The sequence below is a fragment of the Jiangella alkaliphila genome, assembly GCF_900105925.1.
In the GTDB taxonomy this organism is placed as follows: domain Bacteria; phylum Actinomycetota; class Actinomycetes; order Jiangellales; family Jiangellaceae; genus Jiangella; species Jiangella alkaliphila.
This window is the reverse complement of the sequence record NZ_LT629791.1, coordinates 3630523-3995000: the sequence shown is the minus strand read 5'-3', so window position 1 is coordinate 3995000 and position 364478 is coordinate 3630523. Positions and strand designations below refer to the sequence as shown.

334 protein-coding genes, 1 tRNA gene, 1 other RNA gene and 7 pseudogenes (2 of these 343 only partly in view) are annotated in these 364478 nt (G+C 71.7%); 151 read left to right on the top strand and 192 right to left on the bottom strand.

The window, feature by feature from the left end; translation table 11 throughout:
- The 6 genes in view from BLV05_RS18215 to BLV05_RS18190 are tightly spaced (at most 26 nt apart) and all read right to left on the bottom strand, a layout consistent with a single transcriptional unit that may run on beyond the window.
- A protein-coding gene (locus BLV05_RS18215) for a DNA-3-methyladenine glycosylase (protein WP_046770679.1) crosses the window boundary here: on the bottom strand, positions 1-605 show its 5' portion. The gene continues 16 nt to the left of window position 1, outside the view; the window shows 605 of its 621 coding nt (coding positions 1-605); it begins with the start codon at positions 603-605; its stop codon lies off the left edge, out of view.
- Between the two features lie 26 nt (positions 606-631).
- Positions 632-1774 (bottom strand): galactonate dehydratase, encoded by a 1143-nt coding sequence (gene dgoD / locus BLV05_RS18210; RefSeq protein ID WP_046770546.1) that lies wholly within the window; start codon positions 1772-1774, stop codon positions 632-634.
- 21 nt (positions 1775-1795) lie between these two features.
- Positions 1796-2662: a carbohydrate ABC transporter permease gene (locus BLV05_RS18205; protein ID WP_046770547.1), complete on the bottom strand. Its 867-nt coding sequence runs from the start codon at positions 2660-2662 to the stop codon at positions 1796-1798.
- The gene (locus tag BLV05_RS18200; RefSeq protein ID WP_046770548.1) at positions 2659-3672 is read right to left on the bottom strand and encodes a carbohydrate ABC transporter permease; all 1014 of its coding nucleotides are present in this window, start codon (positions 3670-3672) and stop codon (positions 2659-2661) included. Before BLV05_RS18200 ends, BLV05_RS18205 begins: the two co-directional genes overlap by 4 nt.
- A gap of 16 nt (positions 3673-3688) precedes the next feature.
- The gene (locus BLV05_RS18195; RefSeq protein ID WP_046770549.1) at positions 3689-5110 is read right to left on the bottom strand and encodes an ABC transporter substrate-binding protein; all 1422 of its coding nucleotides are present in this window, start codon (positions 5108-5110) and stop codon (positions 3689-3691) included.
- An 11-nt stretch (positions 5111-5121) separates the two neighbouring features.
- Positions 5122-7089, bottom strand: a complete 1968-nt coding sequence (locus BLV05_RS18190; RefSeq protein WP_046770550.1) for a glycoside hydrolase family 127 protein — start codon at positions 7087-7089, stop codon at positions 5122-5124.
- Between the two features lie 153 nt (positions 7090-7242).
- Between BLV05_RS18190 and BLV05_RS18185 the strand changes: the two genes are divergently transcribed.
- Positions 7243-8268 (top strand): LacI family DNA-binding transcriptional regulator, encoded by a 1026-nt coding sequence (locus BLV05_RS18185; protein ID WP_197683192.1) that lies wholly within the window; start codon positions 7243-7245, stop codon positions 8266-8268.
- Positions 8269-8298: 30 nt separating this feature from the next.
- Here the strand turns inward: BLV05_RS18185 and BLV05_RS18180 are convergent, their stop codons facing one another.
- From BLV05_RS18180 to BLV05_RS18160, 5 genes are all read right to left on the bottom strand, one after another.
- A complete protein-coding gene (locus BLV05_RS18180; protein WP_046770552.1) occupies positions 8299-8571 on the bottom strand; it encodes a DUF6510 family protein in 273 nt (90 codons plus the stop codon).
- A gap of 1 nt (position 8572) precedes the next feature.
- Positions 8573-9337 (bottom strand): ferredoxin reductase, encoded by a 765-nt coding sequence (locus BLV05_RS18175; RefSeq protein WP_046770553.1) that lies wholly within the window; start codon positions 9335-9337, stop codon positions 8573-8575.
- Positions 9307-9906 carry a sulfite oxidase-like oxidoreductase gene (locus tag BLV05_RS18170; RefSeq protein WP_046770554.1) on the bottom strand — a complete coding sequence of 200 codons (600 nt, stop codon included), beginning with the start codon at positions 9904-9906 and terminating at the stop codon, positions 9307-9309. The genes BLV05_RS18175 and BLV05_RS18170 overlap by 31 nt, the downstream gene beginning before the upstream one ends.
- Before the next feature lie 105 nt (positions 9907-10011).
- Positions 10012-11040: a DNA polymerase IV gene (locus tag BLV05_RS18165; RefSeq protein WP_046770555.1), complete on the bottom strand. Its 1029-nt coding sequence runs from the start codon at positions 11038-11040 to the stop codon at positions 10012-10014.
- 269 nt (positions 11041-11309) lie between these two features.
- Positions 11310-12191: a hypothetical protein gene (locus tag BLV05_RS18160; protein WP_152690899.1), complete on the bottom strand. Its 882-nt coding sequence runs from the start codon at positions 12189-12191 to the stop codon at positions 11310-11312.
- A 121-nt stretch (positions 12192-12312) separates the two neighbouring features.
- Between BLV05_RS18160 and BLV05_RS18155 the strand changes: the two genes are divergently transcribed.
- The 7 genes from BLV05_RS18155 to BLV05_RS18125 all read left to right on the top strand — a co-directional run bounded on the left by BLV05_RS18155 (position 12313) and on the right by BLV05_RS18125 (position 20093).
- Positions 12313-12696 carry a VOC family protein gene (locus BLV05_RS18155; RefSeq protein ID WP_046770556.1) on the top strand — a complete coding sequence of 128 codons (384 nt, stop codon included), beginning with the start codon at positions 12313-12315 and terminating at the stop codon, positions 12694-12696.
- A 116-nt stretch (positions 12697-12812) separates the two neighbouring features.
- A complete protein-coding gene (locus BLV05_RS18150) occupies positions 12813-13865 on the top strand; it encodes a LacI family DNA-binding transcriptional regulator (protein WP_046770557.1) in 1053 nt (350 codons plus the stop codon).
- Between the two features lie 29 nt (positions 13866-13894).
- Positions 13895-15196, top strand: a complete 1302-nt coding sequence (locus BLV05_RS18145) for an extracellular solute-binding protein (protein ID WP_046770558.1) — start codon at positions 13895-13897, stop codon at positions 15194-15196.
- Between the two features lie 14 nt (positions 15197-15210).
- Positions 15211-16164 (top strand): carbohydrate ABC transporter permease, encoded by a 954-nt coding sequence (locus BLV05_RS18140; protein ID WP_046770559.1) that lies wholly within the window; start codon positions 15211-15213, stop codon positions 16162-16164.
- Positions 16161-16991 carry a carbohydrate ABC transporter permease gene (locus BLV05_RS18135; protein ID WP_046770560.1) on the top strand — a complete coding sequence of 277 codons (831 nt, stop codon included), beginning with the start codon at positions 16161-16163 and terminating at the stop codon, positions 16989-16991. Before BLV05_RS18140 ends, BLV05_RS18135 begins: the two co-directional genes overlap by 4 nt.
- 2 nt (positions 16992-16993) lie before the next feature.
- Entirely contained in the window at positions 16994-18073 is a 1080-nt protein-coding gene (locus BLV05_RS18130; protein ID WP_046770561.1) for a glycoside hydrolase family 130 protein, read from the top strand.
- Positions 18074-18086: 13 nt separating this feature from the next.
- Positions 18087-20093, top strand: coding sequence for a hypothetical protein (locus BLV05_RS18125; protein WP_046770562.1), 2007 nt, complete (start codon positions 18087-18089; stop codon positions 20091-20093).
- A 7-nt stretch (positions 20094-20100) separates the two neighbouring features.
- On the opposite strand, the gene BLV05_RS18120 is transcribed toward BLV05_RS18125, so the two are convergent.
- Both BLV05_RS18120 and BLV05_RS18115 read right to left on the bottom strand, forming a co-directional pair.
- Positions 20101-20331: a hypothetical protein gene (locus BLV05_RS18120; RefSeq protein WP_046770563.1), complete on the bottom strand. Its 231-nt coding sequence runs from the start codon at positions 20329-20331 to the stop codon at positions 20101-20103.
- Between the two features lie 135 nt (positions 20332-20466).
- Positions 20467-20751, bottom strand: a complete 285-nt coding sequence (locus BLV05_RS18115; protein ID WP_152690900.1) for a hypothetical protein — start codon at positions 20749-20751, stop codon at positions 20467-20469.
- A 28-nt stretch (positions 20752-20779) separates the two neighbouring features.
- Here BLV05_RS18115 and BLV05_RS18110 point away from each other — a divergent pair, with 28 nt between their 5' ends.
- Both BLV05_RS18110 and BLV05_RS18105 read left to right on the top strand, forming a co-directional pair.
- Positions 20780-21202 (top strand): MmcQ/YjbR family DNA-binding protein, encoded by a 423-nt coding sequence (locus BLV05_RS18110; RefSeq protein WP_046770565.1) that lies wholly within the window; start codon positions 20780-20782, stop codon positions 21200-21202.
- Positions 21186-21926, top strand: coding sequence for a class I SAM-dependent methyltransferase (locus BLV05_RS18105; RefSeq protein WP_052762756.1), 741 nt, complete (start codon positions 21186-21188; stop codon positions 21924-21926). Before BLV05_RS18110 ends, BLV05_RS18105 begins: the two co-directional genes overlap by 17 nt.
- Before the next feature lie 59 nt (positions 21927-21985).
- On the opposite strand, the gene BLV05_RS35870 is transcribed toward BLV05_RS18105, so the two are convergent.
- The 9 genes and pseudogenes from BLV05_RS35870 to argC all read right to left on the bottom strand — a co-directional run bounded on the left by BLV05_RS35870 (position 21986) and on the right by argC (position 30277).
- The gene (locus BLV05_RS35870; protein ID WP_157524269.1) at positions 21986-22153 is read right to left on the bottom strand and encodes a hypothetical protein; all 168 of its coding nucleotides are present in this window, start codon (positions 22151-22153) and stop codon (positions 21986-21988) included.
- Positions 22154-22412: 259 nt separating this feature from the next.
- Positions 22413-22915, bottom strand: a pseudogene (locus BLV05_RS18100) (O-acetyl-ADP-ribose deacetylase).
- A gap of 18 nt (positions 22916-22933) precedes the next feature.
- Positions 22934-24367: an argininosuccinate lyase gene (gene argH, locus BLV05_RS18095; protein WP_046770567.1), complete on the bottom strand. Its 1434-nt coding sequence runs from the start codon at positions 24365-24367 to the stop codon at positions 22934-22936.
- A complete protein-coding gene (locus BLV05_RS18090) occupies positions 24364-24876 on the bottom strand; it encodes an arginine repressor (RefSeq protein ID WP_082155497.1) in 513 nt (170 codons plus the stop codon). Before BLV05_RS18090 ends, argH begins: the two co-directional genes overlap by 4 nt.
- The gene (gene argF, locus BLV05_RS18085; protein ID WP_046770568.1) at positions 24873-25805 is read right to left on the bottom strand and encodes an ornithine carbamoyltransferase; all 933 of its coding nucleotides are present in this window, start codon (positions 25803-25805) and stop codon (positions 24873-24875) included. Before argF ends, BLV05_RS18090 begins: the two co-directional genes overlap by 4 nt.
- Positions 25802-26962 carry an acetylornithine transaminase gene (locus tag BLV05_RS18080; protein WP_407717035.1) on the bottom strand — a complete coding sequence of 387 codons (1161 nt, stop codon included), beginning with the start codon at positions 26960-26962 and terminating at the stop codon, positions 25802-25804. Before BLV05_RS18080 ends, argF begins: the two co-directional genes overlap by 4 nt.
- A 110-nt stretch (positions 26963-27072) precedes the next feature.
- Entirely contained in the window at positions 27073-28047 is a 975-nt protein-coding gene (argB, locus tag BLV05_RS18075; protein ID WP_082155499.1) for an acetylglutamate kinase, read from the bottom strand.
- Positions 28048-28073: 26 nt separating this feature from the next.
- The gene (gene argJ / locus BLV05_RS18070) at positions 28074-29234 is read right to left on the bottom strand and encodes a bifunctional glutamate N-acetyltransferase/amino-acid acetyltransferase ArgJ (RefSeq protein ID WP_046770570.1); all 1161 of its coding nucleotides are present in this window, start codon (positions 29232-29234) and stop codon (positions 28074-28076) included.
- On the bottom strand, positions 29231-30277 hold the full coding sequence (argC, locus tag BLV05_RS18065; protein ID WP_046770571.1) for an N-acetyl-gamma-glutamyl-phosphate reductase: 1047 nt from the start codon (positions 30275-30277) through the stop codon (positions 29231-29233). The genes argJ and argC overlap by 4 nt, the downstream gene beginning before the upstream one ends.
- Before the next feature lie 99 nt (positions 30278-30376).
- Here argC and BLV05_RS18060 point away from each other — a divergent pair, with 99 nt between their 5' ends.
- Entirely contained in the window at positions 30377-31318 is a 942-nt protein-coding gene (locus tag BLV05_RS18060) for a phosphotransferase (RefSeq protein WP_046770684.1), read from the top strand.
- Positions 31319-31540: 222 nt separating this feature from the next.
- Here BLV05_RS18060 and BLV05_RS18055 read toward each other — a convergent pair whose 3' ends face one another.
- The 5 genes from BLV05_RS18055 to BLV05_RS18035 are packed head-to-tail and all read right to left on the bottom strand — an operon-like array spanning position 31541 to position 37097.
- A complete protein-coding gene (locus BLV05_RS18055) occupies positions 31541-32362 on the bottom strand; it encodes an SDR family NAD(P)-dependent oxidoreductase (protein ID WP_046770572.1) in 822 nt (273 codons plus the stop codon).
- Positions 32359-34860, bottom strand: a complete 2502-nt coding sequence (gene pheT, locus BLV05_RS18050) for a phenylalanine--tRNA ligase subunit beta (RefSeq protein ID WP_046770573.1) — start codon at positions 34858-34860, stop codon at positions 32359-32361. The genes BLV05_RS18055 and pheT overlap by 4 nt, the downstream gene beginning before the upstream one ends.
- A complete protein-coding gene (gene pheS, locus BLV05_RS18045; RefSeq protein WP_046770574.1) occupies positions 34860-35969 on the bottom strand; it encodes a phenylalanine--tRNA ligase subunit alpha in 1110 nt (369 codons plus the stop codon). The genes pheT and pheS overlap by 1 nt, the downstream gene beginning before the upstream one ends.
- A gap of 55 nt (positions 35970-36024) precedes the next feature.
- Positions 36025-36564 (bottom strand): MOSC domain-containing protein, encoded by a 540-nt coding sequence (locus tag BLV05_RS18040; RefSeq protein ID WP_046770575.1) that lies wholly within the window; start codon positions 36562-36564, stop codon positions 36025-36027.
- Entirely contained in the window at positions 36564-37097 is a 534-nt protein-coding gene (locus BLV05_RS18035) for a PPOX class F420-dependent oxidoreductase (protein ID WP_046770576.1), read from the bottom strand. The genes BLV05_RS18040 and BLV05_RS18035 overlap by 1 nt, the downstream gene beginning before the upstream one ends.
- Before the next feature lie 35 nt (positions 37098-37132).
- Here BLV05_RS18035 and BLV05_RS18030 point away from each other — a divergent pair, with 35 nt between their 5' ends.
- Positions 37133-37981, top strand: coding sequence for a TIGR03619 family F420-dependent LLM class oxidoreductase (locus tag BLV05_RS18030; protein ID WP_046770577.1), 849 nt, complete (start codon positions 37133-37135; stop codon positions 37979-37981).
- Between the two features lie 4 nt (positions 37982-37985).
- Here the strand turns inward: BLV05_RS18030 and vapC are convergent, their stop codons facing one another.
- The 6 genes from vapC to infC form a co-directional block, all read right to left on the bottom strand.
- The gene (gene vapC / locus BLV05_RS18025) at positions 37986-38384 is read right to left on the bottom strand and encodes a type II toxin-antitoxin system VapC family toxin (protein ID WP_046770578.1); all 399 of its coding nucleotides are present in this window, start codon (positions 38382-38384) and stop codon (positions 37986-37988) included.
- Complete coding sequence (locus BLV05_RS18020) at positions 38381-38593, bottom strand: type II toxin-antitoxin system VapB family antitoxin (protein ID WP_197683190.1); 213 nt, start codon at positions 38591-38593, stop codon at positions 38381-38383. Before BLV05_RS18020 ends, vapC begins: the two co-directional genes overlap by 4 nt.
- 15 nt (positions 38594-38608) lie before the next feature.
- Entirely contained in the window at positions 38609-39418 is an 810-nt protein-coding gene (locus BLV05_RS18015) for a TrmH family RNA methyltransferase (RefSeq protein ID WP_231948549.1), read from the bottom strand.
- Positions 39419-39552: 134 nt separating this feature from the next.
- On the bottom strand, positions 39553-39939 hold the full coding sequence (rplT, locus tag BLV05_RS18010; protein ID WP_046770581.1) for a 50S ribosomal protein L20: 387 nt from the start codon (positions 39937-39939) through the stop codon (positions 39553-39555).
- Positions 39940-39996: 57 nt separating this feature from the next.
- Positions 39997-40191, bottom strand: coding sequence for a 50S ribosomal protein L35 (gene rpmI, locus BLV05_RS18005; protein WP_046770582.1), 195 nt, complete (start codon positions 40189-40191; stop codon positions 39997-39999).
- 17 nt (positions 40192-40208) lie between these two features.
- The gene (gene infC, locus BLV05_RS38405; RefSeq protein ID WP_052762771.1) at positions 40209-40889 is read right to left on the bottom strand and encodes a translation initiation factor IF-3; all 681 of its coding nucleotides are present in this window, start codon (positions 40887-40889) and stop codon (positions 40209-40211) included.
- A gap of 264 nt (positions 40890-41153) precedes the next feature.
- Here infC and BLV05_RS17995 point away from each other — a divergent pair, with 264 nt between their 5' ends.
- Entirely contained in the window at positions 41154-41501 is a 348-nt protein-coding gene (locus tag BLV05_RS17995; protein ID WP_046770584.1) for a DUF1844 domain-containing protein, read from the top strand.
- Positions 41502-41513: 12 nt separating this feature from the next.
- Here the strand turns inward: BLV05_RS17995 and BLV05_RS36605 are convergent, their stop codons facing one another.
- Positions 41514-42125 (bottom strand): SseB family protein, encoded by a 612-nt coding sequence (locus BLV05_RS36605; RefSeq protein WP_160312777.1) that lies wholly within the window; start codon positions 42123-42125, stop codon positions 41514-41516.
- Between the two features lie 180 nt (positions 42126-42305).
- Between BLV05_RS36605 and pknB the strand changes: the two genes are divergently transcribed.
- The 3 genes from pknB (at position 42306) to aroF (ending at position 46513) form a co-directional block, all read left to right on the top strand.
- A complete protein-coding gene (gene pknB / locus BLV05_RS17985; protein ID WP_046770585.1) occupies positions 42306-44438 on the top strand; it encodes a Stk1 family PASTA domain-containing Ser/Thr kinase in 2133 nt (710 codons plus the stop codon).
- Between the two features lie 27 nt (positions 44439-44465).
- Entirely contained in the window at positions 44466-45338 is an 873-nt protein-coding gene (locus tag BLV05_RS17980) for a deoxyribonuclease IV (RefSeq protein ID WP_046770586.1), read from the top strand.
- A gap of 119 nt (positions 45339-45457) precedes the next feature.
- Positions 45458-46513, top strand: coding sequence for a 3-deoxy-7-phosphoheptulonate synthase (gene aroF / locus BLV05_RS17975; protein ID WP_046770587.1), 1056 nt, complete (start codon positions 45458-45460; stop codon positions 46511-46513).
- 25 nt (positions 46514-46538) lie between these two features.
- Here the strand turns inward: aroF and BLV05_RS17970 are convergent, their stop codons facing one another.
- Positions 46539-47447, bottom strand: coding sequence for a sulfite exporter TauE/SafE family protein (locus BLV05_RS17970; protein ID WP_046770588.1), 909 nt, complete (start codon positions 47445-47447; stop codon positions 46539-46541).
- Between the two features lie 231 nt (positions 47448-47678).
- A complete protein-coding gene (locus BLV05_RS17965; RefSeq protein ID WP_046770686.1) occupies positions 47679-48701 on the bottom strand; it encodes a threonine aldolase family protein in 1023 nt (340 codons plus the stop codon).
- A gap of 78 nt (positions 48702-48779) precedes the next feature.
- Here BLV05_RS17965 and BLV05_RS38650 point away from each other — a divergent pair, with 78 nt between their 5' ends.
- The 7 genes from BLV05_RS38650 to BLV05_RS17935 all read left to right on the top strand — a co-directional run bounded on the left by BLV05_RS38650 (position 48780) and on the right by BLV05_RS17935 (position 53526).
- Positions 48780-48851: a putative leader peptide gene (locus tag BLV05_RS38650; protein WP_407717036.1), complete on the top strand. Its 72-nt coding sequence runs from the start codon at positions 48780-48782 to the stop codon at positions 48849-48851.
- A gap of 47 nt (positions 48852-48898) precedes the next feature.
- A complete protein-coding gene (locus tag BLV05_RS36600) occupies positions 48899-49225 on the top strand; it encodes a winged helix-turn-helix domain-containing protein (protein ID WP_082155501.1) in 327 nt (108 codons plus the stop codon).
- A 109-nt stretch (positions 49226-49334) separates the two neighbouring features.
- On the top strand, positions 49335-50375 hold the full coding sequence (locus tag BLV05_RS17955; RefSeq protein ID WP_046770589.1) for a sulfate ABC transporter substrate-binding protein: 1041 nt from the start codon (positions 49335-49337) through the stop codon (positions 50373-50375).
- A complete protein-coding gene (gene cysT, locus BLV05_RS17950) occupies positions 50372-51184 on the top strand; it encodes a sulfate ABC transporter permease subunit CysT (RefSeq protein ID WP_082155502.1) in 813 nt (270 codons plus the stop codon). The genes BLV05_RS17955 and cysT overlap by 4 nt, the downstream gene beginning before the upstream one ends.
- Positions 51177-52010, top strand: coding sequence for a sulfate ABC transporter permease (locus tag BLV05_RS17945; protein WP_046770591.1), 834 nt, complete (start codon positions 51177-51179; stop codon positions 52008-52010). The genes cysT and BLV05_RS17945 overlap by 8 nt, the downstream gene beginning before the upstream one ends.
- Entirely contained in the window at positions 52007-53014 is a 1008-nt protein-coding gene (locus tag BLV05_RS17940; RefSeq protein WP_046770592.1) for a sulfate/molybdate ABC transporter ATP-binding protein, read from the top strand. The genes BLV05_RS17945 and BLV05_RS17940 overlap by 4 nt, the downstream gene beginning before the upstream one ends.
- On the top strand, positions 53011-53526 hold the full coding sequence (locus BLV05_RS17935) for an NAD(P)H-dependent oxidoreductase (protein WP_046770593.1): 516 nt from the start codon (positions 53011-53013) through the stop codon (positions 53524-53526). The genes BLV05_RS17940 and BLV05_RS17935 overlap by 4 nt, the downstream gene beginning before the upstream one ends.
- A gap of 22 nt (positions 53527-53548) precedes the next feature.
- Here BLV05_RS17935 and BLV05_RS17930 read toward each other — a convergent pair whose 3' ends face one another.
- Complete coding sequence (locus BLV05_RS17930; protein WP_046770594.1) at positions 53549-56353, bottom strand: ATP-binding protein; 2805 nt, start codon at positions 56351-56353, stop codon at positions 53549-53551.
- Positions 56354-56502: 149 nt separating this feature from the next.
- Here BLV05_RS17930 and BLV05_RS17925 point away from each other — a divergent pair, with 149 nt between their 5' ends.
- Positions 56503-56844, top strand: a complete 342-nt coding sequence (locus BLV05_RS17925) for a VOC family protein (protein WP_046770595.1) — start codon at positions 56503-56505, stop codon at positions 56842-56844.
- Positions 56845-56893: 49 nt separating this feature from the next.
- The gene (locus tag BLV05_RS17920; RefSeq protein ID WP_046770596.1) at positions 56894-57493 is read left to right on the top strand and encodes a VOC family protein; all 600 of its coding nucleotides are present in this window, start codon (positions 56894-56896) and stop codon (positions 57491-57493) included.
- On the opposite strand, the gene BLV05_RS17915 is transcribed toward BLV05_RS17920, so the two are convergent.
- Positions 57490-58851, bottom strand: a complete 1362-nt coding sequence (locus BLV05_RS17915; protein WP_231948548.1) for a class II 3-deoxy-7-phosphoheptulonate synthase — start codon at positions 58849-58851, stop codon at positions 57490-57492. The two genes, BLV05_RS17920 and BLV05_RS17915, sit on opposite strands and share 4 nt — an antisense overlap.
- A gap of 133 nt (positions 58852-58984) precedes the next feature.
- Here BLV05_RS17915 and BLV05_RS17910 point away from each other — a divergent pair, with 133 nt between their 5' ends.
- The 3 genes from BLV05_RS17910 to BLV05_RS17900 all read left to right on the top strand — a co-directional run bounded on the left by BLV05_RS17910 (position 58985) and on the right by BLV05_RS17900 (position 64031).
- Positions 58985-60199 carry a pyrophosphate--fructose-6-phosphate 1-phosphotransferase gene (locus tag BLV05_RS17910; RefSeq protein ID WP_046770597.1) on the top strand — a complete coding sequence of 405 codons (1215 nt, stop codon included), beginning with the start codon at positions 58985-58987 and terminating at the stop codon, positions 60197-60199.
- Positions 60157-62289, top strand: coding sequence for an acyltransferase family protein (locus BLV05_RS17905; protein WP_082155504.1), 2133 nt, complete (start codon positions 60157-60159; stop codon positions 62287-62289). Before BLV05_RS17910 ends, BLV05_RS17905 begins: the two co-directional genes overlap by 43 nt.
- Before the next feature lie 275 nt (positions 62290-62564).
- Positions 62565-64031, top strand: coding sequence for an HNH endonuclease signature motif containing protein (locus BLV05_RS17900; RefSeq protein WP_157524267.1), 1467 nt, complete (start codon positions 62565-62567; stop codon positions 64029-64031).
- A 105-nt stretch (positions 64032-64136) separates the two neighbouring features.
- Here BLV05_RS17900 and BLV05_RS17895 read toward each other — a convergent pair whose 3' ends face one another.
- Positions 64137-66194, bottom strand: a complete 2058-nt coding sequence (locus tag BLV05_RS17895) for a penicillin-binding transpeptidase domain-containing protein (RefSeq protein ID WP_052762760.1) — start codon at positions 66192-66194, stop codon at positions 64137-64139.
- A gap of 88 nt (positions 66195-66282) precedes the next feature.
- Complete coding sequence (gene bla / locus BLV05_RS17890) at positions 66283-67167, bottom strand: class A beta-lactamase (protein WP_046770599.1); 885 nt, start codon at positions 67165-67167, stop codon at positions 66283-66285.
- Between the two features lie 113 nt (positions 67168-67280).
- Here bla and BLV05_RS17885 point away from each other — a divergent pair, with 113 nt between their 5' ends.
- A complete protein-coding gene (locus BLV05_RS17885; protein ID WP_046770600.1) occupies positions 67281-68171 on the top strand; it encodes a LysR family transcriptional regulator in 891 nt (296 codons plus the stop codon).
- Positions 68168-69088, top strand: a complete 921-nt coding sequence (locus tag BLV05_RS17880) for a serine hydrolase (protein ID WP_046770601.1) — start codon at positions 68168-68170, stop codon at positions 69086-69088. Before BLV05_RS17885 ends, BLV05_RS17880 begins: the two co-directional genes overlap by 4 nt.
- Before the next feature lie 228 nt (positions 69089-69316).
- On the opposite strand, the pseudogene BLV05_RS38645 reads toward BLV05_RS17880, so the two are convergent.
- Together BLV05_RS38645 and BLV05_RS35860 are read right to left on the bottom strand one after the other, a co-directional pair.
- Positions 69317-69478, bottom strand: a pseudogene (locus BLV05_RS38645) (VOC family protein); the annotation flags it as partial.
- Between the two features lie 38 nt (positions 69479-69516).
- On the bottom strand, positions 69517-69711 hold the full coding sequence (locus BLV05_RS35860) for a hypothetical protein (RefSeq protein WP_152690903.1): 195 nt from the start codon (positions 69709-69711) through the stop codon (positions 69517-69519).
- Positions 69712-69736: 25 nt separating this feature from the next.
- Between BLV05_RS35860 and BLV05_RS17870 the strand changes: the two genes are divergently transcribed.
- Complete coding sequence (locus BLV05_RS17870; protein WP_052762761.1) at positions 69737-70261, top strand: CGNR zinc finger domain-containing protein; 525 nt, start codon at positions 69737-69739, stop codon at positions 70259-70261.
- 55 nt (positions 70262-70316) lie between these two features.
- Here the strand turns inward: BLV05_RS17870 and BLV05_RS17865 are convergent, their stop codons facing one another.
- A complete protein-coding gene (locus BLV05_RS17865; protein WP_046770602.1) occupies positions 70317-72383 on the bottom strand; it encodes a heavy metal translocating P-type ATPase in 2067 nt (688 codons plus the stop codon).
- 60 nt (positions 72384-72443) lie between these two features.
- Positions 72444-75005 carry a valine--tRNA ligase gene (gene valS, locus BLV05_RS17860; RefSeq protein ID WP_046770603.1) on the bottom strand — a complete coding sequence of 854 codons (2562 nt, stop codon included), beginning with the start codon at positions 75003-75005 and terminating at the stop codon, positions 72444-72446.
- Between the two features lie 387 nt (positions 75006-75392).
- On the opposite strand from valS, the gene BLV05_RS17855 reads away from it, so the two are divergent.
- From BLV05_RS17855 to ngg, 3 genes are all read left to right on the top strand, one after another.
- On the top strand, positions 75393-76775 hold the full coding sequence (locus BLV05_RS17855) for a trypsin-like serine protease (protein ID WP_152690904.1): 1383 nt from the start codon (positions 75393-75395) through the stop codon (positions 76773-76775).
- Positions 76776-76954: 179 nt separating this feature from the next.
- Complete coding sequence (locus BLV05_RS17850) at positions 76955-78739, top strand: N-acetylglutaminylglutamine amidotransferase (protein WP_046770604.1); 1785 nt, start codon at positions 76955-76957, stop codon at positions 78737-78739.
- A gap of 41 nt (positions 78740-78780) precedes the next feature.
- Positions 78781-80508 (top strand): N-acetylglutaminylglutamine synthetase, encoded by a 1728-nt coding sequence (gene ngg, locus BLV05_RS17845; RefSeq protein WP_063932604.1) that lies wholly within the window; start codon positions 78781-78783, stop codon positions 80506-80508.
- Positions 80509-80522: 14 nt separating this feature from the next.
- On the opposite strand, the gene BLV05_RS17840 is transcribed toward ngg, so the two are convergent.
- A complete protein-coding gene (locus BLV05_RS17840; protein WP_046770605.1) occupies positions 80523-81110 on the bottom strand; it encodes a dihydrofolate reductase family protein in 588 nt (195 codons plus the stop codon).
- 83 nt (positions 81111-81193) lie between these two features.
- Between BLV05_RS17840 and BLV05_RS17835 the strand changes: the two genes are divergently transcribed.
- Positions 81194-81772, top strand: coding sequence for a TetR/AcrR family transcriptional regulator (locus tag BLV05_RS17835; RefSeq protein ID WP_046770606.1), 579 nt, complete (start codon positions 81194-81196; stop codon positions 81770-81772).
- On the opposite strand, the gene BLV05_RS17830 is transcribed toward BLV05_RS17835, so the two are convergent.
- Positions 81747-83363, bottom strand: coding sequence for a DUF885 domain-containing protein (locus tag BLV05_RS17830; RefSeq protein ID WP_197683188.1), 1617 nt, complete (start codon positions 83361-83363; stop codon positions 81747-81749). The two genes, BLV05_RS17835 and BLV05_RS17830, sit on opposite strands and share 26 nt — an antisense overlap.
- 38 nt (positions 83364-83401) lie before the next feature.
- Here BLV05_RS17830 and BLV05_RS17825 point away from each other — a divergent pair, with 38 nt between their 5' ends.
- A complete protein-coding gene (locus BLV05_RS17825; protein ID WP_046770608.1) occupies positions 83402-84568 on the top strand; it encodes an osmoprotectant NAGGN system M42 family peptidase in 1167 nt (388 codons plus the stop codon).
- A 6-nt stretch (positions 84569-84574) separates the two neighbouring features.
- Here BLV05_RS17825 and BLV05_RS17820 read toward each other — a convergent pair whose 3' ends face one another.
- Entirely contained in the window at positions 84575-85258 is a 684-nt protein-coding gene (locus BLV05_RS17820) for a lysophospholipid acyltransferase family protein (RefSeq protein ID WP_197683187.1), read from the bottom strand.
- A 141-nt stretch (positions 85259-85399) separates the two neighbouring features.
- On the opposite strand from BLV05_RS17820, the gene BLV05_RS17815 reads away from it, so the two are divergent.
- On the top strand, positions 85400-86182 hold the full coding sequence (locus tag BLV05_RS17815; RefSeq protein WP_046770610.1) for an alpha/beta hydrolase: 783 nt from the start codon (positions 85400-85402) through the stop codon (positions 86180-86182).
- A complete protein-coding gene (locus BLV05_RS17810; protein ID WP_083421336.1) occupies positions 86179-86682 on the top strand; it encodes a hypothetical protein in 504 nt (167 codons plus the stop codon). Before BLV05_RS17815 ends, BLV05_RS17810 begins: the two co-directional genes overlap by 4 nt.
- A gap of 11 nt (positions 86683-86693) precedes the next feature.
- Here the strand turns inward: BLV05_RS17810 and BLV05_RS17805 are convergent, their stop codons facing one another.
- The 4 genes and pseudogenes from BLV05_RS17805 to BLV05_RS17795 form a co-directional block, all read right to left on the bottom strand.
- A complete protein-coding gene (locus BLV05_RS17805) occupies positions 86694-87494 on the bottom strand; it encodes an IS5 family transposase (RefSeq protein WP_407717032.1) in 801 nt (266 codons plus the stop codon).
- 46 nt (positions 87495-87540) lie between these two features.
- Positions 87541-87597: pseudogene (locus tag BLV05_RS38640) on the bottom strand (hypothetical protein); the annotation flags it as partial.
- Between the two features lie 288 nt (positions 87598-87885).
- Positions 87886-88569: a response regulator transcription factor gene (locus BLV05_RS17800; RefSeq protein WP_172860665.1), complete on the bottom strand. Its 684-nt coding sequence runs from the start codon at positions 88567-88569 to the stop codon at positions 87886-87888.
- The gene (locus BLV05_RS17795) at positions 88566-89726 is read right to left on the bottom strand and encodes a sensor histidine kinase (RefSeq protein ID WP_046770611.1); all 1161 of its coding nucleotides are present in this window, start codon (positions 89724-89726) and stop codon (positions 88566-88568) included. Before BLV05_RS17795 ends, BLV05_RS17800 begins: the two co-directional genes overlap by 4 nt.
- A 150-nt stretch (positions 89727-89876) precedes the next feature.
- On the opposite strand from BLV05_RS17795, the gene BLV05_RS17790 reads away from it, so the two are divergent.
- From BLV05_RS17790 to BLV05_RS17780, 3 genes are read left to right on the top strand one after another with little or no spacing between them, the layout of a single operon-like run.
- Positions 89877-90827, top strand: coding sequence for an ABC transporter ATP-binding protein (locus tag BLV05_RS17790; protein WP_046770696.1), 951 nt, complete (start codon positions 89877-89879; stop codon positions 90825-90827).
- Positions 90824-92317 carry a DUF1349 domain-containing protein gene (locus BLV05_RS17785; RefSeq protein ID WP_046770612.1) on the top strand — a complete coding sequence of 498 codons (1494 nt, stop codon included), beginning with the start codon at positions 90824-90826 and terminating at the stop codon, positions 92315-92317. The genes BLV05_RS17790 and BLV05_RS17785 overlap by 4 nt, the downstream gene beginning before the upstream one ends.
- Positions 92314-93081, top strand: coding sequence for a hypothetical protein (locus tag BLV05_RS17780; RefSeq protein WP_197683186.1), 768 nt, complete (start codon positions 92314-92316; stop codon positions 93079-93081). Before BLV05_RS17785 ends, BLV05_RS17780 begins: the two co-directional genes overlap by 4 nt.
- Before the next feature lie 414 nt (positions 93082-93495).
- Here BLV05_RS17780 and BLV05_RS17775 read toward each other — a convergent pair whose 3' ends face one another.
- From BLV05_RS17775 to BLV05_RS17760, 4 genes are read right to left on the bottom strand one after another with little or no spacing between them, the layout of a single operon-like run.
- Positions 93496-94188, bottom strand: a complete 693-nt coding sequence (locus BLV05_RS17775; RefSeq protein WP_046770613.1) for an endonuclease/exonuclease/phosphatase family protein — start codon at positions 94186-94188, stop codon at positions 93496-93498.
- Positions 94185-95120: an ROK family glucokinase gene (locus BLV05_RS17770; RefSeq protein WP_046770614.1), complete on the bottom strand. Its 936-nt coding sequence runs from the start codon at positions 95118-95120 to the stop codon at positions 94185-94187. The genes BLV05_RS17775 and BLV05_RS17770 overlap by 4 nt, the downstream gene beginning before the upstream one ends.
- The gene (locus BLV05_RS17765) at positions 95117-95566 is read right to left on the bottom strand and encodes an SRPBCC family protein (RefSeq protein WP_046770615.1); all 450 of its coding nucleotides are present in this window, start codon (positions 95564-95566) and stop codon (positions 95117-95119) included. Before BLV05_RS17765 ends, BLV05_RS17770 begins: the two co-directional genes overlap by 4 nt.
- Before the next feature lie 43 nt (positions 95567-95609).
- Positions 95610-95993 carry a hypothetical protein gene (locus BLV05_RS17760; protein ID WP_046770616.1) on the bottom strand — a complete coding sequence of 128 codons (384 nt, stop codon included), beginning with the start codon at positions 95991-95993 and terminating at the stop codon, positions 95610-95612.
- Between the two features lie 89 nt (positions 95994-96082).
- Here BLV05_RS17760 and qcrB (BLV05_RS17755) point away from each other — a divergent pair, with 89 nt between their 5' ends.
- The 7 genes from qcrB (BLV05_RS17755) (at position 96083) to BLV05_RS38225 (ending at position 104396) form a co-directional block, all read left to right on the top strand.
- Positions 96083-97729, top strand: coding sequence for a cytochrome bc1 complex cytochrome b subunit (qcrB, locus tag BLV05_RS17755; RefSeq protein WP_052762764.1), 1647 nt, complete (start codon positions 96083-96085; stop codon positions 97727-97729).
- Between the two features lie 21 nt (positions 97730-97750).
- Positions 97751-99040: a serpin family protein gene (locus BLV05_RS17750; protein WP_046770617.1), complete on the top strand. Its 1290-nt coding sequence runs from the start codon at positions 97751-97753 to the stop codon at positions 99038-99040.
- A gap of 20 nt (positions 99041-99060) precedes the next feature.
- Complete coding sequence (locus BLV05_RS17745; protein WP_046770618.1) at positions 99061-100305, top strand: serpin family protein; 1245 nt, start codon at positions 99061-99063, stop codon at positions 100303-100305.
- Between the two features lie 24 nt (positions 100306-100329).
- Positions 100330-101574, top strand: a complete 1245-nt coding sequence (locus BLV05_RS17740) for a serpin family protein (protein ID WP_046770619.1) — start codon at positions 100330-100332, stop codon at positions 101572-101574.
- A gap of 295 nt (positions 101575-101869) precedes the next feature.
- Positions 101870-103399 (top strand): GAF domain-containing sensor histidine kinase, encoded by a 1530-nt coding sequence (locus BLV05_RS17735; protein WP_052762765.1) that lies wholly within the window; start codon positions 101870-101872, stop codon positions 103397-103399.
- A gap of 10 nt (positions 103400-103409) precedes the next feature.
- Positions 103410-104051 (top strand): response regulator transcription factor, encoded by a 642-nt coding sequence (locus tag BLV05_RS17730; protein WP_197683185.1) that lies wholly within the window; start codon positions 103410-103412, stop codon positions 104049-104051.
- Between the two features lie 210 nt (positions 104052-104261).
- Positions 104262-104396, top strand: coding sequence for a hypothetical protein (locus BLV05_RS38225; RefSeq protein ID WP_267884895.1), 135 nt, complete (start codon positions 104262-104264; stop codon positions 104394-104396).
- Positions 104397-104555: 159 nt separating this feature from the next.
- Here the strand turns inward: BLV05_RS38225 and BLV05_RS17725 are convergent, their stop codons facing one another.
- The 4 genes from BLV05_RS17725 to BLV05_RS17710 form a co-directional block, all read right to left on the bottom strand.
- The gene (locus BLV05_RS17725; protein ID WP_052762766.1) at positions 104556-105533 is read right to left on the bottom strand and encodes a C40 family peptidase; all 978 of its coding nucleotides are present in this window, start codon (positions 105531-105533) and stop codon (positions 104556-104558) included.
- Between the two features lie 130 nt (positions 105534-105663).
- Entirely contained in the window at positions 105664-105906 is a 243-nt protein-coding gene (locus BLV05_RS17720; protein ID WP_046770700.1) for a hypothetical protein, read from the bottom strand.
- A gap of 916 nt (positions 105907-106822) precedes the next feature.
- Positions 106823-108115, bottom strand: a complete 1293-nt coding sequence (locus tag BLV05_RS17715) for an NYN domain-containing protein (RefSeq protein ID WP_046770622.1) — start codon at positions 108113-108115, stop codon at positions 106823-106825.
- Entirely contained in the window at positions 108112-108348 is a 237-nt protein-coding gene (locus tag BLV05_RS17710) for a hypothetical protein (protein WP_046770623.1), read from the bottom strand. Before BLV05_RS17710 ends, BLV05_RS17715 begins: the two co-directional genes overlap by 4 nt.
- Positions 108349-108484: 136 nt before the next feature.
- On the opposite strand from BLV05_RS17710, the gene BLV05_RS17705 reads away from it, so the two are divergent.
- Positions 108485-110227, top strand: a complete 1743-nt coding sequence (locus BLV05_RS17705; RefSeq protein ID WP_046770624.1) for a DEDD exonuclease domain-containing protein — start codon at positions 108485-108487, stop codon at positions 110225-110227.
- Between the two features lie 105 nt (positions 110228-110332).
- The gene (locus BLV05_RS17700; protein WP_046770625.1) at positions 110333-110614 is read left to right on the top strand and encodes an Lrp/AsnC family transcriptional regulator; all 282 of its coding nucleotides are present in this window, start codon (positions 110333-110335) and stop codon (positions 110612-110614) included.
- Positions 110615-110619: 5 nt separating this feature from the next.
- On the opposite strand, the gene trpD is transcribed toward BLV05_RS17700, so the two are convergent.
- Positions 110620-111657 carry an anthranilate phosphoribosyltransferase gene (gene trpD, locus BLV05_RS17695; RefSeq protein ID WP_046770626.1) on the bottom strand — a complete coding sequence of 346 codons (1038 nt, stop codon included), beginning with the start codon at positions 111655-111657 and terminating at the stop codon, positions 110620-110622.
- Positions 111654-112073 carry a response regulator gene (locus tag BLV05_RS17690; protein WP_046770627.1) on the bottom strand — a complete coding sequence of 140 codons (420 nt, stop codon included), beginning with the start codon at positions 112071-112073 and terminating at the stop codon, positions 111654-111656. Before BLV05_RS17690 ends, trpD begins: the two co-directional genes overlap by 4 nt.
- A gap of 209 nt (positions 112074-112282) precedes the next feature.
- Here BLV05_RS17690 and ctaE point away from each other — a divergent pair, with 209 nt between their 5' ends.
- Genes ctaE through qcrB (BLV05_RS17670) form a run of 4 tightly spaced genes read left to right on the top strand, consistent with a single transcriptional unit; the run spans position 112283 to position 116536 of the window.
- The gene (gene ctaE / locus BLV05_RS17685; RefSeq protein WP_082155511.1) at positions 112283-112930 is read left to right on the top strand and encodes an aa3-type cytochrome oxidase subunit III; all 648 of its coding nucleotides are present in this window, start codon (positions 112283-112285) and stop codon (positions 112928-112930) included.
- Positions 112931-112941: 11 nt separating this feature from the next.
- A complete protein-coding gene (gene qcrC, locus BLV05_RS17680; RefSeq protein ID WP_231948546.1) occupies positions 112942-113793 on the top strand; it encodes a cytochrome bc1 complex diheme cytochrome c subunit in 852 nt (283 codons plus the stop codon).
- A complete protein-coding gene (gene qcrA / locus BLV05_RS17675; RefSeq protein WP_046770629.1) occupies positions 113790-114881 on the top strand; it encodes a cytochrome bc1 complex Rieske iron-sulfur subunit in 1092 nt (363 codons plus the stop codon). The genes qcrC and qcrA overlap by 4 nt, the downstream gene beginning before the upstream one ends.
- Positions 114878-116536 (top strand): cytochrome bc1 complex cytochrome b subunit, encoded by a 1659-nt coding sequence (qcrB, locus tag BLV05_RS17670; protein ID WP_046770630.1) that lies wholly within the window; start codon positions 114878-114880, stop codon positions 116534-116536. Before qcrA ends, qcrB (BLV05_RS17670) begins: the two co-directional genes overlap by 4 nt.
- A gap of 374 nt (positions 116537-116910) precedes the next feature.
- Here qcrB (BLV05_RS17670) and BLV05_RS17665 read toward each other — a convergent pair whose 3' ends face one another.
- Positions 116911-118038: a DUF4192 domain-containing protein gene (locus tag BLV05_RS17665; protein WP_046770631.1), complete on the bottom strand. Its 1128-nt coding sequence runs from the start codon at positions 118036-118038 to the stop codon at positions 116911-116913.
- 144 nt (positions 118039-118182) lie between these two features.
- On the opposite strand from BLV05_RS17665, the gene BLV05_RS17660 reads away from it, so the two are divergent.
- Positions 118183-119139: a DMT family transporter gene (locus tag BLV05_RS17660; RefSeq protein ID WP_169790505.1), complete on the top strand. Its 957-nt coding sequence runs from the start codon at positions 118183-118185 to the stop codon at positions 119137-119139.
- A 28-nt stretch (positions 119140-119167) separates the two neighbouring features.
- Here the strand turns inward: BLV05_RS17660 and BLV05_RS17655 are convergent, their stop codons facing one another.
- The 4 genes from BLV05_RS17655 to ctaC all read right to left on the bottom strand — a co-directional run bounded on the left by BLV05_RS17655 (position 119168) and on the right by ctaC (position 122487).
- Positions 119168-119371, bottom strand: coding sequence for a hypothetical protein (locus BLV05_RS17655; protein WP_046770632.1), 204 nt, complete (start codon positions 119369-119371; stop codon positions 119168-119170).
- 154 nt (positions 119372-119525) lie between these two features.
- Positions 119526-119918 (bottom strand): cytochrome c oxidase subunit 4, encoded by a 393-nt coding sequence (locus tag BLV05_RS17650; RefSeq protein ID WP_046770633.1) that lies wholly within the window; start codon positions 119916-119918, stop codon positions 119526-119528.
- Positions 119915-121636 carry an aa3-type cytochrome oxidase subunit I gene (gene ctaD / locus BLV05_RS17645; protein WP_046770634.1) on the bottom strand — a complete coding sequence of 574 codons (1722 nt, stop codon included), beginning with the start codon at positions 121634-121636 and terminating at the stop codon, positions 119915-119917. Before ctaD ends, BLV05_RS17650 begins: the two co-directional genes overlap by 4 nt.
- On the bottom strand, positions 121633-122487 hold the full coding sequence (gene ctaC / locus BLV05_RS17640; protein WP_197683184.1) for an aa3-type cytochrome oxidase subunit II: 855 nt from the start codon (positions 122485-122487) through the stop codon (positions 121633-121635). Before ctaC ends, ctaD begins: the two co-directional genes overlap by 4 nt.
- A gap of 130 nt (positions 122488-122617) precedes the next feature.
- On the opposite strand from ctaC, the gene BLV05_RS17635 reads away from it, so the two are divergent.
- Both BLV05_RS17635 and BLV05_RS36595 read left to right on the top strand, forming a co-directional pair.
- Positions 122618-123814 (top strand): cysteine desulfurase family protein, encoded by a 1197-nt coding sequence (locus BLV05_RS17635; protein ID WP_169790506.1) that lies wholly within the window; start codon positions 122618-122620, stop codon positions 123812-123814.
- Positions 123811-124035 (top strand): sulfurtransferase TusA family protein, encoded by a 225-nt coding sequence (locus BLV05_RS36595; RefSeq protein ID WP_046770635.1) that lies wholly within the window; start codon positions 123811-123813, stop codon positions 124033-124035. The genes BLV05_RS17635 and BLV05_RS36595 overlap by 4 nt, the downstream gene beginning before the upstream one ends.
- A gap of 52 nt (positions 124036-124087) precedes the next feature.
- Here BLV05_RS36595 and BLV05_RS17630 read toward each other — a convergent pair whose 3' ends face one another.
- Both BLV05_RS17630 and BLV05_RS17625 read right to left on the bottom strand, forming a co-directional pair.
- Complete coding sequence (locus tag BLV05_RS17630; RefSeq protein ID WP_046770636.1) at positions 124088-124435, bottom strand: HesB/IscA family protein; 348 nt, start codon at positions 124433-124435, stop codon at positions 124088-124090.
- 85 nt (positions 124436-124520) lie between these two features.
- Positions 124521-125642 (bottom strand): glycerate kinase family protein, encoded by a 1122-nt coding sequence (locus BLV05_RS17625; protein ID WP_046770637.1) that lies wholly within the window; start codon positions 125640-125642, stop codon positions 124521-124523.
- A gap of 197 nt (positions 125643-125839) precedes the next feature.
- Between BLV05_RS17625 and nagA the strand changes: the two genes are divergently transcribed.
- The 4 genes from nagA (at position 125840) to BLV05_RS17605 (ending at position 130248) form a co-directional block, all read left to right on the top strand.
- Positions 125840-127126 carry an N-acetylglucosamine-6-phosphate deacetylase gene (nagA, locus tag BLV05_RS17620; RefSeq protein WP_082155513.1) on the top strand — a complete coding sequence of 429 codons (1287 nt, stop codon included), beginning with the start codon at positions 125840-125842 and terminating at the stop codon, positions 127124-127126.
- A 41-nt stretch (positions 127127-127167) separates the two neighbouring features.
- Complete coding sequence (locus BLV05_RS17615; protein WP_046770638.1) at positions 127168-128049, top strand: GNAT family N-acetyltransferase; 882 nt, start codon at positions 127168-127170, stop codon at positions 128047-128049.
- A 144-nt stretch (positions 128050-128193) separates the two neighbouring features.
- Complete coding sequence (gene nadA, locus BLV05_RS17610; protein ID WP_046770639.1) at positions 128194-129378, top strand: quinolinate synthase NadA; 1185 nt, start codon at positions 128194-128196, stop codon at positions 129376-129378.
- Positions 129379-129468: 90 nt separating this feature from the next.
- Entirely contained in the window at positions 129469-130248 is a 780-nt protein-coding gene (locus tag BLV05_RS17605) for a DUF899 family protein (protein ID WP_046770640.1), read from the top strand.
- Between the two features lie 31 nt (positions 130249-130279).
- On the opposite strand, the gene pspAB is transcribed toward BLV05_RS17605, so the two are convergent.
- The 4 genes from pspAB to BLV05_RS17585 form a co-directional block, all read right to left on the bottom strand.
- Positions 130280-130846, bottom strand: coding sequence for a PspA-associated protein PspAB (pspAB, locus tag BLV05_RS17600; protein WP_046770641.1), 567 nt, complete (start codon positions 130844-130846; stop codon positions 130280-130282).
- Between the two features lie 4 nt (positions 130847-130850).
- Positions 130851-131753, bottom strand: coding sequence for a zinc metalloprotease HtpX (gene htpX / locus BLV05_RS17595; RefSeq protein WP_046770642.1), 903 nt, complete (start codon positions 131751-131753; stop codon positions 130851-130853).
- Between the two features lie 219 nt (positions 131754-131972).
- Positions 131973-132266 (bottom strand): PspA-associated protein PspAA, encoded by a 294-nt coding sequence (gene pspAA, locus BLV05_RS17590; protein ID WP_046770643.1) that lies wholly within the window; start codon positions 132264-132266, stop codon positions 131973-131975.
- Positions 132263-133057 (bottom strand): PspA/IM30 family protein, encoded by a 795-nt coding sequence (locus BLV05_RS17585; RefSeq protein WP_046770644.1) that lies wholly within the window; start codon positions 133055-133057, stop codon positions 132263-132265. Before BLV05_RS17585 ends, pspAA begins: the two co-directional genes overlap by 4 nt.
- Before the next feature lie 122 nt (positions 133058-133179).
- Between BLV05_RS17585 and BLV05_RS17580 the strand changes: the two genes are divergently transcribed.
- Genes BLV05_RS17580 through BLV05_RS17570 form a run of 3 tightly spaced genes read left to right on the top strand, consistent with a single transcriptional unit; the run spans position 133180 to position 135290 of the window.
- Positions 133180-133767, top strand: coding sequence for a DUF3043 domain-containing protein (locus BLV05_RS17580; RefSeq protein ID WP_063932601.1), 588 nt, complete (start codon positions 133180-133182; stop codon positions 133765-133767).
- Positions 133764-134270, top strand: a complete 507-nt coding sequence (locus tag BLV05_RS17575; RefSeq protein ID WP_231948544.1) for a GNAT family N-acetyltransferase — start codon at positions 133764-133766, stop codon at positions 134268-134270. The genes BLV05_RS17580 and BLV05_RS17575 overlap by 4 nt, the downstream gene beginning before the upstream one ends.
- Before the next feature lie 18 nt (positions 134271-134288).
- On the top strand, positions 134289-135290 hold the full coding sequence (locus BLV05_RS17570) for an aldo/keto reductase family protein (RefSeq protein WP_046770645.1): 1002 nt from the start codon (positions 134289-134291) through the stop codon (positions 135288-135290).
- A gap of 73 nt (positions 135291-135363) precedes the next feature.
- Here the strand turns inward: BLV05_RS17570 and BLV05_RS17565 are convergent, their stop codons facing one another.
- Positions 135364-135585: a hypothetical protein gene (locus BLV05_RS17565; protein ID WP_046770646.1), complete on the bottom strand. Its 222-nt coding sequence runs from the start codon at positions 135583-135585 to the stop codon at positions 135364-135366.
- Positions 135586-135893: 308 nt separating this feature from the next.
- Here BLV05_RS17565 and BLV05_RS17560 point away from each other — a divergent pair, with 308 nt between their 5' ends.
- A complete protein-coding gene (locus BLV05_RS17560; protein ID WP_160312778.1) occupies positions 135894-137147 on the top strand; it encodes an MFS transporter in 1254 nt (417 codons plus the stop codon).
- Between the two features lie 11 nt (positions 137148-137158).
- Here BLV05_RS17560 and cpt read toward each other — a convergent pair whose 3' ends face one another.
- Positions 137159-137692, bottom strand: a complete 534-nt coding sequence (gene cpt, locus BLV05_RS17555; protein WP_063932602.1) for a chloramphenicol phosphotransferase CPT — start codon at positions 137690-137692, stop codon at positions 137159-137161.
- Positions 137693-137699: 7 nt separating this feature from the next.
- On the bottom strand, positions 137700-138806 hold the full coding sequence (gene gcvT, locus BLV05_RS17550; protein WP_046770647.1) for a glycine cleavage system aminomethyltransferase GcvT: 1107 nt from the start codon (positions 138804-138806) through the stop codon (positions 137700-137702).
- 144 nt (positions 138807-138950) lie between these two features.
- On the opposite strand from gcvT, the gene BLV05_RS17545 reads away from it, so the two are divergent.
- Both BLV05_RS17545 and BLV05_RS17540 read left to right on the top strand, forming a co-directional pair.
- Positions 138951-139712 (top strand): metallophosphoesterase family protein, encoded by a 762-nt coding sequence (locus BLV05_RS17545; RefSeq protein ID WP_046770648.1) that lies wholly within the window; start codon positions 138951-138953, stop codon positions 139710-139712.
- A gap of 42 nt (positions 139713-139754) precedes the next feature.
- Positions 139755-141254 (top strand): leucyl aminopeptidase, encoded by a 1500-nt coding sequence (locus BLV05_RS17540; protein ID WP_046770649.1) that lies wholly within the window; start codon positions 139755-139757, stop codon positions 141252-141254.
- Between the two features lie 31 nt (positions 141255-141285).
- Here the strand turns inward: BLV05_RS17540 and BLV05_RS17535 are convergent, their stop codons facing one another.
- The gene (locus BLV05_RS17535) at positions 141286-141609 is read right to left on the bottom strand and encodes a hypothetical protein (RefSeq protein ID WP_046770650.1); all 324 of its coding nucleotides are present in this window, start codon (positions 141607-141609) and stop codon (positions 141286-141288) included.
- Positions 141610-141772: 163 nt separating this feature from the next.
- On the opposite strand from BLV05_RS17535, the gene lpdA reads away from it, so the two are divergent.
- From lpdA to BLV05_RS17520, 3 genes are all read left to right on the top strand, one after another.
- Positions 141773-143155, top strand: a complete 1383-nt coding sequence (gene lpdA / locus BLV05_RS17530) for a dihydrolipoyl dehydrogenase (protein ID WP_046770651.1) — start codon at positions 141773-141775, stop codon at positions 143153-143155.
- 68 nt (positions 143156-143223) lie between these two features.
- Positions 143224-145068: a 2-oxoglutarate dehydrogenase, E2 component, dihydrolipoamide succinyltransferase gene (gene sucB, locus BLV05_RS17525; protein WP_046770652.1), complete on the top strand. Its 1845-nt coding sequence runs from the start codon at positions 143224-143226 to the stop codon at positions 145066-145068.
- A gap of 5 nt (positions 145069-145073) precedes the next feature.
- Positions 145074-145964 carry a TIGR01777 family oxidoreductase gene (locus tag BLV05_RS17520; protein ID WP_046770653.1) on the top strand — a complete coding sequence of 297 codons (891 nt, stop codon included), beginning with the start codon at positions 145074-145076 and terminating at the stop codon, positions 145962-145964.
- Between the two features lie 491 nt (positions 145965-146455).
- On the opposite strand, the gene BLV05_RS17515 is transcribed toward BLV05_RS17520, so the two are convergent.
- On the bottom strand, positions 146456-148327 hold the full coding sequence (locus BLV05_RS17515) for a serine/threonine protein kinase (RefSeq protein ID WP_046770654.1): 1872 nt from the start codon (positions 148325-148327) through the stop codon (positions 146456-146458).
- A 128-nt stretch (positions 148328-148455) separates the two neighbouring features.
- Here BLV05_RS17515 and BLV05_RS17510 point away from each other — a divergent pair, with 128 nt between their 5' ends.
- Together BLV05_RS17510 and BLV05_RS17505 are read left to right on the top strand one after the other, a co-directional pair.
- Positions 148456-148974 carry a DedA family protein gene (locus tag BLV05_RS17510; RefSeq protein ID WP_046770655.1) on the top strand — a complete coding sequence of 173 codons (519 nt, stop codon included), beginning with the start codon at positions 148456-148458 and terminating at the stop codon, positions 148972-148974.
- The gene (locus BLV05_RS17505; protein ID WP_046770656.1) at positions 148971-149687 is read left to right on the top strand and encodes a Type 1 glutamine amidotransferase-like domain-containing protein; all 717 of its coding nucleotides are present in this window, start codon (positions 148971-148973) and stop codon (positions 149685-149687) included. The genes BLV05_RS17510 and BLV05_RS17505 overlap by 4 nt, the downstream gene beginning before the upstream one ends.
- Positions 149688-149700: 13 nt before the next feature.
- On the opposite strand, the gene BLV05_RS17500 is transcribed toward BLV05_RS17505, so the two are convergent.
- Positions 149701-151452, bottom strand: coding sequence for a BCCT family transporter (locus tag BLV05_RS17500; RefSeq protein ID WP_082155515.1), 1752 nt, complete (start codon positions 151450-151452; stop codon positions 149701-149703).
- Positions 151453-151535: 83 nt separating this feature from the next.
- Complete coding sequence (locus BLV05_RS17495; RefSeq protein ID WP_046770657.1) at positions 151536-152549, bottom strand: LLM class flavin-dependent oxidoreductase; 1014 nt, start codon at positions 152547-152549, stop codon at positions 151536-151538.
- Positions 152550-152608: 59 nt separating this feature from the next.
- Here BLV05_RS17495 and lipB point away from each other — a divergent pair, with 59 nt between their 5' ends.
- From lipB to BLV05_RS17475, 4 genes are read left to right on the top strand one after another with little or no spacing between them, the layout of a single operon-like run.
- Positions 152609-153259 (top strand): lipoyl(octanoyl) transferase LipB, encoded by a 651-nt coding sequence (gene lipB, locus BLV05_RS17490; protein WP_046770658.1) that lies wholly within the window; start codon positions 152609-152611, stop codon positions 153257-153259.
- A 9-nt stretch (positions 153260-153268) separates the two neighbouring features.
- On the top strand, positions 153269-154198 hold the full coding sequence (gene lipA, locus BLV05_RS17485) for a lipoyl synthase (protein WP_046770659.1): 930 nt from the start codon (positions 153269-153271) through the stop codon (positions 154196-154198).
- 57 nt (positions 154199-154255) lie between these two features.
- Entirely contained in the window at positions 154256-154954 is a 699-nt protein-coding gene (locus BLV05_RS17480; RefSeq protein ID WP_046770660.1) for a DUF4191 domain-containing protein, read from the top strand.
- Positions 154955-155001: 47 nt separating this feature from the next.
- Positions 155002-156294 (top strand): serpin family protein, encoded by a 1293-nt coding sequence (locus BLV05_RS17475; protein WP_052762769.1) that lies wholly within the window; start codon positions 155002-155004, stop codon positions 156292-156294.
- Positions 156295-156298: 4 nt separating this feature from the next.
- On the opposite strand, the gene BLV05_RS17470 is transcribed toward BLV05_RS17475, so the two are convergent.
- Complete coding sequence (locus tag BLV05_RS17470; protein WP_046770661.1) at positions 156299-156721, bottom strand: RDD family protein; 423 nt, start codon at positions 156719-156721, stop codon at positions 156299-156301.
- A 201-nt stretch (positions 156722-156922) separates the two neighbouring features.
- On the opposite strand from BLV05_RS17470, the gene glnA reads away from it, so the two are divergent.
- From glnA to BLV05_RS17455, 3 genes are all read left to right on the top strand, one after another.
- Positions 156923-158347, top strand: a complete 1425-nt coding sequence (gene glnA / locus BLV05_RS17465) for a type I glutamate--ammonia ligase (RefSeq protein WP_046770662.1) — start codon at positions 156923-156925, stop codon at positions 158345-158347.
- Positions 158348-158528: 181 nt separating this feature from the next.
- Complete coding sequence (locus BLV05_RS17460) at positions 158529-159047, top strand: hypothetical protein (RefSeq protein ID WP_046770663.1); 519 nt, start codon at positions 158529-158531, stop codon at positions 159045-159047.
- Positions 159041-160000: a hypothetical protein gene (locus tag BLV05_RS17455; RefSeq protein WP_046770664.1), complete on the top strand. Its 960-nt coding sequence runs from the start codon at positions 159041-159043 to the stop codon at positions 159998-160000. Before BLV05_RS17460 ends, BLV05_RS17455 begins: the two co-directional genes overlap by 7 nt.
- Before the next feature lie 21 nt (positions 160001-160021).
- Here the strand turns inward: BLV05_RS17455 and BLV05_RS17450 are convergent, their stop codons facing one another.
- The gene (locus tag BLV05_RS17450) at positions 160022-160519 is read right to left on the bottom strand and encodes a nucleoside deaminase (protein WP_046770712.1); all 498 of its coding nucleotides are present in this window, start codon (positions 160517-160519) and stop codon (positions 160022-160024) included.
- An 88-nt stretch (positions 160520-160607) separates the two neighbouring features.
- Here BLV05_RS17450 and BLV05_RS17445 point away from each other — a divergent pair, with 88 nt between their 5' ends.
- From BLV05_RS17445 to BLV05_RS17430, 4 genes are all read left to right on the top strand, one after another.
- Positions 160608-161264, top strand: coding sequence for a type IV toxin-antitoxin system AbiEi family antitoxin domain-containing protein (locus tag BLV05_RS17445; RefSeq protein ID WP_046770665.1), 657 nt, complete (start codon positions 160608-160610; stop codon positions 161262-161264).
- A complete protein-coding gene (locus BLV05_RS17440) occupies positions 161257-161508 on the top strand; it encodes a hypothetical protein (RefSeq protein WP_046770666.1) in 252 nt (83 codons plus the stop codon). The genes BLV05_RS17445 and BLV05_RS17440 overlap by 8 nt, the downstream gene beginning before the upstream one ends.
- 154 nt (positions 161509-161662) lie before the next feature.
- Positions 161663-162808 (top strand): ImmA/IrrE family metallo-endopeptidase, encoded by a 1146-nt coding sequence (locus BLV05_RS17435; RefSeq protein ID WP_046770667.1) that lies wholly within the window; start codon positions 161663-161665, stop codon positions 162806-162808.
- The gene (locus BLV05_RS17430; protein WP_046770668.1) at positions 162808-163296 is read left to right on the top strand and encodes a DUF4411 family protein; all 489 of its coding nucleotides are present in this window, start codon (positions 162808-162810) and stop codon (positions 163294-163296) included. The genes BLV05_RS17435 and BLV05_RS17430 overlap by 1 nt, the downstream gene beginning before the upstream one ends.
- Positions 163297-163453: 157 nt before the next feature.
- On the opposite strand, the gene BLV05_RS17425 is transcribed toward BLV05_RS17430, so the two are convergent.
- The 6 genes from BLV05_RS17425 to BLV05_RS17400 form a co-directional block, all read right to left on the bottom strand.
- Positions 163454-166462, bottom strand: coding sequence for a bifunctional [glutamine synthetase] adenylyltransferase/[glutamine synthetase]-adenylyl-L-tyrosine phosphorylase (locus BLV05_RS17425; RefSeq protein WP_046770669.1), 3009 nt, complete (start codon positions 166460-166462; stop codon positions 163454-163456).
- A gap of 138 nt (positions 166463-166600) precedes the next feature.
- Entirely contained in the window at positions 166601-166954 is a 354-nt protein-coding gene (gene crcB, locus BLV05_RS17420) for a fluoride efflux transporter CrcB (RefSeq protein WP_046770670.1), read from the bottom strand.
- Positions 166951-167310, bottom strand: coding sequence for a DUF190 domain-containing protein (locus tag BLV05_RS17415; RefSeq protein ID WP_046770671.1), 360 nt, complete (start codon positions 167308-167310; stop codon positions 166951-166953). The genes crcB (BLV05_RS17420) and BLV05_RS17415 overlap by 4 nt, the downstream gene beginning before the upstream one ends.
- Positions 167307-167717 (bottom strand): fluoride efflux transporter CrcB, encoded by a 411-nt coding sequence (gene crcB / locus BLV05_RS17410; protein ID WP_082155516.1) that lies wholly within the window; start codon positions 167715-167717, stop codon positions 167307-167309. The genes BLV05_RS17415 and crcB (BLV05_RS17410) overlap by 4 nt, the downstream gene beginning before the upstream one ends.
- A gap of 4 nt (positions 167718-167721) precedes the next feature.
- On the bottom strand, positions 167722-168432 hold the full coding sequence (locus tag BLV05_RS17405) for a type 1 glutamine amidotransferase (protein WP_046770673.1): 711 nt from the start codon (positions 168430-168432) through the stop codon (positions 167722-167724).
- Positions 168433-168436: 4 nt separating this feature from the next.
- Positions 168437-169774 carry a glutamine synthetase family protein gene (locus BLV05_RS17400; RefSeq protein WP_046770674.1) on the bottom strand — a complete coding sequence of 446 codons (1338 nt, stop codon included), beginning with the start codon at positions 169772-169774 and terminating at the stop codon, positions 168437-168439.
- 71 nt (positions 169775-169845) lie between these two features.
- On the opposite strand from BLV05_RS17400, the gene BLV05_RS17395 reads away from it, so the two are divergent.
- Both BLV05_RS17395 and panB read left to right on the top strand, forming a co-directional pair.
- A complete protein-coding gene (locus tag BLV05_RS17395; protein WP_063932603.1) occupies positions 169846-171822 on the top strand; it encodes an NAD+ synthase in 1977 nt (658 codons plus the stop codon).
- 76 nt (positions 171823-171898) lie between these two features.
- Positions 171899-172735, top strand: coding sequence for a 3-methyl-2-oxobutanoate hydroxymethyltransferase (panB, locus tag BLV05_RS17390; protein WP_046770675.1), 837 nt, complete (start codon positions 171899-171901; stop codon positions 172733-172735).
- Here panB and BLV05_RS17385 read toward each other — a convergent pair.
- Both BLV05_RS17385 and BLV05_RS17380 read right to left on the bottom strand, forming a co-directional pair.
- Complete coding sequence (locus BLV05_RS17385) at positions 172695-173546, bottom strand: SDR family NAD(P)-dependent oxidoreductase (RefSeq protein WP_046770676.1); 852 nt, start codon at positions 173544-173546, stop codon at positions 172695-172697. The genes panB and BLV05_RS17385 overlap by 41 nt on opposite strands.
- Positions 173543-174409: an SDR family NAD(P)-dependent oxidoreductase gene (locus tag BLV05_RS17380; protein ID WP_046770677.1), complete on the bottom strand. Its 867-nt coding sequence runs from the start codon at positions 174407-174409 to the stop codon at positions 173543-173545. The genes BLV05_RS17385 and BLV05_RS17380 overlap by 4 nt, the downstream gene beginning before the upstream one ends.
- Before the next feature lie 113 nt (positions 174410-174522).
- Here BLV05_RS17380 and BLV05_RS17375 point away from each other — a divergent pair, with 113 nt between their 5' ends.
- On the top strand, positions 174523-175065 hold the full coding sequence (locus BLV05_RS17375; protein WP_046770678.1) for a PadR family transcriptional regulator: 543 nt from the start codon (positions 174523-174525) through the stop codon (positions 175063-175065).
- Between the two features lie 490 nt (positions 175066-175555).
- On the opposite strand, the gene BLV05_RS17370 is transcribed toward BLV05_RS17375, so the two are convergent.
- Complete coding sequence (locus BLV05_RS17370; RefSeq protein WP_172860593.1) at positions 175556-176962, bottom strand: IS1380 family transposase; 1407 nt, start codon at positions 176960-176962, stop codon at positions 175556-175558.
- A gap of 267 nt (positions 176963-177229) precedes the next feature.
- A complete protein-coding gene (locus BLV05_RS17365; protein ID WP_046769763.1) occupies positions 177230-177415 on the bottom strand; it encodes a hypothetical protein in 186 nt (61 codons plus the stop codon).
- Between the two features lie 87 nt (positions 177416-177502).
- On the opposite strand from BLV05_RS17365, the gene map reads away from it, so the two are divergent.
- A complete protein-coding gene (gene map / locus BLV05_RS17360) occupies positions 177503-178351 on the top strand; it encodes a type I methionyl aminopeptidase (protein WP_046769764.1) in 849 nt (282 codons plus the stop codon).
- 25 nt (positions 178352-178376) lie between these two features.
- Here the strand turns inward: map and BLV05_RS17355 are convergent, their stop codons facing one another.
- Positions 178377-182120, bottom strand: coding sequence for a S8 family serine peptidase (locus BLV05_RS17355; protein ID WP_152690834.1), 3744 nt, complete (start codon positions 182118-182120; stop codon positions 178377-178379).
- Between the two features lie 94 nt (positions 182121-182214).
- On the opposite strand from BLV05_RS17355, the gene ppgK reads away from it, so the two are divergent.
- The 3 genes from ppgK to BLV05_RS17340 all read left to right on the top strand — a co-directional run bounded on the left by ppgK (position 182215) and on the right by BLV05_RS17340 (position 183724).
- Entirely contained in the window at positions 182215-182970 is a 756-nt protein-coding gene (gene ppgK, locus BLV05_RS17350) for a polyphosphate--glucose phosphotransferase (RefSeq protein ID WP_046769765.1), read from the top strand.
- Positions 182971-182991: 21 nt separating this feature from the next.
- Positions 182992-183365, top strand: an RNA gene (gene rnpB / locus BLV05_RS17345) — RNase P RNA component class A.
- Positions 183366-183433: 68 nt separating this feature from the next.
- The gene (locus BLV05_RS17340; protein ID WP_046769766.1) at positions 183434-183724 is read left to right on the top strand and encodes a hypothetical protein; all 291 of its coding nucleotides are present in this window, start codon (positions 183434-183436) and stop codon (positions 183722-183724) included.
- 58 nt (positions 183725-183782) lie between these two features.
- Here the strand turns inward: BLV05_RS17340 and BLV05_RS17335 are convergent, their stop codons facing one another.
- Positions 183783-184526 carry an LPXTG cell wall anchor domain-containing protein gene (locus tag BLV05_RS17335; RefSeq protein WP_046769767.1) on the bottom strand — a complete coding sequence of 248 codons (744 nt, stop codon included), beginning with the start codon at positions 184524-184526 and terminating at the stop codon, positions 183783-183785.
- Positions 184527-184676: 150 nt separating this feature from the next.
- On the opposite strand from BLV05_RS17335, the gene BLV05_RS17330 reads away from it, so the two are divergent.
- Positions 184677-185309 (top strand): class I SAM-dependent methyltransferase, encoded by a 633-nt coding sequence (locus BLV05_RS17330; protein WP_046769768.1) that lies wholly within the window; start codon positions 184677-184679, stop codon positions 185307-185309.
- A gap of 9 nt (positions 185310-185318) precedes the next feature.
- On the opposite strand, the gene BLV05_RS17325 is transcribed toward BLV05_RS17330, so the two are convergent.
- Positions 185319-186419 carry a cation diffusion facilitator family transporter gene (locus BLV05_RS17325; RefSeq protein WP_083421333.1) on the bottom strand — a complete coding sequence of 367 codons (1101 nt, stop codon included), beginning with the start codon at positions 186417-186419 and terminating at the stop codon, positions 185319-185321.
- Between the two features lie 59 nt (positions 186420-186478).
- Between BLV05_RS17325 and BLV05_RS17320 the strand changes: the two genes are divergently transcribed.
- Positions 186479-186865 carry an ArsR/SmtB family transcription factor gene (locus BLV05_RS17320; protein WP_046769770.1) on the top strand — a complete coding sequence of 129 codons (387 nt, stop codon included), beginning with the start codon at positions 186479-186481 and terminating at the stop codon, positions 186863-186865.
- 119 nt (positions 186866-186984) lie between these two features.
- On the top strand, positions 186985-188391 hold the full coding sequence (locus BLV05_RS17315) for an IS1380 family transposase (protein ID WP_172860593.1): 1407 nt from the start codon (positions 186985-186987) through the stop codon (positions 188389-188391).
- A 148-nt stretch (positions 188392-188539) separates the two neighbouring features.
- On the opposite strand, the gene BLV05_RS17310 is transcribed toward BLV05_RS17315, so the two are convergent.
- Entirely contained in the window at positions 188540-189589 is a 1050-nt protein-coding gene (locus tag BLV05_RS17310; RefSeq protein ID WP_052763058.1) for an iron-siderophore ABC transporter substrate-binding protein, read from the bottom strand.
- A 55-nt stretch (positions 189590-189644) separates the two neighbouring features.
- Between BLV05_RS17310 and BLV05_RS17305 the strand changes: the two genes are divergently transcribed.
- A complete protein-coding gene (locus tag BLV05_RS17305; protein ID WP_052763059.1) occupies positions 189645-190430 on the top strand; it encodes an MBL fold metallo-hydrolase in 786 nt (261 codons plus the stop codon).
- A 352-nt stretch (positions 190431-190782) separates the two neighbouring features.
- On the opposite strand, the gene BLV05_RS17300 is transcribed toward BLV05_RS17305, so the two are convergent.
- Both BLV05_RS17300 and BLV05_RS17295 read right to left on the bottom strand, forming a co-directional pair.
- Entirely contained in the window at positions 190783-193782 is a 3000-nt protein-coding gene (locus BLV05_RS17300; protein ID WP_046772138.1) for a glycine--tRNA ligase, read from the bottom strand.
- Positions 193783-193800: 18 nt separating this feature from the next.
- Entirely contained in the window at positions 193801-194625 is an 825-nt protein-coding gene (locus tag BLV05_RS17295; RefSeq protein ID WP_231948834.1) for a methyltransferase domain-containing protein, read from the bottom strand.
- A 39-nt stretch (positions 194626-194664) separates the two neighbouring features.
- Between BLV05_RS17295 and yaaA the strand changes: the two genes are divergently transcribed.
- The gene (yaaA, locus tag BLV05_RS17290; RefSeq protein WP_046772101.1) at positions 194665-195462 is read left to right on the top strand and encodes a peroxide stress protein YaaA; all 798 of its coding nucleotides are present in this window, start codon (positions 194665-194667) and stop codon (positions 195460-195462) included.
- Positions 195463-195466: 4 nt separating this feature from the next.
- On the opposite strand, the gene BLV05_RS17285 is transcribed toward yaaA, so the two are convergent.
- Both BLV05_RS17285 and BLV05_RS17280 read right to left on the bottom strand, forming a co-directional pair.
- Complete coding sequence (locus BLV05_RS17285) at positions 195467-197635, bottom strand: polysaccharide deacetylase family protein (RefSeq protein ID WP_082155738.1); 2169 nt, start codon at positions 197633-197635, stop codon at positions 195467-195469.
- Positions 197636-197798: 163 nt separating this feature from the next.
- Complete coding sequence (locus tag BLV05_RS17280) at positions 197799-198815, bottom strand: ROK family protein (protein ID WP_231948853.1); 1017 nt, start codon at positions 198813-198815, stop codon at positions 197799-197801.
- Positions 198816-198899: 84 nt separating this feature from the next.
- Between BLV05_RS17280 and BLV05_RS17275 the strand changes: the two genes are divergently transcribed.
- From BLV05_RS17275 to BLV05_RS17250, 6 genes are all read left to right on the top strand, one after another.
- Positions 198900-200105: an ROK family transcriptional regulator gene (locus BLV05_RS17275; RefSeq protein ID WP_046772103.1), complete on the top strand. Its 1206-nt coding sequence runs from the start codon at positions 198900-198902 to the stop codon at positions 200103-200105.
- A 264-nt stretch (positions 200106-200369) separates the two neighbouring features.
- Complete coding sequence (locus BLV05_RS17270) at positions 200370-201410, top strand: substrate-binding domain-containing protein (RefSeq protein ID WP_197683700.1); 1041 nt, start codon at positions 200370-200372, stop codon at positions 201408-201410.
- The gene (locus BLV05_RS17265; protein WP_197683699.1) at positions 201407-202963 is read left to right on the top strand and encodes a sugar ABC transporter ATP-binding protein; all 1557 of its coding nucleotides are present in this window, start codon (positions 201407-201409) and stop codon (positions 202961-202963) included. The genes BLV05_RS17270 and BLV05_RS17265 overlap by 4 nt, the downstream gene beginning before the upstream one ends.
- A complete protein-coding gene (locus BLV05_RS17260) occupies positions 202960-203922 on the top strand; it encodes an ABC transporter permease (RefSeq protein WP_197683698.1) in 963 nt (320 codons plus the stop codon). The genes BLV05_RS17265 and BLV05_RS17260 overlap by 4 nt, the downstream gene beginning before the upstream one ends.
- Positions 203919-204902 (top strand): ABC transporter permease, encoded by a 984-nt coding sequence (locus tag BLV05_RS17255; RefSeq protein WP_046772104.1) that lies wholly within the window; start codon positions 203919-203921, stop codon positions 204900-204902. Before BLV05_RS17260 ends, BLV05_RS17255 begins: the two co-directional genes overlap by 4 nt.
- Before the next feature lie 13 nt (positions 204903-204915).
- On the top strand, positions 204916-206163 hold the full coding sequence (locus BLV05_RS17250; protein WP_046772105.1) for a Gfo/Idh/MocA family protein: 1248 nt from the start codon (positions 204916-204918) through the stop codon (positions 206161-206163).
- 138 nt (positions 206164-206301) lie between these two features.
- Here the strand turns inward: BLV05_RS17250 and BLV05_RS17245 are convergent, their stop codons facing one another.
- Genes BLV05_RS17245 through BLV05_RS17235 form a run of 3 tightly spaced genes read right to left on the bottom strand, consistent with a single transcriptional unit; the run spans position 206302 to position 208974 of the window.
- A complete protein-coding gene (locus BLV05_RS17245) occupies positions 206302-207384 on the bottom strand; it encodes a bifunctional RNase H/acid phosphatase (protein WP_046772106.1) in 1083 nt (360 codons plus the stop codon).
- Positions 207381-208100, bottom strand: coding sequence for a zinc ribbon domain-containing protein (locus tag BLV05_RS17240; RefSeq protein ID WP_231948833.1), 720 nt, complete (start codon positions 208098-208100; stop codon positions 207381-207383). Before BLV05_RS17240 ends, BLV05_RS17245 begins: the two co-directional genes overlap by 4 nt.
- A gap of 13 nt (positions 208101-208113) precedes the next feature.
- Complete coding sequence (locus tag BLV05_RS17235; RefSeq protein ID WP_046772108.1) at positions 208114-208974, bottom strand: Nif3-like dinuclear metal center hexameric protein; 861 nt, start codon at positions 208972-208974, stop codon at positions 208114-208116.
- 310 nt (positions 208975-209284) lie between these two features.
- Here BLV05_RS17235 and BLV05_RS17230 point away from each other — a divergent pair, with 310 nt between their 5' ends.
- The 4 genes from BLV05_RS17230 (at position 209285) to BLV05_RS17215 (ending at position 212512) form a co-directional block, all read left to right on the top strand.
- Entirely contained in the window at positions 209285-209512 is a 228-nt protein-coding gene (locus BLV05_RS17230) for a hypothetical protein (protein WP_046772109.1), read from the top strand.
- A gap of 289 nt (positions 209513-209801) precedes the next feature.
- The gene (locus tag BLV05_RS17225) at positions 209802-210356 is read left to right on the top strand and encodes a hypothetical protein (RefSeq protein WP_083421332.1); all 555 of its coding nucleotides are present in this window, start codon (positions 209802-209804) and stop codon (positions 210354-210356) included.
- A complete protein-coding gene (locus BLV05_RS17220; RefSeq protein WP_046772111.1) occupies positions 210353-210628 on the top strand; it encodes a hypothetical protein in 276 nt (91 codons plus the stop codon). The genes BLV05_RS17225 and BLV05_RS17220 overlap by 4 nt, the downstream gene beginning before the upstream one ends.
- Positions 210629-210775: 147 nt before the next feature.
- Complete coding sequence (locus BLV05_RS17215; protein WP_046772112.1) at positions 210776-212512, top strand: CehA/McbA family metallohydrolase domain-containing protein; 1737 nt, start codon at positions 210776-210778, stop codon at positions 212510-212512.
- Between the two features lie 56 nt (positions 212513-212568).
- On the opposite strand, the gene BLV05_RS17210 is transcribed toward BLV05_RS17215, so the two are convergent.
- Both BLV05_RS17210 and BLV05_RS17205 read right to left on the bottom strand, forming a co-directional pair.
- On the bottom strand, positions 212569-213804 hold the full coding sequence (locus tag BLV05_RS17210; RefSeq protein WP_046772113.1) for an asparaginase: 1236 nt from the start codon (positions 213802-213804) through the stop codon (positions 212569-212571).
- Positions 213805-213893: 89 nt separating this feature from the next.
- Positions 213894-214196, bottom strand: a complete 303-nt coding sequence (locus BLV05_RS17205) for a hypothetical protein (RefSeq protein ID WP_046772114.1) — start codon at positions 214194-214196, stop codon at positions 213894-213896.
- Positions 214197-214348: 152 nt separating this feature from the next.
- Here BLV05_RS17205 and BLV05_RS17200 point away from each other — a divergent pair, with 152 nt between their 5' ends.
- Positions 214349-214774 (top strand): MmcQ/YjbR family DNA-binding protein, encoded by a 426-nt coding sequence (locus tag BLV05_RS17200; protein ID WP_082155739.1) that lies wholly within the window; start codon positions 214349-214351, stop codon positions 214772-214774.
- Here the strand turns inward: BLV05_RS17200 and BLV05_RS17195 are convergent.
- The 9 genes from BLV05_RS17195 to BLV05_RS17155 all read right to left on the bottom strand — a co-directional run bounded on the left by BLV05_RS17195 (position 214723) and on the right by BLV05_RS17155 (position 225943).
- Positions 214723-216060, bottom strand: coding sequence for an FAD-binding oxidoreductase (locus tag BLV05_RS17195; protein WP_046772115.1), 1338 nt, complete (start codon positions 216058-216060; stop codon positions 214723-214725). The genes BLV05_RS17200 and BLV05_RS17195 overlap by 52 nt on opposite strands.
- 1 nt (position 216061) lies before the next feature.
- The gene (locus tag BLV05_RS17190; protein WP_046772116.1) at positions 216062-216730 is read right to left on the bottom strand and encodes a GntR family transcriptional regulator; all 669 of its coding nucleotides are present in this window, start codon (positions 216728-216730) and stop codon (positions 216062-216064) included.
- Between the two features lie 97 nt (positions 216731-216827).
- The gene (locus tag BLV05_RS17185; protein WP_046772117.1) at positions 216828-218114 is read right to left on the bottom strand and encodes an ABC transporter substrate-binding protein; all 1287 of its coding nucleotides are present in this window, start codon (positions 218112-218114) and stop codon (positions 216828-216830) included.
- Positions 218115-218139: 25 nt separating this feature from the next.
- Positions 218140-219306 (bottom strand): branched-chain amino acid ABC transporter permease, encoded by a 1167-nt coding sequence (locus tag BLV05_RS17180; protein ID WP_082155740.1) that lies wholly within the window; start codon positions 219304-219306, stop codon positions 218140-218142.
- Entirely contained in the window at positions 219303-220199 is an 897-nt protein-coding gene (locus BLV05_RS17175) for a branched-chain amino acid ABC transporter permease (RefSeq protein ID WP_046772118.1), read from the bottom strand. Before BLV05_RS17175 ends, BLV05_RS17180 begins: the two co-directional genes overlap by 4 nt.
- The gene (locus BLV05_RS17170; RefSeq protein ID WP_046772119.1) at positions 220187-222091 is read right to left on the bottom strand and encodes an AMP-dependent synthetase/ligase; all 1905 of its coding nucleotides are present in this window, start codon (positions 222089-222091) and stop codon (positions 220187-220189) included. Before BLV05_RS17170 ends, BLV05_RS17175 begins: the two co-directional genes overlap by 13 nt.
- On the bottom strand, positions 222088-222873 hold the full coding sequence (locus tag BLV05_RS17165) for an ABC transporter ATP-binding protein (RefSeq protein ID WP_046772120.1): 786 nt from the start codon (positions 222871-222873) through the stop codon (positions 222088-222090). The genes BLV05_RS17170 and BLV05_RS17165 overlap by 4 nt, the downstream gene beginning before the upstream one ends.
- The gene (locus tag BLV05_RS17160) at positions 222870-223655 is read right to left on the bottom strand and encodes an ABC transporter ATP-binding protein (protein ID WP_046772121.1); all 786 of its coding nucleotides are present in this window, start codon (positions 223653-223655) and stop codon (positions 222870-222872) included. The genes BLV05_RS17165 and BLV05_RS17160 overlap by 4 nt, the downstream gene beginning before the upstream one ends.
- A gap of 176 nt (positions 223656-223831) precedes the next feature.
- Positions 223832-225943, bottom strand: coding sequence for an MMPL family transporter (locus BLV05_RS17155; RefSeq protein WP_046772122.1), 2112 nt, complete (start codon positions 225941-225943; stop codon positions 223832-223834).
- A 238-nt stretch (positions 225944-226181) separates the two neighbouring features.
- On the opposite strand from BLV05_RS17155, the gene BLV05_RS17150 reads away from it, so the two are divergent.
- The 5 genes from BLV05_RS17150 to BLV05_RS17130 all read left to right on the top strand — a co-directional run bounded on the left by BLV05_RS17150 (position 226182) and on the right by BLV05_RS17130 (position 234461).
- A complete protein-coding gene (locus tag BLV05_RS17150; RefSeq protein WP_082155741.1) occupies positions 226182-227078 on the top strand; it encodes an alpha/beta fold hydrolase in 897 nt (298 codons plus the stop codon).
- Entirely contained in the window at positions 227075-227725 is a 651-nt protein-coding gene (locus tag BLV05_RS17145) for a class I SAM-dependent methyltransferase (protein ID WP_046772123.1), read from the top strand. Before BLV05_RS17150 ends, BLV05_RS17145 begins: the two co-directional genes overlap by 4 nt.
- An 18-nt stretch (positions 227726-227743) precedes the next feature.
- Positions 227744-229297: an alpha/beta fold hydrolase gene (locus BLV05_RS17140; protein WP_046772124.1), complete on the top strand. Its 1554-nt coding sequence runs from the start codon at positions 227744-227746 to the stop codon at positions 229295-229297.
- Between the two features lie 382 nt (positions 229298-229679).
- Entirely contained in the window at positions 229680-231599 is a 1920-nt protein-coding gene (locus BLV05_RS17135; protein ID WP_046772125.1) for an ABC1 kinase family protein, read from the top strand.
- A gap of 21 nt (positions 231600-231620) precedes the next feature.
- Positions 231621-234461, top strand: a complete 2841-nt coding sequence (locus BLV05_RS17130) for a DEAD/DEAH box helicase family protein (RefSeq protein WP_046772126.1) — start codon at positions 231621-231623, stop codon at positions 234459-234461.
- A 33-nt stretch (positions 234462-234494) separates the two neighbouring features.
- Here BLV05_RS17130 and BLV05_RS17125 read toward each other — a convergent pair whose 3' ends face one another.
- From BLV05_RS17125 to BLV05_RS17095, 7 genes are read right to left on the bottom strand one after another with little or no spacing between them, the layout of a single operon-like run.
- The gene (locus tag BLV05_RS17125; RefSeq protein WP_052763063.1) at positions 234495-235967 is read right to left on the bottom strand and encodes an FAD-dependent oxidoreductase; all 1473 of its coding nucleotides are present in this window, start codon (positions 235965-235967) and stop codon (positions 234495-234497) included.
- A 14-nt stretch (positions 235968-235981) separates the two neighbouring features.
- Positions 235982-237619, bottom strand: coding sequence for an FAD-dependent oxidoreductase (locus BLV05_RS17120; RefSeq protein ID WP_046772127.1), 1638 nt, complete (start codon positions 237617-237619; stop codon positions 235982-235984).
- Positions 237616-238518, bottom strand: coding sequence for a dihydrodipicolinate synthase family protein (locus tag BLV05_RS17115; RefSeq protein WP_082155742.1), 903 nt, complete (start codon positions 238516-238518; stop codon positions 237616-237618). The genes BLV05_RS17120 and BLV05_RS17115 overlap by 4 nt, the downstream gene beginning before the upstream one ends.
- A gap of 22 nt (positions 238519-238540) precedes the next feature.
- Complete coding sequence (locus BLV05_RS17110; protein ID WP_152691059.1) at positions 238541-239377, bottom strand: carbohydrate ABC transporter permease; 837 nt, start codon at positions 239375-239377, stop codon at positions 238541-238543.
- A complete protein-coding gene (locus tag BLV05_RS17105; RefSeq protein WP_046772129.1) occupies positions 239370-240263 on the bottom strand; it encodes a carbohydrate ABC transporter permease in 894 nt (297 codons plus the stop codon). Before BLV05_RS17105 ends, BLV05_RS17110 begins: the two co-directional genes overlap by 8 nt.
- Positions 240260-241525: an ABC transporter substrate-binding protein gene (locus BLV05_RS17100; RefSeq protein WP_046772130.1), complete on the bottom strand. Its 1266-nt coding sequence runs from the start codon at positions 241523-241525 to the stop codon at positions 240260-240262. Before BLV05_RS17100 ends, BLV05_RS17105 begins: the two co-directional genes overlap by 4 nt.
- Before the next feature lie 45 nt (positions 241526-241570).
- The gene (locus BLV05_RS17095) at positions 241571-242230 is read right to left on the bottom strand and encodes a FadR/GntR family transcriptional regulator (protein WP_046772131.1); all 660 of its coding nucleotides are present in this window, start codon (positions 242228-242230) and stop codon (positions 241571-241573) included.
- A gap of 140 nt (positions 242231-242370) precedes the next feature.
- Between BLV05_RS17095 and BLV05_RS17090 the strand changes: the two genes are divergently transcribed.
- Positions 242371-243435, top strand: a complete 1065-nt coding sequence (locus tag BLV05_RS17090) for a sialidase family protein (RefSeq protein WP_160312829.1) — start codon at positions 242371-242373, stop codon at positions 243433-243435.
- 15 nt (positions 243436-243450) lie between these two features.
- Here BLV05_RS17090 and BLV05_RS17085 read toward each other — a convergent pair whose 3' ends face one another.
- Genes BLV05_RS17085 through BLV05_RS17055 form a run of 7 tightly spaced genes read right to left on the bottom strand, consistent with a single transcriptional unit; the run spans position 243451 to position 253211 of the window.
- Positions 243451-244749 carry a sulfatase-like hydrolase/transferase gene (locus BLV05_RS17085; protein WP_046772133.1) on the bottom strand — a complete coding sequence of 433 codons (1299 nt, stop codon included), beginning with the start codon at positions 244747-244749 and terminating at the stop codon, positions 243451-243453.
- 25 nt (positions 244750-244774) lie between these two features.
- Positions 244775-247678, bottom strand: coding sequence for a glycoside hydrolase family 2 TIM barrel-domain containing protein (locus tag BLV05_RS17080; RefSeq protein ID WP_046772134.1), 2904 nt, complete (start codon positions 247676-247678; stop codon positions 244775-244777).
- Entirely contained in the window at positions 247675-248724 is a 1050-nt protein-coding gene (locus BLV05_RS17075; protein WP_152691060.1) for a GDSL-type esterase/lipase family protein, read from the bottom strand. The genes BLV05_RS17080 and BLV05_RS17075 overlap by 4 nt, the downstream gene beginning before the upstream one ends.
- Positions 248721-250643, bottom strand: coding sequence for a sialidase family protein (locus tag BLV05_RS35855; protein ID WP_052763067.1), 1923 nt, complete (start codon positions 250641-250643; stop codon positions 248721-248723). Before BLV05_RS35855 ends, BLV05_RS17075 begins: the two co-directional genes overlap by 4 nt.
- A 38-nt stretch (positions 250644-250681) precedes the next feature.
- Positions 250682-251536 (bottom strand): carbohydrate ABC transporter permease, encoded by an 855-nt coding sequence (locus BLV05_RS17065; RefSeq protein ID WP_197683697.1) that lies wholly within the window; start codon positions 251534-251536, stop codon positions 250682-250684.
- Entirely contained in the window at positions 251533-252474 is a 942-nt protein-coding gene (locus BLV05_RS17060) for a carbohydrate ABC transporter permease (RefSeq protein ID WP_046772135.1), read from the bottom strand. Before BLV05_RS17060 ends, BLV05_RS17065 begins: the two co-directional genes overlap by 4 nt.
- Positions 252471-253211, bottom strand: a complete 741-nt coding sequence (locus tag BLV05_RS17055; protein ID WP_046772136.1) for a type 2 periplasmic-binding domain-containing protein — start codon at positions 253209-253211, stop codon at positions 252471-252473. Before BLV05_RS17055 ends, BLV05_RS17060 begins: the two co-directional genes overlap by 4 nt.
- A 141-nt stretch (positions 253212-253352) precedes the next feature.
- Here BLV05_RS17055 and BLV05_RS17050 point away from each other — a divergent pair, with 141 nt between their 5' ends.
- Entirely contained in the window at positions 253353-254759 is a 1407-nt protein-coding gene (locus BLV05_RS17050; RefSeq protein ID WP_083421331.1) for an IS1380 family transposase, read from the top strand.
- A gap of 59 nt (positions 254760-254818) precedes the next feature.
- Here the strand turns inward: BLV05_RS17050 and BLV05_RS35850 are convergent, their stop codons facing one another.
- Both BLV05_RS35850 and BLV05_RS17040 read right to left on the bottom strand, forming a co-directional pair.
- Positions 254819-255592 carry an ABC transporter substrate-binding protein gene (locus tag BLV05_RS35850; RefSeq protein ID WP_157524265.1) on the bottom strand — a complete coding sequence of 258 codons (774 nt, stop codon included), beginning with the start codon at positions 255590-255592 and terminating at the stop codon, positions 254819-254821.
- Positions 255541-256281 (bottom strand): IclR family transcriptional regulator, encoded by a 741-nt coding sequence (locus tag BLV05_RS17040; protein ID WP_046768164.1) that lies wholly within the window; start codon positions 256279-256281, stop codon positions 255541-255543. Before BLV05_RS17040 ends, BLV05_RS35850 begins: the two co-directional genes overlap by 52 nt.
- A 261-nt stretch (positions 256282-256542) precedes the next feature.
- Between BLV05_RS17040 and BLV05_RS17035 the strand changes: the two genes are divergently transcribed.
- The 3 genes from BLV05_RS17035 to BLV05_RS17025 all read left to right on the top strand — a co-directional run bounded on the left by BLV05_RS17035 (position 256543) and on the right by BLV05_RS17025 (position 261878).
- Positions 256543-258702 carry an alpha-galactosidase gene (locus BLV05_RS17035; protein ID WP_152690697.1) on the top strand — a complete coding sequence of 720 codons (2160 nt, stop codon included), beginning with the start codon at positions 256543-256545 and terminating at the stop codon, positions 258700-258702.
- Between the two features lie 93 nt (positions 258703-258795).
- Positions 258796-260706 carry a sialidase family protein gene (locus BLV05_RS17030; protein WP_052762350.1) on the top strand — a complete coding sequence of 637 codons (1911 nt, stop codon included), beginning with the start codon at positions 258796-258798 and terminating at the stop codon, positions 260704-260706.
- The gene (locus BLV05_RS17025; RefSeq protein WP_082155134.1) at positions 260691-261878 is read left to right on the top strand and encodes a sialidase family protein; all 1188 of its coding nucleotides are present in this window, start codon (positions 260691-260693) and stop codon (positions 261876-261878) included. The genes BLV05_RS17030 and BLV05_RS17025 overlap by 16 nt, the downstream gene beginning before the upstream one ends.
- A gap of 170 nt (positions 261879-262048) precedes the next feature.
- Here the strand turns inward: BLV05_RS17025 and BLV05_RS17020 are convergent, their stop codons facing one another.
- The 26 genes and pseudogenes from BLV05_RS17020 to BLV05_RS16895 form a co-directional block, all read right to left on the bottom strand.
- Entirely contained in the window at positions 262049-263530 is a 1482-nt protein-coding gene (locus BLV05_RS17020; protein ID WP_197683696.1) for a sulfatase family protein, read from the bottom strand.
- A complete protein-coding gene (locus tag BLV05_RS17015) occupies positions 263527-264570 on the bottom strand; it encodes an ABC transporter ATP-binding protein (protein ID WP_046768161.1) in 1044 nt (347 codons plus the stop codon). Before BLV05_RS17015 ends, BLV05_RS17020 begins: the two co-directional genes overlap by 4 nt.
- Positions 264567-265571, bottom strand: coding sequence for an ABC transporter ATP-binding protein (locus BLV05_RS17010; protein ID WP_046768160.1), 1005 nt, complete (start codon positions 265569-265571; stop codon positions 264567-264569). The genes BLV05_RS17015 and BLV05_RS17010 overlap by 4 nt, the downstream gene beginning before the upstream one ends.
- Positions 265568-266476 (bottom strand): ABC transporter permease, encoded by a 909-nt coding sequence (locus BLV05_RS17005; protein ID WP_152690696.1) that lies wholly within the window; start codon positions 266474-266476, stop codon positions 265568-265570. The genes BLV05_RS17010 and BLV05_RS17005 overlap by 4 nt, the downstream gene beginning before the upstream one ends.
- Positions 266473-267432 (bottom strand): ABC transporter permease, encoded by a 960-nt coding sequence (locus BLV05_RS17000; protein WP_046768209.1) that lies wholly within the window; start codon positions 267430-267432, stop codon positions 266473-266475. Before BLV05_RS17000 ends, BLV05_RS17005 begins: the two co-directional genes overlap by 4 nt.
- Positions 267433-267441: 9 nt before the next feature.
- Positions 267442-268983, bottom strand: a complete 1542-nt coding sequence (locus tag BLV05_RS16995) for an ABC transporter substrate-binding protein (RefSeq protein WP_046768159.1) — start codon at positions 268981-268983, stop codon at positions 267442-267444.
- Between the two features lie 62 nt (positions 268984-269045).
- Entirely contained in the window at positions 269046-269753 is a 708-nt protein-coding gene (locus BLV05_RS16990) for a FadR/GntR family transcriptional regulator (protein WP_046768158.1), read from the bottom strand.
- 37 nt (positions 269754-269790) lie between these two features.
- Positions 269791-271683 (bottom strand): sialidase family protein, encoded by a 1893-nt coding sequence (locus tag BLV05_RS16985; protein ID WP_082155132.1) that lies wholly within the window; start codon positions 271681-271683, stop codon positions 269791-269793.
- 72 nt (positions 271684-271755) lie between these two features.
- Positions 271756-273967 (bottom strand): annotated as a pseudogene (locus tag BLV05_RS16980) (FAD-dependent oxidoreductase).
- Positions 273968-273992: 25 nt separating this feature from the next.
- Positions 273993-274961, bottom strand: coding sequence for a dihydrodipicolinate synthase family protein (locus BLV05_RS16975; RefSeq protein ID WP_046768157.1), 969 nt, complete (start codon positions 274959-274961; stop codon positions 273993-273995).
- A gap of 83 nt (positions 274962-275044) precedes the next feature.
- Positions 275045-276370, bottom strand: a complete 1326-nt coding sequence (locus tag BLV05_RS16970) for a hypothetical protein (RefSeq protein ID WP_046768156.1) — start codon at positions 276368-276370, stop codon at positions 275045-275047.
- A 92-nt stretch (positions 276371-276462) separates the two neighbouring features.
- Positions 276463-277041, bottom strand: coding sequence for a hypothetical protein (locus BLV05_RS16965; protein ID WP_046768155.1), 579 nt, complete (start codon positions 277039-277041; stop codon positions 276463-276465).
- Positions 277042-277126: 85 nt separating this feature from the next.
- Positions 277127-277312, bottom strand: a complete 186-nt coding sequence (locus tag BLV05_RS16960; RefSeq protein ID WP_052762345.1) for a hypothetical protein — start codon at positions 277310-277312, stop codon at positions 277127-277129.
- A gap of 30 nt (positions 277313-277342) precedes the next feature.
- Positions 277343-277483, bottom strand: coding sequence for a PAS domain-containing protein (locus BLV05_RS16955; RefSeq protein WP_082155131.1), 141 nt, complete (start codon positions 277481-277483; stop codon positions 277343-277345).
- Positions 277484-277664: 181 nt separating this feature from the next.
- On the bottom strand, positions 277665-278468 hold the full coding sequence (locus BLV05_RS16950; RefSeq protein WP_046768154.1) for a helix-turn-helix transcriptional regulator: 804 nt from the start codon (positions 278466-278468) through the stop codon (positions 277665-277667).
- A gap of 69 nt (positions 278469-278537) precedes the next feature.
- The gene (locus BLV05_RS16945) at positions 278538-280205 is read right to left on the bottom strand and encodes a glycoside hydrolase family 13 protein (protein WP_046768207.1); all 1668 of its coding nucleotides are present in this window, start codon (positions 280203-280205) and stop codon (positions 278538-278540) included.
- Between the two features lie 6 nt (positions 280206-280211).
- On the bottom strand, positions 280212-282062 hold the full coding sequence (locus BLV05_RS35845; RefSeq protein WP_046768153.1) for a right-handed parallel beta-helix repeat-containing protein: 1851 nt from the start codon (positions 282060-282062) through the stop codon (positions 280212-280214).
- Positions 282063-282115: 53 nt separating this feature from the next.
- Positions 282116-282940 (bottom strand): ATP-binding cassette domain-containing protein, encoded by an 825-nt coding sequence (locus BLV05_RS16935; RefSeq protein ID WP_052762344.1) that lies wholly within the window; start codon positions 282938-282940, stop codon positions 282116-282118.
- A complete protein-coding gene (locus tag BLV05_RS16930; protein ID WP_046768152.1) occupies positions 282937-283902 on the bottom strand; it encodes an ABC transporter ATP-binding protein in 966 nt (321 codons plus the stop codon). Before BLV05_RS16930 ends, BLV05_RS16935 begins: the two co-directional genes overlap by 4 nt.
- Positions 283895-285406 (bottom strand): ABC transporter substrate-binding protein, encoded by a 1512-nt coding sequence (locus BLV05_RS16925; protein WP_160312733.1) that lies wholly within the window; start codon positions 285404-285406, stop codon positions 283895-283897. Before BLV05_RS16925 ends, BLV05_RS16930 begins: the two co-directional genes overlap by 8 nt.
- Positions 285407-285468: 62 nt before the next feature.
- On the bottom strand, positions 285469-286362 hold the full coding sequence (locus BLV05_RS16920) for an ABC transporter permease (protein ID WP_052762343.1): 894 nt from the start codon (positions 286360-286362) through the stop codon (positions 285469-285471).
- Positions 286359-287288, bottom strand: coding sequence for an ABC transporter permease (locus BLV05_RS16915; RefSeq protein ID WP_046768150.1), 930 nt, complete (start codon positions 287286-287288; stop codon positions 286359-286361). Before BLV05_RS16915 ends, BLV05_RS16920 begins: the two co-directional genes overlap by 4 nt.
- Positions 287289-287329: 41 nt before the next feature.
- On the bottom strand, positions 287330-287656 hold the full coding sequence (locus tag BLV05_RS16910) for a DUF6385 domain-containing protein (protein ID WP_046768149.1): 327 nt from the start codon (positions 287654-287656) through the stop codon (positions 287330-287332).
- A gap of 39 nt (positions 287657-287695) precedes the next feature.
- Entirely contained in the window at positions 287696-288628 is a 933-nt protein-coding gene (locus BLV05_RS16905) for a DUF6772 family protein (RefSeq protein ID WP_046768148.1), read from the bottom strand.
- 55 nt (positions 288629-288683) lie between these two features.
- Positions 288684-290321, bottom strand: a complete 1638-nt coding sequence (locus BLV05_RS16900; RefSeq protein WP_046768147.1) for a sialidase family protein — start codon at positions 290319-290321, stop codon at positions 288684-288686.
- Positions 290318-291391 (bottom strand): LacI family DNA-binding transcriptional regulator, encoded by a 1074-nt coding sequence (locus BLV05_RS16895; RefSeq protein ID WP_046768146.1) that lies wholly within the window; start codon positions 291389-291391, stop codon positions 290318-290320. Before BLV05_RS16895 ends, BLV05_RS16900 begins: the two co-directional genes overlap by 4 nt.
- A gap of 166 nt (positions 291392-291557) precedes the next feature.
- On the opposite strand from BLV05_RS16895, the gene BLV05_RS16890 reads away from it, so the two are divergent.
- Both BLV05_RS16890 and BLV05_RS16885 read left to right on the top strand, forming a co-directional pair.
- Positions 291558-292025 carry a MarR family winged helix-turn-helix transcriptional regulator gene (locus tag BLV05_RS16890; protein ID WP_046768145.1) on the top strand — a complete coding sequence of 156 codons (468 nt, stop codon included), beginning with the start codon at positions 291558-291560 and terminating at the stop codon, positions 292023-292025.
- 2 nt (positions 292026-292027) lie between these two features.
- Positions 292028-292471 carry a hypothetical protein gene (locus BLV05_RS16885; RefSeq protein ID WP_046768144.1) on the top strand — a complete coding sequence of 148 codons (444 nt, stop codon included), beginning with the start codon at positions 292028-292030 and terminating at the stop codon, positions 292469-292471.
- Positions 292472-292493: 22 nt separating this feature from the next.
- Here BLV05_RS16885 and BLV05_RS16880 read toward each other — a convergent pair whose 3' ends face one another.
- The 5 genes from BLV05_RS16880 to BLV05_RS16860 all read right to left on the bottom strand — a co-directional run bounded on the left by BLV05_RS16880 (position 292494) and on the right by BLV05_RS16860 (position 297570).
- On the bottom strand, positions 292494-295856 hold the full coding sequence (locus tag BLV05_RS16880) for a S8 family peptidase (RefSeq protein WP_082155129.1): 3363 nt from the start codon (positions 295854-295856) through the stop codon (positions 292494-292496).
- Between the two features lie 156 nt (positions 295857-296012).
- Positions 296013-296087 (bottom strand) — tRNA-Val (locus BLV05_RS16875).
- Positions 296088-296143: 56 nt separating this feature from the next.
- On the bottom strand, positions 296144-296605 hold the full coding sequence (locus tag BLV05_RS16870; protein ID WP_152690695.1) for a hypothetical protein: 462 nt from the start codon (positions 296603-296605) through the stop codon (positions 296144-296146).
- Between the two features lie 72 nt (positions 296606-296677).
- Entirely contained in the window at positions 296678-297139 is a 462-nt protein-coding gene (locus BLV05_RS16865) for a peroxiredoxin (protein WP_046768142.1), read from the bottom strand.
- Positions 297136-297570 (bottom strand): DUF3052 domain-containing protein, encoded by a 435-nt coding sequence (locus BLV05_RS16860; RefSeq protein WP_046768141.1) that lies wholly within the window; start codon positions 297568-297570, stop codon positions 297136-297138. Before BLV05_RS16860 ends, BLV05_RS16865 begins: the two co-directional genes overlap by 4 nt.
- 274 nt (positions 297571-297844) lie before the next feature.
- Between BLV05_RS16860 and aceE the strand changes: the two genes are divergently transcribed.
- The 3 genes from aceE to BLV05_RS36590 all read left to right on the top strand — a co-directional run bounded on the left by aceE (position 297845) and on the right by BLV05_RS36590 (position 301685).
- Positions 297845-300592, top strand: a complete 2748-nt coding sequence (gene aceE, locus BLV05_RS16855; protein WP_046768140.1) for a pyruvate dehydrogenase (acetyl-transferring), homodimeric type — start codon at positions 297845-297847, stop codon at positions 300590-300592.
- Positions 300593-300708: 116 nt separating this feature from the next.
- Complete coding sequence (locus tag BLV05_RS16850; protein WP_046768139.1) at positions 300709-301242, top strand: phage tail protein; 534 nt, start codon at positions 300709-300711, stop codon at positions 301240-301242.
- A complete protein-coding gene (locus tag BLV05_RS36590) occupies positions 301239-301685 on the top strand; it encodes a hypothetical protein (protein WP_046768138.1) in 447 nt (148 codons plus the stop codon). The genes BLV05_RS16850 and BLV05_RS36590 overlap by 4 nt, the downstream gene beginning before the upstream one ends.
- A gap of 76 nt (positions 301686-301761) precedes the next feature.
- Here the strand turns inward: BLV05_RS36590 and BLV05_RS16840 are convergent, their stop codons facing one another.
- Positions 301762-302508: a pirin family protein gene (locus tag BLV05_RS16840; protein WP_046768137.1), complete on the bottom strand. Its 747-nt coding sequence runs from the start codon at positions 302506-302508 to the stop codon at positions 301762-301764.
- Positions 302509-302991, bottom strand: a complete 483-nt coding sequence (locus BLV05_RS16835; RefSeq protein ID WP_046768136.1) for a hypothetical protein — start codon at positions 302989-302991, stop codon at positions 302509-302511.
- A gap of 134 nt (positions 302992-303125) precedes the next feature.
- On the opposite strand from BLV05_RS16835, the gene BLV05_RS16830 reads away from it, so the two are divergent.
- The 6 genes from BLV05_RS16830 (at position 303126) to BLV05_RS16805 (ending at position 309681) form a co-directional block, all read left to right on the top strand.
- Positions 303126-304325, top strand: coding sequence for a PucR family transcriptional regulator (locus BLV05_RS16830; protein ID WP_046768135.1), 1200 nt, complete (start codon positions 303126-303128; stop codon positions 304323-304325).
- A gap of 99 nt (positions 304326-304424) precedes the next feature.
- Positions 304425-305609 (top strand): acyltransferase domain-containing protein, encoded by a 1185-nt coding sequence (locus BLV05_RS16825; protein WP_046768134.1) that lies wholly within the window; start codon positions 304425-304427, stop codon positions 305607-305609.
- A gap of 2 nt (positions 305610-305611) precedes the next feature.
- Complete coding sequence (locus BLV05_RS16820) at positions 305612-306631, top strand: beta-ketoacyl-ACP synthase III (RefSeq protein ID WP_046768133.1); 1020 nt, start codon at positions 305612-305614, stop codon at positions 306629-306631.
- A 104-nt stretch (positions 306632-306735) separates the two neighbouring features.
- Positions 306736-306981: an acyl carrier protein gene (locus tag BLV05_RS16815; RefSeq protein ID WP_046768132.1), complete on the top strand. Its 246-nt coding sequence runs from the start codon at positions 306736-306738 to the stop codon at positions 306979-306981.
- Positions 306982-306985: 4 nt separating this feature from the next.
- On the top strand, positions 306986-308245 hold the full coding sequence (fabF, locus tag BLV05_RS16810; protein ID WP_083421330.1) for a beta-ketoacyl-ACP synthase II: 1260 nt from the start codon (positions 306986-306988) through the stop codon (positions 308243-308245).
- Entirely contained in the window at positions 308245-309681 is a 1437-nt protein-coding gene (locus tag BLV05_RS16805; RefSeq protein WP_046768130.1) for a carboxyl transferase domain-containing protein, read from the top strand. Before fabF ends, BLV05_RS16805 begins: the two co-directional genes overlap by 1 nt.
- Before the next feature lie 281 nt (positions 309682-309962).
- Here the strand turns inward: BLV05_RS16805 and BLV05_RS16800 are convergent, their stop codons facing one another.
- Positions 309963-310457, bottom strand: a complete 495-nt coding sequence (locus BLV05_RS16800) for a DUF3145 domain-containing protein (protein ID WP_046768129.1) — start codon at positions 310455-310457, stop codon at positions 309963-309965.
- Between the two features lie 137 nt (positions 310458-310594).
- Positions 310595-311683 carry a DNA glycosylase AlkZ-like family protein gene (locus tag BLV05_RS16795; RefSeq protein WP_046768128.1) on the bottom strand — a complete coding sequence of 363 codons (1089 nt, stop codon included), beginning with the start codon at positions 311681-311683 and terminating at the stop codon, positions 310595-310597.
- 88 nt (positions 311684-311771) lie between these two features.
- On the opposite strand from BLV05_RS16795, the gene BLV05_RS16790 reads away from it, so the two are divergent.
- The 4 genes from BLV05_RS16790 to BLV05_RS16775 all read left to right on the top strand — a co-directional run bounded on the left by BLV05_RS16790 (position 311772) and on the right by BLV05_RS16775 (position 313704).
- Positions 311772-312041, top strand: coding sequence for a helix-turn-helix domain-containing protein (locus BLV05_RS16790; protein ID WP_046768127.1), 270 nt, complete (start codon positions 311772-311774; stop codon positions 312039-312041).
- Between the two features lie 82 nt (positions 312042-312123).
- Entirely contained in the window at positions 312124-312348 is a 225-nt protein-coding gene (locus tag BLV05_RS16785; protein ID WP_069110879.1) for a helix-turn-helix transcriptional regulator, read from the top strand.
- 60 nt (positions 312349-312408) lie between these two features.
- A complete protein-coding gene (locus BLV05_RS16780) occupies positions 312409-312651 on the top strand; it encodes a helix-turn-helix domain-containing protein (RefSeq protein ID WP_197683694.1) in 243 nt (80 codons plus the stop codon).
- A gap of 78 nt (positions 312652-312729) precedes the next feature.
- The gene (locus BLV05_RS16775; RefSeq protein ID WP_046768125.1) at positions 312730-313704 is read left to right on the top strand and encodes an SDR family NAD(P)-dependent oxidoreductase; all 975 of its coding nucleotides are present in this window, start codon (positions 312730-312732) and stop codon (positions 313702-313704) included.
- A 20-nt stretch (positions 313705-313724) separates the two neighbouring features.
- Here the strand turns inward: BLV05_RS16775 and BLV05_RS16770 are convergent, their stop codons facing one another.
- Positions 313725-314432 (bottom strand): hypothetical protein, encoded by a 708-nt coding sequence (locus tag BLV05_RS16770; RefSeq protein ID WP_152690694.1) that lies wholly within the window; start codon positions 314430-314432, stop codon positions 313725-313727.
- A 286-nt stretch (positions 314433-314718) separates the two neighbouring features.
- On the opposite strand from BLV05_RS16770, the gene BLV05_RS16765 reads away from it, so the two are divergent.
- The 3 genes from BLV05_RS16765 (at position 314719) to BLV05_RS16755 (ending at position 317018) form a co-directional block, all read left to right on the top strand.
- On the top strand, positions 314719-315546 hold the full coding sequence (locus BLV05_RS16765; RefSeq protein WP_046768123.1) for an endonuclease/exonuclease/phosphatase family protein: 828 nt from the start codon (positions 314719-314721) through the stop codon (positions 315544-315546).
- A gap of 266 nt (positions 315547-315812) precedes the next feature.
- Entirely contained in the window at positions 315813-316340 is a 528-nt protein-coding gene (locus BLV05_RS16760; protein ID WP_052762339.1) for a gamma-glutamyl-gamma-aminobutyrate hydrolase family protein, read from the top strand.
- Positions 316341-316508: 168 nt separating this feature from the next.
- Entirely contained in the window at positions 316509-317018 is a 510-nt protein-coding gene (locus BLV05_RS16755) for a glycosyltransferase family protein (protein ID WP_052762338.1), read from the top strand.
- Positions 317019-317063: 45 nt separating this feature from the next.
- On the opposite strand, the gene BLV05_RS16750 is transcribed toward BLV05_RS16755, so the two are convergent.
- From BLV05_RS16750 to BLV05_RS16730, 5 genes are all read right to left on the bottom strand, one after another.
- The gene (locus BLV05_RS16750) at positions 317064-317852 is read right to left on the bottom strand and encodes a hypothetical protein (protein ID WP_152690693.1); all 789 of its coding nucleotides are present in this window, start codon (positions 317850-317852) and stop codon (positions 317064-317066) included.
- 188 nt (positions 317853-318040) lie between these two features.
- Positions 318041-319240 carry a hypothetical protein gene (locus BLV05_RS16745; RefSeq protein ID WP_152690692.1) on the bottom strand — a complete coding sequence of 400 codons (1200 nt, stop codon included), beginning with the start codon at positions 319238-319240 and terminating at the stop codon, positions 318041-318043.
- Positions 319241-319363: 123 nt separating this feature from the next.
- Positions 319364-320845, bottom strand: coding sequence for a M81 family metallopeptidase (locus BLV05_RS16740; RefSeq protein WP_046768120.1), 1482 nt, complete (start codon positions 320843-320845; stop codon positions 319364-319366).
- 4 nt (positions 320846-320849) lie between these two features.
- The gene (locus BLV05_RS16735) at positions 320850-321233 is read right to left on the bottom strand and encodes a RidA family protein (RefSeq protein WP_046768119.1); all 384 of its coding nucleotides are present in this window, start codon (positions 321231-321233) and stop codon (positions 320850-320852) included.
- Positions 321230-322426, bottom strand: coding sequence for an aspartate aminotransferase family protein (locus tag BLV05_RS16730; RefSeq protein WP_197683693.1), 1197 nt, complete (start codon positions 322424-322426; stop codon positions 321230-321232). The genes BLV05_RS16735 and BLV05_RS16730 overlap by 4 nt, the downstream gene beginning before the upstream one ends.
- Positions 322427-322755: 329 nt before the next feature.
- Between BLV05_RS16730 and BLV05_RS16725 the strand changes: the two genes are divergently transcribed.
- Together BLV05_RS16725 and BLV05_RS16720 are read left to right on the top strand one after the other, a co-directional pair.
- Entirely contained in the window at positions 322756-323628 is an 873-nt protein-coding gene (locus BLV05_RS16725; RefSeq protein WP_082155127.1) for an IclR family transcriptional regulator, read from the top strand.
- A 26-nt stretch (positions 323629-323654) separates the two neighbouring features.
- Positions 323655-324569: an SMP-30/gluconolactonase/LRE family protein gene (locus BLV05_RS16720; protein ID WP_052762337.1), complete on the top strand. Its 915-nt coding sequence runs from the start codon at positions 323655-323657 to the stop codon at positions 324567-324569.
- Here BLV05_RS16720 and BLV05_RS16715 read toward each other — a convergent pair.
- Both BLV05_RS16715 and BLV05_RS16710 read right to left on the bottom strand, forming a co-directional pair.
- Entirely contained in the window at positions 324566-325660 is a 1095-nt protein-coding gene (locus BLV05_RS16715) for a pyridoxal-phosphate dependent enzyme (RefSeq protein ID WP_046768117.1), read from the bottom strand. The two genes, BLV05_RS16720 and BLV05_RS16715, sit on opposite strands and share 4 nt — an antisense overlap.
- Positions 325657-326592 carry a succinylglutamate desuccinylase/aspartoacylase family protein gene (locus tag BLV05_RS16710; protein WP_052762336.1) on the bottom strand — a complete coding sequence of 312 codons (936 nt, stop codon included), beginning with the start codon at positions 326590-326592 and terminating at the stop codon, positions 325657-325659. Before BLV05_RS16710 ends, BLV05_RS16715 begins: the two co-directional genes overlap by 4 nt.
- Before the next feature lie 113 nt (positions 326593-326705).
- Between BLV05_RS16710 and BLV05_RS16705 the strand changes: the two genes are divergently transcribed.
- A complete protein-coding gene (locus BLV05_RS16705) occupies positions 326706-327758 on the top strand; it encodes an NAD-dependent epimerase/dehydratase family protein (protein WP_046768116.1) in 1053 nt (350 codons plus the stop codon).
- Between the two features lie 31 nt (positions 327759-327789).
- On the opposite strand, the gene BLV05_RS16700 is transcribed toward BLV05_RS16705, so the two are convergent.
- The 5 genes from BLV05_RS16700 to BLV05_RS16680 form a co-directional block, all read right to left on the bottom strand.
- Complete coding sequence (locus BLV05_RS16700) at positions 327790-328830, bottom strand: NAD-dependent epimerase/dehydratase family protein (protein WP_082155126.1); 1041 nt, start codon at positions 328828-328830, stop codon at positions 327790-327792.
- A 49-nt stretch (positions 328831-328879) separates the two neighbouring features.
- Positions 328880-330016 (bottom strand): DegT/DnrJ/EryC1/StrS family aminotransferase, encoded by a 1137-nt coding sequence (locus tag BLV05_RS16695; RefSeq protein WP_052762335.1) that lies wholly within the window; start codon positions 330014-330016, stop codon positions 328880-328882.
- On the bottom strand, positions 330013-330990 hold the full coding sequence (locus BLV05_RS16690) for an SDR family NAD(P)-dependent oxidoreductase (protein WP_197683692.1): 978 nt from the start codon (positions 330988-330990) through the stop codon (positions 330013-330015). The genes BLV05_RS16695 and BLV05_RS16690 overlap by 4 nt, the downstream gene beginning before the upstream one ends.
- 121 nt (positions 330991-331111) lie before the next feature.
- On the bottom strand, positions 331112-331900 hold the full coding sequence (locus tag BLV05_RS16685) for an SDR family NAD(P)-dependent oxidoreductase (protein ID WP_046768112.1): 789 nt from the start codon (positions 331898-331900) through the stop codon (positions 331112-331114).
- 813 nt (positions 331901-332713) lie between these two features.
- Positions 332714-332908 (bottom strand): hypothetical protein, encoded by a 195-nt coding sequence (locus BLV05_RS16680; RefSeq protein WP_152690691.1) that lies wholly within the window; start codon positions 332906-332908, stop codon positions 332714-332716.
- Between the two features lie 197 nt (positions 332909-333105).
- Between BLV05_RS16680 and BLV05_RS16675 the strand changes: the two genes are divergently transcribed.
- The 7 genes and pseudogenes from BLV05_RS16675 to BLV05_RS16650 all read left to right on the top strand — a co-directional run bounded on the left by BLV05_RS16675 (position 333106) and on the right by BLV05_RS16650 (position 338533).
- Positions 333106-334095, top strand: coding sequence for a zinc-dependent alcohol dehydrogenase (locus tag BLV05_RS16675; RefSeq protein WP_082155125.1), 990 nt, complete (start codon positions 333106-333108; stop codon positions 334093-334095).
- A 142-nt stretch (positions 334096-334237) separates the two neighbouring features.
- Entirely contained in the window at positions 334238-335203 is a 966-nt protein-coding gene (locus BLV05_RS16670) for a Gfo/Idh/MocA family protein (protein ID WP_052762334.1), read from the top strand.
- Positions 335204-335229: 26 nt separating this feature from the next.
- Entirely contained in the window at positions 335230-335670 is a 441-nt protein-coding gene (locus BLV05_RS16665; RefSeq protein ID WP_052762333.1) for a VOC family protein, read from the top strand.
- A gap of 114 nt (positions 335671-335784) precedes the next feature.
- Positions 335785-336033 (top strand): annotated as a pseudogene (locus BLV05_RS38635) (Gfo/Idh/MocA family oxidoreductase); the annotation flags it as partial.
- Positions 336034-336086: 53 nt separating this feature from the next.
- On the top strand, positions 336087-337172 hold the full coding sequence (locus BLV05_RS38630) for a Gfo/Idh/MocA family protein (protein WP_407716992.1): 1086 nt from the start codon (positions 336087-336089) through the stop codon (positions 337170-337172).
- Complete coding sequence (locus BLV05_RS16655) at positions 337058-337378, top strand: sugar phosphate isomerase/epimerase family protein (protein WP_082155122.1); 321 nt, start codon at positions 337058-337060, stop codon at positions 337376-337378. The genes BLV05_RS38630 and BLV05_RS16655 overlap by 115 nt, the downstream gene beginning before the upstream one ends.
- A gap of 207 nt (positions 337379-337585) precedes the next feature.
- Positions 337586-338533: an LLM class F420-dependent oxidoreductase gene (locus BLV05_RS16650; RefSeq protein WP_046768196.1), complete on the top strand. Its 948-nt coding sequence runs from the start codon at positions 337586-337588 to the stop codon at positions 338531-338533.
- Here BLV05_RS16650 and BLV05_RS36585 read toward each other — a convergent pair.
- Positions 338455-338871, bottom strand: a complete 417-nt coding sequence (locus BLV05_RS36585; RefSeq protein ID WP_160312732.1) for a trehalase family glycosidase — start codon at positions 338869-338871, stop codon at positions 338455-338457. The genes BLV05_RS16650 and BLV05_RS36585 overlap by 79 nt on opposite strands.
- A gap of 106 nt (positions 338872-338977) precedes the next feature.
- Between BLV05_RS36585 and BLV05_RS37045 the strand changes: the two genes are divergently transcribed.
- Positions 338978-339604, top strand: coding sequence for a hypothetical protein (locus tag BLV05_RS37045; protein ID WP_052762332.1), 627 nt, complete (start codon positions 338978-338980; stop codon positions 339602-339604).
- Positions 339605-339614: 10 nt separating this feature from the next.
- Here the strand turns inward: BLV05_RS37045 and neuC are convergent, their stop codons facing one another.
- Both neuC and BLV05_RS16630 read right to left on the bottom strand, forming a co-directional pair.
- Entirely contained in the window at positions 339615-340781 is a 1167-nt protein-coding gene (gene neuC, locus BLV05_RS16635; protein WP_052762331.1) for a UDP-N-acetylglucosamine 2-epimerase, read from the bottom strand.
- A 60-nt stretch (positions 340782-340841) separates the two neighbouring features.
- On the bottom strand, positions 340842-341333 hold the full coding sequence (locus BLV05_RS16630) for a transcriptional regulator (protein ID WP_046768105.1): 492 nt from the start codon (positions 341331-341333) through the stop codon (positions 340842-340844).
- A 151-nt stretch (positions 341334-341484) separates the two neighbouring features.
- On the opposite strand from BLV05_RS16630, the gene BLV05_RS16625 reads away from it, so the two are divergent.
- The 4 genes from BLV05_RS16625 to BLV05_RS16610 all read left to right on the top strand — a co-directional run bounded on the left by BLV05_RS16625 (position 341485) and on the right by BLV05_RS16610 (position 346349).
- Entirely contained in the window at positions 341485-342771 is a 1287-nt protein-coding gene (locus tag BLV05_RS16625) for a glycosyltransferase (protein ID WP_052762330.1), read from the top strand.
- A 112-nt stretch (positions 342772-342883) separates the two neighbouring features.
- Complete coding sequence (locus BLV05_RS16620) at positions 342884-344296, top strand: trehalase family glycosidase (RefSeq protein ID WP_082155120.1); 1413 nt, start codon at positions 342884-342886, stop codon at positions 344294-344296.
- Positions 344293-345261 (top strand): Gfo/Idh/MocA family protein, encoded by a 969-nt coding sequence (locus BLV05_RS16615; RefSeq protein WP_046768103.1) that lies wholly within the window; start codon positions 344293-344295, stop codon positions 345259-345261. The genes BLV05_RS16620 and BLV05_RS16615 overlap by 4 nt, the downstream gene beginning before the upstream one ends.
- A 92-nt stretch (positions 345262-345353) precedes the next feature.
- Positions 345354-346349, top strand: coding sequence for a glycosyltransferase (locus tag BLV05_RS16610; protein ID WP_160312731.1), 996 nt, complete (start codon positions 345354-345356; stop codon positions 346347-346349).
- Here the strand turns inward: BLV05_RS16610 and BLV05_RS16605 are convergent.
- Positions 346346-349162 (bottom strand): family 78 glycoside hydrolase catalytic domain, encoded by a 2817-nt coding sequence (locus BLV05_RS16605; protein WP_197683691.1) that lies wholly within the window; start codon positions 349160-349162, stop codon positions 346346-346348. The genes BLV05_RS16610 and BLV05_RS16605 overlap by 4 nt on opposite strands.
- A 198-nt stretch (positions 349163-349360) precedes the next feature.
- On the opposite strand from BLV05_RS16605, the gene BLV05_RS16600 reads away from it, so the two are divergent.
- Positions 349361-350665 carry an FAD-dependent oxidoreductase gene (locus BLV05_RS16600; protein ID WP_046768101.1) on the top strand — a complete coding sequence of 435 codons (1305 nt, stop codon included), beginning with the start codon at positions 349361-349363 and terminating at the stop codon, positions 350663-350665.
- Between the two features lie 12 nt (positions 350666-350677).
- On the opposite strand, the gene BLV05_RS16595 is transcribed toward BLV05_RS16600, so the two are convergent.
- Together BLV05_RS16595 and BLV05_RS16590 are read right to left on the bottom strand one after the other, a co-directional pair.
- Positions 350678-351463 (bottom strand): polysaccharide pyruvyl transferase family protein, encoded by a 786-nt coding sequence (locus BLV05_RS16595; protein WP_160312729.1) that lies wholly within the window; start codon positions 351461-351463, stop codon positions 350678-350680.
- A 224-nt stretch (positions 351464-351687) separates the two neighbouring features.
- Complete coding sequence (locus tag BLV05_RS16590) at positions 351688-351879, bottom strand: hypothetical protein (RefSeq protein ID WP_083421329.1); 192 nt, start codon at positions 351877-351879, stop codon at positions 351688-351690.
- A gap of 245 nt (positions 351880-352124) precedes the next feature.
- Between BLV05_RS16590 and BLV05_RS37710 the strand changes: the two genes are divergently transcribed.
- A complete protein-coding gene (locus tag BLV05_RS37710; RefSeq protein WP_046768098.1) occupies positions 352125-353393 on the top strand; it encodes a glycosyltransferase in 1269 nt (422 codons plus the stop codon).
- A 116-nt stretch (positions 353394-353509) separates the two neighbouring features.
- Here BLV05_RS37710 and BLV05_RS37705 read toward each other — a convergent pair.
- The 9 genes and pseudogenes from BLV05_RS37705 to BLV05_RS16545 all read right to left on the bottom strand — a co-directional run.
- Positions 353510-354898 (bottom strand): annotated as a pseudogene (locus BLV05_RS37705) (amidase family protein); the annotation flags it as partial.
- A gap of 5 nt (positions 354899-354903) precedes the next feature.
- Positions 354904-356064: an FAD-dependent oxidoreductase gene (locus BLV05_RS16575; RefSeq protein ID WP_231948830.1), complete on the bottom strand. Its 1161-nt coding sequence runs from the start codon at positions 356062-356064 to the stop codon at positions 354904-354906.
- Between the two features lie 28 nt (positions 356065-356092).
- Positions 356093-356353: pseudogene (locus BLV05_RS38625) on the bottom strand (FAD-dependent oxidoreductase); the annotation flags it as partial.
- A complete protein-coding gene (locus BLV05_RS16570; RefSeq protein ID WP_046768097.1) occupies positions 356350-357972 on the bottom strand; it encodes an ABC transporter substrate-binding protein in 1623 nt (540 codons plus the stop codon). The pseudogene BLV05_RS38625 and the gene BLV05_RS16570, both read right to left, overlap by 4 nt.
- A gap of 52 nt (positions 357973-358024) precedes the next feature.
- Positions 358025-359080 (bottom strand): ABC transporter ATP-binding protein, encoded by a 1056-nt coding sequence (locus tag BLV05_RS16565; protein WP_082155113.1) that lies wholly within the window; start codon positions 359078-359080, stop codon positions 358025-358027.
- The gene (locus BLV05_RS16560) at positions 359077-360144 is read right to left on the bottom strand and encodes an ABC transporter ATP-binding protein (protein WP_046768096.1); all 1068 of its coding nucleotides are present in this window, start codon (positions 360142-360144) and stop codon (positions 359077-359079) included. Before BLV05_RS16560 ends, BLV05_RS16565 begins: the two co-directional genes overlap by 4 nt.
- Positions 360141-360977 (bottom strand): ABC transporter permease, encoded by an 837-nt coding sequence (locus BLV05_RS16555; protein WP_052762327.1) that lies wholly within the window; start codon positions 360975-360977, stop codon positions 360141-360143. The genes BLV05_RS16560 and BLV05_RS16555 overlap by 4 nt, the downstream gene beginning before the upstream one ends.
- A 131-nt stretch (positions 360978-361108) precedes the next feature.
- Positions 361109-362065, bottom strand: coding sequence for an ABC transporter permease (locus BLV05_RS16550; RefSeq protein WP_046768094.1), 957 nt, complete (start codon positions 362063-362065; stop codon positions 361109-361111).
- A 270-nt stretch (positions 362066-362335) separates the two neighbouring features.
- Positions 362336-364478: the 3' portion of a family 78 glycoside hydrolase catalytic domain gene (locus BLV05_RS16545; RefSeq protein WP_046768093.1), read on the bottom strand. 560 nt of this gene lie beyond the right edge of the window; the window shows 2143 of its 2703 coding nt (coding positions 561-2703); its start codon lies off the right edge, out of view; the stop codon is at positions 362336-362338.

The following is a 364478-nucleotide window of genomic DNA, read 5'->3' as shown; positions in this document are numbered from 1 at the left end:
GGCACGTGCGGACGGTACGGCGACACCGTCGGCTCCCCGTCCAGCCAGAACCGCCACGGGAACGCGACGCCGTCACCGCCGGGGCCGCTGACGCCGACGCGCGGGCCGGTGCGCACCCGTCCGGCGTCGACGGGCGGACCCGGCTCCAGCGCCGTCGCCGACCCGGGAGAGCACAGGTCGGCGCCGTTCTCGGCCCGGCCGAGGCCCAGGGCGGACGTCAGACGCGCGGGGCCGCGGGCGTACTCGCGCGGCGCCCGCGCGGACGGCCGGCGAACGGCCGCCAGCGACGCGCCCTCGACGACCTCGCCGGCCCGCAGCAGCACCGCCGTCGCCGTCCCGTCGACGTCGCACACCACGTTGGCGCAGAAGTGCATGCCATAGGTGAAGTAGACGTACAGGTGCCCGGCCGGGCCGAACATCACCTCGTTGCGCGGGGTGCGGCCGCGGAACGCGTGCGAGCCGGGGTCCTCGGCGCCCTGGTACGCCTCGACCTCGGTCAGCCGCACCGCCACCGTCCCCTCGGACGTCGTGTGCCGCAGCACGCTGCCGAGCAGTTCCGGCGCGACCGCCAGCCCGGGCCGGGCCAGGAACGAACGCTCCACCATCGCCGTGTCCACGGCGCCAGTATCGGCTACTGGTCGATCACCGAGCCGTCGGCGTGCAGTCGCGTCTCGATCGTCCACGGCTTCGGCGGCGCGGCCTCGACGGCGCCGTCGCGCAGCGTGACGCCGATGCCCGGGACGTCGGGGATGGTGAGGAAGCCGGCGCCGTCGTAGCCGTAGGCGGGGTCGACGATGTCCTTCTTCGGGAACTCGTCCTCGCCCAGCGGGTACTCCTGCAGCACGAAGTTCGGCACGCTGGCGGCGATCTGCAGGCAGGCCGCCGTCGACACCGGGCTCAGCGGGTTGTGCGGGATGACGCCGACGTGGCGGGCCTCGGCCAGCGCCGCGACCTTCTTGGCGCCGGTGATGCCACCGACCAGGCAGACGTCGGGACGGACGTACTGGACGGCGTCGCGGCGCAGCAGCATGTCGAACTCCCAGATGCTGGTGAGCCGCTCCCCCGTCGCGATCGGGACGTTGATCTTGCCGGCGACGTAGGCCATCTCGTCGACGTTGTCGGGCAGCACCGGGTCCTCGATGAACATCGGGTGGTACGGCTCGATGCCCAGCGCCACCTGCACGGCCTCGGCCGGGGTGAGCCGGCGGTGGATCTCGATGCACAGGTCGACGTCGTCGCCGACGGCCTCGCGGTACTGCCGGACGGCGTCGACGGCGCCGCGCACCTTCTGCGCGTGCGTCGCGAAGTACGGCTCGGAGAACGGCTCGTCGAGGAACGGCGTGAGGTGGCCGACGGCGGTGAACCCGGCCTCCTTGGCGGCGATGACGCCGGCCACCAGCTCCTCGCGCGTCGAGCCGAAGACGTGCCCGTAGGCCCGCGCCTTCGACCGGACCCGGCCGCCGAGCAGCTCGTAGACCGGCGTCTCGTAGTGCTGGCCCTTGATGTCCCACAGAGCGATGTCGATGGCGCTGAGCGCACCCATGACGGCCGAGCCGCCGAAGTGGCTGGACCGGTACATGTACTGCCAGTGGTGCTCGATGAGCAGCGGGTCCTTGCCGACCAGGTAGCGGGCCAGCGCCTCGACCGCCCCCGCCGACGCCTCGAGGAACCCCCACGCACCGGACTCGCCGAGCCCGGTCAGGCCGGTGTCGGTCCGAACCTCGACCAGCAGGTACCGGTCGAGCAGGAGGGGACGAACATCGGTCACGATCACGGTGTCTTCTCCAATGAAGGGTCAGTCCTTCACCGAGCCGGACGTGAGTCCTTCGGTGAGGAAACGCTGGACCAGCGAGAACGCCACGACGACCGGGATGGTGATGACCACGCACCCGGCCATGAGCACCGTCGTCGGCGTCCCCACGTTCGCTTCCAGCTGGTTGATGCCCAGGGCGACGGTCCACGAGTCGCGGTCCTCGACCAGGAAGAGCAGGGCGAACAGGAACTCGTCCCACGCCGACATGAACACGTAGATGCCGACGGTGGCGATGGCCGGCGCCGACAGCGGGACGATGACGTGCCGGATGACGCCGAGCCGGGAGGCGCCGTCGATGCGCGCGGCCTCCTCGATGTCGATCGGGACGCTGCTGAAGTAGTTGCGCAGCATGTACAGCGCCAGCGGCAGCGTGTACGCGAAGTAGATGATGATGACGGCGGTGAACGACGGCCGCATGCCCAGCCGCGTGAACATGACGAACAGCGGCACCGCGAACACCAGCGGCGGGAACAGGTACACCATGATGATCGAGGCGTTGATGAACGACGCCCCTCGGTAGCGCAGCCGGGTGGCGGCGTACGCGGCCAGGATGCCGAACGACAGCGAGCAGACGACGGTGACGCCGGCGATGTACGCGCTGTTGCCGATGAAGCCGGTGAACCCGAAGCCGCCGTCCTCGCGGCTGGACAGGATGCGCGTGTAGCCGTCGAGGTCGATCTCGGACAGCCGCGGCAGCAGCCGGCCGGGCTCGTTGAGCAGCGACGACACCGGCCGGAACGACAGCCCGAGCATCACCAGCAGCGGGAACCCCGTCAGGCAGACGAAGAACACGATGCTGACCCAGCGGGCGATGCGGAAGAACCGCTCCTCGAACGCGTGCCGGCTCATGTCTGGTCCCTCCTCGACTGCCAGCGGACGTAGACCGTGAGCACGACGAGCATGACCGCGGCGAGGATCAGCGACAGCGCCGCCGCCGCGCCCGGGTTGCTCCGCCCGATCAGCCACTCGTAGATCTCGATCGAGATGACGCGGGTGCCGGCTCCGCCGCCGGTGAGCAGGTAGATGTTGGTGAAGTCGTTGAAGTTCCAGATGAACCGCAGCAGGAACAGCACCGCCAGCACGCCGCGCAGCGCGGGGAACGTGACGTGGCGGAACTGCTGGCTGATGGTGGCGCCGTCGATGGTCGCGGCCTCGTACAGCGCCTTCGGGACGGCCTGCAGCCGCGCGTAGATGAAGATGAACGCGAACGGGAAGTACCGCCACGCCTCGAACGCGATGACCGTGCTGAACGCCAGCGGGACGGTGCCGACCAGCGGCAGCTCGATGTTCTGCTGGCCGAAGAAGTCGACCCGCGACCAGCCGAGCCAGTCCTGCCCCCAGGCGTTCACGATGCCGTACTGCGGCGACAGCATGGTCCGCCACACGAACGCCGCGGCCACCACCGGCAGCACGTACGGCACCAGCAGCAGCGCCTTCACCGCGCCGCGGCCGCGGAACGGCCGGCGCATGGCCAGCGCCGCCCACAGGCCGAGCAGCAGCGACAGCACCGTCCCGGCGAACGCGTAGACGACGGTGCGCCACACCGTCGGCCAGAACTCGCGCTGCCCCGTCACCAGCCGGAAGTTGTCGAAGCTCAGCTCGGCCTGCAGGAACCCGAACGGCGTGAAGTTGCGCAGCTCGATCAGCCGCAGGCTCTGCAGGCTGATCGTGACGTTCCACAGCAGCGGCAGCAGGACCAGCACGACGGTGGCGAGGATGGCGGGCAGCAGGAGCAGGTACGCGAAGCGCGCTTCCTTGCGTCGCGACGGCGACGGCTTGCGGCCGGGCCTGCCGCGGGGCGCGGCGCCGCCGGGCCGGTCGGGTCCCGGCGGCGCCTGCTGGGTCGTGGACGTGGTCATCGGGTTCCTGACGGGGTCAGCCGGCCGACTCGATGAGGTCGAGCTCGTCGGTCAGCTTCTGCTGGACGTCGGCCGCGGCCTCCTCAGGCGTCAGCACGCCGTTCTGGACCTCGCCGACGGCGGCCGGGATGGTCGTGAGCTCGTACAGCACGCCGACCAGCTCGCCGAAGCCCTGCTGGATGCCCCAGGCGTCGAAGTTCTGCGCGCCGTCGACCAGCTCGGTGACGGTCTCCTCGCCGTAGTACTCGACCAGCGTGCCGTCGCGGTCGACGCCCATGTTCAGCTGCTGCCAGGCGTCGACGAACTCGGTCGGGCTCTCCGGCGTACCGGTGCGCATCGGGATCATGCCGTTGGGCACCTGGGCGAGCCACTCGGTGTAGCCGTCGCCGACCAGGTACTTCACCAGCTCCTGGGCGTTCTCGGTGTCGGCGTCGACGGTGATGCCGAGGTTGCTGATGCGGCCGTACTGCGCGGTGTCGCCGTGGTAGCCCTCGATCTCGGACACGATGCCGGTGTTGGCGGCGAGGTAGCCGGGGTCGGCGGCGCACTCGGCGCAGTTGGCCAACTCGGCGTCCTCGAGGCCGGCGAGGCGGTGCAGCGTGAACGGGCCCTGCGGCATCATCGCGGCCTGGCCGGCCAGGTAGGCGGCGCGCTGGTCGACGCTGTTGAACGTGCCGGCGGGCGCGTAGTCAGTGAGGAGCTCGTTGTAGAACTCGAACGTCTCGACGCAACGCTCGTCGTCGAGGGCCAGCTCGTCGTTCTCGCCGATCAGCTGGCAGCCATTGCCCAGCGCGAAGTGCTCGAAGATCTGCTGGGTGACCTGGTGGCCGGGGTCGTTGCCGAGCACGATGCCGTAGCGGTCGTTCTCGGGGTCGTGCAGCGCCTGCGCCGCCGCGAGGATGTTCTCGAACGAGGTCGGCGGCTCGAGGCCGGCCGCGTCGAACCAGTCCTTGCGGTAGTGCATGATCAGCCCCCAGCCCGAGGTGGGGACCGCGGCGACGGTGTCGTCGACGGTGGCGAACTCCAGGCCCGCCTCGCGGAACGTCGACGGGTCGAGCTCGTCGACGACCTCCTGCGCGGCCTCGGCGTCGAGCAGCCCGTCGGCCAGCCAGCGGCTCGTCATGACCATCGGGTGGTCGACGACGTCGGGCAGCGTGCCGGACGCCGCGTTGGTGATCATCTGCTGCGGGACGGCGGTCTCCTCGACAGTGACCAGCTCGACCTCGATGCCGGTCTCCTCGGTGAACCGCTCGAGGTTGGCCTCGGTGCGGGCGACGCGGTTCGGCTCGGACTCGAGCGTCCAGAAGGTCAGCGGTTCGGACGACTCGCCGCTGCCGCCGTCGGTGTCGTCGCCGCCGCCACACGCGGTGACGGCGAGCGCGGCCGCGGCGGCGGTCAGCGCCACCGCGAGGCGGCGGCGGTTCGTGGAGAGAGGCATCGTCGGTTCTCCTATGACTCGTTGACGATCGCAGCGGCGGTGCCGCGGCGGGGCGAACGGGGCAACCAGACGCGCATGGCGCCGCCGTCGCGGTTGTCCCAGAGGTGGTAGGGCACGGCCCGGGCGGTGACCTGGGCCTTCACGGCCGGCTCGGCCGCGTGGCCGGTGCCGTAGGGCAGGCCGGCGCGGGACGGCGCGGCCAGGACGTCGGCCGCGGTGTCGACGACGGTGACCGGGCCGGGCAGCCCGGGGCTGCTCTCACGGCGCACCGTCCGGGTGGCCGCGCCGGTCAGCGCGAGATCGTCGAGCGTGACGGCGGCGGGCTGGTCGATCTGCTCGAAGCAGTACACGAGCGGTCCGCGCTCGACGGCGACGGTGCCGCGCAGGGCGTCGATGCGGTGGTGCGGGTAGGTGAGCCGCGGCGCGACGTCCAGCTCGAGCTCGACGGTGTCGCCCGGCCGCCAGGCGCGGTCGACGACGAGATAGCCGCGCTCGTCCGTCACGGCGTCGGTGCGGGCGCCGTCGACGGTGAGCGTGGTGCGGTCTGCGGCACTCCAGCCGGGCAGCCGCAGCTCCAGCCGCCACGGCGCCGCCGGGGTCTGCTCTACGGTGACGCGGACGCGTCCGTCGTCGGGGTACTCGGTCGCGACGGTGAGCCGGATGCCGTCGTCCCCCGGAGTCTCGATGACCGCCGGTACGAAGAGGTGCAGCTGGACGCCGTCGCCGCTGGTCGTGGCCACGTAGTGACCGAGCGAGCCGACCAGCCGGGCGACGTTGGGCGGGCAGCACGCGCACCGGAACCACGGGCGACGGCGACCACCCTTGGGCGGCGGCGTGAAGTCGGGCCGGCGCTGCAGCGCGTTGACGTAGAAGAACCGGTCGCCTTCGACGTTCGTGCTGGCCGCGACCGTGTTGTAGAGCGTGCGCTCAATGAGGTCGGCGAAGCGCGACTCGCCGGTGGCCAGCAGCAGCCGCCAGCTCCAGTGGATACTCGCGACGGCGGCGCAGGTCTCGTTGTAGGACTGGTCGGGCGGCAGCTCGTCGCGGTCGCCGAACGCCTCGAACAGGTGCCGCGAGCCGTGCCCGCCGGTGAGCGCCGTCTTGTGCGCGACGGCGTCGTCCCAGCGGCGGATCGACGCGGCCAGCAGCTCCTCGTCGCCGGTCTCGACCGCGACGTCGACCGCGCCGGCCTCGAGATAGAGCGCCCGCACGGCGTGGCCGTTCAGTGTCGTGGCGGTGCGGAGCGGCTCGTGGTCGACCAGATAGACGCAGCCGCGATCGGACTCGCCGGCGAAACCGTAGCCCCGTCGTTCCACGAACTCGGCGGCCTGGTCGAGGTAGGACCGCTCGCCCGTGTGCCGGTACAGCTCGACCAGCGCGGTCTCGACTCCGGGGTGCCCGTCGAGGTCGGTGCGGCCGCCGCGGAGGAACTCGGCGACGACGTGGTCGGCGGCCCGGCGGGCGACGGCGAGCAGGCGGTCGTCGCCGGTGGCGCGGTCCAGAGCCACGGCGGCCTGGATGAGGTGGCCGTAGCAGTACAGCTCGTGGCTGGAGACGAGGTTCGCGTAGCGATCGCCGGGCGCGGTGACCTGGATCCGGGAGTTCAGGTAGCCGTCGGGACGCTGGGCGCGCTCGAGGACGCCGGTCCAGTGGTCGACGGTGGCCTCGAGCTTGGCGTCGGGGCCGTCGGCGGCCAGCTGCCAGGCGACGGCCTCGAGGACCTTGCTGACGTCGGAGTCGGCGAAGTGCATGCCCTCGAACTCGCCCTCGGCCTCGCCAGCCGCGATCTCCAGGTTGCGCAGCGTGCCGGTGCTCTCGACCAGGGCGACCGCCGCCGGGACCGTGACGTCGCGCGTCCGCCGCTGCCACTCCCCCGCCAGGCCGCCGGTGACCCGCACGCGGTCGACGCCGAGCGGCCACAGCCGCACGGCCGCCGCGGCGGACGGCGCCACCGGTCCGGCCGGCGTGGTGTGTGTCATGGACGCTCGCTCTCGGAAACTGTTTTCCTGCACTTGAGCCCGGTGTAGTGTGAACATCCGGAATAGGTTTTCTGGCGGCACGCTAGTGTGCCTCGCCAAGCATCGTCAAGAACCATCACCATGAGCGGATCGACCTGAGGGGTGAAAAGAAGGGTGACTCAGCAGCGGGTACCCACCGTCCGCGACGTCGCCGCGCGGGCCGGCGTGTCGGTCGGGACGGTGTCGAAGGCGCTGAACAACCGCGGCCAGTTGCGCGACGAGACCCGGGCCCGGGTCGTCGCCGCTGCCCGCGAACTCGGATTCCGGCCCAACTCGCTGGCCCAGAGCCTGCAGTCCGGCCGCACCTTCACCGTCGCCGTCATCACCACCGACCGGTTCGGCCGGTTCGGCAACCCGCTCATGCTCGGTGTCGAGGACGCCCTCGGCGCCGACCGCGTCTCCGTCTTCCTCTGCGACACCCGCGACGACCCCATCCGCGAGCACCACCACGCCGAGACCCTCGACGAACGCCGGGTCGACGGCATCATCGTCGCCGGCCGCCGCAAGCAGACCCGGCCGCCGCTGGCGGTCGCCTCAGCGGTGCCGGTGGTCTACGTCATCGCGCAGTCCAGCGACCCCGGCGACTTCTGCGTCACGACGGACGACATCGGCGGCGGGGTGCTGGCGGCGCGGCATCTGCTGGCCAGCGGGCGCACCCGCATCGGCCACATCACCGGCCCGGAGCGCTTCGCCGACCCCCGCGAGCGCGCCGCCGGGTTGGGGCAGGTGCTCGACGAGGCCGGCCTGGACCTCGCCGGACGGCAGGTGTTCTACGGCGAGTGGAGCGAGGACTGGGGCCGCCGCGCCGCCGAGATGCTGCTGCACGCCGCCCCCGACACCGACGCCGTCTTCTGCGGCTCCGACCAGATCGCGCGGGGGGTCGTCGAGACCTTGCGCGACCGCCGGCTGCGGGTGCCGGGCGACATCGCCGTGATCGGGTTCGACAACTGGGAGCCGATGGCCGCGGGGTGCCGGCCGCCGCTGACCACGGTCGACCCCAATCTGCGCGAGGTGGGCCGGGTGGCGGCGACCCGGCTGCTCGACCTGATCGCCGGCCGGCCCGTCGAGGGTGGCGTCGAGACGGTGCCGGCGTGGCTGATGCTGCGCGAGTCGACCGGGGTGCGGCTGGTCGAGCCCTGAGGCCCGGCCGGCGGCGTCAGGCCGACAGCGTCAGGCCTGCGGTGGCAGTGGGACGCGCAGGCTCAGCGTCCCCTGCAGGTCCAGCCAGGCCGCGTCGGGCGAGCGGACCAGCCGCAGCATGACGTGCTCGCAGCTCGGGCAGCGGGCCACCCAGCCGAGATTGTGGCCGTAGACCCGCAGGTCCGCGACCCGGCGCGTGTCGCCGCAGCTCACGCAGCGCCCGGTCGCCGCGGTGACGTCCACGGCGAACAGCTCGGTGAGCGGGCCGGCCAGCACGTTGCCGTCCTGGAACTCGTCTGTCATGTCAGTCTCCAGTAGGGCCGAAGCGCTCGGTACGGACGCGGCGCGGGTCGTGACCCAGGCCGACCAGCGTGCTCGCCACCTTCTCGACGAACCCGGTCGGGCCGCAGACGAAGCAGGTGGGCTCGAACCGCGGCGGCCAGCCGTACAGCTCCAGGTCGGCGGCACCGATGCGGCGGGGTGGGCGGGGGACGCCGGTGGGCGCCGAACGGGTGTAGACGGTGGTGATGTCGAGGCCGCCTTCGTCGCGGACGGCGCGGCGCAGCTCGGCCGCGTAGAACTGGTCCGACGGCGAGCGCACCGAGTAGATCAGCCGGAACGGTGCCCGGCTGCGGGCCAGCCGTCGCGCGCGGACCATCGCCATCAGCGGGACGATGCCCGCCCCGCCCGCGACCAGCAGCACCGGCCCCGTCCGGGACGGATGCCAGACGAACCAGCCGCCGACCGGACCACGCAGCTCGACCGGGTCGCCGACAGCGAATGTGTCCGTCAGGTACTCGGACACCTCGCCGCCCTTCACCCGCTGGATGGTCAGCTCGACGCGGTCGCCGTCAGCCGGCGTGGCCAGCGAGTAGCTGCGCTCGGTGCTGTAGCCGTCCTCGTCGGTGAGGCGGACGTCGACGTGCTGGCCGGGCACGTGACCGGGCCAGCCGGGCACGTCCAGCAGCAGCGTCCGGGCGGTCGCGGTCTCGGTGCGGGATCCGGCGAGGGTCGCGACGCGCCACTCGAGCCGGGGGCTCAATCGCCCGCGTAGCGCTGCTCGCGCCACGGGTCGCCGTAATTGTGGTAGCCGACGCTCTCCCAGAAGCCCGGCTCGTCGAACTCCTGCAGCTGGATGCCGCGCACCCACTTGGCCGACTTCCAGAGATACAGGTGCGGCACCAGCAGCCGCGCCGGCCCGCCGTGCTGCGGCGCCAGCTCGGAGCCCTCGAACTCGTAGGCGATCCACGCCTTGCCGTCGAGCAGGTCCTCGAGCGGCAGATTCGTCGTGTAGCCCCCGTAGCAGTGCACGAGCGCGTAGTCGGCCGTCGTCTCGACGTCCTCCATGAGCAGGTCGAGCGACACTCCGCGCCACGTGGTGCCCAGCTTCGACCACTTCGTGACGCAGTGGATGTCGACGGTCGGCTCCTCGGCCGGCAGCTCCTGCAGCTCGTCCCACGTCCAGCGGTACTCCTGGCCGGTCTCGCTGGCGATGGTGAACTCCCACCGGTCCAGCGCGACGTTCGGCGTCGGCCCGGCGGACAGCACCGGGAAGTCCTCGGTCAGGTACTGACCCGGCGGTAGCTGCAGGTCAGCGTCGTGCCGCCTTCTCCGGAACCCCGGAGAAACGATCCCCATCGTTCCACCCCGTTTCCTCGCGCCTCACGGACGCGCCCTTCCACCCTGGGCACATGGTGCTCCCCCCTCGGGCAAGAGTCCAGAGCATTCGTGATGTCGGGGCCGTCAACCACCGAACTCGGCACGAACACCCAGGAGCCGGACCGGCCGGCGGTCGGCGAACCGGCCGAGCGCCACCAGCGCGGCCGCGGCCAGCACGTCACCGTCGCTGGTGGGCTCGGGCAGTTTGTGGCCATGTGTGGAGGTGAAGAACGGGGCGTACCGGACCTTCACGACGACGCGCACGGCGGGCCGCTGCTCGGCGACGACCTCCTGGGCGACCTCGTGCGCCAGCCGGACCACCTCGCGGCCGACCTCGTCCCAGTCCTCGAGGTTGCGCTGGTACGTGAACTCCTTGCCACGCGACCGGGCCAGCCACGGCTCGCCGGTGACCCGCGCCGACGCGACGCCGCGGGCGACGCGCACCAGCCACGGGCCGATGGTGGGGCCGAACCGGGCGGCGACGGTGTCGGGGTGCGTGGAGGCGAGGTCGCGGACCGTGTGGATGTCCATCTCGGCCAGCTTCTTCGCCGTCTTCGCGCCGACGCCCCACAGCGCGTCGGACGGGCGGTCGCCGAGCACGTCGAACCAGGAGTCGTAGGTGAGCGTGGCGACGCCGGCCGGCTTCCCGAACCCGGTGGCCAGCTTGGCCTGCAGTTTGTTCTCGCCGATGCCGACGGTGCAGTCGAGGTCGGTGGCCTCGCGGACGCGCCGCTGGATGCGCCGGGCGGTGCCCTCGGGGTCTTCGTCGCCGGGTGGGCCCGCGTCGAGGAACGCCTCGTCCCAGCCGAGCACTTCGACGGTGCCGAACTCGCGCAGCGTCTCCATGACGTCGGCGGAGACCGCCTCGTACGCGGGTTTGTCGACCGGGAGGAAGACGGCGTCGGGGCAGCGTTTGAGCGCGGTGCGCATGGGCAGGCCGGAGTGGACGCCGAACGCGCGCGCCTCGTACGAGGCGGTGGCGACGACGCCGCGCTTGGTGGGGTCTCCGTCGCCGCCGACGACGACCGGCTTGCCGGCCAGCTCGGGACGGCGCAGCACCTCGACGGCAGCGATGAACTGGTCGAGGTCGACGTGCAGGACCCAGCGGGACACAGCGCCATTGTGTCGCGCCACGGCGTCCGGCCGCGCCGACAACGTCGGGCCTGCAGGCCGTGGGTCGCGGGCCGGGTCGGCGGGTCGGCGGGCCGGTCCCGAGTCGCCGCTGGAGGTCTGCCGTCGCATTCGATGGCAGAGCTCCATCGCGCGATGGAGGTCTGCAGTCTGATCCGACGGCAGAGCTCTGTCGGGCCGGGCAAGCGGGCCGGCCAGCTGCGCCAGGCCGGTTCGGAGAGCGGCCGGGGTCGGCTAGCGGCCGGGGTCGGCTAGCGGCCGGGGTCGGCGGACGGGTCGTCGGTTGCGGCGCGCCAGACCTCGCCCGGCGCCTGCTGCCGCTCGCCGGCCGGCGGCGCCTCGTCGGCCTTCCCCTCGCCGGACCTCGCCTCGCCGGACTCCGCCTCGTCGGACCTCGACTCATCAGCCGGCGGCGCGTCGGCGGGTGCCGGCGTCTCGGCCACATCATCCGAATCATCGGCGGCGGGGCGGGGGTCCTTCGCGACCTCGGCGCCGTGGGCGTCGTACTCGACCTCGGGGGTGGAGACCGTGCCGGCGACAGGGAAGCGCGCGGCGTCGTCGACGTGATCGTCGTGGGTGGGCGCGCCGCCGAGGAAGTCGCGGATGCGCTGACCGTAGGACGCCGCCTTGGAGGGGTCGACGGGGAAGGTGACGTCCTCGACGAGGCGGGCGACGGTGTCGCGGACCTTCGTCGTGCCGGCGTTGGTGGCGGCGCCGCCGAGGATGGAGCTGACCTGGTCCTGCACCGACGTGATGGTGTCGCCGACGAACTCGCGGATGCCGGAGTCGTGGACGGGGCACCGCGGCAGCGCCGACTTCACCGGGCGGACCAGCCGCTGCCGCCGTCGCCACGCCGGGTCGTGCAGATACCCCTGGCCGTCGACGGCGTAGCGGCAGATCAGCCCCTCGGTGGCCAGCGCCTCGAGGTCGTCGGCCATGGCGGTGGTCGGGTGCTCGTCGAACCGCAGCGCCCACAGCCGCCCGTTGACCACGGCCGCGTTGTCGACCGCGCGGCCCTCGTCGTCGAGGACGGTGGGCAGGTAGGCCCAGGTGTAGGCGGCGGCCAGCGGCAGCCCGGCCACCCGCTCGTCCTGGACGTCGCCGGGCTGAATGGTCCTGGGACTGTGCGCCATGGTCGGCTCCTTCATCGGCTCACGTCGGCTCCTCTACGAATCTACGTCAGCTCCGGCCGCCCGGAACGGGTCTACGCTCGTCGACTGAGAGCACAGGACCGCGCTTGAGGGGGCGCTCATCATGACCGAACCAGTGGTGCACTTCGAGATCCCGGCCGACGACCTCGACCGAGCCCGCGAGTTCTATCGCGCCGCATTCGAGTGGGACCTCACTCCGATGCCGGAGGTCGACTACACCATCGTCTCCACCACACCCGCCGACGAGACCGGCCGGCCGAAGGACCCGGGCGCCATCAACGGCGGCATGTACACCCGCGACGCCGACCGGCCCCATCCCGTCGTCACCATCGGCGTGGACGACGTCGACGAGGCCCTGGCGGCGGTCGAACGGCTCGGCGGGGCCGTCGTGCTGCCGAAGACGGAGGTCATGGGGATGGGCTTCGCGGCCTACTTCCGCGACACCGAGGGCAACGTGCTCGGCCTCTGGCAGAACGCCGCCGGCTGACGCAAGGACGTCCGCGCCCGGCCGGCCAGCCGGACCGCATCGCGTCTTGCGGCGTCATCTAAACCGGTATAGGCTCCATCGCTAAACCGGTTTAGATCATCCTGGAGGCGCCGCCGATGCCAGCCGAACGACCCACCATCGCCGACGTCGCGCAGCGAGCGGGCGTCAGCAAGGGGCTGGTGTCGTTCGCGCTCAACGACAAGCCGGGCGTCTCGCCGCAGACGCGCGACCGCATCCTCGAAGCCGCCCGCGACCTGGGCTGGCAGCCGAGCCTCCGCGCCCGGGCGCTCTCGGTGAACCGGGCGTTCGCGCTGGGCCTGGTCATCAGCCGCGACCCGGAGATCATCACCGGCGACCCGTTCTACCCGTCGTTCATCGCCGGGGTGGAGCGCGAGCTCGCGCCCGCCGGGCAGGCGCTGGTGCTGAGCGTCGTCCCGGACGAGGAAGCCGAGCTGGCCGCTTACCGGAAGCTGGTCGCCGACCGCAGGGTCGACGGCGTCTTCATCACCGACCTGCGCCACGACGACGCCCGCATCGAGCTGGCCCGCGAGCTGAACGTCCCGGCCGTCACGCTCGGCCACCCGGAGACGCCGTCGCCGTTCCCGGCGGTGTCGATGGACGACCGCGCCGGCATCGAGGCCGCCGTCGACCACCTGGTCGGGCTCGGCCACCGACACATCGCACACGTCGCCGGGCCGGCCCGCATGCTGCACGGCAGCCGCCGGCGCCGCGCGTTCGAGGACGCGATGGCCCGCGCCGGGCTGCCGGCCGGCCTGGTCGTCGAGACGGAGTTCCGGGCCGCCGACGGCGCCCACGCGACGCGCGACCTGCTCTCCCGCCCCGACGGCCCGACCGCGATCGTCTTCGCGAACGACCCGATGGCGATCGCCGGGCTCGGCTATGCGCAACGCTCCGGGCTGCGGGTCCCGGACCAGCTCTCGGTCACCGGCTTCGACGGCAGTGACGTGGGCGAGCACATCTTCCCCGCTCTCAGCACCGTGGCCACCGACGCGGTCAGTTGGGGCGCCGTCGCCGCGCGAGTACTGCTGCGGTCGATCGCCGGCGAGGAGCCCGGCGACACCGACCTGCCGCCCGCGCGCTTCGTGCCCCGCGAGTCGACCGCGCCGCCCACCGACCCCACCGGAACCCCCACCCGGACCGGCCGCTGACGCCGTCCGGGCCGACAGAAGGAGACACCGTGCAACGACGCACCCGAGTCACCGCCGCCGTGCTGACCGCGGCCGGCCTGTTCGTCGTCACCGCGTGCGGCGGCGACGACGAGACGTCCTCCGGCGGCGACGGCGACAGCGGCGGCCGCGGCGACATCACCATCTGGTACTCGAACAACGAGTCCGAGGTCGCCTGGGGCGAGCAGATGGTCGAGGCGTGGAACGCCGAGAACCCCGACGAGCAGATCGAGGCGCAGGAGATCCCGGCCGGCGCCAGCAGCGAGGAGGTCATCGGCGCCGCAATCACCGCGGGCAACGCGCCGTGCCTCATCTTCAACACCGCGCCGGTCGCGGTGCCCGACTTCGAGCGGCAGGGCGGCCTGGTGTCGCTGTCGAGCTTCGACGACGGCGACAGCTACGTCGAGGAGCGCAGCGGCGACATCGCCGAGCAGTACCGCTCCCCCGATGGCGAGTACTTCCAGCTGCCCTGGAAGTCGAACCCGGTGATGATCTTCTACAACAAGGCGATGTTCACCGCGGCCGGCCTGGACCCGGAGAACCCGCCGCTGGGCACGTACGACGAGTTCCTCGAGACCGCCCGCACGCTCGTCTCGTCGGGCGCGGCCCCACGCGCGATCTGGCCGGCTCCGACCAGCGAGTTCTTCCAGAACTGGTTCGACTTCTACCCGCTCTACGCGGCCGAGACGGGCGGCACGCCGCTGGTCGAGGACGGCGCGGCGACGTTCGCCGACGACGCCGGCACCAGCGTCGCGGAGTTCTGGAAGACGCTGTACGACGAGGGCCTGGCCAGCCGCGAGACCTACCAGGGCGACTCGTTCGCCGACGCCCAGGCGGCGATGGCGATCGTCGGCCCGTGGGCGATCAGCGTCTACGGCGAGAACATCGACTGGGGCGCCGTGCCGGTGCCGACGTCGGCCGGGACCGCCGCCGACCAGACCTACACGTTCAGCGACGCCAAGAACATCGGCCTCTACACCGCCTGCGAGAACCAGGCGACGGCGTGGGACGTCCTGAAGTTCGCCACCAGCGAGGAGCAGGACGGCCTGTTGCTGGAGATGACCGGCCAGATGCCGATGCGCCAGGACCTGCCCGGCACCTACCCGGACTACTTCGCCGCCAACCCGACGTACGAGGCGTTCGGCGACCAGGCCGCCCGCACCGTCGAGGTACCGAACATCCCGAACTCCGTCGCCGTGTGGCAGACGCTGCGCGACGCGTGGTCGCAGTCGGTGATCTTCGGTGAGGGCGACCTCCAGGAGTCGCTGCAGGGCGCCGCCGACGAGATCGACGGCCTGGCCGGCCAGTCCTGACGGGCGGCCGTGACATGACGGTCGTCGACACGGGTGCCCGTGAGGCGGGCGACGCAGCGCCGTCGCCCGCCCGGCGCCGGGCGCGCCGCCGCGGCATCCTCGGCAAGAACCCGGCCGGGCTGCTGTTCAGCGCGCCGTACCTCGTGTTCATCGCAGTGGTGTTCGCGTTCCCGCTGGGCTTCGCGGTGTGGATCTCGTTCCACGACTACTTCTTCGCCGCGCCCGGCGCCGACGTCGACCGGCCGTTCGTCGGGCTGGACAACTACACGGACGTCCTCTCCGACCCGGACGTGCGCCGCTCGTTCGTCAACATCGGGATCTTCCTGATCATCAACGTGCCGCTGACGGTCCTGCTGTCGGTGGTGCTGGCGACGCTGCTCAACCAGGTGGTCCGCGGCCGGTTGTTCCTGCGGGTCAGCTTCTTCGTCCCGTACGTGGCGGCGTCCGTCGCGATCGTGGGCGTCTGGCTGTTCCTGTTCAGCGGCGACGGGCTGGTCAACGAGGTGCTCGGGCCGCTGGCGCCGGATCCGCCGTGGCTGATCAACTCGTTCTGGGCGATGCCGTCGATCGCGTTCTTCGTCACCTGGAAGCAACTGGGCTTCTACATCCTGCTGTACCTGGCGGCGCTGCAGAACGTCCCGCGCGAGCTGTACGAGGCCGCCGCGACGGACGGGGCGGGCCGGCTGCGGACGTTCTGGTCGGTGACGGTGCCGGCGGTGCGGCCGGCGACGGTGCTGGTGGTGCTGCTGTCGACACTCATCGGCGCGAACCTGTTCACCGAGCCGTACCTGCTGACGGGCGGCGGCGGGCCGAACGGCGCGTCGGCGTCGCCGGTGCTGATCATGTACCAGCGCGGCATCGAGCAGGGCACGCCCGGCGTGGCCGCGGCCATCGGCGTCATCCTCGTGCTGCTGGTGCTGCTGGTCGCCTGGCTGCAGCGGCGCTTCGTCGGGGGTGGTGAGTCGTGAACCGCGGTGTGTCTGTGCTGCGCTACCTCGTGCTCGGCGTCGGGGCGCTGGCGTTCCTGTTCCCCTTCTACATGGTGGTCGGCTCGCTGCAGGAGTCGCCCGACCCGACGCCGTCGGGCGCGTTCCCGGACCCGTCGAACCTGACGCTGGACAACTACGCCGACATCGACGGGCGCATCGACCTGGTGCAGGGGCTGGTGAACTCCGGCATCTTCACCGGCGGGGTCATCCTCGGGACGGTGGTGTTCGGCGTGCTGGCCGGGTACGCGCTGGCGGTGCTGCAGTGGCGCGGCCGCGGCGCCACGTTCGCGCTGGCGCTGCTGGTGCAGGTGGTGCCGTTCCAGCTGCTGATGATCCCGCTGTACGTGCTGATCGCCCGCGACTACGGGCTGGCCGACAGCTACCTCGGGATGATCCTGCCGTTCGCGATCAACTCGACGGCGGTGATCGTGTTCCGGCAGTACTTCCTGCAACTCCCCCGCGAGCTGTTCGACGCGGCGGCTGTGGACGGAGCGGGCGATCTGCGCACGCTGTGGAGCGTCGCGCTGCCGCTGGTCCGCCCGGTGGTGCTGACCGTCGTGCTGGTTACGTTCATCGGGCCGTGGAACGAGTTCCTGTGGCCGTTCCTCATCACCAAGGAGCAGTCGATGCAGCCGCTGGCGGTGTCGCTGGCCAACTACATCAGCAACATCCAGGCGTCGGCGGCCAACCCGTTCGGCGCGGTGCTGGCCGGCGCCGTCGTCCTCGCGGCTCCCGCCGTCGTCCTGTTCATCGTCTTCCAGCGCTACTTCCGATCCACGAACGTCGGCTCCGGAGTGAAAGGCTAGGCATGCCCGTCTCCACCTTGATCCCCTACACGCTGACCCGGCTGGGTGTCGTCATGACGCCCGAGGACGGCAACCCGCTCGAGGCCGAGGGGGTGCTCAACCCGGCGTCCGGACGCGATCCCGACGGCGTCCTGTACCTGCTCCCCCGGCTGGTCGCGGCCGGCAACGTGTCGCGCGTCGGCCTCGCCCGCCTGCTGATCTCCGACGACGGCGTGCCGGTCGGCGTCGAGCGGTCCGGCGTCGTGCTCGAGCCGGACCGCGCCTGGGAGCGCGGCGCGTCGCACGGCGGCGTCGAGGACCCGCGGGTGACGTTCGTCCCGGCGCTCGGGCTGCACGTCATGACGTACGTCGCCTATGGGGCGCTGGGGCCGCGGACGGCGCTGGCGGTGTCGGGCGACCTGCGGTCGTGGCGGCGGCTCGGCCCGGCGCTGTTCGCCTACGACGACGACCTCGACGTCGACCTCAACCTGTTCCACAACAAGGACACCGTGTTCTTCCCGACGCCGGTCGTGTCGCCGGCCGGGGTCGAGAGCCTGGCCGTGCTGCACCGGCCGATGTGGGACCTCGGCGAGATCCGCCCCGGTCAGGGCGTCGTGCTGCCGCGCGGCATCACCGACGAGCGGCACAGCATCTGGATCTCCTACGTCCCGCTGGCGTCGGTGCTGGAGGACGTCCGCGAGCTCGTGCACTGGCGCGAGCACCGGTTCCTCGCCGGCCCCAAGTACGCGTTCGAGGAGCTGAAGATCGGCGGCGGGCCGGCGCCGCTGCGCGTCCCCGAGGGCTGGCTGCTGCTGCACCACGGCGTCACCGGCGTGCTCGCGTCGGGCGTCGACCAGCAGCAACGGGTCAACTACGCCGCCGGCGCACTGCTGCTCGACGCCGACGACCCGTCCGTCGTGCTCGCGCGGACCCCGTCACCGCTGCTCGCGCCGGAGACGGACGACGAGCGCAGCGGCATCGTCCCGAACGTCGTCTTCCCGACCGCGATCGAGGAGATCGGCGGCGCGCACTACGTCTTCTACGGCATGGCCGACAGCAAGATCGGCGTCGCCCGGCTGGACCGCACCGACCCTCTGACGTGAAGGGAGAGCCGCGATGAGGCGGATCTCGTGGACGGCGGCCCTGGCCGCACTGGTGCTGGGCTCGAGCGGCCTGGTCGCCACGGCGGCGCCGCAGGCCGACCCCGCCGGCACCCTGGCCAACACCGCGCACCTGGACTTCCTGCTCGACCAGGCGTCCCCTGCCGGCGAGCCGGGGCACACGACGTACCGGCTGGCCGAGGAGCCGGCGCTGACGTTCCCGTGGACCTACGCCGACGCGCGGCCGGGCGGGGCGTTCGAGCGGATCGGCGGCGGGTCGCTGGACCCGGCGACGGGGCACTGGTCGCAGGGCGCCTACAACGCCGACGACGTGTCCCGCGCGGCCGTCGTCTACCTGCGTCATTGGCAGCAGACCGGGTCGCCGGCCAGCCGCGAGCACGCGTACGAGCTGCTGCGTTCGCTGGCCTACCTGCAGACGTCCAGCGGGCCGAACGCCGGCAACGTCGTGCTGTGGATCCAGCCCGACGGCACGCTGAACCCGAGCGCGGAGCCGGTGGAGCTGCCCGACCCGTCGGACTCCGGGCCGAGCTACTGGCTGGCGCGGACGATCTGGGCGTTCGGTGAGGGGTACGCGGCGTTCGCGTCGGAGGACCCGTCGTTCGCCGCCTTCCTGCAGGAGCGGCTCCGGCTGGCCGTCGACGCCGTCGACCGGCAGGTGCTGTCGTCGTACGGCGAGTACACCGTGGCCGACGGGCTGCGGGTGCCGTCGTGGCTGATCGTCGACGGCGCCGACGCGACGGCCGAGGCGGTGCTCGGGCTGTCGGCGTACGTCGGCGCCGCGCCGTCGGATTCCGGTGCCGCCGAGACGCTGCGCAAGCTGGCCGAGGGCGTCGCGGCGATGGGCGGCGGCGACCCGGACGCGTGGCCGTACGGCGCGATCCTGCCGTGGGCGCAGTCGCGGTCGATGTGGCACGCGTGGGGGTCGCAGATGCCGGCGTCGCTGGCCGCGGCGTCCGTCGCCCTGGACGCGCCGTCGCTGCTGCGTCCGGCCGTCGTCGACTCCGCCCGGTTCGTGCCGGTGCTGCTGACGGGCGGCGGGGCCGACAACGGCTGGCTGCCCACGCCGACCGAACGGGTGCAGATCGCCTACGGCGTCGACTCGCGGCTGCAGTCGCTGCTGGCCGTCGGCGCTGCGGCGGACCGGCCGGCGTTCGACGACCTGGCGGCGCTGACGGCGGCGTGGTACTTCGGCGCCAACCCGGCCGGCGAGCCGATGTACGACCCGGCGACCGGCGTGACGTTCGACGGCGTCGCGGCGGACGGGGCGATCAACCGGAACAGCGGCGCGGAGAGCACGATCCACGGGCAGCTGTCGATGCTCGCGCTGGACGCTCACACCGACGTGCGGGAGCGGGCGGCCGGGCTGACCTCGGTCACCGGCCGGGACGGGCTGCGGCTGGTCGAGGCCGAGGCGGCGACGTCGACGACCGGGACGGTGCGGGCGCCAACGGCCGCGTGGACCGGCGAGTCGCTGTGGAGCGGGTCGCTGCTGTCGCTGTCGGCCGGTCAGACCGCGACGTTCTCACTCGGGGCGGCGGAGGCACCGCGGCTGGTGGAGCCAGTGTCGTGGTTGCCGCTGGCGGGTTCCGCGACGGCGGCGCGAACGTCGTGGACCGTGGCTGACGGCCGGGCGCTGGGAACGCTGCGGCACGGCGTGGGTCCGCAGGGACTGACGGCGGTCCCGGGTGCGCTGCTGCCGTTGCCGCTGAACCGTGTCGTGCCGGCGGGTGCCTCGTCCGTGTCGGTGGCGGCGTCGCGCGGCGTGGTGGAGCTGGACGCGCTGCTCGTCCGGCCCGAGATCTCCCGCTTGACGCTGGCCGGAGCGGACGGTGCGGGGGCGGAGCTGCTGCACTCGGCCGCGTCGTCGCCCCGTCGGGTGTCCGTCGAGGGCCCGGGGACGGTGCGCGTGTACGACGGGTCCGGGCGCCTCCAGTCCTCGCGTGAGATAACCGCGCCGACGTCGATCACCCTGCGCCCGGGCGGCTTCGCGGTCGTGGGCTGAGGCGAAGTCAGAGGACGGCGCCCCGCGGCGCGATCTCGACGGCGGCCACACCTCGGGCGAACACCACCACGAGCCGGTCGCCGTGCCGGGCGCGGAGCACGCCGGAGTCCTGCGAGAGCGCCGCGATGGCGCGGTCGACGACCTCGTCCTCGCTGACGTCGACCTCGTCGATGGTGACGTCCATCTGCGCTCCGCCGACGAACCTGATCCGCAGGACCGCTGTCGTCGAGCCGACCATGAGTGCTCCTCGGCCGGGAGCCTGAATTGCTCCGCATCTCCACCCTACGCCCGGGTGCAGGCGCCCCATGATCATCAACCTAATGAGTGCTGTCCTGGCAGCGCAAAAGGTTGATGATCATGGGAGCTGCGTGCGTCAGCCGGCGGCTTCGGCTCGGATCGCGTCGGCCTCCATCCGCAGGTCGCGCCAGTCCGTCGTCCCCAGCCGGGCGGCGCGGACCAGTCCGGCGAGCTCGCCGCGGGAACAGACCAGCATGTCGTCGACCACCTGGTCCGACGGCGTGAGCTCGCCGTAGCAGTCGTGCCAGGCCAGCTCCGTCAGCTCCAGCAGGTCCAGCGCGACGTCCACCTGAGCCGGGCCCATCACCCGCTCGACCGCCGGCGCCCGGGCCGCGCGCCTGGCCGCTCGTCCCACTGCCATGGATCCTCCTCGCACTAGGCTGCCATCCATGGTGGACGACGGCGGGCGGCCGGCGACGGTCGCCGACGTGCACGAGCTGGCGCTGGCGATGCCGCACGTCACCGTCTACCCCGGCACCGAGCACAAGCCGGTCTACCAGGTCGGCGGCAAGTCGTTCGTGTTCTTCCGCAACCCGCGCCCGGACGCCGTCGACCCGGAGACGGGTGAGCGGTACGAGGACGTGATCGTGCTGTGGGTGGAGTCCGACGCGGAGAAGGAGGCGCTGGTGCAGGACCCGAGCACGCCGTACTTCACCACGCCGCACTTCGCCGGGCACCGGTCGGTGCTGGTGCGGGCCGGCCGGCTGGGGGAGCTGACCCGCGCCGAGCTGGCCGAGCAGGTCCAGGACGCCTGGCTGTCGCGCGCCTCGAAGACCCGGGCTGCTACCTGGCTGCGTGATCGTGGAGAGTAACCGCGCGGCGTGGGACGACGCGTCACTCAAGCATGTCCGCGAGTACGACGAGCTGCTGGCCGAGGCGCGCACGGCGACCCTGCTGCCGGCCGAGCTCGAGCTGCTCGGGCCGGTGCTGGCGACCTCGCCGGAGGTCGTGCACCTGCAGAGCGGCCAGGGCGTCGACGACGCCGCGCTGGTGCGGGCCGGCGCACGGTCCGTCGTCGCGGTGGACTTCAGCACGGTCGCCGTCGCGGCGGCGCAGCGGCGAGCCGTCGAGCTGGGCCTGCCCTGCCGGTACGTCGTCGGTGAGCTGCCGGGCGCGCCGCTGCGCGACGAGTGCGCCGACCTCGTCTACACCGGCAAGGGCGCGCTGATCTGGCTGCCCGACCTGCGCGCCTGGGCCCCCGACGTCGCCCGCCTGCTGCGTCCGGGCGGGTCGCTGTTCGTCTACGAGGCGCACCCGGCCGTGCCGCTGTGGGCGTGGGACGCGGACGAGCCGCGGATCCGGCCCGACCGCGGCTACTTCGAGCCCAGCCACGTCAACGACACCTTCCCCGCCCGCGGCGCGGTGGAACGTCAGGCGACGCTCGGCCAGATCGTCACCGCGGTGGTCGAGGCCGGGCTGCAGCTGCGCCACCTCGCCGAGTACCCTGACCCGTTCTGGCGCCCCGACGACGTCGACGCGGCCGCCTGGCGCGGCCGGCTCCCGAACGCCTTCTCCCTGCTCGCCGTCCGGCGCTGAGCCACGCACGAACGGGGCCGGCTCTCGCCAGCCCCGTCTCGCTCCCTGCGGCTCGTCGGCTACCTCAGCAGCGTGACGAACTGGTGCAAGGCGACACCCAAGATGGAGAACGCTCCCGCGATCACTGGCCACAGATCCCTCAGGATCTGGCCGATGACCTCGGTGTGCTGACGCAGCTGTCGAAGCCTGGCCAACACGGTGCGCTCGTCCCTGTCACTGTGGTTCACGTGCATCCTCTCTTTCGAGGGGCCACACAGTGAGCCGCTGTCACAGCCCGCCGGGTAGCCCATCTCTGGACTACTCCGGGGGTTCCCGATGTAGTTAGCCCTCCAGGATGACACCTGGTCAAGGCGTCGTCAACGGCGGTACTCTGGTTCTGGTCGGCGGAGGTGCTGTCACACCGATGATCCCGGCCGGACCCCGGCGCGCCTCTCATTCACTGTGGTTCCGCGCCGGGGTTTCTGCTGCCTGGGCGCGGTGCCGGCGTCAGTCGTCGAGGGCGGCGCTCAGCAGGTCGTAGGTGGCGCGGTCGAAGGCGACCAGCCGGATCAGCTCGACCTGCGTCGAAGCGGCACGGACGGTGCCGACGGCGATGCGGGCGGCCTGGTCGGGCGGGTACCCGACGATGCCGGTCGAGATGGCCGGGAACGCCACCGACCGGGCGCCCACCGAGTCCGCCACCTCGAGCGACCGCCGGTAGCACGACTCCAGCAGCGCCGCCTCGCCCGCCGCTCCCCCGCGCCAAACCGGGCCGACGGTGTGGATGACGTGGCGGACGGGCGGGTCGAGGTCGAACGCGGGCGTGGCGACGGCGGAGCCCGGCGGGCACGGTGCCAGCGCGGCCCCGGCGTCCGCAAGTCGCGGCCCCGCGGCCCGATGGATCGCGCCGTCGACGCCGCCACCGCCGCGCAGCGAGGAGTTGGCCGCGTTGACGATCGCGTCGACGTCCTCGCGGTGATGTCGCCCTGGACCACCTCGATCCGAGCCATGCCGCCGAGCCTAGGCCGTCAGACCCAGACGCGCCCGGCCCCGGCCGCGGCCCGCACGGCGGCGAGCTGCTCGCGCACCCGGTCCGGTGCCGTCCCGCCGCGCGCCGACCGCGACGCCAGCGACCCGGGCACCGACAGGACCGACCGCACCGACGGCGTCAACGACGGCGAGATCTCGGCGAGGTCGGCGTCGGACAGCTCCCACAGCTCCAGCCCGCGCGCCTCACACGCACGAACGCACGCCCCGGCGATCTCGTGCGCCGACCGGAACGGCACGCCCTCGCGGACCAGCCACTCCGCGACGTCCGTGGCCAGCGAGAACCCCTGCGGCGCCAGCTCCTCCAGCCGCGAAGCGTTGAACCGCAGCGTCGCCACCATGCCGGTGAACGCTGGCAGCAGCACGGTCAGTGTGTCGACGGAGTCGAAGACGGGTTCCTTGTCCTCCTGCAGGTCGCGGTTGTACGCGAGCGGCAGCGCCTTCAACGTCGTCAGCAGCCCCGAAAGGTTGCCCACCAGCCGGCCGGCCTTGCCGCGGGCCAGCTCGGCGATGTCGGGGTTCTTCTTCTGCGGCATGATCGACGACCCCGTCGACCAGGCGTCGTCGAGGGTGACGAAGGAGAACTCCTTGGTCGCCCACAGGATGACCTCTTCGGCGATGCGCGACACGTCGACGCCGATCATGGCGAGGACGAAAGCGGCCTCGGCCACGAAGTCGCGCGATGCCGTGCCGTCGATCGAGTTCTCGACCGACGTCGAGAACCCCAGCTCACGGGCGACGAACACCGGGTCCAGGCCCAGCGACGACCCCGCCAGCGCCCCCGACCCGTACGGCGACTCGTCCGTCCGCCGGTCCCAGTCGCGCAGCCGGTCGACGTCGCGCAGCAGCGCCCACGCGTGCGCCAGCAGGTGGTGCGACAGCAGGACGGGCTGGGCGTGCTGCAGGTGCGTCCGGCCCGGCATCGCGACGCCGAACTGGGCGTCGGCCTGCGCGACCAGCGCGTCCACGAGGTCCAGGACCAGCCCGGACACCGTCCGGGCCGACTCGCGCAGGTACATCCGGAACAGCGTCGCGACCTGGTCGTTGCGGGACCGCCCGGCCCGCAGCTTCCCGCCCAGCTCCGGCCCGACGCGGTCGATCAGCCCGCGCTCCAGCGCCGTGTGGACGTCCTCGTCGCCGGGCGCGGGGACGAACTCGCCGGACGTGACGTCGGCGGCCAGCCGGTCCAACCCTTCGAGCATGGCCGCCAGCTCGTCCGACGTCAGCAGGCCGGCCTGGTGCAGGACCGCGGCGTGCGCCTTCGACCCGGCGATGTCGTGGGGTGCCAGGCGCCAGTCGAAGTGCGTCGACTTCGACAGCGCCGCCAGCGCCTCCGACGGACCTCCCTCGAACCGGCCGCCCCACAGTGCACTGCTGCTCACTCGTCCTCCGGAGCTCGAATCGTTCGGTGTCATGACGACGGCGGGACGTTGCCCTCGGCCAGCGCGAGGAACCACGCGGCGACCTCCGCGCCGCCCGACGGGTCGGTCGAGATGACGAGGACGGTGTCGTCGCCGGCGATGGTGCCCAGGATGTCCCCGCGCGACGCGTGGTCGATCGCCGATGCCAGGTACTGCGCGGCCCCCGGTGGGGTCCGCAGCACCACCAGGTTGGCCGACGACCGCGCCGAGATCAGGATCTCCTCGCACACCCGGATCAGCCGGGCGTCGACGGCGGACTTCGACGCGGCCAGCGGCCGGGAGTCGCCGCCCTCGCCGGGCAGCGCGTAGACCAGCCAGCCGTCGGGGTTGCGGATCTTCATCGCGCCCAGCTCGTCGAGGTCGCGCGACAGCGTCCCCTGGGTGACCTCGATGCCGCCTTCGGCCAGCCGCTCGGCCAGCTCCGTCTGCGACCGGACCGGCGTCTGCGCCAGGATCTCGGCGATGCGGCCGTGCCGGGCCGCGCGCGTGGCCGGCTGCGTCATGCCGTCGCCTCCTGAGCGAGCAGCCAGGTCAGCAGCGCCTTCTGCGCGTGCAGCCGATTCTCGGCCTCGTCCCACACGGCGCTGGCCGGGCCGTCGATGACGTCGGCGGCGATCTCCTTGCCGCGGTAGGCGGGCAGGCAGTGCAGCACGACGGGGTCCCGCGCGGCCGCCTTCACCGCGTCCGACGTCAGCGCGAACGGCACGAACGGCGCCTCGCGGTCGGCCGCCTCACCCTCCTGGCCCATCGACACCCACGTGTCGGTGGCCAGCACGTCGGCGCCGGCGAACCCGTCGGCGGCGTCGGTGACGTGCGCGACCGACCCGCCGGTCCGCGCCGCGACGGCCGCCGCCCGCTCCAGCACGGCGGCCGACGGCGCGTACCCGGCCGGCGACGCGACCCGCACGTGCATGCCGACGGTCGCGCCGGCCAGCAGGTACGAGTGCGCCATGTTGTTCGCGCCGTCGCCGGCATAGGTCAGCGTCAGCCCGGCCAGCGTGCCCTTGCGCTCGCGCACGGTCTGCAGGTCGGCCAGCAGCTGGCAGGGGTGGTACTCGTCGGTGAGCGCGTTGACGACGGGAACGGCGGACGCCGCGGCCATGTCGTCGAGGCGCTGTTGCTCAAACGTCCGCCAGACGATCGCGGCGCACTGGCGGTCCAGCACCCGCGCGGTGTCGGCGATCGGCTCGCCGCGGCCCAGCTGCGACGTCTGCGCATCGATGACCAGCGGATACCCGCCCAGCTCGGCGATGCCGACGCTGAACGAGACGCGCGTGCGGGTGGACGGCTTGTCGAAGATCACGGCGACCGCGCGCGGGCCGTCCAGCGGCCGGTAGGCGAACCGGTCCGCCTTGAGCTCGGCGGCCATGTCGAGCACCTGCAGGTACTCGGCCGGCGACAGGTCGTCGTCGCGGAGGAAATGCCGGGTCATCGGGTCTCCTTCGGGGCGGTCCCGACGGCGTCCAGCACCGCCGGGAGCGCCGCCAGGAACTCGTCGGCCTGCGCGATGTCGAGGATCAGGGGCGGCGCGAGCCGGATCGTATCGGGGTTGACGGCGTTGACGATGAACCCCGCGCCGAGCGCCTCGGCCGCGACGGCGGCCGCGATGGGCGCTGCCAACTCGACGCCCAGCAGCAGGCCACGCCCCCGCACTCCGCGCACCAGCGGGTGGCCCAGCGCCAGCACCTCGGCGCGCAGGTGGGCGCCGACGGTGCGGACGTGCTCCAGCAGCCCGTCGCGCTCGACGGCGTGCAGGACGGCGAGCCCGGCGGCGGCCGCGACCGGGTTGCCGCCGAACGTCGTGCCGTGCGCGCCGGGTCCGAGCAGGTCGGCGGCCCGGCCGAGGCCGATGCAGGCGCCGATCGGGAAGCCGCCGCCGAGACCCTTCGCGACGGTGACGACGTCGGGCACGATCCCCTCGACGGTGTGCGCGAACCAGTCGCCACAGCGGCCGATGCCGGTCTGGATCTCGTCGACGGCCAGCAGCGCGCCGGCCCGCTCGGTGATCTCGCGGGCGGCCGCCAGGTAGCCGGCCGGGGCCGGGACGACGCCGCCCTCGCCCTGCACGGGCTCGAGGAAGACCGCCGCGGTGTCGCCGTCGACGGCCACTGCGAGCGCCTCGGCGTCGCCGTACGGCAGGAACGTCACGCCGCCGGGCAGCGGCTCGAACGGCTCGCGGATGGCCGGCTTGCCGGTCAGCGCCAGCGCGCCCATCGTCCGGCCGTGGAAGCCGCCCTCGGCGGCGACGACGTTCGGCCGGCCGGTCCGCCGGGCGATCTTGAACGCCGCCTCGTTCGCCTCGGTGCCGGAGTTGGTGAAGAACACCCGGCCCGCGCCGGCAGGCACGTCGAGCAGGCCCAGCAGCCGTTCGGCCAGCGCGATCTGCGGCGCGGTGGCGAAGAAGTTCGACACGTGCCCCAGCGTCGCCAGCTGCGCCGTGATGGCCGACACCAGCAGCGGGTGCGCGTGCCCCAGCGAGTTCACGGCCAGCCCGCCGAGCAGGTCGAGGTAGCGCCGTCCGTCGGCGTCCCACACGTAGCAGCCCTCACCGCGGACGAGCACGCGCTGCGGGCTGCCGAACGTGTTCATCAGCGACTGGCGGTAGCGCGCGGTCCAGGCGGCGTTGTTACTGGCGGCCAGCGCGTCCTCGTCGAGCCCGAGCAGCTGTACCAGCTGGCCGGATGCCTCGGCTTGATACGTCATGACGGGATCACCATCGTTCCCACACCTTCGTCGGTGAACACTTCCAGCAGCAGCGAGTTCGGGACCCGGCCGTCGATGATCGTCGCCTCGGGCACGCCGCCCTCGACCGCGCGCAGGCACGCCTGCATCTTCGGGATCATGCCCGCCGACAGCGACGGCAGCAGCGTCGTCAGCTCGGCGGCGGTGATCTCCTGGACGATGTCGGTGTCGGCCGGGTAGTTGCGGTACAGCCCTTCCACGTCGGTCAGCACGACCAGCTTCTCCGCGCCCAGCTCGACGGCGAGCGCGGCGGCGGCGGTGTCGGCGTTGACGTTGTGTACGACGCCCTCGGCGTCCGGTGCGACAGACGAGACCACCGGGATGCGCCCGGCGTCGATGAGATCGAGAACCGCGCCGGCGTCGACCTTGGCCACGTCGCCGACCAGCCCGATGTCGACCTGCACGCCGTCGACGACGGCCGACCGGCGCCGCGCGGTGAACAGGCCGGCGTCCTCGCCGGACAGCCCGACCGCCAGCGGCCCGTGGCTGTTCATCAGCCCGACGATCTCGCGGCCGACCTGGCCGACCAGCACCATGCGGACGACGTCCATCGCCTCGGGCGTGGTGACCCGCAGGCCGCCGCGGAACTCGCTCTCGATGCCGAGACGGTCGAGCATCGAGGTGATCTGCGGCCCCCCGCCGTGCACGACGACCGGCTTCAGCCCGGCCAGCCGGAGGAAGACGATGTCGTCGGCGAACGCCCGCTTGAGGTCGTCGTCGATCATCGCGTTCCCGCCGTACTTCACCACGACGATCTTGCCGTGGAACCGCTTCAGCCAGGGCAGCGCCTCGACCAGCACCCCGGCCTTCGCGAGCGCCCCGTTCGCCCCCTCCGAGCCAGGCAATACCGACGGGCGATGGGGGGCCGAAGGTCTCCCTGAGCCCTCGGTCCGGACCTGAGGTCGACCGGGGAGAGAGGATGATCGTTGCATGGCGCGGAGAATATTTGGTGTCGTCGTCATGTCGAGTACGCCGAGTTCTCGTGGACGTAGTCGTGCGTGAGGTCGCTGGTCAGGACCGTCGCCGTGGCCGGACCGGCGTTCAGCTCGACCAGCACGTGCACGTCGCGGCCGGACAGGTCGACCTCCGTCGACGGTGCGCCGAACTGCGTCCCGCCGGCGACGCAGACCTTGACGCCGTTCATCGTGATGTCGATCTTCTCCGGCTCGAACGCCGCCTGGGTCGTGCCGACGGCGGCCAGCACCCGGCCCCAGTTCGGGTCGTTGCCGAAGATCGCGGCCTTGAACAGGTTGCTGCGAGCGACGGCGCGGGCGACCTCGACGGCGTCGGCCTCGCTCGCCGCACCGGCGATCTCGATCGCGATGTCGTGGTGGGCGCCCTCGGCGTCGTGCCAGAGCTGCTCGGCGAGGTCGGCGCAGACGGCGCTGACCGCTGCGGTCAGCTGGTCGAGCGTGGGCTGCACGCCGGACGCGCCGCTGGCCAGCAGCGCGACGGTGTCGTTGGTGGACATGCAGCCGTCGGTGTCGAGCCGGTCGAACGTCGTCCTCGTCGCCGCGCGCAGTGCCTGGTCGAGCGTGGCCGCGTCGGCGACGGCGTCGGTGGTGACGACGACCAGCATGGTGGCCAGCGCGGGGGCGAGCATGCCCGCGCCCTTGGCCATGCCCCCGACCACCCAGCCATCGGCGCTGGTGACGAGGGCTTCCTTGCGGACGGTGTCGGTGGTCATGATGGCGGTGGCCGCGGCCGGGCCGCCGTCGGGCGACAGCTCGGTGTGGGCGGCGCGGATGCCGGCCTCGAGCAGCGGCCGGTCCAGCGGCTGGCCGATCAGGCCGGTGGAGCAGACGGCGACGTCGAAGGCCTGGCCGCCGGTCAGCTCGGCGACCAGCTCGGCGCTGGCGTGCGTCGTCTGGAACCCCTCGGGGCCGTTGTAGCAGTTGGCGCCGCCGGAGTTGAGGACGACCGCGGACAACTGCCCGTCGGCGATGGTCCGCTCGCTCCACAGCACCGGGTTCGCCTTGCACCGGTTCGACGTGAACACGGCGGCGGCGGCGTGCTGCGGGCCGTCGTTGACGACCAGCGCGACGTCGGGCTTGCCGCTGGGCTTCAGTCCGGCGGCGACGCCGGCGGCCCGGAAGCCGGCCGCTGCGGTGACGCTCACGGCGCCACCCCCGTCGTCGGCAGGCCGAGCGTCTCGGGGAGCCCGAGCGCAAGGTTGGCCGACTGGATCGCCGCGCCCGCGGTGCCCTTGGTGAGGTTGTCGATGGCGGCGATCGCGACCACCCGGCCGGCCGCCTCGTCGACCGTCACCTGGACGTGCGCGGTGTTGGCCCCGAGGACGGCGGCCGTGGTGGGCCACTGCCCCTCCGGCAGCAGGTGGACGAACGGCTCGTCGGCGTAGGCCGCCTCCCATGCGGCCCGCACGCTGCCGCCGTCACCGTCACCCGTCAGTTTGGCCGTCACCGTGGCGAGGATGCCGCGGCTCATCGGCACCAGGGTCGGGGTGAACGAGAGGGTGACCGGCCGGCCACCCGCGAGCTGCAGGTTCTGCTGGATCTCCGGGACGTGCCGGTGCACGCCGCCTACGGCGTACGGGCTGGCCGCGCCCATGATCTCGCTGGCCAGCAGGTGCGGCTTCAGCGACGTGCCGGCGCCGGACGTGCCGCACGCGAGCACCGCGACGATGTCGTCGGGCGCGACGACGCCGGCGGCCAGGCCGGGCGCCAGCGCGAGCGTCACCGCGGTGACGTTGCAGCCGGGGACGGCGATGCGGGTGGCGCCCGGGAGCGCGTCGCGCTGCTTGTGCCCGTCGGCGTGGACGAGTTCCGGGAGGCCGTAGGGCCAGCTGCCGGCGTGCTCGGTGCCGTAGAACTTCTGCCAGTCGGCGGCGTCGGTGAGGCGGTGGTCCGCGCCGCAGTCGAGCACCAGGACGTCGTCCGGCAGTTGTGCGGCGATGTCGGCCGACGCGCCGTGCGGCAGCGCCAGGATCACCACGTCGTGCCCGGCCAGCGCCTGCGCCGTCGTCGGTTCCAGAATCCGGTCGGCCAGCTCGATCAGCTGCGGGTGATGCGCGATCAGGCGGTCGCCCGCCTTCGAGTGCGCCGTCACCGTCCCCACGCCGAGTTCGGGGTGCGCGAGCAGCAGGCGCAGCAGCTCGCCGCCCGCATAGCCGCTCGCTCCCGCGATCGCCACAGTCGCTCCCATGCGAATGAGTATGCAGAGTTCCGCAATTTCATGCAACGTGGCGGTGATCACCCGGAAATTCGCGTGCGCGGCATCGCCGAGGTCGGCGAGCATGGGGCGATGCCACCCGTCACCGCGTCCGGAGTCCGCGCGACCTGGGAGTCGCTGCCCGCGGCCGTCCGCGCCGGCGTCGAGGACCTGCTCGGCTCGCCGGTCGTGGCCGCCGTCAACCAGTCCGGTGGCTTCTCCCCCGGCCTGGCCGCGCGCGTGCGCTGCGCCGACGGTGGCCGGGCGTTCGTCAAGGCGGTCGGCACGCCGCTCAACCCGGAGTCGCCGGGCATCCACCGGCGCGAGGCGGACGTCACGGCGGCGCTGCCCGCGACGGCGCCGGTGCCGCGGCTGCGTGGCTCCTACGACGACGGCGACTGGGTCGCGCTGGTCTTCGACGAGGTCGACGGGCGGATGCCGCACGAGCCGTGGCGGCCGGACGAGCTGCGACTGGTGGTCGACGGCGTGACGAAGCTGTCGCGGTCGCTGACGCCGTGCCCGGTGCCGTCGCCGCGCCTCGCGCGCGACGAGCTGCGCGAACCGATGCTGTGCTACCGGTCGCTCGCCGCCGACCCGCCGGCCGACCTCGACCCGTGGGAGCGCCGGCACCTGAACCGGCTGGCCGACCTGGCCGCGTCGGCGCTGGACGTGGTCGACGGCGACACGCTCGTGCACTACGACCTGCGGGCCGACAACGTGCTGCTGGACGGGTCGCGGGTGTGGTTCGTGGACTGGCCGTGGGCGTTCCGCGGCGCCGTGTGGATCGACTCGCTGATGTTGCTGAAGAACGCCGCCTTCCACGGCCACGACCCGGAGCCCTACCTCGACGGCCATCCACTGCTCGGCGGCGTCGACCCGTGGCACGTGACGGCAGCGCTGGCCGGGCTCGCGGGATTCTTCGGCGCGAACGGCCGCCGGCCGGCGCCGCCCGGGCTGCCGACGATCCGCGAGTTCCAGCTGGCCCAGCACGCCACGACGCTGGCCTGGGTGCGCCGCCGCACCGGCTGGGCGTGAGCCTGCGCGTCACCGCGGGGCGACGAGCGTTGGGTGGGGGATCCAGATCGCCCCAGCAGCACTGATCCCTCGCCCATCCTGGGCGCGGGCTGCCTCACTCATCGGCTGGTCGCGCGTCGCGAGCCTTTGCAATGAGCACCTATACGCACCACCCGCGGAGTGGTGCGTATAGGTGCTCATTGCAAAAGGGCCTGGCAACCCGTTCCGAACAGCAGAGATCTGTCAGCCGAGCGGGTCGTCCGGGCCGGCGGTGGGGAGGCGGAGGACGCGGGCGTCGTGGGCGAGGATCTGGTCGCGCAGCGCCAGCAGCGACTCCGGTGTGTCGGTGCCGGCCCGGAAGAACCGGCCGGTCAGGTCGTCGAGCGTGCCGGCGCCGATGGCCGCGACCAGCTCGACGGCGCGCTCCGGCGGTGTCCAGCCGGTGTAGCCGGCGTGCACCGGCATCGACGTCGACATCACGGTGCGGACGGTGCCGGGCGCGAGGTCGAAGGCGCGCACGCCGGCGTCACCGTACTGCGCGGCCAGCTGGGCGGTGAACCGGGCCAGCGCGCCCTTCGAGATCGCGTAGCCGGTGTAGGCCGTCGTCGCCCGGTAGGCCATCCCGCTGCTGATGTTCACGACCCTGCCGCCGCCCGCCGCCAGCATCCTGGGCAGCACGGCGTGCGTGACCAGCAGCGGGCCGCGCAGGTTGACCTCGACGACCCGCCAGGTGTCGTCGACGTCGGTGCCGAGGAACGGCTCCTCGACCGGCTCGATCGCCCCGGCGTTGTTGACCAGCAGATCGACCGTGCCCAGCTCGGCCGCGACGGCGCCGACGGCGGCGGTGACGGCCTCGGCGTCGGTGACGTCGGCGGGGAACGTGACCGCGCCGGCCCCGGTGGCGCGGCACTCGGCGGCCACCTCGTCCAGTGCAGCGGCGTCGCGCGCCAGCAGGCCGACCGACACGCCGCGCTCCGCCAGCCCGACTGCGATCGCGCGGCCGATGCCCCGGCCGGCGCCGGTGACCAGCGCCGTCCGGGCCGCGGGCACTCCGGCGACGCTCATGCGCCGCGCAGGACCGCGCCGGTCCGCGCCGCCGCCTCGGCCACGGCGGCGTCGCGAGCGGCCGTCGTCTCCTCGACGGTGAGGGTGCGGTCGGGCGCGCGGAACCGCAGCGCGTAGGCCAGCGACTTCTTCCCCTCGCCGAGCTGCGCGCCGGTGAACACGTCGAACAGCCGCACCGACTCCAGCAGCTCGCCCGCCCCACGCCGCAGCGCGTCCTCGACGTCGGCGGCGGCCACCGACGCGTCGACGACGAGCGCGACGTCCTGGGTGGCGACCGGGAAGGTCGGCACCGACGGCGCCCGCACCGGCTCGTCGGCGACGTCGGCCAGGCCGCCCGGGAAGAACCGGTCGAGTTCCAGTTCCATCGCCGCCGTGCGCGACGGCAGGCCGAGCGCCGCGACGACCCGCGGGTGCAGCTCGCCGGCGTGCCCGACCAGGGTCTCGCCGACGTACAGGGCGGCGCAGCGACCCGGGTGCCAGGGCGTGTGCTCGTCGCGCTCGACCCGCAGCGCGACGCCGGCGGCCCGGGCGACGACCCGCGCGGCCTCGACGGCGTCGGCCCAGCTCGCCGGGCGGCCGGAGCCCCACCAGCCGGCCGGCTCGCGCTCGCCGGCCAGCGCGACGGCGACCCGGCGCGGCTGCGACGGCACGGCGGCCAGCAGCTCTGCCAGTTCGTCGTCGGTGGGCCGGCGGTCGACCGGCAGCCGCGGCGGAACCGGCAGCGGCCCCGGCGCCGGCCGGAACACCAGCCCGGCCTCGTACACGGCCACGTCGACGGCGCCCCGGCCGACGTTGCGCCGCAGCGTCGCCAGCAGGCCGGGCAGCAGCGTCGTGCGCAGCAGCGGCTGCTCCTCGGAGATCGGGTTGGCCAGCCGCAGCGCGACCCGTCGCGCGTCGTCGGCCGGGAAGCCGAGCGCGTCGAACTCGGCCTCGCCCACGAACGGGTACGACGGCGCCTCGACGTAGCCGGCCGCGGCCACGGCGCGCTCGACCCGGCGGCGCAGCCGCTGTGACGGCGTCACACCGCGCCCGGCCGGCGCGACCGGCAGCACTGAGGGCACCGCGTCGTAGCCGTGTAGCCGGGCCACCTCCTCGACCAGGTCGTACGGGTCGGTGAGGTCGGGCCGCCACGTCGGCGGGGTGACGGCGACGCGCTCGGCGCGTGCCGGCGAGACCACCGCGCCCACGGCCGTGAGCAGCGACGTCACCTCGTCCGCCGGGTAATCCACACCGGCGACCCGCGCCGGCAGGTCGACTGGGATCTCGATCGGCGACGGGGCCGGCACCGACCCGGCCACCGTCAGGCCGGGCTCCTGCACGCCGCCGCCGAGCGACACCAGGAGATCGACGACCCGCTGCGCCGCCACCGCGGGCAGCGCGGGGTCGACGCCGCGCTCGAACCGCTTGGACGCCTCGCTGGGCAGCTTGTGCCGGCGGGCGGTGCGGGCGATGCCGGTCGGCTCGAAGTGCGCGGCCTCCACGACGATCGCCGTCGTGGCGTCGCTGAGCTCCGTCGACCCGCCGCCCATGACTCCGGCCATACCGATCGGTCCGGAGTCGTCGGTGATCAGCAGGTCGTCGGGGTCGAGCGCGCGGACCGCGCCGTCGAGCGTCGTCAGCTTCTCCCCCGCCGCGGCGCGGCGGACCACGATCGGCCCCCGCAGCGCGTCGCGGTCGTAGCCGTGGATCGGCTGGCCCAGCTCGAGCATGACGTAGTTGGTGATGTCGACGGCCAGCGAGATCGGCCGCATGCCGGCCAGCTGGACCCGTCGCTGCAGCCAGCGCGGGCTCGGCGCGGCAGGGTCGACGCCGGTCACGGCGCGGGCGGCGAACACCGGGCAGCGCTCGGCGTCCTCGAGCCGTACCGGGTACCCGTCGTCGCCGGTCATGGCGACGTCGGTGCGCACCCCGGGGTCGGCGAACGGCACCCCGAACGCCGTCGCCGCCTCGCGGGCGACGCCGCGGATGGACAGGCAGTAGCCGCGGTCGGGCGTGACGGCGATGTCGAGGACGTCGTCGCGCAACCGCAGCAGCGAGATCGCGTCGTCGCCGGGCGCCGCCTCGTCCGGCTGCAGCACGAGGATGCCGGCGTGGTCGTCGCCGATGCCCAGCTCGCGGACCGAGCAGATCATGCCGTCGGACACGTGCCCGTAGGTCTTGCGCGCGGAGATCGCGAACCCGCCGGGCAGCACCGCGCCGGGCAGCGACACGACGACGAGGTCGTCGACCGCGAAGTTGTGCGCGCCGCAGACGATGCCGCGCGGCTCCGCCTCGCCGACGTCGACCGAGCACCAGCGGATGGTCTTGCCGTTCTTCTGCGGCTCGTCGGCGAACTGCAGCACCCGGCCGACGACCAGCGGGCCGACGAGGTCGGCGCCCGCCTCGTCGACGGTCTCGACCTCGAGGCCGGCGCGGATCAGCCGGGTCGCGACGTCGCGCGGGCTGACGTCGTCGGGCAGCGCCGCGTAGTCGCGCAGCCAGCTCAGGGGGACGCGCATCAGATCTCCATCCCGAAGGCCGCCGCGAACCGGACGTCGCCCTCGACCATGTCGCGCATGTCCTCGACGCCGTGGCGGAACATCAGCGTGCGCTCCAGGCCCATGCCGAACGCGAAGCCGGTGTACCGATCCGGGTCGATGCCGCAGGCGATCAGGACCCGCGGGTTGACCATGCCGCAGCCGCCCCACTCGATCCAGCCCTCGGACCCGCAGGTGCGGCACGGGTTGTCCGGGTCACCGACCGACGCGCCGCGGCAGACGAAGCACTGCAGATCCATCTCGGCGCTGGGCTCGGTGAACGGGAAGTACGACGGGCGCAGCCGCGTGGTGAGGCCGGCGCCGAACATCGACGACGCGAAGTGGTCGAGGGTGCCCTTGAGGTGCGCCATGGTCAGGCCCTCGTCGACGGCCAGGCCCTCGACCTGGCTGAACACCGGCGTGTGCGTGGCGTCGAGCTCGTCGGTGCGGAACGTGCGGCCCGGGCAGATGACGTAGATCGGCGGCGTGCGGCTGAGCATGGACCGCGCCTGCACCGGCGACGTGTGCGTGCGCAGCACCAGCCCGGAGTCCTCGTTCTCGACGAAGAAGGTGTCCTGCATGGTGCGCGCCGGGTGGTCGGGGCCGATGTTGAGCGCGTCGAAGTTCAGCCACTCGGCCTCGACCTCGGGGCCTTCGGCGACCTCCCAGCCCATCGCCACGAAGACGTCGGCCACCCGTTCCTGGATGGTGGTCAGCGGGTGCCGGGCGCCCTGCGGGGCGCGGTCCCACGGCAGCGTGACGTCGACGGCCTCCTCGACCAGCACGCGCTCGTCGCGCTCGGCCTCGAGCACGGCCTGCCGCTCGGCGAGGGCGGCGGCGACGTCGCGGCGCGCGGTGCCGACGCGCTGGCCGACCTCCTTGCGGGCCTGCGGCGGCAGCGCGCCGATCTCGCGGTTGGCCAGCGCCAGCGGCGACCGGTCGCCGGTGTGCGCGAGCCGGGCCTCCTTGAGCGCGTCGAGGTCGCCGGCCGCGGCGAACGCGGCCAGGGCGTCGGACACCATCTGCGCGACCTGGTCAGCGTCGAGCGGCGTCACCTGGACTGGGTCGTAATCGCTGTTGGGCGCGGACATGTTCCTCGTCTACTCACGCGGGGTTCGCAACCCCGCGAGTCTACGCGGACGTCGGTCACACCGGGGCGAGCGGGCGGTGCGGCTCGGGCGGCGGCTCGACGGCGATCGCGTCACCCGGCCGCACCTCGCCGCCCACCAGCACGATCGCCATCACCCCGGCCTTGCGGACGATCTCACCGTCTGCGTCGCGTCCGACGACCTGCTTGAGCACGCCCGGCTGGAAGTCGTCGATCTGGTGGCACGGGTTGCGCAGCCCGGTGACCTCGACGACCGCCTCGGCACCCAGCCGCAGCCGGGTCCCCGCCGGCAGGCCGAGCAGGTCGACGCCGCGGGTGGTGACGTTCTCGCCCAGCTGCCCGGGGCCGACGGTGTGCCCGGCGGCGGCCAGCTCGTCGTGCAGTTCGGCGTGCATGAGGTGCACCTGCCGCAGGTTCGGCGCGTCCGGGTCACGCTGCAGCCGGGACAGGTGCTGCACCGTCGTCCCGAGGTGCGCGTCGCCCTCGACGCCGAGGCCGGCCAGCAGCCGGATCGCGGCCAGGGCCGGCTTGCTGAAGCTGTGCGTGGGACTGGAGCTGACGGCGGTGACCTGCGCCATCAGTGCTCGTGGCCGTCCTGGTCGTCGTGACCGTGCCCGTGGCCGTGGCCGTGGTCACCGTCGGGGTCGCCGTCGGGGTCGAGGTGCGGCGGGAAGCCCCCGGTCGCGATCGGGCCCCACCGCTGCGGCGTGATGCGCAGCAGCGACTTGCCCTGCCGGTGCATGGCCTCGCGGTAGCCGTCCCAGTCCTCGTGCTCGCCGGCGACGTTGCGGTAGTACTCGACCAGCGGCTCGACGGAGTCGGGCAGGTCGATGATCTCGGCCAGGCCGTCGACCTGCACCCACGCGCCGCCGAAGTCGTCGGACAGGACGACGATGCTGGCCTGCGGGCGGTGCCGGACGTTCTGCGCCTTCGCGCGGTCCGGGTAGGTGGAGACGACGATGCGGCCGGAGTCGTCGACGCCGCAGGTGACCGGCGAGGCCTGCGGGCCGCCGTCGCCGCGGATGGTGATGACGATGCCGCGGTGGCGCGGCCGGACGAACTCGAGCAGCCCGGCGAGGTCGACGGTGGTGTTCGTGGCGATGTTCGGCATGAGGCCACTTTAGGGTGCTTGCGTAGGGTCGGAGCATGCTCGCACCCCTCACCGACCCCACCGAACTGCGGGTCGTCCTGCCCGACGAGTCGCCCGCCATGGAGCCCGGCCGGCTGGCCGGCCTCGCCGTCCAGGCCGAACGGCTCGGCTACGGCGCCGTCCTGCTGCCCGACCACCTGCTGCCGCCCGAGCCGTATGGCGCGGCGTTCGGCGGCGTCTACGAGCCGCTGACCACGCTGGCGTACCTCGCGGCCGCCACGCAGCGGCTGCGGCTGGGCACGTCGGTGCTGGTGCTGTCGCTGCGCGACCCGTTCCTCGTCGCCAAGCAGGCCGCGACGGTGCACCGGCTGTCCGGCGGGCGGCTGCTGCTCGCCGTCGGGGCCGGGTGGGTGCGCACCGAGTTCGACGCCGTCGGCGCCGACTACGCCGGCCGCGGCCGTTACGTCGAGGACGCGGTGCGGGTGATGCGGGCGCTGTTCGACGGCGCGACCTCGTACGACGGCCCTCGGTTCGGGTTCGAGCGCGGCGTGTTCGAGCCGCGGCCGCTGACCCCGCTGCCGATCGCGGTGGGCGGCACCACCGACGCCGCGCTGAACCGGGTCGCCGCGGTGGCCGACGAGTGGCACGCCTTCGCCCTCGACGCGGACGGGTTCGCGTCGCGGCTGGCCCGGCTGCGGGCACTGCGCGACGACGGGCCGCTGGCCGGGCGGCCGCTGCGCGCGGGCACCCGCATCGAGTGGGCCGGCGGGCGGGACGAGCTGGCCGCGGCCGTCGAGTCGGTCCAGAAGCTCGCGGCGGCCGGCGCCGACTCCGTCGCCGTCTGGTTCGGCGACCACGAGGGCTTCGGCGATCGGATGGACGAGTTCGCCGCCGCGTTCAGCTGAGGGGTCAGACCGGGTGCGCCCGCAGCGGCAGGCAGTCGGCGATGGCGCCGTAGTCGGCGTCCTTGTGCAGCAGCGCAACGTCATGCCGCAGGGCGACGGCCGCAATCAGGCAGTCGACGAGACTGCGCACGGTCCGGCCCTGACGGCGCACCGCCAGGTAGATCGCCGATGCCTGCCTGAAGTCCAGCCTCGGGTCGACACCCAGCACCGGCAGTCCGTTCGTGAGCCTCTCCAACGCGTCGGCGCGCGCGGGTGTATCGGCGCCGGCGAGCAGCTCCATGATCACCGGCTCGGTCGTGCACACCTCGGCGCCTCGCTGGATCAGAGCCGTGAGCTCCCTGGCCGCCGGTGTATCAGCCGCCCGGAGGTAGTCGATCCAGGCCGATGTGTCGACGAGGATCATCCGGTCGCAGCGGAGTCGGCCGACCGCAGCTCGTCCAGATCGGCGCCCCAACCGACGCCGCGCAGCCCCAGCAGGAAGTCCTTCGTCAACGGCACGCCGACGAGACGGCGCAAAGCGAGATCGACCGCCTCACGTTTGGTCGCCACTCCGTAGCGCCGCATGACCTCGTCGACGAGCTCGTCGTCGAGATCGATGTTGGTGCGTGTCATACACCAACCATACACCTAGCGGGTGGCGCGGCGGCGGGCCCGGGCGGAGCCGTACAGGCAGACGGCGGCGGCGGTGGCGAGGTTGAGGCTCTCGGCGCGGCCGTAGATCGGGACCCGCACGACGTGGTCGGCCAGCGCGCCGACCTCGGCGGGCAGGCCCCATGCCTCGTTGCCGAACAGCCACGCGACCGGCCCGGCGAGCAGGCCGTCGTCCTCGGCCTGGTCGAGGTCGAGCGAGCCGGCGCCGTCGGCCGCGAGCACCGTCAGCCCGCGCTCGCGCAGCGCCGCCACCGCGTTCGCCGCCGGCACCCCGGACACGACCGGCAGGTGGAAGACGCTGCCGGCCGACGCGCGCACCGCCTTGCCGCCCTGCGGGTCGGCCGAGCCGTGGGTGAGCACGACGGCGTCGGCGCCTGCCGCGTCGGCGCAGCGGACGACCGTGCCGGCGTTGCCGGGGTCGCGGGCCTCGGCGAGGACGGCGACCAGCCGCGGCTCGCCGGCCAGCGCGTCGGTCAGGTCCACCGTCAGCGACCGGCACACCGCGACCAGGCCTTGCGGCGTCACCGTCTCCGACAGCGCGGCCAGGGCGGCGTCGTCGGCCGCGTGCACCGGGACGCCGGCGCCCTCGGCGGCCGCCACGATCGGCGCCCACCGCGCCGCCGCCGTCGTCGTCGCGAACAGCTCGACCACCCGGCCGGGTCCGGCGGCGACCGCCTCACGGACCGCCTGCGGGCCCTCGGCGAGGAACAACCCGGCCTTCTCGCGGGCCGCCCGGCGCAGCAGCTTGTGCGCCTCGCGCACCCGCCCGGACCGTTCGGTCAGCATCGGGTCCTTCCACCCCACCTTCCGGTGATCATGTTCCCTGGCGGTCACCCTGCGACCGCCAGAGGACATCATCACCGGAACACGCGAAGACCGGGCCTACCTGCGCAGGCCCGGTCTCACGAACGAACGGACGCTCAGGCCGCTTCGGCCGGGGCGTTGCGGTCGGCCGGCAGCGCGGCGCGGGCGACCTCGACCAGGGCCCTGAAGGCGGCCGGGTCGTTGACGGCGAGGTCGGCCAGCATCTTACGGTCGACGTCGACCTCGGCCAGGCGCAGACCCTGGATGAAGCGGTTGTACGTCAGGCCCTCGGCCCGGGACGCGGCGTTGATGCGCGTGATCCACAGCTGCCGGAAGTCGCCCTTGCGCTGCTTGCGGTCGCGGTAGGCGTAGACGAGCGAGTGGGTGACCTGCTCCTTCGCCTTCCGGTACATCCGGGAGCGCTGACCCCGGTAGCCGCTGGCCCGCTCGAGGGTCTGACGGCGCTTCTTGTGGGCGTTGGCCGCCCGCTTGACGCGTGCCACTGGTACTCCTTGCTAGTTCGGCCGATCGGGCCGAGAGGTTGACTGGACGGTCGCCGCTTACTTGCCGAGCAGCTTCTTGATGCGGCCCCGGTCCGACTTGGCCACCTCGGTGGTGCCGGCGAGCTTGCGGGTCAGCGAGGAGGGCTTGTGCTCCAGGTAGTGGCGACGGTTCGCCTTCTGGCGCAGCACCTTCCCGCTCCCGGTGATCCGGAACCGCTTGCTCGTGCCGCTGTGCGTCTTGTTCTTCGGCATGGCGCCGTCTGCTCCTCTTAGTCTTCGTTGTCGGGGGTGGGCCGGACGACCTCGGGCCGGTCGGCCTTCTCGGCCTCGGCCGCCGCCCGGCTCGCCGCGCGCTCGACCCTCTCGGCCTCTTCGTCGGCGTCCCGCTGCGCCTGCCGCTCGACCTTCGCCGCTTCCTTCTCGGCCTTGGCGTCGGCCTTCTTCCGGTGCGGCCCCAACACCATGATCATGTTGCGGCCGTCCTGCTTCGGCGACGACTCGACGAAGCCAAGCTCGGTGACGTCCTCGGCCAGCTTCTGCAGCAGCCGGAAGCCGAGCTCCGGCCGCGACTGCTCACGGCCGCGGAACATGATGGTGACCTTGACCTTGTCACCCTCGGCCAGGAAGCGCTCGACAGCCCGCTTCTTGGTCTCGTAGTCGTGCTTGTCGATCTTGGGCCGGAGCTTCTGCTCCTTGATCAGGACGTGGGACTGGTTGCGCCGGGCCGCCCGTTCCTTCATGGCGGACTCGTACTTGAACTTCCCGTAGTCCATGAGCCTGGTCACCGGCGGACGGGCGCCGGGTGCGACCTCGACCAGGTCGAGGTCGGCTTCCGCGGCGAGCCTCAGGGCGTCCTCTATGCGGACGATGCCGACCTGCTCACCGTTGGGGCCGACGAGCCGGACCTCCGAAGCGCGGATCCGGTCGTTGATGCGGGGCTCTGTGCTGATGCCTTCCTCCTGAAATCGACGGGGTGGTCCTCGACCACGCCGCGGAAACACGAATGGCCTCCGCGAACGTGCTCGCAGAGGCCAACCCATCGGCGTCGCGGCTCAATCCTGCGAACCACGACTACAAGGGCGCCCTAGGGACGCCCTGACCAGGGAACCCGACGATCTCGGCGATCGTTGCGGGTGGGAGAGGTCTCCGCTTGCTGGCCGTCGTTCCCGAGGTCTCGAGTCAGACGGTCCGGTCGGTGTGAGAGCCTACCATGAATGAGCATGCCAGATCACATCGCCGCCGAGGCCGGTCGCGACATCGCCGAGGTCCCGGCCGTCGAGGTCATCTCCACCGCCGCCGTGCACCTGATGAGCGCGGCCGCCGTCCATCTCGGACTGGCCGAGGACCTGCCCGAGCATCGCGATCTGGACGAGGCGCGGTCGCTGATCGAGGCGCTGGCCGGGCTGATCACCGCCGCAGCTCCTTCCTTGGGGACGCACCATGCCGGGCCGTTGCGGGATGGGTTGAAGACGCTCCAGCTGGCCTTCCGCGAGGCGTCGCCCATGCCCGATGCCGTGGGTGAGGGACCTGGCGAGAAGTACACGGGGCCCGTCTACTCCTAGTCCGCGCGAGTGTCAGCCGCTGAAGGCGCGGCGGACCCGGCGGCGAACACGGCGCCAGACGCGGCCACCGGTGCGGCGGACCCCCGCACCGGCCACCGAGCGGGCGGAGGCGGCCGCAGCCGCGGCCTTGACCGTCGGCTCGGCCTGCTCGACGCCGGGCCAGGTGCCGAGCGGACGCCAGCCGGAGGCCAGCGAGCGCAGGTCGGGTGCGTCGACGGCGAACATGATGGGCCCGGCGAGGTCGATGACGAGGGCCTCGGCACCGTCGGCCAGAGCGGCCTCGACGGCGCTGCGGGTGGGCACCGGCGACGGACGGGCGGCCGGGTTCCAGCGCTGCAGCGACTCGACGCAGGTGAAGGCGAGCAGTCCGCGGCGGCCGTCGCGGCCGGTCGTGAGGACCGTCGCCATGGCGGTCTCCTTCTCCATCCCCGTGGCGTCGACCGACTCGGCGACCGCGACCACCGGGATCAGCAGCCGGCCGGCGGCCAGCGCCGCGAGCACGTCGGCGGAACCGCCCTCGCCCCGCTCGTACGCGGCCAGCGCGGCCACGATGCGGGGGTCGGCCGAGCCGTCGTCGTCGCCGAAGGGCGTGGACGGCACGCGGCGTGGAGGCACAGCGGTCACGGGCGGCGACCCTAGCCCGCCGATGGCCCCAGCGCCATCCGACTGCGGGTATTGGTCCGCGCCAATAGCCGCAACGCCGACAAATCGGGCGATGGTGAACGAGCAGCGACGTTCCGGGCGGGGCAGGTCGGCGGACGGTGTCGATCGGCCGGGGCCCTCAGGTGAACGTACACTCCCCCCGTGGACCTCTCCGTCTCCGATGCACCGGTGGGCCGTCTTCTCGACGGACGCTACCGGATCGAGGCGCTTCTGGCGCGCGGCGGGATGGCGACGGTCTACAAGGCCACCGACACCCGCCTGGACCGCGCGGTCGCGCTGAAGATCATGCATGCGGAGCTGGCCGCCGACGACGACTTCGTGGCCCGGTTCATCAACGAGGCGCGCGCCGTCGCGCAGCTGTCCGACCCCAACGTCGTCAACGTGTTCGACCAGGGCGAGGACGACGGCGCCGTCTACCTGGCCATGGAGTACATCCACGGCCGGACGTTGCGCGACGTCCTGCACGAGCGGGGACGGCTGGGTGCCGACCTCGCACTCGAGGTGGCCGAGTCGGTGCTGTCGGCGCTGGCCGCGGCGCACCGGGCCGGCATCGTGCACCGCGACGTGAAGCCCGAGAACGTGCTGGTCGGCAACGACGGACGGGTCAAGGTCGCCGACTTCGGGCTGGCCCGGGCCAACAGCACCTCGTCGAAGACCACCCGCGGCCTACTCGGCACCGTCAGCTACATCTCCCCCGAGCAGGCGCTCGGCGAGCGGGCCACACCACGCTCCGACGTCTACTCGGCGGGCATCATGCTCTATGAGCTGCTCACCGGGAAGACGCCGCACGAGGGGCCGACCGACTTCGTGGTCGTGCGCAGCCACATCGACGACGACGTCCCGCCGCCATCCGAGGCGGTCCCGCTGCCCCCGGCGGTCGACGACCTCGTGCTGACGGCGACGGCGCGCGAGCCGCGGAAGCGCTACGCCGACGCCGACGCGTTCCTGGCCGCGATCCGGTCCACCCGGGCCGCCATCGTCGGCGTCCCGCTGCCCGAGCCCGAGGACGATCCCGACCTCACCGAGGTGCACGCCGAGCCGCGCGACTCCGCGGGCGTCTCGCTCGACGAGGCGCTGGCCGGCACCGTGCTCGCCGGCCAGGTCGGCCGCGTGAACGACGTCGAGCCGCGCCGGCCGGCCGCCGAGCCGGACGAAGACGAGGACGAGACCGGCGACGACGTGGCGCAGGCCGACGCCCGGTGGGACGGCGAGGAGAGCCGGCCGGGCTCGACGCGCCGCATCGACGCGCCGCTGTCGATCCGGTTCACCGAGGACGAGACCGAGGACGGCGAGAAGGCGCCGCCGCCCGGCTCGCGTGCCGCCCGGCAGGCCGAGGCGCGCGCCCGGGCGACCAGCCACCGCCGGACCGAGCAGACCCGCGGCCGCCGCGGCCTCTACCTGTTCCTGTTCGTGCTGCTCCTGGCCATCGGCGTCGCGACCGCGGCGTGGTGGTACGGGTCCGGACGGTGGGAGTCGACGCCGTCGCTGCTCGACCTCACCGCCGAGCAGGCCGAGACGCGGGCCGAGGACTCCGGGTTCGACGCGGTCAGCGGCGGCGAGGAGTTCTCCGAGACGGTCGAGGCCGGCCTGGTCCTGCGCACCGAGCCCGGGCCCGGCGAGCGGCTGCTCGGCGGCAGCGAGATCACCTATGTGCTCTCGCGCGGACCGGAGCGGTACGTGGTCCCGGAGCTGGTCGGGCAGACCGTCGCCCAGGCGAACGAGCTGGCCGAGCCGCTGGCGATGACCGTCACCGTCGAGGAGGAGGTCTTCCACGACGAGGTCGAGGCCGGCCTGATCCTGACGCAGAGCGTCGAGGCGGGCGAGGAGGTGCGCCGCGACACCGAGGTCGTGGTCACCGTCAGCCGCGGGCAGGAGCCGCTGGACATCGAGGATTTCACCGGCCAGCCGGCCGACCAGGCGCAGGCGGCGCTCGCCGAGGCCGGATTCCGAGTCGTGACCGAGGAACAGAACTCCGACGACGTCGAGGCGGGCGTCGTCATCTCGCAGGACCCCGCGAGCGGCACCGGTTTCCGTAACGACGAGATCACGATCGTCGTGTCGAGCGGACCGGAATTGATCGAGGTTCCGAATGTGCGCGGCGAAAGAGTGGAAAGGGCGGAGGAAATCCTCCGCGAAGCCGGCTTCGAGGTCGAGGTCGAGGACCTCTTCCCGGAGTTCGGCAGCGACGGCCGCGGCGACCGCGTCCAGAACCAGGAACCCGCGGCCGGCGAGCAGGCGCCGCGCGGTTCCACCGTCCGCATCATCATCTTCTGACCCGGCTCCGGCCGACCGAGGACGCTCGTGACCGACGCGCTCGCCCAGCTGGGCACCCACCTCCCGGCCGCCGGCAAACCGGCCACCGTGCCCGAACGCGCCGCCGGCATGGGCGCGTCGTCGGTGCAGGTGTTCCTCGGCAACCCGCGCGGCTGGGCGATGACCCCCGGCGACCCGGACGCCGACGCGGCCTTCCGCGCCGCCGCTCAGCAGCACGGCCTGACCGTCCTCGTGCACGCCGCCTACCTGGTCAACCTCGGCAGCCCGGTGCCCGAGACGGCGCGCCGCTCGGCCGCCGCGCTGGCCCACTCGCTGCGCCGGGCCCGCGAGGTCGGCGCGGCCGGCGTCGTCGTCCACACCGGTTCCTGCGTGACGGCGGGCAGCCGCGACGACGCGATGCGGCAGGTCCGCGAGCTGCTGCTGCCGCTGCTCGACGGGCTGGACGACGCGCCCGGCGGGCCGCAGCTGCTGCTCGAGCCGACCGCCGGCCAGGGCCAGTCGCTGTGCGCGACGATCGACGACCTCGAGGCGTACCTCGCCGCGCTCGACCACCACCCGCAGGCCCGGGTCTGCCTCGACACCTGCCACCTGTACGCGGCCGGGCACGACCTCGCCGCGCCGGGCGGCATGACGGCGATGCTGGACCGGTTCGCCGACGTCGCCGGCGCGGACCGGCTGGCGGCCGTCCACGCGAACGACTCGATGGACGTCTGCGGCTCGTTCCGCGACCGCCACCAGCGCATCGGCAAGGGGCACATCGGCGTCGCCGCGTTCGGCGAGCTGCTGCACCACAAATCGGTCGCCGGATTGCCTGTCGTGCTGGAGACGCCGGGTGGCCCTCCGGCTTATGCCGAAGATCTTTCGCTGCTGAAGGAATTACAACCGAGTTCCCGGAAATAACAACATGAGATGTCAAGTGACCTGATTGTGACCAACTGTCTTACTCTCCGGACAACCCTGCCGAACTAGGCTTTCAGTGCCCTAGTTTCGAGCTGGGGACGAGGCGGGGAGGATGCGTCATGGTGGTCGTCATGTCGCCCGATGCGACGCCGGAACAGGTCGACGCCGTCGTGGCTCGGGTTCGCACCACGGGTGGCGAGGCCTTCGTCAGCCGCGGTGTCCAGCGCACCATCATCGGCCTCGTCGGCGACGTCGACGACTTCCGCGCGCTCAACCTGCGCAGCATGCCGGGCGTCGCCGACGTCATCGCCATCACCACCCCGTACAAGCTGGTGAGCGTCGACCACCAGCCGGCCCGCAGCACCGTCGTCGTGGGCACCGGCACCGGGGCCAGACCGGTGATGATCGGCCCCGACACCTTCACACTCATCGCCGGCCCGTGCGCCGTCGAGTCGCTGGAGCAGACGCTCGAGGCGGCCGAGATGGCCAAGGCGGCCGGCGCCACCATGCTGCGCGGCGGCGCGTTCAAGCCGCGGGCGGCCCCGCGCGAGTTCCAGGGCCTGGGCAAGCTCGGGCTGCACATCCTGGCCGAGGTCCGCGAGGTCACCGGCCTCCCCGTCGTCACCGAGGTCATCGACCCCGCCGACGCCGACCTCGTCGCCGGGTACGCCGACATGCTCCAGGTGGGCGCGCGCAACATGCAGAACACCGCGCTGCTGCAGGCCGTCGGCCGGGCTGGCAAGCCGGTGCTGCTCAAGCGCGGCATCCAGGCCACCGTCGACGAGTGGCTGATGGCGGCCGAGTACGTCGCCCAGCGCGGCAACCTCGACATCGTGCTGTGCGAGCGCGGCATCCGCACGTTCGAGACCGCCACGGCGACGACGCTCGACATCGCGGCCGTGCCGATCGTGCAGCGGCTGTCGCACCTGCCGGTCATCGTCGACCCGTCCCACTCGGCCGGGCGGCGCGACCTCGTGCTGCCGCTGTCGCGGGCGGCCATCGCGGTCGGCGCCGACGGCATCCTCGTCGACGTGCACCCCGATCCCGAGGCGGCGCTGTGCGACGGGCCGCAGGCACTGGCGGGCGCCGACGTCCGCGAGCTGGCGTCGACGCTGCGACGGCTCATCCCGGCGGCCGGGCGTCGCCTCGGCGACCACTCCCCCGTCGGGCTCTGAGCTCCCGACGCGGCCAGCGTCAGCGTCAGCCGACCCGGGCCAGCTCGGGCTCGTCGGCCACGACGGCGCGCTGCTGGCGGACGTGCGCGCGGATCGAGTAGGCCAGCGCCGCCGCCCACACGACGGTGACCACCACGTACACGGCGGCGCGCACCCCGCCCGGCGCGTCGACCCAGTCGCTGCGCAGGATGGTGCGTCCGTTCGTCAGGATGATCATGCCGCCGACGGCCGAGCCGAGCACCCGCGGCGGCACGACCCGCACCAGGTAGGCGGCGATCGGCGCGGCGATGACGCCACCGGCCAGCAGCACGGCCACCCACGCGAAGTCGATGTTCTCGGTGCCCAGCCCGATGAGGAAGCCGACGCTCGCCGCCACGGCGACGATGAACTCGCTGGTGTCGATCGACCCGATCACCTTGCGCGGCTCCAGGCGGCCGCTGGCCAGGATCGCCGGCGTGCCGACCGGGCCCCAGCCACCGCCGCCGGTGGAGTCGACGAACCCGGCGACCAGCCCGAGCGGCGTCAGGAACCGCCGGCCCAGCGGCTTCGGGTCGCGGCGCTCCGGCAGGCCGCGCAGCGTGAACCGGACCAGCAGGTAGATGCCCAGCGCCAGCAGGATCAGCGACATCACCGGCGCGGCGGCATCGGTCGACAGGCTCGACAGGAACGTCGCGCCGGCGAACGCTCCGACCGCGCCGGGCACGCCGATCTTCGCGACGACCTTCCAGTCGACGTTGCCGAAGCGCCAGTGCGACAGGCCCGACACCAGCGTGGTGCCGATCTCGGCGAGGTGGACGGTGGCCGACGCCGCCGCCGGGTTCGCCGTGACGGCGAGGAGCAGCGTGCTGGAGGTGACCCCGTAGGCCATGCCGAGGCTGCCGTCGACGAGCTGGGCGGCGAAACCGACCAGACCCAGAACGACGAGCGTACGCACCCGGCTGCCTCCACTCCCGCCTAACCTGTCAGAACTATAGGAATAGTCGCCTAGGTCGGGATTGTGGTCAACAGATGGACGCCGCCATCTCGCACTCCGGACGCCGCGGTGACGGGCAAGCGCCGTTGATCATGGAGAACGTCGGCTCCCAGAGCGATCCAGAGCCGACCTTCTCCATGATCAACTCGGGCCGGGGCGGAGGGGTGGGGCGCGACGGAGGCGTCGTGGGCGTCAGGGGCGGACGAGGGCCGCCAGGACCCCGGCGGCGCGCTTGGCGTCCTCGGCGGTGACGTCGAGGTGGGTGATGAGCCGCACGAGGCCGGGGCCGACCGTGCCTGTGAGGACGCCCTCGGCGGCCGCCCGCTCGACCAGGCCGGCGGCACGGTCGCCGACGTCGAGGAGGACGACGTTGGTCTCGACCGCGGCGAGGTCGACGACGGCGGGGTCGGCGGCGGCGACGGTCTCGGCGATCAGGCGGGCGTGGGCGTGGTCGTCGGCCAGACGGTCGACGTGGTGGTCGAGGGCGTAGAGGCCGGCCGCGGCCAGGACGCCGGCCTGCCGCCAGCCGGCGCCGAGGCGCTTGCGCCACACCCGCGCCTCCGCCATCGCCGCCGCGGACCCGACGAGCACCGACCCGACCGGCGCGCCCAGTCCCTTGGAGAGGCAGACCGCGACGGTGTCGAACAGGCGGCCGTAGTCAGCCAGCGCGACGCCGGTGGCGACGTGGGCGTTCCAGAGGCGGGCGCCGTCGAGGTGCAGCCGCACGCCGACCGGGTCGACCAGCGCCCGCAGCTCCCGAAGGGCGGCCAGCGGCTGCACCGTCCCACCGGCGAAGTTGTGCGTGTTCTCGACCGCGACCGCCGCCGTCGACACCATGTACGGACCGGCGTCGGGGGTCATCAGGCGGCGGACGGCGTCGAGGTCGACGTGGCCGCGCGGGTCGGACCAGGTGCGAGTGGTGACGCCCTGCCAGGCGGCGTGCGCGCCCAGCTCGGCGCGGACGACGTGCGCCCGCTCTTCGCACAGCAGCTCCTGGCCCGGCGCGACCAGTGACCGCACGCCCAGCACGTTGGCCAGCGACCCGCTGACGGTGAACAGCCCGGCCTCGTGGCCGAGCAGCTCGGCGACCCGCCCCTCGAGCGCGTGCACCGTGGGGTCCTCGCCGTAGACGTCGTCGCCGGTCTCGGCGGTGGACATCGCGGCCAGCATGGCGGCGGTGGGCCGGGTGACGGTGTCGCTGCGCAGGTCGATCACGTCCCACACCCTAATCCCGGGTGACCACCATGCGGATGCGCGGTTGCTTTCCCATCAGATCCATAGGAAATTGGGGACGTGCCCAGGCTGCTGCTCACTCAGCGACGTGCCGTCGATCTGATGCGCGTCGCCAGCCAGCTCTGTCACTGACTCCCGCACCCCAGCACCGCGATCCGCACCCTCCCCGGGAGTCACCCATGTCTTTGTCGTATCCCGTCGAGACCGGCCAGGCGCCGGTCGCCCTCGCGCAGCCGGGGTTCCACCTCGACCACGCCGCCCGCATCGCCGTGGTCGACGGGTGGGCCGTGCCGCTGACCCACCGCGAGTTCGAGCTGCTCGCGTACCTGATCGAGAACCGCCGCCGCGCCGTGACCCGGCCCGAGCTGATCGACCAGGTCTGGCCGCTGGGCACCCGGGCCGGCACCCGCACGGTCGACGTCCACATCCGTCGGCTGCGGGTGAAGCTCGGCCAGCACGGACGGCGGATCCGCACGCTCCGCGGGCACGGCTACCGGCTCGACTGACCAACATTCGAACGAATCCTGCTCAATATGCGAGATCAGCACTATTGACTACTAATCCACCGTGATTACTATGATCCGCCGTTCCACACCATCGATCGAGGGGCACCCGATGAGCACCCGAACCAGAGCAGCAGCGACCGCGATCGTCCTCGCCGGCGTCCTGGCGCTCGCGGCCTGTGGGGGCGACGACGCCGACTCCACGTCCGGCGGCGGCGACGACGAGACGACGCTGTCGATCGTGGGCTTCGCGGTCCCCGAGGCGGCCAACGTCGCCATCGCCGAGGAGTGGAACAAGACCGACGAGGGCGAGGGCGTGCGGTTCCGCAGCTCCTACGGCGCCTCCGGCGACCAGAGCCGGGCGGTCGAGTCCGGCCTCGAGGCCGACTACGTCCACTTCTCCGTCAGCAGCGACGTGACCCGGCTGGTCGACGCCGGCCTGGTGGAGGACACCTGGGACGACGGCCCGACGAAGGGCGTCGTGTCGTCGTCGGTGGTCGTGCTGGCGGTCCGGCCCGGCAACCCGGAGAACATCCAGGACTGGGACGACATCGTCCAGCCGGGCATCGAGATCGTCACGCCGAACCCGGCGTCGTCCGGTGCGGCCCGCTGGAACGCGCTGGCGGCGTGGGGCCACATCGCGGCGAACGGCGGCACCGACGCCGAGGCCGAGGAGTTCGTCCGGCAGGTCTTCGCCAACGTCGTCTCGCTGCCCAACAGCGGCCGCGACGCCACCACCGGCTTCCTCGGCGGCACCGGCGACGTGCTGCTCGCCTACGAGAACGAGGCGATCCTGGCCACCCAGAACGGCGAGGAGCTGGACTGGGTCATCCCGGAGACCACGATCCTCATCGAGAACCCGGGCGCGGTGCTGACCGACGCCGACCCGAAGGCGCAGGAGTGGCTCGACTTCGTGCTCAGCGAGGAGGGCCAGCGGCAGTTCGCGCTGAAGGGCTTCCGCCCGATCATCGACGGCGTCGACACCAGCGGCATCGAGGGCGCGTTGGACCAGGACGACCCGTTCCCCACGCCGGCCCACCTGCTCACCGTCGAGAACGACTTCGAGAGCTGGAGCGCGCTGTCTGACAAGTTCTTCGACGAGGAGAGCGGCATCATCACGCAGATCATCGCCGAGTCCGGGAAGGCTGAGTGAGCTCAGTGCCGGTCACCGCCGGCGGACGGCTCACCCGCACCTCCGGGCTGGGCCTGGGCGTCGCGCTGCTCTGGTTCAGCCTGCTGGTGCTGATCCCGCTGGCGGCGGTGGTGGCGACGGCTGCCGCCGGCGGCTGGGACGGGTTCTGGCGGGCGGTGACGAACGAGCAGACGGCCGCCGCGATCCGGCTCACCGTCGGGACGGCGCTGCTGGTCACCGTCGTCAACGTGGTGATGGGGACGCTGATCGCGTGGGTGCTGGTGCGCGACCGGTTCCCCGGCCAGCGCGCGCTCGAGGTGCTGATCGACGTGCCGTTCGCGCTGCCGACGATCGTGGCCGGGCTGGTGCTGCTGTCCCTCTACGGGCCGGACAGCCCGCTCGGCGTCGACGTCGCCAACACCCGGGCCGCGGTGTTCCTGGCCTTCCTGTTCGTGACGCTGCCGTTCGTGGTCCGGACGGTGCAGCCGGTGCTGGCCGAGCTGGACCGCGAGGTCGAGGAGGCCGCGGCCTCGCTGGGCGCGTCGCGGCTCACCACGTTCCGGCGGATCATCCTGCCGGCGCTGGCCCCGGCGATCGCGGCCGGCGCGGCGCTCTCGTTCGCCCGCGGCGTCAGCGAGTACGGCTCGCTGGTGCTGCTGTCGGGCAACCTGCCGATGCAGACGGAGGTGACGTCGGTGCGGATCCTCAGCAGCATCGAGAACGACAGCCTCGACAACGCGGCGGCGGTCGCGACGGTGCTGCTGGCCATCTCGTTCGCGGTCATCGTCGCGCTCGACGTCATCCAGCGCCGGGTGGGCCGCCGTGGCTGAGCGGCAGCGTCAGCGCCGGCCGGCGCGCGGGCGCGGCCGGTGGGTGGCCCGCACGGTCGTGACGGCGTACCTGGTGCTGCTGGTCGCGTGGCCGCTGTGGCTGGTCGCGCAGCACACCTTCGACGGCGGGCTGGACAACCTGCGCGGCATCCTCGACGACCCCGACGTCGTGCACGCGCTGCGGCTGACCGTCGGCGTCGCGATCGCGTCCGTCGTGCTCAACACGGTGTTCGGCGTCGGCATCTCGCTGCTGATCGTGCGCTACCGGTTCCCCGGCCGGCGGCTGCTGAACTCGCTGCTGGACGTGCCGCTGTCGGTGTCGCCGATCGTGGTCGGGCTGGCGCTGGTGCTGGTCTACGGCGGCCGCTCCGGCTGGTTCGGGCCGGGCCTGGAGGACGCCGGGCTGCAGGTGATCTTCGCGACGCCCGGCATCATCCTGGCGACGACGTTCGTGGCGCTGCCGCTGGTCATCCGCGAGGTCGTGCCCGTCCTGGAGGAGATCGGCACCGAGCAGGAGCAGGCGGCGCAGAGCCTCGGCGCGACGTCGGCGCAGACGTTCCGGCGCATCACCCTGCCGGCGATCCGCTGGGGCGTCACGTACGGCGTCGTGCTCAGCCTGGCCCGGTCGCTGGGCGAGTTCGGCGCCGTCAAGGTCGTCTCCGGCAACGTCCTCGGCGAGACCCGCACGGCCACGCTCGTCGTCGAGGAGAAGTACCTGAACTTCGACCAGGGCGGCGCCTATGCGACCGCGTTCCTGCTCGCCCTGGTCTCCGTCGCCTGCATCGTCGTCGTGTCCGTCATCCGGCCGAAGGAAGAACCCCGATGAGCATCGAGATCACCGGCGTGAGCAAACGCTTCGGCGACTTCGTGGCGCTCGAGGACGTGTCCGTCAGCATTCCGACCGGGCAGCTCACCGCGCTGCTCGGCCCGTCGGGCGGCGGGAAGTCGACGCTGCTGCGGATCATCGCCGGGCTGGAGTACGCCGACACCGGCACCGTCGGCATCGAGGGCCTCGACGCCACCGCCCTGCCCGCCCGCAAGCGCGGCGTCGGCTTCGTCTTCCAGCACTACGCCGCGTTCAAGCACCTCTCCGTCCGCCGGAACGTCGCGTTCGGGCTGGAGATCCGCAAGCGGCCGAAGGACGAGGTCCGCCGCCGGGTCGACGAGCTGCTCGCGCTGGTGCATCTGGAGCAGTTCGCCGACCGGCTGCCGTCGCAGCTCTCCGGCGGTCAGCGGCAGCGGATGGCGCTGGCCCGCGCGCTCGCCGTCGAGCCCAAGGTGCTGCTGCTGGACGAGCCGTTCGGCGCGCTGGACGCGAAGGTCCGCAAGGAGCTGCGCGAGTGGCTGCGCCGCCTGCACGACGAGGTGCACGTGACCACCGTCTTCGTCACCCACGACCAGGAGGAGGCGCTGGAGGTGGCCGACGAGATCGTCGTGATCAACGAGGGCCGGGTCGAGCAGATCGGAACGCCCGACCAGCTCTACGACGAGCCCGCCAACGACTTCGTCATGCGCTTCCTCGGCCCGGTGACGCAGCTCGGCGACCAGCTGGTCCGTCCGCACGACGTCGCGCTGGCACCCGGCGCGGACGACCCGGACGCCGTCGCCGGCCGGGTCGCGCGGGTGGTGCGGGTCGGGTTCGAGGTGCGGGTCGAGGTCAGCACCGGCGAGCAGGTCGTGCTCGCCACCATGACCCGGACGGAGTTCCTCCGCCTGGGTCTCGACGTCGGTGCGACGGTGTCCGTGCGGGTCGTGCCCGGCGCGCCGGTCGTGGCCGCCGGTCCTGGAAGTTCGTCGGTTCGGCCCGGTCTGGAGGTACGTGCGGGATGAGCATCGTGACAGTGGTCGGCAACCCGAGGCCGGGGTCGCGCACCCTGGGTGTGGCGGAGGCGCTGGCGACGGCCGTGGCGGCGCGGTCCGGCGCCGGCGAGGGGCCGGTGTTCGACCTGGCCGGCTTCGGCGGGCAATGGCTCGGCCCGCTGGCGCCGGACGGCGAGGACGCACTGGCAGCTGCCGCCGGGGCGTCGGTGCTGGTCGTGGCGACGCCGACGTACAAGGCCAGCTACACGGGGCTGCTCAAGGCGTTCCTGGACCGGCTGCCCGGCGGCGCGCTGCGCGGGACCGTCGCGGTGCCGGTGACGGTCGCCGCGGCGCCGACGCACCGGTTCGTCGCCGACCTGCAGCTGCGCCCCGTCCTCGCCGAGCTGGGTGCCACCCTGCCGGTGCCGTCGTTCGTCGTGGAAGAGCGGGAGCTGCCGGACCTGCTGCTGCTGGCCGAGCGCTGGGCCGCCGACCACGGCCCGGTCCTCGCCGCGACGGCGGGCGCGCTGGCCGCCGCCTGAGCGACGTCGACGCCGACGCCGCTCAGCGTGCGGTGAGCCCGAGCTCGGCGAGGACGGCGTGTCCGGCCGGCGCGGTGCCGGCGCCGGCCAGGATCAGCGTCCTGGCCCGCTGGTACGGGCAGCCGGCCGCCGCGAACGCGGCGGCGGTGGCGAGCAGGCGCTCGTGGTCGTCGTCGAGGAGGGCGGCGGCCCGGTCGAGCAGCGCGCCGGCGACGGGGTTGCCGCCGACCACCGGGCGCGCGGCGGCCAGCCGGTCGGCGGCGTCGTCGCGGCCGGCCAGCACCGCCGCCTCGGCCCGCAGGGCGACGTGCCAGTGCAGCAGGATCCCGGTGCGCCACGGGCTCGGCTCGCCCTCAGCGGGGTCGAGGACGTCCAGGGCGGCGCCGGCCCGGTCGTCGTGGAGCAGGGCGATCGCGTCGAAGGCGGGGCTGTAGCCGGCGCTGTCCTCGGTGGTCACGCCCAGCTGGTCGAGGACGGCCAGCCACTCGGCCCGGGCGGTGTCGTCGCCGCGCAGCCGGTGGATCATCGCGACCGAAGCGGCCACCGGGCCGAAGCCGCGAGCCGGCGGCCGGCCGGCCGACGCCCAGCCGTCGAGGAACCGGCCGGCGGCGGCGATGACGTCCGTGCCGTGGCCGGCGAGGGCGTCGGCCATGATCAGCCGTGACGTCGCGACGTGACCGGTCCCGGCCAGCGGCGGCAGGTCGCGCAGCTGCCGCCCCCACCGTCGCGCCGCCGGCAGGTCGCCGACGCCGATGCCGGTCGCGGTGGCGATGAGCAGGGCGTCGATCAGCTCGTCGGTGGCGGCGGGTGTGACGGGCACGGCGTCGACCAGGGCGACCCGGCGGCCCGCGGTGGCCGCGGCGGCGAAGGTGTCGCCGGCCCGGCGCTGGGCCGCGGTCAGCGCCTGGAGCGCGGCGCTCTCGGCCACCGGGTCGCCGAGCTCGCGGGCCAGCTGCACGGCCCGCTCCGCGAGGGCGGTCAGCTCCGCCGCCGACGGCTGCGGCCGCTCCCGGTCGGCGAAGAACGCGTAGCCGAGCGCGTCGCACTCGGCGAGGGTCACGGCCGCCCGGGCCGCGAGGTCGTCGCCGGCCAGCTCGCGCGCCCGGGCCAGCAGCGCGGCCTGCTCCTCGCGCGCAGGCCGCTGGGCGAAGGTCCCGGCCTTCCGGTACGAGGTGATGGCCGCCGTGGCGAGGTCGCGGGCCGCGGCCGCCGGGTCGCCGGCGTCGAGGGCGACGTCCGCGGCGGCCCGCCAGAGCCGGTAGGCGTCGTCGCCGAGCATCCGGCATGCGGCCGCGCTCGCGGCGGACCGCAGGGCGCTGGCCGCGCCGGCCGGGTCGCTGGCCAGGGCGGCCGCCTGCTCGTAGCGCAGCTGCGACTCGCCGAGCAGGTTGCGGGTGAAGGCCAGCCGGGCCAGCGTCAGAGCGAGACTGTGCGCACCGGCCCGCCGGCCGGCGTCGTCGGCCGCCCAGCCGAGGGTGGAGCGCAGGTCGTCGGCGACCGCGTCGAACCGGGCCCGCCAGTCACCGATCAGGGGCGACGGGTCGGCGGCCAGCTCCGTGGCCAGTTCAGAGGCCGCGGCCAGGCACCAGTCCAGCTGCCGGGCGCGGGCGGCGTCGAGCTCGCCGGCCGCGGCGAGCTGCTCGGCGCCGTACTGGCGGATGGTCTCCAGCGCCCGGTACCGGGTGCCGCCGGCCGCCGCGGCGACACTCAGCAGATTCTGGTCGGCGAGCCGGGCCAGGCCCTCGACGACCTGGTCCGGCTCCAGCGGCTCGAACCCGGCCACCGTCGTGGCGGCCGCGGCGGTGAACGGCGAGACGAACACCGAGACGCGCCGCAGCAGGACGAGGTCGGGCTCGTCGAGCAGCGCCTGGCTCCACTCCAGCACCGCGCGCACGGAGCGGTGACGGTCGTCGGCCCGGTAGCCGCCCACCAGGAGCCGCAGGTGGTCGGCGAGCCCGGCGACCAGCCCGTCGAACCCCAGGGCGGGCAGCCGGGCGGCGGCGAGCTCGATCGCCAGCGCCACGCCGTCGAGCTTCCGGCACACGTCGGCGACCTGGTCCACCTGGCCGGGCTCGACGGTCCAGCCGACGGCCGCGGCGCGGTCGGCGAACAGGGCGACGGCGTCGGACGTGTCGCCGAGTGACAGCGGCGGCACGGAGTAGACCCGCTCGAACGGCACCATGAGCCGGGCCCTGCTGGTGGCCAGGACGCTCACGGCGGGGCAGCGCGCCAGCAGCCGCTCGACGAACGGCGCCACGCCGCCGGGCAGGTGCTCGCAGTTGTCCAGTACCAGCAGCGCGCGCCGATCGGCCAGGGCGGCCGTCACCGAGTCGTCGATGCCGCGGCCCTGCTGCTCGCCCACGCCGAGCGCCTCCGCCACGGCGGCGCCGACCATCGCGGGATCGGTGACCGGCACGAGGTCGGCGAACCACACGCCGTCGGGGTGGTCGCCGGCCAGGTCCGCGGCGACGGCCAGTGCGAGCCGGGTCTTGCCGACGCCGCCGGGGCCGACGGCGGTGACCAGACGGTGCGCGGCGACGGCCTCGCGCAGTGCACGGCGCTCCTCGGCCCGGCCGATGAACGGGTTCAGGGGCGCGGGCAGCCCGGCCAGCGCCTGACTGGTCCGCTCCTCGTGCGCCGACTCGGCCGCGAGCGCGGCGAGCGCCCGGCGATCGGGCGCGTCGAGCTTGCGCAGCAGCGACGACACGTGCGTCTCGACCGTGCGCACCGAGATGTACAGCTGCGCGGCGATCTCGGCGTTGGTGCGGTGCTCGCCGACCAGCGCCAGGATCTCGGCCTCACGGGCCGAGATCGCCGTCGTCTCCACCCGCTTCGGCACGCCGTCAGTATCGCCGCTGGTGCGGGGCCGGCTACGTGCGGGGTACGTGGTGCTCCCCGTGCTCGGCACGGATGTGGCCGTGGCCGGCTCGGCGGGAGGCTGAGGTCATCGGATCCACCGCAGCGAGGAGGCAGACCATGAGCCAAGGCATCAAGACCATCATCGTCCCGGTCCGGGACCTGGCCGCCGCCAGCGCGCTCTACCGCAGCGTCCTGGGCGTGGCGCCCTACGCCGACGAGCCCTACTACGTCGGCTTCCAGGTCGGCGACCAGGAGATCGGGCTCGACCCGAACGGCCACGACCACGGCATGACCGGCCCCGTCGGCTACTGCCACGTGGCCGACGCCGCCGCGGCCCTGCGCCAGGCCGTCGACGCCGGCTGGCGCACCCGCCAGGGCGTCAAGGACGTCGGCGGCGGGCAGCTGGCCGCCGTCGTCGAGGACCCCAGCGGCAACGTCCTCGGCTTCCTCCAGCGCTGACACCCGAACGAACTCCACCCGAACGAACACCAACCGAAGGGAACCGATCATGACCACCATCGACCACCTCACCCTCGACGTCACCGACACCACCGCCGCCGGCCACTTCTACAAGGCCCTCGGACTGGACGACCGCGTGCGGCTGCGCGCCTCGGACACGCCGGCGAACGGCTTCAGCGGCTTCACGCTGTCGCTCGTGGTGTCCCAGCCGAGCACCGTCGACGCCCTCGTCGGCGCCGCCCTCGAGGCCGGCGCCAGGGTCGTCAAGCCGGCCGCGAAGTCCCTGTGGGGCTACGGCGGCGTCGTCGAGGCCCCGGACGGGACGCTCATCACGGTGGCGTCATCGTCGAAGAAGGACACCGGCCCGGCCACCCTGCAGATCGACGAGCTCGTGCTGCAGCTGGGCGTCGAGGACGTCGCCGCGAGCAAGAAGTTCTACGTCGACCGCGGCCTCACCGTCGGGCGGAGCTTCGGCCGGAAGTACGTCGAGTTCGAGACGGGCGCCGTCAAGCTGACCCTCAACAAGCGGAAGGTCCTCGCGAAGGTCTCCGGCGTCGACCCGGACGGCGACGGCGCGCACCGGCTCCACGTCGCCGGCGAGGCCGGGCCCTGCACCGACCCGGACGGGTTCGCGTGGGAACAGGCCTAGGTCGTCGACTCGAGCAGCTCGGCGACGAGGAAGGCCAGCTCGAGCGACTGCGTGCGGTTGAGCCGCGGGTCGCAGACGGTCTCGTACCGGCTGCCCAGGCCGTCCTCGGCGATGGGGTCGCCGCCGCCGACGCACTCGGTGACGTCGTCGCCGGTCAGCTCGACATGGATTCCGCCGGGGTGGGTACCGAGGGAACGATGCACCTCGAAGAAGCCGCGGACCTCGTCGACGACGTCGTCGAAGCGGCGGGTCTTGTGGCCGCTGGGCGCCTCGTAGGTGTTGCCGTGCATGGGGTCGCAGATCCAGGAGGCGACCAGGCCGTCGGCGGTCGCCTTCTGGATGAGCGCCGGCAGGGCGTCGCGGATCTTGCCGGCGCCCATGCGGGTGACGAACGTCAGGCGGCCCGGCTCGCGGTTCGGGTCGAGCTTCTCGGCCAGCGCCAGCAGCTCGTCCGGCGTCGTGGTCGGGCCGACCTTGACGCCGATCGGGTTGCGGATGCGCGACGCGAACTCCAGATGGGCGCCGTCGAGCTGCCGGGTCCGCTCGCCGATCCACACGTAGTGCCCGGACACGTCGTACGGCGCGCCGGTGCGGGAGTCGATGCGGGTCAGCGCCAGCTCGTAGTCGAGCAGCAGCGCCTCGTGGCTGGAGTACAGCTCGACGGTGCGCAACTGCTCGGTGTCGACGTCGATGGCCCGCATGAACGACAGCGCCTGGTCCAGCCGCCGGGCCAGCCGCTCGTAGCGCTGGCCGGCCGGCGACGTGCGGACGAAGTCGTTGTTCCAGGCGTGCACCTGGTGGAGGTCGGCGAACCCGCCGCCGACGAACGCGCGGGTGAGGTTCAGCGTGGCCGACGACGCGTGGTAGGCGCGGACCATGCGGTGCGGGTCGGGCACCCGGGCGTCGGGCGTGAACTCGAAGTCGTTGACGATGTCGCCACGGAACGCCGGCAGCGTGACGCCGTCGCGGGTCTCGATGGACTTCGACCGCGGCTTGGCGTACTGCCCGGCCAGCCGCCCGATCTTCACCACCGGGACGCTGGCGGCGTAGGTGAGCACGACGGCCATCTGCAGCAGCGTCTTCAGCTTGTTGCGGACGTTGTCGGCGCTGACCCCGGCGAACGTCTCGGCGCAGTCGCCGCCCTGCAGCACGAACGCCTCGCCCCGCGACACCGCGGCCAGCCGCTCGCGCAGCACGTCGCACTCGCCGGCGAACACCAGCGGCGGCATGGCGCGCAGTTGCGCCACGGCGTCCTGGACGGCGCCGGGCTCGGGCCACTCGGGCTGCTGACCGGCCGGCAGCGCGCCGACCGCCTCGGTCAGCTCCGTGTACAGCGCAAGGTCCTCCGGGGAGTTCACACTTGACAGAGTAGGCCGCGCCCCCGCACGTCCGCTGGTCCGGCCCACACCCCGGACAGCACACCCGGAAGACCCGGGCGCCGACGATAAGGTGTCAGGCGATCCGTCCCACATCGACAGAAGGTCACCTCATATGCCCGAGAGCACACCTGTGCGCAAGGTCGCCATGCTCACGGCCGGCGGCCTGGCCCCGTGCCTGTCGTCGTCCGTCGGCGGCCTGATCGAGCGGTACACCGAGATCGCGCCCGAGGTCGAGATCATCGCCTATCTCGACGGCTACGCGGGCCTGCTGACCGGCCGCTCGATCACCGTCACCCCCGAGATGCGGGCCACGGCGTCGCGGCTGCACCGGTTCGGCGGCTCCCCCATCGGCAACAGCCGGGTCAAGCTGACCAACGTCGCCGACTGCGTCAAGCGCGGGCTGGTCCAGGAGGGCCAGGACCCGCTGCACGTGGCGGCCGAGCAGCTCACCCGCGACGGCGTCGACGTGCTGCACACCATCGGCGGCGACGACACCAACACCACCGCGGCCGACCTCGCCGCGTACCTGGGCACCAACGACTACGAGCTCACCGTCGTCGGGCTGCCGAAGACCGTCGACAACGACATCGTGCCGGTGCGGCAGAGCCTGGGCGCCTGGACGGCCGCCGAGCAGGGCTCGATCTACGCCCGCAACATCATCGCCGAGCACTCGTCCAACCCGCGCATGCTGATCGTCCACGAGGTCATGGGCCGGCACTGCGGCTGGCTGACGGCGGCGACGGCGCGCGCCTACCGCAAGTGGCTGGCCGCGCAGGAGTGGGCGCCGGAGCTGGGCGTCGACCCGCGCCGCTGGGACGTCCACGCCGTCTACCTGCCCGAGCAGAAGCTCGACCTCGACGCCGAGGCCGGCCGGCTGCGCTCGCTGATGGACGTCCTGGGCTGCGTCAACATCTTCCTGTCCGAGGGCGCCGGCGTCGACGAGATCGTCACGGAGCTCGAGGAGGCCGGCGAGGAGGTCCCGCGCGACCCGTTCGGCCACGTCAAGATCGACAAGATCAACCCCGGCGCGTGGTTCGCGGACCAGTTCGCCGCCCGTGTGGGTGCGGAGAAGGTCATGGTGCAGAAGAGCGGCTACTACAGCCGGTCCGCCGCCGCCAACGCCGACGACCTGCGGCTGATCAAGAGCTGCACCGACCTCGCCGTCGAGTGCGCACTGCGGCACGACGGCGGGCTCATCGGGCACGACGAGGAGCGCGGCGGGCGGCTGCGCGCCATCGAGTTCGACCGCATCAAGGGTGGCAAGGCGTTCGACCCGTCGACCCCGTGGTTCGCCGACCTGCTCGGCGCGATCGGGCAGCCGGCCTGACCTCCCCCGCGACGACTCCCGCCGGAGCCGAGGCCCGTCCTCGGTTCCGGCCGGACGTCGAGGGCCTGCGCGCCGTCGCGGTGCTGCTGGTGCTCGCGTACCACGCCGGGCTGCCGCTGGTCAGCGGCGGTTTCGTCGGCGTGGACGTGTTCTTCGTCATCTCCGGGTTCCTCATCACCGGGCTGATCCTGCGCGAGGTCGAGTCGACCGGCCGGCTGCGGCTGGGCCGGTTCTACGCGCGCCGCGTCCGCCGGCTGCTCCCGGCGACGGCGGTCGTGCTGGCCGCGACCGCGGCGCTCACGATCGCGCTGCTGCCGCCGCTGCGCTGGCCATCCGTGGCCGGCGACATCGCGGCGTCGGCGACGTACGTGGTCAACTGGGGCCTGGCCGCGGAGTCAGTGGACTATCTGGCCGCCGGCGACGCGCCCAGTCCCGTGCAGCACTTCTGGTCGCTCGCCGTCGAGGAGCAGTTCTACCTGCTCTGGCCGGTGTTGATCATCGGGCTGTTGTGGTGGCGGCGCCGCCGTCGGGGCTCGCTATCGCTGCGGCGGACGTTGCTGGCCGGGCTCGCGGTGGTCGCGGTCCCGTCGCTGGCGTGGTCGGTGTACCTGACCGCCGCCTCGCCCGGCGCCGCGTACTTCGTGTCGACGACGCGGGCATGGGAGCTGGCCGCCGGCGCGGCGCTGGCGATCGGCGCGCGGCGGCTGGAGCGGCTGCCGCGCTGGGTGGCCGGCGCGCTGGCCGGCGGCGGACTGGCGGCCGTCGGCTGGGCGGCGCTGACCTACGACGCGACGACGGCGTTCCCCGGCGTTGCGGCGCTGCTGCCGGTGCTCGGGACGGTCGCGGTGATCGCGGCGGGCGTAGCGTCGGCGGGGACGCTGCCGTCGCGGCTGCTGTCGGGCGCACCGATGCGGTGGGTGGGTGGGCTGTCGTACTCGCTGTATCTGTGGCACTGGCCGCTGCTGATCGCGGCCGGCGCGGTGTGGGGCGCGCTGTCGCCGCAGCAGGGCACGCTGGTGGTCGCGGCGGCGTTCGTCCCGGCCTGGCTCACGCACCGGCTGGTCGAGGCGCCGATCCACCACGCCCGCGCACTCGCCGTCCGGCCGCGGCGGGCCTTCGCCGTTGGGGTGGCGGCGACGGCGACCGCGCTGCTGGCCGCGCTGGTCACCGTCAAGGCGGTGCCCGAGTACGCGACCGCCGAGGCCGCGCCCGGCGCCGCCGTCCTCGCACCGGACCCGGCCGGCGACCCCGACGGCGTGCCCGTCGACCAGGTGCCGGCGATGACGCCGGACCCGATCGACGTCCCCGAGGACAACCCGGACATCTACCCCGACGGCTGCCAGCAGAACGCCGAGGACGCCGACCTCGCCACCTGCGCCTACGGCGACCTCGACTCCGACCGCGTCATCGCGCTGGCCGGCGACTCGCACGCGGCGCAGTGGCAGCCGGCGCTGGACGTGCTGGGCGAGCGGTACGGCTGGCGGATCGAGACCTACACGAAGTCGTCCTGCGGGTTCTTCGCCGTCGAGGTCACGACGGCGGCCGGCGCACCGTACACGTCCTGCCGCGAGTGGAACGACGCGCTGCTGGACCGCCTGACCGGGCCGGACAAGCCGGACCTGGTGGTGACGTCGGGCAGCAACTCCTACCGGGTGTGGGAGGACGGCCACGAGCTGGGCGACGACGCCAGCGCCGAACGGCTGGCCGACGGGCTGCGCGACAGCTGGCAGGCGGTGCAGTCGGCCGGCGTCGAGCTGGTCGTGCTGGAGAACACGCCCTGGCTCGCGCAGGACCCGGCCGAGTGCGTCAGCGCCAACCCGGACCGGCTCACCGAGTGTGCCCAGCCGCTCGCCGACGCCGTCGACAAGGCCGGTGACGAGCAGGTGGCCGCCGCGCGCGAGCTGGGCGGCGTCGACCTCGTCGACCTCACCCGGGCCATCTGCCCGACCGACGAGTGCCCGGCGGTCATCGGCAACGTGGTGGTCTGGCGCGACGACCACCACCTCACCGCGACGTACGCGCGCAGCCTCGCCTCGCACCTGGACGCGCAGCTGCGCCCGTACCTCGACGACTGGCGCTCAGCCGCCTAGGGCCTGCCGCGCCTGCCTTCGGCGCAGCTGACGAGTTGCGATCCGGACGAGTGTTCGCTAAGATCATTTGTAGAAGTCACGCCGCCACCGGGAGCGGTTGCAAGGGGTTCCCGGGCATCGAAGCAGGGCATCACGCCAGGTGTTCTCACCTCGTCCACGGTCGCAGCCGTTCCGTGTGCTTGCGGTCGTCCCACCCCAGCCTTACCGGGCCAATGCGGGTGGCAGGCGCTCGAACCTCGAGGCGCCTCCTCATCGTGGACGAGAAGGGACGTGCGGTGTCCGATCCGATCGATCGACTGGCCACGGCTGCGCCGGGTGCCGAGTTGGGTGTCGCGTTGGCGGCCGTGGACCCTGCGACGCTGTCCGCGCACGAGCTGGTCGTGGTGGCGATGGCGAGGCAGCGACAGCTGGCGCACGAGGAGGCGGCGCAGTTGCGGGTGTTCGCCGAGCTGGCGGCCCGCCCGGAATACCAGCGCTGCGACGCCCCGGACGACCTGGCTGCGGGGCATGTGCATCGGGCGGTCCAAGCCGCTGGCGACGAGGTGTCCCTGGCCATGCGCTGGACGCCGGGCCGGGCGACCGGACAGGTCGCGCTGGCGGTCGAGCTGCTCCAGGAGCTCCCGGACACCTTCGAAGCGCTCGAGGCGGGCCGTATCGACGCGGACAAGGCGCGGCTGATCGCCGAGCGCACCCGCTGCCTGCCCGACACCGACTTGCGCCACCGGGTGGAGACGGCCGTCCTGCCCGTGGCCGAGGACCGGACCCGGTGGGTCCTGGACCAGCGGATGCGCAGCGAGGTCATCGCCGCGGACCCTGCCGGCGCCGAAGACCGCCGCAGGCAGGCCGCTGACCGCCGCTGCGTCGGCCGGCCCGAGCCCGGTTCGCCCGGCGGCGACGACGGCACGGCGACCATGACGCTGTACGGACCGGCCGAAGACGTCATCGCGCTGTGGGTGGCCACCGATGCCGCCGCCCGCCACGCCCGCTGCGCCGGCGACGACCGCAGCCTGGACCAGCTGCGCTTCGACCTGCTCACCGGCCTGGCCTGGACCGCGCTGGAGTCCGGGCACCTCGGCTGCTGCAACCCCATCTGCACCACCGCCGCGGCCCCGCCACCGTCCTGCGCCGACGCCGACGCCGACGCCAACGGCAACGGCAACGGCGGGCCGGTGGTGCTCGGGCGGCGCCGGGGCCGGGCGGCCACCGTGCACGTCGCCGTGCCGGTCGGTGCCTACCTCGGCAGCGATGACCTGCCCGGACATCTCGACGGGTACGGCCCGGTCACGGCCGGCACCGTGCGGCGCATCACCGCCGACGCCACCCTGCGCAGGCTGCTCACCGACCCCGCCGACGGGCGACTGCTCGAGTACGGCCGCACGAGCTACACCCCACCGGCCGACCTCACAGCCCACGTCATCGCCCGCGACCGCACCTGCAGGTTCCCCACCTGCCACCGACCGGCCACGGAGGCCGAGATCGACCACAAGATCCCCTATGCCGAGGGCGGCACCACCGACCCCGCCAACACCTGGGCCCTGCACGACGGCCACCACCGCGCCAAGACCTGGCACACCTTCACCATCACCACCGACACCCACGGCACCACCTGGTGGACCACCCCCGCCGGCCACCACTACCCCGCCGAACCCGAGGTCGTCGGGCCGGTCATGAGCACGCCGGCGCCCGTCCCCGCCGGAGTAGGTGGGTCATACCCGCCAGATCCTGAGCCGCCGCCCTTCTGACGCGGCGTCGGCGACGCCGCTGGGCACGCTCTACATCAGGGGTGCCTGACGGATACTGGTGGATCGGGCGGCATCCAGACGTCGGTCCGCGACGCCGGAGATCCGTCAGGTACCCCCTAGGAAGGCCTCCAGCAGCGGGCCGGCGGTGCGCGAGCCGGACTCGCCGTCCTCGACGAACACCGCGACGGCGAGGTCGCCCTGGGTGGCGATCATCCAGGCGTGCGTGCGGATCTCGCCGTCGTCGTCCACGTACTCCGCGGTGCCGGTCTTGGCGCCGACCGGGTCGCCGGGGACGCCGCCGAGGAACGCGCCGCTGCCGTCCTCGACGACCGCGCGCATGAGGTCCTGCAGCACGGCGGCCTCGTCGGCGGTCAGGGTGCTCTCCGGCGCGGCGGCGGCCGGCTCGACCAGCGTCGCCGCGACGGTGTGCCCGGCGGCGACCGACGCGGCCACCGTCGCCATGGCCAGCGGCGAGGCCAGCACGTCGCCCTGGCCGATCATCGACGCGGCGTGCGAGGTGCCCTCGGCCTCGGCCGGCACCGCGCCGAAGAACGCCGGCGTGCCCGCCTGCTGCTCGACGCCCAGCCCGAGCGACGCCGCGGCCTGCGCCAGCGACGCCTGGTCGGCCACGGTGTTCTGGCTGATGAAGGCGGTGTTGCAGGAGTTCGCGACGGCCTCGCGCAGGGTGATGTCGCCGATCGCGCCGGACGGGTAGTCGTCGTAGTTCTCGAACGCGCGGCCGTCGACGTCGACCGTCGAGGTGCACGGCACGACGGACTCAGCGGTCAGCCCGGCGCGCAGCAGCGCCAGCGACGTCACGACCTTGAACGTCGAGCCGGGCGGGTACTGGCCGAGCGTCGCGGTGGAGTAGCCCTCGCCGCCCGGCCCGCTGGCGGCGGCCAGGACGGCGCCGGTGGACGGCTGGATCGCGACGATCGCGCTGGCCGGGGCGACGTCGGCCAGGATGGCCTCGGCGCTGCTCTGCAGGTCGATGTCCAGCGTCGTGGTGAGCGGCGTGCCGGCCAGCGCCTCGCGCTCGAACAGCACCTCCGGCTCGGCCGGCTCGGGCTCCTCCGCGGCCGGCGTGGCGGTGGAGGTGCCGGTGGGCTCGGCCGACGGCTCCGGCGGCACCAGCTCGACGACCAGCCCGGGCGTGCCGCCGAGCTGCTCGTCGTACTCCGCCTGCAGCCCGGACAGCCCGACGACGTCACCGGCAACGACGCGCCCGCCGGACTCCTCGACCAGCTCGGCCGTGGCGTCACCGACGGTGCCGAGGATCGGCCGAGCGAAGTCGCGCGTCGGCGCGAGCGCGAGGGTGTCCTCGATGGCGACGGCGCCCTCGATCGCCTCGATCTGCGCCAGCAGCGGCGCCGCGTCGGACTCGCGCAGCGTGATGGCGTCGACGAAGGCCCGCTCCCCCGCGTCCTCCACCCGGGCGGCCAGGCCGGCCGGGTCGACTCCGACGACCTCGGCCAGCGCCGTCGCGGACGTCGGCGCCAGCGTTGCGTCGACGCGGGTCTTGTCGATGCCGACGCGGTAGACCGGCCGCTCGGTGACGATGACCTCGCCACCGGCGCCCAGGATGTCCGCGCGCTGGGCCGCTGTCCGGGACAGGTCGAGGGTGGCGCCCTCGGTGAGCTGCGGGTGCAGGAGGGCCGGCGACCAGTCCACCGTCCAGCCGGCCTCGGTGTCCTCTGCACGGCGCAGGGTGGCGGTGGTCTGGTATGTCCAGTCCGGGGTGTCCGGCGTGGCGCTCGCCGTGGGCGTGGAGGTGGGTGCGGCCGTCGGCGTCTCCGTGTCGGTGGGCGCGGGCGTCGCGGCGGGCGTCTGTGCGCCGGAGCCGTCGAGGTCCCAGCCGACGTCGAGGGTGACCTCGCGGGTGTTCTCGTCGTCGGTCTGCTCGAGGCCGGCGACGGTGACCGTGCGGGTGGTGGCCTCGCCCGTGCCCTCGACCATCGAGGCGACGGCGGCCGTGGCGTCCTCGGCGCTGGCGTCGCCGAGCGGGACGCCGGCGAAGTCACCGGACGCGACCGCCTGCGCCAGCTGCTCGGCGACCGGAGTGGCGTCGGGCGGATCGTCGCCGCTGCAGCCCGCCGCCGTCGCCACCAGCACGCCCCCGGCCACCGCGGCGAAGGTCCGCCGCGGTCCGCTCTTCCAGATCATCGCTCCCCGTTCCTGCCCCGTTGTCCGGGACACCCTAGCGCCAATGCACCCCAGCGCACGGCCGGCCGTACCCGTCCGCGCCGAGCCGTCAGCCGAGCCGCCGCACCACCAGGCGGGCGACGTCGGCCAGTGCGGCGTCGACCCGGACGGAGTCGCGCTCCGTGCGGCGGCTCATCGCAACGATGACGATCGGCTCGCCGGCCGGGTTCCACGCGACCCCGGCGTCGTTGTTGGTGCCGTAGTCGCCGGCGCCTGTCTTGTCGGCCAGCCGCCAGCCGTCCGGCAGCGCGTCGCGGAACCGCGGCCCGGACGTCGTGTTGGCCAGCATCCAGCTTCGCAGCCGGCGCCGGTCCGCCGGTCGCAGCAGGTCGCCGACCAGCAGGCCGGCGAAGGTCCGGGCCAGCGCCGCCGGCGTGGACGTGTCCTGCTCGTCACCCGGCTCGGCGGAGTTCAGCTCGAGCTCCCAGCGGTCCAGCCGGGTGGCGCCGTCGCCGATCGACCGGGCGAACGCGGTCAGCCCGCGCGGCCCGCCGATCTCGCGCAGCAGCAGGTTCCCGGCCGCGTTGTCGCTGAAGCGGATCGCGGCGTCGCACAGCTCGGCGACGGTGATGCCGGTGTCGACGTGCTCGGCGGTGATCGGCGAGTTCGCCAGGATGTCGGCCGGCGGGAACCAGACCCGGTGGTCCAGGCGGGCCTCGTCGAGGTCACGCAGGACGGCGGCCGCGGCGATGGACTTGAACACCGACAGGATCGGGAACCGGTCGCCGGCCCGGTGCGCGAGGCGGGCGCCGGTGGCGAGGTTCGTCGCGCTGACGCCGAGCGTGACGTCGTGGGTGCGCTCCAGCTCGCGGACCGCCGGGTCGGCGCTGGCGCTGGGGCTGGCGCCGGCGCTGCCGGTGGCGAACAGGCCGGCCGACGCGGCCAGCGGGACGGCCAGGCCGGCACGGAGCACGGTACGGCGGGTGAGCGTCATCGGGGTTCCTCCTGGGTGCAGGTGACGAGCCCCATCACCGTCGCAAGGCGCACACACCGATGTCCAAGACGCAACCGCCACCGATCCATGCCGAATGTGTATGGTGGCTGCCCGTGGACCTGCTGCGGCACCTCGAGGCGTTCGTCGCGGTGGCCGAGGCGCGCAGTTTCACCCGCGGCGCCGACCTCTGCGGCACGCCGCAGCCTGTCGTCAGCCGGCGCGTCGCGGCGCTCGAGCGCGATCTCGGCACCACGCTGCTGCACCGCACGTCGCGGCAGGTCGAGCTGACCGACGCCGGCCGCACGCTGCTCCCCCACGCCGCCGACCTCGTCGCCCGGGCCGGGCACTTCCGCGAGCTGGCCGCCGCAGCCCGCGCCGCCGGGCTCAGCGCCGGCATCCCGGCCGGTCCGGACCCGCGGGCACTGGTCGCCGCCCGGCGCGCGGCCGCCGCGGCAGGCGTCACGTTGACGTTCACCGAGCAGGCCGCCGCGGAGCGGGCGGCCCTCGTCCGCCGCGGCCGGCTCGACGTCGCGCTGCTGCCCTGCCCGCCGGACGAGGAGGAGACCGGCGCCGAGCTGGGCGCGGCGACCGCGGCCGACGACCTGCGCGGGCGCCGCCTGCACCTGGACCAGCTCCGCCGCTCCGGCGGCGACGACGGCCGCCCGCGAGCGCTGCACCTGTCCACCGAGGACGACGTGCCGTGGGTGCGCGACCCGGTCCGCCGCGCCGCCCGGCTGGCCGGCCTGCTGGACGACCAATTGTGCGTCGGCACGTCCGACACCGAGGCGCTGACCTGCGCGCTCGAGTACGGCGACGCGATCCTGTGCACTCCCGCGTGGGCGGCGGCACACCGGCTGCGCTGGCGCCCGCTCGGCGACGTCGCGGTGCGCCGCACGTACGCCGTCGCCGGCCGGCCGCGGGTCGCGCGCGAGTTGGTCGACGCCGTGCTGCCGGCGCTGGCCCGCGCGGCCGGGCTGGTCACCGACCCGGAGGAGCCGCGATGACGACGTCCGACGCGTTCGGCTTCTCCGGCGAGGCGGTGCGCACGGCGCACGACATCCGCGCCGACTGGCGGCGCACCGGGCTGCGGGGCGCGCTGTACGCCCGCAACGTCGACACCGGCGACGACCTCGGGTTCGACGTGCACGTCCCGTACGCGCTGGCGTCGGTGGGCAAGCTGCCGCTGGCGCTCGTCGTGCTCGACCTCATCGCCGCCGGTGAGCTGGACCCGGCACACCCCGTCGACCTCGTCCCGGGGCGGGCCACGCCGGGGCCGACGGGTGCGGCGCTGTTCCGGCACCCGAGCCGCATCGCGCTCGAGGACCTGCTGCTGCTCATGCTGTCGGTCAGCGACAACGCCGCGGCGGACGCCGTCTTCGCGCTCGTCCCGCCCGAGCGGGTGACGGCGACGCTGCAGGGCTGGGGGTGCGACGGCATCGTCGTGCGGCACCCGATGCGCCGGCTCTACGACGCCGCGACGGCCGCCGCCGCGGGCGACCCGGTGCTGGCGCTGGAGCTGGCCGTGCGGGCCACCACCGACGGCGGCGGGCACGTGCTGCCGACACTGGACGTCGCGTCCGCGACCAGCGGGACCGCCGCCGGGCTGGTGTCACTGGTCGAGCGTGTCTGGGCCGACGACGTCAGCGTGCCGGCGGCGACCGCGCGGCTGCGCGAGCTGCTGGGACACCAGGTGCGCCAGCGCATCGGCGCGGAGCTGGCCGCCGACTCCGTCACCGTCAGCAGCAAGACCGGCACGTTCCTCAACCTGCGGCACGAGGCCGGCATGGTCACCACGTCGACCGGCGACCACGTCGCCGTCGCCGCGCTCACCGCCTCGACCGTCGCGGCCAGGTCGCAGCCGGAGGCCGACCGCGCGATCGGCCGGGCCGCCCGCGCCGCCGTCGACGTCCTGCGGATCTAGGTGTGGCTCCGGGCCGGTCACGACAGGTCCTAGCGATCGCCCTCGATCGAGAAGATGTTCTCGTCGGGGGTCCTTGAACCAGGCGACCTTGCCGCCGCCGGCGCGAGGTGAGACCCCCTTGTCGTCCGTCCCGTAGTCGAAGCCGCTCTCGAGCACGCCATCGTAGTGCTCGAAGGTCACGCCGTTCGAGGTCAGCTCGTCGACCGTCTGCTCGACGTCGTCGACGTACCAGGTCGCCAGGGTCGCGGTCGAGCTGCCGGCGTGGTCCGGAGAGGGATACACGACCAACGATTCGTGGCCGCCCGAGGTGTACACCCTGCTTCCGTCCGCGTCCGTCCGCACCGCCGAAAGACCGAGTTTCCCTTCGTAGAACTCCACCGCCCGGGTCATGTCTGTGACCGCGATCATCGAGTTCAGTCGGTGACTGCTCAAGCCCATGGGTCCTCCTCGACCAGACGATCTGACGATTGTCCCGGACGCACCACGACCAGGCCGCCGCAGGCGCACCGGCCGTAGCCGACGAAGCCGTCGCCGGTGCGGTGCCACGACGTCACGTGGTCCGGCCGGAGGGTCGCGCCGCAGCGGCCACAGGCCCGCACGACGTCCAACGTTGTTCCACTCATGCTCTCAGGGTGCTGTAATGGCATTGTGCATTTCAACCATTACAGCGACGAGGGCGCACTGCTGGCCGCGGCGCTGGTGAACGCCCGCCTCGACTCCGCGGCCGACGTCGCCGAGCTGGCGGGTGAACACGACCTGCTGCTGGAGCGTCCGCCGTCGGATGAGGACGCGGCCGGGCTGCGGCGCTGGCGGACGGCGCTGGCCGGCGTGGTGGACGCGCCGACCACCGGGGAACGGATCGAGGCGCTCAACCGGCTGCTCGCCCGCGGCACGTCACACCCGCGGATCAGCCTGCACAACGGCCCGCCGCACGTGCACTTCCGCCCCGACGACGTGACGCCGGAGCGGCAGTTCGCGGCGATCACCGCGTTCGGGCTGGCGTGGTTCCTCACCCAGCGCGGGCTGCACCGCCTCGCCCGCTGCGCCGCCGGCGACTGCACCGTCGCCTTCGCCGACGTCACCCGCAACGGGCGGCAGCGCTACTGCTCGACCCGCTGCGCCAACCGCCAGGCCGTCCGCCGCCACCGCGCCCACGCCTCCCACTTGCAATGAGCACCCATACGCACCGGTGCGTATAGGTGCTCATTGCAAAGGCGGGGCGACGGGGTCAGCGGGCCAGGTGGTCCGGCCGCAGGTCCAGGCGGCGCAGCAGCTGGGCGTTCGCGGCGACGATGACCGTCGACGCCGTCATGGCGACGGCGGCGGCCGCGGGCGGGAGCACGAACCCGATCGGCGCGAGCACGCCGGCCGCGAGCGGTACGGACAGCAGGTTGTACCCCGTCGCCCACACCAGGTTCTGCACCATCTTCCGGTAGCTGGCCGTGGACAGCCGCCGGGCCGAGACCACGCCGCGCGGGTCGTCGGAGGCGAGCACCACGCCGGCGGACTCGACCGCGACGTCGGTACCGGCACCGATCGCGACGCCGACGTCGGCGCGGGCCAACGCGGGCGCGTCGTTGACGCCGTCGCCGACCATCGCGACGGACAGGCCGCGCTGCTGCAGCGACGTGACCGCGGCGTCCTTGTCCTCGGGCAGCACCTCGGCGAACACCTCGTCGATGCCGACCTTCGCCGCCACCGACTCGGCGACGTTGCGGGCGTCGCCGGTGATCATCACCGTGTGCACCTTCTCCGCCCGCAGCAGCGCGACGGCCTCGCGCGACTCCGGCCGGATCTCGTCGGCCAGTGCCAGCGCGCCGAGCACGGCGCCGTCGCGGACGACGTAGAGGACGGTGGAGCCGGCCGCGGCCCACTCGCCGACCTGGGGTTCGATCGACGACGGCACCGGCAGGTCGAGGTCGCGCAGCAGCCCGGGGCCGCCCACCGCGACCGACGCGCCGTCGACGATCGCGCGCACGCCCTTGCCGGTGAGCGAGCGGAACTCCGTCGCCGCGGGCACCGGGCCGCGCGCCTCCGCCGCCGCGACGACGGCCCTGGCCAGCGGGTGCTCGGAATCGCGCTCAGCTGCCGCGGCGACGGCAAGCAGCTCATCCTCGGTGACCGAGCCCGCGACCGCGACGCCCGCGACCGCGGGCCGGCCGACCGTCAGCGTGCCGGTCTTGTCGAACAGGACGGCGTCGACCTGCCGCATGCGCTCCAGCGCCAGCCGGTCCTTGACCAGGATGCCGGCCCGGGCGGACATCGCCGTCGAGATCGCGATCACCAGCGGGATGGCCAGCCCGAGGGCGTGGGGGCAGGCGATGACCAGCACCGTCACGGTCCGTTCGACCGCGTCCGACGCCTCGCCGAGCAACGTCCAGACCAGGAACGTCAGCGCGCCGGCGCCGAGCGCGAACCAGAACAGCCACGCGGCGGCGCGGTCGGCCAGGGCCTGCGCCCGCGAGCTGGACGCCTGCGCGTCGGCCACCAGCCGCTGGATGCCGGCCAGCGCGGTGTCGTCGCCGACGGCGTTGACCTCGACGCGGATCGCGGTGTCGGTGGCGACGGTGCCCGCGACGACGCGGTCGCCCGGGCCGCGGCTGACGGTCTTCGACTCGCCGGTGACGGTGGACTCGTCGACCTCCGCGGTGCCCTCGGCGACCACGCCGTCGGCCGGGACGCGGCCGCCGGAGCGCACCAGGACGACGTCGCCGACGGCCAGTTCGGCCAGCGGGACCTCGGTCACCGAACCGTCCGCGGCCACCCGTTCGGCGGTGTCGGGCAGCAGCTCGGCCAGCGCCTGCAGCGCACCGGACGCCTGCCCGAGCGCGCGCATCTCCAGCCAGTGCCCGAGCAGCATGACGACTATCAGGAGCGCCAGCTCCCACCAGAAATCGAGGTCGAGGCCGCCGATCTCCAGCGACGTCAGCCCGCTCGCGACGAACGCGACCGTGATGGCCAGCGAGATCAACGTCATCATGCCGGGCAGGCGGTCGGCCAGCTCGGCCTTGGCGCCGGCGAGGAACGGCCAGCCGCCGTAGAAGAAGAGGAACGTGCCGACCACCGGTGGGATCCACGTCCCCCAGCCGGGCACCTCGTAACCGACCAGGTCGGCGAACATCTCGCTGAAGCCGACCACCGGGACGGCGAGCACCAGGCTCACCCAGAACTTGTCCCGGAACATGCTGCCGTCGCCGTGCCCGGCGTGCTTGTCGTGCCCCGCACCGTGCCCGGCGCCATGCCCGGCGTGGGCGGCATGCTCCTCCGTCGCGACGGCGTGTTCGTGCTGTTCCATGGTCACTTCACCTCTCATCGGCTCAGACCATGCAACAGCATACCCCCTAGGGGTATTTCGTCAGGCGAGCGTGACGGTGACCACGTCGGCCTCGGGATCCGGCTCGACGTCGAGGACGGCGACCCGCCCGGCCGCACGCACGTCGTCGAGCAGCGCACCGGCCGGCCCGGCGTCGGCCGGCCGGACCCGGGCGACCGCCCGCGGCACGTCCGTCCGCAGCGACAGCTGCGCCTCCGTCTTGGCCTTGCGCACCGCCCCGATCAGCGCCGACGCCGTCGCGAACAGCTCCGCCTCGGCCGCCGGGACGCCCTCGGCGGCCGGCCACGGCGCCAGGTGCACCGAGCCGTCGCGCCACCAGGACCAGACCTCCTCGGTGACGAACGGCAGGAACGGCGCGAACAGCCGCAGCTGCACTGCCAGCGCCTGCCGCAGCGTCGAACGGGCCGACGCCGCGCCGGCGGAGTCGCCGGAGTCGCCGTAGGCGCGCGCCTTCACCAGCTCGACGTAGTCGTCGCAGAAGTCCCAGAAGAACCGCTCGGTGACCTCGAGCGCGCGGGTGTGGTCGTAGTCGTCCAGCGCGCGGGTCGCGGCGGCGACGGTGAGGTCGAGCCTGGCCAGGACGGCGTGGTCGAGCGGCGCCGTGACCTCGGCGGCGTCGGCCACCGGGCCCAGTCCCAGCACGAACCGGCTGACGTTGAGGATCTTCATCGCCAGCCGGCGGCCGATCTTCATCTGGCCGGGGTCGAACGCGGTGTCGGCGCCGGGCCGGCCGCTCGCGGCCCAGTAGCGGACGCCGTCGGACCCGTACTGCTCCAGCAGGTCCAGGGGCGTGACGACGTTGCCGGCGGACTTGGACATCTTCTTGCGGTCGGGGTCGAGGATCCAGCCGGAGATGGCCGCGTGCCGCCACGGCAGCACGCTGTTCCCGAGGTGTGCCCGGACGACGCTGGCGAACAGCCAGGTGCGGATGATCTCGTGCGCCTGCGGCCGCAGGTCCATCGGGAACACCCGCGCGAACAGGTCGTCGTCGCTCCCCCAGCCGCCGGCGATCTGCGGCGTCAGCGACGACGTCGCCCAGGTGTCCATGACGTCGGGGTCGCCGGTGAAGCCGCCGGGGGCGCCGCGCTGCGCCTCGGTGTACCCGGGTGGGGCGTCGGACGACGGGTCGACCGGCAGCGCCGCCTCGGCCGGGACGATCGGCGCGTCGTGCACCGGCGCACCGGACTCGTCCAGCGGGTACCAGAGCGGGATGGGCACGCCGAAGAACCGCTGCCGGCTGATCAGCCAGTCGCCGTTGAGCCCGCCGACCCAGTTCTGGTAGCGGACGCGCATGTGCGCCGGGTGCCACTGGAGCTCGTCGCCGCGCTCGAGCAGCGCCGCGCGCAGCTCCTCGTCGCGGCCGCCGTTGCGGATGTACCACTGCCGGGTGGTGACGATCTCGAGCGGCCGGTCGCCCTTCTCGTAGAACTTCACCGGGTGGGTGATCGGCCGCGGCTCGCCGACGAGGCCGCCGGACTCGCGCAGCAGCTCGGCCACCCGCTGCCGGGCGGTGTGCACCGTCGCGCCGGCCAGTTGCTCGTACGCGGCCCGCCCGGCCGGGTCGTCCAGCCACGGCGGCACGTCGGGCAGGACCCGGCCGTCGCGGCCGACCACGGGGCGGGTCGGCAGCGCCAGCTCGCGCCACCAGGTGACGTCGGTGGTGTCGCCGAACGTGCAGATCATCGCCGCGCCGGTGCCCTTCTCGGGGTCGGCCAGGCGGTGCGCGACCACGGGCACGCCGACGCCGAACACCGGCGTGCGGACGGTCGTGCCGACCAGCGCCGCGTACCGCGCGTCGTCGGGGTGCACGACGACGGCGACGCAGGCCGGCAGCAGTTCGGGCCGGGTGGTCGCGACGAGCAGCGGCTCGCCGTCGCCGCGGGCGAAGACGAGGTCGTGGTAGGCGCCCGGGCGCTCGCGATCCTCCAGTTCGGCCTGCGCGACCGCCGTCCGGAACGTGACGTCCCACAGCGTGGGCGCCTCGGCCAGGTACGCCTCGCCGCGGGCGAGATTGTGCAGGAACGCCCGCTGCGACGCCCGCCGCGCCGTCGCGTCGATGGTCTGGTAGCCGTGCGACCAGTCCACCGACAGCCCGAGCCGGCGCCACAGCTGCTCGAACGCGCGCTCGTCCTCGACCGTCAGCCGCTCGCACAGCTCGATGAAGTTGCGCCGCGACACCGGCAGCTGGTCCTTCGCCGCCCGCGAGCCGCCGCCGGCCGGCGGCTCGAAGCCGGGCTCATACGGCAGCGACGGGTCGCAGCGCACGCCGAAGTGGTTCTGCACGCGCCGCTCGGTCGGCAGGCCGTTGTCGTCCCAGCCCATCGGGTAGAACACCGCCTTGCCGCGCATGCGCTGGTAGCGCGCGACGACGTCGGTGTGCGTATAAGAGAAGACGTGTCCGACGTGCAGCGAGCCGCTCACCGTCGGCGGCGGGGTGTCGATGGAGTACACCTCGGCGCGCGGGCGGGTGCGGTCGAACCGGTAGATGCCGTCGCGCTCCCAGCGCGCCGCCCATACCTCGTCCAGCCCGTCGACCGTGGGCCGGGCGGGGATCGCGGGATCGGTGCGGGAGGTGTCGGTCACCCGCCGAGCGTAGCTTCGGCGGCCGCGCGCCTCCCCGGAATTTTCCCCGGCCGATTCGCCGCGACACGCCCGGCGTAGAGCCAATTCATGACATCCTGCTCCTGCCAGTCGCGTCGGCTCGCCGACACGGCCGGCCCGGATCACGCCGCTGACCTGTATGAATCGAGCGGTTGAGGGGTGTGATCCGGCCCTGCGTGGCACTGATCGGCAGGGGCTTCCGGGGGGCCGCGAACGCGTTAGACGCGATTCGCACCCCGTTGGTTCCCGCGGGTCCGAGCCTCGTGTAGCATTCCCAGCATTTCGGGCCCTCCTGCGCCCGCGGGGCACGCGCGGTAGTGGGGGGCTCGACTGTGAACTGACTGACATTCATTGTGAATTGGAGACAGTGTGAAGACCTTCCGCGCGCGCGTCCGCGCTGCGGGCGCACTGACGGCTGCCCTCGTTACGGGCCTCACCGTCATGAGCGCCGCCGGCACCGCGGCCGCAGCCGAGGAGATTCCGCAGGAGTCCCTCATCGTCCAGAGCTCGCCTGCCGAGTTCGAGACCAAGATCGTCGGCGGTGAAGAGGCCCCGGAGGGCGAATACCCCTTCATGGCCTCCGTCACCATCGCGACCCCCGACGGCAACTTCAGCTGTGGCGGCTCCCTCTACGACGAGACCCACGTCCTCACCGCCGCCCACTGCGTCAACGGCACCGGCCCGGACGAGGGCATCACCGTCCGGTTCGGCCCGAACGACCTGACCGAGCCCGGCACGGAGTTCACCTCCACGCAGGTCTTCTCCGGCAACATCTCCGGCATCCCGAACGACTGGGCGCTGGTCGAGCTCAGCGAGCCGGTCCCGGCCGATGTCGCCACCCCGGTGACGATCGTCTCGGACGACTCGCTCGACGCCTCCGAGGAGTACCGGGTCATCGGCTGGGGCGCCACCTCCGAGGGCGGCGCGCCGAGCGATGTCCTGCTGCAGGTCGACGTCCCGAGCGTCAGCGACGAGGAGTGCGTCGCGGCCTACGAGGCCATCGACATCGCCACGAGCCCCGACGTCGAGCTGTGCGCCGGTGACCTCGAAGAGGGCGGCATCGACTCCTGCCAGGGCGACTCCGGTGGCCCGCTGCTGGTCGAGGACGGCGGCGAGTGGATCCAGGTCGGCGTCGTGAGCTGGGGCGAGGGCTGCGCCCGTCCGGGCATCCCGGGTGTCTACACCCAGCTGAGCGCCGTCGCGGACGACATCGCGAACGTCGCCTCCGGTGAGAACACGCCGGCCGAGGTCGTCGACGTCCAGATCGAGACCACCATCAACACCCCGGTCGAGATCACGCTGTCGGCCGACGACGCCGAGGGCGACGACGTGTCGTTCAAGGTGAGCGAGACCGACCCCGAGGCCGGCGGCACACTGACCACTGACGACGAGACCCTCACCACGCTGGTCTACACCCCGGCCGAGGGCTTCGAGGGCGAGGACAGCTTCCTGTACCTCGCCAACGACGGCGCCATCGACGGCATCCCCGCCACCGTGACCATCACGGTCGCCGGAGAGGCCGAGCCCACCGAGGAGCCGACGCCGACCGAGGAGCCCACCGAGGAGCCGACGCCGACGCCCACCGAGACCCCGGGTGAGGACGACGGCGACGACAACGGTGACGACGGCGACGAGCTGCCCGACACCGGTTCGAACACCACCACCATGATCGGCCTGGCTCTGCTGCTGGCCGCCGGTGGTGCCGGTGCGGCCTTCGCCGCCCGGCGTCGCACGGCCGGCTCGAACCTCTGAGCCGATCGCCTGAGTAAGTAGCACCACGTTCCACCGGTTCGGCGGTGGCGCATCTCACGGAGAGCGCCACCGCCGAACTGCGTTTCGGGCCATGAACTGCGGGTACCCCTCCCCAGAGGCCGCGCCGGCGGCCTCGCTCGCCGCGACGCGCGGCGGAAGGGTGGGTAGGCTCGAAACACATGTGCGGCCTCACCGGTGAACTCAGGTTCGACAACCGCCCCGCCGACCTCGCCTCGGTCGGCCTCATGTGCGACGCCATGGTGGCCCGAGGACCCGACGACTCCGGCGCCTACGCGCACGGGTCGCTGGCGCTCGGCCACCGACGGCTGTCGATCATCGACCTCTCCCCACACGGCCATCAGCCGATGGTCGACGCCGAGCTGGGGCTGGCCGTCGTCTTCAACGGCTGCATCTACAACTACCGCGAGCTGCGCGACGAGCTCAGCGGGCACGGCTACCGGTTCTTCTCCACGTCCGACACCGAGGTCATCGGCAAGGCGTACCACCGGTGGGGCGAGGACTTCGTCGACCACCTCGTCGGCATGTTCGCGCTGGCGATCCACGAGCGCGACTCCGGCCGGCTGGTGCTGGCCCGCGACCGCCTCGGCATCAAGCCGCTGTACCTCGCCGAGACGCCCGACCGGCTGCGGTTCGCCAGCACGCTGCCAGCCCTGCTCCGGGCCGGCGGCGTCGACACCTCCATCGATCCGGTCGCGCTGCACCACTACCTGACCTGGCACGCCGTCGTCCCGGCGCCGCACACGATCCTCACCGGCGTGCGCAAACTGCCGCCGGCCACCGTCCGCGTCGTCGAGCCCGATGGCGCGAGCCGCGAGCGGGTGTACTGGGATCCGTCCTTCACCCGCGACCCCGCGAAGAGCGCGTGGTCGGCCACCGACTGGGAGGAGGCCGTCCTCGAGTCGCTGCGGGTGGCCGTGCGCCGGCGCCTGGTCGCCGACGTGCCGGTCGGCGTGCTGCTGTCCGGCGGCCTCGACTCCAGCCTGGTCGTCGGGCTGCTCGCTCAGGAGGGCCAGACCGGGCTGAACACGTTCAGCATCGGGTTCGACGCGGTCGGCGGCGAGGAGGGCGACGAGTTCAAGTACTCCGACGTCATCGCCCGCGAGTTCGGCACCGACCACCACCGCATCCGGGTCGGCGCCGACCTGCTGCCGTCCCTCGGCGACGCCATCGCCGCCATGAGCGAGCCGATGGTCAGCCACGACGCCGTCGCCTTCTACCTGCTGAGCCAAGAGGTCAGCAAGCACGTCAAGGTCGTGCAGTCCGGCCAGGGCGCCGACGAGGTGTTCGCCGGCTACCACTGGTACCCGCCGCTGGCCGGCGTCGGCCGCGACGACGCCGTCGCCGCCTACGCGAAGGCGTTCTTCGACCGCGACCACGCCGCGATGGCCGAGGTCGTCGCGCCCGCCCACCTCCCCGGCGGCGCCGTCAGCCTGGACTTCGTCCGCGACCACTTGACCAGGGACGGCGCCGAGACCGCCGTCGACGCGGCGCTGCGGCTGGACACCCAGATCATGCTGACCGACGACCCGGTCAAGCGGGTCGACAACATGACGATGGCGTGGGGCCTGGAGGCGCGGGTGCCGTTCCTCGACCACGAGCTGGTCGAGCTGGCCGCCCAGTGCCCGCCGGAGCTGAAGCTGGCGCAGGACGGCAAGGGCGTGCTCAAGGAGGCCGCCCGCCGGGTCATCCCGCACGAGGTGATCGACCGGCCGAAGGGCTACTTCCCGGTGCCGGCGCTGAAGTACCTGCAGGGGCCGTACCTCGAGCTCGTCGAGGACGCCCTGCACTCCGCCGCCGCGCGCGACCGCGGGCTGTTCCGCCCCGAGTACGTCGATCGGCTGCGCATCGACCCCAACGCCGACCTCACTCCCCTGCGCGGCAACCGGCTCTGGCAGCTGGGCCTGCTGGAGCTCTGGCTCCAGACGCAAGGCGTGACCTCGTGAGCGACGCCCGGCGCGGCCGAGGGGGCGGCGGCGGCCAGTCGCTGTGGAGCCGGCCGTGGAAGGAGGCCCCGGAGCACCTCGTCCGGGACATGAAACGCGACGTCCTGGTCGACTGCGCGTGGGGCCGGCTGGTGTTCGCGCAGACCTTCGAGGACCCGCGGCACGTCATCGACCTGCTCCGGGCCGAGGAGGCCGGGCGCCGCGACATCGCCATGTACGTCGCCGACCCGCACGTGCTGGTGTCGCACGCGCCCGGCGAGCTGTTCATCGACCCGTCGCTGACGTACCGGCTGGAGCTGCACCGCTACCGGCCGCGGCGCAACCCCGTCGCCGGCGTGTTCGTTCGCAAGATGAGCGAGCTGGCCGACGCCGAGGAGATCAACCGGCTGTACGCGGCGCGCGGCATGGTCACCGGCGACACCGAACTCATGTGGGGCAACCAGCGCACGCCGACGTTCACCTACCTGGTCGCGCAGGACGAGCGGACCGGCGCCGTCGTCGGCACCGTCACCGGCGTCGACCACGTCCGCGCGTTCGACGACCCCGACAACGGCGCCAGCCTGTGGAGCCTCGCCGTCGACCCGCAGTGCACCACCCCCGGCGTCGGCGAAGCGCTGGTGCGGATGCTGGCCGAGCGGTACATCGGCCGCGGCCGCGACCACCTCGACCTGTCCGTCCTGCACGACAACGACCCGGCCATCCGGCTGTACACGAAGCTCGGCTTCCAGCGGGTGCCGGTGTTCGCGGTGAAGCGGAAGAACCCGATCAACGAGCCGCTGTACGTCGCCGGCCCCGGGGAGTCGACCGAGCTGAACCCGTACGCGAAGATCATCGCCGACGAGGCGCGGCGGCGCGGCATCCTGGTCGAGATCACCGACGCCGAGAGCGGCGAGCTGCGCCTGTCTCATGGCGGGCGGCGCATCGTCACCCGCGAGTCGCTGTCAGAGCTGACGACGGCGGTCGCGATGAGCCGCTGCGACAACAAGCAGCTCACCCGGCGGATCTTCCAGCGGGCCGGGCTGTCGGTGCCGCGCGGCGTGGCGGCGTCGACGCCGGAGGCCGACGCGGCGTTTCTGGACGAGGTCGGCGAGGCGGTCGTCAAGCCGGTCCGCGGCGAGCAGGGCCGCGGCATCACCGTCGGAGTGACGTCGGAGTCCGAGCTGCGCACCGCCGTGGACCTGGCCGGCACGTTCTGCCCCGACGTCCTCATCGAGGAGTGCGTCGACGGCGACGACCTGCGCATCGTCGTCATCGGCCACGAGGTCGTCGCCGCCGCCGTCCGCCGTCCGGCCACCGTGTACGGCAACGGCCGGCACACCGTCGCCGAGCTGATCGACGCGCACAGCCGGCGACGCTCGGCCGCGACCGGCGGCGAGTCGCGGGTGCCGATGGACGAGACGACCGTCGGGACGGTGCGCGCCGGGGGCTACGAGCTGGACGACGTGCTCCCCGACGGCGACGCGCTGAAGGTGCGGCGCACCGCGAACCTGCACACCGGCGGGACGATCCACGACGTGACCGGGACGCTGCACCCGACGCTGGCGGCCGCCGCGGTGGCGGCCAGCGAGGCGATCGACATCCCGGTGACCGGGCTGGACCTCATCGTGCCCAGCCCGGCCGAGGAGGAGTACGTCCTGATCGAGGCGAACGAGCGGCCCGGCCTGGCCAACCACGAGCCGCAACCCACCGCCGCCCGATTCGTCGATCTGCTCTTCCCCGCTACCCGGACGACGCCGCGGGCCTGGCAGCCACCGTCCGTCCCGACCTGACCCCACCCCCATGATCATTGATGATCATGGGGCGGCCGGGCGTAGTGGAGGAAGACGACGCCGTCGTCGAAGGTGCGGGTCGAGGTGACGCGCAGGTGGTGCGGGGCGAAGCCGGCGGCGCCGAACAGCGGGCGGCCGGAGCCGATCGCCACGGGGTAGATCTTGATCGCCAGCTCGTCGATCTCGTCGCGCAGTACGCCGGCGAGCTCGCTGCCGCCGCAGAGCCAGATGCGCTGCCCGGGCTCGCGCTTCAGCTCGCGCACCCGCTGCACCGGGTCGGTCGCGACGACCTCGACGCCGGGGTCGGGGCTCGGCCCGAGCGTGCGCGAGAACACCAGGTGGCGCAGGTGCGGATAGGCGTTCGCCACGCCGTCGTCGAGGCCCAGCTGGTAGGAGCCGCGGCCTTCGAGGACGGTGTCAATGGTGCGGTTCGGCGGGTCGATGCCGAGCGCCGAGCGGAAGTGCACCGGAATGGTCTCGGGGTACTCCTCGCCGATGGCCGCCATGTGGTCGCCGTCGGCGGAGAAGAAGTCGAGCTCGGCCTTCGGGCCGCAGATGAAGCCGTCGACGGTCGAGGCGACGTAGTAGACGAGCGATCGCATGGGTTCCTCCGAACAGAGACGACAACAACCACTCCAGTTGTAGTACTCTAGGTGTAGTGGTTGTCAAGTCCTGAGGGGAGACCATGGCGCAGAACCCGGAACGACGGACGGCGTTGGTGGACGCCGCGATCGAGGTGCTGGCCAGTGACGGCGCCCGCGGGCTGACGTTCCGCGCGGTCGACGGCCGGGCGGGGGTGCCGGCGGGTACGGCGTCGAACTACTTCGCCAGCCGGAACGCGCTGCTCGCACAGGCCGCCGAGCGCATCCACGTCAGGCTCCGCCCGGACGAGGCCACCATCGCCGCCATGGTCCGCACCCGGCCGGAGCCCTCCCCCGACGTGCTGCGGCGCGAGCTCACGGCCATGTACCACCGCCTCGCCGCCGAGCAGACGGAGTACCTGGCGCTGCTGGAGCTGCGACTGGAGGCGATCCGGCGGCCGGAGGTCCGAGCGTCGCTGACGGCGACCATCCGCGGCAACCTGGAGCGCGACATGGCGTCGCACCGCGAGTCCGGGCTGCCCGGCGACGACACCGCCGTCGTGCTGTTCTATCTGGCGCTGAGCTGGCTGATCGTCGAGAATCTCACGCTGCCCGGCGTGCTCGACGGGCACGACGCGGACCGGCTGATCGCCGCGCTCACCGACCTGGTGGCCGCTCGCTGAGCAGCGTCCGCAACGGGCCGAGCCCGACCGGTCCGAGCCGCAACGCGTCGGCGTGGAAGGAGCCCCGATCAAGCGCAGACGCCGCACGGGCCTCGCGCCACAGCCGCGCGCCCACCCGGAACGCCAGCGCCTGACCGGGCCAGCCGAGATACCGGTCGACCTCGAACGCCGCGGTCTGCGGGTCCACCCGCGCGACGTCCACCAGCATCCGCGCGCCCAGCTCGGGCGTCCACCGGTCCGCGTAGACCAGCCCGTTCCCGCGCGGGATCGGCAGGTCCAGGTGCAGCCCGAGGTCGACGACGACGCGGACGGCGCGCCAGAGCTGCGCGAAGATCATCCCGAGCCGCTCCCCCGGCGTCCGGACCAGCCCCAGCTCGTCGGCCAGCTCCTCGGCGTAGTGCGCCCAGCCCTCGGCGTACCCGTGCACGTGGCACAGCGAGCGCTGCCACGGGTGCAGGTCGTCGAGCCCCAGCGTCACGGCGTGCTGCAGGTGGTGGCCGGGCACGCCCTCGTGGTGCAGCGTCGACACCTCCCGCCAGACGTGGGCCCGGGTGACGCCGTCGGGCAGCGTCCACCAGACCCGCCCCGGCCGGGTCAGCCCCGGGTCGGCCGGCACGTAGTACATGACGCCGGACGCGGACGGCGTCACGCGGCACTCCACCCGGCGGGTGCGGTCGGGGACGTCGAAGTGCGCGCCGGCGACCGCGGACATCGTCTCGTCGACGCGGCACTGCAGCCACGCCTCCAGCGCCGGGACGCCGTCGATCACGCCGGCCGGGTCGGCGTCCAGGGCCCGTACCGCGTCGTCGACGTCGCCGGACGGGACGATCGACGCGGCCACCGCCCGCGCCCGCGCCGTCAGGGCGGCCAGCTCGTCCCAGCCCCAGGCGTAGGTCTCCTCGACGTCGATCCGCGCGCCCAGGAACGCCGCCGACGTCACCTCGTACAGCTCGCGGCCCACACCGTCGCGCGAGCCCGCCCGCGGCAGCAGCGACTCGCGCAGGAACGTCGCGAACCCGGCCGTCGCCTCCGCCGCCGCCTCGGCCGCCGGGGTCAGCGCAGGCCGCGTCCTCACGAGACCCGGGTAAAAACCGTCCCGCACCCAGCCGTCGCACTGCGCGGCGACGGCGAGCACCTGGCGGCGGGCGACCACGTGCCCGCGGTCCGCTGACGCCGTCAGCGTCGCCGCGTACTCCCCCAGCGCCGCCGGCACCCGGGCCAGCTCGCGGCCGATCGTGTCCCAGTCGTCGCCCGGCAGGTCGTCGAACGTGCGCCGGACCCCGTGCACCGGCGTCGCCAGCGGCGCCAGCAGCGCCGTCGTGAAGCCGGCCTCATGCAGCGCGACGTCGCTGGCCAGCCGCTCGGACAGGGCCTCATAGAGCACCCGGGACCGGAACGTGGACGGCCGCACCGCGGCCAGCCGGGCCGCCGCGTCCACCGTCGCCGCGTGCCGCCGCTCGAACGCGTCCGGCGAGAGGTCCGGGAGCAGCGACGAAGGCGTCCGGCCCAGGGCCTGCGCGGCGGCCGGCTCGAGTGCGGCGAGGTCGCGGAGGTAATCGTCGGCCACCTGGGTCACGTCGTTCGCGGGCACTCCGGCAGGGTACCGGCGCGGCATGTCAGGGTAGAGCCATGAAGAGCCTGCCCATCGACGACGAGTACCTGCGCGAGGTGCTGCTCGAACTGCTGCGCACGCCCAGCCCGTCCGGCCGCACCGACGCCGTCATGCAGATCGTCGGCGACCGCCTGACCGAGCTGGGCGTGCGCATTCGCCTGACCCGACGGGGTGTGCTGCGGGCCACGCTGCCCGGCGACGGCGCGCCGGGCGGGGCGAGCCGGGCGGTCGCCGTGCACGCCGACACCATCGGCTGCATGGTGAAGCGGCTCAAGGAGAACGGCCGGCTCGAGGTGGTGCCCGTCGGCACGCACAGCGCCCGGTTCGCCGAGGGCGCCCACGTCACCGTCTTCACCGACGACCTCAGCAACCTGCACACCGGCACCGTGCTGCCGCTGATGTCCAGCGGGCACAACTTCGGCGACGCCGTCGACACCCAGGGCGTCGGCTGGCACCAGATCGAGGTCCGGCTGGACGAGCCGGTCGAGACCCGGCAGGACGTGCTCGACCTCGGCCTCTCGGTCGGCGACTTCGTGGCGCTCGACGCCGCGCCGCAGATCACCCCGAACGGCTACGTGAAGTCGCGGCACCTCGACGACAAGGCCGGCGTCGCGGCCTGCCTGGCCGCCGTCAAGGCGCTGCTCGACGACGGCCGCAGCCGCCCCGTCACGGCGCACCTGCTGGTGACGATCGGCGAGGAGGTCGGCGTCGGCGCCACCCACGGCCTGGACGAGTACGTGGCCGAGCTGGTCGCCGTCGACAACGCCGTGGTCAGCGAGGGGCAGGAGTCGCGCGAAGACACCGTCAACATCGGCATGCTCGACTCCACCGGCCCGTTCGACTACCACCTGACGCGGCGGCTGATCGGGCTGTGCGAGAGCAACGACCTGCCGTACCGCCGCGACGTGTACCGCTTCTACCGCTCCGACGCCGCGCCGGCCATCGAGTCGGGGCTGGAGTGCCGCACCGCGCTGATCGGCTTCGGCGTCGACTCCAGCCACGGGCACGAGCGGACCCACCTCGACGGCATCAGGCGCACGGCCGAGCTGCTGACGGCGTACCTCACCAGCCCGCTGACGTTCAGCGAGTGGGACGACCGCCCGACCGGCTCGCTCGAGGACTTCCCCAGCCACAGCGTGCAGCCGGCCGAGCCCGAGCCCGACCGCTACCCGGGCCGGCACTGAGCGGCGTCAGTCGGACGGCGCCTTGGGCTCGGCGGCCTTCGCCTTCACCGACGCGGCGTAGACGTCGACGTACTCCTGGCCGGACAGCTCCATCAGGGCGTACATGATCTCGTCGGTGACCGACCGCAGCACGTGCCGGTCGTTCTCCATGCCGTAATAGCGGCTGAAGTCCAGCACCGGGCCGAACCGGATGCCGGGGCGCATGACCTTGGGAATGATGCGCCCGGCCGGCTGCATCTCCGCCGTCCCGATCATGGCGACGGGGACGACGGGCACCTGCGCCTCGAGCGCCATGCGGGCCACGCCGGTCTTGCCGCGGTAGAGCCGGCCGTCGGGCGAGCGGGTGCCCTCGGGGTAGATGCCGAGCAGGTCGCCGTTCTCGAGGATCTGGACGGCCGTGTTCAGCGCCGCCTCGCTGGCCCGGCCGCCGGAGCGGTCGACCGGGACGTTGCCCGTCCCGCCGAAGAAGACGCGCTTCAACCAACCTTTGACACCGCGCTGGGTGAAATAGTCGCTCTTGGCGAGGAAACTGACCTTACGGTCGATGACGAGTGGCAGGAAGAAGGAGTCGATGACGGTGAGGTGGTTGCCGGCGAGGATCGCGCCGCCCTTCGCGGGCACGTGCTCCACACCCTCAGCCCAGGGCCGATAGATCAACCGCAGGATCGGCCCGAGCAAGACGCTCTTCATCAGCCAATAGAACACGTCGGAACACTACCGCCAATGTGCGCCACCGGGGCAGCTGACGACGGGGCCTCGCCCGCGCGGCCGGATCGGGCGCATGCGACGATGCTGGTTGCGAGCCGGCGCGGGAGAGAGGGAGGGGACGCGATGCTCTCCGAGGGCGAGGCGGTCGACTCGGTCGAGCCGTATCGGCACGACGGCGGGCCGGTCGGCGTGCTGCTGTGCCACGGCTTCACCGGCTCGCCGGCCTCCCTGCGTCCCTGGGCCGAGCAGCTGGCCGGCCACGGGTACAGCGTCGAACTGCCGCGGCTGCCCGGTCACGGCACCACCTGGCCCGACCTCAACGCCACCGCCTGGCCCGACTGGTACCGCCGGGTCGAGCGGTCGCTGCTCGACCTCGCCGAGCGCTGCCCGCAGGTCGTCGTCGCCGGCCTGTCCATGGGCGGCTGCCTGGCGCTGCGGCTGGCCCAGGAGCACGGCCCGCTGGTGCAGGGCCTGGTCCTGGTCAACCCGGTCGTCACCAGCGCCGACAAGCGGCTGCTGGCGCTGCCCTTGCTGCGGCTGGTGCGCCGGTCGGCCGCCGCGCTGTCCGGCGACATCGCGATGCCCGGCCAGGACGAGCGGGCCTACGACCGCACGCCGCTGCAGGCGCTGTGGTCGCAGACGAAGATGTGGCAGGTGGTTCGCCGCGACCTCGCCATGATCACCCAGCCGCTGCTGCTCTACCGCAGCGCGAACGATCACGTCGTCGACGCCACCAGCGCACCGGTCATCCTGTCGGGCGTCTCGTCCACCGATGTCGCCGAGGTCGTCCTGCGGCGCAGCTATCACGTCGCCACCCTCGATTACGACGCGCCGGAAATCTTCTCCGGCGCCGCGGCGTTCGTGGAACGAGTGACCACGAAGAGGAACCGAGGCCTGCCGCGATGAGCCGAGACGACGACCAGACCTGGGCCGAGCTGATCGACTCGTTCCACGCCGCACCCTCCGACGGTGACCAGCCGTGGCCCGCGGCCGAGGAGATCGGGCCCGACGACCCGCTCGACGAGCCGCGCCCTGAGGACTTCCGCGACGCCTCCGTGACGCTCGGCCCGCTGACGCCGCGCGGCGCGGGCACCGGGTCCGACGCGACCGACGCGGCGCCCGCCATCCCGCCGGGTATCGACGACGCCGCCGCCGAGGAGGCGGCCAACCACTTCGTCCCGCCGCCGCCGGCCCCGATCCCGCGCGGCGACCGCGTCCAGCGGCTGGCCTGGGCGGCCGTCATCACCCCGCCGATCGCGCTGATCATCGTCGCGATCATGTCCTGGCGCCCATCCGACGAGATCGTCTTCCTCGCCGTGGTCGCGTTCATCACCGGCTTCGTCACCCTGGTCGCCCGCATGCGCGGCCACCACCCCAACGACCCCGACGACGGCGCCGTCATCTAGGGAAGCGCTGATCAATGGGCCTTCCCCGGGATGAGTTGCCACGGGTCGGTCTCGACGGCCTTCCGCACCTCGGAGGGGTCCTGCTCCGCTCTCCAGGCCCGGTTCTGGGCCCTTCCCGACGGTTTGGGCAGGCTGCCGCCTGCCGTCACCCGGTGAGGGCGACGGCGCGGGCACGCATCAGCCAGTTCGCTGAAGCGAAGGTGGTTCAGGTTCTTCGCGATGCCGCGGTAGCGGGCCTTGGCGAACCCAAAGTCACGTTTGACGATCAGGAACGGATGCTCGACCTTAGCCCGGACTGACGCTTTGCGAGACTCGGCCTGACGGTCCGGGCCAGCCATCTTCGCGAGTTTGCCGTTGCGGGCCGCGACCCGGAACTCGACGGTCGAGAAGTGCTCGTGACCGCTGATGTCGGGACGTTTGGTCACGCCCTGATAGCCGGCGTCGGCGTAGACGACCTCGTCATCGGCACGAATCAGGTTCGCGATCTCATCAAGGTCATGCACATTCGCACCGGTCGCGGTCACCGCGTGGACGTATCCGGTGCCCGCATCGACCCCGATGTGGGCCTTCATCCCGAAGTACCACTGATTCCCCTTCTTCGTCTGACACATCTCGGGGTCCCGTGCCCCGGAGGCGTTCTTCGTCGAGGACGGTGCGGCGATGATCGTGGCATCCACGATCGACCCGCCACGCATGATCCAACCCTTCTCCTCGAAGATCTCGTTTTGCGATGCGAACAGCGCTTCCCCCAGTTCGTGGTCTCCAGTAGATGCCGAAAGTGAAGCAGCGTCGTCGCATAGGAACCTGCTCAAAGGCGAAGTCCAAACCCATGAACGTCCGCATCGCATACGAATCGTAGATCGCGTCCTCGACGCCTTCATCTGAGAGCGAGAACCACACCTGCAGCAGATACATCCGCAGCATCGTCTCGATCGGCTTGGGCCGACGGCCCTTCTTGCCCGAGTAGTAGAACGGCTCGATCAACGCGACCCACCGTGACCACGGGATCGTGGCATCCATCGTCTCCAAGAACTGCTCACGGCGCGACACCCGCCGCCTGTCCGAGTACTCGACATCAGTGAACGACGGCTGCTCAGAACACATACCCAATTTCCCCGACCACCCGCACGGTCACCGAAAGGCACGCCGCCCGATCGACCGAGAAAATCAGCGATGCCCTAGGCACCAGCAGGCACGCGGTCGCTACGGCTCATCACTTCCATCTTCCGCTGGTGCGATCCGGTAGCCGACCGTCGGCATGGTGCTGACAATCGGTGGACTGCCGAGCTTACGACGCAGGCGGCCGATGGTCACGGCGACCGTATTGGTGAACGGGTCAGCGTGCTCGTCCCAGATCTGCTCAAGCAAGCTCTCGGCGCTTAGGAATCCTGGGCTGGCCCGGAGCAATGCCGTCAGGACCTCGAACTCCTTGACGGATAGGTCGAGTCGGCTCCCATCGCGGGAAGCGATGCGCTGTACAGGATCGAGCTCGATGCCAGCCGCTCGTAGGACTCGGGCTTTCGCGTACGGGCGTCGCCGTGCCAATGCTCGCAGGCGGAGTACGAGTTCGGGAAAGTGGAACGGCTTGACGAGGTAGTCGTCCGCGCCGTGGCCCAGCCCGCCAACGCGGTCGGCGGGAGAATCGGCGGCGGTCAGCATCAGCACCATCGGGCGCTCGTCACGTTCGGTGATCATCTGGCACAGGGTGTCGCCATGCAGGCCAGGCAGGTCGCGGTCCAGGACCACAATCTCGTAGCAGTTGATGTCGAGCCTGGCTGCACCATCCAGGCCTGTGTAGGCGATGTCTACGGCCATGCCTTGGTCGCGCAGGCCCTCTGCGAGGAGGTCCGCCAGCGCCTTGGCATCTTCCACCACCAGGACTCTCATCGGACCAGCGCCTCCTCGACCGCCCGCGGCAGGGTGACCGTGACGCACAGACCACCCTGCCTGCGTGGGCGCAGCTCGAGTCGGCCGCCGTGGGCCTCCGCGACGGCCGCAACGATCGCGAGCCCGAGTCCCGAACCTGGCGAGCTGGTCCGTTCCGTGCCGACACGTTGAAATGGGCGGGTGAGCTTGGACACCTCGTCCTGTGTCAGTACGTCCCCGTCGTTCTCCACGACGAGTTCGACTGCGGAGCCGGCGGGTCGGATGGTCACGTGAACCCAACCGCCGGGTTGGTTGTGAACCACGGCATTTGCCACAAGGTTTTCCACGAGTCGTTGCAGCAGTATCCGACTGCCATGCACCGCGGCGCGGGGCGCGGCGTCCAACACCTGCTCGATGGGGAGCCTACGCGCCGTCAGTGCGTCAGCGACCAGTTCATCGACAGGGACCGATTCCGGCTCAGGCAGGTCGTGCTGGGCTCGGGCCAACGTCATGAGGCCGTCTAGAAGTTGCTCCACATCGTCGAGCTCGGTGCTGATGCGCTCGGCGAGCGTGCGGGTCTGCTCCGACGGCGGGCTGGGTTTAGCGAGAGTCACGTCGACGGCGGCGCGCATCGTCGCCAGCGGCGTGCGCAGCTCGTGTGAGGCGTCGGCGACGAAGCGGCGCTCTGCGGCGAAGGAACCCTCCAGTCGGGCGAGCAGCTCATCGATCGTGTCGCCGAGGTCGCGCAGCTCGTCGTGCGGGCCGGTGAGTGCCAGGCGCTCATGCAAGCTGTTGGCGGAGATGTGACGGGTGGCGGAGGTCATCGCACGCAGTGGGCGCAGTACCCGCCCTGCGGCGTACCAGCCGAAAAGGAGCGAGAGCAGACCCATCACCACAAGCCCGACCGCCGAGCCGAGCAGCAGTTGGTGGGTCTGCTGCGCCTGCGCCTGTGCAAGCCGGTGTTCGAGACTGGCGATCCTCGCCTCCGCGGCCTCCGACATGGCGGAAATGGGCTGACCCGGTCCTGTCTCCACGTCCAGTGTGCCGCCCGCGAAGAGCGTGACGACGACCAGCATCGCGGCGCCCGAGACGAGGAAGAGTGCTGCGTACATGCCGGTGAAGCGCCAGCGCACGCTGCGACGGCGCGGCGCCCGTACCGATGCCTCTTCGTCCACCATGGGGTGCTCCTCTCGTCCGACGGGCCCGCGACCGCTCACCGATCAGGCTAGGCGGACCGACTTAACAGCCGCGTGACGAAGAGCGTTCCGCCCATGTCATCTCGCATCGCGCAGCGTGGTGCCAGGAGCAGGCACGAAGCGGAGGTAGTCATGCGAGACGACGTAGGGATCGAGGTCGACGGCCTGAGCAGGCGCTACGGCACGAATCAGGCATTGGACGCGATGAATTTCACGGTGCAACCGGGCCGGGTGACCGGCTTTATCGGGCCCAACGGCGCGGGCAAGTCGACGACCATGCGGGTGGTGCTGGGATTGGTCGCGCCCGATGCCGGCCGTGCGCTGGTCGGCGGGCGTCCATATCGCAGCCTGGCGGAGCCGCTACGGGTGCTCGGCTCACTCCTAGATGCCGGAGCGCTCCAGCCGAGCCGAACCGCACACGACCACTTGCTATGGATCGCCCACACACAGGGATTGCAGGCCAAGCGCGTCGATGAGGTTCTCGCCGCGGTCGGCCTGACCAGCGCCGCGCGACGTCGCGCGGGCGACTTCTCACTCGGCATGCGGCAACGCCTCGGGATCGCGGCGGCGCTCCTAGGCGATCCGAGAGCGCTGATGCTGGATGAGCCGTTCAACGGTCTGGACCCTGAAGGCATCCAGTGGATTCGGGGTCTGCTGAGGAGTCTGGCCGATCAGGGGCGCACCGTGCTGGTCTCCAGCCACCTGATGAGCGAGCTGGAGGGCGCCGCGGACCACGTGATTGTGATTGGTCGTGGCCGGGTGCTCGTCGACGCCAGCGTGCACGAACTCCTGGCTGGAGTGGCGGCCGGGCGCGTGACGTTGCGGACAGCGGCACCGCAGGCGGCGGCGGATGCACTCGGGAGAGCGGGGGCAACGGTGCAGCCTGCCGGACCGGACACGTTGACCGTCAGCGGGATGGCCGGGCCGGAGATCGTCGCCACGCTCAACGCAGCGAGCGTCGCCTTCACCGAGCTGGGAACCCAGCGAGTCACCTTGGAGCAGGCCTACCTCGGACTCACCCAAGACACCGTGCAGTACCGCGGGACCGCACCGACCGACACCGCAGCGGAGGCCGAGTCATGAGGACTTTGCACGCCGAGTGGACCAAGTTCCGCACCGTGCGTGGTTGGGTGCTCGGCGCTGTCGGGGCTGCACTGGCCTCGGTGCTGTTCCTGCTGGTGGGCACGGCCTCCTCGAACCAAGGTGCCGGCGCCGATGCTGCACTGCCGGCCGGCCCGGGCGGTGAGGCCGTCAACGACAGCTTCTCGTTCCTTCACACCACGGTCACCGGGGATGGCTCGTTGACCGTGCCCGTCACCAGTCTGACCGGTATTCTCGCCGACCCGGACGCCGGGCCCAGCGACACCGTGTCGGGCCTCACCCCCTGGTCCAAGGCCGGGATCATTCTCAAGACGAGCCTGACGCAAGGATCGTCGTACGCCGCAGTAATGGCGACGGCGGCACACGGGGTCCGGATGCAGCACGACTTCGTCCACGATCGCGCCGGAGACGTGACGGGCACACCATCCCCGGCGACACCGCAATGGCTACGGCTGGTCCGGACGGGTACGACCGTCACGGGATACGACTCGACAGACGGCGTCCACTGGACCGAGATCGGCACCGCCGAGATTGCAGGCACCACGCTCCAGGTCGGCCTGTTCGTCACCGCGCCCGCCACCGTAGATACCGCCAATGCCAGCAGCGCACCAGCGACCGCCTCGGCAACCTTCGGCCAACCCACACTCACCGGAGCGTGGAACAACGACGGCTGGTCCTACACCCAGGTCGGCAATGACGCAGGCACGTCAGGCAGCTACGTCCCAACCGCGTCGGGGAGCTACCGCGCGAACGACGACGGTTTCACCATCACCGGTGCGGGCGACATCGCACCCGTCGTCGGTGGCCCCGCGCTGGGGCCCGCGTTCACCGTCGAGACCTTCCTGATCGGTACCTTCGTCTGTCTGCTTGTCCTCAGCGTCGTGGCAGTGCAGTTCGGCGCCGGCGAATACCGGCGCGGGCTGCTGACCCTCACCCTGACCGCAACACCGAGACGTGGACGGGTGGTGGCCGCCAAGGCGATCGTCGTGACTGGAGTGGCATTCGTGGTCGGCGTGGGAGCAGCGGCGGCGAGTCTCGCTCTGGGTCAAGCACGAGCCAGCGCGGCCCACTTCGCCGTGCTGACGGTACCGCCAACAGAACAGGTGCGCGCCGTACTGGGCACAGGCTTGTTGCTGGCCGCAACGACACTGCTCGCACTGTCTCTGGGTGTTGTGCTGCGGCGCAGTGCCGCAGCGATCGCTGCCGTCGCCACGCTGGTCGTGGTGCCCTATGTGCTGGCGATGGGCGGGATGCTCCCGACCGATGCTGCGCAGTGGCTGCTCCGCCTGACCCCCGCGGCGGGCTTCGCGATCCAACAGACGCTGTCGCGCTATGCCCACGTGCTCTCTGTCTACACACCGGCAACCGGCTACTTTCCGCTGCCACCCTGGGCTGGCCTTGCGGTGCTCGGCGCATGGACGCTGGCGCTCACCGGGTTGGCGTGGTGGATGCTTCGCCGGAGGAACGCATGAACAGCGCAGCAATCAAGGCGGCGGCACTGCGCCGTGCGTGCAGGGCGGAGTGGACGAAGCTGCGAACTGATGCCGGAACGTGGTGGCTACTCCTCGGGCTGGTTGCCGTCACCGTGTCGGTAGGGGCAGCCACCACCGGCAGCGTCCGCGATATGGACGGCGGGGACCCAGCCCGGCTCGCGCTGAGCGGAGTGATGGTGGGCCAAGCCATTGTCGCCGTGCTGGTCGTGCTGTCGACCAGCGGTGAGTACAGCACCGGGATGATCCAGTTGACGCTGGCGGCGGTGCCGAGGCGGACGACGGCGCTGGCTGCAAAAGCCCTGGTCTTGGGCGCCGTGACCGCAGTCGCAAGCATCGCCGGCGTCCTGGGCTCGCTCCTGGCCGGCCACCTGCTGCTACCAGGGACTCCCGCCCTGACCGATGCGGCCACCCTGCGGGCCGGGCTCGGCACCGTGCTGTACCTGGTCCTCATTGCTGAACTCGCACTCGGCGTCGGGTTCGCCGTCCGGGACGGCGCGGTCGCCTCGGGCACAGTCCTGGCCCTGCTCTATCTTTTCCCTCTGCTCAGCCACGTCGTCACCGATCCCTGGCTTCAGCAACAGCTCGCCCGCATCGGACCGATGCCGGCAGGACTGGCCATCCAAGCCACCACCGGACTAGACCGGCTGCCGATCGGCCCGTGGGCCGGGCTAGGTGTCCTGGCGCTGTGGGCCACAGCCGCGGTGACACTCGGAACTACCCTCCTGCAGCGACGCGACACCTAAGCGGGATAGGGCTGGGAAGGGTGTGTGGTGTCGGCGTCTGTCGCCCAAGAGCAAAGCAGCCGCCGACGAATGCCGAACGTGTGTCAGGCCAATCCTGGCTCGTACATCGTCCTGCTCAGTCCCGACGACAAGTGATGTCCGATAAACCCTGGGACCCCGTCTTCGACCAGCTGCTGCGAAATGATTTGCCGTTCCCGATGGAACCCGATCCCATTCCCCTCGCTGGGGCTCGTGACCCTGCTCAACGGAATCGAGGATCATTTCGGCCCGGAATTCGACGAGGAGGTCTGACCCTGGAACTCTTCTCCTCCGCGAGCACACTCTGGTCGGCGGTGGAGTCCGGTATCGCGGGCGCCAGGAGTACGGCCGGCGGGTGCGCCACGGAGTGAGAACGTACCGCCGCGGCCTGCCCGGTCAGCGCGGCAGGGTCAGCTCCGCCACGACCGGGAAGTGGTCGCTGGCCACGCACGCGTCCGGGGTGTCGACGACGCGGTAGGAGGTCACGTCGGCGCCGCGGACGAAGATGCCGTCGATGCGCTCCCGCGGGTCGGCCACCGGGAACGTCGGCGTGGGGTCGGCGGCGCCGGCGTCGGTGTACTGCGAGGCCAGCCGGGTCCACGTCAACGCCGAAGGCGCCTCGTTGAGGTCGCCGCCGAGCACCGTCGTCGCCAGGCCCAGCCGGTTGACCAGGCCGGTGAGGTCGGTCAGGTGCCGGGCCCGCTCGCCCGCGTCCAGGCCGAGGTGCAGCGAGCCGGCCGCGAACGCGACGCCGTCCTTCTCCAGCCGGGCCAGCACCAGGCCGCGCCGGCTCAGCCCGGGCGTGCGCCGCAGCCGGTGCTCCTGCACCTCGCGCAGGTCCACCCGGACGGCCGTGAACAGCGCCGTCCCGCCGGTCGTGCCGCCGCCGGCCGCGTACAGCAGGTCGGCGCGGCGGGCGAACGACGCCGCCCGGCCGCGCCACAGCACGACCTTCGGCAGCTCCTGGACGAACGCGACGTCGGGGTCGAGGTCACGCAGCACCCGGGCGACGGCCGCGCCGTCATCGCGCAGCCCGCGGACGTTGTAAGTGACGACGCGGAGCGTGCCGGCCGGGTCCGTGGCCGTCACACCCGGGCGAGGTCGGCCGCGCCGATGACGCCGGCGTCGTTGCCGAGCGTCGCCACCCGCACCTCCGGCTCCGGCCGGTGACCGGCGCCGGTGGTGTGCTTGCGCAACGCCTCCTCGGCCGGGCGGATCAGCAGGTCACCGGCCGCGGACACGCCGCCGCCGATCACGTACGCCGCGGGGTCGAACACCGCCGTGAGCGAGCCCATCGCCTCGCCCAGCCAGCGGCCGACCTCGGCGATCAGCACGATCGCCAGCTCGTCGCCCTGGCCGGCCAGCTCGGTGACCATGGGGCCGGTGATGCGCTGCGCGTCGCCGCCGGCCAGGCCGAGCAGCCGCTCGGCCGACGGCAGGCTGGCCGCCTCGCGCGCCTCGCGCACCAGGGCGGTGCCGCTGGCGTACGCCTCGAGGCAGCCGCGCAGCCCGCAGCCGCACAGGTGCCCGTCGGGAACCACCCGCATGTGCCCGAGCTCGGCCGCGACGCCGTGCGCACCCCGGTAGATCTGGCCGTCGAGCACTACGCCGCCACCGACGCCGGTGCCGATGGTCAGCAGGATCATGTCGTCGACGTCCTCGGCGGCGCCGAAGCGGAACTCGCCCCAGGCGGCGGCGTTGGCGTCGTTCTCGACGACGGTGGGCAGGCCGGTGGCCTCGGCGACCTGGTCGCGGACGGGGACGTCGCGCCAGGCGAGGTTCGGCGCGAACAGCACCCGCGACCGCGCGGAGTCGATGAAGCCGGCCGACCCGACGCCCACGGCAGCGACCTCGTGCTGGGCGGCCAGCTCCTTGGTCACCTCGATGATCGTCTCGACGATCGCCGCGGGGTCGTGCGACGGCGTCTCGCGCCGTGCCCGCGACCCGATGACGCCCTTCTCGTCCACGACGCCGGCCGCGATCTTGGTGCCGCCGACGTCGACCCCGATGGTGAGGCTCACTCGTCCACTCCGTCCTCGACCCGCTTCTTCAGCTCTTTCAGAGCCGTGTCGATGATGACCTTCTCCGCCTTGCGCTTCATCAGCCCGAGCATCGGGATCGCGACGTCGACCGTCAGCTGGTACGTCACCTCGGTGTTCGAGCCGTCGACGGCCGCCAGCGCGTACGAGCCGTCCAGTTCCTTGATCAGGCCGCCCTCGACCAGGCTCCACCGGACCTCGTCGTCGCCGTCCCACTCGTAGGTGAGCGTGTAGCGGTCCTTGATCGGGCCGGCGTCGAGGACGAACTTCGCCTCGCCCGGCCGCCCGGTGTCCTCGTAGACCGTCAGCACCTCGACCTCGCGGACCGAGGCCGTCCACTCCGGGTACGCCTCGAGGTCGGCGATGACGGCCATGATCTGTGCCGGGGTCGCGGCGACGACGATGCTCGACGTGGTCTGCGAAGCCATGTGTGACAGTGTCCCATCAGCCGTGTCCAGCGGAGATCGCAGACTATCGAGCCGGGGGCAGCCGCGGCACCCCGGCCGGTCGCCCGTGCTCGAGCCGGTCCTTCAGCTCGTGGATCCGCGCCTTGAACGCGACGGTGTAACGCCGGGCCAGCCGGTCCGGCCGGGCCCGCGGCGACGCCGGGTCGGCGCGCAAAAACCAGTGGACGACGACGCCGTCGCCCCAGCGCTCCAGCCACAGCTCGGTACTGCCGGTCAGCTCGCCGGCGACGGTCCAGCGCACGCCCTCGAGGCCGCGGTCCTGGTGGACGGCGAGGGTCAGCCGCGGCCACCACGCGCGCGCGACAGCGGGGTCGCGGACGTACGCCGCCAGTTCGGCCCGCTCGGCCACCACGAACGTGTCGTCCATGAGATCGATCGCCGGAGCCATAGCCGCAGCCTACGGACGTGATCGACGTCATGTCACAATCCGCGGCCCGTTTCTGTCGTAGTGGTAGGAGCGATCGCGAGGAGTGCGGCATGCGCGGCCTGACGAATCACAAGATGGTCACCGGAGTGCTCGGCCTGGCCGACCGGTTCGGCCGGCGGGCGGGGGTGCCCGACCTGTCCCGGCGCCGGCTGCGGGTGCCGAGGCGCTGGACCGACCTGTTCCTCCCGCTGGCCGTCATCAGCTTCCTGCTGGTGCTGGTGTCCGGCGTGCTGCTGTCGTTCTGGTTCGAGCCGTCGATGCGGCCGGTCGTATACACGGGCGACTACGCGCCGCTGCGCGGCGTGACGATGTCCGAGGCGTACGCGTCGACGGTGCGCATCTCCATGGAGGTGCCGGGCGGGCTGCTGGTCCGTCAGGTGCACCACTGGGCGTCACTGGTGTTCATCGCCGCGCTGTCGGCGCACCTGCTGCGGGTGTTCCTCGCCGGAGCGTTCCGCGGGCACCGGCGCGTCGCCTGGCTGATCCTGCTGGCGGTGCTGGTGCTGAGCATCGCCGAGGCGTACCTCGGCCACTCGCTCCCCGACGACCTGCAGTCCGGCACCGGCCTGCGCGTCGCCGAGGGTTACCTGCTGGCCACGCCGGTGGTCGGGACGTGGCTGTCGTGGCTGGTGTTCGGGAACGAGTTCCCCGGCGACCAGATCATCGGCCGGCTGAACACCGTGCACGTGTGGGTGCTGCCGACGCTGATCGTGGGACTGGCCGCCGTCGCGCTGGTCCTGGCGTTCCGGCGGTTGCGCGTCGCCGACCGCGAGGTTCAAGGCAGCAAAGAGCTCCACAAGGGAAAAGAAGAACAGCGGGCGGCGGCCGAGCCGGCCGGCGAGCCGCTGCCCCGGTACGCCGTCCGGATGGGCGGGCTGGGGCTGCTGATCTCCGGCGCGATCGTCGCGATGGCGGCGACCGTGCAGGTCAACCCGGTCTGGCTGTGGGGTCCGTTCGACGCGTCGCAGGCGCCGGCCGGCAGCCGTCCCCCGTGGTACCTCGGGTTCCTCGACGGCGCGGTGCGCCTGATGCCGCCGTGGGAGGTGGACGTGTTCGGCTACACGCTGACGCTGAGCGTCCTCGTCCCCGTCATGGTGCTGCCCGGCGTCCTGCTGACGTCGCTCGCGCTGTACCCGTGGTTCGAGCAGTGGGCCACCGGCGACCGCCGCGACCCCGACGTCCTCGACCGGCCCCGGGACATGCCGGTGCGCACCGCGCTGGTGGCCGCGTTCGTCGCGTTCTACCTGGTGCTGTGGCTGGCCGGCGCGAGCGACGTCCTGGCCACGCTGCTGCACGTCCCGCTCGACCCGCTGGTCCGGTTCCTGCAGGTGGCCGTCGTCGTGGCGCCGCCGCTGGCGTTCTGGGCGACGAAGCGGATCATCCTGGGCCTGCGGCTGCGCGACCTGGAGGAGCTGCGGCACGGGCACGCGACCGGCATCGTCGTCGTCAGCCTCGAGGGCGGGTTCAGCGAGCTGCACCGGCCGCTGACGGCGCAGGAGGCGCAGCGGCGGGCGCCGCGCGAGGCGCTGGTGCCCGCGGGGGTCGGTGCGGCCGGCGAGATCGCCGACGCGCACGGCGTCCCGAACCCGCACTACCGCGCCGACCGGCGCCGCGCCCTCGCGGCCCGGTTCTACTTCGCCGATCTTCCCGGCAACCGACCCGTCTCCGGCGACGTCCAAGTGAAGGAGCATGCTTGACTGTCGCCCGGAGGTGCCCTCATGTCCCTGCCCCGCGTGGTCACCGCGGTGCTCGCCGGCGCGTTGCTGGTCGCCGGGTGCGGCGCCAGCCCGGAGTACGAGGCCGACGGCGGCGGTGACGGCTCCGGCGGCGCGGGCGAGGCCGCCGCGTCGCCCACCACCGACCCGGGTCCGGCGCCGCGCATCGACGTCGTCGCCGATCTCGCGCCGGCCGACGCCGGCACCGTCGGCGCGTCGGTCAACCAGTTCGGCTTCGACCTGCTCGGCGAGCTGACCGACGGCGGCGAGAACACCGTCACGTCGCCGGTCTCCGTCGCGTCCATGCTGGCCATGGTCCTGGCCGGGGCCGGCGGCGAGACCGCCGAGGCCATGGCCGGCACGCTGCACCTCCAGGACCCCCGCGACGTCCGGGTCGGGGCGCTGCTGCGGCAGCTGGCCGACACCACCGACGTCACGCTGGCGCCGGCCAACGCGCTGTGGGCGCAGGAGGGCGTCCCGTTCGAGGACGACTACCTCTCGTTCGTCCGCGACTCGTTCGGCGCCACCGTCGACGAGGCCGACCTCGGGTCGCAGGACACCGCCGACGAGATCGACGCCTGGGTGCGCGAGCACACCGAGGACCGCATCGACGGCATCGCCCGCGACCTCGGCCTGCCCGACGCGCAGGCGGCGCTCGTCCTCGTCAACGCCGTCTACTTCCTCGGCACCTGGACCACCCAGTTCGACCCCGCCGACACGCAGACCGAGCCGTTCACGCTGGCCGACGGCGGCAGCGCCGACGTCCCGCTGATGTTCCTGCGCGAGCAGACGCTGCCGTTCGTCCAGCGCGACGGCTACTCCATGCTGCGGCTGCCCTACGGCGCCGACGGCCGGTACGGCATGGAGATCCTGCTCCCCGACGACGCCGCCGGGCTGCCGGGCCTGCTCTCGTCGCTGGACGCCACCGAGTGGGCGGCCGCCGTCGCCGCCCTGACGCCACAGGACCTGCAGACGGTCGTGGTGCCGAAGTTCGAGCTGGAATGGAACGCCGACCTCGGCGACGCGCTCACGGCGCTCGGCATGGGGCCGGCCTTCCAGGGCGCCGACTTCCGGCCGATGTCGCCGCAGTCGCAGGACCTCGCCAGCGTCGTGCACAAGACCTACATCCGGGTCGACGAGGCCGGCACCGAGGCCGCGGCCGTCACCGGCGGGGTCACCCGCAGCTCGGCCGGCCAGAGCTTCCGGGTGGACCGTCCGTTCGCGTTCACCATCTCCGACAGCCAGACCGGGACCATCGTCTTCCTCGGGGCGGTGACCGACCCGCGCGGCTGAGCATCACCTTGGGGGCAGCCATGTCGTACACCCGTCTGATCGCCGGCGTCCTGGCCGGCGGGCTGCTGGCCGCGGCCTGCGGAACGGCCGAGTCGCCGGGTTCCGGCTCGAGCACCGGCGGTGGCTCGGCGCTGCCCCTGCAGCTGGTCGCCGACCTCGATCCGGCCGACGCCGGCGCCGTCGGCTCGTCCGTCAACCAGTTCGGCTTCGACCTGCTCGGCCAGCTCGCCGAGGACGGCGAGAACACCGTCACGTCGCCGGTCTCCGCGGCCGCGCTGCTCGCCATGGTGCTCGCCGGTGCCGGCGGCCAGACGGCGGACGAGATGGCCGCTGTCCTCCACCTCGACGACTCGCGCGACGTCCGGGTCGGCGCGCTGCTGCGCGAGCTGGCCGACACCGACGACGTCACCCTGTCCGTGGCCAACGCGCTGTGGGCGCGCGACGGCTACCCGTTCGAGGAGAACTACCTGGCCTTCGCCCGCGACTCCTTCGGCGCCACGATCGACGACGCCGACCTCGGGTCGCAGGAGACCGCCGACGAGATCGACGCCTGGGTGCGCGACCAGACCGAGGACCGCATCGACGGCATCGCCGAAGACCTCGGACTGCCGAGCGGCGACGCCGTCCTGGTGCTGCTCAACGCCGTCTACTTCCTCGGCACCTGGACGACCCAGTTCGACCCGGCCGACACCCGCGACGAGCCGTTCCTGCTGGCCGACGGCAGCACGGCCGATGTGCCGCTCATGCACAGCACGGACGTCTCCGTTCCGGTCGTCCAGCGCGACGGCTACCAGATGGCTCGGCTGCCCTACGGCGAGGACGAGCGGTACGCCATGGAGATCCTGCTGCCCGACCACGGCGCGGACCTGCCGCAGTTGCTCGCGTCGCTCGACGCCGCCGAGTGGGCCGCCGCCGTCGGCGCGCTGCAGGAGCGGCACGTGAGCGAGCTGGCGCTGCCGCGGTTCGAGCTGGAATGGAAGGCCGATCTCAACGAATCACTCCGCGCCCTCGGCATGGAGAGCGCGTTCGGCGGCGGCGACTTCACCCCGATGTCGCCGGAGAACCCGTTCCTCGAGACCGTGGTGCAGAAGACCTACATCCGGGTCGACGAGGCCGGTACCGAGGCGGCCGCCGTCACCGGCGGGATGATGGCGCAGTCAGCGGGCAACAGCTTCCGGGTGGACCGGCCGTTCGCGTTCACCATCTCCGACAGCCGGACCGGCACGATCCTGTTCCTCGGCACCGTGACCGATCCACGCGGCTGACACACCATCCCCAAGGGGGCAGCCATGCCGACCACCCGACCGATCACCGGCGTCCTGGCCGGCGCTCTGCTGCTCGCCGCCTGCGGGACGAACGCGTCGACCGAGGACTCGCCCGGTGACGCAGCCGCGGCTGCGGCCCGGATGGAACTGGTCGCCGACCTCGCGCCGGGCGACGCGGCCGCCGTCGGCTCCTCGGTCAACCAGTTCGGCTTCGATCTGCTCGGCCAGCTCGCCGAGGAAGGCGAGAACACGGTCACGTCGCCGGTGTCCGCGGCCGCGCTGTTGGCCATGGTCCTGGCCGGCGCGGGCGGACAGACTGCGGATGAGATGGCCGCCGTCCTGCACCTCGACGACTCGCGCGACGTCCGGGTCGGGGAGCTGCTGCGGGAGCTTGCCGACACCGACGACGTCACGCTCTCCACCGCCAACGCGCTCTGGGCGCAGCCGGGCGTGCCGTTCGAGGACGACTATCTGGCTTTCGCTCGCGACTCCTTCGGCGCGACCGTCGACGAGGCCAATCTCGGGTCGCAGGAGACCGCCGACGAGATCGACGCCTGGGTCCGGGACCAGACCGAGGACCGCATCGACGGCATCGCCGAGGAGCTCCGGCTGCCGAACCCGAACGCCGTGCTCGCGCTCGTGAACGCCGTCTACTTCCTCGGCACCTGGACCACCCCGTTCGATCCGGACGACACCCGCGACGGCGGCTTCCGGCTCTCCGACGGCCGCACCGTGACGGTGCCGCTCATGCAGCTCACCGACACGGTCCCTCTGGTCGTGCAACGCGACGGCTACCAGATGCTGCGACTCCCCTATGGCGAGGACGAGCGGTACGCCATGGAGATCCTGCTCCCCGACACCGACTCCAGCCTGCCGCAGCTGCTGTCGTCGCTCGACGCCGCGGAGTGGGCCGCAGCTGTCGCCGAGCTGCGCCCTCAGCACGTGAGCGAGCTGGTGCTGCCGCGGTTCGAGCTGGAGTGGGAGGCCGAGCTCAACGACGCGCTCATCGCCCTCGGCATGGGCAGCGCGTTCGACGGCGGCGACTTCACGCCGATGTCGCCGGTGAACCCGGCCCTCAGCGTCGTCGCGCAGAAGACCTACATCCGGGTCGACGAGACCGGCACCGAGGCGGCCGCGGTCACGGGTGGCGCCATGATCGTCTCGGCCGGGCAGCAGTTCCGGGTGGACCGGCCGTTCGCGTTCACCATCTCCGACAGCCGGACCGGCACGATCCTGTTCCTCGGCGCCGTCGCCGACCCCCGCGGATGAGCCCGCGATGTCCGTTTCGGCGGCGGAATGGCACCGGCCGAATCGGGCCCATAACGTACTTCTGCCCCCCGCGCGACTCGAAGCGGAGATGGTGTCACAGCGTCACACCACGCTTCGAAGCCGTCACTGCCAGTAACGACCCTTCCTGTGGGACAGATCACGTTTCCATGATCCAATTCACGTCTCGAAGTACGGGCACATGCCGCGATTCGGAACTCGCGGATCGAGGTTTTACGGCAAACTGCCGCCTGTGAGTGTGTGGGCACCCGATTCCGTCCAGCGTCATTGGCATGGCGTGGCCGTCGCGCGGCCCGGCATGCTCGCGCTCGTCATCGCCCTGACCGGCTCGGCCCGCAGCGTCGTCACCGACTGGTGGTGGCTCGGCGCGCTGGCCCTCGTCGCGCTGGCGGCCGCGATCTCCGAACGGATCCTCCCGCGCACCCGCGTACGGGTGGCCGCGGAGATGGCGCTGGCCTCGGTCATCGTCGGTCTCGGGCTGCCCGAGGCGTACCTCGCGCTCCCGTACCTGCTGGTGCCGGCGTTCGCCGCCGGACTGGCCGGCAGCATCATGGGCACGGCCATCACCACGCTCACCGGCGCGATCGGCCTGGTCATCGGCAACATCCTCGCCGGTGGCAACCTCATCGAGCTGCCCACGTTCGGCAGCGTCTCCGTCTGGGTCGTCATCATCTTCGCCACCGGCGCCATCGGGGCATGGGTGCTGCGGCTGGACAGCATCCAGATCGCCGACGGCGGGCGCTACGCCGCCGCGTACCGGCTGCTGTCCGAGCTGCGGGTGGTGTCGCGCCGGCTGTCCGTCGGCCTCGACCCCGGCACGCTGGCGGAGGGCCTGCTCGACCACGTCGCCGGGCCGCTCGCCGTCCGCCGGGCCGCGCTGCTGGTGCGGCGCGAGGGCGGCAACCTGTTCCCGCTCGCCCACCGCGGCGAGGACGACGGCTGGCTGCTCGGCGCCGAGCGCGACCCCGTCGTCCTCGAGGCGTGGAGCAGCGAGACGCCCGCCTGGACCCCGAACGGGCGGCGCGGCTACCGCGTCGTGCTGCCGCTGCGGGTCGGGTCGCGCACGATGGGCGTCATCGTCGCCGACGTGCCCGACCAGGTCTCGTCCGAGGAGCTGCAGCTGCTCGTCGGCTCCACCGACGAGGGCGCGCTGCGGCTGGAGACCGCGCTGCTCTTCGACGAGGTGCGCGAACTGGCCACCCGCGAGGAGCGGCGCCGGCTGGCGCGCGAGATCCACGACGGCATCGCCCAGGAGCTGACCTCGCTGGGCTACCTCGTCGACGATCTCATCGCCCGCACCACCGACGCCGACGCCAAGTCGCTGTCGACCACGCTGCGGCAGGAGCTCACCCGCATCCTGTCCAACCTGCGGCACTCGATCTTCGACCTGCGCAGCGACCTCGACCACGACGGCGGCCTCGGCACGTCGCTGTCGGCCTACGCCCGTCAGGTGGGCACCCAGGCCGGGCTCAAGGTGCATCTCGCGCACCAGGAAGAGCACGACCGCCTGCGTCCCGAGGTCGAGGCCGAGCTGCTGCGCATCGGGCAGGAGGCCATCACGAACGTGCGCAAGCACGCCAAGGCGAAGAACCTGTGGGTCACCGTGAACGTCAGCCCGCCCAACGCGCAGATCCGCGTGGTCGATGACGGCATGGGCATGCGAGAGCTGCCACGCGGCCGCTACGGTCTGGAGATCATGGCGGAGCGGGCCCGGCGGGTCGGCGCAAAGCTCGACATAGATGAAGGGCCCGAGGGCGGCACGGTCGTCGACGTATCCCTCGGCAACATTGCTCATGGAGAGGGGTAACACCGTGCCCATGTCGGTCATGCTCGTGGACGACCACGAGCTCATCCGCCAAGGTCTGCGCCGCGCCTTCGAGCGCGACGCCGGATTCACCGTGGTCGGCGAGGCCGCCACCGTCGCCGAGGCGCACAAGCTGGCCGAGGCGACCCAGCCCACGGTGGCGGTCATCGACATCCGGCTTCCCGATGGCAGCGGCCTGGAGCTGGCGCAGCGGCTCCGGGAGACCCGCGGCGACATCGGCCTGGTCATCCTCACCATGTATGCCGGCGACGACCACCTGTTCGGCGCGCTCGACGCCGGCGCCTCGGCGTTCGTCCCGAAGAGCTCCCCCAGCGACGACGTCGTCGCCGCCGCCCGCCACGCCGCCGCCACCCCGTCCGCGTTCGTCGCCGACGGCCTGGCCGAGGCCATGCAGCGGCGTCTGCACCCCACCGGGCCGCAGCTCACGCGGCGCGAGCGCGAGGTGCTCGACCTGCTCGCCGACGGCCTCGGCGTGTCGAGCATCGCCCGCAAGCTGTACATCAGCGAGTCGACCACGAAGACGCACGTCTCGAAGCTCTACGACAAGCTCAACGCCTCCAACCGGGCCCAGGCGATCATGGCCGCGGTACGAGCTGGGCTGTTGAGCAATGGCGACGAGGCGCATCCGGGGTAATGTGACACCAGGACGCGATGCCGTGACATCGGGGCCGTTCGTGTGACACTGCGTGACGCGCCGTCACCGAGTGTGACGCACCTCCCCCGTTCGGTCGATACGTAAGTAGACGCTCGCTCCATCGACCCCGAAGTGATCTGACCTCATCCTTGATGTAGGCCGGTAATTGACCTGCCGGTATGAGGTTGAGATGTCCGGGGGTGGTCGACCATGCGTGACGCACTACGAGAGCAGAGTTCTCTGCGCATCGAGAGCGCTCTGATGCGGCTGGCCGTGTTCGCTGTGATCCTGGCCGGCACGTGGTTCATCAGCTGGCAGTTGGCACACGCCATCAGCGTCGGCTGACGTCGCACCGATCAGCGGTTGCACCGCGAGAGCAACCGGTGGAGCGAGGCACCCGTGACAACGGCGTCACGGGTGGCTCGTCCGGATTCGCTCCGAACGAAGAAGAGCCGGACGCCCAATGGGCGCCCGGCTCTCGTGCTTCTCTGAGTCTGTGGTGGGTCAGCCCGGCCGCGTGGCACCCGCGAACGGCATGAGGTCGACGTCGTCGACGCTCACGACGTCGCCCGGGTGGGTGGCGTGCACGATCTCGCCGCCGCCGATGTAGATGCCGACATGGCTGATGGGGCTGTAGTAGAACACGAGGTCACCGGGCTCGAGCTGGCTCTTCGAGACGCGGGTGCCGACGCCGATCTGGGAGCCGGACGAGCGCGGCAGGCTCACCCCGGCCTCGGCCCAGGCGGCGGACGTGAGACCCGAGCAGTCCCAGCTGCCCGGCCCGTTGCCGCCCCAAGCGTACGGCTCGCCGACCTGCGCCAACGCGAAGTCGACGACGACGCCGGCCCGGCCGGACACCGGCGGCGGGTCGGTCGTCTCCTCGTCCTCTTCGGCCTCGTCGTCCTCGTCGCGGTCGGGGATCTCGGAGTTCTCTTCGCGGTCCTCTTCGAGCTGCTCCAGCTCTTCGGCCTCGAGCTCGTCGAGGATCTCCTGCGCGTCGGCCAGCAGCTGCTCGACGGTCGCCTTCTCCGTCTCGAGCGTGGCCTCGATGGCCTGCTGGCGGGTCATCTCCTCGTCGGCCATCAGCCGGGCCGTCTCGTAGCTGCGGCTCACGTCGGCGGCGCTGGCCAGGCTCTCGGCCTGCTGCCCGGCGAACGCGTTCATGACCGAGGCCTGCGCGAGGAACTCCTCGGGACTCTCGGCCAGCAGCGTCTGCAGCGTCGGGTCGACGATGCCACCGGACCGGTAGGTGGCCGCGGCGTAAGCGCCGATCTGCGCCCTGACGGTGTCGACCGCCTCCTGCTGCCGGTCGACCGACGCCTGCGCCCGCTCGATGCGTCGCTGCACCTCGGTGAGCTCGTCGGTAGCGGCGTTGTACCGCTCCGTCGCCTGCTCCGCCTGCAGGTACAGGCCGTCGACCTGCTCCCTGACCTCGGAGATCGTCGGCTTCGGGTCGGCGCTGCTCTGCGTGATGAGGGTCATGCCCCCGGTGACGCTGACGGCTGCGGTGCACAGTGCGACTAGCGCGCGGCGCGGACGGCGGGGGTGACCACCTGGCTCAGGCACTCTGGTCCTTCCTTCGGGGCGGGATTCAGGCACCTGGGCCGGGAGCCTAGCCAGCCTCACGTGCCTCCCGCAAATCCCTGGCGGGGGTTTCGGCCGAATTTCTCGCCGCGCCGTCACCCTCTGTGACGACCAGACGCAACGGCGGCACCAGACCGGCCTCCGCGAGCACGCCGAGCGCCTGGCGCTCCTCACCGCCCAACTCACTGTCGATGGGCCCCAGGAGAACCGAGACCACGCAGTCCGAACACGCCAGGCCCCGCATCTCGCAGCGATCGCAGTCGATGTGCATGACCATCCCTCCCTCTCACGCCTTCCGCGACGAGCTCTCCTCCCCGCTGATCACGACGGTAGGGGCAGGGTCCGACAAGGTCTCCATGAGACGACAGTTATCCCAGGTGACGGGTGTGATTGGTGTGATCTCGTTGGCCTGTATTGCTGAGTTGGCCTGCCCCCTGCGCTTTCGATTGTCGGGGGCGCGGGAGGCCGCCTCAAGCGGACTATTGGGCGCTTCGCGCGACGATGACCGCTTGACCCGGCCTCCCGCGCCCCCGGTACAGCAGCGTCAGGGGTCGCCCCAAAGATGGGCCCTGGCTTCCAAGGCTCGCTGTGCTTCTGGTCCGCTGGCCGCTCGCCCTTCCTGGATGGTGTTCTGGGGACCGACTCCGCCGTTGGTCATCCTCCGCTGGCCTCTTCACCCGCCGCAAGTGCACCTCACCCGCCAGAAATGCGCACCCGACCTCGAACCGACCCCAGTACGGCCCTCAGGCGAGTGAGGAGCACCCCAGCCGAGTGAGGTGCACGTGGCGCCGCTGCCCCGCCCATGATCATGTTCCCTGGCGGCGCCTCAGCGACCGCCAGGGAACATGATCATGGGCGGGTGCGGCCAGCAGAGCTCAACCAGAGCGGAGTCGGTCGCCCACCAACAGCGGCACGAGGAGGCCGGCGGACCCGTCACCAACGGCGGAGTCGGTCGCCAGGAAGGTGCGGCCGTGAGAGGCCGGCGGAGAGCGAACAGCCAGCGGGCCCGAAAGCCCGGTCCACTTTCCGGAAGGCCCCCTGATGGCTGTGAGAACGAGGGCGCGGCGGCGCGGGTCATGCGGTCATCGACGGCGCGAAGCGCCCAACAGTCCGCTTGAGGCGCGCCGCCGCGCCCTCGACCATCGAACAGCAGGGGGCCGAGGAACCGGCCAACTAACGAAAACAACTCACCGACTGAGCAACCCCACCAACGCCACCGCCTCGACGCTGCGCACCCCGGGCCGGCGAACCCCCTCGGCGATCTCGCGATCCGACGACACGACCACCACCGGGCGGCCTTGGGGCTCGGCCCGCACCATGCGCCGGATGAGCTCGTCGGCCGACTGTCCCGTCGGGCTGAACCGGACCCGGATCCCCGACCCCGGGACCGGCGGCGGCACCGTCACGTCCGCCCCGTCGAAGACCAGGGTGACCTCGGCGCCCGTCCGCGCCCCCACCGCCGACAGCCCCTGCGCGAGCCGCGACCGCTGGGCGTCCAGCGGCATGGTCGGCCAGGCGGTCTTGGTGACGTTGTAGCCGTCGACGATAAGGTGCACGCGCGGCAGCGACAGCAGCTCGTCCAGGTACCCGGGCTCGTCGGCGGCGCGGGCGCGGCCTACCGCGCCGCCGTCCAGGGGTCCGCCGGGGACGGCCGCCTCGACGGTGTCGGCGGGCGAGAGGGTCGAGGCGGGCAGCGCCAGCTCGCGACGGAGGCCCGCCGCGGCGTCGCCGAGCGTGTCCAGCAGGAGCGCGAGCCGAGCCGTGCCGAGGCCGCGTTCGGCCCGGCCGCTGCGGCGGGCGGCTTCCAGGGCGGCTTCGGCGTCGGCCAGCCGGGTCCGGAGCCGGCGCGCGTCGACCTCGGCCGTGCGCAGCGCCGCCCGGGCGTCGGCCAGCTCGCGGCCGGCCTGCTCCTGCTCGTCCTGCTCCAGTTGCCGGGCCTCACTCAGCCGCTCGCGCGTCTCCTGGATTCGCCGCCGCAGCATGGTGTTCTCGGCCTTGAGGCGGTCGATCTCCGCGCGCATCGTCGTGCGCATCTCCCGCGTGGACGCGCGGGCAGCGTCGAGCTGCTCGCGGAGACGCTCGGCGGCGGCCGCCTCGCGGGTGAGCCGGGCCTCGTCGTCACCGCGGCGGACGGAGGCCGCGGCGGTCTCGACCATCGTCTCCCAGCCGTCCGGGCGCAGCAGGTAGGCGAGGACGGCGACGTCGACGGGGTCGGCGGCGGCCGGCGTCGTCCCCGCCTCGAGGGCCGTCGCGAGGGCGGGGTCGGCGGCGGACGCGGCGTCGAGGACGCGGCGCCGGAAGCCCGGCTCGGTGTCGAGCGCCGACGCGATCGCGCCGGCGCCGAGCCGCGCCCGCTTGGCCGCCGCGAACCGGGCGACCGGACGCAGCACGCCGGGCACGTCACCGGCGGGCAGCGAGCCGAGCACGTCCGACCCGAGAGCGACCAGCCGCGCCCGCACCGCGTCGGGCAGGGTGCTCACGCGGAGTCTGGCCGCGCGACGAGCTCCACCGTTCCCTCACCACCGCACCAGCGGCAGACCACCCGCTCGACGGACTCGGCCAGGACGTCCGTCTCCTCGACCTTCGGCACGCCGGCGAGGTCGACGTGGACGAACTCGCGCACGCGGCTGGACCGCACGACGTCGAACCGGGTCAGGTTGCCGCACTGCGCGCAGCGCCACCGAGTGGTCTCGGACGGCTGGGGAACGGGCATGGGCTGCTCCTCGGCGTCGGGTCGTCGGACGTGTTCCCGCCCAGCGTAGGCCGTTCCTCAGCGCGTCGTGCCCGGAGATTGTCAGTGCCGATGCCTACTGTGCGGATCAGGTGGCCGAGACCGAGAGGGGTGGGACATGACGGCGGTGGCCATCCAGGGCACGCTCGACGAGATCGGCATGCCGCTGGTCTCCACCACGTTCGTGGTGGTCGACCTCGAGACCACCGGCGGGGCGCCCGACGGCAACGAGATCACCGAGATCGGGGCGGTGAAGGTGCGCGGCGGCGAGGTCGTCGGCGAGTTCGACTCGCTGGTCCGCCCGTCGTCGGCCATCCCGCCGTTCATCGCGGTGCTGACCGGCATCACCGACCTCATGGTGGCCGGCGCGCCACGCATCCAGTCGGTGCTCCCGGCGTTCCTCGAGTTCGCCCGCGGCAGCGTCATCGTCGCCCACAACGCGCCGTTCGACGTCGGGTTCCTGAAGGCGGCCTGCGAGGTCACCGGCACCCACTGGCCGACGTTCCAGGTGCTCGACACCGCGCGGCTGGCCCGCCGGGTGCTGTCGCGCGACGAGGCCCGCGACTGCAAGCTGTCCACGCTGGCCCGGCTGTTCCGCGCCTCCACGACGCCCAACCACCGGGCGCTCGCCGACGCCCGCGCCACCGTCGACGTCCTGCACGGGCTGTTCGAGCGGCTCGGCAACGTCGGCGTGCACACCGTCGAGGAGCTCGCGCTCTGGCAGAGCAAGGTCACCGTGGCGCAGCGGCAGAAGCGGCACCTGTCCGAGCAGCTGCCGCACGCGCCCGGCGTCTACATGTTCACCGCGCCCGACGGCGAGACGCTCTACGTCGGCAAGAGCAAAGACATGCGCACCCGCGTGCGCACCTATTTCACGGCGTCCGAGACCCGGCCGCGCATGACCGAGATGGTCTCCATCGCCACCGGCGTCACCGGCATCCAGTGCGCCACGCCGCTGGAGGCCGAGGTCCGCGAGCTGCGGCTGATCGCCGAGCGCAAGCCCCGGTACAACCGGCGGTCGCGCTTCCCCGAGCGCGGCAGCTGGCTCAAGCTCACCGTCGAGGCGTTCCCGCGGCTCTCGCTGGTCCGCCAGGTCCGCGACGACGGCTCGGCCTACCTCGGGCCGTTCGGGTCGCGGCGCATCGCCGAGGCGGCCATGACGGCCGTGCACGAGGCGGTCCCGATCCGCCAGTGCACGCAGCGGCTCTCCGCGTCGCCGTCGTCGTCGGCGTGCATCCTGGCCGACATGGGCCGCTGCGGCGCGCCCTGCACCGGCGCGGAGTCGGCGACGGAGTACGCGGTCCACGTCGACCAGGTACGCCAGGCGTTCACCGGCGACCCCGGACCGCTGGTGCGCCGGCTGCTCGAGCGCATCACGGCGCTGGCCGGGCAGGAACGCTACGAGGAGGCGGCGGTCCGGCGCGACCGGCTGGCCACGCTGGTGCGCTCGCTCGTCCGGTCGCAGCGCATGGCGTCGCTGGCGTCGGTGCCGCAACTGGTGGCGGCGCGGCGGCGTGAGGTGGGTGGGTGGGAGCTGCACGTCGTCCGGCACGGCCGGCTGGCCGGCGCCGAGGTCACCCCGCCCGGCGTCGACCCGCGGCCTGCCGTCGAGGCGCTCGTCGCGACGGCCGAGACAGTGCAACCGGCGCCCGTGCCGCTGCCGGCCGCCACCGCCGAAGAGACCGAGTGCGTGCTGCGCTGGCTCGACACCCCCGGCACCCGACTGGTCCGCGTCGACGGCGTCTGGTCGCTGCCGTGGCCCAGCGCGGCCGGCTACACCGCCGTCGCCGACGCCCGCGACGACGACCAGCGCGCGGCCCGTCCGTTCGCCGACCGCCGTCCCCTGCGCCCGTTGCACTAGTCTCTTTTCCCTTGTGGGACTCAACGCTGCCAGGAACCTCGCGGTCGGCCCCCGGTGCAGCCGGTAGTGTCGGCGCCGAACCGGCACACCCCGAGGAGACATCACGTGATCACCGCCATCGTGTTCATCCAGGCCGACGTCGCGCGCATCCCCGAGGTCGCGACGGAGATCGCCGCCCTCGACGGCGTCAGCGAGGTCTACTCGGTCACTGGCGAGATCGACCTCGTCGCCCTCGTGCGGGTCCGCACCCACGAGGCCATCGCCGAGGTCGTCGCCGACCGCCTCAACAAGGTCGACGGCGTGCTCAACACCGAGACGCACATCGCCTTCCGGACGTACTCCAAGCACGACCTCGAGGCCGCCTTCGCGCTCGGCGCCGAGGACTGACGGCGTCAGGCGGAGGCGGCCGCCACCCAGCGATCCAGCAGCCGCTCGGCCGCGCCGGAGTCCACGGCGGCCGTCGCCTTCTCCAGGCCGGCGGCCAGCCGGTCGGTCAGCGGGGCGTCGACGGCGTCGTACGCGGCCAGGCCGGCCGCCGCGTTGAGCAGCACCGCGTCGCGCACCGGACCCTGCTCGCCGCCGACGAACCGCCGGGCCACGCCGACGTTGTAGGCGACGTCGCCGCCGCGCAGCGCCTCGGCCGGCACCGGCGCGATGCCCAGCGACGCGGGGTCGAACCGCTCCTCCGTCACGTCGCCGTCGCGCACCACCCACACCCGCGACGTCGTCGTGGTGGTGAGCTCGTCGAGGCCGTCGTCGCCGCGGAAGACCAGGGCGGACGTGCCGCGTCCGGCCAGCACGCCGGCGATCAGGCCCGCCACTCGCGCGTCGGCCACGCCGACGGCCTGGGCGCTGGGCCGGGCCGGGTTGGCCATGGGGCCGAGCATGTTGAACGTCGTCTGGATGCCCAGCTCGCTGCGCGCCGTCGACGCGTGCCGCAGCGACGGGTGGAACGCCGGGGCGAAGCAGAACGTGATGCCGGCCTCGACGGCGATCTCGGCCACCCGCTGGGGCGGCAGGTCGAGCCGGATGCCGAGCCCTTCGAGCAGGTCGGCGGACCCGCACAGCGACGACGCCGCGCGGTTGCCGTGCTTGACGACGCGGGCGCTGGCGCCCGCAGCGGCGATGGCGGCCATGGTGGAGATGTTGACGGTGTGCGCACGGTCGCCGCCGGTGCCGACGATGTCCAGCGCGGGACCGGGGTCGGGGAACGGCGTCGCGACGTCGTACATGGCCTGGACCAGGCCGTCGAGCTCGGTGACCGTCTCGCCCTTGGCACGCAGCGCGACCGCGAACCCGGCGATCTGCACCGGCGTCGCCTCGCCGCGCATGATCTCGCCCATCGCCCAGGCGGCCGCCTCGGTGGAGAGGTCCTCGCCGCCGACGAGCGCCGTCAGGACGGCGGGCCAGGTCTGCTGCGTCTCGCTCATGACGTGGCGGGGACGCCGGACGACCGGCGTCGCATGAGGTCGGCGACGGCGTTGGCGACGGCGATGGGGTCGAGCGGGTGCGACACGACCGCCTCGGCCCGCGACCACGTCGCCAGCCAGGCGTCCTGCGGCCGGCCGATCAGCACCAGCACCGGCGGAGCGTTGTAGATCTCCTCTTTGATGGTGCGCGCGAGGCCCATGCCGCCGGCCGGGACCGCCTCGCCGTCGAGCACGGCGATGTCGATGCCGCCGGCGTCGAGCGTCCGGATGGCGACGGAGGGCGTGGCGACCTCGACGAACTCCACCTTCGGGAGGTCCGCCGCGGGACGCCGGCCGACGGCGAGCCGGACCTGCTCGCGCGTGGTGCGGTCGTCGCTGTAGACGAGGATCGTCATGGTCGGCTCGGTGCTGCTCATCCTGCGGGTCCTCGCTGGGATCTCTCGGGCTGGCTGGCTGGTCGAGACGATCGTACCGGTGCGCGCCCACCGGACCGCGAGAACCGTCTCGCCGTCCGACTATTGAGGTAAGGCTTGCTTTACCTCAAGGCGCCACCCACTATTGAGAGGACACGCCGGGAACTCTCAACCCCGGGGTCCTGTCGTGCTCGCGAACCGCGACCGACATAATGACGTGCGTGGCTTCCGCAACCGCCGTCGACGCTGCCCACACGCGGCAACCCGAGCGACCGAGTCTCGTCGCCGTCGGGGTGATCGTGTGGCTGTCCAGTGAGCTGATGTTCTTCGCGGCCCTGTTCGCGATCTACTTCACGCTCCGGTCCAACGCCCCCGCTCTGTGGGAACAGCAGTCCGAGCTGCTCAACGTCCCCTTCTCGCTGCTGAACACCACCGTTCTGGTGTTGTCTTCGGTCACCTGCCAGCTGGGCGTGCTGCGGGCCGAGCGCGGCCAGGTGGGCCGCCTGGGCAGCCTGCTGCAGATCGGCAAGTGGGGCATGCGCGAGTGGTTCGTGCTGACGTTCGTCATGGGCGCCTTCTTCATCGGCGGCCAGGTGTTCGAGTACGCCGAGCTGGCGATGCACGAGGGCCTGACGCTGTCCAGCGACCCGTACGGCTCGATCTTCTACCTCGCCACCGGGTTCCACGGCCTGCACGTCACGCTCGGCCTCGTCGCGTTCCTGTTCCTCCTGGGCCGCACCTTCATGACGCGCCGGTTCACCCACGAGCAGGCCACCAGCACGATCGTCGTGTCCTACTACTGGCACTTCGTCGACGTCGTCTGGATCGCCCTGTTCCTCACCATCTACGTGGTCAAGTGACGAGGAGAGACGTGCCCAGATCGTTGCCCGGCCGGCCCCGCGGCTCGCGGATCGGGGGGCTGCTGTCCACTCGGCGACGGCACCCGCTCGCCGCCCTCGCCGTCCTGGTGGCCGTGCTGTTCACCGCGGGCGGCGCATACGCCGCGCTGGCACCGACGACGGCGCAGAACGTCCAGGCCGCCTCGTCCACGCAGATCGAAGAGGGCCGGCAGCTGTTCGCCATCGGCTGCTCGTCCTGCCACGGGCTCAACGCCGAGGGCCAGGTCAACGACAACGGTGACGTCCTCGGCCCGTCGCTGATCGGCGTCGGCGCCGCCTCCGTCGACTTCCAGGTCGGCACCGGCCGGATGCCGCTGGCCGCCCCGGCCGCGCAGGCCGAGCGCAAGCCGGTCTCGTACACGCAGGACCAGATCGACGCCCTGGCCGAGTACGTCGCCTCGCTGGCGCCCGGACCGGGCCTCCCGGACGACGAGTGGCTCGACACCTCGCAGGGCGACGTCGGCCGCGGCGGCGAGCTGTTCCGCACCAACTGCTCGCAGTGCCACAACACCACCGGCCAGGGCGGTGCCCTGACGATGGGCCAGTTCGCGCCGAACCTCACCGGCGTCGAGCCGCGGCACGTCTACGAGGCCATGCTCACCGGCCCGCAGGCGATGCCGGTGTTCAGCGACGGGACTGTCACCCCCGAGGACAAGCGCGACATCATCACGTTCCTCGAGAGCGTGCAGAACGAGCCCGACCCTGGGGGTCTCGCCATCGGCCGGGCCGGCCCGGTCGCCGAGGGGCTCTGGGCGTGGCTGGTCGGTATCGGCCTGCTGATCGGCATGGCCACCTGGATCGTGACGAGGTCGTCGAAGGCATGAGCACGCACAACGAGAACCCCAGCGGCGACGAGCACGCCATCGTCCCCCACGGCGAGCACGCTGTGGAGCCGGCGGCGGCCGACCCGATCGCCGACCCCGGACTGCACCACGACGAGCTGCGGCTCACCGACGTCGACAAGAAGTCCGAGCGCCGCGCCGAACGGCAGGTGGCCGGCATGTTCGCGCTGGCCTCGCTGCTCACGGTCGCGTTCATCGTCTTCTACGTCGCGGTCGGCATCCACCCGAACGACCCCGAAGACGGCGTCAACATCGGCGACGTGCAGGTCTCCAACCTCACGCTCGGCCTGACGCTCGGACTGGCGCTGTTCCTCGTCGGCGCCGGCGCGGTCCAGTGGGCGCGGTCGCTGATGTCGTCCCCCGAGGTCGTGAACGAGCGGCACGAGCTGCGCAGCGACGACGAGACCCGCGCGGCCGCGCTGGCCGACTTCGACACCGGCACCGAGGAGTCCGGCTTCGGCCGGCGCAAGCTGATCCGCAACTCGCTGCTGGGCGCGCTGGCGCTGCTGCCGCTGCCCGCGGTGATCCTGCTGCGCGACCTCGGCCCCAACACCGGCGGGACGCCGGCCCAGCGCAAGGAGCACACCATCTGGGCCGAGGGCGTCCGCGTCCTCACCGACGTCACGTTCATGCCCATCCGGGCCGCCGACCTCGAGATCGGCCAGCTGGTCAACGCGATGCCCGCCACGTTCGAGGACCTGCCCGACCACGGGCCGGAGCGCATCAACGAGCGGGCCAAGTCGCCGGTCATGCTGGTGCGCATGCTGCCCGAGGACATCCACATCGCGGAGGGCCGCGAGAACTGGGGTGTCGACGGCATCCTGGCGTACTCCAAGATCTGCACGCACGTCGGCTGCCCGATCAGCCTCTACGAGCAGACCACGCACCACATGCTCTGTCCGTGCCACCAGTCGACGTTCGATCTCTCGGACAACGGCAAGGTGATCTTCGGTCCGGCGGCGCGGAGCCTTCCGCAGCTGCCGATCGCCGTAGACTCGGAGGGCTACCTGATCGCTCAGAGCGACTTCACCGAGCCCGTGGGGCCGAGCTACTGGGAGCGCACGCGATGAGCACCATCGTCAACGGTGCCGGCAAGGTCGTCGATTTCGTCGACCAGCGGATCACCGCGTCCAACTGGCTGAAGCGCAACATCCGCAAGGTCTTCCCCGACCACTGGTCGTTCCTGCTCGGGGAGATCGCGCTGTTCAGCTTCATCATGATCCTGCTGTCCGGAGTGTTCCTGTCGCTCTGGTTCAAGCCGACGATGGCGCACATCGTGTACGAGGGCGCCTACGTCCCGATGCGCGGCGTCGGCATGTCCGAGGCGTACGCGTCGACGCTGGAGCTGTCGTTCGAGGTGCGCGGCGGCCTGCTGATGCGTCAGGTGCACCACTGGGGCGCGCTGATCTTCCTGGCCGCCATGTCGGTGCACATGCTGCGGGTCTTCTTCACCGGCGCGTTCCGGAAGCCGCGCGAGATCAACTGGCTGATCGGCGTGACCCTGCTGGTCCTGGGCGTGGCGGCCGGCTTCACCGGCTACTCGCTTCCTGACGACCTCCTCTCGGGAACCGGGCTGCGGATCATCGAGGGCGGCATGCTCGCCATCCCGATCGTCGGCACCTATCTCTCGTCGTTCCTGTTCGGCGGCGAGTATCCCGGCGACGACATCATCGCCAGGCTCTATCCCATGCACATCCTGCTGATCCCTGGTCTCATCCTGGCGCTGGTGACGGCGCACCTGATGATCCTCTGGTACCAGAAGCACACCCACTGGGGCGGCCCGGGCAAGACGAACACCAACGTCGCCGGCGCGCCGTTCTTCCCGATCTACGTGGCCAAGGCCGGCGGCTTCCAGTTCATCGTCATGGGCGTCATCGTCCTGCTGGCCGCGACGATCCAGATCAACCCGGTCTGGCTGTGGGGTCCATACGATCCATCCGTGGTGTCGGCCGGCACCCAGCCCGACTGGTACGTCGGCTTCCTCGACGGCGCGCTACGTGTCATGCCAGCGTGGGAGTTCTACATCTTCGACCATCCGGTCTCGATGAGCGTGCTGATCCCGGCGATCCTGCTGCCCGGCATCATCCTGACGCCGCTCGCGCTGTACCCGTGGCTCGAGCAGAAGGCGACCGGCGACACTCGGGAGCACCACCTGCTGGACCGGCCGCGCAACGTGCCGGTGCGCACGGGCATCGGTGTCGCGTTCATCGTCTTCTACGTCCTGCTGTGGATCGCCGGCGGCAACGACTTCTTCGCGACGATCCTGGAGATCCCGGTCAACTGGATCACCTGGTTCATCCGCATCGGTATCTTCGTGCTGCCACCGCTGGCGTTCATCATGACGAAACGGATCTGCATCGGCCTCGAGCGGCGCGACCGCGACAAGGTCATGCACGGCCGCGAGACCGGCGTCGTCATGGTCAGCCCCGACGGCGAGTTCTCGGAGCTGCACGCCCCGCTGACGCAGCCCCAGGCCTACCAGCTGACGTGGCACGAGCGGCAGCTGCCGTCCGACCCCGGCCCGGCGACGGACGCCAACGGCATCCCGAACCCGAACTACCGCAGCAAGCGGGCCCAGGCGCGGCTCTCCCGCTTCTACTTCGGCGACGTCGTCCAGAAGCCCACCCGCGAAGAACTCGAGGCCGCCCACCACGACGGTCACGGCAACGGCCACGACGCCGTCGACCCCGCTCACCGCGACGAGCTGCCCAGCGGTCAGCAGTAGTCCGCTTCGCTTCACCGGCGCGCCCGGGTCGTCCAGTCGGATGGCCCGGGCGCTTCCTTGTGGGGCGCGACCACGAGTGGACGCCGACGGGTGGGGCTGGGTCGCGTGTGCCCCTGTGATCGCTTCGCGGCGGCTGGCCGTCGCTCGGTGTCCGCCGGCGTTCACTCGGTCACGGCCACCACCTGACACGGTTGTGGGGGGCGGATTACTGGTGCCAGGGCACCAGTAATCCGCCCGCCACGTTCGGCGGGCCCTCCACATTGCCAGCGGACCGGCAGTTCCTACCGCCGGCAAGGGCACGCCGCGCCCGCGCTGACCGCGGCCACCCGCCATCTGGAGGCGAGCACGTAGCGCCGCGATCTCACGGCTCGACTCTAAGCCGCGCCAGCTCCGCTCACCTCCGTCCGGGCCCGTTCCGCAGCGGCGATGGCGTCGCGGGTCAAGGCCGACATGTGGGTGGGCGTCACCTGGCCCTCGAGACAGTCGCGCAGCAGCAGGGCCATGGTGTGTCTGGGATCGATGGACAGCACGCGGTCGAGCGCGACGTTCGCGAGTGCGCCGTCGCCCTGCTGGTAGGCCACCCACGCCACCAGGCCGCAGATGGCCGCCCCGCGGGCGTCGGGCGTACGCCGGGCCAACGTGGTCAGCAAGCCCAGCCAGGCCGCCGGATCGGCGTCGTCGAAGGCGATGAACCGGTCGCGGACCAGCAGGTCGGCCGCGCCGAGGCTCAGCCGCGCGACCTCGTCGTCGGACAGCTGCAGCCGGCCCTCGGCGGACCGGGCCAGCTGCAGCCGCGCGAGCGCCAGAGTGCGGCCGCGCAGCACCTCGACGCCGTCGGACAGCGCCTCGGCAGCCAGCTCGCGGTCGACCCGCTCGAAGACGGCGACCATCGCCTTCTCCGCCGCGCCCGCCGGACCACGCACGGCGTCTTCCAGCTCGCGCCGCGACTCCAGCGTCCGCCGGCCGGCCAGCGCCGCCCGCGCCGCGACCTCGGCCGCCGCGCCGACGCCGGGACCGGGCAGCGGGATGCCCTCGGCGGGACAGCAGCTCGGATGGTCGCAGTCGTAGGACCACCACCGCCCGCCGTCGACGTACGCCGTGCCCAGGACCCCGACCGGAGTATCGGCCAGCTCGTCGCGGATGAGCTCCATCAGCTCCCGGTACGGCAGCTCGGCCCGGACCGCGCCCGGTGGGCCGCTGCGGGCACCGTCTGGTGGATGGCCCGGCGGCGCGCCGCTGTCGCCGTAACAGACGAGGATGACGGCGTCGGGCTCGCCGCACTCGATGCGCGTCGCCAGCTGCGCCGCGTAGCTCCCGTCGTCGTCGGCCGCCGTGGGCAGATCGAGCCGCAGCACCGTGCCGGTGCGCCGCTCGTGCAGGTCGACGTGGACCACGACGATGCTGGACTGCGGGTGGAAACCGATGAGGTGCGGCACCGCGGCCAGGAGTTCCCCCGGACCGCCTGCCGTCGCCGTGCCGTTGAGGTGTTCGCGTATCTTCATGGAGGCGACACTCCCCCGCCCGGCTCTTCGGCTCAACCGCCGATCGCCGAAATGTGGACAACTGCCGCCGCCAAGATTCGCTGTGGACGACGCGTTCCGCCCTCTCTCGGGTGGGATGGGGCGCGCGATGGTCGAGGAGGCAGTGTGTCCCGTCGAGGGTGGATGCTCTTCATCGCGCTGGGGATCATCTGGGGGATCCCCTACATGCTCATCAAGGTCGCCGTCGACGAACTGACGCCGGCCTCGATCGTGCTGGCGCGGACGGCCATCGGCGCGGCACTGTTGTTACCGCTGGCGGCGCGGCGAGGGTACCTGCGCCCCCTGGTCCCCTACTGGCGGCCGCTGCTCGCCTTCACGCTCATCGAGGTCTGCATCCCGTGGTACCTGCTCGGGTACGCCGAGCAGGAGCTGTCCAGCTCGCTCACCGGCCTGCTCGTCGCGGCCGTGCCGCTGGTAGGCGCCGTGCTGGTGTGGGGCATGGGCACCGAGCGCCCGGGCGGGCGGCGGCTGGCCGGCCTGCTGGTCGGGTTCGCCGGCGTCGCCGCGCTGGTCGGCTTCGACGTCGAGGCGAGCAGCCCGGCGCCGGTGCTCGCGGTCGCAGGCACCGCGGTCTGCTATGCCGTCGGCCCGATCATCCTGTCGCGGTGGCTGTCGCACCTGCCGGGTCTCGGCGTGATGGCGGCGTCGCTGACGGCGTCGGCGGTGCTGTACCTGCCCCTCGGCCTGGCGCAGTGGCCCGGCGAGCCGCTGTCGGGTGAGGTCTGGCTCAGCATCACCGGCCTCGGCGTCGTGTGCACGGTGGCGGCGTTCCTGGTGTTCTTCGCGCTGGTCGCGGAGGTCGGGCCGAGCCGGGCCACCGTCATCACCTACGTGAACCCGGCGGTGGCGCTGCTGCTCGGGGTGCTGGTGCTGGACGAGCGGATCACGGTGTTCACCGCCCTCGGGTTCGGCCTCATCCTCGTCGGTTCGGTTCTCGCGACGTCGAAGGACAAGGAACCCGAACCGGCCACTGTGCCGGTGGGGTCGGCGGGCGCAGGGCAGCATCGAGACGCGCTGGACGTCACGTGCGACGACATCGCCCGGCCGGTCGCGGAGCCCTGACCCGGCGAGCAGCGCGGGGTCGCAGGCGTCAGCGGCGGCGGTCGGAGGTGGCGAGGTCGGTGCCGCCGTCGCGGGTCTTCATGAGGGCGAGGCGTTCGTCGAGCCAGTGGTCGATGGTCTCGGTCGCCTGGAGGACGTCGGCGGGGTCGTCGCTGTGGCCGCGCCGCTCCACCAGCGTGCGCAGGGTGTCGTCCACACGGCGGATCTTCGCCGTCAGAGGGTGCGACAACATCGCGACCTCCTCCGAGGATGTCGGGTGGCTACATCAGTGAGGTAACCCGCCGGGGCCACACCGAAACCTCACAGCCGCCGACGGAACGTCACGATACGACAAAGAGCGCCGCCCGCGGGACAAAACGACCCATGGGCGGCGCTCGATGGGCGGATCAGTGGGCGTACTCGCCGCGGTAGTACTCGAACACCCAGCCGACGGTGGCCATGGCGGCCAGCGCGACACCGATGATGAAGATGAACCAGGCGAACACCAGCCCGATGAAGACCACCGACACCGCGCCGGCGGCGGCCAGCGGCCACCACGAGTGCGGGCTGTAGAAGCCGTACTCGCCGGCCATCTCCTCGACCTCGCCGTCGCGGTCCTCCGGACGGGGAGGCATGCGACGCGACAGCAGCAGGAAGTAGAAGGCGATCATGGCGCCGAGGCCGAACGTCAGCACGAGCGCGGTCGTGCCGGTCGGGTCCTCGGACATGAACCAGTAGACGGGGGTGACCACCGCGCAGAAGACCGCGACGATGGCGAAGATCACGCCCTCGATCTTCACTTGCCGTCCTCCTCGATGTCAGGCGGGCCGAGTGTCTGGGTGAGTAGCCCCGCGGGTACGGGTTTCTTCTGCGACACGGCCGCGGCCTCGGGGTACTTGAGGTCGAACGCCGGCCGCTCGCTACGCACCCGCGGCAGCGACGTGAAGTTGTGCCGGGGCGGCGGGCAGGACGTGGCCCACTCGAGCGAGTTGCCGAAGCCCCACGGGTCGTCGACCTCGACCTTGGGGGCGAGGCGGGTCTGCCAGACGTTCCACAGGAACGGCAGCGTCGACGCGGCGAGGACGAAGGCGAACACCGACGAGAACTGGTTGAGGAACGTGAACCCGTCGGCGGCGTCGTAGTCGGAGTAACGCCGCGGGAAGCCCTCGACGCCCAGCCAGTGCTGGACCATGAAGGTGCCGTGGAAGCCGATGAACAACAGCCAGAAATGCACCTTGCCCAGGCGTTCGTTCAGCATGCGGCCGGTGAACTTGGGCCACCAGAAATAGAACCCGGAGAACATCGCGAACACGACCGTGCCGAACACGACGTAGTGGAAATGCGCCACGACGAAATAGGTGTCGGACACGTGGAAGTCCAGCGGCGGCGACGCCAGGATGATGCCGGTCAGGCCGCCGAACAGGAACGTCACGAGGAAGCCGATGGCGAACAGCATCGGTGTCTCGAACGTGATCGAGCCGCGCCACATGGTGCCGATCCAGGCGAAGAACTTCAGCCCGGTCGGGATGGCGATCAGCATGGTCATGGCCGCGAAGAACGGTAGATTCACCGCTCCGGTGACGTACATGTGGTGCGCCCACACCGCGACGGACAGACCCGCGATGGACAGCGTCGCGAACACCAGACCCTTGTAGCCGAACAAGGGTTTTCGGCTGAACACGGGTATGACTTCGGTGATGATGCCGAAGAACGGCAACGCGATGATGTAGACCTCGGGATGGCCGAAGAACCAGAACAGGTGTTGCCAGAGGACCGCACCACCGGCCGTTGGATCGTAGATGTGGGTGCCGAGGTTCCGGTCGGCGAACATCGCGAACAGCGCGGCCGCCAGCAGCGGGAACGCGATCAGCACCAGGATGCTGGTGATGAGGATGTTCCACGTGAAGATCGGCATCCGGAACATCGTGATGCCGGGCGCGCGCATGCAGACGATCGTCGTGACGAAGTTGACGGCGCCGAAGATGGTGCCGAAACCGCTCATCGCCAGGCCGGCGACCCAGAGGTCACCACCGACGTTCGGACTGTAGACGGTGTTGTGCAGCGGCGCGTAGGCGAACCAGCCGAAGTCGGCCGCACCGCCCGGCGTGATGAAGCCGGCGCAGACGATGAGCCCGCCGAACAGGAACAGATAGAAGCTGAACATGTTCAGCCGCGGGAACGCGACGTCGGGCGCGCCGATCTGCAACGGCGCGATGATGTTGCCGAAGCCGATGAACAGCGGTGTCGCGAACAGCAGCAGCATGATCGTGCCGTGCATGGTGAACAGCTGGTTGTACATCTCGTCGCTGACCACCTGGCGGCCGGGCGAGAACAGCTCGGCCCGGATGAACAGCGCCAGGATGCCGCCGAACAGGAAGAACCCGAACGACGCGATCAGGTACATGTACCCGATGATCTTGTGGTCGGTGGACGTGATCCACCGGACGACCACGTTGCCCTTGCGCACCGGCCGGGCGACCGCGCCGGCGGCGGCGGTGCGCTCCAGATAGGTCGTCATTCGTGGTCACCGCCTGTGTTCTCGTCGTCGAGGACCTCGTCGTCGTAAGCTCCGCGGATCGGCGGCTCGATGATGGTGTCCTGACCAGCCTCGCGGAGGCTCTCGATGTGGTCCTGGTACTCCTGCTCGGAGACCACTTCGACGTTGAACAGCATGGACTGGTGGTACGCGCCGCACAGCTCGGCGCACCGGCCCACGTAGCTGCCCTCGCGGTCGGGCGTGACCTGGAAGGCGTTGTCGTGGCCCGGGATGACGTCCATCTTCATGTAGAACGCCGGGATCCAGAACGAGTGGATGACGTCGGGCGACATGAGGTCGAAGCGCACGGTCTGGTTGACCGGCAGGTAAAGGGTCGGCCGGTCATTGATGGTGCCGACGTCGTTGACCTCTTCGTCCATGTAGTTGAACGTCCAGGACCACTGCTGGCCGATGACGCCGATGGTGACGTCGGGGTCGTCGGAGAGCTCGGTGACCTGCTCCTGGTGGTCGACCGTGAACCAGAACAGCGGGACCAGCACGAACAGCGGCGCGACCGTGTACAGGAACTCGATCGGGATGTTGAACCGCGTCTGCTTCGGCAGTTCGTCGTCGCGCCGGCGATAGGCGACGACCGCCCAGATGATCAGGCCCCAGACCAGCACGCCGACCGCGAACGCGGCGATCCACGAGCCGATCCACAGGTTGCCGATCAGCGGCGTCTCCTCCGTGGCGGGCTCGGGGAGTGCCAGGCGCGACCAATCGTCGCGCTGCTGTGCCGAGCAACCACCCAGCACGAGCATCGTGCCGAGAAGGAGAACGGCGGCGGTCGCGGCCCGGCGACGTGCCGGTCGGACCCTGCCAGACTGACTCACGAGGCGCCCTTCTCTTTCGACCCGCTCGCCGGCCGGGCGAATTGGCAACCGGCACCATGGCGAGAGCAAACTTCTCCTGTCGCGGCCAACCCTAGCGGTTGCCCTTCGCCATCATTCCGGGAGGTACTCGATGAGCACGCGCGGCGTGTCGGCGCCATCGGACGTGGCCGGCCCGGTGCCGCCAGGGGCCGCGCCGCCGGGGTACTTCGACGCCGCTTCGACGGAGCCGCTGCACCCCGCCGCCCGCGAGGTCCTGCTGGCCGCGGCCGACGAGGGCTGGGCCGATCCGGCCCGCCTGTACGGCTCGGCCCGGCGGGCCCGGCTGCTGCTGGACAACGCCCGCGAGATCGTCGCCGCGGTCCTGGGCGCCCGGCCCGACGAGGTGACGTTCACGGCGAGCGGGACGCAGGCGATCCAGCTGGGCATGCTGGGGACGGTGGCGGCGCGACGGCGTCAGGGCGACGGCCCGCGGACGGTCGCGGTCTCCGCCGTGGAGCACTCCGCGGTGCTGCAGTCCGCGGCCCACCTGGCCCGGCACGAGGGCACCACGACCACAGAGGTGGGCGTCGACCGCGACGGCCTGGTCGACGCCGCCGAGTTCGGCGCCGCGCTCGGCGACAACACCGTGCTGGCCTGCCTGCAGGCGGCCAACCACGAGGTCGGCACCGTCCAGCCGGTCGACGAGGTCGACGCCCGCGGCGTCCCGCTGCTGGTCGACGCCGCGCAGGCGGCCGGGCGCGTGCCACTCCCCCGGCGCTGGTCGGTGCTGACGGCCAGCGCGCACAAGTGGGGCGGCCCGGCCGGCGTGGGCGTGCTGGCGATCCGCCGCGACGTGCGCTGGCGCTCCCCGCTGCCCGACGACGAGCGCGGCGGCGGCCGGGCGCCGGGGTTCGAGAACGTGCCCGGCGCGCTGGCGGCCGCGGCGGCGCTACGGGCCCGCTGGGACGAGGCGGAGCAGGTCGCCGAACGGCAGCGCGAACTGGTCGACCACATCCGCGCCCGAGTCCCGCAGCTGCTGGCCGACGTCGACGTCGTCGGCCACCCGACGCTGCGGCTGCCACACCTGGTGACGTTCTCGTGCCTCTACCTCGACGGCGAGGCGCTGGTCAGCGAGCTGGACCGGGCCGGGTTCGCGATCTCCAGTGGATCGTCGTGCACGTCCAGCACGCTGCGGCCCAGCCACGTCCTGGCGGCGATGGGCGCGCTGACGCACGGCAACGTGCGGGTCTCGCTGACCCGCGACGCCACCCGCGACGACGTCGACCGCTTCCTCGCCGCGGTGGTCGACGTCGTCACCCGGCTGCGGGCCGGTCTGGAGGCACTGTGACCGACGCGACACTCGTGCTCGACTGCCGCGGAATGCGCTGCCCGCTGCCGATCATCGAGCTGGCCAAGCACATCGGCGACGTCAAGGTCGGCGAGACGGTGACCGTCCTGGCCGACGACCCGGCGGCTGCGTCGGATGTGCCGGCGTGGTGCCGCATGCGCGCGCACGAGTACCTGGGCGCGACGGGCGACGACGCCTACACCGTCCGCCGCCTGCACTGACGCCGGGCAGCAGAAAGCCCCCGGACGAACGCCCGGGGGCCTTCAGCGTGGATCAGTGGAAAGAGTCGCCGCAGGCGCAGGAACCCCCGGCGTTGGGGTTGTCGATGGTGAAGCCCTGCTTCTCGATGGTGTCGACGAAGTCGATCGTGGCGCCGCCGAGGTACGGGGCGCTCATGCGGTCGACCACGACGTTGACGCCGCCGAAGCCCTTGACGACGTCGCCGTCGAGGGACCGCTCGTCGAAGAACAGCTGGTAGCGCAGGCCCGAACAGCCACCGGGCTGGACGGCGATGCGCAGTGCCAGGTCGTCGCGGCCCTCCTGGTCGAGCAGCGCCTTCACCTTGGAGGCCGCGCCGTCCGTCAGCACGACACCGTCGGTGACCTGTTCCTGAACCGTCATCTCGTTCTCCCGCTCCGAAGTCGGACTACGTCTTAACGCTACAACGCCACTCGGTGAAAGGACATTCCTTCCCTGTCAACGAGTCTCAGCGGCTCCACGTCTTGGCCACGCGCTCGGCCACGGCGGCCAGGCTCTCGTGCGGCCGCCCGAACGACTCCTCGGTGCCGACCATGTCGACCATCGAGTACGCCGCCTCGATGCCGTTGACCCGCAGTTCCCGATTGCCGACCTGCACCGCGCCGGCGAACGCGATGCACGGACGCAGCGCCGGCCCGGCCAGCGCCGCCAGCCCGGACACCACCTTGCCGCTCAGGGACTGCCAGTCCAGCTTCCCCTCCCCCGTGATGACGAGGTCGACGCCGCCGACGAGGTCGGCCAGGCCGACGGCGTGCGCGACGGTGTCGAAGCCGGGCTCGCGGACGCCGCCGAGCAGCAGCAGCCCGTAGCCCAGCCCGCCCGCCGCTCCCGCGCCCCGGTGGTCGGCCACGCGCCGGTCGGCCAGGTCGGCGAACGTCGTCAACGCGCCGTCGGCGGCCAGCCGGTCGGCGTCGGTGACCAGGCCCTTCTGCGGGCCGAACACGTTGGTGGCGCCACGCAGCCCGAGCAGCGGGTTGTCGACGTCGGAGGCGGCGACCAGCTGGACGCCGTCGAGCCTGGCCAGCGCCGGCGCGACGTCCAGCGACGTCAGCCCGGCCAGCGCTTCGGGCCCGCCGCGCAGAGCGCCGGACGGCTCCCCCGCCGCGTCGAGCGCCGCGAGCAGGCCGGCGCCGCCGTCGTTCGTCCCCGACCCGCCCAGCCCCACCACGACCCGCCGCGCCCCCGCGTCGACGGCATGCGCGACCAGCTCGCCGACGCCGTACGTCGACGCCCGTGCCGCGGCGCCCGGGACCGGGGTGCGGCCGTCGTCGCCCAGCGGCAGCAGCGCCAGCCCGCAGGCCTGCGCCGACTCGATGTACGCGGCGTCCCCGGCCAGCAGGAACGTCGCCGGGACCGGCTCGCCGAGCGGCCCGGTGACGATCGACGCGAGCAGCTCGCCGCCCAGACTGGAGTGCAGGACGTCGACGAAACCGGGCCCGCCGTCGGCCATCGGGACCGCCACGACCTCGTCGCCGGGTGCGGAGCGGCGCCAGCCCTCGGCGATGGCGTCGGCGGCTTCGACGGCGGTGAGCGTGCCGGCGAACTTGTCCGGTGCAACCAGGATCCGCATGGCCCAGAGTGTGCCGTATCGTCGCCGCCGACCGCCCGTCCGGATCCACCCCATCCGGTTGGTTAGCCGGGCGACTATGTCGGGTATCTTCCCTGCAGTGACATGACCAGCGGCTACGAAAGTGAGATCGCGCTGGTGCGGTCTGGGGCAGACGACGTGGTCGCCGCCGGCTTCGCCGGGCGGCTTGGAGGTGTGCCGTGACGGCCCCGGGCGGAGGAGTGCCGTCGCCGGGCGACCATCCCGACCCCGACGACCGGCCGAAGCGGCCGGCCCGGCCGGTGCGCACGGCACTGACCGGCGGGACGCTGCTGTGGTCCGACGGCCGGCTGGCTCCGGGCACCGTGGTGTTCGGCAACGGCGTCATCCAGACCATCGCCGCCGGTGAGGTCCCCGCGGGGACCGATCCCACCGACGCCGTCCGGGTCGACATCGTCCACGACGTCACCGGCCGCATCGTCGCGCCGGGCTTCGTCGACACCCACGTCCACGGCGGCCTGGGCGCGAACTTCATGACCGCCGACGCCGCGGCCGGCACCCGCATCTCCCGCTGGCTGGCGGCCGGCGGCGTCACCGCCTGCCTGGCGACCACCGCGAGCGTCGAGGCCACCCAGCTGCACCAGACGCTGGCCGGGCTGGCCTCGCTGCGCGGCCGACTGGCCGGCGGGCTGGGCATCGAGCTGCTGGGCATCCACGTCGAGGGGCCGTTCCTCGCGCCGGCCCAGCACGGCGCGCACCGGCGCGAGCACCTGCGGCTTCCGTCCGCGGCGGCCGTCGACGCCCTGCTCGAGGCCGGCGACGGCGCCATCCAGGTGGTCACGCTCGCGCCCGAACTGCCCGACGGCATGGACACCGTCGCCCGGCTCGCCGACGCCGGCGTGCACCCGTCGCTCGGCCACTCTGGAGCCTCGTACCAGCAGGCCAAGGCCGCCATCGGGCGCGGGCTGGACCGCGCGGCGCACCTGTTCAACGCGCTGCCGCCGGTCCACCACCGTGAGCCCGGCCCGGTGCCGGCGCTGCTGACCGATCCGCGGGTGCGCTGCGAGCTGATCGGCGACGGCGTCCATGTGGCGCCGGAGATGCTCCGGTTCGCCCTCGACGTCGCCGGCTGGGAGCGGCTCATGCTGGTCAGCGACGGGTGCGACACCTCCGGCCTGCCGCTCGGGCGGCAACGGCGCTGGGACGGCACCGAGGTCGAGGTCACCGAGAACGCGGTGCGGACGCCGACCGGGACCCTCGCCGGCAGCCTCACCCGGGTCGGCGACGCGGTGCGCACCGTCGTCCGCGACGGCGGCATCTCGCTGTCCGACGCGCTGCGGATGGCCTCCGCCGTGCCCGCCGAGTCGCTCGGCCTGGCCGACCGCGGCCGGCTCACCCCCGGCCGCATGGCCGACATCGTCGTCCTGGACTCCGACCTGCGGGTGCACACGACCTACGTCCGCGGCGAGGTCATCTTCGACCGCGACGAGATGGGCCCGGCGCGCTGACTCCCCTGGTGCTCCGGCGCCGGACCTGGTGATGTGGGGGCATGCGGATCCGGCCGATGCGACCCGAGGACGTCGACGCGGCGGAGCGGCTGACGGCGCTCGCGTACGGCGCCGACCGGACCGACGACCGGCGGCGCCGCTGGTGCGACCGCATCCGGCACCTGCTGACGACCGACCCGGGCGGCTGCTGGGTGGCCGACGACGGCGGCGACGGGGCGGCCGATGCCGCCGGCCCGGGCGCCTCCGGCGAAGCCGGCTCGATCAATGGCGTGGCGGTGGCGTTGCGCCGCGACCTGCTGTGGGTGCTGTCGACGTACGCCGTCCACCCCGATCACCAGAGCCGCGGCATCGGCACCGCGCTGCTCGGCGCCGCGATCGACTACGGCGCCGGCTGCCTGCGCGGCCTGGTGACGTCGCGGCCGGACCCGCAGGCGCTGCGGCGGTACCGGCGGGCCGGGTTCACGCTGCACCCGACCATGCGGCTCACCGGCGTCGTCGACCGGGCCTCCCTGCCCGCCGTCGACGGCGTCCGTGTGGGCACCGCGGCCGACCTCGACCTCGTCGACTCCGTGGACCGGCGGGTGCGCGGGGCCACGCACCGGCCCGACCACGCCTTCGTCATGGCGCACAGCACGCTGCTGGTCTGCGACCTGTTCACCGCCAGCGGCTACGCGTTCCTGGCCGACTGGGGCGTGACGCGGCTGGCGGCGACGAACCGGGCTGTCGCGCAGCGGCTGCTGTGGGCGGCGCTGGCCCGGACGGCGCCCGGCTCGCCCGCCGACGTGCGGAATCTCACATCCGACCAGGAGTGGGCCATCGACGTCGGACTCGCCGCAGGTCTGCGCCTCGACCAGGACGCCTACCTGGCCTTACGGCACATGCGACCGCCCGCGCCGTACGTTCCGTCCAGTGCATTCGGTTGAGCCCCCCGCTTCTTCCGCAGCGCGACGGAAGCAAAGTGAGGGACGATTGTGAGTACGGCGTGTGTTGTCACGAGCGCCGAGGCGACGCGGTCGCTACGCCCACGACGTCGTTGGCGCCGACTGCCGGAGAAAGGCTGACGAGCCGTGACTGTGACCCAGACCCCGTCGACACCCGTCCCGCTGCTCCTGCTCGGCCGTGGCGCCGACCCGCAGAGCGAACGCGGCGTGGAGTGTCCCGGCGACCTCCCCGCCGCCAGCGACCCCGACCTGGTCGAGCGCGCCCGCAAGGCCCGCGCCGCGCTGGGCGACCGCGCGTTCATCCTGGGGCACCACTACCAGCGCGACGAGGTCATCCAGTTCGCCGACGTCACCGGCGACTCCTTCAAGCTCGCCCGCGACGCCGCCGCCCGCCCCGAGGCCGACTACATCGTCTTCTGCGGCGTGCACTTCATGGCCGAGTCCGCCGACATCCTGACCAGCGATCACCAGCAGGTCGTCCTGCCCGACCTCGCGGCCGGCTGCTCGATGGCCGACATGGCCCGCATCCTGCAGGTCGAGGACGCGTGGGCGCGGCTCGAGGAGGCCGGCGTGGCGGGCGGCACCGTCCCGATCACGTACATGAACTCCTCCGCCGACATCAAGTCGTTCTGCGGCCGCAACGGCGGCGCCGTCTGCACCTCCAGCAACGCCCTCCAGGCGCTGGAGTGGGCGTTCGAGCAGGGCGAGAAAGTGCTGTTCCTGCCCGACCAGCACCTGGGCCGCAACACCGCCGTCCTGCAGCTGGGCCTGTCGCTGGACGACTGCGTGGTGATCGACCCGCACAAGCCGGGCTTCGGCGTCACCGACGAGCAGCTGCGCGCGGCGAAGATGCTGCTCTGGAAGGGGCACTGCTCGGTGCACGGCCGGTTCACCTCCGAGTCGGTGGCCGACGTCCGCGCCCGCATCCCCGGCGTCAACGTGCTCGTGCACCCCGAGTGCCAGCACGAGGTCGTCGTCGGCGCCGACTACGTCGGGTCGACGGAGTACATCATCAAGACCATCGCCGCCGCCCCGGCCGGCTCGGCCTGGGCCATCGGCACCGAGCTCAACCTGGTCAAGCGGCTGGCCGCCGAGCACCCCGACAAGACGGTCGTCTTCCTGGAGAAGACGGTGTGCTTCTGCGCCACGATGAACCGCATCGACCTCCCGCACCTGGTGTGGACGCTGGAGAACCTGGTCGAGGGCCGCGTCGTCAACCGCATCGAGGTCGACGACGACACCGCCCACTGGGCGCGGGTGGCGCTGGACCGCATGCTCGCGCTGCCCGGCAGCGGCGCCGTCAAGGACTGACGACCCCCGCGGACCGCTCCCGCCGCGATGAGTTCCGGCCGGGTCGCGGGTCTGTTCTGGTGACCCACACGTGACACCACGGAGGACGCCATGAGCACGCCCGCCGACCCGGCCACCGCCCTGCCCGGCCGCCCGCCCGTCGTCGACCTCGCCACCTGGCAGGCCGCCCGCGACGAGCTGCTGGTCCGGGAGAAGGCGCACACCCGCGAGGGCGACGCCATCGCCGCGGCCCGCCGCCGGCTGCCGATGGTCGAGTTCGACGGGACGGCCGAGGTCACCGGACCCGACGGACCGGTCCCGTTCCTTGACCTGTTCCAGGGCCGCGACGAGCTCGTGGTCTACAAGCACATGTGGTGGGACGGGGCGCCGCACCAGGGGCAGTGCGAGGGTTGCACCTACGCGGCCTGGCACCTGAAGGACGCCGTCTACCTCAACGCGCGCGGCGTCTCGTTCGCGATCCTCACCACGGGACGGTGGGACGAGGTGGCCGGCTACGTCGAGTTCATGGGCTACACCCAGCCCTGGTACTCGGTGCGCGACGTGGACGCGCCGGTGGGCGGCCCGATGGGCTACTTCGCCTGCTTCCTGCGCGACGGCCACCGCGTCTTCCTCACCTACTCCACGACGGGCCGCGGCACCGAGCCGGCCAACGGCTCCTTCGCCCTGCTCGACCTGACGCCGTACGGTCGCGGCGAGGCGTGGCAGGACCACCCCGAGGGCTGGCCCGAAGGAAGCGACGCGTGCTGGTACTGGCGCTCGGACGCCGACGGGACCGCGGCCTGGGGCCCGGCCAGCCGGCCCGTTGCGCAGTGGACCCGCCCCGGTGCCACCCCCGAGCAGACCCTCGGCCGGCACGGCCACGACCACTGACCCGGCACCGCCGGCCGGTTCGCGCAGGCGGTCAGACGCCGGGGGCGCCCCAGACGGGGAACCAGCGGGCGACGTCGGGCTCGATCGGGAGGTCGCCGCTGACCAGCGCGCGCACCTGCAGCTCCAGGGCGTTGTCGCGGTCCTGCCGCCGCGCGTCGACCGGCGCGAACGGGTAGAACGTGCCGCGCTTGTACAGGTAGACCAGCGCCAGCCCGCGGCCGTCCTCGGACCGCAGCCCGATGGTGGTGCACAGCAGCGACGGCCCGAACCCGGCCTCCTCGAGGGTGGAGTTCACCGCGTGGAGGTCGGTGCACAGCTCGGACATCTGCGCCGGCTCGCGCTTCACCACCAGCCAGGTGTAGCCGAAGTCGTCGTGCACCTCTTCCGGCTCGGCGCCGCCGAGCAGCGTGGTGACGTCGGCCTTCAGCCGGGCGAACGGGCCGCCCTCGACCTGGCGGAAGCACACCGCGCCCACCCCGGTGGGGTGCATCTGCGCCGACGCCTCCAGCGTCAGCGCCGCCGTGGGCAGCGCGAACAGGGCGTCGAGGTTCGGCTGGACCTGCTTGGTACGCCCGAAGATGGCGTCGAGGATGCCCACGTAGTCACTCCCGGCCCAGCTCGACGGAGATGCGGCTGAGCTGTGCGAGCCGCTTCTCCAGCGGCGGGTGCGAGGCGAAGAGGGACGCGATGTCGATCTTGCCGGTCAGCGCCGGCACGAAGAAGAACGCGTTGTACGGCTCGGCGGCGCGTAGGTCCTTACGCGGGATCTGCGCCATCTCGCCGGAGATCTTGGTCAGCGCACTGGCCAGGGCCGACGGCTGACCGGTCAGGATGGCGCCGGCGCGGTCGGCGGCCAACTCGCGGTAGCGCGAGAGCAGCCGGGTCAGCACGAAGCTGACGCCGTAGACCACGGCCGCCACGACCGTGACGATCAGCACCATGATGGCCGCGTTGTTGTTGCCGCCGCGGTTGTTGCCCAGGCCGGACCAGAGCAGCATCTTGGTCAGGAAGCCGGCCAGCACACCGACCACCGACGCCACCGTCATGACCAGGACGTCGCGGTGCGCGACGTGGGACAGCTCGTGCGACAGGACGGCCTCGAGCTCGCGCTCGTCGAGGCGGCGCTGGATGCCCCGGGTGACGCAGACGACGGCCCGCTCGGGGCTGCGGCCGGCGGCGAACGCGTTGGGCAGGTCGGTGTCGGACACCGCGACCCGCGGCTTCGGCATGTCGGCCAGCGCGCACAGCCGGTCGATCATGGCGTGCAGCGCGGGCTCCTCGGCCGCCGAGACCTCGCGCGCCCCCATGCCCGACAGGGCCAGCTTGTCGGAGAAGTACCACTGCCCCCACAGCACGCCCAGGCCGATGAGCACGCCGAGCCAGATGGCCCCCGTGCCGTAGGAGATGGCGCCGATCAACACGACGTAGAGCAGAGCCAGGACGACCATGGTCATGCCCATCCGGAACGAGAGCCCCCGATCCGGGGCGAACCTCGAGCGAGCCAACGTGCTTCCTCTCCTACCTGCGACGGGCGAAACCACGCCCACTGGGGAAACGCCGGGAGCGGCCCAGCGGTTCCCGCGCCGGGCCGGGCGAGCCCGGTGGGCCCACCCAGCCCCGACCGACAGCCATTGATGTCGGGTGATGCAAGGAGCACGACGAACCGAGGACTCAGGGAGACCTTCGGCCCCCCATCGCCCATCGGTCTTGCATCACCCTCCGGGTCACTTGGCCGGAGGCTCCGAAGGCACCAGGCCCTCTTCGGTGAGCAGCTCGCGGACCTCGTCGATGTGCGCCTCGTCGTACGGGAGCACCAGGTCGCTGTCGACCAGGACGTCGTCGGCGACCGCGGTGCCCGCCCGGCGGACCTCGTCGAGGAGCGACTTCAACGCCACGCGGAACGCGTCGTCGTCGCCGCCGTCGATGGCCTCGCCCAGCGCGTCGTCGAGACGGTTGAGCTCGTCGAGGTGGGTGTCGTCGACCTCGAACTGGCCCTCACCCATGATGCGGATGATCACAGCTGGCCCTCCTCGCGCTGCCGCTGCGGCTCCGCCGCCTCGGCCGCCGGTGCCGCGCCGTTGCCCTCGAGCTGCTTCGGCGGCTCGGCGCCACCGGTGATCTCCTGCTTCATCCGCGACAGCTCCAACTCGACGTCGCTGGTGGACGCCAGGCGGTCGAGCTCGACGCTGATGTCGTCCTTCGACGTGCCGGTGGGGTCCTCGAGCGCGCCCGACGCCAGCAGCTCGTCGATGGCGCCGGCCCGTGCCTGCATGTTCGCCGTCTTGTCCTCGGCGCGCTGGACCGCGAGGCCGACGTCGCTCATCTCCTCGGAGATGCCGCTGAAGGCCTCACCGATGCGCGTCTGCGCCTCGGCGGCGGTGTAGCTGGCCTTGATGGTCTCCTTCTTCGTGCGGAAGGACTCGACCTTGGCCTGCAGGCGCTGCGCGGCGAGAGTGAGCTTCTCTTCCTCGCCCTGCAGCGACTGGTGCTGCGTCTGCAGGTCGGTGATCTGGTTCTGCAGCCCGGACCGGCGGGTGAGAGCCTCGCGGGCGAGGTCCTCGCGGCCGAGCCCCAGCGCCTTCTGCGCCTGCTCCTGCAGCTTGCCCGACTGGCCCTGCAGCTGCGTCATCTGGACCTCGATGCGCTTGCGGCTGGTGGCGACGTCGGCCACGCCGCGGCGCACCTTCTGAAGCAGCTCCAGCTGCTTCTTGTACGAGTAATCGAGTGTCTCCCGGGGGTCCTCGGCGCGGTCGAGCGCCTTCTCGGCCTTCGCCCGGAAGATCATGGACATTCGCTGGAGGATCCCCATGAGGCCAGGTATCCCTTTCTCGAGCTGGTTAGCACTGCCACACACAGTGTTTCCACCCAACCCTACGGCGTAGTGCGTCGGCGTGGCAGGGCCGGTGGGAGAACTGTCCTACCCTGGTAGACGTGTTCCGTCGCCGAACTACTCCCGAGACCGCCGACGTCCCCGCCGAAGGCGCCGCGGACGACGACCTCCGCCCGGCCCGAAAAGGCCGCCCGACGCCCAAGCGTTCGGAGGCCGAGAAGGCCCGCAAGCAGCGGGTCCGGCCCGCGCTGAATCGGCGTGAGGCCATGCGCCGCGACCGCGAGCGCATGCGTGAGGAACGCGCCCGCACGCGCCAGGCGATGAACACCGGCGACGAGAAGCACTACCTCGGCCGCGACCAGGGCGAGGTGCGGCGGTTCGTCCGCAACTACGTCGACTCCCGGCGCACGGTGGCCGAGTTCTTCCTGCCGCTCATCCTGGTCATCCTGCTGACCAGCCTGATCGGCGTCCCGGTCGTCCAGCTCGCGTCCACCATCATCTGGCTCGGCGTCATGGTCCTGCTCATCGTGGACTTGACGATTCTCGGGGTCCGGGTGAAGCGTGAGGTGCGAAAGCGCTTCCCCGACGACCCCGGGAAGGGACACGTGCTGTACGCCATCACCCGCACCACCCAGCTCCGGCGGCTTCGGCTGCCCAAGCCGCAGGTCAAGCCCGGGACGCTCGTGTGAGCACGGCGCCCACGGCCGATCGCGACGACACCGGCCTGTTCATCCGCGCGCTGCGCTACGCCGACCCCGTGGTGCGGGCGCTGGAGAGCGAGCTGCAGCTGGACTACGCCGAGCGCTACGGCGACCCCGACGAGGGCCCGATCTTCCCCGAGGAGTTCACCCCGCCCGAGGGCCTGTTCCTCGTCGGCTTCGTCGGCAACGAGCCGGTCGCCACCGGCGGCTTCCGCAAGCACGGCGACGGCGTGGCCGAGATCAAGCGGATGTACGTCGCCCACGAGCACCGCGGCGGCGGCCACGCCCGCCGGCTGCTGGCCGAGCTCGAGGCGCACGCGGTGCGGGCCGGCTACACCAGCGTCGTCCTCGAGACCGGACTCAAGCAGCCCGAGGCGATGGCGCTGTACCAGTCCAGCGGCTACACGCCCACCGACCCGTACGGCTACTACAGTGAGGCCGAGTTCAGCCGCTTCTTCACCAAGAACCTGGACGACGCCGCCTCGGCATGAGCCGATAGATTCACGTGCATGGAATTTCGCACCCTCGGCCGATCCGGCCTCAAGATCAGTGAGATCGCGTACGGCAACTGGATCACCCACGGCTCCCAGGTGCAGGACGACACCGCCGTCGCCTGCGTGCGCGCGGCCCTCGACGCCGGCATCACGACGTTCGACACCGCCGACGTCTACGCCGGCGGCCGCGCCGAGGAGGTCCTCGGGCGGGCGCTGGCCGGCATCCGGCGCGAGTCGCTGGAGATCTTCACCAAGGTGTTCTGGCCGGCCGGTCACGACGGCCCGAACGACCGCGGACTGTCGCGCAAGCACCTGCACGAGTCCATCGACAACTCGCTGCGCCGCCTCGGCGTCGACTATGTCGACCTCTACCAGGCGCACCGGTGGGACGCGAGCACGCCGCTGGAGGAGACGATGGAGGCGTTCGCCGACCTCGTCCGGGCCGGCAAGGTGCTGTACGTCGGCGTCTCGGAGTGGACCGGCGAGCAGATCCGTCAGGGCCACGCGCTGGCCCGCGAGCTGCGCATCCCGTTCGTCTCCAACCAGCCCGAGTACTCGATGCTGTGGCGGGTCGTCGAGTCCGAGGTGGTCCCGGCGTCGGAGGACGTCGGCGTCTCGCAGATCGTCTTCTCCCCCATCGCCCAGGGCGTGCTCACCGGCAAGTACCGGCCCGGGCAGGCCGCACCCGAGGGCACCCGCGGCGCCATGACCAGCGGCGGGTCCGACATCGGCCGGCGCCTGCTGACTGACGACATCCTCACCCGGGTTCAGAACCTGCAGCCGCTGGCCGAGCAGGCCGGGCTCTCGCCGGCCCAGCTGGCGGTCGCGTGGGTGCTGCAGAACTCCAACGTCGCGGCCGCCATCGTCGGCGCGTCGCGGCCGGAGCAGGTCGTCGAGAACGTCGCGGCCAGCGGCGTCACGCTGGAGCCCGACCTGCTGAAGGCGATCGACGACGTCCTCGGCGACGCCGTCGTGCGCGACCCGGCCGAGACGGCCAAGCGGTCGCCGAAGTACTGACGCCCACCTGGGTGGCGAGCCCGCGGCGGGCCGGACCACACCGGACCGGCCCGCCGCCGGCCGCCGCGCGCCGTCAGTCAGGCGGGGCGAGGCTCATCGGGCCGTAGACATCGCGGCCGTCCTCGACCAGCACCACCGAGTCGACGCCGGCCTCGACCAGCCCGCGCCAGTGCTCGCCCAGCCAGCTCTCGGCGTCGGACTGGGTCGGGAATCCGGCGTCGGTGCGCCCCGTGCCGTCGTCCACGCCCGGCGCGGTGCCACCGTCCGGTGCCAGGAACCGCCACGTCCAGCTCATCTTCGCCTCCCGATCGACGCCCTCACTCGCCCCGACAGTACGGTCCGGCGGCCACGGGGCGACGCCCGGCCCCGATTGTGACCCAGGTCACATGGAACCGCACGTCATGACTCGGCGCCTGCGCTGTCTTGACGGGTACAAGGGTGCGTCGTTGCCGCGCAGGGGACGGCAACGACGCGCCCTCGGTATAGCCTCCGAAGCGGGCTTGACGAGCGCCGCGACGCGCCAGTGAGCGCCTTGACAAGAGACGCGTCATGCTGTTGCCTTCCGCGTAAAGTTCAGTTCGCGGGGGGCGGGAGTTCATCGACGTGGGTAGTTCAGCGCCCGCAAGGCGCCAGCGCCTGCTCAGCGACCCGGACGTCTTCCGGTACGTTGCGGCGCGCATCGTTTCGTTGACCGGCTCGGCGGTGACGTTCATCGCCATGCCGGTCCTCATCTACGGCATCACCGCCTCGGCCACGTGGACGTCGCTGGTGGTCGTCGCCGAGGCCCTGCCGTACCTCGTGTTCGGCCTGGTCGCCGGCGCGATGGCCGACCATGTCAACCGGCGCCTGATGATGGTCGGCGCCGACCTGCTGGCGGCGTTGTCGCTGGCCACCGTCCCGATCGCGTTCTGGTTCGATGCGCTGACCGCCGGTCACGTGCTGGTCGCGGCGTTCGTCGTGGGCACCATCTACGTCTTCTTCGACGCCGCCAACCAGGGCGCGCTGCCCAGTCTGGTCGGCAGGGAGCGGCTGCCGTCGGCGAACGCGCTGGTGGCCGGCGGGAGCACGGTCGCCGAGACCGTGGTGCCGATGCTGGCCGGCGCGCTCATCGTCGTCATCTCCCCCGCGTCGATCATCGCCATCGATGTGCTGACGTTCCTCGCGTCGGCGCTGCTCATCCGCAGCATCGTCCGGCCGCTGTCCGGCAAGCGGGACCGCGCGAGCACGATGCGGCTGTCGGCCGTGGCCGAGGGCACCCGGTTCATCCTGCGGCACGAGATCATCCGGGTGATGATCGTCATCGGGGTCCTGGTGGCGTTCAGCGCCGGCTCACTGATGGCCATCCTCGTCGTCTGGGCCGACCGCTCGCTGGGCGTCCAGGAGGGCGACTGGCGGCTGGGCCTGCTGTTCGGCGCGTGGGGCATCGGCGCCGTCGTCGGCAGCATCCTGATGCCACGGCTCATGCACCGTTTCGGCGGGGCGCGGTCGGCGCTGCTCGTGCTGCCGTTCGCGGCCCTCGCCGGGGTCGCCGTCGCACTGGCGGAGAGCTGGGTGACCGGCGCGCTGGCGATCGCCGGCTGGTCGCTGATGTACCTCGTCATCGCGACCATCTCGGTGACGCTGCGCCAGCAGGTGACGCCGGAGCCGCTGATGAGCCGCGTCATGACGGCCGGGCGCATGGCCACCTTCGGCGTCGGCTACCCGCTGGGCGCGGTCGCCGCCGGAGCGCTGGCCGGCACCGTCGACACCGACGTGGCGGTCATGGTGTGCCAGCTGTCGCTGGTCGTCGCCGCGATCGTCGGCTGGCTCTCGCCGCTGCGGACGGCGCCGCGGCGGCTGGAGGTCGCCGAGGGCTGACGGCGGCGCCGTCAGGCAGCGCGCGCGGCGATGACGCGCGCGCACGCCATGGCCTCGGTGTGCGTGGTGTCGACCTCGAGGTCGTAGGCGACGCCGCGGTGCACCAGCTCGGCCTGGGTCGCCGCCATGCCGGCAACGCGGTCGCCACGGGCGAGCTCGCGGTCCGCCGCCACCGCCGCGTCGCAGCGCACGCCGACCCAGAGCACCCGCAGGCCGTCGAGCCGGACGCGCCACTCCTGCTGCGAGTCCGCGCCGCCCAGGAACACGTCGTCGACGACGATCCGCGCGCCGGCCCGGGCCATCGCGGCGACGCCGGTGATCCAGGCGCCCTGCAGCTCGCGGAACGCCGGCCCGACGCCGATCTCGGCGCCGGAGCCGAACGTGATGCCGTCGCCGGGCGTCCGCAGCGCCGGCGGCATCGCGTCGACCAGCACGTCGACGCCCACCGCCAGCCACGGGTCGGGCAGCACGGCCTGCAGGCAGCGGACGATGCCGGACTTCCCCGAGCTCGAGCCGCCGTTCAGCACGATCACCTGGGCGGACACCGGCGGGTCAGCCCTCCTTCGTCGACGGCTGGACGAACGGCGGCCGCACGACCTCGAACGCCTCGGCCCGGCCGCGCACGTCGACCTGCACCTCGGTGCCCTCGGCGATGTCGGGCGGCAGCAGCGCCAGGCCGATGCCCTGCTTGAGCGTCGGCGAGAACGTCCCCGACGTGACGGTGCCGGCGGGCGCGCCGCCGGCCGTCACCGTCATGCCCGGACGCGGGATGCCCCGGCCGCGCGCCTTGAGGCCCTGCAGCCGGCGGGCCGGGCCGGCCGCCTTCTCCGCCACCAGCGCGTCGCGGCCCCAGAACGCCGGCTTGGACCAGCCGACCGCCCAGCCGGCCCGCGCCTGCACCGGCGAGATGTCCAGCGAGAGGTCCTGGCCGTGCAGTGGGTAGCCCATCTCGGTGCGCAGCGTGTCGCGGGCGCCCAGGCCGGCCGGCGCGATGTCGTACGGCTCGCCGGCCGCCAGCAGCGCGTCCCACACCGTCCCGGCGTCGTCCCACGGAACCAGCAGCTCGTAGCCGCGCTCGCCGGTGTAGCCGGTGCGGCAGACGGTGAGCGCGACGCCGTCGTGCGTGGTCTCGGCGAACGACATGTAGGGGTGCCCCGTGGGCAGGCCGAGCGCCGCCAGCACCTCGTCGCTGTGCGGTCCCTGGACGGCGAGGACGGCGAAGTCGCGGTGCCGGTCGCGCACCTCGACGCCTTCGGGCGCGGCCGCCGCGAGCCGCCGGACCACCTCGGCGTTGTTGGCGGCGTTGGGCACCAGCAGCAGGTCGTCGTCGGCGCGCAGGTACACGATGAGGTCGTCGACCACTCCCCCGGACTCGTCGCAGCACAGCGTGTACTGCGCCTGCCCCGGGCCGATCTTGTCCAGCGCGTTGGTGAGGCACGCGTCGACGAACGCCCGCGCGCCCGGCCCCGTGACCGACGCCTTGCCGAGGTGGCTGACGTCGAACAGCCCGGCCCGCTCGCGCACGGCGGTGTGCTCGTCGACGATGCCGGTGTACTGCAGCGGCATCGACCAGCCGCCGAACTCGGCGAACTTGGCGCCCAGCGCCACGTGGCGGTCGTACAGGGAGGTCCTGGCGAGGTCGTCGGTCGTCACGGCCACACCCTACGGGGCCGACGGCGCGCGGCCGCCCACCAGCCGGCCCGCTCTTGTTGATCTTGGAGTAACCGCGGAGATCCGGCCCGGAATGTCCGATGAATCCCGCGGTTACTCCAAGATCAACGGGCGGGGTGGCACGATCGGGGGATGGTCGCGTCCGTCGCCGTGCTGTCCGACGTCCACGGCGCCCTGCCCGCCCTCGAAGCCGTCCTCGCCGAGCCGGACGTCAGAGCCGCCGAGCGGATCGTGCTGACCGGCGACATCGCTGCCGGCCCTCTCCCCGTCGAGACGCTGGACCTGCTGGTCTCGCTCGGCGACCGCGTCACCTGGGTGCGCGGCAACGCCGACCGCGAGCTGGTCGCGGTCGCGCGCGGCGGGACGTCCGGCATCGACGTCTCCGACTGGGCCGGGCGGCAGTTGCGGCCGGACCAGGTCGACCTGCTGGCCGCGCTGCCGCACCCCGTCACGCTGGACGTCGACGGCTTCGGGCCGGTGTCGTTCTGCCACGGCACGCCCCGCGACGACGACGAGGTGGTGCTGGTCGACAGCTCGCTGGAGCGGTGGGCCGAGGTGCTGTCGACGGTGCCCGGCGACGTGCGGACGGTTGTCTGCGGCCACACCCACATGCCGTTCCAGCGGCTGGTCGACCGCCGGTTGGTGGTCAACCCGGGCAGCGTCGGCATGCCGTACGGACGGCCTGGCCCGCACTGGGCGCTGCTGCGCGACGGCGTCGTGACGCTGCGGCGCACGGCGGTCGACCCGGACGCCCTGGCCGACGCCGTCGTCGCGGCGAGCGCTTACCCCGGCGCGCGAGCGTGGGCGGACGCGTACGCGCGCACCGTCCACTCCGACGCCGAGGCGCTGACGGTGTTCGCACCGCGAGACGGCAGGACGGTGACCCGGCGGTAGCATCGGGCGGAATCGTCTGAAACGAGCGACGTCAGGAGAACCGTGACCAGCATTGCCCTGTCCTCCGCCGCCCCGACCGGCCTCAAGGTAGACGCCGTCGTCGTGGGTGTGGCCCCGGGCGACGGCGACGTCGTCCTGCTGCCGGGCAGCGAAACCCTCGACAAGGCCCTGAAGGGCTCGCTGGCGCGGCTGCTCGGGCAGCTCGGCGCCACCGGGAAGGCCGACGAGGTCACGAAGCTGCCGGCGATGGGCGCCGCGAAGGCCGGCCTGCTGGTCGCCGTCGGGACCGGACCGCTCGCCGAGGCCGGCACGCCGGCGCGGCACGAGTCGCTGCGCCGCGCCGCCGGGGCCGCCGCCCGCGCCCTGGCCGGCCAGCAGTCAGCGGCCGTCGCGCTGCCGGTGCTCGACGAGGCCGACGCCGCCGCCGTCGCCGAGGGCATCGCGCTCGGCGCCTACACGTTCGACCAGTACAAGAGCGGCGACCCGACCACGCCGGTCGAGTCGGTCACGCTGATCGGCCCCGGCGTCAAGGCCAAGGGCGTCAAGGAGGCCGTCACCCGCGCCGAGACCGTCGCCGCCGCCGTCAACCGCGCCCGCGACTGGGTCAACATCCCGCCGCGCGACCTCACCCCGGCCACGTTCGCCGACGCCGCCACCAAGCTGGCCAGGAGCGCGAAGCTCGACATCGAGGTGCTCGACGAGAAGGCGCTGGCCAAGGGCGGCTACGGCGGCCTCATCGGCGTCGGCCAGGGCTCGGCCAACCCGCCGCGGCTGGTCCGCGTCGCCTACCGCCCGTCCCGGGCGAAGAAGCATGTCGCGTTCGTCGGCAAGGGCATCACGTTCGACTCCGGCGGCCTGTCGCTCAAGCCGGCCGACAGCATGGTGGAGATGAAGAGCGACATGAGCGGCGCCGCTGCCGTCGTCGCCGCCGTGCACGCCATCGCCCAGCTCGGCACCAAGGTCGCCGTCACGGCGTACGCCGCCATGGCCGAGAACATGCCGTCGGGCAGCGCCCAGCGCCCGTCCGACGTCATCACGATCTACGGCGGCAAGACCGTCGAGGTGCTCAACACCGACGCCGAGGGCCGCCTGGTGCTGGCCGACGGCATCGTCCGCGCCGCCGAGGACGAGCCCGACCTCATCATCGACGTCGCGACGCTGACCGGCGCGGCCGTCGTCGCGCTGGGCAAGCGGGTGTCCGGCATCATGGCCAACGACGACGACCTCGGCGCGAAGATCCACGACGTCGCAGGCCGGTCCGGCGAGGCCATGTGGCCGCTGCCGCTGCCGGTGGAGCTGCGCGAGAAGCTCGACTCCCCCATCGCCGACATCGCCAACATCGGCGACCGCTGGGGCGGCGCGCTGCAGGCCGGGCTGTTCCTGCAGGAGTTCGTCGCCGACGGCATCGGCTGGGCGCACCTCGACATCGCCGGGCCGGCGTTCAGCGACAAGGCGCACGGCTACACCCCGAAGGGCGGCACCGGCGCGGCCGTCCGCACGCTGGTGCGGCTGGTCGAGGACGTCGCCGACGGCGCCCTCTGACGGCTTCTTCCAGGACGGCGGTCGTGCGCGCTCAGGCGCCGCGGCCGCCGTTCTTGCGGTTCCAGTCGCGCATGCGCTGCGGGTAGCCGACCACCTGCGCGTCGTAGGCCGGGATGCCGAGCTTGCGGGCCAGCCCGTGCGCCGCGGCGGCGTCGCGGACGCGGCGGCGGGTCCACTCGCCGTCGTGCGCGACGAAGACGACGGTGGTGGCGGTCATGGTCGTCGGCGGCTCGACGAACGCCTCGACGCCGCGGCGGGTCCGGGCGAACTCCTCGAGGTGCTTGACGTCGGCGGAGTCGGCAGCGCGGTCCAAGCTGCCTTCGGCGCTCTTCCGCCGTCGCCGGAACAACCCCATCGTTCGACCTCCGAGTCCGTCCGCCTGGTGGAATCCAGGACCGTATCGCGACACTACCTGCTCACAGTGCAACGTCCCGGTCCGGTGAATGGTGTCGGAACAGCGAATGGAAGGATGCTGTTGACGCTGAAAACGACCTGACGACACATCGAGGAGCACCACCGTGGCCGACACTGCCGGTTTCGACGTCATCATCCTGGGCGGCGGGAGCGGCGGCTACGCCGCGGCGTTCCGCGCCAGCGAGCTGGGCATGAACGTCGCGCTGATCGAGAAGGACAAAGTCGGCGGCACCTGCCTGCACTACGGCTGCATCCCCACCAAGGCGCTGCTGCACGCCGCCGAGGTCGCTGACAACTCCCGCGAGAGCGAGCAGTTCGGCGTCAAGACCTCGTTCGAGGGCATCGACATGCCGGGCGTCAACTCCTACAAGGACGGCATCGTCGCGCGGCTGTACAAGGGCCTGCAGGGCCTGGTGAAGGCGAACAAGGTGACGTTCATCGAGGGCGAGGGCAAGCTGGTCGCGCCCAACGCCGTCGAGGTCGCCGGCGCCCGCTACGAAGGCCGCAACATCATCCTGGCCACGGGGTCGCGGTCCCGCTCGCTGCCCGGGCTGGAGATCGACGGCACCCGCGTCATCAGCAGCTACGAGGCGCTGACGCTGGACCGCGTGCCGTCGTCGGCGGTCGTGCTGGGCGGCGGCGTCATCGGCGTCGAGTTCGCCAGCGTGTGGCGCTCGTTCGGCGCCGACGTCACCATCGTCGAGGCGCTGCCCCGGCTGGTCCCGGCCGAGGACGAGGCGTCGTCCAAGGTGGTCGAGCGGACCTTCCGCAAGCGCGGCATCGGCTTCAAGACCGGCGTCCGGTTCGCCGGCGTCGAGACCCGCGACGGCGGCGTCACCGTGTCGCTGGAGAACGGCGAGAAGATCGAGGCCGAGGTGCTGCTGGTCGCCGTCGGACGCGGCCCGGTCACCGAGGGTCTGGGGTACGAGGAGAACGGCGTCACGCTCGACCGCGGCTTCGTCGTCACCGACGAGCGGCTGCGCACCGGCGTGCCGAACGTCTACGCCGTCGGCGACATCGTCCCCGGCCTGCAACTGGCCCACCGCGGCTTCGCGCACGGCATCTTCGTCGCCGAGGAGATCGCCGGGCTCAACCCGGTCCCCGTCGACGACCTCGGCATCCCCAAGGTCACCTACTGCGACCCCGAGGTCGCCTCCGTCGGCCTCACCGAGGCGCAGGCCAAGGAGCGGCTGGGCGACGACAAGGTCGTGACCCTCGAGTACAACCTCGCCGGCAACGGCAAGAGCCAGATCCTGCGCACCCAGGGCCACGCCAAGCTGGTCCGCGAGAAGGACGGTCCGGTCATCGGTGTGCACCTGGTGGGCGCCCGGGTCGGCGAGCTCATCGCCGAGGCGCAGCTCATCTACAACTGGGAGGCGCTGCCCGACGAGGTGGCCCAGCTCGTCCACCCGCACCCGACGCAGAGCGAGGCGCTGGGCGAGGCGCACATGGCGCTGGCCGGCAAGCCGTTGCACGTCCACGGCTGACCTGCCGGGGCATAAGCTTGCCTCGGCCTTGTAGCGACGACCGTACGTAGGACTCGAGAGGACAGACGATGGCAACCTCCGTCACCTTGCCCGCACTCGGCGAGAGCGTCACCGAGGGCACAGTGACCCGCTGGCTCAAGCAGCCGGGTGACACGGTCGCCGTCGACGAGCCGCTGCTCGAGATCTCCACCGACAAGGTCGACACCGAGATCCCGTCGCCGGTCGCCGGCACGCTGCTCGAGATCAAGGTCGCCGAGGACGAGACGGTCGAGGTCGGCGCCGAGCTGGCGGTCATCGGCGAGTCGGGCGAGTCCACGGGTGACGGCGGCAGCGGCGACCAGGCGGCCGCTCCGGCCGAGGAGGCCGCGCCCGCCGAGGAGGCCGCCCCGGCTGAGCAGGCCGCGCCCGCCGAGGAGGCACCGGCTGCCGAGGCTCCGGCCGAGGAGGAGGCACCGGCTGCCGAGGCTCCGGCCGCCGCGGAGGCACCTGCCGCCGAGGCCGCTCCGGCCGCGTCCGCCAACGGCGCGGGCGGCGAGAGCACGCCGATCACGCTGCCGGCGCTGGGCGAGAGCGTCACCGAGGGCACGGTCACCCGCTGGCTCAAGCAGCCGGGCGACACCGTCGCCGTCGACGAGCCGCTGCTCGAGATCTCCACCGACAAGGTCGACACCGAGATCCCGTCGCCGGTCGCCGGCACGCTGCTCGAGATCAAGGTCGCCGAGGACGAGACCGTCGAGGTCGGCGCGGTGCTCGCGCTGGTCGGCGTCGCGGGTGGCGCGCCCGCGGCCCAGCCGGCCGCCGCCGCACCGGCGCCCGCACCGGCTCAGGAGGCTCCGGCCGCGGCCCCCGCACCGGCCGCGACGCCCACGCCCGCCGCCGTCCCCCAGGCGCCGCAGACCGCGGGCCCGCAGGCGACCGCCACCCAGGCGCCGCCGGCGCCGGCCGCGCCCGCCGCGGCGCCGTCCGGCAACGGCACCCCGTACGTCACCCCGCTGGTCCGCAAGCTCGCCGCCGAGCACGGCGTCGACCTCGGCACCGTCCAGGGCAGCGGCATCGGCGGCCGGGTCCGCAAGCAGGACGTGCTCGCCGCGGCCGAGGCCGCCAAGGCCGCCGCCGCGCAGCCGGCCCCGTCCGCGGCCGCTCCGGCCGCCCAGCCGGCCGCGGCGCCCGAGTCGGTCGAGCCGTCGCCGCTGCGGGGCACCACCGAGAAGCTGACCCGCATGCGCAAGGTCATCGCCAAGCGCGTGCACGAGTCGCTGCAAGAGACCGCGCAGCTCACCAGCGTCGTCGAGATCGACATCACGACGCTGGCCCGGCTGCGCGACCGCCTCAAGGCCGACTTCGCCCAGCGCGAGGGCGTGAAGCTGTCGTTCCTGCCGTTCTTCGCGAAGGCCGCGGTCGAGGCGCTCAAGCAGCACCCCAAGATCAACGCCTCGATCGACGTCGAGAAGGGCGAGGTCACCTACCACGACCGCGAGAACCTCGTCATCGCCGTCGACACCGAGGCGGGCCTGCTGGTGCCCGTCGTCAAGGACGCCGGCGACCTCAACATCGCCGGGCTGGCGCGCAAGATCGCCGAGGTGGCCGAGAAGGCGCGCACCGGCAAGCTGACGCCTGACGAGATCACCGGCGGCACGTTCACGCTGACCAACACCGGCAGCCGCGGCGCGCTGTTCGACACGCCGATCTTCTTCCAGCCGCAGGTCGCGATCCTCGGCACCGGCGCCGTCGTCAAGCGTCCGATGGTCATCGACGACCCCAACCTGGGCGAGACGATCGCCGTCCGGCACATGGTGTACTTCGCGCTGAGCTACGACCACCGGCTGGTCGACGGCGCCGACGCCGCCCGGTTCCTGACGACGGTGAAGAAGCGGCTCGAGGGCGGCCGGTTCGAGGCCGACCTCGGCCTCTAGCCCCCGTGCGGGTCGCGGTTGCGGGGTCGAGCGGTTTCATCGGCACGGCGCTGGTCGCCGGGCTGCGCTCCGCCGGTCACGATGTCGTGCGGCTGGTCCGGCACGCCCCGGCCGCGCCGAACGAGGCGCAGTGGGACCCCGAGCAGGGCCGGGTCCCCCTCGCCCGTCTCGTTGGTGTCGAGGCCGTGGTGCACCTGGGCGGGATCAACGTCGGCTCGCACCGCTGGACCCGCCGGTTCAAGAAGCGACTGCACCACAGCCGCATCCGCTCGACGACGGTGCTTGCGTCGGCCCTGACCGGCCTGGCCGCCCGGCCGCGCGTGTTCGTCAGCGCCTCCGCGATGGGCTACTACGGCCCCGACCGCGGCCGCGAGCTCCTCGACGAGGAGTCCGGCCCCGGCGACGGCTTCCTCGCCGGCCTGTGCCAGGACTGGGAGCACGCCGCCGCCCCCGCCCGCGCCGCCGACATCGCCGTCTGCCATCCGCGCTTCGGCCTCGTGATCGGGCCGGGTGGCGGGGCGCTGAAGCCGCTGCTGCCGCTGTTCCGCCTCGGCCTGGGCGGCCACTTCGGCAACGGCGAGCAGTTCTGGAGCCCTGTCTCGCTGAGCGACACGGTGCGGGCGTTACGGTTCCTCATCGAGCAGCACGGCTGCGTGGGCCCGTACAACGTGTCCTGTCCGGCGCCGGTGTCGAATGGCGAGTTCAGCCGGTTACTGGCCGACGAGCTGCATCGGCCGAGGCTGCTCCCGGTGCCCGGATTCGCCCTCCAGATCGCCATCGGCCAGGCATCGTCGGAGCTGCTCGGCAGCCTGCGGATGGTACCCACCCGGCTCAGTGAGGCCGGTTTCCGGTTCGAGCACCCAGATGCGCGGTCAGTGATCAAGTCCGCCCTCTGAGGAGTTGCGCCAGCCCCCTGCTGCTTCCATTGTCGGGGGGCCGCCCCAAAGATGGGCCCGGCTCTGCCCCCGCTTGAGGGCTCGCTCCGCTGGCCCTCGCCCTTCCTGGGTGGCGTTCCGGCGACCGACTCCGCTGTTGGTCACCCTCCGCTGGCCGCCTGCGGGGGATCTTCACCCGCCGCAGGTGCACCTCACCCGCCAGAAGTACCGCACCAGGCCCCGAACCGATCCCAGTACGGTCCCCAGGCGAGTGAGGTGCACCCCAAGCGAGCGAGGTGCCCCACCAGCCCGCCGGAGAGCGCTCACCCACACCTCGTTCCATGATCATCAAAGAAACGGTGCGCCCCGACGCCCCGAAACTTTGATGATCATGGAACGGGTGGGGCCAGAGGCGGCCAGCGGAGAGCGAACAGACAGCGGGCCCGAAAGCCTGGCCACTTTCCGGAAGGCCCCCTGATGCTGTGAGAACGAGGGCGCGGCGGCCCGACTGACTAGCCGAACCGCCAGGAGCTCGTGCCGTCCTCGTTGGCGACCGCGATGAGGTCCGCCTCCCAGGTCTGCTCCTCGAACCCTTCCATCTCCTGCTCCACCTCGCCGTCGTCGTGGACGAGCGTGTAGGGCGGGGTCCGCTGGGTGATCGTCACCGTCGCCCGGCCGCCCTCCAGGGTCACGAGCTCGGCGTTGACCACCTCGAAGATCAGCCCTTCGGTGTGGACGCCGGCGTCGTCGTAGTCCTGGAGCAGCTCGGCGTCCTCGGTGAGGGTGGGGTTGGTCGGGGCGTGCACCTGGCAGAGCAGCTCGGGCTCGCTCTCCTCGAACGCCTGCGCCCGCAGCGTGTACAGCCGCTGCACCTCCTGGGTCCAGTCGGTGACGGTGGGCGGCGGGACGGTGGGCGCGGGCTGCGGGCCGCCGCAGAGGTCGGTCGACGCCGCGGACTGGTCGGGGCTGGAGCCGCTGCCCGGGCCGTCGGTCGGCGTGTCGTCGCCGAAGATGCGCCAGCCGACGATGCCCACGCCCGCGACCAGCAGCAACGCCACCAGGGTGCTGACGATCCAGAGGCGGTCCTTGCGTTTCGGTGCGCCGGTGTCCTCGTCGTCGTGGACGGGGGGCGGGGCGCCGCGGCCGCCGCCGCGCCGGGACTCCTTCGCCGCCGGTGGAGGCGCCGCCGCCGCTTCGGCCGCACGACGGTTCGGGCGGCGGGCGGAGCGCTGGTCGGGGCGGCGTTCGTCGGGCAGCACGCCGCCGGGGACGGGGACGTTGACGCCGTCGTCGATGCCGCCGCGCGAGGGGCCAGCGGGCGGCGGCTCGTCGCTCCGGCCGCTCTGGCCGCGCCGGCCGCGTCGCGGGCTGCGGATCGGGCCGGTGGGCGCCGTCGGGCTGGCGCCCGCCCCGCCCGGCACCGTCGTGCCGGCACCCGCGCCGCCGGCCAGGCCGCCCACGGCCCCCGACGCCAGCGCCTCGGGCGACTCGCGCTGGTCGGCGGACTCGGAACGACGACGGGCCCGGCGGCCGGTGGCGGTCGAGCGGCGCATGAAGGCCGCGACGTCGTCGTCGGCGCTCATGACGGGGGCGTCCAGGACGGGCCGCATGGTGCCGGTCGTCGCGTGGTTCTCCTCGAGGACGAGCTCGACCGGCGCGGGGTCGGCCACGGCGAAGAAGACGTTGCCGATGCTGCTGACCGGGGGGCGCCGGTTGGGCACCGGGTCGAGCGCGCTGGCCAGCAGCGCCTGGGTGGCCGGCGCGACGGCGGGCAGCGCCAGCCGCATGGACGGCAGGTACCCCGTCAGTGCCACCACCGCGGCCGTGACCAGCCCGTACACGTCGGCCGGGGGGCCTGGCGGCGACCCGGCCTGGACCTCCGGCGGCACCGGACGCGCCCGCTGGCCGACCCGCAGCGGGACACCGGTCTGCACCAGGCCGACGCCGGCGACCATGGGCCGGCCGTCGAGGCTGAAGACGATGTCGTCGAGGGTGAGGTCGCCGTGGACGATGCCGCGCCGGTGGATCTCGGCCAGCCCTTCGGCGATCGGCGCGCACGCCGTGACGACCTCGCCGGCCGGCAGCACGCCGCGGGCGCCGATGATGCCGGCCAGGCTGCCGCCCTCGGCCGCGCCCAGGATGACGACGATGCCGGCCGGCCCGTCGACGACGTCGAGGAACGGGATGACGTGGGGGTGGTCGACCGCACGCAGGGCGTGCGCCGCCAGCCGCAGCCGGTCGCGTACCTGGGGGCCCACCTGCCCCACGAGACGCAGGGTGACGGACGCACCGGTCGCGTCCTCTCGCGCGAGGTACATGGCCGACGCGTCGGAGCCGAGGCGGCGGGTAACCGTGTATCCCGCGGGAGTCTCGAGACCCTGCATCCGCTTATCGTTGCAAACCTCGCGCCCGGATGCCGCATCGGCCGTGTCACAGCCTTGTCAGGACACCGATTCCCGGCCCGCGCAGGAGCCCTGCGGGAGCTCGCCGGCCAGTGACTACGATCCCTGACATGGACGCGGTCACGCCGCTCGCCGCACCCGACAGCCCGTTCGGGCTGCCGCTCTGGCTCGGCATCGCCGTGATGTTCGGCATCGTGGTCGCGCGCGCCCAGGCGACCTACTGGCTGGGCCGGGCCGCGGGGACGGGAATCGCGCGGTCGCGCTGGGGCGACCGCCTCGGCCGCGACCGGCTGGCCCGGGCCGAACACGTCGTCGCCCGCTACGGGCCGGTCGCCGTCACGCTGTCGTTCCTGACCATCGGCGTGCAGACGGCGGTCAACGCGGTCGCCGGCGCCACGCGCATGCCGTTCGGCCGCTACCTGGCGGCGATGCTCGTCGGGTCGGCGCTGTGGGCGGTCATCTGGACCGTCGGCGGGCTGAGCGTGCTCTGGGGCGCCGCGACGGTGGCGTCGGCGGCGCCGCTGGCGGCCGCGACGGTGGTGCTCGCGGCGGTCGTGATCGTCGCCCTGATCGTCGGGTACCGTCGGCGGCGCGCCACCCGGCTCGTCCCCGACCAGGAGACCCGATGACCCGCACGCCGACCGTCCTCGCCACCAGCGGCGGGTTCGCCTACGACGCCCGCGGCAACTTCCGCCCGACCGCGCTGGCGCAGTTGGCGCTGCGACTCACCGGCGCTGACCGGCCGAAGCTGTGCTTCCTGGCGACGGCGTCCGGCGACAGCGTGCTCTACGTGCAGCGCACCTACGCCGCGTTCGCCGGCTGGTCGGTCGACGTGTCGCACCTGAGCCTGTTCTCGATGCCGAACGTCGACGACCTGCGGGCGCACGTGCTGGCGCAGGACGTGCTGTGGGTCGGCGGCGGCTCGGTGGCCGGGCTGCTGGCGATGTGGCGCCTGCACGGCCTGGACGACGTCATGCGCGAGGCCTGGGCGGCCGGCGTCGTCCTGGCCGGGGTGTCGGCCGGATCGATCTGCTGGCACGTCGGCGGCCCCACCGACTCGTTCGGCCCGGAACTGCGCGCCGTCACCGACGGGCTGGCGCTGCTGCCGTATGGCAACGGCGTCCACTACGACTCCGAGGAGCAGCGCCGCCCGGTGCTGCACCGCATGGTCGCGAGCGGCGAGTTGCCCGCGTCGCTCGCCACCGACGACGGCGCCGGCGTGCTGTACCGCGGGACCGAGCCGGCCGGCGTCTACGCCGAGCGCGACGACGCGCAGGGCTACCTGGTCGAGGCGTCCGGCGGGGAGGCCAAGGAGACCGTCCTGCCCACCGAACGCCTCTGACCACGCGGCCGGCTCAGCGCCGCCGGACGGGCTCTTGCTCGGGCTCGGCCACGCCGTCGCCGGGCGTGCTGCCCACCTGCAGGTGGAACTCGCCGTCGTACTGCTCGGTGCCGTAGTCGACCGCCCGCTCGACCACCTCGACGCCGCGGTCCTCGCGCACCATCATCGGATCGCTGCGCAGGTCCTTCGCCAGCGCCACGCAGATGCCGACCATCACCAGCATGAACGGCGCACCGGCCAGGATGGTGATGTTCTCCAGGCCCTCCAACGCGGTCGCGCCGCCCTCGCCGATCATCAGCATGATCGCGGCCACGGCGCCCATGAGCAGCCCCCAGAAGACGACGACCCGCTTCGACGGCGCGATCGACCCGCGCTGCGACAACGTGCCGGTGACGATCGACGCGGCGTCGGCGCCCGACACGAAGAAGATCGCCACCAGCAGCATGACCAGCACGCTCGCGATCGTCGTCAGCGGCAGCTGTTGCAGCACCGAGAACAGCTGTTCCTCCTGGCCGGCCGGACTCTCCGCGGTCCCGGCGAGGTCCGCGCCGTCGCGTTGCAGGTCGATGGCGGTGCCGCCGAAGATGGAGAACCAGACCACGCTGACGACGCTCGGCACCAGCAGGACACCGACGACGAACTGGCGGATCGTGCGGCCGCGGCTGATCCGGGCGATGAACATCCCGACGAACGGCGTCCACGACATCCACCACGCCCAGTAGAAGATCGTCCAGCCCGACACCCACTCCTGCATCGCCTCGCCGCCGCTGGCCTCCGTCCGGGCGGCCATCTCGGCGAGGTCGGCGAAGTAGTCGCCGATCGCCGTCGGGATCAGGTTGAGGACGAAGATCGTCGGGCCGGCGACGAAGACGAAGAACGCCAGTACGAAGGCCAGCACCATGTTGGTGTTCGACAGCCACTGGATGCCGCGCTCGATGCCCGACACCGCCGAGGCCACGAACGCGAACGTCAGGACCGCGATGACGGCCACCAGCAGGCCGGTGCTGACGTCGTCCAGCCAGCCGATCTCCTGCAGCCCGCTGCCGATCTGCAGGGCGCCGAGGCCCAGCGACGCGGCCGTCCCGAACACCGTCGCGAAGATCGCGAAGACGTTGATCGCCCGGCCGAAGCCGCCCTCGACCCGGCGCCGGCCGAGCAGCGGCGTGAACACCGAGCTGATCAGCTGGCTGCGGCCGCGCCGGAAGGTGCCGTAGGCGATCGCCAGGCCGACGACGGCGTAGATGGCCCACGGGTGCAGGGTCCAGTGGAACAGGGTCGTCGCCATGGCGGTGTTCATCGCCTCGATGCTCTCCGGCTCACCGGTGCCCGGCACGGGGTCGGTGGTGAAGAACGTCAGCGGCTCGTTCACGCCGAAGAACATCAGCCCGATGCCCATTCCGGCGCTGAACATCATCGCGACCCAGGACGACGTGCGGAACTCGGGCCGCTCGTCGTCGGCGCCGAGCGGGATGCGTCCGTACCGGCTGAACGCCACCCACAGGACGAAGACGACGAACCCGGTGGCCGTCAGCGCGAACGCCCAGCCGGCGTTGTGCGTCACCCAGGTCAGGGCCTCCGACGAGGCGCTGGACAACGAGTCGGTGTCGACGAACCCCCAGATCACGAACGCGAACACGATGGCGCCGGCGGTGCCGAGGACCACCTTGTCGGTCGGCCGTCTCTCCTCGGCGGCGATGGCGTCTGAACCGGGTGCCTGAACACCCGATCGATGGGCCTCTGTCGTCGTTCCTCGTTCACCAGTCACGTCGCGTCGCGTACCCCTGATGGGCACTACTCCCCTCTTCACCCACAGTGATGACGCTTTTCAACGTAACGGCGAAGCGACCGTCAGGGCAGCAGACCCGCCAGCAGGTCGTACGAACGCAGCCGCTCGGCGTGCGGCGAGACCGTCGTGACGACCATCAGCTCGTCGGCCGCGGTGCGGTCCAGCAGCGATTCCAACTCGCGGCGGACGGTGTCCGGCCCGCCCGCGATCTGGCCGCCGAGGAACGGCGCCAGCAGCTCCTCCTCGGCCGGGGCGAACTCGTGCGCCGCGGCCTCCTCCGGCGTCGGCAGCGGACCGGGCCGCCCCGACCGCAGCCGCAGCATCGACAGCTTCATCGGCCCGGCCAGCCAGCGCGCGTGCTCGTCGGACTCGGCCAGCACGACGCTGACCGCGACCATCGCGTACGGCGCCGCGTGCTCGGCCGACGGCTGGAACCCGTCGCGGTACAGCTGCAGCGCCGGGACGGTGTTGACGGAGCTGAAGTGGTGGGCGAACGAGAACGGCAGCCCGAGCGCCGCGGCGGCCCGGGCGCTGTAGTCGCTGGATCCGAGCAGCCAGACCGGCACGTGCGCCCCGCGTCCCGGCGTCGCGGTGATGGCGGCGTATGGGTGCTCGTCCGGCCACTCCCCCGAGAAGAACGCCCGGACCTGGGCCAGGTGCTGCGGGAACTCCTCGACCAGCCGCGGGTCGCTGCTGCCGCGCAGCGCGTGCGCCGTCAGCCCGTCGGTGCCCGGCGCCCGGCCGATGCCGAGGTCGATGCGGCCCGGGTGCAGCGCCTCGAGCGTGCCGAACTGCTCGGCGACCACCAGCGGCATGTGGTTGGGCAGCATCACCCCGCCCGACCCGACCCGGATGGACGACGTCGCCGCGGCCACCGCCCCGATGAGGATCGGCGGCGAGGAGCTGGCGATGCCCGGCATGTTGTGGTGCTCGGCCAGCCAGTAGCGCCGGAAGCCCAGGTCATCGACGTACCGGGCCAGCTCGAGCGTCTGCGCCAGCGCCGTCGACGGCGTCGACCCGGTCACCACCGGCGCGAGGTCGAGAACGGACAGGGGTGTTCCTCTGAAGTTGGCCACGACAGGTGCCAACCGCGCGGTTGCCGCGAGCCTTCCCGGCGGGCGTAGGCTCGACGTTCGTGGGCGAGCTACGGATCATCCGGCACGAAGGCCACGTGCCGTATCAAGATGCCTGGGACGAGCAGCGCCGGCTGCACGCCGCAAGGGTGGCCGGCGACATCGGCGACACCGTCGTCCTGCTGGAACACGAGGCGGTCTACACGGCGGGCAAGCGCACGACGCCCGACGAGCGGCCGCTGCTGGATGCCGGCGCGCCGGTCATCGACGTCGACCGCGGCGGCAAGATCACCTGGCACGGCCCGGGGCAGCTCACCGGCTACCCGATCCTCAAGCTGCCCGAGCCGTACGACGTCATCGGCTACGTCCGCCGCGTCGAGCAGCTGATGCTCGACGTCTGCCAGGACGTCGGCGTCGCCGCGGTGCGCGTCGACGGCCGCAGCGGCGTGTGGATCCAGCCCGGCGACGGCGCCCCCGACCGCAAGCTGGGCGCCGTCGGGCTGCGCGTCGCCCGGGGCGTCACCATGCACGGTTTCGCGCTGAACTGCGACAACGACCTCGGCTGGTACGACCGCATCATCGCCTGCGGCATCAGCGACGCCGGCACCACGACGCTGTCCCGAGAGCTGGGCCGCCGGGTCACCGTCGCCGAGGTGCTCCCGTATGTCGAACGTCACCTCGACGAGCTCCTGGCGCTGCAGCCGCAGACGTAGGGTGGAGAGGTGACTGTCGCGCCGGAGGGACGTCGGCTGCTGCGCCTCGAGGTGCGCAACGCCGAGACGCCGATCGAGAAGAAGCCTTCCTGGATCAAGACGAAGGCGACCATGGGCCCGGAGTACCGCGAGCTGCAGTCGCTGGTGAAACGCGAGGGCCTGCACACGGTCTGCCAGGAGGCCGGCTGTCCCAACATCTTCGAGTGCTGGGAAGACCGCGAGGCGACCTTCCTCATCGGCGGCGACCACTGCACCCGCCGGTGCGACTTCTGCCTCATCGACACCGGCAAGCCCGACGACCTCGACCGCGACGAGCCGCGCCGGGTCGCCGAGTCGGTCCAGGCCATGGGGCTGCGCTACGCCACGGTCACCGGCGTCACCCGCGACGACCTCCCCGACGAGGGCGCCTGGCTGTACGCCGAGACCATCCGCGAGATCCACAAGTTCAACCCGAACACCGGCGTCGAGATCCTCACGCCGGACTTCTCCGGCAAGGCCGACCTCCTGCAGCAGGTGTTCGACGCCCAGCCGCAGGTGTTCGCGCACAACGTCGAGACCGTGCCGCGCATCTTCAAGCGCATCCGCCCGGCGTTCCGGTACGAGCGCTCGCTCGACGTCATCTCGATCGCCCGCGCCGCCGGCATGATCACCAAGTCCAACCTCATCCTCGGCATGGGCGAGACCCGCGAGGAGATCTCCCAGGCGCTCGTCGACCTGCACGGCGCCGGCTGCGACCTCATCACCATCACGCAGTACCTGCGCCCGTCCGTGCGCCACCACCCGATCGAGCGGTGGGTCAAGCCCGAGGAGTTCGTCGAGCTGCAGGCCGAGGCCGAGGAGATCGGTTTCGCCGGCGTCATGTCCGGGCCGCTGGTGCGCTCGTCGTACCGCGCCGGACGGCTCTACCGGCAGGCCATGGAGGCTCGCGCCGCCCGCTGACGACGCTGGTCGGAGCGCGTTACTACTCACACGCGCGCGAGTTGTAACGTTCTCCCCATGGCACGCAATGACGACGAGGGTCCCGAGAAGACCGGGCGCATCGCGCAGATCCGGCAGACGTACAAGATGGCTCGGCGGTCCGACCGCTGGGTCGGCTGGATCACCCTGGGCATCCTGCTCGGCGTCATCGGGCTCTCGGTCGTCGTCGGCATCTTCGTCGGGCCGCTGTGGCTGTGGATCATCGTGGGCCTGCCCATCGCGCTGCTGGGCGCCGCCATCGTCTTCGGGCGGCGGGCCGAGCGGGCCGCGTACGGTCAGATCGAGGGGCAACCCGGCGCCGCCGCGGCCGCCCTGGGGACGCTGCGCCGCGGCTGGGACACCACCCCGATGGTCGGCGCCAACCGCTACCAGGACGTCGTCCACCGCGCCGTCGGCCGGCCGGGCATCGTGCTGATCGGCGAGGGCACGTCCGCCGGCCGGGTCGCCAACCTGCTCGCGCAGGAGAAGAAGCGGCACGCCCGGGTCGCGCCGGAGATGCCGGTCGTCGAGGTCATCGTCGGCCGCGAGGACGGCCAGGTCCCGCTCCAGCGGCTCACCCGGCACCTCAACAAGCTGCCGAAGAACATCCGCCCGGCCGAGGTGACAGAGCTGCGGGCGCGGCTGCGCGCGCTGGGCAGCACGCCCATCGGCATCCCGAAGGGGCCGCTGCCCAAGGGCGCACGCATCCCGCGCGGCACCCAGCTGCCGGGCCGCTGAGCCGGGCGCCGGCCGAACCGGCTCGCGGCGCGGCGCGTCTCATCACCATGCCTCAACGATCGTGGACCGGCCTGCCCGTACGTGCCCTGCTCGTCGCCGCTGTCGTCGTCGCGGCCTCGGGCTGCGGCGGCGACGAGGCGGACGTGGCCCGCTCGGAGGCGTCGCGCGAGGACGCGACGCCGGCCGACGCACAGGCCGCCGGCGAGATCGTCCGCACCCTGGCCACGAACCTGTACACGCCCCTGGCCGGCGCCGGCGACGGCAACCTCGTCTACTCGCCGGCCAGCATCGCCGTCGCGCTGGGGATGCTGCGCGCGGGCGCGACCGGCGCGTCGGCCGACCAGCTCGACGCGCTCCTCGGCACGACCGGCCCGGACCAGCTGCACCCGGCGTTGAACGCGCTCGAGCAGGCCCTGGCCACCCGCTCGGGTGAACGCGAGAACGCCGACGGCGAGGAGGCCGACGTGGCGCTGTCGTCGGCCAACTCGCTCTGGGCGCAGGACGGCGCGCAGTGGGAGGCGCCGTTCCTGGACACGCTGGCCCGCTTCTACGACGCCGGCGTGCGCCAGGTCGACTTCGCCGACGCCGCGGACGCACGCGACTCCATCAACGGCTGGGTGGCCGACAACACCGAGGACAAGATCGCCGAGCTGATCCCGCCCGACGCGCTCAGCGAGGCCACGAAGCTGGTGCTCGTCAACGCGCTCTACGCGAAGGCGCCGTGGGACGCCGTGTTCCACGACGTGGGTGAGCGCGACTTCACCACGATCGGCGGCGAGCTGCTGCAGGCCCCGGCGATGAGCCTGGCGACGACCTTCCCCTACCAGGCCGGCGACGGGTGGCAGGCGGTGACCATCCCCTATGCGGGCCGCGAGCTGGCGATGACGCTGCTGGTCCCCGACGCGGGCGCGTTCGCGGCCGTCGAAGGGCGCCTCGACGGCGAGCTGCTCGGCACAGTGCTCAGTAACGCGCAGACCGCCCAGGTCGACCTCCAGCTGCCGATGTTCGACCTGCGCACCGCCACGACCCTCTCCGACACGTTGGCCACCCTCGGCGTGACCGCGCCGTTCGACCCGTCGACCACCGACTTCGCCCCGATGAGCACGGACCCCGACGTCGTCCCGCTGACCGTGAGCGAGGTCCGGCACGAGGCGACCATCACCGTCGACGAGGAAGGCACCGAGGCGGCCGCCGCGACCTCCGTCGAGATGGAGACCGGCTCCGCGCCCGCGGACGGCCCGGTCGAGCTGACCGTCGACCGCCCGTTCGTCTTCGTGCTGCACGACGTCGAGACCGCCACGCCGCTGTTCGTCGGGCGGGTCACCGACCCCGCGGCCTGACCGCTCAGCGGGCGTTGACGACCACGGTGTTCGACGCGAGGTCGTGCAGGCCGCGGCCGTCGCGGGTGAACACCAGCGGCGGGATGATCAGCGCGATCATCAACGTCCGCACCGCCGCCATGACCGGGCTGATGCGCCGTCCGCCCAGGTGAGCGACCCGCAGCCCGACGAGTAGCTGACCCAGGCTGCCGCCGGCCAGCGTCGTCGACACCACGACCAGCAGGTACCAGCAGATCAGCGGCAACCAGAACACGTCGCTCTGCGCGTCCCACACGCCGGAGTTGCCGCCGGTGACGATGAACGCGACCAGGTTGCCGGCCAGCCAGTCCAGCAGCAGCGCCGCGATGCGACGTCCCCAGCCGCCGGCCGAGCCGGGGCCGTGGTCGGGCAGCTGGAGGTCGGACGAGGTCGGCCGGTCGGAGCTCACCCTGCGAGCCTAGAGCCTGGCCGACACCCGGCGGCGACCGGATCGGCGCACCGTCCCACATCGCACGTAACACTGGTGAAACACTCGGGACACCGACGGGAAATCCCAGGAATCTAGCGTCCGGGCCACGAGGGTAATACGGTCAACGCCGACCGTCGACGGATGCGGAGACTGCGCCGCCGAGGCGCGAAGGAGATGCGGATGTTCACCAACCCGGACGAGCTGCTCAAGTTCGTCAAGGACGAGGGCGTCGAGTTCATCGACGTTCGCTTCTGCGACCTGCCAGGCGTCATGCAGCATTTCAACGTGCCGGCCTCGGCCTTCGACGCCGCCGCCATCGCCGAGGGCCTGATGTTCGACGGCTCCTCGATCCGCGGCTTCCAGGCCATCCACGAGTCCGACATGAAGCTGATGGCCGACCCCGCCACGGCGTTCGTCGACCCGTTCCGCAAGGCCAAGACCCTCGCGCTGAACTTCTCCATCGTCGACCCCTTCACCGGTGAGCCGTACAGCCGCGACCCGCGCAACATCGCGACGAAGGCCGAGGCGTACCTCGCCAGCTCGGGCATCGCCGACACCGTCTACTTCGGGCCCGAGGCCGAGTTCTACGTCTTCGACGACGTCCGCTTCGAGACCAAGCAGAACGCCGGCTACTACCACATCGACTCCATCGAGGGCGCCTGGAACACCGGCCGCGTCGAGGAGGGTGGCAACCGCGGCTACAAGACGCGGTACAAGGGCGGCTACTTCCCCGTCCCGCCGGTCGACCACTACGCCGACCTGCGCGACTCGATGGTGCTGGCGCTGACCGAGGTCGGCATCCCGGTCGAGCGGGCCCATCACGAGGTCGGCACCGCCGGCCAGGCCGAGATCAACTATCGGTTCGACTCCCTCAAGCACGCCGGCGACCGCCTGATGCTGTTCAAGTACATCATCAAGAACGTCGCCTGGGAGGCCGGCAAGACGGCCACGTTCATGCCGAAGCCGCTGTTCGGCGACAACGGCTCGGGCATGCACTGCCACCAGTCGCTCTGGAAGAACGGCGACCCGCTGTTCTACGACGAGCTGGGCTACGGCGGCCTGTCCGACATGGCCCGCTGGTACATCGGCGGCCTCATCAAGCACGCCAACTCGCTGCTGGCGTGGACCAACCCGACGGTGAACTCGTACCACCGCCTGGTCCCGGGCTTCGAGGCGCCGGTGAACCTCGTCTACTCGCAGCGCAACCGGTCCGCGGCGGTCCGCATCCCCGTCACCGGCACGTCGCCGAAGGCCAAGCGCATCGAGTTCCGCGTCCCGGACCCGTCCAGCAACCCCTACCTCGCCTTCTCCGCCATGCTCATGGCCGGCGTCGACGGCATCCGCAACAAGATCGAGCCGCCGGAGCCGGTCGACAAGGACCTCTACGAGTTGCCGCCCGAGGAGCACGCCAACATCGCGACCGTCCCCGCGTCGCTCGGCGAGGCCCTCGACGCCCTCGAGGGCGACCACGACTACCTCCTCGAGGGCGGCGTCTTCACCGACGACCTCGTCGAGACGTGGATCGACTGGAAGCGCGTCAACGAGATCGACCCGATCCGTCTGCGTCCCCACCCGCACGAGTTCGAGCTCTACTTCGACATCTAGACGTCGGTCTGCAGGGCACACCCCTGACGGGAGCCGTTGGTCGCCTGCCTCGAGGCGCGGCCAACGGCTCCTCTTTGCTTTGCGCCGTGCTGGTCCCACCCAGTAGGCTGCGCCCGGCACGGGCACCGTCAACGAGCGATACTGAGAGGCAAGCGAGTTGTCGCATTCGAGGATCGGTGTCGTGGTGGGTCTCGCGCTTGCTGTCGGTCTGGGTGGCTGTTCGGGTGGCGACGAGCCCGCCGGCCTCGAGACGACGCCGCCACCGGCTACGACGGCCGCCACCACCCCGCCCAGCACCGACGAGCAGGACGCCGCGGCGATCCGCGAGGTCTACACCGGCTACTGGGGCGCTCTGATCGACTCGGAGAACGGGCCCGACCCCGACCCCGCGCTGTTCGACGGCATCGCCACCGGTGCCGTGGTCGAGGAGCAGATGGCCCGGGTGGCGAACATGGTCGACGAGCAACAGCGCCGCATCGGCGAGCCGGAGATCGGCGAGGTCCAGGTCAGCGTCGACGGCGACGACGCCACCGCCGAGGCCTGCGTCGACCAGCGACCCTGGGGCGTCGTCGTGCAGGAGCAGACCCAGCCGCCGCTCGAGGTCGCGCCCGGACCCGTCGGCGTCCGGCTGCAGCGCGAGGGAGACGGGTGGCTGATCGTGGCGCGGATACCGGTAGCGGAGGCGACAATCTCATGCTGACACCAGGGAAGTATGCGCGGCTGGCCGTGGCGCTGTTCGGCCTGGTGCTGAGCCTGCTGGTCGGCGGCAGCGCCGCCCAGGCGGCGCCCGCCTCGGCCGCGGCCGACGCCCAGCCGCGAGCCGACTGCACGGTGCCGCCCGGTTGGACCGAGTCGTACGTGAACGAGAACGGCGACCTCGTGACCGTCACTCATTGCCCCGGTGGCGATGAGGGTGGCGATGAGGGTGGCGGGGACGAAGGCGGCGGCAACGAAGGCGGCGGGAGCCAGGAGCCCTCCTGCGAGTTCGTCGACCTCTACAACGAGTACTGTGACGGCCCGAACCCGTGCTGGATGAACGTCCCGGCTGCCATCGAGGACCATCCGGACCTGCCTCAGCCCAAGCCGTCGCCGGACTCGATCCCCGTCTACTGGCGCTGCCGCAACCCCGACGACTCCTATTACGACGGCTACGAATGGCTCGAGAACATGCCCGTCGAGGTCGAACCACCGCTCGAGCAGCAGGCCATGACCGCGTACGGCCTGCTGGTGGTGCCCGACTTCACGCTGGCGTTCAACCCGCCCGAGCAGGCCTACGTCAACCTCGACACGTGGTGGTGGGCCGACGGCATCGACGACGAGGAGCTGGTGGGCAGCTCCGCGTTCGGCGTCGTGGCCATCGCCACCCCCGACCACCTCGAGGTGCAGCCCGGCGACGGCTCCGCCGCCTTCGACTGCGACTGGGTGACGGCCGAGTCCGAGACCTGCAACTACAGCTACGCGCGGGCGTCGATCTCGGGCACGGTCAGCGTCGACGGCAAGCCGGCCTACGACGCGCAGGCCCGGCTGGTCTACACGGTCCGGTTCGAGAACGGCGGTGCGCCGCTCGTCCTGCCCGGGCTGCCGACCGAGCTGACCGGTGACTGGCAGAACACGCCGGTGCCGGTCGCGGAGATCCAGTCGATCGTCGAGTGACCGGCCGGGTCGTCGAGCACCCTACGCTCGGCGCCCGGCGGCGCGCTCGTGGATGGCGCGCATGCGCTGGTCGAACGGCGGCACCGGCCCGACCACCTCGAGGCCCGGCACGACGGCGGTGATGGGGAGGACGCTGACCGGCGCTGCCGGCAGCCCCCACTCGGCCCGCCAGCCGGCCAGCTGCGCGCTCGACGCGGCGAAGACGATGCGGCCGAGGCCGACCCAGCCGTGCGCGGCCGCACACATCGGGCAGTGCTCCCCCGACGTGTAGACGGTCGCGCCGGCGCGGTCTGCGGCGGGCAGGTTCCGAGCGGCCCACTGCGCCAGCGCCAGCTCCGGATGCGCGGTCGGGTCCGCGGTGGTCGTCTCGTGGTTGTGGTCCTCTGCCAGAACGGTGCCGTTGCGATCGACCAGCACCGACCCGAACGGGCCGTCACCGGCCGCGAGCGCGGCCTCGGCCAACTCGACACACCGCTCCAGGTGAGCGGCGTCAGCGGGGTTTGCGTCAACGTGCGTCATCGTGAAGGATCCTAGTTCGAGTTCGTCTCCGAAGTGGTCGCCGCGCACTCGACAACCTTTGTCACCTGAAGCGGGTACAATAGTTGTCATGGCGGACTCGACCCTGGCCCGGCTCGGCTCCATCGCCGAACGTCGGTGGGGCCTCGTCACCACGGCCCAAGCAGGGGAGGCTGGCGTCTCCCGCAAGCAGCTCGCCCGGATGGCTTCGGCCGGGGCCATCGAGCGCGTGGCGCAGGGGGTCTACCGCATGGCCGGAGCGCCACCGCAGGACCACGAGGCGATCTACGCGACGTGGCTGGCGCTGCGCGGGGCGACCGCACCTCGCAGCGAGGCAGGAGTCGCCCCGATCGTGGCAGCTGGAGCAACGGCCGCAGTCGTTCACGGGCTGGGCGACTTCCTCCTCGACGGCTTCGACTTCATCGTCCCCAGCCGCAAAGGCACCCGGCTCCCTGGCGTACGTCTGCGTATCCGCCACCTCACCAACGAGGAGGTCGTGCCCGTCGACGGACTCCCCACGCTGACCGTCGAGCGGACCATCGCCGACCTCGTCGACATCGGCACCGATCTGTCCATGGTCGCCGCGGCCGTGCGTGATGCGACAAGCGCCGACAAGCTGGTGTCCCGCCACCGACTCGAGTCTTACCTCTCCCCTCTCGCGGCGCGGCGCAAGAGCGACGCCAGATCCCTGGCCGACGGTCTCTTCGATCTGGCCGGCGTGCGTTCGGAAGGATGGGAGCGTGGCTGAGCACGAGGGATACGCGGACTGGCGATCGCTGGAGCTGGCGATCAAGGACGCCGCGAAGAAGGCAGCCCAGCAGGCAGGCCCCGGAGTCAGCGCAGCCACCGTCGACGCCCAGATCCGGCAGGCCCGGTTCGACCGGTTCCTCTGCCGCGTCTTCGCCGCTGGCGAGCAGTCGGAGTGGCTGCTCAAGGGCGGGATGAGCATGCCGGCGCGGGTGCCCCGCCATGTCGCCGGTCGCGCTCCATGACACGAACAGCGCCTATCCTCAAATGTCGGACCCAGCAGCCACACTAGGACCATGTGACTCCGTAGCGTCGCGGTGATGGCACAGGGCTACGGCAGGACACCATTGATGCTGCACTCGCACTGGCCGCGATGGCCAACGCAGAAAGGAGAGAGCGATGCCCATCCGAGTCGACGTCGCTCCCTCCGTGCTGTCCTGGGCGCTCAACGTGACAGGAGCCGACGAAGAAGGGCTCCACCGTCGCTTCAAGGTTGATCAGTGGCTGACAGCCGAGACCCGTCCGACGCTGAAGCAGCTCCAGGATTTCGCGAGGGCGACAGGCGTGCCCTTCGGCTACCTCCTGCTCCCCCAGCCTCCAACCTGGACACTGCCTGTGCCCGATTTCCGTGAGGGCTTCGATGGAGCACCTCCGCCGAGCGCCAACCTCATCGCCGTATTGGGCCAGTCTCAGCGCCGGCAGGAGTGGTATCGCGACTATGCGCTAGGGCTCGGGGCAGAGCCTCTAGAATTCGTTGGTTCCGCCGCGGACGAGGGCCCGACAGAGGCAGCGGCACACATTCGAAGCGCGCTAGATTTCGAGATCTCCACCCGCCACGGGACTTGGGCCGACACGCGGAAAGCTCTCCTCAGAAGCTTCGAGGCGCTCGGCGGCCTGACCATCGCGACCTCCATGGTGAACAACAACACCAGGCGTCCGCTCGACGAGAACGAATTCCGTGGATTCGCGCTTGTTGATGACATCGCGCCGCTCGTGTTCGTCAACACCCACCAGACCATCAATGGCCAGATTTTCACACTCGCCCATGAGTTCGCCCACATCTGGCGTGGTACCAGCGGTATCGGCAATGAAGATCTGCGCAGTGACGCGCAATCCGAAATCGAGCGCTGGTGCAACGCCGTGGCGTCCGAAGTGCTAGTGCCACAGGAGGACCTGGAGTCTCACCACGCCCGAGTGGCAAGCGCGCCGCTCACCGAAGCATTGGATGCCCTGGCACATGACTTCAGATGTGGCACTCTTGTGGTCCTACAGGCGCTCCACCGCACCGGCCTCCGTCGCATGGATAACTACGCTAACGCGTACGACGCTGAGGTTGCTAGGCTCCGGGCGCTCAGCGCGGCAAACGAACGTGGCGGCGGCGACCACTACAATAATCAGCCTTTCCGCGTCGGCGAACGCCTTTCTCGTGCCCTGATCGCAGACGCACTCGAAGGACGAACGAGCATCGAGGAAGCCATGCGGCTGATGTCCATGAAGTCCCTCAGCACGTTCGACGAGTACGCACGCCGCCTCGGGGCCGCCTGATGTACCTCCTCGACGCGAACGCCTTTATGGAGGCGAACCGCCTGTACTACGCCTTCGACATCGCGCCGGGTTTCTGGACATGGCTCGGCGATCCGTCGCTTGCCGGCCAAGTCGCCTCGATTGACGCGGTCAAGGACGAGATCACTGCCGGCGACGGCGATCTCGTCGACTGGGCTCAAGCGCGACCCGCGACTTTCTGGATAGCGGACACCGACGACGTCTTGACGGCGATGCGTGAGCTCGCAGCCTGGGCCGTAGACCCCACTCGGCAGTATCGCCAGGAAGCCGTCGACGAGTTCCTCGACTCCGCCGATCTCAAGCTGATAGCCCACGCCATCGCCACGAGGGCCACAGTGGTCACTCGCGAACAGCCCGCTCCGGAGTCCAAGAAGAAGATCAAGATCCCTGACGTCTGCGAAGCATTCGACGTTTCTTGGACCGATCCCTTCAGCCTCTACCGAACGCTAGGGATGAAGCTCGTCGCCTGACCAGTGCGAATGCGCGACGTCGGCAAGAATCGTTCGAGACCCGCCCAGGTCCAAGATGACACAGAACGCGGATGGCGCCGCCCGCGTCCGCTCAACGACGAGCTCACCGACGACCTGTCGACGAGCGCGTAGCCGGACTCGTGCGAGCATGTGCCCCTCAGCGGGCGTCGTCGTAGAAGAGGCGCTCGACCACGGCTCGGGCCTTGCGGGCGCAGCGGTGGTAGTCGTCCACGAACATCGCGCTCTCGCCGGCGTCGTAGCCGACGACCCGGGAGACCGCGGCGAGCGTCTTCGGGTCCTTGGGCAGCATGTCCGACGGCCGGCCGGTGACCAGGACCGTCGCGTTACGGATGCGGGCCGACATGCGCCAGCTGTCCTCCAGAACCGAGCGGTCGTCGGCCGACAGCAACCCGGCCGCCACCGCCGCGGCCAGCGCGCCCGGTGTCGACGTCGTGCGGAGGGCGGGTGCTGAGGACGCGTGCCGCAGCTGCAGCAGCTGCGCCGTCCACTCGACGTCGGCCAGGCCGCCGGGCCCCAGTTTCAAGTGCATGGACGGGTCGGCGCCGCGGGGCAGCCGCTCGGACTCGACGCGGGCCTTGATGCGCCGCACGTCGCGGATCTGTGTGTCGGTGAGCCCGGCGGTGGGCCACCGCAGCGGGTCGATCAACGCCAGGAACCGGCGCAGCAGCTCCGGGTCGCCGCAGCAGGGCGCCGCCCGCAGCAGCGCCTGCCGCTCCCACACCTCGCCCCAGCGGTCGTAATAGGCGGCGTACGAGGCCAGCGTGCGCACCAGCGGCCCCTGCTTCCCCTCCGGCCGCAGAGCGGCGTCGACGGTGAGGGACGGCTCGGGCGACGGCAGCGAGAGCAGCCGGGTCATCTCGTTGGCGACGGCGAGCGCGGCCGACGCCGCCTCGGTCTCGTCCTCGTCGGGGTAGGGCGTGTGGACGAACAGCACGTCGGCGTCGGACGCGTACCCCATCTCGCGGCCGCCCAGGCGGCCCATCGCGACGACGGCCAGGCGGGTCGGCAGCGGCCCGCCGCGCGCGGCCTCGACGGCGCGGGTGGCGGCGGCCAGCGCGCCGGACAACGTCACCTCCGCGATGACGGTCAGCGCCTCGCCGACGTCCTCGACGGGCGCGCCAGCGGCGAGATCGGCGACGGTGACGCGGAACAGCTCGCGTCGCCGCATGGCGCGGACGACGCCGATGGCGTCGACGGGGTCGTCGTGGCGCTGGACGCCGGCCAGGACCTCCTTCTCCAAGGGCCCCCGCTCGCGCAGCCGCAGCGAGTCGCCGTCGCCGAGCATCGAGACGGCCTCGGGGGCGCGCAGCAGCAGCTCGGCCGCGTACCGGCCCGACGCCAGCACGCGGGCCATCCGCTCGGCCGCCGCGCCGTCGTCGCGGAGCAGCCGCAGGTACCACGGCGTCGTGCCGAGCGCCTCGCTGACCTTGCGGAACCCGGCCAGCCCGGTGTCGGGCTCGGGCGCGTCGGCGAACCAGCCCAGCAGCACCGGCAGCAGCGTCTTCTGGATCGACGCCCGCCGCGACACGCCCGTCGTCAGCGCCTCGATGTGGCGCAGCGCGCCCGCCGGGTCGGCGTACCCGAGCGCCCGCAGCCGGGCCAGCGCCGCCTCCGGGCTGAGCCGGACGCCGTCGCCTGGCAGCCGCGCGACGGCGGACAGCAGCGGCCGGTAGAACAGCTTCTCGTGCAGCCGCCGCACCTCGCGGGCCTGCTGATGCCAGACGTCGACCAGCTCGGCCGGCTGCTTCATCGCCAGCGACCGCGCGAGGATCCGCAGCTGCTCGTCGGAGTCGGGGACGACGTGGGTGCGGCGCAGCCCGCGCAGCTGGATGCGGTGCTCGAACGTCCGCAGGAACCGGTACGCGGCGTCCATGACGGCGCCGTCCTCGCGCCCGACGTACCCGCCGGCCGTCAGCGCCGCGAGCGCGCCGAGCGTGTTGCCGTCGTGCAGGCTCACGTCGGCCCGGCCGTGCACGAGCTGCAGCAGCTGGACGGCGAACTCGACGTCGCGCAGCCCGCCGGGGCCGAGCTTGAGCTGGCGGTCCGCCTCGGCCGGGCGGATCTGGTCCTCGACCCGCCGGCGCATGGCGTGGACGTCGTCGACGAAGTGGTCGCGGCCGGCGGCGGTCCACACCATCGGCATGACGGCGTCGACGTACTCCTGGCCGAGGGCGAGGTCGCCGGCCACCGGACGGGCCTTGAGCAGGGCCTGGAACTCCCACGTCTTCGCCCAGTCCTGGTAGTAGGCGACGTGGCTGGCGACGGTGCGCACCAGCGGACCCCGTTTGCCCTCGGGCCGCAGCGCCGCGTCGACCGGCCAGATGGTGCCCTCGGCGGTGTAGACGGAGCACGCGCGCATCAACGCCGTGGCCAGCGTCGTCGCCGTGGACAGCCAGCCGGTCGAGCCGTCGGGGTCGGACGCGGGCGGCTCGGCGACGAACACGACGTCGACGTCGGAGGCGTAGTTGAGCTCGCGGCCGCCGGCCTTGCCCATCGCGATGACCGCCAGCCGGCAGTCGGGCGCGCCGTCCGGGAGCGCGGCCCGGGCGACGGCGAGCGCGGCCTCCAGCGTCGCACCGGCGAGGTCGGCCAGCTCGGCGGCGACGGCCGCGACGTCGAGCCAGTCGGCGAGGTCGAGCGCGGCCAGCGCCGTGACGTGCCGCCGGTACGCCACCCGCAGCGCGTCGAGCAGCTCGGCCGACTCCCCCACCGCGACGGGCACCGGCGCGGCCGGGTCGGCGCCGACGGCGGTGAGCAGGCGGGCCCGGACAGCGCCGGCGTCGGGCCGCCGCTCCGAGGAGAGGTCGCCGAGGTCGAGCCAGTGGTCCGGGTGCCGGCACAGGTGGTCGGCAAGCGCCGAGCTGAACCCGAGCACGGCCAGCAGCCGGCGCCGGTGCGGTGAGTCCGCGGCCAGCACCGCGCGCAACGCCGCCCGCCGTTCGTCGGTCTCCAACGACTCCAGCACGCGGCCGATGCCGCGCAGCCCGAGATCGGGGTCGGCGACCGCACCGAGCGCGGCGACGAGGTCGGCGGCGTCGATGTCGCTGAGCAGCGGGCCGTCCAGTTCGCGCTGCGCGGCTGCGGTGTCGGCGAACCCGGCCTTGGCCAACCATGCGACGCGGCCCTCGGTCCGGTTCACAGACATGAAACAAACCTACCGCCGTTGTCCGCTGCCCACCGGCCGCCCATCCGCCGCCAAGTTGATCTTGGAGTTGTTCGGCAATGGCTGGACGAAATGTCCGATAGATGGCCGAACAACTCCAAGATCAACTTCAGGAGGGGCTCACCACGCCAGGGTCCAGCCGAGGGCGGCGGCGCCCAGGCCGGCGAGCATGCTGACCAGTACGTTCGCGACCCCGCGGGCCCACGCGCCGTCCTCCAGCAGCCGCAGCGTCTCGTAGCCGAACGTGCTGTACGTGGTCAGCGCGCCGCACAAGCCGACGCCGACCAGCGCGCTCGTCTCCGTGCCCACGGTCGGCGAGCCGAGCACCAACCCGAGGACGAACGACCCCACGACATTGACCACCAGCGTCCCCCACGGGAACCCGCCGCCGAGCCGCCTTTGCACCCAGCGGTCGACGACGTAGCGCAGCGGCGCGCCCACGGCCGCGCCGGCCGCCACCAGCAGCACCGTCACTGCTCCCCGCCCGCCCCGCGGTTCCCCCGGCCCACGTACCGGACCACCTCGACGTCGGCCAGCGTGATGAGGCCCTCCTGCACCAGCGGCGCGACCTCGTCGACGAACCGGTGCACGGGCTCGGCGCGGTCGACGATCACGACGGCGACCGGCAGGTCCTCGGACAGGCTGAGGATGCGCGTGGTGTGGATGTGGTTGGACGCACCGAAGCCCTCGATGCCACGGAACACGCTGGCGCCGGCCAGCCCGGCGGCGTGCGCCCGGTGCACGATCTCGGTGTACAGCGGCCTGCCGTGCCAGGTGTCGTTCTCGCCGACGACGATGGTCAGCCGCCGGGCGGGTCCCTCCAGCATCATGCGCGTCTCCTTCTTCGCAGGGCCCGGGTGGCCGCGGTCCCGAGCCAGACGGCCAGCAGCGCCAGGACCGGCGTCACCAGGAAGTACGTCAGGGCAGCGACTGAACGGCCGTCGGCCAGCAGCCGCTGGGTGTCCACCGCGTAGGTGGAGAACGTCGTGTACCCGCCCAGCACGCCGATGCCGAGGAACGGGCGCAGCAGCCGGTGCGGCGCGGTGAGGTCGAGCAGGACGGCCATGAGGACGCCGATCAGCAGGCAGCCGGACACGTTGACCGCCAGGATCGCCCACGGCCAGCCGCTGCCGGCACCGGGTTGCAGCGACGCCGCGCCGTGGCGGGCCAGCGACCCCAGCACGCCGCCCGCGGCGATGACCGCGAGCACGGGCAACTGCCGGCGCAACCTGGACATGCGGCTAGTGGCGCACCGCCGGCGACGTCGCGACGATGCGGGCGAACCGGGCGGCCAGCTCCCGCCCGGCGGCGACGACCTCGGCGTCGCGGTCCACCAGCTCGCGCACGACCGGCGCGGCGTCGACGTCGGGCAGCTCGGCCGCCCAGCCGGCGAAGGTCGGCTCGGACACCTCCGGGTGGAACTGCACGCCCCACGCCGCTGCCCCGACGCGGAACGCCTGGTGCGGGTACATCGCCGACGAGGCCAGCCAGACCGCTCCCGGCGGCAGCTCCGCGACGGCGTCTGCGTGCATGCTCGGCCCGGGGAACGGGTCGGCCAGGCCACCGATCAGCGGGTCGTCGCCGGCCTCCGGGCGCCAGCGGACGTCGACGACGCCGGACTCGCGGCCCGGCGCGGCTCCGACGTCGACCCGGCCGCCGCACGCGACCGCCAGCAGCTGCGCGCCCAGGCAGATGCCGAGCGTCGGCGTCCCGTCGCCCGAAGCCGCCGCAAGCAGTGACCGCACCGCCGGCAGCCATGGCGCGACGCCGTCGTCGTAGGCGTTCATCTGGCCGCCCAGGACGATCAGCCCGGCGCCCGGCGCCGACGGCAGTGGGTCGCCCGCGTACGGCCGCAGCACCCGCATCCGCGCGCCGGCGGACTCCAGCCAGTCGCCGAAGCGGTCCAGCGGGCAGCCCGGCTCGTGCTCGACGACGTCGACGACCCCCGTCACGCGGTCACATCACCGGCAGCATCTTGGCCCGCTCGAACGCGGTGACCTGCAGGCTGTACTCGTTCCACTCGGCGCGCTTGTTGCGCAGGAAGAACTCGAAGACGTGCTCCCCCAGCGTCTCGGCGACCAGCTCGGAGTTCTCCATCGCCTGGATCGCCTCGTCCAGCGAAGTCGGCAGCGGGTCGATGCCCATGGCCCGGCGCTCGCGGTCGGTCAGCGCCCACACGTCGTCCTCGGCGCCGGGCGGCAGCTCGTAGCCCTCCTCGATGCCCTTGAGGCCGGCCGCGAGGATGACGGCGTAGGCGAGGTACGGGTTGCAGGCGGAGTCCAGCGAACGGAACTCGACGCGCGCCGACTGGCCCTTGTCGGGCTTGTACATCGGGACGCGGACCAGCGCGGACCGGTTGTTGTGTCCCCAGCAGATGTAGGCCGGGGCCTCGCCGCCGCCGCGCAGCCGCTTGTAGGAGTTGACCCACTGGTTGGTGACGGCGGTGATCTCGGGCGCGTGCCTGAGCAGCCCGGCGATGAACGAGCGGGCCACCTTGGACAGCTGGTACTCCGCGCCGGGCTCGTGGAAGACGTTGCGGTCGCCCTCGAACAGCGACACGTGGGTGTGCATGCCCGATCCGGGCCACTCGGTGAACGGCTTCGGCATGAACGACGCGTACAGCTCCTGCTCGAGCGCGACCTCGCGGACCACGGCGCGGAACGTCATGAGGTTGTCGGCCGTGGCCAGCGCGTCGGCGTAGCGCAGGTCGATCTCCTGCTGGCCGGGCGCGCCCTCGTGGTGGCTGAACTCGACCGAGATGCCCATGTCCTCGAGCATCGTGATGGTGTCGCGGCGGAAGTCCTGGGCGATGCCGTGCGCGGTGTGGTCGAAGAAGCCGCTCGCGTCGACGGGGACCGGCTCGTCGCCGCCTTCGGGCTGGTTCTTGAAGACGAAGAACTCGACCTCGGGGTGCGTGTAGAAGGTGAACCCCAGCTCCGCCGCCTTGCCCAGTGCGCGCTTGAGCACGTGGCGCGGGTCGGCGTACGACGGCGAGCCGTCGGGCATGAGGATGTCGCAGAACATCCGGGCGGTCCCGTTGGAGCCGCCGCGCCACGGCAGCACCTGGAACGTCGTCGGATCGGGCTTGGCCAGCATGTCGGCCTCATACACGCGCGCGAACCCCTCGATGGCCGAGCCGTCGAAGCCGATGCCCTCGGAGAACGCGTTCTCCAGCTCAGCGGGGGCGACCGCGACCGACTTCAGGAAACCGAGCACGTCGGTGAACCAGAGCCGGACGAACCGGATGTCGCGCTCTTCCAGCGACCGGAGGACGAACTGCTGCTGCTTCTCCACGCGGCCAGTCTGCCCCACGCTCGTGTCCGCCGGGTAGCTGGACGGTGTCGTCGCGTGACTAAGCTCGGATCGTGCCGCAGATCAGAATCGCGCTCGCTCAGGTCAACCCGACCGTCGGTGCGCTCGAGGCCAACGCCGACCTCGTCGTCCGCATGACGAAGCACGCCGCCGCGCAGCACGCGCACCTCGTCGCGTTCCCCGAGATGATGCTGACCGGCTATCCGGTCGAGGACCTCGCGCTGAGGGCGTCGTTCGTCGACGAGTCGCGGGCCGCGCTGGAGAAGCTGGCGGTCCGCCTCGACGCCGAGGGGCTGGGCGCCACCGCGGTCGTCGTCGGGTATCTGGGCCGCGACGACGCGACGACGCAGCAGTACCAGCTCGGCCGGCCGAAGGGGTCGCCGCAGAACGCCGTCGCCGTCCTCTACGGCGGGCGCGTCGTGGCCCGGCAGGCCAAGTACCACCTGCCCAACTACGGCGTGTTCGACGAGGCCCGCTACTTCGTCCCCGGCAACCACCTCGGCGTGTTCCGGCTGCACGGCATCGACGTCGCGCTGGCGGTCTGCGAGGACATCTGGCAGGACGGCGGGCCGGTCTCCGTCGCGCGCGAGGCGCGGGCCGGGCTGCTGCTCGTCGTCAACGGCTCGCCGTACGAGCGCAACAAGGACGACAGCCGCCTCGACCTCGCCCGCCGCCGGGCCGCCGCCGCGCAGACGACGCTCGCGTACGTGAACATGGTCGGCGGCCAGGACGAGCTGGTCTTCGACGGCGACTCCCTCGTCGTCCGCCCCGACGGCGAGCTGCTCGCCCGGGCGCCGCAGTTCGAGGAGGGCTGCCTGGTCGTCGACCTGCAGCTGCCCGACGCGGTCGCGCCGGCACCGGGCCCGTGGGGCATGACGCAGGAGCGGGTCGCCGGGTTCCCCGTCCACCGGACGACGCTGACGTCGGCGCCGCTGCCCGCGTACACGCCCGATCCCGGCGCCCTGGCGCCGCGGCTGTCCGACCTCGCCGAGGTGTACGCGGCCATCGTCACCGGGCTGCGCGACTACGTCCACAAGAACGGCTTCACCTCGGTGGTGCTGGGGCTGTCCGGCGGCATCGACTCCGCGCTGGTCGCCGCCGTCGCCGTCGACGCCCTGGGCGCTGAGAACGTGAACGGCGTCTCGATGCCGAGCTCGTACTCGTCCGAGCACTCCAAGTCCGACGCGCAGGACCTCGCGACGCGCACCGGGCTGCGGTTCCGCACCGTCCCCATCGCGCCGATGGTCCGCTCGTTCCTCGAAAACCTCGAGCTGACCGGGCTGGCCGAGGAGAACCTGCAGGCCAGGGTGCGCGGCATGACGCTCATGGGGCTGTCGAACCAGGAGGGTCACCTCGTCCTGGCGACCGGCAACAAGACCGAGCTGGCAGTCGGCTACTCCACCATCTACGGCGACGCGGTCGGCGGCTACGCGCCGATCAAGGACGTCCCGAAGACGCTGACCTGGGAGCTGGCCCGCTGGCGCAACGCGGCCGCCGCCGAGCGCGACGAGACGCCGCCGATCCCGCAGGGCTCCATCGACAAGCCGCCCAGCGCCGAGCTGCGCCCCGGCCAGCTCGACTCCGACTCGCTGCCCGACTACCCGCTGCTCGACGACATCCTGTACCGGCACCTCGAGCACGACCTCGACGCGACGGAGCTGCAGGCCGCCGGGTTCGACGCCGGCATCGTGGCCAAGGTGCTGCGCATGGTCGACACCGCCGAGTACAAGCGGCGGCAGTACCCGCCCGGCCCGAAGATCACCATCCGCAACTTCGGCCGCGACCGGCGGGTACCGATCACCAGCGCCTGGCGCGAAGCCCCTCGCCCCGCTGCCGCGCCGGCGGCCGCCGCTGTGGTCTCTCCGGCTGTGACGGAATCGGTGGCAGCTCCTGCCGCGGAGCCGGCCCCGAGGACAGCCGAGGCAACGCCCACGTCCGCCGAGCCGCAGGCGGACGCCGTCCAGCCGCCGAGCACCGAGGAGCCCGAGACCGCCGAGCGGGAGCTGCCGCCGCCACCTCCACCGCACTGACCCCTCGTTCGTGGGACAATCGGAGGTGTTAGGGGACCCGGACACGGGCCTCGAGACACACTCAAGGAGTCCTGCGATGACGCACGAGACCGTCCCGTTGTACGGCGGCCAGCTCTCCCGCCGGGTCACCATCCGCGACCTGCGCACGGCCAAGGAGCGCGGCGAGCGCTGGCCGATGCTGACCTCGTACGACATGTACACCGCCGAGATCTTCGACGCCGCCGGCATCCCGGTGCTGCTGGTCGGCGACTCGGCCGGCAACAACGTCTACGCCCACCCCGACACCGTCCCGGTGACCGTCGAGGAACTGGTCCCGCTGGCCCGCGCCGTCGTGCGGTCCACCAGCCGGGCGCTCGTCGTGTCCGACCTGCCGTTCGGCTCGTACCAGCTCGGCCCCGAGCAGGCGCTGGCCACGTCGATCCGCGTCATGAAGGAGACCGGCGTCCAGGCGGTGAAGCTCGAGGGCGGCCTGCCGGTGGTCGAGTCGGTGCGGCGCATCGTCGAGGCCGGCATCCCGGTCATGGCGCACGTCGGGTTCACGCCGCAGAGCGTCAACGCGCTGGGCGGCTACCGCGTGCAGGGTCGCGGCCCCGAGGCGGACAAGTTGATCGAGTCCGCGCTGGCGCTCGAGGAGGCCGGCGCCTTCGCCGTCGTGCTCGAGATGGTGGTCGCCGAGGTCGCGGCCGAGGTGACGAAGCGGCTGTCCATCCCGACCATCGGCATCGGCGCCGGGCCCGACGTCGACGCCCAGGTGCTGGTGTGGCAGGACATGGCCGGCCTGCGCGGCGGCCGGATGCCGCGGTTCGTCAAGCAGTACGGCGACCTCCGCGGCGCGCTCGTCGACGCGACCAAGGCGTTCGCCGACGACGTCGTCAGCGGTGGGTTCCCGGCCGAGGAGCAGACGTACCACTGAACGGGCCGCGCAGCTGTTCGGTGAGCTGCCAGAGCCGGGCGGCGTCGTCGCGGTCGTACGAGGCCGGCGACGACGCCGCCGTCCGGAACCGGTCGTAGTAGGCGCCGTTCTCGACGACGTCGTCCGCCGCCAGGCGGGTCACCGGGTCGGCGCCCTGCTGGACCGACAGCGACATCAGGCTCGCCATCAGCACCAGGGCGCGCGGGAAGTGCCGGCCGAGGTCGGTGCGGACCATGCCCGGATGCAACGCGACGACGGTCAGATCCGGGTGCCGGCGGTGCAGCTCGTACGTGAACAGCAGGTTCGCCAGCTTGGTGCGGCTGTAGACGAGGAACGGGTCGTAGCGGCGCTCGCTCTGCAGGTCGGCGAGGTCGACGACGACCGGGCCGCTGCCGCGCAGGGGCGCGCGATGGCCCTCGGAGTTGACGTTCACCACCCGGCCGTCGCCCTCCTGGAGCAGCGGCAGCAGTGCGCTGGTCAGCGAGAACGGCGCCAGGTGGTGGACGGCGAGGTTCAGCTCCAGGCCCTCGGCGCTGACCCGGCGGTTCGGCAGCATGACGCCGGCGCCGTTGACCAGCGTGTCGATGCGGTCGGCCGTGTCCTGGACCGCGGCGGCCGCCCGCGCGACGCCGTCCGCCGTCGACAGGTCCGCGGCGACGACCCGCCCGCCGGGCAGACGTCGTTGCAGGTCGGCGGCGCGCTTCGGGTCGCGGCCGATGAGGACCAGCCGGTGCCCGGCCGCGGCGAGATCCTCCGCCGACCGCCTGACCAGCCCGGACGTCGCCCCGGCGACGACGATGGTGCGTGTCACGCCGGCGCCTTGACGTTCGAGAGCCCGAACGTGCGCGCGATCAGCCCGTCGCGCAGCCCCGCGGGCAGGTGCGAGACCAGCCGCAGCAGCCGCACGTCGCTCGACGCCGCGTACCAGCGCTTCGGCCGGCGCGCCTCGACCGCCCGGACGATCGCGGCGGCGACCTTCTCCGGCGGGCTGCTGCGCTGGTTCGCCGACGCCTTCTCGACCGCCGCGAGGTGCTGGCGGTAGAGCGCGACGCGGCCCGGGTCGGCGTCGTTCAGCGCGGAGCGGGCGGCGGCCTCGGCCTTCGCGAAGATCAGCGTCTTCGTCGCCCCCGGCTCGACCAGGACGACCGGGATCCTCCACACCGCGAGCTCGCCGCGCAGCGCGTCCGACAGCGACTCCAGCGCCGCCTTGCTGGCGCCGATCGGGCCCAGGAACGGGACCGGCACCCACGCCGTCGGCGCGCTGACGTTGACGACGCGGCCGCCGCCGGCCCGCAGCAGCGGCAGGAACGACTGGGTGACGTAGGCGGGGCCGAACGTGTTGACCTCGAACTGGCGGCGCAGCTCCTCCGGCGGGATCAACTCGAGCGGGCCCTGCACGATGACGCCGGCGTTGTTGACGACGGCGCGCAGGCCCGCTCCGCCGACGTCGTGAGTGACCTTCTTCGCCGCCAGCGCGACGCTGGCCGGGTCGGTGACGTCCATCTCGACGACGCGGACGCCCTTGACGCCGGCAAGCGCGCCGGCGCCCGCGCCCGCGTTGGCGCGGACCGTCGCGAACACCGTCATGCCGCGGTCGGCCAGCGCCCGGACGGCGACCGCCCCGATGCCCCCGTTGGCGCCCGTCACCAGGACGGCGCCGGTCTTCTCGGCCATGGCTTGCTCCTTCACATGTCATTAAGGACATGTACCTTAGGACATGTTCGAGTATTCATGTGGCCGGAGGGACATGTCAAGATGAGGCGACCGGTTCCGCCAGAGGAGATTCGATGTCGCTGAGACACGGCCTGCTGGGCCTGCTCGCGGAGGGCCCGGCCAGCGGCTACGACCTCGCCGGCCGGTTCCACGAGGTGCTCGGCATGGTGTGGCCGGCCCAGCACCCGAAGATCTACGCCGAGCTCGGCAAACTCGCCGACGAGGGCCTCATCGAGGTCGACTCCGTCGGCGCACGCGGGCGCAAGGCCTACCGCATCACGCCGGAGGGGCTGGCAGAGGTGCGCCGCTGGCTCACGTCGACCGAGGTCGACCACACGATGCGGCTGCAGGCGCTACTGCGCTCGGTGTTCTTCTGGCTCATGCCGCCCGACGACCTTCGGCGGCACCTTCAGGCGGAGGCGGTCTACTACCAGCGGACCGCCGGCTTCTACCGCGAGATCGCCGCCGCCAAGGACCGCGGCGAGTACGGCGACAGCCCGCCGACCCAGGCGATCCGCATCGCCGCCGAGGCCGGCATCCGGCTGCACCAAGCACTCGCCGACTGGGCGGAGTGGGCTCAGACGGCGCCGCTCAGCACCGACGAGGATCCTGAGTAGCTGCGGCGTCGACCGGGGTGCGCCCTGGGGGTGCCGACGGGGAAGAACCGGGCACAGCCCGCCAGCTCTGCGCCGTCGGCGTCCTGGTCTCAGGTCATGTCCTGGTCCACAGTTACGCCGGCAAACGCCTACCAGGCATCCGCCCGTGACACAGGACCAGGACGTCACGGGAGACAAGTACGCCGGCCGTGTGGTCCTGGGTCTGACGCGCGTCCTGGGTCTCAGGCGCGCCAATCGGCGAATCCGAGCCCGCAACCGCGCGTCAGACCCAGGACGCGCCCCACACCCAGGACGCGGGCAGTGCCCGCTCTTCCCCGTCCCCCTGATAGCTGCCCGCACTTAGCCTCGATCCGTGGAAGGGCTATCGGGTGATCTTCGCTCCTGACTGTTGATCTTGATCGGGGTCGTGGGCAGGGCTGGTCGGCTGGTCTGCCCAGCTCTTCCACGTGTCGGTGTCCGGTCGGGGCCCGGTGCGGGCGGTGGTCGACGGTCAGGCCGCCGCGGCGGGTGGCCCGGTGGCGAGCACGTGGTTCCAGAGGCGGGTCCACTGCTGGGCCCAGGGCCAGTGCGTGGGCAGGTGCAACACGCGGCGGCGTTGCGGGCGGGCCAGCCGGGCGGGCACGGTGACGATCTGTCGGCGCAGTGTCGCGCCGCGCGCGACGGCATGCCGCGGACTGGTCAGGGTGCCGGCGGCGCGGAGCAGGTTGTGGGTCATCGCGGCGCAGGTCGCCCAGGCGGCGTTCGCGGCGAACCGGCCAGACGGCAGGTGGGCCAGCGGCCCGTCGATGAGGTCGGCGAACACGGTCTCGATGATCGCGTGCGCGCGGTGGGTGATGTCCGCGTCGGCGGTCGGTTCGGTGTTGTCGGTGAAGAACGGGTGGTGCCGCCAGACCGGGAACAGTTCATCGGTCTTGGCGCGGTCGCGGACCCGGCGCACGATCAGCCGGGCGGTGACCTGGTGCTTCTTGGCCTTGGAGCCGAACGCGGTGAACGGTACTTCGGCGACGTGGGCGTCGGAGATCAACTGCCCGGTGTCCGGGTCGACGACCGCGCCGGGGTAGTGCACCGGTGTCCACGCGTCGGCGGGGATGGTCGCGATCGCCCTGCTCACCGCACGGTTCTTGGTCAGCGCCACGGAGAACCGGGCCCCCGCCCTCACGCAGGCGCCGACGACGACGCTGTTGCCGTAGGCCGAATCACCGCGGACCAGGATCTCACCCGCCGCGCCGGCGGCGCGGGCGGTCCGGATCGCCTCGGCGACCATCGTCGCCGCGCCCTTCCCGGAACCGGCCCGCCCGGCCCGTAGCCGGATCCCGGCCACCACCGGCGCACCGTGCTCGGTACTGATGCTGGTGGCCAGCGGCGACAGGCCCTTGCGGAGCACCTGCCGCCCGGCGATCTTGGTGTGCCCGAAGCTGGCGCCCTGCTTGGCGTGCCCGTAGACCGGGCGCAGCAGCGAATCGATGTCGACGAACGCCCGAGTCCCGATCCCGGGCAACAGCCCCGTCGTCGTGACGAGGCCGACCAGATGCGCCCGCGCGACCGAGGCCAACTGCAGGGCATGGCCATGGGTGAACTCCCGCAGGAACTGCCCCAGCGTGGCCGGCGCATACACGCCGCCGAACAACCGGCCCATCCCGCCGGAACGGACCACGTCCAGATCGTCGATGCAGTCCGCGCCGGCAGCCATCCCCGCCACGATCGAGGTGATCTTGCCCGCCGGGTTCACGCCGGCCGACTTCACCCTCACCGAGCCGACCGCGACCTTGGACGAGATCAGCTCGGACAGGCCAGCCTGCTCGGCCAAGGCCATCACCGGCACCAGCCCCGCGCACGACACGAGATTCTCGTCATCGAACCTCGGCATCGCCTTCGACCAGACGTGAGATAGTCGCACCGAGAGTGCCTTCCGCAGCAGTGGCGATCAGGACCTAGACAATCCAGATCCTCCCTGCACAGAAGGCACTTTCTTCGTCACCACACCGAACGACCAGCCAGCCAGTCCACGGATCGAGGCTTAGACCGCGAGGGTGCGGGTCAAGTCCAAGCCCCCACCACCCACGAACATTCACCACAGCGGGCGCGGACTTGAGGCGCACCCTCGCGGCTAAGACCATGGGCAGCAGGGGGACGGCCAACTAAGGCAACCCCGGCGCACTGACGACTACTCGTCGTCGTTCCAGTCGCGGTCGAGGGCGTCCTGCTGGGCGGTGCGTTCGTGCGCCCGGGCCAGCGCGTCCTCGGCCTCGGCGCGCGTCTCGTACGGCCCGAGGCGCCGGTCGTTGGGGCAGCCGTCGACCGGCTCGACCGTGGAATGCACCAGGCACCAGTACCAGGGTCCGTCGGCCACGATGACTCCCTTCGCCGCAGAAGCGCACCTCAGCTGAACATCCCAGGCTTCGCCTGAGAAGCGCACCTCAGCCTAGACTTTCACACCATGTCGCCCGTCGTCCCCGGCATCGTGTCGGCCGAACGCCCCGTCCCGCCGTCCATCGCGCGCCCGGAGTACGTCGGCAAGACCCGCCCGGCCCCGTTCACCGGCTCCGAGGTCAAGGACGCCGCCACCGTCGAGCGCATCCGCGTCGCCGCCCAGCTGGCCGCCCAGGCGCTCGCCGAGGTCGGCAAGCACGTCGAGCCGGGCATCACCACCGACGAGCTCGACGTCATCGGGCACGAGTTCCTGGTCGAGCGCGGCGCGTACCCGTCGACCCTCGGGTACCGGGGGTTCCCGAAGTCGCTTTGCACGAGCGTCAACGAGGTCATCTGCCATGGCATCCCCGACTCGACGGTGGTCCGCGACGGCGACATCGTGAACATCGACATCACCGCCTATATCGACGGCGTGCACGGCGACAACAACGCGACCTTCCTGGCCGGCGACGTCGACGACGAGACGCGGCTGCTGGTCGAGCGGACGCACGAGGCGCTGAACCGCGCGATCAAGGCGGTGAAGCCGGGCCGCGCCATCAACGTCATCGGGCGGGTCATCGAGTCGTACGCCAAGCGGTTCGACTACGGGGTCGTGCGCGAGTTCACGGGCCACGGGGTCGGCGAGTCGTTCCACTCCGGGCTGGTCGTGCCGCACTACGACGACCCGGGGTCGACGACGATCATCGAGCCGGGCATGGTGTTCACCATCGAGCCGATGCTGAACCTCGGCACCCACGAGTGGACCATGTGGGACGACGGCTGGACGGTCGTCACGCGCGACGGCCGGCGGTCGGCGCAGTTCGAGCACACGCTGCTGGTCACCGAGACCGGCGCCGAGATCCTCACGCTCCCCTGAGGTCCCGGCGCCGCCCCGGCGCCCGTCAGCGCAGCCCGAACGCCCGCACGACGGTCTGCTCCAGCCGGTTGCCGTCCACGTCGGTCGCGGTGAGCCGCAACGTCACCGCGCCGCCCGCGGCGCCGTCCGCCCCGAAGGTCGCCCGGTAGCGGCCGTCCCCGCCCCGCAGCCGCGCCGGCGTCCACGACTCGCCGTCGTCGAACGAGACGTCCAGCCCGACCTCGTCGATCTCGACGTCGGGCGTGCCGAACTGGTGCCGCAGGCCGACGTCGACCCGGATCGGCTCGTCCACCGGCACCGTGCTCAGCGCGTCCGCGCCGGGCACGTCGTAGTCGGCGAGCAGCAGCGGCAGCCGCTCCCCGTCGCCGTCGTCGCCGGCCGAGTGGAACGTCCACGCCGAGCTCACCCGGGTGGAGTAGCGCCACCAGGGCTGATCCAACCGTCCGTCCAGCTCGAGACGGAACGTGCCAGGCCCGGCCGGGACGTCGAACCAGCCGAACTGGTCGGGCGACTCCCCCAGCAGCTCGTCGTCGCGGTACAGCCGCAGCGCGTACTCCTCCAGCCCGAAGCCCATGATCTGCACGTGACCGGGGTCGTGCACGAACCCGCTGATCACCGCCTCGACGGTGTCGCCGTACCGGTTGACGCCGACGTTGGCCGACTCACGGTCGGGCAGCGAGTGGGTGGCCACCGGGCTCATCCACCGGACGTCGTCGCGCTGCCGGGGCCGGTACGTCCGGCCGATCTCGTCCCAGAACGGCCCCAGGGGGTACTCGTTGTGTGACAGGACCGACTGCGACCACTCCACCTGGTTCGCCAGCACGTAGTCGGTGCGCTCCGACGGCGCGGTCACGTGCGGCACCATCCAGCCGCCCATGGAGTTGCCCGACGGCGACCAGCCGCTACGCGCCTCCGACATCACGTCCGTCGGCGTGTGCGCGTCAAACCTGACGGCGATGGTCGCGAGATCGGACCGGCGGAACTGCCACCGCGGCTGCTCGGGGATCCGCCCGCGGACCGGGACGAGCAGGTCGTAGACGTACGGCGTGACGGCCGAGCTGGTGAGCTCGAGCTCCACCGGGCTGTCCGCCAGGAGCTCGCGCAGCCGCGCCGCGGCGGCCCGGCTGGTGCCGATGACCGGAATCTCGACCTCCGGGTACAACAGGTCGACCTGCAGGCCCGCGTTGTCCTGGTCGTAGAACAACACCACTCTTGCGCCGGCCCGCTCGAGCTCGGCCGCCTGCTCGCCGTTCTCTCGCCCGGGGTCCCGGACGGCCAGGGCGATCGCGCCGTCGACGGACGTCTCGCGCAGCTCGCCGGCGGTGGCCGCGCCCACGTCGACGACGGGCAGCCGGAGCGTCCCGTCGATGCGCGGGGAGAACCCGTAGTAGTCCGTATCGATCTCGGCGGACGCGCCCGGCACCTCGGCCCGGACCGGCGGCTCCTCCAGCCGGGCGCCGGTATCGAAGGAGAACTCGCCGGACGTCACGGGCTCGGTCGGCACAGCGAAGAGCGCGACGGCGGCGCCGATGACCTTGAGCGCCGACAACAGCACGCGCCCGTCCGCGGAGCGGCCGCGGCCGTACCCGATCATGCTCCACCGTGCCGTCGCGTCCTCCGCGCCGCGGACCGTCGTGTGGACCGGCTCCGCGCCCTGGGCGTCGAGGACGACCTCCGTGGCACCCGTCACCACGACCTCAGGCTCGGTGACCAGCGTGTACTCCGTCACCCGGTCGTCCTCGGCCGCGCGACGGAGGAACGTGCCGAACGAGTACGTACCCGGCGGCAGCCGGAGGGTCGCCGTCCCGTCCGGCACCGGTTCGACCGCCCAGTTGCCCTGCTCGATCTCGACGACATCGACCTCGCCGGACGCCGGCGCGCCGCTACGGTCCACCATCCGCACCGTGACGTCGTACGTCTCCGGCTCGGCGTACCAACCGGCGGGAATGCGGACAGAACGCTGCGTCGCCGGGTCGGTGGCGACGACAGCGGCCTCGTAGGTGCCGGGGCCGAGGGCGGCGACGTCGGCGGTGACGGCGGCAGTCGCGGTGCCGCCGGCGGGGATCGTCAGCTCGGACGGCGTGACGGTGACCGAGTCCGCGAGCGGCGGCCCGGCCACCGTCGCGGTGACGGCGACGTCCAGCGTCACGGGCGCGTCGGAGAGGTTCGTATAGGTGACCTCGCGGGTGACCGGCTCGACGTCGCCGTGCGGCCAGCGGTGATGGCCGAACTCCAGCTCACCCGCCGACGGCACGACGCTCACGGTCGCAGCCTCGGCGACGTCGACCCGGCCGGCGCCCTGCTCGTAGATGCTGACGTCCGAGGCGGGTGCGGCGGTCGACATCAGGACCGCGCGCAGCTGCGCCGCCGACCAGTCCGGGTACTGCCCAGCGAGGATCGCTGCCGCGCCGGCGACGTGCGGCGTCGCCATGGACGTCCCGCTCATCGACCGGTACGTCTCGTCGTCGCCGCCGCCGTCGTCGATGGTGGTCGACCGCGCCGCCGTGATCGCTACGCCGGGGGCGGTGATCTCCGGCTTGATGGCGCCGTCGGCGAGCCGCGGGCCGCGGCTGGAGAACGGCGCGAGGACATCGTCGCCGTCCACGGCGCCGACCGCGAGTGCGGCGTCGGCCGCCGCCGGGCTCGTGACCGTCTCGGGGCCGTCGCCGAAGTTCCCCGCCGCGATCACGAAGAGCGCGCCCGACTCCTCCGTCAGCCGGTCGACGGCGAGTGACGCGGGGTCCTGGCCGTCGGTCGGCTCCGTCCCGAGGCTGACGTTGACGACGTCCGCACCCTGTTCCACGGCCCACTCCATGCCGGCGATGAGGTCGGACACCTGCCCGAAGCCGTAGTCGTCGAGGACCTTGCCCGAGATGAGCTTCGCCTCGGGCGCGACGCCCCGGAAGCTCCCGTTCGAGGCCGCGCCGGTGCCCGCGGCGGTCGAGGCGACGTGCGTGCCGTGCCCGTCCCGGTCCACGGCGTCGGCAGACATCGAGAAGTTCCGTTCCGCGACGACCTGGCCGGCCAGGTCAGGGTGGGTGGCGTCGACACCGGTGTCGAGGACCGCGATGACGGCTCCGGCGCCGGCGTACCCGTCCTCCCATGCCTGCGGGGCGCCGATCTGGGGGACACTCTCGTCGAGGCTCGCCCGGACCGTGCCGTCGAGCCAGACGTGCGAGATCGCGGCCCCGGCGCCGCGCGCGCCGTCCGCCTGCGCGAACATCGACCAGAGCCGCGCCGCGGCGTCCCTGTCCTGCTCGACGGCGACGGCGTCGATGCCGTCCAGGGCGGTGGTGACGGTCGCGCCCGGCAGCTCACGCGCGGCCGTCCTCGCGCCGGAGTACTGCACGATGAGCGGCAGCGTCGCCCGGTCCTCGTCGCCGTAGCCCTGGGCGACCAGCCCGGTGACGTCGAACAGCGCGGGGTCGAGCGTACCCGCGGCGAGGAGCGGCTGCGCCGCGGCCGGCACGACGTACGTGCCTTCGGCGGTGCGGCGGACCTGTACCGCGTCTGACGGGCTGTCGGGCCCGGGGACCATGGTCACGCTCTCGCGTCCCGGCTCGCCGGCGCCGACCAGCACCCGGTCGCCGGTCACGAGGGTGATCAGCCGGCCACCGCCGCCGGCCACCGCCCCGGGTGCCTCGGGCGGAGCCGGCGGTGGGGGCTCAGCGGTGCTCGCGCCCGCCGTCAGCACCATGGCCAGCGCGGCGCCGAGCACCGCCCGCGCCGGTCGTCGTCCGTTCGTCGGCCGTTCTCGTCCTGTCGTCACGCCTACCACACGGAAACGGACGAACGGGAGGTTGTAAAGCCGGGCGTGACAGGTCCGCTGGCCCCGAGCGCGTTCATCGGCGAAGCTTGATGACGTGACCTCGACGACGCAGGGTTTCGGCATCGACATCGGCGGCAGCGGCATCAAGGGAGCACCGGTCGACCTCGGCAAGGGCGAGTTCGCCGCCGAGCGCGTCCGCGTCGACACCCCCGAGGAGTCGACGCCCGCCAACGTCATCGCGGTGGCGCTCGAGGTCCTCCAGGAGTTCGGCTGGACCGGGCCGTTCGGCTGCACGTTCCCCGGCATCGTCAAGCGCGGCGTCATCGGCTCGGCCGCGAACGTCGACAAGTCGTGGATCGGGGTGAACCTCGAGAAGGAGCTGACCGAGCGCACCGGACAGCCCGTCACCGTGGTCAACGACGCCGACTCCGCCGGGGTCGCCGAGGACCGCTTCGGCGCCGCCGCCGACCAGGACGGCGTCATCATCGTCACCACCCTCGGCACCGGCATCGGCAGCGCCGTCCTGCACGACGGCGTCCTGCTGCCCAACACCGAGTTCGGCCACCTCTATCTCGCGCACCACAAGGAGGCGGAGAAGTTCGCCGCCGCGTCCGTCCGCGAAGAGAAGGACCTCTCCTGGGAGGACTGGGCCGAGCGGCTACAGGAGTTCTACGCCCACCTCGAGTTCATCTTCTCCCCCGACCTGTTCGTCGTCGGCGGCGGTGTCAGCAAGAAGGCCGACAAGTTCCTGCCGCTGCTCGACCTCGAGACGCCGATCGTGCCGGCCGGGCTGAAGAACGACGGCGGCATCATCGGCGCGGCGCTGCTTGCCGCCGAACGTGCTGCTTAGCGCTATCCTGGCGCCGGAGGACGAGCCGGCCGGGCGGCCGCGTCGGGGCCGTCAGGTCCCGCCGAGGAAAGTCCGGACTCCACAGGGCAGGGTGGTGGGTAACGCCCACCCGGGGTGACCCGCGGGACAGTGCCACAGAAAGCAAACCGCCTCCCGCGTTCGCGCGGGCGGTAAGGGTGAAACGGTGGTGTAAGAGACCACCAGCGCCCCAGGTGACTGGGGCGGCTCGGTAAACCCCACCCGGAGCAAGGTCAGACAGGGAGCGTTCGAGGGCGGCCCGCCCGAGCTCCCGGGTAGATCGCTGGAGACCACCGGCAACGGTGGCCGTAGATGGATGGTCGCCGGTCCCGGTCCGCCGGGAACCACAGAATCCGGCTTACAGGCCGGCTCGTCCCCCGTACTGTCCGACCCGTTGAGTAGCCTGCCCCGCTTCGTTGCCCGATCAGGTGGAGGACCGCTGCACATGGCGATGATGCTGGTCAGCTACGACGCACACACGCCGGGACACAGTTATGACCATCTTCTGGACGCGCTCGAGGGGTTCGGCGCGTACTGGCACTGCCTCGACTCGACGTGGCTGGTCGAGACCCGAATGAGCATCACCCAGGTCCGCGACTCGCTCTGGCTGCACATGCACCCCGACGACGAGCTCCTGGTGGTCGACGTGACGGGGGCGCCGGCGTCGTGGGTCGGCTTCACCCGCGAGTGCGGCGACTGGCTGCGGGACAACCTCGACCGTCCCGGCCAGACCTGACGGCATGACGGCGGGTGGTCCGGCGCCACTGTGGCTGCGCCGGACCACCCGTCGTGCCCTACCGCTGGGTCGCCGTCCGGCGGATCACCAGCAGCGCACCGGCGGCCAGGAAGGCGAAGGCCGCGAGCCAGAGCGGCCCCAGGTCGCCGGTGCCGGTGTTCGGCAGCTCCTCGCCGTCGCCGCCGGCGCCCGCCCCGCCGGCGCCGCCGTCGTCGTCACCGGCACCGTCGTCGGCGTTGCCGTCGTCGTCGCCGGAGCTGCCGTCGTCGTCCTCACCGACCTCGCAGCCGAGCGCGTCGGCGTCCCGGTCCAGATGGAACGGGTCCAGCTCGGCGTCGAACAGCTCGATCGGCTTGTGGACGTCGTCGATGTCAGGGCAGTTGTAGTCCCCGTGGGTGTCGCTGCACCACGCGGCGGAGTCGGCGTAGTGGGCGCACGGGCCCAGCTCATCCGCCGGCGGTTCCTCGGCCGGCGGTTCCTCAGGCGCTCCGCCCGCGTCGCCGTCGGGACCACCCTCGCAACCGATCCCGTCGTTGTCGTCATCGAGGCCAAACGGGTCATGCCCAGTGTCCACCAGGAAGATCGGCCAGTACTCGACCGGGATGCTCGCCTCGTTACAGTTGTAGTTCTCGTCCGACGCCGGGTCGCACCAGGCCTCGGAATCGGCGTAGGCGGCACAGTCGGCCGCGTCCTTGGTCTCGACCGTCGTCTCGACGGTCGCACCGTCCTCGGCCCAGGCCGGTGCCGTGGCACCGAGCAGTAGGGCCAGTCCGGCCAGTATCGCTATGGTGACCTTTCGCAAGGTCGCCCCCCTTCGGATCTTCGGATACATAGGCCGTAGGTACGGCCCATCCAAAGGCCCGGACGCTAGCGCGATCTTGCTCACCCCGGAAGCGCTTTCGGGCGATTCGCCGCGATTCTCATGAAGATCGACGGAGTAGCGTAACCGATCGTGACCGACCAGCGTGACACCGACCCCAAGGAGATCGTCCGGCGCGGCTACGACGCCGCCTCACGCCATTACCGCGCCGACGACGCCGCCCCCGAGACCCATCGGGCGTGGGTCGCCGAGCTGACCGGCCGGCTGCCGGCCCACGCAAGCGTCCTTGACCTGGGCTGCGGCAACGGCGTCCCGGTCGCCCGCGACCTCGCCGCCGCCGGGTTCGCCGTCACGGGCGTCGACCTCAGCGAGGTGCAGATCGCCCGCGCCCGCGCGCTGGTGCCCGGCGCGACGTTCCTTGCGGCCGACGCGACCACCGTCGACCTGCCGGCGGGGAGCTTCGACGCGGTCGTGTGCCTGTACGCGCTGATCCACATCCCGCTGGAGGAGCAGCCGCCGCTGCTGGAGCGGATCGCCGGCTGGCTGCGGCCCGGCGGCCTGTTCGTCGCCACCACCGGCCACGACGCCTGGACCGGCGCCGAGGAGGACTGGCTCGGCGGCGGCGCCACGATGTGGTGGAGCCACGCCGACGCCGCGACGTACCGGGAGTGGCTCGCGGCCGCCGGATTCACCGTCGAGCGGCAGGAGTTCGTCCCCGAGGGCGACAGCGGGCACGAGCTGTTCTGGGCCGCCGTGCCGCGCTGACGGCCGGGGTCAGCCGCCCGCGTGGTGGGCGGTCAGCTCGTGCGCGTGCTCGGGGACGACGCCGTCGTAGGCCGGGTTGATGTGCACGACGACGTGGCCGAGGTGCCGGACGCGGTGCAGCAGGGCGTGGTGGACGATCTCGGCGATGCGGTGCCCCTCGGCGACGGTGGCGGCGCCGTCGACGTTGACGTCGACGTCGGCCTCCAAACGGTGGCCGGTCCACCGCGCCCGCACCCGCCCGACGCCGTGGACGCCGTCGACCCGGGCCGCGACCGACTCGATCGCCTCGACGGTGCCGTCGTCGACGCCGTCCATGAGCCGGCGGAAGATCGTCCGGCAGGAGCCGGCCAGGATCCACACGATCGCCAGCCCGACGACCAGCCCGACCAGGGCGTCCGCCCGCGGGAACCCGAGCCACACCCCCGCGACACCGACCACGACGACCAGCGACGTGAGGCCGTCGGCGCGGGCGTGGTGGCCCTCGGCGACCAGCGCGGCCGACCCGATGCGGCGGCCGATGCGGATGCGGTAGACGGCGACGGCCTCGTTGCCGGCGGCGCCGATCAGCGCGGCCGCGAGCACCCAGCCGAGGTTGGTCAGCTCGCGCGGCTCGACCAGCGCGCGCACCGACTCGACGATGATCAGCGCCGCCGACGCCGCGATGACCAGCGCGATCAGCACGCCGGAGAGGTCCTCGGCGCGCCGGAAGCCGTACGGGTAGCGGCGGGTCGGCGCCCGCCGGCCCAGGCGGAACGCGATGAGCAGCGGGATCGTGGTGATCGCGTGCCCCAGGTTGTGCACGGTGTCGGCCAGCAACCCGACCGACCCGCTCACGGCGACGATGACCAGCTGCAGCGCGGCCGTCGCCATCATGCCGGCCAGCCCGATCCACGCCGCCCGGATGCCGGCGCCGCTGGCCTCCTCGGCGCTCTGGATCGCCTCCGTCGCGTCGTGCGAGTGCGGGGTCAGCGCGTGCCGCAGCCGCGCGAGCCGGCCGCCGCGGCCCGCACTCCCCCGCCCCGCGCCGCCGCCGTCCCCGTCCCCGTGCCCATGCCCATGGCCGTGTCCGTCGCCGTGCCCATGGCCCGTCCCTCGCTGCTCTCTCCGCACACCATCAGCATATCTGCGCACCTACGCAGATAAGCAAGTGCGCGGAGTAGACTCCCCTCGTGCACGAGACCATCGACGGCTTCCACATGCCCGGCGCCGACCAGGTCGAGCGGGCGGCCGGCGCGCTGCGCATGCTCTCCGACCCCACCCGGCTGAAGCTGATGTGGGCGCTCTTGCAGGGCGAGTCGTCGGTGAACCATCTGGCGGAGCTGGTCGACGCGAGCCCGAGCGCCGTCAGCCAGCACCTGGCCAAGCTGCGGCTGTCGGGGCTGGTGCTCAGCCGCCGCGACGGCACGTTCGTGTTCTACCACGCGGCCGACACCCACGTGCGCCAGCTGCTCGAGCAGGCGCTGTTCCACGCCGACCACGCCCACGGCGAGCACCCGCGCGAGGACGACCCGCACCATGTCCACGACATCGGGGCCACCCCGGCCCCGACGGCTTAGCCTCGATCCGTGGACTGGCTGGCTGGTCGTTCGGTGTGGTGACGAAGAAAGTGCCTTCTGTGCAGGGAGGATCTGGATTGTCTAGGTCCTGATCGCCACTGCTGCGGAAGGCACTCTCGGTGCGACTATCTCACGTCTGGTCGAAGGCGATGCCGAGGTTCGATGACGAGAATCTCGTGTCGTGCGCGGGGCTGGTGCCGGTGATGGCCTTGGCCGAGCAGGCTGGCCTGTCCGAGCTGATCTCGTCCAAGGTCGCGGTCGGCTCGGTGAGGGTGAAGTCGGCCGGCGTGAACCCGGCGGGCAAGATCACCTCGATCGTGGCGGGGATGGCTGCCGGCGCGGACTGCATCGACGATCTGGACGTGGTCCGTTCCGGCGGGATGGGCCGGTTGTTCGGCGGCGTGTATGCGCCGGCCACGCTGGGGCAGTTCCTGCGGGAGTTCACCCATGGCCATGCCCTGCAGTTGGCCTCGGTCGCGCGGGCGCATCTGGTCGGCCTCGTCACGACGACGGGGCTGTTGCCCGGGATCGGGACTCGGGCGTTCGTCGACATCGATTCGCTGCTGCGCCCGGTCTACGGGCACGCCAAGCAGGGCGCCAGCTTCGGGCACACCAAGATCGCCGGGCGGCAGGTGCTCCGCAAGGGCCTGTCGCCGCTGGCCACCAGCATCAGTACCGAGCACGGTGCGCCGGTGGTGGCCGGGATCCGGCTACGGGCCGGGCGGGCCGGTTCCGGGAAGGGCGCGGCGACGATGGTCGCCGAGGCGATCCGGACCGCCCGCGCCGCCGGCGCGGCGGGTGAGATCCTGGTCCGCGGTGATTCGGCCTACGGCAACAGCGTCGTCGTCGGCGCCTGCGTGAGGGCGGGGGCCCGGTTCTCCGTGGCGCTGACCAAGAACCGTGCGGTGAGCAGGGCGATCGCGACCATCCCCGCCGACGCGTGGACACCGGTGCACTACCCCGGCGCGGTCGTCGACCCGGACACCGGGCAGTTGATCTCCGACGCCCACGTCGCCGAAGTACCGTTCACCGCGTTCGGCTCCAAGGCCAAGAAGCACCAGGTCACCGCCCGGCTGATCGTGCGCCGGGTCCGCGACCGCGCCAAGACCGATGAACTGTTCCCGGTCTGGCGGCACCACCCGTTCTTCACCGACAACACCGAACCGACCGCCGACGCGGACATCACCCACCGCGCGCACGCGATCATCGAGACCGTGTTCGCCGACCTCATCGACGGGCCGCTGGCCCACCTGCCGTCTGGCCGGTTCGCCGCGAACGCCGCCTGGGCGACCTGCGCCGCGATGACCCACAACCTGCTCCGCGCCGCCGGCACCCTGACCAGTCCGCGGCATGCCGTCGCGCGCGGCGCGACACTGCGCCGACAGATCGTCACCGTGCCCGCCCGGCTGGCCCGCCCGCAACGCCGCCGCGTGTTGCACCTGCCCACGCACTGGCCCTGGGCCCAGCAGTGGACCCGCCTCTGGAACCACGTGCTCGCCACCGGGCCACCCGCCGCGGCGGCCTGACCGTCGACCACCGCCCGCACCGGGCCCCGACCGGACACCGACACGTGGAAGAGCTGGGCAGACCAGCCGACCAGCCCTGCCCACGACCCCGATCAAGATCAACAGTCAGGAGCGAAGATCACCCGATAGCCCTTCCACGGATCGAGGCTTAGGCCGCGCCCATCGTCTCGGCCAGCTGCGGCACCAGGTGCTCCAGCGCGTAGGGCAGGCTGAGCACCGTCGACCACGTCAGAGCGCCCGCCACCAGCGGGTCCTCGATGTAGAGCACCCGGCCGTCCTGCACGACCTGGAGCTGGTCGTAGAGCGGCTTCTCCTCGATCTGCGCGCGCAGGTCGGGCTCGTGGCCGATGTTCCAGACCAGCAGCTCGCGGTCGAGCTGGGTCATCAGCTCGTCGCTGACGGGCGCGCCGTCGAGGTCACCGGCCAGCTCGGCGAGGTCGGCGGGGAGCACGAAGCCGAGCTGCGTCATGAAGACGGTGCGCGGGTCGGTGGCGCTGCGGACGAACGACGAGCCGGGCTCGAACAGCTCCGCGACGACCATCTCGACGCCCTCGAACTCCGGGTTCGCCGCGGCCGCCTCGGCGAACTGCGCGTCGACGTCGGCGATCAGCTCCTCGGCACGGTCGGCCTGGCCGAGGATCTGCCCGACCATGCGGGCGGTCTCCTGCCACGGCATGCCGTACTCGGGGTAGTCCGGCGACGACGCGACCGTCGGCGCGATGACCGACAGCGTGTCGTACTCCTCCTGCGTCATGCCGGTGTACAGGCCGATGATGAGGTCGGGCTCCAGGTCGGCGATGGTCTCGTAGTCGAACGCCTGCATGCCGGTGAACGCGCCCTCGTTCATGACGAGGGGCTCGGCGTCGCCCAGCTCGTCCTCGGCCCACGGCCAGGTGGCGTGGTCGTAGTCGCCGTACCAGTCGGTGACGGCGATCGGCGCGACGCCGAAGGCCAGCACGGCATCCTGGTCGCTGAAGCCCAGCGTGATGACCCGCTCCGGCGCCTCGGACAGCTCGGTGCTGCCGTAGCGGTGCTCGACGGAGGCGGGGAACTCCCCGGTCGCCGTGTCGCTGGTGGCGTCCGGCTCGCCGGTCGCGGTGCTGCCGTCGTCGCCGTCGTCACCCCCGCACGCGGCGAGGAGCAGGAGCGGAACCGTCAGAGCAAGGGCGAGCCGGCGGCCCGCGGCGGTGAACGACATGAGCCAAAGGATAGGCTTACCTGACCGACTGCCGCGCACCGGGTACCGTCGTGGGATGGCCGGCCTCGCCGAGGTGACCGGGGACGTCCTGGTCGCCACCCACGCGTTCTGCATCAGTACGACCACCGTGGTGATCGGCGCCGAGGGCGGCTGCTTGGTGGTCGATCCGGGCGTCACGCCGGCCGAGCTGTCCGACCTCGCCGCCGCTTTGGCTTCCCGCCGGCTGCACGCCGTGGCCGGGTTCGCGACGCACCCGCACTGGGACCACGTCCTGTGGAGCCGCTCCCTCGGCGACGACGTGCCCCGCTTCGCGACGGCGGCCTGCGTGGCCGCTTCGGCGGCAGGGCGCGACCGCGACCTGGCCGAGGCCCTCGTCGAGGCACCGGAAACGGACGGCGACCGGTTCGCCCGGCTCGCTGCCTTGCCCCGGGATGGCGTTGTCGTCCCGTGGCGCGGCCCGCGGGTGGACGTCGTCGAGCATCGGGCGCACGCGCGCGGGCACGCCGCACTGGTCGTCGGAGGCGCCGGCGTGCTGGTCGCCGGGGACCTGTGCTCGGACGTGGAGGTGCCGCTGCTGGACCTCGACGCCGCCGACCCGCTCGGCGACTACCACCACGCGCTGGACCTGCTCGACTCCCTCGCCGGCGACGTGCGGTACGTCGTGCCAGGTCACGGCCACGTGGGCGACGGCGCGGAGCTGCGCCGCCGCCTCGCCGCCGACCGCCGCTACCTCGACGAACTCGCCGCCGGCCGCGGCGACGACGACCCGCGGCTGACGCAGGGCTGGCTGGTCCGCGACCACCGCGCCCAGCGCGCCGCGCTGAGCAAAACGATCAGGTGACGAAGTCGCCGCGTTTGAGCCTGTTGCTTTTTGAAAGATGAGAACGATGTTCATCCACGGGGCAACTTGGCCGCTGCAAAGGCGCTGGTCAGCGAGGTGGGCTTTCGCCATTTGATCAAGGGCCCTCCACTTGGGCCTATTTTCAGCCCGTTTTCGCGTTGTTCCCCCCACCTCGCCTGGACGGAGCCTCATTCAGCAACAGGCTCGTTTCCCCGTCACTTCGTCACCTGATCGTTTTCTGTCCGCATGCTGGAGATGATCAGGTGACGAACCAGCCACCCACCCGCGCGCTGTGTCACCTGATCATCTTCGCGAAGTTGATCAGGTGACAATGCGGGCGTGAGGCGGCGCGTCAGCCGAGGGCGGTGTCGAGGGCGGCCCAGTCGACGGTGCGGGGGCTGTGCGCGCCGATGGTGGCCAGCAGGCCGAGCCGGGACGAGCGCACCGCCGGGTCCTCCGCCATGACGAGGATGTCGTCGAAGAACGCGTTGACCGGGTCGGCCAGCGCGGCGGCGGCGTCAGCGAACTCGCCGACCGGGCGGCCGGACCGGTCGCCCAGCGCCGCGACCGCTTCGACCAGGCGCTGCTCGGCCGGCTCGGTCAGGACGGCGGCGTCGTAGGCGGCCGCGGTGCCTGCCGGGACGATGCGGTTGATCCGCTGCAGCGCCGCCACCAGCGCCCGGAACCACTCGTCGCCGGCCCGCGAGCGCAGCGCCGCCAGGGTCGCGACGGCCTGGCCGGGGGCGTCGGCGCCGGGGAGGACGGCGGTGACGAAGTCGGCCGGGACCTCCTCGTCGCGCAACTGCTGGGCGAACCGGGCGACGACGAACTCGCGCGCCGCGGTCACCGCGGAGTCGGCGACCTCGATGCCCTGGGCGCGCAGCCGGTCGGCCGCGACCGCGAGCCCGCCGTCGACCGTCACGCCGGAAAGGGCCGGCGTCTCGCGCAGGATCCGCACGACGCCGAGGGCGGCGCGCCGGAGCCCGAACGGGTCGGAGCTGCCGGTCGGCTTGGCGCCGAGCGCGAACATGGCCATGAGCAGGTCGAACCGGTCGGCCAGCGCCAGCACGGCACCCGGAACCGAGACCGGCAGCGCGTCGGCCGTCGACCGCGGCAGCTCCATCTCGAACAGCGCCTGCCCGACGGCGGGCGTCTCACCCGCGCGGACGGCGTACTCGCGGGCCATGACGCCGGCGAGGCTGGACAGCTCGACCACCATCTGCGACGAGAGGTCGAACTTGGCCAGCGCGGCGGCCCGCTCCAGCGCGGCGGCGTCGTCGGTGGACAGCTCGACGCCCTTGGCGAGGTCGGCGGCGATGGTCTCGATGCGGGCGGCCCGCTCGGCCACGGAGCCGAGCTTCTCCTCGAACGTCAGCTTCGTCAGACCGGCCTTGAACTGCTCCAACGGCACCTCGAGGTCGGCCCGCCAGAAGAACGCGGCGTCCTCGTACCGGGCCCGCAGCACACCCTCGTTGCCGGCGCGGACGAGGTCGGCCTCGACCGACCCGTTGGCGACGGCGACGAAGTGCGGCAGCAGCGCACCGTCGGCCGAGCGGACCGGCAGGTAGCGCTGGTGCTTGCGCATGACCGTGGTGAGGATCTGCTCGGGCAGCTCGAGGTACCGGGTGTCGAACCCGCCGAGCAGCGCGTTCGGCTCCTCGACCAGGTTGGTGATCTCGTCGACCAGCCCGGCCTCGGCGTCGGTGTCGACGACGCCGCCGACGGTCGCGGCCAGCTCGGAGGCGGCCGAGACGACGGCGGCGCGGCGGACCGCGGGGTCGGCGACGATGCCGTGCCCGGCCAGGAACTCCAGGTACCCGGCGGCCGACGGAACGGTGACGACGGGCTCGGGCGCGGTGCGGTGCACGCGGGTGGTGCGGCCGCTGACCAGCGCGGACACCCGCACCGGCACGACGGTGTCGCCGAGCAGCGCGGTCAGCCAGCGGATCGGCCGGGTGAAGGACAGCGCGGGGTCGCTCCACCGCATGTTCTTCTCCGACCGCAGCTCGGTGACGACCTCGGCCAGCAGGCCGGAGAGCACCTCGACCGCGCCCCGGCCGGCGTCGACCACCCTGACGACGACGTGCTGGTTGCCGCCGAAGTCGGCCGTGGACAGCTCGGAGACGTCGGCGCCCTGGCCGCGGGCGAAGCCGAGCAGCGCCTTCGTCGGGTTGCCGTCGGCGTCGTAGGCGGCCTCGACCCGCGGGCCGCGGACGGTGCGGTCGGCGTCGGGCTCGCGCGGCTCGACGGCGTCGACCTGGACGACGATGCGCCGGGGCGTCCCCACGACGTCGACGGAGCCGTGCCCGAGCCGGGTGGCGCCGAGCTTCGTCGCGACCGCGTCGCGCACCGCGGCCACCGTGTTGGTGACCTCGTGCGGCGGCATCTCCTCGGTGCCGATCTCGAACAGCAGCGGCGCGGCCGCCGTCATCTCGGCCGGCAGGTTCGGCAGCAGCGGCTCGGCGTCGTCGTCGTCGAGACCGGCCCGCGGCACCAGGCCCAGCGGGTGGCCGAGCTCCTCGCGCCGCGCCGTCCACAGCGAGGACACCTCGCGGGCCAGCCCGCGCATGCGCGCGAACGCCTTGGCCCGCTCGGTCGTGCTGATGGCGCCGCGGGCGTCGAGGACGTTGAACGTGTGCGAGCACTTGAGCACGTAGACGTGCGCCGGCACCGGCAGCCGCTCGGCGATCATCCGCTCGGCCTCGGCGGCGTAGACGTCGAACAGCCGGCGGTTGGCCTCGATGTCGGCGTCGTCGAGGTAGTAGCGCGACATCTCGTACTCGGCCTGGCCGAACGCCTCGCCGTAGGAGATGCCGGGCGCGTACTCGATGTCCTTGAAGTGGCTGACGCCCTGCAGCGCCATGATGATGCGCTCGATGCCGTAGGTGATCTCGACCGAGACGGGGTCGAGGGTCTGCCCGCCGGCCTGCTGGAAGTAGGTGAACTGGGTGATCTCGAGGCCGTCGAGCCAGACCTCCCAGCCCAGGCCCCAGGCACCGAGGGCGGGCGAGGCCCAGTTGTCCTCGACGAACCGGATGTCGTGGGCGTGGATGTCGATGCCCAGCGCCTCGAGGCTGGCGAGGTAGATCTCCTGCGGGTCGCCCGGGTCGGGCTTGAGGATGACCTGGAACTGGGTGTGCGTCTGCAGGCGGTTCGGGTTCTCGCCGTATCGCGCGTCGTCGGGCCGGACACTGGGCTCGACGTAGGCGACGTGCCAGGGCTCCGGACCCAGCACCCGGAGGATGGTGGCGGGGTTCATCGTCCCGGCGCCGACCTCGGTGTTGAACGGCTGCACCATGAGGCAGCCCCGGTCGGTCCAGTACTTCGTCAGCGCCAGCAGCGCGTCCTGCATCGTGAGCACCGGGAAAGCCTAGTGGTGCGAGGCCGATGGCACGAACTGGAACCCGGTGACCCGGGCCACGATTTCACCGTGCGGAACGACGAACCAGCCGTCGTCGTGACCGGCCCACTCGCGCCAAGCGGCGGCCAGCCGGTCGAGATCGGACGTGCTCGCCAGGCCGCGGGCGACGGCCTGCTCGGCGAGCGCCGAGGACGTGACCCGGTCGGCCCACAGACCGCCCCACCACGCGCGGTCCGCCGGGGTGGTGAAGCACCAGACACTCGCGGTCGCGGTGACGTCGGACAGGCCGGCCTCGTGCGCCCACGCGAGCAGCCGCCGGCCCGCGTCGGGCTCGCCGCCGTTGCCGAGGGCCAGCGTGCGGTACAGCTCCAGCCATTCGGACAATCCGGGCAGCCGCGGGTACCAGAACATGCCGGCGTAGTCGGAGTCGCGGGCCGCCACGACGCCGTCCGGCCGGGCCACCCGGGCCAGCTCCCGCAGGACGGCGACGGGGTCGGCGACGTGCTGCAGCAGCTGGTGCGCATGGACGACGTCGAACGCCGCCGCGTCGAACGGCAGCGCGGCGGCGTCGCCGGTGACGAACTCGACGGTGGCGTCGCCGGCTCCCGCGCGCGCCGCCGCGATGACCTCGGCCGACGCGTCCAGACCGACCACCCGGCCGGGCGCCACGAGCGACGCGAACTCCGTCGTGATCGTCCCCGGGCCGCAGCCCACGTCGAGCACGTCGGTCCCGGGCGTCAGCCGGTCGCGGAGGTAGGCCGCCGAGTTCGCGACCGTGCGCCACGTGTGCGAGCGCAGCACGCTCTCGTGGTGGCCGTGTGTGTACGACGCCATCGTCATACCGTACGAAAGCCCGGCGGTTAGGCTCCTGGAGTGCTGATCCTGCTGCCGCCGTCGGAGGGCAAGACCGCGCCGGGCGACGGCGAAGCCGCGGTCGACCTGGACGCGTTGTCGTTCCCCGAGCTGACCGGCGACCGCGTAGACCTGCTGGCCGCGCTGGTCCGGCTCTGCCGCACGTCGCCCGAGGCCGCGGCGACGGCGCTCGGGCTCGGCCCGACGCAGGCCGCCGACGTCGAGCGCAACGCCGTGCTGCCGCAGGCGCCGGCCGCGCCGGCCCGCGAGGTGTACTCCGGCGTGCTGTACGACGCGCTCGGCCTGCGGTCGCTGCGCGGCGGCACGGCCCGGCGGGCCGACGAGTCGGTGCTGATCACCAGCGGGCTGTGGGGGCTGCTGCGGCCGTCGGACGTCATCCCGGCGTACCGGCTGGGCGGCGGCGTGAGCCTGCCCGGCGTCGGCCCGCTGGCCGCGTTCTGGCGCCGGCCGCTGGGCAAGAGCCTGCCCGCGGCGGCCGGCGACGAACTGGTCGTCGACCTGCGGTCCAGCACGTACGCGGGGTTCTGGCGGCCGCCGGCCGACGTCGCCGCGCGCACCGTCGTCGTCCGCGTCCTGCACGAGCACGACGGCCGGCGCACCGTCGTCAGCCACCACAACAAGGCGACGAAGGGCCGCATCGTGCGGCGGCTGCTGCAGGACGGCGCACGGGTCGCCACCCCGAAACGGCTGGTCACGGTTCTGACGCGGCTGGGCTGGACGGCGGAGCTGACCCCGCCGTCCGGCCCCGGCCGCCCGGCCACCGTCGACGTCGTGGTGACCGAGGTCGCGACCTCCTGAAGCGTCAGGACAGGATGACGTACGGCTCCGGCGGCTCACCCGGGAAGACCAGCGGCGCGTACGGCACCGGGTTGACGACCACCGGGATCGGGTCGCCGGTCGGGATCAGCCGGTCCGCCACGACCTCGCCACTCGCGTCGACCGTGCCGAAGCAGTAGCCCAGCTCCCGCGCGGCGTCGATGAGCAGCGCCAGTCCTCCGTTCGTCCCCGTGCCCGCCGGTGTGTCGTACGGGCCGTCGTGCAGCGAGATGATCGCGCCCGAGCGCAACTGCGCGACGATCGCGTCGCTGATCTGCTGCGCCGTGCGCTCCGGCACCCAGTCGTCGGTGCCGATGCGGGTCATGTAGGCGGTGTAGCCGAGCTCCGCGATGATCTGCCTGACCTGCGCGTTCGCCGATCCGAACGGCGGCCGGATGCCCTTGAACGAGATCGGCGCGCCGACGGAGGCGAACGCGGCCTCGGCGTCGAGGATCTCCTTGCGGACGGCGTCCGGCCCGCCGGCCGCGAGGGTCTGGTTGAGGTTGGCGTGGCTGAAGGTGTGGTTGAGCAGCTCGTGCCCCTCGGCCAGCTGGAACCGGGCGAACTGCGGGTTGGCCAGGACCCGCGTGCCGGTGTCCATGAACACGCCGGTCACCTGCTTCTCGCGCAGGATCCGCAGCGTCTCGGTGCGGAAATGCGACGGGCCGTCGTCGAACTGGATGGCCAGCCGGTTGTCGCAGGTGTTCGGGACGGACGTGTCGCGCGGGCCGCCGACGTGCGTGCGGGCGGCGGCCGCCACGACCCGGGCGCGGTCCTGACGCGACAGCTCCCCCGAGGCGACGAACTCGTCGGCGGCGGCTCGGGCGGCGGCGACGAACTCGCCGTGCGTCGCGAACGGCTCGCCGGCCCAGACGCGGTCCAGCAGCGTGCAGCCGTCCGGGCCCTCCGGGTTGGCGACGCCGGTCTCGACCCGCGGCGGGCCGAACCACACCGACTCCCGCGGCGACCAGCCGTTCGGGCACTCGTCCGCGGCGGCGGGAGCGACGGCGGCCGCAGCCGACGCCGTCCCCAAAGGAGTCGGGACGATGATCTCGTACGGCTCCGGCGGCAGCCCACCGCCGAACAGCAGCGGCAGGTACGGCACCGCGTTCTCGACCGACGGGATCGGCTCGCCGCTGGACACGTACCGGTCGGCGACGATCGCGCCGGTGCTGTCGAACGTGCCGAAGCACAGCCCGGCCGCCCGGATGTCGTCGATGATCAGCGGCAGCGCCTTCATCAGCTCCGGCCCGGCGACGGTGTCGATCGGCCCGTCGTGCAGGAAGATGTTGCGCCGTCCGTCGGCGATGCCCTCGGCGATGTCGGCGCGCAGCTGCTCCGCCGGCCGGTCCGGCTCCCAGTCCGCCGCGTCGATGTCGCCGCTGATGACGGTGAAGCCGAGCCGCGCCAACTCGGCCCGCACCGACGCGTTCGCCGCGAGGAACGGTGGGCGCATACCGAGGAACGGCCGCTCGACGCCGGCCGCGTCCAGGGCCTCCTCGGTCTTGCGCATCTCGTCGCGCAGCCGCGGGATCGTCACCTGGTTGAGGTTCGGGTGCTCCCACGTGTGGTTCAGCACCAGGTGGCCCTCGAGCCGCTCGAACGCCGGCAGCTGCGGGTTCGCGGCGATGCGCATCCCGGCGTCGAAGAACGTCGCGGTGACCTGCTTCTCGCGCAGGATCGCCAGCGTCTGGTCGCGGTAGAAAGACGGGCCGTCGTCGAACGTCAGCGCGACGCGGTCGGTGCAGGTGTTCGGGATCGAGTCGTCGTGCGGGCCGCCGACGGCCGAGCGCGCGGCGGCGGAGCGGATGGTCGCGGCCTGCTGGGCGTCGAGCAGGCCCAGGTCGCTGAACTCGCGGGTCGCACGGGCGACGGTGCCGACGAACTCGCCGTGGGTGGCGAACGGCTCCTCCGCCCAGACGCGGTCCAGCAGCGTGCAGCCGTCGTCGCGGCCCGGGTTCGGGATCTCGGTGTCGATGCGCGGCGGGCCGAACCACACGGTGGTCTCGGTGGACCAGCCGCCCGGGCACGCGTCCTCCGCGGCCGCGACGGCTTCCGGTTCGGGTGCCGCCGCCGAGGGGCCGATCAGGGCGCCGGCGGTCACCACCGCCAGCGCTCCCGCCGTCGCGAATCGTCCTGCCGTCGTCCTGGCCATGGCCACTCCTTCGGGGGTCGAGGGCGTGCCGAGGGATGCATCTACTCAGGCTGAGCAAAACGCCGAGCAGATCGCTGATCTCTGTGAAGGTACCCGTGACAGATCGTCATCGGAACCCCGAATCGGAGATTTACGGCAACTTTCTCATCTTGCTGATGTGAAACTAGGCGACGGCGGCGGCCGCCAGCGCGCCGGCCAGGGCCGCACGGTTGCCGAACGTGCTGGTTCTGACCTGCAACGACTCGCCTTCGGTGACGGCGAGCCAGCGGCGGGTCGCGGTCAGCGTCTCCGGCCGGGATCCGATGCCGCCGCCGAGCACGAACGTCGCCGGGTCGACGATCGCCCGTACCGCCCGCACGGCCAGCGCCAGCAGCCGCCCGAGCTCGTCGAGCACCTGCGCGGCCGCCCGGTCGCCGTCGGCCGCGGCGGCGAACACCTCCGGCGCGGGCCGCCGCCGGCCGGCCAGCTCCAGGTAGCGACGTTCGACGCCACCGCCGCTGACCTGCTGTTCCAGCGGTCCGTGCACGAGGTTGGCCGGGTCGAACGGGTCCGATCCGAACGGCAGGTCGGCCACCTCGCCGGCCAGCCCGCGGCTGCCCGCGTACATCCGCCCGCCCAGCACCAGGCCGAGCCCGACCCCCGTCCCGACGGCGACGAACGCGAGGTCACCGCCGCCGGGCAGCCAGGCGTGCTCGCCCCACGCGGCCAGGTTCGCGTCGTTGTGCACCAGCGGGCGGGCGCCCAGCCGGACCTCGAGGTCGGCCGGCACGTCCATGCGGTCCCAGCCCGGGATGTTCGGCGCGTGGCCGACCGCGCCGGTGACCGGGTCGGGCGCGCCCGGGCAGCCGACCGCCACCCGCGGCGGCCGGCCGGCGAGGCCCGCGGCCGCCGTCAGCGACTCGACGAGACGAGCGATCTGGCTGGTCACAGCCGTGCCGCCGCGCGGATCGGTGCGCTCGACGCGGTCCAGCAGCCGCTGCCGAGACGGGTCGTAGAGCACCGCGTGCAGCTTGGTGCCACCCAGGTCGACGCCCACCACCGGCGCCGCTCCCCCGTCGCCGTCGTCCGCTCCGGACCAGCCGGACGGGGTCGGCGCGGCGTCGCTCGACGGCAGCCAGCCGGCGTCGGCGAGGGCGCGGCGCAGCGGGCCGGCCAGGCCGGTACGGTCGGTTCCGGGCATCACCACGGGCGGCGTCTCCAGTCTCGAGCGGGCTGGGGAATGGGTACAGTATCAGCCTGATAGAAAACTCCAGGGGGAGCAGCCATGTCCGGTCGGACCTCCTCGACGGCCAACGCCGAGACCGTCTCGCGGGTGAACCAGACCGCGATCCTCGACGCGCTGCGCCAGCACGGACCGCTGTCGCGGCAGGAGATCGGCGCGCGCACCGGTCTCAGCGCCGCGACGGTGAACCGGCTGGCCGGCCACCTGCTGCGCCGAGGCCTGGTCGTCACCGACGGCCACCAGCCGTCGACCGGCGGGCGGCCGTCGATCCTGCTGCGCTACAGCGGCCGCGCCAATCTCGTGTCGGTCCTGCACGTCGGCGCCACCCGCACCGAGGGCGCGCTGGTCGACTTCGACGGCGCCATCGTCCACCGGGTGCAGCGGCCCGTCGTCCCGGACGTGCTGCACGCGGCCGACCGCGCCACCATCCGGCTCGAGGAGGCGCTGTCGGTCGTCACCGAACTGGGTGCCGCCGCCGACGGGCGGGGCCAGCCCAGCCAGGCGATCGGGGTCGCCGTCCCGGGTGTCGCCGGCGCCGACGGACGGGTGACCTGGGCGCCCGCGCTGGACTGGCGCGAGGTGCCGGTCGGGTCGCTGCTGCGTGACCGCACCGGCCTGCCGGTCGTCGTCGAGAACGACGCGAACGTGCTGGCCGTCGGCGAGCACCACCGCGGCGCCGGGCGGGGCGTGCAGGACCTCGTCGCCGTCGTGCTCGGGACCGGCATCGGCACCGGCATCGTCACCGGCGGCCGCCTGCACCGCGGCTCGCGGGCGGCGGCCGGCGAGATCGGCTACATGCTGCTGGACCGCACGTCGCTGGCCCGGCTGTTCCCCGGGTTCGGCGACCTCGAGAGCCGGGTCGGCTCGGCCGGGCTCACCCGTCAGGCGCGCGAACGCGGCATCGCCGCACCCGGTGGCCGCCCGCTCACCGCCGCCGACGTGTTCGACCTGGTCAGGGACGGCAGCGTCGAGGCGCGGGCGCTGCTGGAGGAGACGCTGGACTACGTGGCCCTGGCGGTCGCCAACCTGTGCACCGTCCTCGACCCCGAGCTGGTCATCGTCGGCGGCGAGATGGGCGGCGCCGCCGACCTCATCACCCCCGGCCTGCGCGACCGCCTGGTCGGCCGCATCCCGCACGTCCCCCGGCTGGCCGCGTCCGAGCTGGGCGACGACGCCGTGATCATCGGCGCCGCCGAGCTGGCCGCCCGCCTGGTCAGCGACTCCGCCTACGTCCAAGCCACCCGCTGACCCCACGTCCACGTTGATCTTGGAGTTCTTCGGCAAGCACCGCCCGGAATGCCCGATTGATGGCAGAACACCTCCAAGATCAACTTGGGGGAGTCGGGCGGCGCGTCCGGCCGTTCGTGGTGGAAACGTGACCCAGAACGCTAGACGGACCGCAGTGGCGTACGGCAGCATGAACCCACTTATCACTCGTCATGGATGAAAAGTCGCCGGAGAAAGGGTGTGGTCCTGATGCCGAGACCGAGTCGAGGGTGGCGCGCGGGAGCCGTGGCCGGCACCGTCGTCCTGCTCCTGGCGGCCTGCTCGGACGACGACGGCGGCAACGGAGGCGGCGGCGGGGAGGGTGGCGGCGACCAGCCGTACACGATCGGCCTGTCCAACGGCTTCGTCGGCAGCGAGTGGCGCACGCAGATGGTCGAGGGCCTGGAGGCGGCGTTCGCCGAGTACGAGGAGGAGGGCGTCGTCGACGAGCTGGTCGTCGAGAGCGCCGACACCGACGTCAACGGCCAGATCCAGCAGATCCGCAACCTCATCAACCGCGGCGTCGACGCCATCATCGTCAACCCGAACTCCGAGACCGCCCTGGACGCCGTGTTCCGCGAGGCGACCGGGCAGGGCATCGAGGTGTTCGCCATCGACCAGGCGGTCACGTCCGAGGACGTCACGAACGTCGTCATCGACCAGGCCGAGTGGGCCCGCATCTCCGCGGAGTGGCTGGCCGAGCAGGTCGGCGAGGGCGGCAACGTCGTCGTGGTCAACGGCATCGCCGGGCACCCGGCCAACGAGATGCGCTGGGGCGCCGCCGAGGAGGTCTTCAACGGCGCCGGCGTCAACGTCCTCACCGTCGCCGACGGCAACTGGGACCAGGCCACCGGGCAGCAGGTCATGACGAACCTGCTGGCCACCTACCCCGAGGTCGACGGCGTCTGGACGCAGGACGGCATGGCCGAGGGCGTGTTCCGCGCCGTCGACGCGGCCGGCCGGCTGGACCAGATCACCATCAGCGGCGAGGCCCGTGTCGGCTTCATGCGGCTGTGGGGCGAGGCCCGCACCAACGGGTTCCAGAGCATCGGCGTCGTGAACCCGCCAGGCGGCGCCGTGTCCGCGCTGCACATGGCCATCAACGTGCTCGAGGGCGAGGCGTTCGCGTCCGGCAGCCTCGACGGCAACACCGTCACCATCCCGATCCCCTACACCGTCGACGAGACCACCTTCGACCAGTACTGGGGCGAGGCCAGCGCCGAGAGCGACGCGTACAGCCTGGACGGTTCGCTGACTCGCGACGAGGCCGCGGAATTCTTCGAGTGACGACGCCCCTGCTGGAGATGACCGGCGTACGCAAGCGGTACGGCGGCGTCCAGGCGCTGGACGGGGCCGGCCTCACCGCCGTGCGCGGCGAGGTGCACGCCCTGCTCGGCCCGAACGGCTCCGGCAAGAGCACGCTGGACAAGACGCTGGCCGGCACCGTCGTCCCGGACGCCGGGACGATCCGGATCGACGGTGCCGAGGCGCGCATCGGCGGCCCGCGCGACGCTCACGCGCTCGGCGTCGCCGCGGTGTACCAGCAGCTCAGCGTCGTCGGCGACCTCACGGTGACGCAGAACGTCGTGCTCGGGCTGGAGCCGGTCCGCCGGCTCGGGTTCCTCGACCAGCGGGCCGCACGCGACCGCGCCGGCGCCGCGCTGGAGCGGTTCGCCGCCGCGTTCTCCGGACGGCTGCCGCTGGACCGGCCGGCCGGCGCGCTCGGCCCCGGCGAGCGGCAGATCGTCGAGGTCGCCAAGGCGCTGGCCCGCGGTCCGCGGATCCTGGTGCTCGACGAGGCCACGGCGTCGCTGCACAAGGAGCAGGTCGAGGTGCTGTTCGACGTGGTCCGCCAGCTGCGCGCCGACGGTGTGCTGGTGGTGTTCACGTCGCACCGGCTGGACGAGGTGTTCGCGCTCTGCGACCGCGCCACCGTCCTGCGCAACGGCCGCACCGTCGGCACCGTCGAACTGGCCGCCACCGACGAGGACGAGCTGGTCCGGCTCATGGTCGGCGACGCGCCGCACCAGGCGCCGCGCCCGGACGTGGCCGCTACCGCAGCAGTGGCCACGTCCGGCCCCGCGGCCGGCGCCCCGTCCGCCACCACGCTCGAGGTGCGCGGGCTCACGACCGACCGGCTGCGCGACGTGAGCTTCACGGTCCGCTCCGGCGAGGTGCTGGGCCTGGGCGGCCTGCAGGGGCAGGGCCAGTCGGACCTGCTGCTCGCGCTGTTCGGCGGCGCGCACGTCGGCGCCGGCGAGGCGCTGCTGGACGGCCAGCCGCTGCCGCTCGGGTCGCCGGCGAAGGCGTCGCGGGCCGGCGTCGCGCTGGTGCCCGGCGACCGCGGCCGGCAGGGCATGTTCGCCGTCCGGCCGATTCAGGAGAACCTCTCGCTGGCCAGCATGCACCGCCGTGCGACGGCGCGGTTCGCGCTCCGGTCCGCCGCCGAGCGCCGCGCCGCCACGTCGATGGTGGAACGGCTGCGGATCAAGATCGGCTCGCTGGCCGACCCGGTGTCGACGCTGTCCGGCGGCAACCAGCAGAAGGTCGTCATCGGCAAGTGGCTGCTGGACCGGCCGCGGGTCGTGCTGCTCGACGACCCGACCAAGGGCGTCGACGTCGCTGCCAAGGAGGAGATCTACGCGATCATCCGCGGCCTGGCCGCCGACGGCGCCGTCGTCATCCTCAACTCCAGCGACAACCGCGAGCTGACCGAGCTCAGCGACCGCGTGCTGGTGCTGTTCGAGGGCGCCGTCGCCGAGGAGCTGAGCTCCGAGGCGATCTCGGAGAGCCGCCTGGTCTCCAGCGCGCTGCGGCTGGCCCCCGGGGAGTCGCTGTGACGGGGGTCCTCGACCGCGTGCGCGGGGTCCAGCTGTCGGGCCTGGCGACCGTCGCGATGCTGGCCGTCGCGGTCGTCGTCAACTCCGCGCTGCAGCCGAACTTCTGGGACAGCTACGCGCTGACGTCGAACTTCGCGACGTTCGTGCCGCTGGTGGCGATCGCCGTCGGGCAGACCATCGTCGTGCTCAGCGGCGGCCTCGACCTCTCGCTGGGCGCGCAGGTGACGCTGGCCAGCGTCGTCGCCGTCCAGATCGTCGACGGGTCGATGGACCGGTACCCGCTGGCCGTCGCCGCCGCGCTCGGCGTCGGGCTGGCCTGCGGCGCGCTGAACGGGCTGGTCGTGGCGCTGCTGCGGCTGCAGCCGATCGTCGCGACGTTCGCCACCAGCTTCGTGTACAGCGGGCTGGCGCTGGTCGTGCTGCCGACGCCGGGCGGGTCGGTGCCGTTCGAGGTCACGACGGCCTACCGGGACTCGGTGCTGGGCGTGCCGGTGGCGCTGCTGCTGATCGTCGCGCTGGCGCTGGTGTGGTGGGTGCTGCGGCGGCACCGCGTGCTGCGGCACGTGTACGCGGTCGGCGGTGACGCGGACGCGGCGTACGCGTCGCTGGTGCCGGTCGCGCGGACGCGGGTCTGGGCGTACGTGCTGGGCGGGCTGTTCGCGGCGCTGTCGGCACTGGCGATCCTGGCCAACACCGGGTCCGGCGACCCGTTCGTCGGCAACGAGCTGACGCTGGCGTCGGTGGCGGCCGTCGTGATCGGCGGGACGGCGCTGACGGGCGGCCGCGGCGGGGCGGGCGGGTCGGTCCTCGGTGCGATCGTCCTGGCGCTCGTCACGAACATCATCTTCTTCGCCGACGTGCCCACCGACTACCGGCAGCTGGTCAACGGCGCCGTGATCATCCTGGCGCTGGCCCTGGCCGGCATCCCCGCGCTGCAGAAGAGGAGGCCGGCGGCATGAGCACACCGGTGCTGGACCCGCCGCGGCGCGGGCTGGGGTCCTGGCGGCCAGGGCCGGTCGCGCTGGCCGGCGCGGTCGCCGTCGCCCTGGTGATCGCCGGCGAGATCGTCTCCCCCGGGTTCGCCGGGTACGGACAGCTGGTCAACCTCATGCGGGTGGCGGCGTTCCTCGGCGTCATCGCGATCGGCCAGACCATCGTGATCCTCGCCGGTGGCGGCGGCGTCGACCTGTCCGTCGGCAAGGTGGCGACGTTCTCGGCCATCATCGGGTCGCGCGTGATGGACGGCGACGACGCGAACATCGTCCCGGCCGTGGCGCTGTCGCTGCTGGTCGCGGCCTCGATCGGGCTGGTCAACGGGCTGGGCGTCACGCTGCTGCGGATCCCGCCGTTCGTCATGACGCTCGGCATGATCGGCGTCGTGCAGGGGCTGATCCTCGCCTACACCGGCGGGCAGGCCGAGGGCCGCGCGGCGCCGGCGCTGACGTCGCTGGTGAACGGCCGGGTCATCTTCGACCTGCCCGGGCTGCTGTTCCTGTGGCTGCTGCTCGGCCTGCTCGCCGTCTGGCTGCTGCGCCGCACCACGTTCGGCTGGAACCTGTTCGCCGTCGGCGCCAACCGCACCGCCGCGTCGCTGACCGGGGTGCGGGTGAACCGGACGCTCATCCTGGCCTACGTGCTGTCGGCGACGTTCGCCGGGCTGGCCGGCATTCTGCTGCTCGGGTACACCGAGTCGGTGTTCCTCGACCTCGCCGACCAGTACATGCTGCCGTCCGTCGCCGCCGTCGTCATCGGCGGGACGCTGCTGGCCGGCGGCATCGGCGGGTACGCGGGTACCGCGGTCGGCGCGATCGTGCTGACCGTCCTGCAGGGTCTGCTCACCACACTGGACATCGGCGGCGCCTGGCGCACCGTCGTCAACGGCGTCGTCCTGCTCGTCCTGCTGTCGCTCTACGGGCGGCAGCGACGCCTTCGGAGTTAGGGGTCCTTCCACGATGGAGAACAGGCAACGGCTCGGGGTCGGCATCGTCGGCGCCGGTTTCATGGCGAACTTCCACGTCACGTCGTGGACCGGCGTGCGCGACGCGGACGTCGTCGCCGTCCAGAGCCCGGGCGGCGAGAGCGCGCGGGCGCTGGCCGAGCGCTGCCGCGAGCTCGGCGTGGGCGACGCCACCGCCTACACCGACGTGCGCGAGCTGGTCCGCGACCCGCGCGTCGACGCTGTCTGGGTGACCGCGCCCAACCACGCCCGGCTCGAGGTCATCGAGGCGATCGCCGACGAGGTCGCGTCCGGGCGAGCGTCGCTCACCGGCGTCGCCGTCGAGAAGCCGCTGGGGCGCACCCTCGCCGAGGCGCGCCGCGTCCACGAGCTGGTCGAGGGCGCCGGGCTGCTGCACGCCTACCTGGAGAACCAGGTGTACGCGCCGGCCGTCACCCGCGGCCACGAGCTGCTCTGGGCGCGCGGCGCCGCGCTGTCCGGGACGCCGTACCTCGCCCGCTGCGCCGAGGAGCACAGCGGGCCGCACTCCGCCTGGTTCTGGGACGGGACGCGGCAGGGCGGCGGCGTCCTCAGCGACATGATGTGCCACTCCATCGAGGCCGGCCGCTACCTGCTCACCCCACCCGGCGTCGACGTGTCGACCTGGCTGACGCCGGTGTCCGTCAGCGCAGGGATCGCGTCGCTCAAGTGGTCGCGCAAGAAGCACGCCGCCCAGCTGGCCGAGCGCTTCGGCGGCGCCGTCGACTACACCCGCCGGCCGGCCGAGGACTACGCCCACGCCACCCTCACGTTCCGCAACGGCGACGGCGACGAGGTCGTCGTCGAGGCCACGACGTCCTGGAGCTACGTCGGCCCCGGCCTGCGGCTGACGTTCGAGCTGCTCGGGCCGGAGTACTCGATGAACGCCAGCACGCTCAGCACCGAGGCGCAGCTGTTCCTCAGCCGCGAGCTGCGCTCCCCCGAGGGCGAGGACCTCGTCGAGAAACAGGGCGCCGAGCAGGGCCTGCTGCCGATCGTCTCCGACGAGGCGCTGACCTACGGGTACACGACGGAGAACCGGGCCGTGGCCGCGGACTTCCTCGCCGGGCGGCAGCCCCGCGAGAGCCTCGCCCGCGGTGTCGAGGTCAGCGAGCTGATGATGGCCGCCTACCTGTCCGCCGAGACCGGCGAGACCGTGCGCTTCCCCGTCGACCTGGACGGCTTCGTGCCGCAGGTGGCGCAAGGCACCTGGCAGCCCCGCTGAGGGGACGACGTACGGACCGTGCTGGCCGCGGCGGGGTGGAGTGGGCGGAGGATGCTGCGCCGGCTCCGCTTCGCGGCGGTGAAGCATGCCGCATGCGCTCTTGACGCCGGCTCCGCATCCTCCGCCCCCTCCACCGGGTCAGGGGCGGTGGCCGAACGAGGGCAGCGCGGTGCTGCCGTCGGCGTAGTACTGCAGCTCGGTGACCGAGCCGGGCGACGGCAGCAGCCGGAACAGCGACTCGGGCGGCGCACCGAGGGCCAGGCGGGTCAGGGTCCGCATCGGGATGGAGTGCGTCACGACGACGACCGGCTGGCCCGGGTAGGCGGCCAGCAGGGCGTCGCGGGCGGCGGAGACGCGCGGGACGACGTCGTCGAGCGACTCGCCGCCCGGGGGCCGCAGCGCCGGCACGCCGTACCAGGCGGCCAGAGCGTCCGGATAGCGTTCGCCGATCTCCGCCAGCGTCAGGCCGTCCCACTCGCCGAAGTCGGCCTCGCGCCAGGCCTCGTCGACCGTGGGCGTCAGGCCGAGCCGCCGGCCGATGACGTCGGCGGTCTCGCGGGTGCGCACCATGGGCGAGCAGACGACGGCGACGGCGCCGCGGGTGCTCAGCAGCTCGGCCGCGCGGGCGGCCTGCTCGAGGCCGGTCTCGTCGAGGCTGGGGCCGGGCACGCCGCCGCCGCTGAACCGGCGGGCGGCCGTCATCGGCGTCTGGCCGTGCCGCACGATGTGCAGCGTGGTGGGCGGGCCGAGCTCGGGGCTCCACGCCGTCAGCTTGGTGGCCGGGGCGGCGGGGTCGGCGGGTGGCCGCGCCGGGCGGCCGTCGAGCGCCTGGTTGACCAGCCGGTCGGCATGCGCGTTCTCGGCGCGCGGCACCCAGGTGTAGCTGACCCGGCCGGTCGGGAAGACGCCGCCGGCCTCGGCGGCCAGCGACCGCAGCTCGGCGTTCTTGATCTGCCAGCGGCCGGACAGCTGCTCGACGACGAGCTTGGAGTCGAGCCGGGCCTCCACGACGGCGTCGGGGTCGATGCCGCCGGCGGCGCGCAGCCCGGCCAGCAGGCCGCGGTACTCGGCGACGTTGTTCGTCGCGACGCCGATGGTCTCGGCGACCTCGGCCAGCACCTCGCCGGTCGTAGCGTCGCGGACGAGGGCGCCGTAGGCGGCGGGTCCCGGGTTGCCGCGGGACCCGCCGTCGGCCTCGACGATCAGCCGCCGGCCGGTCACAGCCCTGACTCGGGCATGCGCACCAGGATGCGCCGGCACTCCTCGTGCCGGACCACGACGTCGGGGGCCAGCCCGCGGATGCGGCCCAGCTCGGCGGCGTCGAGCTGGATCATGCAGCCCTCGCAGCGACGCTGGCGCAGCGCCGCCGCGCCGATGCCGCCGCGGTCGGCGCGGATCTTCTCGTACAGCGCCAGCAGGTCGGCCGGGATGCCGGCGGCCAGCGTCTGACGCTCGTCGCGGCCGGCGGTGGTGTCGTGGTCGATCTGCGACCACGCGGCGTCGCGGGCGGCCTGGATCTCCTGCGCCTTCTTGCCGACGCTCTCGCGCTCGGCGGCCAGCGCGGCGGACTCGTTCTGGGCCTCTTCGAGCCGCTCCATGATCTCGATCTCGGCGTCCTCGAGCACGCCCTGGCGGCGGTTGAGCGAGGCGATCTCGCTCTGCAGGCTCTCGAGCTCCTTCGCCGACGACACCTGGCCGGCGTCGAGCCGCTTCTGGTCGCGGTCCTTGCGGGCCCGGACCTGCTCGACCTCGGTGTCGGCGCGCTTCTGCTCGCGCTCGAGGTCGGCGACGACGGTGGCGGCGACGACCTCGGCGTCGCGCAGCCGGCTGTGCTCGGCGGCGAGCGTCTCGAGCTCCGCGGCCTCGGGCAGCGTCTTGCGGCGGTGGGCCAGCTGGTCGAGGCGCTGGTCGACCGCCTGGACGTCGAGCAGCCGCACCTGGACGGCGGGGTCAGCGTTCAGCGTGAGCTCCTAGGTCGGCTCCGGATTCCCGGGCGGTTCGATGCAGTGTCCACGGATCGGTCGGAGTGGTCGAGACGCGAGTCTCCACCGTAGCGCCTGCGCCGGACAACTCGGCCGTCAGCAACGCCGCGGCATCGGCCAGCCACGGCCACTCGCTGGCCCAGTGCGCGACGTCGACCAGCGCCGGTCCGCCGGACTCCCCCGCCTCGGACGACGGGTGGTGGCGCAGGTCCGCCGTCACGTACGCGTCGACGCCCGCGGCCCGGACGGTGCCGAGCAGGGAGTCGCCCGCGCCGCCGCACACCGCCACCGTCGTGACGACGGTGTCAGGGTCGCCCATGGCGCGCACGCCGGCCGCCGTCGCCGGGAGCGCCGCGCCGACCCGCCGGACGAACGCGGCCAGCGGCTCGGGCCCCGGCAGCCGCCCGACGCGGCCCAGGCCGCGCGCAGGGTCGCCGTCGTCGGCGGGGACCAGCGGGCGGGTGTCGTGCAGGCCGAGCGCCGCCGCGAGCGCGTCGTTCACGCCCGGCGCGGCGCGGTCGGCGTTGGTGTGCGCGGTGTGCAGCGCGACGCCGCCGGTGATCAGCCGGTGCACCAGCCGCCCCTTCGGCGTCGTCGCCGGCACCCCGTGCACCGGGCGCAGGAACAGCGGGTGATGCGTGACGACGAGGTCGGCCTCCCAGGTCAGCGCCTCGTCCACGACGGCCGCGACAGGGTCGACGACGAACAGGACCCGCCGCACCTCCGCGCCGGGGTCGCCGCACACCAGCCCCACGGCGTCCCACGACTCGGCCAGCTCCGGCGGGTACAGCCGCTCGAGGGCGGCGACGACAGCAGCGAGACGAAGCACTAGCAACCCTTACGTGTCAGGCCTTGCACGACATTCTCACTCTCTCCGGGCCACTTCCGCCCTGGACCGACGACTCGTGGGAGCCTCCGGCCCCCAGTCGTCGCCGGTGTGCATGCCCTCCACCGGTCGAACCCTATCGATCACCGCGGCGCCGCCGCCGAAACGGATCGGCTCTCCGGTTGACGTCGCGGCGACACCGATGTGAATCTCGTCCCCAAGGGGGCACGGCACGCACGAGGAGGCTCGTCCCATCAGCACCCCACACCCCGCTGACGGCCACCCGTGGTGCGTCGAGCACGACCCTGCCGGCGTGTGTCTGGGCGGTCTCCACGACCTCCCGGGCGGCGGGGCGGCCTGGCTGCAGGGCGCCCGTCAGGACGGCGGCGACGGCGGCGACGGCGCCGGGGTCGTCGTGTCGCTGATCAGGTCCGACGCCCGGCGGCCGCCGCGGTTCAGCGCGGCCGAGGTGCGCGAGCTGGCCGCCGCCCTCACCGCCCTGGCCGACGAGCTGGAGCGGCCCGGTGCGTTGCCCGGGTGAGTCGAACGTCCGTTTGACATCACCCTCCCACCACCCCCTACCATTACCCCCATAGCACCCCACCCCTCCCCCAGAGGGCTGGCAACGCTATCGAGCACGAGGCGCGGCATCCGGCCGGACAGTCTCGTACCGGCCGCTCAAGGTGGGACGGCACGGCGACCCGACGCGCATCTTCATGCCGTCCCCGTCAAGGGGTCGGCTGCTGGGCGGCGCCGTCCCCATTCCCGCATGGCCACGACGGTTCCCCCGGCCCCCAGTCAGCCCGTGAGCGACTCCATTGGAGGACACCGTGGCCACCACGCCAGCCGCGGACCGTCGTGACGTCATCGTCCGGTCCGCCTTCCTCAGCGACGACGTCGGCGAGATGATCGCCTGGCACGACACCGAGGGACCCGCCATCGACATCCACCTCGAACCCACCGACGCCGGTCAGCGCATCGACGTCTCCCTCACCCCGCCCGAGGCCCGCATCCTGGCCCGGCAGCTGGCCGACATCGCCGACACCGCGCAGCGGGCCGGCTGGACCCCGGCTCTGCTCGCCGACGCCCGCGAGCGGTACCTGCCCGGCATGTCCGACGAGCAGATCATCGAACGGCTCGACGCCCTGTCCAAGCGGCTGGGCGGGTTCGTGATCGGCTTCCGCGGCAAGCTCGACTGGCGGGCAGGGCGCGCCCTGGTCGCCGAGACCGGCAACGAGCTGCTCGACCGGGCCGCCGCCGCGGTCGACACCGCCGAGCAGCACCTGTCCGGCTACCGGGAGGCGGTGGAGCAGCTCAGCAGCGTCAAGGCCGAGCTCGACCACGTCCGCACGTTCTTCGCGACCGAGAGCGAGGTCGGCCGATGACCGCCACCACCTCCAACGACGAGTGCGTCCTCAAGTGGTGCAACGAGGCCGGCGACCACGACGAGCACCGCCAGTACGTCACCTCCCTGGTCGCCTGGCGCAGCACCTGGCTCATCGGGGTCAACATCGTCCAGTCCGACGGTGAGCCCCTCCACGTCGAGCTCACCGCCACCACCCGGTGGTCACCACCGGCCACGGTGACGCTGAAACCCGACGAGGCCGAGGCGGTCGCGCAGGCCCTCCTCGAGGCCGCAACCCGCGCCGTCCGCTGAACGGCTACGGACCGCCGTCCCGTCTCCCCGGGGCGGCGGTCCGTAGGCCGCCGACAATTCGCCCCATTCGCCCCGAGTTGTCGCCTCAGTGTCACTTGCTGGAGGGATAGTCCCGCCATCAGTCAATCCGGGCAGGGAGGGTGACCCATGTGTCACACCGATGACCACGCGCACGAGCACGACGCGTTCCATCACCACCCGCATGACCTCAGCGACCCGGTCGACGCCGACACCACGGCCGCGCTCGACCTCACCATCGGCGACGGCGAGCTCTCGCCCGCCCAGCTGTCCCGCCGCGGCCTGTTCCGGTCGGCCGGCGTCATCGGCGGCGCCACCGCACTCGGCATGGCCGGGGTCACGCCCGCCATGGCCTCCGGCGACGACGAGCGGTCCGGCTCCAGCGGCGGCTCGGTGCGCACGTGGCTGGCCGGCGACCACCACATCCACACCCAGCACAGCTCCGACGCCATGTACCGCGTCATCGACCAGGTCCAGCACGGCGCCGCCTACGGCCTCGACTGGATGGTCATCACCGACCACGGCGGCGCCACGCACGCGCGCATCGGCGTCGAGCTGGTCAACCCCGACATCCGGGCGGCCCGCGAGCTGCTCCCCGACACCCTCGTCTTCCAGGGCCTCGAGTGGAACATCCCGTCCGCCGAGCACGGCACCGTGTTCGTCGCGCCGGGCCGCAACGAGGTCGCGGTCCTCAAGCAGTTCGAGACCGACTACGACGGCTCGGTCAACGGCACGTCGCCCAGCAGCCCGGCCAACGAGGCGCAGGCGCTGGCCGGCATCACCTGGCTGGGCCGCCAGGTCGACCGCCGCCGGGTCGACGACGCGCTGTTCCTGGCCAACCACCCGGCCCGGCAGGGCATCGACAGCCCGCACGAGATCCGCGCCTGGCGCGACGCCGACCCCCGCATCGCCATCGGGTTCGAGGGCGCGCCCGGCCACCAGGCCGCCGGCCTGCCCGCGGGCGTGGGCGCCGGCTCGGCCCGCGGCTTCTACGCCGGCGGACCCAACGCCAACTCGTTCCCCGGCTACCCGCTCGAGAGCTACCGCACGTGGGGCGGCTTCGACTGGATGACGTCCACGGTCGGCGGGCTCTGGGACAGCCTGCTGGCCGAGGGCAAGCCATGGTCCATCAGCGCCAACTCCGACTCCCACACCAACTGGGGCGACACCAGCCGGCGGCCCGACGGCTCCACGGCCGAGCAGTTCAACCGCGACGGCCGCTACAACGCTCCGGTCTACAGCGGCGGGGTCAACCTCACCGCGGGCGACTACTGGCCCGGCCTGTACTCCCGCACCCACGTCGGCGCGTCGAAGCGCGACTACCTCGCCGTCATGCGAGGCCTGCGCGACGGCCGCGTCTGGGTCGACCACGGGCGACTGGTCAAGGAGCTCGACGTCACGGTCCGCATCCGCGGCGACCGCGGCTCGGCCGTCCCGCTCGGTTCCACGCTGCGGGCCCGCCGCGGCACCCGGGTCGAGCTGGTCGTGCGCATCACCGCGCAGGACGTCCCCAACTGGTCGCAGTTCGTGCCGACGCTCAACCGCGTCGACCTCATCCGCGGCGCGGTCGACCCCGGCCACGCCGACGACCAGCGCGACACGTTCGTCGCGCCCGACACCACGGTCGTCCAGCAGTGGGACACCTCGGGCCGGACCGGCAGCTACGAGATCGTCCACGACCTCGGCCGGGTCGAGGACCCGTTCTACGTCCGGCTGCGCGGCACCGACGGCAACCGCTCGCAGCCCGGGTTCCTCGGCGCCGCCATCGATCCCGAGGGCCCGGCCCTCGACGTCGTCGGCAACGCCGACCCGTGGATCGACCTCTGGTTCTACACCAACCCCATCTGGGTGGCGCCGACGCGCTGAGCGCACCGCATCGGCCCGGTCCCGCCGCGTTCGGGCGGGACCGGGCCGTTCGGTTCTTACGACGTCGACAGCGACGGCAGCGCCGACGTGATGTCGGCCGGCATGCTGGCCCACTCGACGAAGTCGGCGCGCACGTCGTTGACGCCGTCGTTGAAGGCCAGCGCCATCATCAGCAGGATCCGCGCGTGCGGCGCGTTGAGCGAGTCGGCAGGGAAGACCGCGCCGCTGCCGCCGTACACGCTGCCCGACCCGGTCCGGGTGGTCGACGCGAACATCACGCCCGCCTGCACGGCCCGGTTGCGGGCCTGGCTCGCCGCGCCGGAGATGCCGCCGGCGCCCGTCCCCGCGGTCACGACCCCTTCGACACCGGCCGCCGCCCACGCGTCGATCGCCTCGCCGCCGGCCTCCTGGGCGTTGTAGAAGATCTCCACCCGCGGCAGGTCGGCCTTCTCGATCGTCGTCAGGTCGAACGGCGTGCGCCAGTTGCGCAGCGCGTTCGCCGTCGTCACCACGCTCCCCCGGGTCTCGAACACCCGCAGCGCCCGGGCCGGCATCCGCATGATCTGCACCTTCAGGTCGTCGACGTAGCCGAGGACGCCGAGCTCCGGCGTCTGGAAGGTGTCCATCCGGTAGGCCGACGTCTTCGTGACGTCGCGCACGGCGTGGATCTCGTCGTTGAGCATGAGGACGGTCCCGAACCACGAGGTCTTGCCGCTGGCCGCCGTCACGATCGCGTTGAACAGGTTGGCCTGCGCGTCGGACCCGATGACCGTCCACGGCCGCATGGCGCCGGTGATGACGACCGGCTTCGGGCTGCGCACCGTCAGGTCGAGGAAGTAGCCGATCTCCTCCATCGTGTCCGTCCCGGTCGTCACCACCACCGCGTCGGACGTCCGCAGCGCGTTGTCGACGGCCAGCGACAGGTCGTACAGCTCGGCGATCGTGTACGCGCCAGAGCCCTTGTTGCCGAACTGCAGGCTGTTGACGTTCGCCACCTCGTCGAGGTTGGGCACCTCGGCGAGCATGTCCTCCATCAGCAGCGTGCCGGCGCGGTAGCGCTGGAAGCTGGTCGGGGTGTCCGACTGGCCGGCCATCGTCCCGCCGGTGGCGACGACGGTGACGGTCGGCAGGTCGTCGGCGGCGGCGCGGACGACCGACTTCGGCACGGTCTGCGCGGGCTGCGCCGGGGCGCCGTCCGCGCCGGGCAGGAACACGAGCATCAAGGCGACGGCGGCCGCGACCGCCAGCGGGACACGACCACGCATCGCCGCGACGTTCCGGTGGAACGACATCTGAGGGCACCTCCGGCTCACAGGACCAGGGACGCCCATAAAGAATCAATGATCCGTTACCGGGAGGAACCGCCAGATTTTCGGCCGCGTTACGGCTGCCGCGAGCCCGCCCGGGTGTGCCGCTGGCCCGCCATCCGCCGCGGCTGGCGGACCTGCGTGGCGGCGAGGCGGACATCCTGGGCGGCGGCGCAGAGCGGGCCGATCAGCCCGGCCGACAGCTCCTCCACCCAGAGCAGCAGGTCGACGTCGGCGGGCCGGGCCGGATCGCCGGGCTCCAGTGAGTCCTGGTACCAGCGGACCACCGACGGCATCAGCGCCCGCAGCGCCGCACGGCGGTCGGCCACCCGCAGCGCGTCGAGTGCCTGGTCGAGCTCGGCGACGAGATCCCTCATGTCATGCCCCCTCGCGCGGCGCCGGCTCCGGTGCACCGTTGCGCCGGGCCGGGCCGCCCTCGTCTGGATACCCCACGACCGGTGCCGCAGTCCGCCCCGGACCGGACCAGTCCGGCCGCGCGGACGCCGCGCGAACCTGCTTCGATGGGGGCATGGCCGTGCCGATCGCCGACTTCCTCGCCATCATCGAGCGGCTGCCCGGTGCCTCAGGCACCGACTCCGAGCGGTGGACGACGTTCCGGGTCGGCGGCCGGACGTTCGGCTACCTCTGGCCGGCCACGTCGACCGTCGGACTGAAGCAGACCATCGCCGAGCAGCTCGCCCTGGTGGCCGAGCGGCCGGACGTTTTCGAAATCCAGTTCACCGCCGGCGCGTTCGGCTGGGTGGTCGTGTACCTCGACGGCATCGAGCGCGACGAGCTGGTGGAGCTGACCTTCGAGGCCTGGCGTCTGACGGCGCCCGAGGACCTCGTCCAGCGGCAGGGCGATCGGCTGCCGTTCCCCGACCGGCCCAGGGAGCAGGGCGGTCAGGCGGGCCGGACCGACTGGGCGGTGCGGAACACGTCGCCGGGGTCGTAGCGGCGCTTGACCTCGCGGAGCCGGCCGGCGTTGTCGCCGTAGTAGGCGCGTTCCCAGTCCGCGAGGCCGAGGTCGGCGAAGTTCGCGTAGACGCCGCCGTTGCCGTACGGGCGGAGGGTGTCGCGCATGGCCACCACCCAGTCGCGGGCCTCGACGTCGGCGTCCGGCGTGAGCGCGAGGTGGTGGACCGCGTAGCGGGCCCGGCGGTGCGGGAACGCGGTCGCGTCGGGCGCGATGTCGTACTCGCCGCCGCCCCACGGCATGAACCCGATCTCGCGCTCCGGCGGGCCGGACGCGAACCGCGTCAGCAGGGCGTCGACGGCCTCGGCCGGCAGCGCGTCGTCGAAGAACTCCGAGGTCGCGTACAGGTGCCGGGACGCGTCGTCGTCGACGCCGACCGCGCCGGCCAGCTGCCGGGCGGACTCGAGGTAGGACAGCTCGGCCAGCTCGACGCGGGCCGGCGCCGGCAGGCCGCGGCACAGCCGGGCCAGCAGCTCGAGCGTCTCGGCATCGGTCCCGGCCAGCGCGCCGTGCAGCCGCACTTCGCCGGGGTAGACGCCGACCTCGGCGCACAGCCGGGCGGGCGCATCGATCATGCGGCCGAACCAGGCGCCGAGCAGCTCCGGCGCCACCTCGAGCGGCCACGCGTACTGGAAGTTCGTCATCCGCGGCGCCGGGAGGGTCCGGAAGACCATCGAGGTGACGACGCCGAAGCCGCCGGTCCCGCCGCCGCGCAGCGCCCAGAACAGGTCCGGCTCGGTGTGCTCGTCGGCGACGACCACCGCGCCGTCCGCCGTCACGACCTCGGCCCGGACGAGCTGGTCGCAGGTCAGCCCGTGCTGACGGCTGAGCATCCCCCAGCCGCCGCCGAGCGTGAGGCCGCTGACGCCGACCGTCGGGCACGTGCCGGTCGGCAGCGCGCGCCCGTGCGCGCCGAGCGCCTCGACCAGCCCGGCCAGCCGGACCCCGCCGCCGACGACGACGCGGTCGCCGTCCACCTCGACCGCGTCCATCGGCGACACGTCGATGACCAGACCCGCCGTCGACGACAGCCCGGCCGCGCAGTGCCCACCGGAGCGGACCGCGACCGGCAGCGCGTGCCGGCGGGCGAAGCTGACCGCGGCGGCCACGTCGGCGGCGTCGCGGCACCGGACCACGGCGGCCGGCGCCGGCACGCCGTCGTGGGCGGTGAACGGCCGCGCCCGGACGATGTCGTCGAAGCCCGGGTCGCCCGGCAGGAGCAGCGCGCCGCCGACGTCGTCGCGCAGGATCGTCCAGTCCACCACGTCATGTCCCCTCGCCTGCCGGCTCGTTCCTGGCCGGCAGGCTATGCCAGATGTCGAAGGCGACGGCGGCCGCCTCGCCGGCTTCGCGAGCGGCGCAGAGCCGGATCAGCTGCTCGTGCCGGGCGACCGACGCCGCACCGTCCAGCGAGGCGAACCGCAGCCGCTCCGCCCGCCGCAGCACCGGCGTGAACTGCTCGAGGACGGCGGCCAGCGCGCGGTTCCCGGCCGCGGCCACGAGAACGCCGTGCAGCTCGTCGTCAGCTCGCACGGCCGTGTCGACGTCACCGGCCTCGACCGCCGCGCGGAACCGCTCGTTGGCCGCGCGCATCGTGTCGAGCTCGGCCGGCGTCAGCACGGGGACCGCCTCGCGCACGGCCACCTCGTGCATCGCCGCGACCACATCGCGCGCGTCGCGCAGGTCGCGCACGTCCAGCGGGCTCACCATCGTCGAGCGCCCAGGCTGCGCGATGACCAGCCCGGCCTCGCTCAGCCGCAGGAGCGCCTCGCGGACGGGGGTGCGGCTCACGCCCAGCCAGGCCGCCAGCTCGACGTCGCGCAGCTGCTCCCCCGGCGCGAACACCCCGTCGACGATGGCGTCGCGCAGCCGTCCATAGACGTCGTCGCGCAGCAGGCGGCGGTCGATCGTGGACGCGTTCCGCGGGATGGGCATGCAATATACTGCGCGCACTCCCCGGGACCGGGCAAGGCCCCAGTCGCGGCCGGCGGCCTCCCCCTGCTCGGCGACTACGACGTCACCGTCCCCCGCGTCAGCCGGAGCAGGCCGCCGCGTATTCGTAGCTGTCGGCGCTGGGACCGGTCACCTCCGTCGCGACCGACGACAGACCCAGCGGAGCCTCCGGGTCGGGCTTGTTGATGACGGCGGTCCGGTTGACGTTCTCGTTCGGGTCGCCGCCCAGCGTCGTCGCCGGAAGAGCGCCCTCGAAGTCGACCTCGAGGCCGTCGGTGACCGCCCTGAGCCCCTCGCGCGTCAAGTCGTCCTCCTCCACCGCGGCCTCGAGAGCGGCCCGGATGGGGTACGACCAGATCCAGCCGTAGATGTAGCCCTGGTTGGCCGGCAGCTCGTCGCCGAGCGACTCGCGGATGGCCGCGTGCGCCTCGGTGTCGGCGTCGAGGTCCTCCCACGGCGCGACGTTCGTGTAGAGGGCCTGGAGGGCGGGGGCCGCCGGCGTGTCGAGCAGGGCCGGGTTCCACGTCGGGACCGAGCCGAGGAACTGCCCGGTGAAGCCGTTCGCGGCGGAACCGCCGACGATCTCGGCGGTCTCGGCCGGCCCGACGGCCAGTACGACCACGTCGGCGCCGGACTGGAGCACCTGCCCGATGGCGGCGTCCTGCGAGCCGACCGTCGCGTTCGGCGCCGTCTCGACGAAGCCGGCGAACTCGGCGCCGGCTGCCGACGTCCACGCCTCCACCCCCGCGGCGGAGTCGCCACCGTAGTCGCCGGGATACCCCACGGCCAGCACGGACGTGGGCGGTGCCACGTTCTCGGAGAACCAGTCGAGCCCGATCTGCGACTCGAGGCAGTAGGAGTAGCCCGACTCGAGGATGAGGCCGTTGTCGTTGTCCTCGAAGTTCCAGCCCGACCACCAGGACGCCGGCGCGCCGATGACGTCGTCGGAGTCCATGTCACCGAGGATCGCCTCGGTGGTCTCGGTCCCCAGCGTCTGGGCGAGCGCCAGGATCTCGGGCTCGATCTCCCGGTACGCGGCGCTGTGCTCCTGCGGGTCGTATCGGGTGTCGCGGGTGAACTCGGTGATGTCGACGTCGTATCCGCCGATGCCGCCCTCCTCGTTCACCCGCTGCCAGAACGCCTCCTGGCCGTCGGTGATCGGGACCGCCAGCGCCGCGAACGGGCCCTCCGTCAGGTCGGACAGGACGCCCAGGTAGATGCACCCGTTGTCGGCGTTGACCGCGTCCGGACACGGGTCGTCCGAGACGCCCGGGCCGGTCTCGGCGTCGTCGGACGCACATCCGCCGGCCGCCAGCACCAGCCCTCCACATGCGGCGGCGATCCAGCCGCTTCTGAAGCTCCTCATCGAGCTCTCCCTCCAGGTTGGTGGATCAGTACGAGAACGGCCACGCCTTCCAGTAATTGCGCACCCGCACCCACAGGCCGTAGAGCCCGCGCGGCTCGAGGGCGAGGAACACGACGATCAACGCGCCGAAGATCATGGTCTGGAGCTGGAACACCGACAGGAAGCCCTCGCCGGCGCTGCCGGAGATGAACGGCAGGTAGGCGGAGAGCTCGTCGACCAGCCGGGGCAGCAGGACGACGAAGGCGGCGCCCATGATCGATCCGGTGATGGTCGCGACGCCGCCGATCAGGACGACGGCCAGGAAGTCGATGGAGAGGAACAGGTCCCAGGTGTTCGGGCTGATCCGGCCGACGACGACTGACAGCAGGGCACCGGCGATGCCGGCGTAGAACGACGAGACGGTGAACGCCAGCGTCTTGGTCCGCAGCAGTGACACGCCCATCACCTCGGCGGCGATGTCGCGGTCTCGGACGGCGGCGAACGCCCGGCCCCACTTCGACCGGGTGAGGTTGCGTGCGGCCACGGCCAGCACCAGCAGCACCACGAGGCAGAGGACGTAATAGACCATGTCACGGTTGATCCGCGTCCCGAACAGCACGAACCGCGTCGTCAGGTCGACGCCGAACAGCACCGGCTCGGCGGGGGCGCGCCCGATGCCCGCGCCGCCGGTGATCGCGTCCGCCTCGTTGAAGATGTGCTGCCCGATGAACACCAGTCCCAGCGTGAGGATCGCCAGGTACAGGCCGCGGACCCGGGCGGCGAGCGGCGCGACCGCGAGGCCCACGAGGGCCGGGACGATGCCGGCCAGGGGCAGCCAGATCGCCATGTCCAGCCCGAGTCCCACCTCCGACCCGGTCGCTTCGCCGCCGAAGACCGCGGCCGTGTAGGCGCCCAGCCCGAGGAAGAACGCGTGCCCGAGCGAGACCTGGCCGGCGTACCCCGTCACGAGGTTCAGCCCGATGCCACCGATCGCGTAGACGAACACCGTGGTGAGCAGGCTGGTCACGTCGCGGGTCAGGTAGAAGGGCAACGCCAGGACGACCACCAACAGTGCCAGCGTCCACACCCGCTTGGCCGGGGTGTTCCAGATCGCCTGGTCGGCGGCATAGCTGGTGTAGAGGGCCGGCCGCCCGCGCACCGAGCCGGAGCGGCCGAGCCCGCGGCGTCGCGCACCATCGGTGGTCAGGCTCATACGCGCTGCACCTCCGGCGTGCCGAACAGTCCGTACGGCCTGATCATCAGCACCACGATCATGATCACGTACGGCACGACCACGTCGAAGTTCGCGCCGAGGAACGGCGCGTACTCGGGCTGGTAGGTGCGGGTCAGCGATTCGGCGACGCCGATCAGCAGGCCCGCGTAGACCGAACCCTTGATCGAGTCGAGGCCACCGAGGATGATCACCGGCAGCGCCTTCAGCGCGACCAGCGCCGTCGTGGCCTCGATGCCCCCGGACGCGGTGCCGATGAGCATGCCGGCCAGAGCCGCCATGGCGCCCGCGATGGCCCACGACAGCCCGAAGATCCGGCCCACGTCGACGCCTTGCGCCAGAGCGACCTCCTGGTCCAGCGCCGTCGCCCGCATGGCCAGGCCGAGCCGCGACCGCGCCAGGAACAGCCCCACGACGCCGATCGCGGCCAGCGAGATGACGAACTTGGCGATGTCGACCTGGGCGACGGAGACGCCGAGGACGGTGGTCCGGGAGAGACCCCACGGATCGCCGACGGTCAGCACCTGCGTTCCGATCAGCCGGAACGCCACGATGAGCAGGACGATGAAGACCCCGACGGTGACCATGGCCGCGGCGAACGGCGGCTCGCCCACCATCGGGCGAAGCGCCACCCGCTCGCAGAGTGCGCCGACCGCGGCGACCGCCACCATCGCCAGCAGCACTGCCACCGGGAACGGCAGCCCGGCCCGCGTCGCGAACAGTGACGTGAAGTAGCCGCCCAGGATCATCAGCGCCGGTTGCGCGAAATTGATCACCTTGGTGGCCCGGTAGATGATCACGAACCCGACGGCGAGTAGCGCATAGGTGCTGCCGATGCCCAGCCCGCGCACCACCGAGGCGATCAGTTCGTCCACGTGTGGACCTCCGCCAGATCGCCGCCGGGGAAGTCCGTGCGGTTGGCGTACATGTCCTCGACGAGGTCGGCGAAGCGCTCGTGCAGCGTTGCCCGCTTGACCTTCTGCGTCGCCGTGAGCTCGCCGTCGTCGTGATCGAGCTCCTTCGGGATGACCCGGAACTTGCGGATCTGCTCCACCCGGGCGACCTTGGCGTTGGCCCGCTTGATCACGTCCTGGACCAGGGTGAGGACCTCTTCCTTCTCCGCCAGGTCCCGGTAGGTGGTGTGAGGGATGCGGGCGCGCTGGGCCCAGTCGCCGACGGTGTCCGGCTCGATGCCGATCAGCGCGGTGAGGTAGGCCCGCCGGTCGCCGACGACCACGGCCTCCTTGATGTACGGCGACGTCTTGAGCGCGTTCTCCAGCTCCGACGGTGCGATGTTCTTGCCGCCGGCGGTGATGATGACGTCCTTGATCCGGTCGACGATCTTGAGGTGGCTCCCGTCGACCCACGTGCCCACGTCACCGGTGTGCAGCCAGCCGTCGCCGTCGACCACGTCCGCGGTCGCGCCGGGCTTGCGCCAGTAGCCGGCGAAGTTGCCCGGGTGGCGGGTCAGGATCTCGTTCGTGCGCTCGTCCAGGCGCAGCTCGGTGCCGGCGTGTGGCTCGCCGACCGTGCCCAGCTTGACGCGGCCGCGGCGGTTCGACGTCGCCACGGCGGCGTTCTCGGTCATCCCGTACGCCTCGCAGATGACCACGCCGATGCCGAAGAAGAACCGCAGCACGTCCGGCGAGATGGGCGCGGCTCCGGAACTGGCCGCCCGCACCTTGCGCAGGCCGATGCGGTCGCGCAGGGCCCGGAACAGCAGCGGGTAGCCCAGCGCGTAGAGCAGCCGCGTCCGCGCGGTGTGGTTGCCCTCCGTGCGGACCAGCTCGTCGCCGATGCGCGCGGCCAGCCGCATCGCGAAGCGGTACGTCCCGCGCTTGAGCCGCGAGGCGGCGTTCATCCGGACCTCGACGCCGGCGTAGATCTTCTCCCAGATGCGCGGGACGCCGAAGAACAGTGTCGGCTGGACCTCCCGCAGGTTCGCCTGCACGGTGTCGATCGACTCGGCGAAGTGGATGGTGGTGCCGGCGGCCGCGTTGCCCCATTCCGTGGCGGCTCGCTCGACGACGTGGCACAGCGGCAGGTAGGAGAGCACGACGTCGTCCTCCGTGGGCGCCGGGTCGTAGAGCCCGCCGCCGAGGATCAGCGTCCGGGTCGCGAAGTCGACGTTGCGGACGGTGAGCATCGCGCCCTTGGGCGGACCCGTGGTGCCGGAGGTGTACATGAGGGTGACGACGTCGTCCGCCTGCGCCGCCGCACCGGCCCGGGCCAGCAGCTCCGGCTGCGCGGCGGCGTGGTCGCGCCCGCGGTCCAGGAACTCCGTCCAGCCCAGCAGCTTCGGGTGGTCGTACGCGCGCACGCCGCGCGGCTCGAGGTAGACGATCCACCGCAGGTCGGGACACTGCGCCTCGACCTCGAGGGCCTTGTCGACCTGCTCCTGGTCCTCCGCCACGAGCACCGTCGCGCCGGAGTCGCGCAGCAGATAGGCGATCTCCGGCGCGGGGTTGGTGGAGTACAGGCCGACGGTGATCGCGCGGATGGCCACGGCGCCGACGTCGACGTAGAGCCACTCCGGCCGGTTCTCCGATTGGATCGCCACCCGGTCGCCGGGCTCGACGCCGAGCGCCGCCAGCGCGTGGCCGGCCAGCCGGCAGTTCGCCCAGTACTCGCGCCACGAGATGTCCTGCCAGATGCCGAGGCGCTTCTCCCGCAGGCACACGCGGTCCGGGTGCTGGGCGGCGCGCTCGGCGATGCGGGCCGGGATCGTGTCCCAGTCGCGCAGCCTCGCCGGTTCGGTCGTCGTCATGGTGGCGCACCCAGGTACGCCTCGATCACCGCCGGGTCCCGCTGGACCCCCGCCGGCTCGCCCAGCGCGATGCGCTGCCCGAAGTCGAGGACCAGCACGCGGTCGGCGATGTCCATCACCAGACCCATGTCGTGCTCGACCATCACCATGGTGACGCCGAGCTCGGTGCGGATGTCGAGGATGAACCGGGCCATGTCCTCGGTCTCCTCGAGGTTCATGCCGGCCACCGGTTCGTCGAGGAGCAGCAGCCGCGGTTCCATGGCCAGCGCGCGGCCCAGTTCGACCCGCTTCTTCAGCCCGTACGGCAGCATCCCCACCAGGCTGCGGCGGATCGACTCGATCTCGAGGAAGTCGATGATCTCCTCGACCACCCGGCGGTTCGTCAGCTCCGCCCGCCTGGCCTTGCCGGCGTACACGAGCCCGGCGAGTGGTCCGTAGTCGAGGTGCTGGTGGCGCCCGAGCATCAGGTTGTCGAGCACGGTGAGGTTCTCGAACAGCTCGATGTTCTGGAACGTGCGCGCGATTCCGAGCCGGGCGACGGCGTCCGGCCGCCGGCCGCGCAGGTCCTCGCCGTCGAAGCGGATCGAGCCCTGCTGCGGCCGGTAGACCCCGGACAGGCAGTTGAAGATCGACGTCTTGCCGGCGCCGTTGGGCCCGATGATCGCGAACAGCTCGCCCGGTGCGACGGCGAAGTCCACGGCGTCGACGGCCGTCATCCCGCCGAAGCGCAGCGTGAGGCCGGACACCTCCAGCAGGGGCCGAGCGGTCGCGGGTGCGCTCATGACAACCACCGCTTGCGCCGCTTGTAGTGCTTGACGGCGCGGAACGAGGCGGCGCCCTCCTCGCGCAGGCCGAGATAGAACTCGCGGATGTCCTCGTCGTCAAGCAGCGCCGCGGCCGGCTTGTCCATGACGATCTTGCCGTTCTCGAGCACGTAGCCGTGCGTGGCGATGGACAGCGCCATGGCGGCGTTCTGCTCGACGAGCAGGATCGACGTGCCCTGCTGGTTGATCTCGACGATGAGGTCGCGGATGCGTTGCACCATCAGCGGCGCGAGGCCGAGGCTGGGCTCGTCGAGCAGCAGGTACGCGGGCTCGGTCATCAGTGCCCGGCCGATGGCCAGCATCTGCTGCTCGCCGCCGGAGAGGTACCCGGCCAGCTGGATGCGCCGGTCGGCGAGCACGGGGAACAGGGTGAACACGCGGTCCAGCCCGGCCCGCAGCGCTCCGCCCGGGGCGGTGTGCGCGCCGATGCGCAGGTTCTCCTCGACGGTGAACTCGGCGAACACCCGCCGGCCCTCCATCACTTGGCCGACGCCCGCGGCCACCACCCGCGGCGCGTCCAGGTGGTCGATCGCCGCGCCGTCGAGGCGCACCGAGCCCTTCGTGATGGAGCCGCGATGCACGCCGAGGAGCCCGGTGATGGCCCGCAGCACCGTCGTCTTGCCCGCGCCGTTCGCGCCGAGGAGAGCGACGACCTGGCCGCGCGGGACCTCGAGCGTGACACCCTTGAGGACGAGGACGACGTCCTCGTAGACGACTTCGAGGTTCTCGACTGCGAGCACCGGTCGCTCTCACCTCCGTCCACGTCAGCTGCGCGTTCAGCGCGGCCGGCGGACTGTATGCGAGTTCTTACTCGCCGGTAAGAGCAGGTGTCAACCGATGTTGCAGACCCGTTGTGGACCGGCCGCTCCCGCTTCCCCGCGCAGAGCCGCGTGGGGAAGCGGGAGCCGGCCTGGTCTCAGGGACGTGCTTCGGTGAGGGTGCGCTCTCCTGGAGGCGCCTGAGTCTCGTCGGAGTCCTCCACCTTCGCGAGCTTGCTGGGCCACCACATGTGCCGGCCGATGTCGAGGTTGAGCGCGGTGACCAGCACCGCCCGCACGATGAGCGTGTCGAGCAGGACGCCGAACGCCACCACGAACCCGATCTCGGCCAGGAACACCAGCGGCATCGCCAGGAACACCGCGAACGTCCCCGCCAGCACCGCGCCCGCCGACGTGATGACGCCGCCGGTCGCGGCCAGGCCGATCAGGGCACCGCGCCGGGTGCCGACCTTGATGGCCTCCTCACGCACCCGGGTCATCAGGAAGATGTTGTAGTCGATGCCCAAGGCGACGAGGAACACGAACGCGAACAGCGGGAACGACGAGTCGGTGCCCGCGAAGCCGAACACGTTCTCGAACACGAACCCGCTCACCCCGAGCGCCGCGGCGAACGACAGGATCACCGTGCCGATCAGCACCAGTGGCGCGGTCAGCGAGCGGAGCAGGAGGACCAGGATCAGCAGCACCACCGCGAGCACCAGCGGGATGACGACGACGTTGTCGCGCGCCGACGCCTCCTGCAGATCGACGTTGATGGCGGCTGAACCGCCGACGACCGCGTCGCTGCCCTCGATGCCGTGCACCGCGGAACGGATGTCGTCGATGGCGTCGCCCGCCTCGTCGCTGTAGGGCTGGAGCGTGAGGGTGCCCTCGACGTAGGCCCGGTCGCCGACGACGACCGGCTCGCTGACGGAGCCGATGGCCGCGTTGTCCTCCAGGGCCGACGACACGGCGTCGATCTGGTCCGCGTTCGCGATCACCGTGACCGGGTCGCCGGCGCCGACGTCGAAGTGCTCACCGAGAACCTGCTCCGCCTGCGCGAAGTCGGGCTCGCTGGTGAAGCCCTCCTCCAAGGTGAGGCCGTTGGCGTTGAGCTGGGTGATGCCCAGCGCCAACGCACCGAGGATCACGCTGGTGGTCACCCAGACCAGCCGGGGCCGGGGGCGGATCGAGTTGCCGACCTTGGCCCAGAAGCCGCGGGTCGTGGGCTCGTCGCTGCCGACGTGCGGCCGCCGCGGCCAGAAGATCCAGCGCCCGAAGATCACCAGGACGGCAGGGAACAGCGTCAGCATCGCCGCCATGCCGACGGCGACACCGACAGCGAGGACGGGGCCCATGCCGGCCGTCGAGTTCATCTCGGCGACCACCAGGCAGAGCATGCCGAGCACGACGGTGCCGGCGCTGGCCATGACGGCCGGGCCGGCCCGGTGCAGGGCGACGCTCATCGCCTCGTGCCGGTCGTCGTGCCGGCGCAGCTCCTCGCGGTAGCGGGCGACGAGCAGCAGCGCGTAGTCGATGCTGGCCGCGAGGACGAGGATCGCGAGGATGCTCGCGCTCTGCGCGTTGACGGTCAGATCGGCGTACCTGGCGAGCAGATAGACCACGCCCTGCGCGCACGTCACCGCGACTCCGGCGCAGAGCAACGGCAGGATCCACAGGATCGGGCTGCGGTAGGTCAGCAGCAGGATCACGATCACGACGGCGACCGCGGCGATCAGGAGATTGCCGTCCAGATCGCTGAACGACTCGGCCTGGTCGGCCACCATCGCGAGCGGCCCGGCGACCTCCACCTGCAGGTCACCGGCTTCGCCCGTGGCCTGATCGCGCACCTCTTCCAGCAGGTCCGGCGCCGCCTCCCAGTCGTCGCCCATGTTGAGGGGGACGATCAGTTCGAGCGCCTCGCCGTCCTCGGACGGAATGGGGCCCTGGACCTCGCCGTCGAGGGCCTCGAAGTTCTGGAACTCTTCGGCGTCGGCCATCGCCTTGGCCATGTCGGCGTCGGTGACGCCGCCGTCGCGGACGTAGACGACGACCGCGGGGACGGCATCGGTGGAGGCGAAGTCGGCCTGTTCCTTGAACGCGGCGGTCGACTCGGCGCTGCTCGGCAGCCATTCGACGGTGTCGTTCTCTTCGACGTCGGTCAGCTGACCGGCGAGGCTCCCGCCGACGGCGGCGAGCACCAGCCAGACGGCGAGCACGACCCATTTGCCGAAGCGCCCGGTCAGGCGCCCGGTGAGTGAGCGTGTCATGATCTTCCCCCCTTGAGGTCCGAGTGTCGGTCGTTGGAGTCAGACCGGCGGTAGTGCCAAAACTCATCGTGGTCGCCAGGACGGTATCGCGCCCCACCGACAGTGTCTTCAGGGTTTTTCACTGACAACGGCCTCAGGGATCGGCTCGGCAGCCGGCGGCAAGCCGGATGACAGTGGCGCGACAGGCGGGGCGGGGACCTTGGTGGCAGCCGTTTCGAGCGAGCACCGCCGAGGAGACATGATGCTGCGACCAGAGCTGGGCCGGGTGGAGCGCGATGGTGTGGGGATCGCGTACGAGCAGGTGGGGCAGGGTGCGCCCGCCTTGCTCTTCCTGCCGGCGTGGATGATCGCCGGCAGCGGGCTGTGGGCGGCCCAGCGTGACGTGCTGGGCGATCGGTTCCGCTGCCTGTCGTTCGATGCCAGGGGCAGCGGCCGGTCGGACCGGCCGGCCGAACCGGAGCGCTATCAGGTCAGCGAGCTGGTGGCCGACGCGCTCGCGGTGCTGGACGCGGCCGGAGCCGGCCGGGCCGTGCTCGTCGGCAACTCCCTGGGCGGGCTGGTCGCCTACCTGACCGCCGCGCTGCATCCGGACCGGGTCGCCGGGCTGGTGCTGATCTCCGCGGGGGTCGATCTCACCGGTGACGAGCGCGCTCCCCTGGTGCGCGCCATCGCGACCTTCGACGAGGAGCTACCGGACGACGACGGGTGGGCGCGCTACAACCGGCACGCCTGGCGGCGCGACTACCCCGGCTTCGCCCGGTGGTTCGTCGACACGGCTCTGGGCGACGAAGCCACCGCCGAGGCTCGCGAGGACGGTGTCCGGATGGCGCTGGACGCCACCCCGGAGGTGCTCGCCGCCGGTGTCACCGCGCGCTCGGGCCGGTCGGCCGCCGGCCAGGCCGCCAAGCTGCGCGGACTGGCGGGGCAGGTCACCTGCCCGGTCCTGGTGATCCACGGCGACCGGGACGCCGTCGTGCCGGCCGCCTGGTCGGCCGTGCTCGCCGGGGCGCTGGACGCCGTCCTCAGTCCGTTGCCGGGAGCGGGGCACTGCCCGCAGGTCACCCGGGCCGCCGAGGTGAACGCGCTGATCAGCGAGTTCGCCACCGGCATCGAGACCGAGGGAGCGGCAGCATGAGCGAGCCGGACACGAGCACCGGGCACCGCCTGAGCAACCCGATCCGGGGGCGCCTGAACGCCGCCACGCTGCGCGCCGTCGACCGCTACGCCCACCTGCTCGTCGGCGCGCGGAAGCGGGTCCTGTTCGCGGACCTGCCCGACCAGGTCGTGGAGATCGGCCCCGGGACCGGCGCCAACCTGCGCTACTACCGGCCCGGCACCCGGCTCGTGGCCATCGAGCCGAACGTCCACATGCACGGCCCGCTGCGGGCCGCCGCCCGTCGCCACGTCATCGACCTGGAGCTCCGCGCCGGGAGCGCCGAACGGATCGCGCTGCCTGACGCCTGCGTCGACGCCGTGGTGAGCACGCTGGTGCTGTGCACCGTGCCCGACCCGGTCGCGGCCGTGGAGGAGGCGTGGCGGGTGCTGCGCCCCGGCGGGCGGCTGCTGTTCCTCGAGCACGTACGGGCTGACGGCGGCTACGGGCGCCTGCAACGGCTGGCCGCCAGGCCCTGGCACTGGCTCTTCGAGGGCTGCGACGTCCGCCGCGACACCGAGCGCGCCATCCGCGACGCCGGCTTCACGTCCGTGGAGCTACAGCGCTACAGCATGCGATCGGCGTTCCTGCCGATCAACCCCCAGATCGCCGGCACGGCCATTCGCTAGCGGCTATCGTCGCGGCGCATGAGGTTCTGGGTGCTCGGGTCTGTCGAGGCCGTCGAGGCGGACGAGCCGCTTCCGCTCAGCAACCGTCAGCGCGCCCTGCTGGCGGCGCTGCTGGCTCGGCCTGGTGAGGTCGTCTCGGCCGATCGGCTGGCGGACCTGCTGTGGGGCGATGCGCAACCCGCCGAGCCGGCGAGCGCGCTGCACAGCCTGGTCTCCCGGCTGCGCCGGATGCTCGGCCCGGACGTGCTGGTCACCCGTCCCCCGGGCTACGCACTGCGTCCGGACACGGTGGAGATCGACGCCGTCCGGTTCGAGGCCCTGGTGGACCAGGCGCGGCAGGCGCCGCCGGCCGAGACCGTCAGCCTGCTCGACGACGCCCTCGGGCTGTGGCGCGGCACCGCCTTCGCCGAGTTCGCCGACACCGACGTGGCCAGGCTGGCGGCGATCCGCCTGACCGAGGCGCGGCTGGCGGCGGCCGAGGCCAGGGCCGCCGCGCTGCTGGAGTGCGACCGGCCGGCCGAGGCACTCCCGTCCCTGGAGCCGTTCGTGGCCGAGCACCCGCTGCGGGAACGCGGCCGCGCCCTGCTGATGCGCGCGCTGTACGAGCTCGGCCGCCATGCCGACGCCCTGCGGAGCTACCAGGCCTACAAGGACCACCTGGCCGACGAGCTCGGCCTGGAGCCGTCGGAGCCGATACGGCGGCTGGAGCTGGAGATTCTCCGGCACGAGGTCCCCGGCGCACCCGCCGACCCGCCACCGCTGGCCGGCCTGCAGGCCCGTTACACCTCCGCCGGTGACCGGACGATCGCGTACGCCGAGATCGGCGCCGGCCCGCCACTGATCGCGCTGCCCGCCTGGGTCTCCTCCATCGAGGTGACCGCCTCCGGCCGCGACCCGCGCTCGTCCCTCCTGCAGCGCCTGGCCGGACGCACCCGCCTGACCTTGTACGACCGGTACGGCACGGGGCTGTCCCGCGGCGGCGTCCCCGGCGACTACGGCCTGGAGCCCAGCGTCGCCGAACTGGCCGCCGTGATCCGCCGGACCGGCGGCCGGGCGAGCCTGCTGGCCATGTCGCAGGCGGGCCCGGTGGCGATCGCCTGCGCCGCCCGCCACCCGGAGCTGGTCGACCGGCTGATCTTCTTCGGCACGTACGCCAGCGGGCCGTCCGTGTTCACCCACACCGACCTCAACCGCACCCTGGTCGACATGGTCCGCGCCCACTGGGGCCTGGGCTCTCGCCTGATGGCCGACCTCTACCGCCCGGGCGCCTCCGACGCCGCCGCCTTCCACTTCGCCCAGGTCCTGCGCGACTCGGCACCCCGCGAGGTGGCCGCCGGCTATCTGGAAGCCGTCTACGAGATCGACGTCTCCGAGCTGCTCCCCCGGATCACCGCCCCTGCCCTGGTGCTGCACTACAACCACGACCGCGTCGTCCCCTTCGCCGGTGCCCACCAGCTGGCCACCGCATTGCCGCACGCCCACCTCGTCCCCCTGGACGGCCCCTACCACCTCCCGGACGCCGCCGACCTGTCCGCGGTGGTCACAGCGATCCAGGACTTCCTCGAATCCTGACCACAGCCGCTAGTGTCCTGCGCCGGAAATCCCTGCGGCCGGATTTGGCGCCCATGCGGCGCCTCGCGGCGTTGCCGTCGTCGTCCGATGGCACCGCATCGACCTCCTCCGGCGCCTTGCGAGGCATCCACCTGGACACCAACTTCGACCGCGGATTTCCGGCGCAGGACACTAGGATGACGCGTCCCGGCTAGAAGCACGCGGTTCGGGCAGCCGCGATGCGAGTCTCGCTAGTAGTGCGAGAGCGCGGCCGGGCCGACACCTGAGTGAGGGAGCCCATGGCACCGACCAACGTGCTGATCATCGAAGCCACCGGAACGACCGGCGCCGCGCTCGTTCCCGCGTTCGCGGGACGGCACGGGCGCCAGGACGCGGGACGGCCGTGAACGTCGGCGCGCTCGTGGTCGCGGGCTTCGTCACCCTCTGGATCGTGCTGCTCTCCTTCGCCGCCCGCCGGATGCTGGAGCTGCGGGCCGGCCCCGTGCGGCTGATCCTCGCCGGCGCCGCCGGCGTCGGCGCGTCGGCGTTCGCGCTCGGGCAACGCGTCAGCGGCGAGGGCTGGCCGTTCGTCGTGCTGTGGATCGGCATCGGCGTGCTCGCCGCGATGGGCGTCCTCCTCGCCGGCGAGCTCGTCGCACCCGCCGGGTCGAGGCTGCGCCCGCTGCGCTGGTACCGCGGGTTTCGTCAATGGCAGCGGCGGGTCCGCCGCTACCTCCAGGTCAGCCGCATCGCCGCCCGTCACGGCCTCGGCGGCTACACCAGCTCGCGCAAGGCGCCGTTGCCCGGCCAACGCGCCGAGCTCGCCCGGCGCCTCGGCCGCGCGCTCGAGGAGGCCGGCGTCGCGTTCGTCAAGTTCGGCCAGATCCTCTCCACCCGGCACGACCTGCTGCCGCCGCAGTTCACCCAGGAGCTCGGCCGGCTGCAGAGCCACGTCGCGCCGATCCCGTACGAGGGCGTCGAAGCCCTGCTCGAGGAGGAGTACGGGCGGCCGGTCGACGAGGTGTTCGCCGAGCTGGACCGCACGCCGCTCGCCGCCGCCTCGATCAGCCAGGTCCATCGGGCCCGGCTGCACACCGGCGAACAGGTGGTCGTCAAGGTGCAGCGGCCCGGGATCGGTCCCATCGTCGACAGCGACCTGGACATCACGCTGCGCATCGCCAGCATGCTGGAGCGGCGGGCCGACTGGGCGAGGTCGATCGGCCTGCGCGAGCTCGCCGACGGGTTCGCCGAGGCCCTGTGGGAGGAGCTCGACTTCAAGATCGAGGCACGCAACATCGCCAGCGTGCTCGCCACCCACCGCAGCGACGACGTCGTGATCGCTCCGACGCATCGCGCGCTCTGCACGTCGAAGGTTCTGGTCCTCGACTACCTCGACGGCCTGCCCCTGAACCAGGCGGAAACGATCATCGTCGAGCGGGGAATGGATCGGGACGAGCTCGCCCGGCGGCTGCTTCGGGCCCTGCTCACGCAGATCATGCTCGACGGGGTGTTCCTCGCCGATCCCCATCCCGGCAACCTGCTGCTCCTGCGCGACGGGCGGCTCGGCCTGCTCGACTTCGGCTCGGTCGGCCGGCTCGACCCGAGCGTCCGGTCGGCGTTCCAACGCATGCTGCTGGCGATCGAGACCTCCGACGCGACGCTGCTCACCGACTCGCTGATCGAGATCGTCGAGCGCCCCGAGGAGGTCGACGAGGCCGGGCTGGAACGAGCGATCGGCCGCTTCATGGCCCGGCACCTGGGTCCCGGGCTCACCGTCGACGTGACGATGTTCTCCGACCTGTTCCGGCTCGTGACGAAGTACGGGGTCGCCGTGCCGCCCGAGCTGGCCGCGGTCTTCCGTGCGCTCGCGACCGTCGAGGGGACGCTCGCCCAGCTGGCGCCCGGTTTCGACATCGTGGCGGAATGCCGGGCGTTCGCGGGCGAGCACCTGCAACACGCGATGCACCCGGACTCCCTGCGCAGCCTGGCGATGGCGGAGGCCGCCAAGCTCCTCCCCCTCGCGCGACGCCTGCCCCGCCGGCTCGACCGGCTCACCAGCGCACTCGAACACGGCCGCTTCTCCAGCGGCACCAGGGTGATCGCCGACCGCCAGGACCGCGCGTTCATCACCTCGCTCGTCCACCAATCCCTGCTCACCGTGCTCGCCACCGCCGCCGGCGTCGTCGGCGCCATCCTGTTGAGCATCGAGGACGGTCCACAGCTCACCACGTCGCTACGCCTGCTGGAGCTCGTCGCCTACAGCCTCCTCCTGCTCGGCGGCGTCCTGACCCTCCGCGTCCTCACCTCGATCCTGCGCCGCTGACGAGAACGGCATGATGAGCCGATGCGCGACGAGGTGGGGTGGGCGGCGGCCGGGTATCCGCGGCCGTTCCGGCGCCACCAGCGGCTCGCCCTCGACGCGCTGGGCGAGGCGTTCGCGGTGGGGCGGCAGCGGGCGTGGGTGGTGTTGCCGCCCGGCGCCGGCAAGACCCTCGTCGGCCTGGAGGCGGCCCGGCGCCTGGGCCGGCCGATCGTCGTGTTCGGGCCGAACACGGCCATCCAGGGACAGTGGGTCGCGGCGTGGCGCGAGTTCACCCCGGCGCACATCCCGGCGGGGACCGACCGTGGCCTGGACCGTCCTGTGACGGCGCTGACGTATCAGGCGCTGGCCACCTTCGACCCGGACGCGGAGGTCGACGAGGAGGGGCACGGGCGGACGGGCGGACGCCTGCGCGGGCGCCTGCACGAGAACGGCCGCGCACTGGTCCAGGCGCTGGAGACGGCCGGGCCGATCACCCTCATCCTCGACGAATGCCACCATCTGCTCGAGGTCTGGGGCCGGCTGCTGGCCGAACTGCTCGACGACCTGCCCAAGGCGCACGTCATCGGACTGACGGGGACGCCGCCGAGCACGCTGACCGCCGAGCAGGCGAAGCTGGTCGACCGGCTGTTCGGGGCGCCGCTGTACAGCACGTCGATCCCGTCGGTCGTGCGGGAGGGGCACCTCGCACCGTTCGCCGAGCTGGCCTGGTTCACGTCGCCGTCACCGACGGAGTCGCAGTGGCTGGCCGCGGAGGCCGAGCGGTTCGCGGAGCTCCAGAACGACCTGCTCGCACCGGACTTCGCCAGCGTCGGCCTGCTGAACTGGCTGGACGAGCGATTCGTGACGCGGCGGACCGGCGCCGGCCAGGCGCCACCGCTCGCGTGGTCGCGTCTCGAGGGAGACGCGCCGGACGTAGCGGCGGCCGCGCTGCGCTTCCACCACGCCGGGCTGCTCGCGCTTCCCGACGGCGCCGTCGTCCGCGAGGAGCACCGGCACGATCCGACTGCACACGACTGGGTGACGCTGCTGCACGACTGGGTGACCGCGGGCCTGCTGACCTCGGACGACCCACGCGATCGAGCAGCCGTCGACGCGATCAAGGGCGCCCTGCCGGGGATCGGGTACCAGCTGACCAAGCGGGGCATCCGCCGTGGCCGCTCCCCCGTCGACCGAGTGCTGGCCCGGAGTGAGGCGACCACTGACGCCACGGTGGAGATCCTGGCCGCTGAGACGGCGAACCTGGGTGACCGGCTGCGCGCGCTGGTGCTGTGCGACCACGAGCGGGCCGCGGCCACCCTGCCGGCCCGCCTGCGCGGCGTCATCGACGCCGACGCGGGGTCGGCGCGGCTCGTGCTCGCCCGGCTGCTGTCCGACCCACGCACTGCTGCTCTACGCCCGGTCCTGGTCACCGGGCGTGCGGTGGCGGCCGACGTCGCCACGGCGCGCGAGCTGGTGTCGTTCGTCCGTGAGCAGGCGCCCGGCCTCGACCTGGACGACCTCCCGGAACGTGCCACAGGGATGGTCGACGTCACCGGCCGGTGGCGGTCGCGGCACTGGGTGCCGCTGGTCACCCGCTTCTACGAGACCGGTGCGACGCGGGCGCTGGTCGGCACGCGGGCCCTGCTCGGCGAGGGCTGGAACGCCAAGGGCGTCAACACGCTCGTCGACCTCACGACCGCCACGACCCCGACCGCGGTGGTGCAGACCCGCGGCCGGGCGCTGCGCACCGACCCGGACTGGCCCGAGAAGGTCGCCCACACCTGGACCGTCGTGTGCATCTCCGAGGACCATCCCGGCGGCACGAACAGCTGGGACCGGTTCGTCCGCAAGCACGACGGCTACTTCGCCGTCACCGACTCCGGCGAGATCGCCGCCGGGGTCGGCCACGTCGACCCCCGGCTCTCGCCGTTCGCGCCTCCGCCGGTCGCGGAGTTCGCCGCCGAGAACGCCCTGATGCTGACCCGCGCCGAGGACCGGGAGCGGGTGCGGGCGCTGTGGCAGGTCGGCACGCCGTACCGCGACGAGCTGGTGCACACCATCCGGGTGACGCCGCGGCTCGGCGAGTCTGCGCGACCCGGCCCCGGGCCGAAGCCCGGCCGTCGCCCGCCCGCCCTGGTCCCGGCCCCGCACGGCGCCGGCCGGGACGGCCACCTGCCGGCTCAGACGTACGGACGGTCGAATCACTGGTGGGCTGCGGCCGCGCTGACAGCACTGCTGACGGCCGTGTTGGCGGTGGCGGCACTGTGGTGGCCCGCTGCGGTGACGCTGACGCTCGGTGCGGCCGCCGGCGGGGTGCGCGTACGCCGCGTACGCGCCGGCCGGCTGCGCGCCGGACGGGACCTCGCCGGGCTGGCAGCCGGGCCGGACCCGTTCGACTTCGCGTGCGCCGTCGCCGACGCCCTGCACGAGGCAGGCCTGTCGGGGGCCGGCGCCGCCGCGGTGACCGCCGCCGCCGAGCGCGACGGGACGTACCGTCTCGTCCTCACCGGGACGAGCGCCGAGACGTCCGCCGTGTTCGTCGCCGCGCTCGACGAGCTGCTCGCTCCGCTGGTCTCACCCCGGTACGTGGTGCCGCGCTACATCGTCGAAACCATCCCGGAGCGTCCCGAGGCGCTGCGCCGCGCCGGCCGCGATTGGCTTGCGGGCGACGCGCCGCCGAACCCGGTGGTCTATCACGCGGTGCCGTCGGTCCTGGGCGTGAACGTGCGCCGGGTGCGCGCCTTCGCCGCCGCCTGGAACCGCTGGGTAAGTGCCGGCGATCCCGTGCGCACCGCCACGCCCGAGGGCGAGGGGATCCTCCTCACCCACCGCGGCCAGGACCCCTTCGCGGCGACGACGGCGCTGCGCGTGGCGTGGCGGTGACGGCCGACGCCTCGGTACGGCGCTCGGGTCTGCTCAGGTGAGCCAAGCGCTGTCCGCGATCACCGCGTCGGGTGCGACCTTGGTTTCCTCGAACGGAAGCTCGGGCCACGAGTCGGCGTCGGGATGACGCTCGAGCTCGTCCAGTCCGAGTTCGGCGCCGGCATCGACGAGGACCGACTGCAGCTCGGCTACTGGGACGGAGCGGACATCGCGGCCCGGCAGCGACGCCAGGGCGGCGGCCGTGCCTGCGGCTTGTCCCTCGGCGATGCAGATCGGGATGACCCGCGACGACGCGATCGCTTCGTGCGTGGCCGAGATGCACTTGCCGGCCATCATGAGGCCGTCCACGCCACGCGCGATGAGCGACCGGAGCGGGATGCCGTACGCCCGGACATTCGTGGAGCTGACCCAGCTTCCGCTCGGCCGGTGGATGTCGATGTGGTAGCCGCCCATGGCGACGTCGTCGTCGTGTCGCGCCCCGGAGATGAGGTCGTCCGCCGCCAGTACGTAGTCGCCCATGATCCGCCGTGACTCACGGATCCCCAGCATGGGCGCGATCTCGACGAGATGCGCCCGCTCGCACCCGGGCACGTAGGTCCGGAAGAACCGGATGAGTTCGGGGACCTGCTCGTAGACCCGCGCGTACGCCTCGCTGAGCGAGTCGACGTCGGTCGGGTCGAGGCCGAGGACTCGTGTCATCACGACGCTCAGCTCGTTCGGTGTCTCACGCGTGTGGAGTTTCACGCCGACGATCCGGGTCTGCGGCACGTTCAGGTCGCCGGCGCGACGTGCCTGCTCCACCACGCCGGCGAAGCCACCGAGAACGTACGTGTCGACAGTCTCGAGCTTCTCCGCCATCTGGGCGAACAGTCTCGGGTAAGGGGCGAGCCACTCGCGATAGTTGAAGGCGGGGTCCTGGCAGGCTTTGCGGAAGGCGTCGTCGTCGATGCCGCCGAGCCGGAACACCAGAGTCGGCGCCTGCACCAGGCCGTCGCCCGTCCGGCCCTTCTCCCACGCGACTCCCCCACGTGCGGCGACGTCGCCGTCGCCCGAACAGTCGATCACCACCTGTCCCGTGATCGTCTCGCGGCCGGACTTGGACTCGACGACGATGCCGGTGATCCGGTCATGGGATCTGACGGTGTCGACGAACACCGCGTGCATGAGGACCGTGACACCGGCCTCGCGCAGCAGCCGGAGAGCGAGGATCTTCCAGTAGTGCGAATGTACGGCGGCGAGCGAGCCGCACTTCGGGTCGAGAGTGATCGGCGAGGCGTGGCCGGAGCGAGCGAGGGTCTCGACGAACTCGCCGGCCAGGCCCCGAACGACTCGCTGGTAGCGCTGATCGTGGAATCCCAGCCAGGGAAGCGTCGCCGACACTCCGCCGACGAAGCCGGCCCGCTCCACGAGGAGGGTCCGCGCTCCCATGCGGCCGGCGGCGAGCGCGGCGGCGATCCCCGCCGCCCCGCCCCCGACGACCACGACGTTCCATTCATCGCTGCGCATCTACCAACCTCGCATCAGTACGGGGCGACGCGGGGCCAGGCAAGGTCCACCCCGCGTGCGACGAGCGTTCGCTGGAACTCGGTGCGGCGTGCCGGGGACTGCCGGACGCCGATCGGCTCGGCACCGCTGGCGAGGCAGTAGGCGGCCAGCGCCCCGGCCGCTTCGCCGACGCTCCATTCCACCGGGTGGACGCGATAACAACCGTTCGTGATGTGCGTCGTCCCGATGTTCTTGGCGGCGGCGACGAGATTGTCGGCGTCCGGCGACAGCAGCGCGCCCAGCGGGATCTGGAACGGCCAGGCGGCGTCGTACTTCCGCTCACCGCCGTGCGTCGACGGGTGCAGATCGATCTTGTAGCTTCCGACGCCGACGCTGTCGTCGTACTCCCGTGCGCCGGCCGCACCCCGAACCGATGCCGCGATGTCGTTCTGTGTGATGGTTTCGAGCGCGCGCAGGCGCCGGCCCTCGCGGATGTACGGCGCCATGGCCAGGCCGTCCGGGGTGCCCGTCACGTCGCCGCGCGGGCGCAGCCCCGGGAAGCCGGTGCCGCCGTCGGCCCGCGGCGCCTCGGTCTGCAGCCAGTAGAGGAAGCTGAGGCTGAGCTGTCGCGCTCCTTCCAGGTGCGCGGCCGCGACCTCGGGCTCCACGTCGACGATCGAGCCGGCGATGTAGTCGTTCGCGGAGCAGTTGATCAGCGTGATGTCGCTGGGCGGCGCCGGGTCGAAGTTGCCGCGGGCCACGAGCCTGCGGAAGCGCCAGATGTCCTCGATCGGGCTATAGTCGCCGTTGTCGCCGAACCGCCCCTGGTGACTGGCCGAGACGATGACCGCCGGGTCCGTGGCCGGAGCGGGGTTCGGCCGGAGCACACGGCGCATGCGTTCGGCCGGGTCCGCGGACGGCGCCGGCCAGCCGATCTGCGGCGCGGGGCGCACAGGTGCGTCCGCGCCCGTCCACCGGTCGTACTGCGCGGGCCGGTCGATCACGTGGTTCTCGCCGGCGACGTGGTCCATGGCGAAGCAGACGGTGAAGCCCTGCATCATCTGCGGGTCTCCGACGCCGGGAGCGTCGGGCTCGCCGGTCTCGGCGGCGGACTCGGTGCCGGTGACGTAGGGGATCCCCGCCAGCGCGAGCAACTCCCCGGTCTCGGTCGCGTCGAGGACGTAGCGCCCGGTGAGCCACTCCTCCGATCCGTCGGCGGAGCGGAAGCCGACGGCGGTGATCCTGCTCCCGTCGCGGTGGACCTGCCATGGCGTGAGCTCGGTGCGGACGGCCAGCCGGTCCGATCGCTGGTGCGGCGCGAGCATCGCCTGCAGGATGGCAAGCGCGACCCGGGGCTCGTAGCACAGCGCGCTCACCGCACCGTTCCCCGGGTTCAGGTACAGCGCCGACCGCGCCGACGCGGACAGCGGGTACCACCTGCGATAGTGCCGGCGGACCTCGTCACGGAACCGGCGGTAGGTCGCGGTCGCGCCGAACTGCTCGATCCACGGATGTTCGTCCGGCGGCACCGCCTGCGAGGTGAACTGGCCGCCGATCCATCGGGTCGCCTCGGTGAGGATGACCGTGGCCCCGGCGTCCGCGGCGGCGAGGGCGGCAGCGACGCCTCCGACCCCGCCACCCACGACCAGCACGTCGGCCTCGACGAGCGTCATGCCGGCGCCCCGATCAGGCCGGCCACCGTCAACACGCGGCGGACCTCGCTCAACCCGTCGCCGTCGAGCGGCGCGAGCGCCCGGCCGGCCGTCGGGCCGGTGATCCCGAGTTCGGCCAGTGCCGACTTGAGGGAACTGAGCCAGAACCCGGACCGGTACAGCGCGCAGACGTCGTCGAGCCGTCGCTGCAGGTCCGCTGCCAGAACGGTGTCACCGGCGAGGCCCGCGCGAACGAGCTCCGCGGCCAGGCCGGGGACCACGTTGGCGATCCCGGGTACCGCGCCGTCCGCCCCGGAGGCGAGGCTGCGGGCGATCAGTGCCTCGGCGCCCTGGAACACCTGGAGCCCGGTGGAGCGCGCCGTCTCGGCGAGTGCGCTGTAGGTGTCCCAGTCGCCGGACGACTCCTTGAGCGCGACGACCGCGTCGATGGCGGCGACCTCCCGCAGCGCCCGAGGCGTGATCGGGTGGTGGGTCAGGTGCGGGATGTTGTAGACGACGAGCGGCAGGCGCGTGGCCTCGGCGATCGCGGTGACGTGGCGGACCACAGCGTCGTCGGTCTCGGTGTTGAAGTACATGGGCGCCATCACCACGAGCACGTCGACGCCGGCCTGCTCGTGCTCCATCGCCGCCCGGACGGCTCGCTCGGTGCTCGCCTCGCCGATGCCGGCGAGCACCGGAACGGAGCCGGCCACCGCGTCGACGTAGGCCCGCGTGATCGCCGTGGCGACGTCGGGTTCCAGGGTCGGGCCCTCGCCACAGGATCCGAGGACGAAGACGCCGGTGGCGCCGCCGCCGACGACATGAGCCGCCAGACGTTCGACGGCGCCGGTGTCGGGCCGGTGCTCGGCGGTCAGGGGCGACACGACCGGGGGGATCATCCCCGACAGGTGCGGTTTCATGATGCCCTTCTGATCGATGCGGTCATGCCTTCACCGCGCCGGCGGTGAGGCTTCCGATGAACTGTCGCTGCATGACGAGCAGGCAGAGGATGAGCGGCACGATCGAGATGACCGTGCCGGCCGTGATGGCGCCCCATGGCGACTGCTCGACGATGCCGAAGTTGAGCTGTGAGTGCAGGAAGGCGAGCCCGATCGGCATGGTGAACTGGTCGGAGTTCGTGAGCATGACCAGCGGGAGCAGATACGCGTTCCACGCGTTCAGGAACAGCAGCAGGCCGGCCGCGCCGAGACCCGGGCGGACCAGGGGCACAGCGATGGTCCAGAACAGCCGGAACTCGCCGCTCCCGTCCAGCCGGGCCGCGTCGAACAGCTCCTCGGGCAGCTGGGAGAAGTACTGCCGCAGGAGGAAGAGGACGAGCGCGTTGGCCGCGAGCGGCAGGATCACCGCCGCCCAGGTGTTGAGCAGGCCGAACTGCCGCATGATCGTGAACTGCGGCAGCACCAGGGCGTACTCGGGGATCGCCAGGCTCGCCAGGACCATGCCGAACAACACCGAGCGCCCGCGGAACCGGTAGCGGGCGAACCCGAACCCGGCCAGCGCGGCGACGGCCACGCCCAGCAGCGTCGTGAGCAGCGCGATGCCGAACGTGTTGAGCATCCATCGCGGGATCTGCGTGTCGAAGGCGGCGGCGTAGTTCTCGAGCGTCACGCTGGACGGGATCAGCGCGACCTCGCCGAGCCGGGTGCTCGGTTTGAGCGACGAGATGAGCAGCCAGTACAGCGGAAACGCCGCCACGACCACGATGAGCCCGACGACGGCGCCCCGTCCCAGCCGTTGCGCCACCGATCCCCTACGCACGGGCGTCACTCCTCAAGAAGCGGCTCGCGACAGCGGTGCTGACGATGATCGCGGCCGCCAGGAGCACGGAGGCGGCCGCGCCCTTGCCGAGGTCGAACTGCTCGAACGAGGCCCCGAAGATGTACATGACGGCGGTGAGCGTCGACCGGGCCGGCCCGCCGTCGGTCAGCACCTGGACCTCCGCGAACAGCTCCCACGCCGCGATGCTCGACGCGACGAGCACGAACAGGGTGACCGGCTTCAGCAGGGGGAACGTCACGTACCGGAAGCGCTGCCAGGCGCCGGCGCCGTCGAGCTGAGCGGCCTCGTAGTACTCGTCCGGAATCGACTGGAGCCCGGCGTAGAGGATGACCGCGTAGTAGCCCAGCACCCGCCAGATCCGCAGCGCGATGATCGACCAGGGCGCGAGGTCGGCGTCGGTGAGGAACGGGACCGGGCCGACACCGATCAGGTCGAGGGCGCCGTTCACGAAGCCGACCCGTTCGTTGTAGAGCAGGTCGAAGACGAGCGCGACGGCGATCAGCGACATCGTGATCGGGGCGAAGATCACCACCTGCACGAGGTTCGCCGTGCGCCGCCGCAGCTGCTTCAGCAGCACGGCGACGAACAGGCACAACGGAAGCAGTGCCAGGAGGAACCCGACGAGCATGTAGAGCGTGTTGCCCATCGCCTGCCCGAACAGCGGGTCGTCCAGCACCGTCGCGAACTTGTCGAACCCGGCGAACTCCGGCGCCTGACCGAGCGGCCAGTCCACGAAGGCGATGCCGAGCGCCAGCAGTACCGACCCGGCGCCGAACGGGATGAACAGCACGAAGAACGGAGCGATGAACAGGTAGGGCGTCGAGGCCGGGTACTTGCGGGTCGCGCGGCGGGTGGTCGTGCTCACAGCGCGCTGAGCTCCGCGACGATCTGCGCGACGGCTTCCTCGGGACTGAGGTCGCCGGCGTAGGCCTGGTCGACGGCCGCCGTGATGGCCGCCTCGGTCTCCGGCCAGTGGAAGAAGTGGAACGCCGGATAGGGCACGGAGGACAGCTCCTGACGGACGTTCTGCCCGCCGAAGTACGGGTCCTCGAGGTCGAGGTCGATCTCCTCAGCGGCCCGCTCGTACGAGACGAGGCCCAGGGTGTCGGACTGGGCCTGAAGGCCCTCGGGGGCGAGCCACCACATGATGAAGTCGCGCGCCCCGTCGGGGTTGTCGGCGCCGTCGAGCCCGGCGTAGAGGCTGCCGCCGAAGACGCCGGTGCGCTGCTCGTCGCCCTCGGCCCAGGTCGGCCAGGTGACCAGTCGCCATTGGCCGGACTGCTCCGGCACGTTCTCCTGCAGGCTGGTGCTGCCGACGCCGAAGTTCATGGTCCAGCCGACGATCTCCTGGTTGCGAATCGCGTCCCAGTAGGTCGCGTCGGTCCACACCCCGTGGTAAACGAGACCCTCCTGGTCGAGGCCGACCATGAACTCCAGTGTCTGCGTCGCGAGGTCCTCGTCGACGGCCAGCTCGCCGTCCTCGTCCCACCAGGTGCCGCCCCGCGAGTTGAAGAACGCGTTGAACATGTTGGCGCCGTTGGTGCCCGGCGGCTGCACGAACAGGTACTGCGTACCGCCGGAGGCCGCCTGGAGCTCGCGCGCGACGGCGACGACGTCGTCCCATGTCGGGTTCTCCGGGATGGCGAGGCCGTGCTCGGCGAGGGCCGCCTGGTTCACCCAGAGGCCCATGTTGCCCGGGCCCATCGTGAACGAGTTGATCTCGCCGTTCCCGCCCACCAGGATGCCCTCGGCGAAGTCGTCCTCCATCGGACCGAGTTCCTCGGACAGGTCCAGGAACTGGCCGGTGGCGAACAACCCGCCTGACTCACGCAGCGGGAGCTGGACGACGTCCGGCAGGTCGTCGCCGCCCTGGAGGGCGACGACGAGGCGCTGGGTCACGTCGGCGATCGGGATCTCCACGACCTCGACGTCGTACTGCGGGAACGCGGCGGTGAAGCCCTCCTCGATGACCGGAGGCGCGGAACTGGAGAAGACCCAGATCTCCAGGTCGTCGACGGGCTCCCCCTCCTCGGCCGAACCGGAGTCGCCGGAACCGCATGCGGTCAGGACGACGGCAACCGCGGCGGCGCCGCACACGACGGCCTTACGTTTCCAGGCGCGGTTCATCGCTCCTCCTTGAGCTGAGAATCAGGACGAATGGGCTCCGCGGCCCTAGAGCCGCGTGCGGATGTTCTCGAAGTGGCGGTACATCGCCTCGACCTCGCCGCTCTGCGCGGCGACCGCATCGACGATGTCCAGGTGCATCCGAGCGAGCTCCGCGGGGGTGGACGGCTGAGCGACCGTCGCACGGTGCAGCCGGTTGAACATCTCCCAGAACAGATCGATCACCTGGTTGACCAGCGGATTGTCCAAGGGCTCGTACAGGCGGCGATGAAACTGCCGATCCAGGGCAGCGTGCTCATCCGGTGTGCAGCCCTCGGCGGCCATGGCCGTCGCGATGCCCCGCAGCTCTTCGACGTCGCGACGCCGGATCCACTCCGACGCCCGCGCGATCAGCCCCTCCTCGAGAGCGGCACGGAGCTCGAGGAGATTCAGGAGATCACGCCCCTCCAACTGAAGGGCGTACGGCAGGTTTTCCAGGATCGGCGCGAACGAGAACGGCTCGACGTAGGTCCCGCCGCCGTGGCGCGTTCGCAGGACGCCGACCGTCTCCAGACCCTTGACGGCCTCCCGCAACGACAGACGGCTGATGCCGAACGCTTCGGCCAGTTCCGCCTCCGGAGGCAGCTGGTCGCCGGCTCGTAGTCCGTGCTCGGCGATGAACGAACGCAGCCTGAGCTGAGCTTCGCGGTACTTCGGGACAGAGGACATGGGCCGACCTTCGATCATCTGATGAGACAACGGAAGACTAGAGCAACAGATCAGATGAATCAACTCCTATTTCAGCTATTGCTCAGATGACTTTTCAAGTCATACGATCACTGCCACCCTCGGGCTCAGAAGGGATCCTCATGAAGCGACGAACGTTCCTCGCCGGCGCAGCTGCCGGCCTGGGTGCCGCCTACCTCCCCGATGTCACACGTCCCGCACCGGCGGCGGCGCGGACGTCCACCGGGATGTTCGAGGACATCGGGCAAATCTCGGCCGGCAACCATCAGCTCCCCACAGTCATCGCGACCGGGAGCCAGACGCTCACGATCGTGGCCCAGCACCGATACCCCGTCACGACGCCGGGCGTGAACGTGGACAAGGGCGCCGCGGACATCGTGACGTTCCGGAGCGTCGACGGAGGGCGGAACTGGTCGCCGGGTGGGATCATCCACCACGCCGGCGGGGAAGCCGGAGACTGCGGCTATGCGAGCGTCGTGACGATGATGGGCGGCGACCTCGCCACGCTGTACACGGCCGGCCCGCAGAACTGGGAACCGCCGGACCTCGTGCTGCACCAGCGGGTGAGCGGTGACGGCGGCCGGACCTGGGGAGACGTGTCCTTCCCCACCGTCACCAGCGACCACGCCAACGGTCTCCCGACCAACGGGGGGACGGGCTTCACTCTGCCAACCGGCCGGGTCGTGGTGCCCGGACGGGCGTGCCTCCTCTACAGCGACGACGACGGGCGAACGTGGACGGCCACCCCGGAGTTCGCCGAAACCGTCGAGACGAAAGCACAGCCCGCCCGGAGGGAGGGCATGACGGCTCTCGTCCCCTGGCGTACCCGGGATGGCGTCGGACGCATGGGGCGGGTGCGCGTCACGAACCAGTACAAGTACCGCGGCACCGTCACCCACGATTTCGGCGGCGACAACAACCTCGGGTTCGTCCGGTACGACGATCGGACGCTCCTCATGACCGTCTCCCGCGACAGCCAGCTCTACATCCGGCGCAGCGTCGACGAGGGCCGGACCTGGATCGACGAGAAGCTCATCACCGCGAGCGCCCCGAGCGCGCGGTACTCCGACATCGCCGTGACCGACGACGGCACCATCGTCGTCGCGTACATGAGCAACCACCGAGTCGTCGCCAACGCCGCCCCGTTGCACGTCGTTCGCCTCGACCTCGACTGGCTGACGCGCTGACCCGCGTGCGGAGGCTCATCCTTCCCGCCCGGCGGCTCGGATGACCGGAACCGGCTCACCGGCGGCCAGCATCGACGCGGTCAGCTGCCGGCGCAGGTGCGCGGCGACCTCCGTGTGCGACGGCCGGCCGGCCAGGTTGGTCAGCTCGTAGGGGTCGGCGTCGAGATCGTAGAGGAGGTCCTCGACGTACTCGGGCGCGCCGGGATCGGCCCGGCCGTCCGCGTGGGGTGCCCGCACCGAGTACTTCCATCGCCGGGTGCGGATCGCCCGGCCGACGTGCGACTCGCTGATCTGGACGAACACCGCGTCCCGGTCGCGTTCGCGCAGCAACGAGACGCCCTGCATCGCGTCCGGCGCGGGCAGCCCGGCCGCGTCCAGCAGGGTGGGCGGCAGGTCGATCAGGCTGACGAGGTCGTCGCGCCGGCCGCCACCGCGCAGGCCTGGCCCGTCCAACACCAGCGGCACCCGGATCGACGCGTCGTGCGCGGAGCGTTTGTACTCGCGGTTGCGGGTCTTGAAGTGACAGCCGTGGTCGGAGGTGAACGCGACCACGGTGTCATCGCGCAGGCCGTGCGCCTGCAGCGCGTCGAGCAGCCGCCCGAAGGCCTCGTCGACGCGGCGGACCATGCCCCAGTAACCGGGCAGGTGTTCCTCGGTGGTCCCGCCGAGCGCGGCGAGGTCGCCGGGGGTCCACCGCCCCGCATACCGTTCGGCGTAGCCCTGCGGCGCGGGGTAGTCGTCGTCCGGGTTGTGGTGGTGCGGCTCGATGAGCGAGACGAACAGCAGGAACGGGTCGGCCCGCGGGCGGGACAGGTAGTCGATCGCCGCATCCACGTAGGCGTCCGCGCGGTAGCCCGGCAGCCGCACGTCCGCACCGTCGGTGTCGTACAGCCGCGCCTCGAACGGGCTGGAGATGAACTCCACCACGTCGGCGCCGAGCCAGTGCTCGTACCCGCCGCGCAGCTCGGGCGGGACCGGCTGGTCGTCGGTGCCGGCCAGGTGCCACTTGCCGACGTACCCGGTCCGGTAGCCGGCCGCGCCGAAGTGATGCGCCAGGGTGGGGATGCCCGGCGGCAGGACGCACCCGTTGCGGTACACGCCGGTGCGGTTCTGGTACTGGCCGGTCTGCAGTGCGGCCCGGGCCGGCGCGCACACCGGCTGCGGCGTGAACGCGTGACTGAAGTGGGTGCCGGTCGCGGCCAGCCGGTCCAGATTCGGCGTGAGCCCGAGCGGGTTGCCGTGCACGCCGGTGCTGTCGAAGCGCTGCTGGTCGGTCAGGAACACCAGCACGTTCGGGCGGTCGGGGTCTGCCACCGATGAGCCTCCGGTCGTACGTGGGCTACGGGGTGATCCGGCCGACGGCTCTGGTGGCCGGGACCGCCCGGATCACGGCCGCGAACGACGCTTCGGCCGGGTCGAGGCGGTAGGCGTCCAGCGTTCCGGGCCCGCACGAGCCGGTGCCGATGCCGTGGTGGGCGAGGTCGAGGTTCACGAACGTGCGCTCACGCGGCTCGAGGTCGATCGGGTGGGCAGCGGCGTCGAGGTCTTCGCTGGTCCAGCGGCGAACGGTGAGCCCGAACAGCGGGTCGCCGTCGAACCCGATGCCGGCACCGGTGACCGGATCGGTCAGGGTCGCGGTGCGGACGTCGATGCGGTGTCCGTTCTCCTGGGGATGGGTGTACGGGGTCTGCATCCGGTCGACGGTCGTCGTGTACCGGCCGACACGGGCAGCGCGGCGGATGTCCGGATACGCCTCGCCCGGGCCGCGGCCGTACCAGCTGACCTGGTCGAACTGGGTCGGCACCGCCAGCCGGACGCCCAGGCGGGGCAGCGGGAGGTCCGGCCACGACCCGTCGGGGGTCACGGACAGCTCGAGCCGGACGGCGTCGTCGGCGACCGCTGTCCACCGATACTCCACCACGAGTCCGAACGCCTCCGCCGAGGGCGCGACCCGGCCTCGGACGACCAGCGCCTCGCCGTCGACCTCGATCGAGTCCGTCCGATGCCGCATGCGGTTCAGCCCGTACCGGTACCACTGAGCCGCTGGTCCGTTCCCGCCGCGGTCGTTGTCGGTGGGCGCGCGCCAGACGTCGATCATGGGGCCGTCGACGATCAAATCGCCGAGCGTGGTGAGCCGCCCGGTCTCGGCGTCGAACGACGCCGGGCCCACCTCCGGCGGGTCGAGCCGCACCACGCCGGGCACCACCGAGTGGACGACCGGCGGCGCGGCACGCACCGCCAGCTGGCCCCAGCCGGCCACGTGGCCCGCCGGCGCCCACGGCTGGTCCTTCGCGAGCACGGCGCGCACCGTCAGCCAGGTCTCGCCGACGGTCGGCGGCAGCTCGGGCACGGCCACCGTCGTCGACGACCGGGCCGGTAGCACCGGCATGTCCAACGTCCCCGAGGCGAGGGGACGGCCGTTCTCCTCCAGCGTCCACGCGAAGGCCAGATCGCTGGTGTCGGCGAAGTCACGGACGTTCGCGACGGTGATGCCGTCCGCGGCCGAGCCCGCGATGCGGACGGGCTCGATGATCTTCGCGAACTCGATCAGGCCGGGCGACGGCGTCCGGTCCGGGAACAGCAGGCCGTCGGCGACGAACGTGCCGTCGTGGATCTCTTCGCCGAAATCGCCGCCGTAGCCGAAGTACTCCCGGCCCGCCGCGTCGCGGGTGCGGAGGCCGTGATCGATCCATTCCCACACAAACCCGCCCTGGCACCGCTCATAGCGGTCGAACAGGTCCTGGTACTCGCTGATGCCGCCGGGGCCGGTGCCCATCGCGTGCACGTACTCGCACAGGATGAACGGCTTGGCCCGCCTCGCGGTGTCGAGCTCCGGGTCGTCCAGCGGTTCCTCGGCCCGCCTCCCGACCGCGTCGGTCTCCTCGTGGCCCAGGTACATCCGGGAGTACACGTCGGAGTAGGCGGTGGTCCAGTCGCGTTCGTAGTGCACGGGCCGGGACGGGTCGCGTTGCTTGGTCCACGCGTACATCGCCCGCAGGTTGTCACCTTCGCCGGCCTCGTTGCCCAGCGACCACATGATCACGCTCGGGTGGTTCTTGTCCCGCTCCACCATGCGGGCCATCCGGTCCAGCAGCGCGTCGCGCCATTCGGGCAGCGCGACCGGGTTCAGCTCGGGAAAACCGCGCTGGAACCCGTGGGTCTCCAGGTCGCACTCGTCCATGACGTACAGGCCGTACTCGTCGCACAGGTCGAGGAAGTGCGGGTGCGGCGGGTAGTGGCTGGTCCGGACGGCGTTGATGTGGTGCCGCTTCATCAGCAGCACGTCGTCGAGCATGTCCTGGTGGGTGAGCGCCCGGCCGCGGTCGGGATGGAACTCGTGCCGGTTCACGCCGCGCAGTTCGATGCGCCGCCCGTTGACGGTCAGGACGCCGTCGACGATCTCCACCCGCCGGAACCCGATGCGCAGCGCGATCCGCTCGCCACCGCTCACCAGCTCGCCGTCGTACAGCCGCGGGGTCTCCGCCGTCCACGGCTCGACCGCCAGCCCGCCGATCTCGACCCCGACCGGCACGTCGACGCCCAACTCCGGGACGACGACCCGCCCCGGCACGTCCGCCACGACCCGCAGCGACCCGGTTCCGGCGCCGGCGTCGTAGTCGGCGTGGACCTCGTGATCGCCGACCGCCCCTACCGGCCTGGCCAGCAGCGTGACGTCGCGGAAGATCCCCGACAGCCACCACATGTCCTGGTCCTCGAGGTAGCTGGCCGCGGACCACTGGTGCACCCGCACCGCCACCGTGTTCGACGACCCGAACCGCACCACTGACGACACGTCGAACTCCGACGGCAGCCGGCTGCCGGTCGAGAAGCCCAGCTCGACCCCGTTCACCCACACCGCGAAGCACGAGTCCACACCGTCGAGCCGCAGCACCACCCGCTGCCCGTCCCAGCCCGCCGGCACCGTGAACACGTGCCGGTACTCGCCTGTCGGGTTCTCCTGCGGCGGATGCGGCGGATCCACCGGGAACGGGTAGCGCACGTTGGTGTACGCCGGCGCCCCGTAGCCGTGCAGCTGCCAGTGCGACGGCACCGGCAGGTGCGCCCACGACGAGTCGTCGAACGACTCCTCCCAGAAGCCGTCGACCGCCTGCGCGACCGTGGGCGCCCAGCGGAACCGCCACATCCCGTTCAACGACATCGCCGGAGCGTCGGACCGCCGGGTCGCCCGCGGCGCCAGCGAGCCCGCGCTCGGCCGGTGATCGGCGTAGTACGGCCGCGTCACGCTGTCACCGCCACGGCGGAGGCCGTCTGAGCGGTCGCCGAGGCGATCCCGGCCGTCGTCAAGTAGCGGACCATCCGCTCGGCCATGAGCCGATAGCCGTCGTGGCTCGGATGCAGGCCGTCGCGCAACAGGTGCGCATCGCCCGGCCCGATCAGCGACCGTCCGTCGAGCACATGCACGCCCGTGTCGCCGCGCTCGCGGAAGTCACGGCCGACCTCGTGCACCTGCTCGCGGAGGTCACCGAGGGTCAGACCGGCGCCGTTCGGTGTGGATTCGCGAGCGGCACTGAAGATCGGCGAACTCACCACGATGGTGGCGGTGGCGTGTGCCTCACGGACGCGACGGATCAGCTCGGCGGCCTGCCCCTGCCAGGACCGGCCGGAGAAGCTCGAACGGCCGTGCACGTTGATGCCGAGGCACAGGCTCACGACACCCGGTGCGAGACGGGCGATCGTTCGGGGAACCACCGGATCGAGATGGCATTCGCCACCGAATCCCAGACACGTCAGGTCCCACCCGAGCGTCCGCGCCACGATGGCCGGCCACGTCTGCGACGGCCCTTCGCTGCCCTCGCACTGGGTGATCGAGCTGCCGTAGGCGACCCATCGCACGGCCGACGGCAGGGAGTCGGCGGCCACGACATCGGTCGCCCGAACCGATCCGACCTCCACCCGGCCGCGATGCGGCAACCACGCCTCGACCCGCACCCGCCGCGGCGGCAACTCGATGCGCAGCCGGTCCGGGCCGGGCCGCTGCCGCAGCACCAGTCGACCGTCCACCAGCACGTCGGCCGGACCGGCGTCGTCGCCGACGCTCACCAGCTCGATCTCGAGCTGCCGAGCCCGGATCGACGCACCGAAGCGGACGCCCGCGGCGATCCGGGCCTTGCCGTACAGGGCCGGGGCGTAGGCGAACGGCTCCTCCTCCGGCGGCAGCCGCCACGCCTGCCGGCGCGCGCCGTCGACGGTCCACGCCACCGCCCCGGACCAGAGGTCGGGGCGTTCTCCGGGGCCGAGATCCACCTCGCTGCGCCGTCCCTCTCTCATCCGCGGCCAGAGGACCCGCGCCGGATCCGGTCGACGGGAAGGTGCACGACGGCGCCGGGCGCGGTGTTGCGTTCCACCAGAGTACGGACCTGGCCGTCGTCCAGCGCCCGGCCCACGATCCAGACCTCCTCGACCGCGCCGACGAGAGGATCGTTCACCCCGTCGACACGGGCGCCGATGCGGATGCCCGTGCGCGCGGCTGCCGAGACGGAGCCGGGAACGGCGGCGGCCGATGCGGCCCGATCACCGTCGACATAGAGGTCGAGGGCGTGGTCACGACGGACGAGCGCCACGTGGTGCCAGCGATCGTCGGCGAAGTCACCCGGCACGGCCAGAGTGCTCGCGGCCGAAACCGTGTCGACCAGGGCGTGGATGCGATTCTGCGCGGGTTCGACCTGGATGCGCCACTTGGCGGCCCCGTCGGCGTGGGAGTGCGCCCAGAGGAGTGACTGGACCCGCGTGCGCTCCCCCGTCCGGAACCACGCCGCGGCGGTGAACTCGTTCTCGCCGAGAGCCAGCGCATCCGTCAGCGGGAGCTCGACGTAGTCGCCGGCGAGCTCCAGGGCGCGCCCGAACCGGCCGCCGACGCCCTGTGGCCGTCCGCCGACCGTGCCGTGATTACGCAGGCCGGAGCGGTCCGGGGTGATCCGCGGTGGCGGGTCGGGCACGTCGAGCCGGGCGAGCGGCACCCGGGCGAAGCTGATCCGCTGGTGATAGGGCAGGCCAGGCGGGACGATCTCGTCGAGCCGGCCGCCGCTCTCGAACAGGACGCCGAGCGCCGCGCCCTTCCGCTCGCCGAGCTCGACCACGTCGGAGTACCCGGCCGGCCCGTCGTGAACGACCACGCCATGATGCCAGGACGCAGCGTCGTCGAAACTCGAGCTCAGCGTGAGGTTCTCCCGGGCGAAGTGGTGTCCGGCGACGGAGAGCACCACCCGCCGGCGCGGGTCGGCCGCACCGGACAGCTTCAGGACCGATCCCTGGATCACCGGCGCGACGACGTCGCTGACAGGTGCGTACGGAGCCTCGAACGTCTCGCCGCCGTCGGTGCTGATGGCGCCGGCGCGGTTGTGCGGGTTCGTTCCGTTCTGGTTGCGCGTGTTGAAGTAGACGGTGCCGTCGCTCAGCTCGGTCGCGGTCGTCTCGTTGGGGTTCACGTCACCGGTCAGCGGTGTGTCCACGCCACCGATCCGCCAGGTGTACCCGCCGTCGTCGCTGTAGAGCACATGACCGCCGAAGTACTTGGGCTCGTTGCCGGTGTCGGGCGAGCCCGGCTCCGGGCTGGTCGAATGGTTGGCCGGGACGACCAGGCGACCGGCGTGCGGACCATGCTCGAGCGCGATCGCGTGCACCGGCCCGGTGGCGTACCACCGCCATTCCGGCAGCTTGACGTCGTCGGTGATCTCGAGCGGGTCGGACCAGGTGACGCCGTGGTCGGAGCTGCGCTGGACGTGGATGCGCCGGCCATGTTCGGGCCGGACCTCGCCGCGCCGGATCTGAGCGGCGGTCACCGTGCCGTCGTTGTGGGTGCTCAGCAGGACGACGTCACCGGACGCGGGATCGACGACGGGCGCCGGGTTGCCGAACGTGTTCGGCCCGTTGTCGCCGACGACCTGCAGCGGGCCCCAGGTCCGGCCGCCGTCGGTGGAGCGGCGCAGCACCAGGTCGATGTCGCCGGAGTCGGCCGAGGAATCGACCCTGCCCTCGGCGAACGCCAGCACCGTTCCGTCCGCTGCTCGGACGACGGCCGGGATCCGGAAGGTGTGGTAACCCTCGCTGACCGAGGCGAAGACGGTGGTGACCTCGACGGCGGGTCCGGCAACGGCCGGCCCCGGCCGCGACAACGGCCAGGCCGTCGCCACGCCCACGCTCGCCAGCGTCGTCGTGCGGAGGAAGGTGCGTCGGGTCGGTCGGGGCATCGGTGAGACTCCGTCCTCTGAGAAGGGCAGCTCGGCTCTCATTTGATCCCGGAGTGTGCAAGGGCCTCCATGAACTGGCGCTGGAAGATCACGAAGGCCGTGGCCACCGGGATCAGCGCCGACACGGCCGCAGCCATCGCGATGCCGGCCGAGAGGCCGCCTTCGGCGTCGGCGAACGTGGTGAGGCCCAGCGGGATCGTGAAGTTCTCCGGACTCGTCAGCATGACCAGGGGGGTTTCGTAGTCGTTCCAGCTGCTGACGAAGCTGATGATGGCCAAGGCGGCCAGCATCGGCCGCACCAGCGGCAGGTAGATGCGCCAGAACACCTGCCACTCGTTGGCGCCGTCGATTCGAGCCGCCTCGCCGAGCGCTTCCGGCGCGGCGATGAAGGCCTGCCGGAGGAGGAACGTCCCGTACACCGTGAACACGCCGGGCAGGATCAGCGCCCAGAGGGTGTCGTAGAGGCCGAGCTGCTGGAAGAACATGAACCGCGGAACCAGCAGCAGCTGCGCCGGGATGATCGACGTCGCCAGATAGAGCAGGAAGATCTTGTCCCGGCCACGGAACCTCAGCCGGGCGAACGCGTAGCCGGCCATGGCCGAGGTCGTCAGGTCGCCCACGACGCCGGTCAGGGTCACGATGAGCGAGTTGCCGTAGTAGGTGACCATCGACATGTCGCCGAGCCACACGTCGGCGTAGTTCGCCCAGTGGATCGGGTCGGGAATCCACCTGATGGGAAGGGTGAACACGTCGATGTTCCGCTTGAGCGACGACGAGAGCATCCAGAGGAAGGGCACGATGAACAGGAGGGCCAGTCCCCAGGCGAGCAGCGCGTTGCCGGCCTTGCCGCTGAGCCGGCGCCGGCGAACGCCGGCGATGTGAAGAGCGCTCACGTGTACAGTCCCCGCCCCTTCTGGAATCGCCAGAAGAACGCCGTCAACACCAGAACGCCCGCGAAGCTGATCATTCCGATCGCTGCCGCGTAACCGAATCGGTAGAACTGGAACCCCTGCTGGTACATGTAGTACGACAGGGTGGTCGTCGAATCGCCCGGTCCGCCCTGGGTGAGGAAGGCGATCAGTCCGAAGCCCTGCGACTGACCGATCGTCATGGTGATCGCGAGGAACGTGGTGATCGGCATCAGTGCCGGCCAGGTCACCGTGGTGAACCTGCGGAAGGCACCCGCTCCGTCCAGCGCCGCCGCCTCGTAGAGATCGACCGGCATGCCCTGGAGCGCCGACAGGTAGATGACGGCGTTGTAGCCGACCGCCGACCACACCGCGATCAGCACCAGCGAGGGGAGCCCCCAGGTCTGGGAGATCAGCCAGTCCGGCGGGGAGTCGACACCGATCCCTCGCAGGCCGGCGTTGACGATGCCGCTGTCAGGGTTGAGGAGCAACAGCCACACGAGGCCGATCGCGACCGAGGTCACCACGTGCGGCAGGAAGAACAGCACCCGCAGCACGGTGCGGCCAGGGATCTCGCGGTTGAGCAGCAGGGCCAATCCGAGACCACCGAGCATGGTCAGCGGGACCGCCGTGCCCGCGTAGAACGCCGTGCGCGCGACGGTGGCCCACAGCGTGCCGCTGCCGAGTGCCTCGGTGAAGTTCGCCAGGCCGACGAACGCGATGCCATCGATGCCGGACACCACGTTCCAGTCGGTGAAGGCGATGGCGACCGCGGCGAGCAGTGGCACCAGTGTGAAGCACAGGAAGCCGACCAGATTCGGCGCGATGAACAGCCAGGCCGTTCTGCTCGCCCGGCCGGTGGATCTCGGGCGGCGACGGGTGTCACCGCCCCTTCGAACCACGCTCGTCGTGGTCGTGGTCACCCAGCCGCCTCGATGGCGTCGTCGGCCTGCTGGGTCGCCTGGGCCACGAAGTCGTCGACCGAGAGCTGGCCGAGCAGCACCTCGTTGTGGAGCTTCTTGTAGATCGTGTCGACCTCGACTGCGGCCGTGGTGATGGTGTCGATGGGGATCTTGTACGGGGTCTGGAAGATGGTCTTCTCGAAGGACGCGACGTCGTACAGGGTGTCTCTGTCCGGGCCGAGCAGGTCGGCGACCGCCTGCGACTGCTTGCTCGGGTCCAGGAGCGACGGCAGCCGGCCACCCGGGATCATGGGACCGCCGTTGAGCATGCAGTACTTCACGAACGTCCACGCCGCGTCCTGGTTCTCGGACTTGGTGCTGATCGACATGTGGTCGCCGATCGCCCCGTCGTTCCAGGCCTCCTCGCCCTTGACCGGCGCCGGGTTCGGCACCGCGCGGATCTTGAAGTCGTGCGGGAACTCCGTGAGGTCGCTGACATAGCGCAGCACGAACAGCTGCGCCGGCAGCATCGCCACCCGTCCCGTCAGCAGCGGGCCGTGCACGAACGTCTCCAGCTGCTCGGCCATGATCGTCCGCCGCGGCAGCGCACTGCCGTCGGCCTGCATCTCGAGCGACAGGTCGAGATACTCCCGCCAGATCGGGTTGCCGAACGACGACGACGTGCCGTCCGGGCTGTAGTAGTAGTTCGGGCCGAGCGTGTACCGCTGAATCGGCGGCGTGTTGTACGTGCCGAACACCGAGTCACCGTTGCTTAGCCTCGATCCACCGACAGGTGGAGTGTCGTGGTAGGGCGTGGGAGCGTGAGAATGCGCTTCTGAGCTGGGAGGATACGACTTGTCTAAGGCACGTATCGCCAGCTCAAGAAGGGCATCTCGTAGATGCAACTCTCTCACACCCGACCGGTCGTCTCGGCGGCCTTCGATGAGCCCAACCTCGTGTCGTCGGCGGGCCTGGTCCCGGCGATGGCCCTGGCCGGCGAGGCACGGCTGCGCGAGCTGGGCGATGAGCACCTGAGCGTGCCGACGGACAAGGGCGCCAACGCCGGGCTGAAGCTGTCGGGCCTGGTCGCCGGCATGACCGCCGGCGCGGACAGCATCGACGACATGGCCCTGCTACGCCACGGCGCGATGGGGAAGGTCTTCGCCGGCATCTACGCCCCCTCCACACTTGGCTCGTTCCTGCGCGCCTTCACCTTCGGCCATGTCCGCCAAGCCGACGCGATCGCCTCTCGGTTTCTGATCAACCTGACCCAGCGCACGGCCCTGCTGGGCGAGACCGCAGACACCGCGACGGTGATGGTCGACATCGACGACACCATCGTGGAGGTACACGGCTATCAGAAGCAGGGCGCGGGGTTCGGGTACTCCGGGGTGCGGGGCCTGAACGCCGTGCTGGCCACCGTTTCCAGCCAGACCTTCGCGCCGGTGATCGCCGCCCAGCGCCTGCGCAACGGCTCGGCCGGGTCCCCACGCGGGGCGACGCGTCTGGCCACCGACGCCCTCGCCCTGATCCGCCGCACCCACCTGGCCGGCCGAGACGTGCTGGTCCGGGCGGACTCGGCGTTCTACTCCCACGCCCTGGTCACCGCAGCGTTGAAGGCCGGCGCGAACGTCTCGATCACCGTGCGGATGGACCCGGCGGTCAAACGCGCCATCGCCGGCATCGCCGAGACCGCCTGGACCACGATCAAATACACCGACGCCGTCTACGACGAGACCACCAGAACATGGAACTCTCGTGCCGAGGTCGCCGAGGTTCCCTTCACCGCGTTCACCTCCAAGAACAAGACCGACCAGATCCCCGGCCGGCTCGTGGTCCGCCGTATCCCCGATCTCAACCCCCGCAACAGCGAAGGCCAGGACACGTTGTTCGATTCCTGGCGCTTCCACGCCTTCTTCACCACCACCGACACCACCGAGATGGACACCGTCGCCGCGGACCAGACCCACCGGGCCCACGCGGTCATCGAGAACGTCCACGCCGACCTCAAGGCCTCCGCGCTGGCCCACCTGCCCTCCGGGGTGTTCAACGCCAACGCGGCCTGGCTCGTCTGCGCGGTCATGGCGTTCAACCTCACCCGCGCCGCCGCGACCCTGACCAAGACCCCCACTCTGACCAGGGCGACCACCGCGACGATCCGCCGCAAACTCATCACCGTCCCCGCCCGGATCGCCACCTCCGCCCGGCGTCTGACCCTGCACCTGCCGACCAACTGGCCCTGGCAGACCGCGTGGTCCACGCTCTACAACGCCCTCTTCCCCCGGCCCGCCACGACACACACCTGACCACCAGCCCCCGCCGGCACGAGAAGGAACCCCAGTGGAAAGCCGGGCAGACCGGCAACTCACTCACACCCAACGTGATCACAACCACCTCGCCTGAAACCAGACGACGTCACCAAGCTGGTCGGTGGATCGAGGCTTAGCTCCCGCGCCACCTCGTGGTAGTCGTTGATGTCCCAGTCGTCGGGGATGGTGATGCCCGCTTCGGAGAGCATGCTGTCGTTGACGTAGACGATCGTCGGCGACTTCTGCGCTGGGATGGAATGGACCTTGCCGCCGAAGACGACGTTCGTCGCGGGCGACTCGTCCGGGCCGAACTGTGCGAGATCGGAGTCGTTGGAGATCTTGTCGGTGAGGTCGGCGGTGAGGCCCGCGTCGACCCGCTTGGTGAGGGTCGGGGTGTCATACGTGTAGAACACGTCGATCGGAACCCCGCCCTGCAACGACGTGTCGAGCTTGAGTTTGCCCTCGTCGTCGTTGACGTAACGCGTGTAGATGACCTGGATGTCGGGGTGCTCCTTGTGGAACGCCGCGATCAGATCGTCGGGGCCGGTCTCGGGCGGGACGCCGCCCCAGACGTTGAGGGTTCCACCGCCTGAGCCGCCTCCGCCGCCTCCGGTGGAGTTGCTTCCGTTGCCGCAAGCGGCGAGGAACGCGGCACCGGCGACACCGGCGGCCGCCTTCAGGGCGGTACGCCGGGAGAAAGACGACGTGGTCACATCGGGCTCCTTTGCGAGACGTGATGTGCGGGCGGGAAGGGTCGGGGTCGGTGGTGCTGTGGCCTTCAGCGCTCGGCGAGGGCGGATTCGACGATGCGGCGGGCATCGTGCAGCCACAGCCGAAGGGTGGCCGGATCGGCGGCACTGAGGTCGCCGGTCAGTGCGAGGGCCACCGGGTGGTCCTCGTCGGTCTTGATCGGGATCGCCGCGCCGACGTGGCCCATGGATCTCCACTCCGCCAGGACGAGGACGTCGTGCTCCACGTGTGCCTGTGCCCAGGCGAGGACTTCCTCCGCCGTCTCCGGCACCACCTCGGTGCCCGACCAGCCATAACGGCTGCGCGACTGCCGAAGGACCTCCAGGGCGTGGTCCTCGGGCAGATCGATGAGCATCCGCAGCCCGGGGGCGGAGAGGTGGACGGGAAAGCCCATGCCGAAATCGATCGCGCCGGCCTGGTGACGGGTACGCAGGAAGTAGATCATCTCGCCACGCCAGAGCATGCAGAGCGTGGCTTCGACCTCTGGGTGTGCGGCGGCGATCTCCTCCATCGCGGCCCTTGGCTTGCGAATCAGCGGGAACCAGGTGGTCGCGGAGGCAAGGGAGAGCACCCCGAAGTCGGGGGCGAACCGCCGGTCCGGCGTCTTGCGGACGTACCCGACGTGAATCAGTGTCGCGAGGATCCGGGACACCGAGCTCTGGTGGACGCCGATCCGCCGGGCGATCTCGGTCGCCGTCATCGGCGAACCCTCGTCCACGAGCAACCGGAGCACGTGCAGCCCTCGGGCCAGGGCCGACGCGTTCTCCATCCCTAGTGCCGCGCTTCGCATGGCAGGGAACCTAGCATGCGTCTAACGCATGGACAAGAGCCCTATTGCGCCCTGCTCATGGCTGTTGCTACGTTGTGCGCACATCGCTGGTATGACGGACACCTGGTCGGAGAACGGCTGGACGTCGATGTCAGCCGGGGCCGTTGTCGGCTCGCCTCGAGGTGAGCTCTCCCCCGGCCCGTCCTGCCCCGCACGCGCTGTGTCATGGCGAGCGGACCCGGCACGCCTGGGAGGACCACCATGCTCGAGTTGCTGCAGCTGCGCGCGAACGGCGTCTCGGTGATCGTCGACCTGCGCGACCGCGGGCTGCCGAGAATCCTCTACTGGGGAGCGGAGCTCGGTGAGCTCGACGCCGACGTCCTGACCCGCCTCGCCGAGGCATCCGACCCGCCTGTCGTGCGCGGCCCGGTGGACGTCGCGGTGCCGATGGCGGTGCTGCCTCTGCAGTCCGCGGGCTGGTTCGGGAGTCCGGGCCTGTCCGGTCATCGCGACGGGCAGGACTTCTCGCCGGCGTTCGTCGTGACGGCGGCGGACGTCGAGCAGACTCCGGCACAGCCGGCCGGGCGGCTCTGCGTCGACGCACAGGACCGCGACGCCCACCTGACCTTACGGATCGAGCTCGAGCTCACCGCGTCCGGTCTGCTCCGCCTGCGTGCGACGGTCACCAACGTCGACCCCGAGCGCCCCTACACGCTGGACGGGCTGCAGCTCACGCTGCCGGTACCTCCGCGGGCGCGGGAGATCATGCACTTCTCGGGACGGCACCTGAGGGAGCGCGCGCCCGCCAGACAACCGTTCACCCTCGGCACGCACGTGCGGGAGGGCCGCCGCGGACGGACCGGTCTCGACGCGACCGGTCTCGTGCTCGCGGGGACGCCGGGATTCGCGTTCGAGTCCGGCGAGGCCTGGGGCGTCCACGTCGCCTGGAGCGGCAATCACCGGACGCTCGCGGAGCGAACTCCGGACGGCTTCGCTCTGCTGGGCGGCGGCGAACTGCTCCTTCCCGGCGAGGGCGTGCTCCGGCCCGGCGACTCATACACCTCGCCGTGGGTGTTCGGCGCCTGGGGACATGGTCTCAACGACCTGTCGGCCAGGTTCCACGACTACCTGCGGGCACGTCCTCAGCACCCGTCCGCCGTCCGGCCGGTCGTCCTGAACACGTGGGAGGCCGTCTACTTCGACCAGGATCTCGAGGCGCTGACCGAGCTGGCCGAGCTCGGCGCGAAGGTCGGCGCGCAGCGGTTCGTCCTGGACGACGGCTGGTTCCGCCGCCGCCGGGACGACCGCGCCGGGCTCGGAGACTGGTACGTCGACGAGCAGGCCTGGCCGGAGGGCCTGCACCCACTGGTCGATCACGTCCGCGCACTCGGCATGGAGTTCGGGCTGTGGGTCGAGCCCGAGATGATCAGCCTGGACTCGGACCTGGCCCGGGCGCACCCGGACTGGATCCTCTCGTCGGGTCACCGGCTCCCGCCCGAGGCTCGCCACCAACAGGTCCTCGATCTGACCAACCCGGCCGCCTTCGAGCACGTGCTCGAGAGGTTGGATGCGCTGATCACCGAGTACGGCCTCGACTACCTCAAGTGGGACCACAACCGGGACCTGGTCGATCCGGGACGGGTCGCGGACCGCAGACCCGGAGTGCGCGGCCAGACGCTCTCGGTGTACGGCCTGATCGACACCCTCAAAGCCCGGCACGCAGGCCTGGAGGTGGAGGCGTGCGCGTCCGGTGGCGGGCGGGTCGACCTGGGCATCGTCGAGCGGACCGACAGAGTCTGGGCCAGCGACTGCATAGACGCGCTCGAACGGCAGCAGATCCAGCGCTGGACCGGGCTGCTGCTCCCGCCGGAGCTCATCGGTTCGCACGTGGGCGCCCCGTCGTCACACACCACCCGGCGTACCCACGACCTGGCCTTCCGTGCGGGAACCGCCCTGTTCGGTGCGTTCGGCATCGAGTGGGACCTGCGGCGAGCCTCCGATGCCGATCGCGCCGCGCTCGCCGCCTGGATCGACCTGCATCAGCGGCACCAGCCGCTGCTCCACTCGGGCCGCGTCGTCCACGTCGACCATCCCGACCCGGCGACCCAGGTGCACGGCGTCGTCGCGCGTGACGGGTCGGAGGCGTTGTTCGCGATCGTCGCGGTCGCGACCTCGGAGCTCACCCGTACGGGCATGGTCCGCATGCCGGGGCTCGACCCGCACGCGGCCTATCGGGTCCAGCCCGTGGACCTCACCGCGGACACCACCGGCTTCCCCGGCCGCGCCGGCCCGTCGTGGTGGCGCCACGGCACCACTCTGCCCGGGCGGCTGCTCGCCGAGCACGGCGTGCAGGTCCCACCGCTGTTTCCCGAACGACTCGTCCTCGTGCACGTCGTCCGGGAGCAAGAGCAAGTGCCCTGAGCTCGACGGCAACACCGACTAGGAGGAACCTTCGTGCGCCGAAGACGACGACACGATCGGCGGTCGCTGACGATCGCATCAGTGGTGACGGCAATGGCGATGATCGCCACCGGCCTCGGCGCCGGTGGCGCGGCGGCCGCCGCGGCCGAGCCCGTGGGGACCGACGAGGTCCTGTTCAGCCGTGGTGAGGCGGGATTCTTCTGCTTCCGCATCCCCTCGCTGGTCAAGGCCGGCAACGGGGATCTGCTCGCCATCGTGGAAGGCCGCAACGGCAGCTGCGCGGACGACGCCGACATCGACCTCGTGCTGAAGCGGTCCACCGACGGCGGTCGGACCTGGGGGCCGGTCCAGCTGATCGCCGACGGAGGCGACGGCACCCTCGGGAACCCCGTACCGGTCGTGGACCGCGAGAGCGGCCGGATCTCGATCCTGGCCAACAGCAACGTCAAGGGCGGCTGCCCTCCCTGCGACCGGGACGTCCACCTGGTCACGAGCGAGGACGACGGCGCCACGTGGAGTGCCCCTCGCGAGATGCCGCACCTGAAGCGCCCGGAGTGGGACCGTTTCGTCGCGAACGGCCCGGTCCACGGCATCCAGCTCACGCGGGGCCCGAACGCGGGACGACTGGTGGTCAGCTCCAGCCACGAGATGAGCAACGGAGCCGGCCTCCCCGTCTTCGGCAACCACACGTACCTCAGCGACGACGGCGGCCTGACCTGGCGGATCGGTGCCGTCGTCGACGACTTCGAGGGGCGCACCAAGCCGACCGAGAGCACGGTGGTGGAGCTCACGGACGGCCGGCTCTACTTCAGCGCCCGCGAGGTCGCCTCGGCGTCGGCCGGCGTACGGGCGTTCGCGTACTCCAGCGACGGCGGCGAGACCTACGACGGGTACTTCCAGATGCTGCCGACCTTCACCACGGTGCAGGTCCAGGCCGCGCTGTTGCGCCTGACCGCCACCGACGAGGGCGACGCGCGAAACCGCCTCCTGATCTCCACGGTCGCCCACCCGGGCGCCCGCGAGGTGATGGCGGTCAGGTCGTCCTTCGACGAGGGAACCACGTGGCAGACCTGGGATCAGGGCAAGGTCTTCTGGTGGGGCCCGACGGCGTACTCCGACCTGGTCGAGATCGAGACCGACCCCGCCGACGGCGTGATCGCCGGTCTGGCCTACGAGGCGGGCCAGGCCAACCCGTACGAGACGATCCGGTGGGCCCGCTTCAACGAGGCGTACCTCGAGACGCCGAACGGGACCCCGCCGGCGTTCGCTCCGCCGCCGGAACCAGGCCCGACCACACCCGACACGGCCCCGAACCACGACAACGACGCGTATGTGAGGGGCGACGCCCAGCGGACGAAGGGCCGGTTCGGCAGGGCGCTGGCGTTCGACGGCGTCGACGACCGGGTCGAGATCCCGTACTCGCCCGCGGTGGACGTCGGGGACGGCGACTTCACCATGACGACGTGGTTCCGCTACGCCGAGACCACCGGCACCCAAGCGATCCTCTGGGCGTACCGCATGGACGCGGCTCCGCAGCTCTGGCTGCGAGCCGAACCCGAGAGCGATCGACTTCAGGCCTACCTCTCGACGGGTCTCGGGACGGCCGCCCGGATCTCGTCGTCCCAGGCGTACAACGACGGAGCCTGGCACCATCTCGCGCTCCAGCGGGTGGGCAACCAGCTGACGATGTACGTCGACGGCGCATCCGTGGCGACCGGCCCGACGCCTCCCGGGGCGCCCACGAACGGGCGTGAGTTCGGGCTGCACGGCCTGTACATCGGGCAGCGCCTCGATGGCGCCAACAGATGGACCGGCGGGCTCGACGAGTTCCGCCTGTACGACCGCGCGCTGACGACCGAGGAGCTCGACCGGATCCGCTTCGACACCGACGCGATCGTCGACGGGCTCCGGCTCAACTTGAGGTTCAACGCCATCGAGCCGGCACCAGCAGGGATCGAGGCCGGCACCGAAAGAATGGGAGGTTCGACATGGGACGTCGAATAGGGGCGATGCTCTGCGCGCTGGGGCTGCTCCTCACCGGACTCACGGCGGTGACGTCGGCGCCACGGGCAGAGGCGGTGATCTCCGGAACGATCCTGTTCCGCGCGGACACCGCCGACGACTACGCGTGTTATCGCATCCCCTCGATCGTGCGGACCAACGAGGGGACGCTGCTGGCCTTCGCCCAGGGCCGGAGGGGAACCTGCGCCGACCACGGCGAGGCCGACCTCGTGGTGCGGCGGTCCACCGACAACGGCGCCACTTGGTCCGCCGTCAAGGTCATCGCGACCGGCAACGACCCGGGCGGCACCAGCCAGGCCGGATGGAGCAACCCGGTGCCGATCGTCGACCGGGCCAGCGACCGGATCACGGTGCTGGCCAGCGAGGGCATGAGTGGCGACCTGCGAACGGTGCATCAGCTCGTCAGCGTCAACGACGGAGTCACCTTCACGCCCCCGGAGTGCATCCAGGTCGCCGCCTCGGTTCCCGGTTGCGACGGCGGCTACCTCGACCTCGCCGGCTGGAACGTTCTGGCCGGCCCGGCCCACGGCATCCAGCTCGAGCGGGGCGACCACCCCGGGCGGATGGTGGTCCCGCTGTGGGCCATGAACCCGGCCGGCGCCCTGGTGCTCGTCTACAGCGACGACGCCGGCCGGACGTGGCAGAAGGGAGCCACGTACACGACGGTCAACGGCGTCCAGGCTCAGGAACCCAACCTCTTCGAACGCAACGACGGCAGCATCTACGTGATGGCCCGCGACGAGAACGGCGGCGCCGTCGAGGGCTACGACAAGTCCCGCGCCGTGAGCTCCGACGGAGGTGAGACCTTCGACGGGCCGTTCCTCAACGTCACGACGCTGCTCGCGCCGAACGTGCAGGGCGCCGTCCTGCGGCTGCGGTCCACCCTCGATGGCGACGACTACAACCGGGTGCTCTTCTCGTCACCGTCGGACGGCCGCAACCGGATGATGATCCGTTCCTCGTACAACGAGGGAGCCAACTGGACCGGCGTCAACGACGGCGGCGTCATCTTCGCCGGCGAGTCGGCGTACTCAGACATGGTGGAGCTCGCCAACGGCCGGATCGGAGTGCTCTACGAGCGGGGCACGGACAACCCGTACCAGTTGATCGTCTTCAACCACTTCCTCGAATCCGACATCGGCCTGCCGGACTGACCACCGCAGACGAGCACCGGCCCGGGGGTCAAGGCCTCCCCCGGGCCGGTGCTGCGGGTCAGCCGGCACGGGTTGGTGGCCCGGTTCGCCGTCGAGGTCGAGCTACTACGGCTACAGCAGGAGTAACTCGACCTTCACCACCGTCAACGCGTCAAGCCCCGCCAGGCCGGCTACCAGACGTCGTCTCGTTCAGGGAGCGGGTCGACGGTCATGGCCATCCGGTCGACCATGCGCCGGAGCATCCGCACCTTGACATCGACGTAGGCGGGGTCGTCCCAGCGGTTGACGTTCTCCCCCGGGTCGTCGATCAGGTCGTACAACTCGCCGTCGACGTCGCCGGGATGCCCGTGCACGACGACGGCCTTGTGTTCGGCCGTACGAACCATGGTCACGTAGGCCCGTTCCCCGTTGTGGTCCCCGCCGGCGTTGTACGACTCCGCGTAGACGTCGTCGCGATGCTCCGCGTCGGCGATCGATCCGTTGATCAAGGGCCAGAGCGAGCGACCCTGCATCCCCGGCTCCGGCTCGGCGCGCACCGCGTCGAGGAGGGTCGGCGCGAGGTCGACGAGCTCGACGAGGGAACCGACCCGCCGCCCGGACGGAAGCCCGGCCGGCCAGTTGAGGATCAGCGGCACCCGGACCGCCGGGTCGTAGAAGTGCGGCCCCTTGAGGTAGAGCCCATGGTCACCCAGCAGCTCACCGTGGTCGGCGTGGAAGACGACGATGGTGTTCGCGCGCTGTCCGGTGCGCTCCAGGGTGTCGAGGATGCGGCCGACCTGGCGGTCGAGCAGGTCGATCATCGCCCAGTAGGCGGCGCGCATCACCCGGTGCTCCCGATCGGTCCGGTCGGGATAGGCGATAGTTCGTGCGCCCTGGTAGGTGCCTTCGTGGTGCCACCGCTGGAACTCGGGCTTGGTGTCGAGCTCCCCCGGCACATAGTTCGGCAGCGGGATGTCGTCGAGCAGCTCGATGTACCGGTCGAGCAGTTCCTTCGGCGGGTCGAACGGATGATGCGGGTCGTAGAAGTTGACCGACAGCAGCCACGGCTGAGTGAAGCCGGCCATGGTCTCGACGAAATCGGAGGCGGTGTCGGCGCACCACGTCGTGTGCTGGTGCTCCTCCGCGACGCCGATCTGGACCTCGTCAGTGTCCGGGTGTGTCTCGCGCTCGAACTCGACACCGCGGGCGCGCAGCCAGTTGGTGTAGGAGTTGGTGGGCCAGTCCATCGCGGCCTGCACCGCGTTCGGCGGCGGCTGGTGCGACCAGCTGAACCAGCTGTAGCCGTCGTCGATGCGTGGTTCCACGGGACGGTGCGGCCGCGGATGGGCGGCACTGAGGTGCAGCTTTCCCACCAGGCCGCACGTGTAGCCGGCATCGGCCAGGATGCGCGGGACGAGGCGTTCGTCCGGCGGGATCGACTGACCGTTCTGCCGGGCACGGGTGGTGCGCGGATAGCGGCCGGTGAGGAAGCTCGCTCGCGACGGCGTGCAGACGGGGCTCTGCACGTAGGCGTGGTCGAACATCACGCCTTCGGTGGCCAGCCGGTCGAGGTTGGGGGTCTCGACGTACGGGTTCCCGTAGACGCCGAGGGTGTCGAACCGCTGTTGATCCGCACACAACCAGAGGATGTTCGGCCGTTCGCCGGTGCTCACCTGGCACCGTCGCCCGGATCGAGGGCGGCGAAGTGACATGCACTCCGATGGGGGTCGGCAGGACGCTCGATCAGCATGGGCTCCTCATCTGCACAGGTGTGCTGGGCCTTCCAGCACCTCGTCCGGAAGCGGCATCCGGACGGCGGGTCCAGCGGGCTCGGCGGGTCGCCGGCCAGCAGCAGACGGCCTCGTCCACGCTGGTCCGGATGGTCGATCGGCACGGCGGACAGCAGCGCCTGGGTGTACGGGTGTGTGGGCCGCTCGTAGATCTCCTCGCCCGTGCCCTCTTCGACGACGGTCCCGAGGTACATCACCGCGACGCGCGCCGAGATGTGCCGCACGAGCGCAAGGTCGTGGGCGATGAACAGCACGGCGAAACCGAACTCCTGCTGGAGGTCCTGGAGCAGGTTGATCACCTGGGCCTGGACGGACACGTCGAGCGCGGACACCGGCTCGTCCAGCACCAGAAGCGAGGGGTCCAGCGCCAGCGCCCGGGCGATGCCGATGCGCTGGCGCTGCCCGCCGGAGAACTGGTGCGGGAACCGTCCGGCATGCTCCGGGCGCAGACCGACCAGCTCGAGCAGCCGCGGCACCTCCCGCGCGACCTCCCGTCCGCGGCCATGGATGCGGAACGGCTCGCCGACGATGTCGCCGACCGTCATCCGCGGGTTCAGCGAGGCGTACGGGTCCTGGAACACCAGCCGCATGTCACGCCGGACGGGCCGCAGCCGACGCGGCCGCAGGTTCGTGATCTCCTGCCCGTGGAACCGGATCGAACCCCTGGTCGGCTTCATCAGGCCGAGCACGAGCCGGCTCACCGTCGACTTGCCGCACCCGGACTCCCCGACCAGTCCCAGCGTCTCGCCGCGGCGGATCGAGAAGCTGACGCCGTCGACGGCGTGGACGGTCGACCGGTGCCGCCCGAGGAAGTCGCCGCCCGTCGAGAAGTGCTTGACGAGGCCGTCCACCTCGAGGACGGCCTCGTCGCCGTCCGCGACGCCGGCGACCGCCGCGCCGTCATCCAGCGATGTGGCCGTCATGCGCGTTCTCCCGAGGTCGTCATGATGTCGAGCAGCTTCTCCGCGTGATGACAGGCCGACGAGTGCCCGTCGACGACCGTGCGAAGGTCCGGCCGGACCGTGCGGCAGCGGTCGTCGTCGCGGCCCAGGTCGCACCGGGGGTTGAAGGCGCAGCCCGGCGGCAACTCGCCGATGGCCGGGATGACGCCCGGGATCGGCCGCAGCCGTTTCAGCGTGTCGCCCAGGATCGGCCGGCTCGCCAGCAACGCCGCGGTGTACGGGTGCCCCGGAGAGTCGAAGATCGACCGAACCGGCGCCTCCTCGACCGCACGCCCGGCGTACATGACGAGCACCCGGTCGGCGATCTCGGCGATGACGCCGAGGTCGTGGGTGACCAGGACCGTCGCCGCGCCGGTCTCTTCCTGGGCGACCCGCAGTAGGTCGAGGATCTGCGCCTGCACGGTCACGTCGAGCGCGGTCGTCGGCTCGTCGGCCAGCAGGATCTCCGGCTCGTTGGCGATCGCCATCGCGATCATCGCGCGCTGCCGCATACCTCCGGAGTACTCGTGCGGGAACTGGTCGCACCGGTGTTCGGCGGCCGGTATCCCCACCCGCCTGAGCAGGTCGACGGCCCGTTGCCGGGCGGCCTTGCGCGATGTCCGCCGATGGTGCGCGCGGACCGCCTCGGCGACCTGGGCTCCGACGGTGAGGACGGGGTTGAAGTACGTGGTCGGGTCCTGGAAGACCATGGCGATCGTCCGGCCCCGCACCGCGGCCATCGCCGACTCGGGTTCCTGCAACAGGTCCCGGTCGCCGAACAGCACGCGCCCCGTGACCACCGCGTTGGGCGGCGACAGTCGCAGCAGTGCCCGCAGCGCCATCGTCTTGCCCGACCCGGACTCCCCGACGATGCCGAGGGTCTCGCCCGGGTGGACGTCGTAGGACAGCCCGTCGACGGCGGCCGGTCCGTCGACGCCGAACCGCACGCCGAGCTCGCGCACACGCAGCACCGGATCGGTCATGTGACGCTCCTTCGGAGCTCGGACTTGGGGTCGAGCACGTCCCGAAGGGCATCCACCAGGAAGGTCATCCCGATCAGCAGGATCGTCAGGGCCAGACCAGGGAACACGGCGTACCACGGGGCGACGCGCAGATAGCCCTGGGCGACGCTCAGCATCTGGCCCCACGACGGATCCGGCGGCTGCGACCCCAGCCCCAGGAACGACAGCCCGGCCTCGGCCAGGATCGCAGCCGCGACGAGCATGCCCGCCTGCGCGAGGATGGGCGCGAAGATGTTGGGGAACATGTGCCGGAGCACCCGCCCGGTCCCCGCGCCCATCGAGATCGCCGCCTCGACGAAATCGGCGTTCCGGGCCGACAGCGTGCCGGCCCGGGCCAGTCGCGCGAAGACCGGCGCGAAGCCGATGCCGAGAGCCAGAGCGACGTTCTCGACGCCCGGACCCCGCAGCGCCACGATCGAGATCGCGATCAGGACGCCGGGAAAGGCCTGCAGCACATCGAACGACCGGCTGAGGACGGTGTCGATCACGCCGCCGCGGTACGCCGCGAACATGCCGAGCAGCACCCCGGCGACCAGGGCGATCGACACGGCGAACAGGCCGACGACGAGTGACGCGCGGCCCCCGTAGATCACCCGGCTGAGCAGGTCGCGACCGAACTCGTCGGTGCCGAGGAGGAACTGCCCACCCGGAGGCAGCAGTTCGGAACCGGCGTGCTGCGCCAGTGGGTCGTACGGCGCGATCCACGGCGCGATGATCGTCGGGATCACGATGAGCAGCACCAGGACGGCGCCGATCTGACCCTGCCGGTGCCGGCGCAACTGGCGCAGGCTCTGCCGCCAGTAGCCGCCGCGCATCGGGGTGACGGCCGCCTTCACGCCCGGCTCGGGCGTCACTGCCGCGCTCACCGCAGCGCCCCCCGTCTGGTCCGCACCCGTGGATCCAGCCGGGCCTGGGCGACGTCGGCAAGGAGGTTCAGGACCAGCGTCACCAGCACGAACACCAGCAGAATCGCCTGGAGCAGCAGGTAGTCGCGCGTCTGCACCGCCTGCACCGACAACCACCCCATGCCCGGCCAGCCGAACAGCGCCTCGAGGATCACCGCGCCGTTCAACAGTTCGGCGACCTCGACGGCGATGATGGTGATCAGCGGAACGACCGCGTTACGAAGCACGTGCTTGGTCAGCACCGCCCGGCGGCTGAGCCCCTTCGCGGTGGCGGTGAGCACGTGGTCGTCGTTCAGGGCCTCCAGCACCACTGTCCGAGTGAAGCGGGACAGCACCGCGGACAGCCGGAACGCGAGCACCACCGCGGGCAGGGCGATGGTGCGCAGCGCTCCAGCCGGATCGTCGAAGATGCTGACGCGTCCGCCGGCCGGCAGGAGGCCCAGGACCAACGCGAACAGGATGATCAGCAGGATCGCCAGCCAGAAACCCGGGATGCTCAGCGCCAGTCCGTTGTAGGTCGTGATCGCGTAGTCCGCCTTCGAGCCGGGCTTCAGGGCCGAGATCACGCCGGTCGGCAGGCCGATCATCAAGGCGAGGACGAGACTGGCGGCGGCAAGCTGGAGTGTCGCCGGCAGCGCCCCGGCCACCAGTTCGGACACCGGCAGCCGGCTGTTGTAGGACTGGCCGAAGTTGCCTTGGAGCGCTTCGGTCAGCCAGCGCCAGTACTGGACGAAGATCGGTTCGTCCAGGCCGAACGACGCCCGCACCGCCGCGACGGTCTCGGGGCTGGCGTCCGGACCGGCGTAGAGCGTGGCGGGGTCGCCCGGCAGCGCACGGCTGAACATGAAGATCAGCAGTGACGCCAGAAACGCCAGGAGCACGATCTGTGCCAGGCGACCGGCCACGTAACGGGTCATCGACATCGGCTACTCGGAGATCCATGCCTCGTCGAGCAGGGGCATGCCTTCGAGGTTGGTGGTCAGTCCCCTGACATGGTCGGCGTACGCGAACGTGGTCGGGAGCGACGTGATGGTCAGCATGAACGATTCGTCGAGGATCAGCTGGTTGAGCTGCTCGAAGATCTCTTGCCGTGCTTCCGGATCGGTCTCGGCGGTGGCCTGGTCGATGAGGTCGGTGTACTCCGGCGAGGCGTAGTTCGTCACGCCGTCGTCCGGCCGCCAGGCCGCCGTGGACCTCAGGGCGGTCACGGGATCGCGGTTCGCCCGGCCGTAGCCCTTCGAGTACAGGTCGAAGTCGCGCTCGTCCAGTCGCCGGGCGGCCTCCGCCTCTTCCTCGGGTTCGATCGCGACGGTGACCCCGATCTGCCGCAGATCCTCGGCGATGATCTCCGCCGCCGCGCCGTAGGCGGGCTCGACCCCGCTCTGCACCACGATCGACAGTTCGGTGCTGCCGTCGAATCCGGCCTCGGCGAGCAGTCTCTCCGCCTCCGCCGGGTCATAGGCACAAGCGTCGCGGACCTGCTCCTGGTTGTAGGCGGGCGAGCCTTCGCTCCATGGGAGGCAGGTCGGCTCGACCGTCCCGGCGAGGACCGTCTCGGCGATGCGCTCGCGGTTGATGGCCAGCGAGATCGCCTTCCGGACTCTCGCATCGGCCAGCGCCGGGGTGGCGACGTTGACGTGGAGCGACAGCATGTTGGGCGAGATGTCGAGGACGCGGGTGGAGATGCCGTCCTGGTCGTCGAGGCGGCCCAGGTCGCTGTACTGCGGCCGGAGCAGGATGTCCCCGGCGCCGCTCTCCAGCTGCACGATCGCCGCCTGCTGGTCGCGGGCCGCGACGATCTCGATCTGGTCCAGGTGCGGCAGGCCGTCCTTCCAGTAGTCCTCGTTGCGGACCAGGGTCAGGCCGACCCCGGGCTGGCGGCTCTCGAGCTGGAAGGGCCCGGTGCCGATGGGCTCGGTGGCGATCCGGTCGCGGTCGCCCTCGGGGATGACGAACATCAGGTCCAGTGCGTCGAAGATGCTGACCGGCTCCGCGGAGAAGTGCAGGACGACGGTCGTGTCGTCGACGACCTCCACCTCGCTGATGGCCGCCAGCAACGGGCCGATGAGTGCTCCGACCTCGGGGTCGCGATAGTGGTCCAGGGTGAAGGCGACGCTCTGCGCGGTGAAGGGCGTCCCGTCGTGGAAGACCACACCCTCCCTCAGCCGCAGGGTGAGCTGACTGCGGTCGTCGTTGAACTCCCACGACTCCGCCAGCTCCGGCTGTGGTTCGAGCGCGGCGTCGAGCGAGACCAGCGTGTCGAAGAGCTGCGGAAGCATGGCGTAGTTGACCTGCGGAAGCATGGCCGGGTCGAACGTGGTCACGTCGCCGGCCTGCAGGTACGTGAGGGTGCCACCGGTCTGCGGTTCGCCTTCGGCGGCGGTGTCATCGGCGTCGTCGTCCGCCGGCGCGTCGATCGACGAGCAGCCGGCCATGGCCATGACGCCCACGGCCGTCGCCGCCGCCAAGCGGCGGATCCTCCATCGTCGTTGATGCTGGACCATGTCCTGTGTCTCCTGCCTGAAGGGGATTACTCAGGCGAACCGGGCTCTCCGGTTCCCTCCTTGTGCGACGACCCGAGCGGCTCGAGCCGATGCCGGATGTAGCTGAAGTGGCTGACCATGGCGTCGGACATCCCCTCACCCGCCCGGAGCGCGTCGACGATGCCCTGGTGCACCCGCGCCGGGTGCGGGTCGCGTTCACCCGGAAGCGAGCTGTAGAGGCGGTTGAACAGCTCCCAGAACATGTCGATCAGCGACGACACCAGGGCGTTGTCGAGGGGACGGTAGAGCCGGGCGTGGAAGGCCTTGTCGGTCTCGGTGAGCGACTCGCCGGCCTCCTCCTTGCGCGCCATCTGGTCGACGATCGCCTGCAGGTCGTCGAGGTCGGCCGGGGTCAGCCGCTTGGCGACCATCTCGACCAGGCCTTCCTCGAGGGCCTCGCGAACGACGAAGACCTCGTGCAGCGACGCGCCTCCGACCGCCAGCCCGTACGGCAACTGCTCCAGGATGGGACGGAACGAGAACTCGCTGACGAACAGTCCCCGGCCCGAGACGGCGTTGATGACGCCCAGTGACTGCAGGCTCCTCGTCGCCTCGCGCAGCGAGATCCTGCTGATGCCGAGGTTCTCGGCCAGCTGCGCCTCCGAGGGCAGCCGATCGCCGGGCCGGAGATCGTGGTCGTCGATGTACTGGCGAAGCCTCTCCTGCGCCAGCCGGAACGTGTCACCGTGACTCATGGATATAAGCTAGCTGCTATCTTATAGATGTCAACCCTCAGCGGCGCATGGTGTCCAACGCCAGGTGCGCGACCACCGCGCCGCCGGCTACCTCGTTCGACGCCATGAGCGCGGCGATCCGATCCGCGGTCAGCGCCTCCCGGATCACCCAGATCTCGTCCATGGCGCCCACGAACGGCCAGTTGATCCCGTCGACGCGAGCGCCGACGCGAACGCCGCCCGGCGCGTCTTGGGACACCGACCCGGCGACCGGGCCGGCGGTGCCGGCGCGGACTCCGTCGACGTAGAGCACGGTCTCGTGCGCGTCGCGGACCAGGGCCAGGTGGTGCCATGCGCCGTCGGTGACGTCGACCTCGCCGTTGACGAAGCGCGCGGTGACCGTGTCGTCGAGCAGCGCGCGGATGCGCCCGCCCTCGATCGCGATGCGCCACTTCGCGCGCTCGGTGGCCGTGGAATGCGCCCAGAACAGCGCCTGGTTGAACGCGCGGTACTCGGTACGGAACCACGTCGCGACCGTGAACGGACTGTCGGCCAGAGCGAGGTCGTCGTTCATCGGGAACTCGACGTAGTGGCCGGCGAACTGTACGGCCCGGCCGAAGGCGCCGCGGCCTCTCAGTGGCGTTCCGCTCACCACGCCGTGGTTGCCCCGGCCGGACGAGTCGGGCGTGACGAACGGAGGCGGACTCGATACATCGAGGCGGGCGACCGGCACCCTGGCGAAGGTGATCCGCTGGTGGTAGGCCAGGCCGGACCCGACGATCTCTTCCAGCCGATCGCCGTTCTCGTAGAGCGCGCCGATCAGCGGCGGGCCGTCGTCCTTGCCGAGCTCGACCAGGTCGGAGTACCCGGCCGGGCCGTCGTACAGGACGTTGCCGTCGCTCCAGGTCTGGGCCCGATCGCCGCTGTGCCGGAGGGTGAGGCTCTCGCGGGCGATGAAGTGCCCGGGCCCGGAGAAGACGATGCGCTCTCTCCGGTCGACCTCGGGCGACAGCCTGAGGACCGACCCCTGGACCTGTGCCGTGACGATGTCGAGGACGGGCACGAACGGCCCGTCGAACGTCTCACCACCGTCGCTACTGGTCGTCGCGATGCGGTTGCCCGGATTGAGCAGGTGGGAGTTGCGCGCGTTGAAGTAGACGGTGCCGTCGCTCAGTTCGGCCGCGGAGTTCTCGTTCCCGACCGCGTCGCCGGTCTGCGTGGCGATGGCGCCGAGCTGCCAGGTGTGGCCGCCGTCGTCGCTGTAGATGACGTGGCTGTTCTCCCGCGAGAGGGCGTCGACGAGGAAGCTGTGGTTGCAGGGCGCGACCAGTCGCCCGGCGTGCGGGCCGTGCTGGAGCGCGATGCCGTGGCCCGGGCCGGTGGCGTACCACTTCCAGTGCGACGGCTTCACCTCCGACGTGAGTTCCACCGGCTCGGACCACGTGGCGCCGCTGTCGGTGCTGCGCTGGACGAACACGCGCCGGGACTCCTCCGGGGTGACCTCGCCGCGCCGGATCTGCCCGGCGTTGACGTGCCCTGCGTTGTGCGTGCTCAGCAGGACGATGTCGCCCGACGCGGGGTCGACCAGGGGGACCGGGTTCCCGAACGTGTTCGGACCGTTGTCGCCGACCACCTGCAGCGGCTCCCAGGTCCGGCCACCATCGAGCGAGCGACGCAGGACGAGGTCGATGTCGCCGGAGTCGGCGGCGGCGAGCCGGCGGCCCTCGGCGAAGGCCAGGACCGTGCCGTCGGGCGCCTTGGTGACGGCCGGGATGCGGAAGGTGTGGTAGCCGTCCATCAACGACTCGAACACGGTCAGGTACTCGACCTGGGGTCCGGCCGCCGCCGGGCGCATGCCCGGCACCGACGCGGAGATTCCGCTCGCGGCGCCGATCCCGGCGACCGCCGTCGCCTTGAGGAACGTCCTTCGTGTCGATCCCTGCCTGGCCATGGGTCTCCCTTCATTGGACTACCTCTGGATGGCGGGCGGCTCGAGCCGGCCCGCTCCGAACAACGTCATGCGTCAGGCGTAGGCGCGGACGGCGACCAGGTGCGCGGCCGGGGCACCATTGGTCGCCGTGACCAGGACCCGCAGTGCGCTCGTCTCGACCGGATGGTCGAGCACGTGGCTCATCCGCCGGCGGTGGTTCCCCCTCGTCTCGGCGATGTCCTGCCATGCCCCCTCGACGCGCGCTTGGACGACGTAGTCGCGCACCAGGGTCGGCAGGACGTCGAACGGCGTGCGATGGCGGTGCAGGTTGATCAGATCCTCGTTGGGGTCGTCGTCGGCGATGACCTCGATCCGGCCGACGACGACGGGCTCCTGCCAGGTCAGTTGCAGCCATGCCGGGGCCTCGGGACCGAGCGGCGACGACACCCACAGGTGCGGACCGGCGAAAGGGCGCAGGTAGCCGTCGACCGCCTTCGCGGGTTCGAACGCCCTGGTCGCGCCGGCCCGGAAGCAGAACGTCCGCCGCAGGAGGCCACGGTCGGTCCACTCCCGGACCACCTGTCCGGCATCGCCCTCCGGCCGCGACCGCCGACGGCTGAACGACAGCACGCCCGGCGTCGGCCGCTCTGCCACGTGCAGCGACAGCTCCGGATTCGCCTTGACGACGACGAAGGCGTTGCGTGGCGACGCCGGCGTCCAGTCGGGTTCGAGGCGGACCCATTGCCGCTCCCCCGCCGCCACCGCCGCCGTCACCTTGCCCATGAGGTCGATCGGCACGTAGTTCTGGCCGCGGCCCGGGTCGTAGACCTCGACCACCAGTTCGGTGTCGCGCCGGGCGTCGACGAGGAACTCCAGCGAGGTGAGCGCCGGATCGACCGGGACGACGAGTCCCGCGTCGGCCGCCAGACCGAACGTGCGCGCCGCATCCTCCACGGCGAGCTCACCCAGCGAGCCCGAAGCCGTCGCCGTAGCCCGGCGGCCCAGGTCACCGGGGTCCTCGTCGCGCAGCCCGACGATGGAGGCGTCCTCACGCAGCAGGGTGCGCTGCAACACTCCGGCAGGCAACGCCGCGGGCAGCAGGCCCTGCGCCGCGCACAGGGCGGCCGCCGCCCCGGCGGCCTCGCCCATGACGGCGCACGTCGCCATCACCCGCACGCCGCCGAGCGCGACGTGGGTCGCCGAGACGTTCCGTCCCGCCATCAACAGGTTGCTGACATTCCTCGAGTACAGCGCCCGGTACGGAACGTGGTACACGCCGTTGACGATGAAGTGCCGTGAGGCCTTCGCCGACGCGTACATGCCACCGGGCGGATGAAGGTCGATGGACCATCCTCCGAACGCCACCCGATCGTCGAAGTCTGCCTGGTTCACGATGTCGTGCTGCGTGAGCACGTGATCACCGATGAGCCGGCGCGACTCCCGCTTGCCCGGCAACGCGCCCACCCATTCCAGGGTCAAGGTGTCGACGTCGACGAATTCGCCGGAGTTCTTGATGTGGTCCCAGATCCCGTAGACGACGGCCCACAGCTCGTCGCGGATCGCCTCGTTGTCGTGGACGGTGTCCAGCTCGCCGCCGAACTCGATCCACCAGTAGGCACAGCCGCTCTCGTCGGCGCGGATGGTGCGCAGTTCGGGGATCGTGGTCGCGGTGATGTCCTTGGTGAAGTCCGGCGGGACGAACCGCACCGGCTCGCCGGCGTCCTTGGAGTAGAAGAAGAGCGAACTCCCCATGGTCAGCCGACTCGCCTCGTCGGGCGCCCATGGCTCGTCGTACTCCGACCGGGCCTCGTGACCGATGCGATGCTCAGCACCGGCGAGATAGCCGACCAAGCCGTCGCCGGTGCAGTCGAGGAAGACCGGCCCGGTGAACGTCGTCAGCAGCTCCGACCCCATGGTCCAGCCGGTCACCGACTCGATGCGGCCGTCGGACGCGGCGACCGACCGCACGTCGGTGTTGAGATACAGCGAGATGTTCGGCTCGGCCCGCACCGCGTCGAGCACGACCGCGTCCCAGTAGTACGGGTTGCCCTCGGGGTTGCGGTACTGGTTCTCGACGAACAGCTCGCCCATGATCCCGGTCTCGCGCGCCTGGTGATTTGCGGCCATGCGCCGTCGCGCCGACCACCCACACCCGGATCTCGCTGGACGAGTTCCCGCCCAGCACCGGACGGTTGTTGACCAGCGCGACCGACCGCCCGAGGCGAGCGGCGGCGATGGCGGCGCACACGCCCGCCAGCCCGCCGCCCACAACGGTCACGTCGTGCCGGACCTGCTGCTCCCGCATGACAGCTCCCCTGCCCAGCCGCTGATCAGACCGCTCGAGCGGCAGTCTCGTCCACGGCACGGCGCGCTCGGCTCTGCTCGAGCGTCTCGAGGAAGCCGATGCTCTCGAGCCCCCGCCGGAGGCCGGCCCGCGCAGCCTCGTCGAGATCGCGCAGCGGGAGCCGGCACGGCCCGCAGTCGACGCCGATCATCGACGCGATCGCCTTGAGCGCCGGCAGACCGCCGAACGGATGGACCAGGTCGATCGCACCCCGCGCGACCTGCTGCAACCGGCGCGCCGATGCGAGGTCGCCGGCGGCGAACGCATCCGCCATGTCGAGATAGATGGGCGCGGCGAAGTTGTACGTGCTCCCGACGGCCGAGACCGCCCCCGCCGCGAGACTGGACAGCAGGATCTCGTCGCGGCCGGCCATGATCTCCAGGTCGTCGCCGGCCAGCTGCAGGCACTGTCCGAGCTCGGCGAGATCGTTGTGGGTGAACTTCACGCCGGCGAAGTTCGGGATCTCCTTGCGGCCGAGCGTGATGAACTCCGCCATCGATACGCGCACACCGGTCATGTCCGGCAGGTGGTAGAAGAAGAACGGCAGCGACCCGGCCGCCCCGGCGATCTCGGCGCAGGCCTCCACCAACTCCTCCACCGTCTGCGGCCGGTGGAAGTAGGGCGCGACGGCGGCGACGGCGTTCGCATCGACCGAGGCGGCGTGCCGAGCCAGCTCCGTCGCCACCCGCAGGCTCGCATGGCCCACGTGGACCACGACGCCGAATCCCGGACCTGCCTCCGCGCACCAGCGCTGCGCCACGCTCATGCGCTCCGCCTCGGTCAGCGACGCCCCCTCGCCGGTGGTGCCGCAGACGAAGGCCGCGTGGACGCCATCAGCGCGAAGACCTGCCACTTGGCCGGCGATGCGGTCCAGGTCGAGGGAGCGTTCGCGGTCGAACGCGGTGAACGGCGCCGCCGTCAGGCGCACCGGCGGATCCGAAGGAATGTCGGCCATGGTCTCCCCAAGTGGATGTAAGACATCAGCTAGCTTATAGCAGCTAGCTCAGTGGGGGAAGATGCCGAGCGACGGGACGGGGTTCAGACCCGTGGGCGGCTCCAGGCGTCGATCAACTCACGCGTCGCGACGCCGTAACCGAGCCGGGCCCACGGCGTCACGTCGAGCATCCAGTACGCCTGCATGCGCCCGCCGCCGGAGTCGAGCACGAGAGGATCCGCGACCGCGATCCCCTTCTCGGCCGCGGCACGGCACGTCGAGCAGACGTCGACCTGGTGCGGTACCCAGGCCGGCGGCCGCTGGGCGCCGAGCGCGATCGTCGGCACGGCGCCGACCGACGGACCGTGGAACGGGTTCGCGAAGCAGTCGGCCGACTCCGCCGGCTCGTTGCCGGACTCGGCCGCGTCAACTGCCTGCCGCCCGCGCGCCACCAGGACCAGGCCGGCGACGACGTCGGCGTGGCTCGCGAGGTCGGTATCGCCCTCGACGCGGTCGGCGATGCGGCCCGCCGTCGCATAGCAGTCGAGAGCCTGCTCCCAGGCCGCTCCCGTGGCGTCGTCGGTCGACGCGGCCATCCGCTCCCCCAGGGCGAGCAACTCATCGCGCAGGCGCTCGGCTCGTTCGGTGGCACGGATGGTGTTGAGCCGGACCAGGACGTCGTTCGGAGGCCGGTAGACGAGCCGGTTCGGACCGCGGCGGCGCGCCGGCCGCGCCTCGATGTTCGCGATCGCCGGGCCGGCCCGGCGACGGCGGTAGGCGTCGACGGCGAACCACCCGGGAGCCGCCGCGAGCAGGAGGACGCCGAATGCCACGAACCCGCCGCTGACCGCGAGGAGAATGATCGCCACCCCCAGCAAGCCACCCAGCGCGGCGGCGAGCCAGGTCGACCCGAACGGCTGCGAGCCCTCGTCGTACTCCTCGGGCTCCCCCTGCAACGGTGTCGCCTCGAGCTCCTCGAGCGCCTGGGCCGCCGCGTCGGCGGGCGGCATGCCCTCGGTGTCGTCGATCGACGGCTCCCACTCGTCGAGCGTCGACGCGACCGCGGTCCGCCCCTCCTCGTCGACCAGGAGGAACCTGCTGTCCAGGTCCGACCGTGCCGCGATGTGCTCGACGACGTCGGCCGGCCAACCGCCGTCCAGCGGCCAGATCAGTACCCGCGTGGGCTGACTCGCGCCGGCCGCCCGCTCCTCCAACGCGGTGAGCCCGGCCTCGTCGACCACGCCCTCGGCCCGGGAGTCGACGTAGACGTTGCCGTCGCCCAGCGCCTCCGCGGCGGTGGCGAGCGGAGACTCGTCGTCCCGGTCGTCGAGGAACGCCTCCACCGCGATCACCGCGCCGACGTAGGCGCCGGCGGCGAGCACGGCGGCGCCACCCCAGATCTCCAGCTGCCGCAGGACACGAGCCCGCAACGGGACGACGGTGGCGGACGGCCGATCTCGCCGTACCTCGAGTCGCTTCCTTGCGCGCCGGAGCCGCTTGGTCTTCGACGACGTCCTGGCCGTCATCGGGCGTCTTCGCGCAAGGCCCGCTGGTACCGGAACAGCGCCGCCGGGAGGTCCTCGACCAGCGCTCCGTACCCGGTGACAGCCCATTCGTCGTCGCCGAGAAAGTACGGCTCACCGGGGCGGGTGTCGCTCGGAACCGCGTCGAGGTCGTGCCCGCCCCTGCGGATCTCGCTCTGGCACCGCCGGCACACCGGCACTGAGACGGTGCCCGAGCCGATCACGTAGTCGGCCTGGCCGGTGGCCTGGTCGTGCAGCGGGTTGAAGAAGCACGGCCGGTACCGGACGTGCGATCGCCCGGCGCCGACCCGCAGATCGTCGAGCCCGGTCCCGGCGCGCTCGTAGAGATCGCGGTCCACCTCGGCCGGGTTCGTCCGGCTCAGCTCGTCGGCGAGCCGGTTCAGTACACCGGTCGCCTGCCGGCGTACCTCGTCGGGCGAGAAGGCGGTTCTCGGCCGCGAAGGTAACCGATCGGCGAGCCGGACGAGACTCGCGGGCGTCGTGACCCGACGCAACACCAGGATCGACAGGACGAAGACCACCAGGGCCATGACGAGCGCGGGGACGAACGATTCCACGCGGGGACACGGTACGCGACCACCGCGCGACGGCCGGTCGTCTGGCCGCTGCTGTGAGCGGCCACGGCTTCCTAGGCGTCTGACTCTAGAGGGGCTCAATCGAGTCAGAAGGGCCTTCGTCCGGGCTGAAGGCAGAGAACGCTCCCACGACGCGGCCGCGGCTGTCGTGAATGACGTTGAGGTGAACCTCGAGCCGGATCCTTCGACCGTCACGGTGCAGTGCCGGAACGTTGTAGGAGCCGTGATCGACGACGCCGTCCGCCAACTCCATGGCCGCGCGATATCCGATCCAGTGCCGCTCTCAATAGTCGGGCGGAACGATGAGGTCGAGGGTGGCTCCGAGTGCCTCGTCCTCGCTGAAGCCGAACAGCTCGGTCATTCCAGGGTTCCAGTACTGGATCCTCCCCGAGGGATTCGCGAAGATCACTGCGGCGGTCGCCATGAGCTCTCCTTCGTCCTGTCGCCGCGGCGGCGAAGATGCGCGTCGAGGGCCATCGCGGGCTCCTGGCTCTGGACTCGTCGGTGCATGAGTCGATCGTTCGGCAGCAGCCGGCCGCGCGGGTAGACAGTGGTTGTTCTAGAACCAGCGGTACCAGCCGGATCAGCGCAGGTCAGGCATGGTTCTAGACCGGGACGTGGAACGCGACCAGCGACGGCTCGAACTCGGGGGCGTGCACGACGATCAGCCGCATGACGACCAGGTGCCCGCCGGGCATCAGGAAGGTCCGGGTGCGGGTGCGCCTCTCGACCACCTCGTACCCGTCCCATGCCTCGGCGAACTCGGCGGAGCCACGGCGGAACTCCGCGGCCTGGTCGAGCAGCCCGGGAACCTGGCTGTGGGCCGTGACCATGGCGCGCCACCGCCCGACGATGTCCGGCACGTCCGCCGCCCACTCGGGTAGCCGCCGCCTGGCCTCGGGGTCGAACAGCAGCCAGCGGATCATGTTCCGGTCTTCCGGCGGCATCGCGTCGAAGTCGGCGTAATAGTCGGCCATCGCCCGATTCCAGGCGATGAGGTCGCCGAACAGATCGGCGGCATACACCGGGTACGGACTGTGCTCAGCGGTCGCGACGAGCTGGCGGACGATCTCGTCGGCCGGGATCTCACCCTCGAGAGGCTGCGGATTCTGGACCGAGCCGAAAGCGAGCACGTGCATGTAGCGCCGCTCGTCCTCGCTCAGCCGCAGCACCCGGGCGATCGCGTCCAGCACCTGCTGCGACGGATGGATCCGGCGGCCCTGCTCCAGGTACGTGTACCAGGTGGGGCTGATCCCCGCGAGGAGAGCGACTTCCTCGCGCCGCAGGCCGGGCGTTCGGCGCCGCAAACCCGGCGGGATGCCGGCCTCTTCCGGCGACACCCGTCCCCGGCGTGACGTGAGAAACGCGGCGAGAGCGCCCCGTCCCTCGTCGGCAGGTTCGCGCGTCATCGCCACCTCCGGTCACCGCAGCCTAATCGTGCCAATGGATCAGCACCACGTTCGGACGCTCGGCCGAGATCATGGGCGGCTCACCGGATGGAGATCCAGCCAGACCGCACCGTGGGGAGGGACCTCGCCCTCGGTGGTTGCGTGGTCACTGGACAGGATGACGCGGCCGTCCAGGGGGATCGGCGCCGGCGCCGGCCCGAAGTTGACGACGCAGCCGAAGCCGGGATCACGGGTGAACACGAGGACGTCGTCACCGGGCGCCTCGGACCAGTGCACGCCGTTCGTTCCGCCCAGAGCCGGATGAGTGCGCCGGAGACGCAACGCGCTCCGGTACAGCTCGAGGAACGACGAGTCGTCGCCTGCCTGGGACGACACCGCGTGCGTTCCCCACCCCGTGGGCTGCGGCAGCCAGGCGCCGTCGTCGCCGAAGCCGAACGAGCTGCCGTCCGGCGCCCATGGCAAGGGCACCCGGGCGCCGTCGCGACCCCGGCGCCGGCCCCCGGACCGGATCCAGATGGGGTCCTGCCGGGCGTGCTCCGGCACGTGCGCATCGGCCAACCCGAGCTCGTCGCCCTGGTAGACGTACACACTGCCGGGTAGTGCCAGCGTCAGCAGCGCCGCTGCTCGGGCCCGGCGGCGGCCCAACTGCTCGTCGACCGGCCCCAGCTCGGGCCCGGACACGCCCGGTCGCCGACGGGTGTCGTCGCGGCCGTATCGAGTGACGACACGTTCGACATCATGGTTGGACAGCGCCCACGTGGTGGGGGCCCCGACACCCGACGTGGCCGCGATCGAGGCGTCGATGGCGCGGCGCATGCTATCCGCCGTCCACGCCGACTTCAGGTAGTACAGGTTCAGGGTGGTGTGCAGCTCGTCGGGCCGGACGTACCGCGACAGCCGGTCCGGGTCGTCGAGCCAGGCTTCCGCGGCGAACATCCGCGGTGGATCGTAGGAGTCGGCCAGCTTTCGCCAGCCGCGGTAGATCTCGTGGACCTCGTCGCGGTCGCGGTGGGGGTGGTCCGCGCGGGTCAGGTCGGCGAGGAACGCGCCGTCGGGGTACCCGAGATCCGGGAGTCCGGGCGCCTTGACCAGCGCGGTGGCGACGTCGATGCGGAACCCGTCGACACCGAGGTCGAACCAGGAGCGCAGGACGTCCTCGAACTCCGACCGGACGTCCGCACTGTCCCAGTTCAGATCGGGCTGCGAGGAGTCGAACAGATGCAGGTACCACTCGTCCGGCCGGCCGTGCGCGTCCTCGACCTGTGTCCAGGCGGGTCCGCCGAACACGCTCAGCCAGTCGTTGGGCGGACTCCGGCCGTCGTCGCGCCCGGCGCGGAAGTGGTAACGAGAGCGTTCCGGGGATCCGGGCGGTGCGCCCAGCGCCTCGACGAACCACGGGTGAGCCGAAGAGGTGTGGTTGGGAACGATGTCGAGGATGACCCGGATCCCCGCCGCGTGGCACTCGTCGATCAACGTCATGCCCTCGTCCACGGACCCGTACCGTGGATGGATGGCGCGGTAGTCGGAGACGTCGTAGCCGGCGTCGCGCAGGGGTGAGCGGAACCACGGCGTGATCCAGATGGCGTCGACGCCGAGACCCGACAGGTAGCCGACCCGGCTTCGCAGCCCGGCGATGTCGCCGATCCCGTCGGCGTTGCCGTCGGCGAAGGACTGGAGATAGACCTGATAGATCACCGCGTCTCGCCACCACGGCACCGAGGTCACGTCATCACCCATGCTCACCTACCTGACCGCGTTCCCGAGCGGCATCCGACGCCACGACGTCCCGTCGGACATCGCCAGGCACGGCTTGCCGCCCTGACCGTCGACGACCTGGATGAGCGCTCCCGGCGCGTCCGCGGCCGGCGGCATGGTCGCGACCGTGTAGGGATGCAGCCGGGTGGCGTAGGTGTACACCGTCCGGATGCTCGCGTCGGGGCTGCCGATGTCGCGGGCGTTGTCCGTCGGCGGGACGAGGCCCGCGGCGCTGGCCTGGAACGCCACCACCTCGTTCGTGGAGTTCGTGGAGCACAGGAGGTTGGTGGCCGCCGACCCGGACGCGTTCACCGCGACCACCTCGACACCGCCCTTGACGCCCGCGCCCGCCCCGGCCGCCAGCGCTCCCTCGACCAGGTAGCCGCCGTAGCTGTCGCCGGCGGCGATGCCGGACGTGGCCGTGCTGTGGACGCGTGCGGCGGCGCCCTTCGCGGCGGCCACCTCGAGCCTCGTGAACCGGCCCGGCGCGGACTCGACGAACGAGTCGGGGGCGATCGACCCGGCGGCGACCAGGCCTGCTTGCTCGAACGCGTTGCCGACGGCGTTGGACGCGCTGAGCGTGCCGGCGATCCGGATCGGCAGCCCGGCCGGGTTCGGATTGGCCGAGAAGACGTTGCCGAGGATCGCGAACCGGGTGGCGTCGGCGTTCACGAGGACGGCGCCGTGGATGGCCGAGTTGGTCTGGTTCCAGCGATCGAACGAGTTGTCGGTGACGCTGATCTTGTCGGCGGACTGGTCGAACCGGATGCCGGAGCCGCCGATCCAGTTGAACGAGTTCGCCGAGATCGTGACGTTCTTCGCCGACACCCCGCTGGTGAAGTGGATCGCGTATCGGGGCGGGTCCCACGCCCCCGGCGTCGTGTCGAACCCGCCGATCACGTTGCCGGTGATGGTGAGATTGTGGCCGCCGGCATCGATCTGGATGATCGCGTTCCCGGTGCCGTTCTCGACGACGTTGCCGCTGATCGTCGAGTTCGTCAGGCTGCCCTTGAACAGCCGGCGGCCGATGTCGAGCAGGTTGTTGCTGATCACCGCGCCGCGGAAATTTCCGTCCGGGGCGCCGTTGAACACGATCGCGTCGAAGTCAGAGTGGAAGTGGTTGTCGGTGATCAGCCACTTGCGCAGACCGTACGGGAGGACGTGGACACCGTCGCCCTGCACGCCCTCCGTGGGCCAGGAGATCGTGACGCCTGTCGTGCAGACGGCGACCTTGTTCTTCGTGAAGCTGAAGCCGCGGCCGACGCTCTCGACCGCGCGATTGAAGCGCAGGAACGAGCACTCGACGATCGTGACGTCGGTATCGTCGGTGTTCGCGGTCCGGGCGACGTGAATGCCGACGTTGTTCGCCGTCTTCACCGGGGCGTCGAACGCCATGCCGTGGATTCCGCCGAGCGACGCCTCCCACCGGATGCCGACACCGTCGTGGTGGAAGATGAACTTCGACGGCTCCTCGCTGAACATGCCGTACCCGCGCAGCACGAACCGGTTCAGGTGCTCGCCGGGGGTCTCGTACTCGTGGTCACCGACCACGATCGTCGAGGTGACCTTGTACTGCCCGGGCGGGACGACGACGATCTTGTTCAGCTGGGAACGCGCCGCGTTGATCGCGGCCTGGATGGCGGCGGTGTCGTCGGCCACGCCGTCACCGACGGCACCGAACTGCTGAGGCGTCAGGACCGGGGACCCGTCGGCCTCGACGAGACTCGGCGGTGCCGTTTCGGCATGGGCGGTCCCGCTGAGTGCGAGCCCGCCGACGCCTGCGACACCTGCGCCGGCGGCGGAACGGATCATCATGCGTCGGTTGATGCGATCGGTCATGTGTCCTTCTCCTTGGGTGGTCTCACAGCGGACGAGGACGTGCCGTGCGGTGGTCAGCTCCTCACGTCGAGGTCGACGGCGGCGGCGAGGAGTTCCTGGGTGTAGTCGTGCTGCGGTGCTGTGAACAGCGTGTGGACGTCGGCGCTCTCGACCAGCTCGCCACGACGCATCACCGCGACGCGGTCGGCGACCTGACGCACCACCCCGAGGTCGTGGGTGATGAAGAGCATCGACAGCGAGCGCGCCTCGCGGACGCCGACCAGGAGCTGCAGCACCTGCGCCTGGACCGAGACGTCGAGGGCCGACACCGCCTCGTCGCAGATGAGCAGCTTCGGGCTGAGTGCCAGCGCGCGGGCGATGCTCACTCGCTGGCACTGCCCGCCGGACAGCGCGGTCGGGCGTTTCCCCGCGACGTCGGGATCGAGCCCGACCTGGGCCAGCAGGTCGACGACGGCCGCCCGTCGCCGTCGCTGATCACGGCGCACGCCCTCGGGAGCGACGTCGGGATGTGCCTCCCAGGCCTCACCGATGGAGGCCGCCGCCGACAAGCGCGGGTTCAGCGCGGACCGGGGATCCTGGAAGATCATCGCGATGTTCCTGCGCGCCCACTGATCGCGGGGGCGCAGATTCAGCAGCGACGCTCCGTCGAAGTCGATGGAGCCCGCCGACGCAGCGACGAGCCCCACGACCGCGCGCGCGATCGTGGACTTCCCGGACCCCGACTCTCCGACGAGGGCGAGGGTCTCGTCCGGCGCGACCTCGAGGCTGACGGCGTCGACCGCGGTGATGGGCGTCCGCCGGCCGACGAGGCCACCGGCGCGAGGCCCGGGGTAGGTCACCGTGAGGTCCGTGATCCTCAGGCCGGCAGCAGCCGTCATGTCAGCTCCTCCGCGAGGTGGCAGGCGCTGAGACGGCCCGGGGCGATCTCACGCAACGCCGGCACCTCGGTCCGGCACCGGTCCTCCGCACGCGGACAGCGCGGGTTGAACGGGCACCCCGCCGGCCGGTCGAACGGGTTGGCCGGGCTGCCTGGCAGCGGGTCGGCGATCGCCGACCTGACATGCACCGAGGGGACACTGCGCACCAGGGCGTCGGTGTAGGGATGGAGCGGACGGTTGAGCACCGCTCTGGCCCCGCCGCGCTCGCAGACCCGCCCGGCGTACATGACGACGAGATCGTCCGCGACGTGCGACATCACTCGCAGGTCGTGGCTGACCAGCAACATGGACAGGTGGTCCTCGTCGCGGAGGCGGCCGAGCAGAGCGAGGATCCGGGCCTGCACGGTGACGTCCAGCGCCGTCGTCGGCTCGTCGGCCAGGATGAACCTCGGCCGGCCGGCGAGTGCCAGCGCGATCATCGCCCGCTGACGCATGCCGCCGGAGAACTCATGGGGGTAGGCGCCCACGCGGGCCGCCGCGTCCGGGATGCCGACATGGTCGAGGAGCTCTGCCGCCCGCACCCGCGCCTGGCCCCGGGAGACACGTCGGCCCCGCAGGATCTCACCGACCTGGTCGCCGATGGTCATGGTCGGGTTGAGTGCGGTCGACGGGTCCTGGAACACCACCGAGATCTCGGTCCCCCGGACCTGCCTGATCCGCGCCCGGCCGGCCTCCAGCAGGTTCTCCTCGCCCAGGAGCACCTGCCCGCTGACCACTCCGGTCTCCGGGATCAGGCCGACCAAGGCCATCGCCGTCAGCGACTTCCCGCTCCCGGACTCACCGATCAGGCCGGTCGTGCGACCTTCGACCATGTCGAAGGAGACGCCGTCGACGACATCGGCCATGCCGCGCGGGCCGGGCAGCAGGATCGTCAGATCCCTGACCCGGAGGGTGTCATTCATCAACCGAGACCGTGTCGAATCGCGGCAGTCCCTCTCCGTCGGGTTCGAAGCCGGACACCGACGTACGAGTGGCGAACAGGTTCTTCACAAACATGGGGTACATGCCCACGGCCTCGGTCCAGATCAGTTCCGTCGCCTCCGCGTAGGCCGCCTCCCGCTCGGCGGGATCGACGGAGGTTCCGGCCCGCCGCAGCATCTCGTCCAGTTCCGGGTTGCAGTAGCCGGTCCGCTCCGCGGCGCAGGTGTAGAGCCGGCCGAGGTTGTACGAGGCGTCCAGCCCGAGCGTGCCGACCTGCTGGATATTGATGTCCCAGTTCAGGGCCAGCAGGTCCTCGGTGTAGACGGCCTGTTCCTTCTCCAGCGCCTCGGCGTGGACACCGATGGCGGCGAGATCGGCCACGACCGAGTCCACCCACTGCCGGAACTGCGCCTGGGAGAAGTGGAAGCGCAACGTCGTGTCGAAGTCGAAGCCCGCGTCGATCAGCGCCTGCCTCGCCGCGTCGGGGTCGTAGACCACCGGCTCCTGCGGCGCATATCCGAACACCGTGGGGGCGAGGACGGAATCGGCGGGCTCGCCGCTCTCCGGGTAGAGCGCGTCGATCTTCTTCTCGAAATCGACGGCCTGCCAGAGTGCCCGCCGCACTTCCGCCTTCTCCAGTGCGGGTGTGGAGGCGTTCATCCACATCGTGGTGACGGCGGAACCGACCGCGGACACGACCTCGACCTCGGTGTTGCCGCCGAGTTGCGTCACCTGGTCGTCGGAGATGCCCCAGATGACGTCGAGCTCACCGGTCTCGAGGGCGGTGACTCTCGCCGCGACCTCGGGGATGGACCGGATGGTGAGCTGGTCGACCTGCGGCTGGTCTCCCCAGTAGTGCTCGTTGGGGACCATGACGAGATCTCCACCAGGGGTGAACGACTCCACCTGGAACGGCCCGGAGGTCACCGGCGTGTCCAGGTAGCTGTCCTCGGTGGCGCCGGCCGGGGTGATCATGAGCCCGGTCAGCTTGGCCGGAAGGGCCGGGTCGGGGGCAGCGGTGGTGAAGGTCACCGTGGTGTCGGTCGCCGCGACACTGACGTCGACGAAGTTCGCGGAGAACGGGCTGTCGGACGCGACGGTGCGCTCGAACGAGGCGGCCACGTCGTGCCCTGTGATCGGCGAGCCGTCGGAGAAGGTGATCCCGGCACGCAGCGTGAAGGTGAACTCCGTCGCGGTGTCGTTGATCTCCCAACTCTCCGCGGCCCTAGGGTCGAACTCGCCCGGGCCGATCGTTTCCAGCAAGGGGCTGTACAGCTGGATCGACGCGACACGGGTGCCGCCGTCGATGGCCAGCGGTCCGTTCGGGTCGATGGACTCGGTGGGGAACTGGCCGGCCACGGCGATCTCTCCGCCGCCTGCCTCGCCACCACTGTCCGAAGTGTCGTCGTCGGCGCCGCATGCCGTGGCCGCGAACAGGCCTAGGAGTGCGGTCGCCGCCATGGTGGAGTGTCGAAACGATCTCATTGCCGTGCTCCTCACTGAGCTGCGCTGGACTGTGTTGGGCGGTGCGGCCTGGCGAAGCCTCGTCATTGCTTCCGGCCGAAGTAGCGGGTGAGTCGATCTCCGGTGAAGCCCACGCAGATGACGAGCAACGCCAGGGCGATGCCAGGAATGGCGGAGATCCACCAGGCGCTGGCGAGATATTCCTTGCCGGCGGCGATGGTCTGTCCCCAGGAGACGGACGCCGAAGGGAGTCCGAGCCCCAGGAAGCTCAGCGAAGCTTCAGCCAGGATGGCGCCGGCGAACTCGGTGGTCGCCAGCGCGAACGTGGGTCCGGCGATGAAGGGCAGGATGTGCCGCGCGAGGATGCGCCGGCGCCGCACGCCCATCACCGTCGCCGACTTGACCCAGTCGCGCTCCCGCAGCGTCATGGCCATCGACCGCGAGAGGCGGGCGAAGCCGATCCAGTTGGTCACGCTCAGCGCGATGACGACGATGGCGAGGCTTCGATCGAACACCCCGGCGATGACGATGGCCAGCAGGATGCCGGGGAAGGCGAGCAGGACGTCGATGATGCGCGACGCCACCAGGTCGGTCTTGCCGCCTCGATACCCCGCGACCGTACCGACCGTGATCCCGGCCAGGGCGCTGATCAGGACGACGAGCGTGCCGATGAACACCGACGTTCGCGCGCCGTAGACGACCTGGCCGAACAGGTCGCGGCCGAGGGCGTCGGTGCCGAACAGGGCCGTGCTGCCGTCGCTGAGCACCGAGCCGGGCGCAAGGAGGCGGTCGTCGAGTTCCCCGCCCACCGGGGAGTAGTCGATGAGCAGCGGGCCGATGATCGCCGCGACGACATACAGGCCGAAGATGATGATCGGGACGGCGGCGACCACGCGGCGCACCGTGGCGCGCCGGGTCCGCGCCGGCACCAGCGGCGTCGGCGGCGCCGGGTTCTGCACCAGCCCCATCGTCGTCATGACGTCACCCCCGCTCGGATTCGTGGATCGAGCCGGGCGTTGAGAACGTCGGCGAGCAGGTTCATCGTCACCACGACGATCGCCAGAAGGACGGTCGTGCCTTGGACGATGGCGTAGTCGCGGTTGCCTACCGCGCCGACGAGGAGCGATCCGACCCCTTCCCATGCGAAGACCTGCTCGACGATCACCGCGCCACCCATCAAGGTGCCGATGTGCAAGGACACGATGGTCACCACCGGGATCACCGAGTTGCGCAGGGCGTGGCGGCTCAGCACGAGCCGCTCGGACAACCCCTTCGACCGTGCCGTCATGATGTACGGCTCGGCGGTCACCTCTGCGACGCTGCTGCGGGTGATCCGGGCGACCAGCGCCGTGAACGGGATCGCCAGGGTGATCGCCGGCAGCACCAGGTGCCGCAGGTCGCCGGACCCCGCACTCGGCAGGAGCCGCAGTGTCAGCGCCATCAGCAGGATCAGCATGATGCCCGACCAGAACGACGGGATGGCCTGCATGACCAGGGTGATGCCGGAGATCGCGCGGTCGGTGAGCCCTCCCGGTGCGCGACCGGCCAGGACTCCCAGGAGCAGACCGATCGTCAGCGCCAGCGCGGTCGCGGTGCCCGCGAGCAGGACGGTTGCCGGGAACCGGTCGAGTATGACCGCCGTCGCCGAGTCGCGGAACCGGTACGACTCACCGAAGTCACCGGTGATCGCCGAGCCCAGATAGTCCAGGTACTGCACCAGCATCGGCCGGTCGAGTCCGAGCTCCTCGCGCAACGCGGACACGTCGGCCGCGGTCGCGTCCGGCCCGAGCTGCACGGTGGCCTGGTCACCGGGTGCGAGCCGGAGGATCACGAACGTGAGGCTCACGGCTCCCCACACGGTGAAGATCATGAGGCCGAGTCGGCGGATGAGTTGGGGAAGCATGTGCTGTCCTCCTCTCGATCGAGGCGATCCCTCTGGTGTCGTCAGCCCTTGAGGGCGAGGTGGACCAGCACGGTGGCCGGCCGCTCCGGCGTCGCGCCGGCGAAGGCCAGCCGGAGCCAGCCGCCGAAGTTCGCCAGGTCGATGGCGACGATCTCGTCATCGGCCTGCAGCACGCTGGCCCTGCCTCGGCCGGCCCAGTGCAGCCCGTCCGGTGAGATCTGCACCTGGACCGACAGATCCGGGTGGTCTCCTTCGACCTGAACGAAGAAGACCGCCTCGTCAGCCCAGCCCGCCTCGTACGGATGGGTGGTGTGGGTGGCAGTGATCTCGAGTCGACGCTCGATGACAGAGGTGGCGAAAGTGCGCACTGAGCAGGGCCTTCCGAGTCGATCTACGGTGGGCTGTGGTCATTCCGTGGAGTACACGACGGAATCGAGGAAGAGGTTCACGCTGCGATTCGTGTCGGTCTCGACGAAGAAGATCGGGTTGATCAGGTTCGTGATGCTCTTGTAGGGCGCGACGAGCGTCGGCGTCAGACCGCGCAGGTCGAACGTCCGGTCCATGCTCTGCAGCTCGACGTACTCGCGCCGCTGGAAATCGATGAGCAGACGGAAGTACAGCCAGTTGAGCTTGTCCGGGCTCTCGTTGTAGAGCAGGTCCTGCTCGCCGCCGGGGACCCATTGGAAGGCGTCGGCCGAGCCGTCGGCATGGCGACGGCCGTACCAGAGATTGTCGACACCGGGTCGCTGCCAGCCGTCCTCACGGCCGTAGCACCAGTCCTTCTTGGTCACTCCGTCGGCGACCTTCCAGTACTGCCACTTCTTGGTGAGCTCGCCGTTGACGGAGTTCACGTAGCGGACGCCGGGCATCCAGCGGTACTCGTGGTCCTGCAGGTCGAAGTAGAACCCGAACGCGCGCAGATCCTCTTCACCGAAGCCGAGCCGGTCCTGCTGCGGGGTGTAGGCGTAGAACGCCTCGATCTGGATGTAGCGCATGTTCGGGTCGAAGTTCGAGAGACGCTTCAGCGCGACTCCCATGCTGCCGTCGGCCGGCTTCTCCTCGTAGCGGCTCGCGACCGGCTTGGTGTTCAGCTTCAGCGAGTAGGTGCCCTCCATCGACCCGTGGGTGGCGGCGAAACGCATCGGCGCCGCGCTGATCATCGAGGGTGCCCAGCTGGCGAGATCCACTTCGGACGGGTAGTGCCGGTAGTCGTCGTTGACGAAGTTCGGTGTCAGGTCCAGCCAGCCGTTGAAGCCACGATCGAAGTCGTCGTAGGTGACGATGTTGCGCAACGGCTTGAACTTCTCCAGGCCGCGCTCGTAGTGAATGACCTTCTGCACCGTGCCTCCGTGGCGGTAGTGATGGGGCCTCGCGGGTTCATGGATCGGGGTGCGGCTAGCCGCTGCTCCGGGGGACGAGTGAGATCGCGTCGATCTGGAACGCGTGCGAGTCGCCGGTGGGACCCGCCCCGGCCGCGAGGAACGCGACACGCACCGGCCGGCCCGCGCGGACCGAGATGATCCCGAGATCGACGTCGAGGAACGGATCGGCGCCCGATGTGGCCACGACGCCGCCACGCCGCCGCCCGTCGACCTCGACCACGACGTCGGCGCCGCCGGGTGTCGCGTCCGGCGCGCGGAAGCGGCAGCGCAGGAGGTGGGGACGGGAGACCGCCGGGACGATGGTCACGGCGTGGGCGTCGTTCGGGGCGGTGGCGGGCACGTGTGTCACCGCCGAGCCCCCGGCGGCCGGATCGATGGTCATCGGCGCTCGTGGGACGGTGGATTCCGTGCGGAGACCTTCCACCTGATACGTATGAATGAAGTCGCCAGGTCCCCCATCGACGTCGTCGCGTCCTTGGGTGAGCCAGGTGAGGTCGAACCGAGCCGCGACGACGTCGAGCGTCTCGACTCCGGACCCGCCGAGTCTGCTGTAGAGGACCAGGAGCGTGCTGTCGTCGAGCCAGACGACATCGGAGTAGCCGGCCCGGGCACCGTCGAGGACGCGGCCCCAGGACCACGACTCGGCGCCGTCGTAGCTGATCCGCGCGTACAACGTGTCTCTGCCGGTGCCCTTGACGGGACTGGTGTACACGACGCGCTCGACGCCGTTCCGGTCCACGCGGGCGGCCAGTCCGGAGGCGATGCCCGCGTGCGGAGCGATGTTCGTCTCGACGACGGCACCGATGAACGTCAGGCCACCGTCGCGGCTGCGGGCGACAGCACGGCTGGTGTTGCTCACGCCACTCGCGAGCCTCGAGTTCACGATCACGTCGCCTGTGGCGAGCTGGGCGACGCGGGCCTCGTCCAGCCCGAGTCCCGCAGCGTCCGGCACGACGCCGCCCCAGGCCCAGGTCCGGCCTCCGTCATCGCTGTGAACGACGCTCACGCTGTAGTCGCGGTCGGCGGCGGGCACGTCGATCGATCGGCGATGCCAGACCTCCACGAGGAGACGGCCGTCCGCGAGCTGGATGCCACGGCCCGGCCCGGGCAGGTGGAACGTCCACCCGTGCTCGTTCCCCGCGAACAGGTCCGTGACCTCGGCGGGGTCGCTCCAGCTGAGGCCGTCGTCGGTCGACACGCGCCGGAACACCCTCGAGGAGCGACCCGCCGCGTTGAGTGCGTAGAAGACGGTGATCCGGCCGGTGCGCAGGTCGACCACGGGTGTGGGGTTCGCCCAGCCGCCACCGCGGTGGCTCTCGATGTAGGTCGTCGGGCCCCAAGCTCGGCCGCCGTCGGTGCTGCGCCGCAGGACCAGGTCCTTCGGACCGTCGTCGGCGCTGGTGCCGACCCGGGCCTCGCTGAAGGCCAGCAGCGTGCCCGCGGACGTCACGTCGACGGCGTGCACGCGGAAGTCGACCCAGCCGTTCTCGCCGCGCGACCACAGCGTCGTCGGCTCGAGCCCGTCGCCGGATCCGGCGGTGCGGGCGGTGGCGGACGGGGTCGCAGTCATGACGGCGACGGTCGCGCCGAGCCCGGCGCCGATCGCCTGGCGCCTGGTGATCCGCATCGGGGTGCCGTGGCGCCCGGTCACGTCGTCCGTCCCCGGCCGGAGCGAGGCGCTGCCACCGAGTCACCCGGAACCGGAACGCAGTCCAGGTACAGGTGCCGCTTGACCCCGGCCTCGTCATCGAGGAGTTCCAGCAGCAGACGAACGGCCTCGCGGCCCATCTGCTCACGCGGGATGGTGAACCGCGTCCAGTCGCGTTCCGTGGCATGGACCAGCGGCGGATCGCCCAGCAGGACCACCGAGAGATCCCCGGGGATCTCGATGTCCGCTTCGGTGGCCGCGTGTTCCAGGGCCGAGATCGCGCTGTCGTCCTGGCTGGGCTCCACCAGCACGGCGGTGACTCCCGCCGCCCGCCACCGCTCGAGTTCAGCTCCGGTGAGTGCGGCCCCCTCCCCCATCACGTGGAAGAGGATCCGGTCATCGGCGATGCCGGCCTCGTCGAGGCCCTGCCGGAAGCCGGTCTCGCGGTCCTGGGTCCACTCCTTGTCGTCGGCCGCCTTCAGATAGGCGATCCGGCGATGCCCGAGGGCGGCCAGGGACAGCACCATGTCACGGGTCGCACCCACGTAGTCGGCCGCGACGTAGGAGAACTCCTCGCCGGGCACGTCACGCCGTCCGATGAACACGAACGGAAAGTCCTCGCGGAGCAGCGCCGCCATGTCGTCCTCACGGAGATGGCGCCCGAGCAGAACGCAGCCGTCGGCCAGCTTGAGCTGGTTGACGCCATCGGCGAAAACGCGGCGCTCGGTGCCCGCCGTGACAGCACTGAAAAGCAGCAGATTGTAGCCGCACTCGGCGGTCGACTCTTCGATGCCGAGAAGGAAGGGAAAGTAGAAATCGCGCTGGTTCACGGGAAAGACCGGCTCGAAGGTGAAGACGCCGAGCATCCGATTGCGCCCGCCCTTGAGATTGCGCGCCGAGGCGTTCACCGAGTAGCCGAGCTCAGCCGCCGCCTCCAGCACCGCTCGGCGCTTGTCCTCGGCGACGTCCGCGATCGCCGGAGCACCGTTGATGACCACCGACACGGTCGACTGCGACACACCGGCCCGGCGGGCGATGTCCGTCTGGGTCGGTCGCCGTCGCTGCGCTGCCAAAGCCACTCCTCGTTTACCCCGATACGTATCGAGCAGGTTGGACGCAGATGTTACGCATGGATTTCGCGGACCGTCAAGGGCTCCTGGGCCTCGTTGCGGCATCGCCGAGTGGATATACATTGCTTGCCATGTAATATGGATGGCAAGCAATGTATAGGAGGCGGGCATGTCGCCGACACCGTTCAGTCCGGATCGACAGGCATCGCTGGGGTACCAGGTCAACCGCCTGGCCCGGCTCCTGGCGGGCTCGCTGCGAGCCCGGATCGAGCCGCATGGGGTGGTCCCGGGCCAGTTCGCGCAACTGCTGGCGTTGTACGACGAGGACGGGATCACGCAGAACGAGTTGTGCGAGCGCGTCCAGGTCGATCAGTCGACGATGGCGCACACGCTCAAGCGGATGGAGCGAGACGGCCTGATCGAGCGTGCTCCCGATCCGGCCGATCGCCGCCGCGCGATCGTCACCCTCACGCCGCACGCATGGTCGTTGCGGCCGGCGCTCACAGCGGCGGCGGCCGAGGTGAACGCCGTCGCGACCCGAGGACTCGACGCCGCGGAGGCTGACGCCGTCATGTCGCTCGTCGCTCGCCTGATCGACAACCTGGTGGGGGACGCTCCCCTCGCTGCGGTGGAGTAGCCGTGCTGCCGGGGGTACACCGCATCGCCGGTCCAGCCGCCTTCGTGATCATCCTCGCCTTCTGGTGCGCCACCGCCTCCGTCGAGCTGGTCGGGTCGGCGGCGGCCGTCGTCGCGGTGAAGCAGGCGATCCCGTGGGGGCTGCTCGTCCTGGTGCCGGCGCTGGCGCTCACCGGAGCGACCGGTTTCGCGATGGCGAGGCGGTCCGCGGACCCGCTCGTCCAGGCCAAGAGGCGGCGGATGCCCGTCATCGCCGGCATCGGAGTGATCGTCCTGGTGCCGTCGGCCCTGTACCTCGCGGCGGCGGCCGGCCGGGACGACTTCGGTGCCGCGTTCTATGCCGTCCAGGCCGTCGAACTGGTCGCCGGTGCGATCAACCTCACGCTCATGGGCCGCAACATCCGTGACGGCCTCCGGCTCACCGGCCGGCTGCGAGCGCGCAGTTGATCGAACGTGCGGCGCTCCACGATCAGGGCCGCCCGATCCGCCAAGCACGGTCGATGCGCTGTGTCATGGTGTTGCCGTCGGCGTCGGCGACATCGACCCGGACTGTCGCGAACCCCGTGCCAGCGGCCGGTATCTGCGCGCGGAACCCGTCCTCGGTCGCGGTGACCGGCGGGGCATGCCAGCTGGCGCCGTCGTCGAAGGACACCTGAACGGTGACCTCGAAGCCGCCGGGTCCGGTCGCGCCCGGCTGGTACGCCGGCCGGACCTCCAGTGGGTACGACGCGCCGGCCGGCATGTCGTTGTACAGGCCGGCGTCCAGAACGTAGGCCGCCTGGACCAGCGGCAGAACGGCGGGTTCGTCGCCGGTTCGCCCGGATCGGAAGCTCCACATCGTGTCGGTGGACACCGACAGGTCGGACCAGTATTCGGCATCGTCGGCCACCTGGACTCGCAACTGCATCTGCGCCTCAGCGGGCGGAACGGTGAACTGCGACGGGATCGCCGAGGTGTGCGACGTCCCGACCAGCTCGCCGTCGCGGTGCAGTGTGAGCTCGAACGTCTCGCCCGGGGTGTAGCCGGCGCCGCGCATGGTGTCGTCGCCGAAGCGGTGCGGCGGGATCAGCGCCCGGATCGCGTCGCGGTGGCGCGACACCGGCAGGCCGTACTCCTCCAGCCCGGTGACCGGCGGGATGGACGGGCCGACGAGCGGGCCCCACCATTCCTGCTGGTACTCCTGCCCGGGCTCGTACAGCTCGGCCGGCGAGGTGACCGTGAACGACACCGGCGACCAGTGCGGGCGGCCGTCGCGCTGCCATTCGACGCCGTCGGTGCTGAGGTAGTCGGTGCGCTGCGCGGGTCCGTCGCGGACCAGGATCATGCTCACTCCGAGCAGCGCGCCGTCGGTGAACGGCCGCCACGACTCGCGCCGCACCTGCCGGTCCGAGGCCTCCCGGTAGGTCCCGTGCACGGCGGCCAGGTCGTCGTGGTCGACGGTGTAGGTGCGGCCGGCCGGCACGCCGTCGGCCTCGGCGAACACCAGCCTGTAGGAGTAGGTGGGCTCAGGGCTGTCCGCCGGCCGCGGCTCCTCCAGCTGCCAGGCCGTCGTGAGGTCGAACTCGCCGGTGCGCGAGGGGTCGCTGGGCAGGACGTACAGCGGCCGGTCGGTGGCGGCGTCGAGCAGCTGGGTGGTGACGGACTCGCCCCCGATCTCGCGCCGCCACAGCACCTGGGCGCGGATCAGCGTCGACGGCAGCGGCGTCTCGACGGTCATCGGCTCGCCCGCGCGGGCGTCGAACGTGACCGTCTCGTCGCCGTCGACCACCAGCTCCGGCTCGGTCGCGACGGTGACGCTGGTGGTGTCGAGCAGGCTGCCGGTCTGGATCGACGCCGCGAGCGTGTAGGTGCCCTCGAACACCTCGAACGTGGCGACGCCGTCGGTGAAGAAGCCGCGCTCGCCGGTCCAGGTGTCGAGGCTCCACAGATCGACCGGGCCGGACGCCGGCTTCCCGTCGCGGTCGGCCGCGGTGACGGTCAGGGTGTGCCGGGGCGCCTCGACGGCGAAGGCGACGAGCGTGGCGACGCGGACGTCGCGGTTGCGCGGGTCCTGCGCGACGATGTACCCCTCGTACGCGCCACCGGCCAGCCCACGCGGGTCGACCCGTACCTCCGTGCTGGCGGTGCCGCCGGCCGGGATCGACAGCACCGGCTGGCGCAGCCGGATCGGCGAGCGCGGGTCGTCGCCCGGCCCGCGGCGCTCCACGTCCGCGGTGAGCCGCAGCGTGACCCGCTGGTCGGTGGGGTTGCTGAAGGTGAGGGTCCGGCTCACCGCATCGTCGTCGTAGCGCAGCGACCCCAGGTTCAGGACCCCGTCGCTGACCTCGCTCGACGTGCCCACGGCCGCGGCGACGTCGACCCGTCCAGCTCCCTGGAAGCTGGCCGGCTCGCCGTCGAGCGGCGTGCTGGTGGACACCAGCCGGGCCTTCAGCTGCTCGCCGTCCCACTCCGGGTGCTGCTGGGCGAGAATCGCGGCGGCGCCGGCGACGTGCGGTGTGGCCATCGAGGTGCCGTCGAGCGCGGTGTAGTGCTCGTCGAGCAGGTTGCCCAGCGCGGTGCCGGCCGCCCGGGCGGCGACGATGCCGACGCCCGGCGCGACGACCTCAGGCTTGGCCGCGCCGTCGCCGAGCCGTGGGCCGCGGGAGGAGAAGTCGGCGGCATGGTCGTCCTTGTCGACGGCGCCGACGGTCAGCGCCGACGTGGCCGCGCCCGGCCCGCCGATGGTGGTCTCCAGCGGTCCGGTGTTGCCTGCGGCGACGACGAACAGCGTGTCCGACGAGGCGCTGAGACGGTCGACGGCGAGGCTCAGCGGGTCGGTGCCGTCGCTGGGGTCCGGCGTGCCGAGGCTGAGGTTGACGACGTCGGCGCCCTGCGCGACCGCCCACTCCATGCCGGCGATGATCCAGTCCTCGTAGCCGCTGCCGGTCGCGTCCAGGACCTTCCCGACCAGGAGGTCGGCGCCTGGCGCGACGCCGACGTGCGTGCCGCCCGACGCGGCGCCGGTGCCTGCGACGGTCGCCGCGACGTGCGTGCCGTGCCCGTGGCCGTCCGCCGCAGTCTGGCCGTCGGGGTCGGCGTCCGCGGTGAAGTTCGCCGCGCCGACGACCTGCCCGGCCAGGTCCGGGTGGGTGGCATCGAAGCCGGTGTCGAGGACCGCCACGGTGGCGCCGGTGCCGTCCAGCCCCTGCTCCCACGCCTGCGGCGCGCCGATCTGAGGGACGCTCTCGTCGAGCGCCGCCTCGACCCGGCCGTTGAGCCGGACACTCGCGAAGACACCGGCGTCGAGCTGCGCCCACACCGTGGCGAGCTCAGCCTTGGGCGCGCTGACGGAGACTGCGTCGATGCTGGTCAGGCGGCGTTCGACGGTGACTCCCGCCGGTGCGGACAGGGTGGCTGCCGCCGGCGCGGTGACCAGCAGCGGCAGCGCGTCGCTGACGCCGTCGTGGTAGCCCTCCCGCACCAGGTAGGTGAGGTCGAACAACCGCTCGTCCAGCCGTCCGCCGCGCAGGTGTTCCTCGGCCTCGGCCGGGACGACGTGCACGTGGCCGTCCCGCTCGTACACGCGCGGCTGGATCTCTGCCGCGGACTCCAGCCAGGCGCTCTGCCGGCCGTCCGGCGTGACACTCACGACCGCGACGTCGCCCGTGACCAAGGTGACCTGGTAGGTCTGCGCTACGGGATCGCCACCCGGTTCCGCGACGGTCCGGGGCGCGGCGACGCTTCCGGTGGGCGTCGCGGCGCTGCCGACGGGCACCGCCAGCAGGACGGCGACCAGCACCGGCGCCAGCAGGCGGCGGCGTGCGCGCTGCTGGAAGCGAAACATGTGAGGCATCGGGTCATCGTCTCCACGGGCTGGGCTCGTCACCGTCGTCCGCCACAACCTCACATATGTGGTGGAACGTTGCGATTGAGCGGATCACCCATTTATCTGATCAGGCGATGTTCACCCGTGGTCGAGGAAGTCCAGCACCCGCTGGATCACGATGTGTGGTGGGCGCAGTAGGGTTCGAACCTACGACCCCTGGTTTGTAAGACCAGTGCTCTACCGCTGAGCTATGCGCCCCGTCGACGTGCGAAGGGTCAGGGTATCGGGCGACCGGGGGGTCGCCGAAATCGGTGTCAGGCGGCGCCTTCTGGCGGCACCTTCTCCTGTTCCTGGGTGTTCACGCCGGGCGCGGCGAGGGCGTCGGCGATGGCCGACTGCGTGGGCCGGGCCGGCGCTCGGCCGAGGACGCGGTCGATGGCGCTGGCGACGTCGGCGGAGAGGTCGCGGCTGTCGGTGCGGCGGTGCCGGCCGGGGCCGGGCATGCGGATGGCGAAGCCGCGGTCCATCGTCGTCTCGACGGCGAGGAACTCGGCGGTGGCCGACGCCTCGCAGGAGCGGCAGACGGTGTGGCCGAGGCGGCGCACGAGCGTGGTGGCGCCACAGACCGAGCAGTGGTCGAGGTCGGTGGACCAGCCCTTGGTCTGCTGGCAGTCGGGGCAGATCAGCACCTGCTCATCGGCCCGGACCCCGCGCACCCACAGGTTCGTCCCCCGGGCAGGGTCGGACTGGCGGGCGCCACAGCGGTAGCACGGCACGAGCGAGCTCCCTTCCTGCTGTCGTTCTGGACCTGTCGTTCTGGACCGGCGAACGCGGAGGTGCCCGGACCGTCAGGCCGCGCCGAGCGAGCTCAGCACGCGCCGGTAGTCGTCGACGTCCCTGGCGTCGGGAAGCGCGTTGACGACGTCCCAGCGGACGGTCCCCCCTGCGTCCACTACGACGGTACCTCGAACGGCACAGCCGCGGTCGTGATCGAAGACACCGTACGACGTGGCAACCGCCCCATGTGGCCAGAAGTCGGACAACAGCGGGAATTCCAGGCCGTTGGCGTCGGCGAACACACGCAGCGCGAACATCGAGTCGCACGAGACGGCCACGACGTGCGCGGAGTCGCCGACCGCGGGGATCAGCGCGTCGCGGATCGCGGTCAGCTCGCCCGTGCACACGTTCGTGAACGCCCACGGGAAGAACGCCAGGACGACCGGCCGGCCGCGCAGGGAGGAGAGCCGGACTGCCGAACCGTGCTGGTCCGGCAGTTCGAAGTCCGGTGCCGGGGCACCGACCAGGCTCACTTGCGCGCCGACCCCTTGGGTGCGACCAGCTTGGTGCCGGACCAGTCCTCGGCCGCCGACACGGTGGACGTGGTGGACAGGCCGGCGGTCAGCGCGGCGTCGGCGATGTCGCTGGCCTCGACGGCGCCGGCGCGGCCCACCTTCGGGGTGAGCAGCCAGACCACGCCACCGGGAGCGAGGTCGGTCGTGGCGCCGATCAGCGCGTCGGTGAGATCGCCGTCGTCGTCACGCCACCACTGCAGCACCACGTCGGCGACGTCACCGGAGTCGCCGTCGAGCAGCTCGTTGCCGGTGACTTCCTCGATGTCGATACGCAGATCGTCATCGCAGTCCTCGTCCCAGCCGAGCTCCAAGACCACCTGGTTGGGACGGAAGCCGAGCTTGGCCGCCGGCCCGTCGTTCTGGTCCGAGTGGCCCGCGATCTGGCCCACCGATCGTCCTCCTCGCAGTCGTCGCGGCCCGCCCCCTGCGTTCCGCGTTTGCTGTAGTCCACCCAAGGACGCGCACTTGCGCAAGTGAACCCGCCAGACCAAGCCTGACACGCTCGCCCGAACGGGCCTATGGTGCCCCTGCTCAGCGCGCTTGGAAAGACGTCGGCGGGTCCGAATGTGACGTACGGCCGCCGAGCGAGCAGGATAGGAAACACAGAACCCGAACTCACTCGACGCTCACATCGGCGTCCTCCGAGACCACGAAGGGACAGTCGTGGCTGCCGACCGCTCGCCGATCATCATCAACGGCCTTCCGAGCCAGCTCCCGGACATCGACGCCGACGAGACGCGGGAGTGGCTCGAGTCGCTCGATGCCGCCATCGACCAGCGCGGACGCCATCGCGCGCGCTACCTGATGCTGGCGCTGCTGCAGCGCGCCCAGGAGCGGCAGGTGGGTGTCCCGAGCCTGCGCAACACCGACTACATCAACACCATCCCGCCCGAGGCCGAGCCCTGGTTCCCGGGCGACGAGTTCGTCGAACGGCGCATCCGGGCCTACACCCGGTGGAATGCGGCGATGATGGTGCAACGTGCCCAGCGGCCCGGGGTCGGCGTCGGCGGGCACATCTCCACGTACGCGTCGTCGGCGGCGCTCTACGAGGTCGGGTTCAACCACTTCTTCCGCGGCAAGGACCACGCCGGCGGCGGCGACCAGATCTACTTCCAGGGGCACGCCTCCCCCGGCATGTACGCCCGCGCCTACCTCGAGGGCCGGCTCACCGAGAGCCAGCTCGACGGCTTCCGGCAGGAGATCTCGCACGCGGGCCTGGGCGGCGGGCTGCCGTCGTACCCGCACCCGCGGCTGATGCCCGACTTCTGGGAGTTCCCGACGGTGTCCATGGGCCTGGGCCCGCTGAACGCCATCTACCAGGCCCGGTTCAATCGCTATCTGAACCACCGCGGCATCAAGGACACCAGCCAGCAGCACGTGTGGGCGTTCCTCGGCGACGGCGAGATGGACGAGCCCGAGACCATCGGCGCCATCGGCGTGGCCGCCCGCGAAGAGCTCGACAACCTGACGTTCGTGGTCAACTGCAACCTGCAGCGCCTCGACGGCCCGGTGCGCGGCAACGGCAAGATCATCCAGGAGATGGAGGCGCTGTTCCGCGGCGCCGGCTGGAACGTCATCAAGGTCATCTGGGGCCGCGAGTGGGACCCGCTGCTGGCCGCCGACACCGACGGCGCGCTGGTCAACCTCATGAACGTCACGCCTGACGGCGACTACCAGACGTACAAGGCCGAGTCCGGCGCGTACGTCCGCGAGCACTTCTTCGGCCGCGACCCCCGCACCCGCAAGATGGTCGAGGACATGTCCGACGACGAGATCTGGGGGCTCAAGCGCGGCGGGCACGACTACCGCAAGCTGTTCGCGGCGTACAAGGCGGCCACCGAGCACACCGGCCAGCCGACCGTCATCCTCGCGAAGACGATCAAGGGCTGGACGCTGGGCTCGCACTTCGAGGCCCGCAACGCCACGCACCAGATGAAGAAGCTGACCGGCGACGACCTCAAGCTCTTCCGCGACCGCCTGTTCATGGAGATCCCCGACTCCGCGCTCGAGGACGTCTACGCGCCGCCGTACTTCCACCCCGGCCAGGACTCCGACGAGCACGCCTACATGATGGAGCGGCGGCAGAAGCTCGGCGGGTTCCTGCCCGACCGCCGCACCACCGCGAAGCCGCTGGTGCTGCCCGGCGACAAGGTCTACGAGGTGGCCCGGCGCGGATCCGGCAAGCAGCCGGTGGCCACCACGATGGCGCTGGTACGCCTGCTCAAGGACCTGCTCAAGGACCCCGAGATCGGCCGCCGGCTGGTCCCCGTCATCCCCGACGAGGCCCGCACGTTCGGCATGGACTCGCTGTTCCCGACGCTGAAGATCTACTCGCCGCACGGGCAGAACTACACGCCCGTCGACCGCGAGCTGTTCCTGTCCTACAAGGAGGCCAAGGACGGGCAGATCCTGCACGAGGGCATCAACGAGGCCGGCTCGGTGGCGTCGTGGACGGCGGCGGCGACGTCGTACGCCACGCACGGCGAGCCGATGATCCCGCTCTACATCTTCTACTCGATGTTCGGCTTCCAGCGCACCGGCGACGGCTTCTGGGCGGCGGCCGACCAGCTGGCCCGCGGCTTCGTCCTCGGCGCCACGGCCGGGCGCACCACGCTGAACGGCGAGGGCCTGCAGCACGAGGACGGCCACTCGGTGCTGCTGGCCTCGACGAACCCGGCGGTCGTGCACTACGACCCCGCGTACGCGTTCGAGATCGGGCACATCATCAAGGACGGCCTGCGCCGCATGTACGGCGAAGGGTCCGAGAACATCTACTACTACCTGACGATCTACAACGAGCCGTACGTCCAGCCGGCCGAGCCCGAGAACCTCGACGTCGCGGGCCTGCTCAAGGGCATGTACCTCTACCACCCCATGGAGACCGCGCCCGGCGACGACGTCCCGCACGCGCAGATCCTCGCGTCGGGCGTCGGCATGAACTGGGCGCTCGAGGCGCAGCAGCGGCTGGCCGAGGAGTGGCAGGTCGCGGCCGACGTCTGGTCGGTCACGTCGTGGAACGAGCTGCGCCGCGACGCCCTCGCCGCCGACGAGTGGAACCTCATGCACCCCGGCGAGGACGCCCGCGTCCCGTACGTCACCGCACGGCTGCGCGAGGCCCACGGCCCGGTCGTCGGCGTCAGCGACTACCTGCGCGCGGTGCAGGACCAGATCGCGCCGTACGTCCCCACCGACTACACCTCGCTGGGCACCGACGGCTTCGGGCTGTCCGACACCCGGGCGGCGCTGCGCCGGCACTTCAAGGTCGATGCCCAGTCCATCGTGCTCAGCGTGCTGACGCTGCTGGCCCGCCGCAACGAGCTCCCGTGGGAGACCGTCAAGCAGGCCCACGAGCGCTACCAACTCGACGACGTCAACGCCACCACCGCCGAGGAGGCCGGCGGCGAGTCGTAGCAGAGCGCCAGGGGCCGCACCGAGTGTGCTGAACGCGTTCCCTTGACAAGATCGACCCGCTTTGCTGGGTGTGCCATCCGTCGCGAAGGGCGACGGGGCATCCGGAGGGGTTCGTCATGCGCAAGAAGACACCAGTCGTCTGGGCCACTGTCGCCGCGGCGACGGCAGCGGTCCTCAGCACGTCAACACCCAGCGTCGCCCAGTCCACCCAGGCGGCCCAGGCCGCGGAGACCGCCCAGGAGGTCGTCAGCTACGGGCTCGCCATCGACGGCATCAGCCTGAGCATGCACCAGTGCGTCGGCATCGGCACGGCGACCGAGGTCGTCGAGACGCGGGTGCCCGGCCCGGACGGCCAGGTCGTGACGCGCAAGGTGCCCGGCCACAGCCGCGACCACGACCTCGTGTGCACCCGTGCGGTGACCGACGACGACACGCTCGTCGAGTGGCAGCGGCTGCTGCTCGACGGCGCCCCCGACGCCCGCAAGGACGTCACGCTCACGCTGTTCGACCTGGCCGGCGCCCCGTTCGCCCAGGTCCAGTACGTCAACGCCTGGCCCAGCGAGCTCACCTTCGTCGACGCCGGCGACTCCAGCGGGGTCCTCCTCGAGGTCGTGACGATCGTCGCCGACGGTCTGGTGCGGGTCTCGTGAACCGCCACCGGATGCTCGCCGTGATCGCGACGACCGGGGTGATCGCGACCGGCGGCACGGTCGCGGTCGTGGCCGCGACCACCTCCGACGACGTGATCCACGCGTGCGTCAGCCGGGGCCTGCTCGGCCTGGGCGCCGGCGACGTACGCATCGTCGACGAACCGGACGACTGCCGGCGTACCGAGGACCCGCTGAGCTGGAACCGGCAGGGACCGGCCGGGCCGCCCGGCGCCGCGGGCCCGCAGGGCGTGCCGGGTCCGCAGGGTGTCCAGGGCGAGCCGGGGCCCCAGGGCGCGCCCGGGCCACAGGGCGTGCCAGGCCCGCAGGGCCCGCAGGGACCGCCGGGCGGAACGCTCACCGGCGACGCCCTGCTGCGCGAGTGCTGGGACGGCCTGCCGGAGGTGACGATCGGCGAGTGCGTCGCAGGCACGTTCGTGCCGTGACGCCCGGCGTCCCGGCCGTGAGTCCTGACGGCCGCTTTTGCAATGAGCACCTATACGCACCGGTGCGTATTCGTGCTCATTGCAAAGCGGCTCGCACACCACCCTGACCAGCGGCGGCGTGCATCTCCCAGACGAGCAGCTCGGCGTCGCCGCGGGCGGTCACCGTCCGGCCGCCCTCGTCGGTGAGGCGGACGGCGTCACCGTCGCCCAGCGCGCCCGCGGTCTCGACGTCGACGGCGCCGCGCGCGACGTAGACGTGCACGAACGGCGCGGACGGCAACGTCACCACGTCGCCGGGCCGCAGCCGGCCCACGTGCAACGCGGCGGCCGGCTGCCCGAGCCCGACGGCGACGGCGCCCGCGTGCCGCCGCAGCCCGCTGACCACCGGAACCAGCCCGCCATCGGCGAGGCCGGCCGTCACGTCGGCCTGGCCGTAGGACGGGTCGCCGCCCGACGCGCCGGGCGGCACCCACATCTGGACGAACCGTGCGCCGGCGCCGGTGGCCAGTTCGGAGTGGCGGACGCCGCGACCGGCGCTCATCCGCTGGACGACACCGGCCACCAGCTCGCCGCCGTGGCCGGCGGTGTCCTCGTGCCTCAGCGCGCCGGCCAGCACCCAGGTGACGATCTCGACGTCGCGGTGCGGGTGCACCGGGTACCCGCCGCGCGGCTCGGCGACGTCGTCGTTGGCCACCACGAGCAGGCCGAAGCCGACGTTGCCCGGGTCGTAGTGCGGCCCGAACGAGAACGAGTGCCGCGACACCACGCCTTCGCCAGGCGTGACGAACCGCTCCCCCGCCCGCCTGACCCGCACCGACGTCATCTACAGGCCGGTGCGGGCGCCCGCCGACTCCAGCCGGGCCAGCCACTCGCGCATGCGGTCCGCCGTCGGCGCCGTCAGCAGCAGCCCGGCGACGCTGAACAGTGCGCCGATCGCCACCGGCAGCCACACCCCGCGGGCGAACGAGTTGACCAGCCCGATCAGCGTCGGCAGCTCGGCGAACACCAGGCTCAGGAACGCCGCGCCGCGCAGCTGCCCGGCCGCCTTGACCTCGTCGGGCTCGGCGGTGGCCGGCCACGGCCGGACCATGCGCCGCGGGACGAAGATCGCGGCGGCCACGAAGACCACGCTCACCAGGAGCTGGCCGAACGCGTCGGTGCTCGTCCCGGCCTCGTCGCCGACCGTGAAGACGGCCACCGTCGCGATGACCACGACACCGGCGAGCATGGCGAAACTCACCAACCGCAGCGCGCGGCCGAGGACGTCGGTGGGCGCGCCCTCGCCGGGCGATGTGGGTGTCGACATGGGCCGCAGCCTAGTGCCGTCCGAACCGGCACCCGGCGGCGGACCACGCCGTAGCGGCCCGGATTGTCCGGTCACCACAACGACCAGCGCCCTGGTCCACCGTCTGACGGCACCGGCCGCGTACGCTGCCGAGCATGCGGCCAACCCCCGACTCCGAGCTGCCCGGCGCCTTCGGCACCAGCCGGCACGACCGCACCGTGCACCTGCTGGAGCGCGCGACCGGACGGCTCGCGACGGCGGCGATCGCCCGCATGGAAGAGACGCTCACGTGGTATCGCGCGATGCCGGCGGAACAGCGGTCCTGGGTGGGCCTGGTGATCCAGGCCGGCATCGCCGCGTTCGTCGACTGGTACCGCAACGCCGACGAGTCCCGGCCCACGCCGACGGCCGACGTGTTCGGCACCGCGCCGCGTGACCTCATCCGCTCGATCAGCCTGCAGCAGACCGTCGAGGTGGTCCGGGTCGCGATCGAGGTGGTCGAGGAGAGCGTCGAGGACGTCGTCGGGCCCGACGATGTACGCGACGTCACCGAGGGCGTGCTGCGCTACTCGCGCGAGGTCGCGTTCTCCGCCGCGCACGTCTACGCCCGCTACGCCGAGGCGCGCGGCTCGTGGGACGCCCGGCTGGAGGCGACCGTCGTCGACTCGCTGCTGCGCGGCGAGGTCGACGAGGACGTCCGGTCGCGGGCGTCCGCGCTGGGGTGGACCGCCGCCAGCGGCGTCGCCGTCATCATCGGCCGGCCGCGGCCCGACGACGGCACGTCGGCCGACGAGATCCGGCGCTCGGCCCGGCACGCCGGGTACGACGTGCTCACCGGCGGGCAGGGCGACCGGCTGGTCGCCGTGCTCGGCCGGGTCGAGGACCCGGTGCAGGCGGCGACGGCCATCGTCACCCACTTCGGCCCCGGCCCGGTCGTCGTCGGCCCGCTGGTCCCGGACCTGGTGTCGGCGGCGACGTCGGCCCGGCCCGCGGTCACCGGGCTGCTGGCGGCGGCCGGCTGGCCCGACGCGCCCCGTCCCGTCGCGGCCGGGTCGCTGCTGCCCGAGCGGGCGCTGGCCGGCGACCAGGAGGCGCTGCACGAGCTGATCGCCGAGCTCTACGTGCCGATCGCCGAGGCCGGCCCGGTCATCCTCGAAACGCTGGCCGCCTACCTCGAGACCGGGGCGTCCGTCGAGGCCGCGGCCCGGCTGCTGTTCGTCCACCCGAACACGGTCCGGTACCGGCTGCGGCGGGTCTCCGACGTCGTCGGCCTGACGCCGACCGACCCGCGCGACTCCTACACGCTGCGGCTCGCGCTGTCCCTCGGCCGGATGAACCCGCCGGCCATCGAGTGACGATCCAGTGAACGTTGTGGGAAACCCCCAAAGTTAGTCGGACGACCTTGTGCCTGTGGCCGACCCCTTCTACGCCCGGGTAGCCGCGAGGCTAAAAGGGTGCTTGTGATCGTCGCTCCCGGTCAGGGATCCCAGACGCCCGGCTTCCTCCAGCCGTGGCTGGAGGAGCCGTCGTTCGCCGCCCGCATCGACTGGCTGTCCGCCGTCGCCGGGCTCGACCTCGCCCACTACGGAACCGAGGCCGACGCGGACACGATCCGCGACACCGCGATCGCCCAGCCGCTGCTGGTGGCGTCCGGTCTGGTCGCCGCGCTCGCGCTGTTCCCGCACCCCGCCGACGGCTTCACGACGGTGGGCGCGGCGGCCGGGCACAGCGTCGGCGAGATCACCGCCGCGGCCGGCGCCCGCGTCATCACCGCCGAGCAGGCCATGGTGTTCGTCCGCGAGCGCGGCAAGGGCATGGCCGACGCGGCCGCCAAGGAGTCCACCGGCATGACCGCCGTCCTCGGCGGCGACCCGGACGACGTCCTGGCCACGCTTGCGCGGCACGGCCTCACCCCCGCCAACGTCAACGGCGCCGGCCAGGTCGTGGCCGCCGGCACCGTCGCCCAGCTCGAGGCGCTGGCCGGCGACCCGCCGCAGGGCGCCCGGCTGCGCGCGCTCTCCGTCGCCGGGGCGTTCCACACGACGCACATGGCGACGGCGGTCAAGCGGCTGCGGCACTACTCGCAGTCGATCAGCACCCACGACCCGCGCACGCTGCTGCTGTCCAACCGCGACGGCCAGGTCGTGCACGACGGCCGCCAGGTGCTCGACCGGCTGGTCGACCAGGTGTCGAACCCGGTCCGCTGGGACCTGTGCATGCAGTCGATGGCCGACCTCGGCGTCACCGGCCTGCTGGAGGTGCCGCCGGCCGGCACGCTGACCGGCCTGGCCAAGCGCGCGCTGCCCGGCGTCGAGACGTTCGCGCTGAAGACGCCTGACCAGCTCGACGCCGCCCGCGCGTTCGTCGAGAAGCACGGCAGCCAGTCGAACCCGCTGGCCACCAACCCGACGTGGCGCCTGGTCGTCGCGCCGGTCAAGGGCACGTTCGCCTCCGGCGGCGCCAAGGCCGGCGACCTGCTGGCGGCCGGCGACGCCGTCGGCGCCGTCAGCTCGCTGCGCGACACCGTCGAGGTCACGGCGGGGCACGGCGGCACCATCATCGAGTGGCTGGTCGAGGACGGCGACCCGGTCGCTCCCGGTCAGCCGCTGGTCCGGCTGCATCCCGAGGCGGTGGCGTGAGTATGAGCGGTGTCACGATCCAGGCGGAGCGGCAGCCGCGGTCGTCGCGCATCCTCGGCATCGGTGGCTACCGGCCCAGCCGGGTCGTCACCAATGCGGAGATCATCGAGAAGATCGACTCCTCCGACGAGTGGATCCGCACCCGCTCGGGCATCGAGAGCCGCCGCTGGGCCAGTGACGACGAGACCGTCATCTCGATGAGCCTGGCCGCCGCCCGGAAGGCGCTGGCCGACGCCGGCGTCCAGCCCGAACAGGTCGACTGCGTCATCGTCTCGACCGTCACGCACCTCTACCAGACGCCGTCCGCGGCCGCCCAGATCGCCTATGAGCTGGGCACGAACAAGGCCGCCGCGTTCGACGTCTCCGCCGCGTGCGCCGGGTTCTGCTACGGCCTGTCGCTGGCGTCGGACATGGTGCGCGTGGGCACCGCCGGCCACGTCGTCGTCATCGGCGTCGAGCGGCTCTCCGACCTCACCGACAAGACCGACCGGTCGACGGCGTTCCTGTTCGCCGACGGCGCCGGCGCGGCCGTCGTAGGCCCCGCCACCCGGCCCGCCGAGGCCGGCATCGGCCCCGTCGTCTGGGGCTCCGACGGCCAGCACCTCGACCACATCAGGCAGAAGGAGCACTGGCGCGACGCCCTGTTCAACGAGACCGGGCCGGCCATGCCGCACCTGGTCATGCAGGGCAACGCGGTCTTCCGGTGGGCGTCCTACGAGATGGCGAAGGTGGCCCAGGAGGCGCTCGACGCCGCCGGCGTCACCGTCGACGACCTCGACGTGTTCGTGCCGCACCAGGCCAACATGCGCATCACCGACGCGATGTCGCGCCAGCTCAAGCTGCCCGAGCGGGTCGCCGTCGCGCGGGACATCGCCACCCAGGGCAACACCTCGGCGGCGTCCATCCCGCTGGCCATCGAGCGGATGCTCGAGACGGGCGAGGCGCAGAGCGGCGACCTCGCCCTGATCATCGGCTTCGGCGCCGGGCTGGTGTACGCCGGCCAGGTGATCCGGATCCCCTGACGTACCGCCACAAGCCCATCCGACGGCGTGTGGGCACCTACGATCGTCACCGACCACGTTCGGTCACGAGAGCATCACACAACCCAACGAGGAGAACGACAGCCATGGTCAGCACCGAGGAGATCCGCGAGGGTCTTGCCGAGATCGTCAATGAGATCACCGGCGTTCCCGCCGAGGACGTGCAGCTCGCCAAGTCCTTCACCGACGACCTCGACATCGACTCGCTGTCGATGGTCGAGGTGGTCGTGGCCGCCGAGGAGAAGTTCGGCGTCAAGATCCCCGACGAGGAGGTCAAGAACCTGGCCACCGTCGGCGACGCCGTCACGTTCATCGAGAAGGCAGGGTCGTAACCGCATGTCGCGTTCCCAGGCACGAGTCGTCGTCACCGGGCTCGGCGCCACCACGCCCGTCGGAGGCGACGTGGCGTCGACCTGGGAGTCCCTGCTCGCCGGTCGTTCCGGCGTACGCAAGCTGACTCAGGAGTGGGTCGCCGACCTGCCGGTGCAGATCGGTGCGCCGGCCGCCGTCGACCCCTCCGAGGTCCTCCCCCGCGTCGAGGCCCGGCGGCTGGACCGCTCGGCCCAGTTCGCCATCATCTGCGCCCGGCAGGCGTGGGCCGACGCCGGTTTCTCCGGCCGGTCGAGCGAGGCCGGGCTCGACCCGGACCGCGTCGGCGTGGTCTGCGCCTCCGGCATCGGCGGGCTCACGACGCTGCTGTCCAACTACGACCAGCTGCGCGAGTCCGGGCCGCGCCGGGTGTCGCCGCTGGCGATCCCCATGCTGATGCCGAACAGCCCGTCCGCGAACGTCAGCATCGAACTGCAGGCGCAGGCCGGCGCGCACACCCCGGTGAGCGCGTGCTCGTCCGGCGCCGAGGCGCTCGCGTACGCGCTGGACATGATCCGGGCCGGCCGGGCCGACGTCGTCGTCGCCGGTGGCACCGAAGCGGTCATCTCGCCGCTGCCGATCGCCGCGTTCGCGAACATGATGGCGCTGTCCAAGCGCGACGACGACCCGGCCGTCGTCAGCCGTCCGTTCGACAAGAACCGCGACGGGTTCGTGCTCGGCGAGGGCGGCGCGCTGATGGTGCTCGAGTCCGCCGAGCACGCCGAGGCGCGCGGCGCGAAGATCTACGCCGAGCTGGCCGGCGCCGGCATGAGTGCCGACGCCCACCACATCGCGCAGCCGGAGCCGTCCGGCCGCGGCGTCGTCACGGCGATGCGCAAGGCGCTGACCGACGCCGGGCTGACCCCCGACGACATCGCGCACGTCAACTGCCACGCCACGTCGACCCCGACCGGCGACATCGCCGAGTCGGTGGCCCTCAACACGGTCTTCGGCGACCGGACGCCGTCCATTCCGGTCACGGCGCCGAAGTCGATGATCGGGCACCTGCTCGGCGGCGCCGGCGCCGTCGAGTCGCTGGCCACGGTGCTGACGCTGTACCACGGCCTGGTCCCGCCCACGGCGAACGTCGACGACGTCGACGACGACATCAACCTCGACATCGTCCGCACCACCCCGCGGAAGCTCGACGACGGTCCGCTGGCCGCGCTGAACGACTCGTTCGGGTTCGGCGGGCACAACGTCGTCCTGGCCTTCAGGAGGGCCTGATGACCGCCCTGGCCGATCGTCCGGCATCGTCCGCGCCGGGTGCGAAGCCGCGGCGGGACGAGGACCCGCGCAACCCCAAGCACCGGCTCGCCGCCCTGTTCGACGAGGGCTCCATCGAGCTGATCAGCACCGACGACCTCAGCGGCATGCTCGCCGCCGTCGGCACGATGCACGGGACGCCGGCCGTCGCGTTCTGCTCCGACGCCACGGTCATGGGCGGCGCCATGGGCGCGGACGGCTGCCGGGTGGTCGTCGACGCGTACGAGCGGGCGCTGGCCGACGGCGTCCCGATCATCGGCCTGTGGCACTCCGGCGGTGCCCGGCTGCCCGAGGGCGTGCTCTCGCTGCACGCCGTCGGCGAGATCTTCGCGGTCATGACCCGCGCGTCGGGCAGGATCGCGCAGCTGTCGGTCGTGCTCGGCCCGGCCGCCGGCGGCGCCGCATACGGCCCGGCGCTCACCGACATCGTGATCATGGGCCCCGAGGGCCGGGTCTTCGTGACCGGCCCCGAGGTGGTCCGCTCGGTCACCGGCGAGGACGTCGACATGCTGCGGCTGGGCGGCCCGGAGCCGCACGGCCGCCGTTCCGGCGTCGTCCATGTCGTCGCGACCACCGAGCGGGAGGCGCTGGACCGGGCGCGGGCCCTGGGCGCGCTGCTCGGTTCGCAGGGTTCGCTGGACGTTGCCGCCGTTGCCGACCGCGACCTCGGCGTGCACTTCCCGGAGTCGGCCAAGCGCGCCTACGACGTCCACCCGATCGTCGACGACCTGCTCGACGACGCCACCGGTATTGAGCTGCACCAGCGCTGGGCGCCGAACATCACCACCACGCTGGGCCGGTTCGGCGGCCGCACCGTCGGCGTCATCGCGAACAACCCGCTGCGCCTCGGCGGCTGCCTCGACTCCACGTCGGCCGAGAAGGCCGCCCGGTTCGTCCGCATGTGCGACGCGTTCGGCGTGCCGCTGCTGGTCGTCGTGGACGTCCCCGGCTACCTCCCCGGCGTCGGCCAGGAGTGGGACGGCGTCGTCCGGCGTGGCGCGAAGCTGCTGCACGCGTTCGCCGAGGCGACCGTGCCGAGGGTGACGCTGGTGACCCGCAAGGTCTACGGCGGCGCGTACATCGCGATGAACTCGCGCGCCCTGGGCGCGACGCGGGTCTTCGCCTGGCCGACCGCCGAGGTCGCCGTCATGGGCGCCGTCGCCGCCGTCCGGATCCTGCACCGGCGCAAACTGGCCGAGGTGGCCCCCGACGTCCGCCCGCAGGTCGAGGCCGAACTGGCCGACGAGCACGCCCGCATCGCCGGCGGTCTCGACCGCGCCATCGAGCTCGGCGTCGTCGACGAGGTCATCACGCCCGAGCAGACCCGCTCGGCGCTCGCCCGCGCCATCGCCGACGCCCCCGACCGGCGCGGCGCGCACGGCAACATCCCGTTGTAGCGTCGCCTCGCAGGACCCGAGCTCCCGCCTCGCCAGGGCCGTCTGGTGGGGCGGGAGTTCGTCTCTCCTGCCCCTGCACGACGGAGCGCCCCGGACCGCGTGGGTCCGGGGCGCTGCTACGTGGTGAGGCCGCTGTATTTCCCGGTCACCGGGCCGGGGACAACCACCGGAGCCGGAGCGGCCACGTCTTGAGGTGTGTTACTTGTCCGTGACCATACCGAGGACTTGGCGTCTTGTGAAGGCCCTGTCGAGGATGAATTTGCCGCCGCTCGCCGACCCGCTCAGACGACCTGGTGAAGCCACCGGACCGGCGCTCCGTCGCCCGCATAGCGGAACGGCTCGAGCTCCTCGTCCCACGGCGCGCCGAGCAGCCGGCGCAGCTCCTCCTCGAGGTCGACCTCACCCAGAGACGCCTTCACGACGGCGGCCTTGATGCGGTCCTCGGGGATCATGATGTCGCCGTGGACGCCGGTCACCGCGTGGAAGACGCCGAGCTCCGGGGTGTAGGAGTAGCGCGCGCCCTCGCAGCCGAGGCTCGGCTCCTCGGTCACCTCGAAGCGCAGGTGCATCCACCCGCGCAGCGCCGACGCGATCTTGGCCCCGGTGCCGGAGGCACCCTGCCAGGACAGCTCGGCGCGGTACATCCCGGGTGCGGCCGGCTGCGCGCTCCAGTCCAGCTTCACGCGCACACCAAGAGCGCCGGCCACTGCCCACTCAATGTGTGGGCACAAAGCCGACGTAGCGGCGTGAACGTACAGAACGCCACGAGTCGTCACCGGATCCTCCTGCGGTTCGAGGGACGCCTTCCCCTGCGACCTCGTTCCGCCCAGGCGAAACCTGCGACGGATCCATTGTGCACGACGAACCACCCCGCCGCCACGTTCCCCGCACCGGCCGCTCCGGCGTGTCCGCTTCAGCCTGCCGTCGCGACCTCGACCTCTTCGACGCCGAAGAACCGCCCGATGACGTCGGCGTCGGCGCGGACGGACTCGTGGTCGGCCCAGGCGGGCGGCAGGCCGTCGAACGCGGTGGCGGTGAGGGTGAGGCGGCCGCGGCCGGTGCGCCGGCGCCAGGTGCCGGCGATCTCGCCGTCCCACAGGACGATGCCGGGGTTGGCCGTCGCCGCCCAGACCTGGCGACGTGCCGCGGGGTCGGGCACCAGCAACTCGCGGTCGGCCAGCTCGGTGAGCGGATCGTACGAGCCGAGCAGCCGCAGCTCGTCGGGCGCCGGCGGATCGTCGAACGACGGCGCGTCGGCCGCGAGGATCGAGCCGCGGCGGCCGTCGGCCTCGACGTCGGTGAGGTCGGGCTCGGCCAGCGCCCACCAGCGCTTCGCCGCGGCCGGCGCGAGGGACAGCCACGTGGCCAGGTGCGTCGGCCGCACGGGCCCGGCGGCGTGGACGAACCGGCGGACGAGCTCGGCCCGCGCCGCGTCGACGTCGTCCGCACCGGCCCCGCCACCACCTGAGGCGCGGAAGCGGAACACCTTCGGCGACTCGACCTCGATGACGAGCCCAGTCTGCAGCGTCGCGTACCGGAACAGCGCGTCCTGCACGTGGTGCACCCCGCAGCCCTGACACCACGGCGCCAGCCGAGCATCGACGCGGGGCGAGACGGCGCCGGACAGCTCGCCCTTGGTGCGCGCGACCCCGCCGGCCATGACGTCGCGCATGACGGCGGCGACCTCGTCGACGGCCGCGCCGAAGCCGGACCCGATCTCGGCGCCGAACCGGCCGATCGCCTGCTGGGCCAGCTCCGCGCCGTCGTCGACGCGTAGGGCGGCGGCCAGCAGCCCGAGATCACCCGATCGGTGCAGATGCGTGGCGGCCCGCACCGAATGCACCAGTACGGCGTCGCCGTCCGCGGCGCCGCGCAACGCCGTCGCGAGCCGCGCCGTGGCGCCCGTCGGATGGTCCTGGACGCCGGTGAGCAGCACGGATCCCGTCCCGGACAGCCCGCTGACCGCGGCCCGGTAGGCGAGTACCTGCGCACGCGTGACCATGAGTCCACCTTGCCACCCGGCACTGACAGCCGAAGAATGCCATCCATAGTCTGTCGACCCATAGTGCCCAGCACCCGACCGTGGACGAGTGTCCACGACCGAGGAGTACGCCCGCGGCCTGCGTGAGGCGTTCGCCGCCCGGCTGCAGCAACTGCGCGACGCCGCCGAGCCGGAGTTGAGCCAGGAGGCGCTGGCCATCGCCGCCGGGCTGGATCGCTCGTACGTCGGGATGCTCGAGCGCGCCGAGCGTACCCCGTCGATCTTCGTCGTGCACCTGCTGGCAGGGGCGTTGGGGCGGCCGGCCAGCGATCTGCTGCCCGATCACCCGCTTCCCGTTCTGCCCGCTGTGCCGGATTAGTGCCCTCGGTCCCAGTCGGCGAACTCGCGCATGCTACTCATAGTCTGTAGATCTTGACGGGGGCGACCCGCAGCGTAGACGGGTGCCCCAGCCTCCCGACGATGAGCGTCGCGCCCTCAGCGCGTTCGGCACTCGCGTCCGGGAGCTCCGTCGTGAGCTGGGCCTCAGTCAGGAGGACCTCGCCGATCGCGCCAACCTCCACCGCACCTACGTCGGCTCGATCGAGCGCGGCGAGCGCAACGTGGCACTGCTGAACATCCATCGGCTCGCCCGTGCGCTGGGAGTGACCGCCCGCGATCTGCTCTGACGCGAGGGTGCTCTCCATAGTCTGTCGACGAAACGATCATCATGCCCCGACGGTGAGGGGATGCCCGCACACGACGACGTCAAGGCTCGCAAGGCCGAGTTCCTGATGGCCTTCGGCGAGACGGCGCGCGCCCGCCGCGGGGCGCTCGGACTGACGCAGCGGCAATTGGACGCCCGCATGGGCTATCGCGGCAAGTTCTCCGGCGGGGTCGAGCGCGGCGCCCGCAACCTCACGCTGGACAACCTCTATCTCCTGGCCGCGGCCCTCGAGACCGACCCAGGGGACCTGCTGACCGGGACGTGACGCGCGGCGGGCCGCCTGTCCGGGCGGCTGTCCCGGCACCTTGACTTCGAGCGCACTCGAACTCGTAGCGTCGATGCCATGACGATGCTTCAGCAACACCCGATCGGCACCGGGTTCGGCGCCAAGTCCACCGCCACCGAGGTCCTGGCCGGCGTCGATCTCACCGGCCGGCTCGGGATCGTGACGGGCGGCTACTCCGGCATCGGCCTGGAGACCACCCGCGCCCTCGCCACCGCCGGCGCGCACGTCGTCGTCCCGGCGCGGCGGCCGGACCGGGCCGTCGAGGCGCTGGCCGGCGTGGACGGCGTCGAGGTGGACGAGCTGGACCTGGGCGACCTCGATAGTGTCCACGGCTTCGCCGAGCGGTTCCTCGCCTCCGGCCGCGGCGTCGACCTGATGATCGACAGCGCCGGCATCATGGCCTGCCCCGAGACGCGCGTCGGGCCGGGCTGGGAGGCGCAGTTCGCGACCAACCACCTCGGGCACTTCGCGCTGGTCAACCGGCTCTGGCCCGCCCTGGCCGGCGGCGACGGCGCCCGCGTCGTGTCCGTCTCCTCCCGCGGCCACCACCGCTCCCCCGTCCGCTGGGACGACGTCCAGTTCGAGACCGGCTACGACAAGTGGGTCGCCTACGGCCAGGCGAAGACCGCGAACGTGCTGTTCGCCGTGCACCTGGACGCGCTCGGGCAGGACGCAGGCGTGCGGGCGTTCGCGCTGCACCCGGGCGGCATTCTGACGCCGCTGCAGCGGCACCTGCCGAAGGAGGAGATGGTCGGGTTCGGCTGGATCGACGAGGACGGCAACGGGCTGCTCGACACCTTCAAGACGCCGGAGCAGGGCGCCGCGACGCAGGTCTTCGCCGCGACGTCGCCGCAGCTGGCCGGGCTGGGCGGCCTCTACCTCGAGGACTGCGACGTCGCCGGCCCCGCGTCCGGCGAGGGCGCCGACGCCACCGGCGTCAAGGACTACGCCGTCGACCCGGACCAGGCGGCCCGCCTGTGGGCGCTCTCGGCCTCCCTCACCGGCGTCGACGCCTTCGCGTCTACCCGCTGACGACCTGACCGCGGGCGGCGTCAACGCCAGTCCAGTCGTTGCCAGGCGTCGAGCGCGCCGTGCCGGGCGTCGGCAAGCTCGGCCGCCCGCACGTCGGCGACGTGCACGCCATCCCAGGGCCGGAACCCGAGCCGCTCCAGCACGGCGGTCCGCCGCGCCTGCAGCCGCTCGGCCACCCGCTCACGGGCGACGCGGCCGAGACCGGTGACACCGGGCGGACCCGGGGGCGTCGCCTCCAGCCCCGTCACCCGGAACGCGGCGAGCCGGGCCACCGGCAGGAACGCCGCGAGCGCGCCGGCCAGCAGCACCGGGCCGAGCCCGTGGCCGCGCCACACGGGCATCAGCTCGTACCGGCGGACGACGACCACCCGCGGCGGGCCGTCGCTCACCCACTCCTCCAGGTCGGGCGGGAGCGCGCCGCCGTCGCCGGCCGCCGCCGCGGCGAGGAAGCCGGGCGCCCACGCGCCCAGCAGGACGGCGTCCAGTGGCACCCGGCCGCGGCGCAGGTCGGCGACGGTGACGGACAGCTCGGCGACGTGGCGGACGCCGGGCGGGCAGACGTCCAGCGCGGAGACGTCGGCCGTGACCTCCCACGCCTCGGGCTGGAGCTCGTCGTCGGGCTGCCACCACACGCGGCGGTGCAGCACGGTCAGCTCGACGGACATCGGGTTGGCCGGCGGGTGGGTCTCGAATCGATCGACATCAGGTTCGCAGGCAGGGTCGGCCATGTCAGGTCACCTCGCTCGCACGACATGGTGGGCAGACGGGTCGGCCGGCCGGGGTCGCAGCCGAAAGGGGCGATCACGTGCGTCGCAGGCCCGCCGAACGGGGTGAGGGCGGATCGCATCGTTGGCGCACCGCGCAAACCCACCCTGGACTTGCTACTCATAGTCTGTCGACCGAGAGTGTGCCACACGTCGGCAGCTCGCGCGTCGGCTTCAGCTGATTTCCGGCTGTGGTTCACAAAGAGAAACCAGTGTTGCAGTGACCGATACCACTGCTATCGTCGTCGTCATGGCGGATGCAATCGTGCTGCGCGTCCTGACCTGCAACGTGTGGAACCTCGACGGCGAGCCGGACCGGCAGTATCGCTTGCGCGAGGGAATCCTGGCGCTGCGACCCGACGTGGTCGCGCTGCAGGAGGTCGTGCGCACACACGCCGAGGATCAGCTCGCCATGCTCTTCTCCGGGACCGGCTTCCACCTGGCGCACCAGTTCGAGTCACCGGAGACGGCTCCGGCTGACAGGATCCATGGCGTTGCGCTGGCCTCCCGCTGGAGACCCACCCGAGTCGACGCCCTCGCACTGCCGCAGGGCGCGCACGAAGGCGGCATCAGGTCCGCCCTCGCCGCGACCATCGCCTTGCCGAACGGGCTCGACATCCTCGTCATGGTGGTCAAGCCGTCGTGGGAGCTCGACGGGGAAGCGATGCGGGTGCAGCAGGCACAGGCGATCGCCGAGTTCGAGGCGAAGCTGCGCGCCGGCGCTCCGTCGATCATCGCGGGCGACTTCGACGCCACGCCCGACGCCGACAGTCTGCGGTACCTGACCGGCCGGGCAGTCGTCGACGGGACCAGCGTGTACTACAGCGACGCGTGGGCCGTCGCCGGCGACGGCGGGCCGGGCCACACGTGGACCGCCGGCAACCCGCTGGCGGCGCCGCTCGTCGACCTGCTCATCGGGCAGCCGTCGCATGCCCGCCGCATCGACTACATCCTCGTGGGCTCCCGGCTGAACCACCGGGGCACGGTGGCCCGGGTGCTCAGTTGCCAGGTCGTCCTGACCGACCCCCCGGTGAGCGATCATTTCGGAGTGCTGGCGGAAATCGCCGTCGAACCCTGAGGCCGCCATCGCCGTAGATCATCCCTTGGCCCCGAGTCATCGGCGCTGGTTAGGTGGGAGGCCCACAGCCAAGAGGGTGACCGCAAATGGTCGGGAACACGAGCCCTGACACCTCCACCGAGTCGGCTTCCCGACCTTATTGGCGAAACTCGAAAAGATCGGCCCGGGTGATGTGGTCATTTCCAGCATCGGCGTCTCAGGACAGGCGATCGTCACCAATACGCTGATCGAACTCGCTTGAACCTGAGGTCCGCCTCGCCCTCGACGTGCGGTGGCCGGCGTTCCTCGCCACCTGCGGGCTCGTGGGCGTCCCGCTGCCACTGGACCCCGAGCTGGCCGAACAGACGATGGACCGCGCCGGCTGCGCGGGCGTCGTCCTGACCGGTGGCGACGACCTCCACGCGTACGGAGGGCCAGGCCCGGCCCGGGACCTGCTCGAGCGACACCTCCTCGAACGGGCCGTCGCACGGGAGCAGCCGCTGATCGGGGTGTGCCGGGGAATGCTGATGATGGCGCACACGTACGGCGCCGAGCTGCGCCGCGTCGAGGGCCATGTCGCGACCTGGCACCGGCTGGACGGCGACGGCGGCCGGCTGGTCAACAGCTATCACCACTGGGCCGTCCTCGACCCGCCGCCGGCGTTCGCCGTCCTCGCCCGGCACGGCCGCGTCGCGGAGTCCGTCCGGCACGTGTCGGCGCCGCTGACCGGGCTGATGTGGCACCCCGAGCGATGCGACCCCTTCGACCCGGCGGACGTCGAGCTGTTCGCGCGGACGTTCGGCGCGGCGCCATGAGAGGGGTCATCCTCGGCGCCGGCCGCGGTTCCCGGATGGGGCCGCTGACCGCCGACCGGCCCAAGTGCCGCGATCGCGCGGATCGCCGTCGTCACCGGCTGGCAGGCGGACCGGTTCGACGGCCGCGGCCTGCGGCTGTTCCACAACCGGGAGTGGGCCGGCTCGTCGATGGTCGACTCGCTGGCCTGTGCCGCGGACTGGCTGCGCGCCGGCCCGACGGTGGTCTGCTACGGCGACATCGTGGTCTCCCCGGCCGCCGTCCGCGCCGTCGCGGCCAGCCCGGCCGCCATCGCCGTCGCCTACGACCCGCAGTGGCTGGGCCAGTGGGCCGACCGCTTCGCCGACCCGCTGACCGACGCCGAGACCTTCCGGCTGGCGCCCGACGGCACCATCGCCGACATCGGCAACACCCCGCACTCGATCGACGACGTCGCGGGCCAGTACCTCGGGCTGCTCAAGCTCACCCCGGACGGCTGGGCCGCCATCGCCGCCGCCCTGCCGGAGCTGGCGCCCGGGGAACGCCGCGACATGACCGCGCTCCTCTACCGGCTCATCACGACCCAGGCGGCGACGGTGACCGCGGTCGCGGTGCCCGGGCCCTGGTGGGAGTTCGACGCACCGCACGACCTCACCGCGGGCCGGCCGGTCATCGAGCAGCTCGACCGGCTGCTGGCCTAGGACGCGCTCAGCTGCCGCCCGGGGGACGCGCGGCCATCGGACCGCTCAGTCGCCCGGGCGCGGCACGTGGCCGGGGTGCCCGTCGCTGTACGGCCCCCAGCGCTCGAGCGGCCCCAGGCTGGCGTCGGTCAGCTCCTGGTTCTGGAGATCGACGACGTAGACGCCGTTCCACTGGAAGAAACCGATCCGCTCCAGCAGAGAGCCGAGCCGGAGACAGGTCAGCTCGGCCGATATCCGGTCCTGGCCCCGGCTGCTGAAGTCGCCCGGCGAGATCCGGCACACGGCGAGCCGGGCGTTGCTGGAGAAACGTTCCAGCGCGGCCGCGATGAACGGCGCCGCGAGGCCGTGACCACGCCATGCCTCTGCCAGCTCGAACCATCGGACGATGACCATACGAGGCGGGCCGGCGCCGATCTTCTCGTCCAGCTCGGGCACCAGCGTTCCATCGGCGAGATCGAGGATCGTCTCGGCAATGAACTCGAGCGCCCACTCTCCCAGCTCGATGGAGTCGAGCAGGTTCCGCTCGCTGTCGAGATCGGCGACCGCCAGCTCGATGTCAGCGACGTGGCGACTTCCGGGCGGGCACACATCGAGGTCCCAGACGTCGGCCGACACATGCCAGTGCTCTGGGAGGTCGTCGTCCGACATGGTCTGCCACCACAGGAGGCGATGACTGACGGTCAGCTCGACGGACATCGGATTTGCGGGCAAATCAGCCATTTCGGGCACCTCGCACGCTCGCACAGCCACCCCGAGTACGCACCATGACGATTCCACCTCGCCATGGTTGGAGAAACGTCGCAGACCGTACGAACGACCAAACCGGGCTTCCATGCCCGTAGGAACGCCGCATCGCAAACATCGCTCGCCTTCGTCGACGGCGGGCCGGTGCAATCGACAGTGGTACCGAAATTGTCTATCAGGCCGCCGTGAACGCAAGTCGAACGATGACAGCACAGCTCACCGCGCTGGCCGGACCGACGTCTGCCTGGCGCGGCGGCCGGATCTCATCCGGCTGCGCCTCAGGAGGCAGTCAGACGCTGCTCCGCCCCGAGCGGGCCATCGATCGCGCCGAACCGGCGCCGCACGGACCTGACCTCTTCCTCGAGCGTCTCCAACGCGGTGAGCATCGCCACGCCCGAGTGGCGAGTTGCGCCGAGCGCGCCCCGAAGCCGCTCGACCTCGGCGCGAAGCTGTTCGTTCTCTTCCAGCAGCTCCACCAGCCGGCGGTGCTGCGCCCGGCGCGACAGCGCGATGTTCCCGGACCCGGCCGCGACGGGCGGCCCGCCGTGCTGTGCGGAGTCAGCCTGCACAGGCACGTCGGCCACGACGTGGAGCTCGGCGCCGTGCCGCTCGGCGGCCTCGCCGGCCAGCAGCTGCTCGACGTCGGCCACCTCCGGCGGCAGCGGTGCGAGGCCACCGCGGTCACGCTGCGACAGTCCGAAGATGTACGCCAGCCGCCGCGGCCCGTTGCGGTCGATGCGCACCGCACCGAGGATCTGATGGCGCCGCGGGTCACGCGGATCGTCGAGCTGGACGCCGGGCAGGTAGGTGCGGATGGCGGCGTCGGGAATGGCGTGGAGCTCACCGACCATGTCGTTGAACTCCTCTTCGACCTGCCCACCCAGCAGGAAGGCGTTGCCGAGCCCGACGACCTCCCACATCACCTGCGTCGCCCAGGCGTGGAACGCCTCGGCATCACGGGCCCCCTGCCTGGCGACGTAGACCGGGCCCAGCCGTCCCTCGTCGGCCAGATAGTCCATCAGGTCGGGAAGGCCGTCAGAGGCCACCCACGTCGGCTCGGTCGCGCTCGGCACGATGCCGTCGCGACACCGGAGGTCGGCGAGCAACGCCCGGAGCACGGCCGGCACGGACATGAACGGCACCCTGGCCGGCTCGTCGTCGTCGCCCTCGGCGGCCTCGATCTCCGTCCAGAGCCAGCCGGGACCGCCCTGGGCCTCGACCGCCGTGACGGACGTCCGCCAGATCTCGTTGCGTCCCTGGGCGTACGGATGCAGCCGCCGCCAGCGGTAGACCGAGCGGCCGCCGGCCTCGTGCCGATCGATCGTGATCACGTCGTCGGGATCCAGGAGGTAGCGGCCCGGAGCGCCGGCGTCGACGCGGATCTCTTTGGTCCGCGACCAGCGATCCAGGTGACCGATGACGGTCTCGATGCACGGCGCCGTCTCCACGCTGAGGAACGACCGGAACCCCACAGCCATGACTCGGCCCTCCTGCCCGCCGGGCCCGGTGCCCGGTACGTTTCGTCAGATAATACTAGAGTTTTATATTTCTGGACGCACGCGGGGCAGGGTGAAGGAGGGTGGGCCGTCGCGGCAGAGCGCCTACCTCGGCGGATAGCTCGCCGGCTCGAATGGATGGATCGGGCGTCGGCGGTTTCGGTAAGTGAACCGCTCGAGCCCCATCGCCGTGATGCCATCGGTGTCGACGACGACCAGCCGGGACGCGATCGGCGCATACGCCGCGCGCGGGCTGTTGACCCCCTTGGCGACGATCACCTGGAAGGCCGCCGGGTCGAGGCCCAACGCGGTCAGCTGCCGCCGGCTGCTGTTCATCGTCTGCCGCGAGGTCAGCACCAACGTCGGCCCCTCGGCGGTCTCGAGGACCGCGGTCGGACCCATGTCGAACCAGCGGAACCCGCCGTGCGTCGGCGCGGGATCCTCGAACCGCCCGTCCGAGATCACCCGCACCCGGCCCTTGACCGGCACGGGGTCGCCGGCCGAGTGCCGATGCCGGGCGCCGACGGTGAGAGCGACCTCGCCGCCGGCCCCGGCCGCCGCGCAGACCCGTACCGCGTCGGGGTCCCAGAGCGTCTGCACGAGCGACCGCAGCCCTCGGCGCAGGGCGGCGGCGAGGATGACGGTGGAGTCGCCCGGCGCGCCGGCCCCGATGTTGTCGCCGACGTCCAGCAGCACCACCGGCGCGGCCTCGCGTTCGGCGAGGTCCAGTGCCTCCTCGACCGTGTGCCCGCGGGCTTGCAGGTCGTCGCGGCGGGCCCACACCGCCTCGGCCAGCTCTCGTGCCGCCTGCTCGGCGGCGAGCCGGTCGCCGTCGTGTACCGCGAGGCAGGACATGCCGACGTGCGGCACGTCGGCGTACGGGAACCCCTCGACCACCCCGGCCCACAGCATGCCCGGCTGCGCCGCGACGCCCTCGGCGGCCGCGACCAGCGACGCCATCGGCTCCTCGCCGGTGTCCTGGCGGGCGATGTTCACCACCAGCGGCAGCGGCTCCAACGCCTGGACCGGAGCGATCTCGCGACGAGCGGTCCGGACGACCAACTCCGCACAGCGCTCGGCCTGCCGGGCGGCATCGACGTGCGGGTTGGTCTGGTAGACCAGCGTGACGGTGAGCGCGTCGACGAGCGGCTGCGAGACGTTGGCGTGCAGGTCCAGGACGGCACCGATGGCCACGTCGGGACCGACGACCGCGCGCACCCGCGTGGCCAGTTCCGCGTCGGCATCGGGCAGGTGCTCCGCGACCGCGGCGCCGTGCAGGTTCAGCAGCACGCCGTCCCACGGTCCGCCGCGCTCGAGCTCGCCGAGCATCTCGCCGGCCAGCCATTCGAACGCGTCGGCCACGATCGGTCCGATGGGGTTGACGTAGCCGAACGTGAGCGGAACCGCCTCGGCACCGAGCCGCGACGCGGCCCGAAGATAGCCGCCGATCGTGGTCGACGAGCCCGCGTACTCGTCGACGATCTGCTGGCCGCGGAAGACGCCGCCGGCCGTGAACAGCGCACGGTCGGCCAGCAAGGGCGAGAACGTGTTGGCCTCGTGGTAGAGGCCCAGCACCGCGAGACGCACTCGGTCAGCCCTCCGAACGCAGGCTCGGTGTGTACTCGCGGTAGGCGACCACGTCCATCTCGAACTTGACGGTCTCGGGCAGGCACCGGGTGATCGTCGTACGAGCCGGGCGCAGCGCCGCGAAGTACTCCATGTACAGGCGGTTGTACTCGGGCAGGTCGGCGGCGTCCTGGACGTACGAGCCGACCTTCACGACGTCCATCAGCGTGAGGCCGGCCACCGCCAGGACCGCCCGGACATTCTCGATCGAGCGGCGCATCTCCTGCTCGAACGTGCCCCTGACCAGCCGTCCTTGCGGGTCGATGGACGCCTGGCCGGACACGAAGACGAAGTCACCGGCCCGGACGAACGGCCGGAACAGCTCGGTCTCTACAGGTGCGCTGGTCATGTCCACTCCGTCAGGGCCTTGCCGAACCGGGTCAGGGCGGCGTCCAGCTCGACCGCACCGTGTGCCGCGGAGACATACCAGACGCCGCGCGGCGCGACCCAGACGCCGTTGTCGACCAGTGCCTCCGCGAGGTCCTCGTAGCGGGCGAGGTCCAGCTGCTGCAGCGTGCGGTAGTCGACGACGTCGGCGTCGCCGAACGAGACGTGGAACGCGGCAGGCAGGCCGGCGGCGCGCAACGGGACGCCGTAGGTCTGGCCGAGCTCGCGGATGCCGGCCATCAGCGCGGTGCCGTGCTCCTCGATGGCGGCGTAGGGCGGGTCGGCGCGCAGCAGCTCCAGACTGGCCTTGACCGCGGCGGTCGCGACCACCGACCCGTTGAACGTGCCGGAGTGGTTCACCTCGCCGGTGCCGAAGCGCTCCATCAGCTCGGCCCGGCCGGCCAGCGCCGCCACCGGCCACCCGGCGGCCAGCGCCTTCGCGTACGTGGCGAGGTCGGGCGTGACGCCGTAGTGGCCGGCCGCGCCGTCGAGGCCCAGCCGGAACCCGGACAGCACCTCGTCGAAGATCAGCACCACGCCGTGCGACGTGCACAGCTCGCGCACGCGCTCGAGGTAGCCGGGCAGCGGCTCGATGACCCCGGCGTTGATCATGACCGGTTCCATGACGACGGCGGCGATCCGCTCGCCGTCGTCGGCCAGCGCCGCGGCCACCCGGTCGGCGTCGTTCCACGGCAGCACCACGAAGTCGTCGAGGTGGCTGGGCAGCTGCCCCGCGCTGGCCACGCCCCAGCCGTCGTCGCCGGGCGCCGTCAGGACGTTGTCGAGCCAGCCGTGGTAGTGGCCCTCGAACCGGACGATCTTCGTGCGGCCGGTGACCGCCCTGGCCAGCCGGAACGCCGCCTGCACGGCCTCCGTGCCGGAAACGCAGAACCGCACCATGTCGGGCCAGCGCAGCGTGGAGCACACCAGCTCGGAGGCCTCGATCTCCAGCTCGTGCTGGCCGCCGAAGATCACCCCCTTGCGGCTGGCCTCGTGGACGGCGCGCACCACCGGTTCGGGTGCGTGACCGAGGAAGTTCGGGCCCTGCCCGAGCAGGTAGTCGACGTAGTCGTCGCCGTCGACGCTGTGCAGCCACGGCCCGTCGGCGCTCTCGAAGAAGATCCGCTGCCCGGCCAGCCGGACGTTGGAGTGCACCCCGCCAGGGGCATGCCGCGATGCGCGTCGGTGGAGCTGGTCGGATCGTTCATAGCGCTGCGGAGGACCGCTCATGAGTCACTCTCCTCGATGGCCAGGCGCAACAAGTGGCGACCACCCGCGAAGTTTTGATATACGAAACTAGAACTCCAACCTTCAAATCACGCTACGATTGGCGCCAGCCGCCGTCAAGGGGGCCAACTCCGCACCGACGATCACCGGCCCGGCGCACCGGCCAGGGCCGGCCGGATTGGCCCCTGGCGAACGATCTTGACGCTCGTAGAATCAATGAAACACCGAGTTCAAGCCAGAAAACCCGAGGTGAGCTCATGCCACGCAAACGGCGGCCGGGCGGAGACGACACGCACGGCCAGGTCGACGACATCGACGACGAACACGCCGTCGCCAAGATCGACATCAACAACGCGCCCGATCCGGCAACCGCCACGCCCGCGCAGGCGAAGAAGTACCTGAACCGCTCGGTCGAGCGGGTCGTCTCCATGCTCAACGAGCTGCAGGAGGCGACCGTGCCGATGTCGCTCGTCGACATCCACCGGGCCATCGACATGCCGAAGGCCACCGCGTTCCGGTACCTCTGGACGCTGCAGAAGCACCGTTACGTCGAACGGAACGCCGACGGCCTCTACGTTCTCGGCCTCGGCTTCGTGGGCATGCAGTCGCGCGACCTCGACGTCCTCAAGGAACGCGCGCGGCCATGGCTCGAGCGGCTCCGCGACGACACCGGCGAGACCACCAACCTCGGCGTCCTCGACGGCAACTCGGTCCGCTACGTGGAGGTCTCCGAGAGCATCCGCACGGTCCGGATGTCCAGCCCGCCCGGCAGCCGCGACCCGCTGTACTGCACGGCGCTCGGCAAGGCCATCGCGGCCCAGCTGCCCGAGAGCCAGGTGCGTGAGCTGCTGGCCCAGGTCGAGATGACGCCGCGCACGGCCCGCACCGTCACCACCGTCGACGGCTACCTGGCACAGCTGGCCACCGTGCGTGCGCGCGGGTTCGCCATCGACGACGGCGAGAACGAAGAGGACGGCCGCTGCGTGGCCGTGGCGCTGCTCGGGACGCGTCTACCCGCGGCGCTCAGCGTCAGTGGTCCGGCCAGCCGATTCAGCACCAGAGAGGCCGCGGCCGTCGCGAAGTCGCTGATCGACGTCGCCGAACGGCTCCAGCCGGCCCCACACGAGTAGCCCTCGACGGCGGTGGCGAGCGAGGCATGATCGGCCACCACGCGCAACACGCCATCCGCTGTCAGGCCGAGGTCGGCGAGGGCCCGCTCTACGACGCCCACGCCGAGACTCTGTACTGGGTCGACATCCCGGCGGGTCATCTGTGGCGGTGGAGCCGCGCCGAGCGGAGCATGGTGTACCAGGCCATCGGGGAGCCGCTCGGCAGTGTCGCGCTGATCGAGGGCGGCGGGCTGCTGCTTGCCACCCGCCGGGGCATCCTGGTCCAGCCCACCTGGTCGGACCTGCCGCGGCTGTGGAGCGCGGTCGAGACAGACCTCGCGACCCAGTTCAACGACGGAAAGTGCGACAGCCGGGGACGGTTCGTGGCCGGCACCGCCGCGGTCGATCCGCGCTTCACCGGCTCGCTCTACCGCGTCGACCACGACGGGTCCACGCATCGGCTCTTCGGCGACATCGGCATGTCCAACGGGCTGGACTGGAGCCCCGACGACGCCTACTTCTACCACGTCGACACGCTGTCGCAGACGGTGCGACGGTACGAGTGGGACGCGGACGAGGGCGTGCCGCACCACCCCGTGCCGTTCATCGAGATCCCGCCCGGCGACGGTCTGCCCGACGGCCTGTGCGTCGACAGCGAGGGCTGCCTGTGGCTGGCCGTCTGGGGCGGCGGAGAGGTCCGCCGCTACGCTCCGGACGGCCGGCCGCTCGGCGCCATCTCGGTACCGACGCCGAACGTGACGAGCTGCACCTTCGGCGGTCCCCGGGGCACCACGCTGTTCATTACGACGGCGGCACTGGCCGCGCCCGGCCATGGCGGCGCCGGACGGTTCGCCGGCGACGTCTTCGTGGCCACGACTCCGGTCACCGGCCAGCGACGCCCGCCGTTTCCCCGCGCCGGCATCCCCGCCGAGCTGCTGGAGCCTCGGGCACCGGAGTTCTAGGGCGCGTCTCGGGCCGAGCGCTGACGGCCGGCCCAGTCGTCCACCCTGCCGGCCAGCTCCGGCAGAGCGACGACCGGCAACGTGGCCGCGTCGGCCCCGAACCGGCCGAGATCCTTCCAGCCGGCACCGGACAGGACGAGCACCGGGTGGTCGCCGGGTCCGATGCGTCCGCGCTCCGCGTCGATCATGAGACCGGCCAGCGTGGCTGCCGCCGCCGGTTCGGCGAAGACGCCTTCGGTGCGGGTGAGCAGACTCTGCGCGGCGAGGATCGCCGCGTCGTCCGGAGCGTCACCCCACCCGCCGGTGGCTTCCACGGCGGCGACCGCCGGCGGGCCGTCGGGCGGGTTCGGCAGCTGCAGTCCCGAGATGTGGCTGTCGCACGTCTCGATCACCGGCACGCGCGCGCTGCCGTCCAGGGCCGCGACCACCGGAGCACAGCCACGCGGCTGACAGGCGATCACGCGCGCGTCGTGGCCACGGTGCCGCAGCCCACGGGCGACCGCCACCAGGAGACCGCCACCGCCGACCGGCACGTAGACGTGGGTCGCGTCGGGTGCCTGCTCGACGAGCTCGTAGGCGAGCGTGTCGACGCCCCGCATGCCGGCCGGGTTGAAGGCGTGCGCGGTGATACCCAAGAAGAGGTCGTGGCGCTGCGCGGCGGCGCGGATCTCGTCGAACAGGACGGCGAGGTTGGCGCTCGTCGCACCGTCGCCGACGCCGTCGACGCCGACCACGCCGAGGCCGTACGGCATCAGCGGCACGCGCTTCTCGATCGGCGCCGACGCGACCAGGCAGAGGAAGCCCGGCAGGCCGGCCCGGGCGCCGTACGCGGCCATGGCCAGGCCGGCGTTGCCCGACGACGAGGCGATCCACCCGCGCATGCGACGGTGCCTCGCGAGCGACAGCGACATGGCCGCCACCCGGTCCTTGTACGATCCGGTCGGGTTCAGCGACTCGAGCTTCGCCGAGAGCCGCCGAAGGCCCAGCCGGCGGGCCAGCGCCGGCAGCGCCACCAGGGGCGTCTCGCCCTCGCCCATGGTCACGAACTCGCGGACGGCGGGAAGATCCGCGGCGAACCGGCTCAGACTCACCGCGTCCCCCGTTCGCCGCCGAGGCCGGCGAGCGCGAACAGCACCTCGCCGGTGCGCGTGCGCGACTGCCGGCGCAGGAACATCACCATTCCGCCGGACGGAGCGGCGACCGAGTCGGCCAGCACACCCGCGTAGGAGTAGATACGCCCGATCTCGTCCCCCGCCGCGACCACGGCGCCGGCCGTGACCGTGCTGACGAAGAAGCCGTCGTGCCCGGACACGACCCCGGCGTCGAGGTCGCCGCCATCGACGACCCGCCGCGGGGCGGGCCGGCCGGCCCGGCCGTACGGCGGCGGCAACATGCCGAACTCGGCCATGATCGCGCAGACGCCGTCGACGTACGCGTCGAGCTCGTGCCGCCGGATGCCACCGCCCCCGGCGCACTCGACGTACACCGCGGGGATGGCGCGATCGACAGCGGCCGAGAGAGTGCGGCCCGAGGCGACGGCCGAATGCGCCCAGACCAGCGGTGCGCCGAAGGCGTACGCCGCCCGCTCGGACCCGGCAGCGTCGCCGCCTCGGGCGACGAAGCCGCAGAACAGCGGCATGTCGTAGCGGCTGCCCGCCGAGTGCAGATCGATCAGCAGGTCCGAACCGTCGATCACCTCGTTCGTGATGCCGGCGGCCAGTGCCTGCGTCGGCCCACCGGCAGGGTCGCCGGGAAAGCACCGCGCGAGATTTCCGTCGTCGAGCGGTCCGGTCCGGCTGCCCGCCGCCCAGGCCGCGGGATGAGCCGGCGCGACCGCCCGCACGGTGCCCACGAGCGGCGCCTCGCGCAACTCCGTCACCAGCCGCCTCACGGCCAGGACGCCCTCGTCCTCGTCGCCGTGCACACCGCCGAGCAGCGCGAGCGTCGGCCCGGGCACCACCCCGCGCACGGTCGTCATCACGGCCCCGCCGGCCAGCACGGTCTCCACGCACGTCGTCTGCATCAACGCCCCTCGGTCATTCTAGGGGAAGACCGCACCCACATGTCATACTGAAACACAGGTTTCAATTGTTTGACCACTCCTGTGGACACTGTCCGGGAAGCGGTGATGATCACATGCGGGTTCTGGTGACGGGTGCGGCGGGCCGGGTCGGCACGAACATGGTCAAGCGTCTCGTCGACGAGGGCGCGACCGTTCGGGCCATGGTGCTGCCTGGCGACGCGCAGCGGTCGAAGCTCGACGTCTTCCCCGACGTCGAGGTCGTCGAGGCCGACCTCGGCGACCAGGCGGCCATCGACGTCGCGTGCCGTGGGGTCACCCACGTCGTGCACCTCGCGGCCCAGCTCGTCCGCGGCGACACCCCGGTCGACCGGCTCTACGACGTCAACGCGCTCGGGACGCTGCGGCTGCTCGAGGGGGTCGTCCACGGTGGAGCGGAGGTCGAGCGGTTCGTGCTGGCCAGCTCCGACGGCACCTACCGGCCGGGCCGCCCGCCGGCCCGGCCGCTGCGGGAGGACAGCTGGCAGGAGCCGGCCGACTACTACGGCACCAGCAAGCTGCTGGGCGAGGTCATCCTGCGCAACCACAGCGCACAGTTCGCCCTCCCCTACTCGATCGTCCGGTTCGCCACGGTGATCAGCCCCGAGGAGGCCGGGACGCTGTTCCGCCTCCGCTTCTGGCGCGCGCTGCTGGGCTGGCAGGCGCTCGGGAAGAACTCACATCTGTGGCCGCTCTTCGACGGTCAGCCGGACCTGCTGGCGCTCCTGAACGAGCAGGCCGGCGAGGCCGACGACGACATCGCCGTCGGCCTGCGCGACCAGGACCTGCGGCCGTGGACGCTGTCACTGCTCGACGTCCGCGACGCCGTCGAGGGCGTCTACCGTGCGCTGACCGAGCCGGGCGCCGTCGGCCAGGCATTCAACCTCGCGGCTCGCGAGCCGACCAGCCACGACGACGGCGCCGCGACCATCGCCGACCTGTACGACGTGCCGAAGCTGATGATCACCATGCCGACGTCCCATCGGCTGGAGCTGAGCATCGACTCCGCCATCGAGCGCGTCGGGTTCTGGCCGCGGCACGACTTCCGCAGCACGGTGCAGGACGGCCTGCGCGGCACCCGCGACTTCATCGAAGCGCACTCCAGCTCCGGCATCGCCTCCACCTGGTGACCGCCGAGCGACGGCTGGCCGGCGCCGCGGGCTAGGCCGGCGACACCGGGAGATAGCTCGGGTCGACGTGCGGCGTCCGCAAGGCGCTCTCCAGCGTCGCGGCGAAATCCCACTGGGGCGCGTATCCCAGCAGGCTGCGCGCCTTGACGGTGGAGACCTCGAAAGCAAGCCGTACCGGCAGCGTCACGTCGACCGAGCCGATGCCGAAGGCCGCGGCCACCACGCCGGCACCCGCCGCGAACGTGGTGGTCCGCGGCCCGACCACGTTGAACACCTCGTCGGCCGCCTGCGGGCGCTCGATGCCGAGCATCAACCCGGCCACCGAGTCGCGCACGTCGGTGAAGTGAATGGACCAGGGCGCGCCGCCGGGCCCGAGCAGCGCGACCGCCGGGTTGTCGGTATGACCGCTCACCGCCGTGTCGAAGCCGGCGAGGACGTCGTCGCGGCCGGCGAACAACTGCCAGAGGCTGCCGCGCTTCCCGGCCTCGACCTGTCCGGCCAGGAACGCCCGCGTCCACGCGAGCCGGAACAGCGGTAGCGCCTCGTTGGGCGCGATGACCGAGCCCAGGCGCATGATCGTGTACTCGAGGCCGTGCAGCTCACGGTGGTTCCGGACGAGCTGCTCGGCGAGCACCTTGGAGGTGCCGTAGTAGTCGCCGGGTCGCTGCGGACTCTCCTCCGTGTACGGCCCCGACGCCGGCGTCGCCGGCCCGTAGACGTTGTCGGTGCTGGCGAAGACGAAGCGCCGGACCCGGCTCCCGCCGGCCACCGACGCCTCCAAGAGCCGCAGCGTCCCCCCGACGTTGACGTCGAGCAGCTCATCCGCCGGCCGCCCGCCGACGACGATCCGCGCGGCCAGATGGACGACGACCTCCGTGTCGGCGACGGCCCGGCGCAGTGCGCGGGCATCGGTCATCGCGGCTTCGACGACCTCGATCCGCGCCGCCAGCGCCGGATGCGGCTGCCGCCCGTCCGGCTGAACCGTTCCGCGCACGTCGTGGCCCGACTGCACCAGCTGCTGCGCGAGCGTCGACCCGACCCGGCCGGCCGCCCCTGTCACGAGCACCCTCACTCGCCGTCCTCCTCACTGCGGTACCTCGCTGGAACCGCCGAAACCCCCGTCACGCACCCACACCGACAGCGGTCAGCGCCGTCGCCACCACCGCCTCCTGGTCCTCGGCGGACAGCGTGGCCGTGCTCGGAAGGGAGATCCCCCGGCGGTGCAGGTCATCCGCGACCGCTCCGCCGAGAACGCGGGCGGACGCGTACGGCCGCTGCCGATGCAGAGGCGGCCACAGCCGCCGCGCCTGAGCGCCCGCCGCGGCCAGACGGGCGACCACGTCGTCCGGACTGGAGTCGCCGGCCCCCGCCAGGACCGAGTAGAGCCAGTAGGACGGGTCCGCCCACGCCGCTCTCGGTGCCGGCGTGAACGGCGACGTCGACAGCCACGCGTCGTACCGCGAGGCGATCGACCGCTTGGCCGCCAGCAGCTCGGGCAGGCGCTCCAGCTGCGCGACGCCGACCGCCGCGGCGAGGTTGGTCAGCCGATAGTTGTAGCCGACGGTGTCGTGCTCGTAGTGGCCGCCGGCCACCTTCGCCTGGTTCGCCAGGTGCCTCGCCGCGTCCGCGTACTCGGCGTCAGCCGTCACGATCATCCCGCCACCGCCGGTGGTGATGATCTTGTTGCCGTTGAAGGAGTAGCAGCCGAGGTCGCTCACTGTGCCCACCTGACGTCCCGCCAGGGGGCCGCTGGTCCACGAGGCGCCCAGCGCCTCGGCCGCGTCCTCGACGATCCGCACACCGAATCGCGACCGCAACTCCAGCAACGGCTCCATGGCCGCCGGATGCCCGAGCACGTGCACCACCTCGACGACGTCCGGGATCGGCTCCCCGAGGCGGGCTCGGCGCGTCACCTCGTCGTACAGCAGCTCCGTGTCCATGTTCCAGGTGTCGGGTTCGCTGTCGACGAGCAGGACGTCCGCGCCGGTGTACGCCGCCGCGTTGGCCGACGCGATGAAGGTGAAGTCCGACACCGCCACCAACCGGCCGGGTCCCGCGCCGGCCAGCCTCAAGGCGACATGAAGCGCCGCCGTGCCGCTGGCACACGCCACGGCGTGGCCGGCGCGGACGGCCTCGGCGAAGCGCTGCTCGAACCGCTCGACGAACGGCCCGACCGACGACACGAATCCTGTCTCGATGCACTCGGCCAGGTAGCGCGCCTCGTTGCCGCCGAGGACGGGTTCGGCCAGCGGAATCACCGGTGGTACCTCGTCACCTGGTCGGCGACGACCCGGGATTCGAGCCATCGAGCGGTCTCGCGCAGCCCGTCCGGCAGGGTACACCCGGCCTGCCAGCCCAGCGCCGCCTTCGCCCTGCTCGGTTCCGAGAGCAGCACCTGGACCTCGCTGGACTCGGGCCGGATCCGCTGCCGATCGGTGACGACCGTCGCCTCGACCCCGGTCACCTCGCAGGACAGCGCGAACAGCTCCTCGATGGACACCGCGTTGCCGGTGCCGAGCTGGACCACCGACCCCGCGGGAAGGCCGGCAGCGGCCATCCGGACGAACCCGTCCACCGTGTCGGCGACGAAGGTCAGGTCACGCCGGGGCGACAGGTTGCCCAGCCGCACGGTGGTGGCGCCCGCGAGCAGCTGCCCGAGGATGGTGGGGATGACGGCGCGAGCGGACTGCCGCGGGCCGAACGTGTTGAACGGCCGCAGGGTGACGGCGTCCACGTCGAACGACCTGGCGTACGACTGGCACAGCTGGTCCGCGGCGATCTTCGACGCGGCGTAGGGCGACTGGGCGCGCAGCGGGTGGTCCTCGGTGATCGGCACCGTCTCGGGCGTCCCGTACACCTCGCTCGTGGAGGTGTGCACCATGCGGACGCCGCCCGCGTCGCGCACGGCCTCCAGCACGTTCAACGTCCCCTTGACGTTCGTGTCGACGAACGACTCGGGCGCCTGGTAGCTGTACGGGATCGCCACCAGCGCCGCAAGGTGGAAGACGACGTCGACGTCGCGCACGGCGTCCCGCACGGACCGCGGGTCGCGGATGTCGCCGAGTTGCAGGTCGATCCCCGCCCGGCGGCCCGGCGCCAGCTCGTCCAGCCAGCCGTAGGAGCCGTTGCTGTTGTAGATGCAGAACGCCTTGACCGCCGCGGCCTCGTCGAGCAACCGCTCGACCAGATGACTCCCGATGAATCCGTCCGCACCCGTGACCAGAACCCGCATGCGCGTCAGTGCATCCATGAAACGCCATTCGTCCTCTCGGCTCACCGTCGATGATCGAACTCGATTCTCGCGCCGGGCCGAGCGGACGTGCAGGGGGCGTGTTCTGGTGCAGTCGGGGCCGCTACCAGAGCGTCCAGCCGCCGTCGACGACGATCTCGGCGCCGGTGACGAAGCTGGCGTCGGGCGAGAGAAGGAACGCGACCGCACCCGCGACCTCTTCGGGACGCCCGACACGCCCCAGCGGCGTCGCCCGCGCGAAGCCGTCCGCGTCGGCGCCGGCCAGGGTGCCGACGTCGATCATGCCGGGTGAGACCGTGTTCACCCGGACGCCCATCGGGGCGGCGCCGGTGGCCAGCTCACGCGAGAGCATGCGCAGGGCACCCTTCGCGGCGGCATAGGACGTGTCGCGCACCGGCCCGTCGGGCCCGTCGGCGGCGAACCGGGAGGCGTAGAAGGCATTGTTGAGCGTCACGCTGCCGTAGACCGAGGCGATGTTCACGATCGCGCCGCCGCCGGTCTCGCGCATCCGGCGAATGCACTCGACGGACAGGAACTCGGACGCCTCGAGGATCAGCGCGAGGTTCGCGCGCCAGTCGGAGAGCACCGGAGCGAGCAGCGGGGCGAGGTTGGAGCCACCGGCGTTGTTGACGAGTGCCTGCAGCGGTTCCGGTCGCGCGTCGGCGGCCGCGAGGATCAGCGCCCGCCCGTCGTCGGTGCTGACGTCGGCTGCGACGGTGTCCGCCTGGCCGCCGTCGTCGCGCAGCAACTCGGCCGTCTCCTCCAGCGGGTCCTTGCGGCGACCGGCAAGCAGGCAGGTGTAGCCGTCGTGCGCCAGCTTGACGGCGATGGCTCGCCCGATACCGGTTCCGGCGCCGGTCACGATCGCCAACCGGCCCTCGTCCGTCGTCATAGCCCCCTCCACGGTCCGGTGTGAAATGAAACCTGCGTTTCGGCTCCGACGTGCGCTGGTCGCCCAGGACAGTCATCGACGGAATTGCTCTGCCCAGCGCCCGCCCGGGGCGAAGACCCACGTCCTGTTCGTCACCAGCGAGGCATGCACCGACGCGGAAGAGGGACGCACGAGCGCAATCGGAGCCACCCGCTCCGCCTTTCTTAGCGCTCGGCCGGGATCGGCGCCGACCAGACTGCCGAAGCCGATGTATACGGGCGGGTCGCCACCGTCCAGGAACTCTGCCAGCGCCGTCGGCGGCGTCCAGGGAGGATCGATCCGCGTGAACCAGTATCTGGTGGTTGTGCACCCAGCCCGGGCAGTCCAGTTCCGGCGGCAGTTTGGGCCGGCTGAAGGGATGCAGGACGGTCACAGGGTCGCTGTCCTGCGGCCGGAGCACGTCATAATGGCCAGCGGGCCCAGCGACCGCTGCCGCCAGCTCGTGAGGTCGCCCTGGTAGGCCCGCTGCGGGCGTCCATCACCCGGCACGAGCCCCGGTTCGGCTGCCGCGGTAGCGCGAGCGGCAGCGCCAGATAGGTTAAGGAGCCGGACGGCACCCACACGGGGTGCGGGCAGACGCGTCGGCTGGCACCCCCAGCTTCTCCCGCGATCTGCTGGCCGGGGAACAGCGCGTGATGGACGACGACGTCAGCACCGTCACGGCTCTCCGCGACCATGTCGTCGTAGATTCCGGTCGTGACGCGCCGCAGCCCGCGCATCGCCCGCCACTCCCGGCGCTTGTGACGCAGCCGCCAGAGCCCGGTCCCGACCGCCTCACGCACCCGGGGGTCGTCGCCGAGCGCGTCGTCCGGTCCGAGACCGCACGACACGCAGACCCGCGGGCGGGTCCATCGAGGCCAGGTCGAACGGCGCGCCCAGCACCGCCTCGTGACCGGCCTCGTCGAGCGCCTCCGTCAGCGCGACGAACGGCTCGACGTCGCCAGGGCTCCCGTACGTGAGCATCAGCACCTTCATGTCCTCGGACAACCGCCCTGGCCCCGTGAGTCCGCCTCCTGCGGTCGCACCCGAGCCTGGCAGGCGGCGATCGGACCGGCGAGGGGGCAGCTTTCATGCCTTGACATTCTCCCCGGCGACCGATCAGTATTTCTCTCACCAGAACATCAGTATTGATTAACGAAACTCGTGCGCCACCATCGGAGACCGGCATGAGAGCACTGCAATGCGAGGGCGACGGGCGGGTGACCATCGCGGACCTGCCCGATCCCAAGCCACGGGACGGCGAGGCACTCATCCGGATCGAGGCCTCCGGCCTGTGCGGCAGCGAACGTGATTCCCTGCGGGTCGGCAGTTCGTGGCCGGAGGGACTCGTCGGCAACGGCGGTCACGAGGCCTGCGGCATCGTCGTCGAGCCCGGCGAGTCCCGCTTCCAGCCCGGGGACCGGGTCGGCCTGTCGGCGATCGTGGGCTGCAACGCGTGCGTCCGCTGCGCGGCCGGCCAGGAGCTGTTCTGCCGCAGCGGCGGACCGCAGGGATCGAGCAAGAGCGGCGGCTGGCACGCCGAGCTGGTGACGGTCGACGCCCGGGCCCTGCGCGAGCTCCCGGCTCACGTCGACGCACTGACCGGCGTGCTGGTCAGCGGCGACACCCTGGGCGTGCCGGCCCGAGGACTTCGCCGGGTGCCGACGAGCGTCGGCGACCGGGTCCTCGTCATCGGACTGGGGCCGGTCGGCCTCGCGCACGCGGCCGTGCGGACCTTCGCCGGCTGCGACGTCTTCGGCGTCGAGCCGTCGGCCTACCGCCGCAAGCTCGCGGCGTCGCTCGGCATCGACACCGTGAGCAGCATCGACGACGTCACGGACTTCCGGGCCCGGCTGGTCATCGAATGCAGCGGTCAGCCGTCGTGCATCGAACAGGCCCTCGACCTCGCCGACGGCGGCGGCATCGTGCTGCAGTCCGGCGAGTGCCACACCGAGGTGCGGATCAAGCCGTCGGACACCTTCATCCGGCGCGAGATCACCTACACGGGCAGCTGGTACTACACGAGCGAGGACTACCCGGCGATGCTCGACCTCGCGGCGCACGGCCCGCGGCTCGACGCCCTCTGCACGCACGACGTCACGGCCGACGACGCGCAGGCCGCCATCGACGACTTCCTCGCCGGCGCGTCCGGCAAGGTCATCGTCCGCTGGTCCTAGCCTCGCCGGCGAACGTGGCGGGTATCGCCCCCTCCGGAACCACCCGCCCACACCGCTACCGTCCGAGAACGGGCCGGGTACCGCGGGTCGGGTCCGGCACTCAGCGGCGAACGGCCACACGACATCTGGATTGGGTTGTCGAATGGAAGACCAGGAGCAGATCCCGCACCCCCACCTCCGGCTCGGCATCATCGGCGCCGGCAGTCACTCCTCGAACATGATCTACCCGAACCTGCACGCCCTGCCGGCGGAGCTGGTCGCCGTCTGCGACCTCGACGCCGACCGGGCCAGCCGCAACGCCCGGCGCTTCGGCGGGCAGCACTTCACCGACCACACCGAGATGCTCGACCGGGCCGAGCTCGACGCGGTCATCGTGTGCGTCGGGCCGAAGGAGCATGCCCGGCTCTCCGTCGAGGTGATGGAGGCCGGGCTGCCGGTCTACACCGAGAAGCCGCCGGCCGCGAGCGCAGCCGACGCGCGCACGGTGCTCGAGGCCAGCCGCCGCACCGGCCAGCCCTGCATGACCGCCTTCATGAAGAGGTTCGCCCCGGCCTACCAGAAGGCGCACGCGGCGATCGTCTCACCGGAGTTCGGCGCCCCGAGCCTGCTCACGATCGACTCGGGGCTGGGGCTGGTCCACGAGGATCCCTCCTGGCTGCTCTTCGACTTCTCGATCCACGTGGTCGACCTGGCCCGCTTCCTCTTCGGTGAAGTTAGCGAGGTCTACGCGCGCACCCAGCAGCAGATCGCCTACGCCACCACCCTGATCTTCGCCAACGGAGCGGTCGGCAACGTCGCCGTGTCCGCCCACCGACAGGGGACGATCACCGAGGAGGTGGAGATCACCGGCGGGTTCGGCGACTTCATCACGATCAGCGACGGCTCGGCGATGATGCGCCATCACGACAACCGCGTCGTCGACTGGCACGAGCGACCCTACGCCGAGATCGGGTACCGGCTCGAGCTGGCCGAATTCGTCTCGGCGATCCACGAGGGCCGGGAGCCCGAGTCGTCCATCGCCAGCTCCTACCAGACCATGCGGCTGTGCGAGGCCATCGACCTGTCGGCCAAGGAGCGCCGCCCGGTCGTCCTCGACGAGATCCACTGACCCGTAGACCCAGCGGAGGAGAACACGTGAGCGACACACAGATCCACCACCTCGGCCTCACCGTCGGTGACGTCGACCGCTCGGTCGAGTTCTACACGACGTTGTTCGGCATGGAGGAGACCACCCGCGGGGTCGCCGACGTCGCCTACGTCTCGGCGGGCGTCGGCGTGCCGAACTCGAAGCTGGTCATCGCGATGCTCCGTGGTGAGACCATGCGGCTGGAGCTGATCCAGTACGCGCGCGAGGCCGGCAACGACTCCGCGCCGCGCAACAACGACATCGGCGCGGCGCACGTCTGCTTCCCGGTCGAGGACATCGATGCGACGTACTCGGAGTTCGTTGCCAAGGGAGTGGAGTTCATCGCTCCGCCGAGCCCTTCACTGGGCGAGGGCACGTCGCGGTTCGCGTATCTCCGCGACCCGGACGGCATCACGGTGGAGATCCTCCAGCTGTCCATCGACGAGTGAGCACGGTCCTATGGCGCTGAGCGAGAGGGCGCAGATGCGAGCGATGTGACGACCGCGAGTCCGGGCCGTGAGCTACGGCTCGGCATCATCGGGCCGGGGGTCAACTCCTCCAAGATGATCTGCTCCGCCCTGCGCGATCTCCCGGTCCGGCTCGCAGCCGTCTTCAACCTGGACCGGTCGAAAGCGGAGCACAACGCTCGGGTCTTCTGCGCCGAGGAGGTCTTCACCGATCACCTCAGGATGATCGAGCGGGCCGGCCTCGACGCGGTCGTCGTCTGCGTCGGGCCACAGGAGCATTCGCGGCTGGCCATCGAGGTCATGGAGGCCGGCCTGCCCGTCGATACGGAGAAGCCGCCCGCGCTCAGCGCCGCGGACGCCCTGGCCGTTCTCGAGACGATCCGGCGGACCGGGCAGCCGTGCATGACGTCGTCAAGCGGTTCGCACCGGCCTACCGGAAGGCGCACGAGGCGGTGCACTCCCCCGACTTCGGCGCGCCGACGCTGCTCACCATCAACTGGTCCTCCGGCCCGTTCACCGAAGGAAACCTCCCGGACGACCCGAAGCCCCGGTTGCTGCTCGACATCTGCGTCCACATGCTGGACCTGGCCCGGTACATGTTCGGCGAGGTCGCCGAGGTCTTCGCCAACCAGCTCGACGACATCGCGTACGCCGTCAGCCTGCAGTTCCAGAGCGGCGCGATCGGGGTCCTCGGGATGTCGGGGAACCACGCCTACTCGGTCACCGAGCGGACCGAGCTCACCGGCGGGCCGGGCCACTACGTGGTCGTCCCGCACGCCGGCAAGATGATCCGGTACCAGCAGGTGGCCGACTGGTACCGTTCGCCATCGTCGACGGCAACGCCGAGCGCGGCTACCGCGGGGAGCTGCTCGAGTTCGTCGACGCCGTCCGGGAGGGGCGGCGAGCCGGAGTCGGCGATCGCCAGTGCCTACGACACCATGCGGCTCCACGAGGCGATCGGCCGATCGGCCGATCGGCGCGCTAGCACCGCCTGGTCCGGCTGGACGAGGCCGCATGACGGCGATGCGCGTCGGGTGCTCCCTCATCAGCTTCGGCGACCGTCCGCTCGCCCGGTCCTTCGACCTGATTGCCGGCCTCGGCTTCTCGGTGGTGGACCTCGCCGCCATGCCAGCCTATCCGGCGCAGCCGGAGCTGAGCGACCCGTCCGCCCGGCAGATCGACGACATCGCCGCCCTGGTGCAGCGGTACGAGTTCGGGGTCGCCGGCCTGCAGTCCGCGCCGTGGGCTCCCGATGCCATCGACGACCACGCGGAGTGCGCTCGGCGCTACGGCGTCGCCGCGGCCCTCGCGGCCGCGGTCGGCACCCGGACGTGGGTGATCGACGCACTGGTGGGCACCGACGCCCGCCATCGAGCGGCGCACGGGACTGGACCGGTTCGCCCGCGTCACGACGATGGCCGCCCAGATCGCGGACCGGCGCGGGCTCCGGCTGGAGGTGGAGATCCCGCACCGCGGCGGCCTAGCGGAGACGCTGCCGCAGGTGCTCGAACTACTGGAGTTCGCCGACCTGCCGCAGCTGGGCATCGACCTGGACACCAGCCACGTGCTGAACCCTAGTTCGAGCACGTCCGAGGTCGTCGCAGCGCTCGGCCCGCGGATCGCCCACGTGGTGCTACGCGACGGCCGGATCGGGGAGTTCTGCACCCCCGGCGACGGCGACTTCGACTAGTACTTCGCGCAGGTCACGGCCGCGGGCTACGACGACGAAGTCATGCTCAAGCTCGAGCCGTCGGATGCGGACGCCTCGGCCGACGATCGGGTCCGTGAGGCACGACGGGCCCTCGATCACGTCGCTCCCCTGCTCGAGCCGGCCGGTGCGCGGCGGCTGAGACGGACCCTCTCGTGCGCCCGCGATGACGTCCCTACGGTCGATCGCATGGACGTGCGGATTCTGAGCGAACCCCAGCAGGGAGCCTGTTACGACGACATGCTCGCGGCAGCGAAGCTGGCCGAGGACGCCGGCTTCGCGGGCTTCTTCCGATCCGATCACTACCTACGCATGGGAACGGCGTCCGGCCTGCCCGGTCCCACCGACGCCTGGGTCACGCTTGCCGGGCTGGCCCGCGAGACCACGCGGGTCCGGCTCGGAACACTGGTCAGCCCGGCGACGTTCCGTCATCCGGCGGTGCTGGCCATCTCGGTGGCGCAAATAGACCAGATGTCCGGCGGCCGTGTCGAGCTGGGTCTCGGTGCGGGCTGGTACGCGGAGGAGCACGAGGCGTACGGCATCCCCCTCGACGATGCAGGCCGGCGGTTCGACGTGTTCACCGAGCAACTCGCCGTCGTCACGGGTCTCTGGAAGACGCCACCGGGTGAGACGTACAGCTTCCATGGGACGCACTACCGGCTCGTGGACTCACCGGCGCTGCCGAAACCGTTCCAACGCCCGCGTCCGCCGGTGATCATCGGTGGTCGCGGCAAGCGGAGGACGCCGGAGCTGGCCGCGGCCTACGCCGACGAGTTCAACCTTGCCTTTGCCGAGGTAGGTACGGCACCCGAGCACTTCGAGCGCGTCGACGCGGCCGCTCGGCGGATCGGCCGCCGCCCGGACACCATCGTCCGGTCCGTGTCGCTGCTCCCTGCTGTCGGCCGCACGCCAGCCGAGTCGGCCCGCCGGGTGGACCGGCTGCGACGGCAGCTGCCGAAGATCCCCGTCGGCCAGCTGCCCGATCACATGCCGACCGGCTCGCCCGCCGAGCTGGTGGATAGGATCGGCCGATACGAGTCAATCGGCGTGTCCCGCGTCTATCTGGACCTGTTCGACCTGAGCGATCTCGACCAGATCGAGCTCATCGCCGCCGAAGCCCTTCCGCAACTCGGTTGAGGGTCAGCCGTCCGGCCGATGACGGCGCGCCCCACCACGACCGCGGCGGCCGCGGTCCAGCCGTGCATCGTCGCGTTCCCGTACCGGGCGTTCGGCAGTTCCATCCCGCCGTCGACCTCGTTGTACGTCTCCGGCAGCCGGCCCGTGCGTCGGCACTCGCCGATCGCCAGCCTCAGGAAGTTCCGGCCGATGCGCTTGGTGTGCTCGTCGTAGCCGTAGTCGCGCAGCCCTTGAGCCACGATGGGCTGCTCCGGCGCCCAGCCGGCCGGATGCATCCATGGCAACTGCTCGGTGCCGTAATGATCACCATGCCTGTCATCCCTGATGGCCGCCAGCATGTTGAGTACGCTCCTACGCAGGTCCTCACCGAGTACTTCGTCCCTGGCGCTCGGCAGAACGCAACCCCTTCCGCCGTCGGCGACGCGACAGCAGACTCGTCCTCCGATGTCCGAAGATCTCCGCGCCAGACTGGCGCACTGCGGCGACGGCGTCGTCATCGACGACGACGTGCGGATCGAGCGTCCCGAGCTGCTGCGGGTGGGCGACAACGTCCGGATCGGCCGAGGCTTCCACTGCCAGGGCGACGTGCGCATGACGGTCGGCGCGAACGTGACCTTCCATCCCTGGTGCTTCGTCCAGGGCGCCGGCGAGGTCGGGGTCGAGGAGGGCGTGGAGTTCTTCCCATCGACCTACATCTCGACCGGGGACGCCCAGGGCCGCATCAGGATCGGCCGGCGCACCCACTTCGCCGCCGGCTGCGCCCTCTACGGAAAGCACGGCCTGACGATCGGCGCGTACTGCAACATCGCCGCGCACGTCGTCCTGTCCACCGTGCAGCACGATCCGCGCCGGCATCCCGAGCCGATGGCCCTCGCGCCGCAGGACGGCGGCCCCATCACGCTCGCCGACGACGTGTGGATCGGCGCCAACGCCACCGTCACGCCGAGAACGGCGGTCGCGCGCGGCTGCATAGTCGGCGCCGGTGCGGTGCTGACCCGCGACACCGAGCCCTACGGCGTCTACGGCGGGGTCCCCGCGCGCCGCCTGCGCGAGCGGGTGCCGCCGGGCTGAGCCGGCGGCGTCAGCGCACGGGCAGGTCGGCGAACCGCTTCGTCGTCAGCCCGTCGAGGTCGATCGAGCGCAGCACGTCGACGATCCGTCCCGCCGCCCGGCCGTCGCCGAACGGGGACCGGGCGGTCCTGGCCAGCCGCTGGTGCTCGGGCGTCAGCGCCCGGCGAATCGCGCGGATGATGTCGTCGGCGGTCTCTCCAGAGTCGATGACCGACGCCGCACGCGGCCGGCCGTCCTGGCGCGTGCCGATGTTCACCGTCGGGGTGTGCAGCGCCGGCGCCTCGATCAGCCCGCTGCTGGAGTTCCCGACCACGACCGCGGCCTGCCGGACCAGGCTCAGGTAGGCGTGCTGGCCGAGCGAGGCCGCCATGGCGGCGCGGACGGCCTGACGGCCGGCGAACTCGCGGATCGGGGCGAACACCTCAGCGCCGCCCGGGTCGACGTTGGTCCCGGTGATGACGACGGTGGCGTCCGGCAGCGCCTCGAGGGCGGCGACCAGGCCGGCGACGCCGTCACGGCTGCCCGCGACGTCCGCCGTCGCCGGATGATAGGTCACCGCCAGCACGGGGTCCCGCAGCGGCAGGCCGATCCGCCGGGACAACTCGGCACGATCCAGCAGGGGCGCCGTCCGGATGGTGTCCAGGCTCGGCACCCCGGTGACGAACACCCTGCTGGGCGCCTCCCCGAGCTGGATCACCCGGGCCCGGAACTCCTCGTTCGCGGTGAAGTGCAGGTGCGCGAGCTTCGTGATCGCGTGCCGCGTCGAGTCGTCGGTGGAGCCGTAGGACAGCTCTCCCCCGCTGATGTGCGCTATCGGCAGGAGGCGAAGGTGCGCCACCATCGCGGCGGCCAGGGCCTCGTACCGGTCCCCCAGCAGCACCAGCAGGTCCGGGTCCAGCCGGTCCAGCGCGTCGGCGTAACCGATCACGCCGAGCGCCAGCGACTTCGCCGCCGTCGACGGGGTGTCCCGTGCGAGCACCATGTCGACCCGCTCGGCCACCTCGAACCCGTCCGCCTCGATCTGGCCGACGGTCATGCCCTGTCCTGGGACCAGATGCCCCCCGGTGGCCAGCAGCCGCAGGTCGACGGTGGGCTCGTCGCGCAACGCCGCGATGACCGGCAGCAGCGGCCCGTAGTCGGCCCGGGAGCCGGTGAACACGCAGATCCGCCGCAGCACGCCCCCACAGTGTGCTCCAGCCCGGCAGTGCCGGAAGGTGGCGTCTTCAGCCCAGCCCGGCTACGGCTCGAGGACACCCCAGTCGACGATGCGCTGCCGGAGATCCTGGGGATCGGTGCCGTAGACGGCGGACATCGTCACGATGTCGGCCGACCTGATGGTGAGGATGACGGTGCCGTAGTCGCCGCGGATGCGCTGCAAGCCGTCCACGAAGCGAGTCAGGGCCTCGGCCTCGCGCGGCGCGGACCGCAACCGCTCCAGGTGCAACACCGCCCTGCCGGTGTCGAGAGTGCGCTGCCGAGGCTGCCCGTGCAGGCCTCTCAGCAACTCCTCGATCGGCTCCTCGTAGAGCTCGGCCAGTTCGAGGATGCGGCGGATGCCCGGCGTGCGCTCGCCCCGTTCGTACGAGCCGAGAACCGTGTAGCGGATCGAGCCACCGGTACGCCGCTCCACCTCCTGCAACGTCAATCGGCGCCGTTCGCGCAGCGCTCGCAGCCGCGCACCGATCCGTTTGCTGAACGTCGCATCGGAGTTGGCCTGGTCATCACTCATGCACCGAGCTCCCGTTCTCGTGGTTCCCCTGGCGCGATTGTCACCCGGTCCGGCCGCGGCCGCATGTCGAGCGGCGGACACCGGCCCCTTCCACGACGGCGCTCCGGCTCGCGACGCTGGCTGCCGATGGGAGCGCACGGAAGGGACGAGCATGAAGGTGCTGCTGTTCTCGCACGGGACTCGGGGTGACGTGCAGCCCTTCGCGGCGCTCGCACGTGCGCTCACCCACGCGGGACATGAAGCCGTCCTCGCGACGAACGCTCCCCTGGCACACCTCGCCGAGCCCTACGGGATCCGCTTCGCCCCGCTCTTCGACCGATACGACACGTTGTCCAACGACCCCGTCGTGCGCGCGGGATACGAGACCAACTTCCGCGGTCTGCGTGGCAAACGGCTCGCCGCCGCGCTCTTCCGCCGCTACCAGCCGATGATGGCCCGGGTGCTGGACGACATGGCCGCGATCGGCGACGAGGGCGCCGACCTGGTGGTGCACCTGCCCAACCTGCCGGGACACGAGATCGCCGAACGCCTGGGCGTACCCGCGGCCCTCGCCTGTCTCCAGCCCGGCTGGGTCCCGACGAGCGCCTTCGCGAACCCGCTGATCCCGCTGCGCCTGCCGCGTCCGCTCAACCGGGCCTCGTACCTGACCAGCAGGCTCTGGGTCCATGGACAGCTGGGCAACACGTCGCGGTGGCGGCGCGACGTCCTGGACCTGCCGCGACGCCGAGGCAGCCGGAACATGCTGCGGCGCCCGGACGGCGCCGCCACAACGGTGCTGCACGCCTTCAGCCGTCATCTCCTGCCCGAACGGACGGACTATCCGAGCTGGGTGCACACCACCGGATTCTGGTTCCTGCCGGCGCCCCCGCAGTGGACGCCGCCCGCCTCGCTGGACCGGTTCCTCCGCGCCGGCGAACCGCCCGTCTACCTGGGGTTCGGCAGCGTCGCCGGCACCGACCCCGTCCACGCCGGTCACGTCGTGGCCGAGGCCGTGCGCCTCGCCGGCATGCGCGCCGTGGTGGTCACCGGATCCGGGGGGATCTCCGCCGAGCCGCTCTCCGGCGGCAACGTGTTCGTCGCGGAGGAGACCCCGTTCGACTGGCTGTTCCCGCAGGTGGCAGCGGTCGTCCACCACGGTGGCGCCGGCACCCTCAGTGCCGCGCTCGCGGCCGGCCGGCCACAGGTGATCTGCCCGTTCATGTACGAGCAGCCGTTCAACGCCGCCCGGATGCACGCCGCCGGCGTCGCGACCGCGCCGTTGCCGCAGTCCACTCTGACCGCCGAGAAGCTGGCCGCCGCCATCGAACGGGCGGTCGACGACCCGGCGCTGACCGTCCGGGCGCAGGAGCTCGGCGCGCTGATCCGCGCCGAGAACGGGGCCGCCACCGCGGCCGAACTCCTCGAGACGCTCGTCGCTGACGGCGCGCGCACCCACTGACCGGCACCGACCGGACCTGCCGGGGTACAAGGCCCGGCGGCGGCACGTGGTGAGCTAGAGTATCGGCAGTCAATACCTTGGTTTTGGCCAGCAGACCCATCCGGGAGTGGCCATGGAGCGACCTGCCGTTGTCAGCACGATCCCAGGAACAACGACATCCAGCCGGCCACCGGACGAGGAGAGGTGGGCGAACCTCGACCGGACGATCGGCGGCTGGTGGGACTCCGACGCGGTCAGCGCCACCGAAGAACGCCTGGTGCAGGTCAACCCGACCGCGCCGCCCGAGTTCGGCACCCTGCTGTTCCTGCCGTTCCCCTACGTGCCGCCGAGCGGCTCGGCAGGCACGTTCACGACCATGTACGCCTGGGACACCGACTTCACCAGCCGGGCGCTGCTGGCACACGGTCGGGGCGACCTCGTCCGCGGCCACCTCCTGAACTACCTGTTCATGGTGTCGCGGTTCGGCTACATGCCGAATGCGAACGTGACGTCGGTGATGTCGAGGTCTCAGACGCCGCTCATCGCCGACACCGTCTGGCGCTACCACCTCGCCACCAAGGACGAAGAGCTGCTCGAGCATGCCTTTCCGCTGCTCAAGCAGAACTACCGGCGCTACTGGAACGCGGAGCATCACCAGACGCCGATCGGGCTCGCCACCAACAGAGACCTCGGCGATCCGTACTGGCCGCCGGAGCTCGCGGCCGAGGCCGAGACCGGCTGGGACTGGACGCCGATCTTCGGCGGTGACGTCCGGCGTTGCGCGCCTCTGATCACCAACTGCGCGCTGGTCCGATACGCGCGTGCGCTGTCGCTCATCGCCGGACAGCTCGGCCGCGAGACCGAGGCGGAGCAGTTCCACGCCGACGCCGAGCGCCGCGCGGAGCTGATCCGGCGATACTGCTGGAACGAGGAGCTCGGGTTCTTCGTCGAGTACGACCACGTCGCGCAACGGCAGCTGCCCTATCTGTCCTCCTGCGCGTTCTACGCCCTGTGGACCGGAGTCGCGACGCCGGACCAGGCCGGCCAGCTGGCCGACCGCCTGCCGCTCTTCGAGCACGAGTACGGCCTGGCCTGTACCGACCGCGAGTACCCCGATCCGCATCCGGACGCCTATCCCGACCGGCCGCCGATCGCGGCGGACGTACCGCCGGACCTCGTCGGGGGGCAAGGGCAGCTCCAGTGGATGTACCCCGCGGGGTGGGCTCCGGAGCACCTCATCGCCGCGGAAGGACTGGACGCCTACGGCTACACCGCCGCGGCACGGCGTGTCTCGGCGCGATTCCTGCGTCTGCTGGTGGATCGATACCACGAGACGGGGCACCTGTGGGAGAAGTACAACGTGGTCGACGGCACGCTGGTGCTGCCGAACTCGCGCTGCGGGAATGTGCCGCTTCGAGGATGGACCGCGACCGCCGTCGTCCTGCTCGGGCGCTACGTCTACCGCGGCGATCCGCTCGCGCCCACGCCCGTCGTCGAGCTCACGGCGGGTTCGGACGGACCCCGGCCGGAGCACGAGGAGCGATGAAGGTACTCGTCGTGGGCGTCGGCTTCATGGGCGCGATGCACGCACGCGCCGTCCACGAGACCAGGTCCGTCGAGCTGTGCGGCGTCGTGGATCGATCGGCCGACGCGGCACGTGCCGTCGGCGCCCAGCTCGGGGTGCCCGCGTTCACCGACCTGGAGGCCGCGATCCGCGAGCTCGCGCCCGACGCCGCCGTCGTCGCCACCCCCGACTCCGCGCACCTGCACCCGGTACGCGTGCTGATCGAGGCCGGCGTCCACGTCCTCGTCGAGAAGCCGCTGGCCACGAGCATCGACGACGCCGAGGCGATCGCCGACCTGGCCGAGCGGCACGGCACCCGGCTCATGACCGGCCACATCACCCGGTTCATGGCCCGCTACGCGGGCGTGGTCGACGCGGTCCGAAGCGGCCGCCTCGGTCGCCCGGTGATGATCACGACGTCGACCTGGGGTCCGCGGTCGATCGGTGCACGGGTGGCGAGCACGACGAGCCCGTTGTGGCACTTCGCCATCCACGACATCGACCTCATCCAATGGATCGGCCGAGGTGAGATCGACGAGGTCGACGGCGCGCAACTGCTGGAGTCGCCCTCGGGCGTCGCCACGTTCACGGCGACGGGTGTGCTCACCAACGGCATGGGGTTCAACCTGGTGACCGGATGGACGCTTCCTGATACCGCCGCGCCTCGGTGGGACCTGAAGGTCCATTGCGAGGACGGCATGATCCAGTCGACCAAGAGCAACGACAGCGTGACCGAGTACTCCGCCGAGGGGGTGGATGAGCCCGACCGCACCGCCTGGCCGGTCATGTACGACCGGATCGAGGGCGCGCTGCGCCTCGAGGTCGGCCACTTCCTGGACGCACTCGCCACGGGCACGCCGTTCCTCGTCTCCGTCGACGACGCCATCGCCGCGGTCCGTGGCGCCACCGCCCTCGAGAAGGCCAGCGTCGCGCGGCGCGCATCCTGAGCCAGGCGGCCGCGGCACGAGCTCAGCCGCGGTGAAACCCGTCCTCCTGCGCGATCGAGCCCTCCGGCGCGAGCATGACCAACATGACCAGCATGAGCGGAAGAGTGATCTACGCAGCTCCCGACATCGACCGCCCGATCGGTGGCGCCAGGGTGATGTACCGGCACGTGGAGCTGCTGGTGCGCGCCGGTCAGGAAGCCGTCGTCTGGCACCGTCAGATCGCCGCGGGCGCCACGCCGACCTGGTTCGACAGCGATGCGCCCACGATCGAGGGGGCGACGCTGGACCTCGACGAGAACGACATCCTCGTCGTGCCCGAGTCGTTCGTGCTGGCCGACCACGACCCGGCCCCCGGATGCCGCAAGGTCATCTACAACCAGAACCACTTCCTGACCTTCGTCTACGCCCCGTGGGAGCGGTTCCCGAACTGGGATCCGCCGCCACCGACCTGGGTGTCGTCGCTGGCGACGCTGCGCGTCCTGGAGCGCCTGCGTGCGGTGCTGCCGATCGGGCCGGTCGAGCTCATCCCGCTCTCGATCGACATGGCGTTGTTCCGTCCGGCGCCGGCGCGCGAGCGCCTTCTCGTCTGGATGCCGCGCAAGCGGCCGAAGGAGTCCGCGTTGCTGGAGGCACTGCTGGCCGCGGACCACCGCTTCGGCGACGTACGCACCGTGATCGTCGACGGCCTCAGCGAGAGCGAGACGGCCGGCGTACTCGGCCGCGCCTCCGTCTTCGTCGCCCTCGGCCGGGACGAGGGTTTCGGGCTCCCGGTGGCCGAGGCCCTCGCCGCGGGCTGCGTCGTCGTCGGGTATGCCGCGGGAGGCGGCGGCGAGCTGTTCCGGGCGCCCGGCACTCATGCCGTCGACGACGCGGACGTGCTGGGTGTCATCGACCAGGTGGCCGCGGTGTTGCGGACCGAGCCGCCGGAACGGGAGCGCGACACCTTCCGCTCGTGGGTCGCACGGGAGTATCCCGAGGCCGTGCAGGAACGACGCCTCCTCGAGGCCGTTGCGAGCGCACGGGAGCAGCCGGCCAAGCCCGGTGAGGCGACCCATCCGATCCTGGCGCCGATGGGTGCGTTCTCCTAGCGGCTCCCCGGTTGCGACGCATGCTCCTCGACCAGCTCTCGTAGCGCCTGTCGAACGTCGGGGGCGACGTCGTTCCGCCGGCTCAGGTAGCCCGGCAGACCGTCGACGGGAGCGTCCAAGTAGGGCGCGCACCAAGCGGCCACCTCAGCGGCATCCGAAGCGACCCCCGCATCGACGAGCGTCGAGGTCACCCGGCCCCAGAGCAACGAGGAGTCCAGCAGATCGCGCACCGAGCGGAGTTGCCCAGTGAGTGTCCGCGCGCAGGGATCTGCTGTCGTGAAGGTGTGACGCCCGTGGTCGACCGACAGCGTCTGACCATCGGGGAGGTGGACGGTCGCCCGCGAGCCCGGAGGTATGACGACGTCGATCCGCACCCGGCCGTCTCGTCGCTCCCACCCCGCGGATGTCTCTCCATACGGAGTGAGCAGGCGCGCGGACGCCGAGGTGAGCCGCTGATGCAGCTCCGGACGCACGGTGACCTCCCGGTAGCCCGGCGCCGCCGGCGCGAGCCCGGCCACCGAACGGTGCAGCCAGTCGGCCACGGCCCCGTACGCGTAGTGGTTGAACGACGTCATCTCACTGACGTTGACCGAGCCGTCGGACCGCATGCTGTCCCAGCGTTCCCAGATCGTCGTGGCACCCATCTCGACGGTATGGAGCCAGGAGGGACAACCCCTCTCCAAGAGCAGGCGATAGGCGAGATCCACCTGGCCGGCCGAGGTCAAGGCGGCGGTGACGAGCGGCGTTCCCAGGAATCCCGTGGCGACCCTGAAACCGCCGGCCCGGACGAGATCCGCCAGGCGCGCACCGGCACGTCGCCGCTGCTCCTCGGCGGGAAGCAAACCGAACTCCAGCGCGAGGGCGTACGCGGTGGGTGCATCGCTGACGATCCGCCCGGCCGGGGTCACGTACTCCCGCACGAACGCCTCGCGGGTACGCGTCGCCAGCTCCTGGTACTCGTCCGCGACCGCGAGGTCTCCCAGTACCCGGGCCGTCTGGGCGACGATCTGCGCGGAGTGCACCAGGTAGGCCGTGGCGATGACGTCGGGGTCGGCTCTCGCCTCGCCCGCCTTCCGGGCCGACGGTGTCGGATCGAGCCAGTCGCCGAACTGGAACCCCCCGACCCAGAGCCCGTCGGGGGCGAGGGTGACCACCTTGTCGACCCACCGCTTCATGCTCTCGAACTGCCGGGCCAGCAGCCCCTTGTCGCCGTATGCCTGATACAGGACCCAGGGCACGATGGTGGCCGCATCGCTCCAGGCGGCGACGGCGGGGCTGTCGTCCGGCAACACGTTGGGAACGACCACCGGAACCGTGCCATCGGCGTGCTGATCGGCGGCAAGATCGGCCAGCCACGACGTCAGGAAACCCCCGCTGTCGAAGAGAAAGGTCGCGGTAGGCGCGAACACCTGGAGGTCGCCGGTCCAGCCCAGCCTCTCGTCGCGCTGAGGGCAGTCAGACGGAATCGACAGGAAGTTGCCACGGGCGCTCCACACGACGTTCTCATGCAGTCGCTCGAGGTCAGGATCGGAACAGGAGAACCAGCCGGTGCGGCGAAGGTCGGTGCCGACCACCACGGCTTCGACGTCCGCGGCACGCAGGGGCTCGAGACCACTGATCTCGGCATACCGAAATCCGTGGAATGTCAGGGCCGGCTCCAACACGACGTCGTCGGCATCGTCCAGAACATAAGTGTCCGTCGCCCGCGCGCTGCGCAACGTCCTGGTACAGAGTTCGCCGTCCTCGAGGACTTCCGCGTGCCGCACGACCACCCGCTGACCGGCCACCGGCCCGTTCACCCGGAGCCGGACCCAGCCCACGAGGTTCTGGCCGAAGTCGACGAGCGTGCGGCCGGAGGGCGACGTCCAGACGTCGACCGCGGGCCGCACGCCGGTGGGCCGGACGGGCGGACCATCGGGGGCGACCAGGCGATCCAGGGTCTCTTCGAGCTCGTCGACCGTGTCCTCGGCGCGGTCCAACCGCCGGAGGTCGGTGTACTGCCCGTCGTAGAGATCGTTCTCCAGCACGCCGCTCTCCCGTGCCGACCAGCGCCGGTCGGTCGCGATCACGTCGACGGCTCCGGATGCGTACGTCACCTCGAGCTGTGCCAGCAGCGCCAGGCCATCCCCGTAGCCGCGCGACGGCATCGTCTGATCGAGGAACCGGCCGCGATACCACCCGTTGCCCAGGAGAACCTCGAGCACGTTGTCGCCGTCACGCAGCAGCCGGGTGACGTCGTAGGTCTGATAGCAGAGCCGGTGGCCGTAGCTCGACCACCCCGGCGCCAGCACGTCGTCGCCGACCTCGTGCCCGTTCAGCCGGGCTCGATAGACGCCATGTGCTGTGACGTAGAGCCGGCCGGCGGCGACCCCCGGCCCGGCGACGAGCCGGCGCGAGAGAATCGGCGCGGGACGGTCGACCGTGCCGATGGTGCTCGGCCGGATGAACCGCGCCGACCAGTCCTCCGAGCTCAGCAGCCCGATTTCGACGGTGGCCGGCTGGCTCCACGCGCTCCACGACGCCCCCGCCGAGACCCGCACTTCCACCCTCGCCCGTGTCCTCGACTCGAGCGGCTCGAACGGCCAGTCGACCAGGACCTGGTCCTCGGACGGCCGATGCACCGTCCGCCCACCGTCGAGCCGCACCTCGTAGGCCTTCTGCTGCCACTCGGGGTCATCGGTCGAGATCTGCCAGGACAGACGCGGCATCGAGACGCCGCAGCCCAGGGATCGGTCGAGATGTTCGAACCGGACGTTCTCCACACGCACTGAGCCGCTGCCACTCTCCGCCGCGGTCGTCTCGGAGCCGTTCATCGACACCCACGCCCCTATCGAACCTATGAAACGTGCGTTTCGAAAACGTAGACATTCCGCCTGGCCTGTGTCAACCACCACTCGGAGGGGTCGATCACATGGCAGGCCCAGAGTTCTTCGAGTGGTGAACTGGTAATGTCGGTCAGTGAAACGGCTCGAGGAACCACCTGACATGGGTCACCTCCGGACGAAGGATCGATGACCATGAGACACACCGTTCCGTTCACCCGAAGCGCGCCGGCAGCCATCGTCGAACCCTCCGTGGAGACGCCGATCTATGCCGACGTGGACGTGGTCGTCGTCGGCGGCGGGCCGGCCGGCGTCGGGGCCGCACTCTCGGCGGCGAGGGCCGGCGCCCAGACGCTGCTCGTCGAACGGTATGGCTGCCTGGGCGGCATCTGGACCGCGGGTCTGCTCAATCCTTACTTCGATGGCGCGCGTAAGGGTGGAATCCCTACCGAGATCATCGACCGGCTACGGCACCACGGAGCCGCCGACGCAGTGCAGGAATGGCTTCCAGAGGTCTTCGTGGCCGACGTCTTCGACTATGAGGTGATGAAGTACGTCCTGGACAGGATGGCCGAGGAAGCGGGCGTCCGCGTGCTCCTGTACAGCATGGGCGTTGCCGCCATCGTCGACGACGGACGCATGCAGGGCGTCATCGTCGAGAACAAGTCCGGGCGTTCGGCGATCCTCGCCGAGGTCGTCATCGATTGCACGGGCGACGGCGACATCGCCTTTCATGCCGGTTGCGACTACGAGAAGGGGCGCCCTTCCGACGGCCTGCTGCAGCCGATGACGCTCCAGTTCACCGTCCAGGGCTTTCAGTGGACGCCACGACCGTACGAGGTCATGGCGAAGCACAATTCACCCGACGATCTGGCCTCGATTCCGTTCACGGACTTCGCCGTCGTGCCGGTGCCTGGTCGCGGCGGCCTCGACGCCATCATGTGGACCCACATGCAGCGCCGGGACGGAACCGACGCCGACGACCTGACCGCGGCGGTGATCGAAGGGCGACGTCAGGCACACCTCGCGATGCGCATGTTCGACAACACCCCGGAGTTCGGCGAGGGGCACCTGATCAGTACCGCCATGCAGGTCGGCGTGCGTGAGACCCGCCGCATCAGAGGAGAGTACCGGCTGGATTTCGACGACCTCGTGAACGGCCGGACGTTCGACGACGGCATCTGCACGGCCACGTTCCCCATGGACATCCACGCTCCGGACGACACGAAGCTCACCGCCACTCCGGTCAAGCCCTATCAGGTTCCGCTCCGGTGCCTCGTGCCCACGGGAGTCGACCAGCTGCTGGTGGCTGGCCGGTGCATCTCCGGTTCGCACGAGGCGCACGGGTCCTATCGGGTCACCGGCAACTGCGTCGCGATGGGCGAGGCCGCCGGGCTCGCCGCCGCCGAGGCCTGCCGGACCGGCGTCGACGTCCGGCAGCTGGACGGAGCGAAGATCAAACAGCTCCTCCGCACGCGAGGCGTGAACGTCTGAGCCGTACCGGCGCTAGAGCCGCGTCGCCGACCGCCGTCGGTCGCGCGCCGCGGAGATCACCTGGTCCGACACCTGGCGCAGGTTCTCGTCCGAGAGACGAGCCAGCTCGTCGGACTGGGCGATCACGCGGCGCGAGCCGTCCAGGGACAACGCCGCGTTGACCGCATCGCCCATCTCGTCGAGCGAGACGTCGAACGGCATGATGTCGTCCCACAGGCGCGCATACCTGGTCGGCTTGTCGGACACGAACACCGACAACGTCACCCGGGGGACGTCGTAGGCCGAGGCGACGATACGCAGGTGAAGGGAGGTCCCGATCACGACCCGGGCACGCTGGATGTGGTCCACGAGATCGAACGGCCGCCGATCCATGATCATCTCGATGTCAGCCGCCGGATCCAGCCCCTTGACCCGGCGAACCAGGTCACGGTTCGCGTCGACGGAGTCGCCGCCCTCACGCCAGGTTCCCGTCATCAGAACCCGGATCGGATGCTGACGCAACGCGTCGCAGCCGATCAGGGCGGCGGCGACGGCGTCGATGCCATATCGGCGGAGCACGGACTCGCACACCTGGAACAGCGCGATCTCGGGCCGCTCCGGTCGCGTCGCCGGACGATTCAGCCGAAGTGAGTGCACCGCGTCGGGCGCGAGCCGGTGCGCGATCCCGAGGGACGCCAGCTTGTCGCTCGACTCCTGGTCGCGGACGGAGACGTGAGTCAAGGATCGCAAGTACCTGACCCCTTCACCCGGATCGGGGAGGTCGTCCACGAAATTCGCCAGTCCCACGGAGTTCAGCACCGACTCCGCGGACTCGGTCGACAGTACGACAGGTGCGGTGGCATGTAGGGATGAATGAATTGCGGCATGGACTCGCCGCCCATTGCTTGCTCGATCATCTCCCTCCTCACCTGGGGTGATCCAGCCATGAACTCTGCATAGAGATCATCGGGCGACGAGATCCGGAAGGCGCCCTCCAACGACGCCCCACCACCCATCGTCCATACCACGTCGAAGGCGGCTCGCTACAGGAGCGGCGTATAGGCGTGCACGCGCCGGCCCAGGATCGACATCATGTCCCAGCCGAACGGCCCCGTGGCGACGACCATTCCATCCAGGTACTTCTCGGTGACCAGGAGAAACAGCAGATCACCGAAATTGTCGACGTCCAGCGACCCGCCCGCCAGTATTCGGATCCGTTCCTGCGATGTCGTCATTTCGCTCGTCCTCCGCACTCGCATCGTGAACCGCGGCGATGCCGGTCAGCAATCGACAGGGCACAGCCTGGCATCGCCGCGGCGCGCCGGCCCAGAGTCTGTTTCCGGCGGCAGGAGAGCTCGCCGGAAAGTCGTCCCCTCCCCTGCCCGGGCACCGTCCACCACTCTTGAGGAGTTCAGCCTCGAGCCTTCAGCCGTTCCCGTCGGCGGTGGGCCACATCGCGGAGAGAGGATCTGGCCGAAGGATGAAGATCCTGGTACTGACGTATGGGACGCGCGGTGACGTCGAACCCTTCGCGGCCCTGGCCCGGACCTTGGACGAATCCGGCCACGAGGTGCTGCTAGGCGCCCCGATGGCACTCGCCTCGTTGACGCTCCCCGCGCGCCCCCGGGTGATCTCGTTCGCCGACCGCACCACGCAACTGACGCTCGATCCGAGGCTTCGCGAGGCCGGCGCGACAGGTGTCCGGAACCTGCGGTACAGGGGGCTCCAGTGGCGCAACAGGCCACATGTCCAGCGCGCGATGCACGAGATCTACGACGACATGGCCGACGCAGGACGCGAGGGAGCCGACGTCATCGTTCACCACGCGTTCTACCCGGCGCATGAGATCGCCGAACGGCTGGGCATACCCGCGGTCCCGGTCTGTCCCCATCCGACCTGGATCCCGACGAGATCCTTCACCTATCCGGCTCTGCCGTTCCAGCTACCTCCGAGTCTGAATCGCCTCTCGTATCGGGCGTTCGAGGTTCGTCGTCGTTCCTATCAGGGCGACATGGACGCCTGGCGATCGCACACGCTCGGGTTGCCGCCCCGGCGCAAGCACCACGACGTGTTGCGTACGCCGGACGGCACACCCGCCACGGTCATCCACCCGTTCAGCCGGCACATCCTCCCGTCGCGGCTGGACTATCCCGACTGGGTGCACACCACGGGATTCTGGTTCGATCTGCCGGCCGATCCGGCTCCACTTCCGGAGGAGGTGGAGGACTTCCTGGCCCGCGGCGAACCTCCGGTCTACATCGGGTTCGGAAGCAGCGTCGGAGGCGATCCTCGGCGGACCGGGCGGATCGTCACGGAGGCGGTCCGGCGAGCCGGCGTCCGGGCGGTCGTCGTCGCGGGGTGGGGCGGAATCGAACCGGACGAGAACGCCGACGACATCCTCTTCCTCCGGGAGGCCCCCCTGGAGAGCTTGTTCCCGCGAATGGCGGCCATCGTCCATCACTGCGGGATCGGAACCTTCGGCCTCGCCCTCATGTCGGGCCGGCCCCAAGTGGGCTGCCCGTACCTTCCCGACCACCGGTTCTTCGCCCGGCGCGCGCATGCGGCCGGTGTGGCGGTCGCGCCCATCCCGCAGCACCGCCTGGCCCCGAAGCCGCTGGCGCAGGCGATCACGCAGGCGGTGAGCGACCCCGCCATCGCCGCCCGCGCCCGTGAGCTCGCCCCCGTGGTGCGGGCCGAAGACGGCGTGCGAGCCGCGGCCGAGATCGTCCTCGCCGCCGCGACGACCTGAGCGGTGCTGTCAGGCCTCGGCTCGGACCCGTTCGACCGCGGCGCCGGCGCGATAGACCGTGAACTCGTCGAGCCATCTGCCGATGATCTGAAGACCTCGTGGCATCCGTCGTCACCGCACCCCGCCGGCACGGTCAGGGCCGGATGGCCGGTGAGATTGAGCGCGGAGGTCCAGTTCATCATCGGCATGGACGGCGGGCCGCCGGCCGGTGGCTCACGCACCTGGTCCGTGACCGTTCTCGCCGGGCCGGCGGGCCAGGTCGGCGTGATCAGGAGGTCGACGTCCACCAGTGCACGGTCGATGTGACGGCGCAGGTCCAGTCTCAGGTTCTGAGCCTGTGCGAAGTGAAGGCCGAAGTGCGCTTCCCGGAGGTGTTCGTACGTCAGCAGCAGCGCCTCGACGTCCGCATGAACGTCCGGCGGGCGGCCTGCGATGATCTCACGTGCCGTAGCGACCAGGCGATCGACGTCGACGCGTTCCCAGTGGCCGTAGACCTGGCCGAGCGACTCGACCGTCGCGGCGAGCCCGGAGACCGCTGCGGCCAGCCAGATCACATGACTGTGGACCCACAGGGGGATGGACACCGGGACAAGGTCCGCCCCGGCACCTGTGAGTGTCCGTTCGGCCTCGGCGAAGACTCGGAGCGTGTCCGCTGTACACACCGACCGGTCGAGGCACTCGCTGATCACGCCGACGCGAAGACCTCGCACGCCGCGATCCAGCGCACTCGTGTACGTCTCCGCACGACCCGCCCCGGCGAGCACGTCGAGCATGGCCGCGTTGTCGGCGACCGTCCGGGTGATCGGCCCGACGTGATCGAGGGTGCGGTCCCAGTGCACGAGACCGTGGGTCGGAACCAACCCGTGAGTGGCCTTCATGCCCACGACGCCGCACCAAGCCGACGGCACCCGGATGCTCCCACCCTGGTCGGCCCCCAGCGCGCCATCGACCAACCCCGTGGCCACCGCGACAGCCGAGCCCGAGGAAGACCCGCCGGACGAGTACGCCGGGTCGATCGGATTCGTCGTCGCGGCGTTCGGCCCGATCACGGTCTTCGCGACGATCGTCGCGCCGGCGTCGAGGAGACGCTCGACGACGATCGCATCCTCCCCTGGCCCGTCCAGGGGAGGTCGCACCGCTCCGGCGGCCATCGGCAGGCCCGCCACCGCGATGTTGTCCTTGACACCGATGCGCATTCCTGCCAGCGGCCCGGTCCGCGCACCATGGATCTCACAGACGTAGCTGATGGCGTGGTGCGGGTCCTCCACCGGCTCGGGCCGCCGGCCGGACGCGCGATCCGGATGACGGCGGCGGACTCGGGGCTGCTCGATGCCAGGCAATCCCTGGAGCGTCCGGAGGAACGTGTCGATGGTCGGCCTGATGGCGTCCAACTCGGCCGGCGTGAGCTCCAGCTGCCGGCGCGCGGCATATCGACGAAGCTGTGCATCGGTCGGCGACTTCGGAGATCCAGGCGTCGGTGCCGCCGAAGCGTTGTGGACTTCCATCGACGTCACGCCCTCGGGGAGGCTGGCACACGGCGGCCGGCCGCAGCGACAGTGTTGATCGACTCGAGCTGCCTCTGGACGACCTCCCACGGGACCTCATGGGGCAGCACCCGGGTCGTCGAGGCGATCGCAGCCGTGACACCCGCGGCCTGCCCCATCGCCACTGCGTTGCCGGTCATCCGATAGCTGCCATGGGCGAAGAAATCACCGCTGATGCACCGCCCGGCCGTGAGCAGACCGTCGACGTCCCGAGCGATCAGCGCTCGCAGCGGAACGTCGTACGGCTGGGTCCGAACCCGGTCCGATGGTCGATCCGGCCCGCCGATCTCCTCGGCCGCTCGGCTGAGAGAGCCTCCTTCGCCGGCCGAGAGCGCGTAGATGTCGGCCGGCGACGTCACTCTGCAGACGGCGTCATGGTGCCTTCTGCCGTCCAGCATGTCGGCGGCCGTGACCCGGTAGCGCCCGTGTATGCGGCGCCCCTCGCGGACACCGAGCTGTGCACCCGTCGCCACCAGCCGGAGTCCGGCCCACACACCGCCGAGCGACCGCAGACCGCTCACCACGCGATCGATCTCGATGCGTGTCTCCATGGTCGCCCGGCTGATCTCGTCCGCGTTCAGAGCCGAGACGCCGTACTGATGGTTGGCCATCAACGCGAACAGGTCCTCGTAGATGCACCACAACGTCGGCGCGGTGAACGACGGTTCGATGCCGGCGCGACCGAGCTCGCCCAGCAGCGATGCGGTTGCCGACTGGTACCTGCGCGACGGTGGCACCGCGGCATGGCGGCCGCCCGGCGGACGCGCGCCTCCTGCGACGAACCCCGCGACGTCGTCCAGACGCAGACCGGTGAGCAGTGCCATCAGGCTCATCGGCTGAGTCTCACCGGTCCGGGGATGGCCGTAGTCGTACTGGCATCCCGCGAGCGCGGCGACGTCGCCGTCACCCGTCGCGTCGACGACGACCCGCGCCGCCCACGCCTCTCGGCCGGACTTCGACTCGGTGATGACCATGCCCAGCCGATTCGCCGCGTCTCGGCCGGCCGCCGAGGCTCTGGTGTGCAATCGGACATCGACGCCCGCGGCCAGCGCCATCTCGTCGAGGACGACCTTCATTCGCCTCGATGTCGTAGCAGTACGCGGCGCGGCTGTCGGCGCGCGCGCCACGAGCGTCGAGGGTCTGGGTCAGCTCAGCCATGATCCCGGGCTTGTCCGCCTCCATGACCCGGCTGAGCACGCCCGCCGTCCAGACCCCGCCCAGGAAGCCATGCGTCTCGACGAGCGTCGTCCTGGCGCCGGTTCGCGCCGCCGCGATCGCGGCTCCGATCCCCGCCGGGCCGCCGCCGCAGACCAGGACATCGCACTCCCGGACGACCGGGATCAGCCTCGCCGGTTCCAGGTACTCACCCGGCGAGGGCCGATCCCGATCGACTGCGTCCTGGGCAGGCAGCGTCATTCCTCCCAGGTCCATTCGGCGACGTTCCAATAGATGTCGCCCGACGGATGCGCCTGTACGCCTTGCAGCCGTGCGTCGTGGGCCACGATCTGGTCCTGGACGTAGAAGATGATCTCCATCGGGTTCTCGTTCAAGATCCTGAAGGCGTCGTGGTAGATCTCCGCTCGCCGAGCCTGATCGGGCTCACGACGACCGGTGTCCCACAACTCGTCCAGTGCCGGGTCGCAGTAGTGAATGAGGTTGGAACCGTTCGGGAAGAACGCATCGCAATCCGCGTAAACCGCGACTTGACTCGGATCGGTGACGAAGTTGCCCCCGCCGAGTGGGAAGCCCTGCACTTCCGCACCGCCACCCGTCTCGATGGCTTCGAAGGTCGTCGCGACATCGCTGTCGACGATCGACCAGTTGATGCCGACCTCGGCCAGGTTGGCCTGGGCGATCTCGATGCCGGCGTCAGGGATGCCGCCGGCGTCGAAGGCGAAGAACGTGAGCTCGGTGCCAGGATCCCAGCCGGCCTCATCGAGCAGCTCGCGCGCCCGGTCCGGGTCGTAGTCGTACTCGATGACATCGTCGGTGGGGAGAGACCACTCTGGAGCCAGTTGACGGTTGTTCGCCGCGGGGACCGTGCAGTGGCCCTGCAGCACCTGGTCGCAGATCCCCTGACGGTCGATGGCGTAGACCATGGCCTGCCGTACTCGCGGATCCTTGATCGGGCCGTAGTTCATCAGCCACCAGCTGTTCGGCGCCGCCCCGGTCGCGCTCTGCACCTCGACGCCGTCGATCGACCCGACTCGGTCCGCCTCCTCCGGGCTGACGGCCGTGATCAGCTGCGATTCGCCCGACTCCAACTGCGCGCTCAGCACGTCGGTGGCGACGTTCTTGATGAAGATCTCTTCGATCTGTGCCTCGCCCGCCGACCAGTTGTGGTTCGCGACCAGCTTCACGTACTGATCACGAACGACCTCGTCCAGCAGGTACGGGCCGTTAGTCACCGGATACGTCGTGAAGTACTCGTGGGCGAGCAACTGGTCATGCGGGACGTCGCCGAGGATGTGCGACGGGAGGACGGGCATGAACTTGGCAAGGTATCCCAGGTTGGGCAGCCACGCGAGATCCGGTTGCTCGAGCTGCACCACCACCGTCCGGTCGTCGGGCGCGGTCAGCCCCGTGATGCTGTCGGCCGTGCCCTCGACGTACGCGGCCTGACCCACGATGCCACCGATACGGCCGGCCCAGAGGCTGATCGCGGGGTCGAGGTACTGCGTCAGTGACATGATCACGTCGGCGGAGGTGACCGGAGTCTCGTCGCTCCAGACGGCGTCCTCCTTCAACTTGAGCGTCACCGTCTGTACGTCGTCCGAGACGGTCCACGAGTCGAGCAGGTTCGAGTACGTCTCGTTCGCGGCGTCGATCTGGAACAAGGGAGTGAACAGGGTCTCGAGGAACGACCCCAGGCCGTCCTCCTGATGCGGCACCAGGCTGGTGGCGTCCGATGGCCCACCGACACCGGCGATCTCGAGCGTGGACCGGGCCGACGACGGATCGGGCCCTTCGCTGTCGAGGTCGTCGGTACCCGACGTGCATGCTGTGGCGAGCATCGCCAGCGCCGTCAGCGCCACGGCCCACCTACGTGTGGAGCGGTTCATGATTCATCCCATTCCTGGTCCGTTGTCAGAGGGATGGAAAGTGGCACGCGCTGAGGTGGCCCTGACCGGTGCGGTCGATGAGCTCGGGTGACTTCTCAGCGCACAGGGACTGCGCCTTCCAGCACCGGGTGCGGAACCGGCACCCGGACGGTGGATTCTGTGGATCGGGAACGTCGCCGCGGAGGATGATGCGCTGGCTCTCGCCACGGAGTTCGGGGTCGGGGACGGGGACGGCGGAGAGCAACGCCTGGGTGTACGGATGCGTGGGCCGGCGATAGACCTCGTAAGGAGTGCCGGTCTCGACAATGCGGCCCAAGTACATGACGGTGACCCGATCGCAGATGTGCTTGATCACGGAAAGGTCGTGAGCGATGAAGAGATAAGAGAGTGACAGCTCTTCCTGCAGGTCACGCAGGAGATTGATGATCTGTGCCTGGATGGAGACGTCGAGCGAGGAGATGGGCTCGTCGAGGACGAGCAGCTGCGGCCCGAGCGCGAGCGCGCGGGCGATGCTGATGCGCTGACGCTGCCCGCCGGAGAACTCGTGCGGGTAGCGGGTGGCGAGCCGTGGGTCGAGGCCCACCAAGTCGAGCAGTTCGGCCACTCGCCGGTCTCGGGCGGCGCCGTTGGGACACACCCGATGCACCTTGAGTGGCTCCGCGACGATCGCCTGGACGGTCATCCGCGGATCCAACGAGGCGAACGGGTCTTGGAGGACGATCTGCATCTCGCGGCGGACCTCCCGCAGCGCCCGAGGGCCCAGGCTGTTGAGGTCGTGCCCGTGGAAGCGGATCCGCCCGCCCGTGGGTTCGATCAGCCGGAGGACGGCGAGCCCGGTCGTCGACTTCCCGCAGCCGGACTCACCGACCAGGCCGAGTGTCTCGCCCGCCGCGATGGAGAGGTCGACGCCGTCGACGGCATGGACGTGACCCAGCGTGCGCCGCAGGACTGTCGACGTGACGGGGTAGCGCACAGTGAGGTCCTCCACCTCGAGCAGTGGGGCGCCACGAGAAAGGCGCCGGTGGAGGTCGTCGTTGGGATGGATCGATTCAGTCACGGGCGTGGACGACGCGCTCGTCATCGTTCCTCCCCCACGTGCGAAGTGATGCCGTGCCCGTCGATCTCGGCGGCATAGTGACAGGCGGTGAGCTGGCCGCCGGTGCCGGCGGCCCGGAGCTCTGGGCGCGAGGTGAGGCAGAGCTCGCGCCCCTGCGCCAGGTAACAGCGCGGAGCGAAGGCACAGCCCGGCGGTAGGTGCACTGGGTTGGGCGGCGACCCGGGGATGGGGAGCAGCCGATCGGCGTCGACGTCGAGCCGCGGCAGGCTCTCCAGCAGACTGACGGTGTACGGATGCCGGGGACGGCGGAAGAGCTCGCGCACCGGCGCCGACTCCACGACGCGGCCGGCATACATCACCAGCACGCGATCGGCCAGCTCGGCGACGATGCCCAGATCATGGGTGATGAGGACGATCGAGGCGTCGGTCTCGCGTTGCGCCACCTTGAGGATCTCGAGAATCTGCGCCTGGATCGTCACGTCCAGCGCCGTGGTCGGCTCATCGGCGATGAGCAGCTTCGGCTGGTTGGCGATCGCCATCGCGATCATCGCCCGCTGCCGCATTCCGCCCGAGTACTCATGGGGGAACTGCTTGTACCGCACCTCGGGACTCGGGACACCGACCATCGTGAGGAGTTCGACGGCGCGATCGCGTGCGGCTCGGCGCGAGACCCGGCGATCGTGGACCCGGACGGCCTCGGAAATCTGCCGGCCGATCGTCTTTACCGGGTTGAACGACGTCATGGGGTCCTGGAAGATCATGGCGATCTCGCGGCCGCGGATGCGGCGCAACTCCCGCTCGGAGAGGGCCAGCAGGTCCTGCCCTTGGAACATGACGGGACCGCCGGAGATCGTGACGGGCGGGGACGGATGGAGCTTGATCAGCGAGCTCACGCTGACGCTCTTGCCCGACCCCGATTCACCGACGATCCCGAGGATCTCGCCGGCGCGGATCTCCCAGCTGACGTCGCTGACGGCGTGCACCGTGCCGGTCTGCGTCGCGATCCGGGTGGAGAGGTGCTGGACGGACAGCAACGGCTCGCCGGACGAGCCCGCGGACGCGCGGGGGGATGCGACTGTCTCGGTCATGGGTTCTGCCTCGGATCGAAGGCGTCGCGCAGTCCGTCACCGATGAAGTTGATCGCGAGTACGGTGACGGCGATGGCGGCTCCGGCGGGAATCCACATCCACGGGACCTCTTGCACGATGGTCAGCGACTGTGCGTCCTGCAGCATCCCGCCCCAGGTGGCCTGCGGCCGCTCCACGCCGAGGCCCAGGAACGAGAGGGCAGCCTCCAGCAGGATGGCGCCGGCGCTGAGCAGCGTGGCCACCACGGTCAGCGGCGGCAACACCGGCGCGACCATGTGACGTAGGGCGATGGATATTCTGCGCGCTCCGATAGCTCGGGCCGCGAGCACGTAGTCCGCCTCCCTGATCGAGAGCGACATCTGCCGCACGATCCGGCAGGGGGCCGGCCATTCGAACAGTGCGATCACGACGATGATCGTGCCGACGCTCGGTCCGAGGACCGACACCAGCACGAGGATCACGACCAGAGACGGGAACGACAGGAAGGTGTCGACCAGCCGCATGATGGTGGCGTCCACCCATCGACCGAGCAGTCCGGCCATCAGCCCCAGCACGGTTCCCAGCGCGGTTGCGGAGAGAGCGGCGGCGATGCCGACGGTGAGTGACACCCGCGCCCCGTAGAGCAGCCGCGACAACACGTCACGCCCGGCGGAGTCGGTGCCGAGCCAGTGATCGCCGCTCGGTGGTGTCCGGAACGCCGACGTGCTGACGGCGTTCGGATCGTGCGGGGCGATGAGGGGCGCGAGAACGGCGAGCAACGCGAGCGTTGCGATGAACAGCAGACTGGCGAACGCCAGCCGGTGCCGGCGAAAGCGGCGCAGCGCCAGCCGCATCGGCGGGATGGACGCTGGAAGGGGCTCGGCGACCGGGGCAGCGGTGACCCTCCTTGCCTCCATGCGGCCGACGTCACGTCGTGGCTCGGGGGGCGGTTCGCTGAGGACCGCCTGAGTACGAATGTCATCGCTCATAGTCGGATCCTGGGGTCGAGGACGGCGGCGAGCAGGTCAGCGAGCAGGTTGGCGACCATGACGAGAACGGCACTGAAAAACACCGTGGCGATGATGACCGGATAGTCGCGTCCGATGATGGAGTCATAGACAAGCTGGCCGAGACCCGGCCAGGAGAAGATGACCTCGATGATGAGCACCCCCGTGAGCAGCCCAGGGAGCTGCAGGGCAATCACGGTCGTCAGTGGGATCAGCGTGTTGCGAAGTCCATGCCCGACCACGACGCCGAATCGCGGGACGCCCTTGGCGCGAGCGGTGGTCATGAAATCCTGACGCAGGACCTCGAGCATGCCCTGCCTGGTGTACCGCACGTACGGACCCACCAAGCTGGCCGCCAGCACACCCGCGGGCAGCACCAGGTGCCGGATGCTGTCGCCCAGGGATCCGTCGGACGTCAGACTCCTCAGGCCGCCGGTGGGCAGGATCCCGAGTTGGATGGAGAAAATGTAGATGGCCATCAGGCCGAGGAAGAAGGCGGGGATGGAGACCGCGGCCATGCTCCCGATGGATGCGAGGTAGTCGAACCAGGAGTTCTGCCGTAGCGCCGCCACCACGCCGATGGAGATCCCGACGATCAACGCGATGGCCAGCGCGACCAGGGCGAGGAGGACGGTAGGACCGATCCGTTCCCCGATCAGCTCGGCCACTGGGACCCGCCCGTGGAACGAGTACCCGAGGTGGCCCTGGGCGAGCTCCCGCACCCAGGCCAGGAACTGCACGAGCACAGGATCGTCCAGCCCCAGCTCCGCACGGCGGCGTGCGACGTACTCGGGTGAGGCAGCCATCTCCTCGGGGCTCATCAACGCCCGTACCGGGTCTCCTGGCATCAGCTGAACCAGGATGAACGAGATCAGGAGGATCCCGACCAGCACAGGGGCCGCGACGAGCAACCGGCGCAAGACGTAGGCCAGCATTGCACCCCTTCCCCAGCGACACCGGCTCCCGCGACTTGGCGGCTGAGTCCGGAGACGAGGCGAACCCGCGGCGCGGGTCCATTGAATGAACGCCTTGTTCCGCTCAAAGAAACAACTGCCTAACGAGACGTTAAGAGCCTCAGGAGGCGGCTGTCAATCGATGACAGGCCTGACGAGATGATCCGGGGTCGACTTGTGATGTCACGACGCGCGGAAAAGCTGTCACGAATCGTGGTAATCGGACTGCCGGCCGGCATGCCCGCAGAGGCGCTACACCACCGCTCCGGCGGGACCGAAACGATTCATGTCAACTGCGCACGTTCGCCGCACCCGTCCTGGGCCGGCGACGAACGTGTCACCGTCGGGAAGGATCACGTCGGCCGTGGCACCGGGCGGGACACTCACATGGAGTGTGAAAGTCTCGCCGTCCGATCGCCACGCGACCGAGATCGGGCCATAGGGCGAATCGTGGATGGCACGTGCATGCGTGAGCCCGCCGCCGGGCTGTGGAGCGACCCGGAATCGGCGATATCCCGGCTGGTCGTCGATCGGGGTGAGGCCGGCCGTATGGCGATGGAGGAACGAGATGACAGCACCCTTGCTGTAGTGGTTCAGCGACAGCAACGCCGCGCCGTTCTCGTCGATGCCTCGCCAGTCCTCCCAGATCGTCGTCGCGCCGCGATCGATCATCGTGAGCCACGAGGGCTCGGTGTCCTGGAACAACAGCTCGTAGGCGACGTCGACATGGCCGGTCTCCGCGAGCACCGGCAGCAGGTACCCGGTCGAGAGGAACCCGGTCGTGAGATGCGTGCCGGCCTCGCGCACGAGCTGGACCAGGCGCTGGGCGACCGAGTCGCGCAACTCGTCCGGGACCAGGCCGAACGCCAGCGCCCGGACGTGCGCGGCCTGGGTGTCGCGGAGCAGCGCGCCGTCGGCGCCGAGGAACTCCTGTTGCCAGGCCGCCTTGACCGCCGCCGCGAGCTCGCCGTAGCGGTCCGCGTCGCCGGTGCGGCCGAGCACGGCGGCGCTGCGGCTGAGCAGGTCGGCTGAATGATGCAGGTAGGCGCTGGCGAGGTCGCCGTGATCCTCGGCGACCAGCGCAATCGGATCGAACTCGGGCACCTCTGGTTCGAGCCACTCACCGAAATGGAAACCGGTGTCCCAGAGATAGCGCTCGTGCGCAGCGGTGCTGGGCCGCACCGCGACCCGGTCGGGGTGGCGGTGATCGCGCGCCGCACGGGCGCCGCGGTCGACCCATGCCGTCATGGACGGCCACTGTTCCTCGAGCACGCCGGCGTCACCGTAGGCGCGGTAGATCTCCCACGGCACGATCACCGCGGCGTCGCCCCAACCGGCCGAGCCGGGCGGGATCGGGTTGCCGGGCATGTCCATCGGAACGGGGTTCGGTGCGAAGTGCTGCACGGTGCCGTCGCGCCACTGATCGGACGCGAGGTCGCGCAGCCACTTGGCCGAGAAGCCGGCGACGTCGTAGAGGAACGCCGCGCTGGCGACGAACACCTGCCAGTCGCCGGTCCAGCCGGCGCGCTCCCGTGTCGGGCAGTCGGTCGGGATGTCGCAGGCGTTCCCGCGCAGGCTCCAGACCGCGGCCTGGTGCAGGCGGTTGACCCGTTCGTCGCTGCAGGCGAACCAGCCTGTGCGCCGCAGGTCGGTATGGACCACCGCCCCGGTGACGTCGTCGACGTCAAGGTCGCCGGGGTAGCCGTCGATCTGGACGTAGCGGAAGCCGTGCGTCGTGTGCCGGGGCTCGAACACGTCGCCGGTTCGGCCGGCCGATGTCACCTCGTCCACCTGCAGCGGCCGTTTGAGGATCGACGTGTCCCACGGCCATCCGTCGGCGGTGGGGATGACGTCGGTGTCGGGAGTGAGCGTGGCGGTCGTGGCGTTGCCATCCGCGTCGACCGCTTCGGCGTGCGTCAGCACCAGCGACGTTCCGGGCGGCCCGAGCCGGGTAAGCCGGGCCCAGCCGTTGATGTTCTGGCCGAGGTCGAAGACGTGCCGGCCGTGGCGCGGACGGTGGACCGCCCGGGGACGGAGCTCCTCGACCCGGCGGACGGGCGGCGCCGGCGACCATCGCAGCCGCCCGAAGCCGTGCTCCCGCACGACCACCGGTGACCAACCGTCCCGAACCGCCCCCGGCTGACACCAGTCGGCGCGGTCGCGGCGCAGGTCGACGACCTGGCCCTCGTAGAGGTCGGCCGAGACGATCGGCCCGGGCAGGAACGACCAGTCCGCACCGCTGGCGACCACACGCGTCCCGCCGTCGGACCCGCGCACCTGCAGTTGGGCCAGCAGGGCGACGGCGTCGCCATACGAGCGCACGTGGCGAAAGCCGGTGGCCTGACCACGAAACCAGCCGTCGGACAGCACCGCGCCCAGAACGTTGGCACCGGGC

Excerpts from the sequence above, each read along its gene's own strand:
- BLV05_RS18205 (WP_046770547.1), bottom strand. The coding sequence starts at position 2,662 with ATGAGCCGGCACGCGTTCGAGGAGCGGTTCTTCCGCATCGCCCGCTGG.
- BLV05_RS18200 (WP_046770548.1), bottom strand. The coding sequence starts at position 3,672 with ATGACCACGTCCACGACCCAGCAGGCGCCGCCGGGACCCGACCGGCCC.
- BLV05_RS18195 (WP_046770549.1), bottom strand. The coding sequence starts at position 5,110 with ATGCCTCTCTCCACGAACCGCCGCCGCCTCGCGGTGGCGCTGACCGCC.
- BLV05_RS18190 (WP_046770550.1), bottom strand. The coding sequence starts at position 7,089 with ATGACACACACCACGCCGGCCGGACCGGTGGCGCCGTCCGCCGCGGCG.
- BLV05_RS18180 (WP_046770552.1), bottom strand. The coding sequence starts at position 8,571 with ATGACAGACGAGTTCCAGGACGGCAACGTGCTGGCCGGCCCGCTCACC.
- BLV05_RS18170 (WP_046770554.1), bottom strand. The coding sequence starts at position 9,906 with ATGGGGATCGTTTCTCCGGGGTTCCGGAGAAGGCGGCACGACGCTGAC.
- BLV05_RS18160 (WP_152690899.1), bottom strand. The coding sequence starts at position 12,191 with ATGGCGCACAGTCCCAGGACCATTCAGCCCGGCGACGTCCAGGACGAG.
- BLV05_RS18155 (WP_046770556.1), top strand. The coding sequence starts at position 12,313 with ATGACCGAACCAGTGGTGCACTTCGAGATCCCGGCCGACGACCTCGAC.
- BLV05_RS18150 (WP_046770557.1), top strand. The coding sequence starts at position 12,813 with ATGCCAGCCGAACGACCCACCATCGCCGACGTCGCGCAGCGAGCGGGC.
- BLV05_RS18140 (WP_046770559.1), top strand. The coding sequence starts at position 15,211 with ATGACGGTCGTCGACACGGGTGCCCGTGAGGCGGGCGACGCAGCGCCG.
- BLV05_RS18130 (WP_046770561.1), top strand. The coding sequence starts at position 16,994 with ATGCCCGTCTCCACCTTGATCCCCTACACGCTGACCCGGCTGGGTGTC.
- BLV05_RS18125 (WP_046770562.1), top strand. The coding sequence starts at position 18,087 with ATGAGGCGGATCTCGTGGACGGCGGCCCTGGCCGCACTGGTGCTGGGC.
- BLV05_RS18120 (WP_046770563.1), bottom strand. The coding sequence starts at position 20,331 with ATGGTCGGCTCGACGACAGCGGTCCTGCGGATCAGGTTCGTCGGCGGA.
- BLV05_RS18115 (WP_152690900.1), bottom strand. The coding sequence starts at position 20,751 with ATGGCAGTGGGACGAGCGGCCAGGCGCGCGGCCCGGGCGCCGGCGGTC.
- BLV05_RS18110 (WP_046770565.1), top strand. The coding sequence starts at position 20,780 with ATGGTGGACGACGGCGGGCGGCCGGCGACGGTCGCCGACGTGCACGAG.
- argH (WP_046770567.1), bottom strand. The coding sequence starts at position 24,367 with ATGACACCGAACGATTCGAGCTCCGGAGGACGAGTGAGCAGCAGTGCA.
- BLV05_RS18090 (WP_082155497.1), bottom strand. The coding sequence starts at position 24,876 with ATGACGCAGCCGGCCACGCGCGCGGCCCGGCACGGCCGCATCGCCGAG.
- argF (WP_046770568.1), bottom strand. The coding sequence starts at position 25,805 with ATGACCCGGCATTTCCTCCGCGACGACGACCTGTCGCCGGCCGAGTAC.
- BLV05_RS18080 (WP_407717035.1), bottom strand. The coding sequence starts at position 26,962 with ATGAACACGTTCGGCAGCCCGCAGCGCGTGCTCGTCCGCGGTGAGGGC.
- argB (WP_082155499.1), bottom strand. The coding sequence starts at position 28,047 with ATGCAACGATCATCCTCTCTCCCCGGTCGACCTCAGGTCCGGACCGAG.
- argC (WP_046770571.1), bottom strand. The coding sequence starts at position 30,277 with ATGGGAGCGACTGTGGCGATCGCGGGAGCGAGCGGCTATGCGGGCGGC.
- BLV05_RS18060 (WP_046770684.1), top strand. The coding sequence starts at position 30,377 with ATGCCACCCGTCACCGCGTCCGGAGTCCGCGCGACCTGGGAGTCGCTG.
- BLV05_RS18055 (WP_046770572.1), bottom strand. The coding sequence starts at position 32,362 with ATGAGCGTCGCCGGAGTGCCCGCGGCCCGGACGGCGCTGGTCACCGGC.
- pheT (WP_046770573.1), bottom strand. The coding sequence starts at position 34,860 with ATGCGCGTCCCCCTGAGCTGGCTGCGCGACTACGCGGCGCTGCCCGAC.
- pheS (WP_046770574.1), bottom strand. The coding sequence starts at position 35,969 with ATGTCCGCGCCCAACAGCGATTACGACCCAGTCCAGGTGACGCCGCTC.
- BLV05_RS18040 (WP_046770575.1), bottom strand. The coding sequence starts at position 36,564 with ATGGCGCAGGTCACCGCCGTCAGCTCCAGTCCCACGCACAGCTTCAGC.
- BLV05_RS18035 (WP_046770576.1), bottom strand. The coding sequence starts at position 37,097 with ATGCCGAACATCGCCACGAACACCACCGTCGACCTCGCCGGGCTGCTC.
- BLV05_RS18030 (WP_046770577.1), top strand. The coding sequence starts at position 37,133 with ATGCTCGCACCCCTCACCGACCCCACCGAACTGCGGGTCGTCCTGCCC.
- vapC (WP_046770578.1), bottom strand. The coding sequence starts at position 38,384 with ATGATCCTCGTCGACACATCGGCCTGGATCGACTACCTCCGGGCGGCT.
- BLV05_RS18020 (WP_197683190.1), bottom strand. The coding sequence starts at position 38,593 with ATGACACGCACCAACATCGATCTCGACGACGAGCTCGTCGACGAGGTC.
- BLV05_RS18015 (WP_231948549.1), bottom strand. The coding sequence starts at position 39,418 with ATGCTGACCGAACGGTCCGGGCGGGTGCGCGAGGCGCACAAGCTGCTG.
- rpmI (WP_046770582.1), bottom strand. The coding sequence starts at position 40,191 with ATGCCGAAGAACAAGACGCACAGCGGCACGAGCAAGCGGTTCCGGATC.
- BLV05_RS17995 (WP_046770584.1), top strand. The coding sequence starts at position 41,154 with ATGAGCATGCCAGATCACATCGCCGCCGAGGCCGGTCGCGACATCGCC.
- aroF (WP_046770587.1), top strand. The coding sequence starts at position 45,458 with ATGGTGGTCGTCATGTCGCCCGATGCGACGCCGGAACAGGTCGACGCC.
- BLV05_RS36600 (WP_082155501.1), top strand. The coding sequence starts at position 48,899 with ATGTCTTTGTCGTATCCCGTCGAGACCGGCCAGGCGCCGGTCGCCCTC.
- BLV05_RS17955 (WP_046770589.1), top strand. The coding sequence starts at position 49,335 with ATGAGCACCCGAACCAGAGCAGCAGCGACCGCGATCGTCCTCGCCGGC.
- BLV05_RS17940 (WP_046770592.1), top strand. The coding sequence starts at position 52,007 with ATGAGCATCGAGATCACCGGCGTGAGCAAACGCTTCGGCGACTTCGTG.
- BLV05_RS17935 (WP_046770593.1), top strand. The coding sequence starts at position 53,011 with ATGAGCATCGTGACAGTGGTCGGCAACCCGAGGCCGGGGTCGCGCACC.
- BLV05_RS17925 (WP_046770595.1), top strand. The coding sequence starts at position 56,503 with ATGAGCCAAGGCATCAAGACCATCATCGTCCCGGTCCGGGACCTGGCC.
- BLV05_RS17920 (WP_046770596.1), top strand. The coding sequence starts at position 56,894 with ATGACCACCATCGACCACCTCACCCTCGACGTCACCGACACCACCGCC.
- BLV05_RS17910 (WP_046770597.1), top strand. The coding sequence starts at position 58,985 with ATGCCCGAGAGCACACCTGTGCGCAAGGTCGCCATGCTCACGGCCGGC.
- BLV05_RS17895 (WP_052762760.1), bottom strand. The coding sequence starts at position 66,194 with ATGATCTGGAAGAGCGGACCGCGGCGGACCTTCGCCGCGGTGGCCGGG.
- bla (WP_046770599.1), bottom strand. The coding sequence starts at position 67,167 with ATGACGCTCACCCGCCGTACCGTGCTCCGTGCCGGCCTGGCCGTCCCG.
- BLV05_RS17880 (WP_046770601.1), top strand. The coding sequence starts at position 68,168 with ATGACGACGTCCGACGCGTTCGGCTTCTCCGGCGAGGCGGTGCGCACG.
- BLV05_RS35860 (WP_152690903.1), bottom strand. The coding sequence starts at position 69,711 with ATGAGTGGAACAACGTTGGACGTCGTGCGGGCCTGTGGCCGCTGCGGC.
- BLV05_RS17865 (WP_046770602.1), bottom strand. The coding sequence starts at position 72,383 with ATGGAACAGCACGAACACGCCGTCGCGACGGAGGAGCATGCCGCCCAC.
- BLV05_RS17850 (WP_046770604.1), top strand. The coding sequence starts at position 76,955 with ATGTGCGGCCTCACCGGTGAACTCAGGTTCGACAACCGCCCCGCCGAC.
- BLV05_RS17840 (WP_046770605.1), bottom strand. The coding sequence starts at position 81,110 with ATGCGATCGCTCGTCTACTACGTCGCCTCGACCGTCGACGGCTTCATC.
- BLV05_RS17835 (WP_046770606.1), top strand. The coding sequence starts at position 81,194 with ATGGCGCAGAACCCGGAACGACGGACGGCGTTGGTGGACGCCGCGATC.
- BLV05_RS17825 (WP_046770608.1), top strand. The coding sequence starts at position 83,402 with ATGAAGAGCCTGCCCATCGACGACGAGTACCTGCGCGAGGTGCTGCTC.
- BLV05_RS17820 (WP_197683187.1), bottom strand. The coding sequence starts at position 85,258 with ATGAAGAGCGTCTTGCTCGGGCCGATCCTGCGGTTGATCTATCGGCCC.
- BLV05_RS17815 (WP_046770610.1), top strand. The coding sequence starts at position 85,400 with ATGCTCTCCGAGGGCGAGGCGGTCGACTCGGTCGAGCCGTATCGGCAC.
- BLV05_RS17810 (WP_083421336.1), top strand. The coding sequence starts at position 86,179 with ATGAGCCGAGACGACGACCAGACCTGGGCCGAGCTGATCGACTCGTTC.
- BLV05_RS17800 (WP_172860665.1), bottom strand. The coding sequence starts at position 88,569 with ATGAGAGTCCTGGTGGTGGAAGATGCCAAGGCGCTGGCGGACCTCCTC.
- BLV05_RS17795 (WP_046770611.1), bottom strand. The coding sequence starts at position 89,726 with ATGGTGGACGAAGAGGCATCGGTACGGGCGCCGCGCCGTCGCAGCGTG.
- BLV05_RS17790 (WP_046770696.1), top strand. The coding sequence starts at position 89,877 with ATGCGAGACGACGTAGGGATCGAGGTCGACGGCCTGAGCAGGCGCTAC.
- BLV05_RS17785 (WP_046770612.1), top strand. The coding sequence starts at position 90,824 with ATGAGGACTTTGCACGCCGAGTGGACCAAGTTCCGCACCGTGCGTGGT.
- BLV05_RS17780 (WP_197683186.1), top strand. The coding sequence starts at position 92,314 with ATGAACAGCGCAGCAATCAAGGCGGCGGCACTGCGCCGTGCGTGCAGG.
- BLV05_RS17765 (WP_046770615.1), bottom strand. The coding sequence starts at position 95,566 with ATGGCTTCGCAGACCACGTCGAGCATCGTCGTCGCCGCGACCCCGGCA.
- BLV05_RS17760 (WP_046770616.1), bottom strand. The coding sequence starts at position 95,993 with ATGGCTCCGGCGATCGATCTCATGGACGACACGTTCGTGGTGGCCGAG.
- qcrB (WP_052762764.1), top strand. The coding sequence starts at position 96,083 with ATGCGCGGCCTGACGAATCACAAGATGGTCACCGGAGTGCTCGGCCTG.
- BLV05_RS17750 (WP_046770617.1), top strand. The coding sequence starts at position 97,751 with ATGTCCCTGCCCCGCGTGGTCACCGCGGTGCTCGCCGGCGCGTTGCTG.
- BLV05_RS17745 (WP_046770618.1), top strand. The coding sequence starts at position 99,061 with ATGTCGTACACCCGTCTGATCGCCGGCGTCCTGGCCGGCGGGCTGCTG.
- BLV05_RS17740 (WP_046770619.1), top strand. The coding sequence starts at position 100,330 with ATGCCGACCACCCGACCGATCACCGGCGTCCTGGCCGGCGCTCTGCTG.
- BLV05_RS17730 (WP_197683185.1), top strand. The coding sequence starts at position 103,410 with ATGTCGGTCATGCTCGTGGACGACCACGAGCTCATCCGCCAAGGTCTG.
- BLV05_RS38225 (WP_267884895.1), top strand. The coding sequence starts at position 104,262 with ATGCGTGACGCACTACGAGAGCAGAGTTCTCTGCGCATCGAGAGCGCT.
- BLV05_RS17725 (WP_052762766.1), bottom strand. The coding sequence starts at position 105,533 with ATGACCCTCATCACGCAGAGCAGCGCCGACCCGAAGCCGACGATCTCC.
- BLV05_RS17720 (WP_046770700.1), bottom strand. The coding sequence starts at position 105,906 with ATGCACATCGACTGCGATCGCTGCGAGATGCGGGGCCTGGCGTGTTCG.
- BLV05_RS17710 (WP_046770623.1), bottom strand. The coding sequence starts at position 108,348 with ATGCCCGTTCCCCAGCCGTCCGAGACCACTCGGTGGCGCTGCGCGCAG.
- BLV05_RS17705 (WP_046770624.1), top strand. The coding sequence starts at position 108,485 with ATGACGGCGGTGGCCATCCAGGGCACGCTCGACGAGATCGGCATGCCG.
- trpD (WP_046770626.1), bottom strand. The coding sequence starts at position 111,657 with ATGAGCGAGACGCAGCAGACCTGGCCCGCCGTCCTGACGGCGCTCGTC.
- BLV05_RS17690 (WP_046770627.1), bottom strand. The coding sequence starts at position 112,073 with ATGAGCAGCACCGAGCCGACCATGACGATCCTCGTCTACAGCGACGAC.
- ctaE (WP_082155511.1), top strand. The coding sequence starts at position 112,283 with ATGACGTGCGTGGCTTCCGCAACCGCCGTCGACGCTGCCCACACGCGG.
- qcrA (WP_046770629.1), top strand. The coding sequence starts at position 113,790 with ATGAGCACGCACAACGAGAACCCCAGCGGCGACGAGCACGCCATCGTC.
- qcrB (WP_046770630.1), top strand. The coding sequence starts at position 114,878 with ATGAGCACCATCGTCAACGGTGCCGGCAAGGTCGTCGATTTCGTCGAC.
- BLV05_RS17665 (WP_046770631.1), bottom strand. The coding sequence starts at position 118,038 with ATGAAGATACGCGAACACCTCAACGGCACGGCGACGGCAGGCGGTCCG.
- BLV05_RS17655 (WP_046770632.1), bottom strand. The coding sequence starts at position 119,371 with ATGTTGTCGCACCCTCTGACGGCGAAGATCCGCCGTGTGGACGACACC.
- ctaD (WP_046770634.1), bottom strand. The coding sequence starts at position 121,636 with ATGACGACCTATCTGGAGCGCACCGCCGCCGCCGGCGCGGTCGCCCGG.
- BLV05_RS17635 (WP_169790506.1), top strand. The coding sequence starts at position 122,618 with ATGAGCACGCGCGGCGTGTCGGCGCCATCGGACGTGGCCGGCCCGGTG.
- BLV05_RS17630 (WP_046770636.1), bottom strand. The coding sequence starts at position 124,435 with ATGACGGTTCAGGAACAGGTCACCGACGGTGTCGTGCTGACGGACGGC.
- BLV05_RS17625 (WP_046770637.1), bottom strand. The coding sequence starts at position 125,642 with ATGCGGATCCTGGTTGCACCGGACAAGTTCGCCGGCACGCTCACCGCC.
- BLV05_RS17615 (WP_046770638.1), top strand. The coding sequence starts at position 127,168 with ATGCGGATCCGGCCGATGCGACCCGAGGACGTCGACGCGGCGGAGCGG.
- BLV05_RS17605 (WP_046770640.1), top strand. The coding sequence starts at position 129,469 with ATGAGCACGCCCGCCGACCCGGCCACCGCCCTGCCCGGCCGCCCGCCC.
- BLV05_RS17585 (WP_046770644.1), bottom strand. The coding sequence starts at position 133,057 with ATGGGGATCCTCCAGCGAATGTCCATGATCTTCCGGGCGAAGGCCGAG.
- BLV05_RS17570 (WP_046770645.1), top strand. The coding sequence starts at position 134,289 with ATGGAATTTCGCACCCTCGGCCGATCCGGCCTCAAGATCAGTGAGATC.
- BLV05_RS17565 (WP_046770646.1), bottom strand. The coding sequence starts at position 135,585 with ATGAGCTGGACGTGGCGGTTCCTGGCACCGGACGGTGGCACCGCGCCG.
- BLV05_RS17545 (WP_046770648.1), top strand. The coding sequence starts at position 138,951 with ATGGTCGCGTCCGTCGCCGTGCTGTCCGACGTCCACGGCGCCCTGCCC.
- BLV05_RS17535 (WP_046770650.1), bottom strand. The coding sequence starts at position 141,609 with ATGGGGTTGTTCCGGCGACGGCGGAAGAGCGCCGAAGGCAGCTTGGAC.
- sucB (WP_046770652.1), top strand. The coding sequence starts at position 143,224 with ATGGCAACCTCCGTCACCTTGCCCGCACTCGGCGAGAGCGTCACCGAG.
- BLV05_RS17515 (WP_046770654.1), bottom strand. The coding sequence starts at position 148,327 with ATGCAGGGTCTCGAGACTCCCGCGGGATACACGGTTACCCGCCGCCTC.
- BLV05_RS17510 (WP_046770655.1), top strand. The coding sequence starts at position 148,456 with ATGGACGCGGTCACGCCGCTCGCCGCACCCGACAGCCCGTTCGGGCTG.
- BLV05_RS17505 (WP_046770656.1), top strand. The coding sequence starts at position 148,971 with ATGACCCGCACGCCGACCGTCCTCGCCACCAGCGGCGGGTTCGCCTAC.
- BLV05_RS17480 (WP_046770660.1), top strand. The coding sequence starts at position 154,256 with ATGGCACGCAATGACGACGAGGGTCCCGAGAAGACCGGGCGCATCGCG.
- BLV05_RS17475 (WP_052762769.1), top strand. The coding sequence starts at position 155,002 with ATGCCTCAACGATCGTGGACCGGCCTGCCCGTACGTGCCCTGCTCGTC.
- glnA (WP_046770662.1), top strand. The coding sequence starts at position 156,923 with ATGTTCACCAACCCGGACGAGCTGCTCAAGTTCGTCAAGGACGAGGGC.
- BLV05_RS17455 (WP_046770664.1), top strand. The coding sequence starts at position 159,041 with ATGCTGACACCAGGGAAGTATGCGCGGCTGGCCGTGGCGCTGTTCGGC.
- BLV05_RS17450 (WP_046770712.1), bottom strand. The coding sequence starts at position 160,519 with ATGACGCACGTTGACGCAAACCCCGCTGACGCCGCTCACCTGGAGCGG.
- BLV05_RS17445 (WP_046770665.1), top strand. The coding sequence starts at position 160,608 with ATGGCGGACTCGACCCTGGCCCGGCTCGGCTCCATCGCCGAACGTCGG.
- BLV05_RS17435 (WP_046770667.1), top strand. The coding sequence starts at position 161,663 with ATGCCCATCCGAGTCGACGTCGCTCCCTCCGTGCTGTCCTGGGCGCTC.
- BLV05_RS17430 (WP_046770668.1), top strand. The coding sequence starts at position 162,808 with ATGTACCTCCTCGACGCGAACGCCTTTATGGAGGCGAACCGCCTGTAC.
- BLV05_RS17425 (WP_046770669.1), bottom strand. The coding sequence starts at position 166,462 with ATGTCTGTGAACCGGACCGAGGGCCGCGTCGCATGGTTGGCCAAGGCC.
- BLV05_RS17415 (WP_046770671.1), bottom strand. The coding sequence starts at position 167,310 with ATGATGCTGGAGGGACCCGCCCGGCGGCTGACCATCGTCGTCGGCGAG.
- crcB (WP_082155516.1), bottom strand. The coding sequence starts at position 167,717 with ATGTCCAGGTTGCGCCGGCAGTTGCCCGTGCTCGCGGTCATCGCCGCG.
- panB (WP_046770675.1), top strand. The coding sequence starts at position 171,899 with ATGACGCACGAGACCGTCCCGTTGTACGGCGGCCAGCTCTCCCGCCGG.
- BLV05_RS17380 (WP_046770677.1), bottom strand. The coding sequence starts at position 174,409 with ATGGCCGAGAAGACCGGCGCCGTCCTGGTGACGGGCGCCAACGGGGGC.
- BLV05_RS17375 (WP_046770678.1), top strand. The coding sequence starts at position 174,523 with ATGTCGCTGAGACACGGCCTGCTGGGCCTGCTCGCGGAGGGCCCGGCC.
- map (WP_046769764.1), top strand. The coding sequence starts at position 177,503 with ATGTCGCCCGTCGTCCCCGGCATCGTGTCGGCCGAACGCCCCGTCCCG.
- BLV05_RS17340 (WP_046769766.1), top strand. The coding sequence starts at position 183,434 with ATGGCGATGATGCTGGTCAGCTACGACGCACACACGCCGGGACACAGT.
- BLV05_RS17310 (WP_052763058.1), bottom strand. The coding sequence starts at position 189,589 with ATGTCGTTCACCGCCGCGGGCCGCCGGCTCGCCCTTGCTCTGACGGTT.
- BLV05_RS17305 (WP_052763059.1), top strand. The coding sequence starts at position 189,645 with ATGGCCGGCCTCGCCGAGGTGACCGGGGACGTCCTGGTCGCCACCCAC.
- BLV05_RS17300 (WP_046772138.1), bottom strand. The coding sequence starts at position 193,782 with ATGCAGGACGCGCTGCTGGCGCTGACGAAGTACTGGACCGACCGGGGC.
- BLV05_RS17295 (WP_231948834.1), bottom strand. The coding sequence starts at position 194,625 with ATGGCGTCGTACACACACGGCCACCACGAGAGCGTGCTGCGCTCGCAC.
- BLV05_RS17285 (WP_082155738.1), bottom strand. The coding sequence starts at position 197,635 with ATGGCCAGGACGACGGCAGGACGATTCGCGACGGCGGGAGCGCTGGCG.
- BLV05_RS17280 (WP_231948853.1), bottom strand. The coding sequence starts at position 198,815 with ATGCCCGGAACCGACCGTACCGGCCTGGCCGGCCCGCTGCGCCGCGCC.
- BLV05_RS17275 (WP_046772103.1), top strand. The coding sequence starts at position 198,900 with ATGTCCGGTCGGACCTCCTCGACGGCCAACGCCGAGACCGTCTCGCGG.
- BLV05_RS17255 (WP_046772104.1), top strand. The coding sequence starts at position 203,919 with ATGAGCACACCGGTGCTGGACCCGCCGCGGCGCGGGCTGGGGTCCTGG.
- BLV05_RS17250 (WP_046772105.1), top strand. The coding sequence starts at position 204,916 with ATGGAGAACAGGCAACGGCTCGGGGTCGGCATCGTCGGCGCCGGTTTC.
- BLV05_RS17220 (WP_046772111.1), top strand. The coding sequence starts at position 210,353 with ATGACCGCCACCACCTCCAACGACGAGTGCGTCCTCAAGTGGTGCAAC.
- BLV05_RS17215 (WP_046772112.1), top strand. The coding sequence starts at position 210,776 with ATGTGTCACACCGATGACCACGCGCACGAGCACGACGCGTTCCATCAC.
- BLV05_RS17210 (WP_046772113.1), bottom strand. The coding sequence starts at position 213,804 with ATGTCGTTCCACCGGAACGTCGCGGCGATGCGTGGTCGTGTCCCGCTG.
- BLV05_RS17205 (WP_046772114.1), bottom strand. The coding sequence starts at position 214,196 with ATGAGGGATCTCGTCGCCGAGCTCGACCAGGCACTCGACGCGCTGCGG.
- BLV05_RS17200 (WP_082155739.1), top strand. The coding sequence starts at position 214,349 with ATGGCCGTGCCGATCGCCGACTTCCTCGCCATCATCGAGCGGCTGCCC.
- BLV05_RS17190 (WP_046772116.1), bottom strand. The coding sequence starts at position 216,730 with ATGCCCATCCCGCGGAACGCGTCCACGATCGACCGCCGCCTGCTGCGC.
- BLV05_RS17185 (WP_046772117.1), bottom strand. The coding sequence starts at position 218,114 with ATGAGGAGCTTCAGAAGCGGCTGGATCGCCGCCGCATGTGGAGGGCTG.
- BLV05_RS17180 (WP_082155740.1), bottom strand. The coding sequence starts at position 219,306 with ATGAGCCTGACCACCGATGGTGCGCGACGCCGCGGGCTCGGCCGCTCC.
- BLV05_RS17170 (WP_046772119.1), bottom strand. The coding sequence starts at position 222,091 with ATGACGACGACCGAACCGGCGAGGCTGCGCGACTGGGACACGATCCCG.
- BLV05_RS17165 (WP_046772120.1), bottom strand. The coding sequence starts at position 222,873 with ATGAGCGCACCCGCGACCGCTCGGCCCCTGCTGGAGGTGTCCGGCCTC.
- BLV05_RS17155 (WP_046772122.1), bottom strand. The coding sequence starts at position 225,943 with ATGACACGCTCACTCACCGGGCGCCTGACCGGGCGCTTCGGCAAATGG.
- BLV05_RS17150 (WP_082155741.1), top strand. The coding sequence starts at position 226,182 with ATGATGCTGCGACCAGAGCTGGGCCGGGTGGAGCGCGATGGTGTGGGG.
- BLV05_RS17145 (WP_046772123.1), top strand. The coding sequence starts at position 227,075 with ATGAGCGAGCCGGACACGAGCACCGGGCACCGCCTGAGCAACCCGATC.
- BLV05_RS17140 (WP_046772124.1), top strand. The coding sequence starts at position 227,744 with ATGAGGTTCTGGGTGCTCGGGTCTGTCGAGGCCGTCGAGGCGGACGAG.
- BLV05_RS17130 (WP_046772126.1), top strand. The coding sequence starts at position 231,621 with ATGCGCGACGAGGTGGGGTGGGCGGCGGCCGGGTATCCGCGGCCGTTC.
- BLV05_RS17125 (WP_052763063.1), bottom strand. The coding sequence starts at position 235,967 with ATGCGCAGCGATGAATGGAACGTCGTGGTCGTCGGGGGCGGGGCGGCG.
- BLV05_RS17120 (WP_046772127.1), bottom strand. The coding sequence starts at position 237,619 with ATGACGCTCGTCGAGGCCGACGTGCTGGTCGTGGGTGGCGGGGTCGGA.
- BLV05_RS17115 (WP_082155742.1), bottom strand. The coding sequence starts at position 238,518 with ATGAAACCGCACCTGTCGGGGATGATCCCCCCGGTCGTGTCGCCCCTG.
- BLV05_RS17100 (WP_046772130.1), bottom strand. The coding sequence starts at position 241,525 with ATGAACCGCGCCTGGAAACGTAAGGCCGTCGTGTGCGGCGCCGCCGCG.
- BLV05_RS17095 (WP_046772131.1), bottom strand. The coding sequence starts at position 242,230 with ATGTCCTCTGTCCCGAAGTACCGCGAAGCTCAGCTCAGGCTGCGTTCG.
- BLV05_RS17090 (WP_160312829.1), top strand. The coding sequence starts at position 242,371 with ATGAAGCGACGAACGTTCCTCGCCGGCGCAGCTGCCGGCCTGGGTGCC.
- BLV05_RS17075 (WP_152691060.1), bottom strand. The coding sequence starts at position 248,724 with ATGAGAGAGGGACGGCGCAGCGAGGTGGATCTCGGCCCCGGAGAACGC.
- BLV05_RS35855 (WP_052763067.1), bottom strand. The coding sequence starts at position 250,643 with ATGCCCCGACCGACCCGACGCACCTTCCTCCGCACGACGACGCTGGCG.
- BLV05_RS17050 (WP_083421331.1), top strand. The coding sequence starts at position 253,353 with ATGCAACTCTCTCACACCCGACCGGTCGTCTCGGCGGCCTTCGATGAG.
- BLV05_RS17040 (WP_046768164.1), bottom strand. The coding sequence starts at position 256,281 with ATGGAGAACGCGTCGGCCCTGGCCCGAGGGCTGCACGTGCTCCGGTTG.
- BLV05_RS17035 (WP_152690697.1), top strand. The coding sequence starts at position 256,543 with ATGCTCGAGTTGCTGCAGCTGCGCGCGAACGGCGTCTCGGTGATCGTC.
- BLV05_RS17030 (WP_052762350.1), top strand. The coding sequence starts at position 258,796 with ATGGCGATGATCGCCACCGGCCTCGGCGCCGGTGGCGCGGCGGCCGCC.
- BLV05_RS17025 (WP_082155134.1), top strand. The coding sequence starts at position 260,691 with ATGGGACGTCGAATAGGGGCGATGCTCTGCGCGCTGGGGCTGCTCCTC.
- BLV05_RS17015 (WP_046768161.1), bottom strand. The coding sequence starts at position 264,570 with ATGACGGCCACATCGCTGGATGACGGCGCGGCGGTCGCCGGCGTCGCG.
- BLV05_RS17010 (WP_046768160.1), bottom strand. The coding sequence starts at position 265,571 with ATGACCGATCCGGTGCTGCGTGTGCGCGAGCTCGGCGTGCGGTTCGGC.
- BLV05_RS17000 (WP_046768209.1), bottom strand. The coding sequence starts at position 267,432 with ATGACCCGTTACGTGGCCGGTCGCCTGGCACAGATCGTGCTCCTGGCG.
- BLV05_RS16990 (WP_046768158.1), bottom strand. The coding sequence starts at position 269,753 with ATGAGTCACGGTGACACGTTCCGGCTGGCGCAGGAGAGGCTTCGCCAG.
- BLV05_RS16985 (WP_082155132.1), bottom strand. The coding sequence starts at position 271,683 with ATGGCCAGGCAGGGATCGACACGAAGGACGTTCCTCAAGGCGACGGCG.
- BLV05_RS16975 (WP_046768157.1), bottom strand. The coding sequence starts at position 274,961 with ATGGCCGACATTCCTTCGGATCCGCCGGTGCGCCTGACGGCGGCGCCG.
- BLV05_RS16960 (WP_052762345.1), bottom strand. The coding sequence starts at position 277,312 with ATGGAGTTGGCGGACGGCGTCGTCGATCACGGCTCCTACAACGTTCCG.
- BLV05_RS16955 (WP_082155131.1), bottom strand. The coding sequence starts at position 277,483 with ATGGCGACCGCCGCAGTGATCTTCGCGAATCCCTCGGGGAGGATCCAG.
- BLV05_RS16950 (WP_046768154.1), bottom strand. The coding sequence starts at position 278,468 with ATGACGCGCGAACCTGCCGACGAGGGACGGGGCGCTCTCGCCGCGTTT.
- BLV05_RS16945 (WP_046768207.1), bottom strand. The coding sequence starts at position 280,205 with ATGGGTGATGACGTGACCTCGGTGCCGTGGTGGCGAGACGCGGTGATC.
- BLV05_RS35845 (WP_046768153.1), bottom strand. The coding sequence starts at position 282,062 with ATGACCGATCGCATCAACCGACGCATGATGATCCGTTCCGCCGCCGGC.
- BLV05_RS16935 (WP_052762344.1), bottom strand. The coding sequence starts at position 282,940 with ATGACGGCTGCTGCCGGCCTGAGGATCACGGACCTCACGGTGACCTAC.
- BLV05_RS16930 (WP_046768152.1), bottom strand. The coding sequence starts at position 283,902 with ATGAATGACACCCTCCGGGTCAGGGATCTGACGATCCTGCTGCCCGGC.
- BLV05_RS16925 (WP_160312733.1), bottom strand. The coding sequence starts at position 285,406 with ATGAGATCGTTTCGACACTCCACCATGGCGGCGACCGCACTCCTAGGC.
- BLV05_RS16920 (WP_052762343.1), bottom strand. The coding sequence starts at position 286,362 with ATGACGACGATGGGGCTGGTGCAGAACCCGGCGCCGCCGACGCCGCTG.
- BLV05_RS16915 (WP_046768150.1), bottom strand. The coding sequence starts at position 287,288 with ATGCTTCCCCAACTCATCCGCCGACTCGGCCTCATGATCTTCACCGTG.
- BLV05_RS16890 (WP_046768145.1), top strand. The coding sequence starts at position 291,558 with ATGTCGCCGACACCGTTCAGTCCGGATCGACAGGCATCGCTGGGGTAC.
- BLV05_RS16880 (WP_082155129.1), bottom strand. The coding sequence starts at position 295,856 with ATGCCTCACATGTTTCGCTTCCAGCAGCGCGCACGCCGCCGCCTGCTG.
- BLV05_RS16850 (WP_046768139.1), top strand. The coding sequence starts at position 300,709 with ATGCGCAAGAAGACACCAGTCGTCTGGGCCACTGTCGCCGCGGCGACG.
- BLV05_RS16840 (WP_046768137.1), bottom strand. The coding sequence starts at position 302,508 with ATGACGTCGGTGCGGGTCAGGCGGGCGGGGGAGCGGTTCGTCACGCCT.
- BLV05_RS16835 (WP_046768136.1), bottom strand. The coding sequence starts at position 302,991 with ATGTCGACACCCACATCGCCCGGCGAGGGCGCGCCCACCGACGTCCTC.
- BLV05_RS16830 (WP_046768135.1), top strand. The coding sequence starts at position 303,126 with ATGCGGCCAACCCCCGACTCCGAGCTGCCCGGCGCCTTCGGCACCAGC.
- BLV05_RS16820 (WP_046768133.1), top strand. The coding sequence starts at position 305,612 with ATGAGCGGTGTCACGATCCAGGCGGAGCGGCAGCCGCGGTCGTCGCGC.
- BLV05_RS16815 (WP_046768132.1), top strand. The coding sequence starts at position 306,736 with ATGGTCAGCACCGAGGAGATCCGCGAGGGTCTTGCCGAGATCGTCAAT.
- fabF (WP_083421330.1), top strand. The coding sequence starts at position 306,986 with ATGTCGCGTTCCCAGGCACGAGTCGTCGTCACCGGGCTCGGCGCCACC.
- BLV05_RS16805 (WP_046768130.1), top strand. The coding sequence starts at position 308,245 with ATGACCGCCCTGGCCGATCGTCCGGCATCGTCCGCGCCGGGTGCGAAG.
- BLV05_RS16795 (WP_046768128.1), bottom strand. The coding sequence starts at position 311,683 with ATGGTCACGCGTGCGCAGGTACTCGCCTACCGGGCCGCGGTCAGCGGG.
- BLV05_RS16780 (WP_197683694.1), top strand. The coding sequence starts at position 312,409 with ATGCCCGCACACGACGACGTCAAGGCTCGCAAGGCCGAGTTCCTGATG.
- BLV05_RS16775 (WP_046768125.1), top strand. The coding sequence starts at position 312,730 with ATGACGATGCTTCAGCAACACCCGATCGGCACCGGGTTCGGCGCCAAG.
- BLV05_RS16770 (WP_152690694.1), bottom strand. The coding sequence starts at position 314,432 with ATGGCCGACCCTGCCTGCGAACCTGATGTCGATCGATTCGAGACCCAC.
- BLV05_RS16765 (WP_046768123.1), top strand. The coding sequence starts at position 314,719 with ATGGCGGATGCAATCGTGCTGCGCGTCCTGACCTGCAACGTGTGGAAC.
- BLV05_RS16755 (WP_052762338.1), top strand. The coding sequence starts at position 316,509 with ATGGTCGACTCGCTGGCCTGTGCCGCGGACTGGCTGCGCGCCGGCCCG.
- BLV05_RS16750 (WP_152690693.1), bottom strand. The coding sequence starts at position 317,852 with ATGGAAGCCCGGTTTGGTCGTTCGTACGGTCTGCGACGTTTCTCCAAC.
- BLV05_RS16745 (WP_152690692.1), bottom strand. The coding sequence starts at position 319,240 with ATGGCTGTGGGGTTCCGGTCGTTCCTCAGCGTGGAGACGGCGCCGTGC.
- BLV05_RS16735 (WP_046768119.1), bottom strand. The coding sequence starts at position 321,233 with ATGACCAGCGCACCTGTAGAGACCGAGCTGTTCCGGCCGTTCGTCCGG.
- BLV05_RS16725 (WP_082155127.1), top strand. The coding sequence starts at position 322,756 with ATGCCACGCAAACGGCGGCCGGGCGGAGACGACACGCACGGCCAGGTC.
- BLV05_RS16720 (WP_052762337.1), top strand. The coding sequence starts at position 323,655 with ATGATCGGCCACCACGCGCAACACGCCATCCGCTGTCAGGCCGAGGTC.
- BLV05_RS16710 (WP_052762336.1), bottom strand. The coding sequence starts at position 326,592 with ATGCAGACGACGTGCGTGGAGACCGTGCTGGCCGGCGGGGCCGTGATG.
- BLV05_RS16705 (WP_046768116.1), top strand. The coding sequence starts at position 326,706 with ATGCGGGTTCTGGTGACGGGTGCGGCGGGCCGGGTCGGCACGAACATG.
- BLV05_RS16690 (WP_197683692.1), bottom strand. The coding sequence starts at position 330,990 with ATGCGGGTTCTGGTCACGGGTGCGGACGGATTCATCGGGAGTCATCTG.
- BLV05_RS16685 (WP_046768112.1), bottom strand. The coding sequence starts at position 331,900 with ATGACGACGGACGAGGGCCGGTTGGCGATCGTGACCGGCGCCGGAACC.
- BLV05_RS16675 (WP_082155125.1), top strand. The coding sequence starts at position 333,106 with ATGAGAGCACTGCAATGCGAGGGCGACGGGCGGGTGACCATCGCGGAC.
- BLV05_RS16670 (WP_052762334.1), top strand. The coding sequence starts at position 334,238 with ATGGAAGACCAGGAGCAGATCCCGCACCCCCACCTCCGGCTCGGCATC.
- BLV05_RS16650 (WP_046768196.1), top strand. The coding sequence starts at position 337,586 with ATGGACGTGCGGATTCTGAGCGAACCCCAGCAGGGAGCCTGTTACGAC.
- BLV05_RS36585 (WP_160312732.1), bottom strand. The coding sequence starts at position 338,871 with ATGCTGGCGGCCATCAGGGATGACAGGCATGGTGATCATTACGGCACC.
- BLV05_RS37045 (WP_052762332.1), top strand. The coding sequence starts at position 338,978 with ATGTCCGAAGATCTCCGCGCCAGACTGGCGCACTGCGGCGACGGCGTC.
- BLV05_RS16630 (WP_046768105.1), bottom strand. The coding sequence starts at position 341,333 with ATGAGTGATGACCAGGCCAACTCCGATGCGACGTTCAGCAAACGGATC.
- BLV05_RS16625 (WP_052762330.1), top strand. The coding sequence starts at position 341,485 with ATGAAGGTGCTGCTGTTCTCGCACGGGACTCGGGGTGACGTGCAGCCC.
- BLV05_RS16620 (WP_082155120.1), top strand. The coding sequence starts at position 342,884 with ATGGAGCGACCTGCCGTTGTCAGCACGATCCCAGGAACAACGACATCC.
- BLV05_RS16615 (WP_046768103.1), top strand. The coding sequence starts at position 344,293 with ATGAAGGTACTCGTCGTGGGCGTCGGCTTCATGGGCGCGATGCACGCA.
- BLV05_RS16610 (WP_160312731.1), top strand. The coding sequence starts at position 345,354 with ATGAGCGGAAGAGTGATCTACGCAGCTCCCGACATCGACCGCCCGATC.
- BLV05_RS16605 (WP_197683691.1), bottom strand. The coding sequence starts at position 349,162 with ATGAACGGCTCCGAGACGACCGCGGCGGAGAGTGGCAGCGGCTCAGTG.
- BLV05_RS16600 (WP_046768101.1), top strand. The coding sequence starts at position 349,361 with ATGACCATGAGACACACCGTTCCGTTCACCCGAAGCGCGCCGGCAGCC.
- BLV05_RS16590 (WP_083421329.1), bottom strand. The coding sequence starts at position 351,879 with ATGACGACATCGCAGGAACGGATCCGAATACTGGCGGGCGGGTCGCTG.
- BLV05_RS37710 (WP_046768098.1), top strand. The coding sequence starts at position 352,125 with ATGAAGATCCTGGTACTGACGTATGGGACGCGCGGTGACGTCGAACCC.
- BLV05_RS16565 (WP_082155113.1), bottom strand. The coding sequence starts at position 359,080 with ATGACGAGCGCGTCGTCCACGCCCGTGACTGAATCGATCCATCCCAAC.
- BLV05_RS16560 (WP_046768096.1), bottom strand. The coding sequence starts at position 360,144 with ATGACCGAGACAGTCGCATCCCCCCGCGCGTCCGCGGGCTCGTCCGGC.
- BLV05_RS16555 (WP_052762327.1), bottom strand. The coding sequence starts at position 360,977 with ATGCGGCTGGCGCTGCGCCGCTTTCGCCGGCACCGGCTGGCGTTCGCC.
- BLV05_RS16550 (WP_046768094.1), bottom strand. The coding sequence starts at position 362,065 with ATGCTGGCCTACGTCTTGCGCCGGTTGCTCGTCGCGGCCCCTGTGCTG.